General features: G+C 68.6%; 433 protein-coding genes, 17 tRNA genes, 1 other RNA gene and 6 pseudogenes (1 of these 457 only partly in view). 170 read left to right on the top strand and 287 right to left on the bottom strand.

From position 1 onward, the window contains the following. The 5 genes from E2F49_RS02255 to pgaD all read left to right on the top strand — a co-directional run. Nucleotides 1-1000: the 3' portion of a CynX/NimT family MFS transporter gene (locus E2F49_RS02255; protein ID WP_133392430.1), read on the top strand. It extends 218 nt beyond the left edge of the window; 1000 of the gene's 1218 nt are visible here — the last part of the coding sequence; its start codon lies beyond the left edge, outside the window; its stop codon occupies nt 998-1000. A gap of 243 nt (nt 1001-1243) precedes the next feature. Then, nucleotides 1244-3313: a poly-beta-1,6 N-acetyl-D-glucosamine export porin PgaA gene (gene pgaA / locus E2F49_RS02250; RefSeq protein WP_165971093.1), complete on the top strand. Its 2070-nt coding sequence runs from the start codon at nt 1244-1246 to the stop codon at nt 3311-3313. Then, nucleotides 3310-5193: a poly-beta-1,6-N-acetyl-D-glucosamine N-deacetylase PgaB gene (gene pgaB / locus E2F49_RS02245; protein ID WP_133392428.1), complete on the top strand. Its 1884-nt coding sequence runs from the start codon at nt 3310-3312 to the stop codon at nt 5191-5193. The genes pgaA and pgaB overlap by 4 nt, the downstream gene beginning before the upstream one ends. Before the next feature lie 3 nt (nt 5194-5196). Beyond that, on the top strand, nt 5197-6456 hold the full coding sequence (gene pgaC, locus E2F49_RS02240) for a poly-beta-1,6-N-acetyl-D-glucosamine synthase (RefSeq protein WP_055247557.1): 1260 nt from the start codon (nt 5197-5199) through the stop codon (nt 6454-6456). Continuing rightward, nucleotides 6453-6893, top strand: a complete 441-nt coding sequence (gene pgaD / locus E2F49_RS02235) for a poly-beta-1,6-N-acetyl-D-glucosamine biosynthesis protein PgaD (RefSeq protein WP_133392427.1) — start codon at nt 6453-6455, stop codon at nt 6891-6893. The genes pgaC and pgaD overlap by 4 nt, the downstream gene beginning before the upstream one ends. Nucleotides 6894-6958: 65 nt before the next feature. Here pgaD and E2F49_RS02230 read toward each other — a convergent pair whose 3' ends face one another. The 10 genes from E2F49_RS02230 to E2F49_RS02185 form a co-directional block, all read right to left on the bottom strand. Further along, nucleotides 6959-8254 carry a glutamate-5-semialdehyde dehydrogenase gene (locus E2F49_RS02230; protein ID WP_279487334.1) on the bottom strand — a complete coding sequence of 432 codons (1296 nt, stop codon included), beginning with the start codon at nt 8252-8254 and terminating at the stop codon, nt 6959-6961. 203 nt (nt 8255-8457) lie between these two features. Next, entirely contained in the window at nt 8458-9606 is a 1149-nt protein-coding gene (gene proB, locus E2F49_RS02225) for a glutamate 5-kinase (RefSeq protein WP_133392425.1), read from the bottom strand. A 10-nt stretch (nt 9607-9616) separates the two neighbouring features. Continuing rightward, nucleotides 9617-9883: a YciI family protein gene (locus E2F49_RS02220; protein WP_133392424.1), complete on the bottom strand. Its 267-nt coding sequence runs from the start codon at nt 9881-9883 to the stop codon at nt 9617-9619. 10 nt (nt 9884-9893) lie between these two features. Then, the gene (gene argH, locus E2F49_RS02215; RefSeq protein WP_133392423.1) at nt 9894-11189 is read right to left on the bottom strand and encodes an argininosuccinate lyase; all 1296 of its coding nucleotides are present in this window, start codon (nt 11187-11189) and stop codon (nt 9894-9896) included. Nucleotides 11190-11289: 100 nt separating this feature from the next. Further along, nucleotides 11290-12240, bottom strand: a complete 951-nt coding sequence (argC, locus tag E2F49_RS02210; protein ID WP_133392422.1) for an N-acetyl-gamma-glutamyl-phosphate reductase — start codon at nt 12238-12240, stop codon at nt 11290-11292. 10 nt (nt 12241-12250) lie between these two features. Then, nucleotides 12251-13576 (bottom strand): acetylglutamate kinase, encoded by a 1326-nt coding sequence (locus tag E2F49_RS02205; protein WP_133392421.1) that lies wholly within the window; start codon nt 13574-13576, stop codon nt 12251-12253. Between the two features lie 55 nt (nt 13577-13631). After that, nucleotides 13632-14732: an acetylornithine deacetylase gene (locus E2F49_RS02200; RefSeq protein ID WP_133392420.1), complete on the bottom strand. Its 1101-nt coding sequence runs from the start codon at nt 14730-14732 to the stop codon at nt 13632-13634. Nucleotides 14733-14811: 79 nt separating this feature from the next. Beyond that, on the bottom strand, nt 14812-16017 hold the full coding sequence (locus E2F49_RS02195) for an argininosuccinate synthase (protein ID WP_133392419.1): 1206 nt from the start codon (nt 16015-16017) through the stop codon (nt 14812-14814). A 53-nt stretch (nt 16018-16070) separates the two neighbouring features. Next, nucleotides 16071-17081, bottom strand: a complete 1011-nt coding sequence (locus E2F49_RS02190; protein WP_133392418.1) for an N-acetylornithine carbamoyltransferase — start codon at nt 17079-17081, stop codon at nt 16071-16073. Nucleotides 17082-17375: 294 nt separating this feature from the next. Beyond that, nucleotides 17376-17867: a hypothetical protein gene (locus E2F49_RS02185; RefSeq protein WP_082387550.1), complete on the bottom strand. Its 492-nt coding sequence runs from the start codon at nt 17865-17867 to the stop codon at nt 17376-17378. Nucleotides 17868-18034: 167 nt separating this feature from the next. Here E2F49_RS02185 and cysS point away from each other — a divergent pair, with 167 nt between their 5' ends. Then, a complete protein-coding gene (gene cysS, locus E2F49_RS02180; protein ID WP_133392417.1) occupies nt 18035-19402 on the top strand; it encodes a cysteine--tRNA ligase in 1368 nt (455 codons plus the stop codon). A gap of 270 nt (nt 19403-19672) precedes the next feature. Here the strand turns inward: cysS and fabF are convergent, their stop codons facing one another. The 8 genes from fabF to E2F49_RS02140 all read right to left on the bottom strand — a co-directional run bounded on the left by fabF (nt 19673) and on the right by E2F49_RS02140 (nt 26082). Beyond that, complete coding sequence (gene fabF / locus E2F49_RS02175) at nt 19673-20911, bottom strand: beta-ketoacyl-ACP synthase II (protein ID WP_133392416.1); 1239 nt, start codon at nt 20909-20911, stop codon at nt 19673-19675. Nucleotides 20912-21069: 158 nt separating this feature from the next. Further along, on the bottom strand, nt 21070-21309 hold the full coding sequence (gene acpP / locus E2F49_RS02170) for an acyl carrier protein (protein ID WP_055247533.1): 240 nt from the start codon (nt 21307-21309) through the stop codon (nt 21070-21072). Between the two features lie 129 nt (nt 21310-21438). Then, a complete protein-coding gene (fabG, locus tag E2F49_RS02165) occupies nt 21439-22182 on the bottom strand; it encodes a 3-oxoacyl-ACP reductase FabG (protein ID WP_133392415.1) in 744 nt (247 codons plus the stop codon). Between the two features lie 116 nt (nt 22183-22298). Beyond that, nucleotides 22299-23246: an ACP S-malonyltransferase gene (gene fabD / locus E2F49_RS02160; RefSeq protein WP_133392414.1), complete on the bottom strand. Its 948-nt coding sequence runs from the start codon at nt 23244-23246 to the stop codon at nt 22299-22301. Nucleotides 23247-23343: 97 nt separating this feature from the next. Beyond that, a complete protein-coding gene (locus E2F49_RS02155) occupies nt 23344-24138 on the bottom strand; it encodes a BUD32 family EKC/KEOPS complex subunit (protein WP_133392413.1) in 795 nt (264 codons plus the stop codon). An 85-nt stretch (nt 24139-24223) separates the two neighbouring features. Next, complete coding sequence (locus E2F49_RS02150; RefSeq protein ID WP_055247524.1) at nt 24224-25207, bottom strand: beta-ketoacyl-ACP synthase III; 984 nt, start codon at nt 25205-25207, stop codon at nt 24224-24226. Between the two features lie 141 nt (nt 25208-25348). Beyond that, a complete protein-coding gene (gene rpmF, locus E2F49_RS02145; RefSeq protein WP_055247522.1) occupies nt 25349-25543 on the bottom strand; it encodes a 50S ribosomal protein L32 in 195 nt (64 codons plus the stop codon). A 20-nt stretch (nt 25544-25563) separates the two neighbouring features. Further along, nucleotides 25564-26082 carry a YceD family protein gene (locus E2F49_RS02140; RefSeq protein WP_055247520.1) on the bottom strand — a complete coding sequence of 173 codons (519 nt, stop codon included), beginning with the start codon at nt 26080-26082 and terminating at the stop codon, nt 25564-25566. A 110-nt stretch (nt 26083-26192) separates the two neighbouring features. On the opposite strand from E2F49_RS02140, the gene E2F49_RS02135 reads away from it, so the two are divergent. Both E2F49_RS02135 and E2F49_RS02130 read left to right on the top strand, forming a co-directional pair. Then, nucleotides 26193-26558 (top strand): hypothetical protein, encoded by a 366-nt coding sequence (locus E2F49_RS02135; protein WP_133392412.1) that lies wholly within the window; start codon nt 26193-26195, stop codon nt 26556-26558. Beyond that, nucleotides 26555-27133, top strand: a complete 579-nt coding sequence (locus E2F49_RS02130) for a Maf family protein (protein ID WP_425481327.1) — start codon at nt 26555-26557, stop codon at nt 27131-27133. The genes E2F49_RS02135 and E2F49_RS02130 overlap by 4 nt, the downstream gene beginning before the upstream one ends. Here the strand turns inward: E2F49_RS02130 and E2F49_RS02125 are convergent, their stop codons facing one another. Beyond that, complete coding sequence (locus E2F49_RS02125; protein ID WP_243713382.1) at nt 27134-28975, bottom strand: glycosyltransferase family 39 protein; 1842 nt, start codon at nt 28973-28975, stop codon at nt 27134-27136. It abuts the gene before it with no gap. Between the two features lie 62 nt (nt 28976-29037). On the opposite strand from E2F49_RS02125, the gene E2F49_RS02120 reads away from it, so the two are divergent. The 4 genes from E2F49_RS02120 to E2F49_RS02105 are packed head-to-tail and all read left to right on the top strand — an operon-like array spanning nt 29038 to nt 33369. Continuing rightward, nucleotides 29038-29985 (top strand): AAA family ATPase, encoded by a 948-nt coding sequence (locus tag E2F49_RS02120; RefSeq protein ID WP_133392410.1) that lies wholly within the window; start codon nt 29038-29040, stop codon nt 29983-29985. Then, nucleotides 29985-30938, top strand: a complete 954-nt coding sequence (locus E2F49_RS02115; protein WP_243713380.1) for a DUF58 domain-containing protein — start codon at nt 29985-29987, stop codon at nt 30936-30938. Before E2F49_RS02120 ends, E2F49_RS02115 begins: the two co-directional genes overlap by 1 nt. Next, a complete protein-coding gene (locus E2F49_RS02110) occupies nt 30938-32884 on the top strand; it encodes a transglutaminase TgpA family protein (protein ID WP_133392409.1) in 1947 nt (648 codons plus the stop codon). Before E2F49_RS02115 ends, E2F49_RS02110 begins: the two co-directional genes overlap by 1 nt. Next, nucleotides 32881-33369 carry a Slp family lipoprotein gene (locus E2F49_RS02105; RefSeq protein ID WP_133392408.1) on the top strand — a complete coding sequence of 163 codons (489 nt, stop codon included), beginning with the start codon at nt 32881-32883 and terminating at the stop codon, nt 33367-33369. Before E2F49_RS02110 ends, E2F49_RS02105 begins: the two co-directional genes overlap by 4 nt. Before the next feature lie 30 nt (nt 33370-33399). On the opposite strand, the gene E2F49_RS02100 is transcribed toward E2F49_RS02105, so the two are convergent. The 4 genes from E2F49_RS02100 to dnaX are packed head-to-tail and all read right to left on the bottom strand — an operon-like array spanning nt 33400 to nt 36521. Continuing rightward, nucleotides 33400-33747, bottom strand: coding sequence for a histidine triad nucleotide-binding protein (locus tag E2F49_RS02100; protein WP_133392407.1), 348 nt, complete (start codon nt 33745-33747; stop codon nt 33400-33402). A 43-nt stretch (nt 33748-33790) separates the two neighbouring features. Further along, a complete protein-coding gene (gene recR, locus E2F49_RS02095; RefSeq protein ID WP_133392406.1) occupies nt 33791-34384 on the bottom strand; it encodes a recombination mediator RecR in 594 nt (197 codons plus the stop codon). Between the two features lie 43 nt (nt 34385-34427). Beyond that, nucleotides 34428-34748: a YbaB/EbfC family nucleoid-associated protein gene (locus tag E2F49_RS02090; protein WP_133392405.1), complete on the bottom strand. Its 321-nt coding sequence runs from the start codon at nt 34746-34748 to the stop codon at nt 34428-34430. Between the two features lie 21 nt (nt 34749-34769). Then, complete coding sequence (dnaX, locus tag E2F49_RS02085) at nt 34770-36521, bottom strand: DNA polymerase III subunit gamma/tau (protein ID WP_133392404.1); 1752 nt, start codon at nt 36519-36521, stop codon at nt 34770-34772. A gap of 124 nt (nt 36522-36645) precedes the next feature. Between dnaX and E2F49_RS02080 the strand changes: the two genes are divergently transcribed. The 4 genes from E2F49_RS02080 (at nt 36646) to E2F49_RS02065 (ending at nt 38861) form a co-directional block, all read left to right on the top strand. Then, nucleotides 36646-36738 (top strand) — tRNA-Ser (locus E2F49_RS02080). A gap of 183 nt (nt 36739-36921) precedes the next feature. Beyond that, on the top strand, nt 36922-37899 hold the full coding sequence (locus E2F49_RS02075; protein ID WP_133392403.1) for a zinc-binding dehydrogenase: 978 nt from the start codon (nt 36922-36924) through the stop codon (nt 37897-37899). Nucleotides 37900-37918: 19 nt separating this feature from the next. Next, a complete protein-coding gene (locus E2F49_RS02070; RefSeq protein WP_133392402.1) occupies nt 37919-38272 on the top strand; it encodes a DUF1304 domain-containing protein in 354 nt (117 codons plus the stop codon). 52 nt (nt 38273-38324) lie between these two features. Next, a complete protein-coding gene (locus E2F49_RS02065) occupies nt 38325-38861 on the top strand; it encodes a lipocalin-like domain-containing protein (RefSeq protein WP_243713378.1) in 537 nt (178 codons plus the stop codon). A gap of 66 nt (nt 38862-38927) precedes the next feature. Here the strand turns inward: E2F49_RS02065 and ffs are convergent. The 10 genes from ffs to E2F49_RS02015 all read right to left on the bottom strand — a co-directional run bounded on the left by ffs (nt 38928) and on the right by E2F49_RS02015 (nt 44842). Next, an RNA gene (gene ffs / locus E2F49_RS02060) (signal recognition particle sRNA small type) lies at nt 38928-39024 on the bottom strand. Nucleotides 39025-39129: 105 nt separating this feature from the next. Next, a complete protein-coding gene (locus E2F49_RS02055) occupies nt 39130-39540 on the bottom strand; it encodes a hypothetical protein (protein ID WP_133392401.1) in 411 nt (136 codons plus the stop codon). 137 nt (nt 39541-39677) lie between these two features. Further along, the gene (locus E2F49_RS02050; protein WP_133392400.1) at nt 39678-40688 is read right to left on the bottom strand and encodes a Vgb family protein; all 1011 of its coding nucleotides are present in this window, start codon (nt 40686-40688) and stop codon (nt 39678-39680) included. Then, nucleotides 40685-41128 carry a molybdenum cofactor biosynthesis protein MoaE gene (locus tag E2F49_RS02045; protein ID WP_133392399.1) on the bottom strand — a complete coding sequence of 148 codons (444 nt, stop codon included), beginning with the start codon at nt 41126-41128 and terminating at the stop codon, nt 40685-40687. The genes E2F49_RS02050 and E2F49_RS02045 overlap by 4 nt, the downstream gene beginning before the upstream one ends. 1 nt (nt 41129) lies before the next feature. Next, nucleotides 41130-41372 carry a MoaD/ThiS family protein gene (locus tag E2F49_RS02040; protein ID WP_055247485.1) on the bottom strand — a complete coding sequence of 81 codons (243 nt, stop codon included), beginning with the start codon at nt 41370-41372 and terminating at the stop codon, nt 41130-41132. After that, nucleotides 41369-41884 carry a cyclic pyranopterin monophosphate synthase MoaC gene (gene moaC, locus E2F49_RS02035; protein ID WP_133392398.1) on the bottom strand — a complete coding sequence of 172 codons (516 nt, stop codon included), beginning with the start codon at nt 41882-41884 and terminating at the stop codon, nt 41369-41371. Before moaC ends, E2F49_RS02040 begins: the two co-directional genes overlap by 4 nt. Before the next feature lie 26 nt (nt 41885-41910). Continuing rightward, on the bottom strand, nt 41911-42291 hold the full coding sequence (locus tag E2F49_RS02030) for a nuclear transport factor 2 family protein (protein WP_133392397.1): 381 nt from the start codon (nt 42289-42291) through the stop codon (nt 41911-41913). Nucleotides 42292-42294: 3 nt separating this feature from the next. After that, complete coding sequence (gene moaA, locus E2F49_RS02025) at nt 42295-43317, bottom strand: GTP 3',8-cyclase MoaA (RefSeq protein ID WP_133392396.1); 1023 nt, start codon at nt 43315-43317, stop codon at nt 42295-42297. Next, a complete protein-coding gene (locus E2F49_RS02020) occupies nt 43314-44072 on the bottom strand; it encodes an MBL fold metallo-hydrolase (RefSeq protein WP_133392395.1) in 759 nt (252 codons plus the stop codon). The genes moaA and E2F49_RS02020 overlap by 4 nt, the downstream gene beginning before the upstream one ends. Beyond that, nucleotides 44072-44842, bottom strand: coding sequence for a 3-deoxy-D-manno-octulosonic acid kinase (locus tag E2F49_RS02015; protein ID WP_133392394.1), 771 nt, complete (start codon nt 44840-44842; stop codon nt 44072-44074). Before E2F49_RS02015 ends, E2F49_RS02020 begins: the two co-directional genes overlap by 1 nt. 20 nt (nt 44843-44862) lie before the next feature. Here E2F49_RS02015 and E2F49_RS02010 point away from each other — a divergent pair, with 20 nt between their 5' ends. Beyond that, complete coding sequence (locus E2F49_RS02010) at nt 44863-45966, top strand: glycosyltransferase family 9 protein (protein WP_133392393.1); 1104 nt, start codon at nt 44863-44865, stop codon at nt 45964-45966. A gap of 13 nt (nt 45967-45979) precedes the next feature. Further along, nucleotides 45980-46354: a hypothetical protein gene (locus E2F49_RS02005; protein WP_133392392.1), complete on the top strand. Its 375-nt coding sequence runs from the start codon at nt 45980-45982 to the stop codon at nt 46352-46354. 143 nt (nt 46355-46497) lie between these two features. Here E2F49_RS02005 and E2F49_RS02000 read toward each other — a convergent pair whose 3' ends face one another. Continuing rightward, the gene (locus tag E2F49_RS02000) at nt 46498-46908 is read right to left on the bottom strand and encodes a DUF6165 family protein (protein ID WP_133392391.1); all 411 of its coding nucleotides are present in this window, start codon (nt 46906-46908) and stop codon (nt 46498-46500) included. A 113-nt stretch (nt 46909-47021) separates the two neighbouring features. Here E2F49_RS02000 and E2F49_RS01995 point away from each other — a divergent pair. Together E2F49_RS01995 and E2F49_RS01990 are read left to right on the top strand one after the other, a co-directional pair. Continuing rightward, a tRNA-Ser gene (locus E2F49_RS01995) sits at nt 47022-47112 on the top strand. Nucleotides 47113-47659: 547 nt separating this feature from the next. Next, a complete protein-coding gene (locus tag E2F49_RS01990) occupies nt 47660-48364 on the top strand; it encodes a PP2C family protein-serine/threonine phosphatase (protein WP_055247472.1) in 705 nt (234 codons plus the stop codon). Between the two features lie 29 nt (nt 48365-48393). On the opposite strand, the gene dnaQ is transcribed toward E2F49_RS01990, so the two are convergent. Genes dnaQ through E2F49_RS01975 form a run of 3 tightly spaced genes read right to left on the bottom strand, consistent with a single transcriptional unit; the run spans nt 48394 to nt 50242 of the window. Then, nucleotides 48394-49110: a DNA polymerase III subunit epsilon gene (gene dnaQ / locus E2F49_RS01985; RefSeq protein ID WP_133392390.1), complete on the bottom strand. Its 717-nt coding sequence runs from the start codon at nt 49108-49110 to the stop codon at nt 48394-48396. 11 nt (nt 49111-49121) lie between these two features. Beyond that, on the bottom strand, nt 49122-49568 hold the full coding sequence (gene rnhA, locus E2F49_RS01980; RefSeq protein WP_055247468.1) for a ribonuclease HI: 447 nt from the start codon (nt 49566-49568) through the stop codon (nt 49122-49124). Between the two features lie 20 nt (nt 49569-49588). Further along, nucleotides 49589-50242, bottom strand: a complete 654-nt coding sequence (locus tag E2F49_RS01975) for a methyltransferase domain-containing protein (RefSeq protein WP_165971092.1) — start codon at nt 50240-50242, stop codon at nt 49589-49591. A gap of 42 nt (nt 50243-50284) precedes the next feature. Between E2F49_RS01975 and gloB the strand changes: the two genes are divergently transcribed. Both gloB and E2F49_RS01965 read left to right on the top strand, forming a co-directional pair. Beyond that, complete coding sequence (gloB, locus tag E2F49_RS01970; RefSeq protein WP_133392388.1) at nt 50285-51049, top strand: hydroxyacylglutathione hydrolase; 765 nt, start codon at nt 50285-50287, stop codon at nt 51047-51049. Next, entirely contained in the window at nt 51046-52227 is a 1182-nt protein-coding gene (locus tag E2F49_RS01965) for a lytic transglycosylase domain-containing protein (protein WP_133392387.1), read from the top strand. Before gloB ends, E2F49_RS01965 begins: the two co-directional genes overlap by 4 nt. Before the next feature lie 76 nt (nt 52228-52303). Here E2F49_RS01965 and E2F49_RS01960 read toward each other — a convergent pair whose 3' ends face one another. Further along, a complete protein-coding gene (locus E2F49_RS01960; RefSeq protein WP_243713374.1) occupies nt 52304-54295 on the bottom strand; it encodes a SurA N-terminal domain-containing protein in 1992 nt (663 codons plus the stop codon). A 250-nt stretch (nt 54296-54545) separates the two neighbouring features. On the opposite strand from E2F49_RS01960, the gene E2F49_RS01955 reads away from it, so the two are divergent. The 4 genes from E2F49_RS01955 (at nt 54546) to E2F49_RS01940 (ending at nt 55574) form a co-directional block, all read left to right on the top strand. Continuing rightward, nucleotides 54546-54827 carry an HU family DNA-binding protein gene (locus tag E2F49_RS01955; protein ID WP_055247457.1) on the top strand — a complete coding sequence of 94 codons (282 nt, stop codon included), beginning with the start codon at nt 54546-54548 and terminating at the stop codon, nt 54825-54827. 20 nt (nt 54828-54847) lie between these two features. Continuing rightward, a tRNA-Val gene (locus E2F49_RS01950) sits at nt 54848-54922 on the top strand. A gap of 16 nt (nt 54923-54938) precedes the next feature. Beyond that, nucleotides 54939-55015, top strand: a tRNA-Asp gene (locus E2F49_RS01945). Nucleotides 55016-55497: 482 nt separating this feature from the next. Then, a tRNA-Asp gene (locus tag E2F49_RS01940) sits at nt 55498-55574 on the top strand. A gap of 73 nt (nt 55575-55647) precedes the next feature. Here the strand turns inward: E2F49_RS01940 and E2F49_RS01935 are convergent. Continuing rightward, on the bottom strand, nt 55648-57216 hold the full coding sequence (locus E2F49_RS01935) for a serine hydrolase domain-containing protein (protein WP_243713372.1): 1569 nt from the start codon (nt 57214-57216) through the stop codon (nt 55648-55650). Nucleotides 57217-57220: 4 nt separating this feature from the next. Then, a complete protein-coding gene (locus E2F49_RS01930) occupies nt 57221-60016 on the bottom strand; it encodes a TonB-dependent receptor plug domain-containing protein (protein WP_243713369.1) in 2796 nt (931 codons plus the stop codon). Between the two features lie 250 nt (nt 60017-60266). Between E2F49_RS01930 and E2F49_RS01925 the strand changes: the two genes are divergently transcribed. The 7 genes from E2F49_RS01925 to arsC all read left to right on the top strand — a co-directional run bounded on the left by E2F49_RS01925 (nt 60267) and on the right by arsC (nt 66625). After that, nucleotides 60267-61676, top strand: a complete 1410-nt coding sequence (locus E2F49_RS01925) for a C40 family peptidase (RefSeq protein ID WP_243713368.1) — start codon at nt 60267-60269, stop codon at nt 61674-61676. Nucleotides 61677-61699: 23 nt separating this feature from the next. After that, entirely contained in the window at nt 61700-62797 is a 1098-nt protein-coding gene (locus E2F49_RS01920) for a dipeptide epimerase (RefSeq protein WP_133392384.1), read from the top strand. Continuing rightward, complete coding sequence (locus E2F49_RS01915; RefSeq protein WP_133392383.1) at nt 62797-63642, top strand: MurR/RpiR family transcriptional regulator; 846 nt, start codon at nt 62797-62799, stop codon at nt 63640-63642. The genes E2F49_RS01920 and E2F49_RS01915 overlap by 1 nt, the downstream gene beginning before the upstream one ends. Before the next feature lie 17 nt (nt 63643-63659). After that, nucleotides 63660-64457, top strand: coding sequence for a L,D-transpeptidase family protein (locus E2F49_RS01910; RefSeq protein WP_133392382.1), 798 nt, complete (start codon nt 63660-63662; stop codon nt 64455-64457). After that, nucleotides 64454-64921, top strand: a complete 468-nt coding sequence (locus E2F49_RS01905) for a GNAT family N-acetyltransferase (protein WP_133392381.1) — start codon at nt 64454-64456, stop codon at nt 64919-64921. Before E2F49_RS01910 ends, E2F49_RS01905 begins: the two co-directional genes overlap by 4 nt. A 67-nt stretch (nt 64922-64988) precedes the next feature. Next, nucleotides 64989-66272 (top strand): dicarboxylate/amino acid:cation symporter, encoded by a 1284-nt coding sequence (locus E2F49_RS01900; protein WP_133392380.1) that lies wholly within the window; start codon nt 64989-64991, stop codon nt 66270-66272. After that, entirely contained in the window at nt 66269-66625 is a 357-nt protein-coding gene (gene arsC, locus E2F49_RS01895) for an arsenate reductase (glutaredoxin) (protein ID WP_133392379.1), read from the top strand. The genes E2F49_RS01900 and arsC overlap by 4 nt, the downstream gene beginning before the upstream one ends. A 147-nt stretch (nt 66626-66772) precedes the next feature. Here the strand turns inward: arsC and E2F49_RS01890 are convergent, their stop codons facing one another. Beyond that, nucleotides 66773-68404: an FMN-binding glutamate synthase family protein gene (locus E2F49_RS01890; protein WP_133392378.1), complete on the bottom strand. Its 1632-nt coding sequence runs from the start codon at nt 68402-68404 to the stop codon at nt 66773-66775. A 238-nt stretch (nt 68405-68642) separates the two neighbouring features. Between E2F49_RS01890 and E2F49_RS01885 the strand changes: the two genes are divergently transcribed. Both E2F49_RS01885 and E2F49_RS01880 read left to right on the top strand, forming a co-directional pair. Continuing rightward, nucleotides 68643-68891, top strand: coding sequence for a hypothetical protein (locus E2F49_RS01885; RefSeq protein ID WP_133392377.1), 249 nt, complete (start codon nt 68643-68645; stop codon nt 68889-68891). Then, on the top strand, nt 68888-69187 hold the full coding sequence (locus E2F49_RS01880; protein WP_133392376.1) for a hypothetical protein: 300 nt from the start codon (nt 68888-68890) through the stop codon (nt 69185-69187). The genes E2F49_RS01885 and E2F49_RS01880 overlap by 4 nt, the downstream gene beginning before the upstream one ends. A gap of 114 nt (nt 69188-69301) precedes the next feature. On the opposite strand, the gene E2F49_RS01875 is transcribed toward E2F49_RS01880, so the two are convergent. From E2F49_RS01875 to E2F49_RS01805, 15 genes and pseudogenes are all read right to left on the bottom strand, one after another. Further along, the gene (locus E2F49_RS01875) at nt 69302-70276 is read right to left on the bottom strand and encodes a GGDEF domain-containing protein (protein ID WP_133392375.1); all 975 of its coding nucleotides are present in this window, start codon (nt 70274-70276) and stop codon (nt 69302-69304) included. A 161-nt stretch (nt 70277-70437) separates the two neighbouring features. Further along, nucleotides 70438-70524: transfer RNA gene (locus tag E2F49_RS01870), tRNA-Leu, on the bottom strand. 103 nt (nt 70525-70627) lie between these two features. Then, nucleotides 70628-70703, bottom strand: a tRNA-Gly gene (locus E2F49_RS01865). 47 nt (nt 70704-70750) lie between these two features. Next, nucleotides 70751-70824: transfer RNA gene (locus E2F49_RS01860), tRNA-Cys, on the bottom strand. A gap of 78 nt (nt 70825-70902) precedes the next feature. Continuing rightward, nucleotides 70903-70978, bottom strand: a tRNA-Gly gene (locus tag E2F49_RS01855). 36 nt (nt 70979-71014) lie between these two features. After that, nucleotides 71015-71614 (bottom strand): CDP-diacylglycerol--glycerol-3-phosphate 3-phosphatidyltransferase, encoded by a 600-nt coding sequence (pgsA, locus tag E2F49_RS01850; RefSeq protein WP_055247436.1) that lies wholly within the window; start codon nt 71612-71614, stop codon nt 71015-71017. A gap of 18 nt (nt 71615-71632) precedes the next feature. Beyond that, entirely contained in the window at nt 71633-73543 is a 1911-nt protein-coding gene (uvrC, locus tag E2F49_RS01845; protein ID WP_133392374.1) for an excinuclease ABC subunit UvrC, read from the bottom strand. Next, the gene (locus E2F49_RS01840) at nt 73540-74967 is read right to left on the bottom strand and encodes a thioredoxin-like domain-containing protein (protein WP_133392373.1); all 1428 of its coding nucleotides are present in this window, start codon (nt 74965-74967) and stop codon (nt 73540-73542) included. The genes uvrC and E2F49_RS01840 overlap by 4 nt, the downstream gene beginning before the upstream one ends. Beyond that, nucleotides 74964-75410, bottom strand: coding sequence for a low molecular weight protein-tyrosine-phosphatase (locus tag E2F49_RS01835; protein WP_133393412.1), 447 nt, complete (start codon nt 75408-75410; stop codon nt 74964-74966). The genes E2F49_RS01840 and E2F49_RS01835 overlap by 4 nt, the downstream gene beginning before the upstream one ends. A gap of 44 nt (nt 75411-75454) precedes the next feature. Then, a complete protein-coding gene (gene kdsB, locus E2F49_RS01830) occupies nt 75455-76225 on the bottom strand; it encodes a 3-deoxy-manno-octulosonate cytidylyltransferase (protein WP_133392372.1) in 771 nt (256 codons plus the stop codon). 190 nt (nt 76226-76415) lie between these two features. Then, on the bottom strand, nt 76416-77387 hold the full coding sequence (gene lpxK, locus E2F49_RS01825; RefSeq protein WP_133392371.1) for a tetraacyldisaccharide 4'-kinase: 972 nt from the start codon (nt 77385-77387) through the stop codon (nt 76416-76418). Then, nucleotides 77387-79186, bottom strand: coding sequence for a lipid A export permease/ATP-binding protein MsbA (gene msbA, locus E2F49_RS01820; protein ID WP_133392370.1), 1800 nt, complete (start codon nt 79184-79186; stop codon nt 77387-77389). The genes lpxK and msbA overlap by 1 nt, the downstream gene beginning before the upstream one ends. 1 nt (nt 79187) lies before the next feature. Continuing rightward, nucleotides 79188-79637, bottom strand: a complete 450-nt coding sequence (locus E2F49_RS01815; RefSeq protein ID WP_133392369.1) for an ExbD/TolR family protein — start codon at nt 79635-79637, stop codon at nt 79188-79190. A gap of 3 nt (nt 79638-79640) precedes the next feature. After that, nucleotides 79641-80276, bottom strand: a complete 636-nt coding sequence (locus E2F49_RS01810; RefSeq protein WP_133392368.1) for a MotA/TolQ/ExbB proton channel family protein — start codon at nt 80274-80276, stop codon at nt 79641-79643. Continuing rightward, nucleotides 80170-82780: pseudogene (locus E2F49_RS01805) on the bottom strand (DNA internalization-related competence protein ComEC/Rec2); the annotation flags it as partial. The gene E2F49_RS01810 and the pseudogene E2F49_RS01805, both read right to left, overlap by 107 nt. A 352-nt stretch (nt 82781-83132) precedes the next feature. On the opposite strand from E2F49_RS01805, the gene E2F49_RS01800 reads away from it, so the two are divergent. The 5 genes from E2F49_RS01800 to E2F49_RS01780 all read left to right on the top strand — a co-directional run bounded on the left by E2F49_RS01800 (nt 83133) and on the right by E2F49_RS01780 (nt 86443). Next, nucleotides 83133-83615, top strand: coding sequence for a hypothetical protein (locus E2F49_RS01800; RefSeq protein WP_133392367.1), 483 nt, complete (start codon nt 83133-83135; stop codon nt 83613-83615). A gap of 94 nt (nt 83616-83709) precedes the next feature. Further along, the gene (locus E2F49_RS01795) at nt 83710-84150 is read left to right on the top strand and encodes a hypothetical protein (RefSeq protein ID WP_133392366.1); all 441 of its coding nucleotides are present in this window, start codon (nt 83710-83712) and stop codon (nt 84148-84150) included. A 140-nt stretch (nt 84151-84290) separates the two neighbouring features. After that, entirely contained in the window at nt 84291-84797 is a 507-nt protein-coding gene (locus E2F49_RS01790) for a DNA-deoxyinosine glycosylase (protein WP_208004777.1), read from the top strand. A 256-nt stretch (nt 84798-85053) separates the two neighbouring features. Next, on the top strand, nt 85054-85914 hold the full coding sequence (locus E2F49_RS01785; protein ID WP_133392364.1) for a pirin family protein: 861 nt from the start codon (nt 85054-85056) through the stop codon (nt 85912-85914). A gap of 79 nt (nt 85915-85993) precedes the next feature. After that, nucleotides 85994-86443, top strand: a complete 450-nt coding sequence (locus E2F49_RS01780) for a hypothetical protein (RefSeq protein ID WP_133392363.1) — start codon at nt 85994-85996, stop codon at nt 86441-86443. Nucleotides 86444-86465: 22 nt separating this feature from the next. On the opposite strand, the gene E2F49_RS01775 is transcribed toward E2F49_RS01780, so the two are convergent. From E2F49_RS01775 to E2F49_RS01760, 4 genes are all read right to left on the bottom strand, one after another. Beyond that, on the bottom strand, nt 86466-87308 hold the full coding sequence (locus tag E2F49_RS01775; protein WP_133392362.1) for a pirin family protein: 843 nt from the start codon (nt 87306-87308) through the stop codon (nt 86466-86468). 273 nt (nt 87309-87581) lie between these two features. Then, the gene (gene rlmKL, locus E2F49_RS01770; RefSeq protein WP_133392361.1) at nt 87582-89789 is read right to left on the bottom strand and encodes a bifunctional 23S rRNA (guanine(2069)-N(7))-methyltransferase RlmK/23S rRNA (guanine(2445)-N(2))-methyltransferase RlmL; all 2208 of its coding nucleotides are present in this window, start codon (nt 89787-89789) and stop codon (nt 87582-87584) included. Between the two features lie 91 nt (nt 89790-89880). Continuing rightward, nucleotides 89881-90411, bottom strand: a complete 531-nt coding sequence (locus E2F49_RS01765) for an alpha/beta hydrolase (protein ID WP_133392360.1) — start codon at nt 90409-90411, stop codon at nt 89881-89883. After that, complete coding sequence (locus tag E2F49_RS01760; protein ID WP_243713364.1) at nt 90408-90908, bottom strand: MOSC domain-containing protein; 501 nt, start codon at nt 90906-90908, stop codon at nt 90408-90410. The genes E2F49_RS01765 and E2F49_RS01760 overlap by 4 nt, the downstream gene beginning before the upstream one ends. Before the next feature lie 119 nt (nt 90909-91027). On the opposite strand from E2F49_RS01760, the gene E2F49_RS01755 reads away from it, so the two are divergent. From E2F49_RS01755 to E2F49_RS01740, 4 genes are all read left to right on the top strand, one after another. Then, nucleotides 91028-91588, top strand: coding sequence for an N-acetylmuramoyl-L-alanine amidase (locus tag E2F49_RS01755; protein WP_133392359.1), 561 nt, complete (start codon nt 91028-91030; stop codon nt 91586-91588). 87 nt (nt 91589-91675) lie between these two features. After that, complete coding sequence (tesB, locus tag E2F49_RS01750; RefSeq protein WP_425481325.1) at nt 91676-92563, top strand: acyl-CoA thioesterase II; 888 nt, start codon at nt 91676-91678, stop codon at nt 92561-92563. Then, entirely contained in the window at nt 92563-93387 is an 825-nt protein-coding gene (locus E2F49_RS01745) for a putative signal transducing protein (RefSeq protein WP_133392357.1), read from the top strand. Before tesB ends, E2F49_RS01745 begins: the two co-directional genes overlap by 1 nt. Nucleotides 93388-93507: 120 nt before the next feature. Next, nucleotides 93508-94689, top strand: a complete 1182-nt coding sequence (locus E2F49_RS01740) for an RNA polymerase sigma factor (RefSeq protein WP_425481324.1) — start codon at nt 93508-93510, stop codon at nt 94687-94689. 155 nt (nt 94690-94844) lie between these two features. Here the strand turns inward: E2F49_RS01740 and E2F49_RS01735 are convergent, their stop codons facing one another. After that, nucleotides 94845-95507: an EF-hand domain-containing protein gene (locus E2F49_RS01735; protein ID WP_133392356.1), complete on the bottom strand. Its 663-nt coding sequence runs from the start codon at nt 95505-95507 to the stop codon at nt 94845-94847. Nucleotides 95508-95654: 147 nt separating this feature from the next. Here E2F49_RS01735 and E2F49_RS01730 point away from each other — a divergent pair, with 147 nt between their 5' ends. Continuing rightward, nucleotides 95655-96407 (top strand): arginyltransferase, encoded by a 753-nt coding sequence (locus tag E2F49_RS01730; protein WP_133392355.1) that lies wholly within the window; start codon nt 95655-95657, stop codon nt 96405-96407. Beyond that, nucleotides 96404-97630 (top strand): endonuclease/exonuclease/phosphatase family protein, encoded by a 1227-nt coding sequence (locus E2F49_RS01725; protein WP_133392354.1) that lies wholly within the window; start codon nt 96404-96406, stop codon nt 97628-97630. Before E2F49_RS01730 ends, E2F49_RS01725 begins: the two co-directional genes overlap by 4 nt. Nucleotides 97631-97701: 71 nt before the next feature. Here the strand turns inward: E2F49_RS01725 and E2F49_RS01720 are convergent, their stop codons facing one another. Continuing rightward, on the bottom strand, nt 97702-98205 hold the full coding sequence (locus tag E2F49_RS01720) for a CinA family protein (protein WP_133392353.1): 504 nt from the start codon (nt 98203-98205) through the stop codon (nt 97702-97704). Nucleotides 98206-98343: 138 nt separating this feature from the next. After that, complete coding sequence (locus E2F49_RS01715; RefSeq protein WP_133392352.1) at nt 98344-101010, bottom strand: TonB-dependent receptor; 2667 nt, start codon at nt 101008-101010, stop codon at nt 98344-98346. A gap of 265 nt (nt 101011-101275) precedes the next feature. Here E2F49_RS01715 and mutS point away from each other — a divergent pair, with 265 nt between their 5' ends. The 4 genes and pseudogenes from mutS (at nt 101276) to E2F49_RS16595 (ending at nt 107319) form a co-directional block, all read left to right on the top strand. Continuing rightward, nucleotides 101276-103876 carry a DNA mismatch repair protein MutS gene (mutS, locus tag E2F49_RS01710; protein ID WP_133392351.1) on the top strand — a complete coding sequence of 867 codons (2601 nt, stop codon included), beginning with the start codon at nt 101276-101278 and terminating at the stop codon, nt 103874-103876. 156 nt (nt 103877-104032) lie between these two features. Next, nucleotides 104033-106276, top strand: a complete 2244-nt coding sequence (gene katG, locus E2F49_RS01705; protein WP_133392350.1) for a catalase/peroxidase HPI — start codon at nt 104033-104035, stop codon at nt 106274-106276. A 55-nt stretch (nt 106277-106331) separates the two neighbouring features. Next, nucleotides 106332-106691 (top strand): annotated as a pseudogene (locus tag E2F49_RS16770) (SDR family NAD(P)-dependent oxidoreductase); the annotation flags it as partial. Continuing rightward, on the top strand, nt 106687-107319 hold the full coding sequence (locus E2F49_RS16595) for an SDR family NAD(P)-dependent oxidoreductase (RefSeq protein ID WP_341777511.1): 633 nt from the start codon (nt 106687-106689) through the stop codon (nt 107317-107319). The pseudogene E2F49_RS16770 and the gene E2F49_RS16595, both read left to right, overlap by 5 nt. 1 nt (nt 107320) lies before the next feature. On the opposite strand, the gene E2F49_RS01695 is transcribed toward E2F49_RS16595, so the two are convergent. The 4 genes from E2F49_RS01695 to E2F49_RS01680 are packed head-to-tail and all read right to left on the bottom strand — an operon-like array spanning nt 107321 to nt 110035. Continuing rightward, a complete protein-coding gene (locus tag E2F49_RS01695) occupies nt 107321-107725 on the bottom strand; it encodes an RNA-binding S4 domain-containing protein (protein WP_133392348.1) in 405 nt (134 codons plus the stop codon). Continuing rightward, on the bottom strand, nt 107722-109062 hold the full coding sequence (locus tag E2F49_RS01690; protein ID WP_133392347.1) for a sensor histidine kinase: 1341 nt from the start codon (nt 109060-109062) through the stop codon (nt 107722-107724). The genes E2F49_RS01695 and E2F49_RS01690 overlap by 4 nt, the downstream gene beginning before the upstream one ends. Further along, on the bottom strand, nt 109059-109721 hold the full coding sequence (locus tag E2F49_RS01685; RefSeq protein ID WP_133392346.1) for a response regulator transcription factor: 663 nt from the start codon (nt 109719-109721) through the stop codon (nt 109059-109061). The genes E2F49_RS01690 and E2F49_RS01685 overlap by 4 nt, the downstream gene beginning before the upstream one ends. Further along, nucleotides 109721-110035, bottom strand: a complete 315-nt coding sequence (locus tag E2F49_RS01680; protein ID WP_243713359.1) for a PepSY domain-containing protein — start codon at nt 110033-110035, stop codon at nt 109721-109723. Before E2F49_RS01680 ends, E2F49_RS01685 begins: the two co-directional genes overlap by 1 nt. 142 nt (nt 110036-110177) lie before the next feature. Between E2F49_RS01680 and E2F49_RS01675 the strand changes: the two genes are divergently transcribed. Beyond that, complete coding sequence (locus tag E2F49_RS01675) at nt 110178-110507, top strand: PepSY domain-containing protein (protein WP_133392345.1); 330 nt, start codon at nt 110178-110180, stop codon at nt 110505-110507. Between the two features lie 141 nt (nt 110508-110648). On the opposite strand, the gene rplS is transcribed toward E2F49_RS01675, so the two are convergent. From rplS to ffh, 6 genes are all read right to left on the bottom strand, one after another. Further along, complete coding sequence (rplS, locus tag E2F49_RS01670; protein ID WP_055247380.1) at nt 110649-111089, bottom strand: 50S ribosomal protein L19; 441 nt, start codon at nt 111087-111089, stop codon at nt 110649-110651. 140 nt (nt 111090-111229) lie between these two features. Continuing rightward, on the bottom strand, nt 111230-111973 hold the full coding sequence (trmD, locus tag E2F49_RS01665) for a tRNA (guanosine(37)-N1)-methyltransferase TrmD (protein ID WP_133393407.1): 744 nt from the start codon (nt 111971-111973) through the stop codon (nt 111230-111232). 90 nt (nt 111974-112063) lie between these two features. Then, entirely contained in the window at nt 112064-112591 is a 528-nt protein-coding gene (gene rimM, locus E2F49_RS01660) for a ribosome maturation factor RimM (RefSeq protein WP_133392344.1), read from the bottom strand. Between the two features lie 34 nt (nt 112592-112625). Further along, entirely contained in the window at nt 112626-112892 is a 267-nt protein-coding gene (gene rpsP / locus E2F49_RS01655; protein ID WP_055247375.1) for a 30S ribosomal protein S16, read from the bottom strand. Between the two features lie 105 nt (nt 112893-112997). Continuing rightward, the gene (locus E2F49_RS01650; protein ID WP_133392343.1) at nt 112998-113789 is read right to left on the bottom strand and encodes an aminotransferase class IV; all 792 of its coding nucleotides are present in this window, start codon (nt 113787-113789) and stop codon (nt 112998-113000) included. A gap of 25 nt (nt 113790-113814) precedes the next feature. Further along, nucleotides 113815-115185 (bottom strand): signal recognition particle protein, encoded by a 1371-nt coding sequence (gene ffh / locus E2F49_RS01645; RefSeq protein ID WP_133392342.1) that lies wholly within the window; start codon nt 115183-115185, stop codon nt 113815-113817. A 125-nt stretch (nt 115186-115310) separates the two neighbouring features. Between ffh and E2F49_RS01640 the strand changes: the two genes are divergently transcribed. From E2F49_RS01640 to E2F49_RS01620, 5 genes are all read left to right on the top strand, one after another. Further along, the gene (locus E2F49_RS01640) at nt 115311-116099 is read left to right on the top strand and encodes a cytochrome C assembly family protein (RefSeq protein WP_133392341.1); all 789 of its coding nucleotides are present in this window, start codon (nt 115311-115313) and stop codon (nt 116097-116099) included. Nucleotides 116100-116207: 108 nt separating this feature from the next. Beyond that, a complete protein-coding gene (locus tag E2F49_RS01635; RefSeq protein ID WP_133392340.1) occupies nt 116208-116666 on the top strand; it encodes a MarR family winged helix-turn-helix transcriptional regulator in 459 nt (152 codons plus the stop codon). Nucleotides 116667-116668: 2 nt separating this feature from the next. Next, on the top strand, nt 116669-118171 hold the full coding sequence (locus E2F49_RS01630) for an efflux transporter outer membrane subunit (protein WP_133392339.1): 1503 nt from the start codon (nt 116669-116671) through the stop codon (nt 118169-118171). Then, nucleotides 118168-119364 (top strand): HlyD/EmrA/EmrK family protein, encoded by a 1197-nt coding sequence (locus tag E2F49_RS01625; protein ID WP_133392338.1) that lies wholly within the window; start codon nt 118168-118170, stop codon nt 119362-119364. Before E2F49_RS01630 ends, E2F49_RS01625 begins: the two co-directional genes overlap by 4 nt. A 52-nt stretch (nt 119365-119416) precedes the next feature. Next, nucleotides 119417-120991, top strand: a complete 1575-nt coding sequence (locus tag E2F49_RS01620) for a DHA2 family efflux MFS transporter permease subunit (protein WP_133392337.1) — start codon at nt 119417-119419, stop codon at nt 120989-120991. A gap of 230 nt (nt 120992-121221) precedes the next feature. Here E2F49_RS01620 and E2F49_RS01615 read toward each other — a convergent pair whose 3' ends face one another. Further along, nucleotides 121222-121794 (bottom strand): hypothetical protein, encoded by a 573-nt coding sequence (locus E2F49_RS01615; RefSeq protein ID WP_133392336.1) that lies wholly within the window; start codon nt 121792-121794, stop codon nt 121222-121224. A gap of 40 nt (nt 121795-121834) precedes the next feature. After that, nucleotides 121835-123223, bottom strand: coding sequence for a DNA repair protein RadA (gene radA, locus E2F49_RS01610; protein ID WP_133392335.1), 1389 nt, complete (start codon nt 123221-123223; stop codon nt 121835-121837). A gap of 151 nt (nt 123224-123374) precedes the next feature. On the opposite strand from radA, the gene E2F49_RS01605 reads away from it, so the two are divergent. Then, complete coding sequence (locus tag E2F49_RS01605; protein ID WP_165971089.1) at nt 123375-124496, top strand: diguanylate cyclase; 1122 nt, start codon at nt 123375-123377, stop codon at nt 124494-124496. A 57-nt stretch (nt 124497-124553) separates the two neighbouring features. Here E2F49_RS01605 and E2F49_RS01600 read toward each other — a convergent pair. The 6 genes from E2F49_RS01600 to murJ all read right to left on the bottom strand — a co-directional run bounded on the left by E2F49_RS01600 (nt 124554) and on the right by murJ (nt 131890). After that, nucleotides 124554-124629, bottom strand: a tRNA-Thr gene (locus tag E2F49_RS01600). Between the two features lie 36 nt (nt 124630-124665). Then, a complete protein-coding gene (gene ispH / locus E2F49_RS01595; protein ID WP_133392333.1) occupies nt 124666-125616 on the bottom strand; it encodes a 4-hydroxy-3-methylbut-2-enyl diphosphate reductase in 951 nt (316 codons plus the stop codon). A 284-nt stretch (nt 125617-125900) separates the two neighbouring features. Then, nucleotides 125901-126389 (bottom strand): signal peptidase II, encoded by a 489-nt coding sequence (lspA, locus tag E2F49_RS01590; protein WP_133392332.1) that lies wholly within the window; start codon nt 126387-126389, stop codon nt 125901-125903. Continuing rightward, nucleotides 126389-129205, bottom strand: coding sequence for an isoleucine--tRNA ligase (gene ileS / locus E2F49_RS01585; protein ID WP_243713524.1), 2817 nt, complete (start codon nt 129203-129205; stop codon nt 126389-126391). The genes lspA and ileS overlap by 1 nt, the downstream gene beginning before the upstream one ends. 65 nt (nt 129206-129270) lie before the next feature. Further along, the gene (locus E2F49_RS01580) at nt 129271-130242 is read right to left on the bottom strand and encodes a bifunctional riboflavin kinase/FAD synthetase (protein WP_133392330.1); all 972 of its coding nucleotides are present in this window, start codon (nt 130240-130242) and stop codon (nt 129271-129273) included. 103 nt (nt 130243-130345) lie between these two features. Next, the gene (murJ, locus tag E2F49_RS01575) at nt 130346-131890 is read right to left on the bottom strand and encodes a murein biosynthesis integral membrane protein MurJ (RefSeq protein ID WP_279487332.1); all 1545 of its coding nucleotides are present in this window, start codon (nt 131888-131890) and stop codon (nt 130346-130348) included. A gap of 178 nt (nt 131891-132068) precedes the next feature. Here murJ and rpsT point away from each other — a divergent pair, with 178 nt between their 5' ends. Then, nucleotides 132069-132341: a 30S ribosomal protein S20 gene (rpsT, locus tag E2F49_RS01570; protein WP_055247353.1), complete on the top strand. Its 273-nt coding sequence runs from the start codon at nt 132069-132071 to the stop codon at nt 132339-132341. Nucleotides 132342-133115: 774 nt separating this feature from the next. Here the strand turns inward: rpsT and cgtA are convergent. The 3 genes from cgtA to rplU form a co-directional block, all read right to left on the bottom strand. Further along, nucleotides 133116-134156: an Obg family GTPase CgtA gene (gene cgtA / locus E2F49_RS01565; RefSeq protein ID WP_133392329.1), complete on the bottom strand. Its 1041-nt coding sequence runs from the start codon at nt 134154-134156 to the stop codon at nt 133116-133118. Between the two features lie 342 nt (nt 134157-134498). Then, on the bottom strand, nt 134499-134759 hold the full coding sequence (gene rpmA / locus E2F49_RS01560) for a 50S ribosomal protein L27 (protein ID WP_055247349.1): 261 nt from the start codon (nt 134757-134759) through the stop codon (nt 134499-134501). A 12-nt stretch (nt 134760-134771) separates the two neighbouring features. After that, nucleotides 134772-135095 carry a 50S ribosomal protein L21 gene (gene rplU, locus E2F49_RS01555; RefSeq protein ID WP_055247347.1) on the bottom strand — a complete coding sequence of 108 codons (324 nt, stop codon included), beginning with the start codon at nt 135093-135095 and terminating at the stop codon, nt 134772-134774. A 383-nt stretch (nt 135096-135478) separates the two neighbouring features. Here rplU and uvrA point away from each other — a divergent pair. From uvrA to E2F49_RS01540, 3 genes and pseudogenes are all read left to right on the top strand, one after another. Beyond that, a pseudogene (gene uvrA / locus E2F49_RS01550) lies at nt 135479-138400 on the top strand (excinuclease ABC subunit UvrA); the annotation flags it as partial. 146 nt (nt 138401-138546) lie between these two features. Beyond that, entirely contained in the window at nt 138547-138957 is a 411-nt protein-coding gene (locus E2F49_RS01545; protein WP_133392327.1) for an acyl-CoA thioesterase, read from the top strand. 124 nt (nt 138958-139081) lie between these two features. Continuing rightward, a complete protein-coding gene (locus E2F49_RS01540) occupies nt 139082-139840 on the top strand; it encodes an enoyl-CoA hydratase/isomerase family protein (RefSeq protein ID WP_133392326.1) in 759 nt (252 codons plus the stop codon). A 211-nt stretch (nt 139841-140051) separates the two neighbouring features. Here E2F49_RS01540 and E2F49_RS01535 read toward each other — a convergent pair whose 3' ends face one another. From E2F49_RS01535 to E2F49_RS01525, 3 genes and pseudogenes are all read right to left on the bottom strand, one after another. Then, nucleotides 140052-140918: a sulfurtransferase gene (locus tag E2F49_RS01535; protein WP_133392325.1), complete on the bottom strand. Its 867-nt coding sequence runs from the start codon at nt 140916-140918 to the stop codon at nt 140052-140054. After that, nucleotides 140915-141744: pseudogene (locus E2F49_RS01530) on the bottom strand (CoA pyrophosphatase). The gene E2F49_RS01535 and the pseudogene E2F49_RS01530 overlap by 4 nt, the downstream one beginning before the upstream one ends. Before the next feature lie 111 nt (nt 141745-141855). Further along, a complete protein-coding gene (locus tag E2F49_RS01525) occupies nt 141856-142548 on the bottom strand; it encodes an FKBP-type peptidyl-prolyl cis-trans isomerase N-terminal domain-containing protein (protein WP_055247336.1) in 693 nt (230 codons plus the stop codon). Between the two features lie 182 nt (nt 142549-142730). Between E2F49_RS01525 and E2F49_RS01520 the strand changes: the two genes are divergently transcribed. The 3 genes from E2F49_RS01520 to nth are packed head-to-tail and all read left to right on the top strand — an operon-like array spanning nt 142731 to nt 144604. Continuing rightward, the gene (locus E2F49_RS01520; protein ID WP_133392324.1) at nt 142731-143513 is read left to right on the top strand and encodes an enoyl-CoA hydratase-related protein; all 783 of its coding nucleotides are present in this window, start codon (nt 142731-142733) and stop codon (nt 143511-143513) included. Nucleotides 143514-143525: 12 nt separating this feature from the next. Continuing rightward, entirely contained in the window at nt 143526-143918 is a 393-nt protein-coding gene (locus E2F49_RS01515) for a hypothetical protein (RefSeq protein ID WP_133392323.1), read from the top strand. A 44-nt stretch (nt 143919-143962) separates the two neighbouring features. Further along, nucleotides 143963-144604 (top strand): endonuclease III, encoded by a 642-nt coding sequence (gene nth, locus E2F49_RS01510; RefSeq protein WP_133392322.1) that lies wholly within the window; start codon nt 143963-143965, stop codon nt 144602-144604. A gap of 193 nt (nt 144605-144797) precedes the next feature. Here nth and E2F49_RS01505 read toward each other — a convergent pair whose 3' ends face one another. Then, nucleotides 144798-146399 carry a M28 family metallopeptidase gene (locus E2F49_RS01505; RefSeq protein ID WP_425481349.1) on the bottom strand — a complete coding sequence of 534 codons (1602 nt, stop codon included), beginning with the start codon at nt 146397-146399 and terminating at the stop codon, nt 144798-144800. Nucleotides 146400-146656: 257 nt separating this feature from the next. Between E2F49_RS01505 and E2F49_RS01500 the strand changes: the two genes are divergently transcribed. After that, nucleotides 146657-147889, top strand: coding sequence for a dipeptidase (locus E2F49_RS01500; RefSeq protein WP_133392320.1), 1233 nt, complete (start codon nt 146657-146659; stop codon nt 147887-147889). Between the two features lie 297 nt (nt 147890-148186). On the opposite strand, the gene E2F49_RS01495 is transcribed toward E2F49_RS01500, so the two are convergent. Continuing rightward, nucleotides 148187-149491, bottom strand: coding sequence for a porin (locus E2F49_RS01495; RefSeq protein WP_165971088.1), 1305 nt, complete (start codon nt 149489-149491; stop codon nt 148187-148189). A 292-nt stretch (nt 149492-149783) separates the two neighbouring features. Here E2F49_RS01495 and pstS (E2F49_RS01490) point away from each other — a divergent pair, with 292 nt between their 5' ends. The 7 genes from pstS (E2F49_RS01490) (at nt 149784) to rnt (ending at nt 157167) form a co-directional block, all read left to right on the top strand. After that, on the top strand, nt 149784-150818 hold the full coding sequence (gene pstS / locus E2F49_RS01490; protein ID WP_133392318.1) for a phosphate ABC transporter substrate-binding protein PstS: 1035 nt from the start codon (nt 149784-149786) through the stop codon (nt 150816-150818). 635 nt (nt 150819-151453) lie between these two features. Further along, nucleotides 151454-152548: a phosphate ABC transporter substrate-binding protein PstS gene (pstS, locus tag E2F49_RS01485; protein ID WP_133392317.1), complete on the top strand. Its 1095-nt coding sequence runs from the start codon at nt 151454-151456 to the stop codon at nt 152546-152548. 264 nt (nt 152549-152812) lie between these two features. Beyond that, nucleotides 152813-153787, top strand: coding sequence for a phosphate ABC transporter permease subunit PstC (gene pstC / locus E2F49_RS01480; protein ID WP_133392316.1), 975 nt, complete (start codon nt 152813-152815; stop codon nt 153785-153787). Further along, complete coding sequence (gene pstA, locus E2F49_RS01475) at nt 153787-154677, top strand: phosphate ABC transporter permease PstA (protein WP_133392315.1); 891 nt, start codon at nt 153787-153789, stop codon at nt 154675-154677. The genes pstC and pstA overlap by 1 nt, the downstream gene beginning before the upstream one ends. Before the next feature lie 19 nt (nt 154678-154696). Next, nucleotides 154697-155524, top strand: coding sequence for a phosphate ABC transporter ATP-binding protein PstB (gene pstB / locus E2F49_RS01470; protein WP_133392314.1), 828 nt, complete (start codon nt 154697-154699; stop codon nt 155522-155524). A gap of 140 nt (nt 155525-155664) precedes the next feature. Beyond that, nucleotides 155665-156369, top strand: coding sequence for a phosphate signaling complex protein PhoU (phoU, locus tag E2F49_RS01465; protein WP_055247314.1), 705 nt, complete (start codon nt 155665-155667; stop codon nt 156367-156369). 120 nt (nt 156370-156489) lie between these two features. After that, a complete protein-coding gene (gene rnt / locus E2F49_RS01460; protein WP_133392313.1) occupies nt 156490-157167 on the top strand; it encodes a ribonuclease T in 678 nt (225 codons plus the stop codon). Nucleotides 157168-157174: 7 nt separating this feature from the next. On the opposite strand, the gene E2F49_RS01455 is transcribed toward rnt, so the two are convergent. The 5 genes from E2F49_RS01455 to rnr form a co-directional block, all read right to left on the bottom strand. Next, nucleotides 157175-158305, bottom strand: coding sequence for a metallophosphoesterase (locus E2F49_RS01455; protein ID WP_243713357.1), 1131 nt, complete (start codon nt 158303-158305; stop codon nt 157175-157177). 174 nt (nt 158306-158479) lie between these two features. Beyond that, nucleotides 158480-158794, bottom strand: a complete 315-nt coding sequence (gene sugE / locus E2F49_RS01450) for a quaternary ammonium compound efflux SMR transporter SugE (RefSeq protein ID WP_055247308.1) — start codon at nt 158792-158794, stop codon at nt 158480-158482. A gap of 120 nt (nt 158795-158914) precedes the next feature. Further along, nucleotides 158915-161899, bottom strand: coding sequence for a ligand-binding sensor domain-containing diguanylate cyclase (locus tag E2F49_RS01445; protein ID WP_133392312.1), 2985 nt, complete (start codon nt 161897-161899; stop codon nt 158915-158917). Between the two features lie 37 nt (nt 161900-161936). Beyond that, complete coding sequence (rlmB, locus tag E2F49_RS01440) at nt 161937-162704, bottom strand: 23S rRNA (guanosine(2251)-2'-O)-methyltransferase RlmB (protein ID WP_133392311.1); 768 nt, start codon at nt 162702-162704, stop codon at nt 161937-161939. Between the two features lie 84 nt (nt 162705-162788). Further along, entirely contained in the window at nt 162789-165254 is a 2466-nt protein-coding gene (gene rnr / locus E2F49_RS01435) for a ribonuclease R (protein WP_133392310.1), read from the bottom strand. A gap of 122 nt (nt 165255-165376) precedes the next feature. On the opposite strand from rnr, the gene E2F49_RS01430 reads away from it, so the two are divergent. Both E2F49_RS01430 and E2F49_RS01425 read left to right on the top strand, forming a co-directional pair. Then, a tRNA-Leu gene (locus tag E2F49_RS01430) sits at nt 165377-165463 on the top strand. Between the two features lie 221 nt (nt 165464-165684). Further along, nucleotides 165685-165771: transfer RNA gene (locus E2F49_RS01425), tRNA-Leu, on the top strand. Nucleotides 165772-165908: 137 nt separating this feature from the next. On the opposite strand, the gene E2F49_RS01420 is transcribed toward E2F49_RS01425, so the two are convergent. The 5 genes from E2F49_RS01420 to E2F49_RS01400 form a co-directional block, all read right to left on the bottom strand. Continuing rightward, nucleotides 165909-166121, bottom strand: a complete 213-nt coding sequence (locus E2F49_RS01420; protein ID WP_133392309.1) for a hypothetical protein — start codon at nt 166119-166121, stop codon at nt 165909-165911. 67 nt (nt 166122-166188) lie between these two features. Continuing rightward, complete coding sequence (cydX, locus tag E2F49_RS01415; RefSeq protein WP_133392308.1) at nt 166189-166302, bottom strand: cytochrome bd-I oxidase subunit CydX; 114 nt, start codon at nt 166300-166302, stop codon at nt 166189-166191. Nucleotides 166303-166321: 19 nt separating this feature from the next. Further along, on the bottom strand, nt 166322-167470 hold the full coding sequence (cydB, locus tag E2F49_RS01410; protein ID WP_133392307.1) for a cytochrome d ubiquinol oxidase subunit II: 1149 nt from the start codon (nt 167468-167470) through the stop codon (nt 166322-166324). Between the two features lie 23 nt (nt 167471-167493). Next, a complete protein-coding gene (locus E2F49_RS01405) occupies nt 167494-169128 on the bottom strand; it encodes a cytochrome ubiquinol oxidase subunit I (RefSeq protein WP_133392306.1) in 1635 nt (544 codons plus the stop codon). A 559-nt stretch (nt 169129-169687) separates the two neighbouring features. Continuing rightward, nucleotides 169688-170458, bottom strand: a complete 771-nt coding sequence (locus E2F49_RS01400; protein WP_133392305.1) for a Crp/Fnr family transcriptional regulator — start codon at nt 170456-170458, stop codon at nt 169688-169690. Nucleotides 170459-170564: 106 nt separating this feature from the next. On the opposite strand from E2F49_RS01400, the gene parC reads away from it, so the two are divergent. Then, nucleotides 170565-172808, top strand: coding sequence for a DNA topoisomerase IV subunit A (parC, locus tag E2F49_RS01395; protein WP_133392304.1), 2244 nt, complete (start codon nt 170565-170567; stop codon nt 172806-172808). A 6-nt stretch (nt 172809-172814) separates the two neighbouring features. Beyond that, nucleotides 172815-173474, top strand: a complete 660-nt coding sequence (locus tag E2F49_RS01390) for a thiopurine S-methyltransferase (RefSeq protein WP_133392303.1) — start codon at nt 172815-172817, stop codon at nt 173472-173474. Nucleotides 173475-173723: 249 nt separating this feature from the next. On the opposite strand, the gene bfr is transcribed toward E2F49_RS01390, so the two are convergent. Beyond that, on the bottom strand, nt 173724-174218 hold the full coding sequence (bfr, locus tag E2F49_RS01385; RefSeq protein ID WP_055247293.1) for a bacterioferritin: 495 nt from the start codon (nt 174216-174218) through the stop codon (nt 173724-173726). Nucleotides 174219-174403: 185 nt separating this feature from the next. On the opposite strand from bfr, the gene E2F49_RS01380 reads away from it, so the two are divergent. Both E2F49_RS01380 and E2F49_RS01375 read left to right on the top strand, forming a co-directional pair. Then, complete coding sequence (locus E2F49_RS01380; protein WP_133392302.1) at nt 174404-175762, top strand: Hsp70 family protein; 1359 nt, start codon at nt 174404-174406, stop codon at nt 175760-175762. Nucleotides 175763-175909: 147 nt separating this feature from the next. After that, a complete protein-coding gene (locus E2F49_RS01375; protein ID WP_133392301.1) occupies nt 175910-178366 on the top strand; it encodes a penicillin acylase family protein in 2457 nt (818 codons plus the stop codon). On the opposite strand, the gene E2F49_RS01370 is transcribed toward E2F49_RS01375, so the two are convergent. After that, nucleotides 178342-178956, bottom strand: a complete 615-nt coding sequence (locus E2F49_RS01370; RefSeq protein WP_133393404.1) for an alpha-ketoglutarate-dependent dioxygenase AlkB family protein — start codon at nt 178954-178956, stop codon at nt 178342-178344. The two genes, E2F49_RS01375 and E2F49_RS01370, sit on opposite strands and share 25 nt — an antisense overlap. A 120-nt stretch (nt 178957-179076) precedes the next feature. Between E2F49_RS01370 and E2F49_RS01365 the strand changes: the two genes are divergently transcribed. Continuing rightward, nucleotides 179077-179301, top strand: coding sequence for a hypothetical protein (locus E2F49_RS01365; protein WP_133392300.1), 225 nt, complete (start codon nt 179077-179079; stop codon nt 179299-179301). A 45-nt stretch (nt 179302-179346) separates the two neighbouring features. Here the strand turns inward: E2F49_RS01365 and fabV are convergent, their stop codons facing one another. Beyond that, a complete protein-coding gene (fabV, locus tag E2F49_RS01360; RefSeq protein WP_133392299.1) occupies nt 179347-180558 on the bottom strand; it encodes an enoyl-ACP reductase FabV in 1212 nt (403 codons plus the stop codon). A 167-nt stretch (nt 180559-180725) separates the two neighbouring features. On the opposite strand from fabV, the gene E2F49_RS01355 reads away from it, so the two are divergent. Next, entirely contained in the window at nt 180726-181277 is a 552-nt protein-coding gene (locus E2F49_RS01355) for a cytochrome b (protein ID WP_133392298.1), read from the top strand. A 297-nt stretch (nt 181278-181574) separates the two neighbouring features. Here the strand turns inward: E2F49_RS01355 and asnB are convergent, their stop codons facing one another. The 29 genes from asnB to E2F49_RS16285 form a co-directional block, all read right to left on the bottom strand. Continuing rightward, the gene (gene asnB, locus E2F49_RS01350; protein WP_133392297.1) at nt 181575-183284 is read right to left on the bottom strand and encodes an asparagine synthase B; all 1710 of its coding nucleotides are present in this window, start codon (nt 183282-183284) and stop codon (nt 181575-181577) included. A 304-nt stretch (nt 183285-183588) separates the two neighbouring features. Further along, complete coding sequence (gene dctA, locus E2F49_RS01345) at nt 183589-184989, bottom strand: C4-dicarboxylate transporter DctA (RefSeq protein WP_133392296.1); 1401 nt, start codon at nt 184987-184989, stop codon at nt 183589-183591. A 365-nt stretch (nt 184990-185354) separates the two neighbouring features. Next, nucleotides 185355-187463: a polyribonucleotide nucleotidyltransferase gene (gene pnp, locus E2F49_RS01340; RefSeq protein ID WP_133392295.1), complete on the bottom strand. Its 2109-nt coding sequence runs from the start codon at nt 187461-187463 to the stop codon at nt 185355-185357. 119 nt (nt 187464-187582) lie between these two features. Then, nucleotides 187583-187849, bottom strand: coding sequence for a 30S ribosomal protein S15 (gene rpsO / locus E2F49_RS01335; protein WP_055247276.1), 267 nt, complete (start codon nt 187847-187849; stop codon nt 187583-187585). A gap of 153 nt (nt 187850-188002) precedes the next feature. Further along, nucleotides 188003-189049, bottom strand: coding sequence for a tRNA pseudouridine(55) synthase TruB (gene truB, locus E2F49_RS01330; RefSeq protein WP_133392294.1), 1047 nt, complete (start codon nt 189047-189049; stop codon nt 188003-188005). Next, nucleotides 189024-189383 (bottom strand): 30S ribosome-binding factor RbfA, encoded by a 360-nt coding sequence (rbfA, locus tag E2F49_RS01325; protein WP_055247274.1) that lies wholly within the window; start codon nt 189381-189383, stop codon nt 189024-189026. Before rbfA ends, truB begins: the two co-directional genes overlap by 26 nt. A 128-nt stretch (nt 189384-189511) precedes the next feature. Further along, complete coding sequence (infB, locus tag E2F49_RS01320) at nt 189512-192124, bottom strand: translation initiation factor IF-2 (protein ID WP_133392293.1); 2613 nt, start codon at nt 192122-192124, stop codon at nt 189512-189514. Nucleotides 192125-192276: 152 nt separating this feature from the next. Then, nucleotides 192277-193788: a transcription termination factor NusA gene (gene nusA, locus E2F49_RS01315; protein WP_055247270.1), complete on the bottom strand. Its 1512-nt coding sequence runs from the start codon at nt 193786-193788 to the stop codon at nt 192277-192279. An 8-nt stretch (nt 193789-193796) separates the two neighbouring features. Then, nucleotides 193797-194423, bottom strand: a complete 627-nt coding sequence (locus E2F49_RS01310; protein WP_055247268.1) for a ribosome maturation factor RimP — start codon at nt 194421-194423, stop codon at nt 193797-193799. A gap of 218 nt (nt 194424-194641) precedes the next feature. Continuing rightward, nucleotides 194642-194718 (bottom strand) — tRNA-Met (locus E2F49_RS01305). 147 nt (nt 194719-194865) lie between these two features. Then, complete coding sequence (gene nuoN / locus E2F49_RS01300; RefSeq protein WP_133392291.1) at nt 194866-196317, bottom strand: NADH-quinone oxidoreductase subunit NuoN; 1452 nt, start codon at nt 196315-196317, stop codon at nt 194866-194868. 187 nt (nt 196318-196504) lie between these two features. Next, nucleotides 196505-198019, bottom strand: coding sequence for an NADH-quinone oxidoreductase subunit M (locus tag E2F49_RS01295; protein WP_133392290.1), 1515 nt, complete (start codon nt 198017-198019; stop codon nt 196505-196507). Between the two features lie 13 nt (nt 198020-198032). Further along, the gene (gene nuoL, locus E2F49_RS01290) at nt 198033-200180 is read right to left on the bottom strand and encodes an NADH-quinone oxidoreductase subunit L (protein WP_133392289.1); all 2148 of its coding nucleotides are present in this window, start codon (nt 200178-200180) and stop codon (nt 198033-198035) included. Between the two features lie 7 nt (nt 200181-200187). Beyond that, complete coding sequence (gene nuoK / locus E2F49_RS01285) at nt 200188-200514, bottom strand: NADH-quinone oxidoreductase subunit NuoK (RefSeq protein ID WP_055247260.1); 327 nt, start codon at nt 200512-200514, stop codon at nt 200188-200190. After that, nucleotides 200511-201152, bottom strand: a complete 642-nt coding sequence (locus tag E2F49_RS01280; RefSeq protein WP_055247258.1) for an NADH-quinone oxidoreductase subunit J — start codon at nt 201150-201152, stop codon at nt 200511-200513. Before E2F49_RS01280 ends, nuoK begins: the two co-directional genes overlap by 4 nt. A gap of 3 nt (nt 201153-201155) precedes the next feature. Beyond that, complete coding sequence (gene nuoI, locus E2F49_RS01275) at nt 201156-201644, bottom strand: NADH-quinone oxidoreductase subunit NuoI (RefSeq protein WP_133392288.1); 489 nt, start codon at nt 201642-201644, stop codon at nt 201156-201158. After that, nucleotides 201641-202729 carry an NADH-quinone oxidoreductase subunit NuoH gene (nuoH, locus tag E2F49_RS01270; protein WP_133392287.1) on the bottom strand — a complete coding sequence of 363 codons (1089 nt, stop codon included), beginning with the start codon at nt 202727-202729 and terminating at the stop codon, nt 201641-201643. Before nuoH ends, nuoI begins: the two co-directional genes overlap by 4 nt. After that, nucleotides 202726-204969: an NADH-quinone oxidoreductase subunit NuoG gene (gene nuoG / locus E2F49_RS01265; RefSeq protein ID WP_133392286.1), complete on the bottom strand. Its 2244-nt coding sequence runs from the start codon at nt 204967-204969 to the stop codon at nt 202726-202728. Before nuoG ends, nuoH begins: the two co-directional genes overlap by 4 nt. Continuing rightward, entirely contained in the window at nt 204966-206333 is a 1368-nt protein-coding gene (nuoF, locus tag E2F49_RS01260) for an NADH-quinone oxidoreductase subunit NuoF (RefSeq protein WP_055247250.1), read from the bottom strand. The genes nuoG and nuoF overlap by 4 nt, the downstream gene beginning before the upstream one ends. 14 nt (nt 206334-206347) lie before the next feature. Then, entirely contained in the window at nt 206348-206875 is a 528-nt protein-coding gene (gene nuoE / locus E2F49_RS01255) for an NADH-quinone oxidoreductase subunit NuoE (RefSeq protein WP_055247248.1), read from the bottom strand. Beyond that, entirely contained in the window at nt 206872-208161 is a 1290-nt protein-coding gene (locus tag E2F49_RS01250) for an NADH-quinone oxidoreductase subunit D (protein WP_133393403.1), read from the bottom strand. The genes nuoE and E2F49_RS01250 overlap by 4 nt, the downstream gene beginning before the upstream one ends. A 20-nt stretch (nt 208162-208181) precedes the next feature. Next, on the bottom strand, nt 208182-208940 hold the full coding sequence (locus E2F49_RS01245; RefSeq protein ID WP_133392285.1) for an NADH-quinone oxidoreductase subunit C: 759 nt from the start codon (nt 208938-208940) through the stop codon (nt 208182-208184). Then, complete coding sequence (locus E2F49_RS01240; RefSeq protein ID WP_133392284.1) at nt 208933-209511, bottom strand: NuoB/complex I 20 kDa subunit family protein; 579 nt, start codon at nt 209509-209511, stop codon at nt 208933-208935. Before E2F49_RS01240 ends, E2F49_RS01245 begins: the two co-directional genes overlap by 8 nt. After that, nucleotides 209502-209858 carry an NADH-quinone oxidoreductase subunit A gene (locus E2F49_RS01235; RefSeq protein WP_055247241.1) on the bottom strand — a complete coding sequence of 119 codons (357 nt, stop codon included), beginning with the start codon at nt 209856-209858 and terminating at the stop codon, nt 209502-209504. The genes E2F49_RS01240 and E2F49_RS01235 overlap by 10 nt, the downstream gene beginning before the upstream one ends. Before the next feature lie 346 nt (nt 209859-210204). Then, nucleotides 210205-210289: transfer RNA gene (locus E2F49_RS01230), tRNA-Leu, on the bottom strand. Nucleotides 210290-210353: 64 nt separating this feature from the next. Beyond that, nucleotides 210354-210818 (bottom strand): preprotein translocase subunit SecG, encoded by a 465-nt coding sequence (gene secG / locus E2F49_RS01225; protein ID WP_133392283.1) that lies wholly within the window; start codon nt 210816-210818, stop codon nt 210354-210356. Between the two features lie 58 nt (nt 210819-210876). Next, nucleotides 210877-211623: a triose-phosphate isomerase gene (gene tpiA / locus E2F49_RS01220; protein WP_133392282.1), complete on the bottom strand. Its 747-nt coding sequence runs from the start codon at nt 211621-211623 to the stop codon at nt 210877-210879. Nucleotides 211624-211696: 73 nt separating this feature from the next. Beyond that, nucleotides 211697-214081 carry a putative bifunctional diguanylate cyclase/phosphodiesterase gene (locus E2F49_RS01215; protein ID WP_165971087.1) on the bottom strand — a complete coding sequence of 795 codons (2385 nt, stop codon included), beginning with the start codon at nt 214079-214081 and terminating at the stop codon, nt 211697-211699. Further along, nucleotides 214071-214766, bottom strand: a complete 696-nt coding sequence (locus E2F49_RS16285) for a carboxypeptidase regulatory-like domain-containing protein (RefSeq protein WP_165971086.1) — start codon at nt 214764-214766, stop codon at nt 214071-214073. The genes E2F49_RS01215 and E2F49_RS16285 overlap by 11 nt, the downstream gene beginning before the upstream one ends. A gap of 240 nt (nt 214767-215006) precedes the next feature. Here E2F49_RS16285 and E2F49_RS16280 point away from each other — a divergent pair, with 240 nt between their 5' ends. Next, nucleotides 215007-215717 (top strand): DUF481 domain-containing protein, encoded by a 711-nt coding sequence (locus E2F49_RS16280; RefSeq protein WP_165971085.1) that lies wholly within the window; start codon nt 215007-215009, stop codon nt 215715-215717. 100 nt (nt 215718-215817) lie between these two features. Here E2F49_RS16280 and E2F49_RS01205 read toward each other — a convergent pair whose 3' ends face one another. The 5 genes from E2F49_RS01205 to trpB all read right to left on the bottom strand — a co-directional run bounded on the left by E2F49_RS01205 (nt 215818) and on the right by trpB (nt 221409). After that, nucleotides 215818-216756, bottom strand: coding sequence for an isopenicillin N synthase family dioxygenase (locus tag E2F49_RS01205; protein ID WP_133392279.1), 939 nt, complete (start codon nt 216754-216756; stop codon nt 215818-215820). A gap of 16 nt (nt 216757-216772) precedes the next feature. Then, entirely contained in the window at nt 216773-218122 is a 1350-nt protein-coding gene (gene glmM / locus E2F49_RS01200) for a phosphoglucosamine mutase (RefSeq protein ID WP_133392278.1), read from the bottom strand. After that, the gene (gene accD / locus E2F49_RS01195) at nt 218119-219000 is read right to left on the bottom strand and encodes an acetyl-CoA carboxylase, carboxyltransferase subunit beta (protein WP_133392277.1); all 882 of its coding nucleotides are present in this window, start codon (nt 218998-219000) and stop codon (nt 218119-218121) included. Before accD ends, glmM begins: the two co-directional genes overlap by 4 nt. Before the next feature lie 343 nt (nt 219001-219343). Further along, a complete protein-coding gene (trpA, locus tag E2F49_RS01190) occupies nt 219344-220156 on the bottom strand; it encodes a tryptophan synthase subunit alpha (RefSeq protein ID WP_208004776.1) in 813 nt (270 codons plus the stop codon). A 35-nt stretch (nt 220157-220191) separates the two neighbouring features. Further along, nucleotides 220192-221409, bottom strand: coding sequence for a tryptophan synthase subunit beta (trpB, locus tag E2F49_RS01185; RefSeq protein WP_133392275.1), 1218 nt, complete (start codon nt 221407-221409; stop codon nt 220192-220194). Nucleotides 221410-221505: 96 nt separating this feature from the next. On the opposite strand from trpB, the gene E2F49_RS01180 reads away from it, so the two are divergent. Beyond that, complete coding sequence (locus tag E2F49_RS01180; RefSeq protein WP_133392274.1) at nt 221506-222390, top strand: LysR family transcriptional regulator; 885 nt, start codon at nt 221506-221508, stop codon at nt 222388-222390. A gap of 92 nt (nt 222391-222482) precedes the next feature. Here the strand turns inward: E2F49_RS01180 and E2F49_RS01175 are convergent, their stop codons facing one another. After that, complete coding sequence (locus tag E2F49_RS01175) at nt 222483-223109, bottom strand: phosphoribosylanthranilate isomerase (protein ID WP_133392273.1); 627 nt, start codon at nt 223107-223109, stop codon at nt 222483-222485. Between the two features lie 126 nt (nt 223110-223235). On the opposite strand from E2F49_RS01175, the gene E2F49_RS01170 reads away from it, so the two are divergent. Continuing rightward, nucleotides 223236-224135 carry an outer membrane protein gene (locus tag E2F49_RS01170; protein ID WP_133392272.1) on the top strand — a complete coding sequence of 300 codons (900 nt, stop codon included), beginning with the start codon at nt 223236-223238 and terminating at the stop codon, nt 224133-224135. 35 nt (nt 224136-224170) lie between these two features. On the opposite strand, the gene truA is transcribed toward E2F49_RS01170, so the two are convergent. The 6 genes from truA to prmB form a co-directional block, all read right to left on the bottom strand. After that, nucleotides 224171-224956 (bottom strand): tRNA pseudouridine(38-40) synthase TruA, encoded by a 786-nt coding sequence (gene truA, locus E2F49_RS01165; RefSeq protein WP_133392271.1) that lies wholly within the window; start codon nt 224954-224956, stop codon nt 224171-224173. Nucleotides 224957-224964: 8 nt separating this feature from the next. Next, entirely contained in the window at nt 224965-226809 is a 1845-nt protein-coding gene (locus E2F49_RS01160; RefSeq protein WP_243713355.1) for a FimV/HubP family polar landmark protein, read from the bottom strand. 186 nt (nt 226810-226995) lie between these two features. Then, nucleotides 226996-228024, bottom strand: coding sequence for an aspartate-semialdehyde dehydrogenase (locus tag E2F49_RS01155; protein ID WP_133392270.1), 1029 nt, complete (start codon nt 228022-228024; stop codon nt 226996-226998). Nucleotides 228025-228114: 90 nt separating this feature from the next. After that, the gene (locus tag E2F49_RS01150; protein WP_133392269.1) at nt 228115-229125 is read right to left on the bottom strand and encodes a 2-hydroxyacid dehydrogenase; all 1011 of its coding nucleotides are present in this window, start codon (nt 229123-229125) and stop codon (nt 228115-228117) included. Beyond that, nucleotides 229118-230236, bottom strand: coding sequence for a chorismate synthase (aroC, locus tag E2F49_RS01145; protein ID WP_133392268.1), 1119 nt, complete (start codon nt 230234-230236; stop codon nt 229118-229120). Before aroC ends, E2F49_RS01150 begins: the two co-directional genes overlap by 8 nt. A 416-nt stretch (nt 230237-230652) precedes the next feature. Next, nucleotides 230653-231624, bottom strand: a complete 972-nt coding sequence (prmB, locus tag E2F49_RS01140) for a 50S ribosomal protein L3 N(5)-glutamine methyltransferase (RefSeq protein WP_133392267.1) — start codon at nt 231622-231624, stop codon at nt 230653-230655. Nucleotides 231625-231736: 112 nt separating this feature from the next. Here prmB and E2F49_RS01135 point away from each other — a divergent pair, with 112 nt between their 5' ends. Next, nucleotides 231737-232402, top strand: a complete 666-nt coding sequence (locus E2F49_RS01135; RefSeq protein ID WP_133392266.1) for an SCO family protein — start codon at nt 231737-231739, stop codon at nt 232400-232402. Further along, nucleotides 232399-233247 carry an archaetidylserine decarboxylase gene (gene asd / locus E2F49_RS01130; RefSeq protein ID WP_133392265.1) on the top strand — a complete coding sequence of 283 codons (849 nt, stop codon included), beginning with the start codon at nt 232399-232401 and terminating at the stop codon, nt 233245-233247. Before E2F49_RS01135 ends, asd begins: the two co-directional genes overlap by 4 nt. 259 nt (nt 233248-233506) lie before the next feature. Here the strand turns inward: asd and E2F49_RS01125 are convergent, their stop codons facing one another. Continuing rightward, entirely contained in the window at nt 233507-235060 is a 1554-nt protein-coding gene (locus E2F49_RS01125; RefSeq protein ID WP_133392264.1) for a transglycosylase SLT domain-containing protein, read from the bottom strand. Nucleotides 235061-235194: 134 nt separating this feature from the next. Here E2F49_RS01125 and E2F49_RS01120 point away from each other — a divergent pair, with 134 nt between their 5' ends. The 4 genes from E2F49_RS01120 (at nt 235195) to E2F49_RS01105 (ending at nt 238768) form a co-directional block, all read left to right on the top strand. Further along, nucleotides 235195-236694, top strand: coding sequence for a helicase HerA-like domain-containing protein (locus tag E2F49_RS01120; protein WP_133392263.1), 1500 nt, complete (start codon nt 235195-235197; stop codon nt 236692-236694). Nucleotides 236695-236704: 10 nt separating this feature from the next. Continuing rightward, complete coding sequence (greB, locus tag E2F49_RS01115; RefSeq protein WP_133392262.1) at nt 236705-237211, top strand: transcription elongation factor GreB; 507 nt, start codon at nt 236705-236707, stop codon at nt 237209-237211. Then, entirely contained in the window at nt 237208-237765 is a 558-nt protein-coding gene (locus tag E2F49_RS01110; protein WP_133392261.1) for a hypothetical protein, read from the top strand. The genes greB and E2F49_RS01110 overlap by 4 nt, the downstream gene beginning before the upstream one ends. Nucleotides 237766-237877: 112 nt before the next feature. Beyond that, nucleotides 237878-238768, top strand: coding sequence for a siderophore-interacting protein (locus tag E2F49_RS01105; RefSeq protein WP_133392260.1), 891 nt, complete (start codon nt 237878-237880; stop codon nt 238766-238768). Between the two features lie 76 nt (nt 238769-238844). Here the strand turns inward: E2F49_RS01105 and E2F49_RS01100 are convergent, their stop codons facing one another. Together E2F49_RS01100 and rimO are read right to left on the bottom strand one after the other, a co-directional pair. Then, nucleotides 238845-239240: a hypothetical protein gene (locus E2F49_RS01100; RefSeq protein WP_055247190.1), complete on the bottom strand. Its 396-nt coding sequence runs from the start codon at nt 239238-239240 to the stop codon at nt 238845-238847. Continuing rightward, nucleotides 239237-240607 (bottom strand): 30S ribosomal protein S12 methylthiotransferase RimO, encoded by a 1371-nt coding sequence (rimO, locus tag E2F49_RS01095; protein ID WP_055247189.1) that lies wholly within the window; start codon nt 240605-240607, stop codon nt 239237-239239. The genes E2F49_RS01100 and rimO overlap by 4 nt, the downstream gene beginning before the upstream one ends. A gap of 176 nt (nt 240608-240783) precedes the next feature. Here rimO and E2F49_RS01090 point away from each other — a divergent pair, with 176 nt between their 5' ends. After that, nucleotides 240784-241473: a dienelactone hydrolase family protein gene (locus tag E2F49_RS01090; RefSeq protein ID WP_133392259.1), complete on the top strand. Its 690-nt coding sequence runs from the start codon at nt 240784-240786 to the stop codon at nt 241471-241473. Then, a complete protein-coding gene (locus tag E2F49_RS01085; RefSeq protein WP_133392258.1) occupies nt 241470-241886 on the top strand; it encodes an HIT domain-containing protein in 417 nt (138 codons plus the stop codon). The genes E2F49_RS01090 and E2F49_RS01085 overlap by 4 nt, the downstream gene beginning before the upstream one ends. Before the next feature lie 20 nt (nt 241887-241906). Here the strand turns inward: E2F49_RS01085 and dcd are convergent, their stop codons facing one another. Together dcd and apbC are read right to left on the bottom strand one after the other, a co-directional pair. Continuing rightward, nucleotides 241907-242485 (bottom strand): dCTP deaminase, encoded by a 579-nt coding sequence (gene dcd / locus E2F49_RS01080; protein WP_133392257.1) that lies wholly within the window; start codon nt 242483-242485, stop codon nt 241907-241909. A gap of 67 nt (nt 242486-242552) precedes the next feature. Beyond that, nucleotides 242553-243401, bottom strand: coding sequence for an iron-sulfur cluster carrier protein ApbC (apbC, locus tag E2F49_RS01075; RefSeq protein ID WP_133392256.1), 849 nt, complete (start codon nt 243399-243401; stop codon nt 242553-242555). A gap of 331 nt (nt 243402-243732) precedes the next feature. Here apbC and E2F49_RS01070 point away from each other — a divergent pair, with 331 nt between their 5' ends. The 5 genes from E2F49_RS01070 (at nt 243733) to rnfB (ending at nt 252097) form a co-directional block, all read left to right on the top strand. Further along, complete coding sequence (locus E2F49_RS01070; protein WP_133392255.1) at nt 243733-246744, top strand: TonB-dependent receptor plug domain-containing protein; 3012 nt, start codon at nt 243733-243735, stop codon at nt 246742-246744. Between the two features lie 119 nt (nt 246745-246863). Further along, nucleotides 246864-248903, top strand: a complete 2040-nt coding sequence (locus tag E2F49_RS01065) for an alpha/beta hydrolase family protein (RefSeq protein ID WP_208004775.1) — start codon at nt 246864-246866, stop codon at nt 248901-248903. Nucleotides 248904-249003: 100 nt separating this feature from the next. Further along, the gene (locus tag E2F49_RS01060) at nt 249004-249438 is read left to right on the top strand and encodes a DUF2147 domain-containing protein (protein WP_133392254.1); all 435 of its coding nucleotides are present in this window, start codon (nt 249004-249006) and stop codon (nt 249436-249438) included. A gap of 137 nt (nt 249439-249575) precedes the next feature. Then, a complete protein-coding gene (gene metG / locus E2F49_RS01055; protein ID WP_133392253.1) occupies nt 249576-251648 on the top strand; it encodes a methionine--tRNA ligase in 2073 nt (690 codons plus the stop codon). After that, nucleotides 251648-252097, top strand: coding sequence for an Rnf electron transport complex subunit RnfB (gene rnfB, locus E2F49_RS01050; protein ID WP_425481348.1), 450 nt, complete (start codon nt 251648-251650; stop codon nt 252095-252097). Before metG ends, rnfB begins: the two co-directional genes overlap by 1 nt. Nucleotides 252098-252103: 6 nt before the next feature. Here the strand turns inward: rnfB and E2F49_RS01045 are convergent, their stop codons facing one another. The 6 genes from E2F49_RS01045 to E2F49_RS01020 form a co-directional block, all read right to left on the bottom strand. Then, a complete protein-coding gene (locus E2F49_RS01045) occupies nt 252104-253189 on the bottom strand; it encodes a TraB/GumN family protein (protein ID WP_133392251.1) in 1086 nt (361 codons plus the stop codon). Nucleotides 253190-253218: 29 nt separating this feature from the next. Then, entirely contained in the window at nt 253219-254166 is a 948-nt protein-coding gene (locus E2F49_RS01040; protein WP_133392250.1) for a DUF1684 domain-containing protein, read from the bottom strand. Between the two features lies 1 nt (nt 254167). After that, nucleotides 254168-255997, bottom strand: coding sequence for a DNA mismatch repair endonuclease MutL (mutL, locus tag E2F49_RS01035; RefSeq protein ID WP_133392249.1), 1830 nt, complete (start codon nt 255995-255997; stop codon nt 254168-254170). A gap of 80 nt (nt 255998-256077) precedes the next feature. Beyond that, a complete protein-coding gene (locus tag E2F49_RS01030) occupies nt 256078-257505 on the bottom strand; it encodes an N-acetylmuramoyl-L-alanine amidase (protein WP_133392248.1) in 1428 nt (475 codons plus the stop codon). Between the two features lie 75 nt (nt 257506-257580). Continuing rightward, nucleotides 257581-258066, bottom strand: a complete 486-nt coding sequence (tsaE, locus tag E2F49_RS01025; protein ID WP_133392247.1) for a tRNA (adenosine(37)-N6)-threonylcarbamoyltransferase complex ATPase subunit type 1 TsaE — start codon at nt 258064-258066, stop codon at nt 257581-257583. After that, the gene (locus E2F49_RS01020) at nt 258063-259583 is read right to left on the bottom strand and encodes an NAD(P)H-hydrate dehydratase (RefSeq protein WP_425481323.1); all 1521 of its coding nucleotides are present in this window, start codon (nt 259581-259583) and stop codon (nt 258063-258065) included. The genes tsaE and E2F49_RS01020 overlap by 4 nt, the downstream gene beginning before the upstream one ends. 110 nt (nt 259584-259693) lie before the next feature. Between E2F49_RS01020 and queG the strand changes: the two genes are divergently transcribed. Next, nucleotides 259694-260695 carry a tRNA epoxyqueuosine(34) reductase QueG gene (gene queG, locus E2F49_RS01015; RefSeq protein WP_243713520.1) on the top strand — a complete coding sequence of 334 codons (1002 nt, stop codon included), beginning with the start codon at nt 259694-259696 and terminating at the stop codon, nt 260693-260695. Nucleotides 260696-260881: 186 nt separating this feature from the next. Here queG and pgi read toward each other — a convergent pair whose 3' ends face one another. From pgi to pcnB, 6 genes are all read right to left on the bottom strand, one after another. Further along, nucleotides 260882-262411 carry a glucose-6-phosphate isomerase gene (pgi, locus tag E2F49_RS01010; RefSeq protein ID WP_133392245.1) on the bottom strand — a complete coding sequence of 510 codons (1530 nt, stop codon included), beginning with the start codon at nt 262409-262411 and terminating at the stop codon, nt 260882-260884. Then, on the bottom strand, nt 262411-262791 hold the full coding sequence (panD, locus tag E2F49_RS01005) for an aspartate 1-decarboxylase (RefSeq protein ID WP_055247148.1): 381 nt from the start codon (nt 262789-262791) through the stop codon (nt 262411-262413). Before panD ends, pgi begins: the two co-directional genes overlap by 1 nt. A 114-nt stretch (nt 262792-262905) precedes the next feature. Further along, complete coding sequence (gene panC, locus E2F49_RS01000; RefSeq protein ID WP_133392244.1) at nt 262906-263772, bottom strand: pantoate--beta-alanine ligase; 867 nt, start codon at nt 263770-263772, stop codon at nt 262906-262908. A gap of 34 nt (nt 263773-263806) precedes the next feature. Next, the gene (gene panB / locus E2F49_RS00995) at nt 263807-264622 is read right to left on the bottom strand and encodes a 3-methyl-2-oxobutanoate hydroxymethyltransferase (protein WP_133392243.1); all 816 of its coding nucleotides are present in this window, start codon (nt 264620-264622) and stop codon (nt 263807-263809) included. 4 nt (nt 264623-264626) lie between these two features. Next, a complete protein-coding gene (gene folK, locus E2F49_RS00990) occupies nt 264627-265121 on the bottom strand; it encodes a 2-amino-4-hydroxy-6-hydroxymethyldihydropteridine diphosphokinase (RefSeq protein WP_133392242.1) in 495 nt (164 codons plus the stop codon). Nucleotides 265122-265149: 28 nt separating this feature from the next. Continuing rightward, nucleotides 265150-266487: a polynucleotide adenylyltransferase PcnB gene (gene pcnB / locus E2F49_RS00985; RefSeq protein ID WP_133392241.1), complete on the bottom strand. Its 1338-nt coding sequence runs from the start codon at nt 266485-266487 to the stop codon at nt 265150-265152. A gap of 125 nt (nt 266488-266612) precedes the next feature. Between pcnB and E2F49_RS00980 the strand changes: the two genes are divergently transcribed. Both E2F49_RS00980 and fdxA read left to right on the top strand, forming a co-directional pair. Continuing rightward, nucleotides 266613-266688: transfer RNA gene (locus E2F49_RS00980), tRNA-Glu, on the top strand. A gap of 580 nt (nt 266689-267268) precedes the next feature. Continuing rightward, nucleotides 267269-267592 carry a ferredoxin FdxA gene (gene fdxA, locus E2F49_RS00975; RefSeq protein WP_055247143.1) on the top strand — a complete coding sequence of 108 codons (324 nt, stop codon included), beginning with the start codon at nt 267269-267271 and terminating at the stop codon, nt 267590-267592. A gap of 99 nt (nt 267593-267691) precedes the next feature. Here fdxA and E2F49_RS00970 read toward each other — a convergent pair whose 3' ends face one another. Further along, complete coding sequence (locus tag E2F49_RS00970; RefSeq protein ID WP_133392240.1) at nt 267692-268204, bottom strand: hypothetical protein; 513 nt, start codon at nt 268202-268204, stop codon at nt 267692-267694. Nucleotides 268205-268223: 19 nt separating this feature from the next. Continuing rightward, entirely contained in the window at nt 268224-269126 is a 903-nt protein-coding gene (gene dapA, locus E2F49_RS00965) for a 4-hydroxy-tetrahydrodipicolinate synthase (RefSeq protein ID WP_133392239.1), read from the bottom strand. A gap of 218 nt (nt 269127-269344) precedes the next feature. Between dapA and E2F49_RS00960 the strand changes: the two genes are divergently transcribed. The 6 genes from E2F49_RS00960 to E2F49_RS00935 all read left to right on the top strand — a co-directional run bounded on the left by E2F49_RS00960 (nt 269345) and on the right by E2F49_RS00935 (nt 275071). Beyond that, nucleotides 269345-269911, top strand: coding sequence for a glycine cleavage system transcriptional repressor (locus E2F49_RS00960; protein ID WP_055247138.1), 567 nt, complete (start codon nt 269345-269347; stop codon nt 269909-269911). 84 nt (nt 269912-269995) lie between these two features. Continuing rightward, nucleotides 269996-270478 (top strand): peroxiredoxin, encoded by a 483-nt coding sequence (locus tag E2F49_RS00955; RefSeq protein ID WP_055247136.1) that lies wholly within the window; start codon nt 269996-269998, stop codon nt 270476-270478. 124 nt (nt 270479-270602) lie between these two features. Next, nucleotides 270603-272003 carry a PhoH family protein gene (locus E2F49_RS00950; protein WP_055249763.1) on the top strand — a complete coding sequence of 467 codons (1401 nt, stop codon included), beginning with the start codon at nt 270603-270605 and terminating at the stop codon, nt 272001-272003. A 71-nt stretch (nt 272004-272074) separates the two neighbouring features. After that, entirely contained in the window at nt 272075-272890 is an 816-nt protein-coding gene (thiD, locus tag E2F49_RS00945; protein ID WP_133392238.1) for a bifunctional hydroxymethylpyrimidine kinase/phosphomethylpyrimidine kinase, read from the top strand. Further along, nucleotides 272887-273732 carry an alpha/beta hydrolase family protein gene (locus E2F49_RS00940; protein ID WP_243713352.1) on the top strand — a complete coding sequence of 282 codons (846 nt, stop codon included), beginning with the start codon at nt 272887-272889 and terminating at the stop codon, nt 273730-273732. Before thiD ends, E2F49_RS00940 begins: the two co-directional genes overlap by 4 nt. Nucleotides 273733-273781: 49 nt before the next feature. Continuing rightward, nucleotides 273782-275071 (top strand): nucleotide sugar dehydrogenase, encoded by a 1290-nt coding sequence (locus E2F49_RS00935; protein ID WP_133392237.1) that lies wholly within the window; start codon nt 273782-273784, stop codon nt 275069-275071. A 267-nt stretch (nt 275072-275338) separates the two neighbouring features. Here E2F49_RS00935 and E2F49_RS00930 read toward each other — a convergent pair. From E2F49_RS00930 to E2F49_RS00895, 8 genes are all read right to left on the bottom strand, one after another. Continuing rightward, nucleotides 275339-275415: transfer RNA gene (locus E2F49_RS00930), tRNA-Arg, on the bottom strand. 102 nt (nt 275416-275517) lie between these two features. Further along, nucleotides 275518-275610 (bottom strand) — tRNA-Ser (locus tag E2F49_RS00925). A gap of 50 nt (nt 275611-275660) precedes the next feature. Next, complete coding sequence (csrA, locus tag E2F49_RS00920) at nt 275661-275870, bottom strand: carbon storage regulator CsrA (RefSeq protein ID WP_055247130.1); 210 nt, start codon at nt 275868-275870, stop codon at nt 275661-275663. Between the two features lie 160 nt (nt 275871-276030). Further along, a complete protein-coding gene (gene alaS, locus E2F49_RS00915; protein ID WP_133392236.1) occupies nt 276031-278676 on the bottom strand; it encodes an alanine--tRNA ligase in 2646 nt (881 codons plus the stop codon). Between the two features lie 161 nt (nt 278677-278837). Continuing rightward, on the bottom strand, nt 278838-279293 hold the full coding sequence (locus tag E2F49_RS00910; RefSeq protein WP_133392235.1) for a regulatory protein RecX: 456 nt from the start codon (nt 279291-279293) through the stop codon (nt 278838-278840). A 142-nt stretch (nt 279294-279435) separates the two neighbouring features. Next, complete coding sequence (gene recA, locus E2F49_RS00905; protein ID WP_133393398.1) at nt 279436-280473, bottom strand: recombinase RecA; 1038 nt, start codon at nt 280471-280473, stop codon at nt 279436-279438. A 187-nt stretch (nt 280474-280660) separates the two neighbouring features. Beyond that, entirely contained in the window at nt 280661-281302 is a 642-nt protein-coding gene (gene lexA / locus E2F49_RS00900) for a transcriptional repressor LexA (RefSeq protein ID WP_133392234.1), read from the bottom strand. 63 nt (nt 281303-281365) lie between these two features. After that, a complete protein-coding gene (locus E2F49_RS00895) occupies nt 281366-283210 on the bottom strand; it encodes a D-(-)-3-hydroxybutyrate oligomer hydrolase (protein WP_243713350.1) in 1845 nt (614 codons plus the stop codon). Between the two features lie 109 nt (nt 283211-283319). On the opposite strand from E2F49_RS00895, the gene E2F49_RS00890 reads away from it, so the two are divergent. Then, complete coding sequence (locus E2F49_RS00890) at nt 283320-283985, top strand: response regulator transcription factor (protein ID WP_133392233.1); 666 nt, start codon at nt 283320-283322, stop codon at nt 283983-283985. Here E2F49_RS00890 and E2F49_RS00885 read toward each other — a convergent pair whose 3' ends face one another. The 10 genes from E2F49_RS00885 to E2F49_RS00845 all read right to left on the bottom strand — a co-directional run bounded on the left by E2F49_RS00885 (nt 283986) and on the right by E2F49_RS00845 (nt 291646). Continuing rightward, nucleotides 283986-284216 (bottom strand): hypothetical protein, encoded by a 231-nt coding sequence (locus E2F49_RS00885; protein WP_133392232.1) that lies wholly within the window; start codon nt 284214-284216, stop codon nt 283986-283988. Between the two features lie 78 nt (nt 284217-284294). Beyond that, complete coding sequence (gene truD, locus E2F49_RS00880) at nt 284295-285383, bottom strand: tRNA pseudouridine(13) synthase TruD (protein WP_133392231.1); 1089 nt, start codon at nt 285381-285383, stop codon at nt 284295-284297. Between the two features lie 9 nt (nt 285384-285392). Next, on the bottom strand, nt 285393-285890 hold the full coding sequence (gene ispF, locus E2F49_RS00875) for a 2-C-methyl-D-erythritol 2,4-cyclodiphosphate synthase (protein ID WP_133392230.1): 498 nt from the start codon (nt 285888-285890) through the stop codon (nt 285393-285395). A gap of 226 nt (nt 285891-286116) precedes the next feature. Next, a complete protein-coding gene (gene ispD / locus E2F49_RS00870) occupies nt 286117-286806 on the bottom strand; it encodes a 2-C-methyl-D-erythritol 4-phosphate cytidylyltransferase (RefSeq protein ID WP_133392229.1) in 690 nt (229 codons plus the stop codon). Beyond that, nucleotides 286803-287207: a cell division protein FtsB gene (ftsB, locus tag E2F49_RS00865; protein WP_082387382.1), complete on the bottom strand. Its 405-nt coding sequence runs from the start codon at nt 287205-287207 to the stop codon at nt 286803-286805. Before ftsB ends, ispD begins: the two co-directional genes overlap by 4 nt. Before the next feature lie 19 nt (nt 287208-287226). Further along, nucleotides 287227-288513, bottom strand: a complete 1287-nt coding sequence (gene eno, locus E2F49_RS00860; protein ID WP_133392228.1) for a phosphopyruvate hydratase — start codon at nt 288511-288513, stop codon at nt 287227-287229. Next, on the bottom strand, nt 288510-288674 hold the full coding sequence (locus E2F49_RS16275) for a hypothetical protein (protein ID WP_165971084.1): 165 nt from the start codon (nt 288672-288674) through the stop codon (nt 288510-288512). Before E2F49_RS16275 ends, eno begins: the two co-directional genes overlap by 4 nt. Further along, complete coding sequence (gene kdsA, locus E2F49_RS00855) at nt 288671-289504, bottom strand: 3-deoxy-8-phosphooctulonate synthase (RefSeq protein ID WP_133392227.1); 834 nt, start codon at nt 289502-289504, stop codon at nt 288671-288673. The genes E2F49_RS16275 and kdsA overlap by 4 nt, the downstream gene beginning before the upstream one ends. Continuing rightward, a complete protein-coding gene (gene pyrG / locus E2F49_RS00850; RefSeq protein WP_133393396.1) occupies nt 289501-291165 on the bottom strand; it encodes a CTP synthase in 1665 nt (554 codons plus the stop codon). Before pyrG ends, kdsA begins: the two co-directional genes overlap by 4 nt. A 184-nt stretch (nt 291166-291349) precedes the next feature. Further along, nucleotides 291350-291646, bottom strand: a complete 297-nt coding sequence (locus tag E2F49_RS00845; RefSeq protein ID WP_055247105.1) for a hypothetical protein — start codon at nt 291644-291646, stop codon at nt 291350-291352. Between the two features lie 298 nt (nt 291647-291944). On the opposite strand from E2F49_RS00845, the gene parE reads away from it, so the two are divergent. The 3 genes from parE to E2F49_RS00830 are packed head-to-tail and all read left to right on the top strand — an operon-like array spanning nt 291945 to nt 295497. Further along, entirely contained in the window at nt 291945-293834 is a 1890-nt protein-coding gene (gene parE / locus E2F49_RS00840; RefSeq protein WP_133392226.1) for a DNA topoisomerase IV subunit B, read from the top strand. Between the two features lie 52 nt (nt 293835-293886). Further along, nucleotides 293887-294813: an AEC family transporter gene (locus E2F49_RS00835; RefSeq protein WP_133392225.1), complete on the top strand. Its 927-nt coding sequence runs from the start codon at nt 293887-293889 to the stop codon at nt 294811-294813. A 45-nt stretch (nt 294814-294858) separates the two neighbouring features. Then, complete coding sequence (locus E2F49_RS00830; protein WP_133392224.1) at nt 294859-295497, top strand: class I SAM-dependent methyltransferase; 639 nt, start codon at nt 294859-294861, stop codon at nt 295495-295497. On the opposite strand, the gene mdtD is transcribed toward E2F49_RS00830, so the two are convergent. The 6 genes from mdtD to E2F49_RS00800 are packed head-to-tail and all read right to left on the bottom strand — an operon-like array spanning nt 295498 to nt 302191. Continuing rightward, on the bottom strand, nt 295498-296919 hold the full coding sequence (mdtD, locus tag E2F49_RS00825; RefSeq protein ID WP_133392223.1) for a multidrug transporter subunit MdtD: 1422 nt from the start codon (nt 296917-296919) through the stop codon (nt 295498-295500). Nucleotides 296920-296941: 22 nt separating this feature from the next. Beyond that, nucleotides 296942-297742: an N-formylglutamate deformylase gene (gene hutG, locus E2F49_RS00820; protein ID WP_133392222.1), complete on the bottom strand. Its 801-nt coding sequence runs from the start codon at nt 297740-297742 to the stop codon at nt 296942-296944. A gap of 40 nt (nt 297743-297782) precedes the next feature. Continuing rightward, a complete protein-coding gene (gorA, locus tag E2F49_RS00815; RefSeq protein WP_243713347.1) occupies nt 297783-299162 on the bottom strand; it encodes a glutathione-disulfide reductase in 1380 nt (459 codons plus the stop codon). Continuing rightward, nucleotides 299159-300406 carry an NAD(P)/FAD-dependent oxidoreductase gene (locus tag E2F49_RS16590; RefSeq protein ID WP_133392220.1) on the bottom strand — a complete coding sequence of 416 codons (1248 nt, stop codon included), beginning with the start codon at nt 300404-300406 and terminating at the stop codon, nt 299159-299161. Before E2F49_RS16590 ends, gorA begins: the two co-directional genes overlap by 4 nt. Nucleotides 300407-300416: 10 nt before the next feature. Continuing rightward, nucleotides 300417-301652: a DUF418 domain-containing protein gene (locus E2F49_RS00805; RefSeq protein WP_133392219.1), complete on the bottom strand. Its 1236-nt coding sequence runs from the start codon at nt 301650-301652 to the stop codon at nt 300417-300419. Nucleotides 301653-301711: 59 nt separating this feature from the next. Next, nucleotides 301712-302191: an FKBP-type peptidyl-prolyl cis-trans isomerase gene (locus E2F49_RS00800; RefSeq protein ID WP_055247088.1), complete on the bottom strand. Its 480-nt coding sequence runs from the start codon at nt 302189-302191 to the stop codon at nt 301712-301714. Between the two features lie 89 nt (nt 302192-302280). On the opposite strand from E2F49_RS00800, the gene E2F49_RS00795 reads away from it, so the two are divergent. Further along, the gene (locus E2F49_RS00795; protein WP_133392218.1) at nt 302281-302847 is read left to right on the top strand and encodes a C40 family peptidase; all 567 of its coding nucleotides are present in this window, start codon (nt 302281-302283) and stop codon (nt 302845-302847) included. A 132-nt stretch (nt 302848-302979) separates the two neighbouring features. Then, on the top strand, nt 302980-303633 hold the full coding sequence (locus E2F49_RS00790) for a C40 family peptidase (RefSeq protein ID WP_243713345.1): 654 nt from the start codon (nt 302980-302982) through the stop codon (nt 303631-303633). Between the two features lie 396 nt (nt 303634-304029). On the opposite strand, the gene E2F49_RS00785 is transcribed toward E2F49_RS00790, so the two are convergent. Beyond that, complete coding sequence (locus E2F49_RS00785) at nt 304030-305412, bottom strand: DEAD/DEAH box helicase (protein WP_133392217.1); 1383 nt, start codon at nt 305410-305412, stop codon at nt 304030-304032. A gap of 395 nt (nt 305413-305807) precedes the next feature. Between E2F49_RS00785 and E2F49_RS00780 the strand changes: the two genes are divergently transcribed. The 4 genes from E2F49_RS00780 (at nt 305808) to E2F49_RS00765 (ending at nt 312767) form a co-directional block, all read left to right on the top strand. Beyond that, a complete protein-coding gene (locus E2F49_RS00780) occupies nt 305808-306170 on the top strand; it encodes a hypothetical protein (RefSeq protein ID WP_133392216.1) in 363 nt (120 codons plus the stop codon). Between the two features lie 4 nt (nt 306171-306174). Then, complete coding sequence (locus E2F49_RS00775) at nt 306175-308007, top strand: monovalent cation:proton antiporter-2 (CPA2) family protein (RefSeq protein ID WP_133392215.1); 1833 nt, start codon at nt 306175-306177, stop codon at nt 308005-308007. Nucleotides 308008-308285: 278 nt separating this feature from the next. After that, the gene (locus E2F49_RS00770) at nt 308286-310373 is read left to right on the top strand and encodes a M13 family metallopeptidase (RefSeq protein ID WP_133393395.1); all 2088 of its coding nucleotides are present in this window, start codon (nt 308286-308288) and stop codon (nt 310371-310373) included. 369 nt (nt 310374-310742) lie between these two features. Then, nucleotides 310743-312767 carry a M13 family metallopeptidase gene (locus tag E2F49_RS00765; RefSeq protein WP_133392214.1) on the top strand — a complete coding sequence of 675 codons (2025 nt, stop codon included), beginning with the start codon at nt 310743-310745 and terminating at the stop codon, nt 312765-312767. A gap of 183 nt (nt 312768-312950) precedes the next feature. Here the strand turns inward: E2F49_RS00765 and E2F49_RS00760 are convergent, their stop codons facing one another. The 5 genes from E2F49_RS00760 to E2F49_RS00740 all read right to left on the bottom strand — a co-directional run bounded on the left by E2F49_RS00760 (nt 312951) and on the right by E2F49_RS00740 (nt 316103). Then, nucleotides 312951-313601: a rhomboid family intramembrane serine protease gene (locus E2F49_RS00760; protein ID WP_133392213.1), complete on the bottom strand. Its 651-nt coding sequence runs from the start codon at nt 313599-313601 to the stop codon at nt 312951-312953. A 61-nt stretch (nt 313602-313662) separates the two neighbouring features. Beyond that, complete coding sequence (locus tag E2F49_RS00755; protein ID WP_243713343.1) at nt 313663-314025, bottom strand: MGMT family protein; 363 nt, start codon at nt 314023-314025, stop codon at nt 313663-313665. A 10-nt stretch (nt 314026-314035) separates the two neighbouring features. Continuing rightward, a complete protein-coding gene (locus tag E2F49_RS00750) occupies nt 314036-314269 on the bottom strand; it encodes a hypothetical protein (protein ID WP_055247074.1) in 234 nt (77 codons plus the stop codon). 66 nt (nt 314270-314335) lie between these two features. Then, nucleotides 314336-315463, bottom strand: coding sequence for an inorganic phosphate transporter (locus E2F49_RS00745; RefSeq protein ID WP_133392211.1), 1128 nt, complete (start codon nt 315461-315463; stop codon nt 314336-314338). Nucleotides 315464-315476: 13 nt separating this feature from the next. Beyond that, entirely contained in the window at nt 315477-316103 is a 627-nt protein-coding gene (locus E2F49_RS00740; RefSeq protein ID WP_133392210.1) for a DUF47 domain-containing protein, read from the bottom strand. Nucleotides 316104-316380: 277 nt separating this feature from the next. Here E2F49_RS00740 and E2F49_RS00735 point away from each other — a divergent pair, with 277 nt between their 5' ends. Further along, nucleotides 316381-317694, top strand: coding sequence for a hemolysin family protein (locus E2F49_RS00735; RefSeq protein ID WP_133392209.1), 1314 nt, complete (start codon nt 316381-316383; stop codon nt 317692-317694). Further along, nucleotides 317684-318313 carry an exopolysaccharide biosynthesis protein gene (locus E2F49_RS00730; RefSeq protein WP_208004774.1) on the top strand — a complete coding sequence of 210 codons (630 nt, stop codon included), beginning with the start codon at nt 317684-317686 and terminating at the stop codon, nt 318311-318313. Before E2F49_RS00735 ends, E2F49_RS00730 begins: the two co-directional genes overlap by 11 nt. Before the next feature lie 44 nt (nt 318314-318357). Here the strand turns inward: E2F49_RS00730 and E2F49_RS00725 are convergent, their stop codons facing one another. From E2F49_RS00725 to E2F49_RS00710, 5 genes and pseudogenes are all read right to left on the bottom strand, one after another. Beyond that, nucleotides 318358-318630: a hypothetical protein gene (locus E2F49_RS00725; protein ID WP_133392207.1), complete on the bottom strand. Its 273-nt coding sequence runs from the start codon at nt 318628-318630 to the stop codon at nt 318358-318360. A gap of 284 nt (nt 318631-318914) precedes the next feature. Continuing rightward, nucleotides 318915-319658, bottom strand: a pseudogene (locus E2F49_RS16765) (putative bifunctional diguanylate cyclase/phosphodiesterase); the annotation flags it as partial. Nucleotides 319659-319730: 72 nt separating this feature from the next. Beyond that, nucleotides 319731-320906, bottom strand: a pseudogene (locus E2F49_RS16760) (diguanylate cyclase domain-containing protein); the annotation flags it as partial. A gap of 137 nt (nt 320907-321043) precedes the next feature. Next, nucleotides 321044-321940: a phosphate/phosphite/phosphonate ABC transporter substrate-binding protein gene (locus tag E2F49_RS00715; protein WP_133393394.1), complete on the bottom strand. Its 897-nt coding sequence runs from the start codon at nt 321938-321940 to the stop codon at nt 321044-321046. A gap of 81 nt (nt 321941-322021) precedes the next feature. Then, the gene (locus tag E2F49_RS00710; protein ID WP_133392205.1) at nt 322022-322831 is read right to left on the bottom strand and encodes an RNA methyltransferase; all 810 of its coding nucleotides are present in this window, start codon (nt 322829-322831) and stop codon (nt 322022-322024) included. 86 nt (nt 322832-322917) lie between these two features. Here E2F49_RS00710 and E2F49_RS00705 point away from each other — a divergent pair, with 86 nt between their 5' ends. Next, nucleotides 322918-323748, top strand: a complete 831-nt coding sequence (locus E2F49_RS00705; protein ID WP_055247058.1) for an inositol monophosphatase family protein — start codon at nt 322918-322920, stop codon at nt 323746-323748. Nucleotides 323749-324156: 408 nt separating this feature from the next. On the opposite strand, the gene secF is transcribed toward E2F49_RS00705, so the two are convergent. The 6 genes from secF to E2F49_RS00675 all read right to left on the bottom strand — a co-directional run bounded on the left by secF (nt 324157) and on the right by E2F49_RS00675 (nt 330471). Further along, the gene (gene secF / locus E2F49_RS00700; RefSeq protein WP_133392204.1) at nt 324157-325122 is read right to left on the bottom strand and encodes a protein translocase subunit SecF; all 966 of its coding nucleotides are present in this window, start codon (nt 325120-325122) and stop codon (nt 324157-324159) included. A gap of 13 nt (nt 325123-325135) precedes the next feature. Next, on the bottom strand, nt 325136-327019 hold the full coding sequence (gene secD, locus E2F49_RS00695; protein WP_133392203.1) for a protein translocase subunit SecD: 1884 nt from the start codon (nt 327017-327019) through the stop codon (nt 325136-325138). A 65-nt stretch (nt 327020-327084) separates the two neighbouring features. After that, nucleotides 327085-327426 (bottom strand): preprotein translocase subunit YajC, encoded by a 342-nt coding sequence (yajC, locus tag E2F49_RS00690; RefSeq protein ID WP_055249755.1) that lies wholly within the window; start codon nt 327424-327426, stop codon nt 327085-327087. Nucleotides 327427-327543: 117 nt separating this feature from the next. After that, on the bottom strand, nt 327544-328680 hold the full coding sequence (tgt, locus tag E2F49_RS00685) for a tRNA guanosine(34) transglycosylase Tgt (RefSeq protein ID WP_133392202.1): 1137 nt from the start codon (nt 328678-328680) through the stop codon (nt 327544-327546). 25 nt (nt 328681-328705) lie between these two features. After that, nucleotides 328706-329746 carry a tRNA preQ1(34) S-adenosylmethionine ribosyltransferase-isomerase QueA gene (queA, locus tag E2F49_RS00680; protein ID WP_055247049.1) on the bottom strand — a complete coding sequence of 347 codons (1041 nt, stop codon included), beginning with the start codon at nt 329744-329746 and terminating at the stop codon, nt 328706-328708. 293 nt (nt 329747-330039) lie between these two features. After that, nucleotides 330040-330471 carry an Lrp/AsnC family transcriptional regulator gene (locus E2F49_RS00675; protein WP_133392201.1) on the bottom strand — a complete coding sequence of 144 codons (432 nt, stop codon included), beginning with the start codon at nt 330469-330471 and terminating at the stop codon, nt 330040-330042. 161 nt (nt 330472-330632) lie between these two features. On the opposite strand from E2F49_RS00675, the gene E2F49_RS00670 reads away from it, so the two are divergent. After that, entirely contained in the window at nt 330633-332129 is a 1497-nt protein-coding gene (locus E2F49_RS00670) for an aminotransferase class III-fold pyridoxal phosphate-dependent enzyme (RefSeq protein ID WP_133392200.1), read from the top strand. Nucleotides 332130-332263: 134 nt separating this feature from the next. Next, nucleotides 332264-333691: an amidohydrolase family protein gene (locus E2F49_RS00665; protein WP_165971083.1), complete on the top strand. Its 1428-nt coding sequence runs from the start codon at nt 332264-332266 to the stop codon at nt 333689-333691. A 4-nt stretch (nt 333692-333695) separates the two neighbouring features. On the opposite strand, the gene E2F49_RS00660 is transcribed toward E2F49_RS00665, so the two are convergent. Genes E2F49_RS00660 through E2F49_RS00645 form a run of 4 tightly spaced genes read right to left on the bottom strand, consistent with a single transcriptional unit; the run spans nt 333696 to nt 339478 of the window. Further along, nucleotides 333696-334325, bottom strand: coding sequence for an inorganic diphosphatase (locus E2F49_RS00660; protein WP_133392198.1), 630 nt, complete (start codon nt 334323-334325; stop codon nt 333696-333698). 5 nt (nt 334326-334330) lie between these two features. After that, on the bottom strand, nt 334331-335734 hold the full coding sequence (locus E2F49_RS00655; protein ID WP_133392197.1) for a purple acid phosphatase family protein: 1404 nt from the start codon (nt 335732-335734) through the stop codon (nt 334331-334333). Next, nucleotides 335731-336885 carry an NHL repeat-containing protein gene (locus E2F49_RS00650; RefSeq protein WP_133392196.1) on the bottom strand — a complete coding sequence of 385 codons (1155 nt, stop codon included), beginning with the start codon at nt 336883-336885 and terminating at the stop codon, nt 335731-335733. Before E2F49_RS00650 ends, E2F49_RS00655 begins: the two co-directional genes overlap by 4 nt. Before the next feature lie 52 nt (nt 336886-336937). Further along, nucleotides 336938-339478, bottom strand: a complete 2541-nt coding sequence (locus E2F49_RS00645) for a TonB-dependent receptor (protein ID WP_133392195.1) — start codon at nt 339476-339478, stop codon at nt 336938-336940. A gap of 156 nt (nt 339479-339634) precedes the next feature. Between E2F49_RS00645 and upp the strand changes: the two genes are divergently transcribed. Further along, the gene (gene upp / locus E2F49_RS00640) at nt 339635-340267 is read left to right on the top strand and encodes a uracil phosphoribosyltransferase (RefSeq protein WP_055247036.1); all 633 of its coding nucleotides are present in this window, start codon (nt 339635-339637) and stop codon (nt 340265-340267) included. 86 nt (nt 340268-340353) lie between these two features. Here upp and E2F49_RS16270 read toward each other — a convergent pair whose 3' ends face one another. The 6 genes from E2F49_RS16270 to rsmD form a co-directional block, all read right to left on the bottom strand. After that, nucleotides 340354-340761, bottom strand: a complete 408-nt coding sequence (locus E2F49_RS16270; protein WP_165971082.1) for an MAPEG family protein — start codon at nt 340759-340761, stop codon at nt 340354-340356. Between the two features lie 562 nt (nt 340762-341323). After that, nucleotides 341324-343099, bottom strand: a complete 1776-nt coding sequence (gene ggt, locus E2F49_RS00630) for a gamma-glutamyltransferase (protein ID WP_133392193.1) — start codon at nt 343097-343099, stop codon at nt 341324-341326. Beyond that, nucleotides 343096-343350, bottom strand: coding sequence for a YfhL family 4Fe-4S dicluster ferredoxin (locus tag E2F49_RS00625; protein WP_055247029.1), 255 nt, complete (start codon nt 343348-343350; stop codon nt 343096-343098). The genes ggt and E2F49_RS00625 overlap by 4 nt, the downstream gene beginning before the upstream one ends. A gap of 160 nt (nt 343351-343510) precedes the next feature. Next, nucleotides 343511-344086 (bottom strand): hypothetical protein, encoded by a 576-nt coding sequence (locus tag E2F49_RS00620; protein WP_133392192.1) that lies wholly within the window; start codon nt 344084-344086, stop codon nt 343511-343513. 40 nt (nt 344087-344126) lie between these two features. After that, a complete protein-coding gene (gene coaD, locus E2F49_RS00615; RefSeq protein WP_055247024.1) occupies nt 344127-344621 on the bottom strand; it encodes a pantetheine-phosphate adenylyltransferase in 495 nt (164 codons plus the stop codon). A gap of 109 nt (nt 344622-344730) precedes the next feature. Then, entirely contained in the window at nt 344731-345366 is a 636-nt protein-coding gene (gene rsmD / locus E2F49_RS00610) for a 16S rRNA (guanine(966)-N(2))-methyltransferase RsmD (RefSeq protein ID WP_133392191.1), read from the bottom strand. Nucleotides 345367-345384: 18 nt separating this feature from the next. Between rsmD and ftsY the strand changes: the two genes are divergently transcribed. From ftsY to E2F49_RS00590, 4 genes are read left to right on the top strand one after another with little or no spacing between them, the layout of a single operon-like run. After that, on the top strand, nt 345385-346602 hold the full coding sequence (gene ftsY, locus E2F49_RS00605; RefSeq protein ID WP_133392190.1) for a signal recognition particle-docking protein FtsY: 1218 nt from the start codon (nt 345385-345387) through the stop codon (nt 346600-346602). Continuing rightward, nucleotides 346599-347906, top strand: coding sequence for an AsmA family protein (locus tag E2F49_RS00600; protein WP_133392189.1), 1308 nt, complete (start codon nt 346599-346601; stop codon nt 347904-347906). Before ftsY ends, E2F49_RS00600 begins: the two co-directional genes overlap by 4 nt. Continuing rightward, the gene (gene mutY, locus E2F49_RS00595; RefSeq protein WP_133392188.1) at nt 347903-348982 is read left to right on the top strand and encodes an A/G-specific adenine glycosylase; all 1080 of its coding nucleotides are present in this window, start codon (nt 347903-347905) and stop codon (nt 348980-348982) included. Before E2F49_RS00600 ends, mutY begins: the two co-directional genes overlap by 4 nt. A gap of 3 nt (nt 348983-348985) precedes the next feature. Beyond that, complete coding sequence (locus E2F49_RS00590) at nt 348986-349261, top strand: oxidative damage protection protein (RefSeq protein ID WP_133392187.1); 276 nt, start codon at nt 348986-348988, stop codon at nt 349259-349261. On the opposite strand, the gene E2F49_RS00585 is transcribed toward E2F49_RS00590, so the two are convergent. Further along, nucleotides 349237-349710 carry a DUF6491 family protein gene (locus E2F49_RS00585; protein ID WP_133392186.1) on the bottom strand — a complete coding sequence of 158 codons (474 nt, stop codon included), beginning with the start codon at nt 349708-349710 and terminating at the stop codon, nt 349237-349239. The genes E2F49_RS00590 and E2F49_RS00585 overlap by 25 nt on opposite strands. A gap of 153 nt (nt 349711-349863) precedes the next feature. Here E2F49_RS00585 and murU point away from each other — a divergent pair, with 153 nt between their 5' ends. From murU to E2F49_RS00570, 4 genes are read left to right on the top strand one after another with little or no spacing between them, the layout of a single operon-like run. Further along, nucleotides 349864-350589 carry an N-acetylmuramate alpha-1-phosphate uridylyltransferase MurU gene (murU, locus tag E2F49_RS00580; protein ID WP_133392185.1) on the top strand — a complete coding sequence of 242 codons (726 nt, stop codon included), beginning with the start codon at nt 349864-349866 and terminating at the stop codon, nt 350587-350589. 37 nt (nt 350590-350626) lie between these two features. Beyond that, on the top strand, nt 350627-351175 hold the full coding sequence (locus E2F49_RS00575; protein ID WP_133392184.1) for an RNA polymerase sigma factor: 549 nt from the start codon (nt 350627-350629) through the stop codon (nt 351173-351175). Further along, nucleotides 351172-351525, top strand: coding sequence for a hypothetical protein (locus E2F49_RS16265; RefSeq protein WP_165971081.1), 354 nt, complete (start codon nt 351172-351174; stop codon nt 351523-351525). Before E2F49_RS00575 ends, E2F49_RS16265 begins: the two co-directional genes overlap by 4 nt. 10 nt (nt 351526-351535) lie before the next feature. Then, the gene (locus tag E2F49_RS00570) at nt 351536-352306 is read left to right on the top strand and encodes a PDZ domain-containing protein (protein WP_165971080.1); all 771 of its coding nucleotides are present in this window, start codon (nt 351536-351538) and stop codon (nt 352304-352306) included. A 9-nt stretch (nt 352307-352315) separates the two neighbouring features. Here E2F49_RS00570 and hda read toward each other — a convergent pair whose 3' ends face one another. Genes hda through E2F49_RS00555 form a run of 3 tightly spaced genes read right to left on the bottom strand, consistent with a single transcriptional unit; the run spans nt 352316 to nt 355317 of the window. Then, on the bottom strand, nt 352316-353017 hold the full coding sequence (gene hda / locus E2F49_RS00565; protein WP_133392182.1) for a DnaA regulatory inactivator Hda: 702 nt from the start codon (nt 353015-353017) through the stop codon (nt 352316-352318). Between the two features lie 7 nt (nt 353018-353024). After that, nucleotides 353025-354200 (bottom strand): AI-2E family transporter, encoded by a 1176-nt coding sequence (locus E2F49_RS00560; protein ID WP_133392181.1) that lies wholly within the window; start codon nt 354198-354200, stop codon nt 353025-353027. 19 nt (nt 354201-354219) lie between these two features. Next, nucleotides 354220-355317, bottom strand: coding sequence for a DUF2066 domain-containing protein (locus E2F49_RS00555; RefSeq protein ID WP_243713338.1), 1098 nt, complete (start codon nt 355315-355317; stop codon nt 354220-354222). A gap of 145 nt (nt 355318-355462) precedes the next feature. Here E2F49_RS00555 and purM point away from each other — a divergent pair, with 145 nt between their 5' ends. The 5 genes from purM to E2F49_RS00530 are packed head-to-tail and all read left to right on the top strand — an operon-like array spanning nt 355463 to nt 359019. Continuing rightward, nucleotides 355463-356506, top strand: a complete 1044-nt coding sequence (gene purM / locus E2F49_RS00550; RefSeq protein ID WP_133392180.1) for a phosphoribosylformylglycinamidine cyclo-ligase — start codon at nt 355463-355465, stop codon at nt 356504-356506. Then, nucleotides 356421-356909 (top strand): hypothetical protein, encoded by a 489-nt coding sequence (locus tag E2F49_RS00545; RefSeq protein WP_425481322.1) that lies wholly within the window; start codon nt 356421-356423, stop codon nt 356907-356909. The genes purM and E2F49_RS00545 overlap by 86 nt, the downstream gene beginning before the upstream one ends. Before the next feature lies 1 nt (nt 356910). Continuing rightward, a complete protein-coding gene (purN, locus tag E2F49_RS00540) occupies nt 356911-357567 on the top strand; it encodes a phosphoribosylglycinamide formyltransferase (RefSeq protein ID WP_133392179.1) in 657 nt (218 codons plus the stop codon). 10 nt (nt 357568-357577) lie between these two features. Then, nucleotides 357578-358303 carry a DUF3108 domain-containing protein gene (locus E2F49_RS00535; protein ID WP_133392178.1) on the top strand — a complete coding sequence of 242 codons (726 nt, stop codon included), beginning with the start codon at nt 357578-357580 and terminating at the stop codon, nt 358301-358303. Beyond that, a complete protein-coding gene (locus tag E2F49_RS00530) occupies nt 358303-359019 on the top strand; it encodes a DUF3108 domain-containing protein (RefSeq protein WP_243713337.1) in 717 nt (238 codons plus the stop codon). Before E2F49_RS00535 ends, E2F49_RS00530 begins: the two co-directional genes overlap by 1 nt. A gap of 67 nt (nt 359020-359086) precedes the next feature. Here the strand turns inward: E2F49_RS00530 and E2F49_RS00525 are convergent, their stop codons facing one another. The 3 genes from E2F49_RS00525 to E2F49_RS00515 all read right to left on the bottom strand — a co-directional run bounded on the left by E2F49_RS00525 (nt 359087) and on the right by E2F49_RS00515 (nt 360898). Then, complete coding sequence (locus E2F49_RS00525; protein WP_133392176.1) at nt 359087-359323, bottom strand: EF-hand domain-containing protein; 237 nt, start codon at nt 359321-359323, stop codon at nt 359087-359089. A 61-nt stretch (nt 359324-359384) separates the two neighbouring features. After that, a complete protein-coding gene (gene murA / locus E2F49_RS00520; protein ID WP_133392175.1) occupies nt 359385-360644 on the bottom strand; it encodes a UDP-N-acetylglucosamine 1-carboxyvinyltransferase in 1260 nt (419 codons plus the stop codon). Next, nucleotides 360644-360898 carry a BolA family protein gene (locus tag E2F49_RS00515; RefSeq protein WP_055249750.1) on the bottom strand — a complete coding sequence of 85 codons (255 nt, stop codon included), beginning with the start codon at nt 360896-360898 and terminating at the stop codon, nt 360644-360646. Before E2F49_RS00515 ends, murA begins: the two co-directional genes overlap by 1 nt. A 161-nt stretch (nt 360899-361059) precedes the next feature. Between E2F49_RS00515 and E2F49_RS00510 the strand changes: the two genes are divergently transcribed. From E2F49_RS00510 to E2F49_RS00435, 16 genes are all read left to right on the top strand, one after another. Beyond that, the gene (locus tag E2F49_RS00510; RefSeq protein ID WP_055246995.1) at nt 361060-362061 is read left to right on the top strand and encodes a KpsF/GutQ family sugar-phosphate isomerase; all 1002 of its coding nucleotides are present in this window, start codon (nt 361060-361062) and stop codon (nt 362059-362061) included. Between the two features lie 40 nt (nt 362062-362101). Then, nucleotides 362102-362659, top strand: a complete 558-nt coding sequence (locus E2F49_RS00505) for a KdsC family phosphatase (protein WP_055249749.1) — start codon at nt 362102-362104, stop codon at nt 362657-362659. Next, the gene (gene lptC / locus E2F49_RS00500; RefSeq protein WP_165971079.1) at nt 362656-363222 is read left to right on the top strand and encodes an LPS export ABC transporter periplasmic protein LptC; all 567 of its coding nucleotides are present in this window, start codon (nt 362656-362658) and stop codon (nt 363220-363222) included. Before E2F49_RS00505 ends, lptC begins: the two co-directional genes overlap by 4 nt. Then, nucleotides 363200-363745 carry a lipopolysaccharide transport periplasmic protein LptA gene (gene lptA, locus E2F49_RS00495; protein WP_133392173.1) on the top strand — a complete coding sequence of 182 codons (546 nt, stop codon included), beginning with the start codon at nt 363200-363202 and terminating at the stop codon, nt 363743-363745. The genes lptC and lptA overlap by 23 nt, the downstream gene beginning before the upstream one ends. Continuing rightward, nucleotides 363745-364464 (top strand): LPS export ABC transporter ATP-binding protein, encoded by a 720-nt coding sequence (gene lptB / locus E2F49_RS00490; protein WP_133392172.1) that lies wholly within the window; start codon nt 363745-363747, stop codon nt 364462-364464. Before lptA ends, lptB begins: the two co-directional genes overlap by 1 nt. Nucleotides 364465-364500: 36 nt before the next feature. Beyond that, a complete protein-coding gene (locus tag E2F49_RS00485; RefSeq protein ID WP_133392171.1) occupies nt 364501-365973 on the top strand; it encodes an RNA polymerase factor sigma-54 in 1473 nt (490 codons plus the stop codon). 135 nt (nt 365974-366108) lie between these two features. Next, nucleotides 366109-366435 carry a ribosome hibernation-promoting factor, HPF/YfiA family gene (hpf, locus tag E2F49_RS00480; RefSeq protein WP_055246985.1) on the top strand — a complete coding sequence of 109 codons (327 nt, stop codon included), beginning with the start codon at nt 366109-366111 and terminating at the stop codon, nt 366433-366435. Nucleotides 366436-366475: 40 nt separating this feature from the next. Continuing rightward, a complete protein-coding gene (locus E2F49_RS00475) occupies nt 366476-366937 on the top strand; it encodes a PTS sugar transporter subunit IIA (protein WP_133392170.1) in 462 nt (153 codons plus the stop codon). Further along, the gene (gene hprK, locus E2F49_RS00470; RefSeq protein ID WP_133392169.1) at nt 366934-367893 is read left to right on the top strand and encodes an HPr(Ser) kinase/phosphatase; all 960 of its coding nucleotides are present in this window, start codon (nt 366934-366936) and stop codon (nt 367891-367893) included. The genes E2F49_RS00475 and hprK overlap by 4 nt, the downstream gene beginning before the upstream one ends. Beyond that, nucleotides 367890-368765, top strand: coding sequence for an RNase adapter RapZ (rapZ, locus tag E2F49_RS00465; RefSeq protein ID WP_055246979.1), 876 nt, complete (start codon nt 367890-367892; stop codon nt 368763-368765). Before hprK ends, rapZ begins: the two co-directional genes overlap by 4 nt. Before the next feature lie 102 nt (nt 368766-368867). Then, entirely contained in the window at nt 368868-369260 is a 393-nt protein-coding gene (locus E2F49_RS00460; protein ID WP_133392168.1) for a PTS sugar transporter subunit IIA, read from the top strand. Nucleotides 369261-369321: 61 nt separating this feature from the next. Beyond that, on the top strand, nt 369322-369591 hold the full coding sequence (locus E2F49_RS00455; protein ID WP_055246975.1) for an HPr family phosphocarrier protein: 270 nt from the start codon (nt 369322-369324) through the stop codon (nt 369589-369591). Continuing rightward, complete coding sequence (ptsP, locus tag E2F49_RS00450; protein WP_133392167.1) at nt 369591-371324, top strand: phosphoenolpyruvate--protein phosphotransferase; 1734 nt, start codon at nt 369591-369593, stop codon at nt 371322-371324. Before E2F49_RS00455 ends, ptsP begins: the two co-directional genes overlap by 1 nt. 140 nt (nt 371325-371464) lie before the next feature. Continuing rightward, nucleotides 371465-372826 (top strand): magnesium transporter, encoded by a 1362-nt coding sequence (gene mgtE / locus E2F49_RS00445; protein ID WP_055246971.1) that lies wholly within the window; start codon nt 371465-371467, stop codon nt 372824-372826. A 10-nt stretch (nt 372827-372836) separates the two neighbouring features. Further along, nucleotides 372837-373466, top strand: coding sequence for a DUF1294 domain-containing protein (locus E2F49_RS00440; protein WP_133392166.1), 630 nt, complete (start codon nt 372837-372839; stop codon nt 373464-373466). A 16-nt stretch (nt 373467-373482) separates the two neighbouring features. After that, on the top strand, nt 373483-374313 hold the full coding sequence (locus E2F49_RS00435) for a carboxylesterase family protein (protein WP_133392165.1): 831 nt from the start codon (nt 373483-373485) through the stop codon (nt 374311-374313). A 6-nt stretch (nt 374314-374319) separates the two neighbouring features. Here the strand turns inward: E2F49_RS00435 and E2F49_RS00430 are convergent, their stop codons facing one another. The 4 genes from E2F49_RS00430 to E2F49_RS00415 form a co-directional block, all read right to left on the bottom strand. After that, nucleotides 374320-375705 (bottom strand): amino acid permease, encoded by a 1386-nt coding sequence (locus E2F49_RS00430; protein ID WP_133392164.1) that lies wholly within the window; start codon nt 375703-375705, stop codon nt 374320-374322. A gap of 127 nt (nt 375706-375832) precedes the next feature. Then, nucleotides 375833-376777: an aspartate carbamoyltransferase catalytic subunit gene (locus E2F49_RS00425; protein ID WP_133392163.1), complete on the bottom strand. Its 945-nt coding sequence runs from the start codon at nt 376775-376777 to the stop codon at nt 375833-375835. Between the two features lie 142 nt (nt 376778-376919). Continuing rightward, a complete protein-coding gene (gene ruvX / locus E2F49_RS00420; protein ID WP_133392162.1) occupies nt 376920-377387 on the bottom strand; it encodes a Holliday junction resolvase RuvX in 468 nt (155 codons plus the stop codon). Continuing rightward, nucleotides 377384-377938, bottom strand: a complete 555-nt coding sequence (locus tag E2F49_RS00415) for a YqgE/AlgH family protein (protein WP_133392161.1) — start codon at nt 377936-377938, stop codon at nt 377384-377386. The genes ruvX and E2F49_RS00415 overlap by 4 nt, the downstream gene beginning before the upstream one ends. Nucleotides 377939-378055: 117 nt before the next feature. Here E2F49_RS00415 and E2F49_RS00410 point away from each other — a divergent pair, with 117 nt between their 5' ends. Further along, entirely contained in the window at nt 378056-378922 is an 867-nt protein-coding gene (locus E2F49_RS00410; RefSeq protein WP_133392160.1) for a DUF72 domain-containing protein, read from the top strand. Between the two features lie 3 nt (nt 378923-378925). On the opposite strand, the gene E2F49_RS00405 is transcribed toward E2F49_RS00410, so the two are convergent. Next, a complete protein-coding gene (locus E2F49_RS00405) occupies nt 378926-379381 on the bottom strand; it encodes an FKBP-type peptidyl-prolyl cis-trans isomerase (RefSeq protein WP_055246959.1) in 456 nt (151 codons plus the stop codon). 102 nt (nt 379382-379483) lie between these two features. On the opposite strand from E2F49_RS00405, the gene E2F49_RS00400 reads away from it, so the two are divergent. Further along, nucleotides 379484-380026: a DNA-3-methyladenine glycosylase I gene (locus tag E2F49_RS00400; RefSeq protein ID WP_133392159.1), complete on the top strand. Its 543-nt coding sequence runs from the start codon at nt 379484-379486 to the stop codon at nt 380024-380026. Between the two features lie 117 nt (nt 380027-380143). Here E2F49_RS00400 and E2F49_RS00395 read toward each other — a convergent pair whose 3' ends face one another. The 3 genes from E2F49_RS00395 to E2F49_RS00385 all read right to left on the bottom strand — a co-directional run bounded on the left by E2F49_RS00395 (nt 380144) and on the right by E2F49_RS00385 (nt 383200). After that, complete coding sequence (locus tag E2F49_RS00395) at nt 380144-380770, bottom strand: superoxide dismutase (protein WP_055246952.1); 627 nt, start codon at nt 380768-380770, stop codon at nt 380144-380146. Nucleotides 380771-380960: 190 nt separating this feature from the next. Next, nucleotides 380961-382091, bottom strand: a complete 1131-nt coding sequence (locus E2F49_RS00390; protein ID WP_055246949.1) for a PilT/PilU family type 4a pilus ATPase — start codon at nt 382089-382091, stop codon at nt 380961-380963. A 71-nt stretch (nt 382092-382162) separates the two neighbouring features. Then, the gene (locus E2F49_RS00385; RefSeq protein WP_055246947.1) at nt 382163-383200 is read right to left on the bottom strand and encodes a type IV pilus twitching motility protein PilT; all 1038 of its coding nucleotides are present in this window, start codon (nt 383198-383200) and stop codon (nt 382163-382165) included. A 148-nt stretch (nt 383201-383348) separates the two neighbouring features. Between E2F49_RS00385 and E2F49_RS00380 the strand changes: the two genes are divergently transcribed. From E2F49_RS00380 to E2F49_RS00370, 3 genes are read left to right on the top strand one after another with little or no spacing between them, the layout of a single operon-like run. After that, nucleotides 383349-384041 carry a YggS family pyridoxal phosphate-dependent enzyme gene (locus E2F49_RS00380; protein ID WP_425481347.1) on the top strand — a complete coding sequence of 231 codons (693 nt, stop codon included), beginning with the start codon at nt 383349-383351 and terminating at the stop codon, nt 384039-384041. A 57-nt stretch (nt 384042-384098) separates the two neighbouring features. Next, entirely contained in the window at nt 384099-384938 is an 840-nt protein-coding gene (gene proC, locus E2F49_RS00375; protein WP_133392158.1) for a pyrroline-5-carboxylate reductase, read from the top strand. Continuing rightward, entirely contained in the window at nt 384931-385401 is a 471-nt protein-coding gene (locus E2F49_RS00370; protein WP_165971078.1) for a DUF4426 domain-containing protein, read from the top strand. The genes proC and E2F49_RS00370 overlap by 8 nt, the downstream gene beginning before the upstream one ends. Nucleotides 385402-385547: 146 nt before the next feature. Here the strand turns inward: E2F49_RS00370 and E2F49_RS00365 are convergent, their stop codons facing one another. The 5 genes from E2F49_RS00365 to pdxH all read right to left on the bottom strand — a co-directional run bounded on the left by E2F49_RS00365 (nt 385548) and on the right by pdxH (nt 388394). Then, nucleotides 385548-385868 carry a DMT family transporter gene (locus E2F49_RS00365; protein ID WP_082387374.1) on the bottom strand — a complete coding sequence of 107 codons (321 nt, stop codon included), beginning with the start codon at nt 385866-385868 and terminating at the stop codon, nt 385548-385550. After that, nucleotides 385865-386230, bottom strand: coding sequence for a DMT family transporter (locus tag E2F49_RS00360; protein WP_133392156.1), 366 nt, complete (start codon nt 386228-386230; stop codon nt 385865-385867). The genes E2F49_RS00365 and E2F49_RS00360 overlap by 4 nt, the downstream gene beginning before the upstream one ends. Before the next feature lies 1 nt (nt 386231). Then, nucleotides 386232-386849, bottom strand: coding sequence for an NAD(P)-dependent oxidoreductase (locus E2F49_RS00355; protein WP_133392155.1), 618 nt, complete (start codon nt 386847-386849; stop codon nt 386232-386234). A gap of 139 nt (nt 386850-386988) precedes the next feature. Then, nucleotides 386989-387789 carry an ABC transporter substrate-binding protein gene (locus tag E2F49_RS00350; protein WP_425481321.1) on the bottom strand — a complete coding sequence of 267 codons (801 nt, stop codon included), beginning with the start codon at nt 387787-387789 and terminating at the stop codon, nt 386989-386991. Then, nucleotides 387786-388394 (bottom strand): pyridoxamine 5'-phosphate oxidase, encoded by a 609-nt coding sequence (pdxH, locus tag E2F49_RS00345; protein WP_133392153.1) that lies wholly within the window; start codon nt 388392-388394, stop codon nt 387786-387788. Before pdxH ends, E2F49_RS00350 begins: the two co-directional genes overlap by 4 nt. 79 nt (nt 388395-388473) lie before the next feature. On the opposite strand from pdxH, the gene E2F49_RS00340 reads away from it, so the two are divergent. Beyond that, a complete protein-coding gene (locus E2F49_RS00340) occupies nt 388474-389280 on the top strand; it encodes a kinase (RefSeq protein WP_243713334.1) in 807 nt (268 codons plus the stop codon). A gap of 64 nt (nt 389281-389344) precedes the next feature. Here E2F49_RS00340 and gltX read toward each other — a convergent pair whose 3' ends face one another. Further along, nucleotides 389345-390757 (bottom strand): glutamate--tRNA ligase, encoded by a 1413-nt coding sequence (gene gltX, locus E2F49_RS00335; protein ID WP_133392152.1) that lies wholly within the window; start codon nt 390755-390757, stop codon nt 389345-389347. A gap of 81 nt (nt 390758-390838) precedes the next feature. Between gltX and lpxH the strand changes: the two genes are divergently transcribed. Continuing rightward, nucleotides 390839-391582: a UDP-2,3-diacylglucosamine diphosphatase gene (lpxH, locus tag E2F49_RS00330; protein ID WP_133392151.1), complete on the top strand. Its 744-nt coding sequence runs from the start codon at nt 390839-390841 to the stop codon at nt 391580-391582. 105 nt (nt 391583-391687) lie between these two features. Here the strand turns inward: lpxH and E2F49_RS00325 are convergent, their stop codons facing one another. The 6 genes from E2F49_RS00325 to E2F49_RS00300 form a co-directional block, all read right to left on the bottom strand. Continuing rightward, nucleotides 391688-392509 carry a ferritin-like domain-containing protein gene (locus tag E2F49_RS00325; protein WP_133392150.1) on the bottom strand — a complete coding sequence of 274 codons (822 nt, stop codon included), beginning with the start codon at nt 392507-392509 and terminating at the stop codon, nt 391688-391690. Next, nucleotides 392506-393972, bottom strand: a complete 1467-nt coding sequence (gene purF, locus E2F49_RS00320) for an amidophosphoribosyltransferase (protein ID WP_055246926.1) — start codon at nt 393970-393972, stop codon at nt 392506-392508. Before purF ends, E2F49_RS00325 begins: the two co-directional genes overlap by 4 nt. Before the next feature lie 45 nt (nt 393973-394017). Further along, the gene (locus E2F49_RS00315) at nt 394018-395058 is read right to left on the bottom strand and encodes an SPOR domain-containing protein (protein ID WP_133392149.1); all 1041 of its coding nucleotides are present in this window, start codon (nt 395056-395058) and stop codon (nt 394018-394020) included. A gap of 56 nt (nt 395059-395114) precedes the next feature. Beyond that, the gene (folC, locus tag E2F49_RS00310) at nt 395115-396377 is read right to left on the bottom strand and encodes a bifunctional tetrahydrofolate synthase/dihydrofolate synthase (protein ID WP_133392148.1); all 1263 of its coding nucleotides are present in this window, start codon (nt 396375-396377) and stop codon (nt 395115-395117) included. Between the two features lie 104 nt (nt 396378-396481). Then, nucleotides 396482-397126 carry a histidine phosphatase family protein gene (locus E2F49_RS00305; protein ID WP_133392147.1) on the bottom strand — a complete coding sequence of 215 codons (645 nt, stop codon included), beginning with the start codon at nt 397124-397126 and terminating at the stop codon, nt 396482-396484. Between the two features lie 162 nt (nt 397127-397288). After that, nucleotides 397289-399457: a S46 family peptidase gene (locus E2F49_RS00300; RefSeq protein ID WP_133392146.1), complete on the bottom strand. Its 2169-nt coding sequence runs from the start codon at nt 399455-399457 to the stop codon at nt 397289-397291. Nucleotides 399458-399614: 157 nt separating this feature from the next. Between E2F49_RS00300 and tdh the strand changes: the two genes are divergently transcribed. The 4 genes from tdh (at nt 399615) to E2F49_RS00280 (ending at nt 403495) form a co-directional block, all read left to right on the top strand. Then, a complete protein-coding gene (gene tdh, locus E2F49_RS00295) occupies nt 399615-400649 on the top strand; it encodes an L-threonine 3-dehydrogenase (RefSeq protein ID WP_208004773.1) in 1035 nt (344 codons plus the stop codon). A gap of 113 nt (nt 400650-400762) precedes the next feature. Next, a complete protein-coding gene (locus E2F49_RS00290; protein ID WP_133392145.1) occupies nt 400763-401848 on the top strand; it encodes a hypothetical protein in 1086 nt (361 codons plus the stop codon). Between the two features lie 46 nt (nt 401849-401894). Next, entirely contained in the window at nt 401895-403097 is a 1203-nt protein-coding gene (gene kbl / locus E2F49_RS00285; protein ID WP_133392144.1) for a glycine C-acetyltransferase, read from the top strand. A gap of 2 nt (nt 403098-403099) precedes the next feature. Next, nucleotides 403100-403495 carry an HNH endonuclease gene (locus E2F49_RS00280; RefSeq protein WP_133392143.1) on the top strand — a complete coding sequence of 132 codons (396 nt, stop codon included), beginning with the start codon at nt 403100-403102 and terminating at the stop codon, nt 403493-403495. Here E2F49_RS00280 and E2F49_RS00275 read toward each other — a convergent pair. The 4 genes from E2F49_RS00275 to E2F49_RS00260 form a co-directional block, all read right to left on the bottom strand. Continuing rightward, nucleotides 403455-404207, bottom strand: a complete 753-nt coding sequence (locus E2F49_RS00275; RefSeq protein ID WP_243713332.1) for a pseudouridine synthase — start codon at nt 404205-404207, stop codon at nt 403455-403457. The genes E2F49_RS00280 and E2F49_RS00275 overlap by 41 nt on opposite strands. A gap of 84 nt (nt 404208-404291) precedes the next feature. Further along, nucleotides 404292-404795, bottom strand: a complete 504-nt coding sequence (locus E2F49_RS00270; protein WP_133392141.1) for a hypothetical protein — start codon at nt 404793-404795, stop codon at nt 404292-404294. A 230-nt stretch (nt 404796-405025) separates the two neighbouring features. Beyond that, entirely contained in the window at nt 405026-406099 is a 1074-nt protein-coding gene (locus tag E2F49_RS00265; protein ID WP_133392140.1) for an OmpA family protein, read from the bottom strand. Between the two features lie 313 nt (nt 406100-406412). Next, nucleotides 406413-407315: a LysR family transcriptional regulator gene (locus E2F49_RS00260; RefSeq protein ID WP_133392139.1), complete on the bottom strand. Its 903-nt coding sequence runs from the start codon at nt 407313-407315 to the stop codon at nt 406413-406415. A 102-nt stretch (nt 407316-407417) separates the two neighbouring features. On the opposite strand from E2F49_RS00260, the gene E2F49_RS00255 reads away from it, so the two are divergent. Then, nucleotides 407418-408434 carry a zinc-binding alcohol dehydrogenase family protein gene (locus E2F49_RS00255; RefSeq protein ID WP_133392138.1) on the top strand — a complete coding sequence of 339 codons (1017 nt, stop codon included), beginning with the start codon at nt 407418-407420 and terminating at the stop codon, nt 408432-408434. 49 nt (nt 408435-408483) lie between these two features. Here the strand turns inward: E2F49_RS00255 and E2F49_RS00250 are convergent, their stop codons facing one another. Genes E2F49_RS00250 through E2F49_RS00240 form a run of 3 tightly spaced genes read right to left on the bottom strand, consistent with a single transcriptional unit; the run spans nt 408484 to nt 413289 of the window. Further along, entirely contained in the window at nt 408484-411288 is a 2805-nt protein-coding gene (locus E2F49_RS00250; protein WP_165971077.1) for an AAA family ATPase, read from the bottom strand. Beyond that, nucleotides 411281-412003 (bottom strand): hypothetical protein, encoded by a 723-nt coding sequence (locus E2F49_RS00245; RefSeq protein WP_133392136.1) that lies wholly within the window; start codon nt 412001-412003, stop codon nt 411281-411283. The genes E2F49_RS00250 and E2F49_RS00245 overlap by 8 nt, the downstream gene beginning before the upstream one ends. Next, nucleotides 412000-413289 (bottom strand): hypothetical protein, encoded by a 1290-nt coding sequence (locus E2F49_RS00240; protein ID WP_208004772.1) that lies wholly within the window; start codon nt 413287-413289, stop codon nt 412000-412002. Before E2F49_RS00240 ends, E2F49_RS00245 begins: the two co-directional genes overlap by 4 nt. Nucleotides 413290-413307: 18 nt before the next feature. Here E2F49_RS00240 and E2F49_RS16540 point away from each other — a divergent pair, with 18 nt between their 5' ends. The 4 genes from E2F49_RS16540 (at nt 413308) to E2F49_RS00225 (ending at nt 417142) form a co-directional block, all read left to right on the top strand. Then, complete coding sequence (locus E2F49_RS16540; RefSeq protein WP_208004771.1) at nt 413308-413484, top strand: hypothetical protein; 177 nt, start codon at nt 413308-413310, stop codon at nt 413482-413484. 68 nt (nt 413485-413552) lie between these two features. Further along, a complete protein-coding gene (locus tag E2F49_RS00235; protein ID WP_133392135.1) occupies nt 413553-415598 on the top strand; it encodes an NADPH-dependent 2,4-dienoyl-CoA reductase in 2046 nt (681 codons plus the stop codon). 373 nt (nt 415599-415971) lie between these two features. Beyond that, on the top strand, nt 415972-416451 hold the full coding sequence (locus E2F49_RS00230; protein ID WP_133392134.1) for a cell wall hydrolase: 480 nt from the start codon (nt 415972-415974) through the stop codon (nt 416449-416451). A gap of 76 nt (nt 416452-416527) precedes the next feature. Then, complete coding sequence (locus E2F49_RS00225; RefSeq protein ID WP_133392133.1) at nt 416528-417142, top strand: glutathione S-transferase family protein; 615 nt, start codon at nt 416528-416530, stop codon at nt 417140-417142. A gap of 255 nt (nt 417143-417397) precedes the next feature. Here the strand turns inward: E2F49_RS00225 and prpF are convergent, their stop codons facing one another. From prpF to prpB, 5 genes are all read right to left on the bottom strand, one after another. Continuing rightward, complete coding sequence (gene prpF, locus E2F49_RS00220) at nt 417398-418603, bottom strand: 2-methylaconitate cis-trans isomerase PrpF (RefSeq protein ID WP_133392132.1); 1206 nt, start codon at nt 418601-418603, stop codon at nt 417398-417400. Between the two features lie 4 nt (nt 418604-418607). Then, nucleotides 418608-419039, bottom strand: a complete 432-nt coding sequence (locus E2F49_RS00215) for an endonuclease domain-containing protein (protein ID WP_133392131.1) — start codon at nt 419037-419039, stop codon at nt 418608-418610. 46 nt (nt 419040-419085) lie between these two features. Then, complete coding sequence (gene acnD / locus E2F49_RS00210; protein ID WP_133392130.1) at nt 419086-421683, bottom strand: Fe/S-dependent 2-methylisocitrate dehydratase AcnD; 2598 nt, start codon at nt 421681-421683, stop codon at nt 419086-419088. 73 nt (nt 421684-421756) lie between these two features. Then, nucleotides 421757-422917, bottom strand: coding sequence for a bifunctional 2-methylcitrate synthase/citrate synthase (prpC, locus tag E2F49_RS00205; RefSeq protein ID WP_133392129.1), 1161 nt, complete (start codon nt 422915-422917; stop codon nt 421757-421759). Between the two features lie 33 nt (nt 422918-422950). Continuing rightward, on the bottom strand, nt 422951-423838 hold the full coding sequence (prpB, locus tag E2F49_RS00200) for a methylisocitrate lyase (RefSeq protein WP_133392128.1): 888 nt from the start codon (nt 423836-423838) through the stop codon (nt 422951-422953). Between the two features lie 104 nt (nt 423839-423942). On the opposite strand from prpB, the gene E2F49_RS00195 reads away from it, so the two are divergent. Beyond that, a complete protein-coding gene (locus E2F49_RS00195; RefSeq protein WP_243713330.1) occupies nt 423943-425157 on the top strand; it encodes a citrate synthase family protein in 1215 nt (404 codons plus the stop codon). A 7-nt stretch (nt 425158-425164) separates the two neighbouring features. Here the strand turns inward: E2F49_RS00195 and prpE are convergent, their stop codons facing one another. The 5 genes from prpE to E2F49_RS00170 form a co-directional block, all read right to left on the bottom strand. Continuing rightward, nucleotides 425165-427066 carry a propionate--CoA ligase gene (gene prpE, locus E2F49_RS00190; protein WP_133392127.1) on the bottom strand — a complete coding sequence of 634 codons (1902 nt, stop codon included), beginning with the start codon at nt 427064-427066 and terminating at the stop codon, nt 425165-425167. A gap of 142 nt (nt 427067-427208) precedes the next feature. Continuing rightward, nucleotides 427209-428195, bottom strand: coding sequence for a malate dehydrogenase (locus E2F49_RS00185; protein ID WP_133392126.1), 987 nt, complete (start codon nt 428193-428195; stop codon nt 427209-427211). Nucleotides 428196-428255: 60 nt separating this feature from the next. After that, nucleotides 428256-429455 (bottom strand): aminotransferase class I/II-fold pyridoxal phosphate-dependent enzyme, encoded by a 1200-nt coding sequence (locus E2F49_RS00180; RefSeq protein WP_133392125.1) that lies wholly within the window; start codon nt 429453-429455, stop codon nt 428256-428258. 115 nt (nt 429456-429570) lie between these two features. Further along, the gene (locus E2F49_RS00175) at nt 429571-430368 is read right to left on the bottom strand and encodes a hypothetical protein (protein WP_133392124.1); all 798 of its coding nucleotides are present in this window, start codon (nt 430366-430368) and stop codon (nt 429571-429573) included. 486 nt (nt 430369-430854) lie between these two features. Continuing rightward, on the bottom strand, nt 430855-431349 hold the full coding sequence (locus E2F49_RS00170; RefSeq protein ID WP_055246886.1) for a peptidylprolyl isomerase: 495 nt from the start codon (nt 431347-431349) through the stop codon (nt 430855-430857). Between the two features lie 172 nt (nt 431350-431521). On the opposite strand from E2F49_RS00170, the gene typA reads away from it, so the two are divergent. The 3 genes from typA to E2F49_RS00155 are packed head-to-tail and all read left to right on the top strand — an operon-like array spanning nt 431522 to nt 434390. Continuing rightward, a complete protein-coding gene (typA, locus tag E2F49_RS00165; RefSeq protein WP_055246884.1) occupies nt 431522-433351 on the top strand; it encodes a translational GTPase TypA in 1830 nt (609 codons plus the stop codon). Beyond that, nucleotides 433348-433935, top strand: coding sequence for a 2'-5' RNA ligase family protein (locus E2F49_RS00160; protein ID WP_133392123.1), 588 nt, complete (start codon nt 433348-433350; stop codon nt 433933-433935). The genes typA and E2F49_RS00160 overlap by 4 nt, the downstream gene beginning before the upstream one ends. Continuing rightward, nucleotides 433932-434390, top strand: coding sequence for a DUF2127 domain-containing protein (locus tag E2F49_RS00155; protein WP_133392122.1), 459 nt, complete (start codon nt 433932-433934; stop codon nt 434388-434390). Before E2F49_RS00160 ends, E2F49_RS00155 begins: the two co-directional genes overlap by 4 nt. An 11-nt stretch (nt 434391-434401) precedes the next feature. On the opposite strand, the gene E2F49_RS16260 is transcribed toward E2F49_RS00155, so the two are convergent. The 30 genes from E2F49_RS16260 to rpsJ form a co-directional block, all read right to left on the bottom strand. Then, nucleotides 434402-434686, bottom strand: a complete 285-nt coding sequence (locus E2F49_RS16260) for a hypothetical protein (protein WP_165971076.1) — start codon at nt 434684-434686, stop codon at nt 434402-434404. Nucleotides 434687-435054: 368 nt separating this feature from the next. After that, nucleotides 435055-436449, bottom strand: coding sequence for a class II 3-deoxy-7-phosphoheptulonate synthase (locus E2F49_RS00150; protein ID WP_133392121.1), 1395 nt, complete (start codon nt 436447-436449; stop codon nt 435055-435057). A 67-nt stretch (nt 436450-436516) separates the two neighbouring features. Further along, a complete protein-coding gene (locus tag E2F49_RS00145; RefSeq protein ID WP_133392120.1) occupies nt 436517-437017 on the bottom strand; it encodes a disulfide bond formation protein B in 501 nt (166 codons plus the stop codon). Nucleotides 437018-437149: 132 nt separating this feature from the next. Beyond that, nucleotides 437150-437530 (bottom strand): 50S ribosomal protein L17, encoded by a 381-nt coding sequence (gene rplQ, locus E2F49_RS00140; protein WP_055246872.1) that lies wholly within the window; start codon nt 437528-437530, stop codon nt 437150-437152. 183 nt (nt 437531-437713) lie between these two features. Continuing rightward, entirely contained in the window at nt 437714-438712 is a 999-nt protein-coding gene (locus E2F49_RS00135; protein ID WP_055246870.1) for a DNA-directed RNA polymerase subunit alpha, read from the bottom strand. A 56-nt stretch (nt 438713-438768) separates the two neighbouring features. Next, nucleotides 438769-439404 (bottom strand): 30S ribosomal protein S4, encoded by a 636-nt coding sequence (gene rpsD / locus E2F49_RS00130; protein ID WP_055246869.1) that lies wholly within the window; start codon nt 439402-439404, stop codon nt 438769-438771. Between the two features lie 14 nt (nt 439405-439418). Next, nucleotides 439419-439808, bottom strand: a complete 390-nt coding sequence (gene rpsK / locus E2F49_RS00125) for a 30S ribosomal protein S11 (protein ID WP_055246868.1) — start codon at nt 439806-439808, stop codon at nt 439419-439421. Between the two features lie 12 nt (nt 439809-439820). Then, a complete protein-coding gene (rpsM, locus tag E2F49_RS00120; protein ID WP_055246867.1) occupies nt 439821-440177 on the bottom strand; it encodes a 30S ribosomal protein S13 in 357 nt (118 codons plus the stop codon). 384 nt (nt 440178-440561) lie between these two features. Then, nucleotides 440562-441932: a preprotein translocase subunit SecY gene (gene secY / locus E2F49_RS00115; protein ID WP_055246866.1), complete on the bottom strand. Its 1371-nt coding sequence runs from the start codon at nt 441930-441932 to the stop codon at nt 440562-440564. 5 nt (nt 441933-441937) lie between these two features. After that, nucleotides 441938-442372 carry a 50S ribosomal protein L15 gene (rplO, locus tag E2F49_RS00110; RefSeq protein ID WP_133392119.1) on the bottom strand — a complete coding sequence of 145 codons (435 nt, stop codon included), beginning with the start codon at nt 442370-442372 and terminating at the stop codon, nt 441938-441940. A 5-nt stretch (nt 442373-442377) separates the two neighbouring features. Beyond that, nucleotides 442378-442575, bottom strand: coding sequence for a 50S ribosomal protein L30 (gene rpmD, locus E2F49_RS00105; protein ID WP_055246863.1), 198 nt, complete (start codon nt 442573-442575; stop codon nt 442378-442380). After that, on the bottom strand, nt 442568-443107 hold the full coding sequence (rpsE, locus tag E2F49_RS00100; protein ID WP_055246861.1) for a 30S ribosomal protein S5: 540 nt from the start codon (nt 443105-443107) through the stop codon (nt 442568-442570). Before rpsE ends, rpmD begins: the two co-directional genes overlap by 8 nt. 167 nt (nt 443108-443274) lie before the next feature. Continuing rightward, nucleotides 443275-443631 carry a 50S ribosomal protein L18 gene (rplR, locus tag E2F49_RS00095; RefSeq protein WP_055249737.1) on the bottom strand — a complete coding sequence of 119 codons (357 nt, stop codon included), beginning with the start codon at nt 443629-443631 and terminating at the stop codon, nt 443275-443277. Between the two features lie 89 nt (nt 443632-443720). After that, entirely contained in the window at nt 443721-444248 is a 528-nt protein-coding gene (gene rplF, locus E2F49_RS00090) for a 50S ribosomal protein L6 (RefSeq protein WP_055246860.1), read from the bottom strand. A 14-nt stretch (nt 444249-444262) separates the two neighbouring features. Next, a complete protein-coding gene (gene rpsH, locus E2F49_RS00085; protein WP_055246858.1) occupies nt 444263-444658 on the bottom strand; it encodes a 30S ribosomal protein S8 in 396 nt (131 codons plus the stop codon). 139 nt (nt 444659-444797) lie between these two features. After that, nucleotides 444798-445103: a 30S ribosomal protein S14 gene (gene rpsN, locus E2F49_RS00080; protein ID WP_055246856.1), complete on the bottom strand. Its 306-nt coding sequence runs from the start codon at nt 445101-445103 to the stop codon at nt 444798-444800. An 18-nt stretch (nt 445104-445121) separates the two neighbouring features. Continuing rightward, nucleotides 445122-445664: a 50S ribosomal protein L5 gene (rplE, locus tag E2F49_RS00075; protein WP_055246854.1), complete on the bottom strand. Its 543-nt coding sequence runs from the start codon at nt 445662-445664 to the stop codon at nt 445122-445124. 11 nt (nt 445665-445675) lie between these two features. Continuing rightward, nucleotides 445676-445993: a 50S ribosomal protein L24 gene (gene rplX, locus E2F49_RS00070; protein WP_055246852.1), complete on the bottom strand. Its 318-nt coding sequence runs from the start codon at nt 445991-445993 to the stop codon at nt 445676-445678. 14 nt (nt 445994-446007) lie between these two features. Beyond that, the gene (gene rplN / locus E2F49_RS00065) at nt 446008-446376 is read right to left on the bottom strand and encodes a 50S ribosomal protein L14 (protein WP_055246849.1); all 369 of its coding nucleotides are present in this window, start codon (nt 446374-446376) and stop codon (nt 446008-446010) included. Between the two features lie 13 nt (nt 446377-446389). After that, nucleotides 446390-446650, bottom strand: a complete 261-nt coding sequence (gene rpsQ, locus E2F49_RS00060) for a 30S ribosomal protein S17 (RefSeq protein WP_055246847.1) — start codon at nt 446648-446650, stop codon at nt 446390-446392. A 10-nt stretch (nt 446651-446660) separates the two neighbouring features. Beyond that, complete coding sequence (gene rpmC, locus E2F49_RS00055; RefSeq protein WP_055246845.1) at nt 446661-446849, bottom strand: 50S ribosomal protein L29; 189 nt, start codon at nt 446847-446849, stop codon at nt 446661-446663. Further along, the gene (rplP, locus tag E2F49_RS00050) at nt 446849-447262 is read right to left on the bottom strand and encodes a 50S ribosomal protein L16 (RefSeq protein ID WP_055246842.1); all 414 of its coding nucleotides are present in this window, start codon (nt 447260-447262) and stop codon (nt 446849-446851) included. The genes rpmC and rplP overlap by 1 nt, the downstream gene beginning before the upstream one ends. A 2-nt stretch (nt 447263-447264) precedes the next feature. Continuing rightward, entirely contained in the window at nt 447265-447999 is a 735-nt protein-coding gene (gene rpsC, locus E2F49_RS00045) for a 30S ribosomal protein S3 (RefSeq protein WP_055246840.1), read from the bottom strand. A 1-nt stretch (nt 448000) separates the two neighbouring features. After that, nucleotides 448001-448393 carry a 50S ribosomal protein L22 gene (gene rplV / locus E2F49_RS00040; protein ID WP_055246839.1) on the bottom strand — a complete coding sequence of 131 codons (393 nt, stop codon included), beginning with the start codon at nt 448391-448393 and terminating at the stop codon, nt 448001-448003. A gap of 10 nt (nt 448394-448403) precedes the next feature. Further along, on the bottom strand, nt 448404-448676 hold the full coding sequence (rpsS, locus tag E2F49_RS00035) for a 30S ribosomal protein S19 (protein WP_055246837.1): 273 nt from the start codon (nt 448674-448676) through the stop codon (nt 448404-448406). A gap of 6 nt (nt 448677-448682) precedes the next feature. Next, nucleotides 448683-449510: a 50S ribosomal protein L2 gene (gene rplB, locus E2F49_RS00030; protein ID WP_055246835.1), complete on the bottom strand. Its 828-nt coding sequence runs from the start codon at nt 449508-449510 to the stop codon at nt 448683-448685. 10 nt (nt 449511-449520) lie between these two features. Then, the gene (gene rplW, locus E2F49_RS00025; RefSeq protein WP_047137642.1) at nt 449521-449820 is read right to left on the bottom strand and encodes a 50S ribosomal protein L23; all 300 of its coding nucleotides are present in this window, start codon (nt 449818-449820) and stop codon (nt 449521-449523) included. Continuing rightward, nucleotides 449817-450422, bottom strand: coding sequence for a 50S ribosomal protein L4 (rplD, locus tag E2F49_RS00020; protein ID WP_096008893.1), 606 nt, complete (start codon nt 450420-450422; stop codon nt 449817-449819). The genes rplW and rplD overlap by 4 nt, the downstream gene beginning before the upstream one ends. Before the next feature lie 11 nt (nt 450423-450433). Then, complete coding sequence (rplC, locus tag E2F49_RS00015) at nt 450434-451087, bottom strand: 50S ribosomal protein L3 (protein ID WP_055246831.1); 654 nt, start codon at nt 451085-451087, stop codon at nt 450434-450436. Between the two features lie 10 nt (nt 451088-451097). Beyond that, the gene (gene rpsJ / locus E2F49_RS00010; protein ID WP_047137645.1) at nt 451098-451409 is read right to left on the bottom strand and encodes a 30S ribosomal protein S10; all 312 of its coding nucleotides are present in this window, start codon (nt 451407-451409) and stop codon (nt 451098-451100) included. Between the last annotated feature and the right edge of the window lie 607 nt (nt 451410-452016).

Here is a 452016-nt window from a genome sequence, read left to right as displayed (position 1 = left end):
GGCGTTGACCCGCCGACTCGGGCTGGAGGGCACCGCGCTGCTGGCGATGACGCTGGCCGCGGTGGGCCTGGTGGTGCGCTCGTTCGCCGACGGCGTCTTCGTACTCGGCTTCGGCGCCACGGTCGCGCTGGCGGGCATGGGCATCGGCAACGTCGTGCTGCCGCCCCTGGTCAAGCGCTGGTTCCCAGAACGCGTGGGCGCGGTCAGCACGTTCTACATCACCGTGCTGCAGCTCGGCACGATGTTGCCGGCCCTGCTCGCGGTGCCGGTGGCCGATGCCGCCGGCTGGCGCATCTCGCTGGGCATCTGGGCCGTGACCGCGAGCATCGCCGCGCTGCCGTGGCTGTGGCTGCTGCTGCAGCACCGCGCGTACCTTCCCGCGTCCGGCGCTGCAGCGGTTGCCGATGCCGCCACGCCGGTCGGCCGCGTGTCGCGCTCGCCGATCGCCTGGGGTATGGCGCTGATGTTCGGCACGACCTCGCTGATCACCTATGCCATGTTCACTTGGCTGCCGCCGCTGCTGGCCGAGGCCGGTGCATCGCCCGCATTCGGCGGCACGATGGTCGCGCTGTTCTCGGCGCTGGGCCTGCTGGCGTCGCTGGCCATGCCCTCGCTGGCGGTGCGCATGCGCAATCCGTTCGCAATCGTCCTGTTCTGCGCGGCCTGTCACCTCACCGCGTATGCCGGCCTGCTGCTGGCGCCGATGGCGGCGCCGGTGCTGTGGGTGATCCTGTTGGGGTTGGGGCCCAGCACGTTCCCGCTGGCGTTGACGCTGATCAACCTGCGCACGCGCACGCCCGCCGGTTCGGCCGCGCTGTCGGGGTTCATGCAGGGCACCGGCTATGCGCTGAGTTGCGCCGGCCCGCTGCTGTTCGGCGTGCTGCACGCGGCCACCGGCGGCTGGCTGTGGCCGTTCGCCTTGCTCGCGGTTGCGGTGGGTGTGCTGCTGATCGGCGGCTGGCTCGCCTGCAAGCCGCGTTGGCTCGAGGACACGTGGTAGGGAACTCGCTGCGCGGTCGTCAGCAGACGGTTCGCCTGTACAGGTCCCATTGAGAATTTTCTCATCTCCGCGTAGACGCCTCCGGCGCCGCCTGTTCAGCCTTTAACGTGACGTCATCTTGCTCGTGAATTGCAGCGAAGATCGGCGAATCGACATGCATCATCCACAATTCTTTGATCCGCCGTTTTCAAGCATGCGCCGATTGGCCGCGCAATTCGTGCAGCCCGCGATCGACGAGATGCCGTGCCTGTACCCCACCGCCGTTTCGGCCACCCCCGGTTCCATGTCCTGTCATGCGCGCTTTCGCTGGCCGCGCTGACGACACCACAACTCGTACTCGCCGCGCCGGACCAGTCGATTCGCGTGCAGGCCGACGCCCTGTTGGCGCAGGAGCGGCCGGCCGAGGCACTGTTGGTCGTCGAGCGCCGGCTTGCGGTCGCGCCGGACGACGATGACGCCTTCCGGTTGCGGGTATTGGCGCTGGCCGAGCTCGGCGCGTCGCGGCTGGCGGTCGATGCCATGCACCAGCGGCCGCAGCTGTTCGCCGACCACGAACGTGAGCGCATCGAAGGCGACGCGGTCGCGCGCGCGATCGGCTGGGGCCGCGTCGAACCCGAATCGCCCGACGCCCGCCTCGACGAAAGCCGCGCGGCACTGGTCGAACTCGAGCGTCTGCAGCGCGACGCCCCGCGCCGCACCAACTGGGAAGCCAACCGGCTGCGCGTGGATGCGCTGTCGGCGTTGAACCATCTGCAGCGGCACGAGCAGGTGGTCGCCGGCTACCAAGCGCTGCTCGACGCGGGCATCGAAGTTCCCGCCTACATCCTCGGCACGGTCGGCGATTCGCTGGTCGCGCTGCGCCGGCCGGAGGATGCGATTCCGGTGCTGGAAACCGTCATTGCGCACGCGCCGGGCGACGTCAACGCGCGGATCCTGCTCGGCTATGCCTTCATCGAGACCGAGCGCTTCGATCGCGCCCTCCCATTGTTCGAGACACTCGCCGCCTCGCAGGAGGCCTGGCCGCGCCACGCCGGCGCGAACGCCGGGTATGAAAACTGGGACCGCTACAGCGCCGACCTCAACCACGCGCTGGCGCATTCCTATGCGAACGACAACGCGCGCGCCGAGGCGATGCTGCAGTCGCAGGTCGCCATCGGTCCGAACAATGCCGGTCTGCAGGCCGCTTATGGCGCGGTGCAGTCGCGTCGCCTGCGCCCCGAGGCCGCCCTCGAACGATTCGAGATGGCGCGCACGCTGGCGCCGCAGGACCGCGATGCCCTGGCCGGACGTGTCGGCGCACTGACCGCGCTCGACCGCATCGACGAAGCGCGCGACGCAATCGAGACCCTGCAGCTGGCGCGTCCCGAAGATCCGCGGCTTGACCGTGTCGAACGCGATCTCGACCGCCACCGCGGCGTGCAGGCCACGCTGTCGGCCAACCGCGGCCGCAGCCGTCCACGCGATGGCGGCGGCACGTCGATCTCGCCGTTCGGCAGTCGCGACGGTGGCTGGGCGCTGGACGTGCGCTCGCCACTGCTCGCCGACCGCTGGCGGGTCGGCGTGTTCGCGCATGACGACTGGGCCGATTTCATCGACGGCCGTGTGCGCCATCGCGCGGCCGGCGTCGGCACCTGGTATCGCCACGACCGGCTCGGTGCCTGGGCCACGCTGGGCAGTGCCAGCGGCGCGTCCAGAGGCGCGACCTGGACGCTGGGCGCCGACTGGCGCTTCGACGACGCTTGGCGTGCCGGCGTGGAGATCGCCCGCAATGCGCGCGATACCTCGCTGCAGGCGCGGCGTCTGGGCATCGATGCCGACAGCGTCACCGTCAGCGCTGCCTATGCGCCCAGTGAGACTTTCGCCCTCGAAGGCCGCCTCGCGCGCCTGCGCTACGACGACGGTAACACCCGCGACCAGCTCGGTCTCGATGCCACGCAGCGGCTGCTCACGCGTCCGCATCTGATGGTCGACGGCCTCGCGTCGCTGTACACCAGCCGTGGCTCGCGCGGCGACACCGTCGGCTACTTCAATCCCGAACGCGATGCCTCGGCCAACCTCGGCCTGCGCTTCGACCACATCACCTGGCGGCGTTACGAAACCGCGTTCCAGCAACGTCTCCAGGTAATGGCCGGCCCGTACTGGCAGCGCGAGCGCGGCACGCAGTGGGTGCCTTCGCTCGGTTACCGCCATCTGTGGCGGCGCGATGGCCACGAGCTGGAATACGGCGTGGCCTGGTCGCGTCCGGTGTACGACGGGCTGCGCGAACAGCGCCTCGCCTTCGATGTCGAACTGCGTTGGGGAGGTGCCCGATGATCCGTGCCTGGATGGCCGCCGCGCTGCTCGCGCTGATGACGGCATTCGCGCCCGCACACGCCTCGCTTCTGGTGCTGAGCTACCACGACATCCGCGACGACGTGGCGCCCAAGGGCGACCCGGATCCGTATGCGGTGTCGACGACCAACTTCGCCCAGCACCTGGACTGGCTGCGCGCGCACGGCTATCAGGCGGTCAGCGTGCAGACGGTGCTGGACGCGCGAGCAGGTCGCGGCACGCTGCCGGAGAAGGCCGTGCTGCTGACCTTCGACGACGGCCTGCGCAGCGCGTACACGCACGTGTTCCCGCTGCTGCGCGCCTACGGCTGGCCGGCGCTTGTTGCGCCGGTGACGCGCTGGGTCGAACTGCCCGAAGGTGCGGTCGTGCCCTACGGACCGCGTGATTTCACCCGCGAGGACTTCCTCACCTGGGCGCAGCTGCGCGAGATGCACGACAGCGGCCTGGTGGACGTGGGCTCGCACAGTCACGATCTGCATCGCGGCGTGCCCGGCAATCCCTTCGGCAACCAGACGCCGGCCGCGGTCACGCGCATCTGGACCGAGGGTGCCGGCTACGAAAGCGAGGACAGCTGGCGCGCGCGCATCGTCGACGATCTGCAGACCAGCCGTGACCTGATCGAACGCCACATCGGCCAGGCGCCGCGGGTGATCGTGTGGCCTTACGCCGCCTACAACGATGTCGCGAACGGCATCGCCAACGGTATGGGCATGCAGCTGTCGTTCGACCTCGAAGGTCGCGCGCAGGAAACCGATCTCGGCCTGCAGGGCGAGGACCGTGCCGACCAGGCGTCGCTGGCCAGCCTCGCGCGCCTGCTGATGCACCGTAATCCGGACGTGCGCGATCTGGCCGGCGAACTGCGCCGTGATCTGTCACTGGACGGCGTGCGTGCAATCCAGGTCGACCTGGACTACGTCTACGACGAAGACCCGGCGCAGATGGCGCGCAACGTCGACGTGCTGGTGCAGCGCATCCAGGACATCGGCCCCAGCCTCGTCTGGCTGCAGGCCTTTGCCGATCCCGATGGCGACGGCGCGGCCGAAGCCGTGTACTTCCCCAGCACGCACATGCCGGTGCGCGCCGACCTGTTCAACCGCGTGGCCTGGCAGCTGCGCACCCGCGCGCAGGTGCGCGTGTTCGCGTGGATGCCGGTGCTCGGCTTCAAGCTGGCCGACGCGGACCTGCAGCGCGCATTGCAGATCAACGCGACCGGTGAAAACGAGATTCCGCGTCTCGATCCCGGCGATCCGCGCACGCTGGCAACGGTGTCGGCGATCTATGCCGAGCTCGCCGCCAACAGCCATTTCGACGGCCTGCTGTTCCACGACGACGCCTACCTGCGCGACGACGAGGTGCCCGACTACGGCAACGGCAATCCAGCCACCCGGACGCAGGGCCTGATCGATTTCACGATGACGCTCAAGACCGCGGCCGAGCGGTGGCGGCCGAAGCTGACCACCGCCCGCAACCTGTTCGCGCGACCGGTCCTCGAGCCCGCTTCGGAGGCTTGGTTCGCGCAGCGCCTGGAACCCTTCCTCGCCGCCTATGACTACACCGCGCTGATGGCGATGCCGCACATGGAGCACGAGGCGGACGCCGACGCCTGGCTGCAGCGTCTCGCCGCCGCGGTGCTGGCGACGCCCAAAGGCGTCGAACGCACGCTGTTCGAGCTGCAGACCGTGGACTGGCGCGTGCCGGCACCGTTGCCGGGCGCCACGTTGCGTGCGCAGTCGCGTCTGCTGCAGGCGGCGGGCATCCGCCATCTGGGCTATTACCCGGACGACTTCATCGGCAACCAGCCGCCGCTCGAGGACGCGCGTGAAGCGATGTCTGCGCGCGAGTTTCCCTACCTGGAGCGCTGAGCGATGTCGTGGGCTTCCATCGAATGGACGCGCTGGTTATTCAACTTCGCGTTCTTCTATCCGATCGTCATGGCGTTCTTCTGGATGACCGGCGGCATCTATTACTACCTGCGGCGCGAGCGCAAAGCGCCGAAGCCGGATGCGCCGCCGGCGATGCCCGAGTCGCCCTTCATCTCGATTCTCGTGCCCTGCTTCAACGAGGAGGCGCACATCGCCGCGACGATCACCGCGCTGTCGGCGCAGGCGTATCCCGACTTCGAGATCATCGCGGTCGACGACGGCAGTACCGACCGCACGCCGGAGCTGCTCGATGCGCTCGTCGCCGACCACCCGCGCCTGCGCGTGGTGCATCTGGCGCAGAACCAGGGCAAGGCCAATGCTCTGCGCATCGGCACGCTGGCGGCGACGTCCGACTATCTGGTCTGCGTGGACTCCGACGCGACGCTGGACCCGCACGCGGCACGCTGGATGGTCGGCCATCTGATCGACGGCCCGCGCGTCGGCGCGGTCACCGGCAACCCGCGCATCCGCAACCGCACCACCTTGATGGGCCGCATGCAGATCGGCGAGTTCTCCGCGATCATCGGCCTGATCAAGCGCGCCCAGCGCACCTACGGACGACTGTTCACCCTCTCGGGCGTGATCTGCGCCTTCCGCCGGACTGCGCTGCACGATGTCGGTTACTGGTCCGACCGCATGGTCACCGAGGACATCGACATTTCCTGGCGCCTGCAGATGGCGGGCTGGGACATCCGTTACGAACCGAACGCGCTGTGCTGGATCCTGATGCCCGAAACGCTGCGCGGTCTGTGGTCGCAACGTTTGCGCTGGGCCTGCGGCGGCGTGGAAGTGCTGCTGAGCCACGGGCGCAGCGTGCTCGGCTGGAAGAAGCGGCGCATGTGGGGCGTGCTGCTGGAATACCTGCTGAGCCTGGCCTGGGCCTACGTGATGCTGACCATCATCGTGCTGTGGCTGGTGGGCCTGTTCGTACAGCTGCCGCCCGTCTGGCACGTCGACACCATCCTGCCGCGCTGGCACGGCGTGGTGCTGGCGTTCGTCTGCATGCTGCAGTTCGCCACCAGTCTGCTGATCGAGCGCCGTTACGAAGCCCGCATGGCGCGGCATTTCTACTGGGTGATCTGGTACCCGATCGCCTTCTGGATGCTCGGCATGTTCACCGCCGTGGTGGCGTTCCCACGCACGCTGTTGCGCCGGCGACGCCGCGCGGTCTGGATCAGCCCCGATCGAGGCGCCACTGCATGAAGCCCCCCATCATCGACCACACCCCGACCCGCGGCCCGGGAAAGCGACTGGCCAGCGGCGCCCTGACGGCCGCCGCCTGGAGCGTCTATGTCTGGCTCTGGGTGCCGCTGATCACCGCGATCGCATGGTTCGTCGGCGTGCGCACGGTCTATCTGCGGCTGTACCTGTACGACAACGAGATCGATCCGTTCCTGCTGGCGGCGCTGCCGCTGATTGCATTGATCTGCGGCGCGCTGCTGATCGGATGGGCCGAGTACAACCGCGCCCGGTTCGCGAATGCGGACCGTCGCCGGCGCCGCGAGAACGTCGACGACGAGCAGGTGCGCGTGGCGCTGGGCGCGACCTCGGCACTGGCGGCGAAGCTGCGCGACGGGCGTATCGTGCAGGTCGCACTCGACGACGATGCGCGGCCGGTGGCTGCCACCAGCGGTAGCTGATCGAGTCCATCCCGGGGCCTGCTGCGCTGGCCAGTTGGTGCGTGCGACCGACTTCGAACGGGCGCTCAGCTCGCGGCCGCGTTCTCGGCGTGCCGCACCTGCCCGGCGCCTTCGACGACGAAACGCTCGACTGTCAGAGCTTCGAGCCCCATCGGTCCGTAGGCATGCAGGCGTGTCGTCGAGATGCCGATCTCCGCGCCCAGGCCCAGCTCGCCGCCGTCGCTGAAGCGCGACGAGGCATTGACCATCACCACCGCCGAACGCAGCGCGGCGACGAAGCGCGTCGCGTTGGCCGCGTCGCGCGTGGCGATGACCTCGGTGTGGTCGGAACCGAAGCGCCGGATGTGCGCGAGTGCGGCGTCGAGCGAATCGACGATGCGCGCGGCGATGACCAGATCGAGGAACTCGGCCGCGTCGTCGCCCTCGCCGATCGGCACGACGCCCGCCGCGCGCGCCGCGATGCCGGCATCGCCGCGCACCTCGACACCGCGCGCCTGCAGCGCATCGACGGCGCGCGACACGAAGACATCGGCGATGTCGGCATGCACCAGCAGCGTCTCCAGCGCGTTGCAGGCGCTGGGCCGGCCGGTCTTGCCGTCCAACAGCAGGCGCAGCGCGAGATCGGGATCGGCGCTGGCATCGACGAACAGATGGCAGACGCCCTTGTAGTGCTTGATGACGGGCACGCGCGCGTGCTCGGCGACGAAGCGGATCAGCCCTTCCCCGCCGCGCGGAATCGCCAGATCGACGATGTCGTGCAGCTGCAGCAGCTCGAACATGGTCTCGCGGCGCAGGTCGTTGACGAGGGTCAGCACATCGGCACCGATGCCCTGCGCCGCGATCGCGCCGCGCAGGGCACCGGCGATGGCGGTATTGGAATGGATCGCCTCGCTGCCGCCGCGTAGCACCACGCCGTTGCCGGCCTTGATGCACAGCGCCGCGGCATCGGCGGTCACGTTCGGCCGCGCTTCGTAGATCATCGCGATCACGCCCAACGGCACCCGCACCTTGCGCACGCGGATGCCGTTCGGACGCACGTCGTCTCGGGTGACCTGGCCAACGGGATCAGGCAGATCGGCGACTTCGCGTACCGCGGCCGACACACCGGCGAGCCTGTTCGCGTCGAGACGCAGGCGGTCGAGCAGAGCGCCGCTGGTGCCACGTGCTTGCGCGGCTTCGATATCACGCGCGTTGGCGGCGAGGATCGACTCGGCCTGCGTGTCGAGCGCATCGGCCATCGCGCGCAACAGCGCGTTGCGCGCGTCGGTGTCGAGCTGGGCCAGCGTGGCGGCGGCGTCGCGGCAGGCCAGCGCGGCGGAACGGATGTCGCTCATCGTGAAAGGTCTTGCGGTGGGGACGATCACGTTATCGCGATGCGGAACGCCGCGCGACGCTTGCGGTGGCAACTGCCGGAGTCATTGCGTTTACGGCCCCGTGCTCCATCTGCCGTCATTCCGGCGAAGGCCGGAATCCAGTGACTTTGAAGGTGTGCATGGCGGCGGCAGAAAGTCACTGGATCCCGGCCTTCGCCGGGATGACGGAACTCATACGTTCTGGCGATCGATCAAACCAGCACCAGATCATCCCGATGCACGATGGTCTCCCCATACGTGTAGCCCAGCGTCGCCTCGATATCCCGCGAGTGCCGCCGCGCCAGCCGGCGGATGTCGTCGGCCGAGTATTGCGTCACCCCACGCGCGATCGGTTCGCGGGCGTCGCCGTCCAGCAACGCGATCGTCACCAGGTCGCCGCGCCGGAACTGTCCTTCCGCGGCCAGTACGCCCCCCGGCAGCAGCGAGGCGCCCTTCTCCACCATCGCGTTCGCAGCGCCCGCATCGACGAGGATGCCGCCAGCTTCCGCCGGCGCGTTCTGCAGCCAGTGCTTGCGCGCGGCCATGCGCGTGCGCAGCGGGTGGATGCGCGTGCCGCGCAGGCGGTCGTGCGCGAGTCCCGCGAGCACGTCGGCGCGACGGCCGTTGAACAGCACCGTCGCCACGCCCGCCGAGGCCGCTCGCTGCGCGGCCTCGAGCTTGGTGCGCATGCCGCCGGTGCCGACGCTGCTGCCGGCACCGCCGGCGACCGACAGCAACGAGGCGCTCATCTTCGCGACCACCGGCATGGGTCGCGCATGCGGCTCGATGCGCGGGTCAGCGTCGTAGAGACCGTCGATGTCGGTGGCAATGAACAGCACGTCCGCATCGACCAGCGCGGCGACGATCGCGGCGAGGTTGTCGTTGTCGCCGAGCTTGAGTTCGTCGACCGACACGGTGTCGTTCTCGTTGACCACCGGCAACGCGCCATGGCGCAGCAGCGCCGTCAGCGTGGCGCGCGCGTTGAGATAGCGACGGCGGTTGCGCAGGTCGTCATGGGTCAGCAGCACCTGAGCGACCGGACGTTCGAAGAAGCCCTGCCAGAAGCCGGTCAGGCGTGCCTGACCGAGCGCGGCCAATGCCTGGCGCTCGGCCATCGCTGCGCCTGCAATGGGCGCCGCGTGCAGGATCGCGCGACCCGCGGCGACCGCGCCCGACGACACGATGACGACTTCGCGGCCCGCCGCCTGGCTCGCGCGCACGAACGCGGCCAGCGCCGCCGCGTACCGGTCCGACAGTCCGCCGCCATCGGCGGCCAGCAGGCTGCTGCCGACCTTGAGCACCGCGCGTCGCCACGCGGGCAATGCCTGTTCGGGGAACGCATCGGTGTCCGCCTCGGTCATGTGCCGGGTCTCAGCGGGTATGCCACTCGTGGACGATCAGATCGCTGGCGTGCTGCAACGCCAGCGGGTCGGCCGCGACGATCGCGCGTGCGTCCTCCAGCGACGCCACGTTGCGCAACAGGTACGCGCCGCCGCTGCCGTCGCCGAAACCACCGGTCATCTCCAGCAGGCCGCGCGCGCGCAGGTCATCGAGAAACGCCTTGTGCGGCGCGATCACCGCGTCGTCGAACGACGGCCGACGGATCGCCAGCACCAGATAGCGCGTGATCGTGCTCATCGAGGCGCGTTCACGCCAGCGCCGCCCAGCGTGCGCGCAACGTGTCGAGCCGCAGATCGCCCGCGCCGCCCGGCGAGGTGCGTGCGGCGAGGCTGCCTTCAGGCGTACGGCCCTGCCCGGCGGTGTCGGCGCTCTGCGCGGCGGCCTTGTAGGCCTCGCGAAACGGCACGCCGGCGATCGCGGCCTCGACCGCGACGTCGGTCGCGTACATGCCCGAATCGACCGCGGCGCGCAGGCGGTCTTCGCGCCATTCCAGATTCGCCAGCAGCGCAGGCAGCAGCTCCAGTGCAGCGAGGCCGCGACCGAAGCCGTGGAAGATCGCGCCCTTGGAACTCTGCAGGTCGCGGTGATAGCCCGAAGGCAGCGACAGCAGATGCTCGATCTCGGTGCGGGCCGCGGTCACACTGGCATGCGTGGCGCGCATCAGCTCGACCACATCGGGATTGCGCTTGTTCGGCATAATCGAACTGCCGGTCGTGTATTGCGCCGGCAGTGCGACGAAGCCGTACTCCGCACTGGTGAACTGCGACAGATCCCAGGCCAGACGCCGCAGATCCAGCGTCGCACTGCCCAGCGCTTCGAGCGCCGCCATCTCGAACTTGCCGCGCGAAAGCTGCGCGTAGACCGGCGAGACCTGCAGGCGCGCGAAGCCGAGCGATGCGGTCGTGTGGTCGCGATCGAGCGCGAGGTTCACGCCGTAACCGGCCGCGGTGCCGAGCGGATTGCAGTCGATCAGCGCGAGCGTGTCCTGCGCGCGCACCGCGTCGTCGATGAAGGCCTCGGCCCAGCCCGACCACCACATGCCGCCGGACGACAGCACGGCGCGCTGGATGTGCGTGTATCCCGGAATCGGCAGATCACGCTCGGCCTCGGCGCGGTCCAGCGCGACCTTTGCGATCTCTCGCGACAGCGCAGCCAGTCGCGCCAGCTTCTCCTTGAGCCACAGGCGCGTGGCGACCAGCACCTGGTCGTTGCGGCTGCGGCCGGTGTGGATGCGCCGGCCGGCATCGCCGAGCCGCTCGGTCAACCGGTCCTCGATCGCCGAATGCCCGTCCTCGAAACGCGCGTCGAGCACGAAGGCGCCACTGCGGAAGTCGTCGGCCAGCGCCGCCAGCTCACGCTTCAGGCCTTCGAGTTCCTCGGCCGACAGGATGCCGACACGCTGCAGGCCTTCGGCATGCGCGGTGCTCGCGGCGATGTCGTGCAGGAAGAACTCGCGGTCGAGGATCACGTCGTCACCGGCGAGGAAGGCCTGGATCTGCGTGTCGACGGCGACGCCGGGCTTCTGCCAGAGGAGATTGCTCATGTCGGGGATCTCGGGAGTGGGGATTCGGGACTCGGGATTGCAAGAGCGAGGGTGCGCGACCGGCGGGGCTCACGAATCCCGACTCCCGAATCCCCAAGAATCAATGCGGGATCGACGTCAGCTCGTCGAAACCCAGTGCGAGATTGAGGTTCTGCATCGCCTGCGTCGCCGCGCCCTTGAGCAGATTGTCGAGCGTGGACACGACGACCACGCGGCCGTTGCCCGGCGCCATCGTGAAGGCGCCGGTCTGCACCCCATGGCGACCGGCGATGCGGCTGACCCAGGGCGCCTCGTCGATGACCTCGATCAGCGGCTCTCCGGCGTAACGCGTCTCGTACAGCGCCTTGACCGCGTCACGCGACATCGGCGCAGACAGCCACAGGTTGACCGTCATCGTGATGCCGCGGAAATGCGGCGCGACATGCGGCATGAACTCGACCGGCATCGCCAGCTGCTTCGACACTTCGCGCTCGTGGATGTGATCGGTCAGCGCGTACGGCATCAGGTTGTCGGCCAGCAGCGCGACATTGTTCTTGTCCGACGGCGTGGTGCCGGCGCCCGAGTAACCGGACACGCCGAAGCACTGCGGCGGCCCGGCCAGATGTCCCGCCAGCGGCGCGATCGCCAGCTGCATCGCGGTGGCGTAGCAGCCTGGATTGCTGATCCGGCGCTGGCCGGCGTAGCGCGACCGGGTCAGCTCGGGCAGGCCGTAGTACCAGCCGGCATCGAAGCGGTAATCGGCCGACAGATCGACGATCACCGTGTCCGGCTTTGCGGCATCGATCGCGGCAACGAAGAGCGCGCCCTTGCCGTTGGGCAGCGCAAGGATCACCGCGTCGGCGCCCTTGGCCGCGACCGCGTCGGCGTCGAGATTCTCGAAGCGCAATTCGCCCTGCCAGCCGTCGTTGTGATCGGCGACGCGCTGGCCATCGAGCTCGCGCGAGGACACGAACGCCAGCTCGAGGCCCGGATGTGCGGCGACGAGGCGGATCAGCTCGCTGCCGGTGTGGCCGCGTGCGCCGACGATGCCGATGGTCTTCTTCTGCGTCATCGTGATGTCCTCAACCCACCAGCGTCGGGCGGCGCGTTTCGCAGTGCGCGACGCAGCGCTGGATCTGTTCGAAACCCTCGAGCCCGTACCAGAACACCTTCCACTTCGGCTGCTTGATGCAGCCGTCGGACTCGGCGTAATAGAAGATGTTGACCTGGTTGTGGTGGCGCGAGCGCCAGAACAGCTGCGGCGTCTCCTCGCGCATCACGTTCCACACCGCGCGGCCCAGGCCTTCGCCCTGCGCGTCGTCGAGCACGGCGAACTTGTCCAGATACACGGTGCCCTCGCCTGTCGTCAGGATCACCGCGGCGCGGTAGTTCTCGCTGACGTAGGCACGAAGCAGCGGCGTGCGCTCGAAATAGTCCGGCGCGAGTTCGCGGCCGAAGCTCGATTCGATCAGCGACTTCAAGCGCGCGAGATCCAGCTCCGACCAGTCGGTCACGCGGAGCACCTGCTCGCCGCGGCGCACCAGCGTGCCCGAGCCCTTGTGGGTGAACAGCTCCTTGGCCAGATCCGCCGGGCGCGTGATCGACACCGACGAGGCCATCGGCAGACCTTCGAGCAGGTCCTTGATCTGCTCGATCTTGACCTTCATGCCGCCGTGGATCCACGGCTGCTGGATCAGATGGTCGTATTCGGTCGACAGGTTGATCGAATCGATGACCTTGCCGTCGGCGTCCAGCAGACCGCCGGTGCCGGTCAGGAAGATGATCTTGTAGGGCTGCAGCTCGCGCACCAGTTCGTTGGCGGCGAAATCGGCATTGATGTTGAGGATCTGGCCCGACGCGGTTTCGCCCAGGCTCGTGATCACCGGGATCGAGCCGGCCTGCAGGCTGGCCTCGATCGGTGCGAGATTGACGCCGCGTACCTCGCCGACCAGGCCATAGGTCGACGGGTCGAGATACTCGGCCTCGAACACGCCACCGGTGATCGAGGTCGCGCGCGCGCCGTTCCTCTGCAGCGCTTCGACGAGGCGCAGGTTCGCGGCCTGGAACACGCTCCGCACGATCGCCAGACCCTCGGGCGAAGTCACGCGCAGGCCGTTGACCGTCTGCTTCTCGATACCGGCCGCGGCGAGTTCCGCGTCGAGCTGTGGGCCGGCGCCATGCAGCACGATCGGCGTCAGGCCGACTTCCTGCAGGAACGACAGCGACGACGTCAGGTCGTCGAGTTCGTCGCGCAGCACCGCGCCGCCGACCTTGACCACGGCGAAGCGCTTCGCATCCAGCTGCGAGAAACGCTTGAGGTACTGGCTGATCTCTTTCGCGCTGGCCATGCTCGAAAGCAGGCGCACGATGGTCTGGCGGGTCTGGACGTGGGTCGCGGGAATGTTCACGGGCTGCAATCGGTTGGGCGTGGGGTGACGCGTTGAAGACGGAAGACGGCCGCGCTCAGCGCGCGCCGTTGATGATGGTGTGCACGGACTCGGCGTAACGCTGCAGCTGTTCGAATGTCACGAACTCGTCGCCGGTATGCGCCTGGGCGATGTCGCCCGGGCCGTAGACCAGCGCGGTGTAACCGCCAGCCGAGAACAGCGAGGCTTCGGTCCAGAAGTCGACGGCGTTGCCGATCGGCAGATCGAAGGCATCGGCGATGTCGCGCGCCGCGAGCCGGCGTTCCTCTGCGCGGGCGATGTCGCCCGACGGCAGGCCCGGTCCGCGGAAGGTTTCCTCGAAGTGCGCGGCCCCGGGTTCGGCGAAGCCGGCGAAGGTCGACAGCAGGTCGTCGACATCCATAGACGGCAGCGGCCGGAAACCGAAGCGCAGCTCGGCGGCCGGCGCGATCATGTTGGCCTTGATGCCGCCCTCGACCCGACCGATGTTGAAGCGCAGACCGGTCAGGCCACCGAAACGCGCGTGCGCCAAGGATTCGACATGATCGAGTGCGCGGCCGCCCCAGCGCATCGCCTGGTGCAGCGCGCTCGCCGCCGGATCCTGTTTGCCGGATGCATGCCCGGCGGTGCCGGCGAAGCGCATCAGCACCGAACTGATGCCGCGATGCGCCAGCACCGCCTCGCACTGCGTCGGCTCGGCGACCAGCACGGCCTCGAACGGCAGACCGCGTGCGAGAAACGCGGCGATGCAACGCGGGTCATTGGCCTCCTCGTCGGAGGAAAACAGGAAGGCGGCATCGCCGTCGCCGGCATTGGCCGCCGCGATCAGCGCCGCGGCCGCGCCCTTGATATCGCACACGCCGAGGCCGATCACGCGGTCGTCGAGACGTCGCATGACGTGCGGGTCCGCGCTCCAGTCGGGCGAGTCCGGCACCGTGTCCAGATGCACGTTGAACAGCAGGCTCGGCGTGCCACGCACCGCGAACAGGCTGACCGCGCCGGCGCCGTGATCGATCACCTCGACTTCGAAACCCGGCAGCTGCCCGCGGATGTAATCGAAGATGCCGCCCTCGGCCTGGATCGCACGCGGCGGATTGCGGGTGTCGAAGAACACCAGCTGTTCGAGGTGGTCGAGGGTGTCAGCCAGCAGGTCAGTCATGTCATTCCAGAGAGGACGGCGGCAGATCGCATGACCTGCCCTTCCGAATCACCAATCACCAATCACCAAGCCCGGCTTCTCAGCGATTGACCTGCGCGTAGAGCGTGCTGCTCATGCCGAACAGCTTGATGAAACCTTCGGCTTCCTCGACACCCCAGTCCGCGGACTGCGCGTAGGTGGCGCCCTTGGCGTTGAGGATGTGCGGCGAGGTCACCGCCACCGCATCGACGCGGCCGCCGCGGGTTTCCAGCACCACTTCACCGGTGACCTTGGCCTGCGAGGATTCCAGGAACGCTTCAATGTCGGCCTTGAGCGGATCGTGGAAGAAGCCTTCGTAGACCAGCTCGGTCCACTTGCGCGCGACTTCCGGCTTGAAGCGGTTCTGCTGCTTGGTCAGCACGGTGTCCTCGAGCGCGCGGTGGGCGGCGAGCAGCGAGACCAGACCCGGCGCCTCGTACACGATGCGGCCCTTGAGGCCGATCACGGTGTCACCGGTGTAGACGCCGCGGCCCACACCGTAGGGCGCGAACAGGGCGTTGAGCCTGGCCAGGATCTGCGCACCCGGCAGCGTTTCGCCGTCGAGCGCGACCGCGGTGCCCTGCTCGAACCGGATCTTGACCTGCAGCAGCGCTTCGGGCCATTCGGCGCGCGGCGCGCACCAGCCGCGGGCGCCCTCGCCCGGCGCTTCCCAGCGGTCGATCTCGCCGCCGGACATCGTCAGACCCAGCAGGTTCTCGTTGATCGTGTAGGCCTGCTGCTTGGCGCGCACGCCGAAGCCGCGTTCTTCGAGATACGCCTGCTCGTAGGCGCGCGTCTGTGTGTGTTCCTTCTGGATCTCGCGGATCGGCGCCACGATGCGGTACTCGCCTTGCGCCTTCACGGCAAGGTCGAAGCGCACCTGGTCGTTGCCCATGCCGGTGCAGCCGTGCGCGATCGCGTTCGTGCCCAGTTCGGCGGCGCGCGCGAGTGCGGCATCGACGATCAGATAGCGGTCCGAGACCAGCAGCGGGTACTGGCCCTGGTAGGCCTCGCCGGCCCACACAAACGGCTTGACGAAGCCGTCCCAGATCGCCGGGCCGCCATCCACGGTGACGTGGCTGGCGACACCCAGTTCGGCCGCACGCTGCTCGATGAAGGCACGCTCTTCGGCATCGACGCCGCCGGTGTCGGCGAACACGGTATGCACGGTCCAGCCCTGCTCCTTCAGATAAGGCACGCAGAAACTGGTGTCGAGTCCGCCGGAAAAGGCGAGGACGATGTCGCGGGAAGTCGTGGCGCTGGTCATGGGGTGTGGTCCGTGGGGATGCGGAAAGGAATGCGGTGTGGATGCGACGCGCGTCAGCGCATCAGGGTCGCCATGACCGCCTTCTGCACGTGCAGGCGGTTCTCGGCTTCATCGATGGCGATGCACTGCGGCGAATCCATGACGGCGTCGGTCGCCTTGACGTTGCGACGCAGCGGCAGGCAGTGCGAGAACACGCCGTTGTTGGTCAGCGCCATCTTCCGCTCGTCGACGATGAAGTGCTGGTACTGGTCGCGGATCGGCTTCTCGGGCGCCCAGTTGCCGAAGAACGGCAGCGCGCCCCAGCTCTTGGCGTAGACCACGTCGGCGCCGGCGTAGGCGCTGTCGATGTCGTGGCTGACGGCCAGCGAGCCACCGCTCTCGGCGACGTTCTGCCTGGCCCAGTCCATGTAGCGCGCATCGAGCACATAGTCCGGCGTCGGGCACAGCAGGGTCACGTCCATGCCCATCCGCGTGGCAATGGTGAGCGCGGAGTTGGCGACCGCGGTGTTGAGCGGCTTGGGGTGGTAGGTCCAGGTCAGCACGTACTTCTTGCCGCGCAGATCGGACGTGCCGAAGTGCTCCTGCAGCGCCAGCGCGTGGGCCAGCTCCTGGCAGGGATGGGTGATGGTCTCCATGTTGATGACCGGCACCGGCGAGTACTGCGCGAAAGCCTTGAGCACCTTGTCCTCGCGGTCCACCGACCAGTCGACGAACTTCGGAAACGCGCGCACGCCGATCATGTCGACGTAGCGGCCGAGCACGCGCGCGACCTCGGCGATGTGCTCCTCGGTGTCGCCGTCCATCACCGTGCCCAGATCGAACTCGATCGGCCACGCGTCCTTGCCCGGCTGCAGCACGATGGCGTGACCGCCGAGCTGGAAGGCGCCCAGCTCGAAACTGGTGCGCGTGCGCATCGACGGATTGAAGAACACCAGCGCGATCGAACGTCCTTTGAGCGCGTCGCCGAGCTTCTCGCGCTTGAACGCGGCGGCGTCGGCCAGCAGGGCATCGAGGTCGGGACGGGACCAGTCCTGCGTGTTGAGGAAGTGTCGGATCGCGGTCATCGGGAATCTCGTGGAGGCGATGGAAAGAAAGGGAGGATCGGCTGCGTCGATGAAAACCGGGTGTCGGAAACGAAAAAACCCGGCATCGGCCGGGTCTTCTACAGAACAGTGCGCACAGGCGAACGCGTTCCGACTAGCCCCGGGAAATGTGGGCTTCCGGTCGACGCGCGCGCGAGGTCATGCCCGACGCCATACGGGCGGAGGTCAGGATGTCGGCGTCGGCGCGGAGGACGTTCATGAGGCGCGCATCCTCGCACGCGTGGCGCTGCACTGCAACAGCGCGCATCTCGCCGCTCATCGCTCGCCTGCCGGCGGCACGACCGGCGTCACCGAGACGCGCACGCGCAGCCGGTTGCCGGGATCGTAGGGCAGGCGCGAGCGATACTTGACGCCCTTGTGCACGTAGTCGACGTCGTAGGCGATCGGACGGCGGAACTCGCGCTCCACCGGCACCATGCGACAGTCGCCGCCGGCCGAACGGTCGACTTCGTCGACCTTCTCGTCCTCCGAGCGCAGCACGTCCCGGACCGCACCGACGACGCGGGCGAAGCCGCGACGCTGTTCCTCGGCGCTGACGGGCGTGGTCGCCTCGCAACGCTCGACCATGCTGGTCGCGCGCAGGGTCTGGTAGACCGGCTCGGCGCGCAGCACCTGGGCATACTCGAGCCGCGCGTTTTCGGGCGCGCCCGGGGTGGGCCCGTTCTGCGCGCGCGCTGCGCCCACGCAGGCCAGCGCCACCACCAGAACGGGAAGCGCGGGCTGGGTCCAGCTGCGGGATCGAGGCACGGTCGACACCGCACCAGTGTAGGCCGCGGGCCATGCGAAGGGCTGAATCGACGCTGTGTGAACAGGGTCGGCACAGTGCGCGCGACGCGGGTCCGCAGTGCCGGCACCGTTCGTCACGCGCCGGCGGGCGCCGTTAGAATCCTCCGGTTCTCCGCGGCGAGCCCGACATGTCCCTGCATCTGTACAACAGCCTGACCCGCCGCCTCGAAGCCTTCGCGCCGCTCGATCCCGCCTGCCCCACGATGTACGTCTGCGGGCCGACGGTCTACAACTACGTCCACATCGGCAATGCCCGCGGCCCCGTCGTCTTCGGGGTGCTGGCCGACCTGCTGCGCCGCCGATACGGCGCTTTGAAGTACGCGCGCAACATCACCGACGTCGACGACAAGATCAACGCCGCCGCGCGCGACCAGGGCGTGCCGATCTCGGCCATCACCGACCGCTTCGCCGCCGCCTACCGCGAGGACATGGCCGCGCTCGGCATCGCCCCGCCGGACATCGAGCCGGCCGCGACCGCGCACATCGGCGAGATCGTCGCGATGATCGAACGCCTGATCGACAGCGGCCACGCCTACGCGGCCGAAGGCCACGTGCTGTTCTCGGTGGGCAGCTTCGACGGCTACGGCAAGCTCTCGCGCCGCGACGTCGACGACATGATCGCCGGCGCCCGCATCGAGGTCGCGCCGTACAAGCGCGATGCCGGCGACTTCGTGCTGTGGAAGCCGTCGACCGATGACCTCCCCGGCTGGGATTCACCCTGGGGCACCGGTCGTCCCGGCTGGCACATCGAGTGCTCGGCGATGGCCGCCGCGCATCTCGGTCCGACCGTCGACATCCATGCCGGCGGCGTCGACCTGCAGTTCCCCCATCACGAGAACGAGATCGCGCAGAGCGAGTGCGCCCACGGCGGCGCACCATTCGCGAACGTCTGGCTGCACAACGGCATGCTGACTTTCGCCGGCAGCAAGATGTCCAAGTCGGTCGGCAACATCGAGCGCGTGCACGATCTGGTGCAGGCGCACCCGCCCGAGGCCCTGCGCTACGCCCTGCTCTCGGCGCACTACCGCCAGCCGCTGGACTGGTCGGATGCGCTGATCGAACAGTCGGTGCGCACGTTGGACCGGCTTTACGGCACGCTGCGCGATCTGGCTGAAATTGATGCGACGCCGCGGATTCCCGAGGCAATCGAGCGCGTGCTCGACGAGGATCTCAACACGCCGGCGGCGCTCGCCGAGATCGCGCGGATCGCCGGCGAAGCCCGCAAGGCTGACGACGAAGCCACCCGCGCGTCGCTCAAGGCCGAATTGCTCGGCGCCGGCCTCGCCCTGGGTCTGCTGCAGCAGGTACCGGCCGACTGGTTCGCCCGCGGCGCCAGCGACGACGACGACGCGCGCATCCAGGCCCTGATCGACGAACGCATCGCCGCCAAGCAGGCGCGCGACTTCGCCCGCGCCGATGCGATCCGCGACCAGCTCGCCGCGGAGCAGATCGTGCTCGAGGACACGCCGCAGGGCGTGCGGTGGAAGCGGGGCTGAGACCCGTTTCCGTCGCCCCGGCGGCTTCCAACAGACGAATGTCTGGTCAAGCTGGGGCCCATTTTGATCTTCGCGAAAGATTCGAACTCCGCTGAGCAGCATCACACGCGGGTCGAGATGCAACATCGGACTGGATCCCGGCCTGACCGGACATCCGTCCGTTGAAGGCCGCTGGGATGACGGCGAAACTCGAACCGCGCCGCCACGGGGCCGACAGAACGGAAAAGGCCCGCTTGCGCGGGCCTTCTGCCGATCGTAACAACTGCTGCGTCAGACCTTGCGGAACACCAGCGTGCCGTTGGTGCCGCCGAAGCCGAACGAGTTCGACATCACGTACTCGACCTGGTGCTCGCGCGCGGTGTGCGGCACGTAGTCGAGGTCGCAGCCTTCGCCCGGCGTGTCGAGGTTGATCGTCGGCGGAATGATGCCGGTATGCAGCGCCATCGCCGAGAACACCGCTTCGATGCCGCCGGCCGCGCCCAGCAGATGGCCGGTCATCGACTTGGTCGAGCTGACCATCACCTTCGACGCGTGATCGCCCAGCACACCCTTGATGCCCATCGTCTCGGCCACGTCGCCGGCCGGCGTCGAGGTGCCGTGCGCATTGATGTAGCCGATCTGCGAAGGGTCGATGCCGGCATCGTTGATCGCGGCGCGCATGCAGCGACCGCCGCCCTCGCCGTTCTCGCTCGGCGAGGTCATGTGGTAGGCGTCGCCGCTCATGCCGAAACCGACCAGCTCGGCGTAGATGCGCGCGCCACGCGCCTTGGCGCGCTCGTATTCCTCGAGCACCAGCACGCCGGCGCCGTCACCCATGACGAAACCGTCGCGCTCGACGTCCCACGGACGCGAAGCGCGGGTGGGTTCGTCGTTGCGGGTCGACATGGCCTTCATCGAGCAGAAACCGCCGACCGACGTCGGCGTGGTCGCGAATTCCGCGCCGCCGGCGACCATGACGTCCGCATCGCCGTACTGGATCATGCGCATCGCCAGACCGATGTTGTGCGTGCCGGTGGTGCACGCGGTGACCGCGGCGATGTTCGGGCCCTTGGCGCCGGTCATGATCGAGACCTGGCCGGAGATCATGTTGATGATCGTCGAGGGCACGTAGAACGGCGAGATCTTGCGCGGGCCGCCCTCGGCGTACTTGATCGCGGTGTCCTCGATGCCCTTCAGGCCACCGATGCCCGCGCCGATCGCCACACCGATGCGCTCGGCGTCGGCTTCGCGCACCTCGATGCCCGCGTCGGCGATCGCCATCAGGCCGCCGGCGACGCCGTAGTGCACGAAAGGATCCATCTTCTTGACGTCCTTCGGCGCGATCCACTGGGTCGCATCGAAGCCCTTCACCTCACCCGCGATGCGCGTGGCGAAGTTGGTGGCGTCGAAATGGGTGATCGGGCCGATGCCCGAACGGCCGTTGACGATGCCGTCCCAGCTCGAGGCCAGGTCGTTGCCCAGCGGCGAGAGGATGCCGATGCCCGTGATGACGACGCGGCGCTTGGCCATGGTTCAACTCCTGGAAATTCGACGGCGGCGCGGTGTGCCCGCCGCCCATGTGCACGAGGCCGCATCGCGGCCTCGTGCTGGAACCTGTGCGCCCGGCCGCCTGGCGGCCGGACCAGTCACGCGCCCATCCGGTCGAACCGTGGGCGCGGACGCGGGCATCAGCCCTTGGCGTGCGTCTTGATGTAGTCGATCGCCTGCTGCACCGAGGTGATCTTCTCGGCTTCTTCGTCCGGGATCTCGCACTCGAACTCTTCTTCGAGCGCCATCACCAGCTCGACGGTGTCGAGGGAGTCGGCACCCAGGTCGTCGACGAACGACGCGCTGTTGCTGACTTCGTCTTCCTTCACGCCCAGCTGTTCAATGACGATCTTCTTGACGCGCTCTTCGATGTTGCTCATGGGTTCTTTGCTCCGGGGAGGCGATTTTCGGTGGATAGTGTAAGGGAAAGCCGGGCGACGGGCGTACCACCATCGAAGCCCTTGCCATTCAACGGCTTGCCCTCGAAATTCGAGGTGTTCGGGGCCGTGTCAGGGCATGTACATGCCACCGTTGACGTGCAGGGTTTCACCGGTGATGTAGGCCGCCGAGGGGCCGGCGAGGAAGGCCACCGCCTGAGCGATGTCGTCGGGTTCGCCGAGGCGGCCGAGCGCGATCTGCTGGGTCAGCGCGTCCTTCGAGGCCTCGGGCAGATCACGCGTCATGTCGGTGGCGATGAAGCCGGGCGCGACCACGTTGACGGTCACGCCGCGCGAACCGATCTCCTTGGCCAGCGACTTGCTGAAGGCGATGATGCCGGCCTTGGCCGCGGCGTAGTTCGCCTGGCCCGCATTGCCGGTCACGCCGATCACCGACGCGATGTTGACGATGCGGCCCTTTCGCGCCTTCATCATGCCGCGCATCACCGCCTTCGAACTGCGATAGACGCTGGTCAGGTTGGTGTCGAGGATGGCCTGCCAGTCCTCGTCCTTCATGCGCATCAGCAGATTGTCGCGGGTGATGCCGGCATTGTTGACGAGGATCGAGATCGCGCCGAACTCGGACGCGATCGCATCGACCAGACCTTCGATGGCGCCGGCCTGCGACACGTCGAGCACGCGACCGTGGCCTCCGTGCGCGGACAGGCGCTCGCCGATCTTCGCCGCGCCCGCGTCGCTGGTCGCGGTGCCGATCACGGTCGCGCCCTGCGCGGCCAGCGTGTCGGCGATCGCGGCACCGATACCGCGGCTGGCGCCGGTGACGAGGGCGATCTCGCCCTTGAGAGGTGTGCTCATGGAGAACTCCGGTACATGTCGTGGGCGGCGGTGCGGCGTGCCACGCCGATCAGATCAAACGCCGCCGGCGTTGTCGAATCGACCGCGCGTCCGCCACGCGTGGGCGGCTGCGGAACTCAGGCCTTCCAGTCGGCCAGCGCGGCGTCGAAATCGTCGGGCATCCCGAGCGCGCGGGCCTCGATCGACTTGTCGATGCGCTTGACCAGGCCGGCCAGCACCTTGCCCGGGCCGCACTCGGCGATCCGGGTCACGCCGCGCGCGGACAGCGCTTCGACGCAACGCGTCCACTGCACCGGCAGGTAGAGCTGGCGCACCAGCGCATCGCGAATCGAATCGCTGCTGTCGTGCACCGCGGCGTCGACGTTCTGCACAACCGGCAGCGCCGGCGCGTGCCACGTGATCGATGCCATCGCCGCACCGAGACGATCGGCGGCGTCGCGCATCAACGGCGTGTGCGAGGGCACGCTGACCGCGAGCTTCACGACCTTGCGCACGCCGCGCTCACCGAGCAGCGCGATCGCGCGGTCGACCGCAGCGGCATGACCGCCGATGACGATCTGGCCGGGCGAATTGAAATTGGCCGGCACGACGACGCCGGCGTCGTCGGATGCTGCACCGCAGACCTCGTCGACCAGCGCATCCTCCGCGCCGATCACCGCGGCCATCGCGCCGGTGCCTGCCGGCGCGGCGTCCTGCATCAGCTGGCCGCGCAGGCGCACGAGCTTCGCGCCATCGGCCAGCGACAGCACGCCGGCCGCGACCAGCGCGGTGTATTCGCCGAGGCTGTGACCGGCCAGTACTGCAGGCGTGGCGCCGTTGTGCTGCTGCCACGCGCGCCACACGGCGACGCCGGCCGCGAGCAGTGCGGGCTGGGTGAATTCGGTCTGGTTGAGCTCGGACTCGGGCCCCTGCTGCGACAGCGTCCACAGATCGACACCCGCACCTTCCGAGGCTTCCGCGAATGTCTCGACGATCACCGGATGGCGCGCGGCGAGATCACCGAGCATGCCCTGCGACTGCGAGCCCTGGCCCGGGAAGACGAATGCGAGTTGCGATGCGGTCACGCGAAATTCCAGCCTCGAAAACGGGGGCGATGATAAAGGCCAAGTCGCGACATTGTCTGTACCGGGGCGTATGCCGGCCGCGGCAGACGATGCGTCGTCAGAACAGCATCTTCAGCAGTTCGATCTCGCCGTCGTCGACCCAGTCCCACAGCACCGCCACGAAGACCAGCACCGGCAGCAGCGTCGACGCCGCATGCACGACGAGGATCGAATGCGCGACGTGGCGCGCCGAGCGCCCGAGCCAGCGGATGCGCTGGGCGAATCCCTGCAGACGCCCGACGCGGTTCGCGTGCGCGGCGACTTCCGGCTCGCGCTGCAGCACCTGCGAGAGCATGTCGGCCAGCACTTCGGTGCGGCCGTCGTAGTACCTGGCCATGCCGAAGGCGAACATCAGCCAGTCGCGCGCCTGCGCCTGCGGCAGCGACATCACCTCGAGCGGATCTTCCTCGAAATCGATGAAACCGACCCGGCCTGCGTCGTCGAGCGTGATGTTGCGCGGCAGGGGCTGCCCGAAATAGGCGCCGCGCGCATGCGCTTCGGCGATGGCATCGACGACCGCCTGGGTCAGCGCGTCGATGCGCGAGGCGTCACCATCGGCGGCGCGCAGACGCGCGGCGAACGTGTCGCCCAGATTGCTGAGCAGCAGGGTCGAAGCGCCCTCGCCCAGCACGCGCGGCACGTGCACGCCCTGCGCCTCGAGCTGGGCAAGGCGGCGCGCTTCGATGTCCTTGGCCTCGCCGCCACCGGGATGCGGTGGCGGCCGCAGCGCGTCGATATCGAGACCGCGCGCGATCGCGTCGAGGATCCCCAGGCCGAGCTTGCGACCGTCGTCCTGCGCATAGGCCTTGAGCCAGGCATCGCGCCCGGCCACGACGATGGATTCGACACCCATGTGGCGCCCTCCGTGTCGTGCGGACGCGAGCGCGTCCGCGAAAAATGGATTCACGTGCGGCGCCCACAGGCGCCGCGCGGGGCACTCAATAGCGCAGCAGCGCCGAACCCCAGGTGAAGCCGCCGCCGAAGGCTTCGAGCAGCAGCAGCTGGCCGCGCTGCACGCGACCCGAGCGCACGGCGAAATCCAGCGCCAGCGGCACCGAACCCGAGGACGTGTTGCCGTGCTTGTCGACGGTCACCACGACACGATCCATCGGCATGTCCAGGCGCTTGGCCGTGGCTTCGATGATGCGCAGGTTGGCCTGGTGCGGGATCAGCCAGTCGATGTCGTGGCGGTCGAGACCGTTGGCCTCGAGTGTTTCCTCGACGACGGAGTCGAGTGCCTTGACCGCATATTTGAAAACGTCGCTGCCGGCCATCTGGATACGCACGCCGGCGTTCTTCTCGTCGTCGCGGAACCCGACCGACACGCCGACCGGGTTCCACAGCAGCTCCTTCTTCGCGCCGTCGGCGTGCAGATGGGTACTGAGGATGCCGGTCTCGGTGTCGGCCTTGAGCACGACCGCGCCGGCACCGTCGCCGAACAACACGGCCGTAGTGCGCTCGGTCCAGTCGACCATGCGCGTCAGCGTCTCGGCGCCGACAACCAGCACGGTCTTCGCATCGCCCGACTTGATGAACTTGTCGGCGACCGAAAGGGCATACAGGAAGCCCGAGCACGCCGCGTTGACGTCGAAGGCGCCGCAGGTGTTCGCGCCCAGACGCGCCTGCAACAGGCAGGCAGTGGACGGAAAGATGATGTCGGGCGTGGTCGTGCCGACGATGATCAGGTCGAGCTCGGACGCAGCGACGCCGGCCGCCTCCAGCGCGCGCGTGGCGGCGTGGAACGACAGGTCGCTGGTGGTCTCGCCTTCGGCGGCGACGTGGCGCTCGCGGATGCCGGTGCGGGTCGCGATCCATTCGTCGCTGGTGTCGACGAACTTCGCGAGGTCGTCGTTGGTCAGCACTTTCTCGGGCAGGTAGCTGCCGGTGCCGGCAATGCGGGAATAGATGCGTTCGCTGGTCATCTGCGGAGCGGCCCTCGCGTCTGGCGCGTGATCTCGGAAGCGCGGCATCCCTGCCGACGGCAGACGCAGCCGCCCGTCAAGGACGGTGGCTGCGCCCGGTGCATCGTGGCGCCCGCCGCGCGGTGCGACGGGCAGCGAGGATCAATCTTCCTCGACGACGCGGGTCTTCGGCTGGATGACCTGCTTGCCGCGGTAGTAGCCGTCCGCGGTGATGTGGTGACGGATATGGATCTCGCCCGTCGTCTGGTCGGTCGACAGCTGCTTCGCGCTCAGCTTGTCGTGCGCGCGACGCTGGCCACGACGGGACGGGGTGACGCGGGATTTCTGCACAGCCATGGGAATTGCTCCAACAGTTCTTAGTTGTTTCGGTCTTTCTTCAAACCCGCCAACGCCGAGAACGGGTTGACGCGTGTCTCTTCTTCGGTCGACACCGGCCAGTCGCGTTCGATCGCTTCGGAGCCGGGCGCGACCGGAATCGCGGGTATTGCCAGAATCAGTTCGTCCTCGACGAGATCCGCCGGCGAAAGCGACCCGTCGCCTTCGAGCAGCAGCGCCTCGTAGTCGGGCAGCAGGCCGGCCTCGTCCGCTTCGTCGCGGATCAGGCCCAGCCGCTGCTCGATGTCGAGCGGCAGCACGAAACGCTTGAGCGTCCGCTGGCACACCAGCGGCAGGTTGGCCTGCACGCGCAACAGCGCGTACGCCTGCCTGAGCGCGTCGCGACCGAACTCGATCGAGCAGGTCACGTCGTCGCCTTCGACATCGGCCAGAAGTTCACTCAGGCGCGTCAGGGACGCCAACGGCAGGCGCCCGTCGAGGCGCATGCCCGCCGCGACCATGCGCCAAGCGTCTACCAACTCGGGCATTTGCGCGGACATAAGCCGCTGAATATTAAAGATGCCCCCGCACGCTGTCAAACCGTCCCGCACGTCTGCGCGGGGACGCATTTGCCCCGCCCCGCCCCGCGCGGGCAGACTGGCCCGCCGCGATGGACGCCGACGTGCCGCCGATCCACAGCCTGCTGCTGGCCGCGCTGTTCGCGACCGCCATTGTACTGGCTTGGCGCCTGCGCGCGGGACGCCGGCGACGCGCCTATGCCCGGCTGTTGGATGCGGCAGATGCCTTCGAGGCACGGCTGCGCATCGTCCGCGCGCAGGTCGGCTCGGGCGACGGCGACCCGGTCCGCGAGGCGCTGCAGGAGATGCTGCGGCAGCGGCTGTGGCTGCAGCAGCACGGCGGGCGCGCGGGCGTCGGCGCCCTGGATGCGATGCGCGATTCGATCGAACAGGCGCAGGCCCGCGTGGACCGGCAACTCGCGCAGCTGGCGCTGGCCCGTGCCGGAGTCGATGCATGAGCCTGCCACTGATCCTGGGCTCGACATCCGCCTACCGGCACGAACTGCTCTCGCGCCTGCGCCTGCCGTTCGATTGCATGCGCCCCAAAGTGGACGAGACGCCACGGGCCGGCGAATCCCCGCTCGCGCTCGCGACACGCCTGGCGCTCGCCAAGGCCGAAGACGTCGCCGCACGCCAACCGGGCGCCTGGGTCATCGGGTCCGACCAGGTCGCCGAACTCCACGGCGCGCCACTCGGCAAGCCGGGTGGCCGCGAAGCGGCCATCGCGCAGCTCGCGGCGATGTCCGGTCGCAGCGTCGTCTTCCACACCGCGCTGGCACTGGCTCGATCGGGGCAGCCCGCGCTGCAGACCGTGGATCGCACCGTGGTCGTGTTCCGAGATCTGCATGGGGACGAGATCGCACGCTATGTCGATGCCGAGCAGCCCTTCGACTGCGCAGGCAGCTTCAAATGCGAAGGGCTCGGCATCAGCCTGTTCGAGGCGATCCGGAGCGACGATCCGACGGCCCTCGTCGGCCTGCCCTTGATCGCGACCGCGCGCCTGCTGCGCAGCGCCGGCTACGCCCTGCCCTGATCAACGCGCCGGCGCGATCTCGATCGGTTGCTCGGCCCACTGCTCGACCGAGCCGTCCTTGCCGGTGATCGTCAGCCCGAGCCAATGACGGCCCGGCGCGAATGTCGCGGGGTCGAGCGTGGCCGAGAACGCGATGTTCGCGCCCGCGGGGTCGCGCGAGTCTCCGCGCAGGAACCGCTCGACGACCCAGGGATTCGCAGCGCCGTACTGCGCCTGCGCGATCGGCGCGCCATCCAGGGTGATCGCCACAGACGCGATGCCGCTGCCATCCTTGACCGCCCAGCCGCGCAACTCGAACGGCGCATCCACGCGCGCACCGGGCACCGGCGTGTCGATATGCGCGAGCGCCGGCGTGATGCACGGGCCTTCGGAACGCGCCGCGCCGCCGTCGAGTCGCGAGAGGATGAAGCGCTGCGCACCGCGATCGGCGTTGACCACCCGCGAGACCGGCAGTGCACCCATGCGCGCGCAGACGGTCTGGTAACGCTGCAGCAGCGCGCTGAACTTGACGTCGTTCGCGCCGGTGACCAGCAACGCCGGACGGCCCTCCAGACCCGCGCGGTCGTCGAGCTGCAGGCCCCACAGCTGCAGTTGCGGCGCGCGACCGTGGTGGCGGTTGAGCGGATGGTCGAGCACCCGGATGCGCGGGTGACCCAGCGCGAAGCCCAGTTCGGCGCCGATCTTGAAGTTGTCGGCGACCAGCACGGTGTCGTCCGGCATTGCCGCGAGCTCGTCGCGCACCGCGTCGGCCAGCGTGTTCCAGCCGGCGAAGTTCGACGGATACCACTTCAGGCCAGCGCTGCGTTCGCGCACCTCCGATATCGACACCATCGCGTAATAACCGACCACGCCGACGAAGCCGAGCACCAGCGTGGCCCACATCGTCACCCGCAGCCAGCGCGGCCACGACAGCAGCACGAAACCCAGCAGCGGCAGCAATGCCAGCCAGCCCGGCAGCGGCCAGTGGAAACTCGCGCGTTCGGTGTCGGCGACGAAGCCGAGCACGAAGAAGCCGAGCACCAGCAGGCCACCCGACAGCGCCAGAAAGCGCGCGGCATCATCAGACGCCCGACGGAAACGCCAGGCGGCGAGCAGCAACGCGGCGAACAGCAGCGGCGTCACCATCGCCGCCTGGATCACCAGGAACTGCCAGCCGTCGGCATGCAGCGCCCAGGGATGGCGGTCGACCATCTGGAAGCGCAGACCGGCCTCGGCGTTGTCGACGTTCCAGACCAGCAGCGGAATCCACGCGGCCGCGCCGGTGGCGATGGCGATCCACACACGCGGATCGCGCAGCGCATCGCGCCCCTTGCCGATCATCAGCAGGGCAACGATGCCCACGCCGATCACCGCGATGAAGCGGTAGTGGCTGAGCGCGCCCAGTGACAGACCCAGCGCGAGCAGCAACGCCGCGCCATGCGTGACGTTCCGCAGCAGGCGCACGCCCGCATCGAGGCAGAGAATCGTCGCGAGCGCGAGCATCGCGTCCGGCAGCGCCATCACACCGAGCGAGCCGAGCAGCGGCAGCAGCAACGCCGCGCATCCGGACAGCCATGCGGCCTGCGTATCGAACTCGCGTGCGGTCAGGCGCACCACCAGCCACGGCACCAGTGCCGAGATCGCGATGAAGGGCAGGCGCACGGCGAGCAGCCCGTCGCCGAACAGCTCGGTGCCGATGCGGATCAGCCACGCGGTCAGACCCGGCAGATCGGAATACGCGAACGCGGGGTGCTGACCCTCGAGCCAGTAGAAGGCCTCGTCGACGAACAGCGGCAGGCGGGCGGCAATGGCGAGCTTCAGCAGCACGATCGTCGACCACAGCACGACGAACACGGTGCGCATTTCCAGACGCCGCATTGACTCGACCTCGCTACACTCGGGGGGACCGCCGCAGGAGCACATGCATGCCCGACCCGACGACGCCCGCCATGCTAACCGACGGCAGGCGTGAAGCCCTGTCGTCATCTCTCGCGCAGGTCAACCGGCTGGTGCTCGGCAAGGAAACGGCAGTGACGATGAGTTTCGTCGCGCTGCTGGCCGACGGACACATACTGATCGAAGACCTGCCGGGCCTCGGCAAGACCACGCTGGCGCATGCGATGGCGGCCACGGTGGGGCTGGAGTTCCAGCGCGTGCAGTTCACCTCGGATCTGTTGCCGTCCGATGTCGTCGGCGTGTCGGTCTACGAGGGCAGCGCACGCCGCTTCGAGTTCCATGGCGGTCCGGTCTTCACCAACGTGTTGCTGGCCGACGAGATCAACCGCGCGCCGCCGCGCACGCAGAGCGCGCTGCTCGAAGCGATGGCCGAGCAGCAGGTCACCGTCGACGGCACCACGCACAGACTGCCCGACCCGTTCTTCGTCATCGCCACGCAGAATCCTGTGGACCTTTCGGGGACCTATCCCCTGCCCGATTCGCAGCTCGACCGCTTCCTGTTGCGGCTCAACCTCGGCTATCCGGACCGCGACGCGGAACGCGCGCTGCTCGCCGGCAGCGACCGCCGCACGTTGATCGCCGAAACCGTGCCGCGTCTGGGCGCCGCCGATCTCAAGGCCTTGCGCGAAGCGGTCGGCGGCATCCATGCCAGCGCCGCACTGATCGATTACGTGCAGGCGCTGCTGGCGCGCAGCCGCCAGCATCCGGGCGTGCGCGTGGGCCTGTCGCCGCGCGCGGGGCTGGCGCTGCTGCGGGCCTCGCGCGCGTTCGCGCTGCTGCAGGGACGCGACCACGCGCTGCCCGACGACGTGCAGACCCTGTTCCCGCTGATCGCCACGCACCGACTGGTCGCCGACGCCGATGCAGCCGGCGACGGGCTGGCCGATTCGATCCTGCAGGCCGTGCCGGTCGACTGATGTCCATGTCCGCCGGCCTGCGCCGCCGCATGGAAGGCTGGGCGCGTCCGCGTCGGCCCGAGACATTGCCGGCACGTCTCGACCGCAGACGCATCTACATCCTGCCAACCGGTTTCGGCGCGTTCGTCGCGGCCCTGCTGCTGACGATGGCGGTGGGTGCGCTGAACTACAACAACAATCCGGCGCTGTTGCTGTGCCTGCTGCTGGTCGGCGCCTCGCTCGCCAGCCTGTTGTGGACGCAACTGCAGCTCAGCGGGCTGGAAGTGCGCGCGGTGCACGGTGAACCGGTCGCGGCCGGTGTACCGATGCCGCTGCATGTGCACGTCGAAGCCGCGCCCGGGCGCGAGCGCCGCGGCCTGCGCGTGTCGATCGACGACAGCGAGGCGCCGCTGTCGCTGCACGATGCCGGCGGCGAGACCACGCTGGCCCTCCCGACGGTCCGCCGCGGCTGGCTATCGCCGCCGCGCCTGCGCATCAGCACCTCGCGCCCGCTCGGCATGGCGCGGGCGTGGTCCTGGGTGTGGCCGCAGACCCGCTTTCTGGTCTACCCCGCACCGGAAACGGGCGGCCCGCCGCTGCCGGAAGGCGGCGGCGATGCGGCGCAAGCGCGACTGAACCCGTCCGGCGAGGACCTGCACCATCTGCGCGACTGGCGCGCCGGTGACGCGCCGCGCACGATCGCGTGGAAAGCGTCCGCCCGCCGCGATGCGCTGATCGTGCGCGAGTTCGAGCGGCCGCAGGGCGACGACCTGACCCTGGACTGGCATCGGCTCGGCGCACTCGACCACGAGTGGAAGATCCGTCGGCTTGCGCGCTGGGTCGACGAGGCCGAGCGCAACGCGCTGCGCTATCGCCTGCAGCTGCCGGCGCAGCCGGCGATCGGTCCGGATCGTGGCGCGGCGCATCGCCATGCCTGCCTGCGTGCACTCGCGCTGCTGCCGGAGGCCGGCTGATGGCGCGCGACGTGCTGGCACTCGACGCCGCCGGCCGACGCTGGTCGCTGCTCGCTGCAGCGGTGTGCCTGTTGCCGTTGCTGCTGCAGTTGCCGATGCCCCGGTCGGTCGCGATCGCGATTGCAGGCGCGATCGCCGCGGCCATGGCATCGCGACGCGCAACGCCCGGCTGGCTGCGCGCGATCCTCGCGCTCGCCGTGTTCGGGCTGATCCTCGCGCAAGGCGGCATGAACTTCGGCCGCGATACCGGCTGCGCCCTGCTCGCCGGCATGCTCGCCATCAAGCCCTCCGAACTGCGCAGCGTGCGCGATGCGCGCAGTCTGCTCGGCTTCGCACTGTTCGCGCCGTTCGCGACCTTCCTGCTGGATCAGGGACCGCTGTCGCTGGTGCTGGGCCTCGCCGGCGCGATCCTGGCGCTTGCTGCGCTGGCCCGGTTGTCCGAACAGGAATCTGCCTTGCCGGCCATCGAAATGCGCCATGTCGCGCGGATCGGCACCGTCGCCAGGCTCGTCGCGATCGGCCTGCCCCTGGCACTTGCGGCGTTCTGGCTGTTCCCGCGACTGGCGACGCCGTTGTGGGGCATTCCGGAAATGTCGGCGGCGCGCCCGGGACTGTCGGACGAGATGTCGCCGGGCGACTGGCTGGACCTGATCGCCGACGACACGCCCGCAATGCGGGTGAGCTTTCGTGGCCCCGAACCCACGACCCGCGAGATGTATTGGCGCGGCCCCACGCTGACCGATTACGACGGGCGCAGCTGGACCGCGTCGCCCTGGCTGCGCAGCCTGCCGCCGGCCGAGGTCGAGCACGGCGCACCGACCTGGGACTACGAGATCACGCTGGAGCCGACCGAGCGCAATCTGCTCGTCGCGCTGGAGATGCCGCTCGAGCTGCCGCAGGGCATGCGTGGCGCGCACGAGTACACGCTGACCAGCGCGCGGCGACTCGACCGCATCACGCGCTGGACCCTGCGCTCCGCACCACCCGTCCGGTTTGAAGCGGACCTGCCCGACCCCATGCGTCGTCTCGCACTGCGCCTGCCACCAGACTTCAATCCGCGCACGCGTGCGCTGGCGCAGCAGTGGCGTGCGGAAACGTCGAACGATGGCGCGATCGTCGACCGTGCCCTGGCCTGGATCCGTGGCGAATTCGCCTACACGCTCGACACTCCGCTGCCGGGCCGCCACGCCGTCGACGAATTCCTGTTCGACTACAAGGCCGGCTTCTGCGAACACTTCAGCTCGGCATTCACCGTGCTGATGCGCGAGGCCGGCATTCCGGCCCGCGTGGTCACGGGTTACACCGGCGGCACCCGCAACGCCTACGGCAACTACTGGATCGTGCGACGCATGGATGCGCACGCCTGGAGCGAAGTCTGGCTCGAAGGCCGCGGCTGGGTGCGGGTGGACCCGACCGCCGCCGTCGCGCCCGAACGCATCTACGACACGCTGGAGGACCGGCTGGGGACCGGCGGCGCGGGCGCCGCGGGTGGTCTGTTGCCGATCGCCGATCTCGGCGACTGGGCGCGGCGCATGTGGAACGATTTCATGCTGGGCTTCGATGCAGAACGCCAGCAGCGCATGCTGCAGCGCGTAGGCTTCGAGAACATCGATACCGGCGGCCTGATCGGATTGTTCTCGCTGTGCGCGGCGCTCGCGCTGGGCTGGATGCTGTGGCTGGTCGCGCGCAGCGAACGCGAGCGCGACCCGCTGCTGCGCGCCTGGCATCGGTTGGGACGCCGCTACGCGCGCCTCGGCCTCGGCCGCGCGCGCCACGAACCGGCATTGGCCTGGGCGCGCCGGGTGCAGGCTGCACGTCCCGGCGAGAGCCCCTTGCTGATCCTCACCAAGCGTTTCATCGCAGCCCGCTACGCTCCAGCCGCGTCCGACACGACGCTGATACACGCGCTGCGCGTGCATCGACCTGCCCCGGAGTCCGACCGATGATGCTGCGCACACTAATGCTTGCTTCGACCGTCTTGCTGCTCGGCGCTTGCGCGTCGCAACCGAAGCCTCTGCAGGGCGGATACACCGAAACCCTAACACCACATGCTGCGGTCCTGGGCGAATACACCGGATCCCCCGTGCGATGGGGTGGCCGAATCGTTCAACTGGAGCCGCGCACGGACACGACCTGTTTCGAGATCATCGCAACTCGACTGACTCCAACCGGCCGGCCGTACTGGGCCAGCGACGACACCAACGGTCGTTTTATCGCGTGCCGTAAGGGCTTCTACGATCCCGCGGTGTTCGAGGTCAATCGCGAGGTGACCTTTACGGGTCGCATTGCTGGCTACGACACCCGTCGAGTCGGCGAATACGATTACCGGTTTCCGCGCATCGATACGGACGTGATCTACCTGTGGCCCAAGCGGCAGCAAGTCGACGTCGTGACGCGGCCGGCGCCGTGGCCATGGTGGGGCTATTGGTAAGCAACAGAGCCTGAGTCCAAATCGCCCGCCTCAGTAAGGCGTACCGAAGCGCCCCAGCGCTGCGCCAGCCAACAGGTGCAGGTGGATCTGGAACACCGTCTGCCCGCCGTGCGCGTTGCAGTTCATGACGATGCGGTAGCCGTCTTCGGCGAAGCCCTGCTCCTTCGCATAGCGCGCGGCGGAAACCGCCAGCCGTCCGATGATCTCCGGCGCATCCGCGGGCACGTCGTTGATCGTGGCGAAATCCTCCTTCGGCACGAACAGCACGTGCACAGGCGCCTGCGGCGCGATGTCGCGGAACGCGATGACATGATCATCCTCGAACACGATGTCGGCGGGAATCTCGCGGCGGATGATCTTGTGGAAGATGGTCGTCATGGCGGCTCCGTTGGAAGGCGTGCGGTGCGCGACCGCCGCCGTGTCAGCTCACTTCGCTGCGGCTGCCGAACGCGTGCGACAGCGTGCCGCGGTCGACGTATTCGAGTTCACCGCCGAGCGGCAGGCCGTGCGCCGGTCGGCTCGGCCGCACCGCATGCTGACGGGCGATCTGCGCCAGATAGTGCGCGGTCGCTTCGCCCTCGACGGTCGGATTGGTGGCGATGATCAGTTCCCGCACCTCGCCCTCGGCCAGGCGCGTGCCGAGCAGGTCGAGACCGAGTTCGTGCGGCCCGATGCCGTCGAGCGGACTCAGCCGGCCCTGCAGCAAGAAGTAGAAGCCGCGATAGCCCGTGGCCTGTTCGATCGCCAGCCGGTCGGCCGGGGTCTCCACCACGCACAGCGTCTGCGCATCCCGCGCGGCGCTGCTGCAGGTCGGGCACACCGGCGTTTCGCTGAAGTCGCGGCAGCGCTGGCAGTGGCCGATCTTCTCGACCGCTTCGGCCAGCGCCGTCGCCAGGCGCGCGCCGCCCTCGCGCCCGCGTTCGAGCACGTGGTAGGCCATGCGCTGGGCGGATTTCTGCCCGACACCGGGCAGCACGCGCAGCGCATCGATCAACTGTTCAAGCAGGGCGGACATGCGGCGTGTGATCGACGCGCGGGCCCAAGCCCGCGCAACAGGATCAGAACGGCAGCTTCATGCCCGGCGGCAGCGGCATGCCCGCGGTCGCACCGGCCATCCGGTTCTTCGACTCGGTGTCGATCTTGTTCGAGGCATCGTTGAACGCGGCGGCGATCAGGTCCTCGGCCATTTCCGGATCCGTCAGCACGCTGGGGTCGATGCGCACCTTGCGGCACTCCTTGTTGCCGGTCAGGGTCACGGCGACCATGCCACCGCCCGCGCTGCCCTCGACTTCGAGGTTGGCGAGCTCCTGCTGCACGCGCTGCATGTTTTCCTGCATCTTCTGCGCCTGCTGCATCAGCTGGGCGATATTTCCACGCATCGGGGGATCCTCGTTGTTCGGTTATTCGTAGGGCCGGATGGAGTCCGGCACCAGCTTCGCGCCCTGTTGCGACATCAGACGCTGGACGTCCGGGTCGGACAGGAAACTGTCTTGCGCATTCGACTGCCGCGCATCGCGCTCGCGCGCATTGCGTTCGTGGAGCGTCGTCGCGACGTTCGCGGCCGCGGCCTCGAACCGGATCTGCGGCGCGCCGCCGAGCGGACCGGCCAACGCTTCGCAGAGCTGGTGGACCATGATCGGCGCCTTGAGGTGCTCGTCGGACTCGGGCAGCGCCAGTCGCAGCACCGCACCGTCGAGCGCGACGAAGGCCGCGCTTGCGGCGAGTTCGCGCACCGGGCCACGCAGGGGCAGATCGGCCACGAGATCGAGCCACTGCTCGGCGTCGAGGCTGCGCAGGGTCGTCGCCGCGGCGACGACGGGGGTGCGCGCCGGTGCGGCGGGCGGTGGCGCAGGCACAGGCTCGGGCGCACTGGGCTGCACAGGCGCTTCGCGCTCCACCGGCGCAGGCCGCGGTATCGACGGCGTCGCGACGTCGCGAACCGGCGCGGCAGCGCGCGGCGCAGGTGCGACGTCGGCAGCAGCGAGTGCAGCGCGCGCAGCCGCCGGACCGTTCGCGCGCGACGCGCCGCCACCGGCTGTCGGCGCCGCAGCGCCGGCCTGGTCCGGGCGGAACGCGAGCATGCGCAGCACGGTCATTTCGAAGCCGGCACGCGGGCTCGGCGCCAGCCCGATGTCGCGTCGGCCGTTGAGTGCCATCTGGTACCAGAGCTGCACGACTTCGGGGCGCGCCGCGCCTGCGATCGCGTCGATGTCGACACCGTCGTTCTCGACCGCCACCTCGGGCACCAGCTGCCGCACCTGGATGCGATGCAGCGCATCGGACAGCGCGTCGAGCACGATGCCCCAGTCGGGCGAGAATTCGGCGAGCGTCGCGACCTCGGCGAGCAGCGCGGCGCCGTCGCCGGCGGCCAGTGCCGACAGCAGGCTGCCCACACGCGTGCGGTCGACACTGCCGAGCATCGTCGCCACCGCCGCATCACCGAGCGCCCCACCCTCGCCGCCCGCGCCGGTGTAGGCGATGGCCTGGTCGAGCAGCGACAGGCCGTCGCGCAGGCTGCCGTCGGCGGCCTTCGACAGCTGGCGGATCGCACCGGCCTCGACCGCGATGCCCTCGGCCTCGAGGATGCGCGTCATCTGGCCCTGGATCTGCTGCTCGTCGAGCCGCTTGAGGTTGAACTGCAGGCAGCGCGACAGCACGGTCACCGGCAGCTTTTGCGGGTCCGTCGTCGCCAGCAGGAACTTCACGTGCCCCGGCGGTTCTTCCAGCGTCTTGAGCAGCGCGTTGAACGCCGACTTCGAGAGCATGTGCACTTCGTCGATCAGGTAGACCTTCACCCGACCGCGCGAAGGCATGTACTGCGCGTTGTCGATCAGCTCGCGCACATCGTCCACACCGGTGTTGCTGGCCGCGTCGATCTCGAGCAGGTCGATGTAGCGACCGGCATCGATCGCCCTGCAGGTCTCGCAGGTGCCGCAGGGATCGGACGAGGTGCCGGTTTCGCAGTTCAGGCTCTTGGCGAAGATGCGCGCGATCGTGGTCTTGCCGACGCCGCGGGTGCCGGTGAACAGGAATGCGTGATGCACGCGACCGGTCTCGAGCGCATTGGTCAGCGCACGGACCACGTGCTCCTGCCCGACCAGTTCGGCAAAGCGCTTCGGACGCCACTTCCGGGCGAGGACGAGATAGGACATCCGGCTATTCTGCCATGCGCTCACAGGTTCCTTGTGACCACCCGCGGCCCCGGCTAGAATGGCCGGCCCGCGGCGTCCCGACGCCGTTGCGCGGCGCTCCGGCGCCCCGCGCGGGACAGGTTCAGGAGAGGTGTCCGAGTGGTTGAAGGAGCACGCCTGGAAAGTGTGTAAGCGTCTAAACCGCGCTTCGGGGGTTCGAATCCCCCTCTCTCCGCCAAGCAGTATCCGGAAGCCCCGCCTGATCGCGGGGCTTTCGTTTTCTGGGACGCTCGCGCTGGCCACGATCGTGCGCCCGGAATTCCACGCGCCGCCCAGGCCCCCCGGCATGCGCCGTTCCGTCGACACGCTTTTACGCGACAGCGCTCCAGACTGCGCGCAACTCCTTCCGCGAGGCGGTCCCATGCGCAGCGTCCTGCACGCGACTTTCGGCGATCCCGCCGAGGTCCTGTCCCCCGGCGACAGCCCCATGTCCGAGCCCGGCCCGGGCCAGGTGCGGATCCGGACGATCCTCTCGCCGATCCACAACCACGACCTGTGGACCGTGCGCGGCAGCTACGGCTACAAGCCGGACCTCCCGGCGATCGGCGGCTCGGAAGCCGTCGGTACCGTCGATGCGCTCGGCGCCGACGTGACCGGCGTGACGCCTGGTCAACGCGTGGCGGTGGCGTCGGTCCACGGCACCTGGGCGGAATATTTCCTCGCGCCTGCCGCTGGACTGGTGCCGGTGCCGGAGGCGATTGCCGATGGTGCGGCAGCGCAGCTGATCGCGATGCCGTTCAGCGCGATCTCGCTGCTGGAATTTCTCGAGGTCGAACGTGGCGACTGGATCATCCAGAACACCGCGAACGGCGCGGTGGGCAAGACCCTGGCCATGCTCGCGCAGGCGCGGGGCGTGCAGCTGGTGAATCTGGTCCGGCGCGACGCCGGCGTCGACGAACTCGCGGCGCTGGGCATCGCGCATGCGGTCTCCACTGCCCGAGCGGGCTGGCAGGACCGGGTGCGGGCCATCACCGGCGGGGCGCCGATACGCGCGGCGGTCGATTCGATCGGCGGCCAGGCCAGCGGCGATCTGCTGGGCCTGCTCGGCCAGGATGGCCTGCTGGTGTCCTTCGGCACGATGGCTGGCGAGCCGATGCAGCTGTCGTCGGGCGATCTGATCTTCAAGCAGGCGCGGGTCAAGGGCTTCTGGGGCTCCAAGATCAGTGCCGCGATGCCCGCCGACGTGCGACGCCGGCTGATCGGCGAACTGCTCCGCCTGGTCGCGGATGGCAGCCTGACGCTTCCGGTGGAAGCCACGTTCGGCCTGGACCGGATCGCCGATGCGGTGCGCGCGTCGCTGGCGCCGGGCAAGGCCGGCAAGGTACTGCTGCAACCCTGACCCCCGAGGGAGACGCGGGATGATCGCTACGATCCTGATCGCACTGATCGCGCTGCTGCACCTCTACATCCTGGTGCTGGAGATGTGGCTGTGGGAAACGCCGCGCGCCCGTCGCACGTTCAAGCTCACGCCAGAATTCGCCGCGCAGACGCGGGTGCTTGCCGCCAACCAGGGGCTCTACAACGGCTTCCTCGCGGCCGGCCTGATCACAGGGCTCGCGCTGGGAACGGCAGGCTTCGCGTTCAAGCTGTTCTTCCTGTGCTGCATCGCGATCGCCGGCGTCTTCGGCGCGGTCACGTCGAGCCGCAGGATCCTGTTCGTGCAGACGCTCCCTGCCGTGCTCGCCCTCGCGGCGTTGTGGGCGGGGGTCTGATGACATGCACCGCCTGCGTCGTCCCGCGGCTCCGTTCAGAAGGAGAATGTCCATGTTGCAGGCCCGATCCGTCGCAGCACTGCTGATGTCGATCACCCTGTCGAACACCGTCATGGCCCAGGCCCCTGCGACATCCGCAAACACATCTCCCACCGACCCCGCGTCGACAGCATTGGCAGGCAGCTGGCGCCTGCTGTCCTACGACGTCGAGGTCAAGAACACCGGCGAGATGTTTCCGCCGATGGGCGATCGTCCGACCGGCTACGTGATGTTCGCGCCCGAAGGCCGCGTCTGGTTCGTGCTGACCGGCGAAGGCCGCGAGGCCGGCGAGACCGACCAGGAAAAGGCGCGGCTGCTGGAAACCGTGATCGCCTATACCGGCCGCTGGCGGATCGAGGGCGACACCTGGATCACCGCGGTCGACGTCGCTTGGAATCCGGCATGGGTCGGCACCGAGCAGCGCCGCCAGTTCAAGCTCGATGGCGAGCGCCTGCAGGTGCTCACGCCGTGGCGCGTGATGCCGAACTGGGCCGACAAGGGCGAGACGCGCAGCATCATCACGTTCGAACGCGCACGCGAGACGCGCTGATGGAGAGCAGCGGATCGGCACACGCCGGTCCGCTGCCGCGCATCTTGAAGTCCGGATAAGGTGATGACCCCGCCGACTGACCTCGGCGCCCGCATCGACCGATACCGTTGCTGCCTTCCGGCCCTGGCGGGATTTTCGATCTAGCGTCGCGAGGGGCCGACGGGGCCACCATAGGGACACGCACCGGGCCTTGCGCCCGACCCCGCCATGACGACGGGACGCGGAGTCTAGCAGGCTCGCGGCGACCCGCCTATGGCGGAGACGCGGTTCAGGGCGCGCCGACGCGTTCGACCTGCGGCGTTCCGGCGCTCTGGCTGAAGCGGAACGCATACGACAGGCGCACTGCGGTCGGCGTTTCGACGACATGTTCGGCCATGCACGGATCGTCGCCGACGAAATCCTCGGGCGCCACGCACAGCAGCGCGGGCGCATAGGTCCAGCCGCGGACCGCCGCCAGCGCCGACGCGACGAAGGCCGCGGTGTCGATGCCTGCCGGCGGTGCGCACGCATCGTCGCTTCGCGGCACCGCCGCCGACACCAGACCTTCGACATCGATCACCGCATCGACACAGACCACAACCGGGTCCAGACGCAGCGGCAACCGGTCTTCCGGATAGACCGGCAGCGTGGCGCTGTCGGGATTGGGGTGGATGAAGCGCTGATGGCGTACGGCGTCCATGCGCCGGGTATCCGCGGCCGGCGCGATCAAGGCGGCACCCACGGCGCCTTGTGCAGGCGGTTCGGGTATCGCGGCGGGTGGCGAGGACGCGCAGCCCGCGACGCTGGCGACCAGCGCGAGCGCAAATGCCCGCCGCATCACGGGGCGCTTCCGCCGTCCGGCACGAGCGCCAGCGCATCGGGTTCGCGGCCGGTCGTCCAGTGATCGACGACACGCCACCGGTCGGTATCGACCACGGCGATGCGATCCGCGCCGCTGATTGCGACATACGCGCGAGGCCGCGCGGGGTCGACGACCACGCCGATCGGCAACGGCCCGCTGCCGAGCAGCGTGTCGTGCAGCGCCGCATCGGTGGGCGCGAGCGCAACCGTCTCGACCGGCTGGCGCGTCGCCACGTCGAACACCGACAGCGTCGCCGCCTTCGCATTGGTCACCAGCGCGTGGCGGCCATCGGGCGTGAACACGACTCGGATCGGAAACCCCGCGCTCGGCAATGTGGCCCGAATTTCGAGCGACTCCGGATCATGCACGGTGACGGTATCGTCGGCGCGATTGGTGACCCAGACCGTGCCATCGGGCGCCAAGGCGATGCCTTCGGCGCCGGCGCCGGCCGGTCGTTCCGCAGTCGCGCGCATGGTCGCGACGTCCACGCGCACCAGGGTGCCCGCGCGGATCTTGCTGACATAGGCGACCGCGCCGTTGCGCGAAACCGCGACCATGTGGCCGATGCCCTCGCCCACGTCGGCGACACCGGTGACCGCGCCGCGCGCGACATCCACGCGCAGCAGCCTGCCGCTGGATTCAGTGGTGACCAGGGCAGTTCCATCCGCGAGCAATTGCAGGCCGTGAGGCCGTCCATGCGTGCCGAGGTCGATCGTGCGCGTCGATCCGTCGCCCAGATCGATCGCCGTCAGACTATACGCGGCGTCCTGGTGCCCGTAGGTGGTCACGACGGCCGTGCGGCCGTCGCGGGTCACCGCGATCTCGTGCGGCGCCGGCCCGGCCGCGTACGCCGCGCGACGCTCGCCGCTCCCGGCATCGAGCGACCAGACCGTGTCGGCCGACTTGTTGCCGACCAGCAGACGCGGCGCGCCGTGCACGGCGGCCACGACGCTCGACAGCGCCATGCAGAGCAGCAGGCGCCTCATGCGTCGGTCCCTCGCGTCGTCTCCGGGTGCAGCCAGCCGGCATCGCCATCGGCGTAGCGCTCGTGCTTCCAGATCGGCACGCGGTCCTTGATCTCGTCGATGATCCAGCGGCAGGCATCGAACGCGGCGCCGCGATGCGCGGCGGTCACGCCGACCCACACCGCCATGTCGCCGATCGCCAGGTCGCCGATGCGGTGCACGCACAGTGCGCCGCACAGATCGAACTTCGCGCGTGCCTCGGCGATGACCTGGGCACCCTCGGCCTCGGCCAGCGCGACATAGGATTCGTACCGCAGCCCGTGCACCGGACGGCCCTCGTTGTGGTTGCGCACCCAGCCTTCGAAACTGGCGAACGCGCCGGCGCGGTCGTGCTGCGCGCGGCGGCGCAGCGGTGCCAGATCGACGGGCGCATCGGCCAACCAGAAATCGCGAGTGTCCATCTCAGCCTCCGCTGACCGGGGGAATGAAAGCGATCTCGCTGCCCGCACGCACCGGATCGGTCCAGCGCGCGAACGCGCCATCGACCGCGACGCGCAGGCGCTCGACCGGCAACACGAACCCGTGCCGCGCCTGCACCTCGGCGTAGAGCGCGCGCAGATCGACCGCCTCCGTCGTCCACGCTTCTCCGCCCTGCCCGGCTGCGTCGCGCAGGCTGGCGAAATACAGCAGATGCACCGTGCTCATGCGGCGCTCCCGTCGATCGTGCCGACATCGCGCTTGCCGCCGCGTTTGCCGACCAGCTTGGCCGGACCCAGCACGATGGCGTGCGACAGCGCCTTGCACATGTCGTAGACCGTGAGCGCAGCGACGGTCGCGCCGGTCAGCGCTTCCATCTCGACGCCGGTCCGGTGCGTCGTCTTCACCATGCACTCGATGCGCAGCTCGCGCTCGGCGTGCCAGTCGATCGCGATGCGGATGCCGTCGATCGGCAGCGGATGGCAGAACGGAATCAACTCGTGGGTGCGCTTGACCGCCATGGTGCCGGCGATGACCGCGGTGTCGACGATGCCGCCCTTGGCGCTCTTCAGACCATTGGCGCGCAACTGCGCGGCGACATCGGCGGGAAAGCGGACACGGCACTCGGCGCTGGCGACACGCGCGGTCGTGGCCTTGCCGGACACGTCGACCATGGTCGGGCGGCCGGTGGCGTCGAGGTGGGTCAGCGTGCGAGGCGGCTTGGATGAACTGCGGGGCATTGGGACTCGGCGCGACGAAGCGGATTTCAGATGGTACCGGCCCCGGTGTCAGGCGTCCCTTGATGGAAGACCATCCGCCACCGGCCATCGGTTTCGCGCCGCCACCACGAGCTGCGCAAGGAACGGCGCGTGTCGCCATCTGTGACTCGCACAGCGGCATAGACCAGGCGGACGATGTCTTCCGACACACGATGCACGCGCATCGTCTCGACCTCGAACACCACGCCCGATTCGTCGGGTAACCGCGTCACCACATTCGACTTGCCGAAGGCGGCGCCGGACGCGCCAATCTCCATGAAATCCTCAGCGATCAGCGCGTCCAACCGCGATGCGTCGGCGCGTACAGAAGGATCGAGCAGCGCACGCTCCAAGGATTCGAGATGCGCATGCAGCGCGGCAGCATCCACGGGTCAGCCTCCGACAAGGAACATCTCCACATGCTTGCGCGGCGCGCTCGCGCTGCCGCGCAGCTCGCTGTAGCGATCGCCGCGCCGCGACCACAGGTCGGCCAGACGCGAGGAAAACGCCGCCTCGCCTTCGCCCAGCCAGTCGCGCATCGGCTGGCCGAGGCCGGAGAACAGGCAGGTGTAGAGGCTGCCGTCCGCCGACACACGGGCGCGCTGACAGTCGCCGCAGAACGGTGCGGTGACGGAACTGATGAAGCCGATCTCGCCTGCACCGTCGGCGTAGGCGTGCCGCTCGGCGACTTCACCGCGGTAGTTCGCATCCAATGCACGCAGCGGCCAGCGCGCGTCGATGCAGGCATGCAATTCGTGCGAGGGCACGACGCGGGCGCGGTCCCAGCCGTTGCAGGTGCCGACGTCCATGTATTCGATGAACCGCAGCACGTGGCCGCTGCCGCGGAAATGCGCGGCCATGCGCTCGACCTCGTGGTCGTTGACGCCGCGCTGTACGACGCAGTTGAACTTGATGCCGCGGAACCCTGCGGCCTCTGCTGCGGCGATGCCGGCCAGCACGGCGTCGATGTCGCCGCGTTCGCCCGACAGCCTGCGGAACAGCGCAGGGTCGAGCGCATCGAGGCTGATCGTCAGCCGTTGCAGCCCGGCATCGCGCAGCGCCTGCGCGTGCCGCGCGAGCAGCGAGGCATTGGTGGTCATCGCCAGATCGGTGATGCCCGGAATCTTCGCAAGCCGCTCGACCAGCGCCGGCAGCCCCTTGCGCAGCAGCGGCTCACCACCGGTCAGGCGCAGCTTGTGCATGCCCAGCCGGGCGAAGCCGCGCACCAGCGTCTCGATCTCGTCGAAGGACAGGCGCCCGGCCTGATCGAAGCCGTAGTCGTCGGGTACGCGATCGGCCGGCATGCAGTAGCCGCAGCGGAAATTGCAGGCTTCGATCACCGACAGCCGCAGGTCGTGCAGCGGACGGCCGAGCCGGTCCAGCGGGGTCTGCGGCAGTTGCGGCAAGGCGCTCATGGCCGATCATCCTGCACCACAGGCGCTGCACGCAGCGCGAATGTCTGGCCCGGCCGGGCGATCCGGTGACCGCGGGCTTCGAGCGCGGCGCCGTCAGCCTCGGAGGCGTAGTGGTACAGCACGCAGCGCGCCAGCAGATCGGCGGCGTACTCGCGCTCGAGATCGTCGATGCCGCTGTGCGAGGGATTGCCGTGCAGGCCGCAGTCGTGCGCGACCAGTTCGTCGCGATCGGCGAAGCGCGCCAGCATTTCCGGAATCGGCCGCGTGTCGCCGCTCCACACCAGGCTGCCGGGCAGGCGCAGGCCGTAGGCGGTCTCGGGCCAGTGGTGGCGCGCCGGGAACACCTCCAGGCGCACGCCCTCGTGCCAGAACGCGTCGCCGACCGGAATCAGCCGGAACGCGTCCCAGAAGTTGGCGCCGCCTTCGGCCAGCACGTTCGGATAATCACCGACGCGCCGGTGCAGCAGCGGCACCACCGTCGCCGGCACGTAGACCGGCATGCGGCCGCGTCGCGCGGGGTCGAAGTAGCGATCGACGAACAGGCGCTCGAAACCGGCGACGTGGTCGAGATGCACGTGGGTCACGAACAGCGCCCGCGGCGCTTGTCCGTAGTGATCGAGATAGGCGGTCAGGCCTTCGCCGCCGCAGTCGATGGTCAGCCACGGTGCGCCGTCGCGTTCGATCGTCGCCATCGGCGAGCCCAGCGACACCGCCGACGCGCTGCCCACGCCCTGGAAGCGCAAGGCCCAGTCCATCAGGTGCCCCGGCTCCACAGCGCATCGTAGGACCGGCGCAGCCGTGCGAAATCCTCTTCGACCGCGGCCACGTCGCGCGTGCCGCGCAGCTTGAGCATCGAACGCTTGAGCCGCGCGAGATTGCCTTCGCGCCAGCGGGTTTCGGGAATGCGCAGGCGGCCGCGATCGAAATCGATCAGCCAGCCTTTGCCGACGCCGTCGAATAGGATGTTGTGCGCGTTGAGATCGGCGTGATCCAGCCCGTTGCGGTGGAAGCGCGCGATCAGGCGCCCGGTCTGTTCCAGCGGCGCGTCGGCAGGCGCATCGGCCATGTGATCGGCCAGCGAGCGCACGTCGGGCAGACGCTCCATCAGGATCCAGGCGCGATAGCCGGGACCGCGACGCAGATAGCTCGCCGCGATCGGCTGCGGCACCGGCAGGTCGCGGCGCAGCAGTTCGCGCAACAGACGGAACTCCACGAAGCTGCGCACGTGCCGCGTACCGCGCCACAGGTGCAGATCCCGATTGAAGTGACCCACCATGCCGCCACGCAGGTACTGGCGCAGCACGCAGGGTCCGTGGGTCGCGTCGATGAACCACGCACCGCCGCGACCGCTGCCGTCGACCCGCTGCGCGCGCTCGCCCCACTGCGCCGGGTCGAACCAGCGCGGATCGGCTTGCCGCAGTTGCGTGCCGTCGAACAGAATGGCGCCGTACTCTCCCGCGCGCCCGCCCACGGAAGCGCCCGCCGGTATCGGCGTCAGGCTCTCGGCGGGATCGAATCTGTTCATCGCCGCGAGTCTATCAAGCCTTGACGCCCGTCCCGCCCGCTTCCGACACCCCGTCACGATCCGCCGCACCGCGATCGATCTGCCTGCTGCGCCTGTCCGCGCTGGGCGACGTGACCCACGTGCTGCCACTGATCCGCACCCTGCGCTCGGCGTGGCCGCAGGTCGCACTGACCTGGGTCATCGGCAAGGGCGAGCATCGCCTGCTCGACGGGCTGACAGGCGTCGACTTCGTGGTCTACGACAAGAAGACCGGCATCGCCGGCATGCGCGCCGTGCGCCGTGAACTGAAGGCCCGGCTGGGCGCCGCGGGACGCTTCGATGCGCTGCTGCAGATGCAGGTCGCCGCGCGCGCCAATCTGCTGTCGGCCTTCATTCCCGCGCGCATGCGCGTGGGCTACGACGCCGCACGGTCGAAGGACCTGCATGGCCTCTTCATCAACACGCGCATTCCCGACCGCCCGGGCATCCATGTGCTCGATGCGCTCGGCAGTTTCAGCGAGCCGCTCGGCCTGCGGCAGGAGACGGTGTCCTGGGCCGACATGCCGGTGCCGGCCGACGCCTTCGACTGGGCAGGCGCGCAATGGCCCGACGACGGCCGGCCGGTGCTGATGATCTCGCCGTGCTCGAGCCACGTGCGCCGCAACTGGTATCCCGACCGTTATGCCGCGCTGGCCGACCATGCCGCCGATGCCGGCTGGCGCATCGTGCTGTGCGGAGGCCGCAGCGAGCTGGAGCGGCAGACCACCGATGCCATCCTCGCCGCCATGCGCCACGACGCGCTGGACCTCGTGGGCAAGGACACGCTCAAGCAGTTGCCTGCCCTGCTCGCGCGCGCGCAGCTGCTGGTCACGCCCGACTCCGGCCCGATGCACATCGCCAACGTGATGGGGACGAAAGTATTGGGCCTGCACGCGGCCAGCAATCCCGAGCGCAGCGGCCCCTACTCCGACCGCCGTTTCTGCGTGGACCGCTACGACGATGCCGCGCGCCGCTTCCTCGGCAAGCCGGCGTCCGCGCTCAAGTGGGGCACCAAGATCGAATTCGACGACGTCATGTCGCTGGTGACGGTGGACGACGCGATCGCCGCCTTCGAACGTCGCCGCGTCGACCCCACCCACGCCTGATGGAGCATGACTGATGGATCCGATCGTCGCCGGCCTGCTCGCCACCCTCGTCGGCGCGATCGTCGGCGGCGCCGTCAGTTTCCTGCTCAACCGGCAGCTGCATGCGCAGCAGCTCGAGCGCCTGCGTGCCGAGCACAAGACCGAATTCGCCGCCGAAGACACCGCGCGGCACTTCCTCGGCCATCGCGGCTACACCGACCGCTCCTTCGAAGTGCTGCGCAAGCATCTGGGCGGCTTCGAGGACGACGAACTCCGCCGCATCCTCGTCCGCGCCGGCGCGGTGCGCACGTTCCGCGACGACGGCAGCGAGTGGTGGCGGCTGCTCAGCCGCATGGACGAGTACATCGAGCAGAAGACGCGCCGCGCGGAGGCAGCCGGTGCGGATTGAATCTCAAGACGCTGTCTGAGATTCGTCTTTCCCGCGAAGCGGCAAGCGCGCTTCAACAGCCGGACGGCCGGTCATTCCGTGCCTGCGCGTCCAAGCACGCGAAGCCGCCGGATTCCCGCCTTCGCGGGAATGACGAGCCGGACTCAGGGCGCAGGACGACCGCCGCGATAGTCGGCGTACGACTTCTCTTCGACGTAGGCCGAGCCGAGCGCCACGTTGATCGCCTTCTTGATGCGCGCGCGCTCGTCGTTCTGGATGTAGACGCTGCGGGCGAGCTCGATGAAATCCTCGCCGAATTCGCCAGCGCGCTCCTTGACCCGCACCGCGTCCTCGATGTCCCACAGGCGCTCGTTGACCGCCTTGAGTTCGGCGCGCAGGCGCACGATGTCATGACCGGCGGCCGGATGCGCCATCCACGTCTGCTCCAGCGCACTGAGCTCGGTGCGGACGTTGGCCAGCTTGGCGGGGTCGTCCATCCGCTCGGACTTGATCTGCAGGATCGACAGCTTGTCGAGCAGTTCGCCGAACGAGACGGGCACGGAGATTTCGGACATGGACGGCGCCGCGGGGGATGAACGGGCCGGCCAGTGTAACGCCCCGCTTGTCGACCACGCGGAGCGCCCGTATGATTGCGCCCCCGGACGCCGCGAGGCACCGGGAACCATCTGGAGAGGTGGCAGAGCGGTTGAATGTACCTGACTCGAAATCAGGCAGGCGTTTATAGCGCCTCGGGGGTTCGAATCCCCCCCTCTCCGCCAGATTCGCAAACGCCCCGAAAGGGGCGTTTTGCGTTTCTGGCGGAGAGAGGGGGATGGAGAACACCCGCGGGTTCGACGGATTCGCCGGGAGCGAATCCGGACAGCCGAATGGCTGGCCCCGGAAGCGCGCAGCGCTGGAGGGGTGAGGCCCATGGATGGGCCGAACAATCCCCGCAGGAGCTGTCACAGCCCGGGTGTTCGAGAACCAGAATCAAAATGGGCCCCAGCTTCCGCTGGGGCGACGACTGACAGTGATCGGCGCAAACAACATCGTCTCTACAGCACGACGCTCGCCTTCATATGCCGCCTGCGGCATCGATACGATCCAATCAGGTCGGCTACCGCCCCACCGATGCACCACGTCCACCACCCATGCCCTATGCTCGTGAACGGGTCCGCCGTCACAATACCGAATGCGCCTCACCACTTCGCCAACGACGTCCCGCACCCTGCGTTCGTACCGCCACGGATCCGCACTGGCCGCCGCCACCGCAGCGCCGCGTTGTCCGCGACGACACCCCCAGCCCGGCTTCGCCAGGGGAATCGCATGATCGAGTTCGGCCATCTGACGCACGTGGGTCTGCGCCGTGACCTCAACGAGGACACGTATTACGGCGACAGCGAACTCGGGCTGTGGCTGGTTGCCGACGGCATGGGCGGCCACGAGTACGGCGAGGTCGCCAGTGCGCTCGCGCGCGAGACCATCGTCCGCGAGATCCGCCAGGGCACCGCCCTGCCCCAGGCGATCCGGATCGCCGACGAAGAGATCATCCGCGCCTCGCGCAAGCGCAACGACAGCCTGCCGATGGGCACCACCGTCGTCGCTGCGCGGGTGACCGGCAACCGGTTCGAAGTGGCGTGGGTCGGCGACAGCCGGGTCTACCTGTGGCGCGACGACAAGCTCGCGCAGCTGTCGCAGGACCACAGTTACGTGCAGGAACTCATCGCCCAGGGCGCGATCAGCGTCGACCAGGCGCGCAGCCATCCGCATCGCAACGTGGTCACCCAGGCGCTGGGCGTCACCGACCCGCAGACGCTCAATGTCGAGACCCTCTCGGGTGAACTCTCGCCAGGCACCCAGCTGCTGCTGTGCAGCGACGGCCTGACCGAGGAAGTCGACGACCGCGCGATCTCGCGCGTGCTGGCGCACACCGAATGCAGCGCGCAGGAATGCGTGGACGGACTGGTGGCCGCCGCGCTCGACGGCGGCGGCTCGGACAACGTCACCGTGATCCTGATCCGCCGGCACTGAGACCCGGTTTCAGCCGGCGGCACAGGCGCTCAGGCCGGCTCGGCCTCCGGCGCCGGATCCCACAGGCACACGCCCGCCTTCTTGCGGATTGCCTCGACGCGTGCGAGATGCGCGACGAGGTCGTCGGTCGGGACCCGCAGCGACGGCCGCGCGCCGGTCGGCGTCGCCAGCACGACATGACGCGTCGCGTGCTCGGCGGTTTCCATCGCACCGAAGCCGATCTCGTGCTGGCCGGCGGTCAGTGCGAGATAGACCTCCGCCAGCAACTGGGCATCGAGCAGCGCGCCGTGCAGCTGGCGATGCGCATTGTCGACACCGAGCCGCTTGCACAGTGCGTCGAGCGAATTGCGCTGTCCGGGATAGCGCTGGCGCGCGAGCAGCAGCGAATCCTCCACGGTGACGCGCTGCTTGAGGCTGCCGTAGGCCGGCCCTAGCAGCGACAGCTCGTGGTCGAGGAAGCCGACGTCGAAGGCCGCGTTGTGGATGATCAGCTCGGCGCCGTCGACGAAATCGAGGAACGCGTCGGCGATCTCGGCGAACGACGGCTTGTCGGCTAGGAACTCCAGGCTCAAGCCGGTAACCTCGGCCGCGCCCTGTTCGAAGTCGCGGTCGGGCTTGATGTACTGGTGGTAGGTGCGGCCGCTCGGCCGGCGCTCCACCAGTTCCACGCAGCCGATTTCGACGACGCGGTTGCCCTTCTTCCATTCCAGGCCGGTGGTTTCGGTATCGAGGACAATCTGGCGCATGCGTGGTCCCCTCAGGCAGCCGCGGTGCGCTGTTCGCGCGCGGCGGCACTGGCGAGCGCGTCGACGCGCTCGTTTTCCGGATGGCCCGAGTGGCCCTTCACCCAACGCCAGTCGATGGTGTGGCGCTCGCAGGCGAGCTGCAGACGCTGCCACAGGTCCTGGTTCTTGACCGCGCCGCCGCCGGCGGTCTTCCAGCCGCGCTTGACCCAGTTGCGCAACCATTCGGTGATGCCCTGGCGGACGTATTGCGAATCGGTGTGCAGCACGACTTCGCAGGGCTCGGTCAGCGCCTCGAGCGCGGCGATCGCGCCCATCAGTTCCATGCGGTTGTTGGTGGTCAGCGGCTCGCCGCCCGACAGCTCGCGCTCGGTGGCCTTGTAGCGCAGCAGCGCACCCCAGCCGCCGGGGCCGGGATTGCCGAGGCAGGCGCCATCGGTATAGATCTCGATCGACTTCATCAGTGTTCCGGAAAAACGGGTCAGGCCGCCGGCGCGGCGGCCGGCAGACGCAAGGCGGGGCGGCTGCGCAGCGGGGTCAACGGCAGGTGGCGCTTCTGCCCGCGCAGCGCGTAGGCCGCGCGCACGCCCGGGCCGTCCTGCACCTCGGCGACCGCCTGCATCCGCCAGCTGGGGCCCACGCCGCGCGACACCGCATCGGGTGCGAGCCCGGCTTCGCGCATGCGCCGACGCCAGGTCAGCGGCTCGGCACTGGCGATGCCGGTGCCGCGCCAACGCCAGCGGTAGGGCGTCAGCGGATTGAGCACCAGCATCCACAGGTGACCGCCGGGCGCGAGCACGCGGGCAGCTTCCTCCAGCAGGCCGAGCGTGTCGCCGCGTCCGCCGATGACGTGCTGCAGCACCACCGCGCCGAAGGCCTCGCTGGGCAGCGGCAGCGGCGAGGCGCAATGCACCGGGCCTTCGAGCCGGTCGCCCCGTCGCACCAGACACAGGCCTCGGCCTTCGACCTGCGCATCGGGCGTCCTCGGTGCGCACCACAGCCAGGGCAGTCCGGGATGCGAGCCGAGCGCCTCGGCCACCAGCGCGTGCTCGCTGTCGAGGATCGCGCGGCCTGCAGGCGTTTCGAACCAGTCGCGGGCGATGCCGGGTTGACCGGCCGGGGAAATCGCGGGCATGGTCGGCATTGTAATGGCATCCAGCCGCCGGACCCGAGACCCATGCGACTGCAGCCATTGCCCGCGTTCGAGGACAACTACATCTGGACGCTGTCCGATGCCGATGGCCACGCCGTCGTCGTCGATCCCGGCGAGGCCGGGCCGGTCTTGGCCGCGGCCGATGCAGGCCTGCGACCCGCCGCGCTGCTGCTGACCCATCATCACGACGACCACATCGGGGGCGTCGACGCGCTGCTGGCACGTTGGCCCGGTCTGCCGGTCTTCGCACCGGACGACGCGCGCATCTCGCAGGCGACAGCGCGCGTCGGGGATGGCGATACGGTCGAAACCGGCGGCTGGCGCCTCGAGGTCCTGGCGGTTCCGGGCCACACGCGCAGCCACATCGCCTTCCACGGACATGGGCATCTGTTCAGCGGGGACGCGCTGTTCAGCCTCGGCTGTGGGCGCATGTTCGAAGGTACCGCCCCCCAGATGCTGGACTCGCTGGACCGGATGGCGGCCCTGCCGCCCGGTACACTGGTCTGCTGCGGCCACGAGTACAGCCGCGCCAACGCCGCCTTCGCGCGCGCGGTGGACCCCGACAACGCGGCGCTCCGGCGTCGCGAACAGGAGATCCTCGACATGCGCAGCATTTCGCGCCCCACCCTGCCCGTCGCGCTCGCCAGCGAGCTGGCGTGCAACCCCTTCCTCCGCGTCGACGAGGCCGCCGTGCGCGCCGCCGTCGAGCGCCACGCCGGGACGGTCCTGGCCGATCGCGTGGACGTCTTCGCCGCGTTGCGGCGCTGGAAAGACGGCTTCCGCGCATGAGGCCGGGGCGCAGGACCCGGTTGGCGGCAGCACTGTTGGCATTCGCGACACCCGGCACGGCCGTGTACGCGAGCGACGCCCCTTCGACCGGTCCGGCCGCGTCGCTGGTGCCGGCAAGCTTCGAAGCGGCCGCCGCGACGCCGGCGGTCACCCGCAACGGCCAGGACGTCTACAACCGCTTTCTCGACGGCCTGGCCGAACCCGAATGCAGCGCCGGCGACAGTGACCGTTGGCGGTCCCACTTCGGCCATGTGCCGCGCCAGCTCGCCTCGCGCGGCACCGACGTCCTGCCGCTGTTCGCCTATGTGGTCGAGGAAGTCCGCGCCCAGAACCTGCCGACGGAATTCGCGCTGATCCCCTTCGTCGAGAGCGGTTACCGCCCCGGCGCGCGCAGCGCATCGGGTCCGGCGGGCCTGTGGCAGTTCATCGCGGTGACCGCGCGCAACCACGACATCCCGATCCGTCCGGGCTACGACGGACGCCTGTCGCCGGCCGATTCGACCCGCGCGGCGGTGCGCTACCTCAAGACCCTGCACGGCATGTTCGCCGGCGACTGGCGCCTGGCGGTGATGGCCTACAACGCGGGCGAATATCGCGTGTTCGGCGCGCTCAAGCGCGCCGGACAGGAAGCGCGCAACGCCACGCCCGACACGTTGCCGATGCCGCAGCTCACGCATGCCTACGTGCGCAAGCTGCATGCACTGTCGTGCCTGATCAAGGAGGCCGGCGCAGGCGAGAGCTGGATGGCGGCGATGGACCGCGAAGTCCCGGCGTTGACCGCGATTCCGGTGCCGGACGGCATTCGCGATCTCGACACGCTGGCCGTTCGCCACGAGACCGATGCCGCGCGTCTGAAGCGGCTCAATCCTGCCCACGCCGACGGACGCCTGGCGCGCATCGGCCAGCCGGTGACGCTGCTGGTGCCGCAGGCCGCGGCCGCGCCGCCGGTGTTCATGGCCGAGGCGCCGCCCGACATCGACCCGCCTGCACCGGGCAACGGCGTCGCCGCGGCGCTGCAGGCCGCGGCGCGTCGGGTCCACACGGTCGCGCGTGGCGAGTCCCCTTGGTCGATCGCGAAGCGCTACGGCCTGAGCACCTCGGAACTGCTCACGCGCAATGCGCTCGACGCGCGCAGCGTGCTGCGACCGGGCATGGAGCTGCTGATCGACGAGCGTTGAGCGCGTCGCGACGGCCGCCGCGCCCATAAAAAAAGCCCGGCATCCGCCGGGCTTTTTCGTGCCACTCGAAGCGCGCTTACAGACGCGCTTCGTTGACCGTGATCTTCATCGTGCGGCGCAGGCTGCGCTGCAGGACTTCGGCATCCTCGTTGCCGAGCAGGCTGCCGAGCTGCTGACGCAGCATCGCGCGTTCCTGCTCCGGCGCTTCGTCAGGATTGCCCGGCTCGACCTTGGTCACCGCGAAGACGACCGCGCTGCCGTCGTTCATCATGACCTTGCCCGGCGTCGGCTTGTCGGCCGTCGGGGGCGCGGCGCGGAAATAGGCCTGGTTGGCGGTCGCATCCGGCACCGGCGCACCACGCGGAATACCCGGCACGTCCTGGGCCTGCAACGAACGCTCGCCGGCCAGCGCCTGCAGCGTCTTGCCACCGGCCAGCTCGGCCACCATCGCATCGGCCGCGGCCTCCGCCTGCTTGCGGGCGCGGTCGGCACGCACTTCGGCGATCACGCGTTCGCGCACCTGCTCCAGCGGCTGCGCGCGCTCGGGCGTGTGACTGGTGACGCGGATGAACACCGTATGGTTCGGCGCGATCTCGATCGGATCGCTGACCGTGCCGTCCTGCGTCAGCGCTTCGGAGAACGCCACCTGCACAACCGCATTGTTGGCCGCGATGCCGCTGCCGGCGCCACGCGCGAACGGCGCGATGGTCTGGATCTGCACGCCACCGGCAGCCGCTGCGGGTTCGAGCGACATCGGGTTCTTGTTGATCTCGTCGACGACGCGACCGACCTGTTCGTTGTAGGCGCGCGAGCCGTCGCCTTCGCGCACTTCCTTTTCCATGTCGGCGCGGACGTCTTCGAACGCGACCGGCTTGCCGGCATCGACCTCGCGCAGCTGCAGCACGTGCCAGCCGAAATCGGTGCGCACCGGCGCGCTGACGGCGCCGGCCTGCATGCCGAACAGCGCGTCCTCGAACGGGCCGGCCATCATGCCCTTCTCCACCCAGCCCAGATCGCCGCCGCCGTCCTTGGAACCCGGATCGTCGGAGTTCTCGCGGGCCAGCGCGGCGAAATCGGCGCCCGGCGCCTGCGCTTTCGCGGCGATGTCGGCGGCCTTCTTCTGTGCGGCCTGCTGCGCGGCCTCGTCGGCACCCGCTGGCACTTCGACCAGGATGTGCGACGCCAGACGACGTTCGGCAGTCGCGAAGCGCGACTTCACCTGCTCGAAGTGCGCACGCGCTTCGGCCTCGTCGACCGGCGTATCGGCAGCGACCTCGTTCGAGCGCAGCTCGATGTATTCCAGCGCGACTTTCTCCGGCTCGCGATAGCGCGCGGCGTTCGAGGTGTACCAGGCCTGCTGGTCGGCGTCGGACACCGGCGCCGTATCGACCGCCGGCGGCGGCACGACGACGAAGCTCACGTCGCGACGCTCACCGAGCAGGCGCATCAGGCGCGCGGATTCGCCATTGGTGACGAACGCGGTCTCGGCGATCGCCTGCGGCACCAGGGCCCGCTGCAGATCGACGCGCAGGCTTTCCTGGAAATCACGGGGCGTCTGCGGCGTGCGCGAGGACTGCAGCGCCATCTGGTAGCGCTGCGGGTCGAAGCGACCCTCGACCTGGAAGGCCGGGATCGAACGGATGATCTCCTGCACCTGCGCATCGCCGACGACGATCTTCGCGCGGTCGGCGGCAACGCCGAGCACGGCACGGTCGATCAGCTGCTCGAGCACTTCGCGCTTGCTCTCCATCGTTTCGAACGCGCGCGCATCGAAGGCTTCGCCTTCCTGCTCGCGGCGCTGCTCACGCGTCGCATCGAAGGCCTGGCGGAACTCGTCGGCGCTGACTTCGGTCGAGGTCCACGCGAACTTGCGCACCAGCCACCAGTCCGGCGCGGACTGCCACCACTTCGGCGGCGACTCGACCTTGGCCGCATAGTCTGCGTTGTTCTGGAACAGGTACTGCTCCATCCCGAAGAACGCGAAGGGGACCGCGAGCACCGCCACGATGGCGATGGCGATCCAACCACTGGTCTTTTCTCGAAGCGCTTGCAGCATGGGTCGGGACACGGGGATGGCGAGCCGCCCAGTGTACCCATAAGCCCGCGCCCGCGCAGGCCGGCGGGCCCCGCACAGCGCTTCGCAGCGCCGCTCGAACCTGTTCAGTCGCAGTCCGGAATGCGGTCGTAATCGCCATGGGGATCGCGTACCATGCGCGCCTGACCGGAATCCGCGTCAGGGCGTGCAGCGCGGTGCGCTGCGGTCCCGACGATCCAGACGTACGACACGTCGCTATCTCAAGAAGAAGAGGAATTCACTGATGGCAAACCTCACCAAGTCCGACATCATCGCTTCGGTCGCCGAGAAGTCCGGCCTGTCGCGCGCCGACGCCGGCCGTGCCGTCGACGGCCTGCTCGACACCATCACCGAGGCGCTGAAGAACGGCGACGCGGCGAACTTCGTCGGCTTCGGTTCGTTCGTTGCCCGTCCGCGCGCCGCGCGCACCGGTCTGAACCCGCAGACCAAGGAACAGATCCAGATCCCGGCCTCGACCGTGCCTGCATTCAAGGCTGGCAAGGCGCTCAAGGATGCGGTAAAGTAAGCGGCTCGATTGTTCCGCATGGGTGCTTAGCTCAGCGGTAGAGCGTCTCCTTTACACGGAGAGGGTCGGGGGTTCGAAACCCTCAGCACCCACCACAGAGTTCAAAAGCGCGGAGCGGTAGTTCAGTTGGTTAGAATGCTGGCCTGTCACGCCGGAGGTCGCGGGTTCGAGTCCCGTCCGCTCCGCCAGTTATAAACAGAGAACCCCGCAGCGATGCGGGGTTTTTTGTTGCCTGCGATTTTCGTGAAGGTCATCGCCTCGCCCGATGACGATGCGGACGCATTGGCAGCTGCACAAAGCGGTCGAAGCGTCGGCTGCCGCGTGCCACGAAGCGCGAGCGCCGGTGCCCGATGACGCCTCTGCTTTCGGACCTCGTGCTCTGCCCGTTGGGCGGGTGCGCATCCCGGCAACCTGCGGTCGCAGGTAGATGGGAATTCTCGCGGTGCTGAAATCGCGCGCGCCCCACATGCCAGACGCATCGCGCGTTTACATCACCGCGCGTCACGGAATGCATCGGTCGGAGCGGCCTCGGTCGCAGCGCTGCGCGCCGCGGACAGCGTGGATCACGGAAGGCCCGGAGCAGGCGTTCGACACGCGTTTCGCGCACGATGAAAAAAAGTGCTCGCACCCTCTTCCCAAGCTCCGAAATCCATGTAGAATCTCGCGCCTCGGAGCGGTAGTTCAGTTGGTTAGAATGCTGGCCTGTCACGCCGGAGGTCGCGGGTTCGAGTCCCGTCCGCTCCGCCAGTTGTAGCGAAAACCCCTGCAGAAATGCAGGGGTTTTTCGTTTGTACGCTGGCTGCTGCGGAAGCGCGATGCGTCAGCGGCAATCGCCGGCATGCACGAACGCGAGATCCTCGAAGTCGTAGCTAAAGTCCGCGTCCGGATCGACCTTCGCCATGTGCAGCGTCGGGGCGTCGCCATGGCGTCTCGACGGCAGCAGCCATGCATCGACGTCGACATCCGCCTCGCGCCATCGCACCTGCAGGCGCTCGCCGACGGCGACCACGTCGCCGTGCAGCTTCGGCGAGCGCTCCGATGCGAAGACGGTCGCCTCGCCCTGCCGGCAGATCGTGACGTCACCGAACCAGGGATCGCGCCAACGTCCCAGCACGTGCGCGAGCCGCCGCGGTGTCGGCGCGCTGGACCTGCCGCGCAACAACGGCGTCGGGTCGCCCTGCACCGCACGCTCAGACGCAAGCAGCGATGCGTAATGCGAGACGTCGTGCACGCCGTTGCTCGCAGTGAACTGCTTGACCAGCGCCTGCATCAGGACCGTGCGCGCCTCGTCGGCGTCGCCGTTGATCAGTACGACGATGCCGACGCCGCGCTCGGGCAGCAGCGTCAGTGCCGAATACATGCCCTTGAGCGTGCCGGTGTGCGAGACCTTCGCGGTGCCGTCGACATCGGTCAGACGCCAGCCGTAGCCGTAGGCGGAAAAATGGCTGCGATCCCATTCGCGCATGCGCGCCGTCAGGGGCATCGGCATGTGCGCGGTCCACATGGCATCGCGTTGCGTCCGCGACAACCAGGGCGCGCTGCCTTGCGACGCGTCCGGCTCGAGCCAGACCTGCGCCCAGCGCAGCATGTCGTCCAGACTGCAGCGCAGGCCGCCGGCGGCCATCATCGGCTCGTCGGGAATCGTCGCCTCGTCAGCCCGCACCACGACATGGCGGCCATCGATGCGCGCATGCGGCTGGGCGACGTTGCCCACCGCGTCACGCTGCCAGCTGCCGGCCTGGCAACGGGTCATGCCGAGCGGTGCGAAGACCTCGCGCCGGACCAGTGCATCGAAGGGCACGCCGGCCACCGCCGCGGCGACTTCGCCGGCCACGATGTACAGCGAGTTGTCGTAGGCGTAGCGCGAGCGAAAGCTCCAGCGCGGCTGCAGGTGGCGCAGCCCTTCGATGACCTGCGCGCGCGTGAACCGGTTCGGAGACGGCCACAGCATCAGATCGCCCGCACCGGGCCCGAGGCCGCTGTTGTGGATCAGCAGGTCGCGTACCTGCATCTCGCGCGTGACCCAGTCGTCGGCCATGCGGAAGCCGGGCAGATGGCGCACGACCGGATCGTCCCAGCGCAGCAGGCCCGCATCGACCTGGCGCGCGAGCACCGCCGCGGTCATCGCCTTGCTGTTGGACGCGATCTTGAACAGCGTGTCCGCATCGATCGGCTCGCCCTGCCCCGCGCGCAGTTCGCCACGCGCATGCCGCAGCACGACCTCGCCGTCGACGACCACGCCGACCGCGACGCCCGGCAGGTCGTAGCGCGCGACCGCGTCGTCGACGAGTGCGGCGAGTCCCGCCGGATCGACGCGCTCGGTGCCGGCCGCCTGCCCTGCCAACGCGAGACAGGCGATCGAGACCCAGCGCGCGATGCGTCGCGACACGTCGTCAGAAATCGAAGGTGATGTTGGCGAACACCTGCCGTCCGATCGCGCTGTAGCTGCTGGCGAAGTACGGCCACGCGGTGTGCGAGTCATCGCGCGGCGGCATTTCGTCGAGCAGGTTGAGCACGCTGATGCCGAGCGTGACGTTCTCGGTGATCGCATGCGACACGTCGGCATTCCAGATCACGTAGCCCGAAGTGCGGCCGGGAATCGCGGTGCCGTTGTAGTTCGGCCGACTGCCGTAGCGGTACCCGTAGAGGCTCGCGTTCCAGCCGTCGTTCGACCAGGCGGCGCGCCAGTTGGCGCGGCTGCGCTGGCTGTTGTACTCGACGGTGCTGCGCACGTCGCTCAGTGGCTGGTCGGCGAACTGCGCAACCTCGAATTCGAGCACGTGCGTATAGCCGGCCTGCAGATTGAGGTCGCCCCACCCGCCGAGATCGAGGCCGTAGCGCAACGACGCATCGAGTCCCTCGGTGCGCATCAGCGTGGCGTTGATCGGATAGGTGGCGAAGCGGGTGATGCGGCCGTCCGGATTGAGGTCGGACACCACGCGCTGCACCGCGCCGGCGTAGAACTGGCAGGCCTGCGAACCGGTGTCGACGGCATTGCCGTCGCGATCCTGGCCCAGACGACAGTTGGCTTCCTGCTCGAGGTAATAGTTGGTCGGAAGCGTCTGGACGCGACCTTCCAGCTCGATGCGATACCAGTCGGCGCTGACCGACAGGTTGGGCAGGACGTCCCAGACGAAACCGAGCGTGGTCGATTTGCCCTTCTCCTCTTCAAGCAGAGGATTGGACGTCTGGGTCATGTAGGTCTGGTAATTGAATGCAGCATTGCAGGCATCCGTCGGGTCATCTACCGGAACGCCATTGAGCCTGCACAGATATTCGTCCTTGACGAAAGGATTGGACCCGGTCGTCCCTGCGTAGATCCACAGCAGATCGGGCGCGCGGAAGCTCGTCGCATGCGCGCCGCGCAACAGCAGCGTATCGAACGGGCGCCATTCCAGACCGGCCTGCCAGGTGATCGCGTCGTCGACCGAGGTGATGTCGTCGTACTTGTCGTAGCGACCGGCGAGCGTGGCCTCGAGACGCGAGAACACCGGCACGCGGAATTCGAGGCCGGCCGCGTAGCGGTTGCGCGGGCCGCCGCCGGGCGTGCTGGTCAGGTTGTAGACGCGATCGGGACCGGTGTAGTCGACGGTCGTGCGCGGATCGGGTGTCAGCGAATATTCCTGCTTCGCCGCTTCGACGACGGCCGCCATCTGCAGCGGACCGGCCGGCAGATCGACCAGCGGGCCGCTGAAGACGAACTGGGCCTGGTCGGACTTCGACACGCCGCTGCTGACGACGGTGGTCGTGAGTCGGTCATACAGCGCTGCCGAGCCCGGTGCGAACAGCCGATCGGTGTAGAACTCGCGGATCTCGGTGCCATTGGCGGTATAGCCGAGGATCGGGCCCATGTAGTAGTCGCGCACCGCGCGGGTCAGGAAGCGCGGTCGCGTGGTGGTGATCTCGAAGCGCGACGAGGTGACGCTGGCGTCCCAGTCGAAACGGCCGTCACCCAGCGTGCCGCGCAGGCCGGCGTTGATCGACCACGCGCGCTCGTCGTACTCGATGTATTTGGTACCGCCGACTTCACCGGGCAGGAAGATGCGCTGCGCGGTCACCAGACCGCGCACCGGGTCCTGTACGGTGAACGGGCCTTCGCCGATGTAGTAGTGCGTCTGGCTGGAACTCTTGTCGTTCGAATCGCTGCCGAGCAGTTGCGCATAGCCGGTCAGCGTGTCGCTGAAATCGAAGCTGCCCGAGACGTAGGCCGAGGTCTTGCCGTAGGCGTTCTGGATCGAGCGCGCATCGTAGTAGCCCAGCGCGCCGCAGCGGTTGGGCACCGCGACGGAGGCTGTCGAATGGAAGGGCACGAAATCGGGATTGGTCGCATCGCAGGCCTCCAGCAAGGCCTGGTAGGACGGCGACAGCGCGCCGGCGTCATTGCGCCACAGATAGTTGTTGCCGGCGCGGAAATACACGCCGCTGATCGACGCGGTCGGGCGCTCGGGGTTGGTGCGGTACTGCGGATGCGCCAGATAGGTCAGATCGCGCTGCGCAGCGACGATCTCCTCGCGATCCAGCCGCTCCAGCGCGTAGGTCAGGCTCCAGCGTTCGCCGGTGCGGCCGCCGGTCCACTGGAACAGTCCGGTATCGCCGCCGCCCTGCGTCGTGGTGCCGCCGCGCAGACGGATGGTGTCGCCGCTGAAATTCTCCTTGGTGATGATGTTGACCACGCCGGCGACCGCGTCCGAGCCGTAGATCGCCGACGCGCCACCGCTCATCACCTCGATGCGCTCGATCGCCGCGGCCGGAATGCTGCCCAGGCTCACCGCGGTGCCGTTCGAGCCGTAGGCCTGAGGATAGTCGGCCAGGCGCTGGCCGTTGAGCAGGATCAGCTGGTAGCCGGGGCCCAGGCCGCGCAGATTCATGAACTGCCCGTTCGGCGAGTTGCCGGTCTGGTCGGACTCGTTGAGCGTGTTGCCGGTGAACTGGGTCAGCGTGCCCAGCGATTCCCAGACGGTGCTGAAGCCCTGCTTCCGGATCTCCTCGGCGGTGATCACCGTGACCGGCGCAGGCCCTTCGATTTCGGTGCGCGCGATGCGCGAGCCGGTGACCTGTACCTGGTCGAGCGTGCTGACGCGATCGTCGGCTGCGGAAGTCGTCTGGGCGGCGGCCGGCATCGCGAGCGCCAGCAGCAGTGCAGCGCTCAGACAGCCGGGAACGGGATACGGAACGGAGCTGCGGGACATGCGGTTTCCCCTGGGTGGCGTGGCGACGCGATGCGCAACGCCGGCGCATGCGCGGGCATGGCCGACATCGAGAACAGCCCGTCCGCCCTTGGCGGGCCCCCTTGCAGGACGTGCATGACATCGTGATTACCACCCGTCACGAAGCTGTGTCAATTAATTATTCCGCCTTGTCCTGAGATGGAAAACAAATATTCTCGAAGGCCGTCCGCACCAGGTTGCGCGACGTCCGCCCCCGACCGCAGGAGCCGTGATGCGATCGATCCGACTGACCCCGTCCGCGCTGCGCTGGACGACGGCGACGCTGCTCGCACTCGTCGCGCTGCTGCCTGCGCCCGGCGCCATGCACGCCTCCACAGCCACCGGTCCGATTCCCGGACTCACCGCGTCGATGCTGTCGCCGGATGCGTGGATCGCGCGACTCGACGCGCCTGATACGGTCGTGCTCGACGCGGCCGCGATCGCGGCGCAGAACGCAGGCATGCGCCGAGAGGACGCCTCGATCTTCGATCCGCTCGCGCTGCCCGCGCGTATCGAGGGACGCACCGTTGCCGAGTGGATCGAGGCGATCTCCAGACGGCCCTCCGCACCACGTTTCACTGCACAGGGGGCGGTGTCGGCGGCGATGTTCGACGCGTGGCTCGACGCGCTCGCGCTCGACGTCCTGCCCGGGCAGGTCGCGCCGCGCTTCGGTCTGGTCGTGCGCCGCGCCGATCTGCGCGCGTTCCCGACCGCGACCCGCGTCTTCAGCCGGCCCGACGATACCGACATCGACCGCTTCCAGGAGGACGCGCTGTTTCCCGGCACTCCGGTCGCGGTGCTGCATGCAAGCCGCGACGGCGACTGGCTGTTCGTCGTCAGCGAGCGCTATCGCGCCTGGATCGAGTCGAAGCATGTCGCGATCGGCGGGCAGTCCGAAGTTGCGGGCTATGCCGCGCGTGCCGCCGAAGGCGTCGTCGTCACCGGCGCGACCGCGCGCACGGTGTTCACGCCGCAGGCGCCGGAGGTGTCCGACGTCCAGCTCGAGATGGGCGTGCGCGTGCCGCGCGCGGACTGGAACGTCGCGCGTGCACTGCACGGCCAGGTGCCCGCCTTCGGTCACGTCGTCGAACTACCGGTTCGCGCCGACGACGGCGCACTGTCGTTCGCACCGGCCCTGCTGCCGGCTGCCGACGATGTCGCCGACGACGTGTTGCCGTACACCCGCGCGGCGTTGATCCGCCAGGCCTTCAAGTTCCTCGGTGAACGCTACGGCTGGGGACATGCCTATAACGCGCGCGACTGCAGTGGCTTCGTGTCGGAGATCTACCGCAGCGTCGGCATCCTGCTGCCGCGCAATACCAGCGCGCAGGCGGTGAGCCCGGCATTGGACCGCATCGAAGTCACGCCGAACATGTCCCATGCGACGCGCCTGCAGCTGCTGCGCGAGGCCGACGTGGGCGACATGGTGTTCATTCCCGGCCACGTGATGATGGTCATCGGCCACGTCGACGGCGAACCCTGGGTGATCCACGACACCGCCGGCATGAGCGTGCGCGATGCCGCCGGTGACATCGTGCGCCTGCCGCTTAACGGCGTCGTGGTCACGCCGGTCACACCGATGCTGTCGGGCGCCGACGGCTTCACCATCGACCGCATCACCAGCATCCAGCGCGTGCGCTGACGCGTGCCACCACCGGACCTCCGATGAAGATCACCGACATCCAGCTGGGCATGATGCGCGTGCCGCTGAAGACGCCGTTCAAGACCGCGCTGCGCACCGTGGAGAGCGTCGACGACATCGTGGTCTCGATCCACACCGACACCGGCCACATCGGGCATGGCGAGGCCGCGGCGACCGCGGTCATCACCGGCGACACCCACGGCGCCATCGTCGCGGCGATCTCGACCGTAATCGCGCCGCGCCTGATCGGCCGCGACGTCGCCGATCTCAACGCGCTGACGCGCCTCGTGCAGACCGCGCTGGAGCGCAACACCAGCGCCAAGGCCGCGGTGGAGATCGCGCTCTACGATCTGTTCGCGCAACTGCATGGCGCGCCGCTGTATCGCATCCTCGGCGGTGGCGACCCGGTGATCAGCACCGACCTGACGATCAGCGTCGACTACATCGACAAGATGGTCGCCGACGCGCTCGACGCGGTGGAACGCGGTTACGGATCGCTGAAGATCAAGGTCGGCAAGGACATGGGCGTGGACCTCGAACGCATCCGTGCGATCCATGCGGCGGTCGACGGCCGCGCCCTGTTGCGGCTCGATGCCAACCAGGGCTGGACGCCCAAACAGGCCGTGCACGCGATGCGCCAGCTCGAGGATGCCGGCATCGAACCCGAGCTGCTGGAGCAGCCGGTCAAGGCGCACGATCTGGCCGGCCTCAAATACGTCACCGACCGCGTGCACGTGCCGGTGATGGCGGATGAAAGCGTGTTCGGCCCGGTCGAACTGATCGAGCTGATCCGCATGCGCGCGGCCGACATCGTCAACATCAAGCTGATGAAGACCGGCGGCATCTCGAACGCGATCAAGCTCGCCGACATCGCCGGTCTGCACGGCGTGGACTGCATGATCGGCTGCATGATCGAAAGCAGCATCAGCGTCGCGGCGGCCGCGCATCTGGCGGTCGCCAAGGCCGATGTGATCACCAAGGTCGATCTGGACGGCCCTTCGCTGTGCGCCTGGAATCCGGTCGAGGGCGGCGTGCGCTTCGACGAGGCCGAAATCTCGATTGGCGAGGCGCCGGGGCTGGGCATCGTCTCGGTGCGCGGCGTGCAGCCGATCGCCAGCTGATGTCGCCGGCGTCGCCGCTGCTGAAGATCCGCGTCGAGCGCGATCGCATGTCGGCGATCGAGCGGCGCATCGGCGATTTCGTGCTGGAGAACGCGCATCTGTTGCGCGACTACTCGTCCCAGCAACTGGCCGGCGCGCTCGGCATCAGCCAATCGAGCGTGGTGAAATTCAGCCAGAAGCTCGGCTTCCGTGGCTATCCGGACCTGAAGTTCTCGGTCGGCGAATCGGTCGCGCGCGATCGCGAGCCGGCAACGCCCGCAGCCGCCGTCCGCTCCGAGACGCCGGCGATCGCCGATGCGCTGTGGACGGCGAAGACGCACGCGGACGCGGCGACGCGCTCCCTCAATCCCGAAGCGGATCTGCAGGTCATCGCCGACCTGCTGCATGGCGCCGGGCGGGTGATCGTGGTCGGTTCGGGCGAGGACAACGTCGCCGCGCGCGTGTTCGCACTGCGGCTGTCCCTGCTCGGCATCGGTGCGGCCTACCATCCCGACCCCGCGCTGGCCGCGTCGCAGGTCGCAGGTCTCGCCGCCGGCGATCTGCTGGCGCTGTTCTCCGAGCAGGGCCGGCAGCCGGCGCTGCTGCAGCTGGCGAAACTCGCCCACGAACGCGGCGCGCGCGTGCTGTCGGCGACCCGCCATTCCAGCAATCCGCTGCGCACCCGTGCCGACCATGCGCTGCTCGTCTCTGCACACGACGCCCAACCGCATGTCGCGATGCTGCTCTACCAGGCCGCGCTGCAGCAGCTGCTCGACGTGATCGTCGTGCAGGTGTGCGCGCTCCCGGGCCGGCAGGCGCTGCTGGCCGACCACCAGGCGCGCATGCGACGCCTGCTCGACCCATGAACCACGAGGACCTTCCGATGCCACGTTTCCGCCAGCGCGTCGCCACCGCCGCCCTGCTGCTTGCAGGCTTGCTGCTTGCAGGCTTGCTGCTCGCCGCCTGCGGCTCCACGCCCGATGGCGACGCGGACGCGCCGCTGGCCGGCGCGCAGCAGGTCGTCGTCGTCACCGCCGCCGACTGGGATGCCGCGCAGGCACGCATGCGGCGTTTCGAACGGGATGGCGCGGGCGCCTGGCGCGAGGTCGGCGAGGCCGTGCCGGTGATGCTCGGCCGCAGCGGCAGCGCCTGGGGTCTGGGCCTGCATCCGGCCCAGCGCGGTACGCCGCAGAAGCAGGAGGGCGACGGCCGCGCGCCGGCCGGGGTCTTTGCGATCGGCGAGGCGTTCGGCTATGCGCCCGCAGGCGTCGGCGCGATGCCCTATCTGCCGATGCAGGCCTCGCACTACTGCATCGACGTGCCGAACTCGCCGCTCTACAACCGCATCGTCGACGAAAAGCACGTCGGCGCGGCAGCGGTCGAGGGCGCCAGCGAACACATGCGGCTGGACCTGCACAACGACGGCGACGTGCGCTACCGCCGGGGCTTCGTCATCGAACACAACGCGCAGGGCGAAGCAGGTCGCGGCAGCTGCATCTTCGCGCATCTGCTGCGCCGTCCCGACGAGACCACCGCCGGCTGCACGGCGATGGACGACGCGGCGATGGACGCGCTGCTGCGCTGGCTGGAACCGGCCCGCACGCCGCGCTTCGTGCTGCTGCCCGACGCGGAGTACGCGCGTCTGCAGGCCGACTGGCAGCTGCCGGTGCTCGCGCGATGAGCGAGGTCGCGGCGCTGCCCGCACGCGCCGCCACACCGGCCGATCTGCCCGCGCTGCTGGCGATGATGCGCGCGTTCTACGCCGAGGACCGGCTGCGCTTCGACGAAACCGCGACGCCGCGGGCGATCGAGGCCCTGCTGGCCGATCCGGCCTGCGGCGTGGTCCTGCTGCTCGGCGAGACCGGCGCTGCCGGCTACCTCGCGCTCACCCGCGGCTTCAGTCTCGAGCAGGCCGGTCACTACGCCCTGCTCGACGAGCTGTACATCGCGCCGGAGGCCCGCGGACGCGGTCTGGGCGCGCAGGCGCTGGCACTGGCCGCCGCGCAGGCGCGCGACTGGGGCGTCGACGTGCTGCGACTGGAAGTGCATCACCACAATCCACGCGCGAAGGCGCTCTACCTGCGCGCGGGTTTCGTCGACACGCATCGCGACACGTTGGTGCTCGCCGTGGGCGCCGAGCGCTGATGCCGGCCGGCGGCAGCGCCTCCATGGCGTGGCATGCTGCCGGCGTCACCCGCAACGGCCGCGCGCCATGACCCGATCCGCTCCGCCTCGTCCTGCCGTCTCCGCATCTGCGCGCGTGCTGCTCGCGCTGGTCGTGGGCGCGGTCGCCGGCCTCTCGCTGTCCGCATGGGACGCCGGCACCGCGACGCGCCTGGCCGAGTTCGCGCAGCCGGTCGGCAAGCTGTGGTTGAACGCGCTGCAGATGACCGTGGTGCCACTGGTCGCCGCGCTGGTGATCGTCGGCATCAACGCCGCGGCCGATGCCGCCGCGTCCGGGCGCAATGCGCGTCTGGCCATGCTGGTGTTCGGCGTGCTGCTGGCGGTCTGCGGCACCTTCGCCGCGATCGCCGCGCCCGCGCTGCTGTCGCTGGTGCCGCGCGACGAGGCCCTGGTCGCCGCGTTCCGCGCCGCGATCCAGGCGCCCGAAGTACTGCCGCAAGCCCCCTCGTTCGGCCTGTGGATCACCAGCGTGATTCCGAGCAACGCGATCGCCGCCGCGGCCGCCAGCGCAATGCTGCCGCTGGTCGTGTTCTCGATGTTCTTCGGCTTCGCGCTGACCCGGCTCGACGCCGATCGCCGCGAACGCATGCTCGATCTGGTGCGCACGATCGGCGACGCGATGATCGTCGTCGTGCGCTGGGTGCTGCTGGTCGCGCCACTGGGCGTGTTCGCGCTGGTGTTCGCGGTCTGCGCGCACGTCGGTCTGGGCGTGCTGTCCGCGCTGGGGTACTACATCGCGCTGCAGTGCACACTGTATGTCGCGATCACGCTGCTGATGTACGGCGTGGCGGTCACCTTGGCCCGCGAACCGCTGCGCCGCTTCGCGCGTGCACTGCTGCCGGTACAGGCGATCGCCGCCAGCACGCAGTCCTCGCTGGCCTCGCTGCCGGTGATGGTGGAGAGCGCGCGCCAGCGCCTGGGCTATCCGCTGGCGGTGACCTCGCTGGTCCTGCCGATGGCGGTGTCGCTGTTCCGCATCGCCAGTCCCACGCAGTACCTGAGCGTCGTGGTGTTCATCGCCTGGATGTACGGCGTGGACCTCGGCCCGGCGCAGCTTGCGATCGCGGTCGCGCTGAGCATCGTGATCTCGATGGGCTCGGTCGGGCTGCCCGGCCAGGTGAGCTTCATGACCAACAATCTGCCGGTGACGCAGGCAATGGGCCTGCCGATCGAACCCCTGGGCGTGTTGCTCGCGGTCGACACCATTCCCGACGCCTTCGCCACGGCCGCCAACACCACCGGCCACGTCACCGCGACCGCCATCGTCGCGCGCCGCGGCAGTGCGCCCCCGACCGACGACGCCTCGCCATGACCGACACCTTCACCCTGTTCCACAACCCGCGCTGCTCGAAGTCGCGCGCCGCCCTCGAACTGCTGCAGGCGCGTGGTATCGATGCCGACGTCGTGCTGTATCTCGAGACGCCGCCCGACGCCGACGCGCTGCGATTGCTGTTGCAGCGTCTCGACATGCCGGCGCGCGGGCTGCTGCGGGCCGGTGAGGATGCGTACCGGGAGCTCGGCCTTGCCGACGCGTCGCTCGACGAGGACGCGCTGATCGCGGCGATGGTCGCGCATCCGAAGCTGATCGAGCGGCCGATCCTGGTGCGCGGGGCGCGTGCGGTGATCGGGAGGCCGACGGAGCGGTTGCTGGAGTTGCTGGACTAGCGCCGTCTCGACGAAGGGCCTCTGCAACTCGCTATCGTCGCCCCAGCGGCTTTCAACGGACGAATGTCCGGTCACGCTGGGGCCCATTTTGATCTGAGGCGTTGCCGCGAAAATGGATCCCAGCTTCCGCTGGGATGACGGCCTCCCTCAATGCGTCTTCTTCGCCACATGCATCGCCGATGCGCGCGCCGGCGGCGCGAAGCTGTCCGCGCGTGCAGTCGGCCAGAAGGTCTTGAACACCGCGTGCTCCGGTACTCCGGTCAGCAGTTCGCCCGGTTCGAGGAAGCGGTACAACGCCGCCAGTGAGCGCACTTCGGTCGGCGACACGCGGCGCAGGATGTGCTCCGGTCCGATCTGCATCGGGTGTTCCAGTCCCGCCGCACCGAGCATGTCGCGCAGCGCGCGCAGCGTGTTCTGGTGGAAGTGAAAGACGCGGTTGGCCTTGTCGGGCACGTCGAGCAGCCGCCAGCGCGCGGGGTCCTGCGTGGCCACGCCGGTCGGGCAATGGTCGGTATGGCACGTGCGCGACTGGATGCAGCCCAGCGCGAACATGAAACCGCGGCCCGCGTTGCACCAGTCCGCGCCCATCGCGAGCGTGCGGGCGATGTCGAAACCGCTGGTGATCTTGCCGGCCGCGGCCACGCGGATGCGGTCGCGCAGGCCGATGCCGACCAGCGTGTTGTGCACCAGCATCAGCGCTTCCTGCAGCGGCAGGCCGACATGGTTGATGAATTCCGACGGCGCCGCGCCGGTTCCGCCTTCGGCGCCGTCGACGACGATGAAATCCGGCAGGATGCCGCTGTCGAGCATCGCGCGGGCGATGCCGAACCATTCCCAAGGATGGCCGATCGCCAATTTGAAACCGGCCGGTTTGCCGCCCGACAGCGTGCGCATGCGTTCGACGAATTCCAGCAGCCCCAGCGGCGTGGAGAACGTCGTGTGCGCGGCCGGCGACTCGCAGTCCTGCCCGACGGGGATGCCGCGCGTTTGGGCGATCTCCGGCGTGACCTTGGCGCCCGGCAGCATGCCGCCATGGCCGGGCTTGGCGCCCTGCGAGAGCTTGAGTTCGACCATGCGCACCTGCGGCTCGGCGGCATGGCGGGCAAACAGGTCTTCGTCGAAGCGGCCCTTCGCGTCGCGGCAGCCGAAGTAGCCCGAGCCGATTTCCCAGACCAGATCGCCACCATGCTCACGGTGGTAGGGCGAGATCGCGCCCTCACCGGTGTCGTGGAAGAAGTTGCCCTGCCTGGCGCCGAGATTGAGCGCGCGGATCGCGTTCGCCGACAGCGAGCCGAAACTCATCGCCGAGATGTTGAAGACGCTGGCCGCATACGGCTGCGCGCGCTCGTCGCCGACCGGCACGCGGAAGTCGTGCGAGTCCGCGTGCGCGGGTACCAGCGAATGGTTGATCCATTCGTACTGCGTGCCGTACATCGGCAGCTCGCTGCCGAACGGCACCACGTCGCTGACGTTCTTGGCCCGCTGGTAGACCAGCGCCCGCTGCTGGCGCGAGAACGGCACTTCATCCTGGTCGTCCTCGATGAAGTACTGGCGGATCTCCGGGCGGAACGATTCCAGGCCGTAGCGGAAATGCGCCGTCAACGGATACGTGCGACGCAGGGTCGCGCGCGTCTGCACGATGTCGTAGGTCCCCAGCGCCACGAGCGCCAGCACCGGCACCGCGGCGATGGACCACCCGACTGACTGCTGGGTGGCAGCGAGGAAGATCGAGACGAGCGCCAGTACGACGCAGGCGGCAAACACGAGATAACGGGCCATCGGGCTCCCTTCTGTGGCCGGCAGCAGGCGGCCGGCACGCCATCCTCCCCGGACGGCGGTGAAAACCAGCTGCAGGCCGGTCACGTCCCTGCAGCACGTTCTCCGCATGGTAGGCAGCGACCGGGTGGCCGGCCACCCGAAGCTGAACCCCGCATTCCGTTCCACAGCACTTCACGGCTGTTTGGCATCGCGCTGACCAGTATCGAAGCCGAACTCATCGCCAGCATCGAACGCGTCCATGTCGCACCTGCCGTACAACCCGGTCACCCTCGCGGAAATGACGCGCGCGGCGCAGGCCGACCGGCCGGATGCGGACTGGCACGAACTCGAGCCGATGCTGCGCGCGCAGTGGGACCAGGCGCCTCGCGCCGTGGCTTGGGAGGACGTGCGCGACGTCGCCGCCTCGCACTACCGCTTGATGCGCGGCCTGCCGGATGTCGCACCGGTCGTCGCGCTCGGAATGGACGCGCCGGAGGTGATCCGATGATTCCGCCCCGCGCGATCTGGCGCCTGCTCGTGCTGCCCGCCTACATGCTGCTGGCCGGCGTGGTGTTCGCGCTCGCCTTGCGCAACACAGCCGGCTCGATCCTGTCGCCGCTCGCCGCGTTGGCGCCCTGGGTGCTGGTGGTCGCGGCGCTGCTCGCCTTGGTCACGATCTTCGGCGGTGTGCTGCGCTGGCGCCGTCGCCTCGCGGCCGTACGCCGCGGGCGCGCCGCGCACTCGCAGCGGGCGGGCTGGAGTCCCGACACGGCGCAGGGCGTGGCGCCGGGCGGTCGCGGCTGAGCGCAACAGCCGCTGGAGCGTGCTCGAACGCCTCCGTTTCAACTCCGCTGATTCCGACGTTCATCGAGCCCAACGCGCTACGCCAGCACGCCTGCCTTGGACGCTCCGGAAACGTCAGAGCGGATCGGCCACATGGACCGTGTTGCCGCCGGCCCGCTTGGCCAAGTAGAGCGACGCGTCCGCACGCGCGAACCAGTCCTGCCAGTCGCGTTCGACCGACAGCATCGCGCCGCCGATGGCCACGGTGATCGGGCCGCCGGGGCCCACCAGATGCGTCTCGACGGCCGCGCGTACCCGCTCGCCCGCGCGCGCCAGTGCGCCTTCGGAGCCGACAGGCAACAGCATGACGAACTCCTCGCCGCCGAAGCGGTACACCGAATCGCCCTGACGCAGTTCCTCGCGCAGCAGGCGTGCGAGATCGACCAGCACCGCATCGCCCGCCGCATGGCCGAAGGTGTCGTTGACCGCCTTGAAGCGATCGAGGTCGAGCACCAGAACGCCGAAACGTCCGCCCTGCCGCCGCAGGATCGCCTGCTGCAGATCCGCTTCGAGCATGCCGCGATTGGGAATGCCCGTCAGCGGATCGAGGCTGGCCAGGGCTTCGAGCGAATCGCGATGCTTGCTCGCACGACGCGCGAAGGCCAGCGAGAACCCGTAGACCAGCGACCAGGTCACCATCGTGCTGATGTGGTTCGGACCCACGTCGCGCCACAACAGGATGGCCGACGCACAGACCAGCAGCAGGCCGCCCGCCGTGGCCGCCACGCGCAGCGGTGCCAGATAGAAACTGGTCATCAGGATCACGTAGATCCAACCGCTCGCGCCCGCGCCGAGCACCAGGCCGGCGACGATGCCGAATCCCGAATTGATGACCGCCATCCATGCGCCAGCGCGTTCGGTGTGCCCGTCGCGCCACGCCATGCGCACCACGGCCATCACCGACACCACGACGGCAGCGTCGAATACGCCCAGCAGCCAGTCGCCACGCAGCAGGCGCCAGACCATGAAGCTGCCGATCACCGCCGACGACACCGACCCCAGCAGGGTGATGATGGTCAGGCGGAAGTCGTTGCGCAGTCTGGAGATCATCTGGTGCTCGTCCCGCGCACGCCGGCGGCGTGTCCCGTCCCCTTCGCCGGCCCGGCAATCGTGGTGTCGACGGTCGTCCGACACCCTGAACCGGGGGCGCGGATGCGCCCGTGAAGATGCGCGCGCTTCGCGCACCGCGTCGCAGTCCTGCGGTGCGGCGATGGTGCCCGGAGCCGGAATCGAACCGGCACGACCTTGCGGCCAACGGATTTTAAGTCCGGTGCGTCTACCAGTTTCGCCATCCGGGCAGGCGTGCGACAGCGTGCCCGAGCGCGCGGTCGATTGGAACCGCTGCGACGTCGCGCAACGCCAGAAACGAAAAGGCCCCGCGTGCGCGGGGCCTTTCGAAACTGGAGCGGGAAAAGGGGCTCGAACCCTCGACCTCAACCTTGGCAAGGTTGCGCTCTACCAACTGAGCTATTCCCGCATGAAACCGAATTGTAACCCGCCTGCGACCTTCAGTGGTGCGCCGGCTGGAGGCCTGGGTCGGAATCGAACCGGCGTACACGGATTTGCAATCCGCTGCATAACCACTCTGCCACCAGGCCGGTGACCCGTCGCCGCGGCTTTCGCCTTGCCGACAACACGAAACCCCGCGTACTGCCCGGGGTTTCGCGTTCGAAACTTGGAGCGGGAAAAGGGGCTCGAACCCTCGACCTCAACCTTGGCAAGGTTGCGCTCTACCAACTGAGCTATTCCCGCTTGGGAGGCGAAATTCTACCCATCGCCGGCGGGGTGTCAATACTTGTTCTTCTCCGCCGCGCGCATGATCGGCCACGCCGCGCGCAGGTACAGCAGGCCCGACCACAAGGTCAGGATCGCGGCGATCGCGAGCAGGTAATCGCCGATGACGAAGATCTCGTGACCGAGCCACGGCAGCGGGCGCGGCGGCTGGTCCGGGGTGACCGAATACAGCAGACACAACAGCGCGACCATCTGCGCGACGGTCTTGATCTTGCCGATCGCCGCCACGCGCACGGTCGCGCGCTGGCCGAGTTCGGCCATCCACTCGCGCAGCGCCGACACCGCGATTTCGCGGCCCACGATCACCGCCGCCCAGAACGCCATCCACGGCGTCGGGTGGCCCTGCACGATCAGGAACAATGCGACGGCGACCATCAGCTTGTCGGCCACCGGATCGAGAAACGCACCGAACGCCGAATACTGGTGGTATTTGCGCGCGATCCAGCCGTCGAGCCAGTCGGTGATCGACGCGAAAGCGAACACCAGCGCCGTGGCGAAGTTCGTCCACTGGAACGGCAGGTAGAACACCAGCACCAGCACCGGGATCATCAGGATCCGCAGCAGCGTGAGCCAGGTGGGAATCGTCAGTTTCATCGAACGCCTGCGGGGGAGTCAGTCCTGCCCGCCGCCGCTGCCGGCATCGAGCCCGTGTAGGGTCGCATAGATGCGTTGCGCGAGCGCCGCATTGACGCCTTCGACCTGGGCGATCTGCTCGGCGCCGGCCGCCTTGAGGCCACCCAGGCCGCCGAAATGCTTGAGCAGGCTCGCGCGGCGGCGCGGACCGATACCCGGAATGTCCTCGAGCCGGCTGGTGGTGCGCGCCTTCTGCCGGCGTCCGCGATGTCCGGTGATCGCGAAGCGGTGCGCCTCGTCGCGGACCTGCTGCACGAGCTGCAGACCCGGCGACGCCGCACCGGGCTTGAGCGCACGGCCATCGGGCAGCAGCAGCGTTTCATCGCCCGGCTTGCGCGCTTCGCCCTTGGCCACGCCGACCAGGCAGATGCCGGTGATGCCGAAGCCGTCGAGCACCGCGCGCGCCTGTGCGACCTGGCCGGTGCCGCCGTCGATCAGCAGCACGTCGGGCAGCACGCCCGCCCCGCCCTGCGCGGTGTCGGGATCCTCGCCTTCGGCAACGGACGCCCGTGCCTCGGCGGCCTTGCGGAAGCGCCGGGTCAGCGCCTGGTGCATGGCCGCGTAGTCGTCGCCCGGCTCGATGCCGGCGATGTTGTAGCGGCGGTACTGACCGCGTACCGGACCGGCGGCATCGAAGACCACGCAGGACGCCACCGTCGCCTCGCCCATCGTGTGGCTGATGTCGAAGCATTCAATGCGCTGCGCGACCGTGGACAGGCCCAGCATCTCGCGCAGCGATTCGGCGCGCGCGTTCTGCGCCGCTTGGCTGTCCATTTCGCTGGCCAGCGAAATCTCGGCATTGCGACGCGCCAGATCGACATACCGCGCGCGGTCGCCGCGGACGTTGCACTTGATCTGCACCCGGCGCCCACCCGCTTCGCTGAAGGCATGCTCGAGCAGGTCGACGTCCTCGATCGCGCGATCGAGCACGATCTCGCGCGGCGGCGACTGCTCGGCGTAGTGCTGGGACACGAACGCGGCCAGCACTTCGGCCGGATCGTCGCTGCCGTTGGTGCGCGGATGGAAGGCGCGCGTGCCCAGATTGCGGCCGTCGCGGAACGACAGCAGCAGCACGCAGGCGTGACTGCCCCGCATCGCGACCGCCAGCACGTCGAGCTCGGCGACCTTGCCGTCGACGTACTGCCGCGCCTGCATGCTGCGCATGTTGCCCAGCAGGTCGCGCAGACGCGCGGCGTTCTCGAAGTCCAGCCGTTCGGCCGCGGCCTCCATGTCGCGGGTGACTTCCTGCGTGAGCTCGTCGCTGCGCCCGTCGAGGAACAGCGAGGCGCGACGCACCGCGTCGCCGTAGTCCTGGGCCGAGATCAGGCCGACGCAGGGCGCGGTGCAGCGACCGATCTGGTGCTGCAGGCAGGGCCGCGAGCGATTGCGGAACACGCTGTCCTCGCAATTGCGCAGCTTGAACAGCTTCTGCATCAGGTTCAGCGTTTCGCGCACCGCGGTCACGCCCGGATACGGGCCGAAGTAACGGCCGGCGACATTGCGCGGGCCGCGATGCACGGCGATGCGCGGCCAGTCGTCCTTGGTGACCAGCACGTAGGGATAACTCTTGTCGTCGCGCAGCGAGACGTTGTAGCGCGGCTTGAGCGACTTGATGAGCTGGTTTTCGAGCAGCAGCGCCTCCGCCTCGGTGCGGGTGACCGTGGTCTCCATGCGCGCGATCTGCGCGATCATCGCCATCGTCCGCGTGACCTTGGGCGTGGCGTTGAAGTAGCTCGCCACGCGCTTGCGCAGGTCGCCCGCCTTGCCCACGTACAGCACCGTGTCGTCGGCGGCGTACATGCGGTACACGCCGGGTGCAGTGCTCAGTCCTGCAACGAATGCCTTGCCGTCGAAATCCGTTCCGCGGTGTGTCTGGCGTGCCCCGGTCATTCGCCGATCGGCACGTGTCGCACGGCGCCGCTGACCGGATCGAGCCGCAGCACGGCATGGCCGTCGGTATCGGCGATCCAGACCGCCTCGGCGCCGATGGCGAGGCCGCCGGGCGCATGCAGGCGCTGCGGCAGTTCGAAGGTCGTCAGTTCCCCGCCGCCCAGCCGCAACCGGCGCAGGCTGTCGTTGCCGGCGTCGGCGATCCACAGCACCGGCGCGTCGGGTTCGAGCGCGAGCGCCTGCGGATGCTGCAGGCGCGCGTCGGTCCGCGGCCCGTCGACGCGGCCGAACTGCCACGCGTCCTGCCCGACCAGCGTCGACACCGCGCCGGTGCGCGTGTGCACGCTGCGCACGGCCGAGCCCGTGGCATCGCAGACATAGAGCGTCTGCTGCACGCAGGCCAGCGAAACCGGCTCGCCGAACGAGGCCATCGGCCCACTGCCGTCCATGACGCCGAGCTTGCCGCTGCCGGCCAGCAGTTCGATCGCGGCGCGGCCCAGATCGAGACGCCACACGCGGTTGTCGCCGGCGCAGGCGATGTAGAGCTTGTCGCCGGCCAGCACGATGTCGCGCGGCTGGTCGAGCGCAACGCTGCGCGGGTCGGTCAGCGGGCCGTCGACGGTGACGCCGGGACGGCCGGCGCCGCAGACCGTGGAAATGTCGCCGCTGCGCAGCTCGATGCGACGCACCGCGTGGTTGCCGGTGTCGGCGACGTAGAGCACATCGCGTTCGACGTGGATGCCGTGCGGCCGCGTGAACGCGGCCAGTTCCATCGGCCCGTCGATGAAGCCTGGACTGCCGCTGCCGAACTGCCGCAGCACGCGACCACTGGTGTCGCATTCGAGCACGCGGTGATGCCCGCTGTCGGCGACGTAGAGAAAGTTGCCCGCCAGCGCGAGGCCGACGGGAAAGCGCAGCGGCAACGGCGGCTCGCCGCTGCGCCGCATGCGGATCGGCTCCACGTTGACCGCCTGCGGCGTGAGTTCGCCGGCCAGCGCGCTGACGCGCGCATCGAGCTCGCGGATGCCGCCCTCGCCGACGATGCGCTCGCGCACCCGGCCTTCGCCATCGATCAGCACGACCGTCGGCCAGGCCTCGATGCCGTAGTGCTGCCACAGCGTCCAGTCGGCATCGTGCGCGACCGGAAATTCGAGTTGCTGGCGATGCGCCCGCTTGGACGCGCGACGCGATTCGCGCTCGGCATCGAAACGCGGCACGTGCACCGCGACCACGTTGAGCCGCTCACGATGCCGCGCACGCAGATGGCCCAGATCGGCCAGACGCTGCTGCGACCACGCCGAGGCGAGATTGACGAACGCAAGCGCGCAGACCTTGCCCCGCAACTGCGCCATGCGCAGCGGATCGGTCAGGTTCAGCCACTCCAGGCTGGCCGGGAACTCGGGGGCGGTCGCGGCGTCGGTCATCGCCCGATTATGCGCGAACCGCCGTGGACCGGGGGTCGGGACGCCGCGACGATCTCACGCGCCGCCCGGTCGACCAGGGCCCACACGGCTTCGAAGTCCCGGGCCCCGCCGGTGTAGGGGTCCGGCACGTCGCCGGTGCCCTGCCCGGCGTGCTGCAGCAGCAGTGTCGACGTCGCGGTCGCGTCCGCCGGGGCGCGATCGCGGACGATCCGCAGGGTGCTGGCGTCGGCGCACAGCAGGACATCGAACATGCGGTAGTCGGCCGCTTCGAGTTGGCGGGCGCGCTGCCCGCCGATGTCGACGCCATGGCCTGCAGCGCAGCGGATCGCCCTCGGGTCCGGCGGGTCGCCGACATGCCAGTCGCCGGTGCCGCAGGAGTCCACCTCGATGACGTGGCCCAGCCCCGCGTCATCGATGCGGGCGCGCAGTGCGCCCTCGGCCATCGGCGACCGGCAGATGTTGCCCAGGCAGACGACGAGCAGGCGCGTCACGCGCCCGCCACCACGCGGGCCTGCGCGCGTGCCAGATCCTCGGGCGTGTCGACGCCCGGTGGGAACGGTTCGGGTGCGATGCCCACGGCCACGCGATGGCCCGCCTCGAGCACGCGCAGCTGTTCGAGCATCTCGACCTGTTCCAGCCGCCCCGGCGCCATCGCGGCGAAGCGCTTGAGGAACCCGACCCGGTAGCCATAGATGCCTATGTGCCGCCACCACTCGCCCTCGGGCATGTGCGCACGGCTGCGCGCGAAGGCGTCGCGCGGCCACGGCACCGGGGCGCGGCTGAAATACAGCGCGTCGCCGCCCGCGCCGCGCACGACCTTGACCGCGTTCGGGTCCAGCAGCGTCTCGACGTCGTCGACCGGGGCGCACAGCGTCGCCAGATCGACACCCGGCTGCGCCGCCAAATCGGCGACCGCGCGGATGCCCGAGACCGGCGCGAAGGGCTCGTCGCCCTGCAGGTTCACGACGACGCGCGCGTCATCCCAGCCGGCCAGCGCGGCGCATTCGGCCAGGCGGTCGGTGCCGGAAGGATGGTCGGACGAGGTCATCGCGACCTGCACCGGCGCACCGGCCAGCGCATCGCGCACGCGGGCGTCGTCGGTCGCGACCCAGACCTCGTCCGCGCCTGCCGCCAGCGCGCGACGGGCCACATGAAGGACCATCGCCTCGCCGCCGATGGCCTGCAACGGCTTGCCCGGAAGACGGGTGGACGCGTAACGCGCGGGAATGGCGACGACGAAACCTGTGGATGTGCTCATGCGGGGATTGTCACAGATCGATCCCTTTCGAGCCCTCCCCCGCCGCGCGGGGGAGGGTTGGGTGGGGGCGAACGATCAGATCGCAGGGCGGCCTGCCGCAAGGAGTGTTGCGGGCGATTGATACAACGCGACCGGGCGGTTCGCCCCCATCCCGACCTTCCCCCGCGAGCGGGGGAAGGAGACGATCGGCTCAGCGCAACTTCGCCAACCGGTCCTGCAATGCGATCCAGAAGGCCTCGGGCAACGTGCCCGACACCGGCACGCTGTAATGCCGCTCACCGGCGAAGCGCATGCATTTCACGGCGTCCTTCTCGGTCATCAGCACCGGCAGGTCGCTGCCGAAGCGCAGGTCTTCGGGCGTGTAGCGGTGATGATCGGCGAAGGCATGCGGCACGACCGCGATGCCGTGCGCGCGCAGCGTGGCGAAGAAGCGCTCCGGATCGCCGATACCGGCCACGGCATGCACGCGCTGGCCCTTGAACCGCGCCAGCGGCAGCGGTCGGCCACCGATCAGCGGCAGTGCCTGCCCGGTTTCCAGCCGCATCGGCCACTCGCCGAAGCCCGCCTCGATGTCGGCATCGACGCCGACGTTGAGCACACGGAAATCGCAGTCGGCGCTGCGCGCGGCGGGCTCGCGCATCGGGCCGGCGGGAATCAGCAGGCCGTTGCCGTAACGACGGCGCCCATCGATGACCTCGATCTCGATGTCGCGCCGCAGCCGACGATGCTGCAGGCCGTCGTCGCAGACGACGATGTCGCAGCCCGCGCCGATCAGGGCTTCGGCCGCCGCGACGCGGTCCGCATCCACCCGCACCTTCACCCCGGTCCGCGCGGCGATCAGGACCGGCTCGTCGCCGGCCAGCTTCGGGTCGGTGACCGGCTCCACCCAGCGCGGCGTACCGGCCTCGTCGCGACCGTAGCCGCGACTGGCGACGCCAGGTGTCCAGCCGTCCGCCTTGAGGCGTTCGACAACCGCGATCGCCAGCGGCGTCTTGCCACTGCCGCCGGCGATCAGGTTGCCGATGACCAGCACCGGGCGCGAGACCTTGCGAGGCCGCACGAAGCGCTGGCGCAGGCGCGCGGCGGCGCCGTAGACCCGCGCCAGTGCGCGCGCGTGCAGCGGCGGCGCGCTGCCGTCGAACCAGTACCGCGGTGCCTTCATCAGCCCTCGCCTTCTCGGAACTGCATGCGGTGCAGACGCGCGTAGAGGCCGCCGCGTTCGAGCAGTTCGCGGTGCGTGCCGTGTTCGACCAGCCGGCCTTCATCGAGCACCAGCACCTGATCGGCATGTTCGATCGTCGACAGCCGGTGCGCGATGACCAGCGTCGTGCGGTCGGGCATCAGATGTTCGAGCGCATCCTGCACCAGACGTTCGGATTCAGTGTCGAGCGCGGCGGTGGCCTCGTCGAGGATCAGGATCGGCGCGTCCTTGAGCATCGCGCGCGCGATGGCCAGGCGCTGGCGCTGGCCGCCCGACAGGCGCCCGCCCTTGCTGCCGATGCCGCTGTCGAGACGCTTGGGCAGCCGCTCGACGAACTCCATCGCGTTCGCGCCGCGGATCGCGGATTCCAGCGCCTCGGGCGTCGCCCGCGCCATCTCGCCGAACGCGACGTTTGCGGCCACGGTGTCGTCGAACAGCATCACCTGCTGGCCGACCAGTGCGATCTGCCGGCGCACGTCGGCGAGGCGGTAGTCGTCGATCGGGTGGCCGTCGAGCAGGATCTCGCCCTCGGCCTGCGCGTAGAAGCGCGGGATGAGCTTGATCAGCGTCGATTTGCCGCTGCCCGAACGACCGACGATGGCGGTCACCGTGCCGGGTCTGGCGACGAAACTGATGTCCTGCAGCGCCGGCGCGTCCCGTCCCGGGTAACGCGCGCCGACGTGGCGGAACTCGATCTCGCCACGCGCGCGCGCAAGTGGACGGGTGCCGGTGTCGCGCTCGTCGTCGGCATCGAGAATCTCGAACAGCCGCTCGGCCGAGGCCACACCCCGCTGCAGCATGTTCTGCACGTTGGTGAGCTGCTTAAGCGCGGGAATGATCGCCATCATCGCGATCATCAGCGCAACGAAGCCGCCGGCGGTCAACCGGCCCTGCGAGGCCTCGTAACCGGCGATGACGATCAGCAGCGCCAGCCCGACCGATCCCATCAGCTGCACGACCGCCGAGGAGATCGCGCGCGTCGCCTCGACCTTGAGGTTCAGGCGCATGTGTGTGTCGGCGACGGCGCGATAGCGCGCGTTCTCGGCCGCCTGCGCACCGTAGATCTTCACTTCCTGCTGGTTGCTCAGCGACTGGTCGGCGGCCTGCAGCAGCAGCGCCGAACTGTCCTGGATGTTGTGGCTCACGCGACGATAGCGACGCGCGACCTTGCCCATGATCCACGACAGCGGCGGCGCCAGCACGAAGATCGTCAGCGTGACCTGCCAGCTGGTCCACAGCATCACGACCAGCGAGGCGATGATCTGCAGCGACTGCTGGATCATCACTTTGGCCGCATCGACCGCGGCCTGCGAGACCTGGTCGGAATCGGAGCCCAACCGCACCAGCATCGACGGCACCGGTTCGGCATCGAAGCGCATGCCCGGCAGGCGCAGGTACTTGCCCAGCACGCGCACGCGCAGATCGCGGGCAATGCCGCGGCCGGCCTTGGCCATGTTGTAGTCGGCCAGATAGCCGGCCACGCCGCGCAGCACGAACAGGCCGATGATCGCCGCCGGCAGCCACAGGTTCACGCCGGCGTTCGCTCCGACGAAGGTCTCGTCGATGATCGGTTCCATCATCTTGGTGAAGGCGCCACCGGCCGCGGCCTCGATCAGCATGCCGATCAGCGCGACCGACAGCAGGCTGCGGTACTCGGTGGCGAACCTCAGCAGGCGGCGGTAGATCGGCCACGCGCGCTCGGCGCGCGCCGGTCCCGGTGTCGGCGCATCCCGCTGCGCCTCGTCCACGACGGTACTCATCTCACTCCTCTTGCGTGGCGGCGGACGGCGCTGCCGCCGTCTGCGGCGCGGTCGCATTGGCGATGCGCTTGAAGCCGAGCTGGCCCAGCGCGTCGTAGGCGGTCACGACCGCCTGCCACGGCGTGCGCGCATCGGCGCGCAGCAGCACGGTGCGTTCGCGGTCGTCGCCGGCGACCTCGGCGATGGTGCGCTTGAGCGATTCGACATCGGTGCGCAGCGCTTCGCGGTCGTCGACGAAATAGCGCCCGTCGGCATTGATCAGCAGGCTCAGCGTGCCGGCCTGCGCGTCGTTGCGCTCGCCGGTCGCCTGCGGCAGTTCCAGCTTGAGCACCGAGCGCGCGTCGAAGGTGGTGGTGATCACGAAGAAGATGATCAGCACCAGGATCACGTCGATCAGCGGCACGAGGTTGAGCTCGGGCGTGTCCTCGGCCCGGCGGTCGCGGATGCGCATCGCTCAGCCCTGCACCGGCGCCTGCGCGGCGCGACGGTTGCGCGGGTCGAGGACGTCCATCAGCGCGATCGCCTCGTGTTCCATCTGCACGATGTAGCCGTCGATGCGCGCGCGGAAATGACGGTGGAACATCAGCGCCGGCACCGCGACGACCATGCCCGCGGCCGCGCACACCAGCGCCTTGCCGATGCCGCCGGCCAGCTGGTTCACATCGCCCACGCCATGGTCCATGACGCCGAGAAACATCTGGATCATGCCGACCACCGTACCGAACAGGCCCAGCAGTGGGCCGGCCACGGCGATCGTGCCCAGCGCGTTGAGATAGCGCTCCATGCGGAAGGCGACATGCCGGCCGACATCCTCGACGCGCTCGCGGATTTCCTCGCGCGGGCGGTTGCGCACGTCCAGCGCGGCGGCCAGCAGTGCGCCCAGCGGTGCGGTACTCCGCAACGATTCGATGTGGGCCGGATCCAGCGCGCCACGTGCGGCCCAGGCCCGGACCTCTTCGCCCAGTCCCGGCGGCAGCACGGCCTTGCGACGCAGCGCCCAGAACCGCTCGACGATGATCGCCAGCGCCAGTGCCGACAGCAGCAGCAAGGGCAGCATCGGCCAGCCGCCAGCCTTCACCAGTTCGAGCACGCCTACCCCTTCGGCCGATGGCCGGTCCAGTCAGGCGTCTAGGATAGCCCAGCCGGGCAGAGCGGCTGACGGGCGTCCTGAGACCGGCAGCCGCGCGCTGCGAGCACGTGTGCCTGCGCTGTTCGTCAGCGCGCCTCGCGCGTTTCCAACCGGCGCGCCGCATCCCACAATCGGGGTCGGTGCGTCCGTTCCTGGCGCACTGCCAGCCCGCCGGCCTGCAGCCGGAACCGCGTCGCGCCACCGCCTGCCGTGCTCGCCACCGCGGTGCCCGAACGCATCCAGCGCTCGACGACCTCGTCGTGCGGATGTCCGAATCGGCTGCCGTGGCCGGCCGACATCATCACCACCGCCGCGCCGGTCGCCCGGACGAAGGCGGGATCCGACGAACTGCGGCTGCCGTGATGCGCGGCGACCACGACGTCCGCATCCAGCCGCGTGGCATCCCGGCGCACCAGCAGACGCTCGACCACCGCATCGATGTCGCCCGGCAGCAGCGCCGCGCCATGCGCGGTCTCGATGCGCAGCACGCAACTCGATGGATTGCGGAACGCCGGGAAATGCACGTCCGGGTGCAGGAAGCGGAAGGTCACGCCGTCCATCCGCCATGCACTGCCCTGCAGACAGGGCGCGGCGCCGGGTACGCGGTCCCACTGTGGCGCGAAGACGACCGGTGCGCGATAGCGGCGCTGGACGGCCGCGAAGCCACCCACGTGATCCGCGTCGCCATGGCTGATGACGATGGCGTCGAGCCGACGCACGCCCAACGCCTGCAACGCGGGCACCACCACACGCTCGCCGGCGTCATAACCGTCGGGCACGGCCGGACCGGCGTCGTAGAGCACCGCGTGACGCGCAGTGCGCACCAGCGCGGACAGTCCCTGCCCGACATCGAACACGATGACCTCGGCCTCGCCCGCTCTCGGGAGATGCCGGTCCGGCCACAGCAGGGGCAGCCACAGCAGCAGTGCGAGTCCCTTGCCCGGGACACCACGCGGCAGCAGCATCCAGAACGCGGCCAGCAGGGCCATCGGCAGTGCCAGCCAGTGCGGTTCGGGCAACCACCACAATGAGATCGGGCTGGCCGCGAGCCGGTCGAACAGCAGCCAGCTCAGATCGAACGCCCAGGCCGCGCTGCGCCAGGCCCAGTCGCCGGCGCCCGTGTGGATGGCCTCCAGTCCCGTGCCGACCAGGGCCAGCGGCACGACCACCAGGCTCCACCACGGAATCGCCACGAGATTCGCCACGGGCCCGGCCAGCGACGCCTGCCCGAACAGGATCACCGTCAGCGGCAGCAGGCCGATTGTCGCGACCCATTGCGAGGCCAGCAGGCCGCGCAGCTTCGACCATTCGCGCGCGTCCGGCAGGCACCAGACCAGCCAGGCGACACCCGCGAAGCTGAGCCAGAAGCCGGCCGACAGCACCGACATCGGATCGACCAGTACGACGGCGATGGCCGCATAGCCGAGCGCATCGGCAATGCGCAGATGGCGCCGCGACAACCGTGCGATCACCACCACGGCAATCATCAGCACCGTCCGCACCGTCGGCAGTTCCCAGCCTGCGACCGCGGCGTAGACCGTACTCGTCAGCAACGCGACGATCGCCGCCGCCTGCGGCCGCGGCAGCCAGCGTCCCAGCCATGGCAGGCACCACCAGACGGCGGTCGCCACCAGCGCGAAGAAGCCGCCGACCATGCCGACGTGGAACCCCGAGATCGCGACCAGATGGGTCAAGCCGGTCGCACGGAGTGCCTCCCAGTCCAGATCATTAAGGCCACGCGTATCACCGATCGCGAGCGCCCGGACGTAACGCGCGCTCCCACGCTCGACGACCGCATCGATGTGCGTCGCCACCTGTTCGCGCCAGCGATCGATGCCTCGGCCGCCTTCCAGGCGCTCCAACGGCTCGGCAGTCCGGATGTAGCCGACCGCGGTCACCCGCTGCGCCATCGCGCGCCTCTCGCCATCGAACCAGCCGGGATTGCGCAGCCCGCGCGGTGCACGCAGACGCACCGTGAAGCGCCACTCGTTGCCAGCTTCGATGGCAGCACGACGCGCGTCCGGCCCTTCGCGACGATCGTCGTACCACGACAGCCGCAACAGCCGGCCGCGCAAGGCTGCAGGCACGCCATCATCTTCCGCGACGCGAAACTCGAATGCCGTGCGCTGCGGCTCGCGTGTCGGCAGCCCGACCACACGTCCGTGCACCGCGAAGTCGCCGCGCTCCATGTCGGCGGGCAGTTGCGTCGACAACGCGTAGGTCGCATGCAGCCCGCACAGTGCACCGCCAAGTACGAACGCCCCGACGACCCGTCCGCCGCCGACACCGCGCGCCCATATCCAGGCAGCGACGCATAGCGTCATCGCCAGAATCCACCCGCCTGGCAGCGCAGGAAGCTGCAGACATACGATCGCGCCGAGCACCAGCGCGGCAGCCGTCGGCAGGCCGAATGCGGCCACGCGTATAGTCATGTCGCGCGCCTGCCCGCGCGGGCCTGCACGCATCGTTGTCTGCATCGAATCTCGACGCCCCGCCCTGATGGATCGCGCGCATCCGTATCACTGTCCTGCTTTGCGGACGCGCTCATGCGTGGCGTGAACGTCATGCCTTGACGGTGTTGCACCGCGCGCCTCCCTGCGCCGGACCCTCGGGACGAGTCTGTGGGAAAGCGAGCGCCGACACCCGGCGGAAACCTGCCGTCACACATCGGGTTTCGCCTTCAAACCACCGACACGAATGTCCAGGTTCCGCGTCCCGTCGGAATTCGGAAGCACGTTCGAACGATCCGGCCCAGGGAAGCAGCCGGGCACCGTCACAGGTCGGACATCGGTGGCGTGGTGCAGTCTCGCGACCACAATGGAGGGCAAGGACATGCATCACCTGTCGGGATACGGATATCTGCTTGCGCTGGTCATGGTGGCGCCAGCGAGCGCGGAACCGGCGCGGTTGGTCACGCACTTCCCCGAGCACGATGTCTCGCGCTTCCTGTTTACGCATTTCGATATCGCCACGATCCGCAGCCCACTCAATCCGGCACGCAGTGCCGACCAGCGAAGCTTTGCGAGCGTGCTGCCGGCACCGACGCGTTTCGAGCCGGACATGTTCGAAGTGGACGCGTTCGGCTGGGTCTACCGGATGCGGATCCTCGATCGTGGCGATTTCAACCGCGATGGCGTTGAGGATCTGGTGGCCTGCTTCGAGAGCCGGGCGATGCTCGGCTCGTACAACGCCTCACAGCTTCTGCTGGTGACCCGCTATTCGGAGAACACACCTGCCGTGGCGATCCGTTTCGAACCGTCTTCCGGCCGGTATCCCTGCGCGAATTTCCCGGCGCAGTAGCGCTCATGGTGCCGCGCTTGCACCGGCCAGCCCGCAATGGACACCCTGCCCGCCGCACGGCAAGGTGCAGCATCGAGACGGTAAGGAAGGACCCGTGCATCAGAGTCCCAGATCGAAAACCTCGCTGTTTGCAGCCTGCATCGCATCGGTCGGCGTTGCGGATGCACACGCTGGACCCGTTGAAGCGTGGGGGCTGATGCGAGAAACCGCGATCGAGGTCTGCAAGCCGCAAGGTCAGCACCATTATCTCGCCAGGCTGGTCTGCCCCGACCGTTCGCACCCGGCTTTCGAGCGCAGCGGCAATGTCGGTCCGTGCCACGATCTGTCCGCGGATACGCAGCCCGGGGAGATCACGCGGCTGACCATCGCCGCGATGGAATATCGGCCACTCGAAGCAGGCGAGGTCGATCACCACATGGTCGACCGATACGAACTGACCTGCGGTCCGCAGACCAGCGAGCTGTATCTCGATATGTACCACTGCGATGCACCTGTGCCACAGGCGGCGCCCGCAGGCTTCTCGATCGCGAACTGAAACCCCGCCAGCCACGACCGCGCGGGTGCGCAGTCGCCCGACAAGCGGCACGTCTAGACGCGCTGGCTCGAGCGCCTGGAATGGCGCAAACGCACGCCATGGGCTTGCGTTCGGGTCAACGCGCGCCCACCTCGACCGTCATGCAGCTCACCCGCGTCCGCAGCTTCCCACCCGTCGTCGATGCCCGCGCCCGCGTGCTGGTGCTCGGCAGCATGCCGGGCGTGGCGTCGCTGGATGCCGATCGCTACTACGCGCATCCGCGCAACCTGTTCTGGCCGATTCTGGGTGCGATCGTCGGCTTCGATCTTGCCCTGCCCTATGACGATCGCATCGCCCGGCTCGGCGATGCGGGCATCGCACTGTGGGACGTTGCCGGCGAGTGCGTACGACCCGGCAGCCTGGATGCGCGCATCGAGGCCGAGAGTGTGGTGCCCAACGACATCGCCGGCCTGCTGGCAGCGTATCCGGGCATCACGCGCGTCCGTTTCAACGGCGCGGCGGCCGAGACGCTGTTCCGGCGGCATGTACTGCCTCCGCTCGATCACGTAACGGACCTGCTGCGCCTGCCGTCGACGAGTCCGGCGCATGCGGCAATGGGGTTCGAGGCCAAGCTGGCGGCGTGGCGGGCGGGATTTGCGTCCGCCTGATCGCCTGTCCCGCAAACGCGGTGCATGTTCAGTGGACGGGCGCGGTCTTCCAATGACGTTGCGCCCGGCAGATTGAAGACGCTGGAGCCTCGCATTGCGGGAATGACGAAGCTCTCGGCGTTGCAACTGCTTCATCTCGACCCGTGGACCGCTGCCACAGGCCGGAAACCGCAACGGTTCGTCCCGCGCACCAGCGGCAGCGCGGCCGTCGGCGCTGTCATGCTGAGCGCCTGCCCTCGCCGACGCCGGAGTCGCCATGACCCTGATCATCAATCCCCGCACTCACGACCTGGGTGGTTTCGAGGTGCGGCGTGCGGTGCCGAGCCTGCAGGCGCGCAGCGTCGGGCCGTTCGTGTTCGTGGACCACATGGGCCCGGCGGTCTTCGAGAAGGGCGCCGGCATCGACGTACGCCCGCATCCGCACATCGGCCTGGCGACGGTCACCTTTCTCTGGTCCGGCACGATCCATCACGCCGACACGCTGGGCGCCTCGCAGGACATCACGGCCGGCGACGTGAACTGGATGACGGCGGGCCGCGGCATCGCCCACGCCGAACGCACGCCGCAGTCGCTGCGCGAAGGCGAGCACCCGCTGCACGGCATGCAGACCTGGGTGGCGTTGCCGAAGGCGTACGAAGAAGTCGCGCCCGAGTTCCACCATCATCCGGCCGCGACCTTGCCGCAGTTCCGCCGCGACGGCGCGTGGGTGCGCGTGATCGCCGGTCGCGGGTTCGGCGAGGAATCCCCGGTGCGCGTGTTCGCCGACACGCTTAATGTCGCGCTGGATCTCGAACCTGACGCCGAGCTGGCGATTCCGCCGTCGCATGCCGAGCGCGCGCTCTACGTGCTCGAAGGCGAGGCGCAGCTCGACGGCGCCGACATCCCGCCGCGCCACCTCGCTGTTCTAGATGCAGGCGCGGTCGCCAGGCTCCGCGCGAAGACGCCGCTCAAGGCCATGCTGTTCGGCGGCGAGCCGCTCGACGGTCCGCGCCACCTGTGGTGGAACTTCGTGTCGTCTTCGAAGGAGCGCATCGAACAGGCCAAGGACGACTGGCGCGCCGGGCGGTTCGGTACCGTGCCGGGCGATCCGGAGTTCATTCCGCTTCCGGAACGGTGACGATTGTCACAAACGATTCCGCGCCGCAGCAGGCGCGGGCGCGTATCGTCGTTCCCTGGGGTGACAGGGGAACATGCTCATGCTTCGTATCCGACCGCTCGCGCTGATCGGCGCGCTGTGCTGTGCCGGCGCCGCGCAGGCGCAGACCGCCAACGACTGTCCGCAGTTGCCGCCCGAGGCCACGGTGCGCTGGGAAGTGCAGCCGGGCCCGGACTTCGTGTTCTGCCGGGCGATGGATCTGGCCAGCGGCCGGCAGGCATTCGCGGTCACCGTCGGGCGCAACGCGAATTTCAAGCCGCGTCGCAACGACCGCGTCGGTGAGCGCGTGACCATCGACGGCACCCGCATCTGGTGGCATGCGCCGGAGAACGAGCTGACCGGAGCACTGGTCCGCGAGACGCTGCTGGAGCTGCCGTCGGGCGACTACGCACACATCATCGTGCGCGCCAGCGACGAGGCCGCATTGACCCGGTCGCTGCACGATGCCGAATCGCTGCACTTCTCGGACGTCCGCCTCGGCAGCAAATAGCCGCGCATCCGACAGGGTTGCCTCAGAACCGGCCCTGCTGGAAATCCACGAACGCCTGCATCAGTTCTTCGCGGGTGTTCATGACGAAGGGGCCGTGGCGCGCCACCGGTTCGCGCAGCGGACGACCGGCGACCACGATCAGGCGCGCGCCGGCATCGCCGGCGGCGAGTTCCAGCCGGCGGCCACCACCGAGCACCGCGAGTTCCTGTGCGGCCAACGGACGCGCAGCCTCGCCTTCGCCAATGTGCAGCGCACCTTCGAATGCATACGCGAATGCGTTGTGGCCCTCGGGCAGGTCGTGGCGCCAGCGGCCGCCGGCCGCCAGCGTGATGTCCAGATAGACCGGATCGGTCGCCGGCTGCGAGATCGGACCGGCGACGCCGTCGACGACGCCGGCAATCACCTTGATCGACACGCCCTCGCCCGCCTGCACCACCGGAATGCGTTCGGGCGCGAATTCCTGGTACTTCGGTGCGGTCATCTTGTCCCGGGCCGGCAGGTTCACCCACAGCTGGAAACCGCGCATGCGGCCGGCTTCCTGCTCGGGCATCTCCGAATGCACCAGTCCGCGACCGGCGGTCATCCACTGCACGCTGCCCGGCACCAGCAGGCCCTCGTTGCCGTGGTTGTCCTTGTGGCGCATGCGGCCGTCGAGCATATAGGTGACGGTCTCGAAGCCACGATGCGGATGGTCAGGAAAGCCGGCCAGATAGTCCTCGGCGCGGTCGGTGCCGAACTCGTCGAGCATCAGGAAGGGATCGAGATCCGGCAGTTGCGGCGTGCCGATCACGCGCGTGAGCTTGACGCCCGCGCCGTCGCTGGCGGGCATGCCACGCAGGTGGCGGAGGATGGTGGCAGCGGTCATCGGCGTGGGTTCCTGTGCGGGCCTGCGCACACGATGCGGGTGCGCAGGGACGATTCCACGCGCACGGGTGGAACGGAGGTTTCCGGCAGGGCAAGCGGGTCCGCGCTCGACGCCCTCCCCCGCTCTGCGGGGGAGGGTTGGGTGGGGGCGAACCGTCGGGTGTGCGCGAACACATGAGCGAGCGATCATGGGCGAGACGGGATCTGCCGCGACCCGACCGTCTGCCCCCATCCCAGCCTTCCCCCGCGAACGGGGGAAGGAGCAAAGCAAGCATCAGCGCGCCGTCAGACGCCAGGCGCGGTGGATGCGCGCATTGCGCTCGAAGTCCGGCGGGATCGTCGCTGGCGTGATCTCTTCGCACTGGGCGAACGCGCTCACCGCGTCGGTGTCGAGCCTGAAACGCCGGAAGTTGTTCGAGAAATACAGCACGCCACCCGGCGCCAACCGCGCGACCGCGGCCTGCAGCAGGCGCACATGCTCGCGCTGGATGTCGAAGTCCTTCGCCCGCGCGGAGTTCGAGAACGTCGGCGGGTCGCAGAAGATCAGGTCGTACTGCGCGGTTTCCGCTTCCAGCCATTGCACCGCATCGGCCTGCACCAGGCGGTGCTTCGCGCCGCCGTAGCCGTTCGCGGCCAGGTTGTCGGCGCACCACTGCAGATAGGTGCCCGACAGGTCGACCGTCGTCGTGGTGCGCGCGCCGCCACCCGCGGCATGCACGGTGGCCGCGCCGGTGTAGCCGAACAGGTTGAGGAAGCGCGTGTCGGCCGCTTCGTCGGCGATGCGCAGGCGCATCGGGCGGTGGTCGAGGAACAGGCCGGTGTCGAGGTAGTCGAACAGGTTCACGCGCAGGTGCACGCGCCCCTCGTCGACCAGCAGGAATTCGTGGCGCGCGTCGAAGCGGCCGTACTTGCTGCCGCCCTTGCCCTTCGAACGCGTCTTCACCGCGATGCGTTCGCGCGGAATGCGGAACACGTCGCGCGCCGCGGCGAGCACGTCGCCGAAGCGGCGTCGGGTCACGGCTTCGGGAATCTCGGCCGGCGCGGCGTATTCCTGGATGTGCAGCCACAGCGGCGCGCCCTCGGCAGTGACGTCGGCCTCGGACTGGATGTAGACGTCGATTGCGGCCGCGTACTCGGGCAGGTCCGCATCGTAGGCGCGGTAGCAGCTCACGCCGTCGCGCTCGCGCCAGGCCTTGAGCTTGCGCAGGTTCTTGCGCAGCCGGTTGGCGACCATCGTCGCGCCTTCGCCCAGTGCCTCCGGCGATTCGCTGACGGCGCGCTGCGGCGGCCGCACCGGGTCGCAGACGATCAGGCTGCACTCGATGGCGCCGTTGAACACCTGGTACTTCTTCTTCGCGCGCAGGCCGGTCGCATGTGCGAGTTCGGCATCGCCGCACAGCAGGCTGGCGCGCCACTCGGGCACCGCACGTGCCAGCGCGTTGCCGAGCGTGCGGTACAGCGCGGGATCGGCGGCGAGCCGAGCGTCGTAGGGCGGATTGCAGGCGACCAGGCCCCGCTTGACCGACTCGGCCAGCGCCGCGTCTTCCTGCGAGGCCGGCGGCACTGGTGCCTGCAGCGTCGCGATGTCGCCGACCTGCCAGTCGATGGCTTCGCGCAGACCGGCGGCGGTCGCGTTCTCGCGCGCGGCGCGGATCGCGTGCGGATCGAGATCGCGGCCGAAGAACACGCTGCGCAGGCGCTGGCGACCGATGCGCTCGCGCGACAGCGCTTCATCGCACAGCACCTGCCAGTGGGCGGCATCGAAACCGCGCCAGCGACTCGGCGCGAGCCCGGCCGAGGCCGCACCACCATCACGCGACAGACCCGGCGCCACGTCGGCGGCCATCAGCGCGCCTTCGATCAGCAGCGTGCCGCTGCCGCACATCGGGTCCAGCAGCGCACCGCCCTCGGCGTACAGCGCCGGCCAGCCGCCGCGCATCAGCACGGCCGCGGCGAGGTTTTCCTTCAACGGCGCCTCGCCCTGCGCGCGCCGCCAGCCGCGGCGATGCAGCGGGCCGCCACCCAGATCGACCGACAGCAGCGCGCGGCCCTTGCGGACCACCAGGCTCAGGCGCAGGTCCGGCGATTCGACATCGACATCCGGACGCGCGCCGGTGGACGCGCGCAGCGCATCGACGATCGCATCCTTGACCCGCTGCGCGGCATAGCGCGCATGGGTGATCGCGCTGCCGGAGACGTGCGGATCGATCGCCAGCGTCATCGTCGCGTCGAGATGTTCCGACCAGTCGATCGCGCGCGCGCCGGCGTACAGCGCATCCTCGTTCTCGCAGGCGTACTCGGCGATCGGCCACAGCACGCGGCTGGCCAGGCGCGACCACAGCACGGCGCGCTGCGCATCGTGCAGCGTGCCTTCGACGTTGGCGCCGGCGGTGGTCGCGGTGGCGTGCGCGCAGCCGAGCGCGATCAGCTCGTCGACGAGCAGGTATTCGAGGCCCTTGGCGCAGCTTGCGAAGAATTTCATGGGGTGTGGTCGGATTCGGGAACGGAGTCCGTCATCCCCGCGCGGGCCGGGATGACGTTTGCACAGTGCGCTGCGTGGCGCGCTGGCGGGATCAGAGCGTCCGCAGCAGCGCCGCGAACGCGTCGGCCGAGGCCTCGACGTGCGCGGACAGGCGGTGGGTGTCGTCGACCAGCAGCAGCCGGCCGCGGCGCGCGCAGGTCCAGCCGACGACGTCGGCGGCGGGAATGAGTTCGTCGTCCCAGCCATGCACGACCGACAGCGGCACCTCGGCGGCCTGCAGCGGATGCGCCGCATCCAGACGCACCGGCGGCGCCATCAGGAACAGGCCGGCAACCGGCACCTGCAGCGAGACGTGTCCGGCGATCCACGCGCCCAGGCTCGAGCCGGCCAGCACCAGTGGGCCACGCGACGCGGCGTCCATCGCCAGGCGCTGCAGGCGCTCGATGCGCGCGGCGACATCGCCGAGCGGGCTGATCTCGCGCCTGGCGTCGAGGTCGGTGTAGTCGGGGCGCTCGGCGGTCCAGCCGAGGCGCTCGGCGGCGTCGGCCAGCGCGGCCACCTTGGTGGCGTCCGGGCCGCTTTCGAAGCCGTGCGAGAGGATGCAGTGCCCGCGCGCGCTCATGCGTCCACCCATTCGACGGCGTCGCCCAGCCGCACCACGCCGCCCTCGATCACGCGCGCGCACAGGCCGCCCATGGCGCGCATCGCGTTGTAGCCGCCGGGGCCCAGGGTCTCTTCCATCTTCGAGCAGGGATCGCAGGGCGACGTGCCCTCGAGCAGGGCCGTGCCGACGCGGAAACGCCGGCCCTTGAGCGCGATCACCGGAATGCCGGACACCACCAGATTGCGACGCAGCACGGCCGGATCGACCGTCGCGTGGCCGCTGAGCGCGGCGATCGCGGGCAGATGTTCGGCCTGGATCAGGGTGATGCCGCGCTTGCCGCTGCCGCCGGTGTAGCGGTCGCCGGTCAGCCCTGCGCCGGTCACGGCGACGGCGCTGTCGACGATCTCGACCAGGACATCGCGGGCCGGCCGCAGGCCGATCCAGTCCACCGTGCCGGCGCGCGGGAACTGCGTCATCAGCGCGCGCAACGCGGACTCTGGCGGGGGATTTCTCATGTGCCAATGGTATCCGATCGGTCCTGCGGCCCTCGCCGGAATACCGGCTCGAGCCGTCCCCGCTGTCGCAGGGGCGGACGCAGGTCGCGCGTGTCCACACTGCAGCTACCATCACTGCCATGTCATCGCCAACGATCCAGCGCCAGCCCCTGCCCTACGTCGACCTGCTGGCCGCGCGGCCGGTCGGAGACGTCACGCTGGTCGTCGTCCACTGCACCGAACTGCCGGATCTCGCGACCGCAAGGTCGTACGGCGAGCGCGTGCTCTACGACAGCGGCACCGGCGCCAGCGGGCACTGGTACATCGACCGCGACGGGACGATCGTCGAGTACGTGCCGGCGGGGCGCGTCGCCCATCACGTGCGCGGACACAACGTGCAGTCGGTCGGTATCGAACTGGTCAACGCCGGCCGCTTCCCGGACTGGTACGACAGCCGCCGCCAGGCGATGAACGAGGCCTATCCGCCGGCCCAGATCGAGGCGCTGGTCGCCCTGCTCGACCAGCTGCGCGGTGCACTGCCGGCCCTGCGCGACATCGCCGGCCACGAGGATCTGGACACCGATCGCGTCGCCGCGAGCGACGATCCGGCCTTGACCGTTGCGCGCAAGCGCGACCCCGGCCCGCTGTTTCCATGGGACGACGTGCTTTTGCGGGTACCGCTGCGCCGGATCGGCGTCTGAACGTCCGCGTCAGGGCACCCGGCCGGCCCCACCTATAATCGGCATCCGGCCCGCACCCGCGCGCCGCTCCCCATGTCCGGCCCCGCGATGACCCCGCCCGTTTCCGAACTGATCGACCTGCTCAGCCTCGAGCGCCTCGAAGACAACCTGTTTCGCGGCCAGAGCCGCGACATCGGCACCAAATACGTGTTTGGTGGCCAGGTGCTGGGCCAGGCGCTGTCCGCCGCGCAGGCGACGATGGACAGCCCGCGCCCGGCACATTCGCTGCACGCCTACTTCCTGCGCGCGGGCAACATCGAAGCGCCCATCGTTTACGACGTCGACCGCACGCGCGATGGCGGCAGCTTCTCGGTGCGGCGCGTGACCGCGATCCAGCACGGCAAGGTGATCTTCTTCTGCGCGGCCTCGTTTCAGGAGGAGGAAGCCGGCGCCGAGCACCAGCTGTCGATGCCGGAAGTGCCCGCGCCCGAGGATCTCGAACCGCAGGATCCCCTGCCCGCCGCGGTGCTGGCGAAGCTGCCGGTCAAGGTGCAGCGCTGGCTCGACCGCAGCGGACCGTTCGAATTCCGCCATGTGTATCCGCGCGACGAACTGCACCCGCCTAAGCGGCCGCCGTTCCAGCAGATGTGGTTCCGCCTGACCGGCCCGGTCGACGACACGCCGGCGCTGCACCGCGCGCTGCTGGCCTACGCGTCCGATTTCCAGCTGCTGGGCACGGCGACCTTCCCGCACGGCATCAGCTATTACCAGCCCAACGTGCAGATGGCCTCGCTCGACCACGCGCTGTGGTTCCACCGCCCGTTCCGGGTGGACGACTGGCTGCTGTATTCGCTCGACAGCCCCAGCGCGCAGGGCGCGCGCGGGCTCGCGCGCGGGCAGATCTTCGACCGCGCCGGCCGTCTGGTCGCCAGCAGCGCGCAGGAAGGCATGATCCGCGTACTGCCGGGCGACGCACCCGCGCCGAAGGCCGGCTGATGCGTCAGGTCTTCTCCAGCCCCCGCCTCGAGAACGTCGAACGCGTCGCGGCGCTGCTGCGCGAGGCCGGCATCGAGGTGCAGATCCTCAACGGCCGCTCCTACAAGGGCAACCGGCGCAGCAGCTTCAGCTATCGCGAGGATGCCGGCGGTCCGAAACCGGCGGTGTGGGTCACGCGCTCCGACGAGCAACCGCGTGCACGCGAACTGCTCCGCGAAGCCGGCCTGCTGCAGGGCCAGGCCTCGACCCGCAGCTACCTGCCGCAGGACGGTCTGGTGTTCGCGGCCGAGACCACCGCGGCGCCGAAGCGGCGCATGACCCGCGCGGCGAAGATCCGCTACACCCTGCTCGGCGGCGCGGTGCTGGTCATCGCGCTGTCGTGGGTGGCCAAGCCCGCACCCGACACGCGCGTGGCGGCGGCACCCACGACTGCGCCGGAACCTGCCTTGGACATGGTGCCGCCGACCGTCGAGGCCAGCGTCAACCGCATCCCGGTGCCCCGCGCGCTTGCCACCACGGTGCTGGCCGATGCGCTGACGCGCGCGGCCGGACCGGTCTGCGTGGCGATCGACGGCGATACGCCGCCCGCCCCGCTGCTGGCCGAACTCGAAGCCGGCTATCCCGACGTGCGCCCCGCCTCGGCGTGCACCGGCGGCGACGGGCAGGCCGCGTGGCTGGAGGTCGCGAACTACCGCACCGACGGATCCGGCGCCGGCACGCTCGACCTGATCAGCGGCGGCAGCGATGCCACGCAGGGTCTGATCACGCGCGTACTGGACGTGCGCCGCACCGGGACCGACTGGTCGTTCACGCGGTCGGAGTGACGCGCGCGTCCCGGAACGTGGCACGCACCTGCCCGCGCTTGCGGCATCATCGGCAGCGCCGGTCACATCCGGCATCCGGGTGCCGTCAGGGGTGATGGACCCGCCCGCAGGAAGTGCACCTTGAACGCCATCGCCGCCGACCTGGGCCTGGAAGCCCGCATCCACCAGGAGCTGCCTGCCGCACGTGGCGGCGACCAGGCCGCCTACGGCCGCATTGTGCAGATGAGCCAGAACGCGACGACCGCCATCGCGCTGGCGATCACCCGTGACGTGCAGGCCAGCCAGGACATCGCGCAGGAGGCTTATCTCAAGGCCTGGCAGCAGCTCGGCAGGCTGCAGAACACCACCAGCTTCCTGCCCTGGCTGCGGCAGATCACCCGCAACCTCGCCCGCGACTATCTGCGCGCGCGGCGGGAACGCCTGGTTGCCGGGGAAGCGGCCGATATCGCCATCGCCCAGGCGGCCGATCCGGACGCGTGCCCGATGCAGCAGATCATCGACGACGAAACCGGCCGCGTGGCCGCCGATCTGATTTCCGATCTGCCCGACGAGAGTCGCGAAGTCCTGCTGCTCTACTACCGCGAAGGCGGCAACTCGAAGCAGGTCGCCGCCCTGCTCGGCCTGTCGGACGCGGCGGTGCGCAAACGCCTGTCGCGCGCGCGGCGCAGCCTGCGCGAGGACCTGATGGCGCGCTTCCGCGACTTCGCGACGAGTTCCGCGCCCGGCACGGCCTTCACCCTGCTGGTGACCGCGGGCCTGATGGGCTTCGCCAAGCCCGCCACGGCGGGCACCGCCGCGGGCGTCGCGGCCGGCGCTGCATTCGGCACGGGCGTGGCGGGCAAGGCGGCGCTCGGCAGCGCCAGCGCGTTGGGCGCAGCCGGCGTGTCGCTGGTCTTCGGCGGCCTGACGCTGTGGCTGTGCCGGAAGATGGTCGCGCGCTATGCCGACACCGAGGCCGAGCGCCGGGCGATCCTCAAGCTCTACGACCGCTGGTTCGTGTGGGGCTCGCTGGCCGGCGGCCTGCTGGGCGCCGGCATCGGCTTCATGACGGCCAGCAGCCGCATTGCGGACGGCTGGATCCTGCTGTCGGCCGCGATCGCGCTGTTCCTCTACAACTATCCGCTGCTGACCAGCATGCCGCGCCTGATGAATCCGCTGATCGCACGCGACATCGCACGCGATCCCAAGGGCGGCGCGCGGCGCGCTTTGGGCTATCGCCTGATGTTCGGCTCCAGCGGCCTGGTCCTGACGAATGTGGGCCTGATCGGCGTGCTGCTGATCTTCTGGCTCAGGACGGCCTGATCGAATACGCGCGCGTCGCAGGCCGGTGTCGCGTGTCGCGCGCCGTCCATCGGAGATTCGCGGTTGCCCCGATCCGCGCGAAGAAGTCCTGCCGCCGCTGAAACAGGAGAGGCCGCGCAGTGCGCGGCCTCTCGTTGACAACCCGTTCTGCGGACTCAGCGCTGCGGACGCGCCGGACGCAGTTCCTCGCGGCTGAGGAAGCCGTCGCGGTTCTCGTCCAGCCAGTCGAAGCGTTCGGCCAGGCGCGGCATCTTCTCGGCGACTTCGACGCGGCTCAACTTGCCGTCGTTGTTGAGGTCGGCCTCGCGGAACTTGGCATCGAAACGACGTTCGCCTTCGGCGCGGCGCTCGGCGGCCTTCGCGGTGTGCCAGGCACGCAGTTCGCTGCGGGTGAGATAGCCGTCGCGATTGGTGTCGATGACGTCGAAGTTGGCGACCAGATCGAAGCCGCCACCCTTGTGCGGACGCGCGCCGGGGCCGCGCTGCGGGCGTTCGCCGCGTGCCGCCGCCGGGCGTTCCGCGCGCGGTGCGTCGCCCCGTGCCGCGCGTTCGGCGCGGTGCGCGTCGCGACGTGCCTGCATCGCCTGCTGCGCAGCCTGCGCTTCGGCTCGGCTGATGCGGCCGTCCTTGTCGATGTCGAATCGCGCGAGCGCGTCGACGCGATCGCCGCCGTGACCGCGCATGCCGTGGCCGCGATGACGCTCGCCGTCGGGCTTGGTGGCATGCGTGCCGGCTGCAGGGGCCTGCGCGGCCGCAGCGCCGATGGTGGTGATGGAGAGTGCCGCCAGCAGTGCGGTGGTGATGAGGCGCTTTTTCATGTGGATGTCCCGTTGCCGCGGCACCGTGCCGCTGTGCAGGGATCAACGCGCCGGCCACGCGATCCGTTGACGCGGCGTCGGCCTGGTTCAGCCGGCAGCCGGCGAACCGGTCGCGCCGCCTGCGACGCGCGTCGGTATTCTCGCCGCATGCACGACGCCCCGCCGCCCGATCCCGCCCCCGACGCTGCGTCCAGTGATCTGCGCCTGTTCCACACCGCGCCTCATGCCTGCGGGTACTGGTCCGAACGCGAAGCCCGTGATCTGGTGCTCGACCCGCACGATCCCCGCCTGGCCCATGTCTACACCCAGGCCCTGCGCTGGGGCTTTCGCCGCTCCGGCGACATCGTCTATCGCCCGCATTGCGCGCAGTGCCGCGCGTGCGTCGCGGTGCGCATTCCGGTCGAGGATTTCACGCCCAACCGCAGCCAGCGCCGCGCGCTCGCGCGCAATGCCGACATCGAATCGCGCGTGGTGCCGGCCGAACGCAACGACGAGCGCCTGGCGCTGTACCGGCGCTATCTCGTCTCGCGACATCCGGCCGGCGGCATGGACGACCATGGCGCGCACGAGTTCGACCAGTTCCTGATCGGTAGCTGGAACGAGGGCCGCCTGCTGGAACTGCGCCTCCACGGACAGCTGGTGGGCGTCGCGGTGACCGATCTCATCGAGGATGCGCTGTCGGCCGTCTACACTTTCTACGACCCCGACCTCGTGTCACGTGGCCTCGGCACTCTGGCGATCCTGCGCCAGATCGCCTGGGCGCAGCGCGACCGCAGGCGCTACCTGTATCTCGGTTACTGGATCGATGGACACCGCAAGATGGCCTACAAACGCAATTTCCAGCCGCTCGAAGGCTTCGATGGACGCCAGTGGCGCCTGCTGACGGACGCCGCGCGATGAGCCGCACCTTCCTTGTTCCGCTGCTCGCAGGCGCTGCCGTGGTGCTGCTCGCCGCCTGCGTGCGCGTCAACACGCATGGCGAACGACCGGTCGCCACGCGTGCCGGGACGACCGCGCCTGTGCGCATCGCGACCTACAACACCTCGCTCAACAGCGACGAGCCCGGCGGCCTGCTCGCGCGCCTGCAGGGCGACGACGCGGGTGCGCAGAAGGTCGCCGCGGTCCTGCAGCAGGTACGCCCCGACATCGTGCTGCTCAACGAGTTCGACTACGTCGCTGACGGCAGCGCCGCCGAACTCTTCCAGCAGCGCTGGCTCGAACGGGCCCAGCCGGGCGGCGGCGAACCGCTGCGCTATCCCTACCGCTACATCGCACCGGTCAACACCGGCGTGCCGAGCGGGCTGGATCTCGACGACAACGGCAGCGTCGGCGGCGACGGCCGCGACCGCGGCAACGACGCCTGGGGTTACGGCCTGCATCCGGGCCAGTACGGCATGCTGCTGCTCTCGCGCTGGCCGATCGACGCGGCCACCGCGCGCAGCTTCCAGTTGCTGAAGTGGAACGCGATGCCCGACGCACGGCGCCCACGCCATCCCGACGGTCGCCCCTTCCACAGCGATGCGGTGTGGTCGCAGCTGCGGCTGTCCTCGAAGTCGCACTGGGACGTGCAGGTGCACGCCCCGGGCGGCGTGATCCACGTGCTCGCCTCGCACCCGACGCCACCCGCATTCGACGGACCCGAGAAGCGCAACGTCGCCCGCAACCATGACGAGATCCGCTTCTGGACCGAGTATCTGTCGCCGGGCACGCGTGACTGGATGTGCGATGACGCGGGACGCTGTGGCGGGCTGGACGCCGACGCGCGCTTCGTGATCCTGGGCGATCTCAACAACGACCCGGTCGACGGCGCCGGCGATCACACCGCCATCGTCGAGCTGCTCGAACACCCGCGGGTGCTGCGCATGGCGACGCCCCGCAGCGAAGGGGCCATCGAGGCGGCGGAGCAGGATGGCGGCGCCAATGCACAGCACCGCGGCGCAGCGGCACACGACACCGGAAGCTTCGGCCCGCGCGTCGGCAATCTGCGGCTCGACTACGTGCTGCCCTCGGTCGGCCATGCGCTGGTCGGCAGCGGCGTGTTCTGGCCGCGCAGCGATGCCCCGCACGCCGACATCGTCGACGGCACCGACCACCGTCTGGTGTGGGTGGACGTGACGCAGTGATGGAGCGGCCACGCGCAGGCGGCTGATGCCACGCGCCGCGTCGGTTTCTGCGCGGCACGTCGGCGACGCGCTCAGCCGCCGACCGCGTCCGCCAGGCCGCGCAGGGCGGCGGCCACCGTCTGTCGGCGCACCGCATCGCGATCGCCGTCGAACTGGAACAGCGCCGCGCGCGCATAGCCGCCGCGACGCTTCCAGCCGATCCACACCGTGCCCACCGGCTTGTCCTCGCTGCCGCCGCCCGGCCCCGCGATGCCGGTCACCGCGACCGCGACGCTGGCGCCGGAATTCACCAGCGCGCCCGACACCATCTCGATCACCGTCTCGCGGCTCACCGCGCCGTGCGTTTCCAGCGTGTGCGGATTGACGCCCAGCAGCGCCTGCTTGGCCTCGTAGCTGTAGGCCGCCATGCCGCAGTCGAACCAGTCCGAACAGCCGGCGACATCGGTGACCGCCTTCGCGATCCAGCCGCCGGTGCAGCTCTCGGCGGTCACGAGCCGGTGGTGTCGCGCGCGCAGCAACGCGCCGGTCTCGGTGGCCAGCGTGGCGAGCGCGGCATCGGAATGGGTGTCGTGCATGGTCGGGCCCGCGTGGGAAGCCGCCCGTTGTACCGCATCGCGCCGCACGCGTCTCGCCGCTGCCGACGGCGCAGCACGCCCCCCGGACACGCGAACGGCCGGCCCCTCGCGGACCGGCCGTCGCGTCGACACGCAAAATCAGTAGCGCAGGCGCAGCGTGGCGCCGTACATCCGCGGCGCACCCGGGAAGCCGTTATAGGTATTGAGCGGCTGGTTGGGCTGCGGCGTGCCCACGGCCTGCAGCGGACCGTCGAAGCCGACCTGGATGTACTCCGCATCGGTCAGGTTGGTGGCCCACAGCTCCACCATCCAGCGACCGCTGCTGGCGCCGAATCCGACGCGCGCATTGACCACGGTGAAGGCGTCCTGTTCCTTCTCGACGTCGAGATCGGAGCCGGTGTTGTAGTCGGAGGTGTACTTCGCGCCGACATTGAAACGTGCGACCAGTGCATCGCCGACGTCCCATTCGTAGGTCACCGACGCCGAGCCCGACCAGCGGGGCGCGAAGCTCATCGTCGCGCCCGGCAGCTTGTACAGCGCGCCGCCACCCGGCGCGCCCGGGCTGCCGGGCTGCAGGAAGTCGGGGCCCTGGATGTCGTCGCCGTACTTGGTGTCGGCGTACATCAGGCCGCCCTGCAGCATCAGGCCCTGCACGCCCTGCGGCTGCCAGAGGATCTCGGTGTCGATGCCGCGCGAGACCACTTCGGGAATCGAGCGCACGACGAAGCTGGTGCCCAGGAAGCTGTTGAGCTGGAAGTCGTCGTAGGTCTGGTGGAACAGCGCGGCATTGAGCAGCAGCGAACCGCCGGCCCAGGTGGTCTTTGTGCCGAGCTCGTAGCTGTCGACGAATTCACCGGGGAACGAGGTGTCGTCGACCGGCGTGATGCCCGAGCCGCCGCTCGACAGACCGTTGGACGACTGCACGCGGTCGAGGTTGAAGCCGCCACCCTTGTAGCCGCGCGCTGCCGAACCGTAGGCCATGATGTTGTCGTTGAAGCGGTACGCGGCCTTGAGCGTGCCGGACCATTCCTTCTCCTCGCGCGACTGATCGACCACGCGACCGTTGTGCAGCGCATTCGCCCATGGCAGACACATGAAGCCGGCCACCTGCGGCGCGACCGAGCCGAGAATCTGCTGCTGCACCGCCGGCGGCAACGCCGCGATCGGCACGCCACGCGCGGTCAGTGCCGCGGCGACGCGACCGGCCGGGTTGGCGAGCACCGAACCGCAGCCCAGGCTGCCGTTGGGATTGCTGTAGTTCGACAGCAGGTCTTTCTCTTCGCGCGTGTAGCGCAGGCCAAGGGTCAGGTCGAGCTGGTCGGTCGCATGCCAGGTGTTGTTGGTGAACACCGCAAGACTCTTGGAACTCTGCTGGTGACGGTCGAGCGCGCCGAGTCCGGCGAAATTGGTGCCGAACGGGCGGCCCGAGACCTGCGACAGGAAGGTCGCCGGATTGGCCTGGTTGACGGTAATGCCCAGCGGCGCGAGCTGCGCGGCGAGGCCGCCGAGCACCTGCTGCCCGACCAGGGTCGACAGGTACGGCTCGTACTGCGGGCCCACGCGGTAGGACTCGTTGCGGTCCAGTTCCTCGTCCGAATAGAACAGGCCGACCATCCAGTCCAGACGATCGGTCGCGCCGGTCAGGCGGAATTCCTGGCTGAAGGTGTCGAAGCCGGTGTAGGACTCGTTCTTGTCGGCATTGCGGTAAAGGATGTCGGCGGCGGTGAAGTCGTAGTCGAGGCCGTTGATGGCCTCCCATTCGCGCTGCGCGGTGATCGAGGTCAGCGTCGCGCCACCCATTGCGCCGAGTTCCCAGTTCACCTCGGCCGAAACACCCTTCTCCTTGATGTCCTGCTCGGTGCTGCGGTTGCTGTAGGCCACGCGCGCGAAGGGATCGCCGGCGACCGGGAACGGCGGCGACACCACTTCCATCCCCTGCCCGCCGGTCAGCGCGTTGATGACCTGCGAGGTCTGGCCGATAGTGGTGTGCACCGCGGTACAGCAGTTCTCCTCGCGGCTGGTGTAGTCGGCCGAGAACAGGATGTCGACCGCATCGCCAGGCTCGAACAGCAGCTTGCCGCGGAGGGTGTGGAAATTCTGGTCGTAGTCGTCGGTCTCCGTGCGCGGCCCGTTGCCGGTGCGCACGTCCATCCAGCCGTCGCGCTTGCGCTTGGCGGCATAGACGCTGAAGGCGGCACTGTCGCTGAAGGCGTCGTTGTAGGCACCCGACACGCCCAGCGCGCCGTAGTTGCCGGCGGTGATCTCGCCTTCGGCGCTCTGGGCGTAGCTCGGGCGGCGTGTGACCACGTTGATGACACCGGCCGAGGTGTTCTTGCCGAACACCGTGCCCTGCGGGCCCTTGAGCACTTCGATGCGCTCGATCTGCCCAAGGTCGCCGAAGCCCACGCTGTTGCGCGGCCGGTACACGCCGTCGATCACCACGCCCACCGACGATTCGAGGCCGACGTTGTCGCCGACCGTGCCGATGCCGCGGATGCGCGCGGTGGTGATCGCCTCGTTCTGCGTACTGGTCACGGTGAGGCCCGGCACCAGAATCTGCATGTCCTTGATGTCGCGCACGCCCATGTCCTGCACCAGGCGTTCGTCGAGCACGGTCACCGAGATCGGCACGTCCTGGATGGCCTCCTCGCGCTTCTGCGCGGTGACGGTCATCGTCGCCAGTGTGGTCGGCGACTCGTCGGACGAGGTGGTCGATTGCGCCAGGACCGGCGCGGCGACGGTGGTGGCGAGCGCGACGAAAACCGCGCGGGCGAGATGGCGGCGCTGCAACTTCCGTGAATCCATGGTGTCCCCCAGTGACGTGGTGTGGTTTCTTCCCGAAAAACCGACGCCCGACGGCATTGCGCCATCGGATTCCCCGCGGTTCCGGCCTGCGTGGGGGCCATGCCGGACCGTCAAGACAATCGCTTGTCTTGACGGAAACCTAACACGATTCCCGACCCCTGCGAACGGGCCGTTCCGCCCGTCGCGAGGGGGCTCAAACCCGGCCGCCGGGCCCGGGAAATGGCCGTTTCGGGCAGACTATGCGGCCGTTAGACCGAGCGATTCGATGTCCGCGCCCCAGCACACGCCCTTGATGCAGCAGTTCTTCGCCGCCAAGGCCGAACACCCCGACGTGCTGCTGTTCTTCCGCATGGGCGACTTCTACGAACTGTTCTACGACGACGCCCGCAAGGCGGCGCGCCTGCTCGACATCACCCTGACCCAGCGCGGCAATTCGGCCGGCGCGCCGATTCCGATGGCCGGCGTGCCGCATCACGCGTCCGAAGGCTATCTGGCGCGTCTGGTCGCGCTGGGCGAGTCGGTGGCGATCTGCGAGCAGATCGGCGACCCGGCCGCGAGCAAGGGCCTGGTCGAACGCAAGGTCGTGCGCATCGTGACGCCCGGCACCGTCACCGACGAGGCGCTGCTGCAGGAACGTCGCGACACTCTGTTGATGGCGGTCGCACGCAACCGCGCCGGCACCTACGGTCTGGCCTGGGCGGATCTTGCCGGCGGGCGCTTCCTGGTCTGCGAGTGCGCCAACGAAGACATGCTCGAGGCGGAGATCGCGCGTCTCGACCCGGCCGAACTGCTGGTGCCCGATGAGGACGGCTGGCCGGCGTTTCTCGGCGAACGCGGCGGCCTGCGCCGGCGGCCGCCGTGGCTGTTCGACGCCGATTCCGGGCGTCGCCAGCTGCTGCAGTTCTTCGGCCTGCACGATCTCACCGGCTTCGGCATCGACGACCGTCCGTTGGCGATCGCCGCGGCCGGTGCGCTGCTCGGCTACGTGGAGGAAACCCAGAAGCAGCGTCTGCCGCATCTGACTTCGATCGCAGTCGAAAGCAGCGACGGCGCGATCGCGATGAACGCCGCGACGCGCCGGCATCTGGAACTCGACACGCGCGTCGACGGCGATACCCGCAACACCCTGCTGGGCGTACTCGATGCGACGGTCACGCCGATGGGCGGCCGCCTGCTGCGGCGCTGGCTGCATCGCCCGCTGCGCGACCGTGGCGTGCTCGGCGAGCGCCTGCATGCGGTGCAGACACTGATCGACAGCGGCGGCGATGCGGACATCCGCGAACGTTTCCGCGCACTCGGCGATCTGGAGCGCGTGCTCACGCGCATCGCACTGCGTTCGGCGCGTCCGCGCGACCTGTCGACACTGCGCGACGGGCTGGCGATGCTGCCCGACATCCGCAGCCTGCTCGCTCGCCTCGATTCGCCGCGTCTGCGCACGCTGCACGACGGGCTCGGCGAACACGCGGCCGAAGCGCATCTGCTCGCCGGCGCGCTGGTCGAACAGCCACCGGTGCTGGCCCGCGATGGAGGCGTGTTCGCCGACGGCCACGATGCCGAACTGGCCGAACTGCGCCGCCTCAGCACGACCGCCGACCAGTTCCTGGTCGACCTGGAAACCCGCGAACGCGAGAGCAGCGGCATTTCCACCCTGAAAGTCGGCTACAACCGCGTCCACGGCTATTTCATCGAGATTTCCAAGGCGCAGGCCGGCAAGGCGCCGACGCACTACACGCGCCGGCAGACGCTGACCAATGCCGAGCGCTACATCACCGAGGAACTCAAGCAGTTCGAGGACAAGGTGCTGTCGGCGCGCGAGCGTGCGCTGGCCCGCGAGCGCCTGCTGTACGAACAACTGCTCGACGCGCTCAACGATCGCATCGAGGCACTCAAGCACTGCGCCGGTGCGCTGAGCGAACTCGATGTGCTGGCCTGCTTCGCCGAACGCGCCCAGGCGCTGGACTGGTCGCGGCCACAGCTCGTCGACACCGCAGGTGTGTGCATCGAACGCGGCCGCCATCCGGTGGTCGAGGCCGTGCGCCGCGAGCCTTTCGAACCCAACGATCTGGTGCTCGGCGACGACGAGGCGGCCGGCAGGCGCCGCATGCTGGTGATCACCGGTCCGAACATGGGCGGCAAGAGCACCTACATGCGCCAGAACGCGCTGATCGTGCTGCTTGCGCACATCGGCAGCTTCGTGCCGGCGGCGCGGGCGGTGCTCGGTCCGATCGACCGCATCCTCACCCGCATCGGCGCCGGCGACGATCTGGCCAAGGGCCAGTCGACCTTCATGGTCGAGATGGCCGAGACCAGCTACATCCTCCACCACGCTACCGACGCATCGCTGGTGCTGATGGACGAGATCGGTCGTGGCACCTCGACCTACGATGGCCTCGCGCTCGCCGATGCCTGCGCGCGACACCTCGCCGGCACCAACCGCAGCTACACGCTGTTCGCCACGCACTATTTCGAACTCACCGCGCTCGCCCAGCCCGGCAGCGGCATCGCCAACGTGCATCTGGACGCGGTGGAACACCGCGACGCGCAGGGCAACGAAACGCTGGTCTTCATGCATGCGGTCAAGGACGGCCCTGCCGACCGCAGCTTCGGCCTGCAGGTGGCCGCGCTCGCCGGCCTGCCGAAGCAGGTCGTGCGCGATGCGCGCGCGCGTCTGGCCGAACTCGAACAGCGCCGCCACGACAGTCCCGCACCGGCCCCGCTGTCACCGGCCACGCTCGACACACCGCAGCAGATCGGCCTGTTCGCGCCGGCTTCGGCAGCGCTCGAAGCGCTGGCCGGGCTCGACCCCGACGAACTGACGCCCAAGCAGGCGCTCGAAGCGCTGTACCGGGTGCGGGCGCTGCTCTGAGGCCGTCCAACCGACAGCGAGCAGCCTGGGCCGTTGCGTGGACACACGGCCTGCCAGTTCGATAGCTCCACCCTATCGAACAGACGCGAACAATCGATTTCCATCCCTGCATTGACTGCGCCTACCCTGAACGTCCAATCCGGGAGAACGCCAGCCATGTCGACCGAAGCCAAGTGCCCCTTCCACCAGACCGCCGGCGGCGGCACCAGCAATCGCGACTGGTGGCCGAACCAGTTGCGCCTGGATCTGCTGCACCAGCATTCCGCGAAGTCCGACCCGATGGGCGAGGACTTCGACTACGCGGCCGAATTCGCCAAGCTCGACTACGACGGCCTCAAGCGCGACCTCGCCGCGCTGATGACCGATTCGCAGGACTGGTGGCCGGCCGACTTCGGTCACTACGGCGGCCTGTTCGTGCGCATGGCCTGGCACAGTGCCGGCACCTATCGCATCGGTGACGGGCGCGGCGGCGGCGGCCGCGGTCAGCAGCGCTTCGCCCCGCTCAACAGCTGGCCCGACAACGTCAGCCTCGACAAGGCGCGTCGCCTGTTGTGGCCGATCAAGCAGAAGTACGGCCGTGCGATCTCCTGGGCCGATCTGATGATCCTCACCGGCAACGTCGCGCTGGAGACCATGGGCTTCAAGACCTTCGGGTTCGCCGGCGGCCGCCCGGACGTCTGGGAGCCGGACCTCGACGTGTACTGGGGGCGCGAGACCACGTGGCTCGGCGGCGACGTGCGCTATTCGCGCGGCTCGCCCGGTGTGACCGGCGAACCCGGCGAGGGCGTGCTGGTCAAGGACGACGACAGCGAGATCGAGCACACGCGCGATCTGGAGAACCCGCTGGCCGCGGTGCAGATGGGTCTGATCTACGTCAATCCGGAAGGCCCGGACGGCAATCCCGATCCGCTGCTCGCCGCGGCGGACATCCGCGACACCTTCGGCCGCATGGCGATGGCCGACGAGGAAACCGTTGCGCTGATCGCCGGTGGCCACAGCTTCGGCAAGACGCATGGCGCGGCCTCGTCGGACAACGTCGGCGCCGAACCCGAAGCCGATGAACTCGAAGCCCAGGGCTTTGGCTGGCACAACCGCCACGGCAGTGGCCGCGGCCCGGACACCATCACCAGCGGTCTGGAAGTCACGTGGACGCGCACGCCGGCGCAGTGGAGCCACGATTTCTTCGAACTGCTGTTCGCGCACGAGTGGGAACTCGACAAGAGCCCGGCCGGCGCGCAGCAGTGGGTCGCCAAGGATGCGGACGAGGTGATTCCGCACGCCTTCGATCCGTCGAAGAAGCAGAAGCCGCGCATGCTCACCACCGATCTGTCGCTGCGCTTCGATCCCGCGTACGAGAAGATCTCGCGGCGTTTTCTCGAGAATCCGGACCAGTTCGCCGATGCCTTCGCACGCGCGTGGTTCAAGCTGACCCATCGCGACATGGGCCCGCGCGCGCGCTACTTGGGCCCGGAAGTGCCCGACGAAGTGCTGATCTGGCAGGACCCGGTGCCCGCGGTCGATCACCCGCTGATCGACGACGGCGATGTCGCGTCGCTGAAGCAGGCCATCCTCGCCAGCGGGCTGTCGGTGTCGGAACTCGTGTCGACCGCCTGGGCATCGGCTGCGACCTTCCGCGGCGGCGACAAGCGTGGTGGTGCCAATGGCGCGCGCATTCGCCTGGCGCCGCAGAAGTACTGGGCGGTCAACAACCCGCCGCAGCTGACGAAGGTGCTGGCCGCGCTGGAACGGGTGCAGGCTGACTTCAATGGCAAGGCCGCCGGCGGCAAGCAGGTCTCGCTGGCCGATCTGATCGTGCTCGGCGGCGCGGCGGCGGTCGAGAAGGCGGCGAAGGATGCCGGCGTGGCAGTCACCGTGCCGTTCTCGCCCGGTCGCACCGATGCCACGCAGGACCAGACCGATGTCGAATCCTTCGAGGCACTGGAGCCCTGGGCCGATGGCTTCCGCAATTACGCGAAGGGACGTTCGGCGGTGCCGCTGGAGCATCTGCTGATCGACCGCGCGCAGCTGTTGACGCTGACCGCGCCGGAAATGACCGTGCTGGTCGGTGGCCTGCGCGTGCTCGGCGCGAACCACGACGGATCGAAGCACGGTGCGTTCACCGACCGCCCGGGCGTGCTGTCGAACGACTTCTTCCGCAATCTGCTCGACATGGGCACGGCGTGGACGCCGGCGCGTGACGGCGGCTTCGAAGGCAGGTCGCGCGACGGCGACGAAACGCGCTGGCACGGCAGTCGCGTGGACCTGGTATTCGGTTCGAACTCGGTCCTGCGCGCCGTGGCCGAGGTCTATGCCAGCGACGATGCGCAGGAGAAGTTTGTGCGCGACTTCGTCGCGGCCTGGCACAAGGTGATGGAGCTGGACCGCTTCGATCTGGCCTGATCCTCGCAAGCGACCGGACGCCGATGCATCCGCATCGGCGTTCGCGTTTCCGCAGATGCAGCCGAAGCGATACTCGACGGCCGCTTCGCACCGGAAACACCGCATGACGTTCGACATCCGCAGGCGTCGCCTGCTGCGGGCCGGCACGCTGGCCGCGCTGGCGACGACCTTGCCCGCCTTCGCGCGCACATCGACGTTCGACGCGCGCACGACCGCCGAACAGGCCACCGCCGGTCTCGACCTGCGCGGCCGCACCGTCGTCGTCACCGGGGCGACCTCCGGCATCGGCATGGAGACCATGCGCGTGCTCGCGCTGCGCGGTGCGCATGTGATCGGCACCGCGCGTTCGCGCGCGAGCGGAGACGCGGCTTGCGCCGCAGTCAAAGGCCGCGCGACACCGGTCGTGCTGGATCTCGCGGATTTCGATTCGGGTCGCCGCGAGCGCCGCGATCCGCGCGCTCGACGTGCCGATCGATGCGCTGGTCTGCAACGCGGGCGTCGTGCTCGACGATCTGGAGCAGGTCCGCGGCATCGAGAAGACCTTCGTGGTGAATCATCTCGGTCACTACCTGCTGGTGCGCCGCCTGCTCGATCGCGTGATCGCCGCGCCACAGGGACGCGTGGTCGTGCTCGGCAGCGCCGACGAACGCAACGCGCTGCCCGGCGGGATCCAGTTCGACGATCTGTCGGGTCGCAGCTGGGAGGCGCGCTACGCGCACGCCAAACTCGCCAACGGCCTGTTCTCGCTCGAACTCGCGCGCCGTCTCCGGGACACGCGCGCGACGTCCAACTGCGTCACGCCCGGCCACACGCGCAGCAACATCCTGCGCCACATCGGCAACCGGTATCGCGACGATGCGCGCACCGTGCAGCAGGGCGCCGCAACGCCATCCTGGCTTGCCGCGTCACCGGACGTCTCAGGTCGAAACGGCCTGTTCTGGCGCGATTTCGCACCTGCCGGGCAAAGCGCGCAACAGCGCGACGCGGCGATGGCAAGGCGCCTGCGGGACGTCTCCGGAACGCTGGTGCGCGACTGGTTGTGACTCAGCTCGCGTCGATGTCACCGAGCGCACGGATCAGGCGTCGCGCACGCTTGTCGGGTCGCTGCTCCGGCGCCTGGTAGCCGGCGCGCTGCGCGCGCGCCTGGGCGATGCGCGCCAGCCGTGCTTCGCGCGAAGCGTCGCTTTCGCTGTAAAGCGTCTGCGCCACGCTGGCCGGGCCGCGGGTGTCCGAGAGTCCGGCGACCGCGATCTCGAAGACCTCGTCGCCGCGCACCACGCGCAGGGCATCGCCGATGCGCACCGTCCGCGCGGGTTTCGCACGCTGGCCGCCGACGTCGACCTTGCCGGTCTCGATCGCCTGTTTGGCAAGGCTGCGGGTCTTGAAGAAGCGCGCGGCCCAGAGCCACAGGTCGAGGCGCACGCCGGGTGCAGGAGCGGTGTCGGTCATGCGTCCGATATCGGTGCGCCGGCCGGGAGTTCAAGCCGGGCGCGGAATCCGCCCGGTCGATTGTCGAGCACCAGGCGACCGCCGTAGCCAGCCGCCACGCCGTCGACGATCGACAAGCCCAGACCATGGCCGGGCATGCGCGTGTCCAGCCGCACACCGCGTTGCAGCGCCTGCGCGATCGCGTCGGGCTGCATGCCGGGGCCGTCGTCGTCGACCGCGATGTGGATCGACGCGCCGTCGCGCCAGGCGTGGAGACGCACCTGTGCGCGCGACCACTTCACCGCGTTGTCGACGAGATTGCCGAGCATCTCTTCCATATCCTCGCGTGCACCGGCGAACGTGATGTCCTGTGCGATGTCGCAGGCCAGCGTCACACGCTCGCCCGCGGTCTGCGTGAACAGCCTGCACAGCGCGTCGGCGACCGGCGCGACCGGCGTGCGCTGGCGCGTGTCGGCCGCGAAGCCGCCCGCGAGCCGGCGCTCGATCTCGCCACGCATGCGCTGCACCTGCGTGGAGACGACTTCGGCGATGTCGCCGCCAGGTCGCTGCGCCTCGGCCGACAGCACCGCGAGCGGTGTCTTGAGCGCGTGCGCCAGATCCTCGGCGGCGTGCCGCGCGCGGGCGACGCGGCGCGCGTGTTCGTCGAGCAGATCGTCGATCTGTTCGGCCAGCGGCGCGGCCTCGGCCGGCCAGCGTTCGGCGCCGAAGCGCACGTCGTCGCCGTTGCGCACGCGCTGCAGGATGCCGCGCATGCGCCGCAGGGGGCGCAGCCCCCATTCGACCTGCCAGGCCAGCAGCGCGAGCAGCGCCGCCGCCGCTGCCGCGAATGCGAGCATCGCGATCTGCCGGAATTCGCGGGTCTCGGCGATCACGTCGCCGCGGTCCGCCGCCACGTAGACCGGAATCGGCTGCGCGACGCCCGGCAGTCGCAGCTGCTGCATGCGCACGCGCAACTGCTGCGCGCGCGGGCCGTCGACATCGACCCACGCCGCCGGACCGCTGCCGGTGGCGCCGGCATCGAGCTCGTCGTCCCACAGCGAACGCGAGCGCAACGCCTCGGCGCCATCGCCGATGCGCCAGTACCAGCCTGAGAACACGCGCGCCCAGCGTTCGTCGGCCGGCTCGCGGCGCAGTTGCCAGCCGCCGTCGCCCCGCGCTTCGAGCAGGCCGGCGAGCGTGGCGAAATCGTCGTCGAGGCGCGCATCGAGCGCACGCTGGCCGGAGCGTTCGAACAGCGCGCCGAGCAGGCCGCCGGCGATCAATGCCGAAACCGCCACGCCCAGCGCGCCGGCCAGCCACAGCCGCCAGCGCAACGACAGCGCACGCGGCGCCTTCATGGCGATTCCGACAGCCGGAACCCCTGCCCGCGCACGGTGTGCAGCAGGGCCACGCCGAGCTTGCGGCGGATCCGGCCGATCAGCACGTCGAGCGCGTTCGAATCGGGGTCGTAGCCATTGTCGTAGACGTGTTCGCCGAGCTCCGCGCGACTGACGACCCGACCGGCGTGGTGGATCAGATACGCGAGGATGCGGTGCTCCTGCGCGGTCAATGCCAATGGGTCGCCGTCGAGCGCGAAGCGTCCCGCGTTCGCGTCGAACTCCAGCGCGCCGCAACGCAGGCGTGGCGAGGCGTGGCCGGTGCTGCGGCGGATCAGCGCCTGCAGGCGCAGCACCAGTTCCTCGATCTGGAACGGCTTGGTCAGATAGTCGTCGGCGCCGGCATTGAAGCCGGCCAGCTTGTCGTGCCAGCGGCTGCGCGCGGTCAGCACCAGTACCGGCAGCGTCAAGCCTGCCTCGCGCCAGCGGTGCAGCACCGAGACACCGTCGAGCGACGGCAACCCGAGATCGAGTACGGCGGCGTCGTAGGCCTCGGTCTGGCCGCGGAATTCGGCATCGGCGCCATCTTCCGCACGATCGACGGCGTAGCCCGCAGCGGCCAGGGCGGCGGCGATGCGCGACGCCAGTTCGACGTCGTCCTCGGCCAGCAGGATGCGCATCAGTCGTCGATCTCGACCTTGAGCAATCGCCCGGAGCGCGCATCGTACTTGAGCTCCACGACACGACCGTCGCGCATCAGGATCTCGATCTCGTATTCGTCATCGTCCTGGTCGAGTTCGACTTCGATGACGCGACCGGGGAAGCGCGTTTCGGCATCGGCCAGCAGGCGCTCGAGGCGCACGTAGTCGCCGCTGCGTACGTTGTCGCGCGCATGGTCGGCGCCGCGATCCTGCGCATCGGCGTGCACCGGCGCGGCGAGCGGCGCTGCGCACAGCAGCGCGACGAGGGCTAAGGACACGGGAATCGGACGCATGGCGCCAGTGTGGCGAGGCCGATTAACGACTTCGTGAACGACTCGATCAGGGCCTCGTTAAGCGCGCTGCGGAGACTGGGCGTCGCACCGGTGATCCACCGGCCCGCTCCTGACACCACGCCCATCACCACGAGGACCTTCCATGACCCGTACCGTCATCGCCAGCCTGATCGCCGCCACCGGCCTCGCCATCGCCCTGCCCGTCGTCGCCCAGACCCACGACGAGCGCCGTGCCGACGACGACCGTCGACACGCGGCCGCCGCCGCGCAGGCCGATCCGCGCTTCCGCGCCAACAGTGCCTCGCTCGATGGCATCCTCGCCGACGCGCAGAAGCGCCATCCGGGCCGCGTCATCGACGTAGGTTACGACGACGGCGAATTCGACATCGAGATCCGCGGCGACGACGGTCGCATCGCCGAACTGGAATATTCGGCGCGCACCGGGCGCCTGATCGAGATCGACTACGACTGAGTCGCGCTGACACCGCAGATGCGAACGGGCGCCGGATGCGGATCCGGCGCCCTTTTGCGTGCGGCGCAGGCGAAATGCGGGATCGCCCCAACGCAAACGGCCGCCTTGCGGCGGCCGTCGTGCGACAACACTGCGAGCCGATTACTCGGCGGCAGCCGCCGGTGCAGCAGCGGCAGCGGCCTTGTCGGCGCGCGCCTTGTCGTTCTTGGCCTTCGCCGAAGCCGACAGGTCTTCCTTGATGCGGGCCTTCTTGCCTTCCAGACCACGCAGGTAGTACAGCTTGCCGGCGCGGACCTTGCCGCGGCGCTTCACTTCCACCGAATCGATCTGGGCGCTGTGGCTCTGGAACACGCGCTCGACGCCGTAGCCGTGCGAGATCTTGCGGACAGTGAAAGCCGAGTTCAGACCGGCATTCTTGATCGCGATGACCACGCCTTCGTAGGCCTGCACGCGCTCGCGGTTGCCTTCCTTGACCTTCACGTTGACGACGACGGTGTCGCCCTGGCTGAAGTCGGGCAGCTGGCGCGCGGACTGGGCGCTTTCGAAGTTCTGGAGCAGGGTATGCAGCGAGGGCTTGTTCATGGTCTTGGCCTGTTGGTGTCGTTGTAGGCGTGGTGCACGTGGACGCACGCTCTGGCTCGGCGGGCTCTTCGGCCCGGGTTGAAACGGTTAGCCGCGCATTATAGGCGCGGTTCGTCCGGCAATGCCAGTGGGCCGGGTGGTCAGTCGCCCTGCCCGGCCCGCCATGCGGCGAGCAGGCGCCGGTCGGCCTTGCCGAGGGCGGCTTCGTCGACCAGTTCGGGCCGCCGTTCGAGGGTCCGGACCAGCGACTGCTGGCGGCGCCACTTCGCGATCTCGGCGTGATTGCCCGACAGCAGCACGTCCGGCACGCGGCCCAGCGCGTGCTCGACCGGGCGCGTGTAGTGCGGGCAGTCGAGCAGGCCGTCGCCCTCGAAGCTGTCCTGCACGGCGGATTCGACATCGCCCAGCGCGCCGTCCTGCAGGCGGGCCACCGCATCGACGACGACCGCCGCGGCCAGCTCGCCGCCCGACAGCACGTAGTCGCCGATCGACAGCTCCTCGTCGACCTCGGAGGCCAGCAGACGCTCGTCGACGCCTTCGTAGCGGCCGCACAGCAGGATCAGGCGCGGGAGTTGCGCGAGCTCGCGCACCTTCGCCTGGGTCAGCGGTCGCCCCTGCGGACTCATGTAGATGACCCGCGCCGGTGCCGGATCGGCGGCCCGCGCAGCGGCGAGCGTCGCCAGCAACGGATCGAGCAGCATCACCATGCCGGGGCCGCCGCCGAAGGGGCGGTCATCGACACGCCGGTAGTTGCCGGTGGCGTAATCGCGCGGATTCCAGCCTTCCAGCGACAACAGCCCGCGCTCGCGCGCACGGCCGACGACGCCGACCGCGGCGGCCTGATCGATGAAATCGGGGAACAGGCTCACGACGTCGATGCGGATGGCGTCGTCGTGATTCGTGATTCGTGATTCGTGATTCGACGCGCTTTCCGACGTCATGGCCCGCTTTTCCCAATCACCAATCACCGCCTCTCAGAACTCCGGATCCCAGTCGACGGTGACCACGCCGGCGTCGAAATCGACCGAGTGGATGTAGTCCGGCACCACGAACGGGATCATCCGTTCGCGATCGCCCTGCGCGACCAGCACGTCGTTGGCGCCGGTATCGAACAGGTACGAGACCACGCCGAAATCAACGCCTTCGACGTTGCGCACGCGCAGGCCTTCGAGATCGACCCAGTAGTACTCGCCCGGCTTCGGCGGCGGCAACGCCTCGCGCGGCACCCAGACTTCGAGACCGCGCGCGGCCTCGGCGGCGTCGCGATCCTCGATGCCCGGCACGGTCGCGACCACGCCCTTGGGCGTCTCGCGGCCACGCGCACCTTCGCAGGCGCGCTCGACGCCACGCGCATCGCGCAGCGTCCAAGGCTGGTAGCGGAAGATCGCGCTGCGCGGCTCGGTGAACGACTCGAGTTTCACTTCGCCACGCACGCCGAACGCGCCATGGACCTTCCCCACCTGGATCATCCGGGGGGCAGGCTGGCGCGTCGGGGTATCCATATCGGAAGGCCGCGCGCGGGGCGCGGCCGTCGGATCAGGCAGCTGCAGCGGCCGGAGCGGCCTTGGCGGCTTCCTTGTACAGGGCGCGGACCTTGTCGGTCATCTGCGCACCGTTGCCGACCCAGTGGTCGACGCGGGCGGTGTCGAGGACGACACGCTGCTCGCCACCGGTCGCGACCGGGTTGTAGTAACCCACGCGCTCGATGTTGCGGCCGTCGCGCGCGCTGCGCGAGTCGGTCACGATGATGTGGTAGAACGGACGCTTCTTGGCGCCGCCGCGCGTCAGACGGATCTTGACCATTGCTTTGCTTCCTGTGTTGCCCAGTCGCCAGGGTGGCGAGGTAAGCCGGCGATTATAGCGGGAATCCCGCGCGGGGGCGCAAGCCGGCCGCCAGACGGGCCCGGATCAGCCGACCGGATCGTCCACCGCCATCGGCGCCTGCGTGGCCAGCGCCTGGGCCAGCAGGGCCGGCAGCTGCGGATCCAGCGCCAGCGCATGACCATCGACCGAGGCGATCATCCGCTGCCCTCGGGCATTGCAGGCGAAGGCGGCCATTGGCGCTCGCATCTCGCCAGACACGACCGGGCGCGCCGACTGGGGCACGCCGAGCACGGCGAAGCCGGCCTGCAGCAGGCGCTCGCGTGTCCCGCGCAGGGCATTGCCCCGTGGCCACACGATTGTTGCGCCGTCCCACAGCCCGACATTCCACACCGAGCCTTCGGTCATGTGACCGGCCGGGTCGACGAACAGCGCATCGTCAGCGCCTGCGACGCGCGCACGGCGCTGGTGTTCGAACAGCGGAAACGTGCCGGCATGCTTGATCGCGGCGAAGTCGCGCTGGAAGACGACACTGCGCACGCGCATCGGCGCGGCGTCCGGCTCAGCCGGCGGCGCCAAGGACACCAGCACGTCGAAACCGCCCTCGCCTGCCCCTGGCACCACGGTGATGCGCACGCTGGCATCGCGTGTGGCGGTGGCATCGAGGGCGGCGCGCAGACCGTCCAGTACGCGCGTTGGCGGCAACGCCACATCGAACAGCGCGCGCGAGGCGGCATCGAGTCGTTGCAGGTGCAGGTCCAGCCCGAGCACCGCGCGGTCGCGCAGCTGGAACGTGGTGAAGTGGCCGTCGTTGCGCAGCGCGGGCCCGGCGAGATCCTCGACCGTCGCCGGTCGTCCGTTGCAGAACACGCGCGTCATCGCACGGCGCCGAAGCAGGCCGGGCTCAGCGGAACGGCATGCGGCCCATGCCGCCCATCATGCCCTGCAGGCCGCGCATCATGCCCTTCATGCCGCCGCGGGCCATCTTGCCCATCATCTTTTCCATCTGCATGTACTGCTTCATCAGCTTGTTGACGTCAGCCGGCGTGGTGCCGGAGCCGGCGGCGATGCGCGCGCGGCGCGAGCCGTTGAGCAGGTTGGGATTGCGGCGTTCCTTCTTGGTCATCGAGCCGATGATCGCGATCATCCGCGGCACTTCCTTGCCCTGGCTGACCTGCTGCTTGAGGTGCTCGGGCACGTTGCCCAGACCCGGCAGCTTGTCCATCAGGCTGCCGATGCCGCCCATGTTCTGCATCTGCTCGAGCTGGTCGCGCATGTCGTTGAGGTCGAACTTCTTGCCCTTGGCGACCTTCTCGGCGAGCTTCTGCGCCTTGTCCTTGTCGACCTGGCCTTCGACCTGCTCGACCAGCGACAGCACGTCGCCCATGTCGAGGATGCGGCCGGCGACACGCTCGGGATGGAACACGTCGAGCCCGTCGACCTTCTCGCCGGTACCGACGAACTTGATCGGCTTGCCGGTGATGTAGCGCACCGACAGCGCCGCACCGCCACGGGCGTCACCGTCGGTCTTGGTCAGCACCACGCCGGTCAGCGGCAGCGCTTCGCCGAAGGCCTTGGCGGTGGTGGCGGCGTCCTGGCCGGTCATCGAGTCGACGACGAACAGCGTCTCGACCGGATTGACCGCGGCGTGCAGCGCCTGGATCTCGGCCATCATGGCCTCGTCGATCGCGAGGCGGCCGGCGGTATCGACCAGCAGCACGTCGATGAAGGACTTCTTCGCGTCCGCGATCGCCGCGCGCACGATGTCGACCGGCTGCTGCGAGGACTCAGACGGGAAGAAGCTCACGTCGACCTGCTGGGCCAGCGTCTTCAGCTGCTCGATCGCGGCCGGACGGTAGACGTCGGCCGAGACCACCATGACCTTCTTCTTGCGCTTTTCCTTGAGCAGCTTGGCCAGCTTGCCGACCGTCGTGGTCTTGCCCGCGCCCTGCAGGCCGGCCATCAGGATGACCGCCGGCGCCGGCACGTTGAGGTTGAGCTCGGTCGCCTGCGCGCCCATGACCGCGGTCAGTTCGTCGCGTACGACCTTGATCAGGGCCTGACCCGGCGTCAGCGATTTCAGCACTTCCTGGCCGACCGCCCGCACCTTGATGCGTTCGATCAGCGCCTGCACCACCGGCAGCGCGACGTCGGCCTCCAGCAGCGCGATGCGCACCTCGCGGGTCGCCTCGCGGATGTTCTCCTCGGTCAGACGACCGCGGCCGCGCAGGCGCTCCATGGTGCCGGACAGGCGCTGGGTCAGGGATTCGAACATGCGGGACTCGATGCGGCGGAATACGGCCGGCGATTATAGCCGTGCGACCACGGACGACTCCCGTATGCGCCGCACGACGCGACCGGACGCTTCGGCGGGCGTCTCCGGCATGCGACACTCGCGCGATGACAACCGTTCTCATCGCAGCCCTGCTTTACGTGCTGGCGGCCGCGGCGCTCGTGCGCGGCGTCGGTCGCGAGCCGGCGCCTGCCCGCCTGTGGTGGGCTGCGCCCGCGCTCGGCGCGATCGCCCTGCACATCGCCGCCCACGTGGTCGTCTGGCGCACGGTCGGTGCCGAGCTGCACTTCTTCGCCGCGCTGTCGCTGGTCGGCCTGGGCATGGCGGCGCTGACGGTGCTCTACGACATCCGCGGCCGCATGGCCGCGCTCGGCGTGATCGTGTTTCCGCTGGCCGCCGCGATGCTCGTCGCCTACGGCCGCGCGGCCCATTCGGCGAGCGACGCACTCGACTGGCGCCTGCAGCTGCATGCCTGGTTCGCCTTGCTGGCCTACGCCACGCTCGCGATCGCCGCATTGCTGGCGCTGTTGCTGTGGGCGCAGGAACGCGCGCTGCGCCGCCGCGAGTTCCACCGCTGGCTGCGCGCGCTGCCGCCGCTGACCGAACTCGAATCGCTGCTGTTCCGGACCATCTGGGTCGGCTTCGCCCTGCTCACCGCCACGCTGGTTACCGGCGTGCTGTTCGTCGACGACTTCTTCGCCCAGCACCTGATGCACAAGACCGTGCTCAGCGTGCTGTCGTGGCTGGCCTTCGGCGCGTTGTTGTTCGGCCGATGGCGTCACGGCTGGCGCGGCACCCGCGCGGTCGGCTGGACGCTGGCGGCGATGGCGCTGCTTGTGTTGGCGTTCTTCGGCAGCAAGTTCGTGCTGGAACTGGTGCTGCGGCGGACGGGCTGACGCCCGCCCTTTTTTTCTGAATCGATGCCTTCCGCCTGGGGCAGATTCCCTTTGCCACAACAATACTTGCCTTGACAACAATTGCCCTGGCGAGGAGTATGCGCGGCCATGGACACCACCCGCCCCTGCGCTTCCTCCAGCGGTTCTTCGCTCGGTCTGCTGTTCCGGCAGGTCCGCGATGCCATGTGGGCGCGGATGGCCGACGAGCTGGCGCAGGCCGGGCATGAATTGAGTTTCAGCCAGTACATCACGCTGAAGAAGCTCGCCCTGGGCACGACCAGTGCGACCGAGCTCGCGCGCGCCGCCGAGCTCAATCCGGGCGCGATGACGCGTCTGATCGACAAGCTGATCGAACGCGGGCTGGTCGAGCGGCATGCCGATCCCGACGACCGCCGCGTGGTGCGCATCCGGCTCAGCGAACAGGGCGAGGCGATCTGGCGCGACATCGACCAGTGCGGCAACCGCGTGCGCGAGCGCGCGATGTCGGGCATGGACGACGACCAGCGCCTGCAGTTCATCCGCGTCCTCGAACAGGTCCGCGACAACCTCTCCTTCCCGGGACAGTGACCATGTCTTTCTCCACGACACGCGCCCCGCGACGGGCGCCGGCTGCGGCGTTGCCGTTTCTCACGCTGCTCGCCTCCGCATTGCTGCTGGCCGGTTGCGCCAGCAGTCGCGGCCTCGAGCCGCAGCTGGCCGCCACCGATGCCGACACGCTCGCGATCGGTCGCAGCCTTGCCGCCGATCCGCTGAGCGCTGCCGACTTTCCGCGCAGCGACTGGTGGACCGCATTCGGCGATCCACAGCTCGACGCGCTGATCGATGAGGCCCTGCGCGACAGCCCATCCCTGGCAGCCGCCGATGCCCGCGCCCGCAGCGCGCAGGCGCAGGCCGGTCTGGCTGACGCGCAGCGCAAGCCGACGCTCGGCGCCAGCGCGCGACTCAGCGGCGTGCAGCTGCCCGAGACCATCGCGCCCGAGCCGATCGGCGGCGACTTCAAGGCCAGCGGCATCCTGATGTTGAACTTCGCCTGGGCGCCCGATCTATGGGGGGGGCAGCGCGCGGCCTTCGAAGCCGCCGCCGGTCAGGCCCGCGCGGCCGAGGTCGATGCGCAGGCCGCGCGGCTGACGCTGTCGTCCAATGTCGCACGCAGCTACATCGCGCTGGCGCAGGCGTTCGATGCGCAGGATGTCGCGACGCGCGAAACGGCGCGCGCGACGCGTCTGCGCGATCTCGCCCGGCAGCGTGTCGACGCCGGCCTCGACAACCAGCTGCAGTTGCGCAACGCCGATGCCACGATCGGCATCGCGCGCCAGCAGGCGCAGGCCGCGCAGCAGCAGATCGACGCGTTACGCAACGCGCTGGCGGCGCTGCTGGGCAAGGGCCCGGACCGCGGCCTCGACATCACGCGCCCGCAACTGCTGCAGGCGCCCGCGCCGCAGGTGCCGGCGGTGCTGCCGAGCGAACTGCTGGGCCATCGCGCCGATGTTGTCGCCGCGCGCTGGCGCGTGGAAGCCGCGTCGCGCGGCGTCGATGCAGCCAAGGCCGCATTCAAGCCCAGCGTCAATCTGAGCGCGCTGGTCGGCCTGGCCGCAGGCAACCTGTCGGACCTGTTCGGCAGCGATGCGCTGCTGGGCTTCGGCGGGCCTGCGATCAGCCTGCCGATCTTCGACGGCGGCCGCCTGCGCGCGGGCCTGTCGCAGCGCGATGCCGACTACGACCTCGCCGTCGCCAGCTACAACCAGACCCTGGTGCAGTCGCTACGCGAAGTCACCGATGCGTTGCAGTCGGCACGTGCACTGGACGCGCAGATCGACACCGTGACCGGCGCACTCGACGCCGCGCGGCAGGCGTTCGAACTGGCCGATACGCGTTACGACGCCGGCATCGGCAACCAGCTCGACGTGCTCGCCGCGCAACGGCCGCTGTTCCAGCTCGAACAGCAGCGCGCGACGCTGCGCGCGCAGCGGCTGTCCGCCGCGGTCGATCTCGACCGCGCGCTCGGCGGCGGTCTCGCGCCGACCGCACCCACCTCCCTCACGCAGACCCACGCCGGGGCGACCACGCCATGACTTCCGAACAGACTTCCACCGCTTCCACTTCCGCGCCGAAGAACGGCAAGCGTCGGCGCGCACTCGTCATCCTCGCGACCGTCGCCATCGTCGCCGGCGTCGGCTGGGCGGCGTGGTACCTGCTGGTCGCGCGCTGGCACCAGGACACCGACGATGCCTACGTGCAGGGCAACGTGGTCAGCATCGTGCCGCAGGCGATGGGCACGGTGGTATCGATCGATGCCGACGACGGCATGCGTGTCGAGGCCGGCCAGACCCTGGTGCATCTGGATCCGAACGATGCGCAAGTCGCCTTTGATCAGGCCATCGCCAATCTCGCCGGCACCGTGCGTCAGGTGCGCGGTCTCTACAGCAGCGTGGAATCGAGCCAGGCCGAAACCGCCGCGCGCCAGGTCGCCGTGCGCCAGGCGCGCGAGGATGTGAAGCGTCGCGAGGGGCTGGTCGCCAGCGGCGCCGTGTCGCGCGAGGAACTCGCCCATGCCCGCGACGTGCTGGCCGGCGCGGAAGCCGCGCTGTCGGCCTCGCAGGGCCAGCTGTCGCGCAGCCGCGCACTGGTCGACGCGACCGAAGTCGCCAGCCAGCCGCAGGTGCAGGCCGCCGCCGCGCAGCTGCGCCAGGCCTGGCTCAACCTGCAGCGCATGGCGATCGTCGCGCCGGTGTCCGGTTACGTCGCCAAGCGCGACGTGCAGCTGGGCGAGCGCGTGCAGCCCGGCGCCGCGCTGATGACGATCGTGCCGCTCGAGCAGGTGTGGGTGGAAGCGAACTTCAAGGAAACCCAGCTGACCGGCATGCGCATCGGCCAGCCGGTCGAGGTGCACGCCGATCTCTACGGCAGTGACGTGCAGTACGCGGGCAAGGTCGCCAGCCTCGGCATGGGCACCGGCAGTGCGTTCTCGCTGCTGCCGGCGCAGAACGCCAGCGGCAACTGGATCAAGATCGTGCAGCGCGTGCCGGTGCGGATCGAACTCGATCCGGCGCAGCTCGCCGAGCATCCGCTGCGTCTGGGCCTGTCGATGCACGTTGATGTCGCCGTGCGCGATCAGGATGGCCCGGTGCTCGCGAGTGCGGAGACTAAGCGCAGCGCGCCGCTGCTCGCGACCGATGCCTACGCCGCGCAGCTGGCCGAGGCAGACGCACTGATCACCCGCACCATCGAAGCCAACCTGCCCCAGTCGACGCTCGCGCGCCGCTGAGCCATCGCCGGCGCGAATACGCGCCGGCTCTCCCACCGGCACCGGATCCCCCATGTCCACGACCACTGCCGACGCGTCGGGCGCACCCGCCCCGGCCGCGCCCACCGCGTTCCGTCCGCCGAACCTCGCGCTGACGACGATCGGCCTCGCGCTGGCGTCGTTCATGCAGGTGCTCGACATCACCATCGCCAACGTGTCGCTGCCGACGATCGCCGGCAATCTCGGCGCGAGTTCCAACCAGGCGACGTGGGTCATCACCTCGTTCGCGGTGAGCAACGCCATCGCATTGCCGCTGACCGGCTACATGACCCGCCGCTTCGGCGAGCGCAAGCTCTTCATCTGGGCGACGTTCGCGTTCGTGATCGCATCGCTGCTGTGCGGCCTCGCGTCGAGCATGGGCTTCCTGGTCGCGGCGCGCGCGCTGCAGGGTTTCGTCGCCGGGCCGATGTATCCGGTCACCCAGGCGCTGCTGATCTCGATCTATCCACCGGCCAAACGCGGCCAGGCCATCGCGCTGCTGGCGATGGTGACCGTGGTCGCGCCGATCTGCGGGCCGATCCTCGGTGGCTGGATCACCGACAACTACAGCTGGGAATGGATCTTCTTCATCAACGTGCCGATCGGCATCTTCGCCAGCGTCGTCGTCGCCAACCAGCTGCGCGGCCGGCCGGAGAAGCTCGAGACGCCCAAGATGGACTACGTCGGCCTGATCACGCTGATCATCGGCGTGGGCGCGCTGCAGACGGTGCTCGACCTGGGCAACGAGGAAGACTGGTTCGAATCGACCAAGATCGTGTGGCTGTCGATCGCCGCCGTGCTGGGCCTTGCGGTGTTCCTGATCTGGGAGCTCACCGAGAAGGATCCGATCGTCAATCTGCGGCTGTTCCGGCATCGCAACTTCGCCTTCGGCACGATGGCGATGGTGCTCGGCTATTCGGCTTTCTTCGCGGTCGGCCTGCTGGTGCCGCTGTGGCTGCAGCGCAACCTCGGTTACACGCCGATCTGGGCGGGCTTTGCGACCGCGCCGATCGGCGTCCTGCCCGTGCTGCTCACACCCCTCGTCGGTAAGTACGCCACGCGTTTCGACCTGCGCATCCTCGCGACCTTCGCCTTCATGGTGATGGCCTTCACCAGCTTCATCCGTTCGGGCTTCAACCTCGATGTGGATTTCCAGCACGTGGCGATGGTGCAGCTGTGGCAGGGCCTGGGCGTGGCGCTGTTCTTCATGCCGGTGCTGACGATCCTGCTGTCGGATCTGGAGCCGCACGAGATCGCCGCAGGCTCCGGCCTGGCCACGTTCGTGCGCACGCTCGGCGGCAGCTTCGCCGCGTCACTGACGACGTGGGCGTGGAACCAGCGCAGCACCATCCACCATGCGCAGCTCACCGAGCACATTCCCGCGCACGACCCGGCCATGCAGCAGACCGTCGCCGCACTCGGCAATGGCGACATGCAACGCGGCGCGATGATGCTCAACCAGATGATCTCGCAGCAGGCCACGCAGATCGGCTTCAACGAGATCTTCCACCTGCTGGGCATCCTGTTCCTGCTGGTGATCGCCTTCGTGTGGATGGCCAGGCCGCCGTTCGCGGCGAAGGTGGGCGGCGCGGCGTCGGGCGGGCATTGAGCCCGCACGGTTCCCGCCGCTCCCGACGCGCATCGTAGGATGGGTAGAGCGCAGCGAAACCCATCGTTGCGGCGTGTCTGCTCGCAGTAGCAAGCATCGGAATCGTGCCAGCGCTCCCGGCTCGTCAACTCGACGATCGCCGTCTTGGGGTCAAGCATGGCAATGATGGGTTTCGCTGCGCTCTACCCATCCTACGGCGGCCTCTGCGCGCACCATCCGGATCGAAACGTCTAGGCCGTTACCAGCAGACCCGTGCCAGCGACGAGGCCGAGCAAGACGCCGCCGAGCACCTCGGGCAGCGTATGCCGCGCCATCTTCAGGCGCGCCCAGCCGAGCAGCGGCAGCAGCGTCACGGCCAGCATCGCGACGACGGGCGACAGTGGCCACGACGCGACGCCTGCGAACGCCAGGCTCGCCATGTGCAGCGACAGCTTGATCCAGCGGTTTGCGATGCCCGCGACGCACAGCATCGCGACTGCGGCGAGCACACCATTCGACGTCGCCGACGCACGCCCTCCCATCCACAACCAGTAACCACCGGCGACCAGCAACGCGAGCGCGTACAGCAGAGGGCGTTCCTGTCGTCGCGAGGCGTCGACGGTCTCCCAGTGTCCACCGCGCCGCCGCTGCCAGATGAAGAGCGAGACGATCATGATCGCCACGCCGATGCCCAGCGCCGTGCGCGGCAACGACGCGGGATCGACGCGCCAGGCCGCAAGCATCGCCAGCGCGGCGAACACGACAAACGGGTGCAGCGCGATGGAGACGACGCGCGCGGCGGTCGTCGAAACGGAGCGGGACATCGCCCGATCATAGCCGGCGCGTCTGCCCCGGCGCGGTGGCTCAGAGGTGTTCCAGCGCCTCGGCCAGACGCTCGACCGCAATGACCTCCATGCCTTTGTAGGCGCCGGCCTTGGGCGCATTCGCCTTGGGCACGATGGCGCGCCTGAAGCCGTGCGTCGCTGCTTCGCGCAGGCGCTCCTCGCCGTTGGGCACCGGGCGGATCTCGCCCGACAGGCCGACTTCGCCGAAGGCGATCGTCTTCTCCGGCAACGGCGCATCGCGCAGCGACGACAGCACCGCCAGCAGCACCGGCAGATCGACCGCCGTTTCCTGCACGCGGATGCCGCCGACGACGTTGACGAACACGTCCTGGTCGCCGGTGACGATGCCGCCGTGCCGGTGGAGCACCGCCAGCAGCATCGCCAGACGGTTGCCCTCCATGCCCACTGCGACGCGGCGCGGATTCGACAGCGGCGAGCCATCCACCAGCGCCTGCACCTCGACCAGCAGCGGCCGCGTGCCTTCGCGCGTGACCATGATGCAGCTGCCCGGCTGCTGCGCGCTGGCGCCGGAGAGGAAGATCGCCGAGGGATTGGCGACCTCCTTCAATCCTTTCTCGCCCATCGCGAACACGCCCAGTTCGTTGACCGCACCGAAGCGGTTCTTGAACGCACGCATGACCCGGAAGCGGCTGCCGCTGTCGCCCTCGAAATACAGCACCGCATCGACCATGTGCTCGAGCACGCGCGGACCGGCGATGCCGCCTTCCTTGGTCACGTGGCCGACGAGGAACACGGCCGTGCCGGTCTCCTTGGCGTAGCGCACCAGACGCGCGGCGGATTCGCGGACCTGGCTCACCGAACCGGGGGCGGCGGTCAGCGATTCGGTCCACAGGGTCTGGATCGAATCGGCAATGATCAGGCGCGGTTTCAGCTTCGACGCGTGTTCGAGGATGCGTTCGATGCCGGTCTCGGCCAGCGCATGCAGGCCGTCGAGCGACAGCCCCAGCCGCACCGCGCGACCAGCGACCTGCGCCAGCGATTCCTCGCCGGTGACGTAGAGACCCGGCAGCGTGCCGGCCATCTGCGCCAGTGCCTGCAGCAGCAGCGTCGATTTGCCGATGCCCGGATCGCCGCCGACCAGCACCACCGCGCCTTCGACCAGGCCGCCACCGAGCACGCGGTCGAACTCGCCGATGCCGGTCGACACGCGCACGTCCTCGCCCTGCTGCACGTCCTTGAGCGCCATGACCTGCGGTGCGTCGACCTTGCCGGCCCAGCCGCTGCGGCGCGACGCCGGCGACTTCGCCGCAGCCGCGCTCTCGAGCACGATCTCGGCGATCGTGTCCCAGGCGCCGCAGGCGCTGCACTGGCCCTGCCACTTGCTGTAGTCGGCGCCGCATTCGTTGCAGACGAAGGCGGTCTTGGCTTTGGCAGCGGGCTTGGCCATCGGGAACATGCGCGATCGAAGTAGGCCGCAGCATAGCCGGTCGGTGTCGCAGCATCGGAGACCCGACGCCATCGCGCGGCGGCTTCCCACACCGCGGATACGCCGGCAAGGCCGCATGCGCGTCCGCGAACTGCGTCACGGAATCCCGTCGATGCCGTCGGCTTCGCACTACAATTTGCCTGCACGTCCCACACGACAACGCGAGCCGCGCACGCTGGTGCCCTACTACGCCGATATCGCCGATCGCTCGCGCACGCCTGCCCTGCGCTTCGTCGCCCGCATCCACCGCATGCGCATGCTCGGGACCGCCCTGTGTGCCCTGCCGATCGCCTCCGTGCTGCACGAGCAGGCCGCGCCCCACTGGACGTGGCTGCTGCTGATCGTCAACGCGCTGTTCTGGCCCCAGCTTGCCTGGCTTCTGGCACGCGGCGCGCGTGACCCGGCCGCGGTCGAGTACCGCAACCTCGTCATCGACGCTGCCGCTGGCGGCATGTGGATCGCATTGATCGGCGTGAGCCTGCTGCCGACCGCGGTCCTGCTGTCGGTGCTGACCGCCGACCGGTTCGCCGCAGGCGGCTGGCGTCTGATCGCACGCGCCCTGCCCGCGCTCGCCGCCGGATTCGTGATTGCCTGGCCGCTCGCCGGTCGCCCGTTCGCGCCGGACACCTCGTTGCGCACCGTGGTCGCCTGCCTGCCGCTGATGTTCGGCTACCAGTTGGCCCTGAGCGTGGTGACCTGGCGCCTGGGCCGCACCATCGCGCGCCAGAATCGCGAACTCGAACGCGCCACGCGCACCGACTCGGCCAGCGACCTGCCCAACCGGCGCCACTTCGACACACGCGCCGCGCACGCGTTCAAGCTCTACCAGCGCAGCGGCCGCCAGGCGGCGCTGCTGCTGATCGACATCGACCGCTTCAAACACACCAACGACCGCTACGGCCACGGCATGGGCGATGTCGTCGTGCGCCGCGTGGGCGAAGTCCTGCGTGGCGTCGCCACAGGCGACGACGTGCCGGCCCGCTTCGGCGGCGACGAATTCGCGCTGCTGCTGACGCCTGCCGATCGCGAGCGCGCGCTCGCACTGGCCGAGCGCGTGCGCACGCAGATCTCGGGACTCGTGTTCGACGCCGAGCCGGGCCTGTCGTGCACGGTCAGCATCGGCCTGAGCGAGACCCGCGGCACGCATGCGACGCTCGCCGACTGGATCCGCGATGCAGACGCCGCGCTCTACCGCGCCAAGGCCGCCGGCCGCGACCGCGTCGAGGCCGGCTGAGCACTGCACGGTCCGGACACGAAAAAGGCGACCCGAAGGTCGCCTTTCTCGTACAACTGGTGCCGGAAATAGGAATCGAACCTACGACCTACGCATTACGAATGCGCCGCTCTACCAACTGAGCTATTCCGGCTTGGGACGCGAATTCTAGGGAGCGCCGGCCCCGCGGTCAATCGACCAGACGCACCCGCAGTTCCTTGGGCAGGGCGAAGACCATGCTTTCCGGCTCACCGGCGAGTTCCCGCACGCCGCTGGCGCCCAGTTCCTGCAGACGATCGAGCACGCCCTGCACCAGGATGTCGGGCGCGGAGGCACCGGCGGTGACGCCGATGTGGCGACGGCCTTCGACCCAGCGCGGGTCGATCTCGCCGGCGTTGTCGATCAGATAGGCCTCGACACCGTCGCGCTCGGCGAGCTCGCGCAGACGGTTGGAATTGGAGCTGTTGGGCGAGCCGACGACGAGCATCAGGTCGCATTCCTTCGCGAGATCGCGCACGGCGTCCTGGCGGTTCTGCGTGGCGTAGCAGATGTCGTCGTGCCGCGGCCCCTGGATCATCGGGTACTTCGCGCGCAGCGCGGCGATCACGCTGCGGGTGTCGTCGACCGACAGCGTGGTCTGCGTGGTGTAGGCGAAGTTCTCGGGCTGACCGACGACCAGCGCTTCGACGTCGGCCTCGTCCTCCACCAGATAGATCGAGCCGCGGCCGTCTTCGGCGCGCCACTGGCCCATCGTGCCTTCGACTTCCGGATGGCCTTCGTGGCCGATCAGCACGACGTCGCGACCGGCGCGGCAGTGGCGCGCGACCTCGAAGTGCACCTTGGTCACCAGCGGACAGGTCGCGTCGAACACCTTCAGGCCCCGGCGCGTCGCTTCCTCGCGCACGGCCTGCGAGACGCCATGCGCGCTGAAGATCACTGTCTGGTCGTCGGGCACTTCGTCGAGTTCCTCGACGAAGATCGCGCCGCGCTGCTTGAGATCCTCGACGACGAAGCGGTTGTGTACCACTTCATGGCGCACGTAGATCGGCGCGCCCAGGGTCTCGATGGCGCGCTTGACGATCTCGATCGCACGATCGACGCCGGCACAGAAGCCGCGGGGGTTGGCGAGGACGATATCCATGAGAGGCGCAGTTTACCGGAGGGCGCGGGGGTGAAACGGAACGGGAGCAGGACGGGGTGTGTCGTCGGTTCTCACGACGGCGCGGGGTCGAAGCCCTCCCCCGGCTTGCGGGGGAGGGTTGGGAGGGGGCGAAGTTCCAGATCGCGGAACCGCCCGCCACACCCGCGATCAAGGAGCTTGCGGGTCAAGGCTTGCGCGCGGCCGGGTCGTTCGCCCCCATCCCAACCTTCCCCCGCACGCGGGGGAAGGCGTGAAGGCCGGCGCGTCTCGCGAGGCGCCGTTCTCTACTTCTTCTTCGCCGGAAAGAACCCGAACAGCGCGATCCCGATCGCGCCGCCCACGATCGCCGCGTCGGCGATGTTGAATGCCGGCCAGTAGTAGTCGCGCCAGTGCCACTGGATGAAGTCGACGACGTGGCCGTGGATCTGCCGATCGATGACATTGCCCAGCGCGCCGCCGATCACCAGTGCGAACGGCAGCGCCGTGCGCCAGTCGCGGCGCGGGGTCTTGACCAGCCACCAGCCCAGCACGCCGCTGATCACGATCGCCAGCAGGGTGAAGAACCACTTCTGCCAGCCGCCGGCATCGGCGAGGAAGCTGAAGGCGGCGCCGGTGTTGTAGGTGCGGTACCAGTTCCAGAAGCCCTCGATCACCGGGATCGCGGTGTACTCGGGCAGTGAAGTCAGCACCCAGTACTTGGTGAGCTGGTCCAGCGCGATCACCACCACCGACAGCACCAGCCACGGCAGGGCATTGGGCGTCACCTTGGCCATCAGAACCACCTCCGGATTTCACCCTGTCCGTCACGACCATCGGTCGCGATGTTCTCCACGCAGCGGCCGCACAGCTCGGCATGGCCGGCATGCGCGCCGACGTCGCCGCGACGCTGCCAGCAGCGCACGCACTTGGGCTTGCCGGTTGCGCGCGCCGACACGCCGATCGCTGTCGCGCCTGCATCGTCGACGATGCTCACGTCGCCGCTGATCAGCAGGAAGCGCAGCTCCTCGACGACCGGCGAGAGCCAGTTCGTGTCCGCGACATTGCAGCGCAGCTCGATCTCCGCATCCAGCGCCGCGCCGATCTCGCCGCTGGCGCGCATCGGTTCGAGCACCTTGGCCACGCGCTCGCGCAGTTCCAGCACGCGCTCGAAGTCCTGTGGGCCCCAGTCGGCGTCGCCGTCGAGCGTCTTCAGGCCGGTGTACCAGGTCGCGAACTGCACATTCGCCTCGCGCGTGCCCTCTGCCGGGATCGGCAGATGGCTCCACAGCTCGTCGGCGGTGAAGCTCAGCACCGGCGCGATCCAGCGGGTGAACGCTTCGGCGACGTGGTACATCGCGGTCTGCGCGCTGCGACGACCGACCGAATGCTCGGGCATCGTGTACAGCCGGTCCTTGGTGACGTCGAGATACAGCGAGCCCAGATCGACGCTGCAGAAGTTCGACAGCGCCTGCACGATCTCGGCGAAGTCGTAACGCGCGTAGGCATCCTCGATGCGCGCCTGCAACTGGCCGGCGCGATGCATGATCCAGCGGTCCAGCGCGACCATGTCCTGCGGTGCGACGAGATCACGCGCGGGCTCGAATCCGGCCAGATTGCCGAGCAGGAAGCGCGCGGTGTTGCGGATGCGGCGATAGGCATCGGCCGTACGCTTGAGGATCTCCTGCGACAGCGACATCTCGTTGCTGTAGTCGGCCGAGGCGATCCACAGGCGCAGGATGTCCGCGCCCAGCGTCTTCATGATGTCCTGTGGCTCGATGCCGTTGCCGAGCGACTTGGACATCTTGCGGCCGTGCTCGTCGACGGTGAAGCCGTGCGTCAGGCACTGCCGGTACGGCGCGGCCTTGTCGATCGCCACGCCCGTCAGCAGCGAAGACTGGAACCAGCCGCGATGCTGGTCCGAGCCCTCCAGATACAGATCGGCCGGCTTGTCGTAGCCACGCGCGAGCAGCACGCCCTCGTGGGTCACGCCGGAATCGAACCAGACATCGAGGATGTCGGTGATCTTCTCGTAATCGGCCGCGTCGTCGCCCAGCAGTTCGCTGGCGTCGAGCGTGTACCAGATGTCGACGCCGTGCTCTTCCACGCGATCGGCGACCAGACGCATCAGCTCGGTGCTGCGCGGATGCGGCTCACCGGTTTCGCGATGCACGAACAGCGCGATCGGCACGCCCCAGGTGCGCTGGCGTGAGATCGTCCAGTCCGGGCGGCCCTCGACCATGCCGGCGATACGCGCCTGGCCCCACTCGGGATACCAGATGACGTCCTTGATCGCGGCGAGTGCGTCGTCGCGCAGGTTGGCCTGCGACATCGAGATGAACCACTGCGGCGTCGCGCGGAACGCGATCGGCGTCTTGTGGCGCCAGCAATGCGGGTAGCTGTGTTCGAGCTTCGCGAACGCGAGCAGGCTGCCCTGCGCGCGCAGTGCATCGACGATGGCGTCGTTGGCCTTCCAGATGTGCAGGCCGGCGAGCACGGTGTCGCCGATCGGCGGCGTGGTCGGCAGGTAGACGCCACGACCGTCGACGGGATTGAGCTGGGACGCGGTGTAGCGATCGAGCAGGCCGTAGGCCTTGCCGACGACGTAGTCCTCCTGGCCGTGGCCGGGCGCGGTGTGCACGGCGCCGGTGCCGTCTTCGGCCGACACGTGGTCGCCGAGGATCACCGGGATGTCGCGCTCGGCGTAGAACGGGTGCGCAAGCACGAGATTCTCGAGCGCACTGCCGGCGACGCGACCGTGCACGACGACATCGCTCTCGACTCCATAGCGGCGCAGCGCGCGTTCGGCCAGCGCATCGGCCAGCACCAGCCAGCGGCGGCGGCCGTCCTGCGCAACCGGGCCTTCGACCAGTGCGTACTCGAGATCCGCGCCCAGCGAGACGGCGAGCGAGGCCGGAAGCGTCCACGGCGTGGTCGTCCAGATCGGCAGCGCGATGTCGACGTCGGCCGGCAGTGTCGCGCCGAACGCATGCGCGAACGCGGCGGAATCGCGCGCGATGTAGGCAACATCGACCGCCGGCGAGACCTTGTCGGCGTACTCGATCTCCGCTTCGGCCAGCGCCGAACCGCAGTCGAAGCACCAGTGCACCGGCTTCACGCCGCGGGTCAGATGGCCGTTGTCGATGACCTTGGCCAGCGCGCGCATCTCGTCGGCTTCGAAGCGGAAGTCGAGGGTGCGGTACGGGTTGTCCCAATCGCCGAGCACGCCCAGGCGCTTGAAGTCGCGGCGCTGGATGTCGATCTGCGCGTTGGCGTATTCGCGGCACTTCTGCCGGAACTCGACCGCATCGAGCTTGACGCCGACCTTGCCCCACTTCTTCTCGATCGCGATCTCGATCGGCAGGCCGTGGCAGTCCCAGCCCGGGATGTAGGGCGCATCGAAGCCCGCCATGCCCTTGGACTTGACGATGATGTCCTTGAGGATCTTGTTGACCGCATGGCCGAGATGGATCGAGCCGTTCGCATACGGCGGACCGTCGTGCAGCACGAACTGCGGACGTCCGCGCGCGTGCTCGCGCAGCTGCGCGTACAGGCCCTCTTCTTCCCAGCGCGCCAGCATCGCCGGCTCGCGCTTGGGCAGATCGCCGCGCATCGGGAAGTCGGTCGCCGGCAGATGGATCGTCGACTTGTAGGGGTTGGCGTTGCTGGCGTCTGCGCTCACGCGGAGTCCTGTGTTTGCGTTTCGTATCGTGGGGTTTGCGTCGCGTCGAGGATGGCGCGCGCCTGTGCGGCATCGAGATCCATCTGCGCGACCAGGCTCGGCAGGTCGTCGAACTTTTTCTCGTCGCGCAGACGCGCGACGAACTCGACCTCGATGCGGCGGCCATAGAGATCGCTGTCGAAATCGAACAGGTGCGCTTCGAGCAATGGCTCGACACCGCCGACCGTCGGCCGCGTGCCGAAGCTCGACACGGACGGCCAAGGGACGTCGCCGATGCCGTGCACGCGCGTGGCATAGATGCCGCGCAGCGCGGGCACCTTGCCGCCGAAGCGCAGGTTCGCGGTCGGATAGCCCAGCGTGCGGCCGAGCTGCTGGCCGCGCACCACGCGTCCGGACACCGCATACGGTCGGCCGAGCAGCTTCGCGGCGTGCGCGAAATCACCGGCGACCAGCGCATTGCGGATGTGGGTGCTCGACACGCGTTCGCCATCGACGACCAGGGGCATGATTTCGCCAGCGACGAAGTCCGCCTCGCGGCCCAGCGCCTGCAGTGTCGAAAGATCGCCGGCGCGCTTGTGGCCGAATCGGAAGCCCGGGCCGACCCAGACTTCGCGCGCGCGCAGGCGCTGCACCAGCACGGCCTCGACGAAGGCCTCGGGCGACATCGCCGCCATGCGCGCGTCGAAGCGCAGCAGTCCGACAACATCGGCACCCAGGCCCCGCAGGCCTTCGAACTTCGCCCGCACCGGCCCGAGGCGCGGTGGCGGCGACGCGGCGGCGAAGAACTCGCGCGGCAGCGGTTCGAAACTCAGGGCAGCGGCCTCGACACCCAGCGCGTGCGCCCGTGCCACGGCATGCCGCACCAGCGCCTGATGCCCGAGATGCAGCCCGTCGAATGCGCCGATGCAGACCACGCTGCCGTCGGCACAGAGGGGCCCGCCGGCGATGTCGCGGAACAGCCTGCTCATGTGGGTCCGTTGCGGCGGGCGCACCGATGCACGCCCGCGGAGAAAAAGTGACCGCCGAGTATAGCGGCCGCCCGGCCCGCCCCGGGCCCGGCGTCCATGACGGTCAGTGCCGCAGGTGTCGCGGCCGCAGGCCCAGCGCCACCATCGCGACTGCATAGGTGGCGCCGCCGGCGCCGATCACAAGCACCAGCCAGCCGATGCGGTGCAGCGCGCCGTGGATGGCGGTCCACTCGCCGATCCAGAACCGCAGCCCCAGCACCACCACCGCCATCGCCGCGCAGGCGCCGGCCAGCCGCAACAGGTAGGTCGCCCAACCCGGTTCGGGCGCGAAGATGCCGCGCTGGCGCAGGTAGCGCCACAGCAGCACCGCATTGACGACGCCGGCCAGCGCGGTCGCCAGCGCGATGCCGCCGTGCGCGCCGGGCACGTCGTACAGCCACAGCGGCGTGGTCAGCGCGATCGTCAGCGCCACGTTCGCCGCGACCGTCCAGATCGCCGCACGCATCGGCGTCTTCGTGTCCTGGCGGGCGTAGAACGCCGGCGCCAACACCTTGCTGAGCATGAAGGCCGGCACGCCCAGACTCATCGCCGTCAGGCTGATCGCGGCCATGCGCGTGTCGGCCGCACTGAACTGCCCGTAGTTGTAGACGGTCGCGGTGATCGGCTCGGCCAGCAGCAACAAACCCAGGCCTGCCGGCACACCCGCCAGCAGCGCCATGCGCAGGCCCCAGTCCAGCGACTGGTTGTAGCCCGACGCATCCTCGGCCGCGTGGCGGCGCGAGAGGTGCGGCAGGATCACGGTGCCCAGTGCCACGCCGAACAGGCCCAAGGGGAATTCGATCAGGCGATCGGAGTAGTACAGCCAGTCGACGCTGCCCGCCGCCAAGAGCGAGGCGAACGCGGTGCCGACGAGCAGGTTCACCTGGGCGACCGACGAGGAAAACAGCGTCGGCAGCATCAGCCGGCCCACCTTGCGGACCTCCGGATGCGAGAACCCCGGCCGGAAGCGTGGGCGCAGCCCCAGCCGCCCCAGCGCCGGCCACAGCAGCGCCAGCTGCAGGAAGCCGGCGATCAGCACACCCCAGGCCAGGCCCTGCGGCGGCAGCTCGAAGCGCGGCGCCAGCCACAGCATCGCCGCGATCATCGTCAGGTTGTGCAGCACCGGGGTGAACGCCGGCAGCGCGAACTTGCCGTGGCTGTTGAGGATCGACGCCGACAGCGACATCAGCGAGATGAAAAGCAGATACGGGAACGTGGTCCGCAGCATCGTCGCGGTCTGGCCCAGCAGCTCCGGCTGATCCGCCCAGCCCGGCGCGAACAGGCGCGCGACCAGCGGCGACAACAGCATGCCCAGCGCGCAGACGACCAGCACCACCGCACACAGCGCGCCGGCCATGTGGTCGATGAAGGATTTGAGCGCGGAACGGTCGCCGCGCTCCTTGATCTCGTTGAGTACCGGCACGAAGGCCATCGCCATCGAGCCTTCCGCGAACACCCGGCGCAGGAAATTCGGGATGCGATAGGCGACAATGAAGGCACTCATCGCCCCGCCGGTCCCGAACAGGGTCGCCTGCAGCATGTCGCGGGCGAAGCCGGCGATCCGCGAGATCAGGGTCATCGCGCTGAACACCGCGCTCGAGCGCAGCAGGCCACCGCGCTTCTTCGGGGTCGGGCTGGCGGCCGCCGGATCGGGCGCCGTCACGCAGCAGGTCCGTTCAGGCCGGGCCGGTTGACGCAAGTATCTGAAACACCCATAATTTCCTGCTCAAATTTCCATTGGTCCGGCGACGCCGGATTTTCACACGTCCAGCTTCCAGGAATCCATCGTGGCAAACATCAAGTCCGCCAAGAAGCGCGCCAAGCAGACCGTCGTGCGCAACGCGCGCAACTCCGCCCAGCGCTCGCAGCTCCGCACCGCCGTCAAGAAGGTGCTCAAGGCGCTCGACGCCAACGACGCCGCCGGCGCGCAGGAGGCGTTCAACGTCGCCCAGCCGATCCTCGACCGTTTCAGCTCGCGCGGCCTGATCCACAAGAACAAGGCAGCCCGTCACAAGAGCCGCCTGACCGCACGCATCAAGGCGATCAAGGCCGCTGCCTGATCCCGGCCCGGCCGCTTCGGCTGCCGATGCGAAAAAACCCGGCCATTGGCCGGGTTTTTTGTTGTTCGCTCCTATCCACCATGGCGGAATGCCTGCTTCTGGTGGGCATCAGCCTGCCGGCCGGAAGCCGCTTCTCCCTCGGTCAAGTCCGGTTTGCGGTCCGGCCCGGCGCAGCGCGCCGGGCGTTCGGGTGGACGCGCGGCAGTGCCGCGCAAACAGTCCCCACTCACCCTGCCTTGACTCGGGCACACGCCCGCTTCGCGGTCCGGCCGGGCAAAGCATGCCCGGCGTTCGCCCGGTCGCGCGGCACGCCGCGCAAGCAGACCGGACTCCCCCATGGCGTGCTCGGCGCGGTCACCGGCCGCCAGTCCACTGCCTCGAACATTCAGTTCGTGCCTTCGTGCAGAACGAGTGCGGCTTGCTCGCTCGATAGAAGTGGCGAACTTCTAGCCGCAGCGCGTTGTGTCGGCCGGAGGGTTGCGGAGAGCGGACCATGGATAGTCCGCGGCGGCGAGTCAGGCATGGATGAGCAGCGACTGTTTGCGCGGCACTGCCGCGCAGTCGTTGCGAACGCCCGGCGCGCTGCGCCGGTCCGGGGAAGCGTTGCGCAGCTACGCGTGGTGCCGAGCCGAGGAGCAACCCCTGGACGGCGCAACGCTGTTTCCGAAGTGGGCGCTCATCGCGCCGGAAAGAATCACTACGAGCGCAGATCCAAAAATTCGAAACCCGGCCATAGGCCGGGCTTCAGAGAGAGCCAAACAACGACAGCCTCGCTCAGACCGCGTCCGCCGCCTCGCGCGCTTCGCGGTCGAGTTCGTCGAGCGCGGCCTGCGCCTTGAGCATCACCTCGCGGGTACCGTCATGCGCAAGGCCCGAGATCAGGAACCAGGGCGCGGTCCAGCCCAGCGCCTCGATGATGCGCGCCGCTTCGGCTTCCGATTCCTCGGGCAGCAGCGTGTCGGCCTTGTTGATCAGCAGCCAGCGCGGCTTCTCCAGCAACGCGGTGTCGAACTTCTCCAGCTCGCGCTCGATCGCGCGGACCTGGTCGACCGCATCGCTGCCGTCGAGCGGCGCGATTTCCACCAGATGCAGCAGCAGGCGCGTGCGCTGGATGTGGCGCAGGAACAGCGCGCCCAAGCCGGCGCCATCTGCCGCACCTTCGATCAGCCCCGGAATGTCGGCGATGACGAAGCTGCGCGCCGGCTCGACACTGACGACGCCAAGATTCGGATACAGCGTGGTGAACGGATAGTCCGCCACCTTCGGCGTCGCCGCCGAGACCGCGCGGATCAGCGTGCTCTTGCCGGCGTTCGGGAAGCCCAGCAGGCCGATGTCGGCCAGCAGCTTGAGCTCCAGGCGCAGCGTGCGCTCCTCGCCCTGCTCGCCCGGTGTCGACTGGCGCGGCGTGCGGTTGGTCGAACTCTTGAAGTGCATGTTGCCCAGGCCGCCCTGCCCGCCACGCGCCACCAGCAGGCGCTGGCCATGCGCGGTCAGATCGCCGATGACCTCGTCGGTCATGACGTTGTGCACCACGGTGCCCACCGGCACCACGATGACCAGCTCGTCGCCGCCCTTGCCGTACATCTGCCGGCCCATGCCGTTCTCGCCACGTTGGGCGCGAAACATGGTCTGGTGGCGGAAGTCGACCAGGGTGTTGAGGTTCTCGTCGGCGACCAGCACCACGCTGCCGCCGGCGCCGCCGTCGCCGCCGTCCGGCCCGCCGAGCGGGATGAACTTCTCGCGCCGGAATCCGACGCAGCCATTGCCGCCATTGCCGGCGGTGACAGTGATTTCGACTTCGTCGACGAGTTTCATAAGGCGGTGATTCGTAATTGGTGATTCGTGATTGGAGAACGCGCATGCGCCGCCAAGCTGCAGTCTACGTGGCGGGCTTCGCGGGCAGATCGAGCGTGTACAAACCGCGTTGCCCGATCACCCGTCACGATTCATAGGGCGGTGATTCGTGATCGGTGCTTCGTGATCGGAGAACGCGGGTGCGCCGCCAGGCCGCAGTCTACGTGGCCGGCTTCGCGGGCAGATCGAGCGCGTGCAAACCGCCTCGCCCAATCACCAGTCGCGAATCACCGTTCACGGCCCCCATCAATGAAAAGCCCCGCCGAAGCGGGGCTTTCCGGATCGTCACGTGTCGCGGGAGGCTCAGGCCTCGGCGACCACGCTGACGGTGCGGCGGTTCTTCGGACCCTTGGTGCCGAAGGTGACCTTGCCGTCGACCAGCGCGAACAGCGTGTGGTCACGACCGAGGCCCACGCCGGCGCCCGGATGGAACTGGGTGCCGCGCTGACGCACGATGATGTTGCCGGCTTCGATGGCCTGGCCACCGTAGATCTTGACGCCGAGGTACTTCGGGTTGGAGTCGCGGCCGTTGCGCGAGGAACCTACGCCCTTTTTATGTGCCATGCCTGCTGCTCCTTACTTCTTGTCGCCACCGGCGATGCCGGTGATCTCGATTTCGGTGTAGTGCTGACGGTGACCCTGACGCTTCATGTGGTGCTTGCGGCGACGGAACTTGATGATGCGCACCTTGTCGGCGCGGCCGTGCGACTTGATCGTCGCGGCGACCGTCGCGCCCTTCAGCGCGTCGCCCAGCTTGATGCCGTCGCTGTCGCCCAGCAGCAGGATGTTGTCGAACTTGATCTCGCTACCCACATCGCCTTCGAGCTTCTCGACGCGAAGGGTCTCACCTGCCATCACGCGGTACTGCTTGCCGCCCGTGACGAGGACTGCATAACTCATGACCAGACTTCCTCTGTAGTTATTGTGGTCTTACCTGCCGCCATCGAGGGCGGACAGAAGCGGGATTCTAGCCGGATCAGTGACTTGCGGTCAACTCGACCCGGGATTGCCGCGGGCGCGCCGCATCCGGTGGGCCGTTCCGCCCGCGCGCGTCGGCCGGCACCGGCGGAATCGCGCGAAACACGCGCCCCGGGCGGGCTTCACGACTGGCTGCCGGCCATTCGCAGATCCTGCGACGCCCCACCCGCAGACTGGCGTGTGGGCGGTTTGCCCCCATCTGTCGGGCTCGGTAGTCTGACCGATTGCCCGTTCCGCATGCGCCCCGCGCGTTGCGGCGCGGGGCCGGACCGCCCCTCCCCGCCCCCCAACCGGATTTCCAGCCGATGGCGATGGATACCATCCGCATTCGCGGTGCCCGTACCCACAACCTCAAGAACATCGATCTCGACCTGCCGCGCGACCAGCTGATCGTCATTACCGGTCTGTCGGGCTCGGGCAAGTCGTCGCTCGCGTTCGACACCATCTATGCCGAAGGCCAGCGCCGCTACGTCGAGTCGCTGTCCTCCTACGCGCGCCAGTTCCTCAGCGTGATGGAGAAGCCCGACCTCGATCACATCGAAGGTCTGAGCCCGGCGATCTCGATCGAGCAGAAGTCGACCTCGCACAACCCGCGCTCGACGGTCGGCACGATCACCGAGATCTACGACTACCTGCGCCTGCTCTACGCACGCGTCGGCAGCCCGCGCTGCCCCGACCACGGCTATCCGCTGGAAGCGCAGACGGTCAGCCAGATGGTCGACCAGGTGCTGGCGCTCGACGGCGAGACGCGCTGGATGCTGCTGGCGCCGGTCGTGCGCGAACGCAAGGGCGAACACGCCCAGGTGTTCGAGCAGCTGCGTGCGCAGGGCTATGTGCGCGTGCGCGTGGACGGCGAGCTGTACGAGATCGACGCGCTGCCGACGCTGGCGCTGCGCCAGAAGCACACCATCGAAGCGGTCATCGACCGCTTCAAGGTGCGCGAGGACATGAAGCAGCGCCTGGCCGAATCCTTCGAGACCGCGCTCAAGCTCGGCGAGGGCATGGTCTCGGTGCAGGCGATCGACGATGCGTCGATTCCGCCGCAACTGTTCTCGTCCAAGTACAGCTGCCCGGTCTGCGACTACGCGCTGCCCGAACTCGAGCCGCGCCTGTTCTCGTTCAATTCGCCGATCGGCGCCTGCCAGACCTGCGACGGCCTGGGCGTGAGCGAATTCTTCGATCCCGAACGCGTGGTCGTGCACCCCGAGCTGTCGCTCGCGGCCGGCGCGGTACGCGGCTGGGACCGCCGCAACGCCTACTACTTCCAGCTGCTGCAGTCGCTGGCCAAGCACTACGGCTTCGATGTCGACACGCCGTGGCAGGACCTGCCGCAGGCCTCGCGCGACGCGGTGCTGTTCGGCAGCGGCGACACCACCATCAACTTCACCTACATCACCGATTCGGGCGCGCGCACCCAGCGCAAGCACCGCTTCGAGGGCATCGTGCCGAACCTCGAGCGCCGCTACCGCGAAACCGAATCGGCGGCGGTGCGCGAGGAACTCGCCAAGTACATCAGCGAGCGTCCGTGCCCGGATTGCGAGGGCGCACGCCTGAACCGTTCGGCGCGAAACGTGTTCGTCGCCGACCGTCCGCTGCAGTCCATCGTCGTACTGCCGATCGACGAGGCGCTGGGCTTCTTCGGCCAGCTGCAGCTGCCGGGTTGGCGCGGCGAGATCGCGACCAAGATCGTCAAGGAGATCGCCGAGCGCCTGAGCTTCCTCGTCGACGTGGGCCTCGACTACCTCACGCTGGAGCGCAAGGCTGACACGCTGTCGGGCGGCGAGGCGCAGCGCATCCGCCTGGCCTCGCAGATCGGCGCGGGTCTGGTCGGCGTGATGTACGTGCTCGACGAGCCGTCGATTGGCCTGCACCAGCGCGACAACGAGCGTCTGCTGGCGACGCTGACGCGTCTGCGCGACCTGGGCAATACGGTCATCGTCGTCGAGCACGACGAGGATGCGATCCGCCTGGCCGACCACATCGTCGACATCGGTCCCGGTGCCGGTGTGCACGGTGGCGAAGTCGTGGCGCAGGGTTCCTACGAGGACGTGCTCAAGGCGCCGCGTTCGCTGACCGGCCAGTACCTCAGCGGCCGCAAGCGCATCGACATTCCGGCCAAGCGCCACAAGCCCAATCCGAAGATGCAGCTCAAGCTGCTGGGCGCGTCCGGCCACAACCTCAAGAACGTCGACCTGAAGATTCCCTCGGGCCTGTTCACTGCCGTCACCGGCGTGTCGGGCTCGGGCAAGTCGACGCTGATCAACGACACCCTGCACGCGCTCGCCGCGAACGAGATCAACGGTGCGTCGCACAAGGCCGCGCCGTATCGCGAGGTCGAGGGCCTGGACCTGTTCGACAAGGTCGTCGACATCGACCAGTCGCCGATCGGCCGCACGCCGCGGTCGAACCCGGCCACCTACACCGGTCTGTTCACGCCGCTGCGCGAACTGTTCGCCCAGGTGCCCGAGGCGCGCTCGCGCGGCTACGCCGCCGGACGTTTCAGCTTCAACGTGCGCGGCGGCCGCTGCGAGGCCTGTCAGGGCGACGGCCTGCTGAAGGTGGAGATGCACTTCCTGCCCGACGTCTACGTGCCCTGCGACGTCTGCCACGGCAAGCGCTACAACCGCGAAACGCTGGAGATCCTCTACAAGGGCCACAGCATCCACGACGTGCTGGAAATGACGGTCGAGGATGCGCTGGTGCTGTTCGAGAACCTGCCGCCGATCGCGCGCAAGCTCGAAACGCTGATCGACGTCGGCCTGAGCTACATCAAGCTCGGCCAGAGCGCGACGACGCTGTCGGGCGGCGAAGCGCAGCGCGTGAAGCTGTCGAAGGAACTCTCGCGCCGCGACACCGGCCGCACGCTGTACATCCTCGACGAACCGACGACCGGCCTGCACTTCCACGACATCGAGCACCTGCTCGCCGTGCTGCACAAGCTGCGCGACGAGGGCAATACGGTGGTGGTGATCGAGCACAATCTCGACGTGATCAAGACCGCGGACTGGGTCGTCGATCTCGGCCCCGAAGGCGGTCACCGCGGCGGGCAGATCATCGCCGAGGGCACGCCGGAGCAGGTCGCGGCGATGCCGCAGTCGCACACCGGCCAGTTCCTCGCGCGCCTGCTCGACGCCAAGCTCGCCGAACCGGCCGATCCCAAGCCCGAGCGCAAGATGGCGCGCAAGTCGACCGCGCATCTGCCCAAGCCGTTGCCGCGCAAGGGCGCGTCGACCAAGGCCGCCGAGGCCGATGCGAAGGTACGCGCTGAACTGATGCGCGAAGGCTCGAGGCAAGTCACATCGGACGACGATGCTGCGACGAAGCCGGTAGCAAAGAAAGCCGCGGCGAAGAAGACGAAGAAGGGAGCGAAGGCATGAGCGAACAGACAGTTCTTATCCGCATGCCGATCGAGTTGCGCTGGCGCGATCTCGACGCGTTCAACCATGTCAACAACTCCAACTTCATGACGTATCTGGAGGAGGCGCGCATCCGCTGGTTCGACACCGTCGGCGAGGCCTGGGTCACTGACGAGACCGCGCCGTTGCTGGCCGCGGTGCAGATGAACTACAAGGTGCCGATTCCGTATCCGTCGAAGATCGTCGTCGAACTGCTGGTGGATCGTCTCGGCAATTCCAGCGTGACGATCGGCCACCGCATCGTGTCCGAGGACGGCGCGACGCTGCACGCCGACGGGCACGTGGTGATGGTGTGGATCGATCGCCGCACGGGACGCCCGACGGCGCTGCCCGAGTCGGTGCGGGCGAAGGCGCAGGCGGCCGCGTGAACCCGGTGGGCGCGACCCCGGTCGCGGTTCCCGCGATGTCGGCATCGCGACCACGATCGCGCCCGCACCCGGGCATCCGACCGCTGCGCGCTACGATCGGGTCTCACTTTTCCGGAGCCGCGCGATGACCGCACTGATCGACATCCAGGACCACGGCCCGATCCGCGAGCTGGCGCTCGCGCGCCCGCCGGCGAACGCGCTCGATCCGGCGCTGTGTATTGCCCTGCGTGATGCCATTGATGGCGCGGCGTCGGACGGCGTCGGCGGTATCGTGCTCAGCGGCGGTCCCAAGGTCTTCTCCGGCGGCCTCGACGTACCGCATCTGCTCTCGCTCCCCGATGCCGCTGCATTGCGTGGTGCGTGGGACGCGTTCTTCGCCGCCGCGCGCGCCCTGGCCGCGGCGCCGATGCCGGTCGCCGCCGCCCTCGCCGGCCACGCGCCCGCGGGTGGCTGCGTGCTGGCGCTGTGCTGCGATTACCGGGTGATGGCCTCGGGCGCGTACCGGATCGGTCTCAATGAGACGCAGGTGGGCCTGGTGGCACCCGACGGCATCCAGCGACTGATGCGGCGCACGATCGGTGCACGCCAGGCCGAGCGCCTGCTGGTCGGCGGTGTGCTGGTCGATGCCGAGGAAGCACTGCGGCTCGGACTGGTGGACGAACTGGCCGGCATCGACGAGGTCGCGGTACGCGCGCGCCTCTGGCTGGAATCGCTGCTGGCCCTGCCGCGCGCGCCGATGCTGGAAACGCGCGCGATCGCCCGTGCGGACCTGATCGAGGCGCTGCACGAGGACAACATCGATCTGGGCCGCTTCGTCGATGCGTGGAATGCGCCGGATACGCAGGCGGGCTTGCGGGCGCTGGTGGCGCGGCTGGGGCGGTAGTGCGCGGCTTTTCCGAGCTGGCGAGAAAGCAGAATCAAAATGGGCCCCGGCTTGACCAGACATGCGTCTGTTGAAAGCCGCTGGGGCGACGGAGATGTCGCGAGTCCATGGCTGCGCGGGATCGTCATCCCAGCGAAGGCTGGGATCCATTTTGATTTGATCTTCGAGTAAGAGATCGACGTGTGGCGAGCGCAACAGCCATACCTCGGTCTCAGCCCCCGACCGCAACCTCGCGCGCCGGATCATCCACCCATCCACTCCACGACGGCGCATACAGCAGTGCACCGTCGCGGCCGGCATGCGCCATCGCCAGCAGGTGATGGCAGGCGGTCACACCGGAGCCGCACATCACCGCGACCTCCGCCGGCGGGTGACCGGCGAGCAGCGAGTCGAATTCCTGCGCAAGGCTGGCAGCGGGCTTGAAGCGACCGTCGCGCAGATTGTCCGCATACGGCCGGTTGCGCGCGCCGGGGACATGGCCCGCGCGCGGATCCAGCGGTTCGACTTCGCCGCGGAAACGCGCGCCCGCGCGCGCATCGAGCAGCAGGCCGCCGGCATCGAGATGCCGCTGCAGGGCGTCGGCGGTGCGCAGCAGGCGCGCTTCGTCGAAGGTCAGCGTGACCGTTGGTTCGGGCGCGATGAAGGGCGCGTCCGTCTCCACGGGCAGGCCCAGCGCGTTCCAGGCCGCCCAGCCGCCGTCGAGCACCGCCGCCGCTTCGTGGCCGACGCTGCGTAGCAGCCTCCACAGTCGCGCGGCGAAGGCGCCGTCGCTGTCGTCGTAGGCGACGACCTGCGTGCCGGGCGCGATGCCCAAGCGGGACAGCGTCGCGGCGAGTGCGTCGGCATCCGGCCAGGGGTGGCGACCGAGCCCCGGTCCTTTTGGCCCGGACAGATCACGTTCGAGATGTGCATACACGGCGCCCGGCACGTGCGCCTCGCGCCATGCCGCCTCGCCGACGCCGTCGGAGGCGCCGGCCGCCGCCAGCGCGAAGCGGCAATCGACGATGCGGATGCCGGGATCGCCCAACGCGGCGGCCAGCGTCGGCGCGTCGACCAGCGTGGTCCAGCGCGCGCTCACAACCGCTCCAGGCGATCGCGCAGGTTGAGCAGGATCGACGCGGTCGCGCCCCAGATGCGGTGCGTGGGCGCAGCGGCCAGCGTTTCGTATTCGAGTACGTGCCGCACGCGGCCGCGGAACTCGATGTCGACACGACGGAGGCTGGTCGGCGCCATCAGGAACGCGAGCGGCGCCTCAAACACCTCGGCGACCTCGCCGGGTTCGGGCACCGGTTCGAAACCGGGATCGAGCAGCGCGACGACCGGTGTGACCCGGTAGCCGGTGATGGTCGCCAGCGGATCGAGATAGCCCAGCGGCTGCACCTGCTGCGGATGCAGCCCGATCTCCTCGCAGGCCTCGCGCAGCGCCGCCTGCAGGGGGCCGCCGTCCTCGGGCTCCTGGCGACCGCCGGGAAAGCTGACCTGGCCCGCGTGGTGGCGCAGCGTGTCGGTGCGACGCGTCAGCATCGCCTGCAGGCCATCGTCGCGACGCACCAGGCCGACCAGCACCGCCGCCTCGCGCAGGGGCGCGGCGTCATCGAGCAGCCCGTCGAGCTCGTCGACGTTCCAGCCACGCGCTGCCGGCGGCGTATCGAGCGGATGCAGCACGCGCGCCAGTCCGTCGGTGTCGACGTCGAATTCGATGACGGGATCGAGACTCATGTGCGCGCCGCCTCGCGGGCCGGCAGCACCACCTCCATCATCCGCGCGCGCTCGGCGTCGCTCATCTGTGACCAGCCGCCGATCTCCGCCAGCGTGCGCAGGCAGCCGTAGCAGGTGCCGTCGGCATCGAGACTGCAGACACCGGTACACGGGGTCAGCATGGCGCGGGGCGGTGTCGCGTTCATCCGGACGATTCTAGCGGGGTGCGGCGGAACGGGAGGACAGCGACCGCCACATACGACGACGCCGACGTGCGGAGCACGTCGGCGTCGGGTCTTGCATGAGGCGTGGCGCGATCAGCGGGTGCTGAGCAGCTTCACCATCACGCCGACCGGCTGCTTGGCGATTTCCTGCGTGCCTTCGCCGGAGACGAACTTGCCCGGCGGGAAGACCACTTCGTAGACCGCGTTGAGCGGCATCAGCGGCAGCACTTCGCGCAGACCGGCGATCGGGGCTTCCGACACGCGGAACGGCGGGGTCTTGTCTTCCTGGCTCAGACCGATGCCGGCCGGCACGATCAGCGCCTGGTAGGCCACTTCGACGGTGCTGGCGGCGGTCGGCTTGGCGCCCGAACCGGCTTCGACGACGCGGTACATCACGCCGCTCGGCAGCGAGATCACGCCTTCGCGCGCCTTGTACTCGTTGATGAACGTGGTCGCCTGGCCTTCGTTCGCGGTCAGCGCCTGACGACGCTCGGCCACGATCTTCTGCTGCATGCGCTGCTGGAAGGCGTTGTAGGCAGTGCCCATCTGCTCGGGCGTGTAGGTGGGATCCTTGCGGCCGTGACCGTCCTGCAGGCCCTTGATGATCGTGTTGACGTCGACCGACTCACCGGTCTCCGCCAGGCGGTTGCCCAGATCGAAACCCAGCGCATAGCTCAGCGTGGTGCGGTCATTCGCATTGGCTGCGGGCGCGGCTGCCTGCTGCGCGAACGCTGCGCCGCTGAACGTCATGGCCGCGACGGCGGCCGCAATAAAACGCAACTTCATTCCGTGGATCTCCACTAGGTCGGATTTCGATATCGCCTGTCGCGCGAAGGGGCGGTCGAACCGCCCCTATGGACGCGCTAGGATAGCGGTCGAAGGGCTTAACCGCCACTGACGACTTCCCTGAGACAGCGGCCGCCCGGACAAGTTCCTTCAGGCGCTGTTTTTCGCGTCCGGAGATCCTTGTGTCCGATTCCCCGCTGCTCATCGAAGACCACGGCGCCGTGCGCGTGGTCACGGTCAATCGCCCCGACAAGCTGAACGCGCTGAACTCGGCCACGCTCGACGCGCTGCATCGCGCGTTCGACGACGCCGCGCGCGACGACGCCGTGCGCGTGGTCGTGCTGACTGGCGCCGGCCCGAAGGCGTTCGTCGCCGGCGCCGACATCAGCGAGATGGCCGAGCTGCCGCCGGTCCAGGGCCGCGACTTTGCCCTGCGCGGCCAGGCGATGATGCGCACCGTCGAGACCCTGTCCAAGCCGGTGATCGCGATGGTCAACGGCTTCGCGCTGGGTGGCGGACTGGAACTGGCGATGTGCTGCCATCTGCGTATCGCCGCCGACACCGCCAAGGTCGGCCAGCCGGAGGTGAACCTCGGCCTGATTCCCGGTTTCGGCGGCACCCAGCGCCTGCTGCGTCTGGCCGGTCGCGCGGCGACGCTGGAACTGTGCCTGACCGGCGCACCGATCGATGCGACGCGCGCGCTCGCGCTGGGCATCGTCAATCGCGTGGTGCCGGCGGCCGAACTGCAGACGCAGACGATGGCGCTGGCCGAGCAGCTCGCGAACGCGGCGCCGCTGGCACTGCGTGGCGTGCTGGACTGCGTGAACTTCGGCGGCGAAAGCGCGATCGGCGAAGGCCTCGCCTACGAGGCCGCGCAGTTCGGCCTGATGTTCGCGACCGAGGACATGCGCGAAGGCACGCGCGCATTTCTCGAACGCCGCAAGCCGGCGTTCTCGAATCGCTGATCGAAACACCCCATGCCGCACCGCCCGCCAGACGCCAGCGTTCCGGACCCCGCCGCCCTCGACCGTCTCGTTGCGCTGTTGCGCGCTGACGATGTCGATGCCGCGATCGATGCGGGGCTGATGGACGCCTGGCCGGACGGCTGCGCCGACACGCTGACACCGGACGCACGCGACCTGCTGCTGGCAACGCGTCGGCGCCTGCGCGCCGCCTGGGACGCACGCGCGCGATTCGAGGCACGCAATGCCAGGCTCGCGCAGCGTGCGGCCGAACGCGACGCCGGACGGCGCATGCCGCCCCCGGGCGAATCCGTCGACGATGCGCCCACATCGCGGCCCGCGTTGCCGACCGGTGCCGCCGCCCTGCTCGCCCGTGCCAAGGCGCGCGCCGGCGGAGGCACGTCGTGACGGCATCACCCGTAGCAGCGGCGCCCAGGCGTCGCGGCCCCACGATGACACGCGCGGAGATCCACGAGTTCCTGTCGCGCCTGCGCGAAATCGATCCCGAACCGACAACCGAACTCGAATACACCTCGCCGTTCGAGCTGCTGATCGCGGTGATCCTGTCGGCGCAGGCGACCGACGTCGGCGTCAACAAGGCGACGCGGCGTCTGTACCCGGTCGCGAACACCGCGCAGGCGATCCTCGACCTGGGCGAAGACGCGCTCAAGCGTCACATCTCGACGATCGGCCTGTTCAACGCCAAGGCGAAAAACGTGATCGCGGCTTGCCGCATCCTGGTGGCGCAGCACGGCGGCGAAGTGCCCAATGACCGCGCCGCACTCGAGGCGCTGCCGGGCGTGGGCCGCAAGACCGCGAACGTCGTCCTCAACACGGTGTTCGGCGAACCGGCGATCGCGGTGGACACGCACATCTTCCGCGTGTCGAACCGCACGGGTCTGGCGCCCGGCAAGGACGTGCGCGCAGTCGAGGACCGGCTGATGCGCGTCATTCCCGGGGAGTTCCTGCTCGGCGCGCACCACTGGCTGATCCTGCACGGGCGCTACACCTGCAAGGCGCGCAAGCCGGACTGTCCGAAGTGCGTGGTGCGGGATCTGTGCCGGTTCAAGGAGAAGACGGTGGGGAGCGCTTAGCGCGAGCCCCAGCCTTTTAGCTCGTCATCCCAGCGGACGCTGGGATCCATTTTCGCGGTAATGCCCAGATCAACATGGGCCCCAGCCTGACCAGACATGCGTCTGTTGAAAGCCGCTAGGGCGACGGTCGATATTTTCGATCGAACTGTGAGGGTCAGGCGCGACAAGAAGTCAGCCGCCGCGCCTCACCAAATCATTCATCCCGCTCCGAGAACGGCTTGCGCGGCAGTCGCTCTTCACGCATCGCCGCGTGATACGCGAACGACGCGATGATCGCCGCGGCCTGCTTCAGGTCGTCCGGCACCACGTGGTCGTAGGTGTCGAGATGCGTGTGATGGACGTGGCTGAAATAGTCGGCCGGGTCCTGCACGAACTGGAAGCCCGGCAGGCCGACGCGGTCGAAGGAGATGTGGTCGGTGCTGCCGGTATTGCGCGTGGTCACGACAGTCGCGCCCAGATCGGCGAATGGCGCCAGCCACGCGCGGAACACCGGCACGGCGGCGTGGTTCTCCTGCGCGTAGATACCGCGGATGCGCCCGGTGCCGTTGTCGAAGTTGAAATAGGTCGAGAAGCGATCGAAGCCGGCGCGTCGCTGCAGCGGACCGGTGCCACGCTGGAACGCGCGCGGCAATGCGATCTGCTCGGGATCGGTCGGCGCCGGCCAGTCGGCCAGGTACTTGGCGACATAGCCGGCCGAACCATGCAGGCCCTGCTCCTCGCCGCCCCACAGCGCGATGCGGATCGTGCGCTTCGGGCGCGCGTCGATCGCCTTGAGGATGCGCATGGCCTCCATCATCACGACCACGCCCGCGCCGTTGTCGGCCGCGCCGGTGCCGGTGTGCCAGGAATCGAGATGGGCGCCGATGATCACCGTCTCGTTCGCCTTCGAACTGCCGCGCAGTTCGGCGAAGGTGCTGGTCGCCGGCAGATCGGCATCGCTGGTGAAACGGGCCTGCACGTCGACGCGCAGACGCGGCGCCTGCTTGGCGTCGACGGCGCGCACGAGCTGGTTGTAGTGCTCGGCCGCGACGACGAGATCCGGCACGCCCTCGGGATCGCCGGCCTTGCGGCCGCCCCCGCCCATCACGCGGACGATGCCGTTGTCCCAGGAACTGATCGACAGCGTCGCCAGCACACCTTCCTCGGCGAAGAAGGTGTTGAGCGCGCGTACCAGCTCCTGACGCTTGCGGTACTCGTCCAGGCGCTTGTTCTGCGCGTCCGGGTCGCGGTCCTGCGGCACCGGGAAGGTCTGCAGTTCGCCGAGGTCTTCCTCGGTGTGGCGACGGAAATCCGGCTTGTCGGCGGGCTTGTAGGCGCGGGCCTCGTCGAGCAGCACGATCTTGCCGGCAAGCTTGCCGCGCTGCTTCTCGATGTCCTCGACGGTCTTGAACGAGGCGCGCACCAGCTCGCCTTCGACCGGTCCATTGGTGCCCGGCGTCCACGCCTTGGGCAGCGCGTGGATCGGCAGCTCGCGCGGCGCGATCAGTTCGACGCGCGAGGCGCGGAATTCCCAGCCGCGCCCGAAGGCTTCGTCGTAGACCTCGTCGTGCACATTGGTCAGGCCATAGCCGCTGAGCTTGTTGCGCGCCCATTCGCTCGAACGCACGTAGGCCGGCGAGTTGGTCAGGCGCGGGCCGATGGTCTCGGTCAGCTCCTTGAGGTTGGCCGCGACCTGCGAGCGGTTGAAGGCCTCGTGGCGGATCTTGGCGACGACGTCCAGATCGACCGGTTCGACCGCCTGCGAGAAGGCCAGACACGGTGCGAGGGCGACGATGGCCACGGCGGCCTGCAGCAGACGGAAGCGTTTGGATTGCGGCTTGCTCACGGAACTCCCCGGACAGAATGCGGAACGCGGCGCGCCTGCACGGCGGACCGGTGCGTGCGCCGTCTCCACGGCGCGGCCGCCCATGCTACCCGCAGCCTGCATCGCTTCGCGGCTGCATGACGGCACTTGACGCTCGCAATCGAACGTGGCCGCGTTGCGCTGCGGCCTGCAGGCCACGCGCTGGAAGTGCGACTATCGGGATCGACTTCCGCTACCGACGTGCGCGCATGAAACCACTGCTGTCCGGCCTCGCCCTCGCCCTGTCCCTCGCCTGCGTGCCCGCCCTGGCCGCCGACACCGTCTCCGCGGAAGCGCGTGCGCTGCACGAGCGCATCCTCACGCTGGACAGTCATCTCGACACGCCGATGTTCTTCGCGCGCGAAGGCTGGGACATCCTGCAGCGCAACGACACCGCGCCGCTGAACAGCCAGGTCGACCTGCCGAAGATGGTCGAAGGCGGCCTCGATGGCGGCGTCTGGGTGATCTACACCGGCCAGCGCGGACGCACGCCCGCCGACGATCTCGCCGCGCGCGATCACGGCCTGACGCGCCTGGTCGAGATCCGCGAGCTGCTGGCCGCGCACCCCGACACCTTCGAGCTCGCGCTGACGGCCGATGACGCCGCGCGCATCCGCGATGCCGGCAAGCGCGTGGTCTACATCAGCATCGAGAACGCCTCGCCGCTGAGCGCCGACCCCTCACTGCTGGGGTTCTATCACCGCATGGGCGTGCGCGTGCTCGGCCTGGTGCACACGTCGAACAACGATTTCGCTGACTCGGCCAGCACGCCGCCGGAATGGAACGGGCTGAGCGACAAGGGCCGCGCACTGGTGGCCGAAGCGAATCGCCTCGGCATCGTGCTGGACCACTCGCATGCGTCGGATGCGGTGTTCGACCAGCTCATCGCACTGTCGAAGGCGCCGATCATCCTCAGCCACACCGGCGCCGACGCGGTCTACGAACACCCGCGCAACATCGACGATGCGCGCATCCGCACGCTGGCCGAGCACGGCGGCGTGATCCTGGTGAACTCGCTGGGCAGCTATCTGATCGACACCGGCGCGACGCCCGCCTATCGCGAGGAAGTCGCCGCGCTCTTTGATCGCTTCGGTGGCCGCGCCAACATGCGCGATGCGGACTGGCACGAATTCGACCGGCTGCGCGCGGAACTCGATGCGAAACATGGCCTCAAGCAGGCGACGCTCGACGACTACTTCGCCCACATCCTGCACATCATCGAGGTCGCCGGACCCGAGCACGTCGGCTTCGGCGCCGACTGGGACGGCGGTGGCGGCGTCGTGGGGATGGAGGACGTGTCCGACCTGCCGAAGATCACCGCGCGGCTGCTCGAGGCCGGCTACACCGAAGCGCAGATCGAGGCGATGTGGAGCGGGAACCTGCTGCGCGTGATCCGGCAGGCGCAGGCGGTGGCGGAAGCAGAGGCGCAGACGGCGAGCTGAAGTGCGCGGGCCTCGCCGGTAAGCCGTTGACATGCCCCTTCCCCCGCGTGCGGGGGAAAGGCCGGGATGGGGGCGAACGGTCAGATCGCGAAACATCCGGAGACGGGCGGAACTCGCGCGCGATGCGGGAGGGTTCGAACCTGATGGTGTGCCCCCACCCAACCCTCCCCCGCCTTGCAGGGGAGGGCTTCGCACGTTCGCCCCCGCCAGTCCGAGGCCGGAAGGCATGTCACCAGTCCTGCAACGAAAAAGCCCGCGGCTCACGCCGCGGGCTTTCGCTCTCAAAGTTCGTTTCGATCAGAACGAGAACTGCGTGCGCAGTGCGTACTGGCCGGTCTCGTCGCCGGTGAAGCTGTTGTCGCCCTTGGTGTAGTTGAACATGAAGCGCAGGTTCGGATTGACGTAGTAGTTCATGCCGACGATCCAGCTGCTGACGTCCATGTTGCGGACGTCCTTGTTCTCGACCGTGTCGTAGCGCGCGGTCAGTTCCCACAGGCCGGTGTCGGCGACCTTGGGCGAGGCGAAGATGCCGTTGGCCGGCTTGTAGGCCTTGTGGCCGCCGTTGAGCAGCCAGCTGCCCTGCACGTACCAGGTGTCGACGTCCTGGTCGGCGCCCAGCGGACGACCGAAGGTGGCCTTGGCGTACTCGGCCTGGAAGAACAGCGGGCCGAATGAGCCGGCGGCTTCGACGCCGACCGCGGTGACCTGGTTGCGGCTCAGCGCGGTGGTCGTGGCGATGGTCTGCGCCGGGCCGCGACGGCCTGCGTAGTTGGCGGCGAAGGTCAGGTCGGCCGAGCCCTGGTTGACGTTCTCCTGGCTGGCCCAGCCGCCGAAGTGCAGCGTGCTCTCTTCGGTGTTGATCGGCGCGAACGTGACGCGGCCGGCCGCGCCGACGCCTTCGTTGCGGCTGCCCGAGGCGCTGCGCAGGTTGAACACCGACAGGCCGGCGGTGTAGTTGCCGTCGGCGCGCATGTAGCCCACGCCCTGCTGGAACTGGCGGCCGTTGAACAGGCCGGTCGCCGAGGCGAACGGACGCTCCATCATCAGGATCTCGTTGGAGCTGGTCAGCTCTTCCATCGAGCGGTAGGGCTTGAAGTGACCGATGGTGAACTTGCCGCCGAGCGCCGACTTGGCGATGTAGACGTCGCGGAAACCGTCGAGGCCGCTGCCGGCGGCGAAGTCCTGCTCGAACTTGTAGTCCCAGCCGTAGGCCTTGCCCTGCAGGGTGATGCGGGCGCGGCGGAATTCGGTGGTGCCGGTGGTCGCGGCGGTGTCGCGGTCGAAGGCGTAGGCGTCGAAGTGGATGCGACCGCCCGCCTGGAACTCGAACTTCTTGTCGGCCGACGTGACCTTCAGGCCGCCCTTGGTGTCGACGACCGGCATCGTGGTCGCCATCTTGTCCAGACTCTCCTGGGTGCCGATGTTGATGTCGGACTGGGCGTCGGTGCGGACTTCGAGGGCTTCGATCTTGGCCTGCATTTCGGCGAGCTGCGCGCGCAGGGCGGCGACCTCGGCATCCCGGTTCTGGCTCTGGGCGGCTGCTTCGAGGGAGACGGACGCGACGGCGAGTGCGACGGACGCGGCCAGGATGGAATGACGCATGGTGGTTTCCCGTGGAGAGAGTGAGGTGTGGATCGCCCTCCGCACGCAGGTCACGCCGGCTCGCACCGGCATGGCGTTAAGCGCCCGTTAGCGACGGTGCGCAGACTGCGCAGCTTTGCTGACACTGCGATGGCATCCGCATGACAGTCCGGTGACAGCCGTTGCGGATCCGCGGTGTGGCCCGTCGTGCGCGCGTCACCCGCCGGTCATCGGCGTGTCGCGGAAATGTCATGCGCGCTGCGTTGAATACGCCCCGCGGCGACACAGGCCGTCCAACACTCCAGGGAACCCCATGTACGCACTGCTCAAGAACCGTGTCGCGGCCGTCGCGCTGTCGACCACGCTGCTGGCGACCACGTTCGCCGCTCCCGCCATGGCCAACGACGTGACCGGCGCAGGCGCATCGTTCGTCTATCCGGCCATGACCCGCTGGTCGGCCGACTACCGCACCGCCACGAACAAGCAGATCAACTACCAGTCGATCGGTTCGGGCGGCGGCATCGCCCAGATCAAGGCCGGCACGGTCGACTTCGGTTCGTCCGACGCCCCGCTGCCGCCGGCAGACCTGCAGAAGTCGGGCCTGGTGCAGTTCCCCTCGGTCATCGGCGGCGTGGTGCCGATCGTCAACGTCGAAGGCGTGGCCGCGGGCGCAATGAAGCTCGACGGCGACACCCTGGCCAACATCTTCCTGGGCAAGATCACCCGCTGGAACGACCCGGCGATCGCCGCGCTCAACGGCGGCATCAACCTGCCCGACGCGCGCATCACCGTCGTGCATCGTTCGGACGGCTCGGGTACCACCTTCAACTTCGTCAACTACCTGTCCAAGGTCAGCCCGGACTGGAAGAACGGCGTGGGCGAAGGCACCACGGTCAAGTGGCCGGTGGGCATCGGCGGCAAGGGCAACGAGGGCGTCGCCGCCTACGTGAAGCAGATCAAGGGCGGCATCGGTTACGTCGAGCTGTCGTACGCGCTGCAGAACCGCCTGTCGTACTCGCGCCTGAAGAATGCCGCCGGCAACTTCGTGCTGCCGAGCGAGGAGACCTTCTCGGCCGCCGCCGCCAGCGCCAACTGGGGTGCCAGCCGCGACTTCTTCCTGGTGATGACCAATGCTCCGGGCGAGAACTCCTGGCCGATCACCGCGACCAACTTCATCCTGATGCACCGCGAGCCGCGCAACCGCGCCGGTGCGAAGAACGCGCAGGAGTTCTTCCGCTGGGTCTACGCCAACGGCGGCCAGCAGGCGCGCCAGCTGGGCTACGTGCCGCTGCCGGCCGCGCTGGTGCAGCAGGTCGAGCGCTACTGGGCCGAGAACGCCCGCTACTGATCCACGGCGGCCGGCGCGTTTCGCGAGCGCGCCGGTCGCACGTCTCTCCAGACACAGCTCTCTCTCCCTTTTTTCCTCCTACGGGCCTTCGGGCCCGTTTTTTTGTGTGCGAAAGCGTCTGGATCACGCTTTGATCCCGAGCTCCTCCTGTCAGGACCTGATCAGTGGTGTCTCAGCTTGCGACCCACGCAAGCCCTCCCCCGCCCTGCGGGGGAGGGTTGGGTGGGGGCGGACCGTCCGGGCACAGCACTGCCCGCCGCGTGCGGACGCGGTTGAGCGATTGCGCCCGTTGCATTGCATCCTCTACGTCCGGCCCGCCCCCATCCCGGCCTTCCCCCGCATGCGGGGGAAGGGGCGGATTGCGGCGCTCGCGGCATGGCTGAGACACGACGCTACTCAGGCCGGAGGAAGAGGTGCGACTCCATCGCGCCGCCTCTCGCACGCCTTAACCCTCAATCCGCCGTCAACAACTGATGTCCATCCCGGGACATCCGCGCATCCATCGCACTCCCGCCCGCCCCGTGCAGCTGTCATTCACCGGGATGACGTGCGTCATACGTCTGTAACAAAAACATCATTTCATGTGCGGACCGAGGCGACGCCATGCGTTGCCGCCACCACATGGAGCTTGTCGCATGTCCCGTCAGACGTTCCGGATCGGCGCCCTCGCGCTGTCCTCGCTCATCTTCCTCGCCGCCTGCGACGGCAACGGCGCCGATGCGCCGGCCGGCCAGACCGCCGAAGGCGCCCCGGCCGCAGCCCAGCCGGCAGGTGATCGCGTCACAGCCACCATCTCGGGCGCGGGCGCCTCGTTCATCTATCCGCTGGTGTCGAAGTGGTCAGCCGACTACAACACCGCCACCGGCAACCGCATCAACTACCAGTCGATCGGCTCGGGTGGCGGCATCGCCCAGATCAAGGCCGGCACGGTCGACTTCGGTTCCTCGGACAAGCCGCTCGACAGCGCCGAACTGCAGGCCGCGGGCCTGGGCCAGTTCCCGTCCGCCATCGGCGGCGTGGTGCCGGTGCTCAACGTCGACGGCCTGCAGCCGGGCCAGCTGAAGCTGACCGGTTCGCTGCTGGCCGACATCTTCATGGGCAAGGTCGCCACCTGGAACGATCCGGCGATCGCGGCGCTCAACCCCGGCGTGACCCTGCCGGCCGGCAAGATCAGCATCGTCCATCGCTCGGACGGCTCGGGCACCACCTTCAACTTCTCCAACTACCTGTCCAAGGTCAGCGAGTCGTGGAAGTCCACGGTCGGCGAAGGCACCTCGGTGCAATGGCCGGCGGGCGTGGGCGGCAAGGGCAACGAAGGCGTCGCCTCCTACGTGCAGCAGATCAAGGGATCGATCGGCTACGTCGAGCTGGCGTACGCGCTGCAGAACAACATGCCCTACGCCTCGCTGCAGAACGCGGCCGGCAACTGGGTGCAGCCGAGCGAAGAGAGCTTCGCCGCGGCCGCCGCGACCGCCGACTGGGCGAGCGCGCAGGACTTCAACCTGGTCATCACCAACGCCCCGGGTCCGGACGCGTGGCCGATCACCGCGACCAACTTCATGCTGATGCACAAGCAGCCCAAGGACGCCGCACGCAGCCAGGCCGCCCGCGAGTTCTTCAAGTGGGCCTTCGAGCAGGGCCAGCCGCAGGCCGAGGAACTGCACTACGTGCCGCTGCCGCCGGAGCTGGTGCAGCAGATCGAGGCCTACTGGGCCGCCGAGTTCAAGTGACGATCCGTCCGCGCCCGCGCAAGCGGGCGCGGCCACGGATCGTCATCCCGGCGACACGAGTGCAGCGAGTGAACGGCGACAGCCGGCCCGCAAGGGCGAGCGCGCAGCGCGAGTCAAGCCGGGATCCAGTGACTTCGATCGACACGTCCTGCGCAAATCACTGGATTCCGGCTTTCGCCGGAATGACGGGGTCAGATCACGCCGGCGTCCGCCGGATTGACCTGGATCCAAACCGCTTCGCGGCTCTCCCTATCCGGACCCCCAATGAACGCCGCCACCCTCCCCGCCGCACCACCGGCCCCGAGCGCCCGCGACATCCGCGATGCCCGCGCCGATCGTCTGTTCAAGGTCGTCCTGACCGCCACCGTCGTCTTCGTGATGCTGGCGCTCGCCGGCGCCGCGCTGTCGATGCTGTGGGGCGGCCGCGACGCCCTCGCCACGCAGGGCCTGTCCTTCTTCACCAGCGCCGACTGGAACCCGGTCGAGAACCGCTACGGTGCGCTGGCGCCGATCCTGGGCACGGTGGTCACCGCGGTCATCGCGATGATCATCGCCGTGCCGGTGAGCTTCGGCATCGCCTTCTTCCTGACCGAGGTCGCGCCGCGCTGGCTGCGCGGACCGGTCGGCACCGCGATCGAACTGCTCGCGGGCATTCCGTCGATCATCTACGGCATGTGGGGCCTGTTCGTGCTCGTGCCGGTGATGACGACCTACATCACCCCGTTCCTCAACGACACGCTGGGCGAGATTCCGGGCCTGGGCGTGCTGTTCCGCGGCCCGCCGCTGGGCATCGGCACGCTGACCGCCGGCTTCGTGCTCGCGATCATGGTCATCCCCTTCATCTCGGCGGTCATGCGCGAGGTGTTCCTGACGGTGCCCACGCGCCTGAAGGAATCGGCCTACGCGCTCGGCGCGACCAAGTGGGAAGTGAGCTGGGACATCGTGCTGCCCTACACACGTTCGGCGGTGATCGGCGGCATCTTCCTGGGACTCGGCCGCGCGCTCGGCGAAACCATGGCCGTGGCCTTCGTGATCGGCAACTCGGTACGCCTGACCGCCTCGCTGCTCGAGCCGGGCACCACGATCGCCGCGCTGATCGCCAACGATTTCGGTGAAGCCACCGAGACCTACCGTTCGGCGCTGCTGCTGCTCGGCTTCGTGCTCTTCATCGTGACCTTCGTCGTGCTGGCCATCGCCCGCCTGATGCTGATGCAGCTCGCCCGCAAGGAGGGCAAGTGATGAGCGTTGCCACCGTCACCGAACGCGAGCGCCAGGTCGCCGACCGCCTCTACGCGCGTCGCCGCATCCGCAACGGCATCGCGGTGTTCATGGGCTGCCTGACCGCCGCCTTCGGTCTGTTCTTCCTCGGCTGGATCCTGTGGACGCTGGTGTCCAAGGCCGCGGGCGGCATCAACATTCCGCTGTTCACCCAGATGACCCCGCCGCCGATGCAGGAAGGCGGTCTGCTCAACGCCTTCTTCGGCAGCGCGGTGATGTGCGCGCTGGCGATCGCCATCGGCACGCCGCTGGGTGTGGCCGCGGGCACCTGGCTTTCCGAATACGGCCGCACGCGCAAGGTCGGCACGGTGGTGCGTTTCATCAACGACATCCTGCTGTCGGCGCCGTCGATCGTGCTGGGTCTGTTCGTCTACACCGCCTTCGTGATGACCACCGGCGGCCGCTTCTCGGCGCTGGCCGGGTCCCTGGCGCTGGCCTTCATCGTGCTGCCGGTCGTGGTACGCACCACCGACGAGATGCTGCAGCTGGTGCCCACGCAGATGCGCGAAGCGGCGCTGTCGCTGGGCGTGCCGCAGTGGAAGGTCGTCGTGCAGGTGCTCTACCGCAGCGCATCGGCCGGCATCGTCACCGGCGTGCTGCTGGCGCTGGCACGCATCTCCGGCGAGACCGCACCGCTGCTGTTCACCGCCTTCGGCAACCAGTACTGGAACAGCAACGTCATGCAGCCGATGGCGAGCGTGCCGGTGGTGATGTACCAGTACGCCGGCAGCCCCTACGAGTCGTGGCAACAGCTCGCCTGGGCCGGCGCCCTGGTGCTGACCTGCTTCGTGCTACTGGTCAGCCTCGGCGCCCGCGCGATCCTGCTGCGCAACAAGATTTCCCATGACTAACCTCAGCCTGGACCCGTCCATGAACGACCTCCACACCGCTCCGTCGCAACGCATCCAGGTCGCGGCGCAGGCGCGCAGCCAGCTGGCGCCGACGCCGGTCAAGATCGCCGCCCGCGGGCTGGACTTCCACTACGGCGACTTCCATGCCCTCAAGGGCATCAACCTGGAGATTCCGGAAAAGCGCGTGACCGCGCTTATCGGTCCTTCGGGTTGCGGCAAGTCGACGCTGCTGCGCATCTTCAACCGCATCTATGCGCTGTACCCGAAGATGACCGCCAGCGGCGAACTGCTGCTCGACGGCGAGAACATCCTCTCGACCAAGTACCCCATGAACCGCCTGCGTTCGAAGGTCGGCATGGTGTTCCAGAAGCCGGTGCCGTTCCCGATGACGATCTTCGAGAACGTCGCCTACGCGATCCGCCACCACGAGAAGCTGTCGAAGGCCGAACTCAACGTCCGCGTCGAGCAGGCGCTGACCCAGGCCGCGCTGTGGACCGAAGTGAAGGACAAGCTGGGCCAGAGCGCGCTGGGTCTGTCGGGTGGCCAGCAGCAGCGTCTGTGCATCGCACGCGCCGTCGCCCTGCGCCCGGACGTGCTGCTGCTCGACGAGCCGACCTCGGCACTCGATCCGATCTCCACCAGCCGCATCGAGCAGCTGGTCGAGGAACTCAAGGTCGACTACACGATCGTCATCGTGACCCACAACATGCAGCAGGCCGCGCGCGTGTCCGACTTCACCGCCTTCATGTACCTGGGCGACCTGATCGAGCACGACACCACCGAGACGATCTTCTCCAATCCCTCGAAGCAGCAGACCGAGGACTACATCACCGGACGGTTCGGGTGAGGCAAGACGCTTGCGCGGCACTGCCGCGCGGCTTGCCGAACGCCACGCGTGCTGCGCGTGGCCGGACGAGCAAAGTGCAGGATCTCGCGTGAAAACGCTGCTCTGAACAACGACGACATCATTCTTGCAGGTAAACCACCATGAACTCGCAACCGCACGACCACATCGTCAAGAGTTACGACGAAGAACGCAGTCGTCTGACCAACGAGATCCTGCGCATGGGCGAGATGGCCGCCGCGCAGCTGGAATCCGCACTGGACGTCGTGGAGCGTCGCGACGACAAGGCCGCCGAACGCATCATCGCCAACGACGACGCGATCGACGCGCTCGAACACGAGGTCAGCCAGGACGTTATGAAGCTGGCGCTGCGCGGCCCGATGGCGCGCGACCTGCGCGAGATCCTCGCCGCGCTGCGCATCGCCGCCGACATCGAACGCGTCGGCGATTACGCCGCGAACGTCGCCAAGCGCTCGACCGCGCTCAATCTCGCGCCGCCCCTGCCCTACACGCGCGGCCTGACCGTGCTGGGCGAACTCGCCGTGCGCCAGATGCGCGAAGTGCTGGTGGCGTTCCGCGACAGCGACCCGGTGGCCGCCCAGCGCGTGCGCGCGCAGGACGCCGAGATCGACACCGTCTACACCGGCCTGTTCCGCGAACTGCTGACCTACATGATGGAAGACCCGCGCGCGATCACGCCCTGCACGCATCTGCTGTTCATGGCCAAGAACATCGAGCGCATCGGCGACCACGCGACCAACATCGCCGAGAACGTCTGGTTCCTGGTCAAGGGCGACGAGCCGCTGCCGCCGCGCGACAAGCGCGACTTCACCAATACCGTGACCTGATTCCACGCGACATCCGGCAGGTCCGACGGCACGCATGCGCAGGCATGCGTGCCGTTTGCGTTCTTGCGTTCATGCGCGTGCGTGCCGGGCGTATCGCCGCCCTCTGCTAGGCTTGCACGCATGAGTGAAGCCGCAGCACCCGCCGACGCCAGCGCCGATACCGCGTCGCCCCATACCCCGATGTCCCGCCGCTTCCGCGGCTTCCTGCCGGTCGTGGTCGACGTGGAGACCGGCGGCTTCGAATCGCGCCGCCATGCCCTGCTGGAGATCGCCGCGATTCCGCTCGATCTCGACGAGGCGGGCCAGCTGGTGCCCGGCGCACCGGTGCATGCGCACGTCGAGCCGGCCGAAGGCACGCAGATCGATCCGCAGTCGCTGGAAGTGACCGGCATCGACATCCATCACCCGTTCCGCTTCGCCAAGCCGGAGCGCGATGCGCTGGACCACATCTTCAACCACGTGCGCATCGCAGTGCGCCGGCACAACTGCCAGCGCGCGATCCTCGTCGGCCACAACGCGCATTTCGATCTGGGCTTCGTCAACGCCGCGGTCGCGCGCACCCAGCACAAGCGCAATCCGTTCCATCCCTTCAGCGTGTTCGACACGGTCACGCTGGCCGGCGTGGCCTACGGCCAGACCGTACTCGCACGCGCCGTGCAGGCTGCGGGGCTCGAGTGGGACCAGTCGCAGGCGCACTCCGCGCTCTATGACACCACGCTGACCGCGCAGCTGTTCTGCCGTATCGCCAACGCCTGGCCGGCGATGGCGCCGGCGGCGCCCGCAGCCGCGGCGGATTGAATCGCCGTCAGCGCGCCGCGCGACGCAGGGTGATCACCGTGATTTCCGACGGCACGCCGATGCGCGTCGCGAAGCCCGGCCACAGACCCGCGCCGTTGCTGACGTAGAGCTGCATGCCGTCGACGTCGTAGCGGCCGGAGACGAAGCCGCCGTTGGCGCGCGCGACCAGCCGGTCCATGCCGACGATGTGGCCGCCATGGGTGTGGCCCGAGAGCTGCAGGTCGACGCCGCGCCGGGCGTTTTCGCGCGCCTGCGTGGGGCGATGGTCGAGCAGGACGACCGGTGCGTCGGCATCGCGCCCGGCGAGCGCGGCGTCGACATCCGGCAGCGTGAGTCCGTAGCGCGCGGCGACCGGATCGGTCACGCCGGCGATGGTCAGCGCCGCACCGTCGCGTGCGATCCGCAGATGCGTGTTCTCGAGCACCGTCATGCCCATCGCGCGGAACGCATCCATCCAGTCGCGGTATTGCCCGTAATACTCGTGATTGCCGGTGATCGCGACGACGCCATCGGGCGCGCGCAGATCCGCGAGCGGTCGCACGTCGTTCGCGCGCGCGGTGACGCTGCCATCGACCAGATCGCCGGTGATGACGATCAGGTCGGGGCGCTGCGCGTTCGAGGCCGCGACGACCTCGGTGACCCAGTCCCCTGTCAGCAAGCGGCTTGCGTGGATGTCGGTCAGCTGCAGCAGGCGGTAGCCGTCGAAGGCCTGCGGCAGATCCGCGATCGCGATCTCCACCTGCCGCACCTGCGGCACCGCCATCGCCTGCCAGGTGCCGAAGGCCGACAGCAGCAGCGCGATGCCGGCGAGCGCAGGACGCAGCGCCGGCGCGCGCAGACGCGCCAGCAGCTGCCGGCGACGCAGCATCCAGACGACCAGCATCACCAGATCGAGCAGCAGCACGAAGACCGCCGTCAGCAGCAAGGCGATGAAGGCCGTGCCGATCGCCGCGATGACGAACTTCGGCAGCTCAGGCGAAGCCACGCTGCCGGCGAAGCGGGCGACGATGCGGTGATGGAAGGCCAGCGCGCACAGCGCGACCGACAGCGCGGCCTTCGCCGGCCACGACAGCCGCAGCGGCCAGACGAACCGCAGGATCAGATAGGGGACGAGCACGAGCGCGGCAGTGATCAGCACGACAGCATCCGGAAAAAGCGCGGGAAAGAACGATCCGTGCAGGCCGGACCGACGTGGGGGTCGGCCATGGTCGACGATGCCGTCGTCGCGCGCCAGCATCCGCAGTTGCATCGCTCAGGCGGCGTGCAAACAGGAGAGCGCCCTGCGCCGCACCGGCGTGCAGGGCGCGCGCGATCAGCTCGCGAGTTTCAGACCGATAATGCCCGCGATGATCAGGCCCAGACTGAGCAGCCTGCCCGGACTCGCCGCATCGCCCAGCAGCACGATGCCGAGGATCACCGTGCCGACGGCGCCGATGCCGACCCAGATCGCGTAGGCGGTGCCGACCGGCAGCTCGCGCATCGCGACGCCGAGCAGACCGACGCTGACGACCATCGCGGTCACCGTGCCGACCGTCGGCCAGAACTTCGTAAAGCCTTCGGTGTATTTCAGGCCGATCGCCCAGCCGATTTCGAACAGGCCGGCGAGCACGAGAATGATCCAGGACATGGGAGAACCTCCATCGTTGCGATGGGGTCGTCCCCGGTGTGCGGTGTGTCAGGCGGGGTCGTCCCCGCCACCGTGATCGGCACGGATTCTATCGCCGGCGCACTGAACGCCCGCGCGCCGTCAGCCGTCGCTCAGGCGATCGCGGCCTTCGCTCTTGGCGCGGTACAACGCGGCGTCGGCGCGACGCATCAGCTGCGTGGGCGTGGTGTCGACCGGGTCGCGCATCGCCACGCCGGCACTGATCGTCACCACCAGATCGTCCACGCCACCCCAGTCGCGTTTGCGCGCGAAGGTCTCGCGCAGGCGCGCGTAGACCGCATGCGCGTCCTCGCGACTGGCGTCGACGAGGATCATCGCGAACTCCTCGCCGCCGATGCGCGCGGCCACGTCCGTCGCGCGGCAGGCGCCGGCCAGCACGCCGCCGACCTGGCGCAGTACTTCGTCGCCCACCGCGTGACTGTGCACGTCGTTGATCGACTTGAAGCGGTCGACGTCGAGGATCACCAGGCACAGCGGCTGGCGGCGCCGCTGCGCACGTGCGAACTCGCGCGCCAGGGCATCGTCGAAGCTGCGCCGGTTGGGCAGCGCGGTCAGCGCGTCCTCGTAGGCCTGGCGCTCGAACGTCTCGGCCTGTGCGCGCAGACGGCCGAGCAGTTCGGTCTTCTCGCTGTCGGCCTCGATCAGCTGCGCGGTCTGCCGCTGCAGCGCCTGCGTGCGGTCGTCTACCAGGCGGCTCAGACGGTCGTTGGCGCTGCGGTAGCGGCGGATGCGTTCGCGGTACGCCAGTGCCAGCGCCAGCAGCACCAGCGCCGCGCACAGTGCCTGCACGCTGTGGCGCTGCCACCACAGCGGCGCGATCGAGAAGCGCCACTGCGCGGGCTCGCTCCATGCGCCGTCCGCATGCGCCGCGGACACGTGCAGCACGTAGTCGCCCGGCGGCAGGCCGACGAACTCCACACTGCGCTGGCGACCGCGCTCGACCCAGTCGGCGTCGAGGCCCTCGAGACGCGTGCGGAAGCGGATGCGCTCCGACATCAGGAAGCTCAGCCCCACGTACGACACCGACAGGCGCGTGCCGCCGGGCAACCGGTCGCCGTCGCGCCACGGCGCGGACGCGCCGTCGAGACGCACCGATTCGATGCGTGGCATCGGCGGCGGCAAGGCGCTGAAGGTCCGCCAGCGCCGGGGATCGACCGCGCTGACACCGCGCGCCGTCGCCATCCACACCGAGCCGTCGCGACGCAGGAGTGCTGACGGCGACGAGCTGCCGTTGCCCTGCGCGTTCGACATGCCGTCGATCTCGTCGTAGCGATCCAGCGTCAGGCGCTGCAGGCGGCCGTCGGCGACGGCGTCCAGATCGTCCATGCGCGCGCGCAACATGCCGCGGTTGCTGGTGATCCAGGCATTGCCCAGCCGGTCCGGCACGATCTGGAACACCGAATCGACCGGCATGCCCTGCGCGAGGCCGACATGCGCGAGCACGCCGTCGCGTTCGCGGTACAGCCCGCGGTCGGTCGCGATCCAGACCGCGTCGCCGATGTCGCGGAATGCGAACACCGTGCGCGCGCCGTCGCGGGGCGGCAGCGCCACCGGCCGCACGCGCCCGTCGCGGAGCACGCTGGCGCCCTCGACCGAGCCGATCCACAGCGCACCGTCGATCCACGCCAGCGAGGTCACCAGACCGGTCGGCAGGCCGGGCACGCGCGGCGTCGACACACGGCCGTCGACCAGCCGCACAGGTCCGCGATGCGTGGCGATCCAGATCGCACCGGCGTCATCGGCCTCGATGGCGCGGATGTGGCCGGGAAATCCATCGAGGCGGGCCACGACGGCGCCGTCGCGCACGCGGAACACGCGACCGCCATAGGCACCCACCCACAGGTCGCCATCGGCGCCGCGCGCCAGGCTGAGCACCGACGGCGCCACGCCCGGCTGCAGGTCGACCGCGTGCACGCGTCCGTCCGCGCCCTGCCGGTCGAGGCCCCCCGTGCTGCCGATCCACAATTGCCCGGCGTCGTCCTCGATCAGCGCGCGCACGTAATCGCCGCTGAGCCCGTCACGCGCCAGCAGGCGCGTGAACAACGTTTCCCGGACCCGGAACAGGCCGCCATTCGCACCGGCCCAGACGCTGCCCTCGGCATCCTCGAGCAGCTGCACGATGCGTCCAGCCGGACGCGCGGCGTCGGCCGGCGGCGTTTCGACGCCGCGCGCGCCGATGCGCAGCAGGCCGCGGCTTTCGCTGCCGAGCCACAGGTCGCCGTGGCGGTCCTGCAGCATCGCGGTGAAATCGCCCTGCCCCGGAATCCGGTGCACGCGCCGCGCCCGCGCGCCTTCGACGCGATACACGCCGTCGCCAGCGACCAGCCAGATGGTCCGATCCGGCGCGCGATACGGCCAGGCCAGGCCCGGGGCGAGTCCGAAACCCGCCGGTGCCCGGCGCAGCACGCCATCGGTGTCGCGCACCACCAGCCCGTCCATGCCGCCGATCCAGATGCGGCCGTCGTCGCCGATCGCCATGTGCGGATAGCTGAGCGGCAGCGGCACGCCCTCGCCGGCTTCGAAGAACTCGAAACGTCCGTCGGGGTGCAGACAGCCCAGGCCGCGCCCTTCGAACAGCAGCCACAGCCGTCCGCCGGCATCCATCGCCATCGCGTGGATCAGCACCTGCGGCCAGCCCGCCTCGCCCGAAGTCCAGAAGCGGAACGTGCCTGCGGGATCGCGCCGTCCGAGATTGCCGCGCGAATCGCTCAGCCACAGCGCGCCGGTGGGATCTACGTACAGCGAACCGACGCCGTTGTCGGGCAGCGCAGGGTCTGCGGTGCTGCGGTCGTAGACCACGAATTCGAGTCCGTCGTAGCGGACCAGCCCCTCCCAGGTCGCCAGCCACAGATAGCCGTCGGGCGTCTGCGCCAGGTCGCGCACCGAGTTGTGCGGCAGGCCCTCGCGCGAGGTCCAGTGGTCGACGGCGTAATCGCGCAGCGGGCCGGGCGTTTCGCGGGCCGGCGTTACCGCGCCGGCGACACCCGCGCAGCACAACATGGCGAGCAGGAGCAGCAGCCAGCGCGACGCGCGCACGACAGCCGCCGGGCAACCGCTGCGCCGCATCGCGTCCACGCCTCTCCCCGAGCGCCCCGTATGTGGCTCAGCCGACGATGCGCTGACGCACCGCCTCGAACAGCGTCACGCCGGCCGCGACCGAGACGTTGAGACTTTCCACGCCCGCCGCAGCATCGCCGCCGGGCATCGGAATGGTCACCAGCTGGTCGCAATGCTCGCGCGTCAGACGACGCAGGCCGTCGGCCTCGCCGCCCAGCACCAGCGCGACGTTGCCACGCAGGTCGAGCGCGTACAGCGAGGCGTCCGCCTCGCCCGCCAGGCCGTAGATCCACACGCCCAGCTTCTGCAGGTCGCGCAGCGTGCGCGAGAGATTGGTGACGCGCACCACCGGAATGCTGTCCGCTGCACCGGCCGACGTCTTGCGCACGGTCGCGTTGACCTGCACCGCCTTGTCCTTGGGAATCACCACCGCGGTGACGCCGGCCGCGGCCGCGCTGCGCAGACAGGCGCCGAGGTTGTGCGGGTCCTGCACGCCATCGAGCACCAGCAGCAACGCCTTGCCCTCGGCGGCCTCGACCAGGCCTTCGAGCTCGTTCTCGTCCCAGGTCTTCGCCGCGGCGTAGCGCGCAGCTGCGCCCTGGTGGCGCAGGCCACCGGCCACGCCGTCGAGCGCCTGCTGGTTGACCCGGCGCACGTCGATGTCGCGGCGGCGTGCGGCCGATTCGATCTCGACGATGCGCGGATTCTTCGCGCCTGCTTCCAGCAGTACCTCGCGCACGTTCTCGGCGTCGTGTTCGACGGCCGCGGCCACGGCATTGATGCCGACGATCCACTGGTTCTGCTTGCTGGTCATGCGTGAGGTTCGAAGTCGGGAAGCGGAGGCGTAAACGCCTGCGGGGCCGGAACCGCCGGTCCCGGCCCCGCAGGGCGTCCTATTCTACTGGTACGGCTTCTTCTCGCGCTTGGCCGGCTTGCCGCGCGGCGGTGGCGGCCGGGGTTCGCCCGGCTCGGGCGCATCGGATTCGACGATGCGGAAGTCGATCTTGCGGTCCTCCAGGCTGGCCTTGAGCACCACGATGCGCACCCGGTCACCAAGGCGATACTCGCGCCCGGCGCGCTGGCCGCTGAGCATCCGGCGGATCGGATCGAAGGTATAGAAGTCGTTGGGCAGCTGGGTCACGTGCACCAGGCCGTTGACCTTGGACTGGTCCAGTTCGACGAACAGGCCGAAGCTGGTCACGCCGCTGATGACGCCGTCGAAACGCCCGCCGACGTGCTGTTCCATCCATGCGGCGCGATAGCGCTCGTCGACCTCGCGCTCGGCTTCCTCGGCGCGGCGCGAGCGCTCGGAGCACTGCAGCGACAGGCTCTCCATCAGGCGCGGCGTGTACAGGAACTTCGTCAGCGGCTGGCCCGACAGCACATGCTTGATCGCGCGGTGCACCAGCAGGTCGGGATAGCGGCGGATCGGCGAGGTGAAGTGCGCATAGGCCGCCAGCGCCAGGCCGAAATGGCCGATGTTTTCGGTCGCGTAGACCGCCTGGCTCTGGCTGCGCAGCAGCACCGATTCGAGCAGGGTCGCGTCGGGCCGGTCGCGGATCTTCTTCAGCAGCTGGGTGAAATCCTTCGGCTGCAGCTTCGACCACGGCGGCATGCGCAGCGAGAATTCCTTCAGGAATTCCAGCAGGTCGGCGTACTTCGACTCCGGCGGCTTGTCGTGCACGCGGTACGGCGCAGGCACGGCGGCGTCGAGCAGGCACTTCGCGGCCTCCACGTTCGCCGCGATCATGCATTCCTCGATCAGCTTGTGCGCATCGTTGCGCTGGAGCATGCCGGCCTGGGTGACCTCGCCGGTGTTGTCGAGCACGAAGCGCACTTCGCTGCTCTCGAACTCGATCGCGCCGCGCTTCTCGCGCGCCTTCGACAGGATCCGGTAGAGCTGGTGCAGATGCTCGACCTGCGGCAGCACCGCGGCGATCGTGGTGCGCACGTCGGCATCGTTCTCGCCGACCGCCTGCCAGACCTGGGTGTAAGTCAGGCGCGCGTGCGAATGCATCACCGCTTCGTAGAACTTCGAGGACGAGACGATGCCGTCGCGCCCGACCTGCATGTCGCAGACGAAACACATGCGGTCGACCTTCGGCTTCAGCGAGCAGATGCCGTTGGACAGCGTCTCGGGCAGCATCGGCACGACGAAGCCCGGGAAATACACGCTGGTCGCGCGCAGCTGGGCCTCGTCGTCGAGCGGCGTGCCTGGGCGCACGTAGTTCGACACGTCGGCGATCGCGACCACGAGGCGGAAGCCGTCGCGGTTGGGTTCGCAGTACACCGCGTCGTCGAAATCCTTGGCGTCCTCGCCGTCGATGGTCACCAGCGGCAGCGCGCGCAGGTCGACGCGGCCGCCGAGCATGCGCTCCTCGACCTCGACCGGAATCGCCGCTGCCTCCTCGAGCACTGGCTGCGGGAACTCGTGCGGCAGGTTGTGGCCGTGGATCGCGGCCTCCACCACCAGCGAGGGCTTGAGCACGTCGCCGAGCACCGCGAGCACGCGCCCGATCGGCGGGCGGTAGCTGTCGCCCGGCGCAGTGATCTCGCAGACCACCAGCTGGCCGTGCTTCGCTGCGTTACCGGCGTCGTGCGGAATCTGGATGTTGCGCTGGATGCGCTTGTCGTCGGGCACCACGAAGCTGATGCCGTGCTCGACCGCGAACCGGCCCATCAGCCGCGTCGTGCGGCGCTCGAGCACCTCGACGATCACGCCGGCGCGGCGGCCGCGTGCATCGACGTTGGTCAGGCCTGCCAGCGCGCGGTCGCCATGCATGACCTTGCGCATTTCGTTGGGCGGCAGGAACAGATCGTCGCCGCTGCCGCTGTCGGGGCGCAGGAATCCGAAGCCTTCCGGGTTGGCGATCACCGTGCCGGGGATCAGGTCGTTGCGCTTGGCCGGCACCAGACCGCCGCGGCGGTTCTGCAGCAGCTGGCCTTCGCGCAGCATCGCCGCGACGCGCTTGCCGAGCGCATCGGCGCGATCGGGCTCGACGAGATTGAGCTTGGCGGCCAACTCGTCGAAGGTCATCGGGCCATCTGCATCGGCGATCGTCTGCAGGATCGCCTCGCGGCTCGCAATGGGATTCTCGTAGCGCGCCGCTTCGCGGTTGGCGTAGGGATCCACGAAACGCGCGCCGCGGGAGGCTGGCGGCCGGTCGTGTCCGATGGTTGCCGACGCGCCGCTGCGCACGGCGCGCTGCAGGCCCGGATCGGGCATCCAGGGCGGGCGCGCGTCGGCGGGCTTCTTCTTCGCGTTGGGGCGGGCCGGCGCCGGAGTGCCGCGCTTGCCGGCCCCCTGCTTCGCGGGCCCGGGCGTGCCGCGGCTGCTGCCGCGTTTGCTGGGTGGTTTGGCCATTGTGGCGATGGTACAGGCTGCTCCGCGCAGCCGGCGTGGACGTCGATGCGTGGCGCGCGATCGCCGACGCACGAGTGCGTTGACAAGCGTCAGGTGCCTCGACAAAATGCGCGCCCTGACCTGCCCAGGTGGCGGAATTGGTAGACGCACTAGCTTCAGGTGCTAGCGGGGGCAACTCCGTGGAGGTTCGAGTCCTCTCCTGGGCACCAGGTCATCGCTGACACTACCGGCAGCGAACAGACAACCCGCCAAGGCGGGTTTTTTTGTGCTCGTCGAATCCGGATCTCCGTCCCTGTCGTCGCGCACCTGCGCACGGATTCCGTTGACGGCGGCGTCGACCGGTCAGCCCCGCATGCGAATGCGTGACACCGGCTTCGACACGATCCATTGACAGCCACCCCGCCGCCCCCCAGAATTGCCGGCCTGACCTGCCCAGGTGGCGGAATTGGTAGACGCACTAGCTTCAGGTGCTAGCGGGGGCAACTCCGTGGAGGTTCGAGTCCTCTCCTGGGCACCAGGTCATCGCTGACACTACCGGCAGCGAACAAGAACCCGCGAAAGCGGGTTTTTTTGTGCCCGGACGTTCTGCAGCGTCCGTTCCGTACGCGCATCGCACACGCGAAGGCCGTGCGTGCGCGCGCACGGCCTCGGAACTCAATCCTTGCGACGGTTGCCCGGATCGTCCGGCGGACCCTCGCCGCTGCGACGGTCGGGGTTGCCGATCCGCGCGCCCGCCATCGTCTCCGGATCGTTGCGCTGGTCCTGGTCGCGCTTTTCGGCCGATTCACCGGGCGCCGTGGGGCCATCGGGGGCACGGTCCCGCTCCAGCGGGCCGCGGGCAGCGTCCGGTGTGTCCTGCGTCGTCATCGGGTCTATCCGGTCGTGAACGGAAGACCCAGTGTCCTGCACGGCACCGGACGCCAACGTGAGCCGGTCAGCCGGCCTGCGCGTCTTCCCGGCGCTGCTCGCGCACCTCGAACCACATGCCGTTGAGAATCGCGAACGTCGCCGCGAGACCGATGCCGAGAATCCAGGCGAAGTACCACATGGCGTGCTCCTTGTAGGGCTCAGTAGGCGTTGAGGGTGTCGGCGACGCTCGCGCTGGTGACCTTGCCGCGCAGCACGCGGTAGACCCAGCTGGTGTAGAGCAGGATCAGCGGCAGGAACACGACGGTCGCCAGCAGCATGATCCAGAGCGTCAGCCGGCTGCTGGACGCATCCCACAGCGTCAGGCTGGCGCCGGGCATGCTCGACGAGGGCAGCAGGAAGGGAAAGATCGCGAATCCGACGGTCAGGATCACACCGGCAATCGAGACGCCCGAGGCCAGGAATGCCAGTCCGCCGCGTCGCATCCGCAGCAACGCCGCCGACGCCAGCGCGCCGAGCGCGCCGAGCAGCGGCGCGGCGATCGTCCACGGCATCGCACGATAGTTGTCCATCCATGCACCGGGCGTCGTGTCGACGGTCTTCTGAAGCGGGTTGGACGCGAGCGCGGTGTCGATCACCGATGACACGCGGAAGCCATGGATGCCGAACGCGATCCACACGCCGGCGCCGACGAACAGCGCCGCGCCCAGCACGGCCGCGACGCTGCCGTAGCGCGCGGCGCGCGCGGCGATGGCCCCATCGGTCTTGATCACCAGCATCGCCGCGCCATGCGCGACCAGCAGGCTCACGCTGACCAGCCCGGCGAGCAGCGCGAACGGCGTGAGCAGGCCGAAGAAACCGCCGGTGTAGACGGCACGCAACTCGGGCGTGAAATGGAAGGGCACACCCAGCAGCACGTTGCCCACCGCCACGCCGAAGATCAGTGCCGGCACGAAGCCGCCGACGAACAATGCCCAGTCCCAGGTCTGCTTCCAGCGCGGGTCCTCGACCTTGCCGCGGAACTTGAAGCCGACCGGACGCAGGATCAGCGCGAACAGGATCACGAACATCGCCAGATAGAAGCCCGAGAAGCTCACGGCATACAGCGGTGGGAAGGCCGCGAAGATCGCGCCGCCGCCGAGGATCAACCAGACCTGGTTGCCCTCCCACACCGGGCCGATGGTGTTGACCACGATGCGGCGCTCCGCGTCCGTCTTCGCCACGAACGGCAGCAACGCACCGACGCCCAGGTCGAAGCCGTCCATTACCGCGAAGCCGATCAGCAGCACGCCCAGCAGCAGCCACCAGATCAGGCGCAGGGTGGCGTAATCGAGGGGAATGAAATCCATCGTCGTGTCCTTGGGTCGGGGCGTCAGCCGCGCGCGGCGGGCGTGGGGTCGAGGTCGTCGGCGGCCAGCAGCGGCAGCCCCTCGCGGTCGGGCACCCGGTCGTCGACCGCCGCCGGTGCGCCGTCGCCCGCTGGCGGGGCCAGCACATCCGGCCCCTTGCCGATGGCCTTGAGCATCAGTTTCGCGGCGACGATCGCCAGGCCGGTGTAGATCACGACGAAGCCGCCGAGCGAGATCAGGATGTCCTTGAGCGCAATGCCCGAGGCCGCATAGAACGTCGGCAGCACGCCCTCCACCGCCCAGGGCTGGCGGCCGTATTCGGCGACGAACCAGCCGCATTCGATCGCGATCCACGGCAGCGGCAGGCTCCACAGTGCGATCCACAGGAAACGCCGGCCGTGTTCGACGCGATGCCGCGTGGTGCGCCAGAACGCGTAGGCGAAGAACGCGATCAGGTAGAAGCCGATGCCGGCCATGATGCGGAAGGTCCAGAACAGCGGCGCGACGCGCGGCACGGTGTCGAGCGCGGCCTGCGAGATCTCCGCCTCGCTCGCGGCGAGGATGTCCTCGCGATAGCGCTTGAGCAGCAGCGCATGACCCAGATCGCTCCAGTGCGCATCGAAGGCCGCGCGCGCGGCGGTGTCGGTGCGGTCTTCGCGAAGCCGCTTGAGCGCGGCATAGGCGAGCTGTCCGCCGCGGATGCGGTGCTCGGCGCGTTCGACCAGCTCGAGGATGCCGGGGATCTCGCCGTCCAGCGAACGCGTCGCGATCAGGCCCATCAGCCACGGAATCTTGACCTCGAAGCGGTTGTGCTGGCCGGCCTGGTCCGGCAGGCCGATCACGGTGAAGCCGGCCGGCGCGGCTTCGGTGTGCCACATCGCTTCGATCGCGGCGAGCTTCATCTTCTGGTGTTCGGTGGCGGCATAGCCGCTCTCGTCGCCGAGCACGACCACGCACAGCGCCGAGGCCAGGCCGAAGCTTGCCGCGACCGCGATCGAGCGGCGCGCGATGTCCCGGTGCCGGCCGCGCAGCAGATAGAACGCGCTGACCGACATCACGAAGATCGCGCCGGTCACGTAGCCGGCCGACACGGTGTGCACGAACTTCGCCTGCGCGACCGGGTTGAAAATCACCGCCATGAAGTCGGTGATCTCCATGCGCATCGTGTCGGGGTTGAACACCGCGCCGACCGGGTTCTGCATCCAGCCGTTGGCGACCAGGATCCACAGCGCGGAGAAGTTCGCGCCCAGTGCGACCAGCCAGGTGATCACCAGGTGCTGCACCTTCGACAGGCGGTGCCAGCCGAAGAAGAACAGACCGATGAAGGTCGCTTCCAGGAAGAACGCCATCAGCCCTTCGATCGCCAGCGGCGCGCCGAAGATGTCGCCGACGTAATGACTGTAGTAGGCCCAGTTCATGCCGAACTGGAATTCCATGACGATGCCCGTCGCCACGCCCATCGCGAAGTTGATGCCGAACAGCACGCCCCAGAACAGCGTCATCCGCCGCCAGACGTCGCGCCCGGTCATCACGTAGACGCTCTCCATGATGGCCATCAGGAACGAGAGGCCAAGGGTCAGCGGGACGAACAGGAAGTGGTACATCGCGGTCAGCGCGAACTGCAGGCGCGACAGTTCGACGACGGTCATGTCGATCATGGGAGCGGGCCGGAGCGGGTCATGCGCCCAGCGTGCGCTGCAGTTGGCGTGTCGGCATTGATCCAGATCAATGCGGAGACCTTCATGAGGCTGCGGTCGCGCCCCCCACCGTCATCCCGGCGAAGGCCGGGATCCAGAGCCTTTGCTTCGGGCGCCTTACTTCGGAAACAGCGTTGCGCCGACCGGGGGTTACTCCTCGGCTCGGTCAGGCATCCATGCCTGACTCGCCGCCGCGGGCCATCCATGGCCCGCCTCTCCGCAACCCCCGGCCGACACAACGCAATGCGGCTCGAACTTCGCGACCTCCTCGAACGCACGATTCTCAGTTTCGACGAAGGCATGATCCGATAGTTCGAGGCAGCGGATTGGCGGCCGGTGGCCGCGCCTAGCGCGCCATGGATGGCGCGCGCCCGAGTCAAGGCAGGATGCCTTGACCGAGGGATAAGCGGCTTCCGCCCGGCAAGCCGATGCCCGTCCGGAGTGACTCTGCTTTCACGCCATCAAGATCAGCACGACAGACTCGATTTTTCAGCGACGCAGCCGCACTTACACCCGACCGCTACACCCCCGCCGCACGTCGCAGCGCCGCCACATCCACCAGATCGATCCGCCGGGGATCCTCGAACGCGATCGCGCCGCCCTGCCGCAGCTTTGTGAAGCTGCGGCTCACGGTCTCGATCGTCAGGCCCAGATGATCGGCGATGTCCGCGCGTGTCATCGGCAGGTCGACGTGGCCGGCGGCAGCGCCCCGCCGCTGCTGGCGTTCCGACAATCCGAGCAGGAAGGCGGCGAGGCGCTCGCCCGGTCCGAGCCGGGCCAGCAGCATCAGATTGTCGCGGGTCGCATCGAGTTCGTTGCATGCCTGCGCGAGCATGCCCGCCTCGAGTTCCGGATAGCGCTGGCACAGGCTGCGCATCGACTGCAGCGGGAACACGCACAGCACGCAGTCGCCGACCGCTTCGAGCGTGTGCCGGTAGTGCGGCGCGCCGGAGAAACCGATGAAATCGCCGGCCATCAGGAAGCCGGCGACCAGACGACGGCCGTCGGGCAGCAGGCGCACACGGCGCAACATGCCGCGGGTGACGGTGTAGACCTCGCGGCGCGGATCGCCTTCGTAGGCGAGCGTGGCGCCGGCCGGCAGCAGGACCTCACCCGCCGCCGCTTCAAGCGCGTGGGTGTCTGCGGCCGGGATCGACGCGCAGACCGCCAATGGCCGGGCCAGACAGCCTGCGCAGCCGCCGTGCGAGGCGCGTTTCGCGGCGCCCGCCGCGTTGTGCCGCGCGGGCCCGGCGGGTTCGGCGGTGCTGCGCGCTTGGGGCCTGGTGTCCATGCGCCCACATGATACGCCCCGGCCCGCAGCGGCCCGCGGCGTCGCGACGCAGCAGCTGCGACCGCCAGCCGCTAAAATCGCCGCTTCCGCCGTAGATGCCGTACCGATGACCGAGTCCGTCCGCACCACCTTCCATGGCTTCGAGCAGCTGCCGCTGCGGGAGTTCGCCGAGCGCGCCTATCTCGACTATTCGATGTATGTGGTGCTGGACCGCGCACTGCCGTTCATCGGCGACGGCCTCAAGCCGGTGCAGCGCCGCATCATCTATTCGATGAGCGAACTGGGCCTGGGCGCGAGCGCCAAGCCCAAGAAGTCCGCGCGCACCGTGGGCGACGTGATCGGCAAATACCATCCGCACGGCGACAGCGCGTGCTACGAGGCGCTGGTGCTGATGGCGCAGCCGTTCTCGTACCGCTATCCGCTGATCGACGGCCAGGGCAACTTCGGTTCCAGCGACGATCCCAAGTCCTTCGCGGCGATGCGCTACACCGAATCGAAGATGACGCCGATCGCCGAGATGCTGCTGGCCGAACTCGGCCACGGCACCGTCGACTGGACCGACAACTTCGACGGCACGCTGGAGGAACCCTCGTGGCTGCCGGCGCGCCTGCCGCACCTGCTGCTCAACGGCACCACCGGCATCGCCGTCGGTATGGCCACCGACGTGCCGCCGCACAACGTCAACGAAGTCGTCAGCGCCTGCGTGCGCCTGCTCGACGATCCCGACGCGACCGCGCGCGACCTGTGCGAGCACGTGCGCGGCCCGGACTACCCGACCACCGCCGAGATCATCACCCCGGCCGGCGATCTGCTGCAGATGTACGAGACCGGCCACGGCAGCGTGCGCGCGCGTGCGACGTTCGAAAAGGAACACGCCAACATCGTCATCACCGCGCTGCCGCACCAGGTCAGCCCGAGCAAGGTGATCGAGCAGATCGCGGCGCAGATGCGCGCCAAGAAGCTGCCGTGGCTGGAGGACATCCGCGACGAGTCCGACCACGCCAATCCGGTGCGCGTGGTGCTGATTCCGCGTTCCAACCGCGTGGACGCCGAGCAGTTGATGGGCCACCTGTTCGCGACGACGGATCTGGAGAAGAGCTACCGCGTCAATCTCAACGTCATCGGGCTCGACGGCCGCCCGCAGGTCAAGAACCTCAAGGCGCTGCTCGGCGAATGGCTGCAGTTCCGCACCGACACGGTGACCCGCCGCCTGACCCATCGTCTGGAAAAGGTCGAGCGCCGCCTGCACCTGCTCGACGGCCTGCTGATCGCCTTCCTCAATCTCGACGAAGTGATCCGCATCATCCGCACCGAGGACGAGCCGCGCGCCGTGCTGCAGGCGCGCTTCAAGCTCAGCGACGAGCAGGTCGACTACATCCTCGAGACGCGCCTGCGCCAGCTCGCGCGCCTGGAGGAAATGAAGATCCGCGGCGAGCAGGCCGAGCTGGAAGCCGAGCGCGATCGCCTGATCGCCACGCTGGGAAGCAAGGCCAAGCTCAAGAAGCTGATCAAGGACGAGCTGCTGGCCGATGCCAAGAAGTTCGGCGATGCACGCCGTTCGCCGCTGGTCGCACGCGGCGCCGCGCAGGCGCTCGACGAGAGCGATCTGGTGCCGAGCGAACCGGTCACCATCGTCATCAGCGAGAAGGGCTGGGTGCGCGCGGCCAAGGGCCACGACGTCGACCCGGCGGCGATGAACTACCGCGACGGCGACGGCATGCTCGCGTTCGCCCGCGGACGCAGCACCCAGCAGGTCGTGTTCCTCGATTCCAACGGGCGCAGCTATTCGACCGTCGCGCATTCGCTCCCCAGCGCGCGCGGCAACGGCGAGCCGCTGACCGGTCGTTTCTCGCCGGCCGCGGGCGCTTCATTTCAGACCGTGGTCGCGGGCGAATCCGATGCGCGCTTCGTCGTCGCGTCCTCGCACGGCTATGGCTTCGTGACCCGCTTCGAGAACCTCACCGGCCGCCAGAAGGCCGGCAAGGCGATGCTGTCGCTGTCGCCCGGCTCGACCGTGCTGCAGCCGGCCGCGGTGCGCGCGGTGGAGGCCGACCGTCTGGTCGTGGTCACCAGCGCCGGTCATCTGCTTGCGTTCCCGGTCGCCGAACTGCCGGAACTCGACAAGGGCAAGGGCAACAAGATCATCGAGATCCCCAAGGCCAAGCGCGGCACCGAACAGGTGGTCGCGGTCGCCGTGGTGCCGCCGAACGCCTCGCTGCTGGTGCGCTCGGGCGCGCGCACGATGACGCTGTCGTTCAAGGAACTCGACGCCTACCTCGGTGCCCGCGCCTCGCGCGGCGGCCTGCTGCCGCGGGGCTGGCAGAAGGTCGAAGGGCTGGCGGTCGAATAAGCGCGCATGCAACCGGAGTTCTGGCACGAGCGCTGGTCCAGCAACCGCATCGGCTTCCACCGCGATGCGCCCCTGCCGCTGCTGGTGACGCATTGGCCGACGCTCGATCTGCCGGCCGACGCGCGGGTCTTCGTGCCCTTGTGCGGCAAGTCGCTGGACATGGTGTGGCTGGCCGGACGGGGCCATCGCGTGCTCGGCGTGGAGCTGTCGGAAATGGCCGTGCGCCAGTTCTTCGAGGAACGCGGCCTGGTGCCGCAGGTGCACGCGACGGCTGCGGGTGCGCATCACGTTGCCGGGCCGTACGAGCTGATCGTCGGTGACGCGTTCGGACTCGATGCCGCGGTACTCGCGGATTGCGCCGCCGTCTATGACCGCGCGGCGCTGATCGCATTGCCGCCGGCGCTGCGGCGTACCTATGCGGCGACCGCGTGGCGGCGCCTGCCGACTGCGTGCCGAGGCCTGCTGGTCACGCTGGAGTATCCGCAGGCGGAGAAGGCCGGCCCGCCGTTTTCGGTCGAGGCCGACGAAGTGCATGCGCTGCTGGATGCGGACTGGCGGGTCGACGCAATCGAACGGCGCGACATCCTCGCCAATGAGCCGGGCTTCGTGGCCGAAGGCGTCACCGCATTGTCGACGGTGGTGTACCGGGTCGAGCGACGCGGCTGAGGCTGCAGTAGTCCGCCCCTTCCCTCGCCTGCGGGGCATTGGGCCCTTTACGGGTCGAAGGCTGGGATGGGGGCAAACGGCCAAGCGCAGAAGAATCGAAACCCGGGCGAAACGCTTGAGTCCGAGATCATAGGCATCCGGTGGTTCGCCCCCACCCAACCCTCCCCCGCGCGCGGAGGAGGGCTCAAAGCAGAACGCCCGCGGCGAGCGCGGGCGTTCTGCTTCATAAAGCTCGAGAACAGTCGGGTATCACACCCCCGCGTGCGTCCCGTCCGCTTCGCCCATGCGGCTCTGCTGGTAGCGCTCCAACCCGATCATCCTGATCAGGCGCAGCTGCTTCTCCAGCCAGTAGGTGTGGTCTTCCTCGGTGTCGGCGAGCTGGGTCACCAGCACTTCGCGCGAGACGAAGTCGCCGTGCTGCTCGCACAGGACGATGCCCTTGGCGAGGTTCTCGCGCACCAGATACTCGAGGTCCAGATCCTTGCGCAGCATCTCTTCGACGGTGACGCCCGGCTCGAATGCGTCGGGACGCATGTCGGGCGTGCCTTCCAGAAACAGGATGCGGCGCAGCAGCGCGTCGGCGTGCTGGGTCTCCTCTTCCATCTCGTGGTTGATGCGCGTGTAGAGCTGCTGCAGGCCCAGGTCTTCGTAGCGGCGCGAATGCAGGAAGTACTGGTCGCGCGCCGCCAGCTCGCCACGGAGCAGGAACTTCAGGTAGTCGACGACTTCGGGATGACCTTTCATGGCGGGCTCGCAACGCGGGAATGCGGCCAGTATGCCGACCCCGGGATGACGATGATCGGATGGAAATGCCTGCATTTCTCATTCGCAACCCGCGCATGCCCCACTGTTGCAGGGGCCGGACGCCCCGTTGCATGCACCAAGACGCGCATGGGCGTAGACTCCCGCGCCTTCCGCCCGGCACCTCCATGAAGATCGGCATCGATTTCGGCACCAGTTATTCGGCCGCCGCCGCCCGGGTCGGCGACGACCTGGTGCACATCCGCTTCGACGGACAGCCGCAGTTCCGCACCGCGGTGTTCTTTCCGACCACCCTGCCCGACCTCGACGCCTTCGAGCTCGACCACGCGATGGAGGCCGAGGTCGACGCGATCGCCCGCTCGCTGCGCAGCGAGGAAGCCCGTGCCGGTGGCGCGCCCCGCCCGTCCGCGCAGTTGCGCCGCGACGCGGTGCGCATCGTGCGCCGACAGTGGCTGGAATCGCGCATGCGCGATGCGCAGGCCTCGGCCGCCGACCTGCAGCACGCGGTGTTCGGCGAGGCGGCGATCGAGAGCTACCTGCTCGAAGGCAGCGGCAATCTGGTGCAGTCGCCCAAGTCGATGCTCGGCTTCAACCTGCATCCGCGCGCGAAGGAGACGATCACCGGCATCGCCGCGCACATCCTCGAACACATCCGTCTGACCGCCGGCCAGCAGCTCGGCACCACGGTGCGCTCGGCGACGCTGGGCCGGCCGGTGCGCTTCCGCAGCTCGCTGGGCGAGGCCGGTGGCGAGCAGGCCTTGGCGCTGCTGCGTGAGGCCGCGGGGCAGGCCGGCTTCGATTCGGTCGAGTTCCTCGAAGAACCCGCCGCGGCCGCCCTGCACTACCACGCCGAAAGCCCGCAGCGGCACACCACGCTGGTCGTCGACATCGGCGGCGGCACCACCGACATCGCGCTGGCCGAAGTCGGCGGCGATGCGCCGCCGCGTGTGTTGCGCGCCTGGGGCGTGGGCAACGGCGGCACCGACGTCGATCTGGCGCTGAGCATGGCCCAGGTCATGCCGCTGTTCGGCAAGGGCGCCAGCCGCATCCCGGTGCACCACTTCGTCGAGGCCGCGACCGTGCAGGACATGCCGCGCCAGCGCGAGTTCCACAAGCGCGATTTCGGCCATGTCGACGCGCCGTTCGGTCCACGCCTGCAGACGCTGCAGCAGGACGGCGGCACGACGCGCCTGTATCGCGGCGTCGAAGGCATGAAGGTGCGGCTGAGCAGCGAGGATGCCGCGGGCCACGCGCTCGACTACGTGGAGCCCGGCCTGCGTGTCGACGCCACGCGCGCCGACCTCGAAGCGGCCAGCGCGCGCTTCCTCGACACCATCGGCGCGCTGCTCGACGAAGTCCGCGGCGATCTCGACACGCCGCCCGACAGTCTGTTCCTGACTGGCGGCATGTCCGGCGCGCCCTACGTGCAGGCCGCCGCGCAGGCGCGCTTCCCCGAGGCGCGCATCGTCCGCGGCGATCCTTCGCTGGGCGTGGTGTCGGGCCTGGCCGAGCACGCGCGCAACTGAGCACCTGCCCAGGGCCCGGCTGCGCTTGCCGGCGGGTGCGCGTGCGGACCCTGCACAGGTTCTGATCCCGCACACGCGCGTCGCGACCCGCAACACGCGCATGGAATAATCGACCCGCGCCGCACCCGCCGCGGCCGGGGACTCGCGATGCGCAAATGGATCCTGCGGGCGGTGCTCGCCCTCGTCGTGCTGCTGGTCGTGCTCGCGATCGCGTTGTGGCTGTCGCTGCGTGCCAGCATGCCCGCGCTCGACGGCGAACGCTCGCTGGCCGGTCTCGCGGCGGCGACCACGATCGAACGCGACGGCGCCGGCGTGGTCACCATCACTGCCGCCAGCGAGAACGATGCGATGCGCGCGCTCGGTTTCGTGCACGCGCAGGAACGCTACTTCGAGATGGACCTGATGCGCCGCGTGCCGTCGGGCGAACTGTCGGCGCTGTTCGGCGAACGCGCGCTCGACACCGATCGCCGCAACCGTGCGCACCGCATGCGCGCGCGCATCGATGCCTCCATCGAGCGCATTGCCGCCGGCCGCATGCCGCAGCTGCAGGCCTATGCCGACGGCGCCAATGCCGGCCTCGCTGCACTCGGCACACGTCCTTGGCCCTATCTGCTGCTGCGCCAGACGCCGCAGCCGTGGACGCCGGCGGATTCGGCGCTGACGGGCTTTGCGATGTACTTCGACCTGCAGGACGCGACCAACGCGCGCGAACTGCAGATGCATCGCCTCGGCACCGTGCTACCGCCGGCGCTGCTGGCGCTGTTCGCGCACGGCAGCAGCCGCTGGGATGCGCCGCTGCTGGGCGGATCGCATGGCGATGCCCGGTTGCCGTCCGCCGACGTCGTGGATCTGCGTCGTCTCGATGCGGCGCAGGGCGCGGATGCACGCATGGCGAACGTACCGCCCGCCGCGGCCGATCTCGCGCGCGGCAGCAACAACTTCGCCGTGTCCGGCGCACTGACCGCCGACGGCCGCGCGCTGGTCGCCGACGACATGCATCTGGGACTGCGCGCGCCCAATATCTGGTTCCGCGCGCGCCTGCGCTATCCCGATCCGCGCGCGCCGGGCGGCCGCGTCGACGTCACCGGTTTCACCCTGCCCGGCCTGCCGGCGGTCATCGTCGGGAGCAACACGCACGTCGCCTGGGGGTTCACCAACAGCTACGGCGACTACCTCGACTGGCAACGCGTCGTGCCGTGCACGTCGGGCAAGGTCGCCGGCTGCACACCGGTCGTGCGTCACGAGGAACGGATCGGGATGGCCGGCGGCGCACCGGTCACGCTGGTGGTCGAAGACACCGACTGGGGCCCGCTCGTCCACCGCGAGGAAGACGGAAGCGCCCTCGCCCTGCGCTGGACCGCGCACCTGCCCGGCGCGCTGAACTTCGGGCTGGCCGATTTCGCCCATGCGCGCGATCTCGACGACGCATTGGCTATCGCCGATCGCACCGCGACGCCGACCCAGAACCTCGTCATCGGCGATCGCGCCGGCCGCATCGCCTGGCGCCTGCTCGGGCCGATTCCGGTGCGCGGCGCCGGTTGCGACGGGCGCAGCGTGTCGCAGCCGCCATCGGCGGACGCGCCTGCGCCCGATGCCAACCTCTGCGCGCCGTGGCCCATCGCCACCGATGCCTCGCCCGTGCAGCGCGATGCCGACCGGCTGTGGACCGCGAACAGTCGCGTCGTCGACGGCGATGATTTCGTGCGCATCGGCGACGGCGGCGCAGCGCTCGGCATCCGCGCCTGGCAGATCCGCGAAGGCCTGCAGGCGCGCGCACGGTTCGCCGAAGCCGATCTGCTGGCGATCCAGCTCGACGATCGCGCCGTGCTGCTGACGCAGTGGCACGACCTGCTGCGCGAGGTGTCCGGCAGCGCCGACGACGACAGCGCCCTGCACGCGCTCGCCGCCGCCTCGCGCGACTGGAGTGGCCACGTCGGTGTCGATTCGGTGGGCTATCGCCTCGTCCGTGCATGGCGCCTCGCGGTCCACGCGCGCCTGGCCGACGGTCTGGCCGCGCCGGCACGCGCGGCGTTCGGCGCAGGACTCGAAACGCCCGATCCGCCCGCATTCGAAGGCGTGGTCTGGCCGCTGGTCACGCAACGCCCCGCGCATCTGCTGCCGCGCCGGTTCGCGTGCACCGCCCAGACCCAGCAGGGCGTTTGCGCGCCGACCGACGACGGTTGGCAGGCGCTGTTCGAAGATGCCGCGCGCGAAGTGCGCGACGAACTCGGCGCGCAGGGTGCTCTCGCCGAGCGCAGCTGGGGCGAGCGCAACACCACGGCGATCTGCCATCCGCTCGCGGCCGCGGTGCCGCTGCTCGGTAAGCGGCTGCTGTGCATGCCGGCCGAGCCGCTGCCCGGCGACGGCACGGTGCCGCGCGTGCAGGGGCCGGCGTTCGGCGCCTCGCAGCGCATGGTCGTCGCGCCCGGGCACGAGGCCGACGGCATTACCCACATGCCCGGTGGCCAGAGCGGCCATCCGCTGTCGCCGTTCTGGGGCGCCGGGCATGCGGACTGGGCGCAGGGCCGGCCGTCGCCGTTCCTGCCGCAGGCGACCACGCACACGCTGCGACTGGTGCCTCAATCCGCCGACGACGCGCCGTAACGGTCGTCGGCGCGCGCGGCCTCCGGCCGGACGCGGAACACGGCGCTGATGCGCGGCCCGACCGGTCGCGTCGTCTTCGGCACGCCGTGCAGATGGCTCAGCTGCGAGGCATGGCTCATCGCCAGCACGCTGCCGTGGGCGAGGTCGACGGCGATCGCGCGCTCGCGTCCGTCCTGCGCGCGCAGCAGCATGCGGCGCGGTGCGCCCAGCGACACCAGCGTCAGCGGATGGCCGGGCACCAGCGTGCGCAGGGTGTCGTGGTGCATCGCCACGCTGTCCTGGCCGTCGCGATAGAAATTCAGACCGACGCCGGTGTACGGCGCCCGCGCCAGCGCCTGCACGCGCGCGAGCAGCGCGCCCAGCGGCAACGCGGGCGGCAGGTCGTCGACCGGCCAGGCCGCGAGCAGCCGCGGCACGTCGACGACGCGGTCGTACATCGGCCGCCGGTGCCGGGTCCATGGCACGCCGGCCTGCAGCGCGGCGAACCAGACGTCCGCGGTGGCGGCGTCGACGGCGTCGGGCCAGTAGCGGATGCCGCCTTCGGCATCGTCGACGAGCACGATCGGGGATGGATGGGCGAACAGGGTCATGGGCATGGCGCAGGAATGCAGCGGCAGTACACCGCAGCTGTGTCGCGTGGCCTGCGACGCTGGCGCGAAGCCGCATGGCTGCCGCAGAATCGGCGCCCACCGTTCATGGATGACCGACCGATGCACCGGACCGCACGTTTCCTGCCCTGTCTTGCGCTGGTACCGCTGGCTGCCTGGGCCCGCCCCGAGAGCCGCGCCTACGAAATGGGCTACGCCGTCGGCCAGCAGATCGGCCAACTGGCACGCACCGCGCTGCCGCTGCTCGTCTGCGCCCTCGTGGCCGGCGCCGCCTGGCTTGCGTGGCGCGCGTACGCACGCCGCCGCGCGGTGCGCCTGCCGGAATGACGAACGCCCCGCAGCGCGGAGCGTCCGGTCTCGCGAACCGCTGACTCAGTCGCGCAGTTCGATCACGTCGAACTCGACCACCGGGTCGACTTCCGCGTCGTAATCCACGTCGTCGCGCTCGAAGCCGAACAGCTTCAGGAACTCGTGCTTGTAGCCCGCGTAATCGGTCAGCGCGAACAGGTTCTCCGTGGTGATCTGCGGCCACAGCGCCTTGCACTGCGCCTGCACGTCGTCGCGCAGCTCCCAGTCGTCCAAACGCAGGCGCCCTTCTTCATCGAGCTCGGCCGGCGCGCCGTCGGCGCGGTACATGCGCTCGCGGAACAGGCGGTCCAGCTGGTCGAGCGTGCCTTCGTGCAGACCGGCCTGCTTCATCACCTTGAAGGCGATGGCGATGTACAGCGGCAGCACCGGGATTGCCGCACTGGCCTGCGTGACCACGGACTTGAGCACCGCCACGTTCGCACTGCCGCCGGTTTTCGCCAGCTGCGCATCGAGACGACGCGCGGTCGCGTCGAGATCGGCCTTGGCCTTGCCCAGCGCGCCGTGCCAGTAGATCGGCCAGGTGATCTCGGTGCCGATGTAGCTGAAGGCCACGGTCTTCGCGCCGTCGGCCAGCACGCCGGCATCGCGCAGCGCATCGATCCACAGCTGCCAGTCCTGGCCGCCCATCACCGTCACCGTGTCGGCGATCTCCTGCTCGGTCGCCGGCTCGATCGAAGCCTCGATGATCTGGTCCTTGTTGGTGTCGATCGCGGTCGAGGTGTAGGCCTCGCCGATCGGCTTGAGCGCCGAGCGCACGACTTCACCGGTGCCGGGCAGCTTGCGCACCGGCGAGGCCAGCGAATAGACGACCAGGTCGACCTGGCCGCCCATCTCGTTTTTGATCAGCTCGATCGCCTGCGCGCGCGCTTCGTCGGAGAACGCGTCGCCGTTGATCGAGCGGCTGTAGAGACCGGCCTGCTTGGCGTACTTGTCGAAGGCCGCGGCGTTGTACCAGCCGGCGGTGCCGGCCTTCTTCTCAGTACCGGGCTTTTCGAAAAACACGCCCAGCGTGTCGGCGCCGAAGCCGAAGGCCGCGCTGATGCGCGCTGCGAGGCCATAGCCGCTCGACGCGCCGATCACCAGCACCTTCTTCGGGCCGTCGCTGCGCACGCCGCGCGCCTTGGTCGCTTCGATCTGGTCGCGCACGTTGTGGTCGCAGCCGGTCGGATGCGTGGTGGTGCAGATGAAGCCGCGGACCTTGGGATGGATGATCACGAGTGCTGTCCGGTTGTCTGGAAACGTAGGCGGCAAGTTTACGGGCTGGTGACGCCCCGGTCCCGTACGGGGGTCGATGGTGCGACGCCTGCGCATGCGCCGAATTGACAGTGCGCATCGCTGCCGCTGAACTGTGCGCCTCCCTTTACTGCCACTGGACGTCCCGGATGTCGTCGTCACGCTGGTCCGATTCGCCCGTCCGCTACGGACTTGTGACGCGTCTGCTGCACTGGGGCATGGCGGCGCTGTTCGCGTTCCAGTTCACCGGCATGGGCCTGAAGCTCGCGCTCGGCCGGCATCCGGTCAGCGGCTTCTTCGTCGGCCTGCACAAGCCGATCGGCACGCTGCTGATGCTGCTGATCCTGCTGCGCGGTGCCTGGGGTCTTTCGCAATGGCGGCGCCGCCCGCCGCATCCGCGCACGTTGATCGGTCGCGCTGCACTCGCGGGTCATGCGCTTCTGTATGCCCTGATGTTCTACGTACCCGCCGTCGCGCTGCTGCGGGAATTGGGCAGTGGTCGCGGATTCGCCCCCTGGGGCATTCCGCTGTTTCCGGCGACCGGCGACAAGCTCGACTGGCTGATGGCGCCGGCGAATCTCTCGCATGGCGTCATCGCCTGGACACTGCTGGCGGTCATCGCCGGCCATGTCGCGATGGTCGCCCTGCATCACGTCTTCTGGCGCGACACGACGCTGGCACGGATGGCGGGAAAGCTCTAGGTCTCTTCACCTTCCCGGGTACGCGGCCTGATTGGGGCCGTGTCTCAGCTTGCGACCGACGAAAGTCCTCCCCTGCATCGCGGGGGAGGGTCGGGTGGGGGCAAGGCATCAAGTTGCAGTAAGACATGGCACATGCGGACGCACCTGGTGGTTTGCGCCTTGTGAAATGTGTCGTGACTTCGAGCTTGCCCCCATCCCACCCTTCCCCCGCGCGCGGGGGAAGGAGCGGATTGCGGCGTGTCGAGACCCTATTGAGACACGACACGGATCAGGCGCACGCGGGGAAGGCTCCGGACACTACGCCGCCACCGCCGCGTTGTGGATGCCGGCGACCGCACGTCCCGACGGATCGGCGGCATTCGCGAATGCGGCGTCCCATGCGATCGCCGCCGGCGACGAACACGCGATCGACTTGCCGCCCGGCACGGTGGCCGCGGCCGCCGGTGACGGGAACACCTGCTCGAACAGGCTGCGATACAGATACGCCTCCTTGGTCAGCGGCGGGTTGTGCGGGAAGCGGCTCGTGGCGGCGGCGAGTTCGCGATCGCTGACCTGGCGCTCCGCATGGGCCTTGAGTCCGTCGATCCAGCCATAGCCCACGCCATCGCTGAACTGCTCCTTCTGCCGCCACAGGATCTCGTCGGGCAGATGGCCGTCGAAGGCCGCGCGCAACACGCCCTTCTCCATGCGCTGCCAGCCGTCGCTGCCGCGGTGGATCATCTTGTGCGCGGCATCGAAGCGCATCGCCAGGTCGAGGAACTCGCGGTCCAGGAAGGGCACGCGCGGCTCCACGCCCCAGGCCATCATCGACTTGTTCGCGCGCAGGCAGTCGTAGGTGTGCAGGGCGTCGAGTTTGCGTACGAGTTCCTCGTGGAACTGCCGCGCATCCGGCGCCTTGTGGAAGTACAGATAGCCGCCGAAGATCTCGTCGCTGCCCTCGCCCGACAGCACCATCTTCACGCCCATCGCCTTGATGCGACGCGCGAGCAGGAACATCGGCGTCGACGCGCGGATCGTGGTCACGTCGAAGGTCTCGATGTGGCGGATCACGTCGGGCAACGCGTCCAGCCCTTCCTCGAAGGTGTATTCGAACCCGTGATGCACGGTGCCCAGCGACTCGGCAGCGATCGCCGCGGCCGCGAGATCGGGCGAGCCCTTGAGGCCGATCGCGAAGGAATGCAGGCGCGGCCACCAGGCCTCGCTGCGGTCGCCGTCCTCGATGCGGTAACGCGCGTACCGTGCGGCGACGGCGGCCACCAGCGAGGAGTCCAGACCGCCCGACAGCAGCACGCCGTAGGGCACATCGGTCATCAGCTGGCGATGCACCGCGGCCTCGAACGCCTCGCGCACGTCGTCGAGCGTGACCTCGACGCCTTCGACCGCATCGTAGTCGCGCCAAGGGCGCTGGTAGTACTGCGTCAGCGTGCCGGTCGCGCTGTCGTACCAGTGGCCCGGCGGAAACTGCGCGACGTCGGCGCAGGTGTCGGCCAGCGCCTTCATTTCCGAGGCGACGCGCAGGCGACCTTCGCGGTCGTGCCCCCAATACAGCGGCACCACGCCGATCGGATCGCGCGCGATGATCGCGCGGCCCGCGGCGCGGTCCCACAGCGCGAACGCGAAGATGCCGTTGAGACGTTCGAGGAACGCCGAGGGGCCACTGCCGTCGGCCTCGTGTTCGCGGTACAGCGCGCTGACCACTTCGCAGTCCGACGCGGTCTGGAACGCGTAGGGCACGCGCAGCTCGGCCTTCAGCGCCTGGTGGTTGTAGATCTCGCCGTTGACCGCGAGCACCAGTCCGCCGTCCTCGGAGAGCAGCGGCTGCGAGCCGCCGGCCGGGTCGACGATCGCCAGACGCTCGTGCACGAGGATCGCGCGGTCGTCGACGAAAACTCCGCTCCAGTCCGGGCCGCGATGGCGCTGGCGCTGCGAGCATTCGAGGGCCTGCCGGCGCAGGGTGATCGCGTCGTCGCCGGGTTGCAGGCCGAAGATGCCGAAGATCGAACACATGGTGGGGCTCCTGGGTGATGGGTGTCGCGGATGGGGAGCCGGACGAGGGCCACAAAAAAACCCGCATCGCGGCCGATGCGGGTTGTGTGTCTGGTGCCTGCGCCTTGTTGCGTTACTGCTGCGCCCGCTCCCACACCCGCATCGACCGCGCACGATTATTCGTGCGCAGTGCGTTGCGGTTGCGATTGTTGGCGGCGTTGCGAGGCATGTGTCGAAACCTAAAGGGGTTGCTGCGAACCTGCAACCGTTGCGTGCGCAACGGCCGCATATCCGGGTCAACGGCGATCGCGTGCGCGAGCGGCCATCACTTCGCAGGTACCGCGTCGACCGGCAGTTCGGCGGCGGCGTTCTTCTCCGCCATCAGACGGTCGGGATCGACGAGCTGCGGGTTGTCGAGCACCTGCTGCAGACGCTCGCGATCGAGCTGACCAGTCCAGCGGGCGATGACCAGCGTGCCGATACCGTTGCCGGTGAGATTGGTCAGCGCACGGCCTTCGGACATGAAGCGGTCGATGCCGACGATCAGCGCGATGCCGGCCAGCGGAATCACGCTCTCGAATGCCGCCAGCGACGCCGCCAGCGTCACCAGACCCGCGCCCGACACGCCGGCCGCGCCGTTGGACGAGATCAGCATGAAGACCAGCAGCGCGATCTGCGTGCCCAGCGGCACTTCGATGCCGAAGGCCTGGGCGATGAAGATCGCGCCCATGGTCATGTAGATCGCAGTGCCGTCGAGGTTGAAGGAATAGCCGGTGGGAATGGTCAGACCGACGACAGACTTCGGGACGCCGGCCGCCTCGAGCTTGGTCAGCATGCGCGGCAGCACCGTCTCCGACGACGAGGTGCCGAGCACGATCAGCAGCTCATCGCGGATCATGCGGATGTACTTGAAGATGCTGAAACCCGACCACCAGCAGATCGGCCCGAGCACCAGAAACAGGAACAGCAGGCAGGTCATCCAGAAGCTGACCATGAAGTAGCCGAGCGAGCCAAGGATCGCGCTGCCGTACTCGCCAATGGTGAAGGCCATGCCGCCCATCGCGCCCAGCGGCGCGAACCACATGACGATCTTGATTACGCCGAACATCACCTGGGCAATGGTGTCGAGCGCCGCGACGGCCGGCTTGCCGCGCTCGCCGAGCATGGTGATCGCACATGCGACGAGGATCGCCATCACCAGCACCTGGATCAGCTGGCCTTCGACGAACGCGCCCATGAAGGAGCTGGGCACCAGATGCAGCAGGAAGCCGGTGATGCCCTCGCCCACCGCAGCGCCCGCGCTCTGCAGCGTGCCGTCGGCCGCCGACGCGTCGAAGGTTGCGATGTCCAGCCCCAGGTTGCGGCCCGGGCCCAGCAGATTGATGACGACCAGGCCGATGCCCAGCGCGAAGACGGTGGTGACGTTGAAGTAGATGACGGTCTTGAGCGCCAGGCCACCGGCCTTGGCGAGATTGCCGAGTCCGGCGATGCCGACCGCGACGGTGGCGAAGATGGTCGGCGCGATGACGACCTTGACCAGCTTGATGAAGAGGTCGGCCAGCCACTTCATCTGCGCGCCGACCTGCGGCGCGGCGAGGCCGATGACGATGCCCGCGGCGATGCCGACCAGTACCCAGAAGTACAGGTGGTGCCACAGCTGCTTGCGCTTGCGCGCGGGCCCGGGGGTCGGGGCTTTGACGGCGTTCTGGTCGGAAATGGCATTCATGCCGCAAGCCTGCCAGATGAACAACATCTGCAAACTCACACATAGGGACTAGATGGCGCAGTCAGTTTCGTCGCGATCGTCGCGGCTGCGCTGAAATCGCCTGCGAACTGCGACGAATGTCGATTTGTCTTCGAACGCGTGCGGGGGCTGCTTGTGGGGGAGCACGCTCGCGCAATTCCGGGAGACCGTTCACGTCGACGCTGTCGGAATCGGGCGCACGCGCGCTCCCACAACCGGTTCCGACTCGAATGTGGCAGCTGCGTATTGCGCGCACCTTCGAGGCACGAGTCTTTGCGCGCCTGACCCGCAAACGCAGAACGGGCCGCTTGCGCGGCCCGTTCCGGTGTCACCTGCGACGTCGGCAATTACTCGGCCGGCGCGCCCTCGCCCTCGGCGACGGCCTTCATCGACAGGCGGATACGGCCCTGCTTGTCGACTTCCAGCACCTTGACCTTGACCACGTCGCCTTCCTTGAGCACGTCGCCGACCTTCTCGACACGCTCGTTGGAAATCTGCGACACGTGGACCAGACCGTCCTTGCCGGGGGAGATCGTCACGAACGCGCCGAAGTCCATCAGCTTGACGACCTTGCCCTCGTAGATGCGGCCCGGCTCGACGTCGGAGGTGATCTGCTCGATGCGCGACTTCGCGGCCTGGCCGGCAGCGCCGTTGACCGAGGCGATCGTGATCGTGCCGTCGTCCTGGATGTCGATCTGGGTGCCGGTCTCCTTGGTGATCGCCTGGATGACCGAACCGCCCTTGCCGATGACTTCGCGGATCTTGTCCGGGTGGATCTTCATGGTGATCAGGCGCGGCGCGAACTCGCTGAGTTCCGAACGCGGGGTGGTCAGCGCGGCGCTCATCTCGTTGAGGATGTGCAGACGGCCTTCCTTCGCCTGTGCCAGCGCGACCTTCATGATCTCCTCGGTGATGCCCTGGATCTTGATGTCCATCTGCAGCGCCGAGATGCCGTTCGTGGTGCCGGCGACCTTGAAGTCCATGTCGCCGAGGTGATCTTCGTCACCCAGGATGTCCGACAGCACGACGAAGTCGTCGCCTTCCTTGATCAGGCCCATCGCGATGCCCGCGACCGGTGCCTTGACCGGCACGCCGGCGTCCATCAGCGCGAGCGACGAACCGCAGACCGAGGCCATCGACGAGGAGCCGTTCGACTCGGTGATCTCCGACACGACGCGGATGGTGTACGGGAACTCTTCCATCGTCGGCATCACGGCGAGCACGCCGCGCTTGGCGAGGCGGCCGTGGCCGATTTCGCGACGCTTCGGGCCCATCATGCGGCCGGCTTCGCCCACCGAGTACGGGGGGAAGTTGTAGTGAAACAGGAAGTGTTCCTTGTACTCGCCGGCGACCGAATCGATGATCTGGCCGTCGCGGGCGGTGCCCAGCGTGACCGCGACGATCGCCTGGGTTTCGCCACGGGTGAACAGCGAGGAGCCGTGCACGCGCGGCAGCACGCCGACCTTCGAGGAGATCGCACGGACGTCGGCCAGGCCGCGGCCGTCGATGCGCTTCTTGGTCTTGAGGACCGAGTTGCGCATGGTCTGGTATTCCTGCTCGCCGAATTCCTTCGACAGATCGCCCGCGGCCCAGGCATTGGCTTCGGCCTGCGGGGCGATGGCTTCGAGGATCGCCTTCTTGAGCTTGGAGATGGCGTCCTTGCGCTCGAGCTTGTCGCGCACCTGGAAGGCACCGGCCAGCTGCTCGCCGATGGCGGTGCGCAGGGTCGAGATCAGGCCTTCGTCGGTCGACGGCGCCTGCCAGTCCCACTTCGGCTTGCCGGCTTCGGCGACGAGCTCGTTGATCGCGGCGATCGCGACCTGCATCTGCTGGTGGCCGAACATCACGGCGCCGAGCATCACGTCTTCCGACAGTTCTTTCGCTTCCGACTCGACCATCAGCACGGCCTTGGCGGTACCGGCGACGACGAGTTCAAGGTCGGAATCGACCAGCTCGCTGGTGGTCGGGTTGAGCAGGTACTGGCCGTTCTTGTAGCTGACCTTGGCGGCACCGATCGGGCCGTCGAACGGCGCGCCCGACAGCGAGACCGCTGCCGATGCGCCGATCAGGGCGAGGATGTCGCCGTCCACTTCCGGGTTCAGCGACATCACCGTGGCGATGATCTGGACCTCGTTGCGGAAGGCTTCCGGGAACAGCGGACGGATCGGACGGTCGATCAGACGCGAGGTCAGCGTCTCCTTCTCCGTAGCGCGACCCTCACGCTTGAAGAAGCCGCCGGGGATGCGGCCACCCGCGTAGAACTTCTCCTGGTAGTCGACGGTGAGCGGGAAGAAATCCTGCCCTTCGCGCGCGGTCTTGTTGGCGACCGCGGTGACCAGCACCTGGGTGCCGTCACAGGACACCATGACGGCGCCGCCGGCCTGGCGCGCGATCTCGCCGGTCTCGAGCGTCACCGTCTGGCTGCCGAACTGGAAGCTCTTTGTCACTTTTGCCACGTTGAATTCCTTGATGTCTCTTGCGATGGACCGGCCGGGACCCATGCCCCGGGCGGGCGGGCGCTGGCACGCCCTAAAAAGAACCGCGGCGCATTTCTGCGCCGCGGTGGGTGTCAGTCTTAGCGACGCAGGCCGAGCTTCTCGATCAGCGCCTTGTAACGATCGGCATCCTTGCGGTGCAGATAGTCGAGCAGGCTGCGACGACGGTTCACCATCATCAGCAGGCCGCGGCGGCTGTGGTGATCCTTCTTGTGCGTCTTGAAGTGCTCGGTCAGGTGCACGATGCGTGCGGTCAGCAGGGCGACCTGAACTTCCGGCGAGCCGGTGTCGTTGTCGCCGCGCTTGTGTTCTTCGATGATCTTGCCGTTGTCGATGGTGCTGGTCATTTCGTGTTCTCGATGCGGGTCCCGCAGAAGACGACGACGTGTCGTGTGACCGTCGTGTACCGCCCGGACCGCCGGTTGGATGGATGTTGCGGTGTGCCCTGAAAAAGGCGGCGAAATTGTACCGCCAGCACCCCGGCCGGACAAGGCGGCTATTCAGCCCGCGATCGTGCCGGCGTCCGCACGGCGGAACATGCGCTGCGGCTTCAGGCGCCCGTCGGCGTCCACCTGCCCCAGGCCTTCGGCGCGGCCGCGCGGGCCGACGATGGCGACCTCGCCGGTCGGCGCGTACGGCCCCGGCAGGTCCTGGCCGTTCTGCAGACGCGCGGCCTGGCGGGCATCGACGTGCACCGTCGGCCAGGCCAGCATGCCGGCCTCCATGTCGAGCAGGCAGGCTTCGAGCTGGGCCTCGCCACGGGCCGCCAGCGCCTGCAGCTCCTCGAGCGTCCACATGCGCGGATCGCGGAAGGGGTCGACCCAGCTGCGCCGCAGCTCGGCGACGTGTGCGCCGCAACCCAGCAGTTCACCGAGGTCGCGGACCAGACTGCGGACGTAGGTGCCCGAGCCGCACTCGACGTGCAGGCGCAGCTGCGGGTGGCCATCGGGTTCGAGCACGCCGTCGAGCAGGTCGGCGGCCGAATGCAGTTCGAAGGCGTGCACGTCGACCGGTCGGACGTCGACTTCGACGATCTCGCCGCGGCGGGCCTTGGCGTACAGCGGCTCGCCACCGCGCTTGAGCGCGGAGTAGATCGGCGGGCGCTGCTGGATGCGGCCGACCAGTTGCGACAGTGCGGCGTCGAGGATTTCGATGGTCAGCGCCGGCACGGGGCGCTCGCGCAGCACTTCGCCGTCGGCGTCGTCGGTATCGGTGACCTGGCCGAGCCGTGCGACGGTGGTGTAGGCCTTGCGTGCGCCGAGCAGGCCGCCGGCGATCTTCGTCGCCTCGCCGAAGCACACCGGCAGCAGGCCGGTCGCCAGCGGATCGAGGCTGCCCGTATGGCCGCCCTTCTCGGCGCGGAACAGGTGCCGCACGCGCTGCAGCGCCTGGTTGGAGCTCATGCCGCGCGGCTTGTCGAGCAGCAGGATGCCGTCGAGCTTGCGGAACTGGGTGCGCGGACGGTCCGACTGGCGCCGCTTGCCGCGTGGGCGTTGCGCGGTCGCAGGCGGCGCGCCGGCGTCAGTCGGCGGAGGATTCGCCGACATCGCGCAGCAGGTTGTCGATGCGCTCGCCGCGGTCGACGGAATCGTCGTAGTGGAAATGCAGTTCCGGCACGTGGCGCAGCTTGACCGCGCGCGCCAGGCGGAAGCGGATCTCGTGGGCGACGGCCTTGAGGCCCTTGACGGCTTCGGCCGAACGCTCGGACTGCAGCGCGGTCACGAAGACCTTGGCATGGGCCATGTCGCGGGTGACCTCGACGTCGGACACGCTGACCGACGGCAGGCCGTGCTCGGACACCGCCTCGCGCACGAGCGTGCCGAGCTCGCGACGGAGCTGGGCGGAGACGCGGTCGGTCCGGTGGAAGGATTTCGTGGGCACTGTGATGACCTGGATCGGATTGCGATTGGATCGGATGACGGTGAAGCGGAAAACGCGGCGCCTGTGACGCCAACGGCCGGGTCCGCGTGTACGGAGCCCGGCCGCCGGTGATGAAGCCGAGCGCGCCCTTACAGGGTGCGCTGGACCTCGATGCGCTCGAAGCACTCGATCTGGTCGCCCGGCTTGACGTCGTTGTAGGCCTTCACGGCGATGCCGCACTCAGTGCCGTTGCGCACCTCGTCGACGTTCTCCTTGAAGCGGCGCAGCGATTCCAGCTCGCCCTCGAACACCACGGTGTTGTCGCGCAGCACGCGGATCGGCTTGGAACGCTTGACCACGCCCTCGATGACCATCGAGCCGGCGACCGCACCGAACTTCGAGCTGCGGAACACGTCGCGGACCTCGGCGATACCGATGATTTCTTCGCGGATCTCCATGCCCAGGATGCCCGAGGCGACCTGCTTGACCTGGTCGATCACGTCGTAGATCACCGAGAAGTAGCGCAGGTCCAGCGCGCTGTTCTCGATCACCTTGCGCGCTGACGCGTCGGCGCGGACGTTGAAGCCGATGATCGTGGCCTTCGCCGCGGCCGCCGAGTTGGCGTCCGATTCGGTGATGCCGCCGACGCCCGAGACGATGATGTTGATGCGGATCTGGTCGTTCGACAGCGCGGTCAGGGCCTGCTTGAGCGCCTCGACCGAACCCTGCACGTCGGCCTTGACGACCAGGTTGAGCGACAGCTGCTGCTCGGCCTGGCCCATCTGCGCCATGATGTCTTCCATGCGGTTGCCGGCGGCGGCGACCAGACGCGTCTCGCGACGCTTGGTCTCGCGCTGCTGCGCAACTTCCTTGGCGAGGCGCTCGTCGGCGACGACGACGAAGTCATCGCCCGCGTCCGGCACGCCCGACAGGCCGAGCACCTGCACCGGGATCGACGGACCCGCCGCCTGCACCTGGTTGCCGGTCTCGTCGAACAGCGCACGCACGCGGCCGAACTGCACGCCGCACACGAGGTAGTCGCCACGCGACAGTTCGCCCTGCTGCACAAGCACCGTCGCGACCGGGCCGCGGCCCTTGTCGAGCGAGGATTCGATGACCGTGCCGCTGGCGCGGCCCTGTGCGACCGCGCGCAGTTCGAGGATTTCGGACTGCAGCGAGACCGCGTCGAGCAGGTCGTCCACGCCCAGGCCGGTCTTGGCCGACAGCTCGACCATCTGCACGTCGCCACCGAAGTCCTCGGCCACGACTTCGTGCTCGAGCAGTTCGTTCTTGACGCGCGACGGGTCGGCGCTGGACTTGTCGATCTTGTTGATCGCGACGATCAACGGCACCTTCGCCGCCTTCGCGTGCTGGATCGCCTCGACCGTCTGCGGCATGACGCCGTCGTCGGCCGCGACCACCAGGATCACGATGTCGGTGAGCTTGGCGCCGCGCGCGCGCATCGAGGTGAACGCGGCATGGCCCGGCGTGTCGAGGAAGCTGATGACGCCCTTGTCGGTTTCGACGTGGTACGCGCCGATGTGCTGGGTGATGCCGCCGGCTTCGCCACCGGCCACCTTGGTACGGCGGATGTAGTCGAGCAGCGAGGTCTTGCCGTGATCGACGTGACCCATGATGGTCACGACCGGCGGACGTGCGACCAGATCGCCCTGGGCTTCGCCCACGTGCGCGATCAGTTCGCTCTCGGCGTCGTCGGCCGCGGCACGCACGGCGGTGTGGCCCAGTTCCTCGACGGCGAGCACGGCGGTGTCGTGATCGATCGTCTGGGTGATGGTCGCCATGACGCCCATCTTGAACAGCGCCTTGACCACGTCGCCGCCCTTCATCGCCAGCTTCTGGGCGAGGTCGGCCACGGTGATCGCATCACCGATCGCGACTTCGCGCTGGACCGGCGCGGTCGGACGTTCGAACCCGTGCGGGCCGCCGCTGCTGCGCGAGGGCGCGCTGCCGCGACGCTGTGGGCCGCCACGCTGCGGCTTGCCGCGCGTGTTGCTGTTGCTGCGGCGTGCGCGGTCCGACGCACTGAGGTGCAGCTGGCCGGCGAAACGCGCGGTCTTGTCGTCGTCCTCGACGCCGCTGACCATCGCGTGCGAGCCGCGGTTGCCTTTGTGCTTGGCACCGGCCGGCGCATTGCGATCGTCCGGGCGCGCGGGCGCGGCCGGCTTGTGGCCGTGGCCATGCGTGCTCGGCGGACGGCGGACGGCCTCGACTTCTTCCGGCGGCGCGGCGGCGGCCGCGGCGGCCTGCTCGCGCATACGCTCGGCTTCCGCCTCGGCCTCGCGCTTGCGCGCTTCGGCTTCCTCGGCGCGACGACGGTCGTCCTCGGCCAGGCGCTGCTGCTCGGACAGGTTCTTCGCACGCGATTCTTCGAGCTTGCGCAGGATCTCGGCGCGTTCGGCGTCCGGGTCGAGTGCGGCGCCATCGGCAGGCCGGCTGAGCGTGACCTTCTTGCGCACGACGACATCGACCGTCTGGCGGTTCTTGCCGCCACCGACCGTGAGTTCCTGCTTGCGGCTGCGGCTGAGCGTGATCTTCTTCGGCGCGGCCGCTTCCTCGGCCGGGGCATCGCCCTTGCCGTGCGCGCGCTTGAGGAAGCCCAGCAGCTTGAGCTTCTCGGCGCTGGTCACGCTCTGGTCGGGATCACTGAACGGCATGCCCGCTTCGGACAGTTGCTCGAGCAGTTTCTCGACCGGCGTGTTCACCAGTGCGGCCAGCTTGCGGATGGTGGTTTGTTGCGACATTCGTGATTCCGGTTCCTTGCGCGCCGCCGCGAAGTGCGGGGCGCAGTGGATTGCTCATTCTACCGCTGCATGGGATGCGTTCCGAACTGGACCGTATTCCAGGGCCTGCGGCCGCGTGCGACCGGTGCGGTGCACCGGTCGGGCGCGACCCGTCAGCCTTCCCGTTCCAGGCGCGCGATCTCTTCGGCGCGCGCGGCCAGGATCAGCGCGGCGGCGCGGGCCTCGTCGAGGTCCTCGATGCCGAACTCGACCACTTCGTCCGCACCCAGGTCCGACAGGTCTTCGCTGGTGCGCACGCCGTTGGCGGCCAGCGCGTACGCGGTCGCCTCGTCCATGCCTTCGAGGGCCAGCAGGTCGTCGGCCGGCGCGTGCTCGTCGAGGTCTTCTTCGACCGCGAGCGCGTCGTTGAGCAGCGAGTCGCGGGCGCGGCCACGCAGTTCCTCGACGATGTCCTCGTCGAAGCCTTCGACGGCCAGCAGCTCGCCGACCGGCACGTAGGCGATTTCCTCGACCGTGCCGAAGCCCTCGGACACCAGGATGCCGGCGATTTCCTCGTCGACTTCCAGCTTGTCCATGAACAGCTGGCGCGCGGTGGCCTGTTCGGCCTCCGACTTCGCGGTGACCTGGTCCTGGGTCATCACGTTGAGCTGCCAGCCCGACAGGCGGCTGGCCAAGCGCACGTTCTGGCCGCCCTTGCCGATCGCCTGGGCGAGCTTGTCCTCGGCGACCGCCAGGTCCATCGCGTGCTTGTCCTCGTCGACGACGATGGACTGCACTTCGGCCGGGGCCATCGCGTTGATGACGAACTGCGCCGGGTTGTCCGACCACAGCACGATGTCGACGCGCTCGCCGTTGAGCTCGTTGCTCACGGCCTGCACGCGCGAACCGCGCATGCCGATGCAGGCACCGATCGGATCGGTGCGGTTGTCGTAGGCCAGCACGGCGATCTTGGCGCGGTCGCCCGGATCGCGTGCGCAGGCCTTGATCTCGACCAGGCCCTGGCCGACTTCCGGCACTTCGAGCTTGAACAGCTCCATCATGAATTCCGGCGCGGCGCGGCTGATGAACAGCTGCGGGCCACGCGGCTCGCTGCGCACGTCGAACAGGAAACCGCGGACGCGGTCGCCGGCGCGCACGACGTCGCGCGGAATGGCCTTGTCCTTGGGGATCAGCGCTTCGGCGTTGCCGCCGAGGTCGACGTAGACGTTGCCGCGCTCGACACGCTTGACCACGCCGGTGACCAGCTCGCCCACGCGATCCTTCCACGCATCGACGACCTGCTGGCGCTCGGCCTCGCGCACGCGCTGCACGATGACCTGCTTGGCGGCCTGGGCGGCGATGCGACCGAAGTCGACGTTCTCGATCTGCTCCTCGATGTAGTCGCCGACCTCGACGCCTTCGGCTTCGTCGACGGCGTCCATCAGACGGATCTGGCGATCCGGCGATTCCATCACGACGTCATCGGCCACGACCTCCCAGCGACGAAAGGTCTCGTAGCTGCCGTCCTTCGAGTCGATCGACACGCGGGTCAGCACGTCCTGGTCCACGTAGCGCTTCTTGGCCGCGGTGGCCAGTGCGGCCTCGATGGCCTCCAGGATCACGGATTCCGGCACGCCCTTCTCGTTGGCGACCGCGTCGACGACCAGCAACAGTTCCTTGCTCATCTTTTCATTCACTCCGCACCGGTCGACGGATCGTCGGACCGCTTGTTGTCACGTGGTGTGTGGTTGGCCTTGCGGGTCGCGCCGGTGGCGCGGCCGTTCTCTTTCTTGTCCTTCGACGCCGCCAGGCCGAGCGCGGCCCAGTCGGGCACGATGCGTGCCTTGTCGACGTTGTCGGCCTGCGCGACGAACGCGTTGCCGTCGATGTCGAAGGTGATCGTGTCGCCTTCGACCGAGACGATGCGCCCGGTCAGGCGACGACGTCCTTCCTGCGGAAGTTTCAGGCCGACCTTGACGGTCTGGCCGACGAATTGCGCGAACTGCGCCGCGTTGAAGATCGGACGGTCGATGCCCGGCGACGAGACTTCCAGCGTGTAGTTGCCACTGATCGGGTCCTCGACGTCGAGCTGCGCGGACACTTCGCGGCTGACCGCCTCGCAGTGTTCGATCGTGACGCCCTGACCGCCCTCGCCTTCCGCGTCGGCCTGGCCCACTTCGGTGCCGGCGGGCACGTCGATGTAGATGCGCACCAGTGCACCACCCGGCGCCGGCAGATACTCGATGCCCAGCAGCTCGAGCCCGAGTGCCGTGACGGTCGGTGCCAGCAGTTCCGTGAGTTGAGTCGCCTTGTCCGCCACTGTGCCCTCGTCGGTTGTGTGTCCGGTACCGCACGATCGTCGCTTGCTGCGTCTGGAGCGCCTTGCGGTTTTCCGATCGTGGAAAACGACAAAGGGCCCGACGGGCCCCTTGTCCGATACCACTGGATGTCGGCGCCGAAGCGAAGCAGTTGCTTCGGCAAGCCCAGATTCTTCGCGTCGATGCATCCGGAGATGCGTCCTGAGTACTGCGTCGAATGTGGTAGCGGGGGCAGGATTTGAACCTGCGACCTTCGGGTTATGAGCCCGACGAGCTGCCAGACTGCTCCACCCCGCATCAGAAACGGAATTATGAAGATTTCTCTTCGATATTGCAAGAAGTTTCGAACGATTCCGCGTCCTTCGAACTTCCCCCGGCCGTCGCGTCGCGGCGACCGGGCGCGCATCTTAACCAGATGACGCGCGTATTGCCAGCCTCGATCGTTCAGCCGGCGAATGCCTGCTGGCACCACGCCATCAGCGGGCTGAAGAACGGCACCACGACCAGCAGCGCGAGCACGTTCAGGGCGAACACGGTGCGGATCGGCGTACCGGGGCGCTGCACCAGCTGCGCGTTCTCCGGCGCATCGAAGTACATGACCTTGATGACGCGCAGGTAGTAGAACGCGCCGATGACCGCGAACACGATCGCGACGATCGCCAGCCACAGCAGGTCGCCCTGCAGCGCGCCCTGCAGCACCGCCAGCTTGGCCCAGAAGCCCAGGAACGGCGGCACGCCGGCCAGCGAGGCCATGATGCAGAGCACGAGGCCGGCCATCCACGGGCTGCGCTGGTTGAGACCCTTGAAGTCGTCGATCTCTTCGGCCTCGAAACCGTTGCGCGACAGCATGACGATGGCGCCGAACGAGGCGGCCGACATCACCGCGTAGCTGACGACGTAGAACATCGCCGAGGCGTAACCCGTTTCGCCGCCGCCGGCCAGACCGAGCAACAGGAAGCCGACGTGCGAGATCGTCGAATACGCGAGCATGCGCTTGAGGTTGGTCTGCGCGATCGCGAACAGGTTGCCCACCACCAGCGACAGCGCGGCGAGGATCGACAGCAGGATCTGCGCCTGGTCGTGCAGCGGCGACAGGCCCACTTCCAGCAGGCGCCAGGTCATGCCGAACGCGGCGAGCTTGGGCACCGAGCTGATGAAGGCGACGATCGGCGTCGGCGCGCCGTGGTAGGTGTCGGGCAGCCACATGTGGAACGGCGCGGCGCCGAACTTGAACGCGATGCCGACGATCAGGAACACCATGCCGGTCAGCATCAGCACGCGGCCGTCGCTCGACAGGCCGCCGATCGCGTCATGGATGCCCGGCAGCGACAGCGTGCCGGCCGCGCCATAGACCAGCGACATGCCAAACAGCAGCATGCCCGAGGCCAGTGCGCCGAGGACGAAGTACTTCATCGCCGCTTCGGAGGCCAACTTGTTGTCGCGGTCGCAGGCGACCAGCGCGTACGAGCACAGCGCCAGCAGTTCCAGACCGACGTAGACCATCGTCAGATTGTTGGCCGAGACCAGCAGCATCATGCCGGCGGCGGTGAACAGGAACAGCACCGGGATCTCGCCCTGGTACAGGGCGCGCTCGCGCAGATAGGTCCAGGCATAGCCCAGCGCGATTGCCGCGACCACGAGGCCGACGACCTTGAGCACATCGGCGCCGGTGTCGCGCACGAACATGTCGGCCAGGGTGCTGCCCTGCCCGCCCACGCCGAAGGCGATCAGCGCGGCGGCGGCGAGCAGCGTCGCCACGGCCAGCACGTGGGTGATCACGCGGCGGCGCGGATCGATGAACAGGTCGAGCATCAGCAGGGCGAACGCGCCCAGCACCACGACGAGCTCGGGCACGATCGGGCCGAGTTCGGCCAGGGTGCGGACGGGGGGCGTCATCGGATTGTTAATCACTTCACACGTTCCTCGGCAATCCAACGGATCACACTGATTCGATCATCAACCGATGCCGTCCATGGCGAGACATGGGCGACTCCGGATTGTCCTGACCGGCCATCCGTGGCCGGTCGTTCCCAGACGCGGCGGCCGTCTTGAGGGCGCCCGCCAAGCACGCGTCTGCTCACCCTCAAAGCTTGCTTGCGGCGATCAGGTTCGCCAGTTGCGCGATGGACGGTTCCATCAGGTCGGTCAGCGGCTTGGGATAGACGCCGATCAGCAGCGTGCCCGCGGCGAACACGCCCAGCACCAGCGCCTCGCGGGCATTGATGTCCTTGAGCGCGGCGACGTGTGCATTGGCGACTTCGCCGTAGAGCACGCGCTTGACCAGCCACAGCGTGTAGGCGGCGCCGATGATCAGCGTCATCGCCGCGAAGAAGCCGATCACCGGATTGGCCTGGAACGCGGCCAAGATGACCATGAACTCGCCGACGAAGCCCGAGGTGCCCGGCAGGCCGGAGTTGGCCATCGCGAACAGCACGTAGAACGCGGCGAACCACGGCATCACATTCGCGACCCCGCCGTAGTCCTTGATCATGCGGGTGTGCATGCGGTCGTAGAGGATGCCGATGCACGAGAACATCGCGCCGGAGATGAAGCCGTGGCTGACCATCTGCACCATCGCGCCCTGCAGGCCGAGACGTGCGGCATCGCCGCCACCATCGACGTCGCGCACCAGCGCGAACGCGATGAATACACCCAGGGTCACGAAGCCCATGTGCGAGACGGACGAATAGGCGACGAGCTTCTTCATGTCCTCCTGCACCAGCGCCACCAGACCCACGTAGACGATGGCGATCAGCGACAGCGCGATGACGAGCCAAGCCCACTCGTGGCCGGCGTCCGGGGTGATCGGCAGGTTGAAGCGCAGGAAGCCGTAGCCGCCGATCTTCAGCATGATCGCGGCCAGGATCACCGAGCCGCCGGTCGGCGCCTCGACATGCGCGTCCGGCAACCAGGTGTGTACCGGGAACATCGGCACCTTCACCGCGAACGCGGCAAGGAAGGCGAAGAAGATCCACATCTGCTCGGTCGACGACAGCCGCAGCGCGTACAGGTCGGGCAGCTGCCAGCTGCCGGCCTGCAGGTACAGGTAGATCAGCGCGACCAGCATGAACACCGACCCGAGGAAGGTGTACAGGAAGAACTTCACCGACGCGTAGACGCGACGCGCGCCACCCCAGATACCGATGATGATGAACATCGGAATCAGCATGGCCTCGAAGAACACGTAGAACAGCATCGCGTCGACGGCCGCGAACACGCCGACCATCATGCCCTCGAGGATCAGCATCGCGGCGAAGTACTGCGACACGCGCTTTGTGATCGAGGTCCACGCGCCGATCAGCACCAGCGCGGTGGTCAGCGTGGTCAGCACGATCAGCGCGACCGAGATGCCGTCCGCGCCGAGGTGGTACTCGATGCCCAGCGACGGAATCCACTCGCGACGCTCGAGGAACTGCAGGCCGGCGTTGGCGTAATCGAAGCCGGTGAACAACGGGATGCTGATCGCGAACACCACCAGCGCGAACGCCAGCGAGGTCCAGCGGGCGAGATCCGGGCGACGGTCGCCCATGGCGAGCACGCACGCACCGCCGAGGATCGGCAGCCAGATCAGAAGACTGAGAAGAGGCCAGTTCGACACGTCGATATTTCCGTCAGCGCCAGTACTTGATGAGGACGGCCAACAACACGATCAGGCCGACGATCATCGCGAATGCATAGTGGTAGAGGGCGCCGGACTGCAGCCGGCGCACGACGCCCGCGACCAGGCCGACGAGACGCGCCGGACCGTTCACGAACACGCCGTCGATGAGCCGGGTGTCGAACACACGCGACAACTTGCCGAGCGCCACGCCGCCGCCGGCGAAGCCACCGATCCACAGATCGTCGGCGAAGTACTTGCGCTCCAGGACCCTGATCGGCAGCGCGAACACGCGCGCGGCCTTGGCCGGCAGCTCGGGCTTCCACCAGTACATGACGGTGGCGAGCACGAAGCCGGCGACGACCAGCCAGAACGCCGGCGCGATGAAGCCGTGCAGCGCCAGCGCGTTCGGGCCGTGCCAAAGCGCTTCCTTGACCGCGGCCATGACGTCGTGGGACGCCAGCACATGGATCACGCCGTCGAAGAACCACTGGCCTTCGTGGTGACCGCTCCAGTCGGTGCCGAACAGCATCGGACCGGCGGTGAAGTAGCCGATCAGGATCGACGGGATCGCCAGCAGGATCAGCGGCAGCGTGACCACCCACGGCGACTCGTGCGGCTCGTGCACGCCATGGTGGCCGTGGTCGTCGTGCGCGTGTGCATCGTGCGTCGATGCGGCGACGTGGCCGTGCCCGTCGTCGTGCAGCGGCTCGTGATGGGTTTCCTGGCCGTGCGCATCGTGCGCGGCGTGGTCGTCGGACGCATGCGCATCGCGGAAACGCTCCTTGCCGAAGTACGTCATGTACAGCAGGCGGAAGCTGTAGAACGAGGTCACGAACGCGCCCAGCAGCACCGACCAGTACGCGTACTGGTAGACCCAGCCGCCGCCGTTCGCTTCCTTGGCCGCCTCGATGATGACGTCCTTGGAATAGAAGCCGCTGAAGAACGGCGTGCCGACCAGGGCCAGCGTGCCGATGACGCTGGTCCAGAAGGTGATCGGCATGTACTTGCGCAGGCCGCCCATCTTGCGCATGTCCTGCTCGTGGTGCATGCCGATGATCACCGAGCCCGCCGCCAGGAACAGCAGCGCCTTGAAGAAGGCGTGGGTCATCAGGTGGAACACGGCCGCCGAGTACGCGGACACGCCCAGCGCCACGGTCATGTAGCCCAGCTGCGACAGCGTGGAGTACGCGACGACGCGCTTGATGTCGTTCTGCACGATGCCGATCAGGCCGGTGAAGAAGGCCGTGGTCGCACCGATGAAGAGGATGAACTGCAGCGCGGTTTCCGACAGCTCGAACAGCGGCGACATGCGCGCCACCATGAAGATGCCGGCCGTGACCATGGTCGCGGCGTGGATCAGCGCCGAGATCGGGGTCGGGCCTTCCATCGAGTCGGGCAGCCACACATGCAGCGGCACCTGGGCCGACTTGCCCATCGCGCCGATGAACAGGCAGATGCAGACCATCGTCGCGACCGACCACTCGAAGCCGCCGATGACCTGGATGGTCTGTCCGCCGCCGATCGTCGCGTCGGCCGCCGCGAAGACGGTCGCGTAGTCGAGCGAGCCGAAGTACCACAGCACGCCGGCGATGCCGAGCAGGAAGCCGAAGTCGCCGACGCGGTTGACCAGGAACGCCTTCATGTTGGCGAACACCGCGGTCGGCTTCTTGAACCAGAAGCCGATCAGCAGATAGGACACCAGACCCACTGCTTCCCAGCCGAAGAACAGCTGCAGGAAGTTGTTGCCCATGACCAGCATGAGCATCGAGAAGGTGAACAGCGAGATGTAGCTGAAGAAGCGCTGGTAGCCCGGATCCTCTTCCATGTAGCCGATGGTGTAGACGTGCACCAGCAGCGACACGAAGGTCACCACGACCATCATCATCGCGGTGAGGTTGTCGATCAGGAAGCCCACGTGCGCCGAGTAGTTGCCGACCTCGAAGAACGTGTAGACGTTCTCGTTGAAGACCGGCGCGCCCTGCATCAGCTGCCACAGCGTGTAGATCGACAGCGCGCAGCTCACCGCGACACCACCGATGGTCACGCTGTGCGCGCCGGCGCGGCCGACCTGACGGCCGAACAGGCCGGCGATGATCGAACCCAGCAGCGGGGCCAGGACGATCGCGATCAGGATGCCCTTGGAAACTGTGTACTCCATGCCCGGCTCAGCCCTTCAGCGTGTCGAGTTCGGCGACGTTGATCGTGCGCCGGTTGCGGAACAGCGTGACCAGGATCGCCAGGCCGATGGCGGCCTCGGCCGCGGCCACGGTCAGGATGAAGAACACGAAGATCTGCCCGGCGGCGTCGCCGAATTCGCGCGAGAACGCGATGAAGTTGATGTTGACCGCGAGCAGCATCAGCTCGATCGACATCAGCAGGATGATCACGTTCTTCCGGTTGAGGAAGATGCCCGCCACCGAGATGCAGAACAGCACCGCGCCCAGCGACAGGTAATGGCCCAGCGCGAGGCCGGTTCCGAACAGCTCGGTCATTTCGCTTCTCCCTCGCCCTCGCCCGCCGGCGGTGCGGCGACCGGACGCACCGCGTCCATCTTCACTACGCGCACGCGGTCCTTGGCCTTCACCCGCGCCTGTTCGCTCGGGTTCTGGTGCTTGGTGCCCGGACGACGACGCAGCGTCAGCATCACCGCGGCGATGACGGCGACGGTCAGGATGACCGCGGCCACTTCGAACGGCAGCAGGAAGTCGGTGAACAGACGGCGCGCGATCCACACCGTGTTCGACACGCCGGCCGCGTCGACCGCGTCGACACCGTAGGGCGTCATCTTCGTACCCACGCCGATCAGCGTGACGATCTCGACCAGCATCACCACCGCCACGACCAGGCCGACGGGCAGATAGCGCACGTAGCCTTCGCGCAGCGGCGCGACGTCCACGTCGAGCATCATCACCACGAACAGGAACAGCACCATCACCGCGCCGACGTAGACCAGCACCAGGGCAAGGCCCAGGAACTCGGCGCCGACCAGCAACCAGGTGCAGGCGGTGGAGAAGAAGGTCAGCACCAGGAACAGCGCCGCGTGCACCGGATTGCGGGCACTGATCACCGCCACCGCGGACATCACTGTGATCGCGGCGAAGACGAGAAATGCAATGAGCGTGGTTTCCATGACTTACCTGTACGCGGAGTCGGCGGCGCGACGCTCGGCGATCTCGGACTCGAGGCGGTCGCCGATGGCCAGCAACTGCGGCTTGGTCACGATGTTCTCGCCGCGGTTCTCGAAGTGGTACTCGTGCAGGTGCGTCTCGACGATCGAGTCGACCGGGCACGATTCCTCGCAGAAACCGCAGTAGATGCACTTGAACAGGTCGATGTCGTAGCGCGTGGTGCGGCGGGTGCCGTCCTCGCGCTGCTCCGAATCGATGGTGATCGCCAGCGCCGGGCACACCGCTTCGCAGAGCTTGCAGGCGATGCAGCGTTCTTCACCGTTGGGGTAGCGACGCAGTGCATGCAAACCGCGGAACCGCGGCGACTGCGGCGTCTTCTCCATCGGGTACATCAGCGTGTACTTGTCGCGGAACAGGTAGCGGAAGGTCAGTGCCATGCCGCAGAGCAGTTCCAGCAGCAGCAGGCCCTTGAACCAGGAAACGATCTTGTTCATGCCTGCCCTGCCCCGATCACACCGAAATACGACATCAACGCGGTCACCACGATCCAGCCGATGCTGATCGGGATGAACACCTTCCAGCCCAGGCGCATGATCTGGTCGTAGCGGTAGCGCGGGAACGACGCGCGGAACCAGATGAAGACGCTGGCGAACAGGAACACCTTCGCGAACAGCCACCACCAGCCGTCGACCGACAGCACCGGAATGCCCAGGCCGTGGAACGGCGAGAGCCAGCCACCGAGGAAGAAGATCGCCGTCAGGAAGCTGATCAGGATCATGTTCGCGTATTCGGCGAGGAAGAACAGCGCGAACGCCGACCCCGAATACTCGACCATGTGACCGGCGACGATTTCCGACTCGCCTTCGACGACGTCGAAGGGCGCGCGGTTGGTCTCGGCCACGCCGGACACAAAATAGATCACGAACAGCGGCAGCAGCGGCAGCCAGAACCAGCTGAAGAGGCCCTTGCCGCCGGCCTGTGCCATGACGATCTCGCTGAGGTTGAGGCTGCCCGAGGCGACCATCACACCGACCAGGGCGAAGCCCATCGCGATTTCGTAGCTGATCATCTGCGCCGAGGCGCGCATCGCACCGAGGAAGGCGTACTTCGAGTTCGACGCCCAGCCGGCGAGGATGATGCCGTAGATGCCAAGCGACGTCATCGCCAGCAGGTACAGCAGACCGGCGTTGGCGTTCGAGAGCACCAGCTGCGCATCAAAGGGCACCACCGCCCAGGCCGCGAATGCGGGCGCGAGCGTGATCAGCGGCGCCAGCACGAACAGCACGCGCTGCGCACGGGTCGGCTGGATGACTTCCTTGAACAGCAGTTTGAAGACGTCGGCGAAGGCCTGGAAGATGCCCATGCCCACGTACATCGGTCCGTGGCGCTGGTGCATCCAGCCGAGCAGCTTGCGCTCCCAGACCACGTAGAACGCGACGGCGATGATCACCGGCATCGCGATCACGAGGATCTTGAGCACGGTCCAGAGGATCAGACCGATCGCGCCCAGCGACAGCAGCCAGTCGTGCAGCGGCGCGGTGACGTCACCGAGCAGCGTTGCGGTATTCGTGACACTCATGCCGCCACCACCTTGACCTTGCCGGCCGCCAGCGCAGCCGTGGCGCCATAGCCCGATTCCACCCATGCCGCGCCCGGCGCGACACGGTCGTCGACCGCCACCTGCAGCGTCGCGGTGCCGACCGCATTGGCGACCTTGGCCATGCCGCCGTCGGCGACGCCGTTGGCGGACGCGTCGTCGGGATGCAGCACGATGCGCGGACCGACGTTGAGCGGGTGCGACTGCAGCGCCGCCGCACGACGGGTCAGGCCGTCGACGCGGTAGATCGCCTGGGTCACGGCCAGTTCCAGACCGTCACCGTCGACGACCGGCGCATTCGACGCGGCGACCTGCACGGCCCTGGCCTGCAGGCCGGCACGCAGACCGGCGAGATCGGTGAAGTCGAAACCGGCCAGTTCCATCGCACCACCGAGTGCGCGCAGCACGCGCCAGCCGGCACGCGCGTCACCCGGCAGCTTGCCGGCGGCGGTGGCCTGCTGGCTGCGACCTTCGAGGTTGGTCAGCGTGGCGTCGATCTCCGCGAGCGCGCCGATCGGCAGGATCACGTCGGCGACCTGACGCGTGGACTGGCAGGCGAAGTGGCTGAAGGCCACGACCTGCGCCGCACCCAGCGCCTTGAGCGCCTTCGCCTGGTCGGCGAAATCCAGACCCGGCTCGATGCCGTAGATCACGTAGGCGCCGCGCGTCTCGGCGAGCATCGCATTGGCATCGCGCGAGGTCGGCAGCACGCCGGCACGCGTCAGGCCGAGCGCGTTCGCACCCTGCGGAATGCGGCACAACGAAGCGCCGGTGCTCGACGCGAGCGCGGCGGCCGCCTTGCGGATATCGGCCGCGTGCGCGCTGGCTTCCGCCTGCGCGCCGACGATGATCGCCGCGTGCTTCGCACCGCGCAGCGCGTCACCGAGTTCGGCGACCTGCAGCGTCGCTGCGATCTGCGACGGCGCGACGATGGCCTTGTCTTCGATGTCGAAGGTGAAGTCGAAATCGACCGGGTTGACCACGTAGACCTTGGCACCACGGGTCCAAGCCTGGCGCACGCGGTGGTGCAGCAGCGGCACTTCGTGGCGCAGGTTGGAGCCGACCAGCAGCACCACGTCGGCCTTGTCGAGTTCGGCGACCGGCATCGCGAAGGCTTCGGCGACGGCGCCATCCGACAGGTCGCGCTGGGCGATGCGGTGGTCGAGATTGCCGGTGCCCAGGGCGTCGGCCAGACGCGCGAGCAGCGCGCCCTCCTCGTTCGAGGTGGCCGGGTGCACCAGCACGCCGAGCTGGTCGGCGGCGTTGTCGCGCAGGATGCTTTCCGCGCGGGTCAATGCGTCTTCCCATGAAGCCTCACGCCACTCGCCGCCATCCTTGACCAGCGGACGCACCGCGCGGTCGTCGGCCGACAGGCCCTGGTGCGAGTAACGGTCACGATCGGAGATCCAGCACTCGTTGACCGCTTCGTTGTCGCGCGGCACGGTGCGCATCACGTCGCCACGGCGCAGGTGATGGAACAGGTTGCTGCCCAGCGCGTCGTGCGCGCCCAGCGATTCGCGTGCGATCAGTTCCCACGGACGCGCACGGAAACGGAACACCTTGTTGGTCAGCGCGCCGACCGGACACACGTCGATGACGTTGCCCGACAGTTCGGTCGTCAGCGGCTTGCCGTCGTAGGTGCCGATCTGCAGGTTCTCGCCGCGCTGCATGCCGCCCAGCTCGTAGGTGCCGGCGATTTCCGCGGTGAAGCGCACGCAGCGCGTGCACTGGATGCAGCGGGTCATCTCGGTCGCGACCAGCGGACCGAGGTCCTCGTCGGCGACCACGCGCTTGCGCTCGGCGAAGCGGCTGACCGAACGGCCGTAGCCGAGCGAGAGATCCTGCAGCTCGCACTCGCCGCCCTGATCGCAGATCGGGCAGTCGAGCGGATGGTTGATCAGCAGGAACTCCATCACGTTGCGCTGGGCCTTGAGCGCCTTGTCGTTGCGCGTGAAGACCTTCAGGCCGTCCATCACCGGCGTGGCGCAGGCCGGTGACGGCTTGGGCGCACCGCGGCCGCCGACTTCGGTGTCGACCAGGCACATGCGGCAGTTCGCGGCGATCGCGAGCTTGTCGTGATAGCAGAAACGCGGGATCGGAATGCCGGCCTTGTCGGCGGCATGGATGATCATCGAGCCCTTGGGCGCGGCCAGTTCGACGCCGTCGATGAAGACGGTGACGTGGTCGGGCGGCAGGTCCGGATTCACCGGCTGTGCGCTCATGCGGCCACCGCCTTGGGCACCACGGTGCCGTTGCGCTGGTCGTCGACGAGGAAGCGCTTGTTCACGATCGCGTACTCGAACTCGTCCCAGAAATGACGCAGGAAGCCCTGCACCGGCCATGCGGCCGCTTCACCGAAGGCGCAGATGGTGTGTCCCTCGATCTGGCCGGCCGCGGCCCGCAGCATCTGCAGGTCTTCGACCGTCGCGGTGTGCGTGGCGATGCGGGTCAGCATGCGGTACATCCAGCCGGTGCCTTCGCGGCACGGCGTGCACTGGCCGCAGCTTTCCTTGTAGTAGAAGCGCGCGATGCGTTGGCAGGCGCGCACCATGCACGTGGTGTCGTCCATGACGATGACCGCGCCCGAGCCGAGACCGGAACCGGCCTTCTGCAGGGCGTCGTAGTCCATCGTCAGACCCATCATGGTCTCGCCCGGCAGCACCGGCATCGAGGAACCACCCGGAATCACGCCCTTGATCGTGCGGCCTTCGCGCATGCCGCCGCACATCTCGAGCAGCTCGGCGAACGGCGTGCCCAGGCGGATCTCGTGGTTGCCCGGCTTCGCCACGTGACCGGAGACCGAGAAGATCTTGCAGCCGCCGTTGTTGGGCTTGCCCAGCTCCATGAACCACTGCGCGCCGTTGCGCACGATGGCCGGCACCGAGGCGTAGGTCTCGGTGTTGTTGATCGTCGTCGGCTTGCCGTAGAGGCCGAAGTTGGCCGGGAACGGCGGCTTGAAGCGCGGCTGGCCTTTCTTGCCTTCCAGCGATTCCATCAGCGCGGTTTCCTCGCCGCAGATGTAGGCGCCCGCGCCGAGCGCGTTGTACAGATCGACGTCGACGCCGCTGCCGAGGATGTTCTTGCCCAGCCAGCCGTTCGCATAGGCTTCGGCGGTGGCCTCTTCCAGATGTTCGAAGGGCTCGTGGTGGAACTCGCCGCGCAGGTAGTTGTAGGCCACCGTCGAGCCGGTCGCGTAGCACGCGATCGCCATGCCCTCGATGACCGCATGCGGGTTGTAACGCAGGATGTCGCGGTCCTTGGCGGTGCCCGGCTCGGACTCGTCCGAATTGCAGAGGATGTACTTCTGCATCTCGCCCTTGGGCATGAAGCTCCACTTCAGACCGGTCGGGAAGCCCGCGCCGCCGCGGCCGCGCAGGCCCGACTGCTTGACCATCTCGATCACGTCGGCCGGCGGGATCTTCTCTTCGAGGATCTTGCGCAGCGCGCTGTAACCACCCGTCTTGAGGTAGTTCTCGTAGGACCACGGCTTGTCGAAATGCAGCGTGGTGTAGACCGCCTGGTGTTCCTTGGGCGCCGGCCCGACGGGCCCGTAACCTTCGGAAGACTTGGGATGGTGATGTGCCATGTCCGCGCGATGCCTTACTTCAGACCGTCGATCAGCTCGTCCACCGCTTCGGGCGTGAGCTTCTCGTGGTAATGACCGTTGATGACCACGACCGGCGCACCGCAGCACGCGGCGACGCACTCTTCCTCGCGCTTGAGGAAGACGCGGCCGTCGGCGCTGGATTCACCCAGCTTGCAGCCGAGCTTCTTCTCCGCATGCGCGACGAGATCCTCGGCGCCGTTGAGCCAGCAGCTGATGTTGGTGCAGAAGGCGACGTTGTTGCGGCCGACCTTCTCGGTCTCGAACATCGAATAGAACGTCGCGACCTCGTAGGCCCACACCGGCGGCAGGTCCAGATACTTGGCCACGCCGGCGATCAGCTCGTCGGTCAGATAACCGCCGTTCTGCTCCTGCGCCGCGAACAGGCCCTGGAGCACCGCCGAACGCTTGCGGTCGGGCGGGAACTTGGTCAGCCAGTGGTCGATGTGCGCGCGCGTGTCGCCGCTGAGCACGACCATCGGGTCGACGTTGCGGGCGTTCTCGAAATTTCCGGTCGCCTTCATCGGTCGACTTCTCCGAACACGATGTCATAGGTGCCGATCATCGCCACCACGTCGGACAGCATGTGCCCGCTGGTGATGGCGTCCATCGACGAGAGGTGTGCGAAGCCGGGCGCGCGCAGATGCACGCGGAACGGCTTGTTCGCGCCGTCGGAGACCAGGTAGCAGCCGAACTCGCCCTTGGGGGCTTCCACTGCGCTGTAGGTCTCGCCGGCGGGCACGGAATAGCCCTCGGTGAACAGCTTGAAGTGGTGGATCAGCGCTTCCATGTCGTCCTTCATCTCCTCGCGGGAGGGCGGCGACACCTTGTAGTTGTCCAGCATGACCGGGCCCGGGTTGGCCCGCAGCCAGTTGACGCACTGCTGGATGATCCTGGCCGACTCGCGCATTTCGAACACGCGCACGAGATAGCGGTCGTAGCAGTCGCCGTTGACGCCCACCGCGATGTCGAAATCGACATCCGCGTACTTGGCATACGGCTGGGTCTTGCGCAGATCCCACTCGACGCCCGAGCCACGCAGCATCGGGCCGGTCATGCCCCAAGCCTTGGCCATCTCCGGGGAGATCACGCCGATGCCGACGGTGCGCTGCTTCCAGATGCGGTTGTCGGTGAGCAGGGTCTCGTACTCGTCGACGCGGCGCGGGAAATCCTTCGCGAACGCTTCGAGGTAATCGAGCATCGAGCCTTCGCGCCACTTGTTGAAGCGCTTGAGCTTCTCGCCCTTGCGCCAGCGCGACTCGGCGTACTGCGGCATGCGCTCGGGCAGGTCGCGGTACACGCCACCGGGACGGTAGTAGGCCGCGTGCATGCGCGCGCCACTGACCGCCTCGTAGACGTCCATCAGCTCTTCGCGCTCGCGGAACGCGTAGAGCATCACCGCCATCGCGCCGAGATCGAGCGCATTCGAGCCCACCCACATCAGGTGGTTGAGGATGCGGGTGATCTCGTCGAACAGCGTGCGGATCCACTGCGCGCGCTCGGGTGCCTCGATGCCGATCAGCGTCTCGATGGCACGCACGTAGGCGTGCTCGTTGCACATCATCGACACGTAGTCGAGACGGTCCATGTAACCGATCGACTGGTTGAACGGCTTGGACTCGGCCAGCTTCTCGGTACCACGGTGCAGCAGGCCGATGTGCGGATCGGCGCGCATCACGGTCTCGCCGTCCATCTCCAGGATCAGGCGCAGCACGCCGTGCGCGGACGGATGCTGGGGACCGAAGTTGAACGTGTAGTTGCGGATTTCCTGCTTGAGCGCGGCCGCGCTGGGCGTGGCGTTGGCATGCAGCGAGGTGGTCGGGACGGCGCTCACTTGGCGGCCTCCGCACGACGGGTCATCTGCTCGGCGCTCGCGGTCGCGAAGCGGGCATCCTCGCGGATCACGCGCGGCACGCCGACGCGCGGCTCGACCGAGGTCACGGGCTCGTACACGACGCGCTTGCGCTCGGCGTCGTAACGCACTTCGACGTTGCCGATCAACGGGAAATCCTTGCGGAACGGATGACCGACGAAACCGTAGTCGGTCAGGATGCGGCGCAGGTCCGGGTGGCCTTCGAAGATCACGCCGAACAGGTCGAAGGCCTCGCGCTCGAACCAGTTCGCGACCGGCCACAGGCCGACCAGCGAAGACACGACCGGCAGGTCGTCGCTCGGCGCGAAGCACTTCAGCGTCACGCGCTGGTTGTGCTGGATCGACAGCAGCTGCGCGACCGCGGCGAAACGACGCTGCGGCACCGGGATGCCGGCTTCACTCTGCGGCTGCGAGGTCTGGCGGCTCGGCTCTTCACCGAACTTGAAGCGGCCGGGACCACGGCCTTCGACGCCACGGCTGAAGCCTTCCGAGGAGACATCGGTGTCCCACTCGTCGCTGCCGTGGCCGAGATAGTCGACGCCGCACAGGTCGATCAGCGATTCGAAGCCGAGCTCGTCGCGCAACGCGCGCGCGGCCTCGAGCCAGTCACCGGCCGTGGTCAGCGTGATCTCGCCGCGCGGCAGCGCGACGGCGACATCGGCCTCGGGGAAACGCGCGCGCAGACGCGCCGCGAATTCGGTAGCGGACTCACGCATCGCGCAGCCCCGTCTTGGTCTCGCCGAAATTGGTCGCGCGGCGGATCTTCTTCTGCAGCTGCAGGATGCCGTAGACCAGCGCTTCGGCGGTCGGCGGGCAGCCCGGCACGTAGACGTCGACCGGCACGATGCGGTCGCAACCGCGCACCACCGAATACGAGTAGTGGTAGTAGCCGCCGCCGTTGGCGCAGCTGCCCATCGAGATGACCCACTTCGGGTCCGGCATCTGGTCGTAGACCTTGCGCAGCGCCGGGGCCATCTTGTTGACCAGCGTGCCGGCCACGATCATCACGTCCGACTGGCGCGGCGACGGGCGGAACACGACGCCGTAGCGGTCGAGGTCGAGGCGCGCCGCACCGGCGTGCATCATTTCCACCGCGCAGCAGGCCAGACCGAAGGTCATCGGCCACATCGAACCCGTGCGCGCCCAGTTGAGCAGCACATCGGAACTGGTCGTGACGAAACCGCGCTCGAGCAGCGGGTTCTCGCCTTCCGGGCGCAGGATGTCGTCGACCCGGCCTTCCGGCAGCGGGTTGTTCATCAGGCGCGCGACGGTCTGGTTCACTCCCATTCCAGCGCTCCCCTCTTCCACACATAGACGAAGCCGAGCAGCAGCATGCCGGCGAAGATGCCCATCTCGATCAGGCCCAGCATGCCGAGTTCGCGGAACACGGTCGCCCAGGGCACGATGAAGATGATTTCCAGATCGAAGACGATGAACTGGATCGCGATGAGGTAATAGCGGACGTCGAACTGCATGCGCGCGTCTTCGAATGCTTCGAATCCGCACTCGTACGGCGACAGCTTCTCCAGCGTCGGGCGCTTGGGCCCCAGCAGGTTGCCAATGATCAGCAAGGCAATGCCGATCCCCGTGGCAACGATCAGGAACAGCAGGGTCGGCAGATATTCGGCCAGCACTCGGATGTTCTCTCGGCTACGGCCGCAATCGCGGCCTTGGCTCGGCGCCTGTGACGCCGCATTCTCGAAGCAGTGTGTGCTTCACGAAGTCCGGGCGATGCACTCAAGTGCGATCGCCCGATCACGGCAATTGTACCGGTTACAGAACTGACGAGTAAACGATTTCCACGCCGTCCAAATGCCTTGATCGCAGCATTCCGCAGGCATCCCGTGCGCCACGTGAAATGCCGCGCGCGAATGATTCGCGTCTGCACGGTCGCCGCAAGAATTCTGCGGCATGGATACGAAAAAGCCCCGCTTTCGCGGGGCCTTTCGTCCGATGCGTCGGGCGCATCGCATTTCCGGTTGGTGCCCAAGGGGGGACTCGAACCCCCACGACCTAAGCCGCTACCACCTCAAGGTAGTGCGTCTACCAATTCCGCCACCTGGGCAGGACCGACCTGAAACTTCCGCCGTTGCGTGGCCGCGCCGGCGAGCCGCGCATTGTACCCCCGATCAATCGTTCTGGGGAGTCTGCTGCGGCGATTCCTGCGAAGAATTTTCCGCTGCCGGCGGTGCGGCAGGCACGGCGCCTTCGGCGGCCGGGGCGGCCGGCACCGTCGCGTCGGCGGGCGCCTGCGGGGCGGGCGCAACCGGGACCTGCGGCGTGGCGGCACCATCGACCGGCGCGGTCGGCACTTCGCTGCCCATGACGCCCAGGTCCATGCCCATCGCGTTCGGATTGGCGCGGTGCATCGCGTACCAGGCCATGAAGAGCGTGATGGCGAAGAAGCTGATCGCCAGCCACTTGGTGGCCTTCGACAGGAAGTTGGACGAGCCGCGGGCACCGAACACGGTGGCCGAAGCGCCGCCACCGAAGCCGGAGCCGGCTGCGGCGCCTGCGCCACGCTGCATGAGGATCAGCGCGATCATCGCGATGGCGATGATGACGAACAGGATGTTGAAGACGGTCAGCAGCATTGCGTGTGTGCTCTGGAGCGCCCGCAGTGCGGGCTTTGTGTCGGAATCGCCACCGCGCTCAGCGCGCGGCCGCGGCGACGATGGCCAGGAAGTCGTCGGCCGCCAGCGAGGCGCCGCCGATCAGTCCGCCGTCGACGTCGGGCTGCGAGAACAGCGCGGCGGCATTGTCGGGCTTGCAGCTGCCGCCATACAGCAGCGGCAAAGAGTCGGCGATTCTAGCATCCTCCTTTGCGACCACGCCACGCAGGAAGGCGTGGACCGCCTGGGCCTGCTCGGGGCTGGCGGTCAGGCCGGTGCCGATGGCCCAGACCGGCTCGTAGGCGACGATCGCGCCATCGAACGCCGCCACGCCGGCCGCGTCCAGCACGGCCTGCACCTGGGTCGCGATGACTTCCTCGGTGCGCCCGGCCTCGCGCTGCTCGCGGGTCTCGCCCACGCACAGGATCGGCACCAGGCCGCCGGCGCGCGCGGCGACGAACTTGGCCGCGACCAGCGCATCGTCCTCGCCGTGGTACTGGCGGCGCTCGGAATGCCCGACCAGGGTGTAGCGCGCACCGACGTCGGCGACCATCGCCGCCGCGACCTCGCCGGTATAGGCGCCCTTCTCGTGTGCGCTGATGTCCTGGGCGCCGACCGCGATGCCCGCAGGTGCGCCCTGCGCCAGCAGCGCCAGGTACGGCGACGGTGGCAGCACGATCGCCTCGACGCCGCCCGGCAGACCCTCGACGATGCCAGTGACCAGCTCCGTGGCGAACGTGCGGCTGCCGTGCAGCTTCCAGTTGCCGGCGACGATCCTGCGGCGCATGTCGGACTCCATGTGACGAAAGGCGCAAGAGCATAGCCGAAGGGTCGGCCGGCCGCCGCGCACGCGCGCAGTGTCAGGCCTCCACGGCGCGGCTCCGGCGGCGCGCGCACCACTCGACCAGTGCGGCCGGCGCCAGCGGCGGCGCGAACAGATAGCCCTGCACCATGTCGCAGCCCAGCGCCTCGAGAATCGCCAGGTTTTCGGGCGTTTCCACGCCCTCGGCCACGACCGTCAGCCCCATGTTGTGGCCGATCTCGATTGCCGAGCGCACGATCACCGAGTCGCCGCTGCCCGCACCGAGGTCGGCGACGAAGCTCTTGTCGATCTTGATTTCGTCGACCGGCAGGCCGCGCAGCTGGGCCAGCGAGGAATGCCCGGTGCCGAAGTCGTCGATCGACAGGCGCACGCCCTGCGCACGCAGCGCATGCATGGTGTCGCGCGCGGCTTCGACGTCGCGCATGACCGTGTGCTCGGTGACCTCCAGCACCAGACTGGCCGGCGCGACGCCATGCGCGCGCAGCAGGTCGCCGACGTGCGCGGGCAGCCCCGGATCCACCAGATCCATCGGCGAGAGGTTCACCGCGACCCCTTCGACGAGGCCGGCCTCGATCCACGGTCGCGCCTGGCAGAGCGATGCGTCGATGACGTGGCGGGTGATCGCGCGGATCAGGCCCGAGCGCTCGGCCAGCGGAATGAACTCGTCCGGCGAGACCTCGCCGTAACTCGGCGTCGACCAGCGCAGCAACGCCTCGACGTGGGCGACCCGGCGCGTGACCAGATGCAGCTTGGGCTGGAACACCAGGCGGAATTCCTGCAGTTCCAGCGCGTGCCGCAGCAGGCCCATCAGGCGCACCTGGCGCAGGTGGTGCTCGTCGTCGCCGGCGCGGTAGGCCAGCACGCGCAGATGCTGCTGCTTGGCTTCGTCCTTGGCGATGTCGGCGCGGCGCAGCAGGGTCGCCGCGTCGTCGGCGTGATCGGGAAACACGGCCACGCCCACATGGGCTTCGAGTTCCACATCGCCGCCTTCCAGGCGGAACGGCGTCTCCAGCAGCCGCGCCAGCGCGCCGGCACGCTCGCTGGCGACGGCATGGCCGGCGGCGTCGAGCAGCACCAGGAATTCGTCGCCGCCCAGCCGCGCCAGCAGATCGTCGCCCCGCACCGCCGCGCGCAGACGGTCGGCGACCACGCTCAGCACCGCATCGCCGTAGGCGTGGCCGAGCGTGTCGTTGATCTCCTTGAAGCGTGCGATGTCGAGGATCAGGACCGCGCAGTCGCGGCCATGCTCGCGGGCGCGCTCGATCTTGCGTGCCAGCACGCCCAGCGCATGGCTGCGGTTGGGCAGTCCGGTCAGTTCGTCGTGCGTGGACTGGAACCGGATGCGCGCCTCGCGCTGACCGATCTCGCGCTGCATCGCATTGAACGCGCGGGCCAGATCGGCGAGCTCGTCGCGACCGCGGACCGGGAGGGCCTTGGCGTAGTCGCCCGAGCCGATGCGCCGCGCGGCATCGGCCAGTCGCGCGACCGGGCGTGCGATGCCCTGCCCCACCAGCACCGCGCTGACGAACGCGATCAGCGCGGCCAGCCCCGCCAGCCATGCGATCTGCGTGCGCAAGGCGCTGTACGGCGCCAGCGCCTCGTCCAGATCGGCCAGCAGCATCACCTGCACCTGGCGTCCCGACATCGCCGCGGCGTGGAAGACATGCGTGGCGTAATGACGGCCGTCGAGGACGAGGTCGAGATCGGCGCCGTCCATCGCCTGCGCGACCTCGCGACTGGTGCGCAGCGCCAGCGTCTGCGCATCCGGCAACGTGGACGCGAGCACGCGGACGCGACCGCCGTCGGATTCGACGAAGGCGACATCCATGCCGATGATCGCGCGGTAGCGGCGGGCCAGGGCCTCGCCGTAGTGCACGCCGATCGCGGCCCAGGCCACGCGACGCGGCGCCAGCACCGGGACAACGGCCATCAGGAAAGGTTGCGCATCGAGCAACGCCACGCCGGTCGCCTGCCCGTCCTGCGCGGCATCGGCCTCGGCCAGCAGGGGCGCCATCGCGGTCGCGGCCTGCAGATCGTCCTCCGGGCCGATCGACAGCTGCACCTGGCCGTCGGTCGCCAGCAGCAGCGCGATGTCGGTGTCGATGCGCAGGCCGTGATTGAGCAGCGCGGCCTGCGCGGTCGCGTGGTCGCCGGTGGCAACGGCGGCGCGGAACGCGAAGTCGCCGGCGAGCACAGTGGCCGATTCGTGCAGGCGCTCGGCGCTGGCGTCGGCAAGCTGCACCCAGACCCGCTCGCTCACGCGCAGCTGGTCGGCCAGCTGTTCGCGCACCGCACGATTGCCGGCCATGTCGACGATCGTCAGCGTGGAGACCTGCACGCCGATCAGCAACAGCACGAAGCCCAGCACGATGCGACCCCGGAACCCCAGGCCGCGACGCGCCAGTGGCGCATCATCCGCCACGCTGGAAGCTCCGGTAGCGCTCGCGCATGGTCCGCAACCGCGTTTCGTGCGCCGGTGCCGCCTTGCGCAGCGGTCGCACCGGCAGATCGACGCGTGTCACCGCGCCCGCTTCGACGTGCACGGCCCGCGCCAACGGCGCCTGTCCCTGCGGCTGGCGCTCGTGCCAGACCTGCAGGGTGTAGTCGCCAGCCGGCGCATCGAGCCGCGCGCGGCCACGGGCGTCGGTCTTCGCGAAGTACGGGGTGTCGAGCACCACCACGTAGCCGATCATCGATTCGTGGATCGCGCAGCCGTACTCGACCACCCCGGATGTGTCGAACTGCAACGCATGCGCGGCCGCGCCGTCGTGCAGCGGAAACGAGAACGGACGCGCGGGCGAAAAGGCATACAGCGCGTGACGGCGCCGGTCGTCACTGGAGAAGCGCACCGTGCTGCCGGCCACGACCGGCAATACCCGCGGCGAAAAACCGTCACCCGACAGCGCCACGTCCGCATGTCCCGCGCGCACGGCTGCGCTGGCGGCCGGCGAATGCAGGCTCACCACCGCACCGTCGAGTGCCGTGCCGTCCGGCACGCCTTCCACTTCGACCGTCCACGCCGCTGCCGCGCCGTCCATTGCACAGAACGCGAGCGCGCACAGGACCCACAGTCCGACCCGGCCGGGTCGCCCGTTCCACGCGATCATTCCCCAGACTCCCCTTGCGCCACCGCACGCGGGCGCGCCGGGACATTCCAACAGAACCGTCCAGTGCGTGCCACTCAAATCGCCTCGTGCCGTGCGCATGCGCGCGGATGTCCACGGTCGTCGAATGCCGCAAACGGCACCTGCGGGTTCAACACCGCGCCGCAAGATCGCAAAATGGACGCACACCGGCGATGGCCGGTGTTCTTGTTTCCGCGTTCTGCGCGTTCTGCTGGAGATCCCATGCGTTGTTCCGTTCTCACCCTTTTTGCCTGCAGCACCCTCGCCTCCGCCACCACCTTCGCCGCCGAAGACGGCTGGCACGGGACCGGCGAACTGGGCGTGGCGATCTCGAAAGGCAATGCCGACAGCGAGACTGTGGTCGGCAAGCTCAAGCTTGCGCGCGAGGACGACACCTGGAAGCATGCGGTCCTCGCCTCGTTCCTCTACGGCACCAGTGACGGCCTGGAGAACGCGCGCCGGTACGAACTGTTCGGATCCAGCGGCTACCGCTTCGCCGAACGCCACTACGTCTTCGGCTCCGGCCGCAACCAGCGCGACCACTTCAGCAGCGACGAATACCAGACCACGATCGCCGGCGGTTACGGCTTCGAGGCGCTCATGTCCGAGGAGACGAAGCTGGTGTTCGAGATCGGCCCCGGTTACCGCTGGTCGAAAGAGCAGGACGTACGCGTGCACAACAACGAGGCGATCGCGCGTGCCTTCATGGATTTCAGCCACCAGCTCACCCAGACCACGCAGCTCTACGACACGCTGCTGATCGAATCGGGCGGCGACAACACCTTCGTGCGCAACGAGTTCGGCGTGCAGGTCAAGATGACCGACGCGCTGGCGCTGAAAGCCGGTTTCGAAATCCGCCACAACACCGACGTCGCGCCCGACCGCGAGCGCACCGACCGCCTGACCACGGTCAACGTCGTCTACGGATTCTGAAGCGCCACTGACGCCCTCACGAAGAACGGCGCCCCAGGGCGCCGTTTTACTTTACTGACGCAGCTTCGACTCACGCTGCTCCAACTGAGGGCTCACGCGCTCACTTCAGCTTGATCTCGCGCAGCCGCTCTTCGAGATACCCCTGCGCGGTGATCGGCTCGGGGTAGCGGCTCGGGTTGTCGGCCGTCACCGTCGAGGGCAGCACGTCGATCACGAAGTCCGGATTCGGGTGCAGGAAGAACGGCACCGAATAGCGCGGCTTGCGCGCCTGCTCGCCCGGCGGATTGGTCACGCGGTGCGTCGTGGACGGATACACGTGGTTGGTCAGGCGCTGCAGCATGTCGCCGATGTTGACGACGATCGTGTCGGCGTCGGAGGTGAAGGGCACCCACTCGCCATCGCGGGACTTCACTTCGAGACCGGCCGCGCTCGCGCCGACCAGCAGCGTGATCAGGTTGATGTCCTCATGCGCGCCGGCGCGGACATTGGGAATGTCGTCGGCGGTGATCGGCGGGTAATGGATCGGACGCAGGATCGAGTTGCCGTAGTCGGTCTTGTCGACGAAATAGTCCTCCGGCAGGCCGATGTGCAGCGCCAGCGCCGACAGCACCTTCGAACCCAGCGCATCGAGCGTCTGGTACAGCCCGTAGCCGTGCTCGCGGAAGCCCGGCACTTCGCTCGGCCACAGATTCGGCGGCATGACCTCGCGATACTTCGAATCGTCGGGAATCTCGCGGCCGATGTGCCAGAACTCCTTGAGATCGAAGTGCTGCGCGCCCTTCGCGGTCTCCACGCCGAACGCGGTATAGCCGCGCGCGCCGCCCCCGCCGGCCACGTGGTAGCGCTTCTTGACGTCCTCGGGCAGGGCGAAGAACGCCTTGAACACGTCGTAGGCGCCGTCGATCTGCGCCTGCGGAATGCCGTGGCCATTGATGCCGGCAAAGCCCCATTCGCGATAGGCGGCGCCGAGTTCGGCGACGAAGGCGTCGCGGTCGGTGTCGAAGCGGCGGATGTCGAGGGTCGGGATACGTGCGCTCATGGCGGGATCCTTGGGTTCAGGCAGCGGCCGCGCGCACGGCGCCGGCCAGGGAATCGAGTGTGTTCTGCATCAGCGTGGCGTCGTCGGCTTCCACCGTCACGCGCACGACCGGCTCGGTGCCGGACGGGCGCAGGAAGGCGCGGCCGCGGCCCCGCACGGCGGCCTGCGCTTGCGCGAGCGCGGCCTGCACGGCCGGCGCTTCGACCGGCTTCGAGGCACCCTCGTAACGCACGTTGACGGTCTGCTGCGGCACCTTGGCCAGGCCGTGCAGCGCCTCCTGCAGCGAGATGCCACGACGACGCAGCACCTCGAGCACCTGCAGCGCGCTGATGATGCCGTCGCCGGTCGTCGCCCGGTCCAGGCACAGCAGGTGGCCGGAGGTTTCGCCACCGAGGTTGCCGTCGTGCTCGAGCAGCATCTGGTGCACGTAGCGGTCGCCGACCTTGGCGCGCTGGAAGCCGATGCCGGCATCGCCGAACGCACGCTCCAGGCCGTAGTTGCTCATCAGCGTGCCGACCACCGGCCCCTGCAGGCGGCCCGACTGCTGCCAGTCGCGCGCGAGCACGTACAGGAGGTCGTCGCCATCGCGCACGGTGCCGTTGGCATCGACGAACAACACGCGGTCGCCGTCGCCGTCGAAGGCGATGCCGAGATTCGCGCCGCTGCGGCTGACGCGCTCGCTGAGAAATTCGGGATGCGTGGAGCCGACGCCGGCGTTGATGTTGACGCCGTTGGGCTCGGCGCCGATCACCTCGACCTGGGCGCCGAGTTCGCGCAGCACGATCGGGCCGACCTGGTAGGTCGCGCCGTTCGCGCAGTCGACGACGATGCGCATGCCGTCGAGATCGAAGCCGCGCGGCACCGACGCCTTGCAGGCTTCGACGTAGCGGCCGACCGCATCGCGCGTGCGCACGGCCTTGCCGAGCTTCTCGGAGGCCACGGTGCGGAACGGCTGGTCGAGCGCGGCTTCGATCGCCAGCTCGGTCGCGTCGTCGAGCTTCTCGCCCTGCGCGCTGAAGAACTTGATGCCGTTGTCGTGGTGCGGGTTGTGCGAGGCGGAAATGACGATGCCGCCGTCGGCGCCGAGCGAGCGCGTCAGGTGCGCGACCGCGGGCGTGGGCATCGGGCCCATCAGCTGCACGTCGACACCCGCCGCGACCAGTCCCGCTTCCAGCGCGGCCTCGAACATGTAGTTCGAGATGCGCGTGTCCTTGCCGATCAGCACCTGCGGGCGACGCCAGTCGCCGCCGCGCGTACGCAGCGAATGGCCGTAGGCGTTGCCCAGGCGCAGCACGAAGTCGGCCGAGATCGAACCTTCGCCGACGCGGCCGCGGATGCCGTCGGTACCGAAGTACTTCCGGCTCACGCAGCGGCCTCGGCGGGCGCATCCTGCTTCGTCAGCAGGGCCAGCAGGTGGGCGATGCGCACGCGCATCTCGCGGCGGTCGCAGATCTGGTCGATCGCGCCGTGCTCGAGCAGGAATTCCGAGGTCTGGAATCCTTCGGGCAGCGTTTCGCGCACGGTCTGCTCGATCACGCGCGGACCCGCGAAGCCGATGATCGCCTCGGGCTCGGCCATGTTGATGTCGCCGAGCATCGCGAACGAGGCGGACGTGCCGCCGAAGGTCGGATTGGTCAGCACCGAGATATACGGAATGCCGGCCTCGCGCAGCCGCGCCAGCGCAGCCGAGGTCTTGGCCATCTGCATCAGCGAGAACATGCTTTCCTGCATGCGCATGCCGCCGCTCGCGGAGAAGCACACCAGCGGCACCTGCAGCGCCAGCGCCTGCTCGGCGGCGCGGGCGAACTTCTCGCCACCGACCGAGCCCATCGAACCGCCCATGTAGGCGAAGTCCATCGCGGCCGCGACGATCGGGCGCTGCAGCAGCGTGCCCTGCATCGCGATCACGGTGTCGCGCTCGCCGGTGGCGCGCTGCGCGGCCTTGATGCGGTCGGCGTACTTCTTCTGATCCTTGAACTTCAGGATGTCGGTCGGGCCGAGGTCGGCCGCGATTTCCTGCAGGCTGCCGGCATCCAGGAACGCCTTCAGGCGCGCACGCGCGCGGATCGGGCGGTGGAAGGCGCACTTCGGGCAGACCTCGAGATTCTCTTCCAGCTCCGGCCCGTAGAGCACGGTGCTGCAGCGCTCGCATTTCTCCCACAGACCCTCGGGAACGCTGCGCTTCTTGGCCGCGGGCGCATCGGTGCGGATGCGGGGCGGCATGATCTTCTGCAACCAGGACATGGCGTCTCTCTAACCGACGACCCGTACCGGGCCGTGAAGCGCGGAAGTGTAACCGACGGGCTGTACGGCCTCCGGCGGGGGCCGTACGGGCTCGCGAGGCGTTTGCCATCGACCTGGGGAGGAATTTGCGCCTTCCCCCGCTCGCGGGGCATTGGGCCCTTTACGGGTCCAAGGCTGGGATGGGGGCAAACAGCCAGCGTGCGGACGCCGTGACGGACTACAGGCTGAGGACTCAGCCTTTACCCGCGTCCGTGCGACCTCTCGACCGGACACTTCGCCCCCACCCAACCCTCCCCCGCCCGCGGGGGAGGGCTTCAAGCGCGACGCCGATCCGGAGCTGCACTCAGCGCGCGTCGAGCGCCTCGCGCAGCGGTGCCAGAAAGGCCTTCGCGCGGGCGACGGCCTCATCCGCGTCGGTCGCACCATCGAGCGCGGCGACCAGCGCGCTGCCGACGACCACGCCATCGGCGTCGACCGCCATCGCCGCGGCGCTCGCAGCATCGCGGATGCCGAAGCCGGCCACGACCGGCGCGCGGCTGGCGGCGCGGATCGCCCGCAGGCGGGCCGACGCCTGCGCGGTATCGAGACGATCGGACGCGCCGGTGACGCCCGCGAAACTGACGTAATAGAGATAGCCATGCGCCTCGCGGCACAGCGCGTCGATGCGCGCATCGGTCGTGGTCGGCGACGCCAGCAGCACGAGTGCCAGGCCCGCGTTGTCGAACGCGACGCGGAACTCGGCGGCCTCTTCCGGCGGCAGGTCGACCAGCAGCACGCCATCGACGCCGGCCGCCGCGGCCTGGGCCGCGAACGTGCCGGCGCCGCGGATGTCGATCGGGTTGAGATAGCCCATCAGCACGACGGGCGTCTCCGTGTCGGTCTCGCGGAAGGTGCGCACCGCATCCAGCACGAACGTCATCCCCGCGCCCCGCCCCAGCGCACGCTCGGAGCTGCGCTGGATCGTGGGACCGTCGGCCATCGGATCGGAGAACGGCACACCGAGCTCGATGACATCGGCGCCGGCACTCACCAGCGCGTGCATCACCGGCACCGTCGATTCAAGCGATGGATCGCCGGCGGTGAAGAACGGGATCAGGGCCTTGCGGCCGCTTGCCCGAAGCGCGTCAAACCGTGCATCGATGCGGGCGCGCTTCAAGCCAGTGGATTCCGCAGTCGCGACAGGCGCGGCCATCACAGCACGAGTCCCTCGCGGCCGGCGATCGTGTGCACGTCCTTGTCGCCACGACCGGACAGATTCGCCAGCACGATCGCGTCCTTGGGCAGCTCGCGGGCGAGCTTGATCGCCTGCGCGATCGCGTGGCTGGATTCGAGCGCGGCGAGGATGCCTTCGGTCCTGGCGAGCTGGTGGAACGCCGCCAGGGCTTCGTCGTCGGTGATGCCGACGTACTCGGCGCGGCCGGCGTCGGCGAGGAACGAATGCTCGGGACCGACGCCCGGGTAGTCGAGGCCGGCGGAGACCGAATGCGTCTCGGTGATCTGGCCGTCGTCGTCGCAGATCACGTAGGTGCGGTTGCCGTGCAGCACGCCGGGACGCCCCGCCGCGATCGACGCCGCATGCCGGCCCGTGTCGATGCCGTCGCCCGCCGCCTCGGCGCCGACAATGCGCACGTCGCGATCGTTGAGGAAGGCATGGAACAGGCCGATCGCATTGCTGCCGCCGCCGACGCACGCGGTGATCGCGTCGGGCAGACGGCCGTACTCGGCCAGCATCTGCTCGCGCGCCTCGCGGCCGACGATGGCGTTGAAGTCGCGGACCATGCGCGGGTACGGGTCGGGCCCGGCGACGGTCCCGATGATGTAGAAGGTGTCGGCGATGTTGGTCACCCAGTCGCGCATCGCTTCGTTGAGCGCGTCCTTGAGCGTCGCCGAGCCCGAGGTCACCGGCACCACCTGCGCGCCCAGCAGGCGCATGCGGTAGACGTTGATCTTCTGCCGCTCGATGTCGGTCGCGCCCATGTAGACCACGCACTCCAGGCCCAGCCGCGCGGCGACGGTCGCACTCGCCACGCCATGCTGGCCGGCGCCGGTCTCGGCGATGATCCGGGTCTTGCCCATGCGGCTGGCGAGCAGCGCCTGGCCGATGGTGTTGTTGATCTTGTGCGCGCCGGTGTGGTTCAGGTCCTCGCGCTTGAGCAGGATGCGCGCGCCGCCGACGGCCTCGCTGAGGCGCTCGGCGTGATAGATCGGGCTCGGCCGGCCGACGTAGTGCGCCAGGTCCTTGTCGAAGGCCTGCTGGAACGCGGGATCGGCTTTCGCGGTGTCGTAGGCCGCCGCGAGTTCGGCGATCGGGCCCATCAGGGTCTCGGCGACGAAACGCCCGCCGTAGCGGCCGAAATGGCCGTCGGCATCCGGGAAGGCGTGGAAATCGGTGATCAGGGACTGCGACATCGGGCGGTCAACGGTGTGAGCTGACCTGCACTCTATCGCACGCATTCGACCGCCAACATCGATAAGATCTGACCAGTACGTCAGTAAAACTCACATATGGCCGACACCGACCTGCCGCCGCTCAACGCCATCCGCGCCTTCGAGGCCGCTGCGCGCCTCGGCAGCGTCAGTCGCGCGGCCGAGGCCCTGCACGTGACCCATGGCGCGATCAGCCGCCAGGTCCGACTGCTGGAGGACGCGCTCGCCACGCCGCTGTTCGTGCGCGCAGGTCGCGGCCTGCGACTGACGCCCGCGGGCGAGCGGATGCGCGACGCCGCCGGGGATGCCTTCGCCCGGCTGCAGGGGGCCGCCGCGACGATCCGCCGTGCGGGCGCCGCGCCCGCCCGCGTGCTCGGCTGCCCAGGCAGCCTGCTCGCCCGCTGGATGATTCCGCGCCTGCCGCGGCTGACCGGGGCGCTGCCGGATCTCAGACTGCATCTGTCCCCACACGAAGGCGCGTTCCCGGCATCGCTGGACGGGTTCGACGCCGCGCTGCTGATCGGCCAGGCGCCGTGGCCGGCATCGTGGCGAGTGCGCATGCTGGCGCCGGAACGCATCGGCCCCGTGCTGAGCCCGCGAACTGCGGACGCGACGCGGCTTGCCGGCCTGTCGCCCGAGGCGCTGCTGCGCGAGCCGCTGCTGCATACCGGCTCGCGCCCGCAGGCCTGGCCCGCCTGGGCGACCGCACACGCGGCAGCGCCACCGCAGGTGCTCGGCACCGGCTTCGACCATCTCTACTTCCTGCTGGAGGCTGCGGTGGCCGGACTCGGCGTCGCCATCGCGCCGCAGGAACTGGTGGTGGACGATCTCGCAGCGGGGCGCCTGCTCGCGCCATGGGACTTCGTCGAGACCGATGCGCACTGGGTACTGGCAACGCCGCGCGACCGTGCCGATGCCGGCATCGATGCGCTGGCGGACTGGCTTGCACGCGAACTGGCCTGAGCAGGTGTGGCCGCGCGCTTGCGCGCTAACGCGGCCGCGGGGTCAGGAGACCGGGGCAATCGCGCGCAAGCGCGCTGCCACAGCCGGCTCGATCAGCCCGCGCCGCGCGCCGCGTCGACGAACGCCCGCATCCGCGCGTGATCCTTGAGTCCCGGCGCCGTTTCGATGCCGCTCGACACATCCACGCCCGCCGGGCGCGCGACCGCGATGGCCTGCGCCACGTTGCCGGCATCGAGTCCACCGGCGAGCCAGAACGGCCGATCCAGCGTCGCGGGCAGCGCGGTCCAGTCGAAGCGTTCCCCACTACCACCCTGCGCGCCCGCGGCATGGCCGTCGAACAGGAACGCATCTGCGCCCGGCCACCGGCCGAGCGTCCGCAGGGCCGACGCGGGATCACCGCCCATCGCGATCGCCTTCCAGTACGGCAGGCCGAAGCCGCGGCAGAACGCGTCGTCTTCCGCGCCGTGAAACTGCAGCACGTCCGGACGCAGCGCCGAGACAATCGCCGCGACCTCCTCCGCCGGGTTGTCCATCATCAGCGCGACCAGCCGCACCCGTGCCGGCACCGCATCGCGCAGGCCCTGCGCAACGTCGAGCGTGAGATGGCGCGGACTGCGCTTCGCGAACACGAATCCGATGCAGTCGACACCGAGCGCGACCGCCTCGGCCACATCTTCGGAGCGCGTGAGTCCGCAGAACTTGATGCGCGTCGTCGTCATGCGCCCAGCCTAGCGTCCTGCGTCCGTTCTCGCGCGCTTGACACCGCATCGCGCGATGCACAGGCTACGCGCCGCCGGCAGGGGGTGCCGTCAGGGAACGACGACAGGTGGACAGGATGCGCGGCCATGACCGCGATCCGCGCCGTCCTTCGGTGGAACCATTCGCACGATCGCCCCGATCTGGAGGTCCGCGTCATCTCGACGCGCGGCCGGCACGCAGCGTGTCCGATGCCGCCCACGTCCGCCCGTGGTGGCACGGCCGCGCCTGGCCCACAGGGGAACACCATGCAATTCGCACGCGCTCTGCTCTTCATCGCCGCCGTCGCGGCACTTCCGGTTCACGCGCAAAGCGTGTCGCCCGCCTGGGACGCCTATCGCGCAGGCCAGCAGTCGGACAAGGCCGCACCGGTCGCGCAGACCGAAGAGGACGTCGTCCTGACGGAGGCCACCGCCGCCCAGCCTGCCGCCCTGCCCGTCGTCGACACCGCGGCCCGCGCCGCGCCGGCCGCGCAATCCGTCTACGACGCGTCCGACGATGCAGCCCCGCGCGGCGCGTTCTTCGTCGCGGCGCAGGCCGGCCAGGCCTGGATCGTCGATGACCTCCGCCAGGACGCCAGGGCGATCAGCGCCGGCTATCGCTGGCAGGCCGGCCCGGTCGTGCAGGTCGGCATCGAAGGGGTTGCCGGTCGGATCGACGGCACGACGGATCGCGGCTATCGCCTCGCCGACACCGATTACGCCAGCCTCGGCGCGAACGCGCGCTTCCAGTTCGGTCAAGGCCCGATGTTCGCGATGGCGCGCCTTGGCTATTGGCGCGCAGATGCGGGTAACGACGACACCGTGGACGGTGCCTACGCAGGTTTCGGCCTGGGCGTGGATTTCAATCGCCACGTGAATCTGACGCTGGCCTACACGCTGCACGCCTATGCCAGCAGCTATTGCTACAGCAGTCGCTGGAGCACGTCCTGCGGTACCGAAGTCAACCGCGCCGACCTCGTCACACTCGGCCTCGAAGCCCGCTTCTGATCCAGACGGATCCGGGCGCATCGCGCGCCCGGATCTCAGCGCAGCGTCACCGCCGCCGGCAGATTCCACTCAGGCGGATACAACGGCCCCAGGAACACGAGACCCGCCGCAGGCGCGGTCGGCCCGGCGAGGTTGCGATCACGCCCCGCCAGCAGTTCACCGATCCACGCTTCCGGCTGCGCGCCCGCGCCGACTTCCAGCAGCGAGCCGACGATGTTGCGCACCATGTGATGCAGGAAGGCATTGGCCTGAACTTCGACGATGACCTCGTCGCCGTCGCGGCGCACGCGGATGCGCTGCAGGTCGCGGCGCGGGTGCTTGGCCTGGCACTGCACGGTGCGAAAGGCGGAGAAATCCTGCTCGCCGAGCAGCGCCTGCGCGGCGCGATGCATGGCGTCCGCATCGAGCGGGCGCAGCTCCCAGGACAGGTATTGACGGTGCAGCGCGGGCCGCACCTGGCGGTTGAGGATGCGGTAGCGATAGTGGCGGGCGCGCGCATCGAAGCGCGCATTGAAGCCGTCGGCCACCGGCTGGCACCACAGCACACCGACCTGCGGCGGCAGCAGCGTCGTGGTGCCCAGCACCCAGGCACGCGGCGCACGTGGTGCGTCGCTGTCGAAATGCACGACCTGGCACTGCGCATGCACGCCGGCATCGGTACGGCCGGAGCACACCGTGGTCACCGGATGACTGGCGATCTTCGACAACGCATCCTCGAGCGCTTCCTGCACCGACGGCGCACCGGTCTCGCCATGCCTGCTCAGCCGCTGCCAACCGTGAAACGCATGGCCGTCGTACTCGACGCCGATGGCGTACCGCATCGCGTGACTCAGGCCAGGGTGCGCAGCAGCTGCGCGGCCTGCGCAGCGGCTGCCAGATCGTCGCCTTCCACCACTTCCTGCAGCAGGGTCCGCGCGGTCTCGGTGTCGCCCAGATCGATGTAGGCGCGTGCGAGTTCGATGCGCTCGATGCCGATCGGCAGCTCGACCGCCTCACCGCCGTCGAGTTCGACCGCGGCGGGCGCCGGCGTTGCGGCGTCGACGGGCGGCACGGGGCCGACGACCGGGTCCGGCGCGCCGTGCGCGTGCCAGGTCGGACCGGACGCAGGCGGAGCCGCAACCGGGGCGGGTTCGCTCGGCACGGCGACGGGCGCTGGCGCATCACGCACGAAGGCCGGCGGAGCGGCAGGTGCAGCGGGCGGGATCGCAGGCTCCGGCACGACGACAGGCGCCACAGCGGGCGCGGCGGTGGCCGCCGCCAGCGTGCTGCTGTCGAAGCGCGGCGTGCCGGACGGCTTGCGGCCACGACGACCGAGCACGAACGCCAGCGCGCCGACGACGAGAATCGCCAGACCCAGCCACAGCCACGGGAACGGCGCCGTGGCCGGTTCCGGCGTCTGCTGGTTGCTCGTCTCCATGCGCTGCTGGGCAGCGGCGAGTTCGGCGTCCTTCATCTGGATCAGCTGCTGCTGTTGCTGCTGCAGCTGTTCGAGATCGGACAGGCGGGCCTTGAGTTCGTCGATTTCCGCATTGCGTGCGGCGACGGTCTCGTTGGCCGTCTGCAGTTCCTGGCGGAGCATGTCGCCTCCAGCGCCGGCGGCGATGCCGGATTGGGTGCCCGACGGCTGGCTGCCGTTCGCGGGCGGAGTGATTTCGAGACGGGCCTCGGCGCTGCGCGGCGCTGCGGCCGGTGCCACGGGCGTTGCGGCTGCGGCAGCGGACGCAGGTGCGGCGGCATCTGCGGGTTGCGGCGCCGGACGACGCAGTTCGCGCCACTGACCGACCTGCTCGCGCACGACGGCATTGGCTTCCGCAGCGCTGAACTGGTTCCAGGCATCGCGCGCCGGCACCCGCAGCACTGCGCCCTGACGAACCAGGTTGAGGTTGCCGCCGATGAAGGCGTCGGGATTGGTCCGCAGCAACAGCAGCATCGCCTGGTTGACGCTGATGCCGGCCTCCTCTGCCAGCGGCGCGGCGATCGACGACAGCGTCTGGCCGGCACGCACGGCGGGCAATGCATCGCCCGGTGCGAGACCGGCGGCTGGACGTGCGACCGGCGCGGGCGCCGGTGCCGGCGCAGCCGCGGGGACAGGCGGTGGTGCAGGCGGTGTCGCCGCGACGGCATCGCTGGCGGGTGCAGGTTCGGTCGGCGTCGCCGCCTGTTGCGGCGCGGGTGCAGGCGCAGGTGACGCCGGCGGCGTCGGCGCACGCACGATGCTCGGTGCAGGCGCAGCGACCGGTGCCTGGATCGTCGGCTGCGCGGGTGCGGCCACGGTGTCGGGCACGGCGACCAGCGCCGAGTATTCACGGACCAGGCGGCCCTGCCCCCAGTCGACTTCGACCAGGAAGGTCAGCGCTTCCTGCGTGACCGGCGCGGCGCTGGTCACGCGGATCACCGGGCGACCGCGCGCATCGAGTGCGACGTTGAACTGCAGGTCCGAGACCACGCCGCGCGGCGGCTCCAGGCCGATGCGGGCGAAGGTCTCGGGCGAAGCCAGGCGTGCCTGCAGCTGGCGCAGCTCGGCCGGATCGCTGGACACCACCGGGATCTCGGCCAGCAGCGGCTGGCCCTGCTGCGAGCGCACCTCGATGCGGCCCAGGCCCAGCGCAAGCGCGGGCCCGGCGATGGCCAGCAGACTGCCGGCCAGCAACAGACGTTTGAAGGTGCGCGACACGAACGTCCCCTGTTTCTGCCGCCCCGCAGCGTGCGGGATCGGGCGGTGATGCTGCCGGCGAGCCGGATTTATGCGGCGACTGTAGCGGCGCGGCCTCCCGCTCCGCAACGCGCAGCGCGCGCAACCGCGCGTGCCGGCGTGCGGGAACGGCGGCGCAACCGGGCTGCAGCGCCGCCGGTTGCGGACTCAGCCTTCGGCAGCAATGAGCTCGGCGACCTGCACCGCATTGAGCGCGGCGCCCTTGCGGATGTTGTCGGCGACGATCCACAGGTTCAGACCGTTCGGGTGCGACAGATCCTCACGGAGGCGTCCCACGAACACCGGGTCGCGACCCGAGGCATGCGTGACCGGCGTCGGCCAGCCGCCCGCCTGGCGCTCGTCGACCACTTCGACGCCCGGCGCGGTCGCGAGGATCGCGCGCGCCTCGTCGACGGACAGCGGCTCGCGGAACTCGACCGCCACCGCTTCGGAGTGGCCATAGAACACCGGCACCCGCACCGCGGTGGGGTTCACGCGGATGCTGTCGTCGCCGAGAATCTTGTGCGTCTCCCAGACCAGCTTCATCTCTTCCTTGGTGAAGCCGTTCTCCAGGAACGCGTCGATCTGCGGGATCAGGTTGAACGCGATCTGCACCGGGAACTTCTGCGGGTCGATCTCGCGGAAGTTCAGCAGATCGCCGGTCTGGCGGCCCAGCTCTTCCATCGCCGAGCGGCCCGCGCCCGACACCGACTGGTAGGTCGACACGTTGATGCGCACGATGCCGGCCTTGCGATGCAGCGGCGCGAGCGCGACCAGCATCTGCATCGTCGAGCAGTTGGGATTGGCGATGATGCCGCGCGGACGGTTGCGCGCCGCTTCGGGGTTCACCTCGCTGATCACCAGCGGGATGTCGTCGTCGTAGCGGAAGGCCGAGCTGTTGTCGATGACGACGGCACCGGCCGCGGCGAACTTCGGCGCGTAGGCCTTGCTGGTGTCGCCACCGGCGGAGAACAGCGCGATGTCGACGCCGGCCGGATCGAAGGTGGCGAGGTCCTGCACGACGATGTCGTCGTCGCCGAACTTCACGGTGGTGCCGGCCGAGCGTTCGCTGGCGAGGGCGACGAGTTCGGAGACGGGGAAATCGCGCTCGGCGAGGATCGACAGCATGGTTTCGCCGACGGCGCCGGTGGCACCGACGACGGCAACGCGGAAACGACGGTTCTGGGAACTGGACATGGAAGGTCTCTGATCAATCTGGATGTGGGACGCGCGTGACGCGCGGGCGCAACAGGACATCGGATTTCGGGGAACCGCCCGCCCGGATGCTCAGGCGGTTCCCGGACGTTTCGCGTCTTTGGCGGTCGAAATCGGCGTCGGCGGATTGCCAGCGTCCGGGCCGGCGCCGAGCGCGGCGATCAGGTTGTCGACGGCCAGTTCGACCATGGCGCGGCGCGTGGCGAGGCTGCCGCTGGCGATGTGCGGGGTCAGCACGATGTTGTCGAGCGCGAGCAGACGCGGGTCGACCGCAGGCTCGCCTTCGAACACGTCGAGCGCGGCCGAGGCCAGACGCCCGTTGGCCAGCGCATCGGCCAATGCGGCCTCGTCGACGATGCCGCCGCGCGCGATGTTGGTGAGCGTCGCAGTCGGTCGCATCTTCGCCAGTGCGGCCGCGTCGACGATGTGGTGGTTGGCGGCCGAATACGGCAGCACCAGCACCAGATGATCGACCTGCGCGAACAGCGTGTCGAAGTCGACGTACTCGGCCTTGCAGGCGCGCTCGATGTCGGCCGGCAGGCGGCTGCGGTTGTGATACAGCACGCGCATGTCGAAGCCGGACGCGCGGCGCGCGATGCCCTGCCCGATCCGGCCCATGCCGAGGATGCCCAGCGTGCTGCCGTGCAGATCGGCGCCGAGCAGGCCCTTGAAGTTCCAGCCCTGCCACTGGCCGGCGCGCAGGTGGCGCTCGGCCTCGGTGACCCGGCGCGCAGCGGCCATCATCAGCGCGAAACCGAAATCGGCGGTGGTGTCGGTCAGCACGTCGGGCGTGTTGGTCGCGACGATGCCCCGTGCACGCAGGGCCGGCACATCGAGATTGTTGTAGCCCACGCCGACGTTGCAGACCGCACGCAGTTTCGCCGCAGCGGCGATCTCGGCGGCGCCGACGCGCTCGTTGAGCGTGACCAGTGCGCCGTCGACCTCGCGCAGGGCCGTCGCGATCGCCGCAGGTCCGTGCTCGCTGACCTCCGGCACCTGCACGACGTCGAAATGGTCGTGCAGCCGCGCGACGATGTCGTCGAACAGCGGCTGCGAGACCCAGACCTTCGGCCGCTCAGACATCGAAGCGCCCGGGAATGCGCGGCGTCACGGTGCCGACGTCGCCGCATTGCGCGCGATGGCGCAGCGCCTGGTCCATCAGGACCAGCGCCAGCATCGCCTCGCAGATCGGCGTGGCGCGGATGCCGACGCAGGGGTCGTGGCGGCCGGTGGTGATCACTTCGACCACGTTGCCGTCGGTATCCAGACCGTCGGCCGGCAGGCGCAGGCTCGACGTCGGCTTGAACGCGGTGGACACCACGATCTGCTGGCCGGTGCTGATGCCACCCAGCACGCCGCCGGCGTGGTTGGACGCGAAGCCCTGCGGCGTCATCAGGTCGCGATGCTCGCTGCCCTTCTGGACGATCGACGCGAAACCGGCGCCGATCTCGACGCCCTTGACCGCATTGATCGACATCATCGCCGCAGCGAGTTCGCCGTCGAGCTTGCCGTAGACCGGCTCGCCCCAGCCCGGCGGCACGTTGTCGGCCACGGCGGTCACGCGCGCGCCGACGGAGTCGCCGGACTTGCGCAGCGCGTCCATGTAGGTCTCCAGCTCGGGCACCTGCGCGGCGTCGGGCCAGAAGAACGGACTGGATTCGACGATGTCCCAGTCGATCGCATCGGTCGCGGCCTGCCCCGGCACAATGTCGCCGAGCTGCGACAGGTAACCGTGCACGCGCACACCAAAGCGCTCGAGCAGCCATTTCTTGGCGATGGTGCCGGCCGCCACGCGCATCGTGGTCTCGCGCGCGGAGGAGCGCCCACCACCGCGCGGGTCGCGGATGCCGTACTTCTGCCAGTAGGCGTAATCGGCATGCCCGGGCCGGAACTGGCGCGCGATGTTCGTGTAGTCCTTGCTGCGCTGGTCGGTATTGCGGATCAGCAGCGCGATCGGCGTGCCGGTGGTCAGGCCTTCGTACACGCCGCTGAGGATCTCGACCTCGTCGGCCTCGCGTCGCGCCGAGGTGTGGCGGCTCTTGCCGGTCGCGCGGCGTTCGAGGTCGTGGGCGAAGTCCCCGGGCGCCAGCGCAAGGCCCGGCGGGCAGCCGTCGACCACGCACCCGATCGCCGGCCCGTGGCTCTCGCCGAAGGTGGTGACGGAAAACAGTTGGCCGAAACGGTTGCTGGACATGGCACCGGCGCCGGAAGCGGCGCGACAGGACGGGACGCGGGCCGGCAAGCTTAACGCGCAAACGGAGCGCGTGGACGCATGGTTGCGGGGCGAACTTTCGGGCGCTGGACGCTGACTACCGTCGCCCCAGCGGAAGCTGGGGCCCATTTTGATCTTCGCGAAGATCAAGGTGGATGACCAGCCGTTCGGCTGTTGAAACGCGCTTCCAGCTTCCGCTGGGATGACGGGACTCACTGTCAGCGAGACCGCAGATATCACTCGCGCGTTTTGTCCGTCATTCCGGCGAAAGCCGGGCGTTCAACGGACGAATGTCGGATCATCCAGTGACTTTGATCCCGCACCGGAAGCGTTAGCCAGATTGCCAGAACACAGCTGAAGTCACTGGATCCCGGCTTTCGCCGGGATGACAGCAACAATCAGAACAACCCCGCCCCCGCACTCCCCGTCGCCTCGACAGCTGCCGAGGCCTTCCCCTCGCGCTCCGCCGCCAGGCGCGTGATCTTCGCGCTGTGCGTGACCAGATCGTGGCGCTCGACGACGAAGATGCCCATCTGGCCGACCTGGAATTCGATCCACATCAACGGCAGCTCGGGCAGCAGCTTGATCAGGTGCTGCTCGGACTCGCCGACCTCGCAGATCAGCAGGCCGTCCTCGGTCAGGTGCAGCGGCGCGTCGCGGAGGATCTTCAGCACCAGGTCCAGGCCGTCGTCGCCGGCGCGCAGACCCATCTCTGGCTCGTAGGAGTACTCCTTCGGCAGCGCGTCGGTCTCGTCATTGGTGACGTAGGGCGGATTGGTGACGATCAGATCGTAGTGCTCGCCCTGCAGGCCTTCGAACAGGTCGGACTTGAGGAAGCGCGTGTTGCGGACTTCCAGCCGCGCCTCGTTCTCGGCCGCGAGGCTCAATGCGTCGTCGCTGAGGTCCACGCCGTCGACGTGCCAGTCGGGATTGTGGTGCGCCATCGCGATCGCGATGCAGCCCGAACCGGTGCACAGGTCCAGCGCGCGGCGCACTTCACGGCCACCCAGCCACGGCTCGAAGCCGCCGAGGATCAGTTCGGCGATCGGCGAGCGCGGCACCAGCGCGCGCGCGTCGGACTTGAAGCTCAGGCCGGCGAACCAGGCCTCGCCGGTCAGATAGGCGGCAGGCACGCGTTCCTCGATGCGACGGATGAACAGGCCCAGCACGTCTTCCTTCTCGGCCAGCGTGACCCGCGACTGGCCGTAGACCGGGCTCAGATCGTGCGGCAGGTGCAGCGCATGCAGAGTGAGCTGGGTCGCCTCGTCGATCGCGTTGTCGTAGCTGTGGCCGAAGGTCAGGCCGGCCGCGTTGAAACGGCTGGCGCCGTAACGGATCAGGTCGACGATCGTCTGCAGTTCTTCGGTCATGGCACGCGCGGTCCGGGTACGGCTGGATGGCCGCGGATTATAGGTCACCGGCCCCGCGAGGCCGCCGACGGCGCGCCGGGTATCATGCCCGGCGGCCGATACGGACTTCCCGATGTTCAACAGGACCACCCTCGTCATTCTCTGCATCGCGCTGGCCGGCGGTCTCGGTCTGCTGGTCGCGCAGAAGTTCTTCGCCGGCGGCAGCACCGCGCGCCAGCCCGATCTGCAGGTCGTGCAGCTCTACCCGCAGCCGCGCGCGATTCCGGACTTCGCCCTGCAGCAGTCCGACGGTACGCAACTGCTGCCCGGCGAACTGGCCGGTCACTGGACGCTGGTGTTCATCGGCTTCACCCACTGCCCGGATGTCTGCCCGATGACGCTGACCCATCTGGCCCAGGCGCAGCGCCAGTGGGAAGCGCTGCCGGAAGCCACGCGTCCGCGCGTGCTGTTCGTGTCGGTGGATCCCGAGCGCGACACGCCCGAGCGCCTCGGTGACTACGCCCATGCCTTCCATCGCGACACGCTGGCCGCCACGGCCGACGTGCCGTCGCTGGAGCGCTTCGCCCGTTCGCTGTCGATGGTGTTCGCCAAGGTCCCGCTGGACCGCGACGCCCCCGACGGCGCCTACACCATCGACCACAGCGCGTCTCTGGCCGTGCTCGACCCGCAGGGCCGCGTGGCCGGCGCGGTCTCGGGCAGCGTGCTCAACGCCGAGACGCCGCGCCCCGACGCGGTGGCCGCCGACCTGCTGCGCCTGACCGCCGAGCATCGTCCATGAGTTTCACGACCACCCTCACCTACGCGCTGCCGCACCGCTATCTGTCGTCGCTGGCGCGGCGTCTGGCGTATTCGGACCATCCCGGCACGCGGCGCTGGCTGATCGACACCGTCGTGCGCAAGTTCGGCGTGGACCTGTCGGAAGCGGCGAATCCGGACCCCGCCTCGTACGCAAGTTTCAATGCCTTCTTCACCCGCGCACTGCGCGAGGGGGCGCGCGTGCCCGATCCCGACCCGCGCGCACTGGTGATGCCGGCCGACGGACACATCAGCCAATGCGGTCCGATCGAGGCCGGGCGCATCTTCCAGGCCAAGGGCCAGTCGTTCACCGTTGCCGAGCTGCTGGGCGACGTGCAGGACGCCGAGCCGTTCCTCGATGGCAGCTTCGCCACCGTGTACCTGTCGCCGCGCGACTACCACCGCGTGCACATGCCGTGGACCGGCACGCTGCGCGAGACGGTGCACGTGCCCGGCCGGCTCTTCAGCGTGGGCACTGCCGCGGTCTCGAAGGTGCCGCGTCTGTTCGCGCGCAACGAGCGTCTGGTCTGCCACTTCGACACCGACTTCGGGCCGATGGTGCAGGTCATGGTCGGCGCGCTGCTGGTGTCGGGCGTGGAAACCGTCTGGAGCGGCGAGGAGATTCCCGCCTACGGCGATCGCATCCAGCGCAAGGACTGGCGCGGCAAGGGCATCACCCTGCAGCGTTTCGAAGAGATGGCGCGCTTCAACTACGGATCGACCGTGATCGTGCTGCTGCCCAAGGGCGTGGCCGAGTTGGAGCCGTCGCTGCAAGCCGAGTCGCCGGTGCGGCTGGGTCAGCGGCTGGCGACGCGCAGCGACGTTTGAGCTCCATAGCCCTCCCCCGTGTGCGGGGGAGGGTCGGGTGGGGGCAAACGGCCCGGTTGCGGGTCAGCACTCTCAAGCGAGTTTGCGGACGAAAGAGGGCCCGATGATCTGTCGTCGGTCCTGAAGCCTTGCCCCCATTCCAGCCTGTCCGGCCCGGCGAAGCACGCCGGGCATTCGATCGATCCGCGCGGCAGTGCCGCGCACACGGATCGCTCTCATCCCCCGCACGCGGGGGAAAGAGCCAGAGCAGGTCATTGCATCAGCGCGAGCACCCCTCCAGCTTCAAGGACTGTCCCTGCCGCAGGGCATACGCCGGTGCGCGCAGGCCATTCGCACGGGCCAGGACCGGCACATCGCATCCGTACCGCTGGGCGATGCTGCCCAGGGTCTCGCCGCGTGCCACGCGGTGCGTACGCGCCGGTGCCGGTGCAGGCACGGCTTCGGGCGGACGCGGCGCGGCGGCGGACGGCGGCAGCGCGGCCGGCGGCGGATCGCCGTCGGTCGAGAGCACCTCGATCGCACCCGTGCGCACGATCGCGGCGCGCGGATCGCTGTTGACCAGTTCGGCGGCGAGATCGGCGCGCTCGCCCCGCACGCACCAGCGCTTGTACAGGCTGGCCATGCGCGTGGTGCCGGCGAGCGTGGTGCCGACCGGCAGCAGGCTCTCGGCCTCGTAGCTCGGATTGAGATTGCGCAGCGCGCGCATGTAGCCGTCGCGCGTGTTGCCGTTGCCCATGCAGATCGTCAGTTCGTAGATCGACGCCGGGCGCTCGAGGGTGAACGTGGCCGGGCGCGTGTCGATCTTCGGGAACGTCAGACCGTATTCCTGCGGATGCAGGTACAGCCACGCCGCGGCGATCACCATCGGCACGTAGTCCTTGGTCTCGGCCGGAAACTGGTTGTAGACGCCCGGGTCCCAGAAGCTGCGGCCCGCGGCTTCGCGATAGATGCGCAGCGCGCGGCCTTCGCCACCGTTGTAGCCGGCCAGCCAGTATTCGATCTCGTTGCCGTGCTGGGCGAAGCGTTCGTTGAGATAGACCGCCGCCGCGTCGGCCGACAGGCGCGGGTCGTAGCGCGTGTCGAAACCGGTGCCGTCCGGGCCGAGGCCGAAGCGGCGCCCGGTCGCCGGCATGAACTGCAACGGGCCTGCGGCGCCCGCACGCGAGCGCGCATGCACGCGACCGTTGGATTCCTTGGCCATGATGCCGAACAGCAGCGCTTCGGGCAGGCCGCTGCGCTTGAATGCCGGTGACATCAGGTGCTGCATGTACTGGTAGTTCTCGTGGCTGGTCATCAGCGACACGCGCATGTCGGTGAGCCAGCGGCGGATCGACGCCTGCACCGCCGGATTGAGCTGGACCATGCGCTTGAAGCGCTCGTCCTCGGCGAGCAGCGCGGAGGCGCTGGCGGCGGCCGGCACGTCGGCGGTCGGCAGCGTGCCTTCGGCGCCGTCGACGTCGGCGTCCTCCGGGCCCTGCCCGGCCTGCGCGTCGGCATCGGCCTTGAGCAGGCGCTTGTAGGTCGTCAGCAACTGCGGAACGCTGCAGCCGCGCTGCTTCTCGCAGGCCAGCATCACGTCTTCCATGTCCTCGAGCGCGGCATTGCTGGCCTGCATGCCGGCCGGATCGTCGTTGGCGATCTGCACCAGCGCCTGGCGATACCGGCCTTCGGCGTCGAGCATGCGCTGGTTGAGCGCCTCGGCGGCCTCGCGATCGCGGCGCGACTGCGCGTGCGCGTCGGTGGCCGTGGCGGCCAGCGCGAGCGCCAGTGCAAGCGCGCCCAGGCGCAGCGTCGTGGAAACGGAATCTCGCATCGGGACGGGGGTCCGGCAGACAGGGCCCGGCAGGGTAGCCCCGGCCGTCGCGGACGGGCAAGGCGCGCCACGCGAAGCGCGACGCAGTCGCTAGAATCGGGCGCATCCGTCCACGTCCGGAACATGCGCACGCCATGGAACCGATCCTGATCGGCAAGGCCGTCACCACGCCCGCGTCGGGCGCGGTCCACCTGCTGCCGAAACTCGGCAACCGCCACGGCCTGATCGCCGGCGCGACCGGCACCGGCAAGACCGTCACCCTGATGACGCTGGCCGAAGGCTTCTCGCGCATCGGCGTGCCGGTGTTCATGGCCGACGTCAAGGGCGATGTCGCCGGTCTCGCGGTCGCGGGCACGGCGAACGACGCGCTGCTCGCCCGCGCGGCCGAGACCGGTGTCATCGACTGGGCGCCGGCTGCGAGCCCGGTCGTGTTCTGGGATCTCTACGGCAAGCTCGGCCATCCGGTGCGCACGACGGTCAGCGAAGTCGGCCCGGTGCTGCTGTCGCGCATCCTCGAACTCAACGATACGCAGGCCGGCGTGCTCGACATCGTGTTCAAGCTCGCCGACGACCGCGGCCTGCTGCTGCTCGATCTGGCCGACCTGCGCGCGCTGCTGGGCGTGGTAAGCGACGAGCGCAAGGACATCTCCACGCAGTACGGGCTGGTGAGTCCGCAGTCGGTCGCCGCGATCCAGCGTGCGCTGCTGCGGCTGGAACAGGACGGCGGCGATCTTGTCTTCGGCGAGCCGGCGCTGGAGCTGTCGGACCTGATGCGCACGTCCACCGATGGCCATGGCGTCATCGGTATCCTGGCCGCGGACCAGTTGATCCTGCGCCCGCGGCTGTATGCGAGCTTCCTGCTGTGGCTGCTGTCGGAACTGTTCGAGACGCTGCCGGAAGTCGGCGATCTCGACAAGCCGAAACTGGTCTTCATCTTCGACGAGGCGCATCTGCTGTTCGACGATGCGCCGGCCGCGCTGCAGCAGCGCATCGAGCAGGTCGTGCGCCTGATCCGCTCCAAGGGCGTGGGCGTGTACTTCTGCTCGCAGTTCCCCGACGACGTGCCCGACAACGTGCTCGGCCAGCTGGGCAATCGCGTGCAGCACGCATTGCGCGCGTTCACGCCGCGCGACCAGAAGGCCGTGCGCACCGCGGCGCAGACCTTCGTGCCCAACCCTGCGCTCGACGTCGCCAGTGCGATCTCGCAGCTCGGCACCGGCGAGGCGCTGGTGTCGACGCTGCAGGACAAGGGCGTGCCGTCACCGGTCGAGCGCACATTGATTGCCCCACCGCGGTGCCGCATGGGCGCGATCACGCCGGAAGAGCGCACGCAGGTGCGCGCGAACAGCCCGGTCGGCGCGAAATACGACACGCCGGTCAATCGCGAGTCGGCTGCGGAACTTCTGGCCAAGCGCGCCGAAGAGTCGACCACGCAGGCCAAGGCGCCGCCGGCGAAGACCGCGCGCGACGACGCCTCGGCAGAAGGCGGCGCCGGGCAAAAGATCAACGACTTCCTGTTCGGCACCGGTCGTCGCCAGGGCGTGGTGGAAGCCGCCGGCAAGCAGGCCGTGCGCACCATCACCAACCGGCTCGTGCGTGGCCTGCTGGGCAGCCTGCTCGGCGGCAAGCGATGACCGCAGCACGATGAGCCGCTGGCGCCCACCCCCCGAGACGAGCACTGCGCTGATCACGCCCGAGGGGCACGCGCGGCTGAAGGCCGAACTCGACGACCTGTGGCGTGTGCGCCGCCCCGAGGTCGTGCGCGCACTGTCGGCCGCGGCCGCCGAGGGCGACCGCTCGGAAAACGCCGAGTACACGTACCGCAAGAAACAGCTCGGCGAGATCGACCGGCGCGTGCGGTATCTGTCCAAGCGACTGGAATCTCTGCGCGTGGTGGACGTGGCACCGAGCGATCCCGAGGCGGTGTTCTTCGGTGCGCACGTCGAGCTGGAAGACACCGACAGCGGCGAGCTGGCGCGCTACCGCATCGTCGGACCCGACGAGACCGATGCGAAGGCCGGCTGGATCAGCATCGATTCCCCGCTGGCGCGGGCAATGCTCAAGAAGCGTGTCGACGACGAATTCGTGGCGATGCTGCCGGCCGGGCCGGTGCGCTTTGCGGTGGTGGCGGTCGAGTACCGCGTGGCGTGAGCGGACCCGTGCGTGCGGCCGTCCGCGCGGCGGGCCTGCTGTCGGTCGTGCTGGGCCTGTCGGCCTGTGTGCAGGACGCGTCACCGCCGACGGGCGCGACGACCGCGCATGCCACGCAGGATGCGAAGACGCTGGCGCACGCCGATCTCGCGCATCGACTGCGCCGCTTCCTGATCGAACGCGGCGCGCCGGGCACGCCACGCGGGCAGATCGCTGCCGACGACGAACGCTTCCGGCTGGGCGCGTTCTGGCGCGCACGCACCGACACCCACCACTTCGGCGCCGACTTCCAGCGTCGTGCCGACACGGCCCTGGCCGCGCCGGGCGCAGCGCGCCAGGCGGACGCCGCATTGCGCCAGCTGCAGGCCACCGTCGACGCACGCCTCCCCGCGTGGCAGGCACTGGTCGATTACAACGCCGCCGGCACCATGCTCGATGACGGCGGCGACGAGGGCCGGCGCCTGCTGCCCTGGGCCATCGCCGCACTCGATGCGATCGAGGTCGCGACCTGGGATTACGTGGACGCGGTCGAGGCCGCCGCGCCCCCGCAGTAGGCGCTTCAGCCGCCCGCAGGCCGCGATCTCCTACAATCGCCGTCGGCAATCCACCGCCCAGCCACGTCTTCCGACGCAGCCATCCTTTTTCCGCATCACCCGGATCCGCTGCATGTCCCGCGCTTCGTATCGCAAATTTCCGCTGCACGTCCGCCGCCGCACGCCGCTTTCACCCGGCTTCGTCCGGTTCACGCTCCACGGCGACTCGGTCACCGGCATGGCGACGCATGCGCCCGACCAGCGCGTCAAGCTGTTCTTCCCGCTCGACGGCGCCACGATGCCGGCGCTGCCCGACGGCGACGACTGGTACGCGCAGTACCGCGCGCTGCCGGCCGAGACGCGCCCGCCGATGCGGACCTACACGATCCGCGCGCTGCGCCCCGAGCAGCGCGAGGTCGATGTGGACTTCGTGCTGCACGGCGACAGCGGGCCGGCCTCGGCGTGGGCCACGCGCGCCGATGCGGGCGACGTGCTGGTGATGCTGGCGCCCGATGCCGGCTTCGACGGCGTGCCGGACGGTTTCGAATGGCGCCCGCCGACGGGTCTGCGCAAGGTGCTGCTGATCGGCGACGAGACGGCGGTGCCGGCGATCGCCGGCATTCTCGAGCAACTGGCCGACGCGCCCGAGCCGCCGCGCGTGATCGCACTGCTCGAAATTCCCCACGATGCCGACCGGCTCGACCTGCGTGCACCGGCCGGTGCATCGCTGCACTGGCTGCCGCGCAACGGCGCCGCGCACGGCGCGCGCCTGCAGGCCGCCCTGCGCCGGCTGATGCCCGCGCATCACGCGCCCGATGCGGAGACCGCGAAGCTTGAGATCGATCTCGACAGCGAAATCCTGTGGGAACGCAGCGCCGCCGGCGACCACGGCTTCCACGCCTGGATCGCTTGCGAATCCGCTGCGGCGATGGCAATGCGCCGCCATCTCATCGGTGCGCTCGACATCGACCGGCGCGCGGTCGCCTGCATGGGGTACTGGCGGCTCGGCCGCGCACTGGATTGATCCGGGCGCGATGTTCGCGGGTGCGCGCTTGCGCACGAGTCAGCGAATGCGTTCCGCCGAAGGCCAGCCTCGTCGGTCAGTCGACCCGGCGCATCTCGAAGATGCGGTCGTCCGACAGCGCGGTGAAATAGCCGGTCTTCGACGTGAACCCCTTGTCCGCGAACTCGGTGCCCGGCGCGACCCGGCACAGCAGGAACGCGCGCGAGTACGCGCACTGCAGGCGCGCTTCCACGCCGATGTCCGGGAACAGGCCGTGCTGCTCCATCGCGGTCAGCGGCAGCAGCGCGAGGCCTTCACCACGGAACATCGCCAGCCAGCCGCGACCTTCGGCGCGCACGACGAGCTGCGCATCGGCAGGAAACGCGGCATTGCCCGCATCGACGGGCTGGTAGGTACCGCTGAGACCGTCGGCCGCGTGCGCGGCACCGGCCGCGCACAGCGCCACCAGCAGCGCCAGCGCGCGGCGGATCACGCCAGCACCTCGGCGACCTCGCCGTACAGATCGTGCTCGTCGCTGCCCATGATCGCGACATCGACGAAATCGCCGGGCTGCAGATCCGCCTCGCGACCGTCCTGGATCTGCACCACGCCGTCGATCTCCGGCGCATCGCCCATCGAACGCGCAATGGCCAGATCGCCGTCGATCATGTCGACCAGGCACATCTGCGTGGTCCCGACCTTGGCTTCGAGCCGCGCGCTCGAGATCTCGGCCTGTTTCTCCATGAAGCGCGCCAGACGCTCCTGCTTCACCTCCTCCGGCACGGCGTCGGGCAGCGCGTTGGCCGTCGCGCCCTCGACCGGCGAATAGGCGAACGCGCCGACGCGATCCAGCTGGGCTTCGTCGAGGAAATCGAGCAGCTGCTGGAAATCGTCCTCGGTCTCTCCGGGGAAGCCGACGATGAAGGTGCTGCGGATCGTCAGTTCCGGGCAGATCTCGCGCCAGCGCGCGATGCGCTCGCGGGTCTTGTCGATCGCGCCCGGGCGCTTCATGAGCTTGAGGATGCGCGGGCTGGCGTGCTGCAGCGGCACGTCCAGATACGGCAGCAGTTTGGGCATGCCGTCTGCGTGGCGCTCGGTCATCAGCGGAATGATGTCGTCGACGTGCGGATACGGATACACGTAGTGCAGGCGCGTCCACACGCCCAGCTCCGACAGCCCCTCGCACAGCGCCTTCATGCGCGTGGCGTACTGGCGCTCGTGCCAGGTGCGCTCGGCGTAGCGCACGTCGACACCGTAGGCCGAGGTGTCCTGCGAGATCACCAGCAGCTCGCGCACGCCGCCGCGCACCAGCTTCTCGGCTTCGCGCAGCACATCATCAACCGGGCGCGAGACCAGATCGCCGCGCATCGACGGAATGATGCAGAAGCTGCAGCGGTGGTTGCAGCCTTCGGAAATCTTCAGATACGCGTAATGCTTGGGCGTCAGCTTGATGCCGATGTCGTCGAGCGCGGCGCGGCGCGGCACCAGATCCACGAACGGGTTGTGCACCTGCGGCGCGGCCGAGTGCACCGCGCGCATCACCGAGCCGTAGTCCTGTGGCCCGCTGATCGACAGCACATCCGGATGCGCTTCGCGGATCACCTCCGAACGCTTGCCCAGACACCCGGTCACGATGACCTTGCCGTTCTCGGCGATGGCCTCGCCGATGGCGTCCAGCGATTCGGTCACCGCCGAGTCGATGAAGCCGCAGGTGTTGACCACGACGACGTCGGCATCGTCGTAGGTCTGGACGATGTCGTAACCCTCCACACGAAGCTGGGTGAGGATGCGTTCGGAATCGACGAGGGCTTTCGGACAGCCGAGGCTGACGAACCCGACCTTGGGATTGGCTGCGGACATGGGAACCGTGGCTTGGGAGGCGGCCGCCGTGGGCGGCTGGAAATCGCAGGGCGCGGACACAGCGCCCGCGCGCGAAGACCGCGCAGTATACCGCCGGCCCGCGCAGCGACAGCCCGCACGGACGCGCCGTTGGCGCCTCGGTTAGACTCGGGTCGCCACCTGAACAGGGATTCCCCATGGGCCGGGACGTCATCCTCGCCACGCCTGCCGGACCGGTGAACGCTTGGCGCGCGGACCCGCCGCACGGTGCCGCGGCGCTGGGCGCGATCGTCGTCATCCAGGAGATCTTCGGCGTCAACGCGCACATCCGCAGCGTGGTCGACGGCTACGCGGCCGCCGGCTACGCCGCGATCGCGCCGGCACTGTTCGACCCGATCGCGCGCAATGTGGAGCTGTCCTACGACGCCGACGGCTTCGCACAGGGGCGCGCGCTGGTCGAATCGCTGGGCACCGATCGCGCGATCGGCATCCTGCGCGCCTGTCGAGACGTGCTGCAGACCGAAGGCCACCGCGGTATCGGCGTGGTCGGCTTCTGCTGGGGCGGCACCCTGGCCTTCCTGGCCAATACGCGCCTGGGCCTGCCGGCCGTGAGCTACTACGGCGCCCGCACCGTGCCGGTGCTCGACGAGCCGCTGCAGGCGCCGATGCTGTTCCAGTTCGGTGCGCAGGACGGCAGCATCTCCGCCGACGACATCGCCGAGCACCGCGCGCGACAGCCGGACGCGACGGTCCTGGTGCACCCGGGCGGCCACGGCTTCAACCGCGATGTCGACCCGGCGCATTACGACGCCGACAGCGCCAACGCCGCACGCCGCGCCACCCTCGCCTTCCTCGACGCCGCGCTGCGGCAGGACGCGACGCCATGAACCACGCCCCGTATGCGCTGCATCCGCAGCTCGCCGACGACACGCATCCGCTGACCACGCTGGCCCTGTGCGAACTGCGGCTGATGGACGATGCCAACTATCCGTGGCTGATCCTCGTGCCGCGCGTCGCGGACGCGCGCGAGATGATCGACCTCGATGCCGACCAGCGGCGCCAGCTGACCGACGAGATCGACTTCGCAGCGCGCCTGCTGCGCACCGCGTTCCGGCCCTACAAGCTCAACATCGCCGCGCTGGGCAACATGGTCGAACAGCTGCACGTGCACGTGATCGGCCGCGAACAGGGGGACCCCGCCTGGCCGGCCCCCGTCTGGGGCCGCGTCGCTGCGCGCCCCTATTCGCCCGAGCAGCTGGTCGCACGCATCGCACAGCTGCAGGCCGCGCTACCGAACTAGGACGTTCGAAAACGCGTGGATCAGGTGCGCGGCAGGGTGACGCCGGTCTGGCCCTGATACTTGCCGCCGCGGTCCTTGTAGGAGGTCTCGCAGACGTCGTCGGCATCGGACTGGAAGAACAGCATCTGCGCGACGCCCTCGTTGGCGTAGATGCGCGCCGGCAGCGGCGTGGTGTTGCTGAACTCCAGCGTCACGTGGCCTTCCCATTCCGGCTCGAGCGGCGTGACGTTGACGATGATGCCGCAGCGCGCGTACGTGCTCTTGCCCAGGCACACCACCAGGGTGTCGCGCGGAATGCGGAAGTACTCAACCGTGCGCGCAAGCGCGAAGGAGTTCGGCGGAATGATGCACTCGTCCGCCTCGATGTCGACGAAGCTGCCGGGATCGAAATGCTTCGGGTCGACGATCGTCGAGTTGATGTTGGTGAAGATCTTGAACTCGCGCGAGCAGCGCACGTCGTAGCCGTAGCTCGAGGTGCCGTAGCTGACGATGCGCTGGCCGGTGGGGTCCTGCTTGATCTGGCCCGGTTCGAAGGGCTCGATCATGCCGCCGGGCTGCTCGGACATGCGGCGGATCCAGCGGTCGCTCTTGATGCTCATCAACGGGTCCTGCGGCGCGGCGGAAGGGCCGCGCATTGTCGCCGTCCGGCCGCGGCCGGTCCAGCGATCAGACCAGCGACGCGGAAATCGACATCGGCGCGCGCGGACGCTTCTCCAGTTCTGCCACCAGGTTGCGCGCGGTCGCCCGGTAGGCCTGCGCGGCGGCCGAAGCCGGCGCCGCGACCACGATCGGCGCTCCGGCATCGCCCTGCTCGCGGATGCCGATCTCCAGCGGCAGCGACCCCAGCAGCGGCACGCCGTACTGCGCCGCCATGCGCTGCCCACCGCCCGCGCCGAACAGATGCTCGACGTGGCCGCAGTTCGTGCAGACATGCTGGGCCATGTTCTCGACCAACCCGAGCACGGCCACCTCGACCTTCTCGAACATCTTGAGCGCCTTGCGCGCGTCGAGCGTGGCCACGTCCTGCGGCGTGGTCACGATGACCGCCCCGGCGACCGGAATCTTCTGCGCCAGCGTCAGCTGGATGTCGCCCGTGCCCGGCGGCAGATCCACCAGCAGGTAGTCGAGCGCCTCGTCCCCACCCCACAGCGTGTCGTTGAGCAGCTGCGTCAGCGCCGACGTCGCCATCGGCCCGCGCCAGATCATCGGTGTGTCCTGGTCGACCAGGAACCCGATCGACATCGCCTCGATGCCGTGCGCACGCATCGGCAGGATCGACTTGCCATCCGGACTGTCCGGCTTGCCCGAGAGCCCCAGCATCATCGGAATGCTCGGCCCGTAGACGTCCGCATCCAGCACACCGACCCGCGCCCCATCGGTCGCAAGCGCCAGCGCGAGGTTCACCGCGGTCGTGGATTTGCCGACGCCGCCCTTGCCGGAGCCGACGGCGATGAGGTTGCGGATGCGGGGGAGCGGGAAGAGCCCGCCCTGCGTAGCTCGTGCGACGTTGGACATGTGAATCCATTTGTGAATTGGGTACAGGGACAAGCGTCCAGCGCAAGGCCACTACTCAGGATACGACTTTCGACAGATGGGACCGTTTTCCTCGAACAGTCCGGCGAACGCGCCTTGTGAGGTAGCGGTTGCACGCTGCTTGACCGACTGGCGCCTCCTACCGATCTGTTACACCGGCCCCGCAGTTGCACGCTCAAAACGCGTTTTGGATGTAGAGCGTGTGAAAAAGAAGTTGCCAAAGTGTGTAAAAACAGTGTTAGTCTCCACTCACAGTCGCTTAACCTTGCGTTCACCAAGCGACTAAAGTCATTGTTTAATAAGGGGATTTTTGATGAATTCGCGCGTTAATCGCTCACGCGGCGCTCTCCGTCGCAACCCGTTGCAGATCGCTCTTGCCACTGCACTTCTTCTGCCGATGAGCTTCGCGGCAGCCCAGAGCACGTCCGCCGAAGAAGAAGACACGGCCACGACTGAGCAGGCGACGAGTGGCTCGGCCACTACGCTGGATCGCGTCAGCGTGACCGGTTCGCGCATCGCGCGGGATACTTTCAATTCCGTGTCGCCTGTCCAGGTGATCAATCGCGAAGAGTCGACGCTCGCCGGCTTCGCATCGACGACGGGCGTCCTACAGAGCAACTCGGTAACCGGTGGCTCGTCCCAGATCAACAACGCTTACGGCGGATTCGTGGTGAACGGCGGACCTGGCGTGAACACCCTGTCGCTGCGTGGCTTGGGCGCCACCCGCACGCTGACCCTGATGAATGGCCGCCGCGTTTCGCCGGCTGGCTCGCGAGGCGCGGTGGGTTCGGCAGATCTCAACGTCCTGCCGAACATCATGATCGAGCGCATCGAGGTCCTGAAGGACGGTGCATCCTCCATTTACGGCTCGGACGCGGTCGCCGGCGTGGTGAACGTCATTACGCGCACGCGCGTGGACGACACCACCGTGGAGTTCCAGCGTAACGTCACCGGTGACGGCGGTGGCGACGAAACGCGTGCTGGCATCATGACTGGCATGACCGGTGACCGCTGGCACCTGTCCGGCTCTCTGGAGATGTACCAGCGCTCGGAATTGACGATGGGTCAGCGCGGCTGGGCTACTGACTGTCCGCAGCCACTGCTTGGTCGGAACGCTGATGGCACCTACGGTGCAGACGACTTCATCGATCCGGCGACAGGTCGACCGAAGTGTTGGACGATTGATGACAGCGGCACCACCATCAACACGATCGGTACCGTGAACCTGGTCGGCGTCGCCGGCCCCGGCAGCATCGGAGCAGGTGCAAACGGCAACGTCTTCAACCGCTGGCGCCCCAATCCGGGCGTGACGACTGGTCTGCCCGGCTATGAAGGCGTGAGCTACTTCAGCCGTGATGGCTTCAGCCCGGCCATGTTGCGCGAATCGCTGGTTTCTCCGACCAAAAACACCACTGGGTTCTTGCAGGGCGGATTTGACCTGAACGCCCTTGGCGACGCCGAGCTCTACTTCGAAGCGCTCGGCCACCGTCGCGAATCGCGTCAAACCGGCTGGCTGCAGCACAGCATCGATTATGTCGTTGGCAGCCCGCTTCTCCCCGCCGAACTTCGGGCGCTGCCATGGAGCCAGCGAGCTCCTGCCGACGGCTCGACGAACGGCCTCGACATCGGTGTTCGTGCGTTTGTTGATTTCGGCAACTACGACAACTGGCAGGTGGTTGATTTCTTCCGGGCCACCGGCGGCGTGCGCGGCAATATCGGTAACGAGTGGAGCTACGACACCAGCTACAGCCATGCGCGTTCAGACTCGGCTTACTACACAGAAAATCGCCTAACTGATCGCATTGCGCGCAGCTACGACGTCGTCTCGGATGGGAACGGTGGCTTTGTCTGTCGCGATCCCTCTGGGGGTTGCGTAGCGGCACCAGCTCTGACGGCGGCCGTCGTTGGTGGCGATATTCCTCAGGCATACCGCAACTGGATCGTGCAGGACACCAAGGGACGCACCATCTACACCGAATCGACCTTCAACGCAGGCGTCAATGGCCCCTTGTTCGACGTGCCTGCAGGCACAGTGAGTGTCGCGATGGGCGCCGAGCACCGTCGCCAGGAAATCGACGACACTCCTGACATTAACTCGATCAACAACAATCTGTACGGCTTTACTGCGTCGCAACCCACTCGCGGCAAGGATTCGGTCAGCGAGGCCTACATCGAATTTGAAGTGCCGGCACTGTCGGGCCTTCCGTTCGCACAGGAACTAACGTTCAACGCCTCCGCGCGCTACACGGACTACGATTCCTACGGCGATGACTCGACGTGGAAGCTCGGCATGCTGTACACCCCCGTGAGCTGGCTCTCGATCCGTGCCTCGCGTGGCACCTCGTTCCGCGCGCCGGCACTGTTCGAACAGTACTTGGGTGCCACCAGCGGCTTCCTTGGAACCGCCTCCGACCCGTGCAACGATTACGGCAGCCGCAGCCCGGATTCGCCTCGTTACATCAATTGCGCCAGCGAAGGGCTGCCAACGGATTTCCAGCAAACCAGCAGCATCACGTCGATCACCCAGGGCGGTGCTGAGACAGGTCTGGCAGCCGAGACCTCGGTTGCAATGACTGCGGGCGTTGTGATCCAGCCGGAATTCCCGACTTGGTTCGGCGATCTCTCGTTCGCGGCCGACTACTACGACATCAAGGTGGACAACGGTGTCGCACGTCTGACCGGCGGATCGGTGCTTGGTCTTTGCTACGACAGTCAGCCTTCCGACTTCAATGCTGGCCTCGGTCAGTGCGGTCTGGTGGCACGTGGTGCGAACAACTCGCTGTCGGTGACCTCTGGCTACGTCAACATCTCCGAAAGCCTGGTGCGTGGCTGGGATTTCACTGCCCGTTACGTGCGGGACATCGGCCCGGGTTCTTTCCGCACCACCGCCCAGATCTCGAATTACCTGGATCAGGCAGGCCGCACGTTCCCGACCGATCCGCTGCGCAACAATACTGGCCGCATCACGGCTCCCCAGTACGCAGGCAACTTGGATCTGTCTTACCGAGTTCGCAACTGGCAGGTCCGCTATGGACTCGACTGGGTCTCTTCGACCAACGATTACGACTACTACGACACTTACTTCGACACCGATTACCGTCAGGACTACCTGATGGAGACCGGCAACTATTTCCTGTCCAGCCTGTCCTTGCAGTACAACGGCGACGATTGGTCAGCAACGGTCGGTTCTCGCAACATCGGTGACAAAGAGCCGCCGATGATTTCGGCCAATGCGGGTTACAACCGCGTCGGCAACGCGCCGCTCTACAGTGGTTACGACTACTTCGGCCGAACGTTCTTCTTCAATGTTTCGAAGTCGTTCTAAGCGGTAGCGTCTTTAGCACGCGGTAAGTTTTTCAATACAAAGCCGCCACTCCCTGAGTGGCGGCTTTTTTTCTCGATGCGCTACGCTCGATCAAGCACTGACCAAACGGATGAAGACCAGTGAAATCGATACTCTTTGCTCTCTCGATCGCCTCCTCTCTCGCGCTCGCGCAACCCACTCAGGCTTCTGCCCCTGAGGTTCCGAGCGTCCAGCAACTCGGCGCGTTCGCCCAATTCTCCGGCTTTACCCTGTCTCCGGATGGTCAACACATCGCAGCGCTGCGCGCAGATGGCGAAGAGCGTGTAATCGCGGTCTGGAGGACGGACGCGCTGAACGAGGCGCCTACTCTGATTGGCTCGAACCGCATGAAGATCACGGGCGTGTCTTTCATCAAGAACGATCGGCTAGCGGTCTCGTTCTGGCAGCCTTTCGACCTGCGTACCGATCGTGTGACCCGAACGTTCCTCAACAAATTGATGATCACGGACCTCCAGGGCAGAGACTGGAAGGAGCCGCTCACACTGCCCCGCGCGACCAGTCGTGCCGAGGAACTGATGCAGGCCCGCGTCAGCCCGACGGTGCTCGATAGCCTTCCCAACGATTCCCACCACATTCTTGTGGTCAACAATGTCGGCAGTAATGCGGGCGATGTCTACCGCGTCGATCTGCGCAATTACTCTTCGGTGCGCGTGCAGATTTCGGGCGAAAACGTCGCCGGTTACGTCGCCGATCTTGATGGTGAACTCCGGGCACGGCTGAAGACGAACGTCGACAGCGTGGGCGCTTACATCGCGGCCGAGTTCCGGAATCCGCAGAGCAACGCATGGGAAGAACACTTTCGCTCGTACGTGAAAAATCGGGATCAGACCCAGATCATCGGGTTCAGCAGCGATCCGAATATCGCGTTCATCGAAAGCAATGAAGGCCGGGACAAGTCGGTCATCTACGAATACGACATCGCATCCAAGCAGCGCAAGGAAGTGCTGTTCGAACACAAGTTCTTCAACGCGAATCGTGTGCTGGTGAATCCCTACCGCAGTGCGGGCAGCGGCTTCGGCGCGATCCTCGGGCTCGGTTACGAGGGGCCACGCGGCGACGACGTCGAATGGACATCGCCGCAGATGCGCTCCCTGGACGCGGGTCTTCGGCAGGCGCTCGGCATCACAAACGCCGCACTGGAGCTCGTAGACCCGGCAACGTCGGATCGCGCAACGATTGAATACCCGGCCCAGAAGGACTATCGCATTACGGGCTTCACGCCCGATTTCTCTACCGTACTTTTGATGGTCAGTGGTGCATCTGCGCCGCCGGAGTACTACCTCTTCCGCAACGGTCAGCTTTCGCTGCTCGCCAAGGCATATCCCGAGCTGGACACCCGCGCGCTCGGCCAGACCGAGCTGGTGTATTACGCGGCACGCGACGGCCTCCAGATCCCGGCATTCCTCACCAGGCCCGATCCAGAGCTCTGCGGGACTGGACCGCTGCCGGCGGTCGTCCATCCCCATGGGGGCCCGTGGTCTCGCGACTCAATCGATTTTGACGGCTCTATGTGGGTGCCCTTGATGGCATCCCGCTGCAAGGTTGTGCTGCGCCCGCAATTTCGCGGGTCGGATGGATGGGGTCGCAAGCTCTGGATGGCCGGTGATACCGAGTGGGGCCAGAAGATGCAGGACGACAAGGACGATGGCGCGAAGTGGCTCGTCGATCAGGGAATCGCCCAGGCCAAACGGATCGCCATGTTCGGATATTCGTACGGCGGTTACTCCGCTTTCGCGGCCGCAGTCCGCCCCAACGGACATTACAAATGCGCGATCGCGGGTGCGGGCGTTTCCGACATCGAACGGATTTGGGCACGGTTCTACACCAACCCCTTCTTCCGTCAGGCTCAGGCACCGACCGTCAAAGGCCTGAGTCCGTTGACACAGGCGGCGAACATTCAGATTCCGATCATGGTCTATCACGGCGTGCGCGATCAGACGGTGCCGATCGAGCAGTCAGAATGGTTCGTGGCGCGGGCGAAGCAGTCCGGTCAGGACGTTGAGTACCACGAGATTGCAGATTACGCACATGGTCCGGCGTGGACTCGCGCGATCATGACCGAGCAGTTGAAGATCATCGATGACTACCTGGGCGGCGGTTGCGGCGGCCAGGGTCTCTGAACGTCTGTCTTGCGATAGACACGTGGCGAGTCCTGCGCGTCGCGAGTTGCGTTATAAGGCCGGTGTGCAAAGGCCACATCCCTTGGGAGGGAATATGACTATGCGTAAGAAAAAATCACTTCTCCTGTTTTTCGCCCCTATGATGCTGGCCTCAATGGTGGCCTCGGCCCAGTCGCCCGTCGGCCGCTGGAAGACCATCGACGACGAGACCGGGCGGGTGAAGTCCATCGTCGAGATCACCCAGGCCGCCAACGGCACGCTGAGCGGTCGCGTGGCGCAGGTCCTGCACTCCGAGCGGGGGCCGAACCCGGTCTGCGACAAGTGCACCGGCAACCGGCGCAACCAGCCGATCACGGGCATGACCATTCTGTGGGATCTGAAGCCCAACGGCAGCGAGTGGTCGGGCGGTACGATTCTCGACCCGGCCAATGGCAAGACGTACAAGTCCAAGGCGAAGATGCTCGATGCCAACCGCATCGGGGTCTCGGGTTGCATTGCCTTCATCTGCCGCGAGCAGGTCTGGCAACGCGAGTGACCTTTGAGGAAATCGTTCGAAGAACGGGCCCGGCACTGCCGGGCCTTTTTCGTTTCCGACCCTGAGCCCGGCAAGCGTCGGGCGACTCTCGGACCGCATGCGATAATCCCGCCCCGCCCGCTCCAAAGCCCCGCCCCATGTCGCGCACCCTGCTCGTCACCACCGCCCTGCCCTACGCCAACGGGCCGCTGCATCTCGGCCATCTGGTCGGCTACATCCAGGCCGACATCTGGGTGCGGGCGCGGCGCATGGACGGGGACACGGCGCGATTCGTCTGCGCCGACGATACGCACGGCACGCCAATCATGCTGGCGGCCGAGAAGGCCGGCGCGACGCCGGAAGACTTCATCGCCGGCATCCAGGCCGGGCACGAGCGCGACTTCGCGGCGTTCGGCGTCGATTTCGATCATTACGACTCGACCAATTCGCCGGGCAACCGCGAGATGGTCGAGACCATCTACGCGCGCCTCGACGCGGGCGGGCACATCGCGCGTCGCGATGTCGCGCAGCTGTTCGACCCGGTGCGCGGCATGTTCCTGCCCGACCGTTACGTCAAGGGCACCTGTCCGAAATGCGGCACGCCGGACCAGTACGGCGACAACTGCGAGCACTGCGGCGCGACCTATTCGCCGAGCGATCTGATCGATCCGGTGTCGGTGGTCAGTGGTGCGACGCCGGAAGTCCGCGAGTCGGAGCACTTTTTCTTCGAGCTCGGCCACTTCGAAGCGTTCCTGCGCGAGTGGCTGGCCGGGGATGTCGCCGTGTCCGGCGTCAAGGCCAAGCTGGCCGAGTGGCTCGATGGCGATGGCGGCCTGCGCGCATGGGACATTTCGCGCGATGCGCCCTACTTCGGTTTCGAGATTCCCGGGCATCCGGGCAAGTTCTTCTACGTCTGGCTCGACGCGCCGATCGGATACCTGAGCAGCTTCAAGGCGCTGTGCGCGCGCGAAGGGCTCGACTTCGATGCCTGGCTGTCGCCCGACACCGGCGCGGAGCTGCACCACTTCATCGGCAAGGACATCGTCAACTTCCACGGCCTGTTCTGGCCGGCGATGCTGCACGGTGCCGGCCTGCGCGCGCCGACGCGTCTGCACGTCAACGGCTATCTGACCGTCGACGGCGCGAAGATGTCGAAGTCGCGCGGCACCTTCGTCATGGCGCGCACGTATCTGGATCAGGGCCTGGATCCCGAGGCATTGCGCTACTACTTCGCGGCAAAATCCTCGGGTGGCGTCGACGATCTCGATCTCAACCTCGGTGATTTCATCGCGCGCGTGAACAGCGACGTCGTCGGCAAACTGGTGAACCTCGCCAGCCGCTGCGCCGGCTTCATCGGCAAGCGCTTCGAGGGCCGTCTCGCCGATGCATTGCCGGAGCCCGATACCTACGCGCGCTTCGTCGACGCACTCGCACCGATCCGCGAGTCGTATGCGCGCAACGAACCGGCCAGCGTGCTGCGCCAGGTGATGGCGCTGGCCGACGAGGCCAACCGCTACATCGACGAACGCAAACCATGGGTGATCGCCAAGCAGGACGGCGCCGATTCCGAACTGCAGGCCGTCTGCACGCAGGGGCTGAACCTGTTCCGCGTGCTGGCGACCGCCTTGCGCCCGGTGCTGCCGCGCGTGGCGCGCGATGTCGATGATTTCTTCGACGCGCCGGCACCGACGTGGTCCGCGCTCGACGCCCCGCTGCTCGGCCACGTCATCCAGCCGTACGCTCCGCTCTTCACCCGAATCGACTCCAAGCAGATCGACGCCATGACCGACGCCTCCAAGGACACGCTCGCCGCTGCGCCGGCCGCCCCTGCCACCGCAAAGAAGCCGGTGGAGGCAGCGCCTGCGGCATCTGCGAAGACGGCGGATTCCGACGCGCCGTCCCACATCACGATCGACGACTTCGCCAAGCTCGACCTGCGCATCGGCAAGGTCGTCGCCTGTGATTTCGTCGAAGGTTCGGACAAGCTGCTGCGCTTCGAACTCGACGCCGGCGATCTCGGCATGCGCCAGATCTTCTCCGGCATCCGCGCCAGCTACGGCGCGCCGGAACAGCTCGTCGGCCGTAACGTCGTGTTCATCGCCAATCTCGCGCCGCGCAAGATGCGCTTCGGTTTGAGCGAAGGCATGATCCTGTCGGCCGGCTTCGACGGCGGCGCGCTCGCGCTGCTCGACGCCGACGCCACCGCGCAGCCGGGGATGCCGGTGCGCTGATCCGCTGCTCTGTCGCAATACGCGCATCGTCGACACGCATGCCAGCTCCGCTCGTCGAACGCCTCGACCGCCTCCTGCCGCAGACCCAATGCGGCCAGTGCGGCTTCACCGGATGCCGCCCTTATGCCGAGGCGATGGCGTCGGGCGACGCGGACGTCGATCGCTGTCCGCCCGGAGGCGATGCGGGCGCCCGCATGCTCGCGCGCGCGCTCGACACTGCAGCGCTGCCCTTCGACCGCACGCGCGGCGCGCACCATGACGTGCCTCCCGTCGCGTTCGTCATCGAAGCCGACTGCATCGGCTGCACCAAGTGCATCCAGGCCTGCCCGGTCGATGCGATCGTCGGCGGCTCGAAGCTGATGCACACCGTGCTCGTCGACGCCTGCACCGGTTGCGAGCTGTGCGTGCCCGCATGTCCGGTGGACTGCATCGAGATGGTCGCCGCCTAGCCGGCCTCAGTCGACCGGTGCCGGCTCGGCCGCCGGGACTGCTGTGCCCGCAGGCGTCGTGGCTGTCGGCGCACAGGTCGAGCACACGCGTTCCACCGTGTATCCCTTCGCGGCCAGCTTGCCCACCACGCCGTCCGGTCCGATCAGGTGCAGCGCACCGACGACGACGAGGATGTCGCCCGGCTGCTGCAGCATCTGCTCGAGCTTGGGCAGCCAGGCATCGTTGCGTTCGGTATTGATGCGCGCGTACAGCGCGGGGAAACGCGCCGACATCTCCACGCCCATGTCCTGCCACAGGCGGTCCGCGTCGCCGGCGCGCCAGGTGTCGTGCAGCTTGCGGATCGAATCGGGACCGGCGCCGGCCTGGTCGAGCGCGTCCTGCAGCATCTCCGCCTGTTCCAGACGCCCCATGCCGTCGAGGAATCCGATCTGCTGCGCCGCGGACTCCAGGCCGGCGGTCGGCGTGGCGGCAGCCTGCGCCTGGCGCGCGAGCTGCGCATCCATGCCCAGCTGTGCCTGCAACCCGTAACGGCCGAGCTCGGTCGTGGTCACCATCAGCGAGACGAACCACGGTTCGAACAACTGCAGGCTCGACGCGCCGCCCGCCGCCTTCAACGCATCCGCATTCGCCGCCGCCCAGATGCGGAGCGCTTCCGCCGTCTGCGGCGGCAACTCGTCGTCGAGCCGGCTGCCGTCGGTCCGCAGACCGGCCTGCATCATCTGCAGACCGAGCGTGGGCGAATGCAGTTCTTCGGGCGCGAGTTCGAACACCACTTCGCCTGCACCCGAGACCACGGCGGCCACATCCTGCGACAACGGATAATCGTCGGGCGTGAGGAAATGGAACGAGCCCAGCAGATACAGCGCGCCATGTTCGCCGCTGACACGCCACAGCAGCGGCACCGGGGCGGGCGCGAGCGCGCCGTAGCCGATCGCCGGCGAGATCTGCGCGCCATCGGCGGGCAGGATCGCCGGCGAGGTCAATGTGGCGGGCGCTTCCAGCGGCGGGTCGGCGTGGACGGCGCCGCCCGCGAACAAACCGGTGATCAGTACGGCGGTACGAAGGAAACGGAACGACACGAGTCGACGCATGCGGAAGCGGTCCTAGTCGAGAAACGGGGTCATGCGATCGCCGGCTTGCGATAGGCCTTTTCGCCCGCCGGCACGGCGAGATCGAGGCGGTTGTTGGCTGGCGGCAGCGGACAGGTCGCGTAGGCGGTGAACGCGCACGGCGGGTTGTAGGCGCGGTTGAAGTCGAGGCGCAGTCGGCCGTCGGCACCCGGCGCGGGCGCATCGAGATAGCGGCCGGCGCTGTAGCTGCCATGGCCGCTGGTGCGGTCGGCAAAGATCAGGAACAGCGTGCCGTCGCCACCGTCGAGTGCGTCCAGCGTGTAGCGCGTGCCTTCGCGCTCGAATGCCACCTGTCCCGGCGTCGGTGTGTCCTCGACCATGCCCAGGATATTGGCGATCGGCAGCGTCGCACCCGCGGCGGCCGGTGCGAACGTGGCCTCGACCTGCCAGTCGCGCGCGGTAGGCCAGTACTCGATGCCACCGAAACGCAGTCGCGAGGGCGCATCTTCATGCCGCGCACGCACGAAGGCGCTGCCACCGCGCTCGATGACCGAGAGCGCGCCCTTGCCGTCGTCGAAGCCGAGCGTGCCGGGCGTCGTGTCGGCATCGCTGCGCAGGCGCACGCGGCCGCGCACCGGCTGGCCGTCAAGCGTCACGGCGACGCCGCGCTCGGGCGTGAACCAGTACGCGCCGTCGCCGGACTGCAGCAGCCCGAGCTTCTCCGGGCCCATCGCCAACCGGATGCCGCTGCGCGCGCCGCTGCCGATGAAGTGCGACTTGAGTTCGATCCGATGCAGTCCGATCAGGCTGGTCCAGCCGTCGGGGGCGACCAGTCGCGCCTGTCGCTGCTCCTGCCAGCTGCGCGTTTCCGCCGCGAATGCGGCGTCGAGCCTTGCCGCCTCGGCACGTGCATACGGATCCTCGTTGTCGGCGGTCTCGCCGCAGGCGACGAGCAGCGCCACCAGTCCGATCGTCAAGCAGTGGCGCCAATGCGGCATGTCAGCGTCCTCGCAGGAACCAGCGGTCGATCTCGGCGAGCGGAAAATGCGCCCACGTCGGACGGCCATGATTGCACTGGCCGGAGCGTTCGGTCGCCTCCATCTGGCGCAACAGGGCGTTCATCTCGTGCAGCGTCAGGCGCCGGTTGGCGCGCACCGCGCCATGGCAGGCCATCGTCGACAACAGTTCGTCGCGCGCCGAACGCACGCGCAGGCTTTCGCCGTGCTCACGCAGGTCGGCCAGCACGTCGCGCAGCAGCGCCTCGGTGTCGCCATGCGCGAGCAACGCCGGAACACCGCGCAGCATCAGCGACTGCGGCCCGGTGCGCGTGACCTCGAAGCCGAGTTCGGCGAGCGTCGCCGATTCGGCCTCGGCCACATCGGCCTCGCGTTCGGACACCGCCACGGTCTGCGGCACCAGCAGCGGCTGCGTGCGCACGCCCTCGCCATCGTGCGCGGTCTTGAGCTTCTCGTAGCCGATGCGCTCGTGCGCGGCGTGCATGTCGACGACGATCATGCCGTCGGCGGCCTGGCTGAGGATGTAGATGCCGTGCAATTGCGCGACCGCATACCCGAGCGGTGGCACCAGCGCGCCGGCATCGTCCACGGCCGCATCCGGCGGCGACATCGGCGGCGGCGCGAAGGCGTCGTGGTGCCCGGCAGCCTGCGCCGGCGGCGCGCCGTACAACGCGGCATAGCCCGCGCGCGCCTCGTCGACGCGCAAGGCCAGATGCGGCTGCGGCATCGATCGCGACCAGGCCGGCATCGACGGCGACGCCGGCGATGCGGTGAATGCATCCGACGGCGACGCAGCCGCGAGTTCGCCCGCCTGCCCGGCGCGTGTATCGGCCAGCGCCTCGTGCAGCGTGCGATAGACGAAATCGTGGATCAGGCGCGCATCGCGGAATCGCACTTCGTGCTTGGCCGGGTGCACGTTGACGTCGACGCGGGTCGGGTCGAGTTCGAGGAACAGCACATAGGCCGGCTGACGACCGTGATACATCACATCGGCGAAGGCCTGCTTCACCGCATGCGCCACACTGCGGTCACGCACCGCGCGACCGTTGACGTAGAGATACTGCTGGTCGGCGCTGGCGCGCGAGTACGACGGTTTCGCGATCCAGCCGTGCAGACGCAGACCTGCGGCAGCATGTTCGACGCGCAGCGCGGCATCGGCGAACTCGCGGCCCAGGGTTTCGACCAGACGCGCGCCGGAGAACAGATCCTCGTCGCCCTTGTAGCGCCGCGACGGCTTGCCGTTGTGACTGACGCGCAGCTCGACGTCCGGTCGCACCAGCGCCAGCGCGCGCAGCCATTCCTCGATGTGGCCGAGCTCGGTGCGCTCGGCGCGCAGGAACTTGCGTCGCGCCGGCACGTTGTAGAACAGGTCGCGCACTTCGACGGTCGTGCCACGCGGGTGCGGCTTGGGCGCGACGATACCGACGCGCCCGCCATCCACATCCAGCACCGAGCCGTGCGCATCGTCCTCGCGGCGCGAGGCCAGCGAGAACCGGCTCACCGATGCGATCGACGGCAAGGCTTCGCCGCGGAAGCCGAGCGTGGCGACGGCTTCCAGGTCATCGAGCGAGCCGATCTTGCTGGTGGCATGCCGGGAAACCGCGAGCGGCAGTTCTTCCGGCGGAATACCGCTGCCGTCGTCGCGGATGCGGATCAGGCGGACGCCACCCTCTTCCAGATCGATGTCGACGCGCAGCGCGCCGGCGTCGAGCGCGTTCTCGACGAGTTCCTTGACCACGGACGCGGGCCGTTCGACCACCTCGCCGGCGGCGATCTGGTTGACGAGGATGTCGGGCAGCTGGCGGATCGGCACGTGGGCATCGGCGACGCGGGCGCGTCGCGGCAGGAATCAGTGCTGATGATACCGGCTCGCATGAAGCCTGGCCGGTGGTGTCAGGGGCTGCCGCCCGAACCGTTGGCCGCCGAGGCGGCCGCGCGCGCGGCATACAGCGTGCCCGGCGGCGGCTGCGCGGTGAAGTACGTGTTGATGCCGTTGAGCACCGCGGTCGCCAGACGCCGCTGGTGCGCCGGATCGAGCAGACGGCGCTCTTCCTCGGGATTGGAGATGAAGCCGGTTTCGACCAGCATCGCGGGCATGTCGGCGTTGCGCAGCACCGAGAAGTTCGCGTACTCGACGTTCGACTTGTGCGTCTTGCCCACGTGGCGCAGGCCGGCCAGCACGTGCGTGGCCGCGTCCTGCGAGGCGCGCATGTGGCCGCTCTGGGCCATTTCCAGCAGCACGTTCGACAGCGTGTCGCGCGACAGCGACACACCGCCGACCAGGTCGGCGCTGTTCTCGCGGTCCGCCAGCCAGCGCGCCTGCTGCGAGGATGCGCCGCGCGTGGACAGCGTGTAGACCGACGAGCCGTAGGCCGCCCGGTTGTGCGCCGCGTCGGCGTGGATCGAGACGAACATGTCGGCCTTGGCGCGCCGCGCGCGCAGCGCACGCTGCGGCAGCTCGATGAAACTGTCGTTCTCACGCACCAGATGCGCGCGCATGCCCGGCGTGGCATTGATCTGGCGCGCCAGCTCGCGGGCGATCGCCAGGACGACGTTCTTCTCGTGCGTGCCGGCTGGCCCGATCGCACCGGGATCTCGGCCACCGTGGCCGGGGTCGATGGCGATCACCAGCGGACGCATGCCCGGCCCGATCGCGGCCGGCATGGGCACCTGCTGCGCGGGCGTGACTTCGCGCTGCGCGGGCGGCGGCGCGACCGGCGTCGGTGCAGGCGTCGACGCCTGCGCGTCCGGCGCGGCGACCGGCGGTGTCGGCGACGTCGGGGCAGTGCCCATGCTCGAAATCAGGCGCGAAGTCGCATCGTTGGACGCGACGGCGGGATTGGGTAGCGGTGCGGTCGGCGCCGCGGCCGATGCGCCTGCGGTATTGCCCGCGGCGATCCGTGCGATCGGATCGCCGGCTGCATCGCCGGGCCACTCGATGACCAGCGTCGCGCCGTCGGGACCGTCCTCGATCCGCGGCGGCATGGCCTTCACCGACGAGGCGAGGTCGAACACGATGCGGGTGGTGCCGGCGACCGGCTGACCGCTGCGCACCGCGGTGATGACACCGCCGCCGGCCGGCAGCGCCCCGCCACGCAGACGCGTGCCGGGGAAATCGACGACCAGCCGGGCGGGATTGGCGAGCGAAATGAGGGTGTATTCGGCGCGCGTGTCGAGCTTGAGCTCGGCGCGGGTGCCGGTGGCGCCGGCGCGGACATCCACCCCGCGCAGCTCTGCGCCGTAGGCGAAATTCCAGCACAGCGCGGCGACCAGGGCGATCGCCAGCACGGCCTGAGACAGGTTGATCCCCCGGATGCGCATGGCGACAAGTCAATCACCGCACCCGGAACAATGCAAGCCGTTTTTCCTTACGAATCCGGGGCCTGCGCGCCTTTCCTATGGTTTCGGTTCAGGAAGCGATGACAAACGCGGATCGCTTTCCACCGCGGCCAGCCAGTCCGCACCGATGGCGCCCCCGGCGACCAGCGCCGCCGAACGCCCGATACCGTCGATCGCCAGCGCGATCTGCAGGTGCGGCGCCGGCAGTGCGCCCGCGCCACGTTCGGGCCATTCGACCAGCCACAGCGCCGCGGCGATGTCGTCGAGGCCGAGGAAATCGAGTTCGCCGGCATCGCCGATCCGGTAGAGATCGAGGTGCAGCGCCTCGCCACCGTCGACGGGATACCGCTCGACGAGCGTGTAGGTCGGGCTGCGGACCGTGCCGGTCACGCCGAGCGCGCGCAGCCATGCGCGCGCGAGCGTGGACTTGCCCGCGCCCAGATCGCCCAGCAGGTGCACCACCGCGCCGTTCGGCTGATGCGCGGCGAGCACCTGGGCCAGCAGTTGTGTCGCGGCCTCGTCGGGAAGATGCCAGCGGCTCATGCGTGTGCTCCGGGATTCGCGCAGGCGCGCAGGATGTCGATGAGATCGCCCGGCAGCAGGCCGCGTTCGCCGCCCTGCGCGGCCGCGCGGTCGCCCGCCACTGCATGCAGCAGGGCGGCGCAGACCGCCGCGTCTTCCGCGCCGTGACCCTGCGCGCGCAGTGCGGCGATGATGCCGGTCAGCACGTCGCCCATGCCGCCGGTCGCCATGCCGGGATTGCCCGCATCGATCAGCCACGGCACGCCGCCGGGCGCACAGACCAGACTGCCGGCGCCCTTGAGCACGACCACCGCGTTCCAGCGTGCGGCCAGTGCACGCACCGCGGCAGGGCGGTCGCGCTGGATGTCGGCGGTGTCCACACCGAGCAGGCGCGCGGCTTCGCCCGGATGCGGTGTCAGGACGACGCCTGCAGGCAAGGTGCGCGGCCGCGCGGCGAGCAGGTTCAGCGCGTCGGCATCGAGCACCAGCGGCCGATCGTTCGCAGTCGCCGCATCGAGGGTCTCTTCGAACAGGGTGTGACCCCAGGCGCCCCGCCCCAGGCCCGGGCCCAGCGCGACGACGTCGGCGGCTTCGAACGCGCCTGCCAGCGCCGAGACGTTGTCGGTACGACGGACCATCGCCTCGGGCCAGCGCGCGAGCAGCGGCGCGACGTGCGCGCCTTGCGTGGCCACCTCGACCAGTCCGGCACCCGCGCGCAGGGCGGCACCTGCCGCGAGCAGCACGGCACCGCCCGTGCTGTGATCGCCGCCGATGCACAGCACGCGGCCGTGTCGGCCCTTGTGCGCGTTGCGGCGGCGCGGCTTCAGCCAGTGCGCGAGATCGTGCGTGTCCACGCGACGCGCGGCGGGTCGCGCATCCGTGACGCACGTCCGGGCGATGCCGAGCGTGTCCAGCGACAACGCACCGGCGTGGTCGGGGCCATCGCCGGTGCGCAATCCGAGCTGCGGCGCGAGGAACTGCAGTGTGCGGGTGGCGACCACCGCGGCACCGGCCACGCTGCCGCGATCGGCCGACAGTCCGCTGGGCGTGTCGAGTGCCAGGACGGGCGCGCCATGGCCACTGATCGCCTCGATCAACGCCGTGGTTGCGTCATCCGGCGCGCGCGACAGACCGATGCCGAACAGCGCGTCGATGACGAGATCCGCGGCCGGCAATGCGCCGTCGAAATGCACGATGCGACCGCCGGCGGTTTCAAATGCAGCGCACATTGCCTGCGCCGCCTCCGTCCGCGGCGCCTGCGACTCGAGTCGTACGACACGCACGTCCATTCCAGCCTGCAGCGCCTGCAAGGCCAGTACGTAACCATCGCCCCCGTTGTTGCCGGGCCCGCAGACGACCGCGATGCGGCGTGCATCCGGCCAACAGCGGCGTGCCATCTGCCAACCGGCGCGCCCTGCGCGCTGCATCAGGATTGCGGGATCGGCCTGACCGGCGAGCGCCGACGCTTCGATCGCCCGCAGCGCGGCCGTGTCGTACAGCGGGTCACCCGGCAGGGCCATGGCACAGGGTTCACTCATCGCGCGGATTCTATACTTCGCGCATCGTGAAGCCGTCCGTCGCCACCGCCGTTTCCGCCGATGCGGCACCCGCCGCCCTCGCCGCGCGCATCAAGGCGATCGCGGGCGAGATGGGGTTCCAGCGCTGCGGCATCGCGGGCATCGATCTGCGCGAAGACGAAGCGCATCTGCGCGACTGGTTGGCCGAAGGGCTGTACGGGACCATGGACTGGATGGCCCGTCACGGCGACATGCGTGCGCGGCCGGCGGAACTGCTGCCGGGCACGGTGCGCGTCATCTCGGTGGGGCTCGACTACGGCCGCAACGACGACGACAGCGCCTGGGACACGCTCGCCGACGGCAGCCGCGCCTACGTGGCTCGCTATGCGCTGGGCCGCGACTATCACAAGCTGATGCGCAACCGGTTGCAGAAGTTCGCGCACCGCATCGCCGGGGAGATCGGGCCGTTCGGACATCGCGTGTTCGTCGACTCGGCACCGGTGCTCGAACGCGCGCTCGCACGCGATGCGGGCCTGGGCTGGATCGGCAAGCACACCTGCCTGATCGACAGGAACGGGGGGTCGTGGTTCTTCCTCGGCGAGATCTACGTCGACGTGGCGCTGCCGATCGACCCGCCGGCGACCGCCCACTGCGGCACCTGCGTGCGTTGCATCGACGTCTGCCCGACGCGCGCGATCGTCGCGCCGCACCGGCTCGATGCGCGCCGCTGCATCGCGTATCTGACGATCGAGCACGAAGGCGCGATCGACGCCTCGCTGCGCCCGCTGATCGGCAACCGCATCTTCGGCTGCGACGACTGCCAGCTGGTCTGTCCGTGGAACAAGTTCGCCAAGCGTACCGACGAGCCGGATTTCCGCGCGCGCAACGACCTCGACACCGCGTCGCTGGCCGACCTCTTCGCCTGGGACGAGGACGAGTTCCTGTCGCGTACCGAAGGCTCGCCGATCCGCCGCAGCGGACATCGCCGCTGGCTGCGCAATCTCGCGGTCGCGCTGGGCAATGCGCCGGGCACACCGGAGACCATTGCCGCCCTGCGCGCGCGCCGGCACAGCGGCGATGCGCTGGTCGACGAGCATGTGGAATGGGCGCTGGGGCTCCACGGCGTCGCGTAGCGCGGAGAAGCCGCTCCTTCCCCCGCTTGCGGGGGAAGGCCGGGATGGGGCAAACCCGAAGCTCCGGATGCAATGCATCGAGCGCGATTGCCCGGCCGCATTCTCACGAATGCCGGTGATGCCGCCATCGGACACATCGCCCCCACCCAACCCTCCCCCGCACGCGGGGGAGGGCTCCACGTTCGATCAGCGTCCGCGGCGCGCGCGGATCTCGTCGAGCACGGCGCGCGTGACCGGATCGGCAACGTCGACGCCGTCGCCCTGCACCGCCGGCAACAGCTCGCCGGCGATGCGCTTGCCCAGTTCGACGCCCCACTGGTCGAAGGCGTTGATGCCCCAGAGCACCGACTGCGCGTAAACACTGTGCTCGTAGAGCGCGATCAGCGCGCCGAGGCTGCGCGGATCGAGACGGTCGAGCAGCAGCAGCGTCGACGGACGGTTGCCCGGATACGACTTCTGCGGGTCTTCGGCCGAATAGCCGTTGGCCAGCGCTTCGGTCTGCGCGAGCAGGTTCGACAGCAGCGCGGCGTGGTTGTCGGCGTGCGGATGCGCGGGATTCACCACGCCGATGAAATCGGCCGGCACGGTCTGCGCGCCCTGGTGCAGCGCCTGGAAGAAGCTGTGCTGCGAGTTGGTACCCGGCCCGCCCCACAGCACCGGTACGGTGTCGAGGCCGACGGGCTCGCCCTCGGGCGTGACCGATTTGCCGAGGCTCTCCATCACCAGCTGCTGCAGATACGCCGGCAGCAGCGCGAGGCGCTCGTCGTAGGGCAGCACGGCGTGCGTGGCCAGACCCAGCGCGTTGCGGTTCCACACGCCTGCCAGGGCATGCAGCAGCGCAATGTTCTCGCCGACCGGGGCCTGCAGTGCATGCGCGTCCATCTCGGCGGCGCCGGCGAGCAGTGCCTCGAATCCGTCCATCCCGACCGCGAGTGCGATCGAGAACCCGACCGCCGACCACAGCGAATATCGCCCACCGACCCAGTCCCACATCGGCAGTACGCGCTCGGGCGCGACGCCGAAGGCCTCGGCGCGCGGCACGTTGGCGCTGACCGCGTACAGACGTTCGCTGCCGCCGAGCCAGTCGCGCACGACGGCGCCGTTGAGCAGGGTTTCCTGCGTGCCGAAGGTCTTGGAGACGAGGATCGCGGCGGTCTTTGCCGGATCGAGCTTCGCCAGACGGTGCTGCGCATCGCTGCCGTCGACGTTGGTCAGGAAGTGCACACGGAAACGACCGGTGCCGAAATCCTTCAACGCGTCGACGACCAGGCGCGGACCGAGATCCGAACCGCCGATGCCGACGTTGACGATGTCGGTGACGTCGGACGCCTCGAGCTGCGCGACCAGTTCGGCCATGCGCACGCGTGCTTCGGCCGCCTGCGCATGCGCGTCACGCGCGATCGCGGTCTGCGACAACGCCGAACGCAACGCGACGTGCAGCGCCGGACGGTTCTCGGAGGTGTTGACGGTCGCGCCATCGAACAGCGCGCGGAACGCCTGCGGCAACGCGGCCGAATCGCCGAGCGCGACCAGCGCGTCACGCGCATCACGGTCGAGCCGCTGGCGCGCGAAGCTGGCGTAGAGCCCGCCGATGCGCAGTGCGAAATCCTGCGGACGCGTGGCGTCCGCAGCGACGAGGTCGGCGATGCGCGCCGAATCGAGGCGACGCGCGTGCGGCGCCAGCGTACTTTCGATCCGCCGCGCCGCCGTCGTCATCAGGCAGCCTGCGCCGGGATGGATTCGTTGGTGTGGGTCATGCGGTTGTCGCGGTCCACGTACACCAGCTTGGGCTTGAACTTGGCCACTTCGGCCTCGTCCAGCGCGCCGTAGGCGCAGATGATGACCAGATCGCCCACGCCGGCCTTGTGCGCGGCCGCACCGTTGACCGAGATGATGCCGCTGCCCACTTCGGCGCGGATCGCGTAGGTCGCGAAGCGCTCGCCGTTGTTGATGTTGTAGATCTCGATGCGCTCGTACTCGCGGATGCCCGACAGGTCGAGCAGGCGGCCGTCGATCGCGCACGAGCCTTCGTAGTGCAGCTCGGCGTGGGTGACGGAGGCGCGGTGGATCTTGGCTTTCAGCAGGGTGAGTTGCATGGCAGGCACGGCCGGATCACGGCATCGGACAAAGCGGGAAACCCGCAGGAACCGCGAAGTATAGGGGCGCCCTGCCGCATCGCAACATCGCGCCGGAGCGTGGCTCGACGGGATTCAGCGCGCCGTCGGCGTCGCGTCGAGCCTGAATTCGAGGTTGTCGATCAGCCGCGTCGCACCCAGGCGCGCTGCGGCGAGCACGACGGCGGCCGACTGCCCCTCGACGAACGGCGCAAGGTCCGGGGCGCGGACTTCGACGTAGTCGACATCGAACCCGGTCTCGCGCAGCGCGGCGATGGCGCCGTCGGCCGCATCGGCCGCCGGCACGCCCTGCTGCATCGCATCGCGCAGGGCCCGCAATGCCGCGCTCAGTGCCGGGGCGCGGGCGCGCGCTTCGGCATCGAGATACTGGTTGCGCGAGCTCAGCGCCAGCCCGTCGGCATCGCGTGCGATCTCGACCGGCAACAGTTCGACCGGGAATGCGAGGTCGGCGACCAGATGCGCGATCACCGCCAGCTGCTGATAGTCCTTGCGGCCGAACGCGGCGACATCCGGCTGCACCTGGTTGAACAGCCGCGACACCACCGTGGCGACGCCGTCGAAATGGCCAGGGCGATGCGCACCGTCGAGCACTTCGGTGATGCCCGGCACGCGCACGGTCACCGTGTTGTGCAGACCCAGCGGGTACATCGCCTCGACCGACGGCATCCACAGCAGATCGCAGCCGGCGGCTTCGAGTCCGCGCGTGTCCGCGTCGGGCGTGCGCGGGTAGCGCGCGAAATCCTCGTTCGGCCCGAACTGGGTCGGATTGACGAATACGCTGGCAACGACGCGGTCCACGCGCTTTCGCACCGCCTCGACCAGCGAGAAGTGGCCCGCATGCAGGTTGCCCATCGTCGGCACCAGGCCGATGCGCAGGCCTGCGCGCTTCCACTCGGTAATCCGCGCACGCAGCGCAGGCAGGGTGTCGACGGTCTCGATCATCGGGGACTTCGTGCAGTGCAGCCGGCGCGTACGCTCAGCTGTAGGAATGTTCCGGGCCGGGGAAACTGCCGTCGCGCACCGCATCGACGTAGGCGCGCGCGGCGCCGGCGACCGAGCCGCCTTCGACGAGGAAATCACGGACGAACTTCGGTCGGCGATGGCCGCTGTCCAGGCCCAGCATGTCGTGCAGCACCAGCACCTGGCCGTCGCAGCCTGCGCCTGCGCCGATGCCGATCGTCGGCACCGGCGATGCCGCGGTGATCGCGGCGGCCAGCGCGGCCGGCACGCCTTCGAGCACAATCAGCGCAGCGCCGGCATCGGCGATCGCCAGCGCTTCGTCGCGCAGGGCCTGCGCGGCGGCGTCGCCGCGGCCCTGCACCTTGAAGCCGCCGAAGCGCAGCACCGACTGCGGCGTCAGGCCGAGGTGCGCGCAGACCGGAATCTCGCGCTCGACGAGGAAACGCGTGACTTGGAGCTTGTTGGCCGTCGCGCCTTCGAGCTTCACCATGCCGGCACCGGCCTGCAGCAGGCGTGTCGACGCGTCGAGCGCACGCTCGGGCGTCGCGTCGGCCTGGAACGGCAGGTCGGCGACGATCAGCGCGCGACGCACCGCGCGGGCGACGCAGGCGGTGTGATACGCGATGTCGTCGACCGTCACCGGCAAGGTGGACCCGTGGCCCTGCACGACCATGCCCAGCGAATCGCCGATCAGCAGCAGATCCACGCCAGCGGCGTCGAAGGTGCGGGCGAAACCGGCGTCGTATGCGGTCAGCATCGCGAGCTTGCGACCGGCGGCGCGGGCCTCGAACAGCGCGGGCACGGTGACCGGCGCGGAAGAAGAATTCGTCATCGCACTAGCCTAGCGCTTCGATGCCGGCGCGATCCACGGCCGCGAGCGCATCCGACGCAGCGCCGCGCCTGGGAATGACGATGTCTGCATCCAGTTCCAGCAGCGGCACGAGCGCGAATGCGCGCTGGTGCAGGCGCGGATGCGGAACGGTCAGTCCCGGCAGCGTGATCACCGCGTCGCCGTACAGCAGCAGGTCGAGGTCCAGCGTGCGCGGGCCCCAATGGTCGCCCGCATCGTCGGTACGCCGACGGCCGAATCCCAGTTCGATGCCCAGCAGTGCGTCGAGCAGATCCATCGGGGCCAGCGTGGTGTCGAGCACCGCGACCGCGTTGACGAAATCCGGCTGGTCGGTACGGCCCCAGGCCGGCGTGCAATACAGCGACGACAGGCGCATGCCGGTGGTGTGCGGCAGTACCGCAAGTCGCTCCGCGGCCTCGCGCAGCACCTGCGGCACGTCGCCGAGGTTGCCGCCGAGGCCGATGTACGCGCGCACGCTCATGCCTGTGCTCCGGTGCGCGCGGGCGTCATCAGCCGGCGCTCGACTGGGTGCGACGGCGGCGGCGACGGCGACGCGGTGCGCGCTCGTCATCGCCGTCCTCGTGTTCGCCGGGGTACAGGGCGATCGCGTTGTCGGGATCGCGCTGGGCTTCTTCCCAGAACGCGACGTCGGCCGCGTGCGCATTCGAGGCGTTCTGGCGCAGCACGAGGAAATCGAACGCGGCGCGGAAGCGCGGATGCGACAGGGTGCGCGTGACGCGCTTGCGCTGGCGCAGCGGGAAGCGCGCCTGCAGCAGCCAGATCTCCTGCATCGGCAGCGAGAAGCGGCGCGGCAGCGCGACGGTCGTGACCTGGTGCAGGGTGACGCGATCGGCCGCGCGGCGCTGCGCCTCGACCGGCTGCACGCCCTCGGCCTGCAGCTTCATCCAGACGCGGCAGAACGCCGGCCACAGCAGGGTCGCGAACAGGAATGCCGGCGACACCGGCTCACCCGCGGCGACACGCGCATCGGTCGATGCGAGTCCCGCGACGACCATCGCGCGCAGCGCGCCACTGCGATTGCTGGCCAGCGCGGCGGCCGACTCGGGAAACAGCGCCGACAGCAGGCCATGGCGCTCGAGCCCTTCGAAACTGGCGACCGCATGGCCCGACAGGAACAGCTTCAGGCACTCCTCGAACAGGCGCGCGGGCGCAGCTTCCGACAGCAGGTGCGCCAGGCGTGGGATCGGCTCGGCGGTACCGGGCTCGATCGCGAAGTCGAGCTTGGCCGCCAGGCGCACCGCGCGCAGCATGCGTACCGGATCCTCGCGATAGCGCGTGTCGGGATCGCCGATCAGGCGCATCACCCGGTTCTGCACGTCCTCGAAGCCGCCGACGTAGTCGCGCACCGAGAAATCGGCGATCGCGTAATACAGCGCGTTGGCGGTGAAGTCGCGGCGGACCGCGTCGTCCTCGATCGTGCCGTAGACGTTGTCGCGCAGCAGGCGGCCGCCGTCGTGGACCTCGCGGTCGCCACTGCCGTCGTCGACATTGGCGCGGAAGGTCGCGACCTCGATGATCTCGCGGCCGAACACCACATGCGCCAGGCGGAACCGGCGGCCGATCAGGCGGCAGTTGCGGAACAGCGCCTTGACCTGCTCGGGCGTAGCGTCGGTGGCGACGTCGAAGTCCTTGGGCGTCAGCCCGACCAGCACGTCGCGCACCGCGCCGCCGACGAGATACGCCTCGTGGCCGGCCTCGTGCAGGCGATACAGCACGCGCAACGCGTTCTGGCTGATCTGCCGCCGCGAGATGCTGTGCTGGTCGCGCGGAATGCTCCGCAGGCCGGCGGAAACGGGAGTTGGAACGGGAGCGGAATCGTTGTGCATCAAGACGGAAATTTTTCTCCGGCGGCCGTTGCGGCGCCAGCAAGCCTGCTATACTAGCAAGCTGCACACGTCCCCGACGCTTTGCAGGCCGGTCGTCCAACCGGTGCCGCTTGCGGCAACTTCCAGCTCCCTTCGTCTAGAGGCCCAGGACGTGGCCCTCTCAAGGCTAAAACACGGGTTCGAATCCCGTAGGGAGCGCCATTTTCAGCGAAAGCCCATGCCGGAAGGCGTGGGCTTTCTGCTTTGTGGCCGACCAAAAGTCCTGTCCACGGGCCGAGGTTTTCGCCCGGCCCCGTGTTCCATGCGCCTGACGCCTTGCCCCCACCCAACCCTCCCCCGCCTTACGGGGGAGGACTATGACCGCACGCCTCCGGACGTGCCCACGCCCGCCCGACAAACGAAATCGGAATCGAGAAGTTCGCAGCGGGGAACTCCGGGTGGTGGTCGCGCAGAGCGCGCCAGGGATGGCGCGCGCCCGAGTGAGGGCGGGTGAGCGCGGACGGCTCGCGTGGCATCGCCGCGCGACCGTGCGAGCGCCCGGCGCGCTGCGCTGGCCGGACCGCGAAGCGGCCCTGACCGAGGGAAAAGGCGACTGCCACCCGGCCACCCGGCAGGCCCTCGCGCCCTCGAAGGCAATGCATGACGCCGTGACCAGCACGACTCGCCTTGCAACGCGCTCCGCCCATCTGACAAGCACAACCCGCAAATGCGAACCCTTCGCACCGTGATCGAGGCGCTGCCTTAAACTGCAGCCCGCCGTCGCCCCACCCGATCCGAATCCATGCCTTTCGTCGTCACCGAAAACTGCATCAAGTGCAAGTACACCGACTGCGTCGAAGTCTGCCCGGTGGACTGCTTCCACGAAGGGCCGAACTTCCTCGTCATCGATCCGGACGAGTGCATCGACTGCACCCTGTGCGAGCCCGAGTGCCCGATCAACGCGATCTATCCCGAGGACGACGTGCCGGCCGGCCAAGAGGCCTTCGTCGCGCTCAATGCGGAACTGGCGAAGGCGTGGCCGGTCATCACGACCCGCAAGGACGCCCTGCCCGACGCCAAGGACTGGGAAGGCAAGACCGACAAGCTGCCGCTGCTGGAGCGCTGAGTCCACGCGCGATCCACGCGATCGCAGCGGCAACGAAAACGGGCGCCGAGGCGCCCGTTTTCATGTCGAGGGTCCGGCGCAACCGGACCGGTCGAACACCTACTGCGTGATCGCCGCGCGCAGCGATGCGATCAGGCGGGTCGGCGCATCGCCGGTCGCCGCGACGCCACGCGGATCCACCGCCGACACCGCCACGCCACCCTGCGCCGCCGCCACGCGCACCAGGAACTGGGCGCCGGCGTAGCTCACGTCGTAGGTGCCGAGCACCTGCGAACGGCTGTTGACGGTCACGCCTTCCATGCCGGCCAGCGCCTCACCGACCCGGTTGAACACCGCCTCGCGCTCACCGGTGGCGGCGAAGGACACGTTCGAATCGGTGGCGACCGGCGCGGTGCCCGAACGGGTCACCGACGTGCCGGCTTCCGGCAGCGCCATCGCGCCGGCGGTGGTCGGACGGTCGAGATCCGGCGGCACTTCCAGCGGACGGGTTTCCGGGCTCTGCGCGTACAGCGCGTTGTCCTTCTTGAACCAGCGGCAGCCACTGGTGCCCACGACCGCGACCGCGAGTGCGGCGATGGCGAGATAGCGCATGGAGGAACGGGTCGGACGCATCAAGAATCTCCTGGGGAAATCAGGCGGCGCGCGCACGGCTGGACGTTTCGAGGTCCGCCGCAAGACGCGCCGCATCGTCGGCCTGGGCGCTGTTCGCCTCGGCCAGTGTCGTCAGAGGCAGACGCAGGCCATGGCCGAAGCCCTGCCTGGCCAGCACCGCCTTGACGGGAATGGGGTTGGGTTCGATGCCACTGAAGCGGTGCAGCGGCTGCAGGCGCGCATCAAGCGCGTGGGCTGCATCCGCCTTGCCGCCGCGTGCGAGATCGCACAGCTGACGGAACGCGCCGGGCACGAGATTGGAGACCACCGAGATCACGCCGTCGGCGCCGGCGAGCATCGCCCGCGCCGCAGTCGGGTCGTCACCGCTGAGCACGGCGAAGGCGTCACTCTTCAGCGCCAGCAACGCCTGCATGCGTTCGACACCGTCATGCGCTTCCTTGATGCCGACGATGCGCGGGTGCGTCGCGAGTGCGGCGACGGTCTCGGCCTGCATGTCGGTCCCGGTGCGGCCGGGCACGTTGTAGAGCACGATCGGCAGTTCGCACGCATCGGCGACCGCGCGATAGTGCGCGACCAGGCCGGCCTGCGTCGGCCGCACGTACGGCGGCACCACGACCAGCGCCGCGTCGGCGCCCAGTTCGGCCAGGCGTCGCGTGGCGGCGATCGTCTTCGACGTCGCCGACATGCCGGTGCCCGCGAGCACGGGCACGCGCCCGGCGGCAATGGCCACTGCCGAGGTCACCAGCCATTCGTATTCATCGTCTTCCAGCGTCGCCGCTTCACCGGTCGACCCGGCCACGACCAGACCCTGGGTGCCGGCGGCGATCTGCGACTCGACCAGCCGTTTCCACGCCGCGCGATCGAGCGCACCGGTGGTATCGAAGGGCGTGGCGAGAGCGGTGATGCTGCCTGAGAGTCGCAAGATGAGGGTCCGATGGGCGGCCACACAGGGCCGCGGAAGAAGCGGAGGCGCCGGGAAACACGCGGGTTTGGCCCGGAAAAGCTGGCCGATGTTACTTGCGGCCACGAAGCGCGGGCAAGTATGCTGGCCGCCGCATCCGGCCCCGTCCGGACTGCGTTCATCCTCACAGTCGCCATCGACCCTCGCGGTCGACATGCCTTCCCGCCGCGGACGCCCCCTTGACCGATTCCGATACCGCAGCCCGGCCTTCGCCGAACGAGAATTACCTGCTGATCAACGCGTACACCACGCATCCGGCCTCGCCGTTGCTGTCGGTGTCGCGTCGCATTGCCGACAGCGGCTGCAATCTCGTCGACACGCGTCTGTCCACGGTAGGCCGCGACGTCTCGGTGACCGCGCTGGCCAACGGCCCGTGGGATGCGGTGGCCAAGCTCGAGGCGATGCTGGCGCGCCTGGAACGCGAGGAAGACCTCAAGCTGGTCTGGTACCGCACCGGGCCCAAGCCCGTGCAGTCGAACCTGCTGCCGTACGTGGTGGAAGTGGTCGCGGCCGACAAGGCCGGCATCCTGTTCCAGCTGGCCGACTTCTTCGACCGCCAGGGCATCACCATCGAAAGCCTGCACTCCTCGCGCTACCGTGCGATGCAGACCGGTGCGGACATGTTCTCGGCGCAGATCACCATCGGCATTCCCTCGAACATGCACATCGCCGCGCTGCGCGACGATTTCCTCGAGTTCTGCGACCACCTGAACCTCGACGCGATCATGGATCCGATGAAGTTCTGATTCCGATGCGCGCCGGCGCTTGCGAAAGACATACGGCGCGCGCATTGTGATGTCGTCAGTCGCACAGGAACCCCCGTTCGCAGCATGAGCGGAACCCGCAAGAAGCTCACCAAGGCCACCCTGACGCTGCCGCTGGCGCTGTCGGGGGGCGCGACGGCCACGCTGGCCGACTACGCCGGACGCTGGCTCGTCCTCTACTTCTACCCCAAGGATTCCACGCCCGGTTGCACGACCGAGGGCCTGGACTTCAACGCGCTGCTGCCGCAGTTCCAGGCGCTCGGCGCCGACGTGCTCGGTGTCTCGCGCGACTCGGTGAAGTCGCACGACAACTTCTGCGCCCGCCAGGGATTCGCGTTCCCGCTGGTGAGCGACGGCGACGAGGCGCTGTGCAAGGCCTTCGACGTGATCCGCGAGAAGAACATGTACGGCCGCACGGTGCTGGGCATCGAGCGCAGCACGTTCCTGATCGATCCCGAGGGCCGCATCGCGGCCGAGTGGCGCAAGCTCCGCGTGCCGGGCCATGCCCAGGCCGTGCTCGACGCACTGCAGGCTGCGCAGCCGCAGTGACCCGCGTTCCAGACCGTTCCGTCGCCGCCCCGGTCATCGGGTCACGGCGGCGCGACCGCGCGTGTGCGACAGCTGAGCTCCACCTCCGTCATCCCTCACCAACACGGAACGCCGACTGACGATGATGACCCAAGGCAAGCGCGTCTACGTTCTCGACACCAACGTGCTGATGCACGATCCCACCGCGCTGTTCAAGTTCGAGGAGCACGATGTCTACCTGCCGATGCAGGTGATCGAGGAGCTCGACAACGGCAAGAAAGGCACCAGCGAGGCCAGCCGCAACGCACGCCAGGTCAGCCGCTTCATCAACGAGCTGATCGAGGCGGCCGGCAGCGACCACATCGCCTCGGGCCTGCCGCTGGTGCGCCCCAACGGCCTGCAGCTGCGCGGTGCGCAGAGTGCCGGCAAGCTGCGTTTCCAGACCACCACGCCCAGCGAGGATCCGACCTCGTTCGGCGCCGTCGCACCCGACAACCGCATTCTCGGCGCGATTCTCGACCTGGTCCGCAGCGAGCCCGACTACCCGGTCGTGTTCGTCTCCAAGGACATCAATCTCCGCATCAAGGCGGCGATCGCCGGCATTCCCAACGAGGATTACGAGAACGATCGCGCGCTCGACGATTTCAGCCTGCTCTACACCGGCGCCACCGCCCTGCCCGCCGACTTCTGGTCGGTCCACGGCAAGGATCTGCGCTCGTGGACCGACAAGGGCCGCACCTACTACGAGCTGGCGGTCTCCGAGGACGACGACTGGTACGCCAACCAGTTCCTGTACCTGCCCGGCGACGAGGAATCCGAATTCCGCGTGACGAAGGTGGAAGACGGACGCGCGACGCTGCAGATCGTCGACGACTTCCGCCACACGCAGCACGCCGTGTGGGGCATCAACGCGCGCAACCGCGAACAGAATTTCGCGCTCAATGCGCTGATGGACCCCGAGGTCGATTTCGTCACCCTGCTCGGCACGGCCGGCACCGGCAAGACGCTGCTCGCGCTTGCCGCGGGCCTGGCGCAGACGATGGACCAGCAGCGCTACCGCGAGATCATCATGACCCGCGCGACGGTCAGCGTCGGCGAGGACATCGGCTTCCTGCCCGGCACCGAAGAGGAAAAGATGACCCCATGGATGGGCGCGCTGACCGACAACCTCGAAGTGCTCACGCACAACCAGGACGGCGGCAGCTGGGGCCGCGCGGCGACCAACGACCTGCTGGCCTCGCGCATCAAGATCCGCTCGATGAACTTCATGCGCGGGCGCACTTTCCTGTCGCGCTATCTGATCCTCGACGAGGCGCAGAACCTCACGCCGAAGCAGATGAAGACACTGGTCACCCGCGCCGGCCCAGGCACGAAGATCGTGTGTCTGGGCAATGTCGAGCAGATCGACACGCCCTATCTCACCGAGACGACCTCGGGCCTGACCTACGCGGTCGACCGCTTCAAGAACTGGGCGCACAGCGCCCACGTCACCCTGCGTCGCGGCGAGCGTTCGCGCCTGGCGGACTTCGCGTCCGAGGTGCTGTAAGCCACGGGCGACCCGTCGCGTGCTGCGACCGGCCGTCTGCCTTGCCTTCCCGGCTGTAGCACAATGCGCGGATGACCCAAGTCGCCGCGCCCCGTCCCCGCTCCGTCCTCACGATCGCCGGCTCCGATTCCGGTGGTGGCGCCGGTATCCAGGCCGATCTCAAGACGTTCGCCGCGCACGGCGTGCACGGCCTGTCCGCGCTCGCCGCACTGACCGCGCAGCACACGCGTGGTGTCACCGCAGTGCACGCGCCACCCATCGCATTCCTGCGCGCGCAGATCGATGCCTGCTTCGACGACTTCGATGTGCGCAGCGTCAAGATCGGCATGCTGGCGACGGCGGAGATCGTCGAGGCGGTGGCCGACGCGCTGGCGCTGCATCCGGACATTCCGGTGGTGCTGGATCCGGTGATGATCGCGACCTCGGGCGCCAAGCTGCTCGACGACGACGCGCTCGGCGCGTTGCGCACGCGCATGATTCCGCGCGCGCATGTGCTGACGCCGAACCTGCCCGAAGCCGAGCTGTTGCTGGGTCGCGACATTTCGGCAGGCGCCGATGCGGAAGACGCACTCGCCGCGCTGCGTGCACTCGGTGCGCATGGCGTACTGCTCAAGGGTGGTCATCTCGACGAAGGCGACGAGGTCGTCGACCGCTATGCCGACGCCGATGCGCAGTTCGCACACCGCGCGCCGCGGCTCGACATCGACGGCCACGGCACCGGCTGCACGCTGTCGTCGGCGATCGCCGCGCGACTGGCACTGGGCGACGACGCCGCAGCGGCGTGCCGCGCCGGCATCGCCTACGTGCATCGCGCGATGCGTGATGCCTATCGCCCCGGCCGCAGCGAGGTGAGCGTGCTCGGCCATCTCGGGCCGCTGGCATCGTGAGCCGAACGGCGGCGCGCATCGAGTCCATCGAGACCGGCGACGGCCATCGCTTCGAACTGATCGCGCGTTTGCCCGAGGTGCCAACCCGCCGACTGCTGTGGCTGCCGGCGATGGGCGTGCCGGCGAAGCACTACCTGCCGTTCGCCGAGGCGCTCGCCGGCCACGGCATCGCGGTGGCGCTGCATGAGTGGCGCGGCATCGGCTCGAGCAGTTTGCGGGCCGGCCGTAGGCAGGATTGGGGCTACCGCGAACTGCTGGCGGACATCGCGCGCAGCGAGGCCGCCCTCGATGCGATCGCCCCCGGCACGCCGCGCGTCATCGGCGGGCACAGCCTCGGCGGCCAGCTCGCCTGTTGCCATCTCGCGCTGCGCCCGGACGCTGCCGATGCGCTGTGGCTGGTCGCCAGTGGTGCCCCGTACTGGCGGGCATTTCCATCGCGCGTGCGTTACACACTGCCGCCGCTGTACCGCTTCATGGCCTGGCTGGCGCGCGCACGCGGCGTGTTGCCCGGGCGTCGGCTCGGCTTCGCCGGCAACGAGTCGCGCGGCGTGATCGCCGACTGGACGCGCAGCGGTTTGCGTGGGCGCTATGCCGCCGCCGGCATCGAGTCCGACCTCGATGCGGCGATGGCGGCGATCGAAGTGCCGGTACGCGCTGCCTGCCTCGAAGACGACTGGCTCGGCCCGCCGTCCTCGCTGCGCTTCCTGCTGTCGAAGCTGCGCAGCCGCGACGCATCGGTCGAGGTGTTCTCGGCAGATCGTCTGGGCGTCGCAGCCGACCATTTCGCGTGGATGCGACAGCCCGATGCGATCGCGTCGTGGCTCGCCGAGGTCCGGGGCTGACCGCGACCGTCCGCTACACTGCGACGATCGACCCACGAGCATTGTCCGCATGACCGCACCGCTGCCCGCCCGCGACGAGATCCGCATCGCCGTCATCGGTTTGGGATACGTCGGCCTGCCGCTGGCGGTCGCGTTCGGACGTCGGCATGAGACGCTGGGCTTCGACATCGACGCGGTCCGCGTCGAGGGACTGCAACGCGGCGACGACCACACGCGCGAACTGTCCCCCGACGAACTGCGTGCGGCGACGCGCCTGCGCTACAGCGCCGAGGCCGCCGATCTGGCGGGTTGCAACGTGCACATCGTCACCGTGCCGACGCCGGTCGATGCCTACAAGCGTCCCGACCTGTCCGCGCTGGAAGCGTCGAGCCGCGCCGTCGGTGCGTCACTGCAGCGCGGCGGCGTGGTGATCTTCGAATCGACGGTGTACCCGGGCGCCACCGAAGAAATCTGCGTGCCGATTCTCGAAGCGGTGTCGGGCCTGCGCTATCGCGAGGATTTCCACGTCGGCTACAGCCCCGAACGCATCAATCCGGGCGACAAGCAGCATCGGCTCGAGAACACGCTCAAGGTCACCGCAGGGTCCAGCGATGCGGCGGCGGAATTCGTCGACACGCTCTACCGCGACATCGTCGAGGCCGGCACGCATCGCGTGTCGAGCATCCGCGTGGCCGAAGCGGCCAAGGTCATCGAGAACACCCAGCGCGACGTCAACATCGCGCTGGTCAACGAGCTGGCGCTGATCTTCGACCGGCTGGGTATCGACACGCACGAAGTGCTCGAAGCGGCCGGGACGAAATGGAACTTCCTGCCGTTCCGCCCCGGCCTCGTCGGCGGGCACTGCATCGGCGTGGATCCGTATTACCTGACGCACAAGGCACAGGAGATCGGCTACCACCCCGAGGTCATCCTCGCCGGTCGGCGCATCAACGACAGCATGGGCCTGCACGTCGCCCAGCGCGTGGTGAAACTGATGCAGCAGCGCGGCATCCAGACCGCCGGTGCGCGCGTTCTGGTGCTGGGCCTGGCGTTCAAGGAGAACTGTCCGGACCTGCGCAACACGCGCGTGATCGACGTCGTGCGCGAGCTGCAGAGCTACAGCATCGAAGTCGACGTGCACGATCCCTGGGTTGCGCCGGCCTACGCGCAGCACGAGTACGGTCTGGCACCGATCGCCGCGCCGCAGGCGGGCACTTACGACGCCGTCGTGCTGGCGGTGGCGCACACGCAGTTCCGCGAACTCGGCGGCGATGGCCTGCGCGCCTTCGGCAAGCCGGGCGCGGTGCTGTTCGACGTCAAGGCGATCCTGCCGGCCGACGCGGTCGACGCGCGACTCTGAGCTGTCCAGCGACGCTGCGCGTCGTTGCCGCTGGCATGCCGGCGTCCCTCCGACCGCCAACGCTCAAGCTTCGCATCCCACGCGCGCGATCGAGATCTCCGACGGGGCTTTCGTGCGCGCGAGCGCGCTCCCATCCAAGGATCATCGGCGTGCCGCCGGCGCCCGACAGAACGCGTGTTCGCGGCGGGCAACGCGCGCGCTCCACCCCTGCACAAAACCTGCGGACACAAAAAAACCAGCGATCGCTCGCTGGTTGATCTGTTGTTCTGGCGCGCCCGGAAGGATTCGAACCTCCGACCCCCAAGTTCGTAGCCTGGTGCTCTATCCAACTGAGCTACGGGCGCCTTGAACAGAAGCGGAATTTTGCAGTAACACGTTTGCTTCGTCAACCACTTCGTGAGGATTTTTTCAGTGATTCCGCGAGGAAATCCGATCGAATCCAGAAGTGGCGGAGAGTGAGGGATTCGAACCCTCGATGGAGTTTTAAGCCCCATACTCCCTTAGCAGGGGAGCCCCTTCAGCCACTCGGGCAACTCTCCGAAGCATCGCGCCCAGCGCAGGCGCCGAACGCGGTGCGAAGGATACCGATTCAGCGCGTCTGCGGCAAATCTTCCTGCGCTTCGTTCGCATCGCCGCCTTCGCGGTGGATGCGCTGGTAGATCTCCTCGCGATGCACGGCGACGTCCTTCGGTGCGGTGATGCCGATGCGCACCTGGTTGCCCTTGACGCCAAGCACGGTGACCGAAACCTCGTCACCAATCATCAGCGTCTCGCCGACGCGGCGGGTCAGAATCAACATAACAATCTCCTGGGCCCGGAACGGCGCTTCCGTCACGGGTGTTGGCTGCAATTCGGACCGTTCTCGACCTTGGAAACCGATTACAGACCAGTTCTAGCCGTAAAGCATGTCCCCTGCCGCGCGGCCGGTCAACCGCGCACGGCCGGCGTTTAGCGCCCGCTTAGCCGAGGCGTTCGGACACCCACTGGCGGACTTCGCCGAGCGCGGCCACCAGCGCCGGGCCATCCTCGCCGCCGCCCTGGGCCATGTCCGGACGGCCACCGCCCTTGCCGCCGATGCGGCCGGCAACGTGCGACAGCAGTTCGCCGGCCTTGACCTTGCCCGTCGCGGCACCGCCGACGCCGGCAACGAGTGCGGCCTTGCCGTCGCTCGCGCCTGCCAGCAGCACGACGACGTCGCCGAGTTGCTGCTTGAGGCGATCGACCGCATCGCGCAGTGCCTTGGCATCGAGACCTTCGATGCGGGCTGCGACGAGCTTGATGCCGCCGATGTCGATCGCCGACGCGCCGAGGTCGGCAGTGGCGCCGCTGGCGGCCTTGGCCTTCAGCGATTCGAGCTCGCGCTCGAGCTGCTTCTGGCGATCGAGCAGCGCGCGCACGCGCTCGCCCACTTCACCGGACGTACCGCCGAGCAGCCCGGCGGCTTCGCGCATGCGCGCTTCGTCGCCGCGCACGTGGTCGAGGGCGGCCTGCCCGGTCAGCGCCTCGATGCGACGCACACCCGACGACACGCCCCCTTCGGACACCAGCTTGAACAGACCGATGCGGCCGGTGCGGTCGACGTGCGTGCCGCCGCACAGTTCGACCGACTCGCCCATGGTAACCACGCGCACGCGCTCGCCGTACTTCTCGCCGAACAGCGCCATCGCGCCGGAATCCAACGCGGCCTGCATGTCCATCTGCTGGATGGTCACCGGATGGTTCGCGCGGACTTCGACGTTGACGCGACGCTCGATCTCGGCGAGCTCCTCGCCGGTCACCGGCTGGAAATGCGAGAAGTCGAAACGCAGGCGTTCGGGCGCGACCAGCGAGCCCTTCTGCGCAACGTGCGTACCGAGCAGATCGCGCAGCGCGCCATGCAGCAGGTGCGTCGCGCTGTGGTTGAGCACGATGGTGCCGCGGCGCGCGGCGTCGATCGCACCGCGCACGCGGTCGCCGGTACGCAGCGTGCCTGCGGCCAGGCGGCCGACATGGCCATGGAACTGGCCGGCGAACTTCTGTGTGTCGTCGACGTCGAAACGGACCCCGCCCGCCTCCAGCACGCCGGTGTCGCCGACCTGGCCACCGGATTCGCCGTAGAACGGCGTGCGGTCGAGGATCACGACCGCGTCGTCGCCGGCGGCGATCTCCTCTACCGGACGACCGCCCCGCAGCAGCGCGACGACCTGCAGGTCGTCGGCGGCGTCGGCATCGTCACCGACGAACACCGTCGGCGAGAGCTTGGCGACCAGATCCGCCGGCAGCCCCGCGGTCGAAGCGAACTTGCCGGCTGCCCGCGCGGTCTCGCGCTGGCGCTGCATGGCCGCGTCGAAACCGGCGACGTCGACATCGAGGCCACGTTCGCGCGCGACGTCCTGGGTGAGGTCGAGCGGGAACCCGTAGGTGTCGTAGAGACGGAACGCGTCTTCGCCCGGAATCGCGCCGTTGCTGCGCGAGGCGACGTCGTCGAAGATCCGCATGCCGGCATCGAGCGTCTCGGCGAAGCGTTCTTCCTCGACCTTGAGCGCACGTGCGACCAGCTCGCGCTTCTCGCGCAGCTCGGGATAGGCATCGCCCATCACCGCGTCCAGCGTCTCGACCATCGCGCTGAAGAAGGGCTGGCGCACACCGAGCATCCAGCCGTGGCGCAGGGCGCGACGGATGATCCGGCGCAGCACGTAGCCGCGACCTTCATTGGACGGCAGCACGCCGTCGACGATCAGGAACGAACACGCGCGGATGTGATCGGCGATCACGCGCAGCGACTTGTTCTCCAGATCCTGCGTCCCGGTGAGTTCGGCGGCCTTGCCGATCAACGCCTGAAAGACGTCGATCTCGTAGTTGCTGTGCACGCCCTGCAGGATCGCCGCCAGACGCTCCAGGCCCATGCCGGTGTCGACGCACGGCGCCGGCAGCGGAATCAGCGTGCCGTCGGCCTGCTTGTCGAACTGCATGAAGACGAGATTCCAGATCTCGATGAAGCGGTCGCCGTCCTCGTCGGGCGAACCCGGCGGGCCGCCGAAGTGCGACGGGCCGTGGTCGTAGAAGATCTCGGTGCAGGGGCCGCAGGGGCCGGTGTCGGCCATCTGCCAGAAATTGTCCGAGGCGAATGGCGCACCCTTGTTGTCGCCGATGCGGACGATGCGGTCTTCCGGCACGCCGACCATGTCGCGCCACAGCGCGTAGGCCTCGTCGTCGGTGTGATAGACGGTGACCAGCAGGCGCTCGGCCGGCAGCTTCCAGACCTGCGTCAGCAGCTCCCAGGCCCAGGCGATGGCGTCCTTCTTGAAGTAGTCGCCGAACGACCAGTTGCCGAGCATCTCGAAGAAGGTGTGGTGCCGTGCGGTGTAGCCGACCTGGTCGAGATCGTTGTGCTTGCCGCCCGCGCGCAGGCAGCGCTGCACGTCGGCCGCGCGCACGTAGCTGCGCTTCTCGGCACCGAGGAACACGTCCTTGAACTGCACCATGCCCGAGTTGGTGAACAGCAGCGTCGGGTCGTTGCCGGGCACCAGGGGGGCCGACGGCACGATGGTGTGGCCCTTGCCCTTGAAGAATTCGATGAAGTCGCTGCGGATCTGGGCGGTGCTGGTGGGGGTCTGCGTGGTCATGGGCCTGGCGTGACGGACGTGCTGGAAGGGGCATGGACACCCCCGTCGCCGCACGTGCCCGCCATCGACGGGTGCCGGTCCGGAGTCGTGCCCAGAACCGCAAAGGGTAGCAGGCCGCCCGGGCGCCACGCGCGCCGGCGACAGGACTGCAGCGCGGCCGCTCAGTCGGTCCGCAGTGCCCGGACCGCGCCGTAGGCGGTCTCGGCGTCGAAGCCCCGGCGCAACAAGAAATCCACGGCCTTGCGTCGCAGGGCCGGATCGCCTGGAAACGCGGCCACGTCGTAGCGACGTTCGAGCAGATCGCGTGCGCGCTGCGGCCAGTCCGCCTCGCCGTCGCCGGCGAGCGCATCGAACGCGGCGGTGATCTGCGCGGTGGTCAGCCGGTGCGTCGAGAGCTCCGCCTCGATCCGCAGCGGCCCGTAGCCGGTCGATGCGCGGCTGCGGGCAAGGCTCGCGGCGAAGCGGCCATCGTCCTGCCAGCCGGCCTCGGTCATCCTGTCGACCGCCTCGATCGCGACATCCGGCTCGACGCCGCGCGCGGCGAGCTTGCGCAGCAGTTCGGGCCGGGAGTGCTCACGGCGCACCAGCAATGACAACGCCCGCTGCGCGGGCGTCATCTGGCGGCGCGGCTTCCTCGGTGGAGCCGGCGCGTCGTCCGGGGACGGCGCCAGTCCTGACGCCCTGCCCCAGGCCTCCGCTGCATCCGTCGATGCGGATCCGCCCGTGGACGGCTCCGCATCATCCGACGCGGACGCCGGCTCAGTCGGCGTCGTCTTCCGCATCGTCCCCGCCACCTGCGACCACCGTCGGCATCAGCCGCTCGCGGATACCCGCCTCGATGCGCGCGGCGACTTCCGGATTGTCCTTGAGATACTGGCGGGCGTTCTCCTTGCCCTGGCCGATGCGCTCGTCGCCGGCGCTGTACCAGGCACCGGCCTTCTCGACCAGCTTGGCCTCGACGCCCATGTCGATCAGCTCGCCTTCGCGGCTGATGCCTTCGCCGTAGAGAATTTCGGTGACGATCTGCTTGAACGGCGGCGCCAGCTTGTTCTTGACCACCTTGATGCGGGTCTGGTTGCCGATGATCTCGTCGCCCTTCTTGATCGCACCGATGCGGCGGATGTCGAGACGCACCGAGGCGTAGAACTTCAGCGCGTTGCCGCCGGTCGTGGTCTCGGGGCTCTGGCCCGGCATCATGATGCCGATCTTCATGCGCAGCTGGTTGATGAAGATCACCATGCAGTTGCTGCGCTTGATGTTGCCGGTCAGCTTGCGCAGCGCCTGGCTCATCAGGCGGGCCTGCAGGCCCGGCAACTGGTCGCCCATCTCGCCTTCGATTTCGGCCTTCGGCGTCAGCGCGGCGACCGAGTCGATGACCACCATGTCGACCGCGTTCGAGCGCACCAGCATGTCGGCGATCTCGAGCGCCTGCTCGCCGGTGTCGGGCTGGGACACCAGCAGGTCGTCGAGATTGACGCCCAGCTTGGTGGCATAGGTCGGGTCGAGCGCATGCTCGGCGTCGATGAAGGCCGCGGTGCCGCCGGCCTTCTGGCACTGGGCGATGGTCTGCAGCGTCAGCGTGGTCTTGCCGGAGGACTCGGGACCATAGATCTCGACCACGCGCCCCTTCGGCAGACCGCCGATACCGAGTGCGAGATCGAGCTGCAGCGAACCGGTGCCGATCACCTCGATGGCTTCGGCAGTGCCGTCGCCCATGCGCATCACCGAGCCCTTGCCGAACTGCTTCTCGATCTGCCCCAGGGCGGCCGACAGCGCACGCTTCTTGTTCTCGTCCATCGCGGTGGTCCTCGTCATTCGTGTTCCGATGTGGTGGAAGCATCCTCGCAGTCGCAGGTCGCACGGACTGCGACGCTGCATACGGGACGCAAAATTTAAGTCGGCCGATGCGCGGCGGTCAGCGGCGCGCCACGCGGATGCCCGTGGGAGAACACCGCGCGCGTCGTGCGCCGGGGCGGTACTGCGCTCAACGGTTCGGCCTGACCAGACCGCAGTAGAGACCTTCGATCGCGAAGTCTTGGTCGGGCAGCACTTCGATCGGGGCGTAGTCGGGATTGCGCGGCAACAGGCGGATGCGGTCCTTGCCGATCTTCAGCAGCTTGACCGTGATCGCATCATCGACACGCGCGACGACGATCTGCCCCGAGCGCGCGTCACGTGTGCGGTGCACGCCGATCAGGTCGCCCTCGAAGATGCCCTCGTCGCGCATCGAGTCGCCCTTGACCTTGAGCAGGTAGTCGGGCGACGGCGAGAACAGCACGCGATCGAGCACGAGGTAATCGTCCGACCCGATGTCCGCGCCGATCGGCGCGCCGGCGGCGACCTGGCCGAGCACCGGCAGGCGCAAGGCCTCGTCCGGCGTCGCGCCCAGGGCCAATGCGTGCTGCGGCGACTGCACCGGCACCCGCAGCCGGATGCCACGCGCCCGGCCCGGCACCCGTTCGATCGCGCCGGCAGCTTCCAGCGCATCGAGGTGGTACTGCGCCGCGCGCACACCGGCGAACCCGAAGGCGCGCGCGATTTCCGTCTGCGATGGAGGCATGCCTTCGGTGGCGATGCGCTCGCCGATCATGTCGAGAATGGCGCGCTGGGTCTGGGTCAGGTCCATGGTGAGTAGTATTACTACTCACGTGTGCCGTACGCAAGCGCCCGTTAGCTCAATGGAATGCCGTCAGCGCGGAATCGCCAGGTGCGCCGGTTCCAGCGCCTTGCCCGGCCCGCGTGGCGTCGTGGCGATGGCCGTATCGGCCGGCAGAGGCCCCGCCCCGTCTAGATGCGCGTCGACGCGATCGAGTGCGGCGTAGACGTAGGGCAGCAGCGGCACGTAACGCGCGGCGTAATCGGGGAGCGCGAGGAAACCGTCGAAATGCTGGGCGTGGGCCACCTGCCACAGGCGCACGTCGCGCCCGGCGGCCTGCGCCCAGCGGGCGTAGGGCACGCTGGTGAAGGCCATCGGGATCAGACCGTCGTCGGCGCCGTGCACGACCATGACCGGCAGGCCGCGGCGTGGCAGGCCCGCGCGCGTCTCGGCGATGCCGGCCTGCACGCGACGCGCGGACGCATCGTCGCCATCAACGAGCGCGCGCAGACACTGCAGGCCCGGCAACAGCGGATCCGCGCCGGCCATGCGGGTATCGACCAGGCCCACGCCTGCACCCGGCGGGATGCCGCTGCCGTCGCTCCACCAGATGGCGCGTTCGGGCGGCGTCGCCGCGCGCGGTGCGCCGTCGGCGCCCTGCGCCGCATAGCGGAAGCCGCAGGGATGTGCGTCGGCGTCGAAGCGCCCGTAGGCCGAGGCATACGTCGCCGCGATCGCGCGCCACAGATCGAAGCCGGTCGACAGGGCGCCGGCCCGCAATGCGCCATCGGTCCAGCCGCGCGCATGCATGGCCTCGCGCGCCGAACGGGCCTGTGCGGCGGAGTCGTTGCCCTCGATCAGGCCATCCGCGCGCAGGGCCGCGCAACGCGCCGTCCAGAGCGGGGCGACCTGCGCGGTCAACGGCGGCTGCGGCAGGTCGTCGAGCGCGAGCTGTGCGCACGGCATCAGCAGGGCCGCTTCGGTGGTGTAGTCGTAGAGCGTGCGCGCGCCCGGCGCGTCGGCATGGATGCTGGGCTCGCCGGCGACCACTGCGTCGAGCCAGTCGCCGTCGAGTTCGGCCGCACGCAGCACCGCGCCGCCGCCGTTGGAGATACCGACCGCGATGACGCGGGTGCTGGCGAAATCGAAGGGCGCGTCGTCGGGCCAGGCCTCGCCGAGCGCCTGCAGCGCGAACTCGGCGGCCTGGCGCACGTGGCGGCCCCAGTCAGCCTCGGGGTTGTCGCCCGAGTGCGCGTGCTTGAGCGCGACACCCTGCGACGTGCCGCCGGGTGCGAACACCGAGGTCGCGCGGTCGTCGGCGGGCGTGCCGTCGGCCGCGATGCCCAGGCCTGCGTCGGCATCGAAATAGTCGGTGCCTGCGCCCTTGTCGGTGTAGGCGACCGCGCAGCCCTTCGGCAGCCCCCAGGCACCGGCCACGGCGATCGCACCGTAGATGCCGCGCGAGCCCGAGGACGCGGTGACCACGACGCAGCGACGCGTGCGGTCGAAGTCGTCGGGCACCTGGACCAGGACGCGATGCGGTTGCGATGCACCCGGCACCGTTGCCAGCGCGTGAAACTCGCGGCCCGGCACGTTCGCCAGGCTGCCGTAGAGCGTGCCGTAGCCGCCGCCCGGCGCCAGATCGGCGATGCCGCGCCAGTTGGCCCACAGCGCACGCCGCCGCGCTTCGGCGGCGGTCGGTCGTTGTGGATCGGCGAACGTCGGCGGCGTCATCGCCTGCAGCCCGGCCAGGCCGAGGCCGGCGGTCAGCAGGTCGTCGCCCTCACGATGCAGGCTGGTGCGCTGGGCGGTGAACATCGTGGCGTGGTCTCCGCGCATCGAGGCAGGGTCGGCCCGCGTCGCCGTGCCGGCGCAGGCTGCGAGCGAGAGTGCGAGGGTGGCGAGGCACAGCGGCCGGATCATGCGCAGTCTGGTCATGCGGCCACCGTAGCAGCGCGCCCGCCGCGGGCCATCGTACTTTGGTACCAGCCGCGCGCCGCACCGGCGCTTGCTAAGGTGCGGCTGCATCCGCTGTGCCCGTTCTCCCATGCCCAAGCTGCTCATCGCCGACGACCACCCGCTGTTCCGCGCCGCCCTGCGCGGCGCGGCCGCCGATGCCGCGCCCGATGTGACCACGCGCGAGGCCGAGACGCTCGACGGCGTGCTGGAGCGGCTGGAGGACGAGGACGACATCGACCTGGTGCTGCTGGACCTGCACATGCCCGGCAACCACGGCCTGGCCGGACTGGCCGCGATCCGCGCGCAGTTCCCCGCCGTGGCGGTGGTGCTGGTGTCGGCGAACGAGGACCCGCTGGTGGTGCGGCGCGCGCTCGACCATGGCGTCGCCGGCTATATCCCCAAGAGCGCGGGACTGGACGATCTGCGCGAAGCGATCCGCGCCGTGCTCGACTGCGAACAGTGGTTGCCGCCGGCGCTACGCGGCGCCGTCGCACGTGCCCAGTCGACGCCCGAGGACACCGACCTCGCCGCGCGCCTGGCCAGCCTGACGCCGCAGCAGTTCCGGGTGCTCCGGCTGGTCGCCGAAGGCCTGCTCAACAAGCAGATCGCCGACCGCCTCGACGTGCAGGAACGCACGATCAAGGCGCACATGTCGGCGATCTTCGAAAAGCTCGGCGCGCGCAACCGCACCCACGCGGGTGTGATCCTGCGCGGGCTGGAGATCAGTGATCCCGCGCAGCGCGTGGCCGGCTGATCAGTCGCCGGCGGTCTGCCGGAGCGGCGGATTGATCCATTCGAGGGCGAGTCCACGACGTCGCGCTTCGCGCCCCACCCGGGCCACATAGGCACTGTCGGTGACGATGCGTGGCGGCGCCTCGTGGATGCGTGGCGCGGCGGGTGCCTGCGCCGTACGGGGCGACTGGCTGACGCACGCGGCGAGCGTGCAGGCGGACAGGACGGCTGCGGCACGGAGAACGGACAGCATGGCCTTGGCTCCGGTACGGGGATCCCGCATGGCGGGACCGGCCCTGCACGCGCTACACACCCGCCGCGTATCGACGGATCAGCCGCCGGTCGGCGTCTCTGCCGGAAGCCGACGGACGGCGCCGTTGCCGATCTCGCCCAGTTCGGCCAGTACCGATGTGGCATAGCAACCAGCCGGCAAGGTGAAGCCCAGTTGCAGCACGCCCGGCGCCAGCCACGTCCACTGCAGATCGCCGGGGCGCAACCGTGTCGCGCGGCGCTCTTGCGACAAACCGGCCGATTCGAGACCTGCTCGCAATGCGAGCGACTGCGCGTCATCGAGCGCGGCGGCTTCGCAGGCCGCTGCGGCGCCGGCGCTGCGCAGCATGCCGCGGCCCCACAGCGGTGCTGTGGGATGGATGTCCTGCGCGGTGACGCGTGCGGCGACTTCCGGACTGTCCGGCTCGGGTCCGAACAAGCTGCGGCTGCCGTCGAGCATCCAGACCTCGCCTTCGAGTCCGGTGTCCCAATCGCCGGCGCGCACGCGCGCCGCGAGCACGCGATTGAACAGCGCCGAGCGCGCGGCCGACAGCAGCATGGCGCGCTGCTCGCGATCGATGCGCCGGCGCGGCGCGGCGAACATGCGCAGGGCCTTGTCGACGTTGCCGCCGTCATGGCCGAAGCGTTGTTCGCCGAAGTAGTTCGGTACGCTCCTATCGGCGATCGTCTGCAGACGCATGTCGATCGCGGCCGCGTCGCCGACGACATCGCGCAGGGTCAGCACGAAACGGTTCCCGGCCAGCGCGCCGCGCGGCAGCTTGCGCGCGTGCCGCGCCTGCGCGAGCACGCGCAAGGACTGGTGCGCCCCGGCCCCCAGCGCTTCGAGCGCGGCGATGTCCGGCGCCTCGCGACCCGGCAACTGCACGGTGAAGCGCTGCGTGGTCAAGGCATGCCGGTCCTTGAGGCCGGCGTAGCCGACACTGCGCCCGTCCACGCCCGCCCACTGCGCCAGCAGGCGCGCGACGAAGGCGGTGTTCATGCCGCTCTTCTCGATCGTCAGCAGCAGATGTTCGCCCGCGCCGCTGGCCTCGAAGCCGTCGATCTCGTCGACGCGGAAATCCTCCGGGTGCTGCCGGATCGTCGCCGACAGCACCGGCGCGCCGTGCGCGGTGGGCATTTCGCTGGTCATGCGATCGGATCAGGCCGCGATACGGACCAGCAGGCAGGCCGCCTGCGCGGCGATGCCTTCGCCACGGCCGGTGAAGCCGAGCTTCTCGCTGGTGGTGGCCTTGACCGAAATACAGTCCAGCGCGATGCCCAGATCACCGGCGATCGCCTCGCGCATCGCCGGCGCATGCGGGCCGATCTTCGGCCGCTCGCAGATCACGGTGACGTCGGCATTGCCCACGCGCCAGCCGCGCTCGGCCAGCAGGGTATTGCAGTGGCGCAGCAGCGCACGGCTGTCGGCGCCCTTCCAGCGGTCGTCGGACGGCGGGAAATGCACGCCGATGTCGCCCAGCGCCAGCGCACCGAGCATCGCGTCGCACAGCGCGTGCAGGGCGACATCGCCGTCGCTGTGCGCGAGCACGCCATGCGTGTGCGCGATGCGCACGCCACCGATCATCACGTGATCGCCGTCGCCGAAGGCGTGGACGTCGAATCCCTGGCCGATACGGAAGGCGGGCGTGCTGGTCATGGCGATGTCGTGTTCGAAGCGGGCCGGCAGAGTGCCATGGCGGGAACGTGGGTGCCACGGCTCATGCGAAGCGACCGTTGGATGGGCAGCGCGCAGCGAAACCCGTCATTGCCGTCTGCAAGCGCATCGTGGAAGTCGGCGAAGACGCGCTATGAGCAAAGCGGCGGTCAGCCGCGAACGCCTCGCGATGGATGTCGCGGCGCGCGACCTGTCCTGTGACTGCAACTCAGCTGCGCTGCGACAGCTCGAACGCGAAGCGCGCGAGATCGGCCGGCGTGGTGACCTTGAAGTTGTCCTCGCGGCCCTCGACCAGCAGCGGACGCAGGCCCTGCCGCTCCATCGCCATCGCCTCGTCGGTCACGGCGATGCCGTCGGCATCGGCGGCTTCCAGCGCGCGACCCAGCTGCAGGCGGCGGAACAGTTGCGGCGTCAGCGCACGCCACAGGCGTTCGCGCGGCTCGGTGCCGTCGATGCCGCCGTCGTCGCCGGCCCGCTTGAGCGTGTCGCGCACCGGCGCGGCGAGGATCGCGCCGACCGGGTCCATGCGTCCGCGCTCGAGCAGCGCATCGAGATCGGCCGGATGCAGGTTCGGGCGCGCGGCGTCGTGCACCAGCACGAACTCGTCGGGGCGCACCGATTCGGGCAGCGCGTGCAGACCCGACAGGACCGAGGCCGCACGCGTCTCGCCGCCGGACGCGCGCAGCAGCGGCTTGCCGTGCAGCACGGCGTCGGGCAGCTCCGGCGCGTCGTCGATGCCGATCACCAGCACGACGCCGCCGATACCCGGATGACCGGCAAGCGCGTCGAGCGTATGGGCCAGCAGGCTGCGCCCGCCGACCTGGAGAAACTGCTTGGGCACGTCGCCGCCGAACCGCGTGCCACGGCCCGCCGCAGGCACGATCACCCAGACATTCAAGGCGTCGGCTCCGGCGCGTCATCCCGCAGCGGCTCCGGCGCGCTGTCCTGGCGCCGTTCCTGTGCACGCTGCTGCGCGTCGGGATCCATCGCGTGCTCGGCCGGCAGCGGCGCGATGCGCGCGTCGTCGACGACGCGGTAGAAGGTCTCGCCCGGCTTGATCATGCCCAGCTCGCCGCGCGCACGCTCCTCGATCGCGGCCTCGCCCGACTTCAGGTCGGCCACTTCGGCCGCAAGCGCAGCGTTGCGCTGCTCGAGGCCTTCGTTCTGCCGCGCCTGTGCTTCGACGCGGCTGCGCAATTCCTCGACCTGCTCGGTTCCACCGACGCCGAACCACAGCCGGTACTGCAGCCACGCGAGCAGCGTGGCGAGGACCAGCATCACGACCAGCAGGGCGCGCATGCGATGTGTGCCGCCGGACTCAGCGCTTCAGCGACACGAACGCATCGCGGCCGGCGTAGCGGGCGTTCGCGCCCAGCGCCTCTTCGATGCGCAGCAGCTGGTTGTACTTGGCGACGCGGTCGCTGCGGCACAGCGAACCGGTCTTGATCTGCGTGGCCGTGGTCGCGACCGCGATGTCGGCGATCGTGGTGTCCTCGGTCTCGCCCGAACGGTGCGAGACGACGGATGCGTAACCCGCGGCGTCGGCCATTGCGATCGCTTCCAGCGTCTCGGTCAGCGTGCCGATCTGGTTGACCTTGATCAGGATCGCGTTCGCAGTGTGCGAGTCGATGCCTTCCTTGAAGATCTTCGGGTTGGTGACGAACAGATCGTCGCCGACCAGCTGCACCTTGCTGCCGATGCGATCGGTCAGCTGCTTCCAGCCGGCCCAGTCGTCCTCGGCCATGCCGTCCTCGATCGTGACGATCGGGTACTGCGCGGCCCAGTCGGCGAGGAAGTCGACGAACTGCTCGCCGGTCAGGCGCTTGTTCTCGCCGACCAGGTGGTACTTGCCGTTGTCGTGGAACTCGCTGGACGCGACGTCGAGGCCCAGCAGCACGTCCTCACCCGCGGCGTAGCCGGCCTTGCCGATCGCCTCGAGGATCGTATCGAGCGCTTCGACGTTGCTGCGGAAGTCCGGCGCGAAGCCGCCCTCGTCGCCGACGGCCGTGCTCAGGCCGTGGCCCTTCAGCACCGACTTGAGCGCATGGAAGATTTCCGTGCCTGCGCGCAGCGATTCGGAGAAGCTCGAAAAGCCGACCGGCAGGACCATGAATTCCTGGAAGTCGACGTTGTTGTCGGCGTGGGCACCGCCGTTGATGATGTTCATCATCGGCACCGGGAGCACCGGCGCGCGGTCGCCGCCCAGCAGCTTCCAGAGCGGCATCTTCCTCGAGGCGGCCAGCGCGTGCGCGTTCGCCATCGACACGCCCAGCAGCGCATTCGCGCCCAAGCGGCCCTTGTTCTCGGTGCCGTCGAGATCGATCAGGCGCTTGTCGAGACCGGCCTGGTCGGCGGCGTCGAAGCCCTTGAGCGCATCGGCGATCGCGCCGTTGACGTTGCCGACCGCCTTCTGCACGCCCTTGCCCAGATAGCGGGTCTTGTCGCCGTCACGCAGCTCCACCGCCTCGCGGGCACCGGTCGATGCACCCGAGGGCACCATCGCGCGGCCGAAGCTGCCGTCTTCGAGCGTGACTTCGGCTTCGAGGGTCGGATTGCCGCGGGAATCGAGAATCTCGCGGGCGTGGATCTTGGCGATGGCGGTCATGGTCGGGTCTTGGTCTCGTCGGTTCGGGAATCGGGTGCAGGCGCGGCATCGTCCGCGCGCGGTTCGTGATCCAGCGGTGCGTTACGGGCGCTGCGGAAGGCCAGCACGATCGCCGCCGCGCACAGCGCGATGGCGAGCAGCCAGTGCCACCAGTCGCTCAAAGGTCGGCTTCCGCGAAGCCGGCGCGCTTGGTGACGGCGTCGAGTTCGAGCATGGTTTCCAGCAGCGCACGCATGCGGCCCAGCGGCCAGGCATTCGGGCCGTCGCTCAAGGCTTCTTCGGGCTTCGGGTGCGTTTCCATGAAGACACCCGACACGCCGACGGCGATCGCCGCACGCGCCAGCACCGGCACGAACTCGCGCTGGCCGCCGCTGGAGGTGCCCTGCCCGCCCGGCAGCTGGACCGAGTGGGTCGCGTCGAACACGACCGGGCACTGCGTCTGTCGCATCACCGCCAGCGAACGCATGTCGCTGACGAGGTTGTTGTAGCCGAAGCTCGCGCCGCGCTCGCAGACCATGATCTGGTCGTTGCCCGTGGACTTGGCCTTCTCGACCACGGGCTTCATGTCCCACGGGGAGAGGAACTGGCCCTTCTTGATGTTGACCGGCTTGCCGGCGCTGCAGACCTTCTTGATGAAGTCGGTCTGGCGCACGAGGAAGGCCGGGGTCTGCAGCACGTCGACGACCGAGGCGACCTCGTCCATCGGCGTGTACTCGTGCACGTCGGTCAGTACCGGCACGCCGAGCTGGCGCTTCACCTCGCTCAGCACGCGCAGGCCTTCTTCCATGCCCGGGCCACGGAAGCTGGTGCCCGAGGTGCGGTTGGCCTTGTCGAAGCTGGACTTGAAGATGAAGTTGATGCCGAGCGCGGAGGTGATCTCCTTCAGCTGGCCGGCGACGTCGAGCTGCAACTGCTCGCTCTCGATCACGCAGGGACCGGCGATCAGGAAAAACGGCTGGTCGAGACCGACCTCGAATCCACAGAGCTTCATGCGTGTGCCTCCTTGAGCAGCGCACCGCCGGCCTTGTGTTCGCGCGCGGCGCGCACGAAACCGACGAACAGCGGGTGGCCGGTGCGCGGCGTGGACAGGAATTCCGGGTGCGCCTGGCAGGCGATGAACCACGGGTGCTGCGGCAGCTCGACCATCTCCACCAGCAGGTCATCCATCGACTTGCCGCTGATGACCAGGCCGGCGTCCTCGAGCTGGGTGCGGTAGCGGTTGTTGAATTCGTAGCGGTGGCGGTGACGCTCGCCGACGACATCCTTGCCGTAGACCTCGCGCGACTTCGTGCCCGGCTTGAGGCGCTGCTCCTGCAGGCCCAGACGCATCGTGCCGCCGAGGTCGCTCTTCTCGTCGCGACGCTCCATTTCACCGGACTGCGTGCGCCATTCGGTGATCAGGCCGATCACCGGATACGGCGACTGCTTGTCGTTCTCGGTGCTGTTGGCGCCTTCCAGGCCTGCGAGATTGCGCGCCACGTCGACGACCGCCGCCTGCATGCCGTAGCAGATGCCGAAATACGGCAGACCGGTTTCGCGCGCGTGCTGCGCGGAGAGCACCTTGCCCTCGAAGCCGCGGTCGCCGAAGCCGCCGGGCACCAGCACGCCGTCGACGTCGCCGAGCCACTCGGCCGCGCCGTCGCGCTCGATGTCCTGCGATTCGATCCACTTCAGCCGCACCTGCGTGCGCTGGCGGATGCCGCCGTGCTTGAGCGCTTCGCCGACGGACTTGTAGGCGTCCTTGTGGTCGACGTACTTGCCGACCACGCCGATCACGACCTCGTCGATCGGATGCTCGACCGCGTTGACCACGTCGATCCATTCCGACAGGTCGGCGCTGGGCTTGGCCTTCTCGCCCAGGCGCAGGCGCTCGACGACGAGTTCGTCCAGACCCTGGGCGTGCAGCCACATCGGAATCTTGTGGATGTTGTCGAGATCGACGGCCGAAATGACCGCCTTCTCCGACACGTTGGTGAAGGAGGCGATCTTGCGTCGCTCGCCGTCCGGCAGCGGCTGCTCGCTGCGGCACAGCAGGATGTCGGGCTGGATGCCGATCGAACGCAGTTCCTTGACCGAATGCTGCGTGGGCTTGGTCTTCAGCTCGCCGGCGGCCGCGATGTACGGCACCAGGGTCAGATGCATGAAGACCGCCTTCTCGCTGCCGCGGTCGGTGCGGATCTGGCGGATGGCTTCGAGGAACGGCAGCGACTCGATGTCGCCGACGGTGCCGCCGATCTCGACCAGCGCCACGTCGTAACCGGCAGTGGCTTCGTCGATCGCGCGCTTGATGGCGTCGGTGATGTGCGGGATGACCTGCACGGTCGCGCCGAGATAGTCGCCGCGGCGTTCCTTGCGGATCACGCTCTCATAGATCTTGCCGGTCGTGATCGAGTTCTTGCCCGACAGGCGCACGTTGATGAAGCGCTCGTAGTGGCCGAGGTCGAGGTCGGTTTCCGCGCCATCGTCGGTCACGTAGACCTCGCCGTGCTGGAACGGGCTCATCGTGCCGGGGTCGACGTTGATGTAGGGATCGAGCTTCATCATCGTCACCCGCAGGCCGCGGGCCTCGAGGATGGCGGCCAACGAGGCGGCCGCGATGCCCTTCCCGAGGGAAGAGACGACACCGCCGGTGACGAACACGAGCGGAGTGATGGAACTGGAAGGAGGCGTCATGGGGACAGCGGGTCGCTGGAAAGCCCCATTCTACAGGCTGCGGGCGACACGCGCCCGGACGCTGTGTCCGGTGGACGGTGTCGACGGCCGGCCGGACCGGTCTCCAGATGGCAGAACGCCCCGGAAGACCGGGGCGCTCGCCGTGTGATGCCGGGGCCGTGGATCAGGCCGGGTCTTCCTCTTCTTCCTCGGTCTGGGTCATCGGCTCTTCGGCGGTCGCGGCCGCTTCTGCCTGGGTGTCGACGGCCTCGTTGACCGCATCGGACGCGTAATCGGCATTGTCGGCCGCGGTCTCGGCAGCCTGCGCCGAAGCCTCGGCGGTCTGTGCGGCCTGCTCGGCCTGCTGGGCGGCGACTTCGGCGTCGCGGGCCTGCTGTTCTATCGAGGCGTCCTGCGCGAAGGCGGGCGCGGCGAACGCGGTGGCGACGATGGCGGCGAACAGCACGTTGCGGGTCTTCATGGGAACTCTCCTGACGTGATTCGATTTGATGGAGCAGTGACTCTTTGCAAGCCATCCGCGTCGTGCTGCGGATGAAGGGTGTCGGCTTGACTGCTCGACGGTTCGAACCTAGCCACCCGAACCCGGCCTCAGACTGAACAACGCCTGTCTTACTTCGCCTGCACGCGAGGCTAACGACGCTGCAACCGCTTACACGCACTCGTGGCGCGGATACGCGGTTTCGAGCGGCTTCCCGGGTCCGGAATCGGCCCGGCGGCAATTCCTTTAACATGCGCCGATTCCCGCCTTGCAGCACCGAATGAACACCCGCTACAACGCCGCCGACATCGAAGTCCTCTCCGGCCTGGACCCCGTCAAACGCCGTCCGGGCATGTACACCGACACCGCGCGCCCGAACCATCTGGCGCAGGAAGTCATCGACAACGCCGTCGACGAGGCCCTTGCCGGCCACGCGCGCGAGATCGCGGTGACGCTGTTCAAGGACGGCAGCTGCGAAGTGGCCGACGACGGGCGCGGCATGCCGGTCGACATCCATCCCGAGGAAAAGATTCCCGGCGTGGAGCTGATCCTCACCCGTCTGCACGCGGGCGGAAAGTTCAGCAACAAGAACTACACCTTCAGTGGTGGCCTGCACGGCGTGGGCGTCAGCGTGGTCAATGCGCTGTCGACGCTGGTGGAGGTGCACATCAAGCGCGAAGGCCAGGAACACCGCATCACCTTCCGCGACGGCGACCGCGCCACGCCGCTGGAAGTGGTCGGCACGGTGGGCAAGAAGAACACCGGCACGCGCGTGCGCTTCTGGGCCGACCCGAAGTACTTCGACAGCCCGAAATTCAGCGTGCGCGCCCTGCGTCATCTGCTGCGCGCCAAGGCCGTGCTATGCCCCGGTCTGACGGTCACGCTGCTCGACGAGGCGACCGGCGAGCGCGACCAGTGGCTGTTCGAGGACGGCCTGCGCGACTACCTCAAGGGTGAACTGGCCGAACGCGAGTTGCTGCCGCCGGACCTGTTCGTCGGTGCGCTGAAAAAGGACACCGAAACCGTCGACTGGGCGGTCGCCTGGGTCGTCGAAGGCGAGCTGGTGCAGGAGAGCTACGTCAACCTGATCCCGACCGCGCAGCACGGCACCCACGTCAACGGCCTGCGCACCGGTTTCACCGACGCGCTGCGCGAGTTCTGCGACTTCCGCAATCTGCTGCCGCGCGGCGTGAAGCTGGCGCCCGAAGACGTCTGGGACCGCGTCGCCTTCGTGCTGTCGATGAAGATGACCGACCCGCAGTTCTCCGGCCAGACCAAGGAGCGGCTGTCGTCGCGCCAGGCCGCGGGCTTCGTCGAGGGCGCCGCGCATGATGCTTTCAGCCTGTGGCTCAACCAGCACACGGACCTCGGCGAGAAGATCGCCCAGCTCGCGATCGATCGCGCCAGCGCGCGTCTGAAGACCGAGAAACAGATCGTCCGCAAGAAGGTCACGCAGGGCCCGGCGCTGCCGGGCAAGCTGGCGGACTGCATCAGCCAGGATCTCTCGCGCACCGAACTGTTCCTCGTCGAGGGCGATTCGGCGGGCGGCAGCGCCAAGCAGGCGCGCGACAAGGACTTCCAGGCGATCCTTCCGCTGCGCGGCAAGATCCTCAACACCTGGGAAGTGGCGAGCACCTCGGTGCTGGCATCGGAAGAAGTGCACAACCTCGCGATCGCGATCGGCTGCGACCCGGGCAAGGAAGACATCTCCGGCCTGCGCTACGGCAAGGTCGTGATCCTCGCCGACGCCGACTCCGACGGCCTGCACATCGCGACCCTGCTGTGCGCGCTGTTCCTGCGGCACTTCCCGGCGCTGGTCGCGGCGGGTCACATCTTCGTCGCGATGCCGCCGCTGTTCCGTGTCGACGTGGGCAAGCAGGTGTTCTACGCGCTCGACGAGGAAGAGAAGCGCCTGCTGCTCGACAAGATCGAGCGCGAGAAAATCAAGGGCCAGGTCAACGTGACCCGCTTCAAGGGCCTGGGCGAGATGAACCCCTCGCAGCTGCGCGAGTCGGCGATCCATCCCGACACGCGCCGGCTGGTCCAGCTGACGGTCGAGGACGACGTGCAGACGCGTTCGCTGATCGACATGCTGCTGGCGAAAAAGCGGGCCAGCGATCGCAAGGCGTGGCTGGAGACCAAGGGCGATCTGGCGACGCTGGATGTCTGACGACAGGTGCGGATGACGGTGCGGCCGCCGTCCTCCGCACACTGCGCCCCCGATGCTCGACTACACCATCCCGGTTCTGCTGATCGTCCTGCTCGGCGCGTGGCTCAAGCGCAGCCGCTTCGCGCCGGACGGTTTCTTTCCGGCGATCGAGTGGTTCTCGTTCTTCGTGGCGTTTCCGGCGTTGCTGTTCGTCAACACCGCACGGCTCCAATTCTCCGGGACCGCGCTGCGTGACCTGACCGCCGCGACGCTGCTGCCGACGCTGGCGATGGTCGCGCTGCTGGTGGCCATGCTGCCGCTGGCGCGCCGCCTGCCGGACCCGAGTCGCTCGTCGATCATCCAGGGCGCCGTGCGGCCCAGCACCTATTTCGGCCTCGCCGTCGCCTCGCTGCTGTTCGAGGACGCCACGGCCGCGCTGGTGATGCTGGCGCTGGCGATCTGCCTGCCGGTGGTCAACGTGGTGGCCGTGGTCGCGCTGGCCTGGTGGAGCGGCACGCGCGTGAGCGCGTCGGGTATCGCGATGGCATTGGCGAAGAATCCGATCATCGTCGCCACCATCGCCGGCGCGCTGGTGAACGTGTCGGGCCTCGCACTGCCCGCATCGCTGGCCAACGGACTGGACATCGTCGGCAGCGCATCGCTGGCACTGGGGCTGGTGTGCGTGGGCGGCGGCCTGGATTTCCGCTGGTCCAGCGCACGACCGCTGTCACTGGGCGTCACCTCGGCGCTGAAGCTGCTGGCGCTGCCGCTGCTGGCGGTCGGCATCTGCCGTCTGCTCGGCGCCGATGACATGGTGACGCGCGCGGCCTGCTTCTACGCGGCCCTGCCGACCGCCTCGAACGCCTACATCATGGCCCGGCAGATGGGCGGCGACGCGCCGCTGATGGCGTCGCTGATCACCCTGCAGACGCTGCTGGCGATCGCTACCGTGCCACTCGCCCTGCACATCCCAGGCTGGCTCGCGGCGATCGGTACATAACGCTTCCATAACGCCTGAATAGGCACCCCGCGGCACACTCGGGCCATGCCAGTTCCCGACCGCCATCTCGATCTGGGCTGCGGTGACGCGCCCCGGAACCCGTACGGACGATCGCAGCTGTGCGGCATCGACATCCGCATGCCGGATGGAGACCTCGCCCACGAACACCGGGTCGCCAACCTTGTCGTCGCGCCGATTCCGTACCCGGACGACAGCTTCGGCTCGGTTTCGGCCTATGACTTCATCGAACACGTGCCGCGGATCTTCCCCGACAGCCGCGGCGGCACGACCTTCCCCTTCATCAATCTGATGAACGAGATCTGGCGTGTACTGGCCCACGACGGCCGGCTGTATGCGCTGACGCCTGCGTTCCCGCACACCGACGCCTTCGTCGATCCGACCCACGTCAACATCATCACCGACGAGAGTCACGCCTACTTCTGCGGCGCGTCGCCCGACGGCCGCATGTACGGCTTCCACGGGCATTTCGAAGTCGTGCGCGTGGTGCGGACCGAGCGCGGCGCGGCCTACAGCGCCCTGCCCGGCTCGCCGCAGAATCACGGCCCACGCAAGCTGGCCGCGCGCGCACTGCGACGCTGGATGCGCTGGTTGCGCGGCCGCGCCCACACGCCGCGCGCGCCGTATCTGCTGTGGGAATTCCGCGCGGTGAAGTCGCCGCGCTGATCAGGACCGTTCGGAGGTCTCGACCACGCGTTCTGGGATGCGATGCGTGCGCCCGAGCTGGGCGAAGATCGCCGCCGACGCCAAGGTCAGCGCGCCGATGCACACGAACGTCCAGCGGAACGCGGCCAGCAGCGGCGCATCGCCGGCCGGCTCGCCGCTGAAGGCGCCGAGCAGTCCGCCCGCCGTGGCGACGCCCAGGCTCATCGCCAGCATCATCACCATCGACAGCAGGCTGTTGCCCGCACTCGCGGCCGGACCTTCCAGATCGCGCAGCGCGAGGGTGTTCATCGCGGTGAACTGCAGCGAGTTGACCGCGCCAAACACCGAGAACTGCACGACGTGCAGCCACAGCGGCTGGTCCACGTCGACCAGCGCGAAGCTCGCCATCGTCAGGCCGGTCAGCACGGTGTTGACCACCAGGACGTTGCGATAGCCGAAGCGCTGCACCAGCGGCACGACGATGCGTTTGGAGAACATGCCGGCCAGTGCGACCGGAATCATCATCAAGCCGGCGTGCGTGGGCGGAAATCCGAGCGCGACCTGCAGCAGCAGCGGAATCATGTACGGCATGCCGCTGCTGCCGAGCCGCGCGAACAGGTTGCCGAGCAGGCCGACGCTGAAGCTGCGCGTCCTGAACAGCGTCAGCGGAAACAGTGGCGCGGCCGATCGTGCCGCATGCAGCCAATAGGCCACCAGTGCCGCGAGACCAGTGACCAGCAGCACGACCAGCGCCGCGTGTCGCGCGGCATGTCCGGACAGCGCCTCGACCGACAGCGAGATGGCGATCAGACCGAAGGCCAGCATCGCGTAGCCCGGCAGGTCGAAGCGGGCGACCGGCGCACGCAGGTCGGGCATCCACTTCAGCGCCGCGACCGTGCCGGCGATGCCCAGCGGCAGGTTGATCAAGAAGATCCAGTGCCACGACGCCGCATCGGCCAGCCACCCACCGAGCGCGGGACCGATCAGGGGACCCACCAGCCCAGGCACGGTGACGAAGCTCATCGCCGCGAGAAACGCGGTGCGCGGCACCGCGCGCAGCACCGCCAACCGGCCGACCGGCATCATCATCGCGCCGCCGACACCCTGCAGCACGCGGGATGCGACCAGCACATCGAGATTCGGCGACAGCGCGCAGGCCAGCGAACCGAGCGAGAACAGGGCGATCGCCGCGACGAACAGGCGCCGGGTGCCGAGCCGGTCGGCCAGCCACCCGGACGCGGGAATCAGCATCGCGACCGTCAGCGCATAGGCGACGACCACCGACTGCATGCGCAGCGGCGACTGGCCCAGATCGACCGCCATCGACGGCAGCGCCGTGTTGACGATGGTGGTGTCGAGCATCTGCATGAACACCGCGGCCGCGACCAGCCACAGCATCGGCCGGAACGGGCGCAGGGCTTCGCGGTCGGTGGCGCGGCTCATCGGGTCAGCGGGCGTGTCGCGCTCAGCTGCCGCGCGCGTAAGCTGCCGCGCGTTCGAGCAGTGCCTGCAGCAGCGGCGTCAGTGCGGCGGCGCGATCGTCGCGCCATTCGAAGCTGTCTTCGTCCATGTAGCAGCGCTGGCTGATTTCCAGCTGTACCGCTTCGATGCCCGCCTCCGGCCGGCCGAAATGGCGGGTGATGTGCCCGCCCTTGAAACGGCCGTTGGCGACCCAGCCGTAACCGGTCTGCGCGGCGAGCACCGCTTCGAGCGCCGTCTGCAGCGCGGGGCTGCAGCTCGCGCCGCCGGCGGTGCCGAGGTTGAGATCGGGCAGGCGCCCGTCGAACAGGAACGGCAGATCGCCCTTGATCGAGTGGCCTTCCCACAGGACCACGCGGCCATGTGCCGCGTGCAGTCGCGCGATTTCCGCCTGCAGCGCCGCATGGTAGGGACGCCAGTAATGCGCCACGCGAGCGCGGACCTCGGCCTCGTCGGGCTCGAGGCCGTCGCGATAGACGGGCGTGCCGTCGAACTGCACCACCGGGCACAGGCCGGTCGTGTTCTGCCCCGGATACAGAGAGACATCGTCCTCGGCGCGGTTGAGATCGATGACGTAGCGCGAATGCGCCGGCACCAGCACCGAAGCGCCGAGTGCGCGGGCGAACGCGTACAGGCGTGCGATGTGCCAATCGGTGTCGGGTACGCGACGCGCGCTCGGCGTGAGCCGCCCGGCAATGGCGTCGGGCACGCGCGTGCCGTCATGCGGCAGACTGATCAGCAGCGGGACGGTGCCGCGGTGCAGCTCGAAAATCGGGGTCTCGGTCATCGGCGCATTGTAGGCACCGGGCCGTTGCGCCGGCGTGCGCTCAGCGCATCAGCACCACTTCCTCGGCACTGGTCGGATGGATCGCGACGGTGTCGTGCAGATCGTCGAGCGTCGCGCCCATCTTCAGCGCCACCGCAAAACCCTGCAGGATCTCGTCGGCGGCATCGCCGAGCAGATGCAGGCCGACCACCCGCCGGTCCTCGCCCACGCAGATCAGCTTGAACAGGCTGCGCTGCGGCGATTCCGCCAGCGCCTCGCGCATCGGGCGGAAGTTGCTGCGGTACACGTGCACATCGTCGCCATGGGCCGCCCGGGCCTCGGCCTCGGTCATGCCGACCATCGCCAGCGGCGGGTGCGAGAACACCACCGAAGGCACGTTGTCGGCATCGAGCTTCGCGTCCGGCTTGCCACCGAACAGGCGGTCGCAGAGCCGTCGCGCCGCGGCGATCGCCACTGGCGTCAGCGCCGGGCCACAGCCGCAGATGTCGCCGACCGCATAGACACCCGGCGCAGGCGTCGCCTGCCAGGCATCGACGGGAATGTTGCCGCGCGCGTCCGGCGTGATGCCGACAGTGTCGAGCCCGATGCCGTCGGAATTCGGCCGGCGCCCGGTCGCGAACAGCACCTGGTCGTAGCCGCCGCGCAGACTGCCGTCGACCGCCTCGAGCTGCAGACGGCCATCGGCCTCGCGGTGCACGGCCGCCAGCCCGTAGCCGAACACCAGTTCGATGCCCTGCTGGTCGTAGTTGTCCTGCAACTGCTCGACGAGCTCGGCATCGGCCTGGCGCAGCAGCCGCTGCTCGCGCACGAAGACATCGACCTGGCTGCCCAGCGCCTGCAGCACGCCCGCCAGTTCGATCGCGATGTAACCGCCGCCGATGATCGCGACCCGCGCCGGCGCTTCGCACCAGCTGAAGAAATCGTCGGACACGCAGCCCAGATCCGCGCCCGGCACGTCCGGACGCTGCGGGTGCGAGCCGGTCGCCAGCACGATGTGCGGCGCGGTCAGGCGCGTGCCGTTCTCGCACTCCACGAGGTCGCGTCCGGCGAGGCGACCGCGCGACGGCAGCACGACGATGCCGTCGCGGTCCAGGCGCTTGCGGTAGCTGTCGTGGATGCCGTGGATGTAACGCTGGCGGTCGGTGATGAACGACGGCCAGTCGAAGGCGACGCGCGTGTCCATCGGCAGATCGAAGCCGAAGCGTGCGCCCTGTTCGATGCGCAGGCGCAGGTCGGCCGCGAGCCACATCGCCTTCTTCGGCACGCAGCCGACGTTGACGCAGGTGCCGCCGAGCTCGCGCGGTTCGAGCAGGGCGACGCGCTTGCCGTACTCGGCGGCGCGGAAGGCCGCGGCGAGTCCGCCGGAGCCTCCGCCGATGACGATCAGATCGACATGCAGCAGATCGGTCTCGTCGCTCATGCGAACCGCGCCGGTGCGTAGGGCGCGGGATCGAAGCGCGGCGCGCGGCCGCAGATCAGATCGCTCATCAGATGTCCGGTTGCAACGCTCATGCTGACGCCGAGCATGCCATGCCCGGTCGCGAGCCAGAGGTGACGATGGCCGGGCGCGGCGCCGAGGATCGGCACGTCGTCGATGCTGACCGGTCGCCAGCCGAACCATTCTTCCTCGCGCACCGGACCGACCGGTTCGTGCAGATATTCGCGCGCCGCACGCTCCAGCGCATCCAGGCGCACGCGGTTAAGCGAGCGGTCGTAGCCGGAAAATTCCATCGTGCTGCCGAGCCGGAAGCCGCTGTCCCAGACCGTGACGCAGACGCTGCGCTCGTGCAGCACCATCGGGTGGCGCGGCACGAGGGACGGGCGCGCGTAGGTGATCGAATAGCCCTTGCCCGGCTGTACCGGCACGCGCATGCGCAGGGTCCGGGCGAGCAGCGGCGACCAGGCACCGGTGGCGAGCAGCAAGTCGCGTCCGGCGAAGGCCCCCTGCCGCGTCTGCACCCGCACGCCCTCGGCGGTCTCGTCGATCGCGAGCACTTCGGCCTGTTCGGTCAGTTCGCCGCCCAGCGCGCGGAACGCCCGTGCAAGGCCGGCGACGTAGCGGTCGGGGCGCAGGCGCGCATCGCCCGGAAAGCGGATCGCGCCGACCACGCCTTCGCGCAGTGCCGGCTCCTGGCGCAGATAGTCGGCGCCCTCGATGCGTTCGACCGCGACACCCAGCGCGCGCAACTGTTCCGCTTCGTCCTCGAACGCGTCGAAGTCCGCGCGGTCGCGATACACGTAGTCGACGCCCGACGCCTCGAACTCGCAGTCGATGCCGAGCGTGTCGAGCCAGTCCGGGAACGCGGCGCGCGAGGCTTCGAGGATCGTCGATCGCGCCTGCATCGCCCGCAGCCAGTCGCGGCGGTTGCAGCGCGCGGCGAAACCGGCGAACCAGCGCCACAGTGCCGGATCGAAGCGCGGGCTCACCCGGAACGGTGCGTCGGGCATCAGCATCCAGCGCAGGGCCTTGGACACGGTACCGGGCGCGGCCAGCGGCGCGGCATGGCTCGGGGTGATCGTGCCGCAGTTGCCGTGCGAACTGCCGCTGCCCGCGGACCCGGCCTCGAGCACACGCACGCGCCGCCCGGCCTGCAGCAGCGCGATGCCGCTGGCGAGGCCGATGACCCCACCGCCGACGATCAGGACGTCGTCACGTGCGCTCACGACATCAGGCTCATGCCAGCGCCGGCATGCGCCGCCACCCCGGACGGCGTCCGTAGGTCAGCCAGCGCCAGGTCCATTCCATCGGTCCATAGCGGTGATGCGACAGCCAGACGTGGCTGATCGCGACTTGCAGGGCGAACACGCCCAGCACGAAACCGGTCTGCATCGCGCGACCCCACTCGCCCCACAGGCCGAGGCCGTAGCCGTAGAACACCAGCGAGCAGATCAGCGACTGGCCGAGGTAATGCGTCAGCGCCATGCGCCCGGCCGGCGCGAACAGGTCCAGCACGCGCGCGCCGACGCTCGATGTCCACGCCAGCACGATCAGCGCGACGTAGGCCAGCGCCATCGGCAGCGCGCCGAACAGCATCAGGCTCTGGGCGAGCATCGCCGCCGGATCGAACACGCCGCCTTCGAACCGCGTGCCCACGCCGACGGCCGCCGCGGTGAACAGCAGGCCGGTCGGCAGCGCGATCGCCAGCAACCGCCACCAGAACCCGCGATGCGTGCGCGGTGCCTGCAGCCAGCCGCCGGACATCAGCCAGCTGCCGACCAGGAACACGCCCAGCACCATCAGCACCATGAACATCTGCCCCATCAGTCCGATCTGCGCATAGTCGCGCACGCGCTGCGCGAGGACCGCGCCGAAACCGCCGTCGGGATAGACCTGCGCGGCACGTCCGGCGGCCGCCGAAAAGGCGCCGACCATGTCGCCCATCACCTCGGCCGGCACCACGTAGAGCACCAGCGCGTTCAACAGATACATCGCCGCCATGCCCAGATACAGCAGCCCACCGGTCAGCAGCTGCCACTTCGGCGCCAGGCTCCGCATCACCATCAGCAGCGCGCCGGCCATCGCGTAGGTGTGCAGGATGTCGCCCGGCCACAGCAGCACGATGTGCAGCAGGCCGAAGGCCAGCAGCGCGCCTATGCGGCGCAGGTAGACGCGCTCGACCGACAGGCCGGACGCGGCGATGCGGCCGCTCATCAGCACGAAGCCCATGCCGAACAGCAACGAGAACAGCGTCCAGAACTTGCCGGCGACGAACACGTGCACGATCCACGCGACCGCATGGTCGAGGCCGGTCGCGCCGGGCGCGATGCCCGCGCCCATCTGCTGCATCGGCCGGTTGAACCACTCGATGTTCATCGCGAACACGCCGAGCAGCGCGATGCCGCGCAGCACGTCCATCGAGTCGAGGCGTTCGCCGGTGGGCACCGGTCCGAGCGCGGGCTGGGTCTGCATCCTGCGGTCCTCGCGGTGGCGCACGCCGCCGGCACCGGTGCCGGCGGCGCGGGTGTCGCTCAGTGGTGGTGGCCGCCGTCACCGTGCACGTGGCCGTGCTCGATCTCCTCGGCCTGCGCTTCGCGCACGTCGACGATCTCGATGTCGAACTGCAGGTCCTTGCCGGCCATCGGGTGGTTGAGGTCCACGTCGACGACGCTCATGCCGACCTTCTCGATCGTCACCGCGCGCGGGCCGAAGCTGGTGTTGAGCACGACCTGCTGGCCGACCGAGAGCTTCTGGTCGCCGAAGTGCTTCTTGGGCACGCGCTGGCTCATGCCTTCGCGGCGCTCGCCGTAGGCATCGGCGGCGGTGACGTCGGCCTTGAAGGTCTCGCCGGCCTCGCGGCCTTCCATCGCCTTCTCTAGGCCCGGAATGATGTTGCCGTGGCCGAACAGGATGGCGAGCGGCTCGCGCTCGCGCGACGTCTCCACCGGCTCGCCGCCGGCCTCCGCAACGCTGTAGTGGAAACGGACGACGCGGTCTTTCTCGATCTTCATGGACGGTTCCGGATAACGCGCCTGGGCCGCTTGAGGAGGATGGCGCGGCTGGGGCACGATGCCGGCGGTCACAACCACCGGGCGCCCGCATGCAAGCAACCCCGCATTATCCCGACTCCGGCGCGCCGGCGCCAATCGGTGCCGCGCGGCTGGCGCTGGTGTCGATCGCGGTTGCCGCCGCCTTGAGCGCCTGCGGTCGCAACGACGTGCGCCCCACCCCGCCGGCCGCCACGACCCAGGCCACGCGCACCTGGACGCCGGTCGCGCCGGCGGATCCGGCCGCGGCGAACGCGGTGCTGATGCGCGCAATCAGTCTCGTCGGCACGCCCTACCGCTACGGCGGCAACACGCCCGAGGGCGGCTTCGACTGCAGCGGCCTGGTCAACTACGTGTTCCGCGACATGCTGGACCTGCGCCTGCCGCGGACCTCGCGCGAGCTGTTCGCCTTCCAGGGCCCGAAGATCCAGCCCGAGCGGCTGGCCACCGGCGACCTGGTTTTCTTCGGCAGCGGCGGCAGCGTCACCCACGTGGGCATCTACGTCGGCGAAGGACGCTTCGTGCACGCGCCGAGCACCGGCGGCACCGTCCGGCTGGACCATCTGGACGGCAGTTACTGGGTGCGGAATTACTCGGGCTCGAAACGTGTCCTCCATTAGAGTCTCCACACGCTCTTCACTGAATTGTGAGCAAAAACGAGCACTTGGCCGCATTCATTAATTTTTGTTTAACAACTTTCACATTCTCGTCCGGTAGCTTCCCCCGCTGGTCCGCGACAATGTGAAACCCACGTGACGAAGACAGACGCAACGCAAGGCCCTCGCGCCGCCCGCCACAGCCGCCTTCGCAATGCCGTCGTCGCCACGGTTCTCGGCCTCGCAGCCACCCCCGTCTTCGCAGGTCCCGGCCTCGCCGGCGACTCCGCCGACCAGATCGTCGAGACCACATCGGTCGCCCGCGCACTCACCGCTCCGACCGCCCAGGTCGCCCAGCCCGAGATGCTGCTGGCCAGCGACATCAACCAGCTGATCGCGATGGACGTCGACAAGCCGGTCCAGGCCGACGGCCGCGTCGAGGGTCTGCTCAAGCGCGCCCTGACCCTGATCGGCACGCCCTACCGCTGGGGCGGCTCCAGCCCCGACAGCGGCTTCGACTGCAGCGGCCTGGTCGGTTACGTGTTCCGCACCGCGCTGGGCATCGACCTGCCGCGCGTTTCGCGCGACATGGCCCAGAACGGCGAGCGCGTCGAGCGCACCGCCCTGACCGCCGGCGATCTGGTGTTCTTCGGCCGCCGCGGCAACCGCATCGACCACGTCGGCATCTATCTGGGCGACGGCCGCTTCGTGCACGCGCCGCGCACCGGCAAGGACGTGATGGTCTCCGAGCTGGACACCGGCTACTGGGCGACCCGCTTCAAGTCCGCGCGCCGCGTCGCCGGCGTCTGAGGGGCCAGCCCTCGGGGAGAACGAAAGGCCGCCGCGAGGCGGCCTTTTGCGTTGTGGGATTGGGCTCCGTGGCTTTCTTGAATCCGAGTAGCGAGGGCTGAGCGACGCCAGCCGACTATCCGACGTGTGCATTCCACCCCTTCCCCCGCAGGCGGGGGAAGGTTGGGATGGGGGCGAACCGTCGGATCCAGCTATGGCCGAGTTCCACGTAATGACTGGCCGCTTGGATCAGATGCGCAGAGATTTGACGCCTCGCCCCCACCCAACCCTCCCTCGTGTCACGGGGGAGGGCTCAAAGCCGCGCCGTGCAGCGCACCTCAAACAGAAAAGGCCGCCCGAGGGCGGCCTTTCCAACATCGAACAACGGGGCGGTGACGACCGCCCCGCGTCAATGCATCACGCGCGGCTGTCGCGGCGTCCCTGCTGCGGGCGGCCGGCGCCGGCGCGGTGCTGCTTCGGACCGGCATGCGCGTGCGCGCTGCGGTCGGCCGGCTTGCCGTGGCCACGGTTGCCGGGCTTGCGCGGGGCGCGCTCGCCGCCGGGCTTCTGCTCGCCCATGCGCGCACCGGGACGGCCACCCGACGGCTGGCGACGCTGACCGCCCCCGTTCTTCGGAATCGGCGCATCCAGGCGCACCGGCTGGCTCGGCTCGAAGCCTTCGATAGTGCTCATCTCGATGTCGGCCTTGAGCATGCGCTGGATCTGGCGCAGCAGACCGCCCTCTTCGGGCGACACCAGCGACAGCGCCTCGCCCGTCGCGCCGTTGCGGCCGGTGCGGCCGATGCGGTGCACGTAGTCCTCGGCGACCATCGGCAGGTCGTGGTTGATCACCAGCGGCAGGTTGGGGATGTCGAGACCGCGGGCGGCGACGTCGGTGGCCACCAGGATGCGGGCGCGGCCGGACTTGAACATGTCCAGCGCCTTCTGGCGCTGCGCCTGGCTCTTGTTGCCGTGGATCGCGACCGACGGCAGGCCCGATTCGGCGAGCTGCTCGGCCAGACGGTTGCAGCCGTGCTTGGTCTTGCCGAACACCAGCACCTGGTCGGTGTGGCGCCTGGACAGCAGTTCGACCAGCAGATCGCGCTTGCGGCTGTTGTCGACCGGATGCGCGCGATGCGCGATGGTCTCGGCGATCGTGCTGTTCTGCGCCACCTGCACCTGCTGCGGATCGCGCATGAACTCCAGCGCCATCGCCTTGATGCGCGGCTCGAACGTGGCCGAGAACAGCAGCGTCTGGCGCTGCTTGGGCACGCGTCCCAGGATGCGCTTCATCTGCGGCAGGAAGCCCATGTCGAGCATGCGGTCGGCTTCGTCGAGCACCAGCAGTTCGACGGCATCGAGCTTGGCGTGGCCGCTGTCCATGTGGTCGAGCAGGCGGCCCGGGCAGGCGATCAGCACGTCGACGCCGCGACGCAGGTTGTCGATCTGCGGCTGCATGCCGGCGCCACCGAAGATGGTGGTGACGTTCATGCGCAAGTGGCGGCCGTAGGTCTTGAGATTGTCGGCGACCTGCACCGCCAGCTCGCGCGTCGGCACCAGGATCAGCGCGCGCGGCTTGCGCGGGCCCTTGGGCGGGGTTTCCTTGGCGAGACGCTGCAGCAGCGGCAGGCCGAACGCGGCGGTCTTGCCGGTGCCGGTCTGGGCGCCGCCCAGCACGTCGTGGCCGGCGAGGATCAGCGGAATGGCCTGTTCCTGGATCGGCGTCGGCGTGGTGTAGTCGGTTTCGGCGAGCGCGCGCAGCAGCGCGGGCGAGAGCCCGAGGGTTTCGAACGTGGTCATGCGATGACTCCAGTGGTCCATGCGCGAACGACAGCCGGCCCGCATGCGCGGGCAGCGGCACGCAGCCGTTGCGATGGTGTGGACCCGGCGCTATCCCTGAACCGCGCTGCTGGATCCGGTGTGACGGCACCCGAAGAACCGGGGCCGTGTCTGCGCGACGATAGACGTGCGGGGGTCACAACCGGACGGTGCGGAGCACCGGCGGCAGACCAGGATCGTGCCGGAGGCCGGTGAAGGCCGAAGGTGAGCGACCGCGCTGCAGACCGGCGCAGTCTACGGCATGGCCGCTGCCCGCTCCAGATGCGCACGGCGACACGCTGCATCCGCGTTCATGCCCCTGTGCGCTGGGCGACCCGTGTGGCACCCTCCCGGCCGACTGATCCGGGGAATTCGACATGGCCGCAGGTTCTGGCGCACAGGGCGCCGCACTCGTTGCTGGACGCTGGGCGCTCGCCAGCCTGTTCGTCGTGCTCGGCGGTTGGCGGGTCTGGGGCGCGATCAACGGCGCGCCCCTGTCCAACACCGCCTTGCTGCTGAGCCTGGGCGAACTGGTGCTGGGCGTGCTACTGCTCGCCGGCTGGCGCGTGCGCTGGGTGGCGCTGGCGGCCGCGGCGCTGCTGGTGGCCGATGCGGTGCTGTCGCATCCGTTCTGGGCGGTGCGCGCCGGCCTGCAGGACAGCCAGTTGCTGCATTTCATGAAGAACATGGCGATCGCCGGCGGCTTCCTGCTGCTCTCGGCCACCGGTTCGAGGAAGTAGCACCATGGCCGCCGAAGCCCACGCGACCACCAGCCAGCTGATTTCCGTCGTCGCCCTGCTGGGCGCGGCGGTGGTCGCGGTGCCGCTGTTCCGCAAGCTCAGGCTGGGCTCGGTGCTCGGCTATCTGGCCGCAGGCCTGGCGATCGGTCCGTTCGGTTTCGGCTGGTTCTCCGATCCGCAGGCGATCCTCCACGTCGCAGAACTGGGCGTGGTGATGTTCCTGTTCGTGATCGGCCTGGAAATGCGGCCCTCGCACCTGTGGAGCCTGCGCCGGCAGATCTTCGGCCTCGGCGCACTGCAGATCTGCCTGGCGATCGCCGCGCTGACCGTGGTCATGACGCTGTTCGGATTCGACTGGCGCATCGCCTTCGTCGGCGCGTCGGGCTTCGTGATGACCTCGACCGCGGTGGTCATGCAGCTGCTCTCGGAACGCGGCGAGATCGCCCTGCCCCACGGCCAGAAGATCGTGTCGGTGCTGCTGTTCGAGGATCTGCTGATCGTGCCGCTGCTGGCGCTGATCGCCTTCCTCGCGCCGACGCCCGAGGCCGCGGCGGATGCGCCCTCGCGCTGGGTGTCGGTCGCGATCGGCATCGGCTCGTTGGCCGCGCTGATCGTCGCCGGCATCTATCTGCTCAATCCGATGTTCCGCGTGCTCGCCGCAGCCAAGGCGCGCGAGGTCATGACCGCCGCCGCGCTGCTGGTCGTGCTGGGCGCGGCGCTGCTGATGCAGCTGGGCGGACTGTCGATGGCGATGGGCGCGTTCCTGGCCGGCGTGCTGCTGTCGGAATCCTCCTTCCGCCACCAGATCGAGGCCGACATCGAGCCCTTCCGCGGCATCCTGCTGGGCCTGTTCTTCCTCGGCGTCGGCATGGCGCTGGATCTGGCGGTCGTGGCCGCGAACTGGCCGCTGATCGTCGGCGCGGTGCTGGCGCTGATGGCGACCAAGGCGCTGTGCATCTACATCGTCGCGCGCGTGACCCGCAGCGCGCATCGCGAAGCGCTGGAACGCGCGGTGCTGATGGCGCAGGGCGGCGAGTTCGCGTTCGTGCTGTTCGCCGCCGCTGCCGCCAACAGGCTGATCGATGCCGAGGTCAACGCCAACCTTACGGCCGTCGTCGTGCTGTCGATGGCGCTGACGCCGCTCGTCGTGCTGATCAGCGGCCCGCTGACCCGCCGCATCGAAGGTCCTTCGCTCGACGGCGTCGACGTGGTCGAGAACCAGACCGGCAGCGTGCTGATCATCGGCTTCGGGCGCTTCGGCCAGGTCATGAGCCAGTCGCTGCTGGCGCGCGATGTCGACGTGACCATCATCGACACCGACATCGAGATGATCCAGAGCGCGGCCGAATTCGGCTTCAAGGTCTACTACGGCGACGGCACGCGGCTCGACGTGCTGCATGCCTCGGGCGCGCACAGCGCGCGGGCCATCGCGATCTGCGTCGACGATGCCGACACCGCCGACCGCATCGTCGAACTCGCGCAGCACGAATTCGCCCACGCCAAGCTGCTGGTCCGCGCCTACGACCGCGCGCACGCCCTGAAGCTGGTCAACGCCGGCGTCGACGTACAGGTGCGCGAGACGTTCGAGTCGGCGGTGCTGTTCGGCGCCGAAGCGCTGCGCGCGCTCGACGTGCCCGACGACGAAGCAGACGCAATCGCCGAGCAGGTGCGTCGCCTCGATACCGAACGCTTCGAACTCGAGACCGCCAGCAACGACACCCGCGCCGGCATCCCGCTGATCATCAAGAACACCGCCGCGCCCGGCCCCAAGCCGACGCCGCTGACCCGGCCGAAGCGCGAGAGCCGCTCCTTGAACAGCGACGCGTCCACGAACTGAGTCGGGACGCGACACTGCTTCGTCCGGGAGCGCGCTGGCACGCGCCACCGGTCGAAGCGGCGGGCCGGTGCGCGGCCCACCGGCTCGCATCCCGTTGGGAACAGCGAGCCGCCAAGCCCCGCAAGGCCGACGCCGGCCGGCCGTGCCCCCCGCCGCTGCGGCATGACCTTCGACACCCCCTCGCATCCGGACGCAGGCGTAGAGTGCGCGCACACCGGGCGCCGCCCGGCGGTCCTTCCTTTCGGAGATTCCACGTGATTGCCACTGCTCCCAAGCGCCTGCTGCTGACCTGCTCGGTCGTGCTGGCGCTGTCCGCCTGTTCCGGCGGCCAGGATGCCACCCCGGCGACGGATGCCGCCCAGACCCCCGCCGCCCCCGAGGCGAAGACGCTCACGCTCGACGAGAGCACGTTGCCGGGCGTGAACCGGTTCGAGATCGGCGATCTCGACACCACCAAGAATGCCTGTACCGATTTCGACGGCTACGCCAACGGCAAGTGGCTCGCGGCCAACGCCATTCCCGGCGACCGCACCTCGTGGGGCGCGTTCGAGATGCTCGACGAGCGTTCGACCGCGATCCAGCGCCAGCTCGCCGAACAGTCGGCCGCCGATACCGCGGCGACCGGCGTGGAGAAGATCGTCGGCGACTTCTGGTCGACCGGCATGGACGCGGCCAAGATCAACGCCCAGGGCATCGAGCCGCTGAAGACGCGCCTGGCCGCGATCGACGCGCTGGCCGATGGCCCGGCCGTCGCCGAGTATCTGCGCACGACCTACGCGCGCGGCGAAGGCGGTCTGTTCGGCTTCGGCCCCGAGGCCGATTTCGACGCGCCGACGATGAACATCGCCTACGCAATGCAGGGCGGCCTCGGCCTGCCCGATACCACCTACTACACCGACGCCGACAAGGCGCAGGTGCGCGAGCAGTACGTCGCGCACATCGCCAAGACGCTGGAGCTGTCCGGCGTGCCGGCCGCCGATGCGCAGACGCAAGCCAAGGCCGTGCTGGCATTCGAAACGCGCTTGGCCTCGAAGTCGAAATCCAGCGTCGAGATGTCGCGCGACGTGAAGCTGTTCTACAACCCGGTCACCCCGGCCGAGGCCGATGCGCTGACGCCGAACTTCCCGTGGACAGCGTTCTTCGAATCGCAGGGCGTCGCGGTGCCGGAGAAGTTCTCGCTGGCCATTCCGGACTTCCACAAGGAAGTCAGCGCCATGCTCGGCGACACGCCGGTCGGCGACTGGCAGGCGTACCTGCGCTACCACCTCGTCGACGGCGCTTCGCCGTACCTGGGCGATGCGTTCGTGCAGGAGAACTTCGACTTCTACGGCAACAAGCTGCGCGGCCAGAAGGAACTCAAGGCCCGTGAGAAGCGCGTGCTCGACACGCTCAACGACGAAGCCGGCGAAACGCTGGGCCAGCTGTACGTGCAGGTCGCGTTCCCGGCCGATTCCAAGGCGCGCATGGAGACGCTGGTCAAGAACCTCTCCGAGGCGCTGAAGGTGCGCATCGAGAATCTGGACTGGATGACCGACGAGACCAAGGCCAAGGCCATGGAGAAGTGGGCCTCGTTCACGCCCAAGATCGGCTACCCGGACAAGTGGCGCGACTGGAGCGGCCTGCAGACCTCGCGCGACAGCTACATCGGCAACGTGATGGCCGCCACCGAGTTCAACTACAAGTGGGCGCTGTCGAAGATCGGCAAGCCGGTCGACAAGACTGAGTGGGGCATGACCCCGCAGACGGTCAACGCCTACTACAACCCGCTGCAGAACGAGATCGTGTTTCCGGCGGCGATCCTGCAGCCGCCGTTCTTCGATCCCAACGCCTCCGACGAGATCAATTATGGCGGCATCGGTGCGGTGATCGGTCACGAGATGACCCACGGCTACGACGACCAGGGCAGCCGTTTCGGCCCGACCGGCAAGTTCGAGAACTGGTGGACCAAGGCCGATGCGACCGGCTTCACCGGCCGCACCGATCTGCTGACCTCGCAGTTCAACAGCTATGAGGCCGCGCCGGGCAAGCACGTCGACGGCAAGCTGACGCTGGGCGAGAACATCGCCGACCTCGGTGGTCTGGCGACCGCCTACGACGCGATGAAGAAGGCGGTGGGCGAAACGCCCGATCCGATGACCGACGGACTGAGCCGCGACCAGCGCTTCTTCCTCAACTGGGCCACGGTGTGGCGTCGCAACTTCACCCCGCAGGAACTCGACGTGCGGCTGAAGACCGACTCGCACGCGCCGGCGAACTTCCGCGCGATCGGCGCCCCGTCGAACCTGCCCGCGTTCGCGGCCGCGTTCTCGTGCAAGCCGGGCGACCCGATGGTCCGCGGCGGCGACCAGCAGGTCGTGATCTGGTGATCGTTCCGCCGCGCGCGTGACGACGAAGCCCGGCAGCGATGCCGGGCTTTTTCGTGGGTGGGACTTGCCATCGCGAAACATCACGAGCGCGGGGAATCTGTCCCTTCCCCCGCGTGCGGGGGAAGGCTGCGATGTTGGCGAACGATCCGATCGCAGCGGCTTCGGATTCCAGCCACTGAGGTCTTGCTCCAACAGTGATTGCCGATCCTGACGGTTCGGCCCAACCCAACCCTTCCCCGCACGCAGGGGCGGACTTCGAATACCTCGCACGCGCGCACTGTGCGGATGTCTACACGCCCAATCCCGCTTCATGTTGCGGCCCCGCGGCTTGCTAGACTTGCGCGATTCATGCCTCGCACGGACTCCGCAATGCCGATCCAGCACACGCTCGCCCGCCCCGCTCTGCTCGCCGCCTCGATCGCATTGCTGGTCGGCCTGAGTTCCGATGCCGACGCCCAGCGTCGCCGCGCCGCCGCGCCGAAGGGTCCGCCGCCGGTGACCGCGTGTACCGATCTCTACAGCTTCACCAACAAGGACTGGCTGGCCGCGAACACCGTGGTCGCCGGCCAGGGCACGCGCTCGGCGCTCGGCGAGCTGCAGGCGCTGGCGCTGACCCAGCAGCACGACCTGCTCAATGCCGCGATGACGTCGCCGCAGAACGACGTGCAGCGTCTGCTCGGCGACTTCTGGGCCAGCGGTCTGGACGAGGCCGCGGTCGAGGCCGACGGTGCCAAGCCGATCGCGCCGCTGATCGCGCGCATCGACGGCATCCGCCGCACCCGCGACATCGCCCCGGCCCTCGCCGCGCTGCACCAGGTCGGCATTCCGGTGCTGTTCGATTTCGGCGCCGAGGTCGATCTCGCCGATCTCAACCGTCACGTCGGCTATTTCACCCAGGGCGGTCTGGGCCTGCCGGACCCGGCTTACTACAGCCGCGGTGACGCCGAGACCCAGCAGATCGTCGCGCAGTACACCCAGTACGTGCGCAACATCCTCGCACTGACAGGCACGGCGGAAGACCGCCTCGATGCAGAGACCGCGCTGGTGATCGATCTGGAGCGCCGCATCGCCGCGGTCTCCCGGCCGGTGGCAGAACTGCGCGATCCGCGCACGCAGTACGCCCTGGTCGATACCGAGGGCTTGGACAAGCAGTACCGCCGCCTGCAGCTGGGCACCTTCCTCGCCGCGCAGAACGTGCAGGCGCCGCAGGTCTCGCTGGCCAATCCGGAACTGTTCGCGCAGCTCGACACGCTGGTCAATTCGCTCAAGGCCGAGCAGTGGAAGGCCTATCTGCGCTTCCACATCGGCAATGCGATGGCGCCGTATCTGTCCAAGAGCTTCCGCGACGCGGAGTTCGACTTCCACGGCCGCATCCTGCGTGGCGAAAGTGCGCAGCCGACCCGCCAGCAGCTGGTGCTGGGCGCGATCAACCGTGCCGCCGGCCCGATGATGTCGCGCGAGTACGTCGCCGCCCACCTGCCCGACGCCAGCCGCACGCGCGCCGAGGCAATCGCCACCCAGGTGCGCGACGCGCTGGGCCGCGGCATCGAGCGCAACACCTGGATGAGCACCGCGGCGAAGACCGAAGCCCGTGCCAAGCTCGCCGCGCTGAAGATCGAGATCGGCGCGCCGGTGCAGGACATCGACTACACCGTGCAGCCGATGGGCCGCGCCAGCTTCGGCAGCAACATGCTGATCGCCTCGACCTGGCGTCATGCGCAGGAAATGCGTCGCATCGGCCAGGCCAATGCCGCGCGTCGCTGGGACGTGCTGCCGCAGACCCCGGCGCTGGCCTACGACCTGGCGCAGAACCGCCTGATCGTCTCGGCCGCCGTTCTGCAGCCGCCGGTGTTCGACGTGGCCGGCGACAACGCCGCGCTGTACGGCACCTTCGGTGCCCTGGTTGGCCACGAGCTGAGCCGCGCGGTCGACGTCAAGGGCAAGCTGGTCGACAGCACCGGCACCGTCCGCACCTGGTGGAGCACCGACGACGATGCCGGCTGGCTGACCGCCACCGACAAGCTCGTCGCCCAGTACAACGCCTACGGCTACCCGGGCCTGACCGGCACGCAGGTCAACGGCGCGCTGACCCATGACGAGAACGCGGCGGATCTCGCCGGCGTCGAGCTCGCCTGGGATGCCCTGCAGACCGCCAATCCGGAGCTCGCGCAGGCCGGCAAGGAAGCGTTCTTCCGCGGCTGGGCACAGCTGTGGCGCCAGCAGTCCGCGGTCGACACCGCGACCCGCAACGCCGCGACCAGCGTGCACGCCCCGGGCCAGTGGCGCGCCAACGGTCCGGTCGCCAACCTGCCGGCCTACACCGAGACCTTCAAGTGCGCGGCTGCCGATGCGATGACCCGCAAGGCCGAGGACCAGGTGCGCATCTGGCGCTGAGGCGGCGTTGACCTGCGATTCGCAGGCGCGCTCGAGCGCCTGCCGAATCGCCGACACCAATCAGGAAAAAGGCCGCACATCGTGCGGCCTTTTTTCATGGTGCTGTCTTCGTGCGAGCGCTCTCGTTCCGGAATGGCCCGTCATTACGGATCACGAATGACGCATCACCAGTTGAGACGCCGCTCACACCCGCCGCACATGCCGCCTGCCACCGCGATTGAACGGCGGCCGCCCGCGCCAGTGCTGCAGCAGCAGCCAGCCGAACAGCATGCCGCCCAGGTGCGCGAAGTGGGCGACGCCCGATCGCGTGCCGGTGATGCCCAGCACCAGTTCCACCAGGCCGTAGACGATCACCAGCGTGCGCGCGCGCATCGGGATCGGCGGGAACAGCAGCACCAGACGCTGGTTCGGGAACAGCACACCGTAGGCCAGCAGCAGTCCGAACACGCCGCCCGACGCGCCGAGCGTGGGATACGGAAACGCGCCCTGCGACAGCGACCAGGTCACCACGCCGAGCTGGCACAGCCCGGCGCCGATCACGCAGACCAGGTAATAGGTGACGAAGCGCTTCGTGCCCCAGGTGTATTCAAGCTGGGAGCCGAACATCGCCAGTGCGAGCATGTTGAACGCCAGGTGCGCGATGTTGCGCGGGTCGTGCATGAACCCGTAGGTGACCAGCTGCCAGGGCTGGAAACCCAGACCACCGACCTCGGCGCCACCGAGCGGCCACAGCATGAACCAGGCGAGCGCATTGCCGATCGCGAGCTGCAGCACGAACACGACGACATTGATCGCCAGAATCACTTTGACGGCCAGCGGCAACCTGGGAAACATCCGGACTCCTCGTTCTTCGGCGCCATGATAGCGAGCCGAACGTGTACATCATCGTGCCGGATCAGGCGTGTGCGTCGGGTCCCCAGAGCGCGGCATCGAGACTGTCCGCGACCGGCATCCGCACCCGCCCGCGGGTCACGGTCACACCGTCGGCGCGAAGCCGCTTCACCTGCTCGCGGAAGCCCGGCGAGCCATCCGGAAACGCGATGCGGCCATCGCTGCGCAGGATGCGATGCCAGGGCAGATCGGGATCGCCGTGATCGCGCAGCACCCGCGCGACCAGCCGTGCGCGGCCCGGAAGGCCGGCACGTCGCGCGATATCACCGTAGCCGGCAACGCTGCCTTTCGGCACCGCGCGGATCGCATCGAGGATGCGCTGGCGGGCGGTGCCGTAGCTGTCTTCCTCATCGGAAGGGGCTGGCACACGCACAAGATCAAGCCTGGGAGCGCGTGCGACCGAACTGCCCAAGGAACTGCGCGATGCGACCGATGACATAGAGCGCGACGCCGCTCAGGAATCCGCCTGCGGCTCCCCACAACAGCACTTGGGAGACCGCGCCACCCATACGGGGCATCACGATGAAAATCGATGCGGCGCACGCCAGGCCGAAGAGGATCAGCAGCACACCAGACTTCAGATAGATGTTGGTCAAACCGAGTCGGGACATTGAAACATCCTCGTCCGAGAGGCCACCGACTCTAGCAGACCGCCATCCGGCGATCGCCGCAGGGCATCACACCCAACCGAAGTGGTGGAACATCCGGAACAGGCCGTAGGCGATGCCGCCCGACATCGGGATCGTCAGGATCCACGCCCAGATCATCTTGTTCACGACCGACCACTTGATCGCGTTGAGGCGCTTGGCCGTGCCCACGCCCATGATCGCCGAGGAGATGTTGTGGGTCGTCGACACCGGAATGCCCAGCGACGAGGCGCCGAGGATCACCGAGGCCGCGCTCGTTTCCGCGGCAAAGCCGTGGATCGGGTGCAGCTTGACCAGCTTGTGACCCAGTGTCTTGATGATGCGCCAGCCGCCGGCCGCGGTACCGGCGGCCATCACCACGGCGCAGGTGATCTTGATCCACAGGTCGATGTCGCCGTTGGCCAGCGCGGTCTCCGAGGGATGCAGGAACGCCAGCCAGCCCGGCAGATTGTCCAGCGTGCCGACACTCTGCGCACTGACCAGGGTCAGCGCGACGATGCCCATGGTCTTCTGCGCATCGTTCATGCCGTGCGCGAAGCCCATGCCGGCCGCAGACACGATCTGCGCCTTGCCGAACACGCTGTTGACCCAGCGGGGCCGCGCGATGCGGGCGAGGAAGCCACCGCTGCGCGCCATCATCGAGATCACGAAGAACAGCACGCCCATCAGGAAGAAGCCTGCGGCGAAGCCGAGCACCGGCGAACTCACCATCGGCACCACGACCTTCCACAGCACACCGGCGCTGCGCCAGATGGGATCGGCCGGCTCGGACCAGATCACCACGTCGAGATTGTTCGATGCCGCGGCCAGCGCCGCGCCGATCAGGCCGCCGATCAGCGCATGCGAGGACGACGACGGCAGGCCCCACCACCAGGTGATCAGGTTCCAGACGATGCCGCCCAGCAGCGCGCACAGGATCAGCTGCGAGCCGACGTCGATGACGCCGGCGTCGATCAGGCCCGAGGAGATGGTCTTGGCGACCGCCGTGCCCATCAGCGCGCCGATCAGGTTCATCGATGCGGCCAGGCCCACCGCCTGCATGGGCGACAGCACCTTGGTGGCGACGACGGTCGCGATCGAGTTGGCGGTGTCGTGGAAACCGTTGATGTATTCGAACACCAGCGCGGTCGCGACCACGATCAGCACGAGGGTCAGCATGATCGACGGCCCGTCAGGAGTTCTTGAGCACGATCTCGTAGGCGACCACGCCGGCCTCGCGGCAGCGGTCGATCGCCTTCTCGAGGATCTCGAAGAATTCCTTGAGCAGGAACATCTGCAGCGGCTCGAGCTTGCCCGAATAGATGTCGCGGTAGAGCTCGAGCATCAGCCGGTCGGCCTCGTTCTCCAGCGCGCGCAGCTCGTCGTTGAGCGCCTTCATCGGCTCGAGCTTCATGCTGCGCAGGGTCTTGACCATCTTCACCACTACGGCCGAAGCCTGCTCGAGCATCGCCGCGCGCGGCGCGAAGTCGATGTGCTCGAGGTGGCGCGTGGCCAGCGAGTAGCGATCGGCGAACTTCTCGATCTGCTTGGGAATCTTGTACAGCGCCGAACCCAGCGCTTCGATGTCCTCGCGCTCGATCGGGGTGATGAAGCTGTCCACCAGCGCCTGGCTGATCTTCTCCGACGCCTCGCGCTCGCGCATGCGCGCCAGCTTGAAGGCGTCCAGCGCCGGCTGGCGATCGGACTCGCGCAGCATCGAATGCAGCGCCACGGCGCTGTCGTGGGCGGCCACGGCGGCCTCCTCGAGCAGCGTGTAGAACTGGTTGCCTTGGCCGAAGATGGTTTGCAGGGAGAACATGCCGGACGCCTTTGGATCGCGCGCCCGGGGCCGGGCGCTTTGCGCAAGGCGCGGATTATGACGGTTCGATGACACCTGCGCACAGTCCGGGCGCGCCCGAGGGGTGCCGCGGCCGTCACGCGGGGGGCTGCTATAGTCCCCGCGCGCCTCCTGCGCTGTTCATATTCCAGATGGAAGACGACTCTAGACCGCCCCCTGCGACGTCCCCCGCGATGTCCCCCGCCGCCGCCTCCCCCGATGCCACGCATCGCTCCCGTTCCGGCAGGAGGCCCCGGCAATGCTCGAACTGATCCTCATCGTCCTGGCCCTGATCGCCTGCAACGCGTTCTTCGCGTTGTCGGAAATGTCGGTGGTCACCTCGCGCAAGCCGCGCCTGAAGCAGATGGCCGGCGAACACCGCGCCGCGCGCACCGCGCTGGAGCTGGCCGAACATCCCGAACGCTTCCTGTCGACCGTGCAGGTGGGCATCACGACGATCGGCGTGCTGACCGGCATGCTCGGCGGCGACGCGCTCGGCAGCCTGATCGGCAACTGGCTGGCGTCCAGCCTGCCGATTCTCGGCAGCTATGCCTCGACCGTCGGCACCGTGCTCGCGGTCAGCCTGATCACGTTCCTGACGATCGTGTTCGGCGAACTGCTGCCCAAGCGCCTGGCGCTGCTGGCGCCCGAACGGCTGGCCTCGGTGGTGGCGCTGCCAATGCACTGGCTGTCGCGCATCGCAACGCCGGCGGTCTGGCTGCTCAGCGCCAGCGTGCGCGGGCTGCTGAAGGTGCTGCGCCTGGACAAGACCGAAGCGGCGCAGGTCTCCGAGGAAGAGATCCGCATGCTCGTCAGCGAGAGCCACGAGCAGGGCGTGATCGACGCCGACGAACGCAACATGGTCAACCGCGTGCTGACGCTGGGCGACCGCGACGCGGAAAGCCTGATGACGCCGCGCACGCGCATCGCCTGGCTCGACATCGGCGCCGGCTTCGAGGAAAACCTCGCCGAAATGCGCGAGACGCCCTACTCCCGCTATCCGGTGTTCCGCGGCAACGATTCGGACGTCGTCGGCGTGCTCGAGATCAAGTCGCTGATCGACCGGCTCGAGAAAAAGGAATTCGACCTCTTCAAGTACCTGCGCGAACCGCTGTTCGTGTCCGAGTCGACGCCTGCGATGAAGCTGCTGGAGATCCTGCGCGAGAACCAGCAGTCGCTGGCGCTGGTGGTCGACGAATACGGCGACATCACCGGCATGGTGACGCTCAACGACGTGATGGAAGCGGTGATCGGCCGCACCCAGAGCAGCGGTCTGGACGCGACGCCGCTGGTGGTGCAACGCGAGGACGGCTCGATGCTGGTCGACGGCACGCTGCCGGTCGAAACCCTGCGCGAACTGCTCGGCGGCGGCGACCTGCCGGGCGAGGACGAGCACATCTTCCACACCGCCGCCGGCATGACGATCGCGCGCTTCGGCCGCATTCCCAACGTCGCCGAACACTTCGAATGGAATCACTGGCGCATCGAGATCGTCGATCTCGACGGACCGCGGGTCGACAAGCTACTGCTGCAGCGCCGGTCCGATGCGGACGTGGTCGCCGATGACGCCTGACGTCGGCTCGCGCGAGGAAGCAGGCACGCGCGACTTGCTCGCGGCGATGGCGCTCGGTGAACCGGGCGACCAGCTGCGTTTCGCCGACCTGCTGACCGGTCTGGGCAAGCGGGTGTTCGGCATGATGCTGTTCGTCGCCACCCTGCCCGCCTTCATCCCGATACCGGGTGTCGGCGGCGCGATCGGCGGCCCGCTGGTCGTGCTGGTCGGTGCGCAGTTGCTGATCGGGCTGCGCAAGCCGTGGCTGCCGGCCTGGCTGGCCGAACGCGGCCCGCATCGCAGCGCCGTGCAACGGTTCGAGATCGTGCTGGAGCCCTGGTTCCGCCGCCTCGAGCGCTTCAGTCGCCCGCGTCTGCCGGGCGTGCTGGACCACCGCGCCGCGATCATGTTCACCGGGCTGCAGCTGGTGCTGCTCGGCGTGCTGCTGGCGCTGCCGATTCCGTTCACCAACTACGTGTTCGGCCTGCTGCTGCTGGCCTACGCGCTCGCGCTGCTGGAACGCGACGGCGCGCTGATGGTGTGGGCCTGGGTCGGCGGCGCCGTCGCCATCGGGTTCTTCGGCGTGCTCAGCGGCGCCCTGGCGACGGCTGCCGGCGACTGGCTGGGCCGGTTGTTCTAGCGGTGCATCCCGCTGGCTCGTGACAACGAGATGGCGCTGGGTTATCAGCGACGCCAGTCCACGCTTTCGTCCTGCAGCTCGCGGCGCCGCGCTGCGTACTCCGCAGCGTCGATGCGCCCTTCGGACAGCAGCGCATCCAGCGCAGTCATGCGCACGTGCACCGGCAGCACCGGCGCGGCGATCCCGACCGCCATCACTTCCGGCGGCCACGCGCGCCGGTGCGCGAGCACCAGCCGCACACACGCGACACCGGCGACGGCCCAGACCACCAGGCCCGCCAGCAGGCAGAACACTTCCAATGGGGACCAGACACCCATCGCGAATCCACGCGCATTCGGGAGGGCGAGCATATCGGCCGGGCCGTGATGGGAACTGTCAGGCATCGCCGCGACCGTCGGCACCGCGCCAAGGTGTGACGGGCGTCGCGGGCGCCGGTGTCACGCCCCGCCGGGCCGAAGCCTTGGAGCTGCAATGCGTTCCGCCGCCTGCTCGGCCGTTCGCGCGTCAACGGCGGAAAGCAGTGGCCTGACAACGGCAGGCAGACCCGGAACACGGGCGACAGCAGGGACCGCTATCAGGACGCAGCTTGAAGCGTCAGCGTTCATCCCAGCAACGCATCGAACTCCCGCGCCGTCATCGGCACGCCCAGCCAGAACCCCTGCCCCAGATCGCAGCCGCGATCGCGCAGCACCTCGAACTGGCCTTCCTTCTCGACGCCTTCGGCAACCACGGTAATGCCGATCGAATGCGCCATCGAGATGATCGCCGTGGTCAGTGCGAGATCGTCGGGGTCGCGCAGCACGTCGGCGACGAAGCTGCGGTCGATCTTCACCCCGTCCACCGGCACGCGCCGCAGATGACTCAGGCCCGAAAAACCGGTGCCGAAATCGTCCAGCCAGATCTTCACGCCCAAGGTGCGCAGCGCGTTGAGCAGTTGGCCGATGCGGGCCTCGTCGCCGATCACCGCGGTCTCGGTCAGTTCCAGATGCAGATGCCGCGGCGACAGGCCGGACTCGCGCAGGGCCGCCTCGACCTCGCTGGCGAAGGCCGCACCGCGCAGCTGGCGCGGGGACACGTTGACCGCGACGAACAGGTCGGCCGCGGCCGGGAACCGCTGCTGCCAGGCCTGCGTGTCCACGCAGGCCGCGTGCAGCACCTGCGGGCCGATCACGTCGATCAGCCCGCTCTGTTCGGCCACGTCGATGAACACCGGCGGCGCCACGCTGCCGAACTCGGGGTGCTGCCAGCGCAGCAGCGCTTCCACGCCCACCAGGGTGCGGTCTTCCATGCGCATCACCGGCTGGTAGGCCAGGCTCAGTTCGCCGCGTTCCCAGGCGCCGCGCAATTCGTGCTCCATGTGCATGCGCCGCTCGACCGCCTGGTCCATCGCCAGGCTGTAGAAGCGGTGCCCGTTCTTGCCGGCCAGCTTGGCCTGGTACATGGCGATGTCGCCGTTCTTGAGCAGCATCGCGGCGCTGGTGGCATCGTCCGGGAACAGAGTGATGCCGATGGAGATGCCCAGAAACACGCGCCGGCCTTCGACCTCGATCGGCCGCGCGACTTCCTCCACCAGTCGCGTCGCCAGCTGTCCGGCGACCTTGCGCAGATCGGCGCCGTCGCCATCGGGCAACTGCAGCAGCACCACGAACTCGTCGCCGCCGAATCGGGCCAGCAGCGCGTCGGCAACATCGAACTCGCGCACCGCCGCGTCGATGCGCGCGGTGAACTGGATCAGCGCTTCGTCGCCGGCATCGTGGCCGAGGGTGTCGTTGACGCGCTTGAAGTCGTCGACGTCGGCGAACAGCAGCGCCACCCGCCCGGCCGCCCCCTGCATCGCCAGCAGGCGCTGGTCCAGCGACTCGCGCAGGGCCAGCCGGTTGGCCAGCCCGGTCAGCGAATCGGTGTAGGCCATGCGGCGGATGTCACGGTCGTGGCGCGCGATGCTGTCGCGCATGCGGTCGAAGGCGCGCACCAGATCGCCGATCTCGTCGCCGCGATCGTCGGCCGGCACCACCACGTCGTAGTTGCCGGACTCGATCTGCTGCGCGGCACCGGCGAGCTGCCGCACCGGCCGCACCAGCCGCCGCTGCAGCAGGGCCGCGACCAGAGCGCCCAGCCCCACCAGCACCACCAGCAGCAGGCCGACCGCGATCAGATGCCGCCGGGCGATCTCGTCGAGCCGCGCCTGCATCGCGGCGACCATCGCGTCCTCGTCCTGCTTGGCCGTCGCCAGCGAATAGCCGATGCGCACGCCGCCCAGACGCTGGTCGCCGATACGGATCGGCATCGACACGTCGAGCAGCTTGCCGTCGCTCTGCATGTGCTGCGCGGTCGCGGCGACCACCTCCAGCGCGAACGGGTCGTCCATGCGCTGGCCGAACCGCTCCAGGTCACGACTGCCGTCGTGGACGATGTTGCCGTCGGCGTCGTAGACGATCACGTAACTCACGTCGGGCTGCCGCAGCACGTTGCCGATGGCCGCGCCGACCGATTCGAGGTCGAAGTAGTACAGCGGGTTGACCAGCGCGTCGGCGACCTGCGCCGAGACCGCCTCGCCACGCAGCAGCAGCCGTTGTGAGGCCAGCGCGTGCATCGAGCGCTGGCTCAGCGCGAGGATCTGCCGCTGCGCCTGCTCCTGCTGCTGCAGCACCAGGGCCACCGACACCAGGCCGGCGAGCACCGCAGCGCCGGCCAGCGCCAGGAACGTGGCCTGCAGGCCGGTCCGCAACTTCATTCGACGTCCACCACGACGCGCGACGCACCGCTGCGCAGCAGGTCGAGCTCGGCGCGGGTGCGGGCGTCCACCGGCAGGAACGCGGTCGTGCGGAAGAACTGGCGCATGGCGTTCGCGGCCGCCGGATCGCGACTGGCTTCGACCAGCACCTCGCGCAGGCGCGCGGCGACGCGGGCATCGAGATCGCCCCGCACGATCTCCAGTGCCCGCGGGAACGGCGCGGTTTCGCGGAAGATCACGAAATCGCGCTTGAATGCCGCCGGCACGCGTCGTGCGTTGTCCCAGTCGAGGTTGCTCATCGCCCCGGCGTCGACCAGATGCTTGTGCACCCAGGACGACATGTTGAGTTCGGAGCGCGCGAACAGATAGCCGACCGAATTGGCCTCGGGCTGGTCGAGCGGCGAGAGCAGGATTTCCAGCTTCATGTCGCGGGCCAGCAGCTCGGCGGCGGGCACGAAGTAGGCGCTGGTCGACTGCCGGTTCTGGAACACGATGCTCTTGCCGCGCAGATCCTCGAGCGAACGGATGCCGCTGTCGCGCCGGGCGAAATACACCGTGTGGTAGTGGCTCACGCCGTTGCGCTCGGTCAGCAGCAGCGTGCGCGCGCCGGCGCGGGCCTCGAGCAGCATCGCGCCGCTGGCGGTCTCGGTCACCCAGTCCACGCGCCCGCGCCGCAGATAGCTCTGCATCTGCTGGACGTCGCGCGCCATGAGGACGCGACCTTCGGTGATGCCGACGTCGCCCATCCGCGCCACCACGTAGTCCAGCAGCGGCTTGAGCTGTTCGTAGTGGGCCTTGGGATCGTCGCTGATGCGTCCGAGCACCAGCACGTTGCGCGGCTCGGCGGCCTGCGCCGGCGACGCCAGCAGCAGCGCCGACAGCACGCCCGACATCAACCAGCCGAAGAAGGGGCGCAGGTGCAAGACGTGTCCGGGCGGCGGGGACGAAGCCGAAAGCCTAGCCGAAAACCGGCCTCAACCGGCGTTCCGCGCGCCGGCCAGCCGGGCCATGCGCTGGGCGTCGGCGAGGATGCCGCGCAGCAGGCGCACCTCCTTCTCGTCCAGCCCGGTGCGCACGAACAGCCGACGCAGCTTGCGCATCGCCGATTCCGGGGCCCGGCCCTTGTGGAAATCGATCGCGTCCAGGGTCTCGGCCAACTGCCCGAAGAACCCTTCCAGCTCGGCATGCGGCACCGCCGCCGGATTGACCGGCGCGATCGCCGCGGATGCGGTGTCGCCCTCTCCCAGCAGCGCCAGGCGCAGCTCGTAGCTGAGCACCTGCACGGCCGCGGCGAGGTTGAGCGAGCTGTAGTCCGGATTGGCCGGGATGTGCACTGCGGCGTGGCAGAGCTGCAGCTCCTCGTTGTCCAGACCCGTACGCTCGCGGCCGAACACCAGCGCGACCTCACCCCCCGCGGCTGCTTCGGCATGCGCGGACGCGGCGGCGTCGCGCGGCCGCAGCTCGCGCAGTTGCACGCGGCGGCTGCGCGCCGTGCAGCCCAGCACCAGCCGACAATCGGCGACCGCCTCGGCCAGGGTGTCGAAACGCGCGGCGTGACTCAGGATGTCGTCGGCGCCGGCGGCCATCGCGTCGGCTTCCGCGTGCGGGAATTTCTGCGGGGCCACCAGCACCAGACGGTGCAGTCCCATGGTCTTGATGGCACGCGCGGCCGAGCCGATGTTGCCCGGATGCTGGGTGCCGACGAGCACGATGCGCAGGCGGTTGGCGGGGCCGACAACGGCGGCGGTGTCCGTTCCGGACTCGGGATTCAGGGGCGCTTGCATGGCGCGAATGGTAAACTGCCCGACCGGCCAAGCGCCGGCACTGCTCTTTCTCCCCTCGATCCTGCCCGCGCCCGGAGTCGTCCGCGATGCTTCAACCTGCTGTCAATGTCATGGTCAAGGCGGCGCGCGCCGGCGGTGGCGTCCTGTTGCGCAACATGCACAAGCTCGACGCGCTCAACGTCGTCGAGAAGGCCCGCCACGACTACGCCAGCGAAGTCGACGGCCTCGCCGAAGAGGCGATCGTCAAGGAACTGCGCCGCGCCTATCCCGAGTACGCGGTGCTCGGCGAGGAAGGCGGTGCCAAGCCCGGCCGCGGCGGCCCGAGCCGCTACACCTGGGTCATTGATCCGCTCGACGGCACCAGCAACTACCTGCGCGGCTTCCCGCACTGGTGCGTCTCGATCGCGCTGGTCGAGGGCGCCGAGCCGCTGCACGGCGTGATCTTCGACCCGCTGCGCAACGAGCTGTTCACCGCCACCCGCGGCGCCGGCGCGCAGCTCAACGAGCGCCGCATCCGCGTGTCCGAGCGCAAGGAACTGAACGGCGCGATCCTCGGCACCGGCTTCGCGCCGCGCGAGCGCAAGCGCGTTGGCGCGCAGCTGCGTGCGATCGAGGCCCTGCTCGAGTCGGCCGAGGACGTCCGGCGCACCGGGTCGGCCGCGCTGGACCTGGCCTACGTGGCCGCGGGTCGCAGCGACGGCTATTTCGAAGCCGGCGTGCATCCCTGGGACATCGCCGCGGGCGTGCTGCTGGTGCGCGAGGCCGGTGGCCGCATCAGCGACTTCAAGGGCCGCGCCACCGGCCCGATGAACGTCGCCTTCGCCGGTGGACGCGAGATCGTCGCCGGCAACGTGCGCATCGTCGAGCCGCTGCAGAAGACGCTGGTCGATTCGGGTTACGCGAAGGAATTCGCGTAAGCCTGCACGCCAGGCTGGATCATGGAGGGCCGCGCATTGCGCGGCCTTCTGCGTTCTGGACGTGGGCCGCGTCCGTAGAAGCTCGTCGCGGGGGATCCCATGTGGGAACGCGCTCGCGCGCGATTCGGGGATCGGAGCCGCTGACGTCGCCCCCGGAATCGCGCGCAAGCGCGCTCCCACACGGGCAGGCCCCGCAGGATGGGTGGGGCGCAGCGAAAACCCGTCGCCATGCCAGAGCGCTCGGGAAGACAGTCGTCCCCCAGCTCCACCTGAAGCACCTGCGACTCCGCCTGTTGTCGTCGCAAGCGCAGACGTTGCGGCGATGGGTCTACCCATCTGCGAACAGACGCCCAAAAAAAAAGCCGCGCTTGCGCGCGGCTCTTCCAGGCCTGCGATCCCGACCGGGAATCAGGGGCGACGCTCGAGCGCCGCCTCGTCCCGCGCCTTGGGCAGCAGATCCTGCTTGGTCACCTTGAGCACGCCGTAGGTCAGCAGCGGACAGGCGATCAGCACCGACGACAGCGTCGCCACCACCGCGCCCAGCATCTGGGTCAGCGCCAGGCCTTCGAGCGAACCACCGCCGTAGAGGAACAGCGCGAGCACGGACAGGAAGAACACCAGCGACGTGATGATGGTGCGCGAGAGGGTCTGGTTGATCGAGCGGTTGAAGATCTCCAGCGGCTCGGCGCGCACGCCGCGGAAATTCTCGCGCACGCGGTCGAAGACCACGATGGTGTCGTTGATCGAGAAGCCCATGACCGACAGCAGGCCGGCCAGCACGGTCAGGTCGAATTCGCGTCCGGTCAGGGCGAACAGGCCTGCGACCACGGCCACGTCGAACAGCGTGGTGACGCTGGCGACCACGGCGAACTTCCACTCGAAGCGGAAACTGATGTACAGCAGGAAGCCCACCAGCACGAAGATCGCCGCGTAGATGGCGTTCTTGCGCAGGTCGCCCGACACCTGTGAACCGATCGACTCGGTGCTCAGGATACGGCCGGGATTGTCCGCCGTCGTCGCGGCCTCGAGCACGTGCTGGGCGAGTTCGGCGTTGTCGTCGATGTGCGCGATGTCCTCGGCGGCGCGCACCCGGATCAGCAGGTCGTTGCCGCTGCCGAAGGTCTGCACCTGCGCGTTCTCGATGTCGGCCGCTTCCAGACGCTCGCGCACGTCGTCGACGCTGACCGGATTCTCGAAGCGGACGTTCACCGCGGTGCCGCCGGTGAAGTCGAGCGCGAAGTTGAACCCCTTCAGGCCGATGACGGCGAAGGCACCGACGAACGCCAGCAGCGCGATGGTGATGAAGATGTGCCGGTACCGCATGAAATCGATGCGGGTGTTCGCCGGGACGAGGGTCAACGGGAAAATTTTCATGGGGTCTCTCCCGTCAGATCGCCAGGGACTTGAGCTTCTTGCGCGGCGCGTAGATCAGCGTCACCAGCGCACGCGACACGACGATGGCCGTGAACATGGACGCGACGATGCCGATGATCAGCGTGACCGCGAAGCCCTGCAGCGGACCGGTGCCGAAGGCATACAGCGCGATGCCCGCGATGATGCCGGTGAGGTTGGAGTCGAAAATGGTGTCCGACGCCTTTTCGTAACCGGTCACGATCGCCGCCTTGGGCGGCATTCCGGCCCTGAGTTCCTCGCGGATGCGCTCGTTGATCAGCACGTTGGCGTCGACCGACAGGCCGATCGACAACGCCAGACCGGCGAAACCGGGCAGCGACATCGTCGCGCCGAACAGCGACATCACCGCGACCACGATCAGCAGGTTCAGGATCAACGCCAGACAGGTGACGATGCCGAACATGCGGTAATAGATCATGAAGAAGATCAGGGTGAACACGAACGCGTAGAGCACCGCGGTGACGCCGCGCTCGACGTTCTCCGCGCCCAGGCTCGGGCCGACGACGCGTTCTTCGACGAAGTCCATCGGCGCGGCCAGCGCACCGGCCTTGAGCTGGCGGGCCAGGTCGTTGGCTTCCTCGCGCGACAGACCGGTGGTCTGGAACTCGCGGCCGAACACGCCCTGGATGGTCGAGGAGCTGATCACGCGTTCCACCGAGCGTGCCGAGCGCACTTCCTGGCCGTCGACGATGCGTACGGTCGGGATGCGCTCGACGTAGACGATGCCCAGGCGCTGGCCGACGTTCTGCAGCGTGTGGTCGAGCATGCGCTTGCCGCCGGCGCTGTTGAGCGTGATGCCCACCGACGGCAGGCCGGTCTTGGAATCGGTCTGCGGGTTGGCATTGATCAGCTGGTCGCCCGACACCAGGATGCGGCGCGAGAGCAGCAGCGGCGTGCCGGCCTCGTTGTAGTAGATGCGCGAATCGGCCGGGATGTTGCCCGACGCGACCGCGGCCGCGGCCTGGTTCTCGTCGCCGGTGACGGCGCGGAACTCCAGCGTCGCGGTCGCACCGATCAGGCGCTTGGCCTCGGCGGTGTCCTGCAGGCCCGGCAGCTGGATGACCAGGCGGTCTTCGCCCTGGCGCTGCAGCACCGGCTCGGCGACGCCGATCGCATTGATGCGGTTGGAGATCACTGTGCGGTTCTGCTCGACGGCATCGGCCGCGATGCGGTCGATCTCGCCGGCCGACAGGCGCACGGTCAGCCGGTTGCCTTCGGTCGTGATCTGCGGGCCACTGCCGCCGACGGCCTGGCCGGAGGCGCTGGCGAGGCTGGTCGCGATCTGCGTCCGCGCGGCGTTGACGTCGGCGCCTTCGGTCAGCACCACGCCGATGCTGTTGTCGGGACGACGCTCGACGCTGGAGTAGCCGATACGGGCGTCACGCAGCACGGTGCGGATGCCGTCGGCGTAACCCTCGACGCGCTTCTGCAGCGCCGCGGCCTGGTCGACCTGCATCACGAAGTGCACGCCGCCCTGCAGGTCCAGACCCAGCGTCATCGGACGTGCGCCCAGGTTCGACAGCCAGTCGGGCACGGTCGAGGCGAGGTTCAGCGCAACCGAATAATTCTCGCCCAGTACCGGACGCAGCGTGTCGGACGCCAGCGTCTGCGCGTCCGAATCGTGCAGACGCACCAGCAGGTGGTTCTCGTCGATCTCGGTCCCGACCGGCGTGACGCCAGCTTCCTTGAGCAGACCGTCGACGCGCGTCTTCAGCGCCTCGTCGATGCGGGCCTCGCTCGTGCTCGGGGTGATCTGCACCGAGGGGTTCTTCTGGTAGGCGTTGGGCAACGCGTACAGCGTCGCCACGGCCAGGACCAGCAGGATCAGGACGTACTTCCAGCGCGGAAATTCAAGCATTGCCTTGCCTCGGACGCCGCGCGGAGTGCCGGCGCCTGGAGAGATGACGGAACCGGCGACCGGGATCAGGCCGACTTCAGGGTGCCCTTGGGCAGGACGTTGCCGACCGCGCCCTTCTGCACGCGGATCTCGACGCCCGTGGCGACTTCGACGGTGATGAAGCTGTCGCCGATGTTGCGCACCACGCCGGCGATGCCGCCGTTGGTGATGACTTCGTCGCCGACCGACAGCTTGTCGAGCATCGCGCGGTGTTCCTTGGTGCGCTTCATCTGCGGGCGGATCATCAGGAAGTACATGATCGCGATCAGGATGATCGGGAAGGCCAGCGTCGACAGCAGGCTCGGCGCGGCGCCGGCGGCCGGGGCAGCGGCGTGGGCGGGGGCGATCACAAGGTCCAGCAGATTCATCGGGGCATCCATGGGTCGAAAACAGACAGCGGGCAATTATGGCACGGCCGGGCACGGGCGCAGCCCGGAAGGCCGGTGAATGGGGGGTGACGGCGTCCGGGACGTCGCAGTGACGGCTCAGGCGTCCGGATTCCCCGTCCGGGCGCGATAGAAAGAGTCGCGGAACGCGGCAAAGGTTCCCGAGGCGATCGCCGCGCGCATGTCGGCCATGAGCGTCTGGTAGTACCAGAGGTTGTGAAGAGTGCCCAGCATCGGGCCCAGCATCTCGCCGCAGCGGTCCAGATGCCGCAGGTAGGCGCGGGTGAAGCCGCCACTGCAGGCCTCGCAGCCGCAGCCTTCCTCGATCGGCCGCAGGTCCTTCTCGAACTTCGCGTTGCGGATGCGGATCACGCCGGTCGAGGTGAAGAAGTGGCCGTTGCGCGCATTCCGGGTGGGCATCACGCAGTCGAACATGTCGACACCGCGCGCGACCGCTTCGACCAGATCCTCCGGACGACCGACGCCCATCAGATAGCGCGGGCGGTCGTCGGGCAGCTGCGGCGCGGTGTGGTCGAGCATCGCGTTGCGCTCGTCCTCGGTTTCGCCCACGGCCAGACCGCCGATCGCATAACCGTCGAAGCCGATGTCCTTGAGGCCTTCGGCCGAGCGCGTGCGCAGGTCGTGGTGCACGCCGCCTTGGACGATGCCGAACAGGGCGGCGTCGTTGCCCTCATGCGCGCGCTTCGAACGCGCGGCCCAGCGCAGCGACAGCTCCATGGATTTCTCGACCACGCGCGGATGCACCGGCTTGCCGTCGATCTGCACCGGCGGGCACTCGTCGAAGATCATCACAATGTCCGAGTCGAGCACCTTCTGGATGCGCATGCTCTCTTCGGGACCGAGGAACACCTTCGCGCCATCGGTCGGCGCGGCGAAGGTCACGCCTTCCTCGGTGATCTTGCGCTTGTGCGCCAGCGAGAAGACCTGGAAACCGCCGGAATCGGTGAGGATCGGCTTGTGCCAGCGCGCGAAGCCGTGCAGGCCGCCGTGCGCTTCGATGACCTCGAGACCCGGGCGGAGATACAGATGGAAGGTGTTGCCGAGAATGATCTCCGCGCCCAGCGCGCGCACCTGCTCGGGCAGCACGCCCTTGACCGTGCCGTAGGTGCCGACCGGCATGAAGGCCGGGGTTTCGATGGTGCCGCGCGGGAACGTCAGGCGGCCGCGACGGGCGACGCCATCGGTGGTGATCAGCTCGAACTGCAATCTGGACATGGACACTCGTGGACGCGGGTAACGGTCAGGCGGCGGGCGCGTGCGCGCCCCACAGCAGCATCGCGTCGCCATAGGAGAAGAAGCGGTATTCCGCCTGCACGGCATGGTCGTAGGCCGCGAACACGCGGTCCTTGCCGGCGAAGGCCGAGACCAGCATCAGCAGCGTGGATTCGGACAGATGGAAGTTGGTCACCATCGCGTCGACGCTGCGGATGCGGTAGCCGGGGAAGATGAAGATCTGCGTCTCGCCGGCGAAGGGATGCAGTTCGCCGTCGACGCTGGCGCTCTCCAGCGCACGCACGACCGTGGTGCCGACCGCGATCACGCGACCGCCCGCCTCTCGCGTGCGGCGGATCTGCGCGACGAGTTCGGCGCCGACATTGAGCCACTCGCTGTGCATGCGGTGCTCGCGCACGTCCTCGACGCGCATGGGCAGGAAGGTGCCCGCGCCGACATGCAGCGTGACGTGACCGAACTGCACGCCGCGCTCGCGCAGGCGCGCCAGCAGCGCGTCGTCGAAATGCAGGCCGGCGGTGGGCGCGGCGACCGCGCCGACCTCGCGCGCGAACACGGTCTGGTAGCGCTCGGCGTCGTCCTGCCCCGGTTCGCGGCGGATGTAGGGCGGCAACGGCATGCGCCCGGCCTTGAGCAGCCAGGATTCGAGCGTGTCGTCGAGCTCGAAGCGCAGGTGATAGAAGCCCTCGTCGCGCGAGATCACCTCGGCGCTGCCGCCGGCATCGAGCTGGATGCGTCCGCCGGGCCTGGGCGATTTGCTGGCACCGATCTGCGCCCGCGCCTCGTTGTCCGGCAGCAGCCGCTCGATCAGGATTTCCACGCGCCCGCCGCTGTCCTTCTGGCCGAACAAGCGGGCGGGGATCACCCGCGTGTCGTTGAAGATCAGCAGGTCGCCCGGCTGCAGCAGATCCGGCAGGTCACGGACCTGGCGATCGTCGAAGCTGCCCTGCCCCGGCGGCACGACCAGCAGCCGGCTCGCCGAACGCTCGGCCAGCGGGGCCTGGGCGATCAGGTGTTCGGGCAGGTCGAAATGGAAGTCGGACTTCTTCAAGGGTCGGACGGGGGTTTGCGGGCGGACATTGTAATGAAGGCGTGTCCTGCCGCCCCGTTGCATGCACCCCCGAGTCTCTGCGGAACTCGCAGGCGACGCGATCCGCGCCTTCCCCCACGCGCGGCGGAAGGCCGGGATGGGGGCGAACCGACCGTCCCGACCTTCCTCGATCACGCGCTGCTTTCACCCGCGGGCCTGCGCGGGGCGTGGATACCGCGATCGGGCCGCTCGCCCCCACCCAACCCTCCCCCGCTTGCGGGGGAGGGCTTCAAGTCAGCAGCGGGCTGCGGAAACTACCGCTCGAATTTTGTCGAAAGAATGATTGACGACGTCGTCCGCTCCACGCCCTCGATGCAGCCGATCCGGTCGGTCAGCGCATCCATGGCGGCGACCGTCGGCACCACGCCCAGCGCGATCAGGTCGTACGGGCCGCTGACCGAATGCAGCGAGCGCACCGCGTCGATCGCGCGCAGCGCGGTCACCACCGGCGTGGTCTGGCGCGGGCGCACGGTGATCATGATGTGGGCGCGGATGTGGCCCTGCTCGAAGTCGTCGCGCACCCGCACCGTGTAGCCGCCGATCACGCCTTCGCGCTCCAGCCGCTCGATGCGGCTCTGCACCGTGGTGCGCGACAGGCCCAGCCGCCGGGCGATCTCGGCTGTGGACAGGCGGGCGTTCTCGCGCAGCAGGTTGAGCAGACGGACGTCGGCGGATTCGATGGACATGCGCAGGCCAGATTTCGGCGATCTGCCGAAATTCTATCGGCACCTCGGCAGATCGTCGCTATCGTCCGACGGAATCGTCCAGATAATGGAAAGACCGCCGAGCGCCGCGCACCGCGCGCCCCGGGCCAGGTCCCTCCACGACGTCGCCAGGAGTGTTTCGCATGTCCGTATCCCAGATCCTCGCCCCGCTGCGCGCCCACGGCGGCGCACGCCGCACCACCGGCCTGGCCGACGACGTGCTGGAACGCTTCGCCGCGACGCACCCCGAACTGGTCGAGGCCGCGCATGCCGCCGTCGAGGCGCACGCTGCGCTGACGCAGGACTTCGCCGATCTGCTGGATCTCGACGAGGACGCGCAGGCCCGCGCCGTGCAGGCCGGCTACGTGAACTTCTATCCCGGCGATGCGGTGAACCCGTACGTCGCGCTGGTCGCGCGCGGTCCGTGGATCGTCACGCTCAAGGGCGCCGTGCTCCACGATTCCGGCGGCTACGGCATGCTCGGTTTCGGCCACACGCCCAAGGCGGTGATCGAGGCGATGGCGCAGCCGGTGCCGATGGCCAACATCATGACGCCGAGCATTTCGCAGCTGAAGCTCGAGCGCGCCCTGCGCCGCGAGATCGGCCACACCCGCGGCGGCTGTCCCTTCAGCCACTTCCTGTGCCTCAATTCCGGTTCGGAGTCGGTCGGCCTGGCCGCGCGCATCGCCGACATCAACACCCGCACCCAGACCGATCCGGGTGGCCGCCACGCCGGCCGCACGGTCAAGCGCATTGTGGTCAAGGGCAGCTTCCATGGCCGCACCGAGCGCCCGGCGCTGTACTCCGATTCCTCGCGCGCGACCTACAAGAAGTACCTCGCCAGCTTCCGCGACGAGAACTCGTTGATCGCGATCGCGCCCTACGACGCCGACGCCCTGCGCCAGGCCTTCGCCGACGCCGATGCCAACGGCTGGTTCGTCGAGGCGGTGTTCCTGGAGCCGGTGATGGGCGAAGGCGATCCCGGCCGCGCGTTGCCGCCGGCGTTCTACGCCGTCGCCCGCGAACTCACCCGCGCACACGGCAGCCTGCTGCTGGTGGATTCGATCCAGGCCGGCCTGCGCGCGCACGGCGTGCTGTCGGTCGTCGACTATCCCGGGTTCGAAGGCCTCGACGCGCCGGACATGGAGACCTATTCCAAGGCGCTCAACGCCGGCCAGTACCCGCTGTCGGTGCTCGCGGTCAGCGAGCATGCGGCGCAGCTGTACAAGAGCGGCGTCTACGGCAACACGATGACCGCCAACCCGCGTGCGCTCGAAGTCGCCTGCGCGGTGCTCGGCCAGCTCACGCCCGAGGTGCGCGCGAACATCCGCGACGCGGGGCGCAAGTCGGTCGAGGCGCTCGAAGCGCTGAAGGCCGAACTCGGCGGCCTGATCACCAAGGTTCAGGGCACCGGCCTGCTGTTCTCCTGCGAACTCGCGCCGCAGTTCAAGTGCTACGGCGCGGGCTCGACCGAGGAGTGGCTGCGCGAACAGGGCCTGGGCGTGATCCACGGCGGCGCAAACTCGCTGCGCTTCACCCCGCACTTCGAGATCGGCGACGACGAGATCGCCTTGATGGTGGCGATGGTGGGCAAGGCGTTGCGCGAAGGTCCGCGCCTGTCGGACGCCGCCGCAGCCTGATAAGGTCTGCGGCCCGCGCGGCCGACCCCGGTCTGCGTCCGCCCGGGCGCAGCCGCGGTTGATGTCGCGCATCGTGCCTGGAACGACCTGATCACAGTCGGCCCTCCGCGCATTCCATGGAGGATGTGTTGCCGATGCTTCGACGTTCCGGTGTTTTCGCGCTGTCGTGCGCAGCGCTTCTGGTGTCCGCCTGTGGCAGTGAGACCGCCTCGCCGCCGACCGGCCCATCCGCCGACGCTGTCCTGTTCGGTCGACTGTTCGACGCGGGCGCCGGCACCGTCATCGAACGCGGCGTGGTGGTGATCGCAGGCGAGCGCGTACGTTGCGCCGGCGAACGTGATGCCTGCAGCTGGCGGGACGCGGACGCGCGCCACGACTATGGCGACGCGCTGCTGCTGCCGGGCTTGATCGATCTGCACGTCCATGCGCGCCCGCATTACATCGGCGCATTCGTACCCGCCGGTGTCACCACTGTCCGCGATGCAGGCAACACACTCGACAACATCGCGCAGATGCGCGCAATGCCCGGCGCGCCGCGCATCTTCGCCGCCGGGCCGTTGATCGACGGACCCGACAGCGTGATGACACCCGACGGTCCGCGACCGCTGGATGTCGAAACACTCGGCGCGCAGCCATCGCTGACGGTGGCCAGCGCCGCCGAGGCCGACGCCGCAATTGCAGCCCTCGCCGAGCACGGCGTGGACTGGATCAAGCTCTACGAGCAACTGCCGCCAGTGGTGTTCGATGCCGCGGTGGCGGCGGCCGCGCGTCATGGCCTGCCGGTGATGAGCGACCTGGGGCTGGTGGTCACGCGCGGACTTTCCGGCGCGGATGTCGATGCACGGCAGGCGGCAGCGGCCGGCGTGACCACGCTCGAGCACATCGGCGGCGCGGCGCTCTCCTATGCGAGGCTCGGCGGCGATCCGATGGCCGACACGCTGGACGACGCACACCTCGATCGGATCGTCGCCGATCTCGCCGCCAGCGGAGTCGCGGTCGTGCCGACGGCCGGCAACACGGCCCAGTTCTTCTCGCCCGACAGCCTCGAACGTGATGGTCTGCCCGGCGCCGGGCGCATCGCGCCGCACTTCGAAGGGTACTGGTCGCATCTGGCCGGCGTGCTCGCGTCCCCGGCCGCGCATGCCCGCGCGCGCGCCGACCAGCGCCTGCTCGACGCGCTGCTGCCGCGCCTGCATGCGGCGGGTGTGCCGATCGGCGCCGGCTCCGATGTGCCTGCCGCGCCCTACATCGTGCCGGGCCCGGCCCTGCACCAGGAACTCGAAGCCCTGGTGCGTGCCGGACTGAGCCCCGTGCAGGCGCTCCAGTCCGCGACCGTGGTCGCCGCCAGCATCCTGGGCCAGTCGCAGCTCGGCCGACTCGATGCCGGCGCGCTCGCCGACGTGCTCGTGGTCGATGGCGATCCGCTGGCCGACATCCGCGCGACGCGCAACGTCGTCGCAGTGTGGAAGGACGGTGCCGCGGTCGACCTGGCCGCTGCATGGCCGGTGGTCGAAGCAGCGCTCGAAGCAGCACGCGTCGAGGCCGAGGCGGCAGGCGGCTGACCGGTCAGCGCGTGGCGTCGGCTGCGACTGACGCCCGCGCGTCGAACGCAGCGACCGCTGCCCGGATGACGGCCTGCGCCTCGTCCGCCCCACCCCACCCGCGCAGTTGGACCTGCTTGCCGCCGGCGGGCAGGTCCTTGTAGACGCGGAAGAAAGCTTCGATCCGGTCGCGTTCCATCGCGGGCAGGTCGTCGATCGAGCGGATGCCGGCGTAGGTGGGATCCACAGCGTCGGCCGGCACGCCGATGATCTTCTCGTCCTGTTCGCCGCCATCGACCATGCGCAGCACGCCCAGCGGGCGGAAGCGGATGCGCACGCCGGGATGCAGCGGCGCGCGCGTCAGCACCAGGGCGTCGAGCGGATCGCCGTCGCCGGCGTGCGTGCCCGGCATCGAGCCGTAGTTCGCCGGATAGGCCATCGGCATCGACAGGAAGCGGTCGACGAAGATGCGGCCATCGGCGTCGCTCTCGTACTTGGTGAAGCTGCCGGCCGGAATCTCGACCAGCAGCGTCGCCTCGGCCGGCTCGATCTCCGGCTGGCGGTCGTGCGCGGGCGGCGACCCGGCCTGCGCCGCGAGCGGCAGCAGACAGCCGAGCACGATCGCGTGCAGCGTATGGCGCCTGGAACTCCGCATCGCCGTCACTCCCAGCACCGGTCGGCGCGGCCTTTCAGGGTCTGCGCGCGGGTGCAGTCGCGCGGGGCGATGCGACCTTCGGTGATCTCGTGCAGCGTGCGCGTCGCGGGCGTTGCACCGCGGATCTCGAACGCATCGTAGAGACGTCCGGTCGCGGTACGCGATTCGTAGCGCAGCGTGTCGCCGTCGAGGCGAATGACCTGGAACAGCTGCGTGTCTTCGGCGGTCGGCGCCATGTCGCGGCGGGCCTCGTCCGACAGGCGGTACTGCTTGGCGCCGACCACCGACACCAGATACAGCGGCGTCGCTCGCGTCGCGTCCTCGCCGGCACGACGGCCGTAGACGTGGTCGTGTCCCTGCAGCACCAGATCGACGCGGCGCCGTTCGAGCACCGGCAGCACGTGTTCGCGCAGGGCGACGTTCTCGCGGTCCTGGCGCGGCGAGTACATGGGCTGGTGGATCAGCGCGATCGACCAGGCATGCGGATTGGCGGCCAGCGTGCGGTCGAGCCACGCGGCCTGCGCCTGCGCCGTGCCCAGATCGAGCGCCGAGGTGCCGTCGAGCACGACCACGCGCACGCCCTGGTAGTCGAACCAGTAGCTGGTCTGCTCCGCGCCCGGCGCGCCATTGGCCGGCAGCGCGAACGTGCGCGGCCAGTGACCGCCGAGCACACGACGCTCCTGCGGCGTGTCCTCAAACTCCTCCCAGTACTCGTGGTTGCCCGGCGCGGGCGCGTTGACGACCATCGTCGCCAGCGGTCCAACCGCGTCGAACCACTCGCCCCACTCGTTGTCGTCCTCGCCGTCGCCGCCGCTGACCAGATCGCCGGCGAACAGCGCGAGCTTCGCGTCGGGCGCATGCCGGTGCGCTTCGCGCAACACGCGGGTGCTCAGGCTGGCGTTCTTGTTCTGGGTGTCGCCGAAGTACAGCAGTGTCAGCGGTGCATCGGCCGCCGCCGCGGTGCGCGTCTGCATCCACGGGCTCCAGGTGCCACCGCCCTGCACGCGCCAGGCATACAGCGTGTCGGGCTGCAGGCCGTCCACATCGGCGCGATGGAACTGCGCCGCGCCGTTCTCGCCTTCGAAAGATGTGCTGCGCGCGGCGATACGCCGACGCGGGCCCATGTCCGGCGAATCGCCGGCGACGACGAGTTCCAGCACCGGCGACTCGACCGAAGCTGCCGTGCGCCAGGACACGCCGAAGCCGGTGGCGGCGTCCTGCGCAGGCGAGGCGACGATGCGATCGGGGAACACGCTGGGGGCGTAACGCATCACGCCGGCGGGCACGAGCGTGTTGGGCTCGGGTCGCGTCTCGCCGGCGGCACTGGCGGCGCCTGTCACTGCGAGCAGTGCGACACCCAGGCCCAGCACCAGCGATCGCACACGCGTGCGGGTAGGACGCGCCCTCATGCGCCACGCTCGCACGCGGGGAGATTCGCGGCCCTGGCGATCTGCGCCCAGTCGAACGCGACCACGCCCTGATCGTCATGTACGGCGTAGAGCACCCCATCGGGGAAACGTGTGCTCGGCACGTCGTGCAGCCAGATGCCGTCGGTGTTGGCGACCTTGCGACCGGTCACCGCAGCGGCATGCGCCAGCGACTGGCGATCGAACAGATGGAACACCGTCTGTCCCTTGCCCTGCTCGGTGGTGATCCACCAGCCGGCGCCGCCACTACAGGTCTTGAGCATGATGCCCTCGGCCTGCGCGCCGAACACGTCGCGGCCGATGGTCTTGCCGGTGAAGCGGCCTTCGAGGTCGTAGACCTTCAGTTCGTTGGCGTAGGTCTCGTCCTCTTCGGCGATCAGCAGGCGATCGTTGTCGGCATCGCCCCAGATGGACTCGACCACGCGCAGTGCGCCTTCCGGGGTCGCATCGCCGAACGTGCCCAGCGCTTCGATCCTGAAGTCCGCGCCGTCGGTGCGCATCGCATAGCGGTGCACGCGACGGTCGAGCGTGTCCAGCGCGGGCAGGATGTCGTTGCCCTGCGCGTCTTCGCCGTCGTCGTAGGAATCGGTGACGTAGACGGTGTAGCCGTCGTCGACCTTGCGCACCCACAGGCCGTAGGGCTTGACCAGCGCGTCGGCGGCGAAGGTCGCGACGTGGGTGAAGTCCGGCAGGCGCAGCACCTGCACGCGGTGGTTGTCGCGCTCGACCACGAACAGCAGGTCGTCGACCACGGCCACGCCGTTGGGACGGTCGAACTGGCCCTCGCCGGTACCGAGCGTGCCGAAGGTCCGCAGGGTCTCACCGGTAGCGCCGTCGTAGATCACCAGACGATCGGTGGCCTTTGCGGTCGCGATGACCCAGGTCGCGCCATCGGGCGCGGTCCATGCGGCTGGGGAATCGATGTTGTCGTCGGGCGTCAGTGCGGTGACGAAGGCTTCTTCGACGACCGGCAGCGCACGGGCCGTCCCGGTGCCGGCGGCGGGCGCCTCGGCCGACGCGTCCGCGGCGGGCGTCGCTGGCGCGTCGGGCGTGCGGGCACAGGCGGGGAGCGTGATGGCGATCGTCAGCGCGCATGTGCGCAGGGCGACGGGAAAAAAGCGATGTGTGTGCATGGGGACCCTCGGTGGAATGCCGGCGGGACGCGTCGCGTGCCGCCGGCGACAATCAGAAGCGCAGCTTCACGCCTGCAACGTAAGTACGGCCGTAGAGCTCGTTCTGCAGCGTGTTGGCCGGCGACCCCTGGTACAGCTCCAGTGGCTCGTCGAGCAGGTTGGAGGCCTCGAAGTAGAGGCCCCACTGGTCGCTGACCCTGTAGTCCAGGCTGAAGTCGAGCTGAGTGTTGGCAGCGACCCAGATGTCGAAATCGCTGTCGCTCGCGTCCACCTCGTCGATGTATTCGCTGCGACGGACGGCGGCGATACGCGTGCTCAGCCCCCCTTTCTCGTAGCCGATGTGCGCGCTGTAAAGACGCTCCGATGCATTGGGCAGCGTGAAACTGCGGCCGTTGATCTCGTACTCGGTGTCGAGCCACGTGCCGCTGAGGCCCAGCAGCAGGCCGTTGTCGAAATGCTGCTGCCAGTTCAGTTCCGCGCCGTAGACGGTGGCCTTGTCGCCGTTGACGGGCATGGTCACGTCGAAGCCCTGATAGGCGGGGTTGTCGCGGGTGGTCACGTCGACGACGTAATCGTCGATGTTCTTGTAGAACAGCCCGGCCGACACCAGGCCGGTGTCGCCCAGATAGCGCTCGATCGAAATGTCGAAATTGCGCGACGTGTACGGATCGAGGTCCGGGTTGCCCAGCTGCACCTCCTCCTCGTCGCGGTTGATCCGCGTGCGCGGCGAGATGCTGCCGAACGACGGACGGGCAATGGTGGTCGTGTAGGCGCCACGCAGCACCCAGTCGTCCATGTCGTAGCGCAGGTGCAGACCCGGCAAGACGCTGGTGTAACTGCTGGAGACGTTGCGGGTAGAGATCGAGCCGATCGTCTCCTCGTCTTCGAGGTCCACCACGTTGCCCGTCGCCTCGAATTCGGTCCGTTCGACACGGGCACCGGTGATGACGCGCAGCCTGTCGAAATCCATCGTGGCCATCAGGTAGCCCGCCAGAATGTCTTCGCTGGCCGTGTAATCCTCGATCAGCGAGACCTCGGTGTTGGCCGCCACGTCCTGCGGGCGCGCGCTGTAGTCGCCGAGGCGATCGCGCAGATAGGCGTTCATCGCCGCCGAGCTGATGCCGTCGCCCATGTTGCCGTGCGTGTAGCCCGGTGCTTTGGTGGTCCAGCTGCCCAGGTTGATGTCCGGGCCACGCCGCAGTTCGGTCTCGTCGATGTCGACGACGCGGTCGCGCCAACGGCCCAGCAGACCGGTCTTCCAGGTGATCAGGTCACCGGCGAAGGTGAAGTTCACCTGCGCGCTGTTCTCCTTGTCGTCGACCCAGATCGGCGCCACCACGAAGCGGTTGAACTCGTAGTTGTCGTTGTCCAGCCAGCCGCCTGCGGGGCTGTCACTGATCGTGTAGCGCGGAATCGGGCGCGACGTATCCATCTCGATGGACACGTCGTCGGCGCCGTCGTACTCGAAGCGCGCTTCGACTTCATCGAGCACGCGCTCGCGGGTCTTGGTGAAGCCCAGCTTGTAGTCGACGGCCGAGCCGGCGCCGAAACGGTTCTCGCCGCCCGCGCTCACGGTGAACGTGTCTTCCTGCTTGGTCCGGAAGCGGACCCGACGGCTGAAGTCGTTCGGATCGATGCCGTCGACGGTGTAGGTGCCGTCCGCATGCGTCGTGATGTCACCCTCGCCGACCGGGATGATGCTGTTCTGGCGGGTCTCGGCATCGGTGAAATCGGTGTACAGCGTACGCAGGTAGTAGCTGTTGCCGTCACCCGGGCGCCAGTCCAGATTGAGGTTCAGGCCCGTGCGTTCGCGGTTGATGCTGTATTTGCGCTGCTGGATCTCGATCGGGGTCAGGCCGTCGCGTTCGTCCACCTTGTCGTACTCGACTTCGATGTTGTCGGACTCGTAGTCGCGATCCTGATGGCTGAGGCCCAGCGCCACGCCGAACGTGCCGTCAACGAAGATGTCGCTGTAGTTGAACGCGGCCTTGGGGCTGGTCTTGCCACTGAGGTTCTGGTGGCTCATCTCGGCCTTGGCACGGATGTCGCGGCCCGCGCGATCGAATGCGGACGCGGACTCGACCAGAATCGCGCCACCGATGGCATCGCCTGGCATGTCCGGCGTCGGCGCCTTGACCACGGTGAGCCGCTCGGTGGATTCGGACGGAATCACGTCCAGCGGCGCCGCACGGCTGGCGTCTTCGGGCGTGCCGATGGCGACGCCGTCGACGCTGACGCTATTGAAGGCCGCATCCAGACCGCGGACGACGACGAAGCGGCCCTCGCCCTGGTCGCGGGTGACGCTGATGCCCGGCAGACGCGACAGCGACTCGCCGACGTTCTTGTCCGGGTACTGGCCCATCGAGTCGGACGACACGGTGTCCTGGATCGCATCCGACGCACGCTTGAAATCGATCGCCCGCATCTGCGATTCGAGCTGTGCACGCACCTCCAGCGTATCCAGATCCACCGGATCGGCGAGTGTGCTGCCGTCGGGCGTCTGCGGGAGGGTCTGGGCATGGAGCGGAAGCGAAACGGCGCCTGCAGCCAGCACGAGCGCGATCGCCGCGTGCAGCGGATGGGGGTTCGACATGAGAGTTCCGGCGTTGTTGAGGTGAACGTCGGGTGCGTACGCTATGTCCACCGCGTGTCATTGCGATTACAGATGAACGTGCAATGTCATCCTTCGTGCGCTTCTGGGCGCCGGTCGTTTCCGTCAAACTGCACCTGTTCCCCGCAAGGCCCCGACATGAAGACCATCGAAGTCCGCCATCCGCTGGTGCAGCACAAGCTCGGCCTGATGCGCCGCGCCGACAACAGCACCAAGACCTTCCGCGAGCTCTCGGCCGAAGTCGCGACGCTGCTGACCTACGAGGCCACGGCGGATCTGGAAACCGAAGACGCCGACGTCGAGGGCTGGGCCGGCACGGTGCGCGTGCGCCGCATCAAGGGTCGCAAGATCACGCTGGTGCCGATCCTGCGTGCCGGCATCGGCATGCTGCCGGGCGTGCTGGAAATGATTCCCGCCGCGAAGGTCAGCGTGGTCGGCATCAAGCGCGACGAGGCCTCACTCGAAGCGGTGCCCTATTACGAGAATCTCGTCGGCGACATGGCCGACCGCACCGCGCTCATCCTCGACCCGATGCTGGCCACGGGCGGCACGCTGATCGCCACGGTGTCGATGCTCAAGGCCGCCGGCGCGAGCCGCATCAAGGGCCTGTTTCTGGTCGCGGCGCCGGAAGGCCTGCAGGCGCTGGAAGCGGTGCATCCGGATGTCGAGGTCTACACCGCCTCGATCGACGAGCGCCTCAACGAGAAGGGCTACATCCTGCCGGGTCTCGGCGACGCCGGCGACAAGATCTTCGGCACACGCGTCGACTGAAAACACGTGGGCTGCGGGAGCGCGCTCGCGCGCGATGGCGTTGCTCGCGAACGCTCCCGCGCGCAAGCGCGCTCCCACCCGAACGGTCACGGGACAAGCATCGCCCCGATCACGAAGCGCCAGATGCCGAAGGCGGCCATCGCGAACAGCGTGGCGAAGGTCAGCAGCGCGCCGGTGCCGCGGCCGAACGAATACCCCGCCGAGCCGCCCAGACCGATCGCGTGGAGCACGCGCGCGACCAGGAACGCGATGCCGAACGTCCACAGCAGCGTCGCGTTGACGGCCGACAGTTCGAGCAATGCGAGCAGCAGCAGACCGAGCGGCACGTACTCCACGAAGTTCGCATGCACCCGGATCTTGCGCGACAGCGTCTCGTCCCCGCCGCTGCCGATGCCGATCTTCTTGACGTTGCGGTGCAGGACCACGCGGATCGTCAGCACCAGGTAGAGCAGCACGTGCAGCGAGGCGATGAGAAGCGAAATGCGAGGCGTCATGGCGGGGCTTCGATGGCGGGACTGCCGCGGAGTGTGCAGCAATCCGGGACCTTGCGGGGTGCCTGCGCGGGTCAGGTGGTTGGCCGATCTCCCAGAATCGATTGTCGGGCCATTACTTGTCTGGGCAGGTGGCCGACACGCTTCAACAACGAGTCCCCGACTGCCGGCTGTTGCTCCAGCTTCGGCCGCCGCTTCGGATCTGGCTTCGGCTTCGGCTTCGGCTTCGGCTTTCAGCCTTTGACTTTGACCTGCGAGCCGTAAAGCGAGCCGAGCACTGGAGCCTGGCGCGGCCGTAGAGCAGCCCATGTCCGAGCGCAGCGAGTTTGGGCTGCGTGCCGCGTCAGGCGAAGCGCGCAGGGCACCGCCGCGGCTTTATCGCGGCGGATCGCGTCCGGCGAAGGGACCTTTTGGTTTCTTCTGGGTCCCGCCAAAAGAAACTCGCACGCGCAGCGGGCGAAAGCCTTGCACTTGCCTTGGCCTCCGCTCCCACCAGCAAGTGCACGGCAACAACAGAATCAGATCACCTGTTCCACCGAGTCCCCTGCTCGCGCAGACGCAAGTTTCAGCGCGTCACAGCCTCCACCTTCGCCGCACCCACCGAGTTACGTGGATCACTGCCGCCGGTCAGCGTACCCGCCGCGCGGTTCCATTCGATGGTCTGCAGATTGCCCCAGACGTGGCTGGAACCACGGCCACCTGCAGCGCGGTCGCCCGGCAGATCCACGGTATGCCCCATCGCGCGCAGCTGTTCCGCCGTTTCCGGGGAAAACGCATTCGACTCGGCCGAGATCGTGTCCGGCATCCACTGGTGGTGATAACGCGGCAGTGCCGAGACGCTCTGCGCATCGAGGCCCGCGTCGTAACCGAGGATGCCCAGCAGCACCATCGTGATGATGCGGCTGCCGCCGGGCGTGCCGAGCACCGCGACGCGGTCATCGGAGACGAGGAAGGTTGGCGTCATCGAGCTCAACGGACGCTTGCCGGGCTTCGGTGCGTTCGCGTCGAACCCCATCACGCCGAACGCGTTCGGCACGCCGGGCTGCAGCGCGAAATCGTCCATCTCGTTGTTGAGCAGCACGCCGGTGCCGGGGGCGACCAGACCGCTGCCGAACAACAGGTTGACCGTCTGCGTGACCGCGGCGCGGTTGCCGGCGGCGTCGACGATCGAGAAGTGCGTGGTCTCTTCGTCCTCGAGCGGCGTCGGATCACCCGAGAGCAGATCGCTCGGCGTCGCCTTGGACGGGTTGATCGTCGCGCGCAGGCCGGCGGCATAGTCGCGGCTCAGCAGCGTGCGCTGGGGAATCTTCACGAAGTCCGGATCGCCCAGATAGAAGGTGCGGTCGCGGAAGGCGCGGCGCATCGATTCGACGACCAGATGCGTGCGCGCCGCATCGTCGAGCTTGCTCAGATCGTAGGGCTCGAGAATCTGCAGCATCTGCGCCATCGCGATACCGCCCGACGACGGCGGCGGCGCGGTGACGACGTCCCAGTCGTGATAGCGGAAGCGGATCGGTTCGCGCTCGACCACCTTGTAGCCGGCGAGATCGGCCGCGGTCCATTCACCGCCTTCGGCATTGACCCCGGCGACCAGCTTCGCGCCGGTCTCGCCGCCATAGAACCCGTCGAAACCGCGCTCGGCCAGCAGACGCAGCGTGTGGGCGAGTTCCGGCTGGCGGAACACATCGCCCTCTTCCGGGGCGCGGCCGTTGGCGAGGAACACGGCGCGCGTGCCGGGGTAGCGCTCCATGACATCGCGGCGCGACTGGTAGCCGCGCGCGAAACGCGCGTAGACCGGGAAGCCTTCTTCGGCGATGCGGATCGCCGGCGCCAGCGACTGCGACAGCGGCAGCGCGCCGTAGGTCTGGGCGATGTGCACGAACGCCGCGGGCAGGCCCGGAATGCCGGCCGACCACGGGCCGTTCTGTGCGCGGTCGCTGTCGAGGCCACCGCCTTCCTTGCGATAGCGATCCGGATGCGCGCTGGCCGCGGCGGTCTCGCGGGCGTCGACGAAGATGTCGCGGCCGCTCTTCGCATCGTGCAGCAGCAAGAAGCCGCCGCCGCCGAGGCCCGAGGAAATCGGCTCGACGACCGACAGCACGGCCGAGGTCGCGATCGCCGCGTCGAAGGCGTTGCCGCCTTCTCGCATCACCTGCAGGCCGGCCTCGGTCGCCAGCGTATGCGCCGACGCGACCGCATTGCCGGGCGGCGTGGCCTGCGTCTGAGCCGCGACGAGCGCGGCAGGCTGGCGGACGTCGCGCGCGCACGAGGGCGCGACCGCGAGCAGCAGCACCGACAGCAGCAGGGCGGGCAGGCCGGCGGAGAATCGGGCGCGCGTCATGACGACTCCTGTTGCAGGCGCGCCAGCTTGGCCAGCAGCTGCGCCTGCGTTTCCTGGATCTCGGGATCGGGATCGATGCATTCGACCGGGCAGACGACCACGCACTGCGGCTCGTCGAAATGGCCGACGCATTCGGTGCAGCGGGCCGGGTCGATGACGTAGATGGTTTCGCCCTGGGCGATCGCCTGGTTCGGGCAGGCCGGCTCGCAGACGTCGCAGTTGACGCAGAGCTCGTTGATCTTCAGGGACATGTGCGCATTGTAAGGCGTGGCCTGCGACGTCGGCGTTCCATGGCTGGAACTGCGTCGGTCACGCGGCCGGTTCCGGATACGACGACGCCACCGGGCCGGAGCCGCGGTGGCGTCGGGACTCACCACCGACCGGACGGACCGGTCGGCATGCGGCGCTGGATCAGGCCGCGTTGTCGACGAACACGTACTCGACGCCGGCCGGCTCGACCGCCGCCTTGACGCGCTCGTTGTCGGCAGCCGCGCCGATGAACAGCACGCGCACGCCCTTCATGCTGCCGGCCGGCACCGTGGAGAACGACGCGATGGTCAGGTTGGCGGTACGGGCCGAATCCAGACCGGCGAAGATCAGCAGGTTGCCGCGGGTGATGCCGCGCGAGACGTCGGTCTTGGCCTTGTCGAGCAGGCGCTCGTAGTTGCCGTCCATCGTCATCGTCGGGCCGGTGTCGCCGGTGGCGGCGGCCGGTGCGTCCGCCCCTTCCTGCGCTGCGGCGGCATCGGCAGCCGGCGCCTGGTCGGCCGAAGCCGGCGGCACCAGATACACGTACGGCGAATTGTTCACGCCTTCCATGTGGCGACCGGCCACGTCGTTGAGGTAGGCGTTCCACGCCGTCTTGTCCTCGGTGGTCGGCACGGCGACCGGCGCGGCTTCGACCTGCGGCGCCTCTTCCTTCTTGCTACAGGCGATGGCCGGCAGGACCAGGCAGGCGACCAGCAGTGCGCGGGTGATGGACTTCATGGGATTCCCTCTTCTTTCTCTAGCGTTTGGATGGGCAACGTCAGCGTTGCGAGTGTTTGCGCAGTGCGCGATCGACCGCGGCGGGCACGAAACCCGACACGTCGCCGCCGAGGCGCGAGATCTCGCGCACCAGCGTGGAGGAGATGAAGCCGTACTGCTCGGCCGGCGTGAGGAACAGCGTTTCGACATCCGGAATCAGATGCCGGTTCATGCTGGCGAGCTGGAACTCGTATTCGAAATCCGACACCGCGCGCAGGCCGCGCAGCAGCACGCCGGCGCCGACCTCGTGCACGAAGTGCGCGAGCAGCGAATCGAAACCGATGACCTCGACATTGGCGTGGTGCGCGACGGCCTGGCGGGCGAGCTCGACGCGCTCGTCGAGTGTCATCGCCGGACGCTTGGCCGGACTTTCGGCAATTCCGACGATCAGCTTCTCGAACAGCGGCGCTGCGCGGTCGACGAGGTCGACGTGGCCGTTGGTGATCGGATCGAAGGTCCCGGGATAGACCGCGATGCGGTTGCGGCTCGCACTCATGGCTTGCGTTCGCTGTCGGGGAAGGTTCGGCGCGGGCGGCAAGTGTATCAGCGGCGATTGGAACCTGTTCAAAGGCCGTCGCAAGCGAAGCCGGCCTGTGGACAGGGTCTCAGGCGCCGCGCCGGTACAGGGCGCAATGCGCCTCGCGGGTACGCAGTTCGCGGTGCAGGCGCCAGTCGCCGGCCGGCGCGGCAGGCCGGTCGGCGGCGGATTCGACATACAGCCAGGCGTCGTCGGCGAGCGCGGGCGCCACGGCCGCCAGCGCCGCGTCCCACAGATTCGCGGCGAACGGCGGATCGACGAAGGCGATGTCGGCGGCGGACCTCGGCAGCGCGGCGACGATCCGCAACGCGTCGCCGTTGCGCACGTCGATCACGTCGCCACCCTGCAGACGCGCCGCGGTTGCGGACAGCGCGGCCGCCAGATGCCGGTCGCGCTCGACCAGCACCGCAGAAGCGGCGCCACGCGACACCGCTTCGAGTCCCAGCGCACCGGTGCCGGCGAACAGGTCGAGCACGCGCGCACCGGGCAGCGCCGGCTGCAGCCAGTTGAACAGCGTCTCGCGGACGCGGTCCGATGTCGGCCGCAGACCGTCGACGACGGGCACGTCCAGACGCGTGCCGCGCCAACGTCCACCGACGATGCGCACGCGTCCGGGGCCGGTGTTCTTCGCGTTGTTCAAGGGCGCGCCACTGCACGGGGCGCCGGAAAGGCGGGTGGTACCATGCGCGCCATTCTCCCCCATCCCCGTCCCGACCGCCGCATGGTCAGCTGGTTCAAGCGCGACAAAACCCCCGACAAGCCCGAAGCCGACAGCGGCCGCCGACGCCTCAGCGCCGACGAGATCGCGGCCGCGTTCGCGCCGCCGGTCGCGCCTGCGCCCGTGCCGCCGCCGGCTCCCGCTCCTTTGGCGGATGCGCCCGTCGATGCGGGCAGCCTGCCGGACACGCCGGAAGCGGCCGCCGCACCGGCAGCGCCCACCCCGCCACCGCCGGCTTTCGTCGATCCGGCAGCGGCACTGGCCGACTATGTCTTCGCCAGCACCATGCCCGCCGCGGCGCCGGGCAAGTCCGGCTGGCGCGAGCGCCTGGGCGGCAGCACGTTCGCCAGGAGTTTCGGCGGCCTGTTCTCGCGCAATCCCAAGCTCGACGACGATCTGCTCGACGAGATCGAGACGGCGCTGCTGACCGCCGACGTCGGCGTTGCCGCGAGCACGCAGCTGGTGGAATCGCTGCGCAAGCGCATGAAAGCGCGCGAGTTCGTCGATGCGAATGCACTGCTGCAGGCGCTGCGCGGTGATCTGATCGCGATGCTGCAACCCGTGGCCAAGCCGCTGGTCGTCGACACCGCCGCCAGGCCCTTCGTGATCCTGACCGTCGGCGTCAACGGGGTCGGCAAGACCACCACCATCGGCAAGCTCGCCAAGCGCTTCAAGGACGAAGGCCACGGCCTGATGCTGGCCGCCGGCGACACCTTCCGCGCCGCCGCGGTCGCCCAGCTCAAGGCCTGGGGCGAGCGCAACGGCGTCGCCGTCGTCGCCCAGGGCCAGGACGCAGACCCCGCAGCAGTCGCGTTCGACGCGCTGCAGGCGGCGAAGTCGCGCGGCACCGACATCCTCATCGCCGATACCGCCGGGCGTCTGCACACCCAGCAGGGACTGATGGCCGAGCTCGGCAAGATCCGCCGGGTGATGGGCAAGATCGACACGACCGCACCGCACGAAGTGCTGATGGTCATCGACGGCACCACCGGCCAGAACGCGCTGTCGCAGCTGCGACAGTTCAACGCCGCGGTGCAGGTGACCGGCCTGGTCGTGACCAAACTCGACGGCACCGCCAAGGGCGGCGTAGTGTTCGCGCTCGCGCGCGAGTTCGGCATTCCGATCCGCTTCGCCGGCATCGGCGAACGCCCCGAAGACCTGCGCGTGTTCGACGCCGAAGCCTTCGTCGACGCGATGTTGCCGGAGACGCTGGGGGCGTGACCGCCTCCGATCCGGCACCCGCCGGAGCGGCGCCGAAGCGCCAGCGCTGGTTGCGCCTGCTGCTGGGCGCATTGATCGCGCTGATCGCCGTGGCGCTGCTGGTGCAGATCCTGCTGCCGCCCGAACGTGCGTTGCGCCTGGTGCTCGCGCGGCTGCAACCCACGCTCGGCCTGCACATCGAATTCGATGGCGACGTGGAGTATCGCCTGCGCGGCACGCCGCAACTCGTCGTGCGCGATGTGCACGTTACCCTGCCCGGTGCAGCCGCCGATGCGCCGGCGCTGCTTGAGGCCGAACGCGTGCTGCTGTCGCTGCCGTGGAAGACGATCCGCAGCCGCGGCGCCGATCTCGAGATCGCCCGGATCGAACTCGACGCACCGCAGGTCGATCTGCCCACGCTGCTGCGCTGGCTGGACACACGACCGCCCGGCGACGGCAAGGTGCCGACGATCACCGATGGCATCCGCATCGTGCGCGGTCGCCTCGATGGCGAAGACTGGCACGTCGCCGAACTGTCACTGGACCTGCCTTCGCTGCGGGCCGAGCGCCCCGTCGACGCGCAGATCGCAGGCACGCTGACGCTCGAGGCGTTGCAGGCGCCGTTCCGTTTGCGCGTGCACGCCGATCGCGCAGTCGGCGCACGTGACCTGCAGGCGCGCGGCACGCTCGCAGTCGAACATGCGTCGGGGCGTCTGAATTCCGCGCTGCAACTCGATGCTTCGCGTATCGACGCCGATCTGCCCGGTTTCGCGCTGGCGCCGCTGCGCCTGGCAATGGATGCGCGCTGGACCGGCGCGGGAACCGCATCGCCGCTGCCGTTCGTGCTCGGACTGCACGGCGCGCTGCACGTCGGCGATGGCGCGGAGTCCCTGCGGCTCGCGCCGCTGGGTCTCGTGGTTCGCGGCGAAGGCGCCGTGCCGGACGTGACCGCGGCGGGCCGCGTTGCGGTTGGCGATGGCCTGGACATCATGCTCGACGGTCGCCTCGCACGCTGGCCGGAGATGTGGCCGGCCTTGCCGCCGCCGTTGTCGGAATCGACGCAGCCACTGCCGTTCGCGCTGCGCTACGCCGGCCCGCTCGACGCGTCCGCACCCGTCGCGCTACGACTCGAACACGAGCACGCCCGCTTCGATGGCGCGACGCGGATTCCGGCGATGCTGACCTGGCTCGATGCGCTCGCGACCGGCTCACCATTGCCGCCGCTGCGCGGCACGCTGTCGGCCGATCGCATCGACGTCGCCGGCGCTGTGCTCGAAGGCGTCGAGATCGATTTCGACGACGGCAGCGGAGACACCGCGCCATGAATGCCGATCGCGACTACGCGACACGCCTGTTGGCCTGGTTCGACGTGCATGGCCGCCACGACCTGCCGTGGCAGCACCCGCGCACGCCGTATCGCGTGTGGCTGTCGGAAATCATGCTGCAGCAGACCCAGGTGCGGGTCGTGATTCCCTATTTCGAACGTTTCGTCGCCGCGCTGCCCGACGTACGTGCGCTCGCCGCGGCACCCCAGGACACCGTGCTCGCGCTGTGGTCGGGGCTCGGCTATTACGCCCGCGCCCGCAATCTGCACGCCGCGGCCAAGGTCTGCGCCGAACTGCACGACGGTGATCTGCCGCGCGACCCCGATGCCCTGCGCGCCCTGCCCGGCATCGGCCGCAGCACCGCCGGCGCGATCCTGTCGCAGGCCTGGGGCGACCCGTTCCCGATTCTCGACGGCAACGTCAAACGCGTGCTCGCGCGTCGCCATGCGGTCGAAGGCTGGCCGGCGCAGCCGAAGGTCGAGAAGCAGTTGTGGGCGATCGCGGAAACGCTGCTGCCGACGACGCGCCTCGCCGACTACACGCAGGCGCAGATGGATTTCGGTGCGACGCTGTGCACACGCCACAACCCGGCCTGTCTGCTGTGCCCGGTCAACGTCGACTGCGCCGCGTTCGCGCAGGGCCGCGTCGACGAACTGCCCACGCCTCGCCCCACCAAGGCCCTGCCCGAGCGCGAAGCCAGCGTGCTGCTGCTGGAAGACACCAAGGGCCGCGTGCTGCTCGAGAAACGCCCGCCGACCGGCATCTGGGCCTCGCTGTGGTCGTTGCCGCAGGCGGACGATGAAGCGCGCGCGATCGACTGGCTGCACGCGCATGCGCCCGGCCTCGTCGACGCCGCCGATATCGACGCGTCACGTCGGCTGCTGCCGGTGCAGCACGGTTTCACCCATTTCAGGCTGCGTCTGCAGCCCCTGCACTGGCACGGCCTCGCTGCGCGCCACCACGTGCGCGACAATGACGCCCTGCGCTGGGTGGCCCGCGACGAACTCGCGACGCTCGGCATTCCCGCCCCGATCCGCACGCTGCTGCTCGCGCCGCGCATCGCATCCGAGGACTGACCCATGAGCCGACGCGTCTTCTGCGTCCACGACCAGACCGAAACCGAGGGTCTGGATTTCATTCCCTGGCCGGGCGAACTCGGCAAGCAGGTGTTCGCGCAGATCGGCAAGCCGGCCTGGGCGCGCTGGCTGGCGCACCAGACCATGCTGATCAACGAGAACCGTCTGTCGCCGCTGGACCCCAAGCATCGCGCCTTCCTCGAAGGCCAGATGCGTGCCTATCTGTTCGACCGGCAGACCGACCGCGTCGCCGGTTACGTGCCCGAATCGGACGGCTGATCCATCGACGGCGCGCCGGCGGCGTTCTGTTTCTCGGCCGCGCGGACCGCCTTGACGTCCAGCGGCCGGATCTGCCGGATGTGGCAGGGCATGTTGATCGAACCGGTGCTGCGCACCAGCACCTTGTCGAAGCGCGCGTTGACCCGGCCCATGCTGCTGGTCAGCCCGATCGCCGGTGTCGAACGCAGATCCTGGCAGGTGCCCGACAGATCCAGCAGCCAAGCTTCGCTGGGCCGCGTCCAGACCACCAGGGCCGCATCGCCGAGCGGCGTCCAGCCGTTGATCGAGCCCAGATAGCGGAAATGGTCGACCGGCGCGCCGGCGTGCGCGTCGTTGAGCGCGTACTTTTCGGCGTCGGTCATGCCCGACATCGATGCGCATGCGGCGAGCGCGGTCGTCGCGGCCAGCACGGCGGCCAGCCCTGTGCGTCGGAAGGTGGATGCTGCCATGACGGTCTCCTGCGCGATCGCGACGGACTGAAGATGTCCCGATGATGCGCGCAGCGCGCTCGCGGCGCCGTCGTAAGCGTTCCGGTGTTCAGTCGCCGGCCGGTCCGTGCTGCGGTTACGCTGTCGCGCCCACATCGCGCAGGACCGACCGCCATGTCGTCATCGCCCACCGGTCACCGGCAGGCCCTGATCTTCGCCGCGGGCCTGGGCGAACGCATGCGGCCGCTGACCGATACAACGCCCAAGCCGTTGCTGCAGGTCGGCGGCAAACCGCTGATCGTCTGGCATCTGGAAAAGCTCGCCGCGATCGGTGTACGCGACGTCGTGGTCAACGTGTCGTGGCTCGCCGACCGGTTCGCGCCGGCCCTCGGCGACGGCAGCCGTTGGGGCCTGCGCCTGCACTGGTCGCACGAGGGCGCACCACCGCTGGAGACCGGCGGCGGCATGCTGCATGCGCTGCGCCTGCTCGACGATGCGCCCTTCATCGCGGTCAACGGCGACATCTGGAGCGACTTCGATTTCGCGCGATTGCCGGCCGATCCGGACGGCGATGCGCATCTGGTACTGGTCGACAATCCCGCCCACAACCCCTCGGGCGATTTCGCACTCGATGGAGACCGCGTGCGCAGCGACGGCGCGCGCAAGCTGACCTTCTCCGGCATCGGCGTCTATCGCCCGGCACTGCTGCACGACTGGCGCTCGATCGTCGGCGATGCGCCCGGCGTCGACGCCGACCCGCCGCGTTTCAAACTCGCGCCCCTGCTGCGCGCAGCGATGACCCGGGAAAGAGTGACCGGCGAACACTACGTTGGCCGCTGGACCGATGTCGGCACGCCGGAGCGGCTGGCGGAATTGGATGCGGCGCTGCCTGACGGCTGATGCGACGCAATCGCCCGTCCGTGCGTAACTGCCTGCAATGGAAACGATGCCGACGGATATCAGGGAAGAGGCCGCGCTCGTACGGCGTGCACGCTGGGGCGACCAGCGGGCTTTCGAGACGCTCTACGACCGGCACGCCGGCGCGATCCACGCGCTGGCCTATCGCCTGACCGGCGATCGCGGCGCGGCGGAGGACATCACGCAGGACACCTTCCTGAGGATGGTGCAGTTCATCGGCGGCCTCCGCGGCGACCGACCACTCAGGCCTTGGCTCAAGCGCGTCGCGGCCAATGCCGCGATCGACCGGCTGCGCCGCGAGCGCCTGGTGTCCGGATCGATCGAGGCCGATGCGCTCGTCGACGGCGCGCCGGCCATGGACACCGGACTGGACGCCTCGACACTGCTGCGACGATTGCCGGCCGACATCCGTACCCTCGTCTGGTTGCACACGGTCGAGGGCTGGACGCATGCCGAGCTCGCGCAGCGCTTCGGCCGCAGCGAAAGCTGGTCGAAATCCATCGTCTCGCGTGCCCTCCAGCAACTCCGCGCCCATCCCGACACCCGTTCCGATCACATGCCGCCATGAGCCTGCCTGTCTCGCCTTTCGATGCCCCCGAGTGCGCCCCGCCCGCGCTGCGTGACCGCGTGCTGCGCGCCTATCGCCGCCGCACGCGCCTGGGCGCTGCCGGCGCGCTGGCAGCCGGTCTGGCCGTCGTCGCCGGCATGACGGTGCTGCCGCCGTTGCAGCCGACCCACGACGGCGCGACGTCACCCACGATCGCGACCGGCGTGTCCGATGCACCCCTGCGTGACGTCGCAGTCGTCGATCACGCCCTGCAGGTCGCGTACGCGCGCGGTGCCAGTGAAGACGAAGTCGCACCGCTCTGGCACGAGCGCGCGCGGCTGCTGCGTGTCCTCGACCCCGGTGCCATCTAGGAGAACCGCCATGCTGACCCGTTTGCCACTCGCCCTCGCGGCCGCATTGATCGCCCTGTTGCTGGGGCACGGAACGGCTGCATCCGCTGCGGCGCCCGATGCCGGGGTCGCCGTGGTCGCCCTGGCCGAGCAGCAGCTCGGCGCCGTGCTCGACACGCGAACCGCGGGCGACGGCGCGCTCGTGCGGGCGGTGACGCCCGGCGGCGCGGCCGAGCGCCTGGGCCTGAGCGTCGGCGACCGGATCGTATCGGTGAACGGCCGACCGCTCGGCGACGGCGACATCGAACGCCTGCTCGCGTCCGCGAAAGGCCAGGTGGAACTGTTGGTGCTGCGCGACGGCCGGGAACGGCGGGTGTCGGGCGTACTGGACGCGGGCACGCGCGAGCCGGCGAAACGCGGCTGCGGCTACGTGACTACGCTGGGCACCACGCCCCGCAGCAAGGAGTCGGTCTTCAGCGCGCTGATCACGATGATCGACGGCGAGAGCACACCGCTGACGCCCGTCAACCGCCACGAGCTCGCGGCGGGACGGCACGTGCTCATCGTCGACGAGCGCATCGATCCCCAGCGCTTCAACAACGCGCAGCGCCTGCAGCGCCAGCTCATGCGCCGCGAGCTGCGTGCGCGGGCCTACAAGGCGATCGTCGTGGACATCGAGCCCGACCGGACTTATCGCGTCGGCGCGCGCCTGCATCGCGACCGTCTTGATCGCGACGGCATCCGCGGCAACACGTTCTGGGAGCCGGTGGTGTGGAGCTCGTTCGCGTCGCGCTGCCGCTGACACGCGCGCTCAATCCAGCGCCAGCACCTGACGCACGAAGGGCACGGTCAGCCGACGTTGCGATGCCAGGGATGCGTGGTCGAGGCGATCGAGCAGTGCGGTGAGTGCCGGCAGGTCGCGATCGACGCGGCGCAGCAGCCAGTCGATGGTTGCGGCATCGACCTGCAGGCCGCGGCGTTCGGCGCGCAGGCGCAGCAGGTCGTGACGGCCGGCGTCGTCGAGTGCCGGCAGCGGTACGCGGATGCATTGGCCCAGGCGCGAACGCAGATCCGGCAGGCCGAGGTCGAGTGAATCCGGCGCCGCCGACGCGGTGTAGAACACGCTGCGACCGGCGTCGTGCAGCCGGTTGTGCAGATCGAACAGGGCGATCTCGTCGTCCCGGTCGCCGGCGATCGCGTCGACGTCGTCGACCGCGACCAGATCGTGTGCGTCCAGCCCGGCAGTCGCGTCGCGCAGACGGCCCGCCACGCTGCGCAGCGGGAGGTAGACGGCACGCCGGCCGAGCTTGTCGGCCTCGGCGCACAGCGCGATCGCCAGATGGGTCTTGCCGGTTCCGGACGCGCCTTCGACGTAGAGCCCACGCCGTGCGCCGGCCAGCGCGAAATCGCGCAGCTGCGGCAGCAATGCGGTGTCGTCGGCGACGAAGGTTTCCAGCCGCTGGTCCGGCGGATACCGGAGCGCCAGCGGCAGCTGGGGAGACGGACTGCTCATGCGGACATCAGGGCGCGTCGATGCCCTTGTCGTCGGTGACGATGATGACCTGGCGCGGATTCTTGCCGGCGATCTCGATCTCGGGTTTCTCGCCCGCGTAGAGACGGCTGTGCGTGTAGCGCTCGTGCGCGAAGCGCAGCAGCACGTTGATCACTGCCGCCGCGGGCAGCGCCAGCAGCATGCCGAGGAAGCCGAACAGCTGCCCGCCGGCGAGCACGGCGAAGATCACCGCGACCGGATGCAGGCCGATGCGGTCGCCGACCAGGCGCGGCGTGAGCACATAGCTCTCGACCAGCTGGCCGATCGTGAACACCACGCCGATCAGGATCAGCAGCGTCCAGTCGAAGCCCTGCACCTGCACGATCGCCGCGATCAGCGCGAGCAGGATGCCGATCGTCGCGCCCAGATACGGAATGAAGCTGATCAGGCCCGCCACCATGCCGATCAGCAGACCCAGGCGCAGCCCGACGAGCGACATGCCGACCGCATAGATCGCGCCCTGTCCCAGCATCACCAGGAACTGGCCGCGCAGGAAGCCGCCGAGCGATTCGCTGGTCTCGCGCGCGAGGCGCGTCGCGGTGTCGATGTGGTCGCGCGGAATCAGCGAGGCCACGCGCTCGACCAGCAGGTCCCAGTCGCGCATGAAATAGAAGGCGAGAATCGGCACCAGCACCAGGTTGATCACCAGCGCGAGGATCGCGAAACCCGAGCGCGAGGCATACGCCAGCACCGTCGCCGCGACGCCGCCGGCCTGCTGCCAGTGGCCGCGGATCAGTTCGATCAGACGCTCGGTGTCGAGCCAGGCCATGACCTCGTAGCCGGTGCGCTGCTCGATCCACGGCAGCGCTGTGCCCATCAGCCAGTCGCGGTACTGCGGCAGGCTGTCGATCAGAGTGACGATCTGCCGCTCGATCATCGGCACCAGGATGATCAGCACCAGCGCCAGCAGCAGCGTCATCAGCGCGAACACCAGCGTCACCGCAATGCCGCGCGAGCGGCCGCGACGCTCCAGACGGTCGACCAGCGGATCGCCCAGCCAGCCCAGCAGCAGCGCGAGCACGAAGGGCGTGAGGATCGGGCCGAGCAGCCAGACGACGTAGCCCACCGCGAAGAACACCAGGCCCCATTGCAGGCGCTTGAGAAAACGCGCGATGTCGACGTTCGCGGGATCGGTCTGGATCATCGTGCTGGCGTCCGGGCGCTTAGCGCAGGTGGAATACGGGGGTGACGCCTTCGATGTTGCCGTCGGCCTCGACGAATACGTTCTCGTCGGCCATGCGCCGGAAGCCGGTCAGGCCGGTGAGCAGATCCAGTTGCACTTCCAGACCCAGCGGCGTCGCGCGCACCGGCCGCATGCCGCGGACGACGGACATGCGCTGCAGCTGCGCGGACAGACGGATGTAGTCGGCACTGCTGTTGATGCCCGAGAACACGATCGCCTGCGTCGACGGCGCACCCGCCGGGCTGGTGCGCGCGTAGCGCTTGACCAGCGCATCGGCCGCGCCGTCGGCACCGGTGGCCAGCGTGCGGCGCGCATCGGCGCCGGTCTCGCTCCAGCGCGCGAGCACGCGGCCGCTGTCGACGAAGATCCAGTCGGCCTTCCAACCGCCCGCGCCGTCGCGATAGAGCTTGCCGATCAGCTGCATCGGCGGGTTGTAGCGGGACGAGATGCGTGCGACGGCGGCGGTATCGCCACGCCAGATCGCACCGACCGCCGCCTGTTCGGCGGCGTTGCCGCTCGGCAGGCCGAGCCGGAACCCGCGCTCGACGGCGCGGTCCAGCGTGGGACGGGCGACATTGTTCTGTTGCAGACCGACCAGACGCGGGCCGGAGCCGTCGTCGATCGCCAGCCACATCACCGGACGCGGACGCGGGTCGGGCCAGATCGGCAGGCCCAACGCGCCGGCGACGGCGTCGACATCGGCCTGGCGGAAGCGCACGACCAGCTTGGTGCTAAAGGTCGGCGATCCGCGCGAGGACACGCCCTCGTCCTGACGGTAGTCGTAGCCCTCCACGTACTGCGACGCGCGGCGCAGCTCCTGCGCCACGCCCGGGCGCTGCGCGGCGTTGCGGTCGCCCGACAGCTTGCCCAGCACCTGGGCCAGTGCGCGGGTGAAACCGGCCTCGCGCTCGGACTCGCTCTGGCTGCGGACGGTGATCTCGGCCGCGTACGGTCCGATGGCGGCCGCGCGGTCGCCCTCCATGCGCTGCGCGGACGCCGTGCCGGTCACGACGAACGTGCCCAGCAGCGCGGCCAGCAGCCAGACCATCATTGCAATCGAGCGCTTGGGGCGGTGCATCCGGCGGATCCTGGATCGGGGCGGCATCGAGGCGCGATGGTGCCACAAACCGTGTTCACGGTCCCCGTCACACGGGCGCCGGACGCACGACTGCGGCGCAGCCGGCTGCTAAAATCACCGGTCTTACCGCCGTGCGAAGGCCGCCGTGACCGCTCCCACTCCCCTGACCTACCGCGATGCAGGCGTCGACATCGACGCGGGCAACGAACTCGTCGAACGCATCAAGCCGCTGGTCAAGCGCAGCTTCCGGCCCGAGGTCATGGGCGGCCTGGGCGGCTTCGGCGCATTGTTCGACCTGTCGGGCAAGTACCGCGAACCGGTGCTGGTGTCAGGCACCGACGGCGTGGGCACCAAGCTCAAGCTGGCCCAGCAGCTGGGTCGCCACGACACGATCGGCATCGACCTGGTCGCGATGTGCGTCAACGACGTGCTGGTGCAAGGCGCCGAACCGCTGTTCTTTCTCGACTACTTCGCCACCGGCAAGCTCGACATCGACACCACGGCTGCGGTCATCGGCGGCATCGCCCGCGGTTGCGAGCTGTCGGGCTGCGCGCTGATCGGCGGCGAGACCGCCGAGATGCCGGACATGTACGGCATCGGCGAATACGACCTGGCCGGCTTCACCGTCGGTGCGGTCGAGAAGTCGGAGCTGCGCGACGGCAGCAAGGTGCAGCCCGGCGACGTGCTCATCGGCATCGCTTCGAGTGGCCCGCATTCGAACGGCTACTCGCTGGTCCGCCGCATCTACGAACGGGCCGGCAGCCCGGCAGATCTCGACGTCGGTGGCGTCAAGCTGGTCGATGCGCTGATGGCGCCGACCACGCTCTACGTGAAGCCGGTGCTGGAGCTGCTGCGCGGCGAACTCGGCCCGCAGCTGCACGCGATGGCCCACGTCACCGGCGGCGGCCTGACCGAGAACATCATCCGCGTGATCCCCGAAGGCCTCGGCCTGACCATCGATGCGAAGTCCTGGCCGCAGCCGCCGGTGTTCGAATGGCTGCAGCGCGAAGGCGCGGTCGCCGACCACGAGATGTGGCGCACCTTCAACTGCGGCATCGGCTTCGTGCTGGTGGTACCGGCCGGCAGCGTCGCCGCGTTCGGCGATGCGCTCGACGGACTGGCGCTGGCGCACTGGACGATCGGCGAGGTCGTGGGCGCCGGCGAAGGCGACCGTGTCCGCATCGCTTGAGGACGCGCTCGTCGCCGCGCGCGACGACGAGCATCTGCGCCTGCTCGCGATCTTCCATTACGTGCTGGCCGCGTTCACGGCGCTGTTCGCGCTCCTGCCAACGCTGCACCTGCTGATGGGCATTGGCATGCTGAGCGGTCACCTGTCGCCCGGCGATTCGGATGCGCGCTTCGTTGGCGGGATTCTGGTCGGCATCGCCTTGGTCTTTATCCTCGGCGGGCTCGGCATGGCGGCGCTGCTCGCCTGGACGGGGCGCAATTTGTCGAAGCGGCGGCATCACTTGGCCTGCCTGATCGTCGCCGGCCTGTGCTGTGCGATCGCCCCGTTCGGCACGGTGCTGGGCGTGTGCTCGCTGATCGTTCTGCTACGACCGGCCGTGAAGGCCCGTTTCGCGACGGCCTGACATGACGTTGCGTCTTGCGGTCCTCGCCTCCGGCCGCGGCAGCAACCTGCAGGCGATTCTCGACGCGATCGACGCAGGTACGCTCGATGCGGACGTGGTCGGCGTGTGGTCGGACCGCAGCGACGCGCAGGCGCTCGTGCGCGCCCGCGATGCCGGTATTCCCGCACGTGCGGTCCGCCCGCGCGACTTCGCCGACCGCGCCGCGCACGACGCCGCGCTGTTCGACGCCATCGACGCGGCCGCGCCCGACCTGATCGTCTGCGCCGGCTACATGCGCCTCATCGGCGCAGCCGTACTCGAAATGCGTGCCGGGCAACTGGTGAACATCCATCCATCGCTGCTGCCGGCGTTCAAGGGTCTGCACACGCACCAGCGCGTGCTCGACGCCGGCGTCGCCGAGCACGGCTGCAGCGTGCATTTCGTCACCGCCGAGCTCGACGGCGGCCCGGTGATCGCGCAGGCGCGCGTGCCGGTACTGGCGGGTGACGATGCATCGACGCTCGCCGGGCGCGTGCTCGCGCGCGAACATCCCTTGCTGCTCGAAACCCTGCGCCGGATCGCATCGGGGCGCGTGTGCTGGCATGAAGAAGGCGTTCATGCGGACGGTCGTCTGATGGCCGCCCCGCTTCAGCTGACAGCCACCGATCGCTTCGCATGATGACCGCCGTATGCGTGCCCTCCTCCCCCTGATCGCAGTCGCGCTGCTGTCCGTTGCGTGCCCCCCCCCTGCCCGTGCGGCGGGGCTGGAGCCGTTCGTCGCGACTTACGACGCTTGGTACGAGGGCAAGCAGGCCGGGGCGGCGACGATGCGCCTGCAGCCGCAGGGCGCGCAGTGGCAGATCGATCTGGGCATCCGCGGCAACCGGGGTCTGGCCGGCATCCTGGCGCTCAACCTCGACCAGGACACGCTGTTCGACGTGGTCGGCGACAACGTCTATCGCCCGCTGCGCCAGAGCACGACGCGCAAGGCGGCGGTGTTCTTCAACCGCAAGGTCGAGGGCGTCTACGACTGGAACACCGGCACGGCCCGGTGGACCGGCGACATCAGCAAGCGGCGCCGCGACCCGGTGGCGCTGAAGCCGGGCGATATGAGCGCGCTGCTCATCAACCTGGCAGTCATGCGCGATGCCGCACCGGGCGCCGCGCTGCAGTACCGCTTCGTCGACGGCGGTCGCGTGCGCGAGTACGCCTACCAGGTCGCGGCGGATACCGAACTGGTACAGGTCGGCGAGATCAGCTATTCGGCGCTGCGGGTTTCACGGACCAACGGCGGCAACGACGAAATGATCATCTGGGTTGCGGACGGCGTGCCCACGCCGGTGCGCATCCTGCAACGCGAGAACGGCGAGGACGCGGTGGACCTGCGCCTGGTCGAATACCAAGGAGCACCATGATGAAGATCCGAACCTCCCTGTCCCGACTGCTCGCGACCGCGAGCGTCGCCCTGCTCACGCTCGCCGCGCTGCCGGCGATGGCGATCGAGCCGTTCTCCGCGAGCTACCAGGCCAACTACATGGGCATGCGCGCGCAGGCGAACATGAATCTGGCGCGCGAGGGCGGCAACCGCTGGAAGTACGCGTTGCAGGTCGCCGGTGCAGGCGCGCGGCTGGAGCAGAACACCGTCTTCGAGACCAACGGCGACCAGTGGCGCCCCGTGTCGAGCAGCGATTCGCAGCGCGGCGAATCGGGCCTGGCCGCGATGCTGATGAAGAACCGCGAGCTCACCACGCGCTATGACTGGAGCGCCGGCGAAGCGCGTTTCAGCGGCGACGTGCGCGAGGGCCAGAGCGCACCGGTGCCGCTGCAGGCCGGCGACCTCGACGGCATGCTGATGAACCTGGTACTGGTGCGTGACGTGCAGGCCGGCAAGTCGCCGCTGCGCTATCGCCTGGTCGAGGACGGCCGCGCCAAGCGCCAGCTGTTCGAACGCCAGGGCACCGAACAGGTGACCGTGGGTGGCAAGTCGATGCAGGCGACCAAGGTCGTGCGCACCGACGGTCGTCGCGAGATCATCGCGTGGATCGTCGACGACCTGCCGGTGCCGGCGCGCCTGCTGCAGCGTCGTGACGGCAAGGACCACATCGACATGCGTTTGCAGGCGGTCAACTGATCCATCGGCTGCAAATAGAAAAGGCCCCGCGATGCGGGGCCTTTTCGTATCCGGACGTGGGTGTGCGTCAGGGGGCGGCTTCGGTCCGGCATTCCACGCGGATCGGTTCGTTCGAGCCGCGGTGCCGATACTCGGTGCAGCTGCGGTTGCCCGCCTTCGTCTGCACGGCGCTGATGGTGAAGAAACCCTGCAGGACTTCGCCGCGGGTCAGCTCCCCATCCTCGTTCCAGTCCATGTCCTTGAACGGCATGCCGCTGAGCGCGGCTGCGCCGGTGTAGCGCATCCAGCCGAGCGCGACCAGCACCATCGCTATCGTCACGAACAGAGCGATGCGCCGGTTCGAGAGTCGTCCGCGGAAGGCCACGTCATTTCACCCGGCGGATCTGCGCGCCCAGCCCCGACAGCTTGCGTTCGATGTGCTCGTATCCGCGGTCGAGGTGGTAGATGCGGTCGATCGTGGTGTCGCCGTCGGCGACGAGGCCGGCCAGGATCAGCGATGCCGACGCACGCAGATCGGTCGCCATCACCGGCGCGCCGCTCAGACGCGCCACGCCGTGCACGCTGGCGCTGTGGCCGTCGATGTCGATCTCCGCGCCCAGGCGCATCAGCTCGCTGACGTGCATGAAGCGGTTCTCGAAGATCGTCTCGTCGATCGTGCCGGTGCCCTCGGCCATCGTGTTCATCGCCATGAACTGCGCCTGCATGTCGGTGGGAAACCCCGGATGCGGCGCGGTGACGATGTCGACCGCGCGCGGGCGGCGGCCCTGCATGTCGATGGTGATGCGGTCGCCGTCGATGGTGACGTCCGCACCCGCGTGGCGCAGACGCTCGATCACCGCGTCCAGCGTGTCGGGGCGCGCGCCGACCGCGGTCACGCGACCGCCGGTCATCGCCGCGGCGACGAGGAAGGTGCCGGTCTCGATGCGATCGGCGACCACCGCGTGCGTCGCGCCGTGCAGCCGCTCCACGCCGCACACTTCGATGCGCGACGTGCCGGCGCCCCGGATGTCGGCGCCCATCGCGATCAGGCATTCGGCCAGATCGACGATTTCCGGCTCGCGCGCGGCGTTGTCGATCAGGGTCGTGCCGTCGGCGAGCGTCGCGGCCATCAGCACGTTCTCGGTCGCGCCGACACTGATCGTCTCGAACACCACGTGCCCGCCGCGCAGCCGCTCGGCCTTTGCGCGGATGAAGCCGTGTTCGACGGTGATCTCGGCGCCCAGCGCCTCGAGGGACTTGATGTGCAGATCCACGGGACGCGCGCCGATCGCGCAGCCGCCGGGCAGCGACACTTCGGCCGCGCCGTATTTCGCCAGCAGCGGGCCGAGCACCAGCACCGAGGCGCGCATCGTGCGCACCAGTTCGTAAGGCGCGACATGGCTGCTGACGCTGCGCGGATCCACGGTCACGCGGCCGCCCTCGACATCGTGCTCGACGCCCGCGCCCAGACCCGACAGCAGCTTGGCCGTGGTCAGCACGTCGTGCAGATGCGGCACATTGGTCACTTCGACCGGCGCATCGGCGAGCAGCGTGGCGCACAGGATCGGCAGCACCGCGTTCTTCGCGCCGGAGATGCGCACCTCGCCCTGCAGCGGGGTGCCGCCGGTGACGACGATCTTGTCCATCAGCCGGCCCCCGCGCCGCTGGCGCGCGCGTGTTCGTCGGGGGTCTTCGTGTCCAGCGCCAGCGCGTGGATCTCGCGGCCCATCAGCGCGCCGAGCGTCGCGTAGACCATGCGATGGCGGGCCAATGGCAGCTTGCCGGCGAAGGCGGCCGACACGACGAGCGCCTCGAAATGCACGCCGTCGTCGCCCTGGACGCGGACCACGGCGTCGGGCAGCCCCTGCTGGATGAGGTCGGTGATGGTCTGGGTATCCAAGATAGCTTCCTGTGGCCGCGCCGCCGGGGCCGTGAACGTCACAAGGCGCTGCGTGAAGCGCGGATGAGCCGTCTTCGCCGCCCCAGCCTGTCGCGGGGCATTCACGCCGGGAAGCGCATAAAATGAACGGCTTAGCCTAACGGAAAAGCCCAGTGCCGGATATGGTCGCGCCCGCCCCCGACGATGCCGTCGTCAGCTCCGGTTTCGCCGCCAGCGGACGCCGCGTATTCGAGGTCGAGGTCGAGGGTCTGAACGCCGTTGCGGCGCGTCTGGACGGCGCCTTTTCCGCGGCCTGCGCCCGCATGCTCGAATGCCGTGGCCGCGTGGTCTGCACCGGCATGGGCAAGTCCGGCCATGTGGCACGCAAGATCGCCGCGACCTTCGCATCGACCGGCACCCCGGCCTTCTACGTGCATCCGGGCGAAGCCGGACACGGCGACCTGGGCATGATCACCGACGCCGACGTGGTGCTGGCGCTGTCGTATTCGGGCGAGTCGGACGAGATCCTGATGCTGCTGCCGGTGCTCAAGCGCCAGGGCAACATCGTCATCGCGATGACCGGCCGACCCGCATCGACGATGGCGACGTCCGCCGACATCCACCTCGACATCAGCGTGCCGGCCGAAGCCTGCCCGCTGGCGCTGGCGCCGACGGCCAGCACCACCGCCTCGCTGGCCATGGGCGATGCGCTGGCGGTCGCGTTGCTGGAGGCGCGCGGCTTCACCGCCGACGACTTCGCCCGCTCGCATCCGGCCGGCGCGCTCGGCCGACGTCTGCTGCTGCACATCCGCGACGTCATGCACGGCGGCGACGAGATCCCGGCGATCGCCGCGGACGCGTCGCTGGCCGACGCGCTGATGGAAATGAGCCGCAAGCGCCTGGGCATGACCGTGATCGTCGACGACCAGCGCCGCCTGATCGGCCTGTATACCGATGGCGACCTGCGCCGCACCCTGACCGATCCCGCGGTCGATGTCCGCAACGCGCGCATCGCCGATGTCATGACCCGCGACCCGTTCGCGATTTCCGCCGACGCGCTCGCCGTCGAGGCGGCGCGCCTGATGGAAACCCGCAAGATCACCATGCTGCCGGTGGTGGACGGCGAGCGCCGCGTGGTCGGCGCGCTGAACATCCAGGACCTGCTGCGCGCCCGCGTGGTCTGAGCAGGTGCCCATTCACGTCATGCCCGATACCTTCGAAACAATGCCTCACCCGCCCACTCCCTTCGCCGATGTGCCTGCCGCGATCCTCGACCGCGCGGCGCGCGTGCGTCTGGCGTGCTTCGACGTCGACGGCACGCTGACCGACGGCAGCCTCGGCTTCGACAGCGAGGGCCGCGAGATCAAGACCTTCCACGTGCACGACGGCCAGGGCCTGGTGCTGCTGCGCAAGTCGGGCATCACGGTGGCGCTGGTGACCGCGCGCAAGGGCGGCATCGTCGAGCGCCGCGCCGAAGACCTCGGCGTCCAGGCGCACGTGCACGTCGCCGACAAGCGCGAGCGTGTCGAGTCGCTGTGCGCATCGCTGGGCATCGGCCTGGACGAGGTGGCCTTCATGGGCGACGACCTGGCCGATGTTGGCGTCATGCGCGCGGTCGGCCTGGCGGTGTCGCCCGCGGACGCGCACGCCTGCGCCGGCGACAGCGCGCACTGGCGGACCCGTGCCAACGGTGGCCGCGGCGCCGGGCGTGAACTCTGCGATCTAATCCTGCACGCGCAGGGTCGTCTGGCCGGCATCCACGCCGACGGACGGGTCTCGTGAACTGGCGCCTCGTCCTGACGGTCGTGCTGCTGGCCGGCGCCCTGCTGTCGGGCTGGTCGGCCTGGCGTCAGAAGGACAGCATCGTCGCCGACGGTCCGGCCGACGGCCGCACCGATTACCTGCTGCGCGACTTCGACATCGTGGCGCTCGACAGCGACGGCCACGAGGCGTTCTCGCTGCAGGCACCCGAACTGCAGCAGACGCCCGGTGCGCGCACGCTCGAACTGGTCACGCCGCTGTTCCACGTGCCCGAGAAGGAAGGCGACGGGCGCTGGGAAATCCGCTCGCAGACCGGCTGGGTGTCGGAGAACAACGAGGAAGTGCGGCTGCGCGGCGCGGTCACCGCCGACAGTCCGCCGGGCAGCGCGCGGCCCATGCGCATGCGCACCGATTCGCTCAACGTGTTTCCCCAGCGCAACCAGGCCACCTCCGACGCCGTCGTCGACGTCGAACAACCCGGTTCTACAATGCAAGGCACCGGCATGCGCGCCGACCTCGATTCCGGACGGATCGAGCTTCTTTCCAAGGTGAGATTCCGCAATGAACCGAATTCCCGCCGCTAGTCTGCTGCTCGTCGCCGCGCTGGCCGTGCCGTTCGGCGCGTCGGCGAAGACGTCCGACCGCAACCAGACGCTTGGCGTCGATGCGGACACGAGCGATTGCTCGACCGACGAGCGCGCGCCCTGCCTGTTCACCGGCAATGTCGAGATCACCCAGGGCACGCTCGAGATCAAGGCCGCGCGCGTGGACGTGCGCCGCAGCAACGGCCAGATCCAGCGCACGCTGCTGACCGGCTCGCCGGTGCGGATGAGGCAGCAGATGGACGACGGTTCCTGGGTCGATGCGACTGCTGCGCAGGCCGACTACACCCTCACCAACGACACGGTCGTGCTGACCGGCAATGCCGTGGTCAACCAGCCGGGCCAGGGCAAGATCGAAGGCCAGCGCATCGTCTACAACATGTCGACCGGCCGCGTGCAGGGCGGCGGCGAGGGCCAGGGCCGCGTGCGCATGCAGTTCCAGCCGCGCAACCAGGGCCAGCAGCCCGCGCAGCAGCCGGCACCGGCAGCACGGGGCGGCCGCTGATGCTCGTCGCCGAAGGTCTGCGCAAGCGCTACAAGCAGCGCGAGGTCGTCAAGGAATTCGGGCTGACGCTCGAATCGGGCGAGGTCGTGGGCCTGCTCGGCCCCAACGGCGCCGGCAAGACGACCTGCTTCTACATGATCGTCGGTCTGGTGCCTGCGGATGCCGGGCGCATCGTGCTCGACGGCCACGACATCACCGCCGAACCGATGTACACGCGCGCCAAGCGCGGCGTCGGCTATCTGCCCCAGGAACCGTCGGTGTTCCGCAAGCTCAGCGTCGCCGACAACATCATGCTGGTGCTGGAGCTGCGCGAGGATCTCGACAAGGTCGGCCGCCAGAAGGCGCTTGCCGACCTGATGGACGAGCTGCAGATCACCCACGTTGCCGACCAGGCCGGCGCCAGCCTGTCGGGCGGCGAGCGTCGTCGTGTCGAGATCGCCCGCGCACTCGCCGCCAACCCGCGGATGATGCTGCTCGACGAACCCTTCGCCGGCGTCGATCCGATCTCGGTCGGCGAGATCCAGCGCATCGTCACCCACCTCAAGGAACGCGGCATCGGCGTGCTGATCACCGACCACAACGTCCGCGAGACCTTGGGGATCTGTGACCGGGCGTATATCCTCAGTGACGGCGGCGTACTGGCACAGGGAGCTCCGGACGCGCTGCTGGCCAATCCCGATGTGCGTCGCGTCTACCTGGGGGAATCCTTCCGTCTGTAGTCGGCGCACGCATCCGGTCAGGGAGTTCCGGGGACGATGAAGCCAAGACTGCAGACATCGCTGGGGCAGCATCTCGTTCTGACGCCGCAGTTGCGTCAGGCGCTGCACCTGCTGCAGTTGTCGACGGTGGAACTGGAAACCGAGATCGCCGCGGCGGTCGAGAGCAACCCGCTGCTCGACTGGGAAGAACCCGAAGCGATCAGCACGCAACCGTTGTCCGAGCGCGCCAGCGCCCAGGACGCACGCGCCGAGCGCGAGGCCGAGCGCCGCGACGGCGACGGCGGTGACGCCCACGACGGCGAAGCGCCGCAGGCCTGGGACGGCGACGACGGCTGGTACGAGCGCACGTCGGGCACCGGCAGTGGCGGCCAGGGTGGCGATTTCGATGGTGACGGCGATCCGGCGGACCGCATGGTCCAGTCCGAAAGCCTGCGCGACCATCTGTCCTGGCAACTGCATCTGAGCACGATGTCGTCGCGCGACCGCAGCATCGGCATCGCCCTGATCGATGCGATCGACGAAGACGGTTACCTGCGCGAATCGCTCGACGACATTGCCGCCGCGCTGCTGCCCGAGATCCGCGCCGATGCCGGGGAGATCGCGACGATGCTGTGCCGCGTGCAGCGCTTCGACCCGGTCGGTGTCGGCGCGCGCGACCTCGGCGAATGTCTGCGCCTGCAGCTCGAACCGCTCTCGTCCGACACGCCCGGCCGCGCCGTCGCGCTGCAGGCCGCGCGCGATCACATCGAACGCCTGCCCAAGCTCGGCGCCAGCGGCCTGGCCGACGCGCTTCGCTGCCCGGTCGAGGAAGCGGCGACCGCCCTGCAGCTGCTGCGCAGCCTCGATCCGCGCCCCGGTGCGCAGCTGGGCAACGTGCCGCACGACAACTACGTCACGCCCGACTGCGTGATCACCCGCCAGAACGGCGTGTGGCGCGTCGCGCTCGCCAGCTCGCATGCGCCGCGCCTCACCATCCACCGCGGGTACGAGCAGCTGATCCAGCATGCGGGATCGAGCGACGCGGGCTATCTCAAGGGCCGCCTGCAGGAAGCGCGCTGGCTGCTGAAGAACATCGAGGCGCGCGGTGAGACCCTGCTCAAGGTCGTGCGCTGCCTGGTGCGGCAGCAGTCCGGTTTCCTTGAGTTCGGCAAGCGCGCCCTGCGCCCGCTGACCCTGCGCGAAGTCGCCGAGGAAATCGGCATGCACGAATCGACCGTGTCGCGCGCGGTTGCCCGCAAGTACGTGCACACGCCGCGCGGCACGCTGTCGCTGAAGGACTTCTTCGACTCGGGCGTCGGCACCGAGGGCGGCGGCGAGGCGTCGAGCACGGCGATCCAGCAGATGATCCGCAGCCTGGTCGATGCCGAGGACCCGCGCAAGCCGCTGTCCGACGCCCGCCTGACCGAGCTGCTGAATGCCGCCGGCGTCCAGTTGGCGCGGCGTACGGTCGCCAAATACCGCGAGGCCATGCACATCGCTTCGTCGCACGAGCGCGTTCGCATCGCCTGAACTTCCCGTTGCCTACGGTGGTCCCAGAGACGTGACGGACGGCGCTTGCACCGCGTCCCCGCCGCGCTACTCTGGACCCGATCGCCCGCGGTGGTCGCGGGTGGGTCCTTCCCGAACCGTAGAAGGAGGTTGCCGATGCATGTCGAGACCCATGGCCACCAGATCGAGGTGACGCCCGCGTTGCGCGAGTACACGGAGACCAAGCTGCAGAAGCTTGGCAAGCACTTCGACCGACCGCTCGAGGTCAAGACCCAGCTCAGCCTCGACAAGCCGCACCACAAGGCCGAGGCCACCGTGATCATCGCCGGCAAGACCCTCCATGCCGACGCCAGTGCGGCCGACATGTACGCCGCGATCGACCAGCTTGCCGACAAGCTCGACCGCCTGCTGGTCAAGCACCGCAAGAAGGTCGTCGACCATCACCGCGGCGAGAGCCCTGCACGCGACGGCACTTTCGGCTAGGCTTCAGCTCCCCTCGGAACCGCCTGCGGGCACGCGCGGCATGTCCTTTTCCGATCTGCTCTCGGCCGACCGCATCGTGATGCTGGTCGCGCCCGGTTCCCGCGATGTCGTACTGGACTCCGCCGCGCGCCTGCTTGCCGGCAACTCGCCCACGCTGACTCCGCTGCTCGGCCACGCACTGCGTGAGCGCGAGCAGTTGGGCAGCACGGGCATCGGGCGTGGCGTTGCGATTCCGCACGCACGGAGCACCGCGTTCCGCGAACCGCGCGCCGCCTTCCTGCGGCTCTCGCACCCCATCGATTTCAGCGCCGCCGACGGCCAGCCGGTCGATCTGGTATTCGCGATGTGCGTGCCCGATCACCAGGTCGAGCAGCATCTGCAGACGTTATCGGGCCTCGTCGAGCGCTTCTCCGATGCCGAGTTTCGCGACGCGTTGCGCGAGGCGTCCGATCTGCCGCGCCTGCGCGGCCTGCTGCTCGACGCCGCCACGGCGCGGGCATGAACGCGAGCATCCAGGCCCAGGAGCTGTTCACGCAGCTGCACGACCGTCTGAGCCTGCGCTGGCTGGCCGGCCAGCACGGCGCGCGGCGTGCCGTCGAGTCGGTCGAGACCATCGCCCGTCGCCCATCGCTCGCCGGCTATCTCAACATCATCTATCCCAACAAGGTACAGATCCTCGGCACCGAGGAACTGGCCTGGCTGGACGGCCTGGATTCGCGCCTGCGCTGGGAAACCATCGAGCGCATCGTCCAGTACCGCCCGCTCGCGCTGGTCATCAGTAAGGACCAGCCCTGCCCCGAGGACCTGCGCGAGGCGGCCGAGGAATCGCAGACGCCGTTGTGGAGTTCGCCCAATCGCGGCCATGAACTGCTCAACCTGCTGCAGTACCACCTCGCCCGCCAGCTGGCGCCGCGCATCACCCTGCATGGCGTCTTCATGGAGGTGTATTCGATCGGCGTGCTGATCACCGGCGAGTCGGGCTCGGGCAAGAGCGAACTCGCGCTCGAGCTGATCACGCGCGGCCACCGTCTGGTCGCCGACGACGCGCCGGAGTTCACCCAGATCGCGCCCGACGTGCTCGATGGCACCTGTCCCGAACTGCTGCAGGACCTGCTGGAACTGCGCGGCCTGGGCGTGCTCAACATCCGCGAGATGTTCGGCGACACGGCGGTCAAGCGGAACAAGTACCTGCGGCTGATCATCCACCTCAGCCGGCCCAATGCCGACACGATGGCCGGCGATGGCGACGGCATGGTGCGCCTGACCGGCGACCTCGGCGTCCGTCGCGTGCTCGACCTCGACGTACCGCTGATCACCCTGCCGGTGATGCCGGGCCGCAACCTCGCCGTCCTGGCCGAGGCGGCGACGCGCACCCACATCCTGCGCACCAAGGGTCTCGACCCGGCCGCGGCCTTCCTCGCGCGGCATTCGCAGTTCCTCGAGCGGGGCGCGCCATGAACGATGCGTCGCCGCCGCTGTTCTACGTGGTCAGCGGCCTGTCGGGCAGCGGCAAGTCGGTGGCGCTGCGCACGTTCGAGGATCTCGACTTCTATTGCGTCGACAATCTGCCGGCCGGCATGCTCGCCGACTTCGTCGCCAACCTCACCCGCGCCGACGAGCCGCCCAGGCGCCTCGCGGTTGGGATCGACGTGCGCAACCGGCACACGGATCTGTCGAAGGTGCCGAGCTGGCTGTCGGGCGTGGGCGCGCTGGGCCTGGATCCGCGACTGGTGTTCTTCGAGACCGGCGACGAAGTGTTGCTGCGGCGATTCGCCGACACCCGCCGGCGCCATCCGCTGAGCCGCGTGGGCCTGTCGCTGGCCGATGCGATCGCGCTCGAGCGCACCTTGCTGCGGCCGCTCCGCAGCCTTGCCGACACGGTCATCGACACCAGCGATCTCAACGTCCATCAGCTGCGCCGGCGCATCCTCACCGAGCTCGATCTGGCCCAGGACCAGTCGGTCTCGCTGCTGTTCGAATCCTTCGCCTACCGGCGCGGCGTGCCGGCCGATGCGGACTTCGTCTTCGACGCCCGGATGCTGCCCAACCCGCACTGGGACCCGCGGCTGCGACCGCTGTCGGGACGCGATGCGGATGTGCGCACCTGGTTCGAGGCGCAAACGGATGTCGGCGAGTTCCTCGCGCAGGTCGCGCAGTTTCTCGACAACTGGCTGCCGCGCCTGCGCAGCGACACGCGCAGCTACGTGACCGTCGCCTTCGGCTGCAGCGGGGGCCGGCACCGTTCGGTGTATCTGGCCGAAAGCATGGCGCGCCACGCGCGCGAACAGGGCTGGCGCGACGTCGCGACCTGGCATCGCGAACTCGACTGACGCGCCATCACGATGCAACGATCGCACGTCGCATCGCGCGCGGATGCATCGTGTCGCCGGCGACGCTTCCGGCTGATCCCCCTGCTCTGCTAACGTCCACCGATGGCCGTCGGCGTACTTCTATTGACCCACGAAGGGATCGGTTCCGCGATGCTCGCGGTGGCGACCCGTCTGTTGCAGCAACTGCCGTTGAAGACGGACGTGTTCGAGATGCCGTTCGACGCGGATCCCGACGCGGCATTGCCGCAGGCGAGTGCGGCGATGCGACGCGTCGACGGCGGCGACGGCGTGCTGATCCTGACCGATCTCTATGGCGCCAGCCCGAGCAATGTCGCCTCGCAACTGGCGCGCCTGGGCACGCCGGCGCGGCGCGTGTCCGGGCTGAGCCTGGCGATGCTGCTGCGGGTCATGAACTATCCTGAGCAGGCGCTCGACGCGCTTCCGGCGACCGCCGCGGCCGGCGCCCGCAACGGCGTACTGCACGACGACGCCTGAGGCCCGTCACCCGCATCACCGCGACCCCTTCCCCCGCGCAGCCCAGGACCCCTTTACGCACATGATCGAACGTGAACTGCTCGTCGCCAACAAGCTCGGTCTGCACGCGCGTGCAACCGCCAAGCTGGTCCAGGTGCTGTCGGGCTTCCGCTGCAATGCCACGCTGGTCGCCAAGGGCCGCGAGGTCAATGCCAAGAGCATCATGGGGGTGATGCTGCTGGCGGCCGGGCACGGCACCCAGGTCGTCTTGCGGCTCGAAGGCGAGGAAGAGGCTGCCGCGATGGAGGCCGCTGCCGCGCTGTTCGAGCGCAGGTTCGACGAGGAGGGCTGATGCGGCAGGCGCTCCACGGACAGGGTGCCTCACGCGGCAATGCGCTCGGACGGGCGCGCGTGCGCGAGCCCCATGCCCTGGAAGTCGCCGAAACCCGCGTCGCGCCCCAGGACGCCGAGGCCGAACTCGCGCGCCTGCACGCCGCGATTGACCAGGTGCGCGGCGAGATCCGCGCGATGCGCGACCAGCTGCACGGCGCACTGGCGCACGAGGTCGGCGAGTTCCTCGACCTGCACACGCTGCTGCTCGACGATCCCGAACTGCTGCAGGGTCTCGACGAACTCGTGCGCTCGGGCCTGTACGGCGCCGACTACGCGCTGCGCCTGCAGCGTGACCGCCTGGCCGCGGTGTTCGAGGGCATGGACGATGCCTATTTCCGCAGCCGCATCGAAGACATCGACCACGTCATCGGCCGCGTGCACGCGGCGCTGCATGCACACGAGGCCGAGCTGCAGGGCGTAGCCGGCGAGATCCTGGTCACCGACGCCATCGCGCCTTCGGAGATCGGTCGCCTGCAGGCGCAGGGCGTGCTCGGCATCGTGACATCCGGCGGCAGCATGCTGTCGCATTCGGCGATCCTCGCCCGCAGCCTGCATCTGCCCTTGATCGTCAACGCGCCGCAGGCGCTGGGCGCGGTCAACGACGGCGACGTGCTGGTGATCGACGGCGCCACCGGCGAGATGGTCGTCGAACCCGACGCCGACGACCTGCGTGCCTATCGCGCGCGTCTGCGCGATGAAAAGCGCGAACGCAAACAGCTGCGTCGCCTGCGCCGCGAGCCCAGCAAGACCCTCGACGGCGTCGACATCCGCCTGTATGCGAATGCCGAGACCCGCGACGACGTCGCCGAGGCGCACGCACTGGGCGCGGCCGGCGTCGGCCTGTACCGCACCGAATTCCTGTTCCTGCAGGGCCGCGAGATTCCCGACGAGGACGCGCAGTTCCGCGCCTATCGCGATCTGGTGCTCGGCATGACCGGCCGCACCGTCACCATCCGCACGCTCGACATCGGCGCCGACAAGGCCGACGAAAGCGGACTGGCCCTGCGCCACGAACCCAATCCCGCGCTCGGCCTGCGCGGCGTGCGCCTGTCGATGGCGCGCACCGGCCTGCTGGAGACGCAGTTGCGCGCGATCGCACGCGCGTCCGGCTACGGCCCGGTGCGCATCCTCGTGCCGATGGTCAGCGGCCGCGAAGAGATCGTCGCGGTGCGCACGCTGCTCGCGCGCGTGCAGCAGGACCTGCGGCGCGACGGCCACGAAACCGCAGAGCGCATCGCGCTCGGCGCGATGATCGAAGTGCCCTCGGCGGCGATCGCATTGCCGACCTTCGCCCGCGATCTCGACTTCATCTCGATCGGCACCAACGATCTGGTCCAGTACCTGCTGGCCGCCGACCGCAACAACGACGCGCTCGGCGAACTCTACTCGCCGCTGCACCCGGCGGTGCTGCGGCTGGTGCACAACGTGGTCCGCGTCGCGCGTGCGCGCGGCATGCCGGCATCGGTCTGTGGCGAGATCGCCGGCGATGCGCGGTTCACGCCGCTGCTGCTCGCGCTGGGGCTCGAAGAACTGAGCCTGCATCCCTCGCCGCTGCTGGAAGTGCGCCGTGCGATCCGCGCGCTGGATCTGGGCAGACTGCGCGCCCGCGCGCCGGCACTGCTGCGTGCCCGCGATCGCGCCGGCATCGAGCGCTGGCTCGACGCGGTGCAGCCGGTGTATCCGCCGGCCTGAACCCCGCGTTGCGGACGCGGCGTCCGCGCGACGGAAATGCACAGCACGGGGTGGGCAGATCGATGCACTGCGCGGATAATGCGCGGATGCCTATCTGACCTGTCGCGCCGGACCCGTCGCGACGCGCAACGGAGCAGTCCATGGCCGAAGCCGTCCGCCCCGACAAGACCGCGCGTCAGCTGCGCCTGCTGTCCGACGCGCTCGACAGCGGACGTCTGGGCCCGGTGCGCCGGCTGGTCAACACGCTGGCGCCGGCCGAGATCGGCAACCTCCTCGAATCGCTGCCGCACGACAAGCGCATCGTCGTGTGGGGCCTGGTCGATGCCGAGGACGACGGCGAGGTGCTGGTCCACGTCGGCGACGAGGTGCGCGAGAGCCTGATCGCGGACATGGATCCCGACGAGCTGGTCGCGGCCGTCGAGGATCTCGATATCGACGACCTGGCCGATCTCGTCGAGGACCTGCCCGAGGCGGTCATCGACGAAGTCCTCAAGTCGATGGACCGCGAGAATCGCGAGCGCCTCGAACAGGTGCTGTCCTATCCCGAGGACACCGCCGGCCGCCTGATGAATCCCGACGTGGTGACGGTGCGCGCCGACACCACGGTCGACGTGGTGCTGCGGTTCCTGCGCCTGCGCGGCGAGCTGCCCGAACACACCGACCATCTGTACGTCGTCAACCGCCGCCACCAGCTGATGGGCTGGGTCGCGCTGCAGGATCTGGTGACGCGCGAGCCGGGCACGCCGATCAACAAGCTGATCGACGACGAACTCGACTCGATCCACGTCGCCGATTCGGCCGACCAGGTCGCGCGCCAGTTCTCCGACAACGACTGGGTCTCGGCGCCGGTCGTCGACGACGGCAACATCCTGCTCGGCCGCATCACGGTCGACGACGTCATCGACATCATCCGCGAACAGGCCGAGCACCAGGCGCTGTCGGCGGCCGGTCTGGACGAAGAGGAAGACCTGTTCTCGCCGATCCGGCGCGCCGTGCGCGGCCGCGTGGTGTGGCTCGGGATCAACCTGTGCACGGCGTTCCTCGCTGCGTTCGTCATCGGCCAGTTCGAGGCGACCATCGAACAGATCGTCGCGCTCGCCGTGCTGATGCCCATCGTCGCCGGCATCGGCGGCAACGCCGCGGTGCAGGTGCTGACACTGATGGTGCGGGGTCTGGCGCTGGGCCAGGTCGGCGCGAGCAATGCGCGCATCTTGCTGTGGAAGGAGCTGCGCGTGGCGTCGATCAACGGTGTGCTGATCGGTGGCCTGGTCGGACTGGTCGCGCTGGTCTGGTTCCGCGACTGGCTGCTGTCGCTGGTGATCTTCGCCGCGCTGCTGATCAACTTCTGCTCGGCGGCGCTGGCCGGCGTGCTGCTGCCATTGCTGCTCAAGCGCATGCGCGTCGACCCGGCGGTCGCCGGCACGGTCGTGGTGACCGCGGTGACCGACATCATGGGCTTCTTCAGCTTCCTCGGCCTCGCCAGCGCGATCATGCTGCGCTGAGGACAGCCCGATGCGCGCCCCGGCAGGATTCGGTCGGATCGAACGCTGGGACGACGCGCGCGGCTTCGGCTTCATCGTGCCCGAGACCTCCGCCGACGGCGCTCCCGATCGCCTGTTCGTCCACGTCCGCGACATCGAGCGCGGCGCGACACGTCCCGTCGTCGGCGCGCGGGTGCGTTACGTGCCCGAGCGGCAGGCCGATGGGCGCTGGCGTGCGGTGCGGGTGGCCGCGGTCGGCGCGGCATCCGGCGCTCGGGCCGCGCGCTCACGCCGTGCGACCGCGGGCGCCGCCCCGTCCAGCGACCTGCGCGGACTGTGGATCGCGATCGCCGTCTGGCTCGGCCTGCTAGCGTTCGCCGCACTTTCGGGTCGATTGCCGCCGCTCGCGCTCGCTGCGCTCGCCGGTCTCAACGTCCTGACCTTCGCGGCCTACGCGCTCGACAAGCACGCCGCGCAGCACGGCCGCTGGCGCACACCCGAATCGCAGCTGCATCTGCTCGAGCTGCTGGGCGGCTGGCCCGCCGCCGGGCTCGCGCAACAGGTGCTGCGTCACAAACGCGCCAAACCCGCCTACCGTAGGGTGTTCGTCGCGATGATCGCTTTGCACCTGCTCGCGCTGGCGCTGTGGACCTTCGCCTGACACATCTGGAGTCCGTATGACCGAGACTACCTCGACCGCCCGCCGCCGTGTATTGCGCGGGCTCGCCCTGGCCAGCGGCGTCGCCGTGCTATCCGGCTGCGCGAGCGCCCTGCCCTCGTCCAACGCCGCGCCCGGACGCTTCGTACGCCGCGAGGTGACCGCGAACGGACGCCGTTACGCCTACCAGGTGTTCGTGCCCTCGGCCGCCTTGCCGCGTCCGTTGCCGGTCGTGCTGTTCCTGCACGGCTCGGGCGAGCGCGGCGACGATGGCGAGAAGCAGACGCAGGCAGGACTCGGCCCCTACGTGCGCGCGCACGCGGCGGATTTTCCGGCGTTGGTGGTGTTCCCGCAGTCGCCGGAAGGCGAATCCTGGGAAGGCGACACCGCGACGATGGCGCTGGCGACGCTCGACGCCGCGACCGCGGAGTTCGATGGCGATCGCAGCCGGACGTCGTTGACCGGCATGTCGCGCGGCGGCTACGGCACCTGGTCGCTGGCGCTGCGCGAACCGACCCGGTTCGCCGCGCTGGTGCCAGTCTGCGGCGGCATCACGCCGCCCGGCTCGCGTCCCGACCTCGACAACCTGTACGTGGCGTCCACCCGCTCGGCGGCGGACCCGTTCGCCGAAGCGGCGCGGCATCTGCGCGACATCCCGAGCTGGATCTTCCACGGCGCGCTGGACGACGTGGTGCCGCCGGAGCAGTCGCGGCGCATGCACGCCGCCCTGCGCGACGCGGGCGCGGACGTGCGCTACACCGAATTTCCCGACGCCAACCACAACAGCTGGGATGCGGCCTATCGCACCGAAGCGCTGTGGCCGTGGCTGTTCGCCCAGCGCCGCCGCTGACGATGGTCAGCGCGCGCGACGCATCCGCTGCGCGAACGCGTTGAGCGCGGCGATCACCGCCGTGAGCGCGGCCATCGACAGGAACTGCGCGCGCGTGTCGGGCGATGCGACCAGCATCGCGAAGATCACCGCCAGCACGCACAGCGCCGCAAGCGTCGGCAGCGGGAACAGGCGCATCCGGAACGGCAGCGCGGTGCCGGCGCGATCGGCGCGGCGGCGCAGAATGAACTGCGAGACCAGGGCCAGCGTCCACACCAGCAGGCAGGTCGCGCCGACGATGTTGAGCAGCACCGGCAGCACGCGCTGCGGAAACAGCAGCTCCAGCGCCGCGGCGGCGAAGCCGAACGCGACACTCGCCAGCACGGCCGACACCGGCACGTTGCGACGGTCGCTGCGGCCCAGCAGCGCGGGCGCATCGCCACGCCGGCCCAGCGACCAGATCATCCGCGAGGCGCCGTAGAGGTTGGCGTTGAGCGCCGACAGCAGCGCGATCACCGCGACCAGGGTGATCGCGGTCGCCGCGCCGGGGATGCGCGCGACCTGCAGCACGGCGGCGAACGGCGAAGACAGTGCAGCGCTGTCCCACGGCACCACCGCGACGATCACAGCGATCGAGCCGAGATAGAACACCAGGATGCGCCAGGCGACGGTGCGGATCGCGCGAGCGAGGCTCCTGGCCGGGTCGTTGGTCTCCGCCGCCGCGATCGCGACGATTTCGGTGCCGCCGAACGCGAACACCACCACCAGCAACGCCGCGCCGATGCCCGCCCAGCCACGCGGCGCGAAGCCGTCGGGGCCCAGCACGTTCGACAGGCCCGGCGACGCCACGGCCGGCAACGCGCCTGCCAGCAGCGCAATGCCGATCGCGATGAAGCCGAGGATCGCGATGACCTTGAGGATCGCGAACCAGAATTCGAACTCGCCGAACTGGCGCACGCCCAGCAGGTTGATCGCGGTGAAGAACACCATGAAACACAGCGCCAGCCCGGGAATCGACAGCTGCGGCCAGATCGACGCCAGCAGTCCGGCCGCGCCGACCGCTTCGGCGGCGATCACGATCACCACCTGCAGCCACCACAACCAGCCGACCGTGGCGCCGGCCGTCGGCCCCATCGCATCGGCGGCGTAGACCGAGAACGCCCCGCTGGCCGGTTTCGCCGCCGCCATCTCGCCGAGTGCGTGCATGACCACGATTACAAGCGCGCCAGCAATCAGGTACGACACCAGCACGGCCGGTCCGGCGGTCTGGATGCCGACGCCCGAGCCCAGGAACAGGCCGGCGCCGATCGCGCTGCCCAGGCCCATCATCACCAGCTGTCGCGGCGTCAGCGCATGCGCCGGTGCGGCAGCGGCCTGTTCGGGCAGGGAGGCATTCGGATCGTGTGCGGACATCGTTTCTGCAGCGGGTCAGGGACGGCCGCACGATACCGGATTGCCCCGGCGACAGCGGCCTTCACCGCGGAACGCCGCATGCCGATCCGAGAGATCCCGGCTGTGGGAGCGCGCTCGCGCGCGACTGTCACCCCAGCAGCGCCTCCAGCACCGCCATCCGCGCCGCCACCCCGTTCGCCACCTGCTGCAGGATCCACGACTGCGGCCCGTCGGCCACCTCGTCGGTGATCTCGACGCCGCGGTTCATCGGTCCCGGATGCAGCACCACCGCATCGGTCGAGGCACGCCGCAGACGCCGCGCATCGAGCCCGTAGTCGCGGTGGTAGTTCTCGAGCGAATCGACCAGACCCTCGGCCATGCGCTCGCGCTGCAGCCGCAGCATCATCACCGCGTCCACACCGTCCAGCGCGGCATCGAGGTCGTGCGTGACCGTGCAGCCGGACAGCGTGTCGGCGTCGGGCAACAGCGAGGCCGGGCCGCAAACGCGGATTTCGCCAGCGCCGAGCGTGCGCAGCGCGTGGAGATCGCTGCGCGCCACGCGCGAATGCCGGACGTCGCCGACGATGACGACCTTGAGCCCCGAAAAATCGGTACCCGTGGCCTGGCGCAGCGTCAGCATGTCGAGCAGGCCCTGGGTGGGATGCGCGCTGCGGCCGTCGCCGGCGTTGACCAGCGCGGTCCCCGGCGCCGCGGCCGCGGCGAGCTCGGCGACCGCGCCATCGGCGGAATGGCGCACGACGAAGCCGCGCACGCCCATCGCCTCGATGTTGCGGAAGGTATCGAGCGCGGTCTCGCCCTTGGTCGTCGACGACGTCGATGCGTCGAAGCCCAGCACATCGGCGCCGAGGCGCTGCGTGGCGCGCTGGAAACTCAGGCGCGTGCGCGTGGAGGGCTCGAAGAACAGCGTGCAGACCGCGATGCCGGCCAGCCGCGCATTGACCTCGCCGCTGTCGGCCATCGCCTGTGCGCGGTCGAGCAGCGCTTCGAGCGTCGGACGCGGCAGGCATTCGAGGGTCAGCAGATGACGCAGGCGGCCATCGGAATCGATCTGGGCGTCGGAAACAGAGGTCATCGCGGGCACGGTCGGCGGCGGGGCCGACATTGTCCCGTAGCGCACGCGATCCGGCGAGTGCACGGTGGGCGGGCACCTTTTCAGCCTGCGCGCTGCGTCAGGGTTCCGAACAATTCCGCCATTCCGGCGGAGGCGGGAATCGTCAGACCGGCACGGCGTCGTCCGGCGAGGCCAGCCAGCGTTCGACGATCACCGCGGCCGCCACCGCGTCGAGCGCGGCCGCATCGCGGCGCTTGCGGCGGCCTTCGGCGCGGTCGATCGCGAAGCGCTGCGCGGCTTCGATCGAGCTGGCGCGCTCATCGATCAGCACCACCGGCAGACGGTAGCGCGCAACGAGTTCGCGCGCGAACGCATGCGCGCGGATACGGGCCGGCTGGTCGCCGCCGTCCAGCGTCAGCGGATCGCCCACGATCATCCCGTCCGGGCGCCACTCCTTCTGCAGGCGATCGACCGCCTGCCAGTCGATCGCACCGCTGTGCACGTCGATGACCGCCAATGCACGCGCGCCATGACCGAAGGCACTGCCGACCGCGACGCCGATCCGGCGTGCGCCGACATCGAATCCCAGCACGGTGCCGTCGCGCCGAATCGTGGCGGCCGGTTCGCTCATGCGCGGCCGCTGTGGCTGGCGATGTGCATCATGTCCACGCCGATGCGCGCCGCCGCGGCCTGCCAGCGCGCATCGAGCGGCGTGTCGAACAGCAGCTGCGCATCGGCCGGCACGGTCAGCCAGCTGTGCTGGGTGAGCTCGCGTTCCAGCTGGCCGCGTCCCCAGCCGGCGCAACCCAGCGCGACGGCCGCATGCTCGGGACCATCGCCCGAGGCCATCGCCTCGAGCACGTCGCGGGAGGTCGTGACGTGCAGCGTGTCGGTGATCGACAGCGTCGAATCCCAGCCGCCGTCGCCATCGTGCAAGACGAAGCCGCGTTCCGGATGGACCGGGCCGCCGGCGAGCACGCGGCGATCGCGCAGACGCGCGTCGCGCAGCGGGATGTTCATCTGCTCGAGCAGGTCACCGAACGTGTACTCGGACGGGCGATTGACCACCACGCCCATCGCGCCGTCGCCATCGTGCTGACAGATCAGCGCGACGGTCCGCGAAAAGTTGGGATCCTGCAGCGCGGGCAGCGCGACCAGCATCTGGTTGGCGAAGAACGACATGCGCGCATTCTAGCGGGCGCGCCGTGCGTGCCACGCGTAGACAGGACCGCGCAATCTGAACGGTCCCGGTGCCTGGATTCACGAATGCGCGCGCCACCCGTGTGGACGATGCCGGCCATGACGATCCGGATCGGCATCTCGGGCTGGCGTTACGCGCCCTGGCGTCGGGTGTTCTATCCGCCGGGCCTGCCGCAGCGCGCGGAACTCACCTACGCGGCCGGAATGTTCCGCTCCATCGAACTCAATGGATCCTTCTATTCCCTGCAGTCGCCGGCCAGCTGGCGCGCGTGGCGCGACGCGGTGCCGGAGGGCTTTGTGTTCGCGATCAAAGGGCCGCGCTTCGTGACCCACATGAAGCGCCTGCAGGACGTGGAACGGCCGCTGGCGAACTTCTTCGCGTCCGGTGTGCTCACACTGGACGCGCACCTGGGGCCTTTTCTGTGGCAGTTGCCGCCGACGCTCCGCTTCGATCCGACGCTGCTCGAGGCATTCCTCGCGTTGCTGCCCACGACCACATCGGACAGGCTGGCATTCGCCCGCACCCGTGAGGTGGCGCGCATGCGCGGCCGCAGCGCATTGCCCCGCCTGGCCGACCGGCCCATCCGCCATGCCCTCGAAGTGCGGCACCCGAGCTTCCAGAACGCCGAGTGCATCGCCCTGCTGCGTGCGCGCGGCATCGGCGTGCTGGTGTCCGACAGCGCCGGCAGGTATCCGGTGACCGAAGACGTGACCGCGGACTTCGTCTACATCCGCCTGCACGGCGATACCGAGCTCTACACCAGCGGCTACGGCGACGCTGCACTCGACCGCTGGGCGCGGCGTATCGCCCGGTGGCATGCGGGCGGCGAGCCACGCGATGCCGCGCGCAGCGCGCCCCGCGCCGCGAAGGCAGCGGCAGGACGCGACGTCTACTGCTACTTCGACAACGACGCCAAGGTGCACGCGCCGTTCGACGCCCGGGCGCTCATGACGCGCCTGGACTGACGCTCACAGGCCGAACTGGATTTCCTGCGGCGTCGCCACCCGCACCGCGAGCACTTCGACATCCGCACGCAGCGTGCGACCGGCCAGCGGATTGTTGCCGTCGACGGTGATGTGCTCGGCATCGAGCGCGGTCACCACGACGTCGAGCGGACCCTTTTCGGTCTGGGCGCGCAGCTTCTCGCCGACCGCAGGCGTGACCGTGCCGGTGAACATCGAACGCGGCAGCGTCTGCACCAGACTGTCGTGGCGCGGGCCGAAACCGCGCTCGGGCGGAATGTCGACGCTGAAGGTGTCGCCGGCACTGCGCCCTTCCAGCGCCGCCTCCAGGCCGCTGATGATCGAGCCGTTGCCGTGCATGTAGACCAGCGGGTCGTGGCCGCGGGTACTGGTGATGTGCTGGCCACTGTCGTCGGACAGCGTGAAGTGCAGCGTGGCGACGCGGCTGGGAGCGATGTCCATCGACGGATCCGTGACAGGGCCAGGCCGCATGGTGGCGCGGCCCGCGTGAAAGGCGCAACCCGGTGCGCACCCCATGCTCGGCCCTTGGCCTATGCTGGGCGGATGAGCGGCTACTGCGACATCGCCCCGGGGCACCCCGTCCACCACAGCTACCACGCCACCGAGTACGGTTTTCCGCAACGCGCGGAAGCGGTGCTGTTCGAGCGGCTGTTGCTGGAGATCAACCAGGCCGGCCTGAGCTGGGAGACCATCCTGCGCAAGCGCGAGGGCTTCCGCGCCGCGTACGACGGCTTCGACGTCGACACGGTGGCCGCCTACGGCGAGGCCGACCGCCAGCGTCTGCTGGGCGACGCGTCGATCATCCGCAACCGGCTCAAGGTCGACGCGGCGATCCACAACGCGCAGGTGATCCAGGGCCTGCGGCGCAGCCACGGCGGGTTCGTCGAGTGGCTGGATGCGCATGCGTTCGAGGACGGCGCGCCGCGCGACAAAGCCTCGTGGGTCAAGCTGTTCAAGAAGACCTTCCGCTTCACCGGCGGCGAGATCACCGGCGAATTCCTGATGAGCCTGGGCTATCTGCCAGGGGCGCATCGTGCCGATTGCCCGGTGATGCGGGATATCGAGAAGGCGAAGCGAAACGCTTGAAGCCCTCCCCTGCTTGCGGCGGAAAGAGCGGGTCCGGCGCGCTCCAGAATTTTCGCTTCCACAGCATTCCGGCCGCTTTCGCGGCCGGAATGGAAACACACATCAGGACGGCAGGACTCAGCCCTTGACCGCTTCCTGGTAACGACGCTCGACCTCGTTCCAGTCGACGACGTTGTAGAACGCGGCGATGTAGTCCGGGCGGCGGTTCTGGTAGTTCAGGTAGTACGCGTGCTCCCAGACGTCGAGGCCGAGGATCGGGGTGTTGCCCGAGCCGATGCCCTTCATCAGGGGGTTGTCCTGGTTGGCGCTGCTCTCGACCTTCAGCACACCCGACTTGTCGACCGACAGCCACGCCCAGCCGCTGCCGAAGCGGGTCAGCGCGGCCTTGGTGAAGGCTTCCTTGAACGCGTCGAAGCCACCGAGGTCGCTGTCGATGTGCTTGGCGACGTCGCCGACCGGGTTGCCGCCGCCGTTGGGCGACATCACGGTCCAGAACAGCGAGTGGTTGGCATGGCCGCCGGCGTTGTTGCGCAGCGGGCCGCGCTTGTCTTCCGGCAGCGCGTCGAGGTCGGCAATGAGTTCTTCGGCCGACTTGTCCGCCCACTGCGTGCCCTCGAGGGCCGCGTTGGCGTTGTTGATGTAGGTCTGGTGGTGCTTGGTGTGATGGATTTCCATCGTCTTCGCATCGATGTGCGGCTCGAGCGCGTCGTATGCGTAGCCCAGCTCGGGGAGGGTGTAGGCCATGAACGGTCTCCTTGGGAAGTGAATGCGCTGCATTGTCCCCCGGACGGGGTCAACTTGGCGACAACGGACCGCCACGATACGCGCCCGCCGTGACGGGCCGTGACAACACTGCGTTGCGACGCCGGGCCGCAAACACGAACGCCCCGCACGGGCGGGGCGTTCGACATCAGGCAACCCGTGCGTCGTGCGGTCAGCGGACCTCCGCCACCTCGACGCCGTCGAGCCCCTGCGCCAGCGTGCGTGCATCGCCGCCCTGGGCGAGCTTGATGCGCAGGCGCACTTCGTTCGCCGAGTCGGCGTAGCGCAGTGCATCCTCGTAGGAGATCTCGCCGGCCTGGTAGAGCTCGAACAGCGCCTGGTCGAAGGTCTTCATGCCCAGGTTGGTCGACTCCTTCATGACCTCCTTGAGCTTGTGGATCTCGCCGTCGCGGATGTAGTCCTGCACCAGCGGCGTGCCGAGCATGATCTCCATCGCCACGCGGCGGCCCTTGCCGTCGGGCGTGGGAATCAGCTGCTGGGCCACCACGCCCTTGAGGTTGAGTGACAGATCCATCAGCAGCTGGTTGCGGCGGTCTTCGGGGAAGAAGTTGATGATGCGGTCCATCGCCTGATTGGCGTTGTTCGCATGCAGCGTGCACAGCACCAGGTGGCCGGTTTCGGCGAAGGCGATGGCGTGGTCCATGCCCTCGCGCGTGCGCACCTCGCCGATCATGATCACGTCGGGCGCCTGGCGCAGCGTGTTCTTCAGCGCGGCGTCCCAGCTGTCGGTATCGATGCCGACCTCGCGCTGGGTGATGATGCAGCCGGCGTGCTTGTGCACGAACTCGATCGGGTCCTCGATCGTGATGATGTGGCCGGTCGAATTCTGGTTGCGATATCCGATCATCGCCGCGAGCGAAGTCGATTTACCGGTGCCTGTGGCACCGACGAAGATCACGATGCCGCGCTTGGTCATCGCCAGCGTCTTGATGATCGGCGGCAGGTTGAGTTCTTCGACGCTCGGGATGTGCGTCTCGATGCGACGCAGCACCATGCCGACCTGGTTGCGCTGGTAGAAGCACGAGATGCGGAAGCGACCGACACCCGAGACACCGATCGCGAAGTTGCACTCGTGGGTCTTCTCGAACTCCTCGCGCTGCGGCGGGGTCATCACGTTGAGCACCAGATCGCGCGCCTGCTGCGGCGTGAGCGGGTTCTGGGTGATCGGCGAGATCTTGCCGTGCACCTTGATCGAGGGCGGCATGCCGGCGGTGATGAACAGATCCGAGGCCTTCTGATGGGCCATCAGCTTGAGGAACGAGGTGAAATCGATGCTGCTCATGACGATCCTCCGGGATCCCGTCTCGCGCCGCGGCCCGATGCGGCCGGCGGCTTATCAGTGTGCGTGTCCGGTCACTCGAACAGACGCTTGTCCTTGGCGTATTCCTTCGCGGCCGGACGCGTGATCAGGCCGCGCTTGACCAGATCCTGCAGGTGCTGGTCGAGCGTCTGCATGCCGTACTGCTGCCCGGTCTGGATGGCCGAGTACATCTGCGCGACCTTGTCTTCGCGGATCAGGTTCCGGATCGCCGGCATGCCGACCATGATCTCCCACGCCGCCGTACGACCACCGCCGACCTTCTTGAGCAGCGACTGCGAGATCACCGCGCGCAAGGATTCCGACAGCATCGAACGCACCATCGGCTTCTCGCCAGAGGGGAACACGTCGATGATGCGGTCGATGGTCTTGGCCGCCGACGAGGTGTGCAGCGTGCCGAACACCAGATGTCCGGTTTCCGCGGCGGTCAGGGCCAAGCGGATGGTTTCCAGATCGCGCAACTCGCCGACCAGGATGTAGTCGGGGTCTTCGCGCAGCGCCGAACGCAGCGCTTCGTTGAAGCCGTGCGTGTCGCGATGCACTTCGCGCTGGTTGATCAGGCACTTCTGCGAGGTGTGCACGAATTCGATCGGATCCTCGACCGAGAGGATGTGCGCGTACTCGTTCTTGTTGATGTGGTCGATCATCGCCGCGAGCGTGGTCGACTTGCCCGAACCGGTCGGGCCGGTCACCAGGATCAGGCCCTGCGGCTGGTCGATCAGCTGGCGGAAGATCGGCGGGCAGTTCAGGTCTTCGAGGGTCAGCACTTCCGAGGGAATCGTGCGGAACACCGCACCGGCGCCGCGGTTCTGGTTGAACGCGTTGACGCGGAAGCGGGCCAGGCCCGGAATCTCGAACGAGAAGTCGACCTCGAGGAACTCTTCGAAGTCGCGACGCTGCTTGTCCGACATGATGTCGTAGATCAGCGCGTGCACCTGCTTGTGCTCGAGCGCCGGAATGTTGATGCGGCGCACGTCGCCGTCGACGCGGATCATCGGCGGCAGTCCCGCGGACAGATGCAGGTCCGATGCCTTGTTCTTGACCGAGAACGCCAACAGTTCGGCGATATCCATGCAACACCCCTTGATGATGATCCGCACAGGGTACGAAGTCGCCGTTGCGCGCCGCGGCTGGCGCCGTCCCTGTCCCCGGCGGCAGTATAGACCTGCAACCTGCCGCGATAACCAGCCCGTTCACGCCCTGCCGGAGCGCCCGTTCCCCGTGTCGTCGTCCCCTGCCCGTACCGCGCTGGAAGCCATCGGCTCGCGCATCCTGAACGCATCGAACGCCGCCGCGCGGCCAGTGCCGGCGCGCCTGCTGGCGGTGGGCAAGCTGCATCCGGCGTCCGCCATCGCCGCCCTGGCCGACGCCGGGCAGCGCGCGTTCGGCGAGAACTATGTGCAGGAGGCGGCCGGCAAGATCGAGGCGCTGGCGGGGCGCGATCTGGAGTGGCACCTGATCGGCCATCTGCAGTCGAACAAGGCCAGGCAGGCCGCGGCGCTGTTCGACTGGGTGCAGACGGTGGATCGGCTCAAGCTGGTCGACGCCCTGGCCGCGCATCGCCCGGCCGCGCGCGGCGCGCTGAACGTGCTGGTGCAGGTGAACATCGACGACGAGTCCAGCAAGCACGGCTGCACGCCGTCGGAAGTGCCGGCGCTGGTCGCGGCCGTGCGGGCGGCCCCGTCGCTGCGGTTGCGCGGGCTGATGTCGATCCCTGCGCCGCATGCCGAACCCGAACGCCGCCGGGACGCCTTCGTGCGCATGCGCCGACTGTTCGACACGGTCGCTGGACAGGACCCGGCCATCGACACGCTGTCGATGGGCATGAGCGACGATCTGGAGCTGGCGATTGCCGAGGGCGCGACGATGGTGCGCGTGGGCTCGGCGCTGTTCGGTGCCCGCCCGCCACGCTGACCTGCGCTGCGGGAGACGTCGGCTACCATCGACGCGTCTTCCGACTCGCGTATCGCCATGACCGATTCCCCTGAACGCCTCGCCGCGCCCGTCGTCTTCATCGGCGGCGGCAACATGGCACGCAGTCTGGTCGGCGGGCTGATCGCCCGCGGCGTCGACGCGTCGAAGATCCGCGTCGTCGATCCCAACGCCGGCACCCGTGACGCGCTCGCCCGCGACTTCGGCATCGATGTGCATGCCGAGGCAGCCGACGCCGTCGACGGCGCCGCGACCTGGGTGCTGGCGACCAAGCCGCAGGTACTCCGCGGTGTCTGCGAATCGCTGGCACCGACCGCGCAGGCCACGCGACCGCTGGTGCTGTCGATCGCCGCCGGCATCACCGCCACCCAGCTCGAACGCTGGCTCGGGGGCGATGTCGCCGTCGTGCGCACGATGCCCAACACGCCCGCACTGCTCGGCGCCGGCGTCACCGGCCTGTTCGCGAACGCGCATGTCGACGCCGTCGGGCGCGCGCGCGCGCAGGCGTTGCTGGAAAGTGCCGGCGCGACGGTGTGGGTCGACGACGAAGCGCGCATGGACGCGGTCACCGGCACCTCGGGCAGCGGCCCCGCCTACGTGTTCCTGCTGGCCGAGGCGATGGAAGACGCGGCGATCGCGCAAGGCTTGCCCGCCGACGACGCACGCACACTGGTCGTGCAGACCGTGCTGGGCGCGGCGCGCATGCTCGCCGAGTCCGGCGAGGCGCCGGCGGAACTGCGCCGCCGCGTCACCTCGCCCGGCGGCACCACGCAGGCGGCGATCGAGACGTTCGAGGCCGGCGGACTGCGCGCCCTGGTCGGCGACGCGATCGCCAATGCCACGCGCCGCGGCGGTGAGCTTTCGGCCGCCAATGACTGAGATCGCGCGCGCGTCACTGGTTGCGTTTTTCACGCTGGCCGCCACCGCCTGTGGCCCGTCTTCGTCCGTGCCGCCCGACGCGCAGAGCACCGCGCAGAATGTCGCGATGCCCGCGCAGGCAGTGATCGGCTCGACGGAAGTCACCGCAAGCGTGGTGCCGAGCCTGCAGCTGGGCGCGGCAGCATCGCGCTATGACATCGAGCCTGCCGCCGATCGGGTGCTGGTCCTGGTGGCCGCACGCGAGGGCAAGGCGGACATGCCGGTGCAGGTGACGGGCCGCGCACGCGATCTGCGCGGCGTACGCCAGACGCTGCAGTTCGATGCCGTGGATACCGGCAGCGGTATCGAACACGTCGCGCTGGCGCGCGTGAGCGGCCCGGACACCCTGCGCGTCGAACTCGACGTCACCGGCCCCGACGGCGCGCGTACGGCGCTCCGCTTCAATCGCGACATTCCGCGCTGAGAGCGCGCAACTATGGAAGCACACCTGCGCGCGATTTCGCCGGATCCTCGGCGGTGGGAACACCGGAATCGCGCGCGAGCGCGCTCCCACATCGAACGCGAGCGAGCCTGTCGATGCCCACGCTTCCGCAGACGGGCCCCATCGACTCAGGACACCAGCTTGAGCCCGACCACCGCAGCCACCACCAGCGCGACGAAAAACAGCCGCAGCGGCCGTGCCGATTCGCCGTAGCGCAGGATGCCGACGACCACCGCGCCGACCGTGCCGATGCCGACCCACACCGCGTAGGCGATCGAGATCGACATGCCGCTCTTGAGGCCCATCGACAGCAGGCCGAAGCTCAGGCCGAAACACGCGACCAGACGCGCATAGGCCAGCGCACTCGGCTTGCGCTTGATCGCGTTCATCGCGATCACACCGGCGACTTCCGCCAGACCGGCTGCCAGTACGAACAGCCAGCCGTTCAAGGCGTCTTCTCCGTATCGGCAGCCGGGGCGAGCGGTGTCACCAGCTTCAGGCCGGCAACGCCGACGACCAGCAGCGCGATCAATGCGATCTTGGCCGGCTGCACCGGCTCGTCGAACCACACGGTTTCCGCGACGACCGACGCCGCGGCGCCGAGACCGCAGAACACCGCATAGACCGAGCCGACCGGCAGGAACCGGATCGCCCGCATCAGCAGCGCGAAGTTCACCAGCAGCGCCGCCGCGGTGATCGCCCAGCCCAGCGGCGTGGTTGCGGCCTTGAGGCCGACGATCCACACCGTCTCGATCAGGCCGCCGGCGAACACCAGCGCCCAGTAGCGGCCGGTGCCGCGCGACGTCGCCATGTCAGTAGGCCACGCTGAAGCGCTGGCGCACGTGCGCCGGACGCTCGATCTCGTCGGCGAAGGCGATCGCGTAGTCCTCCATCGACACCGCGCTGTTGCCGTCGGAATCGACCATGAAGGCGTCGCCACCGAGGCGGAAGCTGCCGGTCCGCGTGCCGGGCTCGAACACCGCGCCAGGCGAGACGAAGGTCCAGTCGATGTCGCCGACGCCGCGCAGCGCTTCGAGGAACGCGCGACCGGCGCCCGCTTCGGCCTTGTACGCCTCGGGGAATCCGGGCGTGTCGATCAGGGCGACGCCGGGCGCGACTTCGAGGCTGCCGGCACCACCGACGACCAGCAGGCGGCGCACGCCAGCCTGGCGCAGGGCGTCGAGCAATACGTCTGCCGTCGACCCACCGTCGAACCGCGTCGCGCTGACCACGACGTCGTGGCCCTGCAGCAACGGCGCGACGGCTTCGCTGCGCGACGCATCGGCCGACAGCAGGGTCAGACCGGCCTGTGCCGGCGTGTCGGCGGTGTTGCGGGCGATGCCGGTCACGCGGTGGCCGCGCGCCAGCAGCTCGCTGGCGATGCGCGAGCCCGCGCGTCCGGTGATACCGATCAGGGCGATGCGCTGCATGGGGTGCACCTGCAGTGTAGGGAGGCGCCATGCTAGGCGCGCGCCCCTTCGACCGGGGTCACGACGCCGCAACCCACTGTTCCGGCGCGGCGCCGTGCCGCCGGGCCACGGTTGTGCGCACGATCCCCGGCGCATCGCGTCAGCCGTGGCGCGCCGCCCAGCTCTGGATGATGGCGGCGATCGCGCCTACGCCGTCGGTCAGCGCGGCCGGTCCCGGCTGCAGGATCAGGGGCGACTTGATCTCGTGCAGTTCGCCGTCGCGGACCGCCGGAATCACATCCCAGCCGGGGCGTGCGGCGACGCGCTCGGGCCTGAACTTCTTGCCGCACCAGGAGCCGAGAATGATGTCGGGCGCGCGCGCGATCACCGGATCGCCGTCGGCGAGAATCCGCGCCTTCGCCAGCGGTTCGGCCGACAGTTCCGGAAACACGTCGTCGCCGCCGGCGATGCGTACCAGCTCGACGACCCAGCGGATGCCGGTGATGATCGGCTCGTCCCATTCCTCGAAGTAGACGCGCGGCCGCCGCGGCAGACGCGAACTCTGCGCCTCGATCGCATCGAGTCCGCGGCGCAGCGCGTCCGCATAGGCGTCGGCGCGCGCCGCGCAGCCGACCAGCGCGCCGAGCCTGCGCACGTAGTCGACGATGCCGTCGACGCTGCGGTGGTTGCTGATCCACACCTCGACCCCACGCCGCACAAGCTCGGCCGCGATGTCGGCCTGGATGTCGGAAAAGCCGACGACGAAATCCGGCTCCAGCTTCAGGATCTCGTCGATCTTCGCGCTGGTAAAGGCGCTGACCTTGGGCTTCTCCTTGCGCGCCTGCGGCGGGCGCACGGTGAAACCACTGATGCCCACGATGCGATCCTGCTCGCCGAGTGCGTACAGGACCTCGGTCGGTTCCTCGGTCAGGCAGACGATGCGGCGTGGGCCACCTGTCACGGATACAGCATCCGCTTGCGGCAATCGCCGGCGCAGTCGCATTCGTAGAGCCAGCGCTCGTGCAACCGGTATTCGGCGCCGTACCAGAACTCGATGCGATCCGGACGCACGCGAAGACCCGACCAGCGCGGCGGACGCGGCACGTCGCGGCCCTCGAATTCGCGTTCGAGATCGGCGAGCTTCTGCTCGAAGGTGCCGCGCCCATCCAGTTCCTCCGACTGCTTCGAGGCCCAGGCGCCGAGCTGGCTGCCGCGCGGGCGCGAGGCGAAGTACGCATCGGCCTCGTCATCGGACACGATGACCACCGGCCCTTCGATCCGCACCTGCACGCCGTTGCGCACGCGCGGCCAGTGGAACAGCATCGCGGCGTGCGGGTTCTCCTGCAGCTCGCGTCCCTTGCGCCCGTCGAGATGCGTGTAGAACACGAAGCCGCGTTCGTCCCAGGCCTTGAGCAGCACGGTGCGCGCGGACGGACGACCGTCGAGCGCCGCGGTCGCGACGGTCATCGCGGTGCGGTCGGGTTCGCCGGCGGCCAGCGCCTCGTCGAACAGGGTGGCGAAGGTCTCGAGAGCTTCGGACAGCAGGGTCGTGGTGGCGGTACTCATGGTCCGATGATCGCCGCAGCCCGCACCGATGTCGAACCGCGGCGCAGCAGACGCGGCGCGAGCGGCTATCGTGTCGCGCATGCACGACGCTTCTTCCGCCGGCCCGTGGCCGGACACCCTCGTCGCCGCCCTGCTCGCCGATGTGCGCCAGGGCGATCCGCCCCGCGTGCTCGGCATCAGCGGCCTCCAGGGCACCGGCAAATCCACGCTGGCGACGCAACTGGTCGCGGCCGCCGATGCACGCGACTTGCGCGCCGCCGTGCTGTCGCTCGACGATCTGTATCTCGACCACGACCTCCGTGCCGCCCTCGCCCGCGAGGTGCATCCGCTGCTCGCCACGCGCGGCCCGCCGGGCACGCACGAAGTCGCGCTCGGCCTGTCGGTGTTCGAGGCGGTCCGCGCCGGACACGCCGTGCGCCTGCCGCGCTTCGACAAGCTCGGCGATCGTTGCCTGCCCCGGTCCGCCTGGCCGACGGTGGACGGGCTCGATCTGCTGGTGTTCGAGGGCTGGTGCGTCGGTGCGACTGCGGAAGCGCCCTCCGCGCTCGAAGCACCGCTCAACACGCTCGAACGCGACGAGGATGCCGACGGTCGCTGGCGACGACACTGCAACGACACCCTCGCCCGTGACTACCCGGCGCTGTGGGCCGCGATCGACCGCCTGCTGTTCCTGCAGCCGCCCGGTTTCGACATCGTCCCCGAGTGGCGCTGGCAGCAGGAGCAGGCCCTGCAGGCCGCCGAGCCCGGCCGCCGCGGCATGGATCGCGCGCAGGTCGCGCGGTTCGTGCAGCACTACGAACGGGTCAGCCGGCAGGCACTGCGCGTGCTGCCGGCACGCGCCGATATGGTGGTGACGCTGGACGCGCAGCGGCGGATCGTCGACTGACACCGCCGCGGCGCGCGAGGCGAGCCTGCGCTCGATCGACGCGACGCCCGCAGCCGCGAGGCTTTTATGCCGGATCCGCGTCCGTAATCATGCCGATCGCCGCATCGATCCGTGCCAGCGCCTTTTCGCGCCCCGCGAGATACACCGTGTGCCCGATGTCCGGACTCACCTGGGTCCCGGTGATCGCCACGCGCAGCGGCTGCGCGACCTTGCCCATGCCCAGACCCAGCGTCTCGACCGTCGCACGGAACGCGCCGTCGATCGCTTCCACGTTCCAGTCGGACAGCGCGGCGAACCGGTCGCGCACATCGGTCAGCGGCGCGCGCGCCTCGGCCTTGAGGTGCTTGGCGACGGCCTTGTCGTCGTAGCTTTCGATCGGGCGATACCAGACCGCCGCACGCTCGGACATTTCCTTGAGCGTCTGCACGCGATCGCGCAGCGCGACGACGACATCGGCCGGCGCCGGGCCGCTCGACAGATCGTAACCGTCGTTGCGCAGATGCCATTCGAGATGCGCGGCGACCGCAGCCGGATCGTCCGACTTCAGATACTGCTGGTTGAGCCAGCCGAGCTTGGCGGGATCGAGGCGCGAGGCCTTGGCATTGACGTCCTTGAGGTCGAACAGCGACTGCATCTCGTCGATCGAGAAGATCTCCTGGTCGCCATGCGACCAGCCCAAGCGCACCAGATAGTTCAGCAGCGCGTGCGGCAGATAGCCGGTATCGCGGTACTGCATGACGTCCGCCGCGCCGGTGCGCTTGGACAGCTTGGCGCCCTGCTCGTCGAGGATCATCGGCAGATGCGAGAACGCCGGCACTTCGGCGCCCAGCGCGCGGTAGATGTTGATCTGGCGCGGGGTGTTGTTGACGTGGTCGTCGCCACGCACGACATCGGTGATGCCCATGTCCAGATCATCGACGACGACGGCGAAGTTGTAGGTCGCATAGCCGTCGGGACGGAAGATCACCAGATCGTCGAGTTCGCTGTTCGCGATCTCGATGCGGCCCTTGACCTTGTCTTCCCAGACCACGGTGCCGTCGAGCGGGTTCTTCAGGCGGATCACGCGGTTCGGATCGTCGCGACGCGGCGCGTTCTGCTCGCGATAGGCACCGTTGTAGCGCGGCTTCGCACCGGCAGCCATCGCCGCCTCGCGCATCGCATCGAGTTCTTCCCTGGACTCGTAGGCGTAATAGGCCTTGCCGTCGGCGACCAGTTGCTCGGCGACTTCGCGATACCGCTCGAGGCGGTGCGTCTGGTAGATCGGACCTTCGTCGTAGTCCAGCCCCAGCCAGTCCATCGCCTCGAGGATCGCGTCGATCGCCGCCTGGGTGCTGCGCTCGCGGTCGGTGTCCTCGATGCGCAACACGAACTCGCCACCGCGGCGCCGCGCCTCCAGCCAGCAGTACAGCGCGGTGCGCGCGCCGCCGATGTGCAGATAGCCGGTGGGACTGGGGGCGAAACGGGTGCGGCAGGACATGCGAGGGGCGCTCGATACGGGACAGCGCGCATTCTACCCGGCGCGTCCGACCGGCCCCCGGCAGCCGCTTACAATGGCGCCATGACCACGCTCTTCATCTCCGACCTGCACCTGGATCCCGCCCGGCCGGAGATCACCGCGCTGTTCCTCGCGTTTCTCGACGGCGAAGCGCGCGGCGCCGATGCGCTGTACGTGCTCGGCGATCTGTTCGAGTCGTGGGTCGGCGACGACGATCCCTCGGAGGCCGGCACGGCGGTGGCGACGCGCTTCGCCGCCCTCGCCGACGCCGGTGTGCCGGTCGCGTTCATGCACGGCAACCGCGATTTTCTCGTCGGCCATGATCTCGCCGCGCGTGCCGGCATGCGCTTGCTGCCGGACCCGGCGGTAATCGATCTCTACGGCCGCCCGGTGCTGCTGACCCACGGCGACCTGCTGTGCAGCGGCGACGTCGAATACCAGGCCGTGCGCGCGCAGGTGCGCAATCCCGCCTGGCAGGCGCACATGCTGGCCCAACCCCTGCCCGCACGCCTCGCGTTTGCGCAACAGGCGCGCGATGCCAGCCAGGCGCGTGCGGCAACGCTGCGCACTGCCGGCACGATGGAATCGATCACCGACGTCGCCCCGGCGACGGTCGAGGAGTGGTTCGTGCGCTACGGCGTCGACATGATGATCCACGGGCATACGCATCGGCCGGCCGTGCATGCCCTGCAGGTCGCGGGTCGCGACTGCCGCCGCATCGTGCTCGGCGACTGGTTCGAGCAGGGATCGGTGTTGCGGGCGTATCCAGACGGGCGCCTGGAACTTTCAGCGCTGCCCACAGGCTGATTCCCACGGTGCTGCCCGTGGGAGCGCGCTTGCGCGCGATTCCCGCAACGGCGCCGCGGACACATTGTTCGGACATCGCGCGCGAGCGCGCTCCCACAACCGATTTCAGTCGTCCGCAACGGCCTGCAACGCCGCGAGTTCTTCTTCGCTGAAGCCCGCCGCGGCGCGCGCGTCGATATTGAACGGCCCGTGCAGCACGGCGCGCGCGTAGTCGGAAAGCAGCGCCCGGAACGTCGGTTCGGGCTGCACGCCACGGCGTTCGCAGAACCAGCGGAACCAGCGGCTGCCCGCGGCGACGTGCGCGACTTCCTCGTCGAGGATCGTCTCGAGGATGGAGACGGTCGCCTCGTCACCGAGCGCGCGCAACTTCACGATCATGCCCGGCGTCACGTCCAGCCCGCGCGCCTCGAGCACGCGCGGCACCAGCGCCATCCGCGCCATGCCGTCGTGCGCGGTCTTCTCGCACATTTCCCACAGGCCGTTGTGCGCGTCGAAGTCGCCGTAATCGAAGCCCATATCGCGCAGCCGCGTGCGCAGCAGCGTGAAATGCCGCGCCTCGTCGGCGGCCACCGACACCCAGTCTGCGTAGTAAGCAGCCGGCATGTCGCGATAGCGATAGACGGCATCCCAGCCCAGATCGATCGCGTTGAGCTCGATGTGCGCGATCGCATGGATGAAGGCGGCCCGCCCGTCCGGACTGCCCAGACCGCGACGCGGCAACTCACGTGGATGCACGAGCTTCGGGCGTTCCGGGCGGCCCGGCATGCGGATCGGCTCGGGGGCAGGCGCATCCGGATCGAGCGGCAGATCGCCGGCCGCGAAACGTGCCGCGTAGGCCGCGGTCAGCGCGACCTTGTCATCGGGATCGCAGGCATCCAGGCAATGACGCGCGGCCGCGAACAGCGCGCGCGCATCGGCCCTGCTCACGCGCGGCGCTTCTTCTTCGCCTCGTCGCTGCGCATCTGCTGCAGGCGTTCGAAATAACCCGGCTCGATGCCGGTTACGTACTCGCCGCTGAAGCAGGAGCTGTCGAACTTGCGGTCCGGGAACTTCGGACCGGCGACCGCGGATTCGAGGTCGGCGAGGTCCTGGTAAATCAGCCAGTCGCAGCCGAGGAATGCCTCGATCTCCTGCTCCGTGCGGTTGTGCGCGACCAGTTCGTCGACCGACGGCATGTCGATGCCGTAGATGTTCGGATGCCGCACCGGCGGCGCCGCCGAGGCCAGATAGACCTTCTTGGCGCCCGCGTCGCGCGCCATCTGCACGATCTGCTTGGACGTGGTGCCGCGCACGATGGAGTCGTCGACCAGCAGCACGACGCGGTTGCGGAACTCCAGCGGAATCGGATTGAGCTTGCGCTTGACCGACTTCGCGCGTTCGCCCTGCCCCGGCATGATGAAGGTACGGCCGACGTAGCGGTTCTTGATGAAGCCCTCGCGGTACTTCACGCCGAGCACGTTGGAGATTTCCAGCGCTGCATCGCGCGAGGTGTCCGGAATCGGAATCACCGTGTCGATGTCGTGGTCGGGACGCAGGCGCAGGATCTTCTCGCCCAGCGTCACGCCCATGCGCATGCGCGCCTTGTGCACCGAGATGTTCTCGATCATCGAGTCGGGACGCGCGAAATACACATATTCGAAGATGCACGGCGCATGCGGCTGCTGCGGCGCGCACTGGCGATGGTGCAGTTCGCCGCGCGCGGTGATGACGATGCCCTCGCCCGGCTCGACATCGCGCAGGCGCTCGAAGCCGAGGATGTCGAGCGCGACCGACTCCGACGCCACCGCGTATTCGGTGCCTTCGGCGGTCTCGCGCTTGCCCAGCACCAGCGGACGGATCGCATGCGGGTCGCGGAACGCGACCAGGCCCAGGCCCAGCACCGTGGCGACGACCGCATAACCGCCCTTGGCACGGCGGTTCACGCCTTCGACCGCGCGGAACGCGGCTTCCGGCGTCAGCGCCTTCTCGCGGTCCAGCTCGTGCGCGAAGACGTTGAGCAGCACTTCCGAATCCGACTCGGTATTGACGTTGCGGCGGTCGGTCTCGAACACCTGCTGGCGCAACTGGTCGGTGTTGACCAGGTTGCCGTTGTGCGCGAGCGCGATGCCGTAGGGCGAGTTGACGTAGAACGGCTGCGCCTCGTCGTGGCCTTCGCTGCCGGCAGTCGGGTAGCGGCAGTGGGCGATGCCCACGCGACCCTGCAGCAGCGCCATGGCCTTGGCGTCGAACACGTCGCGCACCAGGCCGTTGCCCTTGTGCACGCGCATCATGGTGCCGCTGGCGACGGCGATGCCGGCCGCGTCCTGCCCGCGGTGCTGCAGCACCGTCAGGCCGTCGTACAACGCGCCCGCGACTTCAGAGGTTCCGACGATCCCGACGATCCCGCACATGTTCGAATTTCCAGTGGTGGCTACGAGGCGCGAACGCCGGAGGTCTTACGGATGCGCGCGGACGATGCCGTCGACGCCGACGGCGCTGCGCGCGCGTGTCTTGAGCTGTTCGGCATCGGCGCGACTGGCGACCGGACCGGCCTTGACCCGCGTCAGGCGACCCTTGTCGGTGTCGACCGAGTCGGTGAACGCGGTGATGCCGGCACCGCGCAGACGATCACGCAGGCGGTTGGCTTCGGCGGCATTGCCGAACGCGCCGAGCTGCACGACGAAACCGGTGCCCGATGTCGGCGCGGCCGCAGGCCGGGCGGCCGGCTGCGCAGGGGTGGCGGCCGGAGGCGGCGTTTCCGCAGCCGGTGCTCGGGCGGTCTCGCGCGCGGGCGGCGTCTGCGTGCGCGGCGTCTCGGCCGGCAAGGGCTGCGTGGTCGGCGCGGCCGGCGCCTGCGCGGCGGCCGGACGCGATGCGGTCGCCGTCTCCGGCGCGGGCGTCGCCGGACGCGGCACATCCGATCGCGCACCTGCATCGAGCGCGACCACGCGCGGCGTCACATCGTCGCGGACCTGCGCGGCGCGCACGCGCACGATCTCGGCGTCGGCGCGGTTCGCATACGGTCCCAGGCGCACGCGCTGGGCCGGCTTGCCATTGAGCGTGAAGCCTTCGCGGTAGCCGGTCAGGCCCGACTCGCGCAGCTGGCGCAGGATCGCGTCCGCATCGGCTTCGCTGCCGAACGCGGCGTAATGCACCGCGTAGCCGCCACCGGCGGTGGTCACCGGCAGGGATTCGCTCTGTGCAGCGGTGTCGACGGTGGCCAGTTCAGCCCCGTCGGCGCGGGCGGTCTGCGCGGCGGGCGCGGTCTCGGACAGCGGCCCACCGGTCACCGCGCCACCGTTCGCGCGCGGTGGCGGCGCGACCAGCGGCAGATCGACGGTCTTGTAGTCGCCCTCGGGGGCGTCGGGCACCTGCAGCGGCATGTCGGGCAGGCCGCTCTCGGGCGCAGGGCCCTTGACCAGCATCGGCAGGAAAATGACGGCCAGCGCGATCAGCACGGCGGCGCCGATCAGGCGTTGTTTGAGGGCAGGCGACATGCGGGGTCCGGACACGGAAGCCGCGCGAATTATACGCGCGGCACCGATGGCGCTTCTTAACGCCTGCCCTGCAACTGCGCGAGCGCTGCGGCCGCGGTGTGGAACGAACCCAGCACCAGGATGCGATCGCCCGGCGACGCCTCGGCCAGTACGGCCGCCAGCGCGGCGTCCACGTCTTCGTGGAGGCTCGAAATGTTCGAGACGCGCCCCGACAGACGCTCACGCAACATCGCGGCATCCTGGCCGCGAGGGCCACGCAGCCCGGCGAGATGCCAGCGCGCGATCATCGGCGCCAGCGCATCGGCCACGCCGCCCGCGTCCTTGTCCGCCAGCGCAGCAAATACCGCAACGGTGCGGCCCGTGGCCGGCGCAGCCCGCAGCCAGTCGGCCAGCGCCTGCGCGGCCTGCGAGTTGTGCGCCACATCGACCACGACCTCCACGCCGTCGCGCTCGAAGCGTTGCAGCCGCGCGGCGACTGTCGCCTTCGCGACACCGGCGGCCAGCGCGGCGTCGTCCACGTCGCGGCCCAGCGCGCGCACCGCGGCGATGGCAACGGCGGCATTGCGGAGCTGCACCGGCGCAGCCAGCGCCGGCATCGGCAGCGCGACCTCGAAGCCGACCTCGCGCCAGGACCACGTGTCCCTATCCGTCGGCGCGTAGAGGAAATCGCTGCCGCCGCGGATCGCGACCGCGCCGATGCGATAGGCGTGCTGCAGCACGCTGGCCGGCGGATCGGTATCGCCCAGCACCAACGGCTTCCACGCGCGTGCGATGCCGGCCTTCTCGCGACCGATCGACTCGATGTCGTCGCCGAGCCAGTCCTGGTGATCGAGCCCCACGGTGGTAATCACCGACACGTCCGGCTCGACGATGTTGACCGCATCCAGCCGCCCGCCGAGGCCGACTTCGAGCACGGCGAGATCCAGGTCCGCGCGCGCGAACAGCCACAACGCGGCCAGCGTGCCGGTCTCGAAGTAGGTCAGCGGCGTGTCGCCGCGCGCGGCCTCGACCGCCTCGAAGGCCTCGACCAGGGCGGCATCGTCGACGTCGTTTCCATCGATGCGCACGCGCTCGTTGTAGCGGAGCAGATGCGGCGAAGTGTAGGCACCGACGCGCCAGCCCGCGGCGCGCGTGATCGCCTCGACGAAAGCCACTGTCGAGCCTTTGCCGTTGGTGCCGGCGATGATCACGACCTGCGTTGCGGGTCGCCCGCAAGCCAGGCGCTCGTAGACCGCACCAACGCGGTCCAGACCCATTTCGATCTCGGTGGGGTGACGCGCTTCGATCAGCGCGAGCCAGTCGGCGAGGGTCTTGCTCATGGCGGAATTGTAGGGCGTCGGCGTGTTGGATCGCCTGTGGCGAGGGCGCTGAGAGACGACTCCAGCGGCTCCGGAATCGCGCGCAAGCGCGCTCTCATCCGGGCTCAGAGCGCCCGATGCACCGCTTCGCCGAAGAACGCCGTGTGGTGCGCACAGTCGTTGAGCCGCACGACGTCGAGATGGTCGACATCCGCACCTTCGAGCAGGTTCAACGTCGTCGGCGCCTGGCGGAACGTCCACAGGCGGGAGAACGGGATGCCGAGGATGCGGCACAGGAGTACGCGGTTGACCGCGTCGTGGGCGACGATCAGCGCGGTGTCGTCCGGACCGAGCCCGTCGACGGCGCGCGCGAATGCCGGCCAGGCGCGATTGAAGACCTGCTGCAGCGATTCACCGCCCGGCATCAGGACGGTGTCGGGCGCGTCGCGCCACGCGGCGAGGCGCTCGGGATCGCGTTCGCGGATCTCGCTGGCGAGCAGGCCTTCCCAGGTGCCGTGCGCGATTTCGGCGAGCCCGGCGTCGGTGCGCAGCATCGATTCGCGGCCGGCGCCGAGCGCGAGACGCGCCGTGCGATCGGCGCGCGACAGGGGCGAGGCGACCGCGCGATCGATGCGCACGTCGGCCAAGCGCGCGCCCAGCAGGCCGGCTTGGCGTTCACCGACGTCCGACAGTGGAATGTCCTCCTGCCCCTGGTAACGACCTTCGGCGTTCCACGGTGTTTCGCCGTGACGGGCAAGCAGGATTCTCATCGCGCGGTTCCTCAACAATGGGCCGCCGGCGGGGCCGGCGCGGCGGATCAGTCTAAGGGACGGCGCATCGGACAGTGGCCCGCTCGACGCGTGTGCGAGCAGGTCCGATCGCCGCCGCAGGCATCGCGGCCCCGGCAGACGGCCGGGACCTTGGGCGCACGCTCAGCGCTTGGAGACGCCCATTTCCTGCAACAGGCGCGGCGCGGGATCGACTTCCTGCATCACCCAGCGGATGTAGCGCTGGTCGACCGAAATCGTGCGGGTCATCGCGGGGTCGAACACCCAGTTCGACACCACCGCTTCCCAGGTCATGTCGAACAGCAGGCCGGTCAGGCGACCGTCGGCATCGAGCACGGGCGAGCCGGAATTGCCGCCGGTCACGTCGAGGTCGGACAGGAAGTTCACCGGCACGCTGCGCAGGCGACGATCGGCCAGACCGCCGTCGCGTCGCGCGGCGATCGCGTCGAGCTGGGCCTTGGGCGCATCGAAGGGCTCGGTGCCGGTGGCCTTGTGCGGAATCTCCTCCAGACGCGTGAACGGGGTCTGCTGCGCGCCCTGCAGATTGGTGTACCCGGTGACGTTGCCGAAGGTGATGCGCAGCGACGAATTCGCATCCGGATAGACGGCTTCCTTGCGGCTGGCGCGGTAATCGGCCACGGCCTGCAGATAGGTCGGGCGCAGCTGCAGCAGGTCGCCGGCGCGCGCCTTGGACGCGAGTTCGATCTTCAGCAGCTCCGGCACGACGGCGACCGCGTACATCAACGCCGGATCGCGGCTACGCAGGAATTCATGGCGATCGGCGGCGAACCACTTCAGGCGCTCGTCGCTGTTGGACAGCGTGCTGCGCTGCAGGCGATCCAGCGCACGATCGATCGCGGCTGCATCGTTGCCGCCCAGCCAGGTGTCGATGGCCGCGATGCGCTGTTCCGGCGGCAGCTGCACGTACTGCAGCAGCGCGTAGCGCGTGAGCTCGCGATCCATCTCCGGCACGAAGCGGCGGTCCATCTGCTTCAGACCGCCTTCGATCGCCGGCAGGTCGCGCTGCTGGTAACCCTGCTCGCGCATCGCATCGGGCTTCTCCTTCTCCATCGCCAGGCGATAGAGGCGGTTGGCGGTCGACAGCAGACCGCTGTTCTCGAGCAGCGACAGCACCAGGTCGCGCTCACGCGTGGCGCGGGCCTGGCCGTCGAGGGCAACGATCTTGGCGTGCGCATCCAGCGCGGCCGCGCCCGACTCACCCTGCGACCCCAACCATTCCAGCACGGCGGCCTCTTCGGCCTGCTTGCGCGCGAGCGCGCCGATGCGGGCGAAGCCCTGCAGCTGGCCGTCGTAGTTCTTCAGCGTGTTCTGCCAGCCGCGCACCGCGCTGGCGTAACGCACGTCGATTTCCGGGTCCTGCTTGCCACGGGCCTCGACCAGGTCGATCAGCGCCCGGTAATGCCGGCCGATCTGCGGATAACGCCAGTCGACGGTTTCGGCGAATTCCTCGGCCAGCGCGTAGCGGCTGGTCCGCCCGGGATAGCCGGCGACCATGACGAAGTCGTTCTCGCGCAGCGGCTTGTCGGCCAGGCGCAGGAACCGCTTCGGGGTGTAGGGCACGTTGTCCTCGGCGAATTCGGCCGGGCGGCCGTCGCGACCGACATAGGCGCGATAGAACGCGAAGTCGCCGGTGTGGCGCGGCCACATCCAGTTGTCGACATCGCCGCCGAAGCTGCCGATGCCACCGGCGGGCGCATAGACCAGGCGCACGTCGCGGATTTCGAGGTTGCGGAACAGCCGGTACTGGTTGCCGCCGAGGAAGCTGTACAGGCGGCAGCGGTAGGCGGCATCCGCCTCGCAACGCGCGACGAGGGTCTTTTCGATGGTGTCCAGCGCAGTGGTGCGGGCCAGGCCGTCGGCGGCCGCATCGATCGCCGCGCGCACCTCGGCGGTGACGTCCTGGATGCTGTCGAGCGCGAAGATGCGCGCATTCGGACCGGCGGAGATCTCGTCGCCGATCGCGGCGGCGTTGAAGCCGTCGCGCATCAGGTTGTTCTCGGGCGTCGAATTGAGCTGGATCGCGCCATAGGCGCAGTGGTGATTGGTGATCACCAGACCCTGCGGCGAGACGAAGCTGGCGGTGCAACCGCCCAGCGAGACCACCGCGCCCAGCGGGTCGCCGGTCAGATCGGCCAGACGGTTGGGGTCCAGCTTCAGACCCGCCTTGCGCAGCGCCGGTGCGATGTCGGGCAACTGCTGCGGCACCCACATCCCCTCGCCTGCCACCGCGCCCGGGGCGCTGCCGATGGAGATGACGCCCAGCAGCGTCGCGGCGAGGAGCGGATGGCGCATGGTGATCCTGTCGGTCATGGCGGGGGGCCAAGTCTAGCCAACCCGTCCCGGCGGTGCAGGTCCGCCAGCGCGGCGTCGCGTGCGGTCGCAGCAAGGTTGCGCGCGGGCGCGCCCGTATAATCGCCGGCTCTTTCCGCCGCAGAACAGGCACGACACGATGACCCGGACAATGAAGGCGCTGGTCAAGCGCGAAGCCACCAAGGGCATCTGGATGGCGGAGGTGCCGGTGCCGACGCCGGGCCCGAACGACGTGCTGATCCGCGTCGAGAAGGCCGCGATCTGCGGCACCGACCTGCACATCTATCTGTGGGATGAATGGAGCCAGCGCACGATCAAGCCGGGTCTGGTCATCGGCCACGAATTCGTCGGCCGCATCGTCGAGCTGGGCTCGGCGGTCACCGGTTACGACGTCGGCCAGCGCGTCTCGGCCGAGGGCCACCTGGTGTGCGGCCATTGTCGCAACTGCCGCGCCGGCAAGCCGCACCTGTGCCCGAATACCGTCGGTATCGGCGTCACGCGCGATGGTGCGTTCGCCGAGTACGTGGTGATGCCGGCGACCAATCTGTGGCCGATCCCCGACCAGATCCCGAGCGAGCTGGCCGCGTTCTTCGATCCCTACGGCAATGCCGCGCACTGCGCGCTTGAATTCGACGTGGTCGGCGAGGACGTGCTGATCACCGGCGCCGGCCCGATCGGCGTGATGGCCGCGGGCATCTGCAAGCACATCGGCGCACGCAACGTGGTGGTGACCGACGTCAACGACTTCCGCCTCAAGCTGGCCGCCGACATGGGCGCCACGCGCGTGGTCAATGTGTCGAACACCTCGCTCAAGGACGTCATGAAGGACCTCCACATGGAGGGTTTCGACGTGGGTCTGGAGATGAGCGGCAACCCGCACGCCTTCAACGACATGCTCGACTGCATGTACCACGGCGGCAAGGTCGCCCTGCTGGGCATCCTGCCCAAGGGCGCCGGCATCGACTGGGACCGCATCATCTTCAAGGGCCTCACCGTGCAGGGCATCTACGGCCGGAAGATGTACGAGACCTGGTACAAGATGACCCAGCTCGTGCTGTCGGGTTTCCCCCTCGGCAAGGTGCTCAGCCACCAGCTGCCGGCCGACGAATTCCAGAAGGGCTTCGACCTGATGGAATCAGGCAAGTCGGGCAAGGTCGTGCTCGACTGGCGTTGAGCCCTCGGCGCGTCGCGGTGACGTCGGCGCGTCGTTCTCCGTGACAACTGGCACGCTCCGGCGTGCCACCACGGCTTCTAGTCTTGCGGCTCCAGGTCTCTCAGGAGTGGCGGATGCGCATTCGATCGAGCTTGTTCCAGTCGCTGGCCGCAGTCGGCGCCTGCGCAATGGGATGTGCTGCACTGGCGGCGCCGCCGACGCAATGCCCGGCGCTCGCCGACCTGCCCGCGCTGCACTGCGTCTCGAATGCGCAAGGCTGGTTCTACGCCGGCACGCCGGACGCTGCGGCGGATCTGGCGGCCGACGCGTCCTCGGTCGCGATGGAGTTCAGCCGGTACTTCGGCCGACCCGCACCGCGCGGCGCGGTGATCGCGGCAGGCACGGCCCAGACGATTTCCGCTTCGACAACTGACGCGCTGAAGGCAGCTGGCGCGACGTGGCAGCTGCCGTGGCTCGATGCCGCCGAGCGCCGCGACCTTCAACGCAGCGCGCTCCATAAGCAGCTGCGGGCACGACTGCCCGACGCGTCGGATGCGGACATCCGCGCACGCATCGACGCTGCAATACCGGCCCAGCCTGCCACCACGCAGGATGCAACCGATCGCAGCGCCGTCCGGCACGAGATCGGACACATGGCGTTGATGCGCGCGTTCTGGCCCGCGCCCTCAGCGCAGGCGGCCGCCGCGGGTCATTACGGTGGCCCGGGCCCCGACTGGCTCGATGAACTGGCCGCAGTGCTGATGGAGTCGGACACGATGGCCGACAGTCGCCGGGCACTGCTCGGCAGGCCCGATGCGGCAGACCATCTGCGGCCGCTGGATGTGTTCTTCGCGCAATCGCACCCGATGGCCGCGCAGCTTCCTGCGCTGCAGGCACAGGCGACGTCGGACGCCGGTGCCGGCGGTCGCGTGCGCGTCCTGTCGGGCGAGGCTGCGCAGCGCTTGGCTGGCGATGCGCGCTGGTTTTATGCGCAGGCGCGCGGTGTCGCCGACTTCCTGCTGGCATCGAGCGATGATCCAGCGGTCTTCGGCAGCATTGCTGCATTCCTGGCGGACGGCGGCGACATGGACGGCTGGCTCGCCGCGCATGGCAATCGTTACGGGCTGCCGACGACGGTCGCCGCACTGGGCGCAGCCTGGACACAGTGGCTCGCTGCGCGTGGAGCGCAGCCTGCGACGGATGCGCCGCAGGTCCGTTGACGACCGCTTGGTAGAATCGCGGCCTTCCCGATCTCCGGAATGCCCGATGGCCACCGCCTCCACCACCCAGCGTTACGCCGACACCCTCGACGAGATCCGCGACGCCGGCCTGTTCAAGGCCGAACGCGTGATCACCGGCCCGCAGTCGGCCGAGATCACGCTCGAGGACGGTCGCACGGTGCTGAATTTCTGTGCCAACAATTACCTCGGCCTGGCCGACCACCCGGACATCATCGCCGCGGCCAAGGACGCGCTCGATACGCACGGCTTCGGCATGGCCTCGGTGCGTTTCATCTGCGGCACGCAGGACCTGCACAAGCAGCTCGAGAAGACCATCGCGGACTTCTTCGGCAAGGAGGACACCATCCTGTACGCCGCCTGCTTCGACGCGAATGGCGGCCTGTACGAGCCGCTGCTCGGCGAGGCCGACGCGATCATCTCCGACGCGCTCAACCACGCCTCGATCATCGACGGCATCCGCCTGTGCAAGGCCAGGCGCTACCGCTATGCCAACTGCGACATGGCGGACCTCGAGAAACAGCTGCAGCAAGCGCGCGCCGACGGCGCGCAGACGATCCTGATCTCGACCGATGGCGTGTTCTCGATGGACGGCTTCATCGCGCCGCTCGACGAGATCACCGCGCTCGCGGCGAAGTACGACGCGCTGGTGCACATCGACGAATGCCACGCGACCGGCTTTCTCGGCGGGACGGGCCGCGGCTCGGCGGAGGTCAAGGGCGTGCTGGAAAAGATCGACATCATCACCGGCACGCTTGGCAAGGCGATGGGGGGCGCGCTCGGCGGCTTCACGACCGCGAAGCGTGAAGTCATCGAGCTGCTGCGCCAGCGCTCGCGCCCCTACCTGTTCTCCAACTCGCTGCCGCCGCACGTCGTCGCAGCGGGCATCAAGGCCTTCGAGATGCTCGACGCCGCGGGCGATCTGCGCACGCAGCTGGTCGAGAACACCCGCTATTTCCGCGAGAAGATGACCGCTGCCGGTTTCGACGTACGCCCCGGCGTCCATCCGATCAGCCCGGTCATGCTCTACGACGCCAAACTGGCGCAGCGCTTCGCCGAGCGCCTGCTCGAGGAAGGCATCTACGCGATCGGCTTCTTCTTCCCGGTGGTGCCGAAAGACCAGGCGCGCATCCGCACCCAGATCAGCGCCGCGCACACGCGCGCGCATCTCGACCGGGCGATCGATGCATTCACGCGCATCGGCCACGAACTGGGCGTGCTGAAGGCCTGACCATGCGCCCCGCGCTGCGACGGCGGTTGCTGCTCGCAGCGCAGAGCGATGCGCTGGCGGATTTCGACGGCGAGACCTGGTCCACGCGCTGTCTGCACTGCCGCAGCGCGCTGCAGCTGCAGGCCAACGGCGAACCGCTGGGTACCACGACGCTGGAACACGTGGTGCCGCAGGCCTGGTTCGGCAAACGCGCGGCGGCGTCATTGACTGCGCAGGTCGGCGAAGACGCCGACGATCCACGCAACCTCGCCCTCGCCTGCGCCCGCTGCAATCACGGCAAGGGCAAGGGTCACGATGCACGCGGGCCGGGCGATGCGCGCGCGCACGAAGTCGTGGCCGCCCTGCTGGCGACGCGACTCAGCCGCTGGCGGCGACCGTCGGCGTTGCCAGCGCGATGACTTCGTCCGGCGCCAGGGGGCGCCAGGCGCCCTTGCCCAGATCGCCCAGCGCGAGGCCGCCGATTGCCACGCGCACCAGCCGCAGGACCGTGACGTCGAATGCCGCCAGCAGCCGACGGATCTGACGATTGCGGCCTTCATCGAGGGTGATGGCCAACCACGACGTGCGTGTGCCCTGCCGCAACACCGACGCGTCGACCGCGCACAGACGATCGCCGGCATCGTCGACGCCGTCCACGAGTGCCTGCAGCAACGCGGCATCGGGGAGACGGTCGATCTGCACGTGGTAGGTCTTGGCGGTGCCTTCGGCAGGATCGGTGATGCGTGCCGCCCAGGCCGGGTCGCTCGAGAACAGCAGCAAGCCCTCGCTGGCCTTGTCGAGACGCCCGACCGGCGCGATCCAACCCAGGTCCGCGCCGTCGAAACAGCGATAGACCGTGTCACGCCCGCGCTCGTCGCGAGCGGTGGTCACCAGCCCGCGCGGCTTGTTGAGCACCAGATACTGGTGTGCGCCGGCGCGCGCGGAATCGCCGTCGAGCACGATGTCGGCGGCGTTCAATGCGACCGGAAATTCCGGGTCACGGATGGTGCGGCCGGCGACCCGGACTCGCCCCTCGCGCACGCGACGCTCGGCCTCGCTGCGCGAACAGAGCCCGCGCTTGGACAGCACACGCGCCAGCCCGTAGCGCGGCGTTCGCACGGAACCGCTCATCGCGGCCGCCCACATGCGAACGGCCCGCTTGCGCGGGCCGTGGCAGGTGCAGCGCGTGCGGGGACGCGTGCGATCACCGGTGCCTCATTCGCTCGGCGGCGACGTGGCTTCGCCGGGCTGCACGGTTTCGGCGGGCGGAGTCACCGGCGCGTTCGGATCGACGCGGCGGCTGCCGACCGTGTAGCCGTTGGCCTTGACCCACGCATCGAAATCGTCGGCGGTCATGCGCTTGCCGCCCTGGGTCATGTTGAAGCGGTAGGGCGTGTTGTCGAACTCGGTCTGCTTGACGTAGGCCGCGGGATCGTTGGCACGCACCGCGCCTGCGGCCGGCGCGGCCATCGCGACGTTCTGGCACTTCTCGATCTCCAGGCGCAGCACGACCTGCTCGGCGGACTGCGCATCGTCGTAGGCGCGCGACAGTACCGCGCCGCTGCCGAGCCGATAGGACGGCGCTGCGAGTTCCGGCGAAATCGGCTCGAGCACGGTCGCCTGCAGCGGCCGCGCCGCGCGCGTATCGAGGCTCGAGCAATCGGCCGCGTGGCCGGCCAGGGGAAGCGCCAGCAGGGCCAGCATCAGGGTCGCGCGCATGGAAACAGTCCCGGTATCGAATCCGCCTGAAGTGTAGGCGGCAAGTATGTGGTGCACAAGGAAAAAATAGGCCTGTGCGCATTCACGTCGGCTGTCCGGCGACGCACCGTTGGAATCGGGTTGTTGGACGCGTTCGCCTCCGCCTTTCGGCGGATTGGAAGCGCAGCACATCGCGCAAAAAAAGAAGCCCGGCACAGGGCCGGGCTTCTTCATTTCACAACCGGACGTCCTTAGTTCTGGACGTTCAGCTCGGTGCGGCGGTTGCGCGCACGGCCTTCCGGATTGTCCGAACCATCGGCGTTGGTGTTCGGCGCGATCGGACGGCTCTCGCCGTAACCGGTCGGGCCCACCAGACGGTCGGCGGTGATGCCGTTGCTGGTCAGGTGGTCGTAGACCGCCTTCGCACGACGCTCCGAGAGACGTTGGTTGTAGGCATCGGTACCGACCGAGTCGGTGTGACCGGCGACTTCAACGCGCAGCTCGGGGTAACGCTTCAGGATCTCGACGGCTTCGTTGAGGATCGCCACCGCGTCAGGACGCAGGGTCGAACGGTCGAAGTCGAAGTTCACGCCATTCAGATCGATGGTGATCGGAGCCGGCGGCGGCGGAGCCGGGGTCGGAGCCGGCGGCGGCGGCGGCGGAGCCGGCGGAGCCGGGGGAGCCGGAGGCGGGCCGAGCGGGATCACGACACCGACCGACGCCATCACGTCACCGAAGTAGGACTCTTCGGCGTTGTGCGGGTAGCCGGCCCAGTCGCGGGCACCGTTGGCAGCGACGCTGTTGTCGTCGAAGTCGGCGCGGTAGGCGATTTCAGCACGCACGGCGACGCGCTTTTCGAACGTCGTCTGCAGGCCGACACCAACCTTGGCAGCCAGGTTGCCTTCCTTGCGCTCACCCGGCGAGTCCGGGTTCGGGAACGCGTCGAACTCTTCTTCCGAACGCTGATAGCCGACACCGAACAGCAGGTAGGGGTTCCAGCTGCGCGCTTCGTTGATGAAGTGGTAGCGGAAGTCGACCGAAACGCCGTACTGGCTCCAGTTCAGATCGTTGTTGGCGCCTTCGACCGAGCTGTCGAAGCCCGGGTTCTGATAGTTCAGCTCGCCGTCGATCGACCAGTTGGGGCTGATGAACTTACCCATGCCCAGCGTGACGAACGGGGTGTCGTCGGTGCGGCGATCTTCCGCCTGGAAATTGAAGCCCGCCGATCCGGTGAGGTACCAGCGGTCGTCGAACTCCTGGGCGCTGGCGTGACCCGCCAGACCAAGACCGCCGAGCAGCGCGGCGCAGAGGAGTTTCTTGTTCATATTCTTTCAGCTCCTAGAAAAGGGGGAATGCGTCGTGGCATCGGTTTGAGGCGTCATACGCACACGCCTTACAACATAGCCTAAAGTCAGCTGTGTGAAGACGTTGTTAACGCTAACATAACGGTTGAAAGCTTCCTACGACGCCAGACCCGGGCATTCATCCAGGCTTTGGGTAGATCAGGAACCCCCAACGCGGCGAGATTGTCATGAAGCCGATGTGCGCGCGGCGTCAAGACAGCTTGGTGAAGTTAACCGGCTCATGACTTCCGATTAACGGTTGGGGCGCCCGGTCTACCGGAATTCCACCGCTTCTTCAACGCCCCAACCTTGCGAGTTCCGACTGCAGGAACGCGACGAATGCGCGTGTTCTGGGCGGCACGAAGCTGCGGTCCGGCATGACCGCGTGGATACCGGTTTCGGGCGGCGCATGTCCGGGCAGCACGCGCACCAGCGTGCCAGCACGCAGGTCGTCGGCCACATGCCACAAGGCGTGCATCGCGATGCCCGCACCTGCGACCGCGGCGTCGCGCAGCACTTCGCCGAGATTGCTTTCGAGCGGGCCGCGGATCGCGACCGTCGTGTCGGCCCCATGGCCATCCAGCAGCCTCCAGCGATCCTGCCGTCCGCGACTGCCGACGAGCACCAGACACTCGTGTGCGGGAAGATCCTCTGGCGCCGTGGGTGCGCCGCGCCGCGCGATGTATTCAGGCGACGCGACGAGCACGCGCGGGTTGTCGGCAATGCGCCGACCGACGAGCTGCGAGTCGTCGAGATCGCCGATACGGATCGCGAGATCGAACCCTTCCCGCACCAGGTCGACCTGCAGATCACTCATATGGACCGCAAGCTGCAGCCCGGGATGCGCGGCGAGGAAGCGCGGCAGCCGTGGAGACACGTGCTGGCGTCCGAAGGACGCGGACATCGTCACGCGCAAGGTCCCGGACACGGCCTGCCCGCCGCTTTCGCGCAGGCTGCCGGCGAGTCCGTCGAGCGCCTCCACCAGCGCACGCCCCTCGCCCGCCAGCCGCAATCCCTCCGGCGTCGGGTGCAGGCGGCGCGTGGTCCGATGCAGCAGGCGCACACCAAGGGCATCCTCCAGCCGCTTCAGGCGCTGACTCGCCAACGCAGGCGACAGATCGAGGCTGCGCGCGGCCGCGCTGATCGAGCCACTGTCGAGCACGCGCAGGAACAGGGCGATGTCGCCGATCCGGTCCATTGATTATCAAAGATTCCTTGAAGGTGATTGGCGATTCTATCGCTGTTCGACGGAAACAGGCGGGCGGAGAATCGACGCACCCGCCTTCGAACAGGATTCCGCATGAAAGCCGTCGCCCTGACCCGTTATCTCCCGATCGACGACCCGCAGTCACTGCAGGATGTCGAGCTCGACCTGCCCCAGCCCGGCCCGAATGACCTGCGCGTGCGCGTCGAGGCCGTGTCGGTCAATCCCGTCGACACCAAGGTCCGCGCGCCCAAGCCGCAGGCGGAAAGCCAGCCCAAGGTGCTCGGCTACGACGCGGCCGGCGTCGTCGATGCGGTCGGCAGCGACGTCCAGGGCTTCGCGGTCGGCGACGCGGTCTATTACGCCGGCGACATCACCCGCCCGGGCAGCAATGCGCAGTTCCAGCTCGTCGACGCGCGCATCGTCGCGAAGAAGCCGGCCTCGCTCGACTTCGCCCAGGCGGCCGCACTGCCGCTCACGGCACTCACCGTCTGGGAGCTGCTGTTCGAACGCATGCCTTTCGATGCGCAGACCGGTGGCCAGGACAAGTCGCTGCTGGTGATCGCCGGTGCCGGCGGCGTCGGCTCGATCGCGATCCAGCTGGCCAAGCGCGCCGGCTTCACCGTGATCGCGACCGCATCTCGCGAGGAAACCATCGCATGGTGCCGTGAACTGGGCGCCGACCACGTCATCGACCACCGCCAGCCGCTGACGCCGCAGCTCGAGACGCTGGGCCTCAAGACCATCGATGCCGCGCTCAATCTCGCCGACACCGACCGCTACTGGACCGAGCTGGGCGAACTGCTGGCCCCGCTGGGTCATGTCGGCCTGATCGTCGAGCCCAGCGGAGCGCTGAAGATCGGCGATCCCTACAAGGCCAAGAGCATCGGCATCCACTGGGAAATGATGTTCGCGCGGCCGCGTTTCCGCACCGCGGACATGGCCGAGCAGGGCCGCATCCTCGCCCGCGTCGCCGAGCTGGTCGATGCCGGCACGTTGCGTGGCACCCAGCGCGAGACGCTGTCGCCGATCAATGCAGACAACCTGCGCGAGGCGCATCGCCGCCTGGAGTCGGGGGCGACGGTCGGCAAGCTGACGTTGTCGGGCTGGTAAGCCCCGCCGACGCATCGCGAAGACGCCGCCCGAGGGCGGCGTCTTCGTATCAGGCTGCGGCGGCCTCGCTGCGATCGCGCTTGAGCACCGCCACCGGCTCGGCCCAGGCACTGCCCGCTCGCCGCTTGCTGGTCGCCAGCACCAGGTCCGACGGCTCGAACACGTTGAGGTTGTGCGTGATCGGCGTGGTCAGGATGTACTGCGCGTCGGTGCTGCGCAGGAAGCGGCCGACCTTCTCGATGTTGGCCACGTCCAGATGCGCGAAGGGTTCGTCGATGAAGACGAAGCCGCCCGGCTGGTCCTCGTCACGCAGCAGCGCGACCAGCAGCAGCAACGACTTCATGACCTGCTGACCACCGGAGGCCTCGCCGTCGTCGAGGCCGATCCAGCCTTTGCGATCGAAATCGAAACGCACCGTCAGGCCCGCCTGCGCCAGCGCGACGTCCTCGTTGGCGAGTTCGGGCATCTCGACATCGACGCCGATGCCGGCGAGTTCGCCGAGTGCGCTTAGGTTCTTGCGATAGCGGCGCACCGTCGCGCGCAGCACGTTGATGTAGGCGCCGCGCGCATCCTCGGTGATCCGGCGCGCGCGATGCAGATGCGCCTCGCGCTTGCCGATCGCGGCTTCCAGCGCGTCGTGATCGGCGGCGAACTTGTCGCGCATCGCCACGCAGGCGGGGTCTTCGACGAAGCTGCCGCGTTCCAGACGCTCGTCGATCCGTTCGAGTTCGCGACGGACTGCGCCGGCGCTCTCGTAGGCCTCGCGTGCGACGCGAAGCGCATCACGGCTGCGCCATTCGACCGGCATCTTCGAGCGGCGCTTGCGGAAGTCGACCATGCGCTGCACCAGCCCCACGCGCTCCTGCGCGATCTGGCTGCCGCGGTCGCGCAGCTCCTGCGCCAGCGCGCGCAGTTCACCGGCGCGCGTGGCGGCGGCGATGCTGCCGTCGCGGTCCTGCGCCTCGCACGCATCGAGCGCGCTGCGGGCCTCGGCGAGTGCGATGACTGCGGATTGCGCGGCATCGGCCAGACCGGGCAGACGCGCCTGCGCATCGGCGAACTCAGCCGCGCGGGTCACCAGCTCCTGGCCTGCATCAAGACCCAGCAACCGCGTCTGCGCGCTGTCGACTTCGCGCACCAGCGTCGCCATCGTGTCTTCGCGCGCCTGCGCACGATCCTGGATCTCGACCGCTTCGGCATGCAGCGACGCCAGTCGCGCCTCGCGCGCACCGGTGCCGAAATGCTGCTGACCACCGCCGATGTGGCGACCGCCGCGGTGCTCGCGCAGATAGCCCTGCGCGGTAATCCAGTCCTGGCCCTTGGGCAGACGCTGGCCGGCTTCCACATCGGCGACGCGCTGCACACGGTCGAGCTGGCGCGGCAACCACGCCGGCGGATCGGCATTGAAGCGCACCACTTCCAGCAGCGAGCCCCGCGTCGCCGGCCCGGCCGGCGCACGCTCGGCGACGACGAAGTGCCGGTACTGCAGCTTCTCGCCGAGCTGCCAGGCCTCGCGCGCATCGCGCGGCGAATCGAGCACCAGCAGATGCCGGTAAGGCGCCAGCACGGCCTCGATCGCGACGGCCCACTGTGGATCGGCGATCTCGACCAGTTCGGTCAACACCGCGTGGCCGATGTCGGCGCGATCGAGTGCGGCGCGGAAGTCACGCTCGAAGGGTTCGACCACACGGCCACCGCCGCGCAGCGCGGCGACCTGGGCGGCGATCTCGCCGCTGCGCGTGCGGTCGCGGTCGGCTTCGAGCCGCAGTTCGGCCTGGCGACGACGGCCCTGTTCGACCTCGCGGCTCAACGCGTCGACGTCGGCGCCGCCGCGTTCGGCCTGCAGCCGCGCAAGCTCGTCGTGGCGGCGCACCAGTTGCTCGGCATCACGCGCTTGGTCGCGCGCGTGGGTGAAGCGGGTCTCCGCAGCTTTCAGCCCGGCACGTGCGTCGGCGATCGACGCCCCGAGCCCGCTGCGCGCTTCGACGGAGGCGTCCTCCTGCGCCTGCAGTTCGGCATAGCTGCGCTCGCGCTCGCGCAGGCCGCGACGCAGGCCGGTCAGGCGCGGCTTCGCACCGTCGATGGTCGCGCGCAGATCGGCCAGTTCTACCTTCGGCGCGATTTCCGCCTCCAGCGTCTGGCGCTGGTTGCGCAGCGCCATGCCGTCCTCGTAGGAGCGCACGTCGGCGCGCGCGGATTCCAGGCGCAGGTGCAGTTCCGCCAGGCCCTGCTGCAGTTCGACGATCTCCTTGTCGATGTCGAACTGTTCGGCGCGGGCCCGCTGGTAGTCGTCCATCACCGCCTTGTCCTCGAACACGTCGAAGACCAGTTGCAGCAGTTCGCGCGGCGAGAGCTGGCAGAGCTTGTCGGTGGCGCCCTGCTCCAGCGTCAGCACACGGCAGATCGCACGACTCAGGCCGGCGCCGGCCAGACGCACGCGATAGTCGCGTACGCCCAGCCATTCGCCACCGGCATCGAGCTGTTCGACCGGCACGTCGCCGGCGACGATCTGGTAGTCGCGCGTCCAGTCGCCGCCACGCTTGCGCACGCGACAGGCGATGGTCACCTGCTCGTCCATGCACGGGAAGAACGCACGGCGGCCGCGACGGTCGACCGGATTGCTGACCACCGCGCGCAGCCAGGCGAACGGCTTGCCGTTGTGGCGCAGATAGGTCTTGTAGTCGCGCGCCATGTCGCGATCGTCGATTGCCAGCAGCGTGCGCAGCGCGTCGAGCAGCGTGGTCTTGCCCGAGCCGTTCGGGCCGACGACGGTGATGATCGAGGCATCGAGCGGCAGCGCGTAGCGCTGCCAGTAATCCCAGTGCACGACTTCGAGGCTGCGGAACTCAAACATCGGCCTGCGCCTCGTCCAGTGTGTCGATCGTCTCGCCGTCGTCATCCGGCACATCGGCCGCGTCGACGTCCTCGCGCCGCGCCGAACGGCTCTCGGCGATCACGTGCGCCAGCGCGCCATCCATCACGCGGTTGGCGATGCGTTCGTAGTCGAAGGCCAGATCCAGCAGCGGTCCTTCGTGGATGCGCTCCTTGCGCCGCACGATGAAACCCTGCCGCTGCAGCGTGCCGAGATTCATGTGGATGCGGCCCTTGCCGCCGAGCTGGGCGCCGAAGTCGGCCAGCAGCGTGCGTTCGTTGATCGGTTCGACCACTTCCGCACCCACCGGCACCGGCTTGAGCTCGGCGAACATCTGTTCCTGGTCCTGTGACAGATCGGTCTGCTGGCGCGCGATCTGGCGCTGGCGCTTGGGCAGCACCAGCAGCGACCACAGCACCACCAGCAGCGCCAGCGCATCGCGGCTGAGTTGCAGGTTGCTGGCGGCCCAGGCATCGCCGTGGCCGAACACGTCGGCTTCGTACTGTTTCGCGATGCCGACCGCGACGTTTGCCGCATAGGGATGTTCGAGCAGGCGCATGCCGGCGGCGGCAAGGCGGCGGTCGAGGTCGTCGCGCAGTTCGGCGTCGACGAGCATCTGGCGCACCGCGCGGTCTTCGCGCGGCAGCCAGCGCTCGGCCAGCAGCCGCGCGATCAGGGAAGCGGTGGTGTCGGTCATGCGGTCTTCTTGCGTCGTGCGGGCGCCGGCGCGTCGCCGGCCTCCGTGGAAATGCGGGTACGGCGTTTACGTGCCGGAACGTCGGCCGGTGCGTCGTCTGCAGTCGATGCATCGATGCCGTGCGCGGACATGTCGGGCACGTCGATCTCGACGATCTCGTCGACGGCACCCGCAGGCAACAGCCGGCCGCGACTCATCAATGCGACGCCGGCGCGCTCGATGCGTTCGATCGCCGCATCGACGCGCCACTGCATCGGCAGCTGCGCGAGGCCGGCGCTGACGCCGCTGCGGTTCTCCGCGCCGGCATCGCCAATCAGGCCCAGCAGCGACAGGCGGTAGGCGCTGACCGCGAAGCTGTCCTGCGGCACCCAATCGCCGAGCGGCGCGACGGCATCCAGCGACGCGAGCTGGTCGAGCCACTGTGCGGCATGCGCGTAGTCCTCGGTCGCGGCCGGTGCCTGCAGGTCCTCGGGCGCATGACGCGGCGGCGGCATGCCGGTGTCGGCGGATGCTTCGCGCTCGCGTTCGACGAGCTCGTACTCGGCGATGTCGAGCGCGATCGGCCCCAGCACGAAGGCCGGCTGCGGCGACAGCGTCAGCGCATCGCTCGCGAGGTCGGCCAGCGAGTCGATCGTGCAGTCGCGAAGAAAGCGGTTCACGTCGGACGACGACAGGCCGCTCGCACCCAGGTGCACGCGATGCCGGTCGAGCTGGTTGAGTGCACGCTGGAACACGGACGCCTGCCGCAGCATCGCGCTCTGCGCGCGGCCGATCTGCTGGGCCACGCGATGCGTGGCGACATCGAGATCGTCGTCGGCCGCGATCGCGCGGATCAGCTCGGTGCCCTTCTCCACCCAGTGCCAGACCGACTGCAGCGTGTCGGCGGCCTGGCGGATGCGGTGCTCCGAGCCGCTGAGCACGGCCTGGTCGAAGTCCTCGCGCAGTTCGTTGAGGCGCGACAGCAGATGCTGCAGATCGGACGCGCCGACCTTGCCCACCGACTGGCCCGCCGCGAGCTGCGCAGTGACGTAGGCGAGCTCATCCCCTTCCGCATTGAACTGCAGCAGCAGGCCCAGCGCCGACAGCGCCTGACGGCCGACCGGACTGATGCGATAGCGTTGGCTCTGCATGTCCCAGGCCAGTAGGCCGTTGTCGCGCAGGCGGCCGATCACCGTGTCGAACTTGACCGGATCGAGGAAGGCGAAGTGCTCGCGCAGTTCCTGGGGCGACCATTCCGGCGCGTCGCCGCGCGCGCCGATCGTGCGCAGCACCAGCAGGCGCACCATCACGATTTCCTCGCCGCCGTGGAACAGCGTCGAGAACGCGCGGATCTGTTCGCGCGCGGCGAGCAGCGGATGCAGGTCCGGCAGATCGGCAGCGGCGATGCCGTCGCGCAGGTAGTCCTGGAAGGGTTGGATGGCGGCCGTCCCTGGAAGCGGGGCGCCATGTTCAAGGCGCGGCCCGCGGCTGGCAACTCTTGACAGGCCCGCTTGCGGGACCGCGGCTTTCCCGGCACGCTGGCCGATCCATACGCAGCCGTATCCATCTCATGACGCCAGCCTCCGGCCAGCCTGCCGCCGCGCCCTACCCGCACCTGCTGGCGCCGCTCGATCTCGGATTCACCACGCTGCGCAACCGCGTGCTGATGGGCTCGATGCACACCGGCCTCGAAGACCGCGCCGCCGACTTTCCGAAGCTTGCGCGCTATTTCGCCGAACGCGCCGAGGGCGGCGTGGGCCTGATCGTCACCGGCGGCTTCTCGCCCGACATCGCCGGCTGGCTCAAGCCCTTCGGCGGCAAGCTGTCGTGGCGCTGGGAAACACGCCGGCACCGGCAGGTCACCGAAGCCGTGCATGGCCACGATGCGAAGATCTGTCTGCAGCTGCTGCACGCCGGCCGCTACGGCTATCACCCGCTGCAGGTCGCGCCGAGCCGGATCAAGGCGCCGATCAATCCCTTCACCCCGCGGGCGCTGTCGGCGCGCGGCGTCGAACGCACGATCGACGGGTATGCCCGCGCCGCGAAGCTCGCCCGCGAAGCCGGCTACGACGGCGTCGAGGTCATGGGCAGCGAGGGCTATCTGATCAACCAGTTCCTCAGCCGCCGCACGAACGTGCGCGAGGACGCCTGGGGCGGGGACACCGCGCAGCGCATGCGCTTCGCGACCGAGATCGTGCGCCGGATGCGCGCGGCCGCCGGCGACGATTTCATCATCGTCTATCGCCTGTCGATGCTGGAACTGGTGCCGGACGGCTCGGCCTGGGACGACATCGTGACCCAGGCGCGGGCGATCGAAGCTGCGGGCGCGACGATCCTCAACACCGGCATCGGCTGGCACGAGGCCCGCGTGCCGACGATCGCGACATCCGTGCCGCGCGCCGCCTTCGCCGGCGTCACCGCCAAGCTGCGTCCGCACGTGACATTGCCGCTGGTCGCGACCAACCGCATCAACATGCCCGACGTCGCCGAGCGCATTCTCAGCCGAGGCGACGCAGACATGGTGTCGATGGCGCGGCCGCTGCTGGCCGACCCGCAATGGGTCGCCAAGGCGCGCGCCGGCACACCCGAGCGCATCAACACCTGCATCGCCTGCAACCAGGCCTGCCTCGATCACGTGTTCGCAAACCGCACCGCGAGCTGCCTGGTCAATCCGCGCGCCTGCGCGGAGACCGAACTCAACTACTTCCCCGCAGCCACGCCGCTGCGCGTCGCCGTGGTCGGCGCGGGTCCGGCAGGGCTGGCGTGCGCGACCGTCGCCGCGCAACGCGGGCATGCGGTGACGCTGTTCGATGCCGCCGCCGACATCGGTGGCCAGTTCAACCTCGCCCGGCGCATTCCCGGCAAGGAAGAGTTCGACGAGACACTGCGCTATTTCCGCCAGCGCATCGTCGAGACCGGCGTGGACCTGCAGCTCTCGACGCCGGTGAGCGCCGAGGATCTGTCGGGCTTCGATGTCGTGGTGCTGGCCACGGGCGTGGTGCCGCGCGCGGTCGACTTCCCCGGCCACGACCATCCTAAGGTCGTCGGCTACATCGATGTCATCGAGGGTCGCGTCCAGGTCGGCGCGCGAGCGGCGATCATCGGCGCCGGCGGCATCGGCTTCGACGTTGGCGAGTTCCTGGTCGAACACGCCGGCGCCTCGCCGAGCCTCGATGCGGCGGCGTGGATGCGCGAATGGGGCGTCGACCCCGCCTTCGAAACGCCCGGCGGCCTCGTCCCGCCCGCCCCCGCCCCGCCCGCGCGCAAGCTCTGGCTACTGCAGCGCAGTGCCGGCCGGCCCGGCGCGCGACTGGGCAAGACCACCGGCTGGATCCACCGCGGCACGCTGAAGGCCAAGGGCGTGACCATGCTCGGCGGCGTGGAATACCTCGGCGTCGACGATGCCGGGTTGCGCATCCGCGTTGACGGCGCCGAGCAGGTGCTGCCAGTCGATCATGTCGTGGTCTGCGCCGGGCAGGAGCCGCGCCGCGACCTGCATGCGGCGCTGCAGGCTGCCGGCCGCGTGGTTCATCTGGTGGGCGGTGCCGACGTGGCTGCCGAACTCGATGCCAAGCGCGCGATCGCGCAGGCGAGTCGCCTCGCCGCGAAGTTGTGACGGAATTCTGGACCGCGTTCAGGATTGCGGCTCCATGAAAACCAGACGACCTACAGCGCGCCACCAGCGACACAAAGCTGAATAGGCGTCGGAAAACTGCCGGTCCAGCCACAAACGGCGCGGGCGCACCAGTGCCCCGCATTCACGTTTGATTCGAAAAACCGGGGCTACCGTGCCCGCACTTCGTTCCGCCCCCTTCGGCGGGACACCGGCCCGACCCGCCTTCTGCGGACTTCGGTGCCCGGGCGATCAAGCGCACCACAGAGTCCGCCGCCCTCCCCAATACGCCATGCCGGTTGTCGCAGTCGTCTGCGTATCTCCTTGCGGGGAGATGACGACGTGCGGTCCGGCGCAACGCAGCAAGGAGTCGTTGATGAAACTCGAATGGGTGATGTGGCTGGCCTCCGTGCTGCCGCCCCCCGCCGCCGATTCGCTCTGTCTGAGCACGACGGTGTATCTGGAAGCCCGCGACCAGTCCGTCCGTGGACAGGAAGCGGTGGCCGAAGTCGCACTGCGCCGCCAGGAGAGCGGTCTTTGGGGCGAGTCGATGTGCGAGGTCGTGACCGCGCGCAAGCAGTTCGCCCCGACGATCCTGTCGCCGAACACCCGGCTGGCCAACACCAATGCCTGGACCCGCGCGGTCAGCGTGGCACTGGAATCGGAACGCAACTGGGCGCTGCCGCCCGAACAGCGCCGCCAGGTCGTGCCTGGCGCCAGCCACTTCATGGCCCACGCGATCGCCGCCCCGTCGTGGCGCAGCGCGCAGCAGGTCGCGACGATCGGCGATCACACCTTCCTGCGCGTGCAGTCGCTGCGCCCGGCGCGTCCGGCCACGGACAGCGAGCGCGGTTGATCCGTTCCAGGCGGATGGCTTTCGCCCCCGCAGTGCCCGGCGCATGATGGCGGCCCCGTTCAAACACCGGACCGCCATGCGCACTCTCTACACCAAGCCCGGCGCCTGCTCGCTGGCCGACCACATCGTCCTGCAGTGGATCGGCGCCCCGTTCGAGGCACGCGTCGTCGACGCGACGCAGATGAAGGAAGCGCCGTTCCTCGCACTCAACCCTGCCGGCGCGGTGCCGGTGCTGGTCGAGGGCGACTGGGTGCTGACCCAGAACGCCGCGATCCTCAACTACCTGGCCGATGCGCATCCCGATGCGAAGCTCGGGGGCGACGGCACGCCGCAAGGTCGCGCCGAGGTCAACCGCTGGCTGGCGCTGCTCAATGCCGACCTGCACCCGGCCTTCCATCCGCTGTTCGGCAGCACCAAGTACCTCGACAACGCCGACGCGGTCGACGCCACGCGCAAGCAGGCGATGACGAAGATCCGCGGCTTCTACGAACGTCTCGATGCGCAGCTCGCCGGTCGCGACTATCTCGTCGGCACGCGCTCGATCGCCGATCCCTATCTGTTCGTGACCCTGCAGTGGGCCAAGCGCCTGAAGCCCGATTTGGGCGGCCTCGACAACCTGCACGCCTTCGATGCGCGCATGCGCGCCGATGCCGGCGTGCAGGCGGCGATGACGGCCGAAGGCCTGATCTGACACCTGCATCGCTGCACACGGAACGGGGCCTCGGCCCCGTTCTGCGTTCTGGAGGTGCGGCTCGGGCGCCGGAGGCATGCCCGCATGCGCGGGTCAAGCATCGGTTCGCGCGCATCCGGCCACAGTGGCGAAAATTTAACCAGCCGTTCGCGCACCGCGCGCCATGCGGGGTCGCGCCCCTTATCCACAGACTTGTCAGCGGGTCATCCACATCCGCTGTGGATGATGCATCCGGACCCTGTGCTGCGGCGGCCGTCAAGTCCCGGCAGGCGCATCCATGGTGTCGGCCGGCACGCGGATCGCACCTTCCATCAACACGCGTGCCGAGCGCGACATGATCGCCTTCGACACGGTCCACTGACCGTCGACCTGGGCCGCTTCAGCACCGACGCGCAGCGTGCCGGAGGGATGTCCGAAACGTACAGAGGTGCGCGCGCCGCCACCCGCCGCCAGATTCACCAGCGTGCCGGGAATCGCCGCCGCGGTACCGATCGCCACCGCCGCCGTGCCCATCATCGCGTGGTGCAGCTTGCCCATCGACAGCGCGCGCACGAGCAGATCGATGTCGCCGGTGGCGATCGTCTTGCCACTGGACACCACGTGATCGCGCGGCGGTGCGACGAACGCGACCTTGGGCGTGTGCTGCCGCTTCGCTGCTTCGGACACATCGTCGATCAGCCCCATGCGCACCGCGGCATGTGCGCGGATCGCCTCGAACATCGCCAGCGCTTTCGCATCGCCGTTGATCGCGCCCTGCAGCTCGGTGCCGGTGTAACCGATCGCAGCCGCATCGACGAACACGGTCGGAATGCCGGCATTGATCATCGTGACCTGCAGCGTGCCGACGCCGGGGACGTCGAGATCGTCGACGATGTGTCCGGTCGGAAACATCGCGCCGCCGTCCTCGCCCTCGTCGGCCGGATCGACGAATTCCAGCACGATCTCCGCGGCCGGGAAGGTCACGCCGTCGAGCTCGAAATCACCGGTCTCCTGCACCTGCCCGTCCTGGATCGGCACGTGCACGATGATGGTCTTGCCGATGTTCGCCTGCCACACGCGCACCGCGACGGTGCCCTCGCGCGGGATCCTCGATACATCGATGAAGCCGTTGGCGATCGCGAACGGACCGACCGCCGTGCTGAGGTTGCCGCAGTTGCCGCTCCAGTCGACGAACGCGGTGTCGATCGACACCTGGCCGTAGAGGTAGTCGACGTCGTGATCGGGCTGCGTGGACCGGGAGATGATCACGCACTTGCTGGTCGACGAGGTCGCACCGCCCATGCCGTCAGTGTGTTTGGCGTACGGATCGGGCGAACCGATGACCCGCATCAGCAATGCATCGCGCGCGGCGCCGGGCACCTGCGCGGCGGGAGGCAGGTCTTCGAGGCGGAAGAACACGCCTTTCGAAGTGCCACCGCGCATGTAGGTGGCGGGGATGCGGAGTTGGGGGGCGTAGGTCATGAGTTCACTCGCTCTGTGTCTGCTTGCCGCTCACGGTCTTTGGAGAGGCATCGGATTCCGCTTGGCTCCCCTCTCCCCTTGCGGGAGAGGGGTCGGGGGAGAGGGGCGCTTCCTGCAGCGCATTCCAGATGGCTTCAAGCACCGCTTCCGTGCGCTGCAGAATGTCATCGTTCCAGAAGCGCAGTATCTGGAAGGCCTGGTCTTTCAGCCACGCATCGCGTGCAGTGTCCTGTCGCGAATCGAGATGCTGGCCCCCGTCAGCTTCAACAATCAAGCGCGCTCCAAAATGCACGAAGTCGACGATGTAGGGGCCGATGGGCTGCTGCCGTCGGAATTTCTGTCCATCGAAGCGGTGGGCGCGGAGGTGCCGCCAGAGCAGGTGCTCGGCATCGGTCATGTTGCGGCGGAGCTGTCTGGCGAATGCGCGTTGATCCATCCCCCTCTCCCCAACCCCTCTCCCGCGAGGGGAGAGGGGCTTTTGATCATGCGGCTTTTGACGACTCCAGAAAATCCTGCGCAAATCGCTGCAGCACACCACCGGCCTCGTAGATCGAGACTTCTTCGGCGGTATCGAGGCGGCAGGTCACCGGCACCGACAACTGCGTGCCGTCCTTGCGGTGGATCACGAGCGTGAGCATCGCGCGCGGGGTGCGTTCACCTGTGACATCGAAGGTTTCGGTGCCGTCGATGCCCAGCGTCAGCCGGGTCACACCGGGCTGGAACTCCAGCGGCAGCACGCCCATGCCGATCAGGTTGGTGCGGTGGATGCGCTCGAAGCCCTCGGCGACGATCGCTTCCACGCCAGCCAGGCGCACGCCCTTGGCGGCCCAGTCGCGCGAACTGCCTTGGCCGTAGTCGGCGCCGGCCACGATGATCAGCGGCTGGCGACGGTCCATGTAGGTCTCGATCGCTTCCCACATGCGCACGACCTGACCGTCGGGTTCGATGCGGGCGAGCGAGCCCTGCTTGATCGCGCCGTCGACGATCGCCATTTCGTTGACGAGCTTGGGATTGGCGAAGGTGGCGCGCTGCGCGGTCAGGTGGTCGCCGCGATGCGTGGCGTAGGAATTGAAGTCCTCCTCCGGCACGCCCATCTTGGCCAGGTACTCGCCGGCCGCGCTGCTGGCGAGGATCGCGTTCGATGGCGACAGGTGGTCGGTGGTGATGTTGTCGCCCAGCACCGCCAGCGGGCGCATGCCGGTCAGCGTGCGTTCGCCGGCGAGCGCACCTTCCCAGTACGGGGGACGGCGGATGTAGGTGCTCATCTCGCGCCAGTCGTACAGCGGCGCGACACGCTCGCCGTTGTCGACGTGCAGCTTGAACATCGGGCCGTAGACGGCGCGGAACTGTTCCGGCTTGACGCTGGCCTTCACCACCGCGTCGATCTCGGCGTCGCTCGGCCAGATGTCCTTCAGCGTGACCGCGTGGCCGTCGGCGTCGATGCCGAGCACATCCTGCTCGATGTCGAAGCGCACAGTGCCGGCAATCGCGTAGGCGATGACCAGCGGCGGCGATGCGAGGAAGGCCTGCTTGGCGTAGGGATGGATACGGCCGTCGAAGTTGCGGTTGCCGCTGAGCACGGCGGTCGCGTACAGGTCGCGGTCGATGATCTCCTGCTGGATCGCCGGATCCAGCGCGCCACTCATGCCGTTGCAGGTGGTGCAGGCGAACGCGACGATGCCGAAGCCGAGCTGCTCGAGTTCCGGCAGCAGGCCGCTTTCCTGCAGGTACAGCTCGACGGCCTTCGAGCCGGGCGCGAGCGAGGTCTTGACCCACGGCTTGCGGGTCAGGCCGCGCGCGTTCGCATTGCGCGCGAGCAGCGCGGCGGCGATGACGTTGCGCGGGTTCGAGGTGTTGGTACAGCTGGTGATCGCGGCGATGACGACGGCGCCGTCGGGCATCGTGCCTTCGCTGGGCATCTCCCAGGCGCCGGCGATGCCGCGTTCGGCCAGCGCGGTCGTCGGCAGGCGGCGATGCGGGTTCGACGGGCCGGCCATGTTGCGCACGACCGTCGACAGGTCGAAGTGCAGCGTCCGCACGTACTGCGCATCGGCCAGCGCGTCGGCCCACAGGCCGGCGGCCTTGGCGTAGGTCTCGACCAGCTTGACCTGCGCATCCTCGCGGCCGGTCAGGCGCAAATAGTCCAGCGTGTTGTCGTCGATGAAGAACATCGCCGCGGTGGCGCCGTACTCGGGCGCCATGTTGGAAATCGTCGCGCGATCACCGATGCTCAGCGCGGCAGCGCCCGGCCCCCGGAATTCGAGATAGGCACCGACGACCTTCGACTGGCGCAGGAACTCTGTCAGCGCCAGCACGACGTCGGTCGCGGTGATGCCGGGGCCGGGACGCCCCGCAAGTTCAACGCCGACGATCTCCGGCGTTCGCATCCACGACGCGCGGCCGAGCATCACGTTCTCCGCTTCGAGCCCGCCGACACCAATGGCGATCACGCCCAGCGCATCGACGTGCGGCGTGTGGCTGTCGGTGCCGACGCAGGTGTCCGGGAATGCGACGCCGTCTTGGGTGTAGATCACCGGCGACATCTTCTCCAGATTGATCTGGTGCATGATCCCGTTGCCCGGCGGGATCACCTCGACGTTGTGGAAGGCCTGCTTGGTCCAGTCGATGAAGTCGAAACGGTCGGCGTTGCGTCGATCCTCGATCGCACGGTTCTTCGCGAACGCATCCGGGTCGAAGCCACCGCATTCCACCGCCAGCGAATGGTCGACGATCAGCTGCACCGGCACGACCGGATTGACCTTCGCTGGATCGCCGCCCTGGTCGGCGATCGCATCACGCAGGCCGGCCAGGTCGACGAGCGCGGTCTGGCCGAGGATGTCGTGGCAGACCACGCGCGCCGGATACCACGGAAAGTCGACGTCCTGGCGCAGCTCGATCAGCTGACGCAGCGCATCGTCGAGCAGCGCCGGCTCGCAGCGCCGCACCAGATTCTCGGCGTGCACGCGTGCGGTGTAGGACATGCGGTCGTAGGCGCCGGGCGCGAGCGCGTCAACGGCGGCGCGCGCGTCGAACCAGTCGAGATTCGTGCCGGGAAGGGGTTTGCGGTGCTGGCTGTTCATGGCTGGCTTCAACGATGCGGAGATACGAGAAACAGCGCGATCCCCGCGTGTGCGGGGATCGGCGCGGGCGTGCTTACTTGCGTTCGGCGATCGGCACGAAGGCCTGGTCCTCGGGACCGGTGTACTGCGCGCTGGGGCGGATGATCTTGCCGTCGATGCGCTGCTCGATGACGTGCGCGCTCCATCCCGCGGTACGGGCGATGACGAACAGCGGCGTGAACATCGCCGTCGGCACGCCCATCATGTGGTAGCTCACCGCGCTGAACCAGTCGAGGTTGGGGAACATCTTCTTGATGTCCCACATCACCGATTCCAGGCGCTCGGCGATGTCGTACATCTTGCGGCTGCCCGCCTCGTCCGACAGTTCCTTCGCGACCTGCTTGATCACCTCGTTGCGCGGATCGCTGACGGTGTAGACCGGGTGGCCGAAGCCGATGATGACTTCCTTCTTCTCGACGCGCGCCTTGATGTCGGCTTCGGCTTCGTCGGGATTGTCGTAACGCTTCTGCACTTCGAACGCGACCTCGTTGGCGCCGCCGTGCTTCGGCCCGCGCAGCGCGCCGATGCCGCCGGTGATGCACGAGTACATATCGCTGCCGGTGCCGGCGATGACGCGGCTGGCGAAGGTCGAGGCGTTGAACTCGTGCTCCGCGTAGAGGATCAGCGAGGTGTGCATCGCCTTGACCCAGGACTCGCGCGGCTCGAAGCCGTGCAGCAGGTGCAGGAAGTGTCCACCGATCGAATCGTCATCGGTCTCCACGTCGATCGCGCGGCCGTTGTGGCTCCAGTGGTACCAGTACAGCAGCATCGAACCCAGACAGGCCATCAGCTTGTCGGCGATGTCGCGCGCGCCGGGATGGTTGTGGTCGTCCTTCTCCGGCTGCACGCAGCCGAGCACCGACACGCCGGTGCGCATGACATCCATCGGATGCGCCGACGGCGGCAGCTCTTCCAGCGCGGACTTCACCGCCGCCGGGATGCCGCGCAGCGACTTCAGCTTGGCCTTGTAGCCGCGCAGTTCCGCCTCGGTCGGGAGCTTGCCGTGGACCAGCAGATAGGCGATCTCCTCGAATTCGCTGGTCCGCGCGAGATCGAGGATGTCGTAGCCGCGGTAATGCAGATCGTTGCCGCTGCGGCCGACGGTGCACAGCGCGGTATTGCCGGCGGCCGTGCCGCTCAGCGCGACGGACTTCTTCGGCTTGAAGCCGGGGGCGGTGGTGGCGGTGTCGCTCATCTGGGATCTCCGGTGAATGCCTGGATGGATCGCTTACTGCTTGTTGGATGCGAACAGCGCGTCCAGCCGCTGCTCGAAGGCGTGATAGCCGATGCGCTCGTAGAGTTCCTCGCGCGTCTGCATCGCATCGACGACGTTCTGCTGGTGACCGTCGCGGCGCACAGTGGCGTAGACGTTCTCGGCCGCCTTGTTCGCGGCGCGGAACGCCGACAGCGGGAACAGCTGGATCGCGACGCCGGCCGAGGCCAGTTCGTCGCGCGTGAACAGCGGCGTCTTGCCGAACTCGGTGATGTTGGCCAGCACCGGCACCTTCACCGCGTCGACGAAACGGCGGTAGGTATCGAGGTCGTAGGCGGCCTCGGCAAAGATGCCGTCGGCGCCGGCTTCGACACAGGCGATGGCGCGTTCGATCGCGGCGTCCACGCCGTCGACCTGGATCGCATCGGTGCGCGCGATCAGGAAGAAGTCCGGGTCGGTCTTCGCATCGGCCGCGGCCTTGACGCGATCGACCATCTCGCCCTGCGACACGATCTCCTTGCCCGGACGATGGCCGCATCGCTTGGCGCCGACCTGGTCCTCGATATGGCACGCCGCGGCGCCGGCCTTGATCAGCGACTTGATCGTGCGCTCGATGTTGAAGGCGCTCGGCCCGAAGCCGGTGTCGATGTCGACCAGCAGCGGCAGGTCGCAGACGTCGGTGATGCGGCGCACGTCGATCAGCACGTCCTCGAGCGTGTTGATCCCCAGATCCGGCAGACCCAGCGAGCCCGCGGCGACGCCGCCGCCCGACAGATAGATCGCCTGGAAGCCGGCGCGCTGGGCCAGCAGCGCGTGATTGGCGTTGATCGCGCCGATCACCTGCAACGGCGATTCGGCGGCGAGCGCGGCGCGGAACTGGGCGCCTGCGGAAACAGTGGACATCGATGCGACTCCGGAGCTGCGGTGTACCGCGATGGCATGCAATCTGGCACCATCCGACAGGTTGATCAATCTTGATCGAATCAATCAATACATCGGAATTCACAGTGAATGCGAACGATGGCGACCTGATGTCGGCCGCCGAGGCCTGTGCGGCGCTCGGCATCAGCACTGCGACGCTCTACGCCTACGTCAGTCGCGGCCTGCTCGAATCGCGGCCCGGCCCGGACCATCGCAGCCGCGTCTATCTGCGCCAGGATGTCGAGCGCCTGGGCCAGCGCAAACGGGCGGGCCGGGGCGCGGCGCGCGGCGCGGCGCAGAGTCTCGACCGCGGCCTGCCGGTGATGGAAACGCGGATCTCGCTGATCCGTCCCGACAGTCCGTATTACCGCGGGCGTTCCGCGGTCGAGATGGTCCGCGCCGGCGCCACGCTCGAGGACGCTGCGCGCCTGCTTTGGGACTGCGGCGATGCCGAACCCTTCGCAGCCGAGGTCGAGGCCTGGCCGGCACGCGTCGCCGCTGTGGCGTCCGATGCCACGCTGCCGCCGATCGAACGCGCGATGGCGGCGATCCCGTTGCTCGCGCCCGACCAGCGCCATTCGCTGAGCGCCGCGCCGGCGATCAAGCGCAGCGTCGCCGCCCTGTTGCTGCGCCAGAACGCCGCGCTGCTGGTCGCCGGCCAGCCCGATGCGCGACCGGTGCACGCACTGCTCGCAGATGCCTGGCGCCCCGGCGATGCCGGATTCGCCGATCTCGTGTGCGCGGCGCTGGTGCTGTGCGCCGACCACGAACTCAACGTGTCAGCATTCGCCGCACGCGTGGTCGCCTCCACCGGGGCCCATCTGCACGCGACCGTCTGCGCAGGACTGGCCGCGCTGTCGGGGCCACGCCATGGCGGTGCGACCGCACGCGCACACGCGCTGATCCGCGAAGCCTGCGATGCGCCCTCGCCCGCCGCCTTCGTCGCCGAGCGCTGGCAACGCGGCGACGACCTGCCCGGCTTCCATCACGTGCTGTATCCCGACGGCGATCCGCGCGCCGCCGAAGTGCTGGCGATGCTGCGCGCACGGCATGCGGACGATGCGCGCATGCAGCAGCTGGAGGTCTTCCTCGCCGCGGCGGCGGAGACCAGCGGCCGCCATCCCAACATCGACGGCATGCTGGCGGCGATCTGCTTCGTGCACGGCCTGCCGGCGACGCCGGCCTTATGCATGTTCGCCGCAGGACGCCTCGCCGGCTGGCTGGCGCATGCGCTGGAGCAGCAGGATCTGGGCATGCTGATCCGGCCGCGTGCGCATTACACCGGTGTGGCGCCCGAGTAGACGCGCTTCAGCCTGCGTCCGCCCCACGCGCCAGCACGCGGCGCACTTCTTCCAGCGCATTCGGATCGTCGAGCGTCGACAGATCGCCCGGGTCGCGCGATTCGGCCAGCGCCTGCAGCGAGCGCCGCAGCAACTTGCCCGAACGCGTCTTCGGCAGCGCATTGACCACGTACACGCGCGCAGGCCGCGCAACGGCACCGAGCTGGTCGGCGACGGTGCGCATCATTTCGCCGGCCGTCGCATGCTGCGCATCCGGATCCGCCGATGCATGCTTGAGTGTCGCGAACACGATCGGCACCTGCCCCTTCACTTCGTCGGCCACGCCGATGACCGCCGCTTCGGCGACCGCCGGATGGCTGGAGACCGACTCCTCGATCTCGCGCGTGCCCAGGCGATGGCCGGCGACATTGATGACGTCGTCGGTACGACCGAGGATGAAGGTGTAGCCGTCCGCGTCCTGGATCGCCCAGTCCAGCGAGCTGTAGACCAGTTCATTGAAGTGCGAGAAGTAGCTCGACAGGAAACGCTGGTCGTCGTTCCACACCGTCGTCATGCACCCCGGCGGCAGTGGCGGCTGGATCACCAGCACGCCCTTGGTGCCCGGCGGCACGCGCTCGCCAGTCGCCTCGTCGATCACCCGCAGGTCGTAGCCCGGCGTCGGCAGGCCGGGCGAACCGAACTTCACCGGTTTGAGTTCGACCCCGGGCATCAGCGCCAGCACCGGCCAGCCGGTTTCGGTCTGCCAGTAGTTGTCGATGATGGTCGTGCCGCCGAGGCCTTCGCTGATCCAGATCGCGGTGGGTTCGTCGAGCGGCTCGCCCGCAAGGAAGAGGTACTGCAGTTTCGACAGGTCGTGCTGCTTGAGGAATTTCGGGTCCTGCTTCTTCAGCACGCGCACCGCGGTCGGCGAGGAGAACATCGTGCGCACGCCGTAGTCGGCGCAGATCTTCCACCAGATGCCGGCATCGGGCGCGGTCGGCAGACCTTCGTAGAGGATCACCGTCGCGCCCGCGATCAGCGGCCCGTAGACGTTGTAGGAATGCCCGACCGCCCAGCCGACATCGGAGGTCGTGAACATCACCTGCCCGGGCCGGATGTCGTAGATCGACCACATCGACAGCGCCATCGCGACCGCGTAGCCGCCGACATCGCGCTGCACGCCTTTGGGCTTGCCGGTCGTGCCGGAGGTGTAGAGCAGATAGCTCGGTTCGTTGGACTCCAGCCATGCCACCGGCACGTCGGTGCCGGCGTGCTTTGCGCGCAGCGTCGCGTAGTCGACATCGCGACCTTCGACGCGGGCATAGCCGGCATCGAGTCCGCGATCGACGATCAGCACGTGCGGCGGTGGCGACGCGCTTTCCGCACACGCGGCATCGACCAGCGGCTTGTACGGAATCACCTTGCCGCCACGACTGCCGGCATCGGCGGCGATCAGCAGCTTCGGCGTCGCATCGTCGATGCGCAGCGCGAGGTTGTGCGCGGCGAAGCCGCCGAAGACGACCGAATGCACCGCACCGATGCGCGCGCAGGCCAGCATCGCGAATGCGGCCTCGGTCATGTTCGGCATGTAGATGACGACGCGGTCACCGCGTTCGACGCCGAGCGCCACCAGCACCGCCGCGAAGTCGTTGACCTCGCGATACAGCTGCGCGTAGCTGATCTCGCGCGTCTCGTTCGTTTCCGTGGAGATCGCCACGAGCGCGAGCTGATCACCGCGCGCTTCGAGGTGCCGGTCGACGGCGTTGTAGCAGAGGTTGGTCTCGCCGCCGACGAACCACTGCCGGAACGGCGGGTTCGCGTAGTCGAGGATCCGCTCGGGCGCCTTGTGCCAGTGGATCGCCTGCGCCTGCTCGCCCCAGAACCCCTCGGGATCTTCGATGGAACGGCGGTGGAATTCCTCGTAGCCCATGGCGACCTCCCGGATGCGAACACCGAGGCTAGTCCGCAGGCGGCAAGGATGCGTTACGACAATGGTCTACACCGCGCTGTCCGGCATGCACCCATGAAAAAGCCGGGCTCAAGGCCCGGCTTCTTCTCGACGCGCTGCGGGCTCAGGCCAGCAGATGCGCCACGCCGCTGCGCTCTTCCTCGAGCTCGGCCAGGGTCTTGTCGATGGCCTTCTGGCTGAAGTCGTCCACTTCGATGTCCTTGACCAGCGTGTACTCGCCGTTCTGCGTGGTCACCGCGAAGCCGAAGATCACGCCTTCGGGGATGCCGTAGCTGCCGTCGGACGGCACGCCCATCGTCACCCACTTGCCGTTGCTGCCCAGCACCCAGTCGCGGATGTGGTCGATGGCGGCGTTGGCGGCCGAGGCGGCCGACGAGAGGCCGCGCGCTTCGATGATCGCCGCGCCGCGCTTGCCGACCTGCGGGATGAAGGTATTGGCGTTCCAGTCGGCGTCGTTGACCTTGTCCTTGAGGTTGACGCCGTTCGCCGTGGCGAAGCGGTAGTCCGGGTACATGGTCGGGCTGTGGTTGCCCCACACGATCAGGCCCTCGATGTCGCCCACGGCCACGTCGGCCTTGGTCGCCAGCTGGCTCAGCGCGCGGTTGTGGTCGAGGCGCAGCATCGCGGTGAAGTTGCGCGGGTTGAGATCCGGCGCCGACTTCATGGCGATGTAGGCGTTGGTATTGGCCGGGTTGCCGACCACCAGCACCTTGACGTCGCGCGAGGCGACCTTGTTCAGCGCGGCGCCCTGGGCGGTGAAGATCTTGGCGTTCTCGAGCAGCAGGTCCTTGCGCTCCATGCCCGGGCCGCGCGGACGCGCGCCGACCAGCAGGGCGATGTCGGCGTCCTTGAACGCGACCTCCGCATTGTCGGTGCCGACAACGCCTGCCAGCAGCGGGAATGCGCAGTCTTCCAGCTCCATGATCACGCCCTTCAGCGCGGCCTGTGCCTTGTCGATCGGCAGTTCGAGCAGCTGCAGGATCACCGGCTGGTCCTTGCCCAGCATTTCGCCGGAGGCGATCCGGAACAGCAGCGCATAGCCGATCTGGCCGGCAGCGCCGGTCACGGCAACACGGACGGGCTTCTTCATCGTCATTCCTCTCGTTTCAAATCGAACGTACGTGGGTGGGAGCGGCCGGCAGCGGCCGGCTCAGGTCAGCTCCGCGAAGAACTCGCGGATGCGGTCGAGCCCGGGCGCGAGCTGCGCCTCGGGACAGGTGTAGCTGATGCGCAGGGCGCGCGGCTCGCCGAAGGCCGAACCCGGCACACAGGCCACGCCCTTCGCTTCGAGCAGCGCATTGCACAGGTCGACGTCGTTGGCGATGCGCGTGTCGCCGTGCGACTTGCCGAACGCGACGCTGACGTCGGGGAACACGTAGAACGCGCCGGCGGGCTTCGGGCAGACCACGCCGGGGATCTGCGCCAGCGCCGCCATCACCTGGTCGCGGCGTGCCTGGAACTCCGCGCACTTCGCCGCCGGCACGTCCTGCGGGCCGGACAGCGCGGCGACCGCCGCGGCGGTGACGACTTCCGGCACGTTGGTGATGTGGTTGGAGTTCATCGTCGCGAACGCCTTCGCCACATTTTCCGGCCCGGCCAGCAGGCCGACGCGCCAGCCCGGCATGCCGTAGGTTTTGGACAGCGAGTCGACGAAGATCGTGCGCTCGCGCAGTTCGGGCCGCGCCTGCACGACGTTGTGGTAGCCGACGCCGTCGAAGACCATCCGGTTGTAGATGTCGTCGGTGACGATCCACGTGTCGGGATGACGCACCAGCACGTCCGCCAGCGCGGCGATCTCGGCCTGCGTATAGACCATGCCGGTCGGATTGGACGGATTGTTGAACAGGAAGACCTTGGGCTTGCGCGCCAGCGCGGCATCGAGCTGTGCCGGCGTGAGCTTGTAATCCTGTTCGGGCGGACACGGCAGCAGCCGGATGTCGGCGCCGACGATCTCGGCGATGTCCAGATACGTCGTCCAGTACGGCGTGGCGAACGCGAAGCCGTCGCCTTCGTCGAGCAGCACTTCGGCCAGCGTGTAGAGGATGTGCTTGGCGCCGATGCCGCTCGCGCAATGGGCGCGCGTATAGCCCGGCAGGCCGATGCGATCGAGATGGCCGATGAAAGCGTCGAGCAGCGCGTCGCTGCCGCGGTTGCTGCCGTACTGGCCGCTGTCGTGCGCCAGCGCCTCGCGCGCGGCCGCATACACGTGCGGGCCGGGCAGGAAGTTCGGCACCCCGATCGAGAAGCTGATGATGTCCCGCCCCTCGGCCTTCAGGCGCTTGGCCTTCTCGGCGACCTGCATGATCGCGCTGGGCTTGGCGCGACCGGTACGCGCGGCGAGCTGGGGCATCGCGGAACCTCGTGGTGAAGCGGCGGGGAAAGCGGCGGAACCGCTGATTTTCGGCGCCAGATGGTACCACGCGGCCCTGTCGCGACCGGCGCAGGCGCCGCGGCAACGCTGCGTGTCAGAGGTAGTCCAGCACGTCGCCCAGGTCGTAGTTCTCGTCGAAATAGGCCTGCCATTGCGCGTGGACCTCGCGCAGGCACGCGGGCGTGGTGCAGGCGTCGAGCTGCCGGACCACGGCGGCGGCCGTGCGGTCGCCATCGGGGTACCGGGCCGACAGCTCGACAAGCTGCGTGCGCAGGCCGCGGTCGAGTTCGGCGAACTCGGCATCGCTGCAGGCCAGCCGCGCGCGCAGGCTGTCCGGCGGCGCGTCACCACCACAGGCGACGGCTTCCGGCAGCACCGAAGCCTGGGTGATCGCCAGCGTGATCTCCTGCCGGTCACGGTCGGTCAGGCGTCGAACGAAGCCGAGGTCGTCGGTCTGGCCGAGCCCCCAGGTCACCCGCAGCGTGAAGCCGGCAGTGCCTGACGTCGCACGCTGCCTGCGGAAGGTCACGGTCTCGCTCGGGCCATTGTTGCGGGCGATATGGAAGGCCAGTGTTTCATTGGCGAGATCGACATCCTCGACGGTGCCGTGCAGCCACACGCCGTCGCGCAGGATGCGCAGCCCGCTGGTCGCCTGCCATTCGAACGCGTAGATGACTTCGGCATCGTCGCCCTGCGCGCGCTCGGTGCTCCAGATGCCTTCGAGGCTGCGCTGGAAGTCCTGCGCGAATGCGGCCTCGTCCGTTGGCGATTCCGACGTTTCGGAGGGTGCGAGCTCCGCGTCCTCGTCGGGCGAGGCCGGGCCGCTGCACGCGGTCAGGGCGGCACCGAGGCCGAGTGCGAGCAGGAAGGCGTATGCGCCGTGGAGTGCCATCTTCGATTCCTTGAAAAAGCCACGCGTGGAACTGATTGGAGACAACGAGACGGAATCAGTCAGCGCTGCCAAACAAGCGAAAAGTTCGCGGAACCTCGAGAGCCTCGTCGTTCCAGCGGCTCTCGACAGACGCCGGTCTGGTCAAGCTGGAACCCATTTTGCTTCTGCCGTCCCACCGTATCGCGAAGATCAAAATGGATTCCGGCGTTTGCCGGAATGACGGAGTCTGATGGCCTTCGTGTCGAGCGGCGGCCCCCGACGGCGGTGAAAACCAGAGCAACCCACGAGGTTCAACGCTTTCCCCTCAGCAGCGGAGAGACATCCAGCGCCTGTCGGGTGCCACGACCACCAAGCGGATATCGGGCCGCGACTGGGCGTGGTACCCGGCAGGCGCCCGAGCAAACCTCGCGGCCGTCATCGCTCGACCCAGCAGAACACCAGATCCCCAAAACGAAACAGGCCGGCAAAGGCCGGCCTGTCGTTCGATCACGCTGCGAGCGTCTTGTTCCACTCCGCGACCCGGTCGGCCTTGGCCGCCAGCACCGCGTCGGTGTCCCCGACGATCTTGATCGACTTGATCGTGTCGCCCTGCTTCACCGCGTCCACGACATCCAGGCCTTCGGTGACCTTGCCGAACACGGTGTGCTTGCCGTCCAGCCAGTCGGTCTTGATGTGGGTGATGAAGAACTGGCTGCCGTTGGTGTTCGGGCCAGCGTTCGCCATCGACAGCACGCCACGCTCGTGCTTGACGCCGTTGTTGGTCTCATCCTCGAACCGGTAGCCCGGGCCGCCGCGGCCGGACCCTTCCGGGCAGCCGCCCTGGACCATGAAGTCGGCGATCACGCGATGGAAGTTCAGCCCGTCGTAGAAGCCGCGCTTGGCCAGGTTGACGAAGTTGGCGACGGTCAGCGGCGCCTTGTCGGCGAACAACTCGACAGTGATCTGGCCACGGTCGGTATCGAATACGGCGTTCAGGGACATGATGGATCCTGTGGTGGGTCGAAGGACGCCGGCGCGCCGGCGAAACCGCTACATGCGGCCCCTTGCGCCCGTTTCAACCACCCCGCCATGCGGCGACGCAACACGCTACAATACGCGACTTCCTTAACTGCCCATTGAGCGCCCCGGTCCCGACCCTGGCGCGGCCTTGCCCATGTCCATCGAACGACTCCGCAATATCGCCATCGTCGCCCACGTCGACCACGGCAAGACCACCCTCGTCGACCAGCTGCTCAAGCAGTCCGGCACGCTGGCCGAGCGCACCGTCCTCGCCGAGCGCGTGATGGACAGCAACGACCAGGAAAAGGAACGTGGCATCACGATCCTCGCCAAGAACACGGCGATCACCTGGAACGGCAACCGCATCAACATCGTCGACACCCCGGGCCACGCCGACTTCGGCGGCGAGGTCGAGCGCGTGCTGTCGATGGTGGACACGGTGCTGATCCTCGTCGACGCGATGGACGGCCCGATGCCGCAGACGCGCTTCGTGACCCAGAAGGCGTTCGCGATGGGCTTCAAGCCGATCGTCGTCGTCAACAAGATCGACCGCCCGGGCGCGCGTCCGGACTGGGTGATCGACCAGGTGTTCGACCTGTTCGACAAGCTCGGCGCGACCAACGAGCAGCTCGATTTCCCGATCGTCTACGCCTCGGCGCTGCACGGCTACGCCAGCCTCGACGACACCACGCGTTCGGGCGACATGACTCCGCTGTACGAGGCGATCATGCAGCACGCGCCGATGCCGGAAGTCGATCCGGAAGGCGCCTTCCAGATGCGCATCAGCCAGCTGGACTACAACAACTTCGTCGGCGTGATCGGCATCGGCCGCATCCAGCGCGGCACGCTGAAGAAGAACATGCCGGTCTCGGTCATCGGCCGCGACGGCAAGAAGCGCCAGGGCAAGGTGATGCAGGTGCTGGGCTTCCTGGGTCTGGAGCGCATCGAGCAGGACAGCGCCGAAGCCGGTGACATCGTCGCCATCTCGGGCATCCAGGAACTGACCATCTCCGACACCGTCTGCGCGCTCGATACCCCCGAAGCGCTGCCGGCGCTGACCGTCGACGAGCCGACGATCTCGATGACCTTCCAGGTCAACAATTCGCCGTTCGCCGGCAACAAGGATCTGTCGGGCGGCAAGTTCCTCACCAGCCGTCAGCTCAAGGACCGCCTCGAGCGCGAGACCGTGCACAACGTCGCGCTGAAGGTCGAGCAGCTGGAAGACGCGGACAAGTTCCTGGTCTCCGGCCGCGGCGAATTGCATCTGTCGGTGCTGATCGAGAACATGCGCCGTGAAGGCTTCGAGCTGGCCGTGTCGCGCCCGGAAGTGATCATCAAGGAAATCGACGGCCAGATGATGGAGCCGATCGAGCAGCTCGTCGTCGACATCGAGGAGCAGCACCAGGGCGGCGTGATGGAGAAGCTCGGCACCCGCAAGGCCCAGCTCAAGAACATGGAACCCGACGGCAAGGGCCGTGTGCGTCTGGACTACGAGATCCCGGCGCGTGGCCTGATCGGCTTCCAGAACGAGTTCAAGACCCTGACCCAGGGCGGCGGCCTGCTGTTCCACGTGTTCGACCGTTACGGACCGAAGGAAACCGGCGCGATCGCCAAGCGCAACAACGGCGTGATGATCGCCAATGCCGCGGGCGCGACGCCGGCCTACTCGCTCGGCCCGCTGCAGGAGCGCGGCAAGCTGTTCGCCGCCGAAGGCGACAACGTGTACGAAGGCCAGCTGGTCGGCATCCACTCCAAGGACAACGACCTGACCGTCAACGCGATCAAGACCAAGCCGCTGACCAACATGCGCGCGTCGGGTAAGGACGACGCGATCGCGCTGACGCCGGCGATCAAGTTCTCGCTCGAGCAGGCACTGGACTTCATCGACGACGACGAACTGGTCGAAGTCACGCCGAAGGAAATCCGCCTGCGCAAGAAGTTCCTGACCGAGAGCGACCGCAAGCGCGCGTCCCGCGCCGCGTGAGCCAGGCGCTGTTCCCGGCGTGGCGGCCCGACGCCGCCGGTCGGGCGGCGTTCGCGACGCTGTCGCAACGCCTGCAGGAGGCGCGTCCATCGGACGCGCCTTCTTTGCAAGTGCGGCGCGCCGACCAGTGGCACGCCACGCTCTGCTTCATCGGCCACGACGTCGGTCACCTGGCGACGCCAGCCGTGCTCGACGCATTCGCCGCGGCCGCGGCGCGTATCCCGTCGCACACCTTCACCCTCGACCGTCTCGTCTACTGGCGGCGGTCCGGCGCCGTCGTCGCCCTGCCGCACGATTGCCCTGCCCTGCAGGCGATGTGCGACGCGACACGTGACGCGATCCGCCGCTGCGGCATCACGCCCGAAGAGGTCACGCGCCAGCCGCACGTGACGCTGGCCTTTCTGCCGAAGGGGCTCGATGCGCAGCCCTGGCTCGACACGGTGGACTGCGGCATCGGGCCGTTGATGGTCGACAGCTTCGAGCTGCTGTTCAATCCCGGTGGCCGCTACGAAGTCGTCGGCCAGTGGCCATTGACCGGCGCCGCCCTGCCCCCGCCGCCCCGCCAGGACGCGTTGTTCCGATGACCGACGAGCCCACATCCGCACACAACGGCCTGCGCGCGATCGCACTGTTCGAGGCCGGCAAGGGCGCCATCGCCCTGCTCGTCGCCGGCGGTCTTGCGGCGATCGGGCCCGATGCGCTGCAGCACCAGGTCGAGCGCGTGCTCACGCGCTTCGGCGCGGACGCCGACCGCTTCGGCACGGACCTGCTCGATGCGATCACTCCGCAGACGCTGCACATCGCGATCGCCGTCGCGCTGGTCTACGCCGGCATGCGCCTGCTCGAGGGCTGGGGCCTGTGGTGGCACCGCGCCTGGGCCTCGTGGCTCGGCGTCATCGGCGCCGCCGCCTATCTGCCCTTCGAGATCTATGCGTTGTGGCACCACCCCGACTGGCTGACCTGGGGCGTGTTTCTGCTCAACCTGCTGATCGTGCTGGTACTGGCGCGCGATCTGTACCGGCGACGTGCGGGCGGCTGAGGCTGCACGCACTACGCAATCTGATTTCGGGCGTCTAGGCGCCGAAGCACCGCGACTTCGGACTGGCATCGGCCTGCCGACCGGAAGCCGCTTTTCCTCCGGTCAAGCCGCTTCGCGGTCCGGCCCGGCGCAGCGCGCCGGGCGTTCTTGAGGACGCGCGGCAGTGCCGCGCAAGCAGTCCTCAGCCACCCTGCCTTGACTCGGACGCGCGCCATCGATGGCGTGCCGGGCGCGGCCACCGGCCGCCAGTCCGCTGCCGCGATCTTCAAGACGATGCCTTCGTCGAGGTCGCGCACCACTTCTCCGATAGAAGTGGCGGCCTCAGAGCCGCGGCGCGTTGTGTCGGCCGGGGGTTGCGGAGAGCGGGCCATGGATGGCCCGCGGCGGCGAGTCAGGCATGGGTGAGCAGCGACTGCTCGCGCGGTACTGCCGCGCAGTCGTTGCGAACGCCCGGCGTGCTTCGCCGGGCCGGGGGAGCGTTGCGCAGCAACGCGTGCTGCCGAGCCGAGAAGTAACCCCCGGCCGGCGCAACGCTGCTTCCGAAGCCGAGCTCAGGTGCAAGCACAACCGAAAGCTCCTGTGAAACTTTCCTAGGCAGCAGCAGACGCTTCCCGGTACGACATCTCTCTATCGAGACATGCCCCCACGCAGCCGCCAAGCCGACTCATCCCACCGCGCGACCGACCTGCGCCTGCTTGCGCACGATCAGCATCGCCGTTTCCAGCGCCTGCTCGTAGTTGAGGCGCGGATCGACCTGACTTTTGTAGGCGCGCTCGAGATCGACCTCGGTCAGCGCGCGCGCGCCGCCCATGCACTCGGTGACGTCCTCGCCGGTCAGCTCCAGATGCACGCCGCCCAGGCGTGTACCGGCCGCGGCATGCAGATCGAAGGCCTGCTCGATCTCGCTGCGGATGTTCTCGAAGCGGCGGGTCTTGAAGCCGTTGCTGGTCGACTCGGTGTTGCCGTGCATCGGATCGCAGATCCACAGCACGCGGCGGCCGGAGCGCTTCACGGCCTCCAGCAAAGCCGGCAGACGCTCGGCGATCTGCGTCGCCCCCATGCGATGGATCAGGCTCAGGCGGCCGGGCTCGTCGTCGGGATTGAGCAGGTCGATCAGGCGCAGCAGTTCGTCGGGCGTCGACGTCGGACCGACCTTGACGCCGATCGGATTGCGCAGGCCCCGGAAGTACTCCACATGCGCACCGTCGAGCGCGGCGGTACGCACGCCAATCCACGGAAAATGCGTGCTGAGATTGAACCAGCCCCACTGGCGCGGCACCTGGCGCGTCTGCGCCTCTTCGTAGGGCAGCAGCAGCGCTTCGTGCGAGGTGTAGAAGTCGACACGGTTGAGGTTGTGCACCTGCGTGCCGGCCAGCGTTTCCATGAAACGGACTGCATCGCCGAGGCCGGAGACCATACGCTGGTATTCCTCGGCCAGTGGCGATTCGCCGACCCATTCCAGTCCCCAGTACTCGGGGTGATGCAGGTCGGCGAAGCCGCCGTCGATCAGCGAACGCACGAAATTCATCGTCATCGCCGAACGCGCATGCGCCTTGACCATGCGCCGCGGGTCGGGCGTGCGCGCCTCGGGCGTGAATGCCGGCGCGTTGACCACGTCACCGCGATAGCACGGCAGGGTCACCCCATCGCGCGTCTCGGTGTCGGCCGAACGCGGCTTGGCGTACTGGCCGGCGAAGCGGCCCACGCGCACCACCGGCAGACGCATGCCGTGCACCAGCACCAGGCTCATCTGCAGCAGCACCTTGAGCCGGTTGGAGATCACGTCCGAGGTGCAGTCGGCGAAACTCTCCGCACAGTCGCCGCCCTGCAGCAGGAAGCGCCTGCCCTCCTGCGCATCGGCCAGTTGCTGCTTGAGACTCATGATTTCCCACGAGGTCACCAGCGGCGGCAGCGCACGCAATTCGTCCTGCACAGCCGCCAGCGCAGCCTGGTCGGGATACGTCGGCAACTGCTTGGCCGGGCGCGTGCGCCAGCTTTCCGGTGCCCAGCCCGCGGGCAGGTTCACGGGATGCAGGCTGCGTTCGATCGACGACGACATGGGGGGCTCCTCTTGCGGGCCGCCATCATCGCAGTTTGCGGCAGCGCGTCAAAACGCGGGCGAGCGCTCAGCGGCGCGTGCGCAGGCCTGCGAAGAGGGCCACCGCTGCCAGCAGCAGGAACCACACCAGACTCCAGGCCGGCATCGACAGGCCGAGGAAGGTCCAGTCGACGGTGCCGCAGTCGCCCGAACCGGTCAGCACCTTCTGGATCAGCGTCGGCGTGTCCATCGTCTCGCGCATGAAGGCGAACGGTGCACCGCAGGTCGCGAAGCCCGGCGGATGCATCTGCAACCAGACGTGCCGCCCGGCGATGCCCACGCCGACGGCCGCAGCGGCGAAGCCGAGCAGCCCGTAGGTCGTGCGCCCACCGCGCCCGCGTGGCGCGTGGATGCCGGCGACCAGCAGCACCAGACCGAGCGCGGCGAAGGCAAGGCGCTGGAAGATGCACAGCGGACAGGGCTCGAGCCCCCATTGCAGCTGCGAATAGATCGCGAACCCGATCAACGCGAAACAGGCGACGGCGCCGCCGAGCATCAACGTGCGGAACGACCAGCGGAGAGGGTTCATGGGCAGACCGGCAATGGGAATCGGGCGATTATCCGGTGCGTCCGCCCAAAACAGAAACCCCGGCCTGGGCCGGGGTTCTGTTCCATCGGTAACGGGAACCTTCGCGCGGGGCGAAGGTCGCCACGGATGCGATTACTCGGCGTCGACGGACGCCTGCGGGCGATCGACCAGCTCGACGTACGCCATCGGCGCGTTGTCGCCGGCACGGAAGCCGCACTTGAGGATGCGCAGGTAACCACCCGGACGCGCGGCGTAGCGCGGGCCGACGGTGGTGAACAGCGTGCCGACGGCTTCCTTGTCGCGCAGACGCGCGAAGGCCAGGCGACGGTTGGCGACGCTGTCGATCTTGCCGAGGGTGATCAGCGGCTCCGCGACGCGGCGCAGTTCCTTGGCCTTCGGCAGGGTGGTCTTGATCAGCTCGCTCTTGATCAGCGAAGCGGCCATGTTGCGGAACATCGCTTCGCGATGGGCGCTGGTGCGGTTGAACTTGCGACCGGCTTTCTGGTGGCGCATGGGATGGATCCTTCTGGGAAATGATGGGTCTGTGTGGTGCCTTGTCGCCGTCCTGGCGGTGGAACTTGGACTGCGGATGGTCCGAAAAACCGGTGATCCGTCACCGGCGATCGCCGCGGGCCTCGAAGCCCGTCTGGCGATATGCGGAAGGCGCGTCCCGAAAGACGCGCCCTCCGTGTTGCATCAGCCCAGCATGCCGTGAGCCGACACGCCGACCGGCGGCCAGTTCTCGAGCTTCATGCCGAGCGCGAGGCCGCGCTGCGCCAGGACTTCCTTGATCTCGGTCAGCGACTTCTTGCCGAGGTTCGGGGTCTTGAGCAGTTCGACTTCGGTCTTCTGGATCAGGTCGCCGATGTAGTAGATGCTCTCGGCCTTCAGGCAGTTGGCCGAACGCACCGTCAGCTCCAGATCATCGATCGGACGCAGCAGGATCGGGTCGACGCCCGGGGCCTGCGGCTTCGCCGCGCCGCGGTCGCGGTGCGTGAAGTCGCCGAACACCGACAGCTGGTCGGTGAGGATGTCGGCGGCGGTGCGCACGGCTTCCTCGGCATCGATCGTGCCGTTGGTCTCGATGTCCAGGACCAGCTTGTCGAGGTCGGTGCGCTGTTCGACGCGGGCCGCCTCGACCTCATAGGCCACGCGGCGGACCGGCGAGAACGACGCGTCCAGCATCAGGCGACCGATGGCGCGGGTCTCCTCGTCCGGACGACGACGCGCGGCGGCCGGCTGGTAGCCGAAACCACGCTCGATCTTCAGACGCATGTTGATCGACGCATCCTTGGTCAGATGGCAGATCACGTGCTCGCCGTTGAGGATCTCGACGTTGTGGTCGGTCTTGATGTCGGCGGCGGTGACGACGCCCGGACCCGACTTCGACAGCGACAGCGTGGAGCTCTCGCCGGTACCCATGCGGATGGCGACGTCCTTGAGATTCAGCAGGACTTCCAGCACGTCCTCCTGCAGACCCTCGATGGTGCTGTACTCGTGCAGCACGCCGTCGATCTCGACTTCGGTGATCGCGAAGCCCGGAATCGACGACAGCAGCACGCGACGCAGGGCGTTGCCCAGCGTGTGCCCGTACCCGCGCTCCAGCGGCTCGATCACGACCTTCGCGCGGTTGCCCGCGAGACGTTCGATCTGCGGGCCGCGCGGACGCAGGACCTGGTTGGCGGTTGCCGTCATGTGTGTGTGTCTCCTGAGGATCGCCGCACGTATGGGTGCGGCGACACCTGGTTGAATTACTTCGAGTACAGCTCGACGATCAGCGCTTCGTTGATGTCAGCCGGCAGGTCGCCACGATCGGGGACCGCCTTGAACACACCGCTGAATGCCTTCGAGTCGACCTCGACCCACGACGGCGACAGGTCCATCGTCGACCACACGGTCAGCGCTTCCTGCACGCGGAGCTGCTTCTGTGCCTTCTCCGACAGCGCGATCGCGTCGCCCGCCTTGACCTGGTAGGACGGCAGGTTGACCGACTGGCCATTGACCGTCACGCCACGGTGCGACACCAGCTGGCGCGCGGCCGGACGGGTCACCGCGAAGCCCATACGGTAGATGACGTTGTCGAGACGCGTCTCGAGGAGCTGCAGCAGGTTTTCACCCGTGTTGCCCTTCTTGTTCGACGCCTTCTTGTAGTAGTTGCGGAACTGGCGTTCCAGCAGACCGTAGGTACGCTTGACCTTCTGCTTCTCGCGCAGCTGGGTGGCGTAGTCCGACAGCTTGCTGCGACGCGCGCCGGTACCGGCACCGTGCTGGCCGGGCTTCTGCTCCAGCTTGCACTTCGAGTCGAGCGCGCGGGTCGGGCTCTTGAGGGACAGGTCGGCGCCTTCGCGGCGCGCGAGCTTACAGGTAGGACCGATATAACGAGCCATTTCTTATCGCTCCTTTAGACGCGACGCTTCTTCGGCGGACGGCACCCGTTGTGCGGGATGGGCGTCACGTCGATGATGTTGATGATCTTGTAGCCGACGTTGTTCAACGAACGCACGGCCGACTCACGTCCCGGACCCGGGCCCTTGATGCGCACTTCGAGCGACTTCACGCCGTACTCGAGGGCGACCTTGCCGGCCTTTTCGGCGGCAACCTGGGCGGCGAACGGGGTCGACTTGCGCGAGCCGCGGAAACCCGCGCCACCGGAAGTCGCCCACGAGAGCGCGTTGCCCTGGCGGTCGGTGATCGTGATGATCGTGTTGTTGAACGAAGCGTGGACGTGGGCGATGCCGTCGGTGACGACGCGCTTGATCTTCTTCTTGGTCTTTGCTGCGGGCTTGGCCATGGTCTGCGCTCCTTACTTCTTGATGGCCTTGCGCGGACCCTTGCGGGTGCGGGCATTGGTCCGGGTGCGCTGGCCACGCAGCGGGAGGCCGCGACGGTGACGCAGGCCGCGATAGCACGACAGGTCCATCAGACGCTTGATGGCCATGCCGATCTCACGGCGAAGGTCGCCTTCGACGACGTACTTGCCGACTTCCGAGCGCAGGCGCTCGACTTCCGGCTCGGACAGGTCGCGGATCTTGGTGGTCGAATCGACGCCTGCGGCTTCGCAGACCTTCTTCGAACGGGTACGGCCGATGCCGTAGATGCTCTGAAGCCCAACCCAGACATGCTTCTGGGCAGGCAGGTTCACACCTGCAATACGCGCCATGCGCGGATCTCCAACTGGTTTGCTGCCAGGGGGTCAATCCCGGCAAATAGGGAACAAGAAATGATAGCAGGGCCTCGTTGTTTCGGGAAGTCCACGGCGCCGAGGCGCCAGCAGACCCGGCATGGGGAGCGTGCCCATGCTCCGGCGACAGTCCAGGACCGGCAATGCGAAAGGACGGATCCCCTCGCCTGCCCCGCGCGCTACTCTGGCGCCCGGATCTTCCTGGACCACCCGCGCACGAGACCGCCGCGCGAGTCGCCCATCTGAAATCCGGCGCATTCGTCCGGATTTCGTGCACCACCTGCCGGTGGCGCGATGCGACACGGGGAGTGCCCGTGCCGCGGGAAACAGGACCGGACGGCCGTCAGGCCGTCCGGCACATCATCAACGACCGGTCAGGCCGCCGCGCGAACCCTTCAGGTTCGCCTTCTTGAGCAGGCTCTCGTACTGGTGCGACATCAGGTGCGACTGGACCTGCGCGATGAAGTCCATGATCACCACCACCACGATCAGCAGCGAGGTGCCGCCGAAGTGGAAGGAGCTGCCGAACTCGGCACGCATGAACTCCGGCAGCAGACACACCAGCACCAGGTACGCCGCGCCGACTGCCGTAAGGCGGGTCAGCACACCATCGATGTAGTCGGCGGTCGCCTTGCCCGGGCGGATGCCCGGAATCAGCGCGCCCGACTTCTTCAGGTTGTCGGCCGTTTCCTGGCTGTTGAACACCAGCGCGGTGTAGAAGAACGCGAAGCCCGCGATCAGACCCGCGAACAGCAGCACGTACAGCGGCTCGCCGGGCGAGATCGCCTGGGCCACGCGCTGCAGCGTCTGCTGCCAGCCGCCCGAGGCCGTCGCCTCGCCGAACCACGTCGTCACCGTCGCCGGGAACATGATGATCGATGACGCGAAGATCGCCGGAATCACGCCTGCCATGTTGAGCTTGAGCGGCAGGAACGAGCTCTGGTTCATGTACGCGTTGCGACCGCCCTGGCGGCGTGCGTAGTTGACCGTGATGCGGCGTTGGCCGCGCTCGACGAACACCACGAAGAACACCGCCGCCAGCACAACGGCCACCAGCAGGATCGCCGCGATCGGGCTCATGTCGCCGCTGCGCAGCGAGTCGAACGTACCCAGCACGGCGCCCGGCAGACCCGCCACGATGCCGGCGAAGATGATCAGCGACACACCGTTGCCGATGCCGCGCTCGGTCACCTGCTCGCCCAGCCACACCAGGAACATGGTGCCCGCGGTGAGCGCGACGATCGCGGTCAGCACGAAGCCCATGCCCGGCGCGTAGACGACCGGAATGCCGTTGTTGGCACCCGAGCTCTGCAGCGCCACCGCGATGCCCGCCGACTGGAAGATCGCCAGCGGAATCGCGCCGATGCGCGACCACTGGGTGATCCGGCGACGGCCCGACTCGCCTTCCTTCTGGATGGCCTTCAGGCTCGGCACCACCTGCACCAGCAGCTGCATGACGATCGATGCGGAGATGTACGGGATCACGTTCAGCGCGAACAGGCTGAAGCGCGAGAGCGCACCACCGGAGAACATGTTGAACATGTCCACGATGGTGCCTTCCTGCTGCTCCATCAGCTGCAGCATGGCCTCGGGATTGACGCCCGGCACCGGAATGAAGCACCCGATGCGGTAGACGATCAACGCACCGAGCACGAACAGCAGGCGCTGGCGGAGCTCGGTGAACTTACCGAGCCCGGCGCCGACCCCACCCATTGCGCTGCCGCTTCGCGACATCCGGCTTACTCCTCGACCTTGCCGCCAGCGGCTTCGATCGCCTCACGGGCACCGACGGTCGCCAGCACGCCCTTGAGCACGAGCTTCTTGCTGATCTCGCCCTTCTTGACGATCTTCGCGCGCTTGGCGGTGCTGGGCACCAGCTTGGCGGCACGCAGCGCGGCGAAGTCGATGTCGCCATCGAGCCTGTCGAGCTGGTAGAGCATCACCTCGGCGGTGTCGAGCTTGAGCTTGGAGCGGAAACCGACCTTCGGCAGACGCTTGCGCAGCGGCATCTGGCCGCCTTCGAAGCCGGCCTTGATCTTGCCCTTGCCGGCGCGCGCGAACGAACCCTTGTGGCCGCGGCCGGCAGTCTTGCCCAGGCCCGAACCGATACCGCGACCGACGCGGACGCGCTCGGTGCGGGCGCCCGCTGCGGGCTTGAGAGTGTTGAGCTTCATATCGATTACTCCTCGACCCGGACCAGGTAGTGGACCTTGTTGATCAGGCCACGGACCTGCGGGCTGTCCTTCAGTTCGCGCACGTCGTTGAGCTTGTTGAGGCCCAGCGCCTTCACCGACAGGCGGTGCTTGGCCTGCGAGCCGCGCATGCCCTTGACCAGACGCACCTTGACGGTGCCGCCGGCGTTCTCGTTCTTAGCCATTGGTGATGTCCTCGAGCTTCTTGCCGCGCTTGGCAGCGATCTGCGCCGGCGAGTGCATCTCGTCGAGGCCGCGGATCGTGGCGCGCACCAGGTTGATCGGGTTGCGCGAACCCACGGCCTTGGCCAGCACGTCCTTGACGCCGACGGCTTCGAGCACGGCGCGCATCGCGCCACCGGCGATCACGCCGGTACCTTCGGAGGCCGGCTGCATGAAGACGCTGGCGGCGCCGTGGCGCGACTTCACGGTGTGCCACAGGGTGGTGCCGTTGAGGTCGACGCTCTTCTGGTTCTTGCGGGCCTGCTCCATCGACTTCTGGATCGCGACCGGCACTTCGCGCGCCTTGCCGTAACCGAAGCCGACCTTGCCGTTGCCGTCGCCGACGACCGTCAGCGCGGTGAAGGTGAACTGGCGGCCGCCCTTGACGGTCTTGCTGACACGGTTGACCGTGATCAGCTTCTCGATCATGCCGTCGTCGATTTCCTCACGGTCGCGATTGCGATCGCGACCGCGGTTTTCGCGTTCATTTGCCATCGTTGTTGCCTGTAGTGGAAGAAGGATGTACGGCTCGGGCCGCTTGGAGTTGTGACGTGGACCGGTGGAACGCGATCGCGGCACAGAAGGTCGCGGGCGTCCGGCACATCGCGTGCCGGCGCGTCAGGCGACGCCGGGCGCGGGACCCGGCGACGACAGCGTGTGGATCAGAACTGCAGACCACCCTCGCGGGCAGCGTCGGCGAGTGCCTTGATGCGACCGTGGTAGCGGTAGCCCGAGCGGTCGAACGCGACCTTCTCGATGCCCGCGGCCTTGGCCTTCTCGGCGATCGCGCGACCAACCGCGGATGCGGCGTCGGCGTTCTTGCCGTTCTTCAGACCCGACTTGACGTCGGCCTGGGTGGTGTTGGCAGCCGCCAGCACGACCGAACCGTCCGAATTGAACAGCTGGGCGTAGATGTGCTGACCGGTGCGCAGCACCGACAGGCGCGGCACGCCCAGGGTGCGGATGTGCGAGCGCGTGCTCTTGGCGCGGCGCAGGCGGGCGGTGTTCTTGATGCTCATGTCGATGACCTCGTGGAAGCTGAAGGAGAGTCCGGTGCTCCGCGACGGGACCGGCGTTGCCGGCACCCGCGCGGTGCGCACCCGCACGCTTAGGCCTTCTTGGCTTCCTTGCGGATGATGGTTTCGTTGGAGTACTTCACGCCCTTGCCCTTGTAGGGCTCCGGCGGACGGAAACCGCGGATCTTGGCGGCGACCTGGCCGACGAGCTGCTTGTCGGCGCCCTGGACCAGAATTTCGGTCTGGGTCGGCGTGCTCAGGGTGATGCCTTCCGGCGCCTGGAACACGACCGGGTGCGAGAAGCCCAGCGAGAGGTTGAGGTCCTTGCCCTGCAGCGCGGCACGGTAACCGACGCCGACCAGCTCGAGCTTGCGCTCGAAGCCTTCGGACACGCCGTGCACCATGTTCGCGACGATGGCACGCAGGGTGCCGGTCAGCGCGATGTGCTGCGGGTCGTTGGCCGACAGCTGTGCGCTGCCGTCCTCGACCTTGATGTCGATGTAGGACGGCTTGTCCAGCGACAGGGTGCCCTTGGGGCCCTTGACGCTGACCTGGTCGGCCTGGATGTTGAGTTCAACGCCCTTCGGAAGGGCGATCGGCTTCTTGGCGACGCGGGACATGATCCGTTACTCCCTTAGGCCACGAAGCACAGGACTTCACCGCCGACACCCTGCTGGCGTGCCTGCGCGTCGGTCATGATGCCCTTCGACGTGGAAATGATGGAGATGCCCAGGCCGTTGAGGACCTTCGGCAGCGCGTCCTTGCCACGGTACTGGCGCAGGCCCGAGCGCGAGAAGCGCTTCAGGGTCTCGATGACCGGGCGGCCTTCGTAATACTTCAGCACGATCTCGAGCTCGGCCTTGCCGCCGTTCTCGGTCACGCGGACGTCGCCGATGTAGCCCTCGTCCTTGAGGACGTTGGCGATCGCGACCTTGATCTTGGAGGACGGCATTTTCACCGTCTGCTTGCCGACAGCCGCCGCATTGCGAATGCGGACGAACATGTCGGCGATTGGATCAGTCATGCTCATGATGAGTACCTTATGAGTGCACCGATATCCGCTTGCGCGAACACTAGTTTTTGACCCGACCGGGACCGGACGGGGTACAGCGTGAGGGGCGGTATTCTACAGGTCTGACGCGCGAGCGCCAGACCCGAAGAGGACACGCTTACCAGCTGGCCTTGCGCAGGCCGGGCACGTCGCCACGCATGGTGGCTTCGCGCAGCTTGTTGCGGCCCAGGCCGAACTTGCTGTAGACGGCACGCGGGCGGCCCGACAGGGCGCAACGCGTGGTCTGGCGGGCCGGCGACGAATCGCGCGGCAGCTTCTGCAGCTTGGTCACCGCATCGGCCTTTTCTTCGTAACCGGCAGTCGGGCTGCTGATGATCTTCTTCAGCGCCTCACGCTTTTCGGCGTGCTGCTTGGCCAGCTTCGCGCGCTTGGCCTCGCGGTTGATCATGGACGTCTTTGCCATAAATGCTCTGCCTTTCGATCAGTTGCGGAACGGGAAGCGAAAGGCTTCCAGCAGCGCCTTGGCTTCTTCGTTGGTGCGGGCGGTGGTCGTGATGGCGATATCCATACCGCGGATCGCGTCGACGGCGTCGAAGTCGATTTCCGGGAAGATGATCTGTTCCTTCACGCCCATGTTGTAGTTGCCGCGACCGTCGAACGAACGGCCCGACACGCCGCGGAAGTCGCGGACGCGCGGCAGCGCGACGTTGACCAGGCGGTCGAGGAACTCGTACATGCCGTTGCGACGCAGCGTGACCTTGCAGCCGATCGGCCAGCCGTCACGGATCTTGAACGAGGCGACCGACACGCGCGACTTGGTCACCAGCGGCTTCTGGCCGCTGATCTTGGCCATGTCGGCGGTGGCGTTCTCGAGCACCTTCTTGTTCGCGGCAGCCTCGCCCACGCCCATATTGAGCGTGATCTTGGTCAGGCGCGGGACCTGCATGATGTTGGCGTAGCCGAACTGCTTCATCAGCTTCGGCACCACCTCATCCTTGTAGAACTGTTCCAGACGGGTCGTCATTTCTGCATTCCTCAGGCGTCGAGCGCCTCACCGCTCGAGCGGAACACGCGCAGCGTGCGGCCATCCTCGAGCTTCTTGGTTCCGATGCGCTCGCCCTTGCCGGTGGCAGGGTTGAACGGCATCACGTTCGATGCATGGATCGGCGCTTCGCGCTCGACCACGCCACCGGCCTGACCGGCCTGCGGATTGGGCTTGGTGTGGCGCTTGACGATGTTGATGTTCGAGACGACGACCTTCTCGCCGATCACGCGCACCACGTCACCACGCTTGCCCTTGTCCTTGCCGGCGATCACGACCACGTGGTCGCCCTTCTTGATTCGATTGGACATTGTTCTATCTCCGCTCAGAGCACTTCGGGCGCGAGCGACACGATCTTCATGAACTTCTCGGAACGAAGCTCACGGGTCACGGGCCCGAAGATGCGGGTGCCGATCGGCTCCTGCTTGTTGTTGAGCAACACGGCGGCGTTGCCGTCGAAGCGGATCAGCGAACCGTCGGCGCGACGCACACCCTTGCGGGTACGCACCACGACGGCGTCGTAGACCTCGCCCTTCTTGACCTTGCCGCGCGGAATCGCTTCCTTGATCGACACCTTGATGATGTCGCCGATGCCGGCGTAACGGCGCTTCGAGCCGCCCAGCACCTTGATGCACATCACTTCCTTGGCACCGCTGTTGTCCGCCACGTCGAGGTGGCTCTGCATCTGGATCATTTCGAGCTCCTCGTTATTCGGCGGCGCGGGTGACGATTTCCGCCACGCGCCAGTTCTTGGTCTTCGACATCGGTGCGATCTCGACGACCTTCACCAGGTCGCCTTCCTGACACGCGTTGTCGGCGTCGTGGGCATGGAGCTTGGTCGAGCGCTTGATGTACTTGCCGTACAGCGCGTGCTTGACCTGACGCTCGACCAGAACGGTGACCGTCTTGTCCATCTTGTTGCTGACCACGCGGCCCTGGACCGTACGCTGCTTCTTCTCGGTATTCATGGTCGGGTCCTTACTTCTTCTGGCCGATCAGGGTGTTGACGCGCGCGATCTCGCGGCGCACCCGACGGGCTTCATGCGTCTTGGTCAGCTGGCCGGTGGCCTTCTGCATGCGGAGCGAGAAACGCTCCTTGTGCAGGTCGAGGAGGTGCGACTGCAGCTCCTCTGCCGACTTCTCGCGGAGTTCCTTGGTCGTAGCCATCAGCGCACCGTCCGGGTCACGAATTGGGTGGTGACCGACAGCTTCGCGGCGGCCAGGCGGAACGCTTCGCGTGCCACCGTCTCCTCGACGCCCTCGATCTCGAAGATCATGCGGCCGGGCTGGATCTGCGCGACCCAGTACTCGACGCTGCCCTTGCCGGAGCCCATTCGGACTTCGATCGGCTTCTTGGTGATCGGCTTGTCCGGGAACACGCGGATCCACATCTTGCCGCCGCGCTTGACGTGACGGCTGATGGTGCGACGACCGGCTTCGATCTGACGTGCGGTCAGCTGGCCGGTCGCGGTGGCCTTGAGGCCGAACTCGCCGAAGCTGACTGCGTTTCCGCTCCACGACAGGCCGTCGTTACGGCCCTTGTGCATCTTGCGGTATTTGGTTCGCTTGGGTTGCAGCATGATTAGTCCCTCGCCTCGCGCTCGCGACGCGGGCCACGGCGTTCGCGGTCACCGCGATCACCACGCTCGCGCGGCGTGTCGTCCTGCTTCTCCTGACCCACCTGGCTGAAATCGAAGATTTCGCCCTTGTAGATCCAGGTCTTGATGCCGATGATCCCGTAGGTCGTCGACGCCTCGGCAAAGCCGTAGTCGATGTCGGCGCGGAGGGTGTGCAGCGGCACGCGGCCTTCGCGGTACCACTCCGAACGCGCGATCTCGGCGCCGTTGAGGCGACCGGCGACGTTGACCTTGATGCCCAGCGCGCCCAGACGCATCGCGTTGCCGACGGCGCGCTTCATCGCGCGGCGGAACATGATGCGGCGCTCGAGCTGCTGCGCGATCGACTCGGCGACCAGCTGCGCGTCGAGTTCCGGCTTGCGGACTTCGGTGACGTTGATGTGCGCCGGAACGCCCATCATGTCGCTGACGTCCTTGCGCAGCTTCTCGATGTCCTCACCGCGCTTGCCGATCACCACGCCCGGACGGGCGGTGTGGATCGTCACGCGCGCCGTCTTGGCCGGACGCTCGATCAGGATCTTGCTGATGCCCGCCTGGGCGAGACGCTTGCGCAGCATCTCGCGGACCTTCAGGTCGGCGGCGAGGTATTCGGCGTATTCCTTCTTGCCGGCATACCACTTGGAGTTCCAGTCCTTGGCGATGCCGAGGCGGATGCCGATGGGATGAACTTTGTGACCCATATTACTTGCCCTCTCCCACGACGACGGTGATGTGGCTGGTGCGCTTGAGGATGCGGGTACCGCGTCCCTTCGCGCGCGCCATGAAGCGCTTCAGCGTCGGACCTTCGTCGACCGTGATGGTGGCGATCTTCAGCTCGTCGACGTCGGCGCCAGCGTTGTTCTCGGCGTTGGCGATGGCCGACTCGACGACCTTCTTGATCATGTGAGCGGCTTTCTTGTCCGAGAACTTCAGCAGGCCGACGGCGCGCTCGACCGGCAGACCACGGACCTGGTCGGCGACCAGACGTGCCTTCTGCGGCGAGATGCGCGCGGTGCGAAGGATCGCGGTGCGCTTGTTGACCTCGGTGCGAGCGCGCTTCTGCTCTTCGAGGCGGGCTTTCGTTGCCTTGTCCATTGTGCGCTCCTTACCTGCCCGACTTCTTGTCGCCGCCGTGACCCTTGAAGGTCCGGGTCAGCGCGAATTCGCCGAGCTTGTGGCCCACCATGTTCTCGTTGACCAGCACCGGGACGTGGTTCTTGCCGTTGTGGATGGCGATGGTGAAACCGATCATGTCCGGCAGGACCATCGAGCGACGCGACCAGGTCTTGATCGGCTTCTTGGTGTTGGTGCCCGCGGCTTCCACCTTCTTGACGAGGTGGTGGTCGACGAACGGACCCTTCTTGAGTGAACGTGCCATGGTCTATCAGCTCCTGCGATCGCGCACGATGAACTGCTGCGTCCGCTTGTTGTGGCGGGTCTTGTAGCCCTTGGTCGGGACGCCCCACGGGGTAACCGGGTGCGGGTTGCCCTGACCGGCCTTGGCCTCACCACCGCCGTGCGGATGGTCGACCGGATTCATGGCCGCACCGCGGACGGTCGGCTTGACGCCGCGCCAGCGCTTGGCACCGGCCTTGCCCAGCTTCTCGAGGCTGTGCTCGTCGTTGCTGACCTCGCCGATGGTGGCGCGGCACTCGGACGGCACGCGACGGACTTCGCCCGAACGCAGACGCACGGTGGCGTAGACGCCTTCGCGCGAGACCAGCTGCACGCCGGCACCGGCGGCACGCGCGATCTGCGCACCCTTGCCCGGCTTCATCTCGATGCAGTGAATGGTCGAACCGACCGGGATGTTGCGCAGCGGCAGGGTGTTGCCGGTCTTGATCGGCGCGTCCGAACCGGAGATCACCTGGTCGCCGGCCTTCAGACCCTTCGGCGCGATGATGTAACGGCGCTCGCCGTCGACATAGCACAGCAGCGCGATGTGAGCGGTACGGTTCGGGTCATACTCGATGCGCTCCACGCGCGCCGGAATGCCTTCCTTGTCCCGCTTGAAATCGACGATGCGGTAGTGCTGCTTGTGACCACCACCGATGTGACGGGTGGTGATGCGGCCGTGGTGGTTGCGACCACCGGTGTTGGTCTTCTTCTCGACCAGCGCGGCGTGCGGCGCACCCTTGTGCAGATCGGGATGCACGACGCGGACCGCGGAACGGCGGCCGGCAGACGTGGGCTTGAACTTCATCAATGGCATCGGGGCTTCCTCAGACCTTCGCGTTCATGACGTCGATCGACTGGCCATCGGCCAGCTTCACGTAGGCCTTGCGCCAGTCGCCGCGGCTGCCCTGGCGCTGACGGAAGGACTTGTTCTTGCCCTTCACGTTGACCACGTTGACCGCTTCGACCTTGACGTCGAACAGCTTCTCGACCGCGGCCTTGATGTCGGCCTTGGTGGCGACCGTCGACACTTCGAACGCGTACTGGTTGGACACTTCCTGCAGGCGCGCGGTCTTTTCGGACACGCGCGGCGCACGGATCACTTCATAGAGCTTGGCGTCGTTCATGCCAGCCACTCCTCGATCTTCTTCACCGCATCGGTGGTGATCAGCACGGAATCGGCGCCGACCAGCGCGACCGGATCCAGGCCCTGCACGTCGCGGATCTCGACGTACGGCAGGTTGCGTGCCGACAGGTACAGGTGCTCCGAAGCGTCTTCGGTCACGATCAGCGGGCGCTTGCCCAGATCGAATTCCTTGAGCTTGGCGACCATGCCGCTGGTCTTCGTCTCGGTCAGGTCGAAGGCTTCGACGATCGTCAGACGACCCTGGCGGTTGAGCTCGGACAGGATCGCCGACATCGCCGCGCGGTACATCTTGCGGTTGACCTTCTGCGCGAAGCTGCGCGGCTTGGCCGCGAACGTCACGCCGCCACCGACGAAGATCGGAGCGGTCAGGGCGCCGTGACGTGCGCCACCACCCTTCTGCTTCTTCGACTTCTTGGTGGTGCCGTTGACTTCCGAACGGGTCTTCTGCGCCTTGGTACCGGCGCGACCGGCGTTACGGTAGGCCACGACGACCTGGTGGACCAGGTCTTCGCTGAAATCACGGCCGAAGACCTCGTCGGAGACCGACAGCTTCGTGCTGCTGTTGTTGATTGCGAGTTCCATCGTGCTACTCCTTATGCCTTGCTCGACGGACGCACGATCACGTCGCCACCCGGCGCGCCGGGGACGGCGCCCTTGACGGCGATCAGGCCGCGCTCGGCGTCGACCTGGACGATCTGCAGGCGCTGCGTGGTCTGCTGGTCGGCACCCATGTGGCCGGACATCTTCTTGCCCGGAAACACGCGGCCCGGCGTCTGGCGCTGACCGAGCGAACCCGGCTGGCGGTGCGACAGCGAGTTACCGTGCGTCGCGTCGCCCATCTTGAAGTTCCAGCGCTTGATCGTGCCCTGGAAGCCCTTGCCCTTCGTGACGCCCTGGACGTCGACGATCTGGCCCACTTCGAAGATGTCGGCCTTGATCTCGCCACCGACGCTGAAGTCGGCGATCTTGTCGTCGGCCACGCGGAGCTCCCACAGGCCACGGCCGGCTTCGACCTTCGCCTTGGCGAGGTGACCGGTTTCGGGCTTGTTGAGCAGCGATGCACGCTTGACGCCAGCGGTGATCTGCACGGCGCTGTAACCGTCGGTTTCGACGGTCTTGATCTGGGTGATGCGGTTCGGGGTCGCCTCGATCAGCGTCACCGGCACGGACTTGCCGTCTTCGGTGAACACGCGGCTCATGCCGGCCTTGCGGCCGACGATGCCCAACGAATGAATCTTCGCGGTCATGGTGCGGTCCTCAGGTCAGCTTGATCTGGACGTCGACGCCGGCTGCGAGCTCGAGCTTCATCAGCGCATCAACGGTCTTGTCGTTCGGGTCGACGATGTCCAGCACGCGCTTGTGCGTGCGGGTCTCGTACTGGTCACGCGCATCCTTGTCGACGTGCGGCGACGTCAGGATGGTGTAACGCTCGATCTTGGTCGGCAGCGGGATCGGGCCGCGCACCTGTGCACCGGTACGCTTGGCGGTCTCGACGATCTCGCTGGCCGAGCGATCGATCAGGCGGTGATCGAATGCCTTGAGGCGGATCCGGATCTTTTGGTCCGTCATGACGGAAATATCCTTGGTTGAAAGAGCGACGGGCCTGCGGCTGGGTGCGCAGAACCCCATTGATTCGTGGCTGTCCGAGGCATTCACCCGCGCCCCGGGGCCGTTCCCTGCAAACACGAAAGGCAGACCGGTTTCCCGATCCGCCCAGACATCAGAAATACAGACGCGGTGATCCGCTCCATCCCTTCGTGCTCCGGACAATTCCGGAACGGGTGGAGCACAGCCTCGCGACATTTCCGTGTCTGGCGAAGACGAGGGCGTCCTGCACCTCATTTCGCGATCCCGCAGGCACGTCAAAAACGACAATTCCGCAGGGGTCTTGCATTCTAGCGGGTAGCGAAGGGCCGGCGCAAGTCCCTGCCCTGCGAAAAGCGGAACGGACCGGGAGGCCGGTCCGTTCGCTTGGGCATCATCCCGGCGTGCCGGGGGTGATGCTCTTGATCGTCGTTCCCGTGTAGGCGGGAATCCAGGGGCATTCGGGCTTTACGGGCAAAGCCTCAGACACTGGGTCTCGCTTTCGCAGGGATGACGTAACGGCAGCCGAGCGCGCCTTGGCGCGCTCGGGACATCACGTCACTTGATGATCTTGGCCACCACGCCGGCGCCG

Source organism: Luteimonas terrae (assembly GCF_004358165.1).
GTDB lineage: Bacteria > Pseudomonadota > Gammaproteobacteria > Xanthomonadales > Xanthomonadaceae > Luteimonas > Luteimonas terrae.
The sequence above is the reverse complement of the archived record's forward strand: the minus strand, read 5'-3'. Positions and strand labels throughout refer to the sequence as shown.

Bases quoted from the DNA above. Each gene is read 5' to 3' on its own strand.
- rplE (WP_055246854.1), bottom strand. From the start codon at position 445,664: ATGACGACCCGTCTGGAACAGTTCTACAAGGATGAGGTGGTGCCGAAG.
- E2F49_RS00280 (WP_133392143.1), top strand. From the start codon at position 403,100: ATGCGCCCCGCGCTGCGACGGCGGTTGCTGCTCGCAGCGCAGAGCGAT.
- ptsP (WP_133392167.1), top strand. From the start codon at position 369,591: ATGCGGCAGGCGCTCCACGGACAGGGTGCCTCACGCGGCAATGCGCTC.
- nth (WP_133392322.1), top strand. From the start codon at position 143,963: ATGACACGCGCGGAGATCCACGAGTTCCTGTCGCGCCTGCGCGAAATC.
- E2F49_RS01040 (WP_133392250.1), bottom strand. From the start codon at position 254,166: ATGCCGCATTGGCGCCACTGCTTGACGATCGGACTGGTGGCGCTGCTC.
- E2F49_RS00300 (WP_133392146.1), bottom strand. From the start codon at position 399,457: ATGCGCCATCCGCTCCTCGCCGCGACGCTGCTGGGCGTCATCTCCATC.
- rsmD (WP_133392191.1), bottom strand. From the start codon at position 345,366: ATGGGGGAGAATGGCGCGCATGGTACCACCCGCCTTTCCGGCGCCCCG.
- E2F49_RS00585 (WP_133392186.1), bottom strand. From the start codon at position 349,710: ATGGCAGCATCCACCTTCCGACGCACAGGGCTGGCCGCCGTGCTGGCC.
- E2F49_RS00950 (WP_055249763.1), top strand. From the start codon at position 270,603: ATGACCCAAGGCAAGCGCGTCTACGTTCTCGACACCAACGTGCTGATG.
- dnaX (WP_133392404.1), bottom strand. From the start codon at position 36,521: ATGTCCTATCTCGTCCTCGCCCGGAAGTGGCGTCCGAAGCGCTTTGCC.
- pstA (WP_133392315.1), top strand. From the start codon at position 153,787: ATGAGCGTTGCCACCGTCACCGAACGCGAGCGCCAGGTCGCCGACCGC.
- gloB (WP_133392388.1), top strand. From the start codon at position 50,285: ATGCGACTGCAGCCATTGCCCGCGTTCGAGGACAACTACATCTGGACG.
- E2F49_RS01755 (WP_133392359.1), top strand. From the start codon at position 91,028: ATGTCATCGCCAACGATCCAGCGCCAGCCCCTGCCCTACGTCGACCTG.
- E2F49_RS01715 (WP_133392352.1), bottom strand. From the start codon at position 101,010: ATGGATTCACGGAAGTTGCAGCGCCGCCATCTCGCCCGCGCGGTTTTC.
- E2F49_RS00890 (WP_133392233.1), top strand. From the start codon at position 283,320: ATGCCCAAGCTGCTCATCGCCGACGACCACCCGCTGTTCCGCGCCGCC.
- hpf (WP_055246985.1), top strand. From the start codon at position 366,109: ATGCATGTCGAGACCCATGGCCACCAGATCGAGGTGACGCCCGCGTTG.
- E2F49_RS00740 (WP_133392210.1), bottom strand. From the start codon at position 316,103: ATGTTCTCCCTGCAAACCATCTTCGGCCAAGGCAACCAGTTCTACACG.
- E2F49_RS01540 (WP_133392326.1), top strand. From the start codon at position 139,082: ATGACCGCACTGATCGACATCCAGGACCACGGCCCGATCCGCGAGCTG.
- E2F49_RS01155 (WP_133392270.1), bottom strand. From the start codon at position 228,024: ATGTCCAGTTCCCAGAACCGTCGTTTCCGCGTTGCCGTCGTCGGTGCC.
- ftsY (WP_133392190.1), top strand. From the start codon at position 345,385: ATGGTCAGCTGGTTCAAGCGCGACAAAACCCCCGACAAGCCCGAAGCC.
- E2F49_RS00215 (WP_133392131.1), bottom strand. From the start codon at position 419,039: ATGGATCAACGCGCATTCGCCAGACAGCTCCGCCGCAACATGACCGAT.
- rplU (WP_055247347.1), bottom strand. From the start codon at position 135,095: ATGAGTTATGCAGTCCTCGTCACGGGCGGCAAGCAGTACCGCGTGATG.
- dnaQ (WP_133392390.1), bottom strand. From the start codon at position 49,110: ATGCGCCAGATTGTCCTCGATACCGAAACCACCGGCCTGGAATGGAAG.
- rplN (WP_055246849.1), bottom strand. From the start codon at position 446,376: ATGATCCAGATGCAGAGCCACCTCGACGTGGCGGACAACAGCGGTGCC.
- E2F49_RS02130 (WP_425481327.1), top strand. From the start codon at position 26,555: ATGAGCCTGCCACTGATCCTGGGCTCGACATCCGCCTACCGGCACGAA.
- E2F49_RS00385 (WP_055246947.1), bottom strand. From the start codon at position 383,200: ATGGATATCGCCGAACTGTTGGCGTTCTCGGTCAAGAACAAGGCATCG.
- secY (WP_055246866.1), bottom strand. From the start codon at position 441,932: ATGTCGCGAAGCGGCAGCGCAATGGGTGGGGTCGGCGCCGGGCTCGGT.
- parE (WP_133392226.1), top strand. From the start codon at position 291,945: ATGAACACCCGCTACAACGCCGCCGACATCGAAGTCCTCTCCGGCCTG.
- E2F49_RS00240 (WP_208004772.1), bottom strand. From the start codon at position 413,289: ATGGTGCGCCTGCTGGTGCTGCGCACGATCGGCGCGCGCGGCGACGCG.
- tesB (WP_425481325.1), top strand. From the start codon at position 91,676: ATGACCCCGCCCGTTTCCGAACTGATCGACCTGCTCAGCCTCGAGCGC.
- cysS (WP_133392417.1), top strand. From the start codon at position 18,035: ATGTCCCTGCATCTGTACAACAGCCTGACCCGCCGCCTCGAAGCCTTC.
- E2F49_RS00275 (WP_243713332.1), bottom strand. From the start codon at position 404,207: ATGAGCGGTTCCGTGCGAACGCCGCGCTACGGGCTGGCGCGTGTGCTG.
- accD (WP_133392277.1), bottom strand. From the start codon at position 219,000: ATGTCCTGGTTGCAGAAGATCATGCCGCCCCGCATCCGCACCGATGCG.
- rpsJ (WP_047137645.1), bottom strand. From the start codon at position 451,409: ATGACGGACCAAAAGATCCGGATCCGCCTCAAGGCATTCGATCACCGC.
- tdh (WP_208004773.1), top strand. From the start codon at position 399,615: ATGACCCGGACAATGAAGGCGCTGGTCAAGCGCGAAGCCACCAAGGGC.
- purN (WP_133392179.1), top strand. From the start codon at position 356,911: ATGACGTTGCGTCTTGCGGTCCTCGCCTCCGGCCGCGGCAGCAACCTG.
- rapZ (WP_055246979.1), top strand. From the start codon at position 367,890: ATGAACGATGCGTCGCCGCCGCTGTTCTACGTGGTCAGCGGCCTGTCG.
- E2F49_RS02100 (WP_133392407.1), bottom strand. From the start codon at position 33,747: ATGACGACCATCTTCCACAAGATCATCCGCCGCGAGATTCCCGCCGAC.
- E2F49_RS00185 (WP_133392126.1), bottom strand. From the start codon at position 428,195: ATGAAGAAGCCCGTCCGTGTTGCCGTGACCGGCGCTGCCGGCCAGATC.
- argH (WP_133392423.1), bottom strand. From the start codon at position 11,189: ATGAGCAATCTCCTCTGGCAGAAGCCCGGCGTCGCCGTCGACACGCAG.
- E2F49_RS02200 (WP_133392420.1), bottom strand. From the start codon at position 14,732: ATGACTGACCTGCTGGCTGACACCCTCGACCACCTCGAACAGCTGGTG.
- E2F49_RS00725 (WP_133392207.1), bottom strand. From the start codon at position 318,630: ATGGGTGTCTGGTCCCCATTGGAAGTGTTCTGCCTGCTGGCGGGCCTG.
- E2F49_RS01280 (WP_055247258.1), bottom strand. From the start codon at position 201,152: ATGGAAACCACGCTCATTGCATTTCTCGTCTTCGCCGCGATCACAGTG.
- yajC (WP_055249755.1), bottom strand. From the start codon at position 327,426: ATGAATCTGCTGGACCTTGTGATCGCCCCCGCCCACGCCGCTGCCCCG.
- purF (WP_055246926.1), bottom strand. From the start codon at position 393,972: ATGTGCGGGATCGTCGGGATCGTCGGAACCTCTGAAGTCGCGGGCGCG.
- E2F49_RS01060 (WP_133392254.1), top strand. From the start codon at position 249,004: ATGCGTAAGAAAAAATCACTTCTCCTGTTTTTCGCCCCTATGATGCTG.
- nusA (WP_055247270.1), bottom strand. From the start codon at position 193,788: ATGAGCAAGGAACTGTTGCTGGTCGTCGACGCGGTCGCCAACGAGAAG.
- rpmD (WP_055246863.1), bottom strand. From the start codon at position 442,575: ATGGCTAAGAACGAGAACGCCGGCGGCACCGTCAAGGTGCGTCTGGTC.
- pstC (WP_133392316.1), top strand. From the start codon at position 152,813: ATGAACGCCGCCACCCTCCCCGCCGCACCACCGGCCCCGAGCGCCCGC.
- alaS (WP_133392236.1), bottom strand. From the start codon at position 278,676: ATGACCACGCAGACCCCCACCAGCACCGCCCAGATCCGCAGCGACTTC.
- ggt (WP_133392193.1), bottom strand. From the start codon at position 343,099: ATGACGCGCGCCCGATTCTCCGCCGGCCTGCCCGCCCTGCTGCTGTCG.
- E2F49_RS01760 (WP_243713364.1), bottom strand. From the start codon at position 90,908: ATGAGAAATCCCCCGCCAGAGTCCGCGTTGCGCGCGCTGATGACGCAG.
- queG (WP_243713520.1), top strand. From the start codon at position 259,694: ATGGGGTTCCAGCGCTGCGGCATCGCGGGCATCGATCTGCGCGAAGAC.
- E2F49_RS00230 (WP_133392134.1), top strand. From the start codon at position 415,972: ATGAAACTCGAATGGGTGATGTGGCTGGCCTCCGTGCTGCCGCCCCCC.
- E2F49_RS16265 (WP_165971081.1), top strand. From the start codon at position 351,172: ATGAGCCTGCCTGTCTCGCCTTTCGATGCCCCCGAGTGCGCCCCGCCC.
- E2F49_RS01370 (WP_133393404.1), bottom strand. From the start codon at position 178,956: ATGACCCTGTTCGCCCATCCATCCCCGATCGTGCTCGTCGACGATGCC.
- E2F49_RS00835 (WP_133392225.1), top strand. From the start codon at position 293,887: ATGCTCGACTACACCATCCCGGTTCTGCTGATCGTCCTGCTCGGCGCG.
- E2F49_RS02005 (WP_133392392.1), top strand. From the start codon at position 45,980: ATGGATCCGATCGTCGCCGGCCTGCTCGCCACCCTCGTCGGCGCGATC.
- E2F49_RS00135 (WP_055246870.1), bottom strand. From the start codon at position 438,712: ATGACGGCAACCGCCAACCAGGTCCTGCGTCCGCGCGGCCCGCAGATC.
- asd (WP_133392265.1), top strand. From the start codon at position 232,399: ATGAGTTTCACGACCACCCTCACCTACGCGCTGCCGCACCGCTATCTG.
- E2F49_RS01890 (WP_133392378.1), bottom strand. From the start codon at position 68,404: ATGGCCCGTTATCTCGTGTTTGCCGCCTGCGTCGTACTGGCGCTCGTC.
- E2F49_RS01690 (WP_133392347.1), bottom strand. From the start codon at position 109,062: ATGAAGGCGCCGCGTGCGCTGTCGTTGCGCTGGCGGCTGTGGCTGGCC.
- rimO (WP_055247189.1), bottom strand. From the start codon at position 240,607: ATGTCCGCAGCCAATCCCAAGGTCGGGTTCGTCAGCCTCGGCTGTCCG.
- fabG (WP_133392415.1), bottom strand. From the start codon at position 22,182: ATGAGCACACCTCTCAAGGGCGAGATCGCCCTCGTCACCGGCGCCAGC.
- E2F49_RS01925 (WP_243713368.1), top strand. From the start codon at position 60,267: ATGCGATCGATCCGACTGACCCCGTCCGCGCTGCGCTGGACGACGGCG.
- typA (WP_055246884.1), top strand. From the start codon at position 431,522: ATGTCCATCGAACGACTCCGCAATATCGCCATCGTCGCCCACGTCGAC.
- rplP (WP_055246842.1), bottom strand. From the start codon at position 447,262: ATGCTGCAACCCAAGCGAACCAAATACCGCAAGATGCACAAGGGCCGT.
- E2F49_RS00455 (WP_055246975.1), top strand. From the start codon at position 369,322: ATGATCGAACGTGAACTGCTCGTCGCCAACAAGCTCGGTCTGCACGCG.
- rplX (WP_055246852.1), bottom strand. From the start codon at position 445,993: ATGTCCAATCGAATCAAGAAGGGCGACCACGTGGTCGTGATCGCCGGC.
- cydB (WP_133392307.1), bottom strand. From the start codon at position 167,470: ATGGATTTCATTCCCCTCGATTACGCCACCCTGCGCCTGATCTGGTGG.
- E2F49_RS01885 (WP_133392377.1), top strand. From the start codon at position 68,643: ATGTCGCACCTGCCGTACAACCCGGTCACCCTCGCGGAAATGACGCGC.
- E2F49_RS00145 (WP_133392120.1), bottom strand. From the start codon at position 437,017: ATGAACCCTCTCCGCTGGTCGTTCCGCACGTTGATGCTCGGCGGCGCC.
- pstB (WP_133392314.1), top strand. From the start codon at position 154,697: ATGAACGACCTCCACACCGCTCCGTCGCAACGCATCCAGGTCGCGGCG.
- E2F49_RS02115 (WP_243713380.1), top strand. From the start codon at position 29,985: ATGTCCATGTCCGCCGGCCTGCGCCGCCGCATGGAAGGCTGGGCGCGT.
- E2F49_RS00235 (WP_133392135.1), top strand. From the start codon at position 413,553: ATGACGCCAGCCTCCGGCCAGCCTGCCGCCGCGCCCTACCCGCACCTG.
- E2F49_RS00665 (WP_165971083.1), top strand. From the start codon at position 332,264: ATGCTTCGACGTTCCGGTGTTTTCGCGCTGTCGTGCGCAGCGCTTCTG.
- E2F49_RS00340 (WP_243713334.1), top strand. From the start codon at position 388,474: ATGCACGACGCTTCTTCCGCCGGCCCGTGGCCGGACACCCTCGTCGCC.
- msbA (WP_133392370.1), bottom strand. From the start codon at position 79,186: ATGAGTACCGTCGTGGACGAGGCGCAGCGGGATGCGCCGACACCGGGA.
- E2F49_RS01955 (WP_055247457.1), top strand. From the start codon at position 54,546: ATGGCAAACCTCACCAAGTCCGACATCATCGCTTCGGTCGCCGAGAAG.
- secF (WP_133392204.1), bottom strand. From the start codon at position 325,122: ATGAAAATTTTCCCGTTGACCCTCGTCCCGGCGAACACCCGCATCGAT.
- E2F49_RS02125 (WP_243713382.1), bottom strand. From the start codon at position 28,975: ATGCGCACCGTGTTCGTCGTGCTGTGGTCGACGATCGTGCTGCTGAAG.
- E2F49_RS00170 (WP_055246886.1), bottom strand. From the start codon at position 431,349: ATGTCCCTGAACGCCGTATTCGATACCGACCGTGGCCAGATCACTGTC.
- E2F49_RS00245 (WP_133392136.1), bottom strand. From the start codon at position 412,003: ATGACCGACACCACCGCTTCCCTGATCGCGCGGCTGCTGGCCGAGCGC.
- dcd (WP_133392257.1), bottom strand. From the start codon at position 242,485: ATGAGCATCAAGAGCGACCGCTGGATCCGCCGCATGTCCGAGCAGCCC.
- E2F49_RS00935 (WP_133392237.1), top strand. From the start codon at position 273,782: ATGACCGCACCGCTGCCCGCCCGCGACGAGATCCGCATCGCCGTCATC.
- E2F49_RS00775 (WP_133392215.1), top strand. From the start codon at position 306,175: ATGGCCGCCGAAGCCCACGCGACCACCAGCCAGCTGATTTCCGTCGTC.
- ileS (WP_243713524.1), bottom strand. From the start codon at position 129,205: ATGCGCGGCGATCTGCCCAAGCGCGAGCCGGCGATGCTGGCGCGCTGG.
- E2F49_RS00255 (WP_133392138.1), top strand. From the start codon at position 407,418: ATGAAAGCCGTCGCCCTGACCCGTTATCTCCCGATCGACGACCCGCAG.
- ispH (WP_133392333.1), bottom strand. From the start codon at position 125,616: ATGGATATCGTCCTCGCCAACCCCCGCGGCTTCTGTGCCGGCGTCGAT.
- E2F49_RS01640 (WP_133392341.1), top strand. From the start codon at position 115,311: ATGACAACCGTTCTCATCGCAGCCCTGCTTTACGTGCTGGCGGCCGCG.
- tsaE (WP_133392247.1), bottom strand. From the start codon at position 258,066: ATGAGCCGCTGGCATCTTCCCGACGAGGCCGCGACACAACTGCTGGCC.
- E2F49_RS00910 (WP_133392235.1), bottom strand. From the start codon at position 279,293: ATGACGCCCGCGCAGCGGGCGTTGTCATTGCTGGTGCGCCGTGAGCAC.
- recA (WP_133393398.1), bottom strand. From the start codon at position 280,473: ATGGACGAGAACAAGAAGCGTGCGCTGTCGGCCGCCCTGGGGCAGATC.
- E2F49_RS01990 (WP_055247472.1), top strand. From the start codon at position 47,660: ATGATCGAGTTCGGCCATCTGACGCACGTGGGTCTGCGCCGTGACCTC.
- greB (WP_133392262.1), top strand. From the start codon at position 236,705: ATGAGCCGCTGGCGCCCACCCCCCGAGACGAGCACTGCGCTGATCACG.
- E2F49_RS00625 (WP_055247029.1), bottom strand. From the start codon at position 343,350: ATGTCCCTGAAGATCAACGAGCTCTGCGTCAACTGCGACGTCTGCGAG.
- nuoI (WP_133392288.1), bottom strand. From the start codon at position 201,644: ATGAACAAGATCGTTTCCTGGTTCAAGGGCCTGCTGCTGCTGGAACTG.
- rpmA (WP_055247349.1), bottom strand. From the start codon at position 134,759: ATGGCACATAAAAAGGGCGTAGGTTCCTCGCGCAACGGCCGCGACTCC.
- cydX (WP_133392308.1), bottom strand. From the start codon at position 166,302: ATGTGGTACTTCGCCTGGATTCTCGGCATCGGTCTCGCGGCGACGTTC.
- proC (WP_133392158.1), top strand. From the start codon at position 384,099: ATGACCGATTCCCCTGAACGCCTCGCCGCGCCCGTCGTCTTCATCGGC.
- E2F49_RS00155 (WP_133392122.1), top strand. From the start codon at position 433,932: ATGACCGACGAGCCCACATCCGCACACAACGGCCTGCGCGCGATCGCA.
- truB (WP_133392294.1), bottom strand. From the start codon at position 189,049: ATGTCGGCGAATCCTCCGCCGACTGACGCCGGCGCGCCGCCTGCGACC.
- E2F49_RS01525 (WP_055247336.1), bottom strand. From the start codon at position 142,548: ATGAAGTTGCGTTTTATTGCGGCCGCCGTCGCGGCCATGACGTTCAGC.
- nuoK (WP_055247260.1), bottom strand. From the start codon at position 200,514: ATGACCGAGCTGTTCGGAACCGGCCTCGCGCTGGGCCATTACCTGTCG.
- mgtE (WP_055246971.1), top strand. From the start codon at position 371,465: ATGGCCGAAGCCGTCCGCCCCGACAAGACCGCGCGTCAGCTGCGCCTG.
- pgsA (WP_055247436.1), bottom strand. From the start codon at position 71,614: ATGAAACTGACGATTCCCACCTGGCTCACGCTGCTGCGGATCCTGATG.
- prpE (WP_133392127.1), bottom strand. From the start codon at position 427,066: ATGGGCTACGAGGAATTCCACCGCCGTTCCATCGAAGATCCCGAGGGG.
- rpsS (WP_055246837.1), bottom strand. From the start codon at position 448,676: ATGGCACGTTCACTCAAGAAGGGTCCGTTCGTCGACCACCACCTCGTC.
- E2F49_RS02045 (WP_133392399.1), bottom strand. From the start codon at position 41,128: ATGGACACTCGCGATTTCTGGTTGGCCGATGCGCCCGTCGATCTGGCA.
- E2F49_RS00730 (WP_208004774.1), top strand. From the start codon at position 317,684: ATGACGCCTGACGTCGGCTCGCGCGAGGAAGCAGGCACGCGCGACTTG.
- rplQ (WP_055246872.1), bottom strand. From the start codon at position 437,530: ATGCGCCACCAGAAAGCCGGTCGCAAGTTCAACCGCACCAGCGCCCAT.
- mutY (WP_133392188.1), top strand. From the start codon at position 347,903: ATGAATGCCGATCGCGACTACGCGACACGCCTGTTGGCCTGGTTCGAC.
- pcnB (WP_133392241.1), bottom strand. From the start codon at position 266,487: ATGCACAACGATTCCGCTCCCGTTCCAACTCCCGTTTCCGCCGGCCTG.
- murA (WP_133392175.1), bottom strand. From the start codon at position 360,644: ATGGACAAGATCGTCGTCACCGGCGGCACCCCGCTGCAGGGCGAGGTG.
- cgtA (WP_133392329.1), bottom strand. From the start codon at position 134,156: ATGAAACTCGTCGACGAAGTCGAAATCACTGTCACCGCCGGCAATGGC.
- acnD (WP_133392130.1), bottom strand. From the start codon at position 421,683: ATGAACAGCCAGCACCGCAAACCCCTTCCCGGCACGAATCTCGACTGG.
- E2F49_RS01725 (WP_133392354.1), top strand. From the start codon at position 96,404: ATGAGCCGCACCTTCCTTGTTCCGCTGCTCGCAGGCGCTGCCGTGGTG.
- E2F49_RS01205 (WP_133392279.1), bottom strand. From the start codon at position 216,756: ATGAGCGCACGTATCCCGACCCTCGACATCCGCCGCTTCGACACCGAC.
- metG (WP_133392253.1), top strand. From the start codon at position 249,576: ATGTCGCGCACCCTGCTCGTCACCACCGCCCTGCCCTACGCCAACGGG.
- E2F49_RS00760 (WP_133392213.1), bottom strand. From the start codon at position 313,601: ATGTTTCCCAGGTTGCCGCTGGCCGTCAAAGTGATTCTGGCGATCAAT.
- rplB (WP_055246835.1), bottom strand. From the start codon at position 449,510: ATGCCATTGATGAAGTTCAAGCCCACGTCTGCCGGCCGCCGTTCCGCG.
- E2F49_RS00270 (WP_133392141.1), bottom strand. From the start codon at position 404,795: ATGCGCGCGACCCTGATGCTGGCCCTGCTGGCGCTTCCCCTGGCCGGC.
- eno (WP_133392228.1), bottom strand. From the start codon at position 288,513: ATGACCGCCATCGCCAAGATCCACGCCCGCGAGATTCTCGATTCCCGC.
- E2F49_RS01125 (WP_133392264.1), bottom strand. From the start codon at position 235,060: ATGCGAGATTCCGTTTCCACGACGCTGCGCCTGGGCGCGCTTGCACTG.
- E2F49_RS00250 (WP_165971077.1), bottom strand. From the start codon at position 411,288: ATGTTTGAGTTCCGCAGCCTCGAAGTCGTGCACTGGGATTACTGGCAG.
- nuoN (WP_133392291.1), bottom strand. From the start codon at position 196,317: ATGACGCCCCCCGTCCGCACCCTGGCCGAACTCGGCCCGATCGTGCCC.
- E2F49_RS01900 (WP_133392380.1), top strand. From the start codon at position 64,989: ATGACCCGATCCGCTCCGCCTCGTCCTGCCGTCTCCGCATCTGCGCGC.
- rnhA (WP_055247468.1), bottom strand. From the start codon at position 49,568: ATGAAGTCGATCGAGATCTATACCGATGGCGCCTGCCTCGGCAATCCC.
- lexA (WP_133392234.1), bottom strand. From the start codon at position 281,302: ATGGACCTGACCCAGACCCAGCGCGCCATTCTCGACATGATCGGCGAG.
- E2F49_RS01135 (WP_133392266.1), top strand. From the start codon at position 231,737: ATGTTCAACAGGACCACCCTCGTCATTCTCTGCATCGCGCTGGCCGGC.
- E2F49_RS01020 (WP_425481323.1), bottom strand. From the start codon at position 259,583: ATGAGTGAACCCTGTGCCATGGCCCTGCCGGGTGACCCGCTGTACGAC.
- rpsE (WP_055246861.1), bottom strand. From the start codon at position 443,107: ATGGCAAATGAACGCGAAAACCGCGGTCGCGATCGCAATCGCGACCGT.
- E2F49_RS02090 (WP_133392405.1), bottom strand. From the start codon at position 34,748: ATGCGTGGAAATATCGCCCAGCTGATGCAGCAGGCGCAGAAGATGCAG.
- E2F49_RS00705 (WP_055247058.1), top strand. From the start codon at position 322,918: ATGCTTCAACCTGCTGTCAATGTCATGGTCAAGGCGGCGCGCGCCGGC.
- trpB (WP_133392275.1), bottom strand. From the start codon at position 221,409: ATGTCGCAGTCCCTGATCACCGATTTCCACGCCTTCCCGGATGCCGAC.
- rpsC (WP_055246840.1), bottom strand. From the start codon at position 447,999: ATGGGTCACAAAGTTCATCCCATCGGCATCCGCCTCGGCATCGCCAAG.
- sugE (WP_055247308.1), bottom strand. From the start codon at position 158,794: ATGTCCTGGATCATTCTCGTGCTCGCCGGCCTGTTCGAAATCGGCTGG.
- E2F49_RS00620 (WP_133392192.1), bottom strand. From the start codon at position 344,086: ATGAAGTCCATCACCCGCGCACTGCTGGTCGCCTGCCTGGTCCTGCCG.
- upp (WP_055247036.1), top strand. From the start codon at position 339,635: ATGAAGACCATCGAAGTCCGCCATCCGCTGGTGCAGCACAAGCTCGGC.
- E2F49_RS02055 (WP_133392401.1), bottom strand. From the start codon at position 39,540: ATGGACGCCGTACGCCATCAGCGCTTCATCCACCCCAATCCCGACAGC.
- E2F49_RS01920 (WP_133392384.1), top strand. From the start codon at position 61,700: ATGAAGATCACCGACATCCAGCTGGGCATGATGCGCGTGCCGCTGAAG.
- folC (WP_133392148.1), bottom strand. From the start codon at position 396,377: ATGAGCAAGACCCTCGCCGACTGGCTCGCGCTGATCGAAGCGCGTCAC.
- acpP (WP_055247533.1), bottom strand. From the start codon at position 21,309: ATGAGCAACATCGAAGAGCGCGTCAAGAAGATCGTCATTGAACAGCTG.
- E2F49_RS00360 (WP_133392156.1), bottom strand. From the start codon at position 386,230: ATGGCGACGTCGCGCGGCACCGGCCGCTACTGGGCGCTGGTGTTCGCC.
- E2F49_RS01875 (WP_133392375.1), bottom strand. From the start codon at position 70,276: ATGATCTCCAGACTGCGCAACGACTTCCGCCTGACCATCATCACCCTG.
- E2F49_RS00405 (WP_055246959.1), bottom strand. From the start codon at position 379,381: ATGGACATCGCTCCCAGCCGCGTCGCCACGCTGCACTTCACGCTGTCC.
- ffh (WP_133392342.1), bottom strand. From the start codon at position 115,185: ATGTTCGAATCCCTGACCCAGCGCCTGTCCGGCACCATGGAGCGCCTG.
- E2F49_RS01400 (WP_133392305.1), bottom strand. From the start codon at position 170,458: ATGGACACCAGGCCCCAAGCGCGCAGCACCGCCGAACCCGCCGGGCCC.
- E2F49_RS01735 (WP_133392356.1), bottom strand. From the start codon at position 95,507: ATGAAAAAGCGCCTCATCACCACCGCACTGCTGGCGGCACTCTCCATC.
- lpxH (WP_133392151.1), top strand. From the start codon at position 390,839: ATGACCACGCTCTTCATCTCCGACCTGCACCTGGATCCCGCCCGGCCG.
- E2F49_RS01765 (WP_133392360.1), bottom strand. From the start codon at position 90,411: ATGAGCGCGCGCGGGCACTGCATCCTCTCGCACGGCTTCGAAAGCGGC.
- rlmKL (WP_133392361.1), bottom strand. From the start codon at position 89,789: ATGAAATTCTTCGCAAGCTGCGCCAAGGGCCTCGAATACCTGCTCGTC.
- E2F49_RS01390 (WP_133392303.1), top strand. From the start codon at position 172,815: ATGCAACCGGAGTTCTGGCACGAGCGCTGGTCCAGCAACCGCATCGGC.
- E2F49_RS02120 (WP_133392410.1), top strand. From the start codon at position 29,038: ATGCCCGACCCGACGACGCCCGCCATGCTAACCGACGGCAGGCGTGAA.
- E2F49_RS00475 (WP_133392170.1), top strand. From the start codon at position 366,476: ATGTCCTTTTCCGATCTGCTCTCGGCCGACCGCATCGTGATGCTGGTC.
- moaA (WP_133392396.1), bottom strand. From the start codon at position 43,317: ATGAGCGCCTTGCCGCAACTGCCGCAGACCCCGCTGGACCGGCTCGGC.
- panB (WP_133392243.1), bottom strand. From the start codon at position 264,622: ATGACGAATTCTTCTTCCGCGCCGGTCACCGTGCCCGCGCTGTTCGAG.
- E2F49_RS01105 (WP_133392260.1), top strand. From the start codon at position 237,878: ATGTCCCGCGCTTCGTATCGCAAATTTCCGCTGCACGTCCGCCGCCGC.
- E2F49_RS00415 (WP_133392161.1), bottom strand. From the start codon at position 377,938: ATGTCGTTCTTCGCCAACCAGATGCTGGTCGCGCTGCCCGCGCTGCAG.
- pgaD (WP_133392427.1), top strand. From the start codon at position 6,453: ATGAAGCCCCCCATCATCGACCACACCCCGACCCGCGGCCCGGGAAAG.
- E2F49_RS01905 (WP_133392381.1), top strand. From the start codon at position 64,454: ATGAGCGAGGTCGCGGCGCTGCCCGCACGCGCCGCCACACCGGCCGAT.
- parC (WP_133392304.1), top strand. From the start codon at position 170,565: ATGACCGAGTCCGTCCGCACCACCTTCCATGGCTTCGAGCAGCTGCCG.
- ruvX (WP_133392162.1), bottom strand. From the start codon at position 377,387: ATGAGCGAACCGGCCGCCACGATTCGGCGCGACGGCACCGTGCTGGGA.
- E2F49_RS01245 (WP_133392285.1), bottom strand. From the start codon at position 208,940: ATGCGTGAGTCCGCTACCGAATTCGCGGCGCGTCTGCGCGCGCGTTTC.
- E2F49_RS02040 (WP_055247485.1), bottom strand. From the start codon at position 41,372: ATGAGCACGGTGCATCTGCTGTATTTCGCCAGCCTGCGCGACGCAGCC.
- E2F49_RS01445 (WP_133392312.1), bottom strand. From the start codon at position 161,899: ATGCGGCGCAGCGGTTGCCCGGCGGCTGTCGTGCGCGCGTCGCGCTGG.
- E2F49_RS00780 (WP_133392216.1), top strand. From the start codon at position 305,808: ATGGCCGCAGGTTCTGGCGCACAGGGCGCCGCACTCGTTGCTGGACGC.
- E2F49_RS01240 (WP_133392284.1), bottom strand. From the start codon at position 209,511: ATGGGAGTGAACCAGACCGTCGCGCGCCTGATGAACAACCCGCTGCCG.
- E2F49_RS01910 (WP_133392382.1), top strand. From the start codon at position 63,660: ATGCCACGTTTCCGCCAGCGCGTCGCCACCGCCGCCCTGCTGCTTGCA.
- E2F49_RS02065 (WP_243713378.1), top strand. From the start codon at position 38,325: ATGTTGCAGGCCCGATCCGTCGCAGCACTGCTGATGTCGATCACCCTG.
- prpB (WP_133392128.1), bottom strand. From the start codon at position 423,838: ATGTCCACTGTTTCCGCAGGCGCCCAGTTCCGCGCCGCGCTCGCCGCC.
- E2F49_RS00800 (WP_055247088.1), bottom strand. From the start codon at position 302,191: ATGAAGATCGAGAAAGACCGCGTCGTCCGTTTCCACTACAGCGTTGCG.
- E2F49_RS01405 (WP_133392306.1), bottom strand. From the start codon at position 169,128: ATGATCGACATGACCGTCGTCGAACTGTCGCGCCTGCAGTTCGCGCTG.
- rpsD (WP_055246869.1), bottom strand. From the start codon at position 439,404: ATGGCTCGTTATATCGGTCCTACCTGTAAGCTCGCGCGCCGCGAAGGC.
- E2F49_RS01785 (WP_133392364.1), top strand. From the start codon at position 85,054: ATGACCCTGATCATCAATCCCCGCACTCACGACCTGGGTGGTTTCGAG.
- E2F49_RS16270 (WP_165971082.1), bottom strand. From the start codon at position 340,761: ATGACGCCTCGCATTTCGCTTCTCATCGCCTCGCTGCACGTGCTGCTC.
- E2F49_RS01730 (WP_133392355.1), top strand. From the start codon at position 95,655: ATGCACGACGCCCCGCCGCCCGATCCCGCCCCCGACGCTGCGTCCAGT.
- E2F49_RS00265 (WP_133392140.1), bottom strand. From the start codon at position 406,099: ATGAACAAGAAACTCCTCTGCGCCGCGCTGCTCGGCGGTCTTGGTCTG.
- E2F49_RS01815 (WP_133392369.1), bottom strand. From the start codon at position 79,637: ATGCGCATCCGCGACCGCCGGGCCGAGGACACGCCCGAGCTCAACCTC.
- E2F49_RS00650 (WP_133392196.1), bottom strand. From the start codon at position 336,885: ATGCACACACATCGCTTTTTTCCCGTCGCCCTGCGCACATGCGCGCTG.
- E2F49_RS02140 (WP_055247520.1), bottom strand. From the start codon at position 26,082: ATGTCCGCGCAAATGCCCGAGTTGGTAGACGCTTGGCGCATGGTCGCG.
- E2F49_RS00440 (WP_133392166.1), top strand. From the start codon at position 372,837: ATGCGCGCCCCGGCAGGATTCGGTCGGATCGAACGCTGGGACGACGCG.
- E2F49_RS01090 (WP_133392259.1), top strand. From the start codon at position 240,784: ATGGGCCGGGACGTCATCCTCGCCACGCCTGCCGGACCGGTGAACGCT.
- E2F49_RS01365 (WP_133392300.1), top strand. From the start codon at position 179,077: ATGCACCGGACCGCACGTTTCCTGCCCTGTCTTGCGCTGGTACCGCTG.
- E2F49_RS02070 (WP_133392402.1), top strand. From the start codon at position 37,919: ATGATCGCTACGATCCTGATCGCACTGATCGCGCTGCTGCACCTCTAC.
- moaC (WP_133392398.1), bottom strand. From the start codon at position 41,884: ATGCCCCGCAGTTCATCCAAGCCGCCTCGCACGCTGACCCACCTCGAC.
- E2F49_RS02110 (WP_133392409.1), top strand. From the start codon at position 30,938: ATGGCGCGCGACGTGCTGGCACTCGACGCCGCCGGCCGACGCTGGTCG.
- nuoG (WP_133392286.1), bottom strand. From the start codon at position 204,969: ATGAGCGCACAGCCGGTGAATCCGGACCTGCCGCCCGACCACGTCACC.
- E2F49_RS01915 (WP_133392383.1), top strand. From the start codon at position 62,797: ATGTCGCCGGCGTCGCCGCTGCTGAAGATCCGCGTCGAGCGCGATCGC.
- E2F49_RS01775 (WP_133392362.1), bottom strand. From the start codon at position 87,308: ATGACCGCTGCCACCATCCTCCGCCACCTGCGTGGCATGCCCGCCAGC.
- E2F49_RS00305 (WP_133392147.1), bottom strand. From the start codon at position 397,126: ATGAGAATCCTGCTTGCCCGTCACGGCGAAACACCGTGGAACGCCGAA.
- truA (WP_133392271.1), bottom strand. From the start codon at position 224,956: ATGCGGTACGCCATCGGCGTCGAGTACGACGGCCATGCGTTTCACGGT.
- nuoL (WP_133392289.1), bottom strand. From the start codon at position 200,180: ATGGAGTACACAGTTTCCAAGGGCATCCTGATCGCGATCGTCCTGGCC.
- E2F49_RS00555 (WP_243713338.1), bottom strand. From the start codon at position 355,317: ATGCACCGCCCCAAGCGCTCGATTGCAATGATGGTCTGGCTGCTGGCC.
- rnr (WP_133392310.1), bottom strand. From the start codon at position 165,254: ATGGCCAAACCACCCAGCAAACGCGGCAGCAGCCGCGGCACGCCCGGG.
- argC (WP_133392422.1), bottom strand. From the start codon at position 12,240: ATGACGCAGAAGAAGACCATCGGCATCGTCGGCGCACGCGGCCACACC.
- E2F49_RS16285 (WP_165971086.1), bottom strand. From the start codon at position 214,766: ATGATCGCGTGGAACGGGCGACCCGGCCGGGTCGGACTGTGGGTCCTG.
- katG (WP_133392350.1), top strand. From the start codon at position 104,033: ATGTCGACCGAAGCCAAGTGCCCCTTCCACCAGACCGCCGGCGGCGGC.
- E2F49_RS02050 (WP_133392400.1), bottom strand. From the start codon at position 40,688: ATGAGGCGCCTGCTGCTCTGCATGGCGCTGTCGAGCGTCGTGGCCGCC.
- E2F49_RS00410 (WP_133392160.1), top strand. From the start codon at position 378,056: ATGACGATCCGGATCGGCATCTCGGGCTGGCGTTACGCGCCCTGGCGT.
- E2F49_RS01625 (WP_133392338.1), top strand. From the start codon at position 118,168: ATGACTTCCGAACAGACTTCCACCGCTTCCACTTCCGCGCCGAAGAAC.
- aroC (WP_133392268.1), bottom strand. From the start codon at position 230,236: ATGTCCAGCAACCGTTTCGGCCAACTGTTTTCCGTCACCACCTTCGGC.
- rnt (WP_133392313.1), top strand. From the start codon at position 156,490: ATGAGTGAAGCCGCAGCACCCGCCGACGCCAGCGCCGATACCGCGTCG.
- apbC (WP_133392256.1), bottom strand. From the start codon at position 243,401: ATGTCCAACGTCGCACGAGCTACGCAGGGCGGGCTCTTCCCGCTCCCC.
- E2F49_RS00715 (WP_133393394.1), bottom strand. From the start codon at position 321,940: ATGTCGGGCGTGCTGTCGGCGCTGCTGCTGGCGTCGCCGGCGCAGGCC.
- nuoE (WP_055247248.1), bottom strand. From the start codon at position 206,875: ATGAAGGCGACCGGAAATTTCGAGAACGCCCGCAACGTCGACCCGATG.
- E2F49_RS00425 (WP_133392163.1), bottom strand. From the start codon at position 376,777: ATGACCTCTGTTTCCGACGCCCAGATCGATTCCGATGGCCGCCTGCGT.
- E2F49_RS01835 (WP_133393412.1), bottom strand. From the start codon at position 75,410: ATGGCCGAGGGCGCACTGCGCGCCCGCATCGATGACGCGGGGCTGGGC.
- E2F49_RS01720 (WP_133392353.1), bottom strand. From the start codon at position 98,205: ATGCACGACACCCATTCCGATGCCGCGCTCGCCACGCTGGCCACCGAG.
- E2F49_RS00510 (WP_055246995.1), top strand. From the start codon at position 361,060: ATGGTCGCGCCCGCCCCCGACGATGCCGTCGTCAGCTCCGGTTTCGCC.
- rplR (WP_055249737.1), bottom strand. From the start codon at position 443,631: ATGAGCATCAAGAACACCGCCCGCCTGCGCCGCGCCAAGAGCACGCGC.
- E2F49_RS01840 (WP_133392373.1), bottom strand. From the start codon at position 74,967: ATGACCGACGCCGCGACCGCCCCCGAGTTCCCGGCCAGCCTGGAGTGG.
- E2F49_RS00290 (WP_133392145.1), top strand. From the start codon at position 400,763: ATGCGCATTCGATCGAGCTTGTTCCAGTCGCTGGCCGCAGTCGGCGCC.
- E2F49_RS01780 (WP_133392363.1), top strand. From the start codon at position 85,994: ATGCTTCGTATCCGACCGCTCGCGCTGATCGGCGCGCTGTGCTGTGCC.
- E2F49_RS01045 (WP_133392251.1), bottom strand. From the start codon at position 253,189: ATGCGTCGACTCGTGTCGTTCCGTTTCCTTCGTACCGCCGTACTGATC.
- E2F49_RS01180 (WP_133392274.1), top strand. From the start codon at position 221,506: ATGGCCGACACCGACCTGCCGCCGCTCAACGCCATCCGCGCCTTCGAG.
- E2F49_RS01800 (WP_133392367.1), top strand. From the start codon at position 83,133: ATGGAGGGCAAGGACATGCATCACCTGTCGGGATACGGATATCTGCTT.
- E2F49_RS00260 (WP_133392139.1), bottom strand. From the start codon at position 407,315: ATGGACCGGATCGGCGACATCGCCCTGTTCCTGCGCGTGCTCGACAGT.
- kdsA (WP_133392227.1), bottom strand. From the start codon at position 289,504: ATGAAGCTCTGTGGATTCGAGGTCGGTCTCGACCAGCCGTTTTTCCTG.
- fdxA (WP_055247143.1), top strand. From the start codon at position 267,269: ATGCCTTTCGTCGTCACCGAAAACTGCATCAAGTGCAAGTACACCGAC.
- E2F49_RS00570 (WP_165971080.1), top strand. From the start codon at position 351,536: ATGCTGACCCGTTTGCCACTCGCCCTCGCGGCCGCATTGATCGCCCTG.
- E2F49_RS01150 (WP_133392269.1), bottom strand. From the start codon at position 229,125: ATGTCTGAGCGGCCGAAGGTCTGGGTCTCGCAGCCGCTGTTCGACGAC.
- rplF (WP_055246860.1), bottom strand. From the start codon at position 444,248: ATGTCCCGCGTCGCCAAGAAGCCGATCGCCCTTCCGAAGGGCGTTGAA.
- E2F49_RS00745 (WP_133392211.1), bottom strand. From the start codon at position 315,463: ATGCTGACCCTCGTGCTGATCGTGGTCGCGACCGCGCTGGTGTTCGAA.
- E2F49_RS02190 (WP_133392418.1), bottom strand. From the start codon at position 17,081: ATGACCGCGATCCGACACTTCCTCAACACGCAGGACTGGTCCCGTCCC.
- E2F49_RS01630 (WP_133392339.1), top strand. From the start codon at position 116,669: ATGTCTTTCTCCACGACACGCGCCCCGCGACGGGCGCCGGCTGCGGCG.
- murU (WP_133392185.1), top strand. From the start codon at position 349,864: ATGTCGTCATCGCCCACCGGTCACCGGCAGGCCCTGATCTTCGCCGCG.
- E2F49_RS01695 (WP_133392348.1), bottom strand. From the start codon at position 107,725: ATGACCGACACCGCTCCTGCACCCGGCGTGCGCCTCGACCTGTGGCTC.
- rpmF (WP_055247522.1), bottom strand. From the start codon at position 25,543: ATGGCTGTGCAGAAATCCCGCGTCACCCCGTCCCGTCGTGGCCAGCGT.
- E2F49_RS01930 (WP_243713369.1), bottom strand. From the start codon at position 60,016: ATGTCCCGCAGCTCCGTTCCGTATCCCGTTCCCGGCTGTCTGAGCGCT.
- pstS (WP_133392317.1), top strand. From the start codon at position 151,454: ATGTCCCGTCAGACGTTCCGGATCGGCGCCCTCGCGCTGTCCTCGCTC.
- E2F49_RS00750 (WP_055247074.1), bottom strand. From the start codon at position 314,269: ATGTCCCGACTCGGTTTGACCAACATCTATCTGAAGTCTGGTGTGCTG.
- prmB (WP_133392267.1), bottom strand. From the start codon at position 231,624: ATGACCGAAGAACTGCAGACGATCGTCGACCTGATCCGTTACGGCGCC.
- E2F49_RS00735 (WP_133392209.1), top strand. From the start codon at position 316,381: ATGCTCGAACTGATCCTCATCGTCCTGGCCCTGATCGCCTGCAACGCG.
- rpsM (WP_055246867.1), bottom strand. From the start codon at position 440,177: ATGGCGCGTATTGCAGGTGTGAACCTGCCTGCCCAGAAGCATGTCTGG.
- E2F49_RS01375 (WP_133392301.1), top strand. From the start codon at position 175,910: ATGCGCAAATGGATCCTGCGGGCGGTGCTCGCCCTCGTCGTGCTGCTG.
- coaD (WP_055247024.1), bottom strand. From the start codon at position 344,621: ATGAGTGCGAGCCGCAACCGCATCGCGGTCTATCCCGGGACCTTCGAT.
- E2F49_RS01620 (WP_133392337.1), top strand. From the start codon at position 119,417: ATGTCCACGACCACTGCCGACGCGTCGGGCGCACCCGCCCCGGCCGCG.
- E2F49_RS00430 (WP_133392164.1), bottom strand. From the start codon at position 375,705: ATGTCCGCACACGATCCGAATGCCTCCCTGCCCGAACAGGCCGCTGCC.
- E2F49_RS00180 (WP_133392125.1), bottom strand. From the start codon at position 429,455: ATGCCCCAGCTCGCCGCGCGTACCGGTCGCGCCAAGCCCAGCGCGATC.
- uvrC (WP_133392374.1), bottom strand. From the start codon at position 73,543: ATGACCGGGGCACGCCAGACACACCGCGGAACGGATTTCGACGGCAAG.
- rpsP (WP_055247375.1), bottom strand. From the start codon at position 112,892: ATGGTCAAGATCCGTCTGACGCGCGGCGGCGCCAAGAAGCGTCCGTTC.
- E2F49_RS00175 (WP_133392124.1), bottom strand. From the start codon at position 430,368: ATGGCACTCCACGGCGCATACGCCTTCCTGCTCGCACTCGGCCTCGGT.
- lspA (WP_133392332.1), bottom strand. From the start codon at position 126,389: ATGGCCAAGGTGACGCCCAATGCCCTGCCGTGGCTGGTGCTGTCGGTG.
- E2F49_RS01975 (WP_165971092.1), bottom strand. From the start codon at position 50,242: ATGCCCGCGATTTCCCCGGCCGGTCAACCCGGCATCGCCCGCGACTGG.
- E2F49_RS01675 (WP_133392345.1), top strand. From the start codon at position 110,178: ATGACCCGTACCGTCATCGCCAGCCTGATCGCCGCCACCGGCCTCGCC.
- rplO (WP_133392119.1), bottom strand. From the start codon at position 442,372: ATGAAGCTCAACACTCTCAAGCCCGCAGCGGGCGCCCGCACCGAGCGC.
- E2F49_RS00955 (WP_055247136.1), top strand. From the start codon at position 269,996: ATGAGCGGAACCCGCAAGAAGCTCACCAAGGCCACCCTGACGCTGCCG.
- folK (WP_133392242.1), bottom strand. From the start codon at position 265,121: ATGAGCGTGCGCGCGTACATCGGCCTCGGCGGCAACCTCGGCGACGTG.
- E2F49_RS00765 (WP_133392214.1), top strand. From the start codon at position 310,743: ATGCCGATCCAGCACACGCTCGCCCGCCCCGCTCTGCTCGCCGCCTCG.
- truD (WP_133392231.1), bottom strand. From the start codon at position 285,383: ATGACCAGCGAAATGCCCACCGCGCACGGCGCGCCGGTGCTGTCGGCG.
- panC (WP_133392244.1), bottom strand. From the start codon at position 263,772: ATGATCGAGACCGTCGACACCCTGCCTGCGCTGCGTGCGCGGATTACC.
- secD (WP_133392203.1), bottom strand. From the start codon at position 327,019: ATGCTTGAATTTCCGCGCTGGAAGTACGTCCTGATCCTGCTGGTCCTG.
- E2F49_RS00970 (WP_133392240.1), bottom strand. From the start codon at position 268,204: ATGCGTCCGACCCGTTCCTCCATGCGCTATCTCGCCATCGCCGCACTC.
- thiD (WP_133392238.1), top strand. From the start codon at position 272,075: ATGACCCAAGTCGCCGCGCCCCGTCCCCGCTCCGTCCTCACGATCGCC.
- pdxH (WP_133392153.1), bottom strand. From the start codon at position 388,394: ATGAGTACCGCCACCACGACCCTGCTGTCCGAAGCTCTCGAGACCTTC.
- pgaC (WP_055247557.1), top strand. From the start codon at position 5,197: ATGTCGTGGGCTTCCATCGAATGGACGCGCTGGTTATTCAACTTCGCG.
- pstS (WP_133392318.1), top strand. From the start codon at position 149,784: ATGTACGCACTGCTCAAGAACCGTGTCGCGGCCGTCGCGCTGTCGACC.
- rimM (WP_133392344.1), bottom strand. From the start codon at position 112,591: ATGGATACCCCGACGCGCCAGCCTGCCCCCCGGATGATCCAGGTGGGG.
- E2F49_RS00435 (WP_133392165.1), top strand. From the start codon at position 373,483: ATGACCGAGACTACCTCGACCGCCCGCCGCCGTGTATTGCGCGGGCTC.
- E2F49_RS00795 (WP_133392218.1), top strand. From the start codon at position 302,281: ATGCAAGCAACCCCGCATTATCCCGACTCCGGCGCGCCGGCGCCAATC.
- E2F49_RS01615 (WP_133392336.1), bottom strand. From the start codon at position 121,794: ATGTCCCGCTCCGTTTCGACGACCGCCGCGCGCGTCGTCTCCATCGCG.
- E2F49_RS01420 (WP_133392309.1), bottom strand. From the start codon at position 166,121: ATGACGACGCAGGACACACCGGACGCTGCCCGCGGCCCGCTGGAGCGG.
- E2F49_RS02020 (WP_133392395.1), bottom strand. From the start codon at position 44,072: ATGGACTGGGCCTTGCGCTTCCAGGGCGTGGGCAGCGCGTCGGCGGTG.
- E2F49_RS00560 (WP_133392181.1), bottom strand. From the start codon at position 354,200: ATGATCCAGACCGATCCCGCGAACGTCGACATCGCGCGTTTTCTCAAG.
- mdtD (WP_133392223.1), bottom strand. From the start codon at position 296,919: ATGAGCCGCGCCACCGACCGCGAAGCCCTGCGCCCGTTCCGGCCGATG.
- E2F49_RS01120 (WP_133392263.1), top strand. From the start codon at position 235,195: ATGGAACCGATCCTGATCGGCAAGGCCGTCACCACGCCCGCGTCGGGC.
- tpiA (WP_133392282.1), bottom strand. From the start codon at position 211,623: ATGCGCCGCAGGATCGTCGCCGGCAACTGGAAGCTGCACGGCAGCCGC.
- E2F49_RS00315 (WP_133392149.1), bottom strand. From the start codon at position 395,058: ATGTCGCCTGCCCTCAAACAACGCCTGATCGGCGCCGCCGTGCTGATC.
- rpsH (WP_055246858.1), bottom strand. From the start codon at position 444,658: ATGAGCATGACTGATCCAATCGCCGACATGTTCGTCCGCATTCGCAAT.
- E2F49_RS00390 (WP_055246949.1), bottom strand. From the start codon at position 382,091: ATGAGCAGCATCGATTTCACCTCGTTCCTCAAGCTGATGGCCCATCAG.
- E2F49_RS00505 (WP_055249749.1), top strand. From the start codon at position 362,102: ATGCCTCACCCGCCCACTCCCTTCGCCGATGTGCCTGCCGCGATCCTC.
- csrA (WP_055247130.1), bottom strand. From the start codon at position 275,870: ATGTTGATTCTGACCCGCCGCGTCGGCGAGACGCTGATGATTGGTGAC.
- prpC (WP_133392129.1), bottom strand. From the start codon at position 422,917: ATGAGCGACACCGCCACCACCGCCCCCGGCTTCAAGCCGAAGAAGTCC.
- E2F49_RS02135 (WP_133392412.1), top strand. From the start codon at position 26,193: ATGGACGCCGACGTGCCGCCGATCCACAGCCTGCTGCTGGCCGCGCTG.
- E2F49_RS01790 (WP_208004777.1), top strand. From the start codon at position 84,291: ATGCAGCTCACCCGCGTCCGCAGCTTCCCACCCGTCGTCGATGCCCGC.
- rpsN (WP_055246856.1), bottom strand. From the start codon at position 445,103: ATGGCAAAGACGTCCATGATCAACCGCGAGGCCAAGCGCGCGAAGCTG.
- E2F49_RS02105 (WP_133392408.1), top strand. From the start codon at position 32,881: ATGATGCTGCGCACACTAATGCTTGCTTCGACCGTCTTGCTGCTCGGC.
- E2F49_RS01880 (WP_133392376.1), top strand. From the start codon at position 68,888: ATGATTCCGCCCCGCGCGATCTGGCGCCTGCTCGTGCTGCCCGCCTAC.
- rpsO (WP_055247276.1), bottom strand. From the start codon at position 187,849: ATGACCAGCACCATCGACAACGGCAAGATCATCGAAGAACACAAGCGC.
- E2F49_RS01965 (WP_133392387.1), top strand. From the start codon at position 51,046: ATGAGGCCGGGGCGCAGGACCCGGTTGGCGGCAGCACTGTTGGCATTC.
- E2F49_RS01545 (WP_133392327.1), top strand. From the start codon at position 138,547: ATGAGCGAACAGACAGTTCTTATCCGCATGCCGATCGAGTTGCGCTGG.
- E2F49_RS01580 (WP_133392330.1), bottom strand. From the start codon at position 130,242: ATGAGCAGGCTGTTCCGCGACATCGCCGGCGGGCCCCTCTGTGCCGAC.
- E2F49_RS02155 (WP_133392413.1), bottom strand. From the start codon at position 24,138: ATGGGTGTCGAATCCATCGTCGTGGCCGGGCGCGATGCCTGGCTCAAG.
- gltX (WP_133392152.1), bottom strand. From the start codon at position 390,757: ATGTCCTGCCGCACCCGTTTCGCCCCCAGTCCCACCGGCTATCTGCAC.
- dctA (WP_133392296.1), bottom strand. From the start codon at position 184,989: ATGAATGCCATTTCCGACCAGAACGCCGTCAAAGCCCCGACCCCCGGG.
- bfr (WP_055247293.1), bottom strand. From the start codon at position 174,218: ATGAAAGGTCATCCCGAAGTCGTCGACTACCTGAAGTTCCTGCTCCGT.
- E2F49_RS00225 (WP_133392133.1), top strand. From the start codon at position 416,528: ATGCGCACTCTCTACACCAAGCCCGGCGCCTGCTCGCTGGCCGACCAC.
- rpsK (WP_055246868.1), bottom strand. From the start codon at position 439,808: ATGGCCAAGCCCGCAGCAAAGACCAAGAAGAAGATCAAGCGCGTCGTC.
- lpxK (WP_133392371.1), bottom strand. From the start codon at position 77,387: ATGAAGGCACCGCGGTACTGGTTCGACGGCAGCGCGCCGCCGCTGCAC.
- E2F49_RS00400 (WP_133392159.1), top strand. From the start codon at position 379,484: ATGAGCGGCTACTGCGACATCGCCCCGGGGCACCCCGTCCACCACAGC.
- fabF (WP_133392416.1), bottom strand. From the start codon at position 20,911: ATGGCCAAGCGCCGCGTCGTCATCACGGGCATCGGCATCCTCTCGCCG.
- E2F49_RS00885 (WP_133392232.1), bottom strand. From the start codon at position 284,216: ATGCTGTCCGTTCTCCGTGCCGCAGCCGTCCTGTCCGCCTGCACGCTC.
- E2F49_RS02000 (WP_133392391.1), bottom strand. From the start codon at position 46,908: ATGTCCGAAATCTCCGTGCCCGTCTCGTTCGGCGAACTGCTCGACAAG.
- E2F49_RS01085 (WP_133392258.1), top strand. From the start codon at position 241,470: ATGAACCACGCCCCGTATGCGCTGCATCCGCAGCTCGCCGACGACACG.
- ispF (WP_133392230.1), bottom strand. From the start codon at position 285,890: ATGACCAGCACGCCCGCCTTCCGTATCGGCCAGGGATTCGACGTCCAC.
- E2F49_RS01515 (WP_133392323.1), top strand. From the start codon at position 143,526: ATGCCGCACCGCCCGCCAGACGCCAGCGTTCCGGACCCCGCCGCCCTC.
- E2F49_RS00575 (WP_133392184.1), top strand. From the start codon at position 350,627: ATGGAAACGATGCCGACGGATATCAGGGAAGAGGCCGCGCTCGTACGG.
- E2F49_RS00355 (WP_133392155.1), bottom strand. From the start codon at position 386,849: ATGCAGCGCATCGCCCTGATCGGTATCACCGGACGCGCGGGCTCGCGC.
- phoU (WP_055247314.1), top strand. From the start codon at position 155,665: ATGAACTCGCAACCGCACGACCACATCGTCAAGAGTTACGACGAAGAA.
- ftsB (WP_082387382.1), bottom strand. From the start codon at position 287,207: ATGCGCGCCCTGCTGGTCGTGATGCTGGTCCTCGCCACGCTGCTCGCG.
- E2F49_RS00150 (WP_133392121.1), bottom strand. From the start codon at position 436,449: ATGTCGTCGTCGATCGAACGCAGCCTGCATCCCGTGAACCTGCCCGCG.
- panD (WP_055247148.1), bottom strand. From the start codon at position 262,791: ATGCAACTCACCCTGCTGAAAGCCAAGATCCACCGCGCCTCCGTCACC.
- rpsQ (WP_055246847.1), bottom strand. From the start codon at position 446,650: ATGAATACCGAGAAGAAGCAGCGTACGGTCCAGGGCCGCGTGGTCAGC.
- kdsB (WP_133392372.1), bottom strand. From the start codon at position 76,225: ATGAGCACATCCACAGGTTTCGTCGTCGCCATTCCCGCGCGTTACGCG.
- E2F49_RS00645 (WP_133392195.1), bottom strand. From the start codon at position 339,478: ATGTCGAACCCCCATCCGCTGCACGCGGCGATCGCGCTCGTGCTGGCT.
- E2F49_RS00535 (WP_133392178.1), top strand. From the start codon at position 357,578: ATGCGTGCCCTCCTCCCCCTGATCGCAGTCGCGCTGCTGTCCGTTGCG.
- tgt (WP_133392202.1), bottom strand. From the start codon at position 328,680: ATGTCCAGATTGCAGTTCGAGCTGATCACCACCGATGGCGTCGCCCGT.
- secG (WP_133392283.1), bottom strand. From the start codon at position 210,818: ATGCTGCTGACCGTCTTCAACATCCTGTTCGTCATCATCGCCATCGCG.
- E2F49_RS02220 (WP_133392424.1), bottom strand. From the start codon at position 9,883: ATGAGCACGATCACGCGCTATCTGGTGCTGGCGATCCGTCGGCCGTCG.
- E2F49_RS01170 (WP_133392272.1), top strand. From the start codon at position 223,236: ATGACCGCGATCCGCGCCGTCCTTCGGTGGAACCATTCGCACGATCGC.
- E2F49_RS00460 (WP_133392168.1), top strand. From the start codon at position 368,868: ATGGCCGTCGGCGTACTTCTATTGACCCACGAAGGGATCGGTTCCGCG.
- E2F49_RS00590 (WP_133392187.1), top strand. From the start codon at position 348,986: ATGAGCCGACGCGTCTTCTGCGTCCACGACCAGACCGAAACCGAGGGT.
- E2F49_RS01685 (WP_133392346.1), bottom strand. From the start codon at position 109,721: ATGCGCATCCTGCTGGCCGAGGACGACGTCGAACTGGCGTCGCGCATC.
- E2F49_RS00485 (WP_133392171.1), top strand. From the start codon at position 364,501: ATGAAGCCAAGACTGCAGACATCGCTGGGGCAGCATCTCGTTCTGACG.
- E2F49_RS01680 (WP_243713359.1), bottom strand. From the start codon at position 110,035: ATGCGTCCGATTCCCGTGTCCTTAGCCCTCGTCGCGCTGCTGTGCGCA.
- mutS (WP_133392351.1), top strand. From the start codon at position 101,276: ATGTCCGCGCCCCAGCACACGCCCTTGATGCAGCAGTTCTTCGCCGCC.
- recR (WP_133392406.1), bottom strand. From the start codon at position 34,384: ATGTCCGCCCTGCTTGAACAGTTGATCGATGCGCTGCGCGTGCTGCCC.
- pgi (WP_133392245.1), bottom strand. From the start codon at position 262,411: ATGACGACGGCGGCGCGGCGGATCGAAAGTACGCTGGCGCCGCACGCG.
- rpmC (WP_055246845.1), bottom strand. From the start codon at position 446,849: ATGGCTACGACCAAGGAACTCCGCGAGAAGTCGGCAGAGGAGCTGCAG.
- prpF (WP_133392132.1), bottom strand. From the start codon at position 418,603: ATGACCTACGCCCCCCAACTCCGCATCCCCGCCACCTACATGCGCGGT.
- E2F49_RS00830 (WP_133392224.1), top strand. From the start codon at position 294,859: ATGCCAGTTCCCGACCGCCATCTCGATCTGGGCTGCGGTGACGCGCCC.
- hda (WP_133392182.1), bottom strand. From the start codon at position 353,017: ATGAGCAGTCCGTCTCCCCAGCTGCCGCTGGCGCTCCGGTATCCGCCG.
- radA (WP_133392335.1), bottom strand. From the start codon at position 123,223: ATGGCCAAGCCCGCTGCCAAAGCCAAGACCGCCTTCGTCTGCAACGAA.
- E2F49_RS00785 (WP_133392217.1), bottom strand. From the start codon at position 305,412: ATGACCACGTTCGAAACCCTCGGGCTCTCGCCCGCGCTGCTGCGCGCG.
- E2F49_RS00545 (WP_425481322.1), top strand. From the start codon at position 356,421: ATGCGCTCGACGGACTGGCGCTGGCGCACTGGACGATCGGCGAGGTCG.
- E2F49_RS02195 (WP_133392419.1), bottom strand. From the start codon at position 16,017: ATGACCAGCGCCACGACTTCCCGCGACATCGTCCTCGCCTTTTCCGGC.
- rplS (WP_055247380.1), bottom strand. From the start codon at position 111,089: ATGAACAAGCCCTCGCTGCATACCCTGCTCCAGAACTTCGAAAGCGCC.
- E2F49_RS00805 (WP_133392219.1), bottom strand. From the start codon at position 301,652: ATGCAGACCCAGCCCGCGCTCGGACCGGTGCCCACCGGCGAACGCCTC.
- E2F49_RS01605 (WP_165971089.1), top strand. From the start codon at position 123,375: ATGCCGTCGGCTTCGCACTACAATTTGCCTGCACGTCCCACACGACAA.
- E2F49_RS00660 (WP_133392198.1), bottom strand. From the start codon at position 334,325: ATGCGGAGTTCCAGGCGCCATACGCTGCACGCGATCGTGCTCGGCTGT.
- E2F49_RS02015 (WP_133392394.1), bottom strand. From the start codon at position 44,842: ATGAACAGATTCGATCCCGCCGAGAGCCTGACGCCGATACCGGCGGGC.
- E2F49_RS00675 (WP_133392201.1), bottom strand. From the start codon at position 330,471: ATGTCCATCGAATCCGCCGACGTCCGTCTGCTCAACCTGCTGCGCGAG.
- infB (WP_133392293.1), bottom strand. From the start codon at position 192,124: ATGTCGCAACAAACCACCATCCGCAAGCTGGCCGCACTGGTGAACACG.
- E2F49_RS16280 (WP_165971085.1), top strand. From the start codon at position 215,007: ATGCGTTGTTCCGTTCTCACCCTTTTTGCCTGCAGCACCCTCGCCTCC.
- E2F49_RS00655 (WP_133392197.1), bottom strand. From the start codon at position 335,734: ATGAGGGCGCGTCCTACCCGCACGCGTGTGCGATCGCTGGTGCTGGGC.
- hprK (WP_133392169.1), top strand. From the start codon at position 366,934: ATGAACGCGAGCATCCAGGCCCAGGAGCTGTTCACGCAGCTGCACGAC.
- pgaB (WP_133392428.1), top strand. From the start codon at position 3,310: ATGATCCGTGCCTGGATGGCCGCCGCGCTGCTCGCGCTGATGACGGCA.
- E2F49_RS01500 (WP_133392320.1), top strand. From the start codon at position 146,657: ATGAAACCACTGCTGTCCGGCCTCGCCCTCGCCCTGTCCCTCGCCTGC.
- nuoF (WP_055247250.1), bottom strand. From the start codon at position 206,333: ATGGCACATCACCATCCCAAGTCTTCCGAAGGTTACGGGCCCGTCGGG.
- lptA (WP_133392173.1), top strand. From the start codon at position 363,200: ATGAACCGAATTCCCGCCGCTAGTCTGCTGCTCGTCGCCGCGCTGGCC.
- E2F49_RS01380 (WP_133392302.1), top strand. From the start codon at position 174,404: ATGAAGATCGGCATCGATTTCGGCACCAGTTATTCGGCCGCCGCCGCC.
- E2F49_RS01070 (WP_133392255.1), top strand. From the start codon at position 243,733: ATGAATTCGCGCGTTAATCGCTCACGCGGCGCTCTCCGTCGCAACCCG.
- rplC (WP_055246831.1), bottom strand. From the start codon at position 451,087: ATGACCGCGAAGATTCATTCGTTGGGCATCGTCGGCCGCAAGGCCGGC.
- nuoH (WP_133392287.1), bottom strand. From the start codon at position 202,729: ATGAGTGTCACGAATACCGCAACGCTGCTCGGTGACGTCACCGCGCCG.
- proB (WP_133392425.1), bottom strand. From the start codon at position 9,606: ATGACCGAGGCGGACACCGATGCGTTCCCCGAACAGGCATTGCCCGCG.
- E2F49_RS01355 (WP_133392298.1), top strand. From the start codon at position 180,726: ATGTCGTCGTCACGCTGGTCCGATTCGCCCGTCCGCTACGGACTTGTG.
- rlmB (WP_133392311.1), bottom strand. From the start codon at position 162,704: ATGACCAGCAAGCAGAACCAGTGGATCGTCGGCATCAATGCCGTGGCC.
- E2F49_RS01635 (WP_133392340.1), top strand. From the start codon at position 116,208: ATGGACACCACCCGCCCCTGCGCTTCCTCCAGCGGTTCTTCGCTCGGT.
- E2F49_RS02150 (WP_055247524.1), bottom strand. From the start codon at position 25,207: ATGACCAGCGAACGCATCTATTCCCGCATTGCCGGCACCGGCAGCTAC.
- E2F49_RS00670 (WP_133392200.1), top strand. From the start codon at position 330,633: ATGTCCGTATCCCAGATCCTCGCCCCGCTGCGCGCCCACGGCGGCGCA.
- asnB (WP_133392297.1), bottom strand. From the start codon at position 183,284: ATGTGTTCGATCTTCGGCATCTTCGGCCTGCAACCCGGCGACGACGCG.
- E2F49_RS00370 (WP_165971078.1), top strand. From the start codon at position 384,931: ATGACTGAGATCGCGCGCGCGTCACTGGTTGCGTTTTTCACGCTGGCC.
- E2F49_RS00395 (WP_055246952.1), bottom strand. From the start codon at position 380,770: ATGGCCTACACCCTCCCCGAGCTGGGCTACGCATACGACGCGCTCGAG.
- lptB (WP_133392172.1), top strand. From the start codon at position 363,745: ATGCTCGTCGCCGAAGGTCTGCGCAAGCGCTACAAGCAGCGCGAGGTC.
- E2F49_RS00710 (WP_133392205.1), bottom strand. From the start codon at position 322,831: ATGCAAGCGCCCCTGAATCCCGAGTCCGGAACGGACACCGCCGCCGTT.
- rplD (WP_096008893.1), bottom strand. From the start codon at position 450,422: ATGGAACTCGCAATCAACAACAGCAGCACGAAGCTGTCGGTCTCCGAC.
- E2F49_RS01495 (WP_165971088.1), bottom strand. From the start codon at position 149,491: ATGCGTCATTCCATCCTGGCCGCGTCCGTCGCACTCGCCGTCGCGTCC.
- E2F49_RS00895 (WP_243713350.1), bottom strand. From the start codon at position 283,210: ATGACCAGACTGCGCATGATCCGGCCGCTGTGCCTCGCCACCCTCGCA.
- hutG (WP_133392222.1), bottom strand. From the start codon at position 297,742: ATGACCGAGACCCCGATTTTCGAGCTGCACCGCGGCACCGTCCCGCTG.
- E2F49_RS01030 (WP_133392248.1), bottom strand. From the start codon at position 257,505: ATGCGCATCCGGGGGATCAACCTGTCTCAGGCCGTGCTGGCGATCGCC.
- E2F49_RS01175 (WP_133392273.1), bottom strand. From the start codon at position 223,109: ATGACGACGACGCGCATCAAGTTCTGCGGACTCACGCGCTCCGAAGAT.
- kbl (WP_133392144.1), top strand. From the start codon at position 401,895: ATGGCCACCGCCTCCACCACCCAGCGTTACGCCGACACCCTCGACGAG.
- rplV (WP_055246839.1), bottom strand. From the start codon at position 448,393: ATGGACAAGGCAACGAAAGCCCGCCTCGAAGAGCAGAAGCGCGCTCGC.
- E2F49_RS01650 (WP_133392343.1), bottom strand. From the start codon at position 113,789: ATGACGCGCGTGTTCTGCAACGGACGACCGGCGACGGTCGAGGATCTC.
- E2F49_RS00530 (WP_243713337.1), top strand. From the start codon at position 358,303: ATGAAGATCCGAACCTCCCTGTCCCGACTGCTCGCGACCGCGAGCGTC.
- E2F49_RS00845 (WP_055247105.1), bottom strand. From the start codon at position 291,646: ATGAAGACCCGCAACGTGCTGTTCGCCGCCATCGTCGCCACCGCGTTC.
- E2F49_RS01745 (WP_133392357.1), top strand. From the start codon at position 92,563: ATGCGTCAGGTCTTCTCCAGCCCCCGCCTCGAGAACGTCGAACGCGTC.
- arsC (WP_133392379.1), top strand. From the start codon at position 66,269: ATGACCGACACCTTCACCCTGTTCCACAACCCGCGCTGCTCGAAGTCG.
- rplW (WP_047137642.1), bottom strand. From the start codon at position 449,820: ATGAACGACGCCAAGCTCTATGAAGTGATCCGTGCGCCGCGCGTGTCC.
- E2F49_RS02075 (WP_133392403.1), top strand. From the start codon at position 36,922: ATGCGCAGCGTCCTGCACGCGACTTTCGGCGATCCCGCCGAGGTCCTG.
- gorA (WP_243713347.1), bottom strand. From the start codon at position 299,162: ATGAGCGACGAGACCGATCTGCTGCATGTCGATCTGATCGTCATCGGC.